Source organism: Paracoccus sp. MBLB3053 (assembly GCF_031822435.1).
Lineage (GTDB): Bacteria > Pseudomonadota > Alphaproteobacteria > Rhodobacterales > Rhodobacteraceae > Paracoccus > Paracoccus aurantius.
The window spans coordinates 1,216,699-1,665,590 of the sequence record NZ_JAVQLW010000001.1 but is presented as its reverse complement, the minus strand read 5'-3'; the positions used below and the strand labels follow the sequence as shown (position 1 = coordinate 1,665,590).

The window sequence follows — 448,892 nt, the reverse complement described above, 5'->3', positions numbered from 1 at the left end:
AAGGTCGTCGTCGAACCGCGCGCGCCGCTATCGAGAACCGGGACGTGCTTGTAGATGTCGGCCACGAATTGCTTGGGGTCCTGGCCGTTCCTTTCCGCCCAGGCCCAGGCGGCAAGATAGTTCCAGCGCGCCCCACCCGAGGTCTTGGGATTGGGCGTGATGACCTCGACGCCGTCCTTCACCAGATCGTCCCAGTCCTTGATGCCCTTGGGGTTCCCCTCGCGCACGAGGAAAACGATGGTCGAGGTGTAGGGCGATGAATTATGCGGCAGGCGCGCCTGCCAGTCTTGGGGCAGCAGGCCCTTTTCTGCGATCTTGTCGATATCGGACGCCAATGCCAGCGTCACCACCTGCGCCTTGAGCCCGTCGATCACGGCCCGCGCCTGCGCGCCGGAACCGCCATGCGAGGATTCGATCTTCGCGGCCTGATGGCCTTCGGCCTGCCATTTTTCGGCAAAGGCAGCGTTCACGTCGCGGTAAAGCTCGCGCGTCGGGTCGTAGCTGACATTCAGGAGGCTTTCGGCATGGGCGCCCACGCCGATCGTCAGCCCGCCCAGCGCCATCATCGCGATGGCCATGGCCCGGCGCGCGCCGAAGCCAAGCACGCGGCCCAGAAGGCCGGGCCGAAGCGGATAGCCGACCATCTGCTTGGTTCCGTCCTGAATGGTCATGCGGCCATCCAGGTGTCGGCGGACGACGCGACCATGGGCCAATTGGGTGTCATTCACGCGGATCGTGCGGATCATTGCGACTTTCCTTCTCCCCTCGAGGCAATGGCCTCAACGCCGTAATTACGACAGGGTTACTCGTTTATTTCAAGAAAAAAGACGAACTGCCAGGTCGTTTTTAAATCTTAATTATTTCCCATACTTGAAGGTAATTCATTATGCCGCGATCGCGTTCCGTTGTCGCCAAAGGATGCCTTGGCGGCAGAATCGGCAGACCGAATAGAAAGGGCCGCGCCCCCTGATGGAGGCGCGGCCCGATGGTTCACGAAGTCGGAGGGATCAGTCTTCGGCCAGTTGTTCCTCGGCCTTTTGGGCAAGCGCCTCGGCACGGGCGGCAAGCTCGGCCATGGCCTCGGACAGGCTTGCGGGCACCACCGGAACCTCGACACGCTGCGGGCTGAGTTTCAGCCGATTCAGTTCCCGTTCGGCCGAGGCAAGCTTGTCCTCGATCGCCGATGTACGATCGGCAAGCATCAGCCCCGCCAGCAACAGAAGGCGCGGCTCGGGCATGCGCCCAGCCTGATCGAGGATCGCCCTGGCTTCGGTATCAAGCATCGCGGCGGCGCGTTTGAGCAGCCGCTCCTCTCCCTCCTGGCAGGCGAGGGTGTAGGATTTGTGTCCGATCGAAAATTCGACCTCAGCCATGTCTTTCAGCCTCTCTGCTCGTCGCTTGCTTCGGTCAGGTCGCCGGCGACGCTGTCAGCCATTTCGGTATTCGGCGCAATCGGCGTCTCGACAATCGCGGGCTGCCGGGCGCCCGGCAGGGGATCTTCCCCCTGCCCCTGCGGGTCATTGAACATCTGGTCGAGCGAATCGATGATTTCGCCCAGCTTGCCCATCTCGGCCATGCGGCTTGCGCGAAGCGATTCGATTTCCGCCTCGAGCGCGCTGCGTGCCTGGTCGGCACCGTTTTCGGGATGCGCCGAGATCAGCGCTCGGTTCGCGGTGCTCAGGGCTTCGTTGGCGGCGGCAAGTTCGACGGCGCGCTGCTCGGTCTCGGCAAGGCGGTCGTTCATCACCCCCAGACGCGCCTCGAATCCGGCCACCGCCGAACTGTGCGACGCCCGCAGCGCATCGAGTTCATCGGCAAGGCGCTGGTTTTGCGCGCGTGCTTCCTGCAGCTGGGCTGCGGTATCCTCGTCGTCTTCCGGGGCCGGGGCGTCCTTGGAGAGGCGCAGACCGGCCGTTCGGTCGATGAAGCTGTCGATTCGGTCCAGCGCCGCGATCAGGCGCTTTTCGCTGGCATTCAGGTCGTCTCTCATCGGCCGGAATTCCTTTCGGGGTCGCTGGTCAAAGGCACAGGTTTGTGACTTTTTCGCATCGCTTGGCCCATATGACAAGGATGGGCGAGGATTCGCCACGCCCATCCGCAGATTCGTGCCGCCAGCTTAGGCTTCTGCGTCCTCGATCTCTCGCCTTTCGTCCAAGAGGCCGCGGATTATCGCCCAGACGGACCCGAGCAGGACGATGGCGAAGGGAAAGCCGGTGGAAACCGCCATGGCCTGCAGCGCGGCAAGCCCGCCCCCCAGCAGCAGCACGATGGCGACGACGCCTTCGAACGTGCACCAGAAGATGCGCTGGGGGGTTGGCGAGTCGACCTTGCCCCCCGCGCAGATCGTGTCGATCACGAGCGAGCCGGAATCAGACGAGGTGATGAAGAAGACGATCACCAGGACGATGCCCACGAAGCTGCTGATCGCATGAACGGGCAGATGGCTGAGCATCTCGAAAAGCTGCAGTTCGACCGCGGCAGAAGCCACCCCGGTGATGCCCGACTGGAATTGCGAGATGGCCGTACCGCCCAGCGCCGTCATCCACAGGACCGAGATGATCGAGGGCACGATCAGCACGGCCAGCAGGAATTCCCGGACCGTGCGCCCGCGCGAGACACGGGCGATGAACATGCCGACAAAGGGCGACCAGCTGATCCACCAGGCCCAGTAGAAGCCCGTCCAGCCCTCGCGGAAGGGGTCGTCGGTCCGGCCGAACGGGTTCGACAGCGGTACGAGGTCGCGGGTATAGGCCCCAAGATTCGCGAAGAAGCCGGTCAGGATCTGGCGCGTGGGTCCGGTCAGGATGATGAAGAGCAAAAGCAGCAGCGCGAGGATCATGTTCGCGCGCGAAAGCGTCTGCACGCCCTTGTCCACCCCCAGGACCACGCTGATCGTCGCGACTGCGATGATGCAGCAGATCAGGACGATCTTGGTCGTCATGCCTTCGCCGATGTTGAACAGGAAATGCAGCCCCGCGGCGGCCTGCTCGGCCCCGAATCCCAGCGAGGTCGCCAGCCCGAAGACCGTAGCGAAGACGGCGAGGATGTCGATGACATGCCCGGGCCAGCCCCAGATCTTCTCTCCGAAGATCGGGTAGAAGACCGAGCGCATGGTCAATGGCAGCCCCTTGTTGAAGCTGAACAGAGCAAGCGACAGGGCCACGACCGCGTAGATCCCCCATGGGTGCAACCCCCAGTGGAAAATCGTCGCTGCCATGGCAAGGCGGCGGGATTCAAGCGCATCCCCCTCGGCCCCGTCCAGGGGCGCGACATCGACCCTGACGCCGTTTTCGATCACCTGGCCACCGAACGCGTCGGCATAGTGGCTGAGCGGTTCGGCCACGCCGTAAAACATCAGCCCGATGCCCATCCCGGCGGCGAAAAGCATGGCAAACCATCCCGACCGGTTGAAATCGGGCGTCGCATCCGGCCCGCCAAGCCGGATCTTGCCCAGTGGCGACAGGATCAGCCCCAGGCAGAGCAGCACGAATATGTTCCCCGTCAGCATGAAGAACCAGTCGAGATTCCTTGTCAGCCAGGCCCGCAACCCGATGAAGAAGATCTCTGACCCGCTGGCCTGGGGCACGCCGTCGATCGGCGGCTGGGCGGTGAAATACTGCAACGCCAGGGTCCCGATCGTGAAGATGACGATCGTCGCCGAGGAAATCCCGAAGACGACATGATGGATGTCATAGGGAATTGCGCCCTCGCCCTGGATGTTGTCCTGCCCGATCTCGTAATCGGTCTCGATCAGGGCCGTCGGTCCCTCCGGGGCGGGAAAGCCTTCGTCATCTAACTGGGGCTCGGGCTCGGATACCCCCGAAGAGGGATTGTCTGCAGAATCGCTCATGCACTCTCCTGTTCATGGCGTTAGGTCATGGGAAGCAGCGACGAAAGAGACGGGTTTTTACAGGTTTATCGCTCCATCCTAGTCCTGCCGCGACTTTTCAGTCAAAGGATCGTTGCCTATAAGGCGGCAGGTCCTGAACGGAGAAACAGATGCGCCGCGCAACCATCACCCGCGACACGGCCGAGACGCAGATCGAGGTCGAAGTGAACCTCGACGGCACGGGCAAATACGACAACCAGACCGGTGTCGGCTTCTTCGATCACATGCTGGACCAGCTGTCGCGCCATTCGCTGATCGACCTGACCGTCCGCGCGAAGGGCGACCTCCATATCGACGACCACCATACGGTCGAGGACGTGGGCATCGCCATCGGTCAGGCGCTGACCAGGGCGCTTGGCGACAAGAAGGGCATCCGGCGCTATGGCAGGTTTCACCTTGCCATGGACGACACGCTGATCCGCGCCGCGCTGGACCTTTCGGCGCGGCCCTTCCTGGTCTGGAACGTCGATTTCCCGAGCCCGAAGATCGGCACCTTCGATACCGAACTGGTGCGCGAATTCTTCCAGGCGCTTTCGACCCATGGCGGCATCACCCTGCACGTGGACCGGCTGCACGGCTTCAACAGCCATCACATCGCCGAGGCCGCATTCAAGGCCGTCGCCCGCGCGCTGCGCGAGGCGGTCGAACCCGATCCGCGCATGGCGGGCGTGCTGCCTTCGACCAAGGGGGCCTTGTGATGCGCGTTGCGCTGGTTGATTACGATAGCGGAAACCTGCATTCGGCCGAGAAGGCCTTTGCCCTGATGGGGCGCGAGACCGGCGCCGAGGTCTTTGTCACATCGGACCCCGAGGCGGTGCGCGCGGCCGACCGGATCGTGCTGCCCGGCGACGGTGCCTTTCCTGCCTGTCGCGAGGCACTGAACGCCGTTCCCGGCATGGTCGAGGTATTGCGCGAAGCGGTGTTGTCGCGGGGCGTGCCCTTCATGGGGATCTGCGTCGGCATGCAGATGCTGGCCGAAATCGGCCATGAATACCGCGACACGACAGGGCTTGGCTGGATCGGCGGAGAAATCGACGCGATCGATGCGCTCGGCCTGAAAGTCCCTCATATGGGCTGGAACGACCTGACGGTCCTGCAGCCGCACCCGCTGCTTGAAGGCATCGCCACGGGCGATCACGCCTATTTCGTCCATAGCTGGCAGTTTCTGGTCCGCGATCCGGCCCACCTGCTGGCTACGGCCGATTACGGAGGCCCGGTGACGGCGGTGGTCGGGCGCGACAATATCGTCGGCACCCAGTTCCACCCCGAGAAATCACAGGATGTGGGGCTGCGCATCATCTCGAATTTCCTACGCTGGCAGCCCTGAGAACGACCGGGGGCTTGCCCCCCCGGATCATGTCCTACCGTGCGCGGGTCCATTTCTGCGTCTTGCAGAAGACAGCGACGCAGCCCGATACGTTCAGCGTCTGGCCATCGAGCTGCATCTTGGACTTGTAGGTCTTGTCCGAGCCCGGGTCCCAGATCGTCCCGCCGGAAAACTTGCCGTTCCCATCGTCGGACATTCCGGCAACGATGTTCTTGCCCGTGTTCTTCGAGGTGATTTCCTTGCCCGACATGTCGAAGGACCGAACCAGCTTGCCGCAATACTTGCCGCCGCAATCGTAGAACTGGACCATGCCGATCTGTCCCTGGTCATTGGGCTGCGTCTGAAAGACGCCGCTGATGCCGCCCGCCTGAGCGACAGAGCCCCCCATGGCCGCCCCCAGGACAAGGGCTGCGGCGATTGCCGGTCGTTTCATCGTTGTTTCCTCCCCTTCGGGGACCATGCCCCCTGGGCCGAGATTGCTGGTGCGGATGTGCCGCGATCAAGCGTGACGTGGCGTTGGCAAGAGTGCCGCGCCTGACCGCCCTGCCCCTTCCGATTGTCGGCATCCTGTGGCAAAGGGGCGCCAACGACAGGAGAGACGCGATGATCCTTTACCCCGCCATCGACCTCAAGGACGGCAATTGCGTCCGTCTGCTGCGCGGCGACATGGAAGCGGCGACCGTTTTCGGCACCGACCCGGCTGCCCAGGCAAAGGCCTTCGAGGAGGCCGGAGCGCAATGGCTGCATCTCGTCGACCTGAACGGCGCCTTTGCCGGGCATCCGGTCAATGCCGAGGCGGTCGAGGCGATCCTGGCCGCCGTGAAGATCCCCGCGCAGCTTGGGGGCGGCATCCGCGACATGGCGACGATCGAAAGCTGGATCGATCGCGGGCTGTCGCGGGTGATCCTGGGCACCGTCGCTGTCGAGAACCCCTCACTGGTGCGCGAGGCCGCTCTGGCATTCCCCGGCAAGATCGCGGTCGGGATCGACGCTCGCGGCGGTCGCGTGGCGACCCGCGGCTGGGCCGAGGAAACCAATATCATGGTGACTGAACTCGCCCATCAGTTCGAAGATGCCGGCGTTTCCGCGATCATCTACACCGATATCGACCGCGACGGCGCGATGCAGGGGCCGAACATCCCCGCGACCGAGGCGCTGGCCCGTGCCGTCAACATCCCCGTCATCGCCTCGGGCGGCGTCAGTTCGATGCAGGATCTGCTGGCGCTGCGCGATGCACGCTCGATTGCGGGTGCGATCTCGGGCCGGGCGCTTTACGATGGCGCGATCAATCTGGGCGAGGCGCTGCGCGCGCTGGCATAAGGGGGCAAGATGCTCAAGACGCGGGTGATCCCTTGCCTCGACGTGGCCGATGGCCGTGTCGTCAAGGGCGTGAATTTCGTCGATCTGGTGGATGCGGGCGACCCGGTCGAGGCCGCGCGCGCCTATGACGCCGCAGGCGCGGACGAGATCTGCTTTCTCGACATCCATGCCACGCATGAAAACCGCGGCACGATGTATGACCTCGTCACCCGCACGGCCGAAGCCTGTTTCGTGCCCCTGACCGTGGGCGGCGGCGTGCGCAGCCATCACGACGTCCGCGCCCTGCTGCTGGCGGGCGCCGACAAGGTCAGCTTCAATTCAGCTGCCGTCGCCGATCCGGACGTCATCGCCGAGGCTGCCGACCGTTTCGGCAGCCAATGCATCGTCTGCGCCATCGACGCCAAGACCGTCGCTCCGGGGAAATGGGAGATCTTCACCCATGGCGGGCGCAAGCCCACCGGGATCGACGCCGTCGAATTTGCCCGGACCGTCGCCGCCAAGGGCGCGGGCGAGATCCTTCTGACAAGCATGGATCGTGACGGAACGAAATCGGGCTTCAACATCCCGCTGACCCGCGCCGTGGCGGATGCGGTCAACATCCCCGTCATCGCCTCGGGGGGCGTCGGCGCGCTGGAACACCTGGCCGAAGGCGTGCTGGAAGGTCATGCCTCGGCGGTGCTGGCGGCCTCGATCTTCCATTTCGGCACCTTTACCGTAAGCGAGGCCAAGGAACACCTGGCCGCCGCTGGCATCCCCGTGAGGCTGACATGAGCGCGCTCCAGCGGCTTGCCGAAACGATCGCATCCCGCAAGGGCGCCGATCCAGAAACCAGCTGGACCGCCAAGCTCTTGTCCAAGGGCCCCGAGAAATGCGCCGAGAAATTCGGCGAGGAAGCGGTCGAGGCGATCATCGAGGCGGTCAAGGGCGATCGGGACAAGCTGATCGCCGAAGCGGCCGACTCGATCTATCACCTGCTCGTCATGCTGGCCGCACGCGATGTGACGCTGGCAGATGTCGAAAATGAACTCGACCGCCGCGAAGGGCGTTCGGGGATCGAGGAGAAGGCTTCGCGAAAGTGAGCAAATGCTCGATGTACTTGCCGGGGAATTCGCGCGCCCGATGAGCCAACCCTTTGGGGTCGTGGTTCTGCGGCTGTGCATGGCCGTATTGCTGGGCGGCGCGCTTGGCTGGGAACGCGAGCTTCGGAACCGGGCCGCGGGGCTGCGCACGCATATGCTGATTTCGCTGGCGGCCGCCTGCTTCACGCTGGTCGCCCTCAACCTTGTTGATTTCACCAATGCCACGGAGGCCGAGCAGCGCATCGACCCGCTGCGCCTGATCGAAGCGGTGACTGCGGGCGTCGCCTTTCTGGCGGCGGGCAGCATCATCATCAGCCATGGCTCTGTCCGTGGTCTCACGACCGGGGCGTCGATGTGGCTTTGCGGTGCGATCGGACTGTGCTGCGGCACGGGCGACCTGCGGCTGGCCCTGCTGGTCACCGCCTTGGCGCTGATCGTTCTGAGCCTCGTCCGGGCGATGTTCGAAAAGGCCGCCCGTGACGAGAAAGAGGAGGAGAATTAGCCGGCGACCGACACGACCTTCACCGCGCCGTTATGCGCCGACAGGGCGATTTCGCCTGCGGCAAGCCGAAGCGCGTCGCGGCCGAAAACCTCGGCTCGCCAGCCGTACAGCGCCGGAATCTCACGCGCGCCCGAGGCGATCGCGTCCAGATCGGCGGCCGAGGCGATCAGACGCGGCGCAACGCCCGCCTCATCCGACTTGGCCTTGAGCAAAACGCGCAGCAGTTCGGCCAGTGCGGCATTTCCAGGGCGACCCGGTTCATCCGGCGCGGGTTTCGGGAGATCCTTGGTCTCGAGCCCTTCCTTCACGGCCGCAAGAATGCCGTTGGCGATATCGCCGCGTCGCGCATCGCGCAGCAGAAGCCGCGATTTGCCGAGATCCGACTCGCTGAGTGGCTTGGTCGATGCCAGCTCGATCAACGCATCATCCTTGTAGACGCGGGCGCGCGGGATGTCGCGTTCCTGGGCATAGGTTTCGCGGAAACGGGCCAGTTCCCGCACGATGGCAAGGAAACGAGGCGAGCCCGAACGGGTCCGCACGCGCTGCCATGCCTCTTCGGGGCGGGTGATGTAGGTTTCCGGATTCAGCAGAACCGCAACTTCCTCTTCGAGCCAGGGCGCACGTTCAGTCTTGTGCAACTGCTCGGCGAGGAATTCGTAGATCGCGCGCAGATGGGTCACATCGGCCAGGGCATAGGATGCCTGGGCATCGGATAGCGGACGGATCGACCAGTCGGTGAAGCGCGACGACTTGTCGAGCGGCTGGCGCGCGATCTTCTTGACCAGGGTCTCGTAGCCGACCTGCTCGCCAAAGCCGCAAACCATCGCCGCGATTTGGGTATCGAAAAGCGGGTCCGGGAAGACCCCGGCGTCGTGGAAGAAGATTTCCAGATCCTGACGCGCCGCGTGAAAGACCTTGACCGTCGCCTTGTGACGGAAGAGGTCATAAAGCGGCTCAAGCGACAACCCCTCGACCAGCGGGTCGATCAGAACGGCCGGTCCGCCTTCGGCCTTCAGGCTCGATGCCGGGGGCAAGGCGGCCTGGATCAGGCAGAGTTTCGAATAATAGGTGCGCTCTCGCAGGAACTCGGTATCGAGCGTGACATAGGGCTGGGTCTTGGCCAATGCGCAGAACTCGGCGAGTTCTGCCGTGGTCGTGATCGTGCGGATGTCTTCTCGGCGGGCGGTCTTGGGGCTGGCGGACATTGACTTCTTTCAGGCATGGGCGGGGCGTCCGCCGAATCTTGTATCCGGCCTTCACCTAACCTTGCAGGAAAATCAAGGCGCGACGTGACGCTTCATAAAGGTTCTATGTCACCCTGTGCCCGCTGCGCCTCGAATTCGGTCACGAAATCGGCCAATCGTCCCGCCGAGATGGCGGCGCGCAGTCCGCCCATCAATTCCTGGAAGTAGTGCAGGTTGTGCCAGGTCAAGAGCATCCCCGAGATCATCTCGCCCGAACGCATCACGTGATGCAGATAGGCGCGAGAATAGCCGGTGCAGGCTGGGCAGGTGCAATGTTCGTCCAGCGGGCGCGGATCATCGGCATGGCGGGCATTCTTGATGTTGACCTGGCCGCGACGCGTCCAGGCCTGGCCCGTCCGCCCCGAGCGCGAGGGCAGCACGCAATCCATCATGTCGACGCCGCGGACGACCGCCCCCACGATATCGTCGGGCTTTCCCACGCCCATCAGGTAGCGCGGCTTGTCCTCGGGCAGGAAACCGGGGGCATAGTCGAGGACGCCGAACATGGCCTCCTGGCCCTCGCCGACGGCGAGGCCGCCGATCGCATAGCCCTCGAAGCCGATGGATTTCAGTGCCTCGGCCGATTCCTCGCGCAACTCCGGCGTGACCCCGCCCTGCATGATGCCGAAAAGCGCATGGCCGGGCCGGTCGCCAAAGGCGTCGCGGCTACGCTGCGCCCAGCGCATCGACATGCGCATGGATTTCGCGACCTCTTCGTCGGTGGCGGGCAGCGCCGGGCATTCGTCAAAGGCCATGACGATGTCCGAGCCCAGCTTGCGCTGGATCTCCATGCTGGTTTCCGGCGACAGGAAATGCTTCGAGCCATCGACATGGCTCGCGAAGGTCACGCCTTCCTCGGTCAGCTTGCGCAGGCTCGACAGGCTCATGACCTGAAAGCCCCCCGAATCGGTCAGGATGGGCCGTTCCCAGTTCATGAACTTGTGCAGCCCGCCGAGCCGCGCGACGCGGTCGGCGCCGGGGCGCAACATCAGGTGGTAGGTATTGCCAAGCAGGATGTCCGCACCGGTGGCGCGCACCGATTCGGGCATCATCGCCTTGACCGTCGCGGCTGTCCCGACGGGCATGAAGGCGGGGGTGCGGATCTCGCCCCGCGGGGTCTGGATCACGCCGGTACGGGCACGGCCATCGGTGGCCGAGACGGAAAACTGGAATCTGTCGCTCATGGGGCGGCTCATAGGCGGTTTGGGGGGGCTTTGCAAAGCCCGCTTATGCGCCCGCAGCGCGCAGGAGTTTCGCCCGACCCGGGGGAATGGCGCGGATCTCGAGCCCGGTGAAGACATGCAGCGTATTCATCTGCTGATCTACCACTGCGTGATCGCTGACCCAACCGCCCATGGCGAGATAGGATCGCAGCAATGGCGGCATCGCAGCCATGGCAAGGCGGGGGTCGGGCTTGCGCAGCTTGAGTGCGCGCGCGAAGCGGAAAACCTTTGGTGCCTTGACGCGGGGAAGCCAGCGTTTCGGCGCCAGATGGCGTTCGCGCAGCATGGCAAATGCGTCCTCGTAGCCCTGCGTATCCGTCCCCATGAAACTTGAGCAGCCAAAAAGCATCTCGACACCTTCCGCGTCGACATGGCGCGCCAGGGCGCCCCAGGCGAGGCGCAGGATATCAGGGTCCTGACGCTCGGGATGGATGCAGAAACGCCCGATCTCGACCATCTTGCCGTCAAATTCAAGAAGGCGGGACAGGTTGTAGTAGCGGGCCGAATAGCTGTCCCCGATCTCGCAACCGCCGGAAAGCGTCAGCATGCGGAAGCAGGCGACCAGCTTGCCCGTCGGGATTTCGCGAATCAGCACATGGGTGCACCTGTCGTCGTAATCATCCGCGTCGATCGAATCATCGGTCGGCTCAAGCTGGCTCCGCTTGCCGACGAAACACAGCCAGCGAAGCTGCTGCGCTTCTCGTATCTGTTCCGGACCCTTGGCAACAAGAACTTCGTAACGGCCTTTGCGCAATGCCATCATGGCACCCCTGCCTAATCCCCCGGAAGACGAAAGCGCTCGACGCATCCCGTCTTGTTCCTGTCCTCCCTGCACCTATCTTGTAACACGGATGCTACATTATGAAGGACAAAGATGACGGATCGCGTGATCAAATCCGATGCCGAATGGCAGGCCGAACTGGATGCCGAAACTTTTCGCGTCACGCGGCAGGCTGGCACCGAGCGGCCGTTTTCCCATCCGGGCTTTCCGAAGGGCCCCGGCCACTACGAATGCGCCTGCTGCAACGCAAGACTGTTCGACGGGGATGCCAAATTCGAAAGCTTCTGCGGATGGCCAAGCTTTTCCCGCGCGGGCGGCAATATCGACGAACATCACGATGCGAGCCACGGGATGATTCGCACGGAAGTGCGCTGCCATCGTTGCGACGCTCATCTGGGGCATGTGTTCCCCGACGGTCCGCCGCCGACCGGGCTGAGATATTGCATCAACGGCGTCGCACTTCGCTTCGTTCCCGACGCCGGTTGAAAGAAGGGCGCCGCATTCGGCGCCCTTTTTTTTTCATGAACCTTACTGAACGATGTCGCCTGCCGAGACCCGGCCGACATTGCCCATGAGCTGGCGGACTAGGCCAAGGCTGGTCACGCCGGTATCGGTGACGCGTCGCGACAGAACCACGACGCGGCCCCGTTCAAGCCCGAAACGCTCGATGTTCGACACCGTCCCCGCCTCGGTGAAGCTGACCGCCACCACTTCGCGATTGATTTCGCGCGGTTCACGGGGGCCGTAATATTCCCAGCGCGATCCGACATAGTACCAGGCCGAGCCGGTCAGCAGCCCTTGCGAGCTGGGACGACCGATCAGGCCCTCCAGATCGGCCTGGTTCGTCTGGCCGACCGCGACCTGCGCAAGTTCGTCATCTGCCGGAACATAGCCGTGATTGCGATAGATCGGCGCGCAGGCTACAAGTGCGACGGAGGCAGTCAGTGCGAAAGCCATGATCTGCCGTCGAGAAATCTTCATCGTGCACCTGTCCCTTATGCGCCTGTTGACGTCGCGCGACCGGCTTAGCAAACTCATGCCCCGCGCTCAAGAATATCCCAGTAACGGCCTCGACAGTGCCGGAAAGGCCCCGCCATGACGCAACCCGCCCGCTCCCATAACCGCTACCGCGTGGCGCAACTCAACCCGCGGCAGCCGACCCAGTTCGAACTTGCCCCTGATTCCGAGGCCCGTGCCGCGATCGCGGCCGAGCTTGGCCTGAATTCGCTTCCGGCCTTGCGCTTCAAGGGCGAGATACGCCCGGCGCAAAGCGACGCATGGGAGGTGACCGGACGGCTGACCGCAAAGGTCGTCCAACCCTGCGTCGTGACGCTTGCCCCGGTCAAGACGGCGTTGAACGAAGAGCTGCACCGCCTCTTCTCGCCCCACGCCACCACGCCCGAGGGCGAAGAGGTCGAAATGCGCGATGATGAGGTCGAGCCGCTGGGCCAGTTCATCGACATCGAAGCCATGATGATCGAGGCACTGACCCTTGCCCTGCCGCTTTATCCCCGTGCCGACGGTGCCAATCTTGACGAGCCCGACCCGGAGCCCGAAGGGGAAACCCGCAAGCCCTTCGCGGGACTCGCGGATCTGCTGAAGAACAGGGACAAATAGGCGCGGGGAACCTAAAGCGAGCGCTGCTGATCCTGCCAGTCCGAAGCAATTTCCGGCCCAAGGTTCATCGGCGCAAGCATCCCCTGCCCCAGAACGTGATCCGCTGCCTTTTCGCCGGTCATGATCGACGGAGCATTGAGATTTCCGTTCGTGATGCGCGGAAAGATCGAGCTGTCGGCCACGCGCAGACCTTCGACACCGATCACCTTGAGTTCCGGATCGACCACCGCCATTTCGTCGTCGGCACGTCCGACCCGCGCGGTTCCGCAGGGATGAAATGCCGATTCGGCATGTTCGCGGATGAAGGCATCGATTTCGGCATCGCTGACGACCGCTTCTCCGGGCTGAATTTCGTGGCCCTTGTACGCGGCCATGGCGGGTTGCTCGAAGATTTCGCGGGTCAGGCGCACGCAGGCGCGGAACTCGGCCCAGTCATCGGCATGCGACATGTAGTTGAAGCGGATTTCGGGCGCGTCCCTTGGGTCTGGAGATTTCAGCCTGACAGTACCGCGCGATTTTGAACGCATTGGCCCGACATGCACCTGAAAGCCGTGGCCCTCGGCCGCAGCCTTGCCGTCATAGCGCACGGCAAGCGGCAGGAAGTGATACTGGATATCGGGATATTCCAGTCCCGCGCGCGACCTGATGAAGCCGCAGCTTTCGAACTGGTTCGAGGCACCCAACCCGCTTCCAGTGGCCATCCATTGCGCCCCGATCGACCCTTTGCCCCACAGGTTCCAGTGTTTGTACAGCGTGATCGGCTGCGTCGCGGTGTATTGCATGTAGACTTCAAGGTGATCTTGCAGGTTCGCGCCCACGCCCGGACGATCCGCCCGAATTTCGATCCCGTGTTCGGCCAGGTGATCCGCCGGACCGATCCCCGAAAGCATCAGCAGCTTCGGCGTATTGATCGAGCTCGCCGAAAGAATCACCTCATGTCGTGCACGGAAGACATTGACGCCGCGCGTGTTTCTGACTTCGACCCCGACTGCGCGCCCATCTTCGAATACGACCCTTTGGGCCAGCCCGCGCCGCAGCCGCAGCCGACCGGTTTCCTGTGCAGGGCGCAGATAGGCGTTGGCGGCCGACCAGCGACGGCCTTCCCAGATCGTCGCCTCCATGGCGCCGAAGCCTTCCTGCCGGGCGCCATTGTAATCCTCGGTCATGGGATAGCCCGCTTCCCTGCCAGCCCTGATGAAGGCGTTGAAAAGCGGGTTCTTGCGCGAGCCACGTGTGACATGCAGCGGACCTTCGGTGCCGCGATATTCGCTGACCGCGCCATGCGATGATTCCATGCGCTTGAAATAGGGCAGAACGTCGGCATAGGACCAGCCCGCCGCACCACTTTCCGCCCAATGATCGAAATCGCGCGCATGTCCCCGCACGAAGACCATCCCGTTGATCGACGACGATCCACCCACCACCTTGCCGCGTGGCGTCACCAGTCTGCGCCCACCCAAATGGGCCTCGGGCTCCGAGGAAAAACCCCAGTCATAGCGGCGCATGTTCATCGGATAGCTCAGCGCCGCCGGCATCTGGATGAACGGCCCGACATCCGATCCGCCATATTCGATCATGTCGACCCGCTTGCCGGCCATGACCAGGCGATAGGCCAGCGCACAACCGGCGGAACCTGCACCGACGATGACGTAATCGGGAATCATTTCAGCCCCCTGTGGCCCGAGGGTCCGCCGATGAGATCAATAGGGTGCATCCACAGTCCCCATTCCGACATAGACCGATTTCAACTGAGAATAGTGCTCGATCGCGGCGGCCGAGTTCTCGCGGCCTATGCCCGACAGCTTGACCCCGCCGAATGGAGCCTCGATCGGGGTCAGGTTATAGGTATTGATCCAGGTCGTGCCCGCCTGCAGCGCCGCCGCCACGCGATGCCCGCGCGAGAGGTCGCGGGTAAACACACCTGCCGCCAATCCATAAGGTGTGGCATTCGCCCGCGACAGGGCTTCCTCTTCCGTGTCGAAGCTCAGCACCGACATGACGGGGCCAAAGATTTCCTCACGCGCGATCCACATGTCGTCGGTCACATCGGCAAAGACGGTCGGCGGCACGAAAGCCCCCTCGCCCGGTCCGCCGCAGACCAGCCGCGCGCCTTCGTGTTGACCGCGGGCGATCGCGTCGCGGATCTTCGCGACCTGCCCGGCATTGATGATCGGGCCGTGTTGCGTCGCCTCGTCCATCGGGTCACCCATACGGACCTCGGCCGAGCGTGCGGCCAGTCGATCAAGGAAAGCAGGCAGAATGCCATTCTGGACAAAGACCCGCGTTCCGTTCGAGCAGATCTGCCCCGAGGAGTAGAAGTTCGCGAGGATCGCGGCGCCAACGGCATCCTCAAGCGAGGCGTCGTCGAAAACGATCAGCGGTGACTTGCCGCCCAGTTCCATCGTGACATGGCGCATGCCTTCTGCGGCAGCGGCATAGACCTTCTGACCGGTCGCGACAGAGCCCGTCAGCGAAACCTTGTCGACCCGCGGATCGGTCACCAGCGCAGCGCCCACCGCACCACGCCCCTGCACCACGTTGAAGACACCGGGCGGCAGGCCAGCCTCGATCAGGATCTCGGCAAGCTTCAGGGCGCCAAGCGGCGTTTCCTCGCTGGGCTTGAAGACCATGGCATTGCCCATGACCAGCGCGGGCGCAGCCTTCCAGCAGGCGATCTGGCTGGGATAGTTCCAGGCTCCGATTCCCGCGCAGACCCCCAGCGGTTCGCGGATCGTATAGACGAAATCGCCCCCCAGGGGCATGGTTTGTCCCGTCACGGTGGGCGCGAGACCTGCGAAATATTCCAGCGCATCTGCCCCCGAAGGCCAGTCCGCGACCCGCGTTTCCTGGATCGGCTTTCCCGTATCCAGCGTCTCCAGCCGGGCCAGCTCCTCGGCCCGCTCGCGGATGATCTGGGCTGCGCGCATCAGAACCCGGCCGCGCTCGACCGGGCGCATCGCGCCCCAGGCAGGCTGAGCGGCGGCGGCGGCGGCTGTTGCCTCGGCAACCTGTTCGGGTGTCGCTTCGCGAAGTTCCGCGATCACCTCGCCGGAATAGGGGTAGAGCACCTGCAGCGCGGGCCCCTGCCCGTCGACCGACCGACCGTCGATGAACAGACTGGCGGCGGGCTGGGCGGAATGGCTCGGGGAATCACTCATCGCAGGACCTTTTCCAGATAGTCGAGTGTCAGTCGCTCGGCGGTTTCGCCGTCATATTCATTCGAGAGTGCCGCGCGCAGGTAGACGCCGTCGATCAGGGCGCCAAGGGTGCGGGCTGTCGGCTCGGCCTCGGCACCCACCAGCGGACGAAGGGCCACGAGCAGGTTCGATCGCAGGCGCTTGTGATAGACTGCAAGCAGACGGCCAGCCTCCGAATCGACCAGGGCCAAGGCGTAGAAGCTGAGCCACGCCGCGATGGCTTCCCGTTCGAAGTTGCCGGGGCCAAAGCTTGCGTGCACGATCGCAGCCAGTCGTTCGCGCGGATTTTTGGCCGCCTTCAAGGCCGTCGTCGTTGAAACCCGATACTGGCTGAGGATATGCCGCATCGCAGCAAGAAAGATGCGCTCCTTGGAGCCGAAGTAGTGATGAGCCAGCGCAGTGGACATTCCGGCCTCGCGCGCGATTTGCGCGACAGTCACATCAAGAGAGCCGGCGCGCCCCACGGTGGTTATGGTGGCGTTGATTAACGCGGCCTTTCGGATAGGTTCTGCACCAAGCTTGGGCATTTTCGTTCCCGCAACAGAGGAATTGCTTGAGGGCAAGCGGAGCTAGCCGACTTTTGATTGACTCGTCAATCAATAAAAACCTTAATCCGACTGACAGTCAACGAAACAGGGAGTAAAAGATGACACAGTGCCGCAGTTTCGCAGCCATCGCCGCCGGGTTTGCCCTGACTTTGGCCTCTGCCGCACCGGGCATGGCGCAGGAGGCAGCAGGATGCAGCGATGTCGTGTTCTCGGATGTGGGTTGGACCGACATCACCGCCACAACGGCTTTGGCTACGACCGTCCTTCAGGCGCTGGGATACGAAACCGAAATCAAGGTGCTGTCCCTGCCTGTGACCTATACGGCCATGGCGAAGAATGACGTCGACGTGTTCCTGGGCAACTGGATGCCGAGCCAGGAAGGCGATCTCAAGCCCTATCGCGATTCAGGCAGCGTCGAGGTGCTGCGGACCAATCTCACCGGCGCGAAATACACGCTCGCCACGAACGAAGCCGGTGCCAAGCTCGGGATCGACGACTATTCGAAGATCGCAGCACATGCGGACGAACTTGACGGCAAGATCTACGGAATCGAGCCCGGCAACGACGGAAACCGCCTGCTGCTTGAAATGGTGGCCGACAACAAGTTCGACCTTGGGACCTTCGAGATCATCGAAAGCTCCGAACAGGGGATGCTGGCACAGGTGGCGCGCGCCGACGGCGCCGGTCAGCCGGTGGTCTTCCTGGGCTGGGAACCGCACCCGATGAACACGCAGTTCAAGCTGACCTATCTGGCCGGCGGCGACGATATCTTCGGCCCCGATTTCGGCGGCGCCCGGGTCGATACCAACGTCCGGGCAGGATATGTCAAGGAATGCCCGAATGTAGGGAAGTTTCTCGAGAACCTGGAATTCACCCTGGCCATGGAAAACGAGGTCATGGGCAAGATCCTGAATGACGGCGAAGATCCTGCCGATGCTGCCAGGGATTGGTTGATGGCAAATCCGGATGCCGCAAAGCCGTGGCTTGAAGGTGTCACGACCGTTGACGGCTCCGATGCTCTCGCCGCCCTGGAAACGGCACTCTCCAAATGATGACCGGCGGGCAGATGGCACAGCTTCTGCCCGCGCCACATGGCCCCCGGGGCACTGCCTCGGTTTGCGGGGTCATGCCGCCCGTCCAGACCGATTCCCCCGGCGACAAGTCGTCACGCCGGGCTTTGCGGGCGTCTGACGATCCCGAACGGCAGAAAGAAAAGGACGCATGGATCAATTGACCGACATCTTGACCGGGACAAAGATCCCGGTCGGAAAGACCGCGAAGGCCATATTCGATTGGCTGAACGCCCATGGTGCGTTCATCTTCAACGCCATCTCCAAGGGGATGGAATGGCTTATCGGCGGCATCCTCTCCATTCTGGAGTTCCCCCACCCGCTGATCTTCACGCTGCTTGCCGTAGCATTGACCTGGGCACTTCAGCGCAACTGGAAGACCTGCCTTCTGGTGGCATTGGGCTTCCTGTTCATCCTGAACCAGGGTTACTGGGATGAGACCATGCAATCGCTGACGCTGGTGCTGGCGGCCTGTGTGGTCTGCATGGCAATCGGCGTTCCGCTGGGCATCGCCGCCGCCCACCGGCCCCGGCTCTATGCCTGGATGCGCCCCGTGCTCGATCTGATGCAAACCCTTCCGACCTTCGTCTATCTGATCCCGGCCATCGTCTTTTTCGGGATCGGCATGGTTCCGGGCCTGATCGCGACGGTCATCTTCGTCCTGCCCGCCCCAATCCGCCTGACCCATCTCGGCATCAGCTCGACCCCGCGGCCGCTCGTCGAGGCCGCAACCGCATTCGGCGCCACACCGCGCCAGCTTCTGTGGAAGGTCGAACTGCCCTCGGCCCTGCCCCAGATCATGGCCGGTTTGAACCAGACGATCATGCTGTCGCTGTCGATGGTCGTGATCGCGGCCCTGGTCGGCGCCTCCGGACTGGGCGTACCGGTCGTTCGGGCGCTGAACAGCGTGAACACCGCCTTGGGCTTCGAAAGCGGATTCATCATCGTGGTCGTGGCCATCATGCTCGACCGGATGCTGCGCGTGGGGAAACATGATGAATGAACAGAATGCCGTCGAGTTCGACAACGTCAACATCGTCTTTGGCGACAACCCCGAAGCCGCCCTGCCCCTGATGGATCAGGGCCTCGAGCGCGGGCCGATCAAGGCCGAGACCGGGCAGGTCCTGGGCGTTCACAATTGCTCGCTGAACGTCCGCGAGGGCGAAATTCTCGTGCTGATGGGGCTTTCCGGTTCGGGCAAGTCCACGCTCCTGCGGGCAGTGAACGGGCTCAATGGCGTCTGCCGCGGCGAGGTCCGGGTCTGGGATGGCGACCACATGGCCTCGGTGACCAAAGCGCGCGAATCCGAGCTGCGCCGTCTGCGCCGCAACCGCGTCGCGATGGTGTTTCAGCAATTCGGGCTGCTGCCCTGGCGTTCGGTGCGGGAAAATGTCGGGCTTGGCCTCGAACTCGGGGGCATTCCCGCGTCCGAGCGCCATCGCCGTGTCGAGGCGCAGCTTGCGACAGTCGGGCTGACGGACTGGGCCGACCGGAAGGTGGGGGATCTCTCGGGCGGGATGCAGCAGCGTGTCGGGCTGGCCCGCGCTTTCGCCACCGAGGCGCCCATCCTCTTGATGGATGAGCCCTTCTCGGCGCTCGATCCGCTCATCAGAAACCGCTTGCAGGATGAACTGCTCGAACTGCAGAAGGTCGCCCGCAGGACCATCATCTTCGTGAGCCACGACCTGGACGAGGCTTTCCGCATCGGCAACCGGATCGCACTGATGGAAGGCGGGCGGATCGTTCAGGTCGGGACCGCGCGCGAGATCATCGCCAATCCCGTCGATGCCTATGTCGAGGATTTTGTCGCCCATATGAACCCGCTGGGCGTGCTGACCGCCGAGGACATGGCCGAGCCACAGGATGCGCCGGGCGCGCCGATCAGCCGGGAAACTCCGATCCGCGACGTGATGCGGATGATGACCGAAAGCGGCTTCGACGCGCTGCCGCTCGAAGGTGGCGGAAGGGTTACCCAGCAGGGCATCATGAGCCGTCTGGTCGCGCCGAATGCCCGGGGTGGAGGTGCTTCCGAGCACTAGTGTCCCGAGCCGGTTGAAAAGCCTGTGCGCCATCGCCGTTGCAAACCGGCCGCACCCGCCCGCTTCAATGCGTGGCGGGTTGCTTCGAATCAAGTCCCGTGCCTATCAACAGCCTGTTCCGCAACCTCGCACAGAAAGGGCACTGGCATGAACCATATCTTCGCCGTTCCAACCGCCCTTTCCGGCACCATGCCGTTTTGGCATTGCCGCTCGCGACGGGGCTGACGGAACCCGATCCGGACCGCCCGACCAGGGTATTTCACCGATCATGACCGACATTTTCCGCAGGCGCTGACGCGCGCTGCGCCATGTCGACCATTACCAAACCTCAATTAGGGAGCCGACCTGCGCAAGCAGGCGGCAGACACCAGATGAATACAACCATTCTCCGCCCCGTGCGGGATCTTCGCGCGCCGTTGGACGATCTGATCGACAATCACGGATTGCTGCGTGTCAGCCTTGCCCTGATGCGCGCGGCGGTCCGGCGGGGTCGAATACGTCCTCGACCAGTGACGGATCTTTCGGATCACATCTTGCGTGACATCGGACTGGAGCCGCACGGCCGCAGAGGACCGGATTACTGGAACCTGCGTTAGACTTCCTTGGGAAGATCAGGCGGCGGGGTGATAGGAGCCCGCCGCAACCGCGCCTCGCGCCAGGTGATGTAGCTGATCGCGCCGATCATCACCGCACCTCCGACAAGCACCCAGACATCCACCGGCTCGGCAAAGACCAGCGCACCGAGCAGGCTGGCCCAGATCAATTGCAGGAAGACGACTGGTTGCGTGACAGTCAGCGGCGCGGCGGCAAAGGCTCGGGTCATCGCATAGTGGCCAGCCGTCGCGAAGAACGCGGTGCAGGCCAGGACCGCGCATTGCGTAGGCGTCGGAGGCACCCAGTTCAGCGCCGCGAACGGGGCAAGACCGATACAGACCGTCAGCGACATCATCGCGACCACGACGGCGGCCGGAACCTGCTCGGACAGGCGCTTGGCGACCAGGTACGACGCGCCGAACGTGACCGAGGCGCCAAGCTGCGCGAAGTGACCGGGTTCGAGCATACGGATGCCCGGCCTCAGGACGATCATCGCTCCGATCAGCGCGACCGCGATGGCCAGGGCGCGGCGCCATGAAATCCGCTCGCCCATCAGCAGCGCCGCCCCGATGGTGACGACGATAGGGTTGAGAAAGCCGATGGCCGTGACCTCGGCCACGGTAATCCGTGCCATGGCGTAGAACCACAGGATCACCGCCAGCGTGTGCAACCCGCCGCGCAAGGCGAACATGCGCCAGATACGGGGCGTGAAGCCGCGCCTCAGCGCAGGCAGAAGCGCCGGGATCAGGAAGACCAGCCCGAAGGCAAAGCGGATGAAGGCCCCCTCAGGCGCAGGCAGGGCATTGCCGAGCCACCGCACCGTACCATTGACTGCGACGAAGCTGAGACCGGCGGTCAGCATCCAGAATATGCCGATCAGGTCTCGGCGGGGCGGTGCGGCGGTGATCGTGCTCATGTCGCAAGCCATGACGCCTTGCCCGCGTGCACGCAAGCCCTCAGCCCTTAAGGATCAGCCCGACCGCGATCGTCCACATCGTGATGGCGACGGCAAGATCGAGAACCCTCCACGCCACCGACCTTGAAAAGACCGGGCTCAGCAGTCGGGCGCCGTAGCCAAGGCCAAAAAAGAACAGGATCGATCCGGAGATGGCGCCAAGAGCAAAGACCGCCTGCTCATCGAAGCCGCTTGAAACCGACCCCAGCAATACCACCGTGTCGAGCCAGACATGCGGGTTGAGCCAGGTCAGAGCTGCGACGACAGCAAGTGTGGCCCCAAGCCCGGCCGCACCCTCGCCGGCATGCAGTGCCGCCCCGCCACGAAGCGCCTTCCGCAAGGCGCGCGCGCCATATACCAGCAGAAAGAGCGCTCCTCCCCAGCGCATGAGCAGGAGAAACCACGGTGCATGCGCCGCTAGCGCGCCCGCGCCGGCCACGCCTGCGGCAATCAGCAGCGCATCCGAGAGGGCGCAGAAGGCGCATGTCGCAAACACATGACGCCCAAGCAGACCCTGTTTCAGGACAAAGGCGTTCTGCGCCCCGATTGCCAAAATGAGCGAGAGGCCTGTCCCAAGCCCCGCAAGATATGTCTGCATGGATTTTCTCCTGTCCGCGTGCAGGCTTGCGGCAACATGCGGGATCAGGCAAATTCAAAATACTTTCCCACCTTAAGTTTTGCTTATGCTTGACTACCCGGCGCTTGCCGCTCTTGCCGAAATCATCCGCCGCGGCTCGTTCGAGGCGGCCGCCGCAGCCCTTGGCGTCACGCCATCGGCGATCTCGCAGCGTATCAAGGGGCTTGAGGAGCGTATGGGCGAAGTGCTGCTGCATCGCGGTCCACCTGCCCGAGCGACCGAACGCGCGATGCGACTGGTCCAGCACCTGGACCAGGTGCTGATCTTGGAGCGCAGTCTCGGGGAAAGCCAAGCAAGCCAGCCGGCCATCCTGCGGATTGCTGTCAACGCTGATAGTCTGGCGACATGGTTTCCGCCGGTCATGGCCGCGCTGGATGTCATCTACGATCTGCTGGTCGATGATCAGGATCACGCGCGCGACTGGCTGGGCAAGGGTGAGGTGACGGCTGCGCTTTGCTCGGACCCTCGCCCCGTTCCCGGCTGCGAGGTGACCGCGCTTGGCAAGATGCGCTATCACGCCCTTGCCACGCCCGATTTCATCGCCCGCCACTTCCCGCAAGGCCCGACGGCAGAGGCGCTTCTGGCCGCGCCGGCGGTGATCTTCAACAGCAAGGATGCTGCGCAATCCCGCTGGGCCGAGGCCGTCACGGGCCGGCGACTGCATTTGCGTGGACATCATGTTCCGGCATCTGAACCCTTCGCCCGAGTCATCGAGCTGGGCATCGGCTGGGGCATGATCCCCGACGCCATGTCTGGTCCGGCGCTCGGATCGGGTCGCCTTGCTCTGCTCAGCCCCCTGCCCCTCGACGTGCCGCTGTATTGGCAGGTTCAGCGCGCGCTTCGCCCGGCACTCGCCCCCTTGAGCCGCGCCGTAAGAGAAAGGGCCGCAGCGGAACTGCGGCCCTGATCCATGCGGTGCGCGTCGCAAGCTTTAAAGCTGGGACGCCACGTCTTCCGGAATGTCGAAGTTCCCGGTGACGTTCTGGACGTCGTCATCCTCTTCCAGCGCATCGAGCAGCTTCATCAGCTTCTGCGCAGTCTCGAGGTCGATCTCGGTCGGGGCCTGAGGCTTCCAGATCAGCTTGGCGTGTTCGGATTCGCCCAAGGACGCTTCCAGCGCGGTCGAGACCTCGGCCAGATCGGTGTCCGAGGTATAGATCCAGTGGCCGTCCTCGTCGCTTTCGACATCCTCGGCACCTGCTTCGATCGCGGCCATCATGACGGTATCCGCGTCACCGGCGCTCGCCGCGTACATGATCTCGCCCTTGCGGTCGAACATGAAGTTCACCGAGCCGGTCTGGCCCAGATCGCCACCATGCTTTGTGAAATAGCTGCGCACGTTCGAGGCGGTGCGGTTGCGGTTATCGGTCATCGCCTCGACGATGATCGCGATGCCGTTCGGGCCATAGCCTTCATAGCGGATCTCGTCATAGTTCTCGGCGTCACCGCCCTGCGATTTCTTGATCGCGCGGTCGATCACGTCCTTGGGGACCGAATTCGACTTGGCTTCCTTGACCGCCAGGCGCAGGCGCGGGTTCTTGTCGGGATCGGGGTCGCCCATCTTCGCGGCGACGGTGATTTCTTTGGCCAACTTCGAGAACAGCTTGGAACGGAGCTTGTCCTGCTTGCCCTTCCGGTGCTGGATGTTGGCCCATTTGGAATGGCCTGCCATGGTTCTACCCAATACTTGCTGCTGATTGTTGCAGGCGCTTTTAGTAAGCCATAGCACTTACCGCAAGCGTTACGCCCCTTATCCCTGCCGCTTGAGCACTTCCGCCAGCACGAAAAGACGCAAGGCAGTCGCCAGCCCGACCTCGGGCGGACGCGCTGCGTCGATAGCCGCGATCAAGGCGGCAGCGGCCACATCCCGCGATTTCGCAATCTCGCGCAACTCGCGCCAGAACGCGTCCTCGAGGCTGACCGAGGTGCGATGGCCGCCGATCGTGACCGAGCGTTTGACCGGGGCGGACATGGGGGGAAGATCAGGCATCGCCTTCCTCGGGTGTCTCGCGCCGATGCTGGTCCAGATGGCGTATGGTGCGGTCGTGATCGGCCTTCTCGACCTGTTTCTGCGCTTTGCTGCGGCCGAATTTCGCAGCGTTTTCGTCAGCTTGCTTGCGGGCAGCGTCACGGGCGGCGCTTTTGCGCGCCGCCCGCAGGTTGATGATCTTGCCGTTTCCGGTCAAATCAGTCCTCCGGACCGACCATCTGCTCGGGGCGGACAACCTGATCGAAGGTTTCGCCATCGACCAGGCCGAGCGCGATCGCCTCTTCGCGGAGCGTGGTGCCGTTCTTGTGCGCGGTCTTGGCCACCTTGGTCGCGTTGTCATAGCCGATGGTCGGCGCCAGCGCCGTCACCAGCATCAGCGATTCCTTCATCAGCTTGTCGATGCGCGGCAGGTTGGCCTGCGTGCCCACGACCATGTTATCGGTGAACGAGCTGGCCGCGTCGCCCAAGAGCTGCATCGACTGCAGCACGTTATAGGACATCATCGGGTTATAGACGTTCAGCTCGAAATGGCCCTGCGAACCGGCGAAGCCGATGGCCGCGTCATTGCCCATGACATGGGCGCAGACCATGGTCAGCGCCTCGGCCTGGGTCGGGTTGACCTTGCCCGGCATGATCGACGAGCCCGGCTCGTTTTCCGGCAGGATCAGCTCGCCCAGACCCGAGCGCGGACCCGAACCCAGCAGGCGCATGTCGTTCGCGATCTTGAAGAGCGAGCCCGCGACGGTTTTCAGCGCGCCCGAGAAGAAGACCATCGCGTCATGCGCGGCCAGTGCCTCGAACTTGTTCGGCGCGGTGACGAAGGGCAGGCCCGAGATCTTGGCGATCTCGGCGGCGATCGCCACGTCCCAGCCCTTCTTGGTGTTCAGCCCGGTGCCGACGGCGGTGCCGCCCTGCGCCAGCTCGTAGATGTCGGTCAGGGCCAGCTTCACGCGCTCGATGCCCTTGGCGACCTGATGGGCGTAGCCGCCGAATTCCTGGCCCAGCGTCAGAGGGGTCGCATCCTGCGTATGGGTGCGGCCGATCTTGATGATGTCCTTGAATTCTTCGGATTTCGCGACCAGCGCCTTGTGCAGCTTCTCGAGGCCCGGGATCAGCACGTCGCGCGCCTGCATGCCGATCGCCACATGCATCGCTGTCGGGAAGGTGTCGTTCGAGGACTGGCCCATGTTGCAATGGTCGTTCGGGTGGACCGGCTTTTTCGAGCCCATCTCGCCGCCCAGGATCTCGATGGCGCGGTTCGAGATGACCTCGTTCGCGTTCATGTTCGACTGGGTGCCCGAACCGGTCTGCCAGACGACCAGCGGGAAGTTGTCGTCGAACTTGCCTGCAACCACTTCCGACGCGGCTTCGACCATGGCATTGCCGATCGCCGGATCCAGCTTGCCGGTCGCCATGTTCACCTGTGCGGCGGCCTGCTTGATGATGCCAAGCGCACGGATGATCGGAACGGGCTGCTTTTCCCAGCCGATCGGGAAGTTCTGGATCGAGCGCTGAGTTTGCGCCCCCCAGTACTTGTCGGATGGGACCTCGAGCGGGCCGAAGCTGTCGGTCTCGGTGCGGAAATCGGTCATGTCATATTCCCTCGCGGTTTTGCGGGGGTTCTATCGCCAGCGCATCGGATTCGCAAATGGTATACGAATGTATGCAGTTAGCGCTCACGCCGTCTGGCGAAAGACATAGACCTGTGCCGGGGGCAGGTTTGCCCAGATGCGGCGGCTCTTGACATGGCGAAGGCCAAAGCGCGCCCGCACCGGTTCCGACAGCGGAGCGACGGGGCCGTAGGTGATCTGCACGAAGGGTGCACCGGGCTTCATCATGCCAAGCGCCGCGCCCACGATTGCGGCCTGCAGATCATCGGGCATCGGCAGCGTTGGCACACCCGAGATGACCGCATCAAGCCCCCGCCTTCCGACATTCACCATTTCCTGCGCCGGAAGATTGTGCACCAGCGCGCCCGGAAAACGTTGCCGCAACCGGCTGCAAAAGGCCGCGTTCAGTTCGTAAAGCTCAAGCCGTTCAGCTGGCAGGCCACGCGCAAGGATCGCCTGCGTGATGGTTCCGGTACCTGCCCCGATCTCGGCGACCGCCTCCATTTCCGGCGTGATCAGTCGCGCCATTTCGCGCGCGGTGGCCCGTCCGGTCGGAGCGATCGCACGGATCTCGGAAGGGCGGCGCAGGAACTGGCCAAGAAACAGGGACAGATCGGACAAGGCGGCCTCCAGCTTTCACGCTGAGACCGCCTCTATTTCGTGCCGGTGACAAAGGTATGACGGGTTACTTGCGCCACTTGTCCAGGCTGACCACCTCGGCCCCACCCTTGGGTGTGTCGTCGCCGCCATGATCATCGTCGATATCATCGATGAATTCAGCTTCTTCGTCGTCTTCATCTTCGTCATCGTCTTCGATCTGGTTTTCGAAACGCAGTCCGAATTCGACCGACGGATCGACGAAGGTGCGAACCGCGTCGAACGGGATGTAGAGCGGCTCGGGCGAGTTGCCGAAATTCAGGGTGATGCTGAAGCCTTCGGGCGTGACTTCCAGATTGTCGAACCAATGCTGAATGACGATCGTCATCTCTTCGGGGTAACGCTCGCGCAGCCAGTCCGCGATGTCCACGCCCGAATCACGCGTGTCGAAGGTGATGAAGAAGTGATGCTCGCCCGGCAGTCCCTCGGCCGCCACGGCACGCAGAACATCCGCAATCAGCCGTTGCATGGCTCGATGCATCATCCCGCCGTAATCGATTCCTCGCGCCATCGGCGTCCCCCTTCTCTCTGTCGGCCAGCATAGGGGATTGCACCCCGATGAAAAGCCCCTAGCACCCCGTGAATGAGGACACCAGCCGCGCAACGAGCGAGAAATCAGCTGCGCGAAACAGCTTGCTCAAAGCAAAAACAAAAAGGCGCCCGAAGGGCGCCGCTTTGTTCCAGAGATGAAATGATGGCGCGGTTGACGGGGCTCGAACCCGCGACCCCCGGCGTGACAGGCCGGTACTCTAACCAACTGAGCTACAACCGCGCATCGTTTGGCGATTTCAGAAAGTAGTGGCGCGGTTGACGGGGCTCGAACCCGCGACCCCCGGCGTGACAGGCCGGTACTCTAACCAACTGAGCTACAACCGCTCGCTACTTTCCCCAGATCGCCTCTGGAGTGCGGGCGGTTTACGCAGGCCGGCGGGTGGCGTCAAGTGCCTGTTTGACGAAAAATGCATGCCGAGGGAAAACTTCTTCGGATTGCGAAAAAGGGCGCCCCGGGGGCGCCCTTTCGATGTCAGAGATCCGGGGATCACTTGCGAACCGTCTTCTCGTCGAAGTCGGGAAGAGCCGTGAGCTCGTCCTTGGTGTAGTTCGTGGCAAAGAACGTGTCGTTGCCCACGGTAACCATGTGGATGGCGTCAACGCCCAGCAGGACCTTCTTCGCCCCGATGCCAAGGAAGCCGCCGATATCGGCGATATAGCCGACGACCTGACCCGACTCATCCAGAACGATGTCGTTCACCTTGGCGATATCCTGCCAATCGGCCGGGCGCTCCTCCATCATCTCGGGCTGATCCCAGTCGCTCGACGAGGGTTGATTGGTCGTCCAGATGCGACGGCTGGTAAGCCATGAGCTCAGCAGGCCCGGATCAGCCTCGGAAATTGCGGGAGGATTGACGTCCGGGGGGGTGACCGGCGCTTCGGCGGCTGCCTCTGCGGCCGAGTCGGCGGCGTCCGAAGCTGCGGCTTCGGCATCGCCAGCCGCGTCGGCCGCGTTCTCTGCGGCCGCCTCGTTCATGCCCTCTGCGGCCATTGCCGCATCATCGGCTGCCGTTGCAGCCGCATCGGCAGCCTTGTCAGCTTCGCTCGCGGCCTCATCGACTGCCAGTTCGGCGGCGGCGCCAGCTTCGTCCGCGGCGGTCTCGGCCGCCGCTTCGGCGTTTTCTGCCGCAGTCTCGGCGCTTTCGGCAGCAGTTTCGGCCGCCTGATCGGCGGGCATCGCCGGGGTTGTCTGGGCATAGGCGGGACCGACAAGCGCCAGCGCGGTCGCGGCAATGACAAGAGGTTTCATGGACGAGGTCCTTTCCGGTTGTCGTTTTTCGTGGCGACGGCATGTTGCCGTTCTATGGCTCTGAAACGTCACGGAAACTGTCATCGTTCCTTCGCAGGTGTCAGTTTTCTGATCACGAAAAATTAGCCGGCTGATTTTCATTTCCTGGGAACCAGTGGCCCGTTTTTTCGAAGCGTTCATGTCCGTGGATGGCTGATCCTGCCGCCACAGACCGGCCCGGGCGCGCCCGTCGTCCCCGGACCCGATGTGGGCAATCCGCGCAGCACCCTCACGGCAAGCCAGCCAAAGGCCTGTGCTTCCAGCATATCCCCGTCCAGCCCGGCCTCTTCGACCGGCGCCACTCGGCTGGCCAGCCGCTGTTCCAGCGCCGCCATCATGGCTACATTGTGCCGCCCGCCGCCGCAGACCAGGACCAGTTCCGGCGCACGGGGCAGATGGGAAATTCCCGCCGCGACCGCCGCCGCCGCCGCATGGGTCAGCGTCGCCGCAGCGTCGCTGTCCGACAATGCGGCCACATCCCCCGGCAGATCGGGGAAGGCGTCCCGGTCCAGCGATTTCGGGACGGGCCGCGCGAAATGCGGATGGCCGAGGAAACGCGCCAGCACCTCCTCGTCCGGTCGCCCTGCGGCAGCCAGCGCTCCGCCTTCGTCACGATCTGCGCCCCTGCGCCGCCGCACCAGATCGTTGATCGGGGCATTGGCGGGCCCGGTATCGAAGGCGATACAGGCGCCCGGTGCGTCGGGTGTCTCTGCCTTGGGGTCGACCCATGTGAGATTACCGACACCTCCCAGGTTCAAAAATGCGACGGGCGCAGCCGGAAGAACCCCCTGTCCCATGGCCCAGTTCGCGCAAGCCCAGTGAAAGAACGGAGCCAGCGGCGCCCCTTCCCCCCCTTGCCGCACATCTTCGCTGCGGAAATCCCAGACCACCGGGCGGCGAAGCCTTTGCGCCAGCGCCGCGCCATCCCCCGCCTGATGCGTGCCCCGCCCGTGGGGATCATGCGCCAATGTCTGGCCGTGATAGCCAACCAGTTCGGCCTCGGGAAATGTCTCGGCAAGCGCAGCATGGGCGGAAACCGAAAGCCCCGCCGCCTCGGCCACGTCCGGCCCGCCCGGCCATTGCCCCAGCGCGCCATGCAGCATCGCGGATTCATTGCCGGAATAGGCGCGATAGGCGCTGCGGCCAAAGCCGCCGATGCGGATGCCGTCGGTTTCGATCATCGCGGCATCGACCCCATCGAGCGAGGTTCCCGACATCATCCCCAGCGCCTGCAGCATTTCCATCACTTTCCCTTTTTCCCTGCTGACGGTATATCCGCGCCATTCGAAAGGAAAAGCTCATGACCTACCATGCCAAGTCCGAATTCCTCCATGTCATGATGGAGCGCGGCTATCTGGCGGACTGCACCGATCTGCAGGCGCTGGACGACGCGCTCATCGAAGGTCCGGTCACGGCATATATCGGTTATGACGCAACCGCCGCCAGCCTGCATGTCGGCCACCTCTTGAACATCATGATGCTGCGCTGGTTCCAGAAGACCGGCAACCGCCCGATCACCCTGATGGGCGGCGGCACGACCAAGGTCGGCGATCCCTCGTTCCGCAGCGAGGAACGCCCGCTGCTGACCCCCGACGCCATCCAGTCGAATATCGACGGCATGGGCCAGGTCTTTGCCCGCTACCTCGATTACGGCGAGGGCAAGGCGATGATGCTCAACAATGCCGAATGGCTGGACAACCTGAACTACCTCGATTTCCTGCGCGATATCGGGCGGCATTTCTCGGTCAACCGGATGCTGTCATTTGAATCCGTGAAATCGCGGCTGGATCGCGAGCAGTCGCTCAGCTTCCTCGAATTCAACTACATGATCCTGCAGGCCTATGACTTCCTGGAACTGTACCGGCGCTACGATTGCCGCTTGCAGATGGGCGGCTCGGACCAATGGGGCAATATCATCAACGGGATCGACCTGACCCGCCGCGTGCTGGAAGGCGAGATTTTCGGCCTGACCTCGCCGCTGCTGACCACCTCGGACGGGCGCAAGATGGGCAAGTCGGCCGGCGGCGCGGTCTGGCTCAATGGCGCGATGCTTTCGCCCTACGAGTTCTGGCAGTTCTGGCGCAACTCGACCGATGCCGATGTCGGCCGCTTCCTGAAGCTTTACACCGACCTGCCGGTCGATGAATGCGAGCGCCTAGGCGCGCTGCAGGGGTCCGAGATCAACGCCGCCAAGATCATCTTGGCGAATGAGGTCACGACGCTTCTGCACGGCGCCGAGGCTGCGGCATCGGCCGAGACCACTGCGCGCGAGGTCTTCGAGCAGGGCGGCGCGGGCGGCGATCTCGAGGTCGTGACCATCGGGGCAGATGCGCTGTCGAATGGCCTCACCGTCGTTCAGCTTCTGGCCCAGACCGGCATTACCACCTCGGGGAAAGAAGCCAAGCGCCTGATCGCCGAAGGCGGGCTGAAGCTCAACAATGAACCTGTCGCCGACCCGATGCTTTCTGTCGATGCGGCGCTGATCGGTGAAGGGCTGAAAATCTCGGTCGGCAAGAAGAAGCACCGGATGGTGCAGATCGGATGAGCGAAAGGCCGGGGGAAACCCCGGCCTTTTTCATTTACCCAAGAGGAAACCAGCATGACCGACGCCAAGAAGCATGAAGCCGCCTGTCACTGCGGAACCGTTCGCTTCCGCGTTCGATTGGCCGACGGCTTCAACACTGTGCGGCGCTGTGACTGTTCATTCTGCCGGATGCGGGGCGCAGTGGCCGTCACCGCGCGTCTGGGTGACGTCGACATAGTCTCGGGCGAACAAAACCTGACGCTCTACCAGTTCAACACCCATGCGGCGAAGCATTGGTTCTGCAAGACCTGCGGGATCTATACCCATCACCAGCGACGTTCGAACCCGGACGAATACGGTGTCAATGTTGCCTGCATCGAAGGTGTCAGCCCTTTCGACTTTGCCGAGGTGATCGTCAATGACGGCGTGCATCACCCTTCCGACGGCAGATCGGGAATTGCCGGGGTCCTGCGCTATTCGCCAGTCTGACGCTCGCCGCGCCGATCAGTCGCGCGAGACCCTTTGTGCAGCCACCATCACCCGATCCAGCGATTGAAGGAACTGCGCGCGATCGGCCTTGGTGAAGCCCCCGCCCCGCCCCTGGTGGAACGGATCGGCGGCGCGAATGTCCTGCATCAGATCGCGCGTCGCGAGCCGCCCGCCGATATTGGCCAGCGTCAGCACTTCGCCATTGGGCTGGATCACCTGCGCCCCCGCCTTGAGACAGCGATCGGCCAGCGGAATATCAGTCGTGACCACCACATCACCCGGTCCGCAATGCTCGGCGATCCATTTGTCGGCGACATCTGGCCCTTCGGGAACGATTTCCAGTGTGACGAAAGGATTGCCTGAGGGGCGCAGACCGCCATTGCAGACCAGCACCATCGGCAAGCGCAGCCGGGTGGCGACGCGCTCGGCCTCGGTCTTGACCGGACAGGCATCGGCGTCGATGTAAAGCGTGGTCATTCCGCATCTCCGGGACGGATCGAAAAAGGAAGCCCCGCGCGGGCGGGGCTTCCAGGTCATGCATGAACCCGCAGGATCACTCCTCGACAGTCACCTTGACCATGTAATCGGGCTCGACCACCGAACCGTTCGCGGCCGGGTCGCCCTTTTTGATGGCGTTCAGCACGTCCCAACCGTCGACGAGTTGCCCGACGACCGTGTACTGGCCATCAAGGAACTCCGCCGGAGCGAGGTCGATGAAGAATTGGCTGTTGGCGCTGTTGGGATCCTGCGAGCGGGCCATGCCGACGGTGCCGCGCTGGAAGCTGACATCGTTGAACTCGGCGGCGAGGTCCGGCATGGACGAGCCGCCCATGCCCGCACGGGCAGTATCTGCGCCATGCTTGCCGAATTCCACATCACCCGTTTGGGCCATGAAGCCGTCGATCACGCGATGGAAGACAACCCCGTCATAGGAACCCGATTTCGCGAGCGACACGAGCCGCTCGACATGTTTCGGGGCCTTGTCGGCATAAAGGTCCAGCACGATCTTGCCCTTGGCCGCGCCGGTCGAATCCGCAACCTCGATCACGAGATTGGGGCCCGCCCCGTCTGACACGCCCGGCAGGCCCTCGGCATGCGCGGCACCTGCTGCCAGAAGCAGCGCCGGGATCAGCAGTTTACTCTGCATCGGCCGCGACCTTTACCGAGATCATCCGGTCGGGGTTCGCCGGCGGCTCGCCGCGCATGATCTTGTCGACATGTTCCATGCCGTCGATCACGCGACCATAGACCGTGTATTGGCCGTTCAGGAAATGGTTGTCCCGGAAGTTGATGAAGAACTGGCTGTTGGCCGAGTTCGGGTTCATCGAACGCGCGGCACCCAGCGTGCCACGGTCATGCGGCAGGCGCGAGAACTCGGCGGGCAGGTCCGGCAGGTCGGAACCACCCGTGCCAGCGCGGCCCGGATTGTAGTTGTTTTCCATATTGGCGTGTTCCACATCGCCGGTCTGGGCCATGAAGCCCTCGATCACGCGGTGGAAGGCCACATTGTCATATTTCCCGGCGCGGGCCAGTTCCTTCATCCGCTCGACATGCTTGGGTGCGACGTCGGGCAGAAGCTCGATCACGACCGGGCCGTCCTTCAGCTCGATGATGACCGTGTTTTCTGGATCCTTGATCTCGGCCATGGGGGTTCTCCTTCTGATGGCTCGGGCAAAGGCATAAGCATTTCGTGCCGCCCATACAACGCCACCATTGCCCGGCGGTTCGCTGCCGGTGCAGGTTGACGAAAATATCAACTTGCGTGACAAGCTCGCAAGGCCGCGTGAACGGCGCATGAAAGGGACAAGCATGGCGGATTTCAACACGATCGACGACCTGGACTTCGACGGCAAGGTGGTCTTGACCCGAGTAGACGTGAACGTTCCGGTCGAGAACGGCCAGGTGACCGATGCGACGCGCATCGAAAAGATCGTGCCGACGGTCAAGGATATCCAGGCCAAGGGCGGCATTCCGGTGCTGCTGGCCCATTTCGACCGTCCCAAGGGCCAGCGGGTCGAAAGCATGAGCCTGAAGGTCGTTCTCCCCGAGCTGGAGAAGGCCCTTGGCCAACCGGTGAAGTTCTCGGAAGAAGCGATCGGCGGTCCCGCCAAGCGCGCCGTCGCCGATCTTCAGCCCGGCGACGTTCTGCTTCTGGAGAACACACGCTTCTACCCGGGCGAGGAAACCAACGATTCGACCTTCGCCGCCTCGATCGCGGCCTTGGGCGGCGCCTATGTCAACGATGCCTTCTCTGCCGCGCATCGCGCACATGCTTCGACCGAAGGAGTCGCGCGGCTGCTGCCAGCCGCTGCCGGCCGCCTGATGGAGGCAGAGCTCACGGCACTGGATGCCGCGCTTGGCACGCCGCAGCGTCCGGTCGTCGCCGTGGTGGGCGGGGCGAAGGTCTCGACCAAGCTCGACCTGCTCGTCAATCTCATTACCAAGGTCGATCACCTCGTGATCGGGGGCGGCATGGCGAACACCTTCCTTGTCGCTCAGGGCATCGAGGTCGGAAAGTCGCTGGCCGAACGCGACATGGCCGACACCGCGCGCGAGATCCTGGCCAAGGCGGAAAGCTCGGGCTGTACGATCCACCTGCCGACGGATGTGGTGGTCGCACGCGAGTTCAAGGCCGGCGCGGAAAGCGAGACGGTCCCGGCAGATGCCTGCCCGGCCGATGCCATGATCCTGGATGCCGGACCGGAATCGGTCGCCAAGATCCGGGAAGTGTTCGAGCAGTCTCGGACCTTGATCTGGAACGGCCCGCTCGGCGCCTTCGAGATCGTCCCCTTCGATGCGGCGACCAACGCGGCCGCACAAGAGGCCGCACGTCTCACGCGCGAAGGCAAGCTGGTTTCGGTCGCGGGCGGCGGAGATACCGTGGCTGCGTTGAACAAGGCTGGTGTTTCGGGCGACTTCACCTTCATTTCGACGGCGGGCGGTGCCTTTCTCGAATGGATGGAAGGCAAGGAGCTTCCTGGCGTCGCCGCGTTGCAAAAACGCTGAACTCGCCTTGCAGGGGCCCTGACGGGGGCCCCTTCTTCATTTCCGCAACAGCAGAAGAACGTTCCCGCCGCGCGCGCGGGTTCAAACCCGATGATCGCAGGGAACCGGTTGGTCCTGTCGGGAATATTCGGGAATGCCGCCAAGGTCTTTGTTGACGAAGGATCATTCTCCCGATGCCATCAGCCGAAACGCGCCTAGGCATTCATCGTTCCGCCTTTGCCTCGTGCTTCGGCACAATTTCACCGAACTGCAAGGTTCACCCCTTAGGCACTGAAAAGTAAGGCCCCCTGTTAGCGCAACCCGAATTGCCCTTGCCGTGGGTTTTGCTAAGTCACGGCCGAACTGGATTGGAGTTTCAGATGCAGATGACCGATACTGTCCGCAAGATCCTTGCCAATTATGAAGGCGAGACCCCCGGCGTGAAAGCGCAACTGGCGCGCATGCTGATGACCGGCAAGCTTGCGGGCACCGGCAAGATGATCATCCTGCCCGTCGACCAAGGCTTCGAGCATGGCCCGGCGCGCAGCTTCGCTCCGAACCCGGCGGGCTACGACCCCCATTACCACTACCAGCTGGCGATCGATGCCGGCCTGAACGCCTATGCCGCCCCGCTGGGAATGATCGAAGCCGGCGCCGATACCTTTGCCGGCCAGATACCGACCATCCTCAAGGTGAACTCGGCCAATTCGCTGATGTCGAACACCGCCGGCAAGAACCAGGCGATCACCGCTTCGGTCGATGACGCGCTGCGGCTTGGCTGCTCGGCCATCGGCTTCACCATCTATCCGGGCTCGGACCTGGCGCTCGACATGTTCGAAGAGATCGTCGAGATGCGCAAGGAAGCCGCCGCGAAAGGCGTCGCGACCGTGATCTGGTCCTACCCGCGCGGCGAGGCGATCACCAAGGATGGCGAGACCGCGATCGACGTCGCGGCTTATGCGGCCCAGATCGCCGCCCTGATCGGCGCCCACATCATCAAGATCAAGCTCTCGACCGACCACCTGATGCTGCCGGAAGCGAAGAAGGTCTACGAGGACAAGCAGATCGACATCGCGACCCAGGCCAAGCGCGTCGAGCATTGCATGCAGGCGTCCTTCGCCGGTCGCCGCATCGTCGTCTTCTCGGGCGGCGCGGCTAAAGGCGCGGATGCGGTCTATGACGACGCCCGCGCGATCCGCGACGGCGGCGGCAATGGCTCGATCATCGGCCGCAACAGCTTCCAGCGTTCGCGTGAAGACGCGCTGGACATGCTGTCGAAGCTGGTCGACATCTACCTCGGCAAGGCCTGATCGCCTCTTTGCAGGCGCAAGGCCGGACAGAAACGAAGGGCGCCTGCTGGGCGCCCTTTTCCTTTTGGTCAATAAAGCCTAGGTTCCGCGCCAAAGATTGAAGGATGGATGCATGTCGTTTTTCTCGAAACTGCGTGATCGGCTGACGCGGTCATCGTCGAAGATCGGCGGGGGGCTGGATGATCTTGTCGCCGAAGGCGCGACCCCTGACACCGAAGCCGTGCCATCCGCTCCGCAAGAGGAAATCGCGCCTCCCCCGGCCCCGACCTCCGTCCCGGCGCCCGTCGAACTCCCCGCGCCCGAGCCCGCCCCATCGGCATCTCAGTCCCGGCCGGGCATGCTTGGCCGCCTTTTCGGCAAATCCAAGGCTGAAACAGAACCGCGCCGCGAACTGAATGACGAAATGCTGGAAGAGCTCGAAGAGATGCTTATCCAGGCAGATATGGGCGTCGAAACCTCGCTGCGCGTCACGGCGAACATCGCCGAGGGCAGATTGGGCCGCCGGGTGTCCTCGACCGAACTGAAAGAGCTTCTTGCCGGCGAAATCGCGCGGATCATGACACCCGTAGCACAGCCCCTGCCGCTTTACCCCAAACGCCCGCAGGTTGTGCTGGTTGTCGGCGTCAACGGCGCGGGCAAGACGACGACGATCGGCAAGCTCGCCAGTCAGTTCAAGGCGGCGGGCAAGAATGTCGTGATCGCGGCCGGCGATACATTCCGAGCTGCGGCCGTCGAGCAGCTTCAGGTCTGGGGCCAACGGGCGGGCGTTCCTGTCATGACCGCGCCCGAGGGCTCGGACCCCGCAAGCCTTGCCTTTGACGCGATGACCCGCGCCGAGGCCGAAGGCGCCGATCTGCTGATGATCGACACCGCCGGACGCCTGCAGAACCGTCAGGACCTGATGGAGGAACTGGCCAAGATCGTCCGCGTCATCCGCAAGAAGGACCCTTCGGCGCCGCACAACACATTGCTGGTGCTGGATGCGACAACCGGACAGAATGCGCTGAACCAGGTCGAAACCTTCCAGAAGCTTGCGGATGTCTCGGGCCTTGTCATGACGAAGCTGGACGGGACGGCACGCGGCGGCGTCCTGGTGGCGCTGGCCGACCGGTTCGGGCTACCGATCCATGCGATTGGCGTGGGCGAGCAGATCGACGATCTCGATGCCTTCGACGCGCGCGATTTCGCCCGCGCACTGGTCGGGCTGGACGGCTGACGCCCACAGGGATCAGGTCTGGAACGGCCGCGATGCCCGACGTCGGGCCCTTTTCATGTCATGGCTTGATGAGATGGGATTCCGTCGTGGTCGTCTCGTCCATCTCGACATTACCGGCCTCGTCCGCGACCGGCTCGACCAGATCATGCGGCAATGTGAAGGGTGCGGTCAGCTCTGCCGTCTTTTCGCGTTTGTCGTAAATGCACACATAGCGATCGGCCGTTCCATCCGGAAGCGCCGTGATCAGAAGCGCCGCGCCATAGTTTTCAGAACCGAACGGGTTAACCTCGATCGCGGTTTCACCATCCGCCGGTGCAAGTGCGGCACAGGCCGTTTCGACATCGGCGCGGAACGCTTCCCATGCCGCCTCGGACGAGGCAGTTGCAGAGGTCGTCATCAGGGCAAGCAACAGGATCGGCAGGCGCATAACGGTACTCCTTTCGGGCAGTGCCACGATGCGCAGGCCGGATCGGCTTGTCAAAGCCCCAGTTGCGCGGCGAATGCCCTGACCTGTTCGTCGCTGCCCGCCGCCAGCGAACGCAGCAACGTCGCCTGGCTGCGCAGGATCGGCTCTTCGGCAAGGATCTTCAGGTGATTCGCGCGTAGCGTTTCGCCCGAAGAGGTAATGTCGGCGATCGCCTCGGCGGTCAGGTTCGCGACGGTGCCTTCGGTCGCGCCCTGGCTGTCCACAAGCTGGTAATCGGCCACCTCCTGATCGGAAAGCCAGGCCCGCACCAGCCGGTGATACTTGGTGGCGATGCGCAGCCGGAAGCCATGCTCGGCGCGGAAATCCCGCGCGATGGTGGCGAAATCGTCCAGATCGTCGCAATCGGCCCAGCAGGAGGGCACGGCGAGGATCAGGTCTGCATGGCCGAAGCCCATCGGGGCCAGTTCCTCGACATGGCTGCGCCAGCCCGCCAGCTTCTCGCGGATGAGGTCGGTGCCGGTCACGCCCAGATGGATGCGCCCCGCCTGAAGCTCGCGCGGGATCTCGCCCGCAGAAAGCAGCACCAGCGAGACGTTTTCCGCCCCGTCGACCCGACCCGCATATTCACGATCAGAACCCGAGCGCGACAGGGTCACGCCGCGTTCGGCGAACCACTCGAAGCATTGCTCCATCAGCCGCCCCTTGGACGGAACGCCCAGCCGGATCATTCTAGACCCCCGAGTTCGTGGACAAGGCCCGGACGGATGATTCCGCCCACCGCCGGGATCGAGCGGCCCTGCGCCTGCCCCAGCACCGCGGCCAGCGCGTCATAGCGCCCGCCCGAGGCCACCGGCGGCCAGTCGGCGCGCCCCGCAGCGGCAAAGCTGAAGGTCATGCCGTCGTAATATTCCATCGTGTGACGGCCGTGGCTCGCGTCGAAATGGATCGCATCCACGTCGATGCCGCGCCGCGACAGGTCGGCGAGGTTGCGTTCGAGCCGGTCGACGGCCTCGTGGATGTCGGGGATCTCGGCGGCAAGCTGGCGCAGCTGCGCCAAAGCCTGCGGGGCCGGAGCCTGGACCGCGAAGAGCCGTTCCAGCCGCTCGACCCATTGCGCGGCCAAGGGCTGTTCGCCCGCATCCGCCTGCAGCCGGTCGATGCGGGACTGCATCTCGTCGGGCGAGCGCAGGCCCGTCCATGCCGTCGGCGCTTGCGCGAAATTGCGCCCCTCGGCGGGGGCGCTGAAGCGCGCGAGCAGCCGGGCGAAGCGCTTCGGCCGCCAAATATGGTGCAGCAGCGCGGCGCGGCGCGCGCCCGACAGGGGCAGCGCGCGGACCGCGTCCATCAGCAGGTCCATGTCGCCCATGCTCGCCTGCAGCCGCAGCGGCGCGAGGATGTCGTGGAACAGCGCGAAGACCTCGGCATCGGCATCCGGGTCGCGCGCGAAAAGCTCGAAACCGGCCTGCAGGTATTCATTGTCGCGCGGATGCTCGGGCTGAAGCTCGCCGTGGTCCTGCTTGCGGAAGATCTCGCCGAGGTAGCAGTAGCGCGCGGGTTCGGCACCGTTTTCCATGTGCATCTGCACGACGGGAACGGTGAAATCGGGGCGAAGCATGACCTCGCCCCGGATCGGGTCCTGTGTGACATAGGCGCGGGCGCGGATGTCCTCGCCGTAAAGGTCCAGCAGCGTCTCGGCGGGCAGCAGCAGGTCGGGCGCGACCTCCTCGGCCCCGGCGGCGCGGAAGGCCGCCAGGATCTGCTGGCCGATCGCCTGTTTCGCGCGCTTGCTCATCCCAAGATGCGCCGGACTTCGGCGACGAGATCACCGCGCGCCACCTCGGTCTGGGCGGGCTGGGCCTTCCATTCCTCATGGCTGGCCTCGGCCGCGATCTTCGCGCCAAGGATCAGGTCCTTGACCTGCACGACGCCGCGCAGGGCCTCGTCGCCGCCCTGGATGATGGCGACCGGCGCGTTGCGCTTGTCGGCATATTTGAGCTGGTTGCCGAAGTTCTTCGGGTTGCCCAGATAGACCTCGGCGCGGATGCCGGCTTCGCGCAATTCGGACGCCATCGCATAGTAGTCGCCCATGCGGTCGCGATCCATCACGGTCACGACGACCGGGCCCTGATCGACCCCGCCCATCAGCCCCTTGGCGCGCAAGGCGGCCAGCAGGCGGTCGACGCCGATCGAGACGCCGGTGGCCGGGACCTTCTGGCCGGTGAAGCGCTCGACCAGGCCGTCATAGCGCCCGCCGCCCGCGACCGAGCCGAATTGCCGCTTGCGGCCCTTCTCGTCGAGGATCTCGAAGGTCAGCTCGGCCTCGAAGACCGGGCCGGTGTAATAGCCGAGGCCGCGCACGATCGAGGGGTCTATCACCGCGCGATCCTCGCCGACGCCCATCGCGGCGAGCATGTCCGAGATCTGCGCCAGCTCCTCAACGCCCTCGGCGCCGGTGGCCGAGGCGCCGACGGCGGCGCGCAGGTTCTCGAGCGTCGCGGCATTGTCCGCGCCCTTCGAGGTCAGGAAGGCGATCACCGGATCGGCCTGTTCGGGGCGCAGGCCCACGCCCTCGATCATCGCGCCGGATTCGTCCTTGCGCCCCGTGGTCAGAAGCTGGCGCACGCCCGCCTCGCCGACCTTGTCGAACTTGTCGATGGTGCGCAGCACGTCATCGGCAGGCTTGCCGCCCTCGACGCCCATGGCCTCGAGGATGCCGTTCAGAACCTTGCGGTTGTTGATGCGGATCAGGTAATCGCCGCGCTGGATGCCGGCATGTTCAAGCGCCGCGGCCAGCATGCCGCAGATCTCGGCATCGGCCGCAACCGAGGCGCTGCCAACCGTATCGGCATCGCATTGGTAGAACTGGCGGAAGCGCCCCGGCCCCGGCTTCTCGTTGCGCCAGACCGGGCCCATCGCGTAGCGGCGATAGGGCGATGGCAGGTCATTCCTGAACTGCGCCGCGACACGCGCCAAGGGCGCGGTCAGGTCATAGCGCAGCGCCAGCCAGTCGCCCGCGCCGCCGCCCGGGACCTCGGCCTCCTGCCAGGCGAAGACGCCGGCATTGGGGCGGTCCACGTCGGGCAGGAACTTGCCCAAGGCTTCGACGGTTTCAACCGCACTGGTTTCCAGCGGCTCAAATCCGTGGCGATGATAGATTTCGGCGATGCGGTCGAGCATCTGCTTGCGTTCGGTCACATCCGCGCCGAAATAGTCACGGAACCCCTTGGGCGTCTCTGCCTTGGGTCGGGGTTGTTTTTTCTGATCTTTCGCCATGGTCTGCCTCGGGCTTGTCCATGCGGGGGTCTAACGGATGGAGGATGCATGGACAAGCAGACGCTGGAAAGAACCGAGCGCCTGGAAGAGGCCGTCGCCCATCTGGCACGGATTGCGGATGATCTGTCGGGCATCGTCGCCCGCCAAGAGGGCGAAATCGCCCGCCTGACCCGCCGGATCGACATGTTGATGGCACGCGAGGCAGAACGCGAGTCGGAAGGCGGAACGATTCCCCTGGCCGATCAGCGTCCGCCGCATTGGTAGAGCGACCGTTTTGGCGCCAAGGCGTCCTAACGGTTCGCCGGACCAAGCCGGGGTCCGGCCGGCGTCGGCAGTTCCGGCGCTGTCAACGGTGGCTCGGCGCTGCGTTCCACATTGCGTGACGGCACGGGCCGGGGCATGGCCCGCATCGGCTGGCTGAAGGGCGCACGAACTTGATTATCTGCCGGCAGATCGACCGCAGACAGTTGTTCGGAAACATGCTGGGTGGGCACCGCGGGAGCCGGCGCAGTGCTCTCGGCTGCGCTGGGGGCCGGAGCCGCGGCGGGGGTCGGTGTCGGAACCGGGGCAGCGATTGGCTCCTCAGGTTCATCGGACACGATTTTGCGCCTGAAGATCAGGATGTTGTGATAAACGGTGGTCCGCCCGGTGAGGCCCGCGCGTTCCTCTGCCGGAAGGGTTTCAGCCCGGACATATTCCCAGCCATCCAGCGCCATATCATTCAGAGCGACCGTCAATGTGGCTGCGAAACGCTCGATCCCGGTCTTGGCGCCCTTGGTCTTTTCGCCGCGCGAAGGCGCCGGAATGACGGTGTATTCGTAGCTGCTCATCTGACTGCCTTTCGTTTGCCCCGCAGATTAGGCGAGAAGTGGTGCCAAGGAAAGTATGCAGCGCAACGACAGCTTGCACCGCAGGTGTCGTCATTCCGTGAGGATGGTGGCGAACCCCTTTCCAGTGAGGCATGGCGGTGCCTTGGTGGGATCGCGGACCGCCAGATCAATTCGACAACTCCCCACAAGGTAAAAAGACCGCCCTCGGCCATGGCCGAAGGCGGTCATGAAAAGCCGGGGCGCGCGATTTACTGTCCGAGCTTCTGCGCGACCAGTTCGTTGACGGCGGCCGGGTTGGCCTTGCCGCCGGTTGCCTTCAGGACCTGGCCGACGAACCAGCCCGCAAGCTTCGGATTCGCGCGGGCCTTTTCGACCTGTGCCGGATTCGCGGCGATGATTTCATCGACGGCCTTCTCGATCGCGCCAAGATCGGTCACCTGCTTCATGCCACGTGCTTCCACGATCTCGGCCGGATCGCCGCCCTCGGTCCAAAGGATCTCGAAGAGGTCCTTGGCGATCTTGCCCGAGATGTCGCCCTTGGCGATCAGGTCGATGACGCCGCCCAACTGGCGGGATGAAACCGGCGAGGTCTCGACGCTCAGGCCTTCCTTGTTCAGGCGACCGAAAAGCTCGTTGATGACCCAGTTCGCCGCCATCTTGCCGTCGCGGCCGGTGGCCACGGCCTCGAAGTAATTGGCGTTCTCGACCTCGGCGGTCAGCACGCCGGCATCATATTCCGACAGTCCGAGCCCGGTGACGAAACGCGCCTTCTTCTCGTCGGGAAGTTCCGGCATCTCGGTCGCGATATGGTCGACCCAGGATTGGTCGATTTCCAAGGGCAGCAGGTCGGGATCGGGGAAGTAGCGGTAGTCATGCGCCTCTTCCTTCGACCGCATGGAACGCGTCTCGCCCTTGTCCGGATCGTAAAGGCGGGTTTCCTGCACGATCTTGCCGCCATCCTCGATGATGGCGATCTGTCGGCGCGCCTCATATTCGATCGCGGCCTGGATGAAGCGCATCGAGTTCATGTTCTTGATTTCGCAGCGCGTGCCCAGATGGGCGAAATCGCCGGTCTCCATGAATTTCTCATAGGCACCGGGCTGGCAGACCGAGACGTTCACATCGGCCCGCAGGTTGCCGTTCTGCATGTTGCCGTCGCAGGTGCCCAGATAACGCATGATCTGGCGCAGCTTGGCGACATAGGCCGCAGCCTCTTCGGGGCCACGGATGTCGGGGCGGCTGACGATCTCCATCAGGGCGACGCCGGTGCGGTTCAGGTCCACGAAGGACATGTTCGGGTCCATGTCATGGATTGATTTGCCCGCATCCTGCTCGAGGTGGATCCGTTCGATGCGCACGCGGCGCGCGACGCCGGGGGCCATGTCCACGATCACCTCGCCTTCGCCCACGATGGGATGGTAGAGCTGGCTGATCTGGTAGCCCTGCGGCAGGTCCGGGTAGAAATAGTTCTTGCGATCGAAGGCCGAGCGCAGGTTGATCCCGGCCTTGAGGCCCAGACCGGTGCGGACGGCCTGCTCGACGCAGAATTCATTGATGACGGGCAGCATCCCCGGCATGCCGGCATCGACGAAAGCGACGTGGCTGTTCGGCTCGGCCCCGAAGCCGGTCGAGGCGCCGGAGAACAGCTTGGCGTTCGAGGCGACCTGAGCGTGGACTTCCAGGCCGATGACCAGTTCCCAGTCCTGCTTCGCACCCTGGATGACTTTGGGTTCGGGGGAGGTATAGGTCAGATGGTCAAGCATGGCGGTTCCTTCGGCAAGGTTGCTGGCCTTCTAGGCGCTTGGGCCGCGCGTCGCAAGTGCTGCGGGCGCATGCTCAGCGCCCGCCGGGTCGGCTGTTCTCGGCAAGTGCTGCATTGGGCAGATCGTCTCCGGAGGAGGAGATCGGCGCGGCACTGGGGCCATGGGCAAAGCGTTCCATCAGCGCCGTTTCAAGCTGACGATTCAGTTCGCGGCTGCGCTCGATATATTCCGCATTGGCTTCCAGCGATACGCCGGGTTTCCAGACCTCGGCCAGTTGGCGCAGCCCGGCGCGGTCCATGTGGTAATAGACGCGCTCAAGCTCGGCAGCCTCGTATTCGGACAGTCCCGCGCGTTCGAGCACGTAGCGACCCGCGCGCAGCGAGCTGTCAAAGACTTCCCGCACAATATGGTCGGCCTTCGCTTCATAAAGCTGAAAGACGTTCACACGATCATAAGCGCGGGCGACGATGACGATATCTGGCCGGATTTCCCGCGCAATGTGGATCAGTCGCAGGTTCGCGGCGGGATCGTCGAGCGTCGCGACGAGGATCTGTGCCTTCTCGATGCCCGCGGCCCTGAGGATCTCGGGCCTGGTCGGATCGCCGAAGTAACCCTTGAAGCCGAAACGACGCATCACCTGGATCACCTCGAGGTCATGGTCGAGAACCGTGGTCTGGAAACCCGACATCGTGACCATCCTGTTCACGACCTGCCCGAACCGACCGATGCCCGCGATGATGATCGGCTGCTGCTCCTCGATCTCGTCCGGGGGTTCTGAAGCACGATCTTCGGCAATGCGGCGCGAAATATAATCCGACAGCATGAACAGAAGCGGCGTCGCCAGCATCGAAAGCGAGATCACCAGCAGCATGGACTGGGCAAGCGCGCGCGGCAGGATCGCCAGTGTCACCGCAAAGGAAATCAGCACAAAGCCGAATTCGCCCGCTTGGGCGAGCGACAGGGTAAACAGCGTGCGGGCTCGCCCATGCAGACCGGTGGCCCGGGCGACGCCGTAGAGCACCAATGATTTGATACCCATCAGGATCACCGTCATGCCCAGGATCGCCGCCGGACGATCAAACAGGGTCTGGAAGTTCATCCCCGCGCCAACGGTGATGAAGAACAGCCCCAGAAGCAGTCCCTTGAAGGGCGCGATCTGCGCTTCAAGATCATGACGAAACTCCGATCCCGCAAGCACCACGCCCGCAAGGAAGGTACCGAGCGCGGGCGAGAGGCCGACCGTTTCCATGAGCGAGGCGATGCCCACGACGATCAGCAGGGCCAGCGCCGTATCGAGTTCGCCGACGCGCGACGAGTTCACATAGCGAAAGGCGGGACGAACGAGATACTGCCCGATCAACACCACGACAGCGACCGCCCCCAACGTGACAAGCGCCAGCGCCCAGCCCGGCAGGCCCTGCAGGATCGAGGCGGCGCCGTGATCATCCCCCGAGACGCCCGCACCATGCACAGCCAGAAGCGGCATCAACGCGATCATCGGGATGACGGCGATATCCTGGGTCAGCAGAACGGCGAAGGCGCTGCGCCCTCCGGCCGTCTGCATCAGCGCCTTTTCCGACAGTGTCTGAAGCACGATCGCCGTCGAGCTCAGCGACAGGATCATGCCGAGTGCCAGCGCGATCTGCCAGCTTTGCCCCAATAGCATCGCGACCGAGGCGAGCAGCGCGACCGTTCCCAGGATCTGCATCCCCGCGAGCCCAAGCAGCTTGTGCCGCATCTGCCATAACGTGCGCGGATCAAGCTCGAGCCCGATCAGGAACATCATCATGACCACGCCGAACTCGGCGAAATGCTGGAGGTCGGCCATTTCGGTGGCGCTTCCCGCCAGCCCAAGCACGGGACCGATGACGATGCCCGAGATCAGGTAGCCCAGAACCGATCCCAGCCCCAGCCGCGCGGAAAGCGGCACGGCGATGACCATGGTCAAGAGATAGACCGTGGCGGCCGGGAGAAATGATTCCATCTATCGCCCGTCCAGCAATCTGAGTTCGCGGGTCTTGCCTGCCTTCACGTAGGTCAGCCGGCCATTTCCGATCGAGTTGATCGTACCGCCGTCAATTTTGTCGCCAAGACGGACGGTGACGATCTTGCCGTTCCGGAGCCGGATCAGCGCGCGGCTTGCATTGCCTGCGCCGATGATGCCGATGATCGTGGTGCGTCCCGTATCTAGCGCGCGCGATTCCGTCGCCGCCTTGGCCACGCTTGCGGCCGTCACGCCCCCCGATGCAGCATTCGCCGCCACTTCGGGTTCGTCATCGACTTCTGGCGGCTTGTAGTCCTGCTTGCGGGCCCGTGCCGCGCGTTCCTCGGCTTCGGCCTGGGCGCGTGCGCGGGCTTCGGCCTGTGCGCGGGCCTGCGCCTCGGCTGCGGCGTCGGCCTGGGCGCGCGCGCGAATGCGCGCCTCTGCCTGAGCTTGGAGCTGTTCGTCAAGTGCCCGTCGCGCCGCGATCTCGGCTTCGCTTGGTCCGGCCGTGGCGGCGACGGCGGCCGCGACTGCCCCATCCGTGGCCGATTGATCCGGCTTTTCGGCGGTATTCTTGTCGTCGCTTTTGGGGGGACGGCCCGAATCGGACCGCCGGGGCGGCAACGGTGAACTGCGCAGCGCCGAAAGCTGCACACCGCCCGGAGTCGCGGTCGAGGCATTCACGGCCGAGGCAATGGCCTTTTCGACGGCTTGGTCCGAAACCGTCGAAGCCGAACCGCGGCCCGAGGGCCGCGCCGCCGGGCGGGAGGAGCTCGCGACCGAAGCCGCCTTGGCGGACGGCTTGTCGGGCGTGTTCGCATTGGCCGATTTGAGCACCTCGTTGATCGCCGAGGGCGAGACGACATCAGTGGCAGCACCGGCCTGCGCGGGCTTGCGCACAGGGCGTGTGTCGGCAAAACGCGGGCCAAAGGCCCGCGGCACCGGTTTCGACGCGAGCGCAGTCCGGCGCCCGATATCCTCGATCAACGCCCTTAACATTGCCTGCTCATCTGCATTCAGCACATCCGGCCCAATGGGCTCGGGCGCCGAGCCTTCCGGGCGCTGCGGTGGGCGGACGATTCCCCCGGCGAACGGCGTGGCCCGCTCGATGACACTCGCGTTACGATCGGCGGCAGGAAGGGTTTGCGTTTGGGCTTCGGGCTCGGCGGCAGCGCGGCTGCGCGCAGGCGGGCGCGTGCTTGTAATCGGCTGAGACGCGCGCTGGCTTTCCGTGTAGGGCAACGGATCGGACGGCACCCGGGGGGCAGTGTCCATGCGCGGTTCAGTCGCCTGCGGTGTGCTGCGACGCGGCGAAAGCTGCGGTCGCACCGAGCTTGTCACACGAGCCACAGCTGCTTCGGCCCTTGGGGGCACGGCAGTTTCCGCTGAAGGCCTGGACGTGCGCTGATCCGGCGCAGAAACGGGCCGCGTGGCACGCGTGACGATGACAGAGGGTTCTGCCGGTGATGACGAAGGCGCAGATGGCTCGGCAGCCGCCGCAGCGGGCGCCGCAGCGGGCGCCGCGTTCGCGGCGGCCGTTGCGGGGGACGGGGCGACCGGTTCGGGCGTCGCGGTGACGCGGGCCGGGGGGACGACGGCCGCGGCGACTGCAGCGGCGGCCCTGAGGATTGCGCGCTGCTCGGGCAACGGTCTGTCCCCGAAGCCGAGCGGCGGCAGCTCGAGTTCCCCAAGCCCCGTTTCGGCCTCCACCGCAACGACGGGTTCAGGCGCAGGCGCGGCCGGCGAAGGCTCGCGGGATCCCTCCCCAGCTGGGCCGGCAGCAACCGCAATTCCGGCAGGACCAGGCTCGATCGGCTCTGCCTCGATCTCGGACGCCACGAAAGCGTTGGGAGCTTGCCGACCCTCGTCCTGAGCCCGCCCGGACACAGAGGCGGTATCGCCAACTGGTGGATCGGACGGCTCGGCAGCGCCCGTGATCTCGGGTTCTTCCGGAGGGGCCGAAATCTGGGCCGGCACCTCATCGCGCAGAATATAGGCACCGATCAGCACGAGCCCGAGGATCAACCCCGCCAGCATGACTGCCAGCCGACCCAGCCCGCCCCGATGGCCGGGCGCCTGTCGTCGGGGCGCGGTGGGTGCCTTCGGCTGTGCTGCTTCGCCGCTGTTCCGGCTCTGTCTTGCCTCGGCCGCACGGCGCATCACCGCTTCGGCCCGCGGGTTGATGCCGGGTTTGCGCGTTTCGGAGCTTGCCGGTCCATGCCGGATGATCGACGGTATCGGCTTTGCGTCGGCGGGCTTTTCGCTGGACGAAGACCGGGCAGTCAGATCGGGCACCTCGGCCTGAGCATCTTGCGCTGAGGCGCCTGTCGCATCTGCCGGCAAATCGAACTCCGCGGCCTTGGCGCCCAGGTCCTCGTGGGCGGACGGCTCGCCCTGCTGATGATCCGTCTCCTCGGTGGCGCTGTCGCTTTCCACGCCCTTGCCCTTGGCGAAGGCCGGAACGTTCACTACGGACCCCGAAGGATCGGTCGCCGCCTCGGTCGCGGACGTGGTTTCATCGGCGATCATGATCGCTGCGGCCGTCACACCCGCCAGCGCCGGATCGATGGTCGGCCGCATGCGCTGGGGCTGTTCGAGCACGAAACCTGGCTCTCCGGGAAACTGGGCCGCATCGGGATCTGCGCAGAATCCGGAGCCATCGAACCCGTATTCCGCCGCGAAATCGCGGGCCTCGCGCAGGGTCTGCCGCGCGACGGCCGCGACGCGGACGCTGTCGCCCGAACCAACCCAATCGAATGCCAGCTCTTCGATGGCATATGGCGTCAACCCATCCAGCGCACGCCCGACCGCGCGCTCGCGATCCCCCGAGGGTTCGATGGTCAGCGTGGTGTAAAGAATCTGATCATCGGGAATGACCAGCGTGACCGTCAGCGGCAGGTCTGCATCACCCCCCGTCGCCATCATCCGCAGTTGGATCAGGTCCTCGCGGAACGTGGGCTCGTCGAAGTCGACAGAACCCAGATGTCGCCAGGCCGGTCGGCGTTGTCCCTTGCCCTGGTCGGAAGCAGCCTCGCGATGCTGCAGATGGACTGCGTCCTCACTGAACGACAGACCATATTCGATAAGGGAATCAAGCGACATGGATAGGCTTTGCCTTGCAGGTCCGGGCGCCGTGGCGCGAGTTCTAAGTCTATTGAATGAACTACCGCAGATCGATCTCCGTGAAAAGCGGCACAACTCTTTGTGAGGAATCTGCGACCATGCTTCATGGTTATATGTGCTCGACCACAACTGCGCATGGCTTCAATGCCTTGCGCCGCACCAAGGAGTGAACACCCATGTCCCATCTGCGCCCGTTTCTGGCCGCTGCCTCGCTGGCCATCCTGGCCGGCGGTGCCGCCGTCGCGCAGTCACCCGCGCCCGGCGACACGCCGCCGCCCGCCCGCATGGGACATCACGGCAAAGGCCATCACGCCGCGATGCTGACGGTCACCGGTCAGGGCAGCTCCAGCGCCCAGCCAGACATGGCCCGGATCACGCTTGGCGTCAGCACAGAGGCAGAAACTGCGGCCGAGGCGATGACCCAGAACTCGACCCAGCAGCAGGCCGTTCTTGAGGCGCTGAAGGCCGAAGGTATCGAGGATCGCGACATCCAGACGGCCGGGCTGAACCTTTCGCCGCGGATGGAATACAATAACGGCCAGCCGCCGAAAATGGTGGGCTATGTCGCGCAGAACACCGTGCATGTGCGGGTGCGCGATCTCGCCGGCTTGGGCGGCATCCTCGACAAGCTGGTGTCGACCGGCGCGAATGAGATCAGCGGAATTAGCTTCGGTCGCGAGGATATGGCCGAGGCGCAGGACAAGGCGCGTGCCGAGGCGGTCGCCGATGCGCGGCACCGTGCCGAACTCATGGCGCAAGCGGCCGGGATGAAGCTTGGCAACCTGCGCGCACTGTCGGACAGTCCCATCGCGGAAGGCCCGCGTCCAATGATGGCGATGCGCGCAGAGGCAAAGGGCGACAGCCCCGTCCCGATCGCTGCGGGAGAGCTGGAAGTTACCGCTCAGGTCACGGCGATCTTCGAACTGCTGCCCGCAAATGCACCGGATGATGTGCCGGAAGAACCAGCACCGGTCCCCGCGCCCCAGAACTGATATTGCGATTGCAGGGTTTATGTCCCCTGCCATCCTGATAGCGGATCAGGCGGTTGCGGCCGCAAGCGCCTGATCCAGGTCCGAGATGAGGTCTTCCGGGTCCTCGATCCCGATCGACAGGCGGACCACATCGGGCCCTGCCCCCGCCGCGATCTTCTGCTCATCGGTAAGCTGACTATGCGTCGTCGAAGCCGAATGGATCACGAGCGAACGCGAATCCCCCAGGTTGGCGACGTGGCTGAAAAGCTTGAGATGATCGACAAGCTTGACGGCCGCGTCGTATCCTCCCTTGATCGAGAAGGTGAAAAGCGCACCCGCCCCCTTGGGATAGACCCGCCGCGCGGTTCCATTCCAGGGCGAGGATTGCAGGCCCGCATAGGTCACCGAGGAAATCCGCGGATCTTTTTCCAGCCATTCCGCGACCTTCTGCGCGTTCTCGACATGTCTGGGCATGCGCAAGCCAAGCGTCTCGATCCCAAGCAATGTGTAATGCGCGGCCTGCGGGTTCATGGTCATCCCCAGGTCGCGCAATCCGATCGCGATGCCGTGAAACGTGAACGCCAGATTGCCGAAGGTCTCATGGAACTTCAGCCCGTGATACGCGGGTTCCGGTTCCGAGAGGCTGGGGAATTTGCCCGATGCCGTCCAGTCGAACTTGCCGGAATCGATCACGACACCGCCCGTCACAGTGCCATTGCCTGTCATGTATTTCGTCAGGCTGTGGACAACGAGCGTCGCCCCCATCTCGATCGGGCGGCATAGCCAGGGCGTGGCAAGCGTGTTGTCGACGATCAGCGGCACGCCCAATTCATCCGCGATCGCGGCAACCGCGGGAATGTCCGTGACATATCCGCCTGGATTGCTGATCGATTCGCAGAAGATCGCACGGGTGTCCTCGTCGACCGCCGCTCGAAGCGCCTCCAGATCGTCGAGATCGACGAATTTCGCGCTCCAGCCAAAGCGCTTGATGGTCTGGCTGAATTGCGTAACCGTTCCGCCGTAAAGCCTTGTCGAGGCGACTACATTCCTGCCCGGACCCATGAGCGGAAACAGCGCCATGATCTGTGCGGCATGCCCGGACGAACAGCAGACTGCGCCGGCCCCGCCCTCAAGCGCGGCGATGCGCGACTGCAGTGCCGAAACCGTCGGGTTGGTCAGCCGCGAATAGATGTAACCCACTTCCTGCAGCCCGAAGAGCCGCGCGGCGTGGGCCGCATCCTGAAATACATAGGCTGTCGTCTGATAGATCGGAACCTGCCGGGCCCCGGTCGCCGGGTCCGGCATTGCCCCGGCATGGATGGCGGCCGTATCAAAACCCCAATTCTCGGACATGCTCTGTCTTCCTCCTCCTTTGCCTCGCGAGAGACTAGGAGGAGGCAGGTTCACGTTGCAATGGTGAATGGGGCGGCCGCTTCAGGAGCGCATTTGAAGAACGAGCTTCGCCAGATGCTCGGTCGAGGGATCGTGGCCGGGGGCGGACTTGCCTTCGAGAAGCGGCGCGACCTTCAGGGCAAGCTCCTTGCCGAGTTCGACACCCCATTGATCGAAGCTGTTTATGCCCAGGATCACACCTTCGACGAAGACCCGGTGTTCGTAAAGCGCCACGATCTGTCCCAGGGTAAAGGGCGAAAGCTCGGGGAACAAAAGCGTCGTCGAGGGTCGGTTGCCCGGAAAGACGCGGTGACGGGCCTGACGTTCCAACTCTGCCCCTTCCAGCCCCTTGGCACGCATGAGGGCCCGCGCCTCGTCCAGCGAACGACCGCGCATCAGCGCCTCGGATTGGGCCAGGCAATTCGCAGCCAGCAGAAGGTGATGATGCGCCAGTTCGGGTTCATGCCCGCGTGCGGCCAACATGAATTCGCAGGGGATGATCTGCGTGCCCTGATGGATCAACTGGTAGAAGGCGTGCTGACCGTTTGTTCCAGGTTCACCCCAGATGACGGGGCCCGAAACGATTTCGAGATCGCTGCCGTCCATCGCAACGCTCTTGCCGTTCGATTCCATCTCGAGTTGCTGCAGATAGGCAGGAAGCCGGGCCAGTCGGTTGTCATAGGGCAGCACGGCACGGGTCCCGTAGCCGCAGATCTGGTTATGCCATATCCCCACAAGCGCCAACATCACCGGCAGGTTCTCGGCATCCGGTGCGGACCGGAAATGCCGGTCCATGGCCAGCGCTCCAGCCAGGAAGCGGTCAAATGCCTCGGGACCGATCGCGATCATCAGCGACAGGCCAATCGGCCCCCACATCGAATAACGCCCACCGACCCAGTCTTCGAAGCCGAAGACCCGCTCGGGGTCGATCCCCCATTCGGCGGTCTTGCCCGATGCCGAACTGAGCGCCGCGAATTGCATGGCCGGCGCGGTCACCGCGCCTGTCATCCAGTTCCGCGCGGTCTCGGCGTTGGTCATCGTCTCGATCGTCGTGAAGGTTTTCGAGGCGACGATGATGAGCGTGGTCGCGGGGTCGAGCCCCTTGAGCGTATCCGCGATATCGGCGCCATCCACGTTCGAAACGAAATGAACGCGCGGCCCGTCATGCCAGGGGGACAGCGCGCGCGTCGCCATGGCCGGCCCCAGATCTGAGCCGCCGATCCCGATATTGACGACATCGGTGATCCGCCCGCCCTGCCCGACAAAGCCGCCATCGCGGACGGCGCGCGCAAAGTCGGACATCCGGCGATGCGTCTCGCGCACCATCGGCATGACATCCTGGCCTTCGACGATCACGCTGCCTTCAAGATTGCGCAGCGCCGTATGCAGAACTGCGCGATCCTCGGTTTCGTTGATGCGCTCGCCCGAGAACATCGCGTCCCGGCGCAGGGCGACAGGAGCCGCCAGTTCGAGAAGCAGCTCGATCGCTCCGGCGTCGATCGTGGTCTTCGACCAGTCGAACACCATTCCGTCCGCCGATGTCACGCAATCCTCGGCCCGTTTGGCATTGCTCGCGAATAAGTCCGAAATGCGCAGATCTCCCTGCGCGTCGCGATAATCGCCCAGCCGCTTCCATATCTCGGTCATGTCAAATCACTCTGCCCAATGCACGCAAATATCGCCCAGGAAAGCGCGGATCGGTGCAACCTTCGGATCTAGCGATTGCGCACGTTCCAGCGCCTCGCGCTTATCCGCGCCGGTTATCATCAGGTGGGTATGGATCGCCTTTTGGAGGACGGGAGCCGTGAGCGTGATCCGTGGCTCGTCCTTGACGCTGCGCACCGCCATCACCCCTGGCGCATCCGGGGCAAGCGCCAGAGCCGTTTCGGCCGCCCCCGGAAACAGGCTGGCCGTGTGCATGTCAACGCCCATTCCCAGAAGCAGAACGGTTATGGGAAGCTGCGGAGCTATCGCCTCGCTCAAGGCGGCTGTCGCGGCTTCGGGTTCGGCCTCCCCGGTGTAGAGGTCGATATAGCGCGCCACTGCGGCCTTGCCCGTCAGCAGGTGGCGGCGCAGCAGGCGGCTGTTCGAACGCGTATGGTCGCCATTCACCCAGCGTTCGTCATTCAGGAAGACCGTCACGCGCGACCAGTCGATCTCGGTTCCGGACAGGGTGTCGAAAACCGGCCCGGGTGTGGTTCCACCCGGCACGCAAAGACTGGCCTGTTCGCTGGTGCGGAGCTGTTGCGACAGCTGACCTGCGATCTTGTCAGCAAGGGAAAGAGCCAGCATTTCCCGATCCGGGTATTCGACGAACTCAAGGGTCACGGCCTGATCTCCCTCCAGCGGCGATTGTCGCGGTGCAAGAGGCGCAGCGCCTCCTCGGGACCGCTTGAACCTGCATCATACGGCTCGGGGCGTTTCGATCCAGCCTCCCATTCGGCGATGATGGGATCGGTCCAGGCCCAGGCCGATTCGACCTCGTCGCCCCGCATGAACAGCGTCTGGTTGCCACGGATCACGTCCATGATGAGACGTTCATAGGCGTCTGGCATGTCCGTCCCGTTCGCGCCAAGCGCGTCGGCGAAGCTCATGTCCAGCGGCACCTGCACCAGCCGCATGCCGCCCGGCCCCGGCTCTTTGATCATCACGGTCAGGTCCATGCCTTCATTCGGTTGCAGCTTGATGACAAGCTGGTTCGATCGCGGCCCCTCGGCCTCGTCGAAGATCGAATGCGGCGGTGCCTTGAAAGTGACGACGATTTCGCTTGTGCGGGCGCGCAGCTTCTTGCCGGTTCGCAGGTAAAATGGCGTGCCGGTCCAGCGCCAGTTCGCGATGTTCACCTTGAGCGCGACATAGCTTTCGGTCCGCGATTCGGGATTGTCGACATCGCGCAGATAATCCGATCCATCCGGACCGTCACGATACTGGCCGCGCACGATATCGCCGCTGGACAGAGGCTCAAGCGCGCGGATGACCTTCAGCTTTTCGTCCCGCACCGCGTCTGGGTCGAAGTGATAGGGCGGCTCCATCGCGATCAGGCACAGAAGCTGCATCATGTGGTTCTGCACCATGTCCCGAATGGCGCCGGAATGGTCGTAATATTCGCCGCGCCCCCCGACGCCGACGGTCTCGGCCACGGTGATCTGGACGTGATCGACATATTGCGCGTTCCAGAGCGGCTCGAAGAGCATATTGGCGAAGCGCACGGCCATCAGGTTCTGGACCGTCTCCTTGCCCAGGTAATGGTCGATCCGATAGATCTGGTTTTCCGCGAAATGCCGAGCCAAGGTCGCGTTCAGTTCACGCGCGGTTGCCAGATCACGGCCAAAGGGCTTTTCCACGACGATGCGGCTGCTGGCATCGGCGATGCCATGGTCGGCCAGCCGCTTTGCTATGTCTCCAAAAAGCGCGGGCGCGACCGAGAAGTAGAATGCATGCACCACACCCGGACGGATCAGCGACTTGAGATCGTCCCAGCCTTCGGTTCCGCGTGCATCGATCGCGACGTAGCGCAAGTGGTTCAGGAAATCGTCAAGCTGGGGCAGATCAACGCCCTTGCCAGCGAATTCCACGATCGCCGCCCTGGCCTCGGCCCGGAAGGATTCGTCATCCTGCTTGGTCCGCGCCGCTCCGATGATCTGGGCCGAACTGGGGATCTGCCCGGCGACGTAGCGCCGGTAAAGTCCGGGCAGGATCTTGCGATGCGCCAGATCGCCCGTTGCGCCGAAGACCACCAGGTCAAACTCATCCACCGGAATGATGCGCGAAACCATCTGTCCCTCCCCATCTCTCGGCTTCGGATTACCGTCTGTTAGCGTTAACATCAACCCTGTCTCATCTGGCCGAAGATTTGCTCGGTCCATGCTGCACTGCAACATCGGACCCTGCCAGCCGTTCCACCGCCTTGGCAAGACGGGGCAACCTTGCACGGCGCATCAACTCCTTGCGAGACATTTCTCCGCCCACAAGTCCGGCACGCGTCTGGGATGCCTCGATTGCAGCCAGCACCGGATCGGGGTTCGACAGGAAAAGATCGCGAAGGAACTCATCAGGATGAACAGCCCGCAATCCCACGGCGGCAAGCGCGCCGCGCGGGAAATCGCGCAAATTGGCGGTGACGATCAGCTCAGCCCCGGCCGCAAGCGCCGCCTCGACGACATGACGGTCGGCCGCATCCGGCAGGTCAAGCCCTTCGGCGCCGCCCGAAGGCTGAACCGCGGACCCGGGAAACCTGTCGCGCAAAAGCGCAATCTCGACGCCCGCCGAAAGCCCCTGCCGTTCGGCGGCATGGCGCCATTCGTCGAGGATACGGGGTGACCAGAAGGGGTGGTACAGGCCCGCCCCCGCCGCATCAGCCAAGATCTCTCTCAGGACCGTAGGATAAAGGACGCAGGCGTCCAGAACGGCCTTCATCCGTCGAGCCGGAAGAAGAGCGCTTTGAGATAGCCCGTCTCTGCCAGTTGCGGCAATGTCGGATGGTCCGGGCCCGCCTGCCCCGTGTGAAGAAGCTGCATCCGCCGGCCGCCGCGCCCGATTCCGCGCGAACTGGCATTGCGGAAATTGCTCAGGTCGGCTGCGTGACTGCAGGAACAGAGCCCCAGATACCCGCCCGGCGCGACCAGCGGCGCGGCAAGTTTCGCCACACGCTCATAGGCGCGCAGGCCGGCTTCCAGGGCCTGTTTCGACGGCGCGAAGGCTGGCGGGTCGCAGATGACCACGTCAAATTGGGCGCCTTCCTCGGCCAGCGCCTCCATCTGCTGAAAGGCATCGCCCTGACGTGTGGTCAGACGGGCCTCGGCACCCATCGCCCTGGCCCCGCCACGCGCAAGCTCCAGCGCCGCCGCGGACCCGTCGACGCAGGTCGCGCTTTCCGCTCCAGCTGCCAGGGCTGCAAGCCCGAAGCCGCCGACATGGGAAAAGACATCGAGCACGCGCGCGCCCTTGGCGAGCCGCTGTCCGAAAGCATGGTTCGGACGCTGGTCGTAAAACAGACCGGTCTTTTGCCCCTGCATCAGGTCGGCCAGATAGATCGCGCCATTCATCGACACCTCAACCGGACCGTTGACAGCACCAGACAGGATCTCGGTTCGCTCCGGCAAACCCTCGAGCGAGCGGGCGCGGCCCTGCCCGTTCAGGATGACGGTCGAAACACCGGTCACGTCGCGCAGGGCAGCGGCAAGATCATCAACCATCGTATCGGCCCAGGCGGCATTCGGCTGGATCACGGCCGCGTCGCCGAATCGGTCGATGATCGTGCCGGGCAGCCCGTCGGCCTCGGCATGGATCAGCCGATAGAAGGGCTTGTCGAAAAGCCGTTCACGCATCTCAAGCGCGCGTGACAGCCGCACCGCGATCCAGTCGCGCGTGATACGCACTTCGGGGTCAGGGTCCATCATCCGGGCGATGATCTTGGAATTCGGGTTCACCGTGACGAGCCCCAAGGGGCGGCGTTCGGCATCCTCGAGGATGGCAAAGCTACCGGCGGCAATCGTACGGGTTCGGCGGTCGGTCACCAGTTCGTCAGCAAAGACCCAGGGGAAACCGTGACGGATCGCCTGGGGCTTGGACTTGGGACGCAGCCGGATGATGGGCAGATCAGCGGTCATGATGGGCCTCGTTGAAACCACGCAGGATTGCCATGGCTCCAGGAAAGGAGCAAGTCTGACGCGGTTGAAGCGTTAACGCTAACGTTCTATATCTCGATCCAGGAGGACGCCAGCCATGACCCTGCACGCTACCGTCGACCGAGTGACAGACCGCATCCGCGAACGCTCGGCGCGAACCCGATCCGCCTATGAGGCCAAGATCGCCCGCGCCGCCGAGGAAGGCCCGCGTCGCGCGCATCTGTCTTGTGGCAATCAGGCCCACGCCTATGCGGCCATGCCTGACAAGCAAGACCTAGCGGCATCGCGCAAGCCGAATATCGGAATCATCACTGCATACAACGACATGCTTTCGGCGCATCAACCCTATGAGCGCTATCCCGACCTCATTCGTCGCGCCGCCCATGCGTCGGGTGCGACCGCCCAGGTGGCGGGCGGCGTACCCGCCATGTGCGATGGCGTCACGCAGGGTCGCGCGGGCATGGAGCTTTCGCTTTTCTCGCGCGACGTGATTGCGCTCGCCTCGGGCGTCGCGCTTTCGCATGACACGTTCGATGCAGCGCTGTACCTTGGGGTCTGCGACAAGATCGTCCCGGGTCTCGTGATGGCCGCCGCGACCTTCGGTCACATCCCGGCAGTCTTCGTGCCGGCGGGGCCAATGCCCTCGGGCCTGCCCAATGACGAGAAATCGAAGGTTCGCCAGCAATTTGCCGCCGGCGAGGTTGACCGCGATGCCCTGATGGCCGCCGAGATGGCCAGCTACCACAGCCCCGGCACCTGCACATTCTACGGCACGGCGAATTCGAACCAGATGCTCATGGAATTCATGGGCCTTCACCTGCCGGGGTCAAGCTTCGTGAACCCCAACACGCCGCTGCGCGAGGCGCTGACCTCCGTCGCGGTTCAACGCGCCGCCGCGATCACCCGGCTGGGCAACGACTACTTGCCAGCGGGCGAAGTTCTGGACGAACGCGCCTTTGTCAACGGCATGGTCGGGCTCATGGCCACCGGCGGATCGACCAACCTCATCATCCACCTGCCCGCCATGGCGCGGGCCGCCGGGATCGTGCTCGACATCGAGGATTTCCACGATCTTTCCGAATGCGTTCCCCTGATGGCGCGGGTCTATCCGAACGGGCTGGCGGACGTGAACCATTTCCACGCCGCGGGCGGTCTGGGGTTCATGATCGGCCAGCTCGTCAAGGCCGGTCTGCTGCATGCCGACGTGAAAACCATCGCGGGCGGCGGGCTCGACCTTTACGCGCAAGAGCCGCAGCTTCGCGATGGTCAGGTGCATTGGGTCGAAGGAGCGCGCTCATCGCTCAATGACAAGATCCTGCGGCCGGTGGCGGATGCCTTCGCCCCGACCGGCGGATTGAAACAGCTGGAAGGCAATCTGGGTCGCGGGGTCATCAAGGTGTCGGCCGTGGCGCCCGAGCGTCACCTGATCGAAGCCCCTGCCCGGGTCTTTTCCGATCAGGAAGAGGTCAAGGCCGCCTTCAAGCGGGGCGAGTTCACCGAGGATACGATCGTTGTCGTCCGCTTCCAGGGGCCTCGCGCGAATGGCATGCCCGAACTGCACTCTCTCACGCCGACCCTTGCGGTGCTTCAGGATCGCGGGCTGCGCGTAGCGCTGGTCACCGATGGCCGCATGTCGGGCGCCTCGGGCAAGGTTCCGGCTGCGATCCATATTTCGCCCGAAGCAGCGGACGGGGGCCCGTTGGCGCGGGTGCAGGATGGCGACATCCTTCGTCTGGACGCAGGCAGCGGCACGCTCGAATGCCTTGCACCCGACTTCCTGAAACGCCCGGCCGCCAGCCACGACTTCACCCCTTCGTCCGAGGGTATGGGACGCGAGCTGTTTAGCGCTTTCCGCGCCCATGTCGGGCCGGCGACCGAAGGCGCGGCGGTGGTCGTCTGACCTCTAGCCCTACTTTTGCGGTTCAAGCGGGGGGCCGAAACGCGCGATCATCCGATCCCGGATCTGGTCGCGGATCTGACGATAAAGCGCGAGCCTTGCCTCGCGCCCTTCCGCCAGTCCGGTCGGGTCCATGATCGGCCAGTATTCCACCTCAAGATGGGACACCCGCGTCAGCTCCAGCGCCTGGCGCTGGCTCGCAGGGGACAGCGCCACCACCAGATCAAAGCTGCCCAGATCGTCGCCCCAGGCCTTCATCTCGTCGAATGAACGTGCGCGATGCTGGGAAATCTCGATGCCGATTTCCTGGCATACGGCGATCGCGAAACCGTCCACTTCCATGTCGTTCTTGACGCCCGCGGACTGCACATAGGCCCTGCGGCCGTAGTAGCTTTTCATCATGCCCTCTGCCATGGGGGACCGGATCGCGTTGTGGTCGCAGCAGAAAAGTACCGAATGTGGGATCTGCTCGACCACCATTTACTCCGGAATCAGGGCGCAGATCAGGGTGAAAAGCCTGCGGGCGGTGTCGATGTCGATCACCGCCTTGCCTTCAAGCCGCTCTTTCAGGGTGCGCGCGCCTTCATTGTGGATACCGCGCCGGGCCATGTCGATTGCCTCGATCTGGGCGGGCGGCAGGCGTTTCACGGCATCGAAATAGCTCGCGCAGATCTGGAAATAATCCTTGACCGTCTGCCGGAACGGACCGAGCGAAAGGTGGAACTCGACGATCCTTTCGCCGGCCTCGCTGGAGATGTCGAAGACCAGCCGACGCTCGCGCACCGCGAGCAGAAGCGCGTAGGGACCGGGGGGGGCATCCTTCCCCTCCCTGCCCGGCAGAGTGAAGCAGTTTTCCTCGAGCAGGTCGAAGACCGCGACCCGGCGATCCTGTTCCATTTCGGCGGAGGGAGGCGGCAGAGCACTGTCGTCGATATCGATCCGACAGAGGCGCCCTGCTTTACCGGTCATTCCTTCTCTCCGTTCAGCGAACGAAGCCGTGACGCGACCGAGAGGCCATGCGCGGAAAGCCCCTCGGAGGCGGCGAGACGCACCGCAGATGGACCGATTGCCCCCAGAGCCTCGGGCGTCAGGCGCGCCAACGTCGTGCGTTTGAGGAAGTCCAGCGCAGAAAGGCCGGAAGAGAAGCGCGCAGATCGCGCGGTCGGCAGCACATGGTTCGGGCCGCTCACATAGTCGCCCACGGCCTCGGGTGTCCAGCCGCCCAAAAAGATCGCCCCGGCATGGCGGGTCTTTTCCGCCAGGGCCTCGGGTTCGTCGACACAAAGTTCCAGATGTTCGGGGGCAACGCGGTCGGAAAGCGCCGCCGCCTCGTCCAGATCTCGGGTCACGATGACGGTGCCGTAGTCGCGCCAGCTCGCCCCTGCGACCGCCGCACGAGGCAGGGTCGGAAGAAGCCTCTCGACCTCGGCAACCACCGCTTCGGCAAGCGCGGCGTCCGGCGTGATCAGGATGGACTGCGCATCGGCATCATGTTCGGCCTGTGCCAGAAGGTCCAGCGCCAGCCATTCGGGATTTTGTTCACCTTCGGCAATGATGAGCACTTCCGAAGGGCCTGCGATCATGTCGATGCCGACACGTCCGAAGACCTGCCGCTTGGCTGCGGCGACATAGGCATTTCCAGGCCCCGTGATCTTGTCGACCGGTCGGATCGTTTCCGTGCCATAGGCCATTGCCGCCACGGCCTGAGCGCCGCCGATTCGATAGATTTCGTCGACCCCGGCCAGTTCCGCCGCAAGCAGCACCAGCGGGTTGACCACCCCGTCCGGCGTCGGCACGCAGATCACCAGTCGCTCGACCCCGGCCACACGCGCCGGAATGGCGTTCATGAGAACCGAAGACGGATAGCTCGCCTGGCCGCCCGGAACGTAAAGCCCGGCTGCCGAGACCGGCGTCCAGCGCCAGCCCAGCGTCGCGCCCTCGGGATCGGTCCATTGCACGTCGTCTGGCATCTGTCGCGCGTGATAGGCACGGATACGATTCGCCGCCATGGTCAGCGCGGCGCGATCTTCGGCCGAGACCTTGGCGACGTGCTCCGCGATTTCTTCACTTGAAAAGGCAAGGCCATCCGCATCGAGCGTGAGCCGGTCGAAGCGCCCCGTGAGATCAACCAGCGCCTCGTCCCCGCGTTCGCGGACATCGGCGATGATCGACGCGACCGCGTCATTCACATCCGCCGCGTCCTCGCGCTTCATCGACAGGACCTCGGCGAAGCGCTGCTCGAAATCGGATTGGGAGGTCGTCAGATGGGTCGGCATGGTCACGCTCGCGATATTGGACCTTGTTAACGGCAGCTCGAACATGGCTCAAGCCGCGATGTCGGCCGGTGCAAAGCACCGGTCCGACTGCTGGTGCGGGATCGGATGATCGCCGGATCTTTCAGTCGTCGGAATGCTCGGGTAACCGGCGGGACGGTGCGATATAGGGGCGCGTCACGTCGCGCAGCTCGACATTGAGGCATTCGGCCTCGACCGCAAGTGTACCGTCCCCAGCGAATTCAAGCAGAAGCCGACCGGTCCCATCTTCTCCGGCTTCCCATTTCATTGCCAGAAGCTCGAGTATCAGGTCGATGTCGTTGCGATCGATTCCGTCCGACAGGACACGCTGGACATCGGAAATCAGCAAAACGGCACGGACGCGTTCATAGGGACGCTCTTCGCGGCGGGCGTGATCGGCATCCTCCCAGCGAAACCTGTTCAGCAACAGGGCCAGTTGGCGATGCCGCATGTCATAGGAAATCTCGGTGACCGGCAGGATCGAGTCCTGAACCAGCGCCGAGATCACCGTCAGGTCTTCGGCATCTGCCGCCGCAAGGGAAAGTGGTGCAGGATCGACATCGGTGAAACGTGCGTCACTCATCGCTGGAAGCTCCCTTGATGCGTTCGATATCGGCGCCTACTCCACGCAGCTTGCGCACGACCTTCTCGTAGCCGCGATCCAGATGATAGACCCGGCTGACGACTGTTTCACCCTCGGCGGCAAGGCCTGCAAGGATAAGACTGACCGAGGCGCGAAGATCGGTCGCCATGACCGGGGCGCCGCGCAGCTTGCTGATGCCATGGACCGTGGCATGCCCGCCCTGAACCTCGATCCGGGCCCCCATGCGGATCAGCTCGGGGGCGTGCATGAAGCGGTTCTCGAAGATCTTTTCCTCCAGAACCGAAGTCCCTTCGGCAGTGCAGAGCAGCGCCATCATCTGCGCCTGAAGATCGGTCGGAAAACCCGGGAAAGGCTCGGTCACGACATCGACTGCACGCACGCGGCCGTTCTTGCGCGCCACTTTCAGTCCGCGATCGGTTTCGGTGACGTCGATTCCGGCCTCGTCGAGCTTTTCGCAGAAGGCCGCAACAAGGTCGATCCGACCGCCAAGGCACTCCACCTCGCCGCCGCAGATCGCCGGTGCCAGCATATAGGTGCCCAGTTCGATCCGGTCAGTCACCACCGGATGGGTCGCACCGCCCAGGGTTTTGACGCCTTCCACCGTGATGGTCGAGGTCCCCTCGCCCTCGATATGGGCACCCATTCGCCGCAGGCATTGTGCCAGATCGACGATCTCGGGCTCTCGCGCCGCGTTCTTGATGACCGTCGTGCCACGGGCGAGCGTCGCCGCCATCAGCGCGTTTTCCGTCGCGCCCACCGACACGATCGGAAAATCGATGACGGCTCCCTTGAGACCTCCAGCGGGCGCCTTGGCATGGACATAGCCCTCACGCAGGTCCAGGTCGGCACCCATCGCCTCCAACGCACGCAGATGCAGGTCGACCGGCCGCGCCCCGATGGCGCAGCCGCCCGGAAGCGACACGATGGCATGGCCGTCGCGTGCGAGCATCGGACCCAGCACGAGAATCGAGGCCCGCATCTTGCGCACAATATCGTAGTCGGCGGTATGATTGTTCAGGTCATGGCTCGAAAGCGCCAGGACCTGGCCTTCCTGCAAGCTCGCAACCTCGGCGCCCAGCGACTGGAGCAGCTCCGTCATGGTCCGGATATCGGAAAGCCGCGGGGCATTGGTCAGCGTCAGCGGCTGATCGGTCAGCAGCGTCGCGGGCATGAGCGTCAGGCAAGCATTCTTGGCGCCGGCGATCGGGATCTCGCCCTTGAGCGGCCCATTCCCCCTAACGATGATCTGATCCATCTATTCCTCGTTCTCGGGCGACCGGCCATGCGACCGGGTCTCAGGCCCGTCCTGCTCGTTCTTGGGGAGGTCCTCTTGCACCGGCACCGCGCGCGCCCGGCCCTGCGCCTTGCGGCGCGCCAGATTTGCCCGCAGAGCGGCTTTCAGTCGCGCCTCGCGATCCTCGGCGGCGGACGGTTTTCGGGGTCCCTTCGTCATTCGCTTCTGTTACCCGCTACGCGGGCTTGCGTCCAGCGCGGCGCCAACGAGGGCCGAGGCACAAAATGCGATTTTTTCGAAATTCCCCCCTTGCGCGCCCCCGGTAGTCGGTCTAAACGCCCCTCCACCGGCGCTGCGGTAGCTCAGTGGTAGAGCACTCCCTTGGTAAGGGAGAGGTCGAGAGTTCAATCCTCTCTCGCAGCACCATCTCATCCCGATCAGTTTCAGTTTTATCCCGCTCATACAGAGCTTTGAACTGCGTCACCGTTATGCCATCCCGGCGGCTAGACGAAGCGGACAGGGTGATCGCAATGGACAGATTGAATACGGGATCAGCCGACGACAACGGGGCACGGTGAGCGACGAGGCTGCTCTACATGCGCGTCGTCAGGGACCTTGATCCTCCCGCCCGGCAGCCCCTGTCATGGTCCTGTAGTAACTTGCAGGCATAGTCCCATCCGCAGTCCCCTTATGACAAGCCCGGCGTCCGACAGCCCCCACTGTCGGACGCCGTTTTTTCGCTTTGCCGAACTTGGGTTCCGGATGCTTGCCGCTCAGCCATTGAACGCCGCCTCAGGCTTTGGCATGACGTCGCTGTTCATCCGGCGGCCCTTCCGCCTCCGGAACAAACCGAAAGGAATCCCATGTCCGAGATCAAACGCCTCGAGACCGGCGCCCGCATGAGCCAAGCCGTCATCCACAACGGCATCATCTACCTGGCAGGTCAGGTCGGCAATCCGGGTGAAAGCGTCACCGACCAGACGAAAGTGGTCCTCGCCCAGGTCGACCGCCTGCTCGCCGAATGTGGCTCGGACAAGACCCGCATTCTGTCGGCCCAGATCTGGATGGCCGACATGGCCGATTTCGCGGAAATGAACGCCGTCTGGGACGCATGGGTGCCGGCGGGTCACGCGCCCGCCCGTGCGACCGGAGAATCGGCGCTGGCCACCCCCGACTATAAGGTCGAGATCATCGTGGTCGCCGCCCAGAACTGAGCGCGGCCATGACGGAGCGCGCGGCGCGCAGGCCCGGTGCCTCGCCGCCGCGCCCCAGGCGCTCCATCGTGAGACTCATCGCGGAATGCTGTTCGGCGCGGGCCTTCGGGTCCTCAAGGATGTCGTAAAGCGCCCGAGACATCGGACCAGGCTGGCATTTGCGACCAAGGAATTCGGGCACGGTCCGCGTCTCGCTGACCAGATTGACAAGCGTGACCGTGTCGGTCTTGAGCAGCAGGCTGATGATCGCACGGCTGATGGGCGCGACATCATAGCCAATGACCATCGGAACGTCATTCGCTGCCAGATCGAGGCTGACCGTGCCCGAAGCGGCCAGCGCGAGATCGGCCGCCGCGAAGGCGGCGCGACGTTCGCTTGCCACCTCGACGACGACCGGGGCCGTTGGCCAGCGCTTCGTCATGTCCCGCACGAGCCCCGCAACCCCCTTCACCGTCGGGATCACCACACGGATTTCCGGGACACGGTCGCGAAGCTGCATCAGTGCCTCGTCGAAGCGCGGACCAAGCCTTGCGACCTCGCCTTTGCGCGAGCCGGGCAGGCAAAGGATCAAGGGTGCTTTCTCGTCGATGCCGTTGGCCTTGCGGAACTCGTTTCCTTCGTCACGACTCGCCACGGGGGCTACAGCTATCGGATGTCCCACGAAATCGCAGCTCATCCCCGCAGCGTGCATGTAGGGTGGTTCGAAAGGAAGTATTGCCATGACATGATCGATCACCTTGGCCATCTTCTTGGCGCGACCGGCACGCCAAGCCCAGACCGAGGGAGCGACATAGTGGATCGTGCGCAAATCGGGCATCGTTGCGCGCGCCTGCCCGGCCACGCGCAGGCAGAAATCGGGACTGTCGATCGTGATCAGCGCATCTGGCCGCGCCTCGACCACGGCCTGCGCGGTCTGCGCGATCCGCGCCTTGAGCTGGCGATACTTGGGAAGAACCTCGACAAGGCCCATGACCGAAAGCTCTTCCATCGGGAACAGGCTTTCCAGCCCCTCCTCGGCCATCGCGGCTCCGCCCACACCGACAAATTCGGCCTCGGGGTCCAGTTCCTTCAGGCCCGCCATCAGCGGCCCGCCCAGATTATCCCCCGAAGGTTCGCCCGCGATCAGAAAGAACTTCATCGCCCCGCCCAGATGGCTGCCATTCGAAGGCCGCAGATCGCTCTGCGACCGACCGTCATGCGCGGGACCAGAGGAACAGCCCCGCTTCGTTCGCGGCCGCGATCGCCGCCTCGCGTTCCAGAAGTATGACGCCGCCGGCTTCCCAGACGATGCCACCCAGCCCGGCTTCGGCGGCCTGACGGACGGTATCGGGGCCGATCGTCGGCAGATCGATCCGGCGGTCCTGACCGGGCTTGGGGGCCTTGAAGAGCACCCCCCGCGCCCCATTGGGGTCAGGCTTCAGCCCGGCATGGAGCTTGACGAATTCCAGCATTGCCTGCGTGCCCGGCAGTGCCTCGACCGCAAGGCAAAGCCCCTGCGCGACGACCGCCCCCTGCCCCACATCCAGGGGACCAAGACCACGAACGATCGCAGCCGCGCGGGCCGCATCCTTCTGATCCCTGGACCCTGGCTCACCGGCCAGAACACCCTCACCCGGCACAAGATCCGGCAGGACCTCATCGACCGAGACGACGTGAATCCCAGCCTCTTCGAAGACATCGAGCACGGCCCGCAGCGCCGCATCGTCGCCCGATTGCATGCCCATCAGGATCTTCGGAACGATCGCCATGGTGCGTTGATCGAACAGGTCAGGTTCGATCCGGGGCCGCCGGATGGCGCCGGCAAAGACGACCTGCGTGACGCCCTGGTCTGTCAGCTCGTCGAGAAAGGGCACAAGGCGCTCAAGCCGGAAAGGCTTGGCCTCGACCTCGGGGGTCAGGTGGTCCAGCGCATAGGCAAGCGGATTGTCCAGCGCGGAGGCGATGGCCGAAGCAAGCCGACCCTCGCCGGCAATCAGGGCAATACGGCTCATGAATGCGGTGCCAGAAAGCTGCGGTCCGACGGACCTAGAATGAAGTCGAGCACCTCGCGCACCATAGGGCCGGCCTCGGCCTCGGACATCTGGCGGGCGGTGTCGCGGAAACTTCCCTGTCCCAACCGCCCGAGCATGTCGCGCAGCGCAAGGATTTCCCCGCGCGAGGCGCCACGTCGTTTCAGGCCGACAAGGTTCAGCCCGTCCAGATGCCCACGCGGCCCCTGGACCAGCCCATAGGGGATCACGTCGGCGGTCACCATCGTCACCGCCCCGATCATCGCGCCACGCCCGATCCGGACGAACTGATGCACGCCCGACAGCCCGCCGACGATCACATCGTCTTCAAGTACGCAATGACCCGCGACCGAAGCATTGTTCACGAGGATCACCTGATTGCCGATCTGGCAGTCATGCGCCACATGGCTGCCAGCCATGAACAACCCGTCATCGCCGATACGGGTCACACCGCCGCCGCCCTCGGTGCCGGGGTTCATCGTCACATATTCCCTGATACGGTTGCGTGCACCGATTTCGAGACGTGTGCTCTCGCCCCGGAACTTAAGGTCCTGCGGGACTTCGCCAATGGAGGCAAAGGGAAAGACGACCGTCTCATCCCCGATCGAGGTGTGCCCCGCCACCACGACATGGGACTTGAGCACGACGCCCCGGCCAAGTGTTACCTCGGGGCCAACGACGCAAAACGGCCCGATCTCGCAGCCTTCACCTATCGTCGCGGCAGGGTCCACCACGGCCGAGGGATGGATCAGGGACTCAGCCATTGTCACCACGGTTCAGCATGGCCATCACCTCGGCCTCGGCGGCGAGCTTGCCGTTGACCAAGGCTCGGCCTTCGAATTTCCAGACCTTGCCCCCTCCGCGAAGGGTCTTCATGTGCAGTTCAAGCACATCGCCCGGCACCACCTTGTTGCGGAAGCGGCACTTGTCGATGGACATGAAATAGGTGCCCATGCCCTTGTCGGCCAGATCAAGGCTGACGCCGACCAGAACTGCGGCCGCCTGAGCCATCGCCTCGATGATCAGGACGCCTGGCATCACCGGTTCCTGCGGGAAGTGCCCCTCGAAATGGGGTTCGTTCGAGGTCACGTTCTTGACGCCGACGCAGCTTTCGTTCGGGACGATGTCTCGGACCTTGTCGACCAGCAGGAACGGGTAGCGATGCGGCAGGATTCGCTTGATCGTGGCCAGGTCGACCTCGGTCGGCGGGATGTAAGCGGTCTCGTCGGCGGCCATGATCGGTCCTCTCGAAGTGTTTGGGCTTGCCTAGCAACGAGGCGCGGACTTGGCAAGTTTCGCGACCATCAGGCCTGCCGCCTGGGCCAGCCGCGGCCCTCGGCCATCCAGCCCGCAAGTGCGAGCCCGGCTATCATCATGAGCCAGGCCCAGCCAGGTAGCAGGGGCCGATGGGTGATGCCCGAGGTCGAGGCTGCGTTGCGCGGAGTGATCGCGATCCAGTCGCGGGCGACCCCCCTGCCATATGCAGGCCGACCTTCTCGCACCGTGCGCAGATCCGGGACGCCATCCGCAAGATGCAGCACCCCCCCGCGCGTCTCCTCGGCCAGTGGACCGAGTACGGCGGATGAGGCCACTGTTTCCTCGAACTCGCGCGGCGCAGCAGGACCCAATGCCAGAACGCGTGCAATCTCGCCGTCTGTCATCCGGTACAGGCCCGGACCTGGCGCGGTCCAGCGGGAAGTGAAGCGCCCTGGCCCGCCATCTTCGAGTTCCAGGTTGGTCACCGTGCCATCTGGTCCGGTGATCCGGACGGGCTTGGCCTCTTGCGACATGGTCCGCCGAGTGATCGTGACGGTCAGCCCGGCAGCCACATCCGCCAGCAGTGCCTCTTCCTCGAGCTCGGGCTCCTTCATCGACCAATGCGCGATGCGGCGCAGCAACTCAAGCTGCGGTCCGCCGCCCTCGAACCCACGGCCCCAGAGCCACACCTGATCCGAGGTTAGCATCGCAACCCGCCCCTTTTCGACACGGTTCAGGATCAGAAGCGGCTGGTCATCAGCTCCCGTCATCACGACCTTCGCACGGGGATCGGGGATGATCTGCGACATGCGCAGCCACCGTCCCCAATGGTTGTCGGTGCCCTCGCGAGGCGCCCCCGACAGACCCGCGGTAACGGGGTGACGCCGACCGTCATCGGTCAATACCGGCAAGAACGGCTCTTCATAGATCCGCCCGGTCGGGCGCCCCGGCAGGATCGTTCCCAGCGGCGAAAGATTGAGACTTTCCACCGTTGACATCTCGGGCCCGGCCGAGACCAGAACCGCCCCGCCTTCTTCGACATAGCGCCGGATATTGTCGAAATACTGCGGCATCAGAATGCCGCGCACACGATAGCGGTCGAAGATGATAAGATCGAAATCGCGGATCCGCTCGAGGAACAACTCCTGGGTCGGAAAGGCGATCAGCGACATCTCGTCCACCGGAACCGCATCCATCTTGTCTGGCGGGCGAAGGATGGTGAAATGGATCAGATCGACATTTGCATCCGATTTCAGCAGGTTGCGCCAGGTGCGTTCGCCCGCATGCGGCTCGCCCGACACCAACAGCACACGCAGCCGGTCGCGCACGCCCTGGATCTGGATGGCCGCCGAGTTGTTCCTGTCGGTCAGTTCGGGCGTCTCGGCCTGCGGCGGATCGAAGGTGATCGAGACGACATTCTGTCCAGCATGTCCCGGCACCACCGGAAGATCCAGAGACACGCCGGGCGGAAGGTCCAGGGTCCGATCCTCCTCACCGTCGATCAGGATATGCAGCCGCGCGCTGGCACGGGCAATCTCGGGGGGCACGTTGCCCTGATCCTCGATGCGCAACCGGATCGTGACCGGCTGATCGATCAGCCCGTAAGCGGGCGCCTCCTCGATCACCAGCCTGCGATCCCAATCTGCGGATCGGCCGGTCAGCAGCATGTGGACCGGGGCTGGCGCATCCGCCGGGACCATCGGCGCATCGTGACCAAGACCGTCCGTTACCGCGATGATCCCCGCCACCCGGCTTGCAGGCTCGGCTGAAAGGGCGCGGGCAATCGCGCCGCCGATCAAGGTCCCGTCCGGATCGTCGCTGACCGTCACCCGGCGGACCTCGGTATCGGGCATGGCCGCAAGCTGGGCCGACAGCTTTTCGATTGCCTCATCCGTCTGCGTCTCGCGACCGGGCAGCGATTGGCTGGCACTGCGATCATCGAGCAGGATCACGATATCGGACAGGCGATTGCGTATGCCGGTTTCAAGCGCGGGTCCCGCAAGGGCCGCTGCGGCGGCAAGCCCCGCGAGCCCGCGCATGGCCCAGCCGCGCAAGCCCCGCCAGAAGGACCAGATCGCAACCAGCAGCGCGAGAACCGCGATTGCCCCGACCACTTGAAGCGGCAAGAGAGGCTCGAGGCTCAGCCCGGTCATTGCATCACCTCTTCCTGCCGCAGCCGATCGAGCAGCGCCGGAACATGGACCTGATCGGATTTGTAGTTCCCGGTCAGCACATACATGATCAGGTTGACACCGAACCGATAGGCCAGTTCGCGCTGCCGCTCTCCGTCAAGGCCCGAGCCGACACTGAACAGCGGCAGGCCGTTGTCGCCGATCGCCCAGGCTTCTGCCCAGGAATTCCCGCCAATGATGACGGGCGTCACGCCATCGTTGAGATTGCGAAAGGGAACCCCGTCAGCCGCCTCCGCCCCGGCAGGAGGGGCTTCCGCCCAGACATCCTGGCCATGGTAGCGCCCGGGAAATTCGTGCAGCAGGTAGAAGGTGCGGGTCAACACATGGTCAACGGGAATCGGGGCCAGGGGCGGCACGTCCAGTGGCGCCGCGAGCCGTTGCAATGTTGCCTTGCCATCAGGGCCACCCAGCCCCGCAATATCCCCGTCTCGGGTATCGAACAGGATCAGCCCGCCGGATCGCAGGAAATGGTTCAGGCGCACATAGGCTTGCGGTGTTGGCGCTGGCTGGCTCTCGCTGACCGGCCAGTAAAGGAAGGTCAGCAGCGACAGGTCATCCCGGTCCAGATCAATGCCGATGGGTTCCCCCGGTTCAACCGTGGTCCGGTCGGTCAGCACCTGCGAGAGCCCGCGAAGCCCAGCCTCGGAAGCGGCGTCGACCTTGCCATCCCCCGTGACAACATAGGCCAAGGCCACCTCATCGGCGGCGCGAACCAGCCGGGGGTCAGGCTCGTCCTGCGCCCTCGCGATCGAGGCGACAAGCAATGCAATGCAGATCAGGGCCAGCCTCATGCCGCCGCCCCGCTGCGTGGAGGCCTGCGCAGCGTGCCCCGCGCGAGCCATGCGCTTGCCAGTGCATCGAGCGCGAACAGGGCCGCCGCGATCGCGATCAACCAGCCGCGCAGATCGACGCCCGGCGCTTGTGCCGCACGCTCGACGGCAACACCGGGCCAGTTGGCCTGTACCAGGGGCCCGCCAGCATTCAGCGCGGCCGTCCGCTCGCCGGAGTGATAAAGTCCGGCCGGAGCACCCGGCGCGGGGCCCTTGGCAAAATCAGCCGCGGGAACCGGAACAAGGTCCTGCGGGTCACGCGCCCGCCCGAAACCATCTAGCACCAGAACGGGCGTCCAGAAATCACCCTCTGCCAATTCGGGCTCGGATGGCTCGGCGCTGGCCCCGGCGGTCTGGACCAGCCGGTCAAGCATTTCGACGAACAGCCCTGAAATCGCGAGATTGGACCATTCTGCATTAGCCGTCGTGTGGAACAACACGACCTGTCCTTTCCCGGATGTCACACGCGTCACGAGCGAAGTCCCGTCACTGAGTTGTGCCAGCGTCCGTGACGACAGATCCGGCGATGGTTCGGCCAGCAATTGCGCGCGCACGGTCGCGTCAGGCGGTATCGTGAGCCCGGCAAATGGGCCGTCCGATGGGAAAGGCGCGATGGCCCGCGGCTCGCCCCAGCTCAACGCCCCGCCGACATCCCTTCCACCGGCACGCAACCGGACCGGCAGCAGCGGCTCATCCCCCAGACGGTCATAGGCGCCCATGCGAGGACCCGAGAACCTGATCAGAAGCCCGCCTGCATCGACCCATTCCTGCAAGGCCGCAGTCTCGGGCAGGGCGATTTCATCGGCCAGAACGATCACGTCAGGCGATGCCTGCAGCACATCCCCAAGTCCGCCTTCGATCAGATCCGTCCTGGGCGCGAGTGCCCGGCCAAGATAGTGCAAGGGCGAAAGCAGCCTCTGCCCCTCGCTCGCACGGTCATCGCCAACAAGTGCAAGCTTGCGCCTGCGCACGCTGTCGTCCGCCAGAACAACGGTTCCCGCCGAATCCTGGCCCTCGACCTCGAAACGGGTGATCCGGTTTCGCAGCTCGGATGGCAGGTCGATGGGCACGAGCCTGCTGGACACGCCAGCGGTATCGTCGGGCTCCCCTGGCTGAAGCCGCGCCAGTTCGCGAGAAACGCCTTGCGGATCGGTCCCGATGGCCAGCACGTTAGGAGCAGCCCCGGGCGACAGGGAAAAGAGCCGCAGGGAAGGCTGGCCGCCACCGTCATACTGGAGTGCAAAGCGCGCATCCCTTGGCGGGACGACTGTCACCGTTCCCCGGGCGCGCAGAGCGGTCAACAATGCCGATCGCCCCGGGTGGTCGAGGCCGTCGCTGAGCCAAAGAACCGAAATCCCACCCTGCGGCGTCTGGTCAAGTAGCTCATCCATGTCCTGCGGATATCGCGTTTCCCAGGCGACAGGCTGGGTTGCCCGCAACCTTGCCGCCAATTCCGACGCAGGTTGAAAAGGCAGCGTACCTTCAGCCCGTCCATCCGCCAGCAGGAGTGCAGCAGGCTGCCCTGCGGCCGATGCGCGTTCAAGTGCGCGCAAGGCACGTGCCTGGCGCTGCGGCCAGTCCGGCGCAGCCGCCCAGCCTGCATCAATGACCAGCAGCAAGGGCCCCTGCCCCGACTGTTCGGGCGCCGGCTTCCAGATCGGCCCGGCAAAGCCGATAATCAGCGCGGCAATGGCCAGCACACGCAGCAACAAAAGCCACCAGGGAGTATGCCGCGCCACGGGCTGGGCGTCCTTCAGCCCGAGAAGCAATCGCGTTCCGGGAAATTTCACCAGCTTTGGCCGCGGCGGCATCGCCCTGAGGATCAGCCAGATGATTGGCAAGGTAGCCAGAGCGGCCAGAAGCCACGGGGTCAGGAAGCCGAGAGGACCCAGAATAAGCATCAGCCCTCCAGCACCGACCAAAGCCAGAGCAGCGCTTGCGCGGGGGTGGATGCGGTATCGTGCATGCCGAAATGCCAACCGGCCTTGAGTGCCGCACGGGACAGCAATTCGCGCCTTTCAGCCAGCCGGGACAGATACTCCCCGCGCAGCCCGGCCGCGTCTCGGGTATCGTGGCTGAGCGAGCCCCCTGCCGAACGGAACAGCACGGCACCGTCATAGGGAAACCCTTCCTCGTCGGGGTCTAGCACCTGCAGCATGACCCCCTGCACCCCCATCCCTCCCGCCTTTTCCAGAACGCCAAGGATCGGCTCGGGGTCGCCCAGAAAATCGGCAAGCAGGATCAGCCTGTTACCCTGACGCAGCGCGTCTGGGGGTGGGCTGTCATCATCCTCGGCCAACACAGCACGCGCGAACAGCGATTCCGCGATGCGATCGGCCTGGATGCGACCCGATCGCGGAGGTTGCCCGGCAAGCCCTACGCGCTCTCCACCGTTCAAGAGTGCCATGGCAAGAGACAATGCAAGGAGATCCGCGCGGTCGCGCTTGCTTGGTCGCTCAGCCCCCCCGGCATAGGTCATGCCAGCCGCAGACGAGACCCAGATCGCGGCGGATTGGGCAACCTCGGCTTCACGATCGCGGACGAATTGCCCGTCCGAGCGCGCCGACCTGCGCCAGTCGATGCTGCGGGCGGTATCACCCTGCGTGGCCGGCCTATATTGCCAGAAATCCTCTCCCGTTCCGGCGCGCCGCTTGCCATGCGTCCCGACCGTGAGACTGGCTGCCAGCCGTTCAGCCGACAGGATCAGGGCTGGAAGTCCGGCTGAGGCCACCTCGGCCCCGGCGCGCAGCTCGGTGGGTGACCGCATCACGCGGCAGCCTGCATCCGGTCGCCGAGAAGCCGCGCGATCAGGCCCTCGATCGTCTCGCCACGGGATCGTGCCGCAAAGCTAAGCGCCATGCGGTGACGCAGGACCGGTGCAGCCATCGCCTCCACATCCTCGAGCGTCGGCGCAAAGCGACCGTTCAGGGCAGCGCGGGCGCGCGTCACCAGTGTCAGGGCCTGCGCGGCACGCGGGCCCGGCCCCCAGACCAGCATGTCGGCGATCCATGGCGGCGCCTCGGGCGCGCCGGGGCGGGCAGCCCGCACCAGATCCAGAATGGCGTTCAGGACGGTTTCGCCGACCGGCATGCGCCTGATCAGTCCCTGGGCCGCCATCAGGCCGGCGGCATCGAACACCCGGTGGGCCACATCGCGCTCGGTCCCAGTCGTCGCCAGGAGAATCGCCCTTTCCGTGTCTCGATCGGGATAGTCGACGTCGATCTGCAACAGGAATCGGTCTAGCTGAGCTTCGGGCAAGGGATATGTGCCTTCCTGCTCGATCGGGTTCTGAGTGGCGAGGACATGGAATGGCCGACCCAACGGGCGATGCTCTCCGCCAATCGTGACCTCGCCTTCCTGCATGGCCTGCAAAAGCGCGGATTGTGTGCGCGGGCTCGCGCGGTTGATCTCGTCGGCCATCAGCAGCTGGGTGAAGACCGGGCCTTCGATGAAGCGGAAGGCCCGGCTGCCATCGGCGCGCACGTCGAGAACCTCGGAGCCCAGGATATCGGCAGGCATGAGATCCGGCGTGAACTGGACCCGTGCGCTGTCGAGCCCGAGAACGGTGGAAAGCGTGTCGACCAGCATCGTCTTGCCAAGTCCGGGCTGGCCGACAAGCAGCGCGTGTCCCCCGGATAGAATTGCCGACAGAACCTGCTCGACCACCGCATGCTGACCGACGAAACGACGCTCGACGCTTGCGCGGGCTTCCGCCAATCGTGCCGTCAGCTCCTGGATTTCCGAGACAAGTTTATCATCCTCAGCCATGACAATGCCTCTTTTCTGATCTAGGACAGCATATGATGAGGAATGGCGAGGCTCCACTGATAATGGGTGGCATGAGTGACAATCCTGTGAGCGACCCCATGGCGCTGGCTGCTGTGGCGAAGCGTGCCTCAAAAACGGGCCACCCGCCGATCCACCTTTGGAATCCGCCATTTTGCGGCGATATCGACATGGAAATTCGCACCGACGGCACCTGGTTTTATCAGGGTTCTCCGATCGGCCGGCCCGAGATGGTGCGGCTTTTCGCATCCATTCTGAAACGCGAGGGTGACGCATATTTCCTGGTCACGCCTGTTGAAAAGGTCGGCATCCGGGTGGCCGATGCGCCCTTCATCGCTGTCGACGCGGAATTGGGGCCCGAAATCACCTTCACCACCAATGTCGGCGACATCGTCACTGCCGGACCTGATCATCCGATCGAGATGCGCGGCTCCGAGGACGCGCCAAGACCCTACCTGCACGTCCGTAACGGGCTGATGGCCCGTATCGACCGCAAGACCTTTTATCGACTGGCCGAAGTGGCTGTGCCTGACGAGAATGGGCGCATGATCCTTCACTCGGGTGGGACGAACTTTCCGCTGGAGCCCTGACATGGCGCGATTTGCCGCCAATCTGACCTATCTCTTTACCGAACTGCCGATGATCCAGCGCTTTGCCGCCGCGCGACGGGCCGGATTCGAGGGCGTCGAGATCCTGTTTCCCTATGATCTTGCCGTCAAGGAACTCACGCTTGCCGCCGCCGCGGAAGACTTGAAATTCGTGCTGATGAACGCGCCCCCTCCGAACTGGTCGGGCGGTCCGCGCGGCTTCGCGGCCGAGCCTGGCAACGAAGCGCGTTTCCGCAACGATTTCGAGCGGGCATTGCGCTTCGCATCAGCGCTGGGTGTCGAGCACCTGCATATCATGGCAGGCCGGGCGCAAGGCAAGGCTGCGCGTCGCACATTCGTGGCCAACCTTGCCTGGGCGGCCCAGAAAGCCCCCGATCTGAGCCTCACGATCGAACCCATCAACCCGCGCGACGTGCCGGGCTATTTCCTGAACGATTTCGATCTGGCCGCAGAAATCCTTGCCCAAGTCGGCGCCCCGAATCTGGGACTGCAATTCGACACCTATCAGGCGCAGATGATCAACGGCGAACTGATGCCGGTCTGGGAACGCCATGCCGCGATTACCCGACACGTTCAGGTCGCTGGCTGCCCCGGCCGCCATGAACCGAACTCGGGGGATCAGGACCTGGATCAGTTTCTGCGATCGCTCGAGGCCAGCAATTACGCCGGCTGGATCGGTGCGGAATACACCCCCCTAGCCTCGACCGAGGCCGGGATGACCTGGCTGCGCTCGGCCTAGTAGGCTGAGCTTCCGGTGCCAGCGGGCAACGCGCCGTAAGGCAGCCAGACCGTCTTTGTCCGACTTGCTGCTCGCAGGAACGAGCGTCCCTGGGCCTCGGCCCCATTCCAATCGCCGACTTCGGGCGACCAGACCGGGGTCAGCGTCTGGGCCGCCGCACGTTCCACGGCTGTCAGGGTCTCGCCTTGCCCGGAAATCCAGACAGCGTTCACCCCGTCATGTTCTGCAAGCCCGTTGCCCAGGACTTCGCGCGGCCCGGTCACGATGTTCACCACCCCTCCCGGCACATCCGAACAGGCCAGCACCTGCGCCAGTGTCAGGGCTGCCATCGGACGATCCTGAGAGGGAACCGCGACGACCGCATTTCCCATCGCGATCGCCGGAAGCACCAGCGACATCAGCCCGCTCAGCGGCGAGCCATTCGGGGCGACAATACCCATCACACCATGCGGCTCGGGCTGGACATGGGTGAGATATCCGTTTTTCGCGGAAATGGCTGCGCCGTCGAATTTGTCGGCAAAACCTGCATAGAAGAAGCAGCGTCGAATCGAGGTTTCGACTTCTTCCGCCGATGCGAAACCCGCAAATTCCGAGCGGCGGAGCGCAAGGTTTTCGGCCAGGAAATACAGCACCTGCGCCCTGCCATGCCCGCCGAGCCCCTGCCATTTTCCCAAGGCAGCTTGCGCAGCCTCGACGGCATTGCGGATATCCTTGCGTCCGCCCAGCGGAACCAGTTCCTCCTGCGCGAGATAGCTTGCCCCTCCGTCGGGTCGCTTCTGGGCACCGCCGATATAAAGCTTGACCGTCCGGTCGATTCCCTCGCCCGGCATCGTGTTATCCGCAGGCGCCGCCGAGATGACCGCAGGCGCAGGATCGCGCGCAGCCCTGGCGGTATCCGGGGTGAGATAATCCAGCATCCCTTCCCGCCCGCCTTCACGGCCGTAGCCGCTGTCACGCATTCCTCCGAAAGGGGCCGCCGCGTCGAAGATATTGGCGCAGTTCACCCAGACAACCCCCGCCTTGATCCGTGCCGCCAGATCGGTCGCGACGGTCGCGCTTTCCGACCAGATCGAAGCCGACAGGCCGTATTTCGTGTTGTTGGCAAGATCGGCGGCCTCATCCGGGGTCCGGAAGGTGGAGAGCGTCGCGATCGGTCCGAAAATCTCGTCTCGCATGCCGGGATTGGCGGGGGCGATGTTCTTGAGGTAGCCCGGCGCGATGAAGCACCCCTGCTGTGCTTCGCCGCCAACCAGTTCCGCCCCTGCCCCGGTTGCGGCATCGAGAATCGACAGAATCCTTTCCTTCTGGATCGGATCGACGATCGCCCCGATATCGGTTGATTTGTCGAGCGGCGGTCCGACCCGAAGCTTCTGCATCCGGCGCTGGAGCAGGGTTTCGAAGCGCTCGGCTACCGCCTCGGCCACCAGTATCCGCGAGCCCGCGCAACAGACCTGCCCCTGGTTGAACCAGATGGAATCGACGACACCCTCGACCGCCGCATCAAGATCAGCATCCGGCATGACGACGAAGGGGGATTTCCCACCCAGCTCAAGGGTCAGCTTCTTGCGGGAACCGGCAAGCTCGCGCGCGATTTCCCGTCCGACCTCGGTCGAGCCGGTGAAGGCGATCTTGTCGACGGGTGATTTCACCAGCGCCGCGCCGGTCTCGCCATCACCGGTCACGATGTTCACGACCCCCGCGGGAAGGCCGACATGGGAACAGATCTCGGCGAATGCCAGCGCGGTCAGCGGGGTATATTCAGCCGGCTTGAGAACGACCGTGTTCCCTGCAGCCAGTGCCGGGGCAACCTTCCATGCCAGCATCAGCAGCGGAAAGTTCCAAGGGATGATCTGGCCGCAGACCCCCAGCGCCGCCCGGTCGGGGAACTCGGTCGCGGCAATCTCGGCCCAGCCCGCATGATGATAGAAATGCCGGACGACCAGCGGGATGTCGATGTCACGGCTTTCCCGGATCGGCTTGCCGTTGTCGAGAGTTTCCAGCACCGCCAGGAAGCGCTCGCGCTTCTGGATCGTCCGGGCGATCGCGTAAAGGAAACGCGCCCGGTCATGGCCGGCCATCGCGCCCCATCCACGCGCAGCCCTGCGCGCCGCGCGCACGGCCTTGGCCACATCGCGGGCGGAGCCCTGAGAAACCTGCGCCAACTCGTCGCCCGTCGACGGATCGCGTGTAGCAAAGCTCGTCTCCGGCCGGGTGAACCGCCCGGCGATGAAATGACCGAAGCTGCCCCGATCTGTCAGCCAACGGCGGACGGGCGTCGCATCCTCAGTCGAGGGACCGTATTCCATGCTTTCCATGATCTCGCCTACGCTCGGCATGTCCGTATCATCCTGCTGCCAGTCGGTGCGAAGCGGCGTAGCGCCCCGTTACGTGATGGGAAATCTGCCGCTCGATATCGCCCAGCAGCGATGACGCCCCGATGCGGAAGAGATCGGGCCGCAGCCAGTCCCTCCCCAGTTCCTCAAGCATCAGAACCTGCCAGTTCAGCGCATCCTTGGCGGTCCGAAGGCCGCCGGCCGGCTTGAAGCCAACCGAGAATCCGGTCTGGTCGCGATAGTCGCGGATCGTGCGCAGCATGGTCAGGCTGACCGGCAGCGTGGCATTGACCGGCTCTTTTCCGGTCGAGGTCTTGATGAAATCCGAGCCCGCCTGCATCGCGACGTGGCTCGCCTTGGCGACGTTTTCCAGCGTCTTGAGTTCGCCCGTCGCCAGGATCGACTTCATCAGCGCATTGCCACAGGCCTCGCGCATGGCGCAAAGCTCATCGTATAGCGCCGACCAATTGCCCTGCAGGGCATGGGCGCGGGTGATGACAATGTCGATTTCGTCCGCACCCTGATCCAGCGCATAGCGGATCTCGGCCAGCCGCAGATCCAGAGGCATGAGTCCCGCCGGAAAGCCTGTCGCGACCGAAGCAACGGGAATGGCTGACCCCTTCAACGCACGCTTCGCGGCAGCAACCATCGTGGGGTAGACGCAGACCGCGCCGGTGGTCAGGCCGCTGGCGCCAAGCAGCGCCAGCTGGCGCGCATCGATCGGTTGAAGCGCTTTGGCGCAAAGCCGTACCACGCGGTCCTCGGTATCATCCCCCGACAGCGTGGTCAGGTCGATGCAACGCACCGCGTTCAAAAGCCAGGCCGCCTGCCATTCCTTCTTGAGACTGCGTCGACCGGGAAGGCTTGCGGCACGTCTTTCGCTGGCCGGCGTGTTGATCCGGATGGCGTCGAACCAGTCAGTTCGAAGCGCCGTGCCGGGGTTGCGACGTTCTCGTGCCATGCCTTGCATCTGTTTCTCCATTCCGCCAGGTGCGGTCAGCGTCGCCTGACCCGGTTCCACCAGCGGCTCAGCCGGCCGCGGGCGCGATCGCGTGCTTCATCCGACTGGGCGTCAAGCCGATCCCACGCCTCGTCGGCTGATCGAATTGCCGGCTCGATGCTGCGTTCGTGGAACTGGTTCCACATTCGCCAGATCAGGAACAAGAGCAGCCCCAGAACCAGCAGGATGATGATGGCAGGCCAGTTGAACGGCTGCACATCCGGACCAGCCACCGGCTTGATGGAAATCGCGTTGGGATAGATCGACAGCCACGACACCCGCCAGCCATAGGATGTCACGCTGACCCATTCCGGGCTGGCTGCCGTCGATTTCAGGTCCGTCGCCTGGGCATGCAGGTTCGAGCTGTCATACTTGAAATAGGGCGGCCAGATCCAGCCGGTATCCTCGTTGCGATAGACATAGGGCTTGCCGTTCGGGCGCACCGTATCGATGAAGCGCACGTCTCGCTGACCCTGCGCATTCTGCACCGTGCCGGTATCCGGAGAGGCATAGAAGATCGCGTTTGAGCCGATTTCGGTCAGGCGGTTATAGGTATTCGTGATCCGGACGGTCTGCTTCGACGGCAGGGCGTAATCCAGAAAAAGAAACACGGTGACGCCGAACACCACGCCAAGGACTGTCAGAAACCAGCGCATCTGCGCCCTCTCAATAGTAGTTCACCAATATGACGATCACGATAATCGCGACCACCGGCAGGATCAGCACCAGACCGACAAGCCGCGCTCTCAGCGTTTTGCCGAACCCGACCATCGAACGCCGAACGAAGTCTCGTCGTTCCGCTGTATCGCCCGCCCTATCGGGGTGACGCCGGTCCCATTCCTTCTCGAGCACTTCCCGCCTCGTGCTTCGGATATAAACCGATAGCAGGAAATAGAAAATCAGTTCGATGGCCAGAACCAGCCCGATCAGTCGCAGCAAGGCCATCATGGTCAGGATCTTTCCCGCATGGTCTGGGCGTGGGTCATGACACATGGAAGGCGCATGTGGCGATTGCTGTCAATCGCCCGCATTCGGGATTCCCCCCTAGCTTGTGCTGTGGCATGATCCCCGAAAACGAGGGAACACGCCCGATGTCCGAACGTCTGTCGATCAGCGCTCTGGTCTTCTTCGTCATCATGTCCCTGCTGGGGATCTATTTCGCATTCGCCGCGGTTCAGGGTCCATCCGGGGTTCTGCGTCGCGAGCAGATCAAGGCGGATACGCGCGAACTTGTCGCGCAGCGCGACAAGCTTCAGGCCGAGGTGGATCGGATGCGTAACCTGACCCATCGTCTTTCGGATGATTATCTGGACATTGACCTTCTGGATGAGCGGGCGCGTGACGTGCTGGGCTATCTGCGCCCGGACGAAATCATCATCCGCTGACCGTGCTTGGGCAATTTGCAGGCATGGGCCAATTTGTGCGTGTCCGCAGATCGCAGGTTTACTTTTCCCGAAACTCCGTCCTAGAAGTAGTTTAACGCTGAACTATCCTGCGCTCAGGAGGAGGACCCCGTATGGTCAGAAAGCCCGCAGCCAAGGAAGGCACGTCCAACGTATCCAAGGACGAGCTTCTCAAATACTACCGTGACATGCTTCTGATCCGCCGATTCGAGGAAAAGGCCGGCCAGCTTTACGGCATGGGCCTGATCGGCGGCTTCTGCCACCTCTATATCGGTCAGGAGGCCGTCGTCGTCGGCCTCGAGGCAGCCTCGAAAGAAGGCGACAAGCGCATCACCTCTTATCGCGATCACGGCCACATGCTGGCCTGCGGCATGAGTGCGAATGGCGTCATGGCCGAATTGACCGGCCGCGAGGGGGGCTACTCCAAGGGCAAGGGCGGCTCGATGCACATGTTCAGCCGTGAAAAGCACTTCTACGGCGGCCATGGCATCGTCGCGGCGCAGGTGCCGCTGGGCGCGGGCCTGGCCTTTGCCGACAAGTATCTGGGCAATGACAATGTGACTTTCACCTATTTCGGTGACGGCGCGGCCAACCAGGGACAAGTCTACGAAACCTATAACATGGCCGTTCTGTGGGATCTTCCCGTGGTCTTCGTGATCGAGAACAACCAATATGCCATGGGGACCTCGGTCAAGCGCTCGACCAAGTCAACGACGCTCTTCGGCCGCGGCGCCGCATTCGGCATCGAAGGCGAGCAGGTCGATGGCATGGACGTTCTGGCCGTGAAGGCCGCCGGCGAAAAGGCCGTGGCGCATTGCCGCGCTGGCAAGGGACCCTACATCCTTGAAGTGATGACCTATCGCTATCGCGGCCACTCGATGTCCGACCCGGCGAAATACCGATCGCGCGAGGAAGTTCAGAAGATGCGCGACGAACGTGACCCGATCGAGCATGTGCGCGAACTGCTTCTGACCGGCAGCCATGCCAGCGAGGAAGACCTCAAAGCCATCGACAAGGAAATCAAGGATATCGTCAACGAATCCGCCGAATTCGCCAAGGAAAGCCCGGAACCGGCGCTCGAAGAGCTTTGGACCGACATCTATGCCGACGACCTGCCCCAGGGCTCGGCCACCGAGAACGCCTGAGCGGGAGAAGAAAACATGGCAACCGAGATTCTGATGCCCGCCCTGTCGCCGACCATGGAGGAAGGCACTCTGGCGAAATGGCTCAAAAAGGAAGGCGACGAGATCAAGTCCGGCGACATCCTCGCCGAGATCGAGACCGACAAGGCGACGATGGAGTTCGAGGCCGTGGATGAGGGCATCCTTGGCAAGATCCTGATCGCCGAAGGTGCGCAGGGTGTAAAGGTAAACACTCCGATCGCCGTTCTGGTCGAAGAAGGCGAAAGCGCGGACGACGTGAAGGTCGAGGCGCCGAAAGCCGAGGCCGCCGCCCCGGTCGAAGCGAAAGCCGAAGCCCCGGCGCAAGCGGCAGCGCCCGCAGCACCCAAGGCCGATCGTTCGCCCGACTGGCCGGAAGGCACCAAGATGAAGACCATGACCGTGCGGGAAGCCCTGCGTGAAGCCATGGAAGAAGAAATGACCCGCGACGAAACCGTCTTCCTCATGGGTGAGGAAGTCGGCGAATATCAGGGTGCCTACAAGATCTCGCAGGGTCTTCTGGACAAGTTCGGCCCGCGCCGCGTCGTCGACACCCCGATCTCGGAAATCGGCTTTGCCGGCATCGGCACAGGGGCGGCAATGGCCGGCTTGCGTCCGATCGTCGAATTCATGACCTTCAACTTCGCGATGCAGGCAATCGACCACATCATCAACTCGGCCGCGAAAACGCTCTACATGTCCGGCGGCCAGATGGGGGCGCCGATGGTCTTCCGCGGTCCGAACGGCGCCGCCGCCCGCGTGGGCGCGCAGCACAGCCAGGATTACGCGGCATGGTATGCCCAGATCCCCGGGCTCAAGGTCGTCATGCCCTATTCGGCGGCGGATGCGAAAGGCCTGCTGAAACAGGCGATCCGTGATCCGAACCCGGTGATCTTCCTTGAAAACGAGATCATGTATGGCCGCAGCTTCGAGGTCCCGGATCTCGAGGACTTCACTATCCCCTTCGGCAAGGCCCGCATCGCCCGCGAAGGCAATGACGTGACCATCGTCAGCTTCGGCATCGGCATGAGCCACGCTCTGGAAGCCGCAGAGAAGCTGGCCGAGGAAGGCATCGACGCCGAAGTCATCGACCTGCGCACGCTGCGCCCGCTGGACTATGACAGCATCATCGCCTCGGTGCAGAAGACGAACCGCCTTGTCACCGTCGAGGAAGGCTTCCCGGTCGGTGCGATCGGCAACCACATCTCGGCCTATGTCATGGAAAATGCATTCGACTATCTCGACGCGCCGGTGATCAACTGCACCGGCAAGGACGTGCCCATGCCCTACGCCGCCAACCTTGAAAAGCACGCCTTGATCACTTCGGCTGAGGTGGTCGAGGCCGTGAAGAAAGTCACCTACAAGTAAGGGGATAGCGAGATGCCGACAGAAATCCTGATGCCCGCGCTCTCCCCCACGATGGAGGAAGGCACGCTGGCCAAATGGCTGGTCAACGAAGGCGACGAGGTCAAGTCCGGCGATATCATCGCCGAGATCGAGACCGACAAGGCCACGATGGAATTCGAGGCCGTGGACGAGGGCAAGATTGGAAAGATCCTGATCTCGGAAGGGACCGCAGGCGTGAAGGTGAACACCGCCATCGCGATCCTTCTGGAGGAAGGAGAAAGTGCCGATGATATCGGTTCCGCTCCGGCTCCGAAGGCCGAGCCCAAGGCCGAAGCCCCCAAAGCCGAGGCGGCCCCTGCCGCTGCCACGAGCAGCGCACCGGCCCCGACCGCACCGAAGGCGGCTGATGGGGGGCGCATCTTCGCGTCGCCACTGGCCCGCCGGATCGCAGCCGAAAAGGGTATCGACCTGACTGCTCTGACGGGCTCAGGCCCCCATGGCCGGATCGTCAAGGCCGACGTGGAAGGCGCGAAGCCGGGGGCCGCGAAACCGGCCGCCGAGGCACCGAAAGCCACCGCGACCCCTGCCCCTGCGACTGCCGCAGCGCCTGCCGGACTTTCGACCGAGACGGTGCTCAAGATGTATGCCGATCGCGAAACCGAAGAGGTCGCGCTGGACGGCATGCGCCGTACCATCGCCGCACGTCTGACCGAGGCCAAGCAGACCATCCCGCATTTCTATCTGCGCAGGTCCGCGAAGCTGGACGAACTGATGAAGTTCCGCGCCATGCTGAACAAGCAGCTGGAAGCCCGCGGCGTGAAGCTTTCGGTCAACGACTTCATCATCAAGGCCTGCGCGCTGGCCCTGCAGGAAGTTCCCGACGCGAATGCCGTCTGGGCTGGCGACCGCATCCTGAAGCTGAAGCCTTCGGACGTGGCGGTTGCCGTCGCGATCGAGGGCGGGCTCTTCACCCCGGTCCTGAAGGACGCCCAGCAGAAGACGCTGTCCGCCCTTTCGGCCGAGATGAAGGACCTCGCGACCCGCGCAAAGACCAAGAAGCTTGCGCCGCACGAATATCAAGGCGGCAGCTTCGCGATCTCGAACCTCGGCATGTTCGGGATCGAGAACTTCGACGCGGTCATCAACCCTCCGCATGGCGCCATTCTGGCGGTCGGCGCGGGTATCCAGACCCCTGTCGTCGAGAATGGCGAGGTCGTGGTGCGCAATGTGATGTCGATGACGCTGTCTGTCGATCATCGCGTGATCGATGGAGCCCTCGGCGCCCAGCTGCTGGAAAAGATCGTCAACCATCTGGAAAACCCGATGGGCATGCTGGCCTGATCCAGTCCGGCGATGCAGATGACAAAAGGGGGCCCGGTCGGGCCCCCTTTCGCTTTCAATGTCCGGTTTGAGCGGGTTCGGCGGGCGGTTTGTTCAGTCCGATCCGACGACCAAGCCAGCCCGCACCCCTGACCTGAGCCCCATGAACCATCGAGAACAGCGACGGCACGAACAGCAGGGAAAGCAGCGTCGACAGCAACAGCCCGCCAATCACTGCAATTGCCATGGGCGAGCTGAACTCTGCCCCTTCACCGGTTCCCAGGGCCGAAGGCACCATGCCCGCCGTCATGGCGATGGTTGTCATCACGATCGGACGGGCGCGCTTGTGCACGGCGTCCAGGATGGCATCTCGCTTGGCGACGCCTCGGTCGATTGAGGTCAATGCAAACTCGACCAGCATGATCGCGTTCTTGGTGACGATCCCCATCAGCATCAGGAAACCGATCACCACGGCCATGCTGATCGAATTCCCGGTCAGGAACAGCGCGAGGATTGCTCCGCCGATGGCCAGCGGCAATGACATCAGGATCGAGACAGGCGTCATGAAGTTGTGGAAAAGCAGGACCAGAACGACATAGGTCAGCATCACCCCCGAGACCATCGCGACGGCGAAGGCCTGGAAGACTTCGGCCATGATCTCGGCATCACCGGCAGGCTGGATCTGGGTACCCGGCGGCAGGTCGACCGTCCCCTGAAGTTCGCTGACCTGCTGGTTCACCGGCCCCAGCAACGCCCCCTGCGCGAGGTTGGCGGAAACCGTTGTCCTGTAGCGCCTGTCATAACGGCTGATCTCGGTTGCACCCGCCGAAAGCGTGACATCGGCCACCGCCTCAAGCGGCACCTGCCCGGCCCTGCCAGGAACACGCAAGTTGCGAACCGTCATCAGATCGTGACGTGCCTGCTCGTTCAGGCGCACCATGATCGGGATCTGCTCTTCGCCTGTATTGAACTTCGCAAGGTTGGAATCCGTGTCGCCAAGGGTCGCGATCCGCAGGGTCGCGGCAAGCGCACTGGTCGTCACCCCCATCTGCGCGGCTTCCTCGTGCCGCGGCTCAATCTGGATCTCGGGGCGGCGCAAGGCAGCCGAGGAAGTCACCCCCTCCATGGTTGGCAGCGATTTCATCGCCGCCATCAGACGCTCGGCGGCCTCGGCGGCGCTTTCCTCGGTGTCGCCCAGGACCGATATCTCGAAATCGCTGGTGCCGCTTTCACTCAGGAAGTTCAGCCTGATATCGGGGATCTGCGCAAGATCCTCGCGCAATGCCTCCTCGATTTCGAAGCTTGACCTCTCGCGTTCGGATTTCGAGCCGTAATTGACCAGGACACGCGCATCCGTCACCAGCCCGTCACCGCCATTTACAAATACGGTACGAACCTCCGGCTCATCCGCGATCCTTTCCGAAACGCGGCGAGCCACGCTTTCCGTATCGGAAATCGTGGAACCCGGCGGCAACTCGATCGAGATCTGGCTGCGGCCGACATCCTGCGCGGGCACGAATTCGGTCGGAAGCAGCGTCGCCGAATAGATCGAGCCGGCAAACACCCCCATCCCCATCAACAGCGTGAGCGCGCGATGTCGCAGCGTCCAGGCCAGGATCGCCATCAGCAATCGCAGCAGCGGCCCGTCCCGGCCCTCGGAGAAATGTTGGTTGTCGCGCATGAAATAGGCGGCAAGCATAGGGGTGATCAGCCTTGCGACCAACAGCGAGAACAGGACAGAAACGGCGACGGTCAGGCCGAATTGCTTGAAGTACTGCCCCGGGATTCCTCCCATGAAGCTGACCGGAGCGAATACAGCAACGATCGAGAAGCTGATCGCGATCACGGTCAAACCGATCTCGTTCGCGGCCTCCATGCTGGCCTGATAGGCGGGCACGCCCATGTTTATATGGCGGACGATGTTCTCGATTTCGACAATCGCGTCATCAACCAGGATCCCCGTGACCAGGGTGATCGCAAGCAAGCTGATCCCGTTGAGCGTGAAGCCCAGCATATACATTACGAAGAAAGTCGGAATGATCGACAAAGGCAGGGCTACTGCCGCCACCAGGGTCGCACGCCAGTTCCGCAAGAACAGGAACACCACGACCACTGCAAGCGCCGCCCCTTCATAAAGCGTGTCCATGGCCCTGTGATAGCTTGCCGATGTGTGCGTCGTCGCATCGTCGATCAGGTCGATGCTGACGCCGGGGTTGCGCTCGGCGATCTGGGCAATGCGCGCCTTCGTTCCATCGCCTGCTTCCAGATCGGATTCGCCGCTGGCCCGAAAGACACCGAATGCGACGACCGGTTTTCCGTCAAGCAGAGCGAACTTGCGTTCGTCGCTGGGTCCGTCGGTGACCGTGCCAAGCTGGTCCAGCCGGATGGTCCGCCCTTGTGCAATCACGATGGGGGTGGCGGCCAGACGGGCAACATCAGCAGCTGAACCCAGTGCCCGGATCGAGTATTCCATCCCCGCCAAGTCACCTCGCCCCCCGCCGATATCGATGTTCTTGCTGCGCAGCTGGTCTGAGACCTCGGCCGCCGTCAGCCCGAAGGCTTGAATCCGGTCCGGGTCCAACTCGACATTGATCTGGCGATCTGCGCCACCGATCCTCGAGATGCTCGCGACGCCCTTCACTGTCGTCAGTTCTCGCGCCACGACGTCATCGACGAACTTCGAAAGCTCCTCCATCGACTTCGTCGGATCGGTCACCGCATAGGTCAGGATCGCCATGCCGCTAACATCGATGCGCCGGATCAAGGGTTCGATAATCGATTCCGGCAGATCGGCGCGGACATTGGCAACCGCATCCTTGACGTCGTTCACCGCGCGGTCTGTATCGGTCTCAAGCTCGAATTCGATCGTCAGAACTGCCGAACTGTCCGTCGCGGTCGAGCTGATATGGCGCACGCCGGTGATCGAAGCGATTGAGTCCTCGATGGGCTGGATCACCTGCCGGGTCAGTTCGGACGGGGCGGCCCCCGGCTGCTGGACCGTCACGCTTACCAGTGGCAGGTCAATATTGGGCATCGCCGTCACGGCAAGACGGCTAAAGCTGTAAAGCCCAACAAGCAGCAGCACCAGAAAGACCGCGATCGGCGGCACTGGCCGGCGGATGGACCAGGTCGCGAAGTTCATGGCGAAACCGCTTGCTCGGGCCGGGTCTCTGGTTGCAGCACGGCGCGCACCTCGTCGCCCGTCCGGAAGAACGCGCCCGCCCTTGCGACCACCTCTTCACCGGCACTCAGCCCTTCAAGAATTTCCCGCCGCCCATTCCAGACAAGACCGGCGACGACCGGTCGGGTCTCGACCCGACCGTCCTTGACCACCTGAACCCGGTCACCTTCCGCTTCCGAAAGCACTGCCATGGCTGGAACGGTCAGCGCCTCGCGCCGATCGGTCACGATCCAACCGCTGGCGAAAAGCCCGATCTTCAGCCGCGGATCCGCATCTATCGAAATCCGGGCCTCGCCCAAGCGCGTCTCTGGGTCGACCGAAGCCGGAACAAGCCGAACCTCGCCCGAAATACCGCCAAGCCCGGCCGCAGAAAGCTCTGCCGAATCTCCGGGCCGGATCTGCACCAATGCGGTTTCGATGATATCAGCTGCCAGTTCGATCTCGCCTCGGGCAACCATGGAAAAAAGCGGCTCACCCCCAGCACTGCTCATCGCGCCTATTTCTGCATTGCGGCCGACGATGATGCCGTCAACTGGGGCGACAACGCGAGAATAGCCGAGGTTCAACTCGGCGATCCGTCGCGCGGCCTCGGCCTGCGCAAGCTGGGCCTGAGCGACGCGCAGACCATCCGTGGCCGAGGCAGCCGAAGCACGGGCCGAGGCTTCGGTTGCGATGGCATCGTCCAGCGCCGCCTGTGCAGCGCTTCCGCTTCGCCGCAAGCTTCGGGTCCGCTCAAGCGCGCTGGCGGCCTGGGTCAGCATGGCCTCCGCGCTGGTGATCTGGCTTTCAGCTTGCTTCACGGCAGCTTCGGCGCGCCGATATTCGGCTTCGGCCTGCGCCAGCTGAACCGATAAGGCATCCTCATCAAGCTTAAGCAGGACATCACCAGCACGGACACTATCGCCGATTTCGGCCTGGATTTCGCGAATCTGGTAGCCCGCGATGTTGGCATGGACCTGGACCGGATCGCGTGCGACCAGGGACCCTGTGACCGGAACCCGCGCCACGACGGGTGTCAGGTCGGCCTTCACGGTTGTCACCACCGCGAGATCCCTTGTCACCGTCGCGGCGCCCGCTTCCTCGGCCTGCGCCACGGGGAAGGCAAACCCCATGCCAAGTCCGATCATCGCGGCGGCAAGATGCCTGCCGGCAAGATTCATCGCAAATTCCCCTCCGCAGCGGTGCCCTTTAGATAGGCTACTCGCGGCCAACCTCAATGGTTCCTTTCCCAGCGAACTAGAATGAAACCGAGACGCCGGGAAGGCGCAATTCCGTGAAGAGATCCCGCAGCTCCTGCCGGGCGGCAATATTGGACATGCTGAGCTGTTCGGTGCCGATGTCCTTGAGGTCGAGCAGCGTCAGCCCGCGCGGGAAAAGCTCGCGAAAGATGACCCGCTCGGAAAATCCCGGCGCGACACGAAAACCGATACGCTTGGACAGGCTTGCGAGTGCGCCGCCGACCTTGCGCTTGTTGTGCATCTGCTGGGTGCCAAGACGATTGCGCAGGACCAGCCAATCGATCGGTCCTGCACCGGCCTGCCCCCGCAACTGGCGCGCCGACCACACCATCTCGGCATAGATCGAGGGCCCCAGGATTCGCCCATCGGGGGAAAGCCGCGCAAGAAGGTCGAAATCGATGAAACTGTCATTCATCGGCGTGATCAGCGTATCGGCAAGCGTATGGGCCATCTGGCTCAGTCGAGTATGTGAACCCGGACAGTCGAGCAGAATGAAATCGCAATCCGGCTCGAGCAGTTCTATGGCGCGGGACAAGGGATCTATCCCGTCCTGTTCGGCCTCGAGATGCCCCAGCAGGGGAGTTGGCAGTTCCAATCCTTCGCTCTGGGTGAAATAGATCCGGTTTTCCAGGTATCGGCCGAAACTGCGCTGCCGAACGTCCAGATCAAGCGCTCCGACCCGATGCCCCATCCGCGCCAATGCCGTCGCCACATGCATCGAGGTGGTCGATTTGCCCGAACCACCCTTTTCGTTTCCGACGACAATGATATGCGCCACGAATCCTCCTGCAGCACCAGCACACCTGCGGACATTAGGACCCGACCGGCCGGTTGAAAAGCGACCTGCGGTTCGTAAAGGCGATCAGTGCGGCAATCGGGAAACAACTTTCCACACCGCCGCCACCCGCCTGGTCAGACTGATAAGATATTGATCGTCAAAGATGATTAATGACGACGCTTGAGGTCGATTTTTATCTTGAAAAACACGATAGACTATGTCGTAATAAACCTGCCGCTGATCTTGCGGACCATCCCAGGAAAGGAGCCAAGGATGATCATGCTGAACCATCTGTCGGCTTTCGCCGAGCGTACCTTCACGGCCAGCACGCCCCGTCGCACACGCTATGCGGTATCGCTGATCGATCGCTGCACGGGCAAGCCGCACCACATCGCGGGCATTCCCCTGATCCTGATGACCCCGGACCCATTCGAGACTTCGCGCGATCTCATGCGCAATCGCGATCCCGAGCGCTGGGACACTTCCGTCAAGCGCATCGACCGCCAAGGAGGCCTATCATGATATGTTTCAACATGCCGTCCCTGCCGACTCATGCGGTCAATGCGACAAGCTATGCCACGATCGCCCTTTCTCCCTATCAAAGCGCGCAGGGGCCGGTGCTGCAGACCTTCGCCGATGGCAAGGTGATGATCGACACGGGCCGGGAAATCCTTACCGGCAGGCCGCTGACCAGGGATCGCGGCAACGCGCGGATCTGGTCGCCCCTTTTCGCCGGCTTCAACTAGACTGCCCTGATCGTTCCGATGGCAGGACCGCAACGAAAAACGCCGCCCCACGAGGGCGGCGTTTCCGATTTCACGACGGGCGACAGGCTTAGAAGCCCAGGCCGGCGTATTTGTTCTTGAACTTCGACACGCGGCCGCCGGTATCCATCAGCTTGGCCGAGCCGCCGGTCCAGGCGGGGTGCGAGGTCGGATCGATGTCCAGCGACATCACGTCGCCTTCCTTGCCCCAAGTCGAACGCACGGCATAGGTGGTGCCGTCGGTCATCTTGACTTCGATCAGGTGGTAATCGGGGTGGATTTCTGCTTTCATGGCGCGTCTCCTCAGGCCTTGGCGTCGGCTTTGGGCTTGTAGTTGGTGACCTCGGCGATACGGGCCGATTTACCGCGACGATCACGCAGGTAGTACAGCTTGGCGCGACGAACGCGGCCACGACGCACGACGCTGATCCAGTCGATGTTGGTCGAATAGAGCGGGAAGACGCGCTCGACGCCTTCGCCGAACGAGATCTTGCGCACGGTGAAGGACGCGCCGATGCCGCCGCCCTTGCGCGAGATAACCACGCCTTCGTAGTTCTGAACGCGGGTACGGGTGCCTTCGGTCACTTTGTAACCGACGCGGACGGTGTCACCGGCCTTGAAATCCGGAATTTCTTTACCGAGCGCAGCGATCTGCTCGGCTTCAAGTTGGGCGATCAGGTTCATCGCTTTTGATCCTCTGTTTGCTCACGGTAAGCCCGTGATTGGTCTGATGCGCCCGAGAGCTGTCGGTCCTTTGCCGGGTCCATACGAGCTTGCTCATATGCCCGCCACAGGTCGGGGCGGCGTTCCTTCGTCAGCCTTTCGGCCATGTCGCTCCGCCAATTGGCAATAGCCGCGTGATTACCCGACAGAAGAACTTCCGGGATCGCGCGGCCTTCCCACTGGGCGGGCTTCGTGTACTGAGGATGTTCAAGAAGGCCGTCGGAAAAGGATTCCTCGGCCAGAGAGTCCTGATTCCCCAGCACGCGCGGTATAAGGCGAACCGTTGCATCGATCAAGACCTGAGCTGCAAGTTCTCCGCCGGTCAGGACGTAATCCCCGATACTGACCTCTTCGACATCATGCGCATCCAGCACGCGCTGGTCGACGCCCTCGAAGCGGCCACAGATCAGCGTCATGCCCGGCCCGTTCGCCAATTCGCGGGCGCGCGCCTGCGTGAACGGCTTGCCGCGCGGTGAAAGGTAGATCACCGGCAGGTCGCCGCCCGCCTCGCGCAGGGCCGCGTCCATGACGTCGGCGCGGATCACCATGCCAGCGCCACCACCGGCGGGCGTGTCGTCCACATTCCGGTGCTTGCCGATGCCGAAGGGCCGCAGATCCGTCGTGCGCAGATTCCATAGCCCCTCGCTCAGGGCGCGGCCGGTCAGCGACAGACCGAGAATGCCGGGAAATGCCTCGGGGAAAAGCGTGACGATCTGCGCCGTCCAGGCGCCGCGCACCTGCGGCTCGGCCATCAGGTCGCGCGGCTGCAGGCTCGCCTTGATCGACAGCCGGCCGTGGGATTTCATGCCCTCGGTGCTCATTCCTCGGATTCCTCGGGCGGGTCCGCGACAATGCGTCCCGCAGCGATATCGACCGTTGGAACGAAGGCCCGGGTAAAGGGCAAGAGCAGGGCCTGCTTGCGGCCCGGCCCAAAGATTTCAAGGATATCGCCCGCGCCGTGGTCGTAGATCGCGCGGACCGTTCCGATCAGCACGCCGCCCGCGTCAAAGACCGACAGGCCGATCAGATCAGAATGATAGAATTCGTCATCCGGCAGCGCCGGAAGCTTATCGCGATCAGCCCAGAGCGTCGCGCCTTTCAGCGCCTCGGCATCCTCGCGCGTCTCGACGCCCGAAAGCCGGGCGCCAAGTCCGCCCGTCACTGGCCGCGTCAGGCGGACGGTGAACAAGCGTTTGCCATCCTCGGACCAGAGCGGACCATAGGCGGCGATATCATTGGGCTCCGAGGTGAAGCTTTTCAGCCTCACCTCGCCCCGGACACCAAAGGCGCCCGCGATCGCGCCGACGCAGATCCGTTCGGTCATCGGGGATTATTCCGAAGCGGCTTCTTCGGTGGCGGCGGTGCGAGCGGCTTTTTTCTCGGCGCGCTCTTTCGCGGCCTTGCCCGGCTCACCTTTTTTCAGGTTCTTGCGCTCGGTCTTCGGGGTCACGCCAGCGGCTTCCAGGAAGCGGGCAACGCGGTCGGTCGGCTGGGCGCCCTGGCCGAGCCAGTACTGGACGCGCTCGATGTCCATCTTGATCCGGTCTTCCGAATCTTTCGCCAAGAGCGGGTTGTAGGTGCCCAGCTTCTCGAGGAAGCGGCCATCGCGCGGCATGCGCGAATCGGTCGCGACGATTGCGTAATGCGGACGTTTCTTCGAGCCACCACGGGCCAGACGGATTTTCATAGCCATTGCGTTTTCTCCTTTGAAATGGCGGGGTTGCGGGCGATAGCCCGCCCTTACTTCTGGAATTGCTCGTGGTGCCGGATGACTTCCGAGATCACGAAGTTCAGGAATTTGCGCGCGAATTCCGGGTCTAGATCGGCCTCGCGCGCGAGGCGTTCCAACCGCTCGATCTGGCACGCCTCGCGGGCGGGATCGGACGGAGGAAGTTCGTGTTCGGCCTTGAGGCGGCCGACGGATTGGGTGTGCTTGAACCGTTCGGCCAGCGTGTAGACAAGGATCGCGTCCAGCCGGTCGATGCTGGCACGATGTTCCTTCAACAGTGTCGCGGCGCGGGCGGTCGGGTCAGTCATTCGGGCCTCCGGGCTGGGTGCACAGGCTGTACACCGGGCGTACACAGGGCGTGCACAGCTTGTCGTCCATCACGCCGTCCCCATCGGATGGCGGTAGACGATGCAAGTCGCGCCGCGGATCACGGTTTCGGATTCCACCGACGCCCCCAGACGCTCGGCCAGGCGGCGCGAGCGCAGGTTGTCGGGCGCGATCAGCGAGATCAGTGGGCCAAGCCCCAGCGTCCCATCGGCATATTCACGCGCGGCGAGCGCCGCCTCATAGGCGATGCCCCTGCCCTCGAACCCCTCGTAGAGATGCCAGCCGAGTTCCGGCTCGGGCCAGTCGATGTGATGGCCGATCCCGGTGCGCCCGGCCGTCTGGCCGGTGGCCTTGTCCTCGATCATCCACCAGCCGAAGCCGCGAATGACCCAGTGACCGATCATGCCGATCAGCGAATGCCAGCTTTGCCAGTCGGTCATCGGCCCGCCGACATGGCGCGAGCGGTCCGAAAGGCCGAAGGCGGTGATCGCTTCGAGATCCTCGAACCGCGGCGCGCGCAGGATCAGGCGATCGGTTTCGATCACCGGAACATCCGCGCGCAGGGTTTCGATCCCGTGGGTCATCGCGTCACTTCTTGCCGAAAAGACCCGAAAGACCGCCGGGCAGGTTCATCCCGCCCAACTGGCCGCCCAGACCCTTGGGGTCTTGCAGCATCTTGGTCGCCTCGGCCATCTTCTCGGGATCGACATTGGCCATGTCGGGAAGACCGCCGGCCTTGCCGCCCATGGCGCGCATGGCCTGCTTGAGCATGCCGCCCTTGCCCATCTTGCCGAGCTTCTTCATCGTGTCGGCCATCTGCTTCTGCATTTTCAGCAGACGGTTCAGATCGGCGACATCCATCCCGGCGCCCGCCGCGATCCGCTTCTTGCGGCTGGCCTGCAAGAGATCGGGATTGGCGCGTTCCTTCTTGGTCATCGAATTGATCAGCGCGACCTGACGGCGGATCGCCTTGTCGTCGAACCCGGCAGCCTCGGCCTGCTTGGCCATTTTCTGCATGCCCGGCATCATGCCCATGATGGACTGCATCCCGCCCATCTTCTGCATCTGCTCAAGCTGGTTCTTCAGGTCGTTCATGTTGAACAGACCCTTCTGGAAGCGCTTCATCATGCGCTCGGCCTGTTCGACCTCGAGCACTTCCTGCGCCTTCTCGACCAGAGCGACGATATCGCCCATGCCGAGGATGCGGCCCGCGACGCGATGCGCGTCGAAGACCTCGATCGCGTCCATCTTTTCGCCAAGGCCGACGAAGCGGATCGGCTTGCCGGTCACGGCACGCATCGACAGCGCCGCGCCGCCGCGCCCGTCACCGTCCATCCGGGTCAGCACGACGCCCGAAATGCCGACCTTGCCGTCGAATTCGGTCGCGACGTTCACCGCGTCCTGACCGGTCAGGCCGTCGACGACCAGAAGCGTTTCGCGCGGGGCTGCCACGTCACGAACCGCCTGGACTTCGTCCATCAGCACTTCGTCGATATGAAGACGGCCTGCGGTATCGAGCATGTAGACGTCATAGCCGCCCAGCGTGGCCTGCTGCTTGGCGCGCCGGGCGATCTGCACGGCATTCTCGCCCGGCACGATCGGCAGGGTATCGACGCCGACCTGCTGGCCGAGGATCGCAAGCTGTTCCATCGCAGCCGGGCGGTTGGTGTCGAGCGAAGCCATCAGGACGCGCTTCTTCTCGCGGTCCTTGAGGCGCTTTGCCAGTTTCGCCGTGGTGGTCGTCTTGCCCGAACCCTGCAGGCCGACCATCAGGATCGGCGCAGGCGGGTTGTCGATCCGAAGCGCGTCGGGCGCATCTTCGCCCTGAAGAACCTTGATCAGCTCGTCATGGACGATCTTGACGACCTGCTGGCCGGGCGTGACCGATTTGGTGACGGCCGCGCCGGTCGCCTTGGTGGTCACGGATTTCACGAAGCTGCGCGCCACCGGCAGCGAGACATCGGCCTCGAGCAGGGCGACGCGGACTTCGCGCATGGCGGCGGTGACGTCATCCTCGGAGAGGGCGCCCTGCTTGGTCAGCCGGTCGAATACACCGCCTAGGCGGTCGGACAGGTTTTCAAACATCGGCGGCCCTCCGTAGGTCTTTGCCGGTTCGGGTTTCGAAGCCCCTCGAAAGGGGCATGCTAAGCAGTAACGCCCCCGTGGGCGCAACGCGCTGACGGGGGGCGATCCCCGCTTGGCGGGGACCGGAAGGGCTGTCCTTCCGGGAATTGGGGCTGCTGATACGAAAAAACGGCCCCCGAGTCAACGAAGGCCGTCCATGCCCGGAAAAGGGCGCGATCAGGCGGCGATCTTGTCCAGCGCTTCCTGCGCGCGCGCCAGTCCCGCATCGCGGTCGAAGGCCAGCCCGTCGGCCGGCACGAAGTCGACATCGGTGATGCCGATGAAGCCCAGCATGTGGCGGATATAGCCGGAGGCGAAATCGAGGTCCGAACCGAAGGGAGTGCCAGCGGCGGCATAGGCGATGATGGCGCGCTTGCCTTTCAGCAGGCCCTCGGGGCCTTCGGCGGTGTAGCGGAAGCTGACGCCGGCGCGGGCGATCTGGTCGAACCAGTTCTTGAGCTGGGCGGTCAGGGTGAAGTTGTAGATCGGCAGGCCGATGACCAGCACGTCGGCATCGCGCACTTCGTTCAGATAGGCATCCGAGGTCGCGACCAGCGCCTGCTGTTCGGCGGTCGGGTTCTCGGGCGTAAGGCGGACGGCGTGGAACCAGTCATTGTCGATCGCGGGGACGCCGGCGGCGAGATCGCGATAGGTGACGGTCGCATCGGGGCGTTCCGATTTCAGCTTGGCGACGATGTCTGCAGTGAGTTGGCGCGAAACCGAGGCGTCACCTGTGATCGCGCTGTCGATATGAAGGATGTTCATGGGGAGGGCTCCGGATGGGTGTTTCAGCAAGCGAATTAGGTCTTTGCGCAGATGAACAAAAGGTCGATAAATGCGCAGTGACTGTGCATGGGCGCACAATGGAACAGGATAGCTGGGATGACATCCGCACCGCCCTCGAGGTGGCGCGCAGCGGCACGGTGAGCGGGGCCGCGCAGGCGATGGGGGTTCATCACGCGACGGTGATCCGCCGCATCGATGCCCTTGAGGCACGGCTGGGCGCACGGCTTTTCCAGCGCCATACGCGGGGCTACGCGCTGACCGAGGCGGGGCGGCTGCTGCTTGAGGCGGGTGCCGCGGCCGAGGCGCGGTTTTCCCAGATGGCCGCACGGATCGCGGGCACGGGCGAGCGGATCGAGGGCGAGGTGACCGTGACCTCTCTGCCGGGGCTGTCCGAAATGGTCATGCCGCGGCTTGCCCGGCTGATGCTGGCGCATCCGGGGCTGCGGCTTGGCTATGTGACCGACCTGCGGCTGTTCCGGCTGGATGCGGGCGAGGCCCATGTCGCGATCCGCGCCGGCGCCCGCCCGACCGAGCCCGATTATGTCGTCAGCGAGATGTGCCGCCTGCCGGGCAGGCTGTATGCCTCGGCCGAATATCTCGCGCGACACGGCCCGGTCGGGGATCTCGCGCAGCACCGGTTCATCATGTCGGGCCACGAGACGGCGCGCGCGCCCCATAGCCGCTGGATGGCCGAGCATCTGCCCGCCGCGCAGGTCGTGATGGTCAGCAATGACAGCGACGCACGCGCCAGCGCGGTGCATATGGGGCTGGGTCTTGGCTGGCTGATGCCGAAACAGGCACAGGGGCTTGTCGAGATCATGTCGCTGCCGGAATGGGAATCGCGGCTGTGGCTGGTCACCCATGTCGACCTGCACCGCACGCCCAAGGTGCAGGCCACGTTGAAGGCGCTGCGCGGCGAGGAGTGAGACGCCCGAAACCGCCGGGTCTTGTATCCCCCGGGCATTCGTCGATGCTCGGCCCGCGCCTGAGCAGGGGGGAATCATCCGATGGCCGATACGATCGCGGTGCCGCATGAGCGGCGGGAATCGCTGCGCGGGCACGCGGCCATGCTGGGATTTTCGCTGCTGATCGCGGCGTCGTTTTCGCTGGGCGCGAGGGCCGCGAACCTGATCGATCCCGCGGCGATCTCGGCTGCGCGTTTCGTCATCGCCGCGGCGGTCGTCGGCGGCTTTGCCATGGTCGCGGGGCCGGGTCTGCCGCGCGAGTCGTTCCGGGCGCCGTGGCGCTATCTTGTGCTGGGCGGGCTTTTCGCGGCCTATTTCGTCTTGATGTTCGAGGGGCTGAAAACCGCCCTGCCGGTTTCGGCCGCGGCCGTCTTCACCCTGACCCCGCTGATGGCCGCCGGTTTCGGCTGGCTGCTGATGCGCCAGCGCATGGACGGGCGCTTGGCCGGGGCATTGGCTTTGGGTGCGGCCGGCTCGCTTTGGGTGATCTTTCGCGGGGACTGGGCCGCGCTGATGCGGCTGGAATTCGGCCGGGGCGAGGCGATCTACCTCGTCGGCTGCGCGGCGCATGCGCTTTACACACCCATGGTGCGCAGGCTGAACCGGGGCGAAAGGCCGCTTGTCTCGACCTTCGGGACATTGGTCGCCGGGGCCGTGATCCTGGGCATCTGGGGCTTTCGCGCGATCCTTGAAACCGATTGGGCGAACCTGCCCGCGATCGTCTGGATCACGCTTTTCTATGTCGCGATCTTTGCCAGCGCCATGACCACCGCGTTGGTGCAATATGCGGCCATGCGCCTGCCCGCCGCGAAGGTCATGGCCTATACCTATCTCACGCCGGTCTGGGTGATCCTGCTTGAGGCGGTTCTGACGCGCGGCATGCCGGGAATGGTCATCCTGCCGGGCGTGGCCGCGACGATTGCCGCGCTTTTGCTGCTGCTGAAGGACTGAAACCGGGCAGGAATGCCGAGATGTTGGTCGCATCCTGTCGCGAAAGTGGCAGGAAAGCACAGTTCGACAGAATTTGACTGGCCCCTGTCCTCGCGTGTTTTGAGCAGCTTTCGGCCGGTGCTAGCCTGCGGGAAAGCATTCCGGACGAGGGCAGGAGCAGTTTCCAGATGATCACCCGTCGCCTTGCGCTGGCCTGTATCGCGGGCAGCCTGGCCGCCCCGGCGCTTGCGAGCCCGGGCAGGCAGCCGGGAATGGTCGAGATGAGCTATTCCGACCGCTCGCCGCGCAACCGGCTGGACATCTATCTGCCCGACGGTCCGGGGCCGTTCCCCGCCCTGCTCGATATCCATGGCGGCGGCTTTCGCACCGGCGACAAGCGCGAGTTGAAGGTGCCGCAGCAGGTGCTGGACAAGGGCATCGCCGTCATCCGGATGAACTACCGGTTATCGGGTCAGGCCCGCTGGCCCGCGCAGCAGGAGGATGTGCTGAGCGCCGCCAATTTTCTGCAGAGCCGGGCGCGGGAGCTGGACCTTCTGCCCGGGAGGCTGGCGCTTGGCGGGCGCTCGGCCGGGGCGTTCCTTGCGGTTTCGGCAGCGATCAGCATGGTCCAGGCGGGGCGCATGCCGGCCGCGGTGGTGAATTTCTACGGACCGATGGATTTCGGCAGGATGGATGCCGACATGGCCCGGACCGGTATCCGCTTCCAGCGCCCCCCGGCGGATTCGCCCCAGAGCGTCGAATCCCTGCTGGTCGGCTATGCGATAGGCGAACGCCGGCAGGAGGCCTCGGCCATGGGACCGGTCGGTCGGCTGAACGCGATGGCCGACGGTGTGCGCCTGCCCCCCTTGATGATCCGGCATGGCCAGCGGGACAGCATCGTCTCGGCCGAACAGGGCGCGCATCTGCGCGCCGCCTGGCATCGCGTCGACCCGCAGGCGCGGATAGATTTTGCCCTGCTGCCCGATGAGGGGCATGGCACCGCGGCCTTCGGATCGGACATGGTGCTGGGCGACCTGGCCGATTTCCTTGCCCGTCACCTGAAGGGCGAGACAACCGGCTAGACCCCATCCCGATCACCGCACCAGCGGCGAAAGGCCACCGATGGCCCGTGGCCTTGCTTGCACGCGCGGGGACTCGCGGCTAAGCCCGATGAATAAAAGGCAAAACGGAACAACATGCTGATCTTTATCGAACCGCGCATCGTGCTGCTTTCAGTTCCCAAGACAGGCACGACGGCACTGGAAATGGCATTGGCGCCGCGCGCCGAGATCGCCTTTCGCGCCCGCCCCGAGATCAAGCACCTGAACCAGCGCCAATATCTGAAACGCATCGCCCCCTTGCTTGCGCCCCTGAAGGGCGCACCCTTCGAAAGCGTCGCGGTCGTCCGCGAACCGCTGGACTGGCTGCGCAGCTGGTATCGTTTTCGCACGCGGGAAGAACTGATCGGCCATCCGAACAGCACCGTCAAGATCAGCTTCGAGCAGTTCATCCGCGACTACCTGGCCGAGGGCCCGCGCCCCGACCATGCCCGGCTGGGCCGCCAGTCCGAGTTCCTGGCGGATGCCGAGGGCAAGCCCTCGGTCAGGCATGTCTTCCGCTACGAGGCGATGCCCGCGCTGGTGAGGTTCCTGGAGCGGCGCCTGAAGACCACGATCGACCTGCCGCGCCGCAACGTATCGCCCGAGGCCGTTACCGACCTGACGCCCGAAACCGAGGCCATGGCACGCGAGGCGCTGGCCTCGGAATACGAAGTCTGGGAAGCGGCGCGTCAGGAAGAACCGTAAAGCGCGCGGGCGCGATCCTCGAAGGCGCGGACGATGCGCACCATCGCTTCGTGGAAGACCACGCCGATGACCTTGCCGAGAATCGCGTTGCGGAACTCGAAATCAACGAAGAACTCGACCCGGCAGCCGCCTTCGGGCATTTCGTCGAAGTTCCAGCCGCTTTTGAGATACTTGAACGGTCCGTCCAGGTATTCGGTGTCGATCCGGCGATGGTCGGGCCAAAGCGTGACGCGGCTGCCGAAGCGTTCGCGGAAGACCTTGAAACTGATGACCAGATCGGCCTCGATCACCTCGCTGCCCTCGGGGCCGGGCGTGCGCGACCTGATCCGGGCGGCGCTGTTCCAGGGCAGGAATTGCGGATAGCTTTCAACATCGGCGACCAGCGCATACATCTGGTCGGCGGAATAGGGCATGACGCGGCTGTCGCTGTGATGGGGCAAGAGGCTGTCCGGGCAGTGGTTCCGTTTCGCGCAGCACTAACAGGGGAAGGGGCGCATGAACAACCTCATCTGGCTGATCCGGGCGTCCCGCTGGGCAAGAAACCCGCCCAGCGCCGGTCGGGTCGCCCTTGTCCTTGTGATCATCACGGTCGCGCTGGTGATCGCGGGGCTGGAATTCTGGGGCTGGTGGCCGGAATGGGCGACGATGGAGCGTTCGCGCGGCATCCACCTGCAGCGCCCCTGACCCCCCCTGCCCCTGCTTACATGCCCGCTTCCTTGAAGGTATTGCATTGCGCGATCTCGCCCGCCGAGAAGCCGCGCTTGAACCAGGCCATCCGATCCTCGGCCGAACCATGGGTGAAGCTGTCGGGACGCACGGCGCGTCCGGCGTTCTTCATCAGCGTGTCGTCCCCGACGGCGGCGGCGGCGTTGATCGCCTCTTCGATATCGCCATCCTCGATCGAACCGAACTGCTCATTCGCCTGGCGTCCCCAGATCCCGGCGAAGCAATCCGCCTGAAGCTCGGTCAGGACCGAGATGTAATTCGCGTCCGACTCGCTCGACTGCTGGCGCAGCTTCATCGTCTCGCCCAGGATGCCAAGCAGGTTCTGGACATGGTGGCCAACCTCATGCGCGACGACATAGGCATAGGCGAAATCGCCCCCCGCCCCCATCTTCTGCTGCATGATCTTGAAGAAATCGGTGTCGAGATAAAGCTTCTGGTCATTCGGGCAATAGAACGGCCCCATCGCCGCCGAGGCCCCGCCACAGGCCGATTGCACCGCCCCCGAGAACATCACCATCTGCGGATCGGTATAGTCCACCCCGGTCTGTTCGGGCAGGACGCGGCCCCAGACATCCTCGGTATCGGCAAGGACGACGGACATGAACTGGCCGATCTCCTGCTCTTCGGGGGTCAGTTCGCGCTGTTCCGTCGATTGCTCGCCCTGGAACGAACCCATGATGGGTGAGATGTCGATGCCGAAAAAATAGCCGACCGCCAGCACCATCAGGACGCCCACGATCCCGATACCGCCCGCCCCGGCGCCGCCCATGCCCCGCCTGTCATCGACATTTCGGCTGCCCCGTCTGCCACGCCACTGCATGAGCGTTTCCTCCCGACCCAAAGCCTGACATGTTCAGGCTAACCCAATCGTGTCATTCCGCAATAGCGGTGAAGGGTTGACAGCGCGGCGCGCGGTCTTCAGCAAACCCTTCAGACAGAGAGGATAACGCATGTTCGACTGGGTGGTTTCGACAATCGACAGCTGGGGCTACGCGGGGGTGTTCCTGCTGATGGTGGCGGAGAACGTCTTTCCGCCCATTCCGTCGGAAATCATCATGCCGCTCGCGGGTTTCCTCGCCGGCCGCGGGGATCTGTCGCTGGGGCTCACGATCGCCGCAGGCACGCTGGGATCGGTGGTCGGCACATTGATGTGGTATTATATCGGAATGGCGATCGGCGAGGCGCGGCTGAAGCGCTTTGCCGCGCGGCACGGCCGGCTCTTGACGCTGACGCCCGCCGATATCGACATGGCGCGGGACTGGTTCGATCGCCACGGCGCCGCCGCGGTCTTCGCCGGACGCATGCTGCCGACGATCCGCACGCTGATTTCGGTTCCGGCGGGATTGTCGCGCATGCCCTTCTGGAAATTCATGATCTACACGATCATGGGCAGCGCCATCTGGACCGGCATGCTGACGCTGGGCGGCCTGGTGCTGCACGAGAATTACGCCCTGGTGGCGGATTACGTCGACCCGCTGTCCAAGCTGGTCGTGCTCACGGTGGTCGGCATCTATGTCTACCGCGTGGTGACCTGGAAACCGACCGAGAAAGCCAATTGAGATCACGCGATTGGCACTTGCCGGCCGGATCGGCCGGGCCTAACCCGTCGGCATGACCCAGATGAGCCACAAATCCCTAGGCATGCTTGCAGGCGCGGGTTCCGCCGCGCTGCTGGCGGCGGCGCTTACCTTCCAGTTCATCGGCTACGCGCCATGCGAGCTGTGCATCCTGCAGCGCTGGCCGCATCTTGCGGCGGCGGTCATTGCCGCGCTGATGGCGGTGCTGGGCTGGAAGCGCTGGCTGGCAGCGCTGGGACTGATCGCGGCGGCCACGGCCTTCGGCCTTGCGGTTTACCATGCCGGGGTAGAAATGAAGCTGTGGCTTGGGCCGCAGCATTGTTCGGGCGGCGTATCGGGCCTGGCCGGCATGTCGACACAAGACCTGATGGCCGCGCTGGAAAAGGCCCCCGTCGTTCGTTGCGACGACGTCAGCTGGCAGCTTTTCGGCATTTCCATGGCCGGCTGGAACGCGATCTGTTCCGCGATCCTCGTGGCGCTTTGGGCGGCCTGCCTGCGGGGCCGCAAAAGGGTCTTCGGGACGGTCTGAGGGCCGTTTTGCGGACCGTCAAGATTGCACCTTCGGCTGGTATGGGATAGACCGCTTATCAACAAAATGTTGAGGCGATCCAGTGTCCGATACCCCCGATCACGACGATGACGACACCAATGAGAATGGCGCACCCGAACGGGCGGTGATGGCCCATGACGGACCGGTGATCGACATCGCGAGCGAGATGCGCTCGTCCTACCTCGACTATGCCATGTCGGTCATCGTCAGCCGGGCGATCCCCGACCTGCGCGACGGGTTGAAGCCGGTGCACCGGCGGATCCTGTTCGCCATGCACGAGACCGGCAACACCCATGACAAACCCTATCGCAAGTCGGCCCGTCCGGTCGGCGACGTGATGGGTAAATATCACCCGCATGGCGATGCCGCGATCTACGACGCGCTCGTCAGGATGGCGCAGGACTTTTCCATGTCGCTGCCGCTGCTGGACGGCCAGGGCAACTTCGGCTCGATGGACGGCGATAGCGCGGCGGCCATGCGTTACACCGAGGTGCGGATGGACAAGCCCTCGGCCTATCTCTTGATGGATATCGACAAGGACACGGTCGATTACCAGGACAACTATGACGGCAAGGACCGCGAGCCGACCGTCCTGCCGGCGCGCTATCCGAACATGCTGGTCAACGGGGCGGGCGGCATCGCCGTCGGCATGGCGACGAACATTCCCCCGCACAACCTTGGCGAGGTGATCGACGCCACGCTGGAACTGATCGAGAACCCCGACCTGCCGACCGAGCGCCTGCTGGAGATCGTGCCCGGCCCGGACTTCCCGACCGGCGGCATCATCCTTGGCCGCTCGGGCGCGCGGAAGGCCTATCTGGAAGGGCGCGGCAGCGTCATCATCCGCGCCAAGACCCGGATCGAGGAAGCCCGCAACGGTCGCCAGATGATCGTGCTGGACGAGATCCCCTATCAGGTGAACAAGGCCAGCCTGATCGAGAAGATCGCCGAGCTTGCCAAGGACAAGCGGATCGAAGGCATCGCCCATGTGCAGGACGAATCCGACCGGATTGGCGTGCGCGTGGTGATCGAGTTGAAGCGCGACGCCACCGCCGAGGTCGTGCTGAACCAGCTCTTCCGCTTTACGCCGATGCAGACCAGCTTTGGCTGCAACATGCTGGCGCTGAACGGCGGCCGCCCCGAGCAGCTTGCGCTGCGCGATTTCCTGAGCCACTTCATCACTTTCCGCGAAGAGGTGGTCGCGCGTCGCACCGCCTATGAGCTGCGCAAGGCCCGCGAGCGCGCCCATGTGCTGTGCGGCCTTGCGGTCGCGGTCAGCAATGTCGACGAGGTCGTCGCGACGATCCGCAGCTCGGCAGATGCCGCCGAAGCGCGCGAGCGCCTGATGGCGCGCCGCTGGCCCGCCCATGAGATCGTCGAATACCTGAAGCTGATCGACGACCCGCTGCACCCGGTCAACGAGGACGGGACCTACAACCTGTCCGAGACGCAGGCCCGCGCCATTCTGGAACTGCGCCTGCAGCGCCTGACCCAGCTTGGCGTTCAGGAAGTCACCGAAGAGCTGAAGAAGCTTGCCGAGTCGATCCGCGAATTCCTCGCCATCCTTGCCTCGCGCGAGCGGATCATGGCGATCATTTCGGCCGAACTGCGCGAAGTTCGCGAGCAGTTCGCCGTGCCGCGTCGCACCGAGATCACCGACTGGGCCGGTGACATGGACGATGAAGACCTGATCGAGCGCGAGGACATGGTCGTGACCATCACCTCGGGCGGCTATATCAAGCGCACCGCGCTGGCCGAATTCCGCAGCCAGCGGCGCGGCGGCAAGGGGCTGTCGGGCATGGCGACCAAGGAAGACGACGTGGTGACCACGCTTTTCGTCGCCAATACCCATACGGAGCTTTTGTTCTTCACCACCGACGGCATGGTTTACCGCCTCAAGACCTGGCGGCTGCCCCTGGGCGGGCGCACCGCGAAGGGCAAGGCCATGGTCAACATCCTGCCGATCGACAGCGGCGTCTCGATTGCCGCCTTGATGCCGGTCGATGCGCCGGAAAAGGATTGGGAGAACTATCAGGTCGTCTTCGCCACCTCGCAGGGCGATGTCCGCCGCAACGCGCTGTCCGACTTCACGAACGTCAAGTCGAACGGCAAGATCGCGATGAAGCTGCCCGAAGGCGTGGAACTGATCGGCGTGCGCATGGCGACCGAGAATGACGACGTCATGCTGGTCACCGCCTCGGGGCGTGCGATCCGCTTCCCGACGACCGATGTGCGCGTCTTCAAGGGCCGCGATTCCACCGGCGTGCGCGGCATCCGGCTGGGCAGCGACGACCGCCTGGTCAGCATGTCCGTGATCCGCCATTTCGAGGCCGACCCGGCCGAGCGCGCGGCCTATCTGAAGATGCGCCGCGCCGTCGCCGGCGCGCTGGATGACGGGGCCGAAGCCGATGAGGATGAAGAAGCCGTCGCCGAAACCGCGATCACCCAGGAACGCTATGCCGAGATGTCGGCGGCCGAAGACCTGATCCTGACCATCACCGCCAAGGGCGCCGGCAAGATCAGCTCTTCGCATGACTATCCGGTTCGGGGTCGCGGCGGCCAGGGCGTCATGGCCATGGACAAGGCGATGCGCGGCGGCGAGCTGGTCGCGAGCTTCCCCGTCGAGGGCGACGACCAGATCATGCTGGCGACCTCGACCGGGCAGTCGATCCGGGTTCCGGTCGACGGCATCAGCTTCCGCTCGCGTTCTGCCGGCGGGGTGCGCGTCTTCAATACGGCCAACGGAGAATTCGTCGTTTCTGTTGCCCGCATCGCCGAGAATGGCGAGGATGAGGCCGACGCCTGAGCGAAGCCGGGGCACCCTGCCCCGGTCCCCATTCCGCCGGGCCACGCATGAGGTGAAGGCGGGGTGACGCTTTGAATGCACGCGACTCGCAGCTGAGCGAAAGGCTGCAGACGGGATTTCTGGGCGTGATCGCCTTTGCGCTGCTTCTGTTCCTGCTGGTGCAGGCACGGTTCATGCTGATCTGCCTGGCCTTCGCGATCATCATCTTCTCGCTCACGAGTGATGCGATTTCTGCCTTCGCCCGGCTGAAAGTGCCCAATTGGCTGGCAACGACCCTGGCGCTGATCGCGATCGCGATCGGGCTGCTTTGGGCGGCAACGACGGTCGTCGCGCAGGTCAACGAGGTGGTTTCGACCTCGATCCTCTATGCCGATCGGGCGCAGGCCGCGCTGTCGAGCCTGAGCCAGCGCTGGGGGCCGCGGGCGCAGGAATCGATCGCGACTTTCCTCGGCAACATCGATTTCGCGGGCTGGGTCCGGTCGGCGGCAGCGCAGGCCTCGAGCCTGATCTCGGGATCGGTCCTTGTCCTGACCTTCGTCGGCTTCATGTTCAGCGAGCGGATCTGGTTCCCGGTCAAGATCGAGCGTCTGACTGGGGATGCCGATCAGGCGGACGAGGTGCTGCGGATCATCTACAGCATCATGCGCCGGGTGAACCGCTACCTGGTGGTGAAGGCGGCGATCAGCGGCGTGACCGCCGCGCTGATCTGGATCATCTTCAGGCTTACCGGGCTGGAACTGTCGGGCGCCATGGCGACGCTGACCTTCATCCTGAACTTCATCCCCACGATCGGCTCGATCATCGCGACGGTGACGGCAGTGGCCGTCGTGCTGGCGCAGACCGGCGATCCGACCGCGACGCTGGCGATCGGCGGCGCTTGCGGCATGGTGCAGTTCCTGATCGGCAATATCTTCGACCCGATGCTGCTGGGCCAGACCCTGCGGCTGTCTTCCTTCGGGATCATCCTGTCGCTTGCTTTCTGGGGCGCGGTCTGGGGCATCGCAGGCACATTCCTGGCGGTGCCGATCATGGTTGCCATCATGATCGTCTGCGCCAATATCCCCTGGCTGAGACCGGTCGCCATCATGATCTCGCATGAAGGCCTGCCGGAAGAGGAGCCCCGCCGCGCCAGGCTGCGGGGCTAGGCCGGCTGCTAGCCCCGACCTCCGTCGGCCCCGCCATCGCCATCGCCGTCGGCGTCGGCGTCGCCATCAGAATCCGGCACCTCGTCGCGGTGAAGCGGCGCCGCAGAAGGGGTCGGCCTTTCTTCCTTCGCGACAGGCTTCGCCGCTTCGTCCCTGGGGGCGTCATCCGCATCCCGCAGATGTTCCGCGAGCTGGGCGATGACCTCGGGATTGCGCAGCCAGATGTCGCGCTGCGCATAGGGGATCTCGATCCCTTCTTCGGCGAAGCGCTGCGCGATCTGGTGGTTGATCTCGGAGGTGACGCCGATCCCGCCATTGATGTCCGAAAGCACGGCCCTGATCTCGAAATCCATGCTGTCCGCGCCGAAGCCCCGGAACATCACGGCAGGCGCCGGATTGACCAGAACGGTCGGCTGGTCCTCGGCGATTTCCTGCAAGATCCTCGCGACCTTGCGGGTGTCGCTTCCATAGGCGACGCCGACCGGCACGATGATGCGCCCCTGAAGGCTGCCGCGCGTCCAGTTCGTGACCTGCTGCGTGATCAGGTCCGAGTTCGGCACGACCACATCCGTGCGGTCGAAGGTCTGGATCTGGGTCGCGCGCACCGACATCTTCTTGACCGTGCCCTGCTTGCCGCCGACCTCGATCCAGTCACCGACCGCGATCGGCCTTTCGACCAGAAGGATGATTCCGGAAACGAAATTCGACACGACCTGCTGCATGCCGAAACCAATGCCGACGGAAAGCGCACCGGCGACGATGGCAAGCGAAGACAGGTCGATGCCGGCCGAAGTGATCGCAAGGACTGCCGCCAGCGCCATGCCCACATATCCGAGCATCGAGACAACCGCGTTCTGCCCGCCGGTGTCGAGCCGTGTCTTGGGCAGGATCGAAGTGCGGAATGCGCCCTGAACGAAGCGGGTCAGCGAATAGCCGAGCCCGAAAACGATCAGGAAGGTCAGAATGCCCATCGGCGACAGGTGGACACCGCCGAAGCTGAAGCCCTCTTCGATCTTGGTCCAGGCCTCGCCCAGGTCGCTGGAGCGCGCGCCCCAGATCAGCGCAAACAGCGGCAATGACAGCACAACCAGCGCAAAGCTGACCAGCACCGGCATCAGGGAATCCCGCGCCGAGGCATCGCCGCCCTTGGCCATGGTGTAGAGATCGGCGATGAAATCCTGCAAAACGATCAGCAACCCGACCAATGCAAGGGACATGATCGTGGCCCAGAGGATCGCGTTCGCCGCCGTCACATAGCCGACCGCCGCGAGGATGGGGGAAGCCAGCGCCACGAGCCTGCCGATCGCGCCCAGAATGGCTGCGATGCGGGTCCGGTAATCGGGCGTTTCGCCGTTCTCGATCGGACGCAGCCGGCGCAGCACGTTGCAGAGCTGGAACAGGAAGAAGGCGCCCAACAGGATGATGAGCAAGTGCCAGACACCTGCCGATGCCTCGGTCAGTCTTTCGGGCACGCTGGGCGGGTCGTTCTGGCTGTGAAAGCCCGAAAGTGGCAGCAAGGTGCGCGCAAAGACCTGGTGCACTGCAGTGGCCATGGCAAGCATGGTCGCGCGGAACTGGGCCTTGCGCCGCTGATCCTCATGCAGGGGCAAGGGCTGCGAGGTCGAGGTTCCAGCCTCGGGGAAGATCCGGCGGACGAGCCAGAACCCCCCGAAGAAAGCAAATCCCCCGGCCGGGATCGCGAGCAGCAGCGGCCGCCCCCATTCCCCGAACAGGTTGGTCGCCACAAGCGCGGCCACCCCGAGGATCAGCCCCATCAACGGGATCGCGATCTGGCCCAGCGAGACGGCGAAGATCAGAGCCGCACGGGATCGTTCGCTGGCTCGCGCCGAGAGCCGCGAGGGGAGCGAATCGACCCAGTGCCGCCCGCGCGACAGCAGAAGCACCGCCGCCAGCAGAAAGCCCAGTGTGACCAATATCCGCTCGGCAAGGTCCGGCCCCTTGCCGAATTCGTTCCAGCTGCTGCGGACTTCGGCATAGACATGGGCACCGACCTGACCGGCTTCCTTGACCGCCGGAGCCCAATTTGCCGGATTGAGCGGCGAAGGCGTCCGGCGGATCAGTGCATGGGTCTGGCGCAACCGCAGGGTCTGGTCGATCTGCTGGATGATCCCATCCGCCCGGCCATAGCCTTCGACGGCCTTCAGGCCCGGAGCCTGCAATTCCGCGAGCTGGGCATTCAGTTCCTCGCGCCGCGCGGCCACGTCGGCCGATTCCGTCTCGCCCTCGGCAGGAGCGGGACCAAGAGCCGAGATCTGGTCCTTGAGCGTGGCGATGCGGGTCGAATTCGTCCCCTGCGCAGTCTTGAAGCTGTCCCGCCACTTGACGACCTGTTCCCGGATCGACTGCAGCCGCGCGTCATTGGCATCGCCCGATTCCACGATCTGTTCGGCCTGCTCGGCGAGCTTTGCCCAATTGTCGTAATTCGGCTGCTGCGGTTCCTGCGCCAGGGCCGGAACGGAGAGCGCAAGGGAAAGCGCGACGATAAAAGCCGCCAGAGTGGCGAAAAGGCGTTGCATGCGGTGTATCAGTCCTCGAAGACTTCCGGCAGACCAGCAGGCTTGCGGGTCAGCCATTGCGGCACGGGCAGACCCTTGGCGCGCAGGAATTCCGGGTTGAAGAGCTTGGTCTGGTAGCGTGTGCCATAGTCGCAAAGCACGGTGACGATGGTGTGGCCGGGCCCCATGTCCTTGGCCATCCGGACCGCGCCCGCGATGTTGATCCCGGACGAGCCGCCAAGGCACAGCCCCTCGTATTCAAGCAGATCGAAGACCACAGGCAGTGCCTCGGCATCGGGGATGCGGTAGCTGAAATCGGGGGTAAAGCCTTCCAGGTTTGCGGTGATCCGGCCCTGGCCGATGCCCTCGGTGATCGAGGAGCCGGGGCTGTCGAAGGTGCCCTCGGTATAGAAGCTGTAAAGCGCCGCGCCCTCGGGATCGGCCAGACCGATCTTGACGCCCTTGGGCTGCAACGCCTCGGCGACCCCTGCGAGCGTGCCACCCGAGCCGACAGCACAGATGAAGCCGTCGACCTTGCCGCCGGTCTGTTCCCATATTTCGGGGCCGGTCGTCTCGACATGGGCCTGGCGGTTCGCCACGTTGTCGAACTGGTTGGCCCAGATCGCGCCATTCGGTTCGGTCTTGGCCAGTTCGGCCGCGAGACGGCCGGAATAGCGCACATAGTTGTTCGGGTTCTTGTAGGGGGCTGCGGGAACCTCGACCAGTTCAGCCCCGGCCAGACGCAGCATGTCCTTCTTTTCCTGGCTCTGCGTCTCGGGGATGACGATGACCGAGCGGAACCCCATGGACGAGCCGACCAGTGCCAGCCCGATCCCGGTATTGCCAGCGGTGCCTTCGACGATCGTGCCGCCCGGCTTCAGATCGCCACGCGCGATCGCGTCCTTGATGATATAAAGCGCGGCGCGGTCCTTGACCGACTGGCCGGGATTCATGAACTCGGCCTTGCCCAGGATCTCGCAGCCGGTTTCCTCGGATGCCCGGTTCAGACGGATGAGAGGGGTGTTGCCGATGGCAGAGGCGAGGTCGGGGCAGATGCGCATGGCTGGCCTTTCGCGAATTGATCGCCCCCGGTCTACACGGGGCTGCCGGATGGCGGCAACCCCGGGGGGTGGTGGCGATTGCGTGATCAAACGACCTGGGTCATGCCAAGTTCCTTGCGAAGTCGTTCGGCGCTGAGTTCAAGCCAGAGTGCCAGGGTCAGAAGCGGCCCATTGCGAAGCTCTCCGGCCTGCGCCATCCGGGTCAGTTCGGAGCGCGGGACGACATGCGAGCGGATATCCTCGTCCTCGATGTCGAGCCCGCCGAAACCGGCAACCTCATCCGGCAGTTCAGCGATGCCGACATAGAGATAAAGAAACTCGGCCATGGCGCCCGGGCTTGGATAGTGATGCGGCCCTTCGATCAGGTGCTGGATGCTGAGACCTGCCTCTTCCACGCCCTCGCGGATCGCGGCCTGCCCCGGCGTTTCGCCCGCATCCACACGGCCGGCGATGGTTTCGTAAAGCCAGGGCTGCGCATCGCCGCGCGCAGCTGGTCCGGGCCGGAACTGATCAATCAGCAGGACGCGGTCGCGGCGTGGGTCCCAGGGCAGCACCACCGTCGCGTCGCCCGAGACGAAAACCGCACGCAAAAGGTCGGGCGACCAGTCGCCGCGATGCCGACGCTGGCGCAATGTCAGCATCTCGACCGAGAAATAGCCGGAATAGGGTTCCTCCCATCCGGTTTCCCGCAGGCGTTCGGCGCCGGATGGGCCGATCTGTCGCAGGTCCTGCGTTTCCAGGCTCGCCCGACGGCGCGAGGCCAGCCAGCTTGCGATCATCGGAAGGCGAGGTCGAAGCGCCTGCGGATCGCGGCCCGCGAGCCGTCCGAGCAGCCAATCGGCCATATCGGCGGCAAGTTCGGGCTGCCAGGTCGCGCTCTTTGCCCCATCAACCGGCATATCCTCAAGGCCAAGCACGTCGTGCCCGTCGATCCTTTGCGGCAGAAGGCCGAAGATCGCCGCATAGCGCCGCAGGTCGTCGGTCCACCCCGTTTCCCACGCCGGTATCTGACCCGCGCCCGGAACATGGCGGGGAAATCCGCCCGCCGTGATCCCCGCCATTGCCCCGCCGGTCAACCGGCCAGCAACGGTTCCTGACCTCACGGCCTCGGGTGCAAGCCGCTTGCGCAGCACCGGATGCGCGAGCGCGCCGATCAGGACGGGCATCGCCATGCCCCTGCCATGCCGCGCGCCCGGCGATTTCGCATTCCTTGCTGTCCCATTCGACACCTGCCCGACAAGAAGATGGAAGATTTTGTGTTTTTTCGCTCGAAGGCCCTTGCGCTTCAACCCTGCTCCGTCTAAATCCGCGCCACCACCCAAGAGCGCGGAGAGGTGCCGGAGTGGTCGAACGGGGCGGTCTCGAAAACCGTTGAGCCTGCAAGGGTTCCGTGGGTTCGAATCCCACTCTCTCCGCCACTATCTTCCTGATAGTGCTGTGATTTTACAATCATTCGAATTTTTCCTGACAGAACGCCGACGTTTTCGGCCATGCCATTCCATGACGCTATTCGGCACCGTCGGACCGTGCCATTGATCGCGTTGCGAGCGGCAGATTGGCATCGGAGCAAGGCCCGCGACCAATGACGGTTTAGCATTGCGGCGGCGTTGATCCGGGCGGCCGAAATGCGAGACACTCCGCCAAAACCGCAGATGCCGATGGTGCAAATCTGCAGGCGGTCGATTTTGTCCTGCAGGCCGAGAAGGCCATCCTTCGACCGAAGGTGCTGCGAAAAGCGGGGCTCCGGTATCTACCGGGTCAGGCGGCGGGGCCCATGTCCATCGTCCAGACCGATGTGATTTCACCGGTCATGGTGAGCACCCCTGCCTGCGAGCGCGTGAAACACCCGACCCATCCGGGTCCGCGTGTTGTTCAGGATTTGCCTTTCGTCACCCTCGTTCCAAGCCGACGTCGCGGCGACCTTCATCAATTGCGGCGTGCTCGTTTTCCGGTCGGCTTTCCCACCGAGCCAGGCAAGGGCCCGGACCGGCTCGACCGATCCAGGGCCCGCCGTTCCATTTTCACCAAGGCTGGTTTGCCGGACCAATGGTGAATTCATTGACCGTGGTGTCTTCGGGCAGCGAAAGGGCAAATTCCACGATGCTGGCGATGCGGTCGGGGGAAATCCCATAGGTCTTGTAGAGACCATGATATGCCTCGGCGGTCGCCTCGTCACTGATCGTGTCCAAAAGCTCGGTGTTGATCGCCGCCGGATAGATGGTCGCGGTCCGGATATTGGTACCTTCCGTTGCTGATTCCATTCTCAGCACTTCCATGAAGGAACGGACAAACCATTTCGTGCCGCAATACACGCCGTTGCCCGGGTAAGCCTTGAGCCCTGCGACCGAAGAGGTGGCGATGACATGCCCGGATTTCTGTTCGGTGAAGCTTGGCATGACGGCGGCCACACCGTTCAGCACGCCCTTGATGTTCACATCGACCATCTCGTCCCATTCATCCGTCTTCAGAGCGGAAACAGGCGAGGCCGGCATCAGGCCCGCGTTAAGGAAGATCGCATCCACCTTGCCGAACTTTTCCTTGGCGAGCATCACGATGGCTTCGTTGTCGGCTGTTTTTGTCACGTCCATCACCTGGCAGGCTGCTTCGCCGCCGGCCTTGGTGATTTCGTCCACCATGGCGTCGAGCCTGTCGATGCGGCGTGCACCCAGGACGACCTTGGCGCCCTTGCTTGCCAGCAGCTTTGCCGTTGCTTCGCCGATACCGCTCGAGGCACCGGTGATAATGACGACCTTACCGGCGATGTTGTTGGTCATTGGGGTCTCCTTGGCTAAATTTCAACGGGACGAATGCCGTTCTCGCATCCGTCATGCGCGCGACATCCTGGCGTTAACCGGCGCGCGCAGGGGTGGCTGTCATTTCTTTCGACATTCGCGAGCACGGATCATGGATCTGGCGCCGGAGGGGGCCGTCTTACCCGGAAGCTAGCGGGAATCCGACTTCTCTATGCGGATCGTGCCCGAGAGATGCTCGATCGCTTCTCGGCCCGAAACGATGCTGCCAAGCTCGTAAAGTCCGGCAGCGGACCCAAAGCTGTCATAGAACATCACGACGTCCCCCCAGGGCGCGTAATAGGCCAGGGTCCCGGATCGAACGTCCTTTGCGAGCGGCGTGTCGGTCGTGCCGAGCTTCTGCGGAGGGTAGAAGATCTTTTCGATCCCGCCGTAATTCTCGACGGCGATGTCCATCGGCAGTTGGGCATAAAGCTCTCTGGCGGCCTGGCTCTCGTTCAGATCGTAGACCAGCGTCACCTGATCCGTACGAATGGTTATCTGCATTGTTGTTCCCGTCTGGTTTGCTGCCGACGCCCGGATGAGAACCGCGCCGGACATGATCGAAACCGCACTTTCCGACAGGGGCTGACCTTGCGCCTGTGACGGAAGCGGTACACCGGCCACGCCGGAGGCTGTTGCGGACGAAAACAGGCCGAAGAGGATCAGCATTCCCCAACGCAGAACGCCATAAGCCGAGCAGACCCGTTTCATCAAAACTTCCCGTGATGGCCAATGCGCTGAAGGAAGAAGCCGTTGCATCGCGTTATGATCATGGACTGGAGACGTCAGGAGAATGGACGCGTTTTTCACAACACTCATGATCAAGGATCATGAATGGGATAACCGCGTGGATGAGGCCCGGCCGGTCAAGCTCCTCGCCATGACTTGCAGGCCCACCCTGACGCCAGCATCGGCGGAATGCGGACTGCCAATCTAGTTGGGTGCGGCGCCGCAAGAGGCGGAGCGTGCGACACTCTTGGACCATGCGTGCCGGACCTCGGTCGATTGATCATCCTCGGCTCCGGCATCTTTTGACCTTCCGCCTTTCATGAGCTGGCTTCATGGACGCGTCCCATCCTGGAGGCATTATCTCGCCCCAGAAAAACTCTAGCTTTGGTTGCGCGCAAAGGCACACGCCCTTGCCGTACAGGCCTCATGGCCGCCTCTTGCAAAATGGAGACAACCTGCAATGAAACCCATTCCTACTCTGGTGATCGCCCTCTCGCTTGCCGCCTCTTCGGCTTTTGCGCAATCGGTGGAAATCACCCGCCACCCGGAGCGTCCGGGCATGATCGGGTCTGCCGATTGGTTCACTGGCACGGCCTATGTCTCGCCGGTCTTCGGTCCGGAAATGAACGATGTCAGCGCGGGTGAAGTGACCTTCCTGCCCGGCGCGCATTCGGCGTGGCACACGCACCCGGCTGGCCAGATGCTCGTCGTGACGCACGGCACCGGCTGGACACAGGAACGCGGCCAGGAAAAGCAGGTGATCCGTGCCGGGGACGTGGTCTGGTGTCCGCCCGGTGTAGAGCATTGGCATGGTGCGACTGATACCACCTCGATGACCCATTACGCGATTCAGGCCAGCGTGGACGGGTCCGCCGTGACCTGGGGCGAGCATGTCACCGAAGAAGAATATGGCGACTAGGCGCGACATGGCGAAAGGGATCGAGACCGCGCGGTTCCTTCTCCTGGCCGGTTGCATCTCCACGACCCTGGCGCTTTGCGCCAGGGAAGCCGATGCTGCGGAAACCGTTCTCGACGGCCTCGACTATCCGTGGGACATCGAGACACATGATGGTGCGATCTACATCATCGAGAAGGCCGGCACGCTCGGAATTCTCGATGACGGTACATTCACCCGGATGCCGATTGAAACCTCTGCGACGATCCTGAACGATCGCGGCGGCGGATTGCTGGGTCTCGCCCTGCGGCCCGACTTCGCAGAAACCGGCCGCGTCGTCCTGTATCACCACACCGGCACGGCAGAGCGCCGAAGCAACCGCGTGGTTGAGGTCGAATTGCGCGATGGCACCTGGCACGAGATCCGGGTCCTGCTGGATGGCATTCCCGGCCACCCGCTCTACAATGGCGGCCGTGTGGCTTTTGGGCCGGACGGAATGCTTTACATTACGACCGGCTGGACCGAGGACCGGCAGTTCCCGCAGGAACCTGACAGCCTGGCGGGCAAGATCTTGCGCCTCACCCCAGACGGCGCAATCCCCGCCGACAATCCGTTTCCTGGCTCTCCTGTCTGGTCGCTTGGTCACCGAAACCCGCAAGGCATCGCCTGGGACGGTTCCGGTCAACTTTTCGCGGCGGAGCACGGGCAGTCCGGACATGACGAAGTCAACAGGATCGAACGGAGGGCAAATTACGGCTGGCCGGTCATCGAAGGCAATGAGACCCGGGATGGGATGGTCCCGCCTTTTGCCCATTCAGGCGGCGACACCTGGGCGCCTTCGGGCCTTGCATGGGACGGCGAGCGGATGCTTCTCGCCGGTCTGAGGGCCGAGGGTGTTCTGTCTGTCGACGCGGCTGGCAATGTTTCACTGGCGATGCAGGTCGGAGAGCGCATCCGCGACGTGCTGGTGATGGGCGACGAAGTCTATGCCATTACCACCAACCGCTCGCCCCGGCAGGATGGGGTCTCGCGGGACCGGCTGATCCGGCTGATGCCGTGACCGCATAATTGATGGACTCCATGAGTCATGCGCATATATCCTGAAAGGGACCTGACATGATCCTCGAGCACCAGATCAAGGCCTCCCTCATGCTGCGCGAAAATATCAACGACCTCATTGCGCTGGCTGCCGTAGCGGAAGAGCGCAGCTTTACCCGCGCCGCCGCCCGGCTCAACGTCTCGCAATCGGCGCTCAGCCACACGATCAAGGGCCTCGAGCAACGGCTCGGGCTGCGGCTGCTGACGCGCACGACACGCTCGGTCGCGCCGACGCTGGAGGGTGAAGACCTGCTCGCGACGCTCAATCCGGCTTTCGAAAAGATCGAGGCGCGGCTTAGGGCGCTCAACGATGCCCGGGATCAGCCGACGGGAACGGTGCGGATCGTTTCAACCGAATACGCGATCGATACCATTCTCTGGCCGAAGCTCTCGCCGGTGCTGCAGCAGTATCCATCGGTCAATATCGAACTCGTCATGGACTACGGTTATACAGACCTTGCGGCGTCCCAATGCGACGCCGGCGTGCGCTATGGAGATCAGGTCAGCGAGGGCATGATCGCGGTGAGGATCGGACCCGACGAACGCATGATCTGCGTCGGCGCTCCGGATTATTTCGAGGCGGCTGGTGTGCCCCAGACGCCGCAGGACCTTGCCGACCACCGCTGCGTCAATCTTCGCCTTTCCACGCATGGGGCGCTATATGCATGGGAATTCGAGGACAAGGATGGCAACGAGATCCGGGTCAAGGTCCAGGGACAGGCCAGTTTCAACACGATCAACCCGGTCATGCGTGCCGCAAAGGACGGGCACGGGCTGGCGCTGATCCCGGAACGTCTGGCTGAAGGTCATCTGGCTTCGGGCGAACTGAAGACATGCCTCGACGAGTTCTGCCCCTATTTCCCGGGACTCCATCTCTATTATCCGAGCCGCCAGCGGCCGTCTTCGGCCTTCGAGGTAATATTGGAGGCTCTGAGGCAGCGCGGATAGTCGTTCATGAACCAGGGTCATGAGTGGCGTGACCGTCTCGGGCATTAAGTTTGGCAGCTTATTTGCCAAATCATCGGGGTAAGCCGCAATCCATGAAAGGACTACCCGATGAAGACATCTATTGCCGCCTCGGCCCTGGCCCTGTTCACCACTGGCGCTGCAGCGCAGGACATCGCAATCACACTTCCGGATGCGGTCGGGCGTGTTTCTCCCGCGCTCGAGGCCTATTCAAAGGAAGATTTGTTTGGCACCATCTGGACCGGCGAAGCGCTTTCGCTGCGGGATCGGTCACTTGTCACCTTCGCGGCACTGATGACTCGCCACGAGGCGGAAAACCTTTCCCCCTTTGGCGCGCTTGCGCTCGATTCCGGCGTCACGCCCGCCGAATTGTCCGAAACCATCACGCATCTGGCGTTTTACACCGGCTGGGGAAATGCCACTGCCGCGGCAGAGGCCATGGCCCCTGTGTTCGAGGCGCGAGGCATCGCGGTCGCCGATCTTCCCGCTCCGGAACCCGAACTGCTGCCGTTGAACCAAGAGGCCGAGGCCGCCCGCGAGAAACTTGTCAGCGGTCAATATAGCGCCGTCAGCATCGGGGTCGTGGACACCACGCGCGAACTGCTGTTTCTTGATCTCTGGCTTCGCCCGGACCTCGCGCCGCGTGACCGAAGCATGGTCACGGTGGCCGCGCTTATCGCTGCGGGCCAACCCGAACAGATGACCTTCCACCTGAACCGCGCCATGGATAACGGCCTGACCCAGAAAGAAGCCGGAGCCATGCTTTCCCATCTCGCATTCTACGCTGGATGGCCCAAGGTCTTTTCGGCGCTGCCGGTAGCCAAAGAGGTCTTCGAGAGCCGAACGCAATGACGCCTTCACCGCAAGGAGACGAGGCATGAAGATCGGCATTGTCGGATCGGGGCTGATGGGTGCAAAGCTGGGCCGCCTCTGGGCTGCCTGCGGACACGACGTGACGTTTTCCTATTCCCGGAACAAGGCGAAATTGGAACGGCTTGCGGACGAAAGCGGCGCGCGCCATGGTTCCATCGCCAAGGCAACCGCCGGGGCGGATGCGATCCTGCTGGCGGTCCACTGGTCCCGGGTTCAGGACGTGTTGTCGCAGGCCGGAGATCTCGCCGGTCAGGTGATACTCAATTGCAGTCTTCCCCTGAATGACGCCAACACTGAAATGGTCGTCGGCATGACGACGAGCGGAGCGGAGGAACTCGCCCGGATGCGCCCGCAGGCCCGCTGGGTTTCCTGCTTCAATACCACGCCATCCGAGAGCTTCGCCCCGGTCTTTGCCCGCAAGGGGCAAGCCTTCGCCCCGCAGGTGTTCGTTTGTGGTGACGATCTGGGCGCGAAGCAGACCGCGGCAGCGCTGATCCGCGACATTGGCTTCGAGGCACTGGAAACTGGCGGGCTAAGGAATGCCCGCTTCATCGAGCCCTTTGCCATGGCGACCGTTGAGCTGGCCTATGTTCAGCCCGGCGGCCCCGCGCTTGTCTACCGTTTCGAAAAGCTGCGCGCATGACCGCGCATGAAAGGAGATCCTCCATGAAAATCACTCGCTCAGGCACCGCTGTGTCGATGGTGGGCCCCGAAGACTGGTTCACCGGGACCGTCCGCGTCGATCCGCTCTTCGCTGCAGAAGAGCCCGGACGGACCGCAGGCGCACATGTCACATTCGAACCGGGCGCGCGCACCGCCTGGCATACGCATCCGGCCGGTCAGACGCTTATCGTCACCTTCGGTCGCGGTCGCGTCCAGCGTGAAGGCGGACCGATCGAGGAGATAGCCCAAGGAGACATCGTGTGGTTCCCGGCGGGAGAAAAGCACTGGCATGGCGCCTCTTCCGACACCGCAATGAGCCACATCGCCATACAGGAAAGTATCGACGGCACATCCGTCACCTGGATGGAGCATGTCTCGGATCAGGAGTATGAAGGCTGATCCGAGCCGGGGCCAGTGGCCCCGGCACATCCGGCGCTGCGCTCGTCCGCATCCGGTGCCCCCTCGGGTCCGTATCCGGCGAAAAAGTCCGCTTCCGGAGGCGACGAGGTCCGCCCATTCGGCCCCTTTTCCCATCACGAGAAACCCAGGGGGCCAGCACGAAACGAAGGGGATGCAGTGGACGGTGCCCGCCGGGCAGGGCAATTTCGCAGGAAACGCCTGACTTGTGAAAACCGCTCATCGGTGCTCGCGAATATCCGGGGATAATTGCTGGTCCGTCCTCGGGCTATCCTCAGGGAGATCCCGGAAAGCGCCAATCCGCTGCGGGCCTAACAACTTCAAGCCAGGCCAATTTCACCAATGCAAAAACCAGAAATCATCTGCCACATGGTCACGTCTCTGGACGGGCGGATCGTGGCTGAGCGTTGGCCCTTTTCCGGCCCAGCGCTGGTCGACCTTTACGAAAGCGTGGCAGAACGGCTCGGTTCGGACGGCTGGATCGTGGGTCGCCGAACAATGGAAGATCATCTGCCGGTTGGCGAGCCCCAACTGGCTCCTGTGGCGGGGGCTCGGATTGACCGCATGATGAAGCCGGGCGGCCGATCCCTTGGCATCTGTTTCGACCGGCAGGGCCGCTTGCGACCCGAGACGGGCGAGATCGATGGGGATCACCTTGTCCTGGTTGTCTCGGAGCAGGTTTCCGAAGCTCATGTCGCGCAACTCTCGGCGCAAGGGGTCTCGGTTGTGTTCTCCGGGCCTCATGGAGACGACATATCCGGGGCGCTGTCGCGGATAGCCGCCGGATTCGGGGCGAAGCAATTGCTGCTGGAAGGTGGAGGGCAGATCAACGGCGCGTTTCTCGGTGCGAACCTTATCGACCAGACCAGCACCTTGATCCTTCCCGTGCTCGACGGACAACGCGGCATCCCGGTCATTTATGACCATGAGCGGGAGACGAAGCCTGTCTCGCTTGAGCTTCTATCAACCGAGATCCTCGATGGCGGCATTGTCTGGCTCAGGCACCGGGTGGCCCGAAATTGACATCCGGAAGGAACCGCACCCCATGACGACCGCTTTCGCGGAAACAGCGAAGGCGAGGATCCGAGTGACGCAGATCACCTTTGCCCCGCCTGGCTATTCAGTTGGGTTTTCCTGCTTCTTCCGCTTAGTGATTTCCTGAACGGGCGCTGATTCATCCCCGCGTCGATGGCAAGGTCAGCACCCGCATTCGTGCTCAGCGCCTTGTCGCGCGGCTCCAATTAACGGCTGGTCAAGGGACGCTAGGGGCGGCCCAGCCTCGCGGGCCAGCCTCTGATGCCCAAGGCTGGCGACCTGGCGCGCGACGGCGCAGATCCTTCTTTCCGAACGCGCGGCGCTTCGACTTCTGACAGGCACCAAGTTTCTCTCTCGCCCCTGGCGAATTCGATCGCCAGCAGCTTCCCGGCAGGCGGGGTGGTCAAAACTGCATCCTGTTCGGCGCTGAGACCCGGCATGCGGCAGCCCCATTACGACGAAAGCACCATGCCCGATCCGCCACCGGCCATGGCCGTACCGAATACAATTGCACTTGGCACCTCTATGCGCAGACCCAGGTCGATGCGGTGGTCGCGGCGCCGGACCAACGTCATCGCGGCTGGCAATCGGCTCTGCGACCGACGAAATGCTGGTGACCCAGCATGCATGAAGCCCCACCGAATTCGGCGGGGCTTCGGAATTGTCGCTCATTTAGCAAAGGTGGCTATGCCTCTCTCGGCCCGGGCGCTCACGCCCCCCTGCACCTGCAAGTCGGAGGCCGGCCATGCTGTTACGCGAGATGGCCATCGAAGAAAGCCTGCAGGCGGTCGAAGGGAATGATGTCCTTCTGGTCATAGAGGTCGACGTGATTGGCGCCGTCTATGATCACGAGTTCCTTCGGCTCGGCCGCAGCCGCATAGGCATCCTCGCTGAAATAACGGGAATGCGCCTCGGAACCGGCAATGATGAGCATCGGGCGCGGCGAGATCTCGTGGATATAGGTCAATTGCGGCATGTTCATGAAGGACATGGCCGAAGTGACGTTCCATCCTCCGTTCGAGTTCAGTGAGCGTGGATGATAGCCGCGCTGGGTCTTGTAATAGGCGTGATACATGGTGATCACCGGATCATCGATGCCGTCCAGCGTGTCTGGCAGTCCGCCTGCCAGCGCGGGCGGCGCGTCCGAGGCTGCGTCTTCCCAGCGCTGCCGGCTCATCGCGGCCAAGGCCTCGCTGCGCTGTGCTTCGGTCATTGCGTCGTAGTAGCCCCGTGCCATCACCCGTGACATGTCATACATCGAGGTCACGGCCACCGCCTTGACCCGCTTGTCCGGCGCGGCTGCATTCAGCGCCATGCCGCCAAAGCCGCAGATGCCGAGGATGCCGATCCGTTCGCGATCGACCGCCTCGTGCAGGCCAAGGAAGTCGACAGCCGCCATGAAGTCCTCGGTATTGATGTCAGGCGAAGCGACGTAGCGCGGCGCGCCGCCGCTTTCGCCGATATAGGATGGGTCGAAGGCCAGGGCCGCAAAGCCGCGTTCGGCCATCTCCTGCGCGTAAAGCCCGGCTGCCTGCTCTTTCACGGCGCCGAAGGGCCCCGCGACTGCCAAGGCCGGAAGCGTGGCCGCGCCGCGATCCGTCGGCAGGTAGAGATCACCCACCAGTGCAACGCCGTAGCGATTGGTGAAGCTGACCTTCCGATGCTCGACGCGGTCGCTTTGCGGGAAGGTCTTGTCCCAGTCGGTTGCGGCTTGGGCCAATGCGTCCTGCGCGCTCAGCGTGGCCACGCCAAGTGCCGCTGCGCCGATACCTGCGGCCAGCAGCAGGTCGCGCCGCCCAAGGTTGCGGGGTTCAGTATTCGTGGTCGTGTCGGTCATGGGTTGCTCCGATGCGGATATGCGTTCTGCATTCCAATCTGGAGCCGCGCTCACGGCCAGATAAGGCACTTCTGGCTTATCCCGGCCATGAGCCAGATTCATCATTGAGAGCGCAATCCAACCGCATCTGCGGCAGAATGCGCCAGACAACCCTGAACCGCGCCGCCGGAAACTTCACGAAACCAGAACGGGAGCACGAGATGGACCGCGAACTGCTCGGCGATCTTTTGACCTTCATTCCGGTCGCCTACGAGGACAATTGCGCCTGTCGAACAGCTGCTTGCCTCGCTGCGGCCGAGTTTCCAGCATGTCGGCAACCGGATCGAGGAAATCCGCACCCTCGGGGAACCGCCCTCCGGCGTCGTGCGCGACAGATCGAGCGTTCCGGCGACGCGGGGCATCCCCTGGCCGGTGGTGTCGCAACCGGGACGACCCGGAGGTCAGGATCGAGATCAGCAGCGAAGGGCGACTGTCGGACCTCGCCCGAAGACCGCTACGATTACGCGATCCGACTGAGCCAACACCTGATTGCGCTGCCGGTGGGACCCCAACTGGAAGTAGCGGCTTTCGCACGCCCCGACTATCGGGCACGCCAGTCCATCCCGCGCCCGCAAGGCTTGACCTGGTTTCATGAACCGTTCGCTTTCCCTACCTTTGCGGCACGCAAGGAATGCCTTGGCGTGACAGCTTCACGTGGGTTCAAGTTCAACGCTGAACGGTGCAGGTGGCAGGTCAGGTGCGGGCGCCGAAGAACTTGAAAGACTTTCCGTTTCCGCGTTAATTCATTGTGCACTGACTTTCCTATCATGGCTTGAACCACGGAGTTTGCAGCAATGGACAAGTCCAGGTTACCCTATTTCATTCTCGCTTTGCCTATGATGGTGATGGGCATCGCCCCATCCGTTGGCGCACAAGAGACGGATCTTCCGATCGGCGCTCAAAGCGGGCAGGTCACACTGCCTTATGCGGAGCAGAAGTTTCGCGGCAATGTGGGAACGACCTATCTCAATGCCGATCCGGCGCAATTTCCCGCGCCGATCACCGCACCCGAGGGTGCACCGAACGTTCTTCTTGTCCTGCTGGACGATGTGGGCTTCGGTCAGTTCGACGTGACCGGCGGCGGCGTTCCATCACCGGCCATGGACGCATTGGCCGAAGAAGGGCTGACCTTCACGCGTTTCCACACCACCGCCCTTTGCTCGCCGACACGCGCTGCGCTGCTGACGGGACGCAACCACAACATGGCCGGGACAGGTGTCATCACCGAACTTGCAACTGGATATGATGGCTATACCGGCGTCATTCCCAAGGATACCGCCTCGGTCGCCGAAATCCTGCGCCAGAACGGCTATATCACCGCCTGGATCGGCAAGAATCATAACACGCCGATCTACGAGACCAGCGCGATGGGGCCTTTCGACCATTGGCCGAACGGGCTGGGTTTTGACTATTTCTACGGCTTCATGGCGGGCGACACCAACCAGATCCGGCCTTACCTGTTCGAGAACCAGACCCCGATCGGAACACCCAATGAGGAAGGCTATTATCTCAGCACGGATCTTGCCGATCATACCATCAGCTGGCTGAAGAAGCTCGAGGCGATCCAGCCCGACAAACCCTGGTTTGCCTATCTCGCGCCCGCCGCGACCCATGCTCCGCATCAGGCCCCAAAGGAATTGATCGACAAATACAAGGGTCAGTTCGACATGGGCTGGGACGTCTATCGCGAACAGACCTTCGAGCGGCAGAAGGAACGCGGCATCATCCCGGCGAATGCCGAATTGACGCCGCGCCCCGACAGCCTGCCCGCCTGGGATAGCCTCAACGACGACCAGAAGCGGCTTTACACCCGCATGATGGAGGTTTTCGCCGCCTATGGCGAACAGGTGGATTACGAGGTCGGGCGCGTGCTTGACTACGTCAAGACATTGCCGGATGCCGACAACACGATGATCATCTATATCGTGGGCGACAACGGCGCATCGGCCGAGGGCGGCTTTGAAGGCACGCTGAACGAAAACGCCTTCTTCAACGCCTATCTGATGACGGCGGATGACATGCTTGACCGGATGGACGAGATCGGGACCGAGCTGCATTTCAACCACTTCCCCGCCGGTTGGGCATGGGCGGTGGACAGCCCCTTCCAGTGGACGAAGCAGGTCGCGAGCCACCTTGGCGGCGTGCGCAACCCGATGATCGTGAAATGGCCGGCCCGCTTCCAGAATGCCGGTGAGGTCCGGACTCAGTTCCTGCATGTCATCGACATTGCGCCGACCATCCTTGAAGCTGCGAATATCCCCGAGCCTCGCAGCGTCAACGGAACTGCCCAGACCCCGATCCAGGGCAAAAGTTTCCTGAGCGTGCTCGGCGATGCCGATGCCGATGAGGTTCGGACCAGCCAGTATTTCGAGATGTTCGTGAACCGCGGCATGTACCAGAACGGATGGTGGGCAGCCTCGCTGGCCTTCGAGCCCTGGGACCCGGTGCGCGGCGAATTCGATCCGATGACCGCCGAATGGGAGCTTTACAATCTCGAGGAAGATTTCAGCCAGGCCAGGAACATCGCGGCCGAGAACCCGGAAAAGCTGGAGGAACTGAAGGCGCTGTGGTGGGCCGAGGCATCGAAGAACAAGGCACTGCCGCTTGACTGGCGCGGCGCCGAACGTTTCAGCGCCGAAGCCACCGGCAAGCCGAACCTCGCAGGCGACCGCACGAGCTTCACCTATGAGGGCGTGATGGCAGGCTTGCCGGAATCCTCTGCCCCCGACCTCAAGAACAAGTCCTTCAGCGTGACCGCCAAGGTGACGGTCGACGAAAACGCCAACGGGATGATCTTCACTCAGGGCGGCAATACCGGCGGCTGGGCATTCTATCTCAAGGACGGCAAGCTGAAGGCCGCGCATAACTATATCGACGTCGAGTTCTATTCCGTCGAAAGCGATGCAACCGTTCCAGCCGGCGAGCACGAGCTGATGATGGAGTTTGCCTATGAAGGTGGGGAAGAGATGGGCAAGAGCGGAACCGTGACCCTGACGGTCGATGGTCAGCCAGCCGGTTCCGGGACGATCGAAAAGACGACGCCGTTCAAATACTCTCTCTCGGAAAACCAGGACATCGGAACGGATACCGGAACTGCGGTCACCACGGACTACCAAGCCCCCTTCGACTTTGAGGGCGAGCTTGCGCAGGTCGTCGTCGAACTGAAATAACGATGCGGCCCCAGGCGAAGGGCACACCCTCGCCTGGGGACTTTCCCGTCGCGAAAACAGGCAGGCATGCCCCCATCGCCCGGGCAGTTGCCCGCTTTGGTTCGCGAAGGGAGGAGCGGCTGGGCCTTGGTTCTATTCCGATCCCCCCATGCCATCCATTGAAAGCGGAGCTATGGCCTGCCGAAGCGGCTGATTTGCCGGCCCAACCTTGCTTGCTGGCCGTATCCAGACGCCCATGCCCTTCATAGCTCCGCTCGCAGTCGACGGGCAAAAGACGCTGAAAGCTCACCGCCGAAGCCGCGCTTCTCGCTGGCGCCACGATGCCGAAATTCGCCCCCCGCAGGACGCATCATCTTCAGCGCATCCCGTGAAGCAGGGTCGATTGATCGAAGCCGACATTCCCGGGGCCAGCTTCGTCACGGCTGAGAGACATGGGCTTGGCTGCTGGATTCCGAGCCTCCATCGACTGAACGCATGGACCGGATCAGATCCCTTCTGATCGAGAAGAGGATCTGATGGACTGATCCGCGGCCGGACCGAAGGCGGCACAGCTTCGCAGAGGGCCCCAAGGCCCGAGGGAGGATACGGGCAGGGTTTCCCCGGCGGCTCGCGCCCGGTGGCCGAATCCCATCACATCGCGGTCGTGACGGACAATTCGCGCCGTTCGTTACAACACCGAGATCATGCCGCCATCTGCATAGATGATCTGGCCCGAGACATAGTTCGATGCCCTGGAGGCCAGGAAGACCGCGATGCCCGCCAGTTCCTCCGGCTGCCCCCAGCGACGCATCGGGACGCGCCCCTTTACCCAGGCGTCGAACTCGGCATTGGCAAGCAGTGCCTCGTTCATGTCGGTGACCATGTAGCCCGGACCGATCGCGTTCGACTGGATGCCCAAAGCACCCCATTCCGCCGCCATGGCCTTGGTCAGCATCTTGATGCCGCCCTTTGCGACCGTGTAGGGCGCGATCGTGGCGCGGGCGAGTTCCGAGGTGAGCGAACCGATATTGATGACCTTGCCATGGCCGCGTGTCGCCATTCGCCTCGCCGCCTCTCGTCCGACGATGAAGGCCGAGGTCAGGTTGGTGTCGATGACGCGCTGCCAGTCGGCGGTCTTGAGATCCAGCATCGGGCTGCGGAACTGGATGCCCGCATTGTTGACAAGGATATCGACATCGATCCCGTCCCGGTCGAGCGCCTCGAACGCCGCGACGACAGAGGCTTCGTCCGTGACATCGAAAGCCCGCTGGATGACGTCCAGCCCCCTGCCCCGCAACTCGGCCGAAGCCTCTTCCAGCCGTGCGGCGTTCACTCCATTCAGGATGACCCTGGCGCCTGCAGCGGCCAGCCCCTCGGCCATGGCGCGGCCTAGCCCGCGTGACGAGCCGGTGACCAGTGCCGTGCGGCCGGTCAGATCGAACAACTGAACGCTCATGCTTATCCTCTCCGTTCTTGCGTCGCGCCTGAGCAACCCCGAGCGCCGATTCCCCAGACGCAATGTATACATTACGATAGGCGTGACCATTGCAATTCGCTGGCAATCGGCGCATAAGGCCGCGCTTTCCAGAAAAAGCGCAGAGCCATCGTGACCAAGCAAATCCGACCGCTGACAACTGTCTCGGCCCTGACCGAGGCGGGCCTTGCCGCGCCCGAAGACAGGGCGGCGCTTGAACAGGTCGCTCGTGAATTCCGCATCCGCGTCACGCCGGCCATGCACGAGGCAATGCAAGGTGCGGGCGATGATCCCGTCGCCCGGCAATTCGTGCCCGACGCGCGCGAACTGACGATCCGTCCCGAAGAGTTGGAAGATCCGATCAGCGACGAGGCCTTCAGCCCGACGCCGGGGCTGACGCATCGCTATCCCGATCGAGTGATCCTGCACATCACCCGCACCTGCGAGGTCTATTGTCGCTTCTGCTTCCGCCGCGAGGTCGTGGGCGAAGACGGAACCCTTCCCGAAGCCGAACTTTCGGCGGCGCTCGACTACATCGCCCGGACCCCCGCGATCCATGAGGTGATCCTGACCGGCGGCGATCCCATGGTGCTATCGGCACGGCGCATCGCCGCCGTGATCCGCCGACTTGAAGCGATACCTCATCTTGATCTTATCCGCTTTCACACCCGCATTCCGGTCGTCGCGCCGCATCGCATCGACGAGGCGATGCTCGAAGCATTGCAAAGCCAGCGACTCGCCATCTGGGTCGTGCTGCACACCAACCATGCGCAGGAACTGACCCCCGGGGCCTGCGCCGCATTGCGGCGCCTTTCGGTCGCGGGCATTCCTTTGCTATCGCAGACGGTCCTGCTCAAGGGCGTGAATGCCGATCCAGACACGCTGACGGATCTGTTCCGGGCGCTGCTGCGCAACCGGGTCAAACCCTATTACCTGCACCATTGCGACCTCGCCCGCGGGACCAGCCATTTCCGCACCACGATTGCCGAAGGCCAGGCGATCATGGACGCGCTGCGCGGCCGGCTTTCCGGCACCTGCCTTCCGACCTATGTCCTGGATCTGCCAGGAGGGTATGGCAAGGTGCCGCTGGGTGCCGGCCATGTCGATGAAGTCGCCGAAGGCCGTTATCGCATCCGCGACTGGCGCGGAGCGGTGCACGACTACCGGGACCTCGATCGGACCGTCGCGACAAGCGGCGATCCCCACCTGCCCGATTAGCAGAGCGCCCGCGCCCTGCCCAGGCGGTGCCCCCCGCTTCGTTCGCAGCGGCATGCCGCGTGCGGCCCCTATTGCAGGAAGTCGCGAATGATTCGTCCGGTGGCCTCGGGGTTCTCTTCCATGATCCAATGCCCGGCATCGGGAACCACCGCTTCCTCGACGTCGTCGGCTGCGAAGCGCATCACCGTCGCCATCATCGGACCGAAGGATTTTTCGCCTCCGACAGCAAGCACGGGCATTTTCAGCTTTCCCTTCGCGAGAAACGCCCGGTTGTCTACCGCATCCTGATCGAAAGCTGCGAATTGCGCAAAGCCCGAATGCATGGCGCCAGGCAGAGCATAAAGCGCGGCATAATGCTCTCGCGCGGGTTCTGAAAAGCGCGCAGGCGTGGCCGAGAACTCATTCCAGAACCGGTCCAGGTAAATGCGCTCGCGCCCTTCCACAAGCCGCTCCATGTCGGGGCCACCAAAGCGGAAATGCCAAAGCAGCGGATTCTTCAGAACCTCTTCCCATGCGCCGATGCCAGGGACGGGCGCATCGATCACCGCAAGCTTCGAGACACGTTCGGGAAATTGGGCCGCGAACGCATAGGCCACCATATTGCCGATGTCATGGGCGACCAAGGCCGTCTGCTCGACCTTCAGATGATCAAGAACAGCAGCCAGATCTCCGGCCTGTGTCTTCTTGTCGAAACCTCCGGCGGGCTTCGAGGATAGGCCCAATCCTCGCAGGTCGGGCACGATCACCAGATGGTCCTGGACAAGATCCTCGGCCATCGGCACCCACATGTCGCCGGTTTCGCCATAACCATGCACCAGCATGACCGCCGGGCCTGAGCCTCCGGTGCGGACATGGATGGTCGCGCCATCGGACGCGATCTCCTCGGTTCTAAATTCGGGGGGATAGTCAAAGCTCTGCGCCTGGGCCGGCAAGGCAAACAGCGAGGCGAGGAGCGCAACGGGAACGAGACGCATTGTTTCACCTATGATTTTGGGCCTGAGACTTCATTGGAGCAGCAACGGGGAAGATCGGTCTGAGACGGTAGGCATGTCGATCAGACGTGCAGCTTTTATGTTCCCCGTCAGGGTCTGCGTCAAGTGTCGTGACTGCGCGCAACTGCCCAGAAGATGGGATAGCCCCACCCCGGCACGAACTGCCGCGTGGCAAACGGACTTGGGCTTCGAAGCGAACGAGGGCCAGGCCCGACGCGGAGGCGTTCCGCGTGATGGGAGGTCCAAGGTGCGGGCTTCGCTGATTTCGGATCTCTCGGACTGGCTCAGGGCCCCATGGATGATGCCGGTCAGATGAAAAGCTCCTGCCCGCCCGTCCTGATCCAGCGGGCCAGACCCATGAGCAGCGAGTCCATGAAGGAATTATCACGATCGGCGTTGATCTTGCCCAATCCGTGTTCCAACTCCACGATGTCGATGCCAAGGGCGCCGCGGTCCTCTAGGCAGTGCTCAGGCAGTGAGAAATTCAGCTTGAAGAAGATCAATGGCCTGCCGCGCAGGACGCGGCAGGCGTTGTGTTCAGACATCCCACCACGCGGAATGCGACGCCGGGGCCTTTCGTTCGAGTCACACCCCAGCCGCGCGCAGCGCCTTGCGGCGCGCGACCCGTTCGCGGATCGCCTCGACATCGGTGATCGGCGTCGCGGCGAAGAGCTCGCGCGTATAGGGGTGCTTGGGATTGGCGAAGAGCTCTTCGCGGCTCCCCTGCTCGACCGCCTCGCCCTTGTTCATCACCAGCACGTCATCGGCGATGTAGCGCACGACCGAGAGGTCATGGCTGATGAAGACATAGGCCAGGTTGAACTCTTCCTGCAGGTCGGCGAGCAGGTTCAAGACCTGCGCCTGCACGGAAAGGTCCAGTGCAGAGACCGGCTCGTCCAGCACCAGCAGCGTGGGCTTCAGCATCAGCGCCCGCGCGATGGCGATGCGCTGGCGCTGGCCGCCCGAGAACATGTGCGGATAGCGGTTGAAATGCTCGGCGGGCAGGCCGACCTTGACCAGCATCTCCTCGGCGCGGCGGCGACGCTCGGCGGCGGGGATGTCGGTGTTCAGCAGCAAGGGCTCCATCAGAACATCGCCGATCTTCTGGCGCGGGTTCAGCGAACCGTAAGGGTTCTGGAACACCATCTGCACCTTGGAACGCATCTCGCGCGTGGGCTTTTCCTTGGCGATGTCGATGGGTTTCCCCTCGATCTTCAGCTCGCCGCCCGAGGATTGGTCGATCAGCGCGATGATCCGCGCCAGCGTCGATTTCCCCGAACCGGATTCGCCGACGATCGCCAGCGTCTTGCCGCGCTCGACTGCGAAGCTGATGCCCTTGACCGCGCGGACCACCTTGGCCGCGCGCATCAGCGAGCCGGGAACGTGGTAGTCGCGGATGATGTTCTTGCCTTCGACGACAATGCTCATCACTTCACCTCGCCTTCAAGGAAGCTTGCCACGGTGGGCAGGCGGTCGCCGGTCGCGTTCTCGGGCAAAGCCGAAAGCAGCGCGCGGGTATAGGGGTGCTTCGGCGCCTCGAAGAGCGAGAGCACATCGGCCTCTTCCATCTTCTTGCCCTTGTACTGCACCTGCACCCGGTCGGCGGTTTCCGCGACCACGCCCATGTCATGGGTGATCAGGATCAGGCCCATGCCGGTCTTTTCCTGCAGCTCCATCAGCAGGTCGAGGATCTGCTTCTGGATCGTCACGTCGAGCGCGGTGGTCGGCTCGTCCGCGATCAGCAGGCGCGGGCCGGTGGCGATGGCCATGGCGATCATCACGCGCTGGCACTGGCCACCCGACATCTGGTGCGGATAGGATTTCAGCTTTTCTTCTGGGTCGGGGATGCCGACCTGCTTGAAGAGTTCCAGCGCGCGGGCGCGGGCGGCTTTCCTGGAAAGACCCGCGTTGTAGCGCAGGACTTCCTCGATCTGGTAGCCCGTCGTGAAGGACGGGTTCAGCGAGGCGATCGGCTCCTGGAAGATCATGGTGATCTCGCGGCCGATGATCTTGCGGCGCTCCTTCGGCGACATGCGCAGAAGGTCCTTGCCGTCGAAGGTCATCTCATCGGCAGTGACGGTCGCGGTTTCGGGCAGAAGCCCCATCGCCGCCAGCATCGAAACCGATTTGCCCGAGCCGGATTCCCCGACCACGGCCAGAACCTCGCCCTTGTCCACATGCAGGTCGATCCCGTCGACAGCGGTGAAGCTGCCGGTCGAAGTCGCGAAGCGGACGGTGAGATTGCGAATGGTAAGAAGTGCCATGCTTCAGCTCCGCTTCAGTTTCGGGTCAAGCGCGTCGCGCAGACCGTCGCCCATCAGGTTGATCGCCAGCACCGAGATCAGGATGGCGAGGCCCGGGAATGTCACGACCCACCAGGCGCGCAGGATAAACTCGCGCGCCTCAGCGAGCATCGTGCCCCATTCCGAGGCCGGGGGCTGCGCGCCCATGCCGAGGAAGCCAAGCGCGGCCGAGTCGAGAACGGCGGACGAGAAGCTCAGCGTCGCCTGCACGATCAGCGGCGCGAGGCAGTTCGGCAGGATGGTCTTGAACATCAGCCGCAGGTTGCTGGCACCTGCCACGCGGGCGGCGGTGACATATTCGCGGGCCTTCTCGCCCATCACCGCGGCACGGGTCAGGCGCGCGAAATGCGGCTGATAGACGATGGCGATGGCGATCATCGCATTGGTCAGGCCAGGCCCGAGGATCGCGACCAGCACCAGCGCCAGCAGCAGCGACGGGAAGGCCAGCACGACGTCCATCACTCGCATGATGACGCTATCGACCCAGCCGCCGAAATAGCCCGCGACGAGACCGATGATGATACCGCCAGTCAGTGCGATCGCGACAACCACGATGCCGATAAACAGCGAATACTGCGCGCCGTAGATCAGCCGCGACAGCATGTCCCGCCCGACGGCATCGGTTCCCAGAAGGAAGTCGATGCGCCCGCCTTCCTGCCAGAAAGGAGGAATGAGCAACGCATCGCGATACTGATGCGTCGGATCATGCGGCGCGATAAGCGGCGCAAATAGCGCGAGCGCGACAAGCAGCAGGAACACGGCCAACCCGAAGACAGCACCACGGTTCTGACTGAAGTAGAACCAGAACTCCTTGAGCATCCGGCGGCGGATGGCGGAGTTCGAAATCTTGACGGAGGTATCGGTCATTTGTGGCGGATCCTCGGGTTGATGAGACCATAGGTCAGGTCCACAAGCAGGTTCACGATCATCACGATGCCCGCAATCAGCAGCAGGCCCGATTGCACGACCGGGTAGTCACGGCGCGAGATTGAATCGATCATCCATTTGCCGATGCCCGGCCAGGAAAAGATCGTCTCGGTCAGGATCGCGCCCGCCATCAGGACGCCGATCTGCAACCCGATGGTGGTGATCACGGGGATCATCGCATTGCGCAGGGCATGCACTCCGATCACGCGACGCATCGGCAGGCCCTTGGCCTTGGCGGTGCGGACGTAGTCTTCGCCCATGACTTCCAGCATGGCGGAACGGGTCTGGCGCGCGATCACGGCGAGCGGGATCGTGGCCAGCACGATCGAAGGCAGGATCAGATGGCTCAGCGCCGAGGCAAAGGCCCCCTTCTGCCCCGAGAGCAGGCTGTCGATCAGCATGAAGCCGGTCACTTGCGGGAAGAAGTACATCAGCGAGATGCGGCCAGAAACAGGCGTCCATTGCAGGATGCCCGAGAAGAAGATGATGAGCAGCAGGCCCCACCAGAAGATCGGCATCGAAAAGCCGATCAGCGCACCCGTCATCGAGATCTGGTCGAACCACGAGCCACGCTTGATGGCGGCGATGACGCCCACGGGCACGCCAATGACGGTTGCGATGATGATGGCCACGATGGCAAGCTCGACCGTCGCCGGGAACAGCGCCAGGAACTCGGCCAGAACGGGCTTCTTGGTGACGATGGAATTTCCCAGATCGCCCTGCATCAGATCGCCGAGATAGGTGAAATACTGCTGCCAGATAGGTTTGTCATAACCAAGCTGTGCCGAGATCTCGGCATAGCGTTCGGGCGAAACGCCGCGCTCTCCGGCCATCAGCAGGACCGGATCGCCGGGAAGCAGGCGGATGAAACCGAATGCGACCAGCGTGATCCCGAGCATCGTCGGGATCAGGTAGAGAAGTTTCGATAGGATGAATCTAAGCATCGAACCCTAACCTAAGGGCCGTGCAAGGGGTGTCCCCTGCACGGCCGCATTACCTGAAAAACCGGTTTGACCTTATTCGGTCAGATCGACCGACTCGAAGGTGTAATCGCCCAGCGGAGACTGAACGAAACCGGTCACGTTCTTGGCCATCGGAACATATTGAGTCGAGTGGGCCAGCGTGGCCCAAGGGGCCTGATCCTTGAAGATGACCTGAGCTTCTTCGTAAAGCTTCACGCGCTCTTCGTGATCCGAGCTTGCCTTGGCTTTCGCCAGCAGGTCCGAGAACTCTTCGTTGCACCAGAAGGCGCGGTTCGCACCGCCCGGCTGGGCCGAGGCACAGGAGAGCAGAACCGAGAGGAAGTTGTCCGGATCGCCGTTATCGCCGGTCCAGCCCAGGATGACGGCGCCCTTGCGGCCTTCTTCCATCGACTTCTTCAGATACTCGCCCCATTCATAGGACACGATCTCGACCTTGACGCCCACCTTGTCGAAATCGCTCTGGATGACTTCGGCAGCGCGACGCGCGTTCGGCATGTAGGGACGCTGCACCGGCATCGCCCAGATTTCCATGGTCAGATCCTTGACGCCGGCATCTTCCAGCATCTTCTTCGCCGCTTCGGGATCGTATTTGTCGTCCTCGATGGCGTCGTTATAAGACCACATGGTCGGCGGGATCGGGTTCTTGGCGACTGCGCCGCTGCCTTGGTAGACCGCTTCCAGAAGGGCGTTCTTGTCCATGGCCATGTTCAGCGCCTTGCGGACCTCGGGCTTGTCGAAGGGCGCGACGGTGGTGTTGTAGGCAAGATAGCCCACGTTCAGGCCAGCCTGCTCGTCAAGCTTCAGGTTCGGGTCGGCCTTGATGTCGGCCAGATCGGCCGGCGCCGGATAGGGCATCAGGTGGCATTCGCCGGCCTTCAGCTTCTGCAGGCGCACCGAGGCATCCGGGGTGATTGCAAAGACCAGATCGTCGATCTTGGGCGCTTCGCCCCAGTAATCGGCGTTCTTCTGGTAACGGATCACCGCATCTTTCTGATAGGCGACGAACTTGAACGGACCCGTGCCGATCGGCGCGTTGTTCAGGTCTTCCTTGGTTCCTGCCGCATCCAGCGCATCGGCATATTCTTTCGAAACGACCGAGACGAAGGGCATCGCGACGTTTGCAAGGAACGGGGCTTCCGGCTGGTTGAGGATGAACTTGACGGTGTTGTCATCGACCTTTTCGATCGACTTGATCAGCTTGTCCATCTCCATCGAGCTGTAATACTCGTAGGTGATGCCCGAGATATAGGCGTGCCATGGGTCGTCGGCGTCGGCCTGACGGTTGAACGTGAAGATCACGTCATCGGCGTTGAAATCGCGCGAGGGGGTGAACTTGTCGTTCGAGTGGAACTTGACGCCCTTGCGCAGGTGGAAGGTGTATTCCAGCCCGTCTTCCGAAACGTCCCAGCTTTCGGCCAGCGCGGGCTCGATCTCGGTCGTGCCGGGCTTGAACTGCACAAGGCGGTTGTAGATCGCGTGGCCCGAGGCATCGAAGGTCGTGCCGGCGGTGTAGGGCGCGGGGTCGAAGCCTTCCGGCGAGCCTTCCGAGCAATAGACGAAGGTCTTGGCGTGCAGCGGGGCTGCGGCCATCAGCGCGAACGCCGAGGCGGCCATGAACCGGGTCGAGAAAATAGACATTATGCCTCCCACAATGGAATTATTCTTCTGCCCCGATGCAAACCAAAGATGCCGTGAGGTCAAGGGCCACGTTTCTGACGATTGGCGATTCTTGCGAAGGGACGTAACGGCATCGTGAAAAATGACGAAACATTCGTCAATTCAACATAGCATATCCCAGAACAACTTCCCGCAGAGCCAATGCATCAGAATGCAAACAAAAAGGGCGCGGATTGCTCCGCGCCCTATCAGAAAGAAGGACTTGGGCCTGAGCAAGCCCCTGCCTGCCGACCGGCCGTGGGAGGAGGGCCGCAAGGCCCCGTCCGGTCGGCAGAACACCGTCAGGCGAGCTCCAGCGCGCCCTCGTATTCGAGCGATGCCGCGATAAGCTCCCGGGCATAGGGATGTGTCGCCTTGTTGCCCTCGATCGCCGCGCGTGGCAGCACCTCGGTCACTTCGCCGCGCAGCATCACCGCGAAGCGATCGCACATGTGGTCGACCACGGCGAGGTCGTGGGTCACCATGATATAGGTGAGGCCGCGTTCTTCGCGCAGACGCACCAGCAGGTTCAGGATCTCGGCCTGAACCGAGACATCCAGCGCCGAGGTCGGCTCGTCCAGAAGCAGCAGCGAGGGCTCGAGGATCAGCGCGCGGGCAATGGCTATACGCTGGCGCTGGCCGCCGGACATCTGATGCGGGAAGCGGTCGATGAAATCCGCCGTCAGGCCCACATCGCGGATCGCCCGGCGCATCCGCCCCTCGTGGTCGTCCAGCCCGTGGATTTTCAAAGGTTCCGACAGGGTGGTGCGGACCGACTGGCGCGGATGCAGGCTACCATAGGGGTCCTGGAACACCATCTGCAGCAGGCGGCAGCGCTCAAGCCGGGGAATGTCGCGCACATTGCGCCCGCCAATGCTGATCTGGCCCTGCCAGAAATCCGTCAGCATCGAGATGCAGCGCAGGACCGTCGATTTGCCCGAGCCGCTTTCGCCGACCAGCCCGAAGCACTCGCCCGCCTCAACCGAGAAATTGACCCCGGGCAGAACCTTCACCGCCGCTGGTCCCTCGCCGAAGGTGATCGACAGGTCGCGGATATCGACATTGCTGGTCATGCGGTGACCTCCTGACTCCATTCCGGGCGGCGATCCAGCACGGAAAGCATCTTGCGACGGTCCCCGATGCGCGGCTGGGCCGCGAGCAGCCCGCGCGTATAGGGGTGCTGGGCGCGGTCAAGCTCGCTGGCCTTCAGCGTCTCGACCACCTGCCCGTCGAACATGATCAGCACCCGGTCGCAGAAGTTCCGCACAAGGTTCAGGTCATGGCTGATCATGATAAGGCCAATGCCGCGATCGCGGACCAGACCGTTCAGAATTTCCAGCACCTGCAAGCGCACTGTTACGTCCAAGGCCGAGGTCGGCTCATCGGCGATGACCAACTCCGGCTCGGCAAGAAGCATCATCGCGATCATGATACGCTGGCCCATCCCGCCCGAGATCTCATGGGGGTAAAGGTCGTGCACGCGCTCGGGGTCGCGGATCTTCACGGCCTCCAGCATGGCGAGGGTCTTGGCCTTGGCCTCGGCCTTGGTCGCCGGGAAGTGGCGCATATAGGTCTCGGCCACTTGGCGTCCAACACGTTGGATCGGGTTCAGCGAGTATTTCGGGTCCTGCAGGATCATCGACATGCGACGGCCGCGGATCTTCAGCATCTCGCGGTCCGAGGTCTTCAACAGGTCGATATCCTCGAACTGCATCCGGTCGGCGCTGATCTGCGCGGTCGGCAGCAGCTTCAGGATGGCGCGACCGACGGTCGATTTGCCCGAGCCGCTTTCGCCGACAATGCCCAGACGCTCGCGCCCAAGAGTGAAGCTGACGCCCCGGACCGAGTCCCGATCTGCCCCGGCATAGCGGATGGCAAGGTTGCGGATATCCAGAACTGGCTTTTCCATATTACCTCCGGTTCATCTGCTTCGGGTCCAGCGCATCCCGCAGCCCGTCGCCCAGCAGGTTGAAAGCCAGGCTGACGGTCAGGATGGCAAGGCCGGGGAAGGTCACCAGCCACCAACTGTCGATCATGTAGCGCCGCCCCGTGGCGATCATCGCGCCCCATTCCGGCATCGGCGGCTGCGCGCCAAGGCCAAGGAAGCCCAGGCCCGCCGCCGTCAGGATCACCGTCGCCATGTTCAGCGTCAGCCGGATCAGGACCGAGGGCAGGCACATCGGCATGATCGACTTGAAGATGATCCGCATGTCGGACGCGCCTTGCAGCCTTGCGGCCGCGATATAGTCGGCCTTGCGGAAGGTCATGGCCTCGGCCCGCGCCAGACGCGCGATCGGCGGCCAAGCGGTCAGAGCGATGGCGATGATCGCATTATTCAGGCTCGGCCCCAGCGCCGCCACGAAGGCCAGCGACAAGATCAGCGAGGGGAAGGACAGGAAGATGTCGGTGATCCGCATCATGATCGTGTCCAGACGCCCGCCCATATAACCGGCGGTAGTGCCCACGATCATCCCGATCGGCCCGACGATGATGGAGACGAGGAAGATGATCGTCAGTGAGATGCGCGAACCCCAGACAAGCCGGCTGAAAATGTCGCGGCCAAGCTCATCCGTGCCGAAAAGATGGCCGTTCCCCGGCGCCTGCAGCGTATTCGCCAGATCCTGCGCATAGGGATCATGGGTCGCGATCCAGGGCGCGAAGGCAGCGATCACGATGAGCAACCCAAGGACGATCAGCCCGAAAGCCGATGTCGGCGACCTCATCAGAAAGCTCAGGATGTTGCGGATGACGATCAGCGAAGCCGGAATCTGCAGGCCCTGGCGCGGCATGTCTGTATCTTTCACGGTCATTTCGTCCTCGGATCGAAGGTGCGGTACAGAAGATCAGAGATCAGGTTCAGCAAGATAAAGATGACGCCGACGATCAGCACGCAGGTCATCACCGCGTTCATGTCGCCGATGATGAGGTTGCTGGTCAGATATTGTCCGAAACCGGGCCAGGCAAAGACGGTTTCGATCAGCACGGCCCCCTCGAGCAGCGAGCCATAAGCCAGCGCCACGATGGTCACGAGCTGGACGCGGATATTGCCGAAGGCATGCAGCCAGATCGTCTGGCGCCGCGACAGGCCCTTCACGCGCGCGGTCGTCATGTATTCCTGCCCCAGTTGATCCAGCATGAAGCTGCGGGTCATCCGGGTGATATAGGCCGAGGAAGAATAGCCAAGCAGCGATGCCGGCAGGATCAGGTGGTTCACCGCCGACCAGAAGACATCCGTTTCCCCCGCCAGAAGGCTGTCGATCAGCAGAAAACCCGTCCGCTCATCGACCAGGCCGATATAGAACTGTTCCATCCGGCCCGAACCACCGACCCAGCCGAGATGGGCATAGAAGACGATCAGAGCGATCATCCCGGTCCAGAAGATCGGCATCGAATGCCCGAAAAGGCTGAAGACCCGAATGATATGGTCCTGCCAGCGATCCTTGTTGACGGCGGCCATCACGCCCAGCGGAATGCCCAGACCGGCACCGATGATGATCGCGAATGTCGCAAGTTCGATGGTGGCGGGCAAGGCGCGCAGGATGTCCTGCATGACGGGTTGGCCGGTGCGGATCGAGGTGCCGAAATCCCCCGTCAGGACATCGCCCAGATAGCGCAGGAACTGTTCCCAGATCGGACGGTCGAGGCCGAGCTGGTGATAGACCATCTCGTAGGTTTCGCGCGTGGCATCCTCGCCCACGATGGCGCGCACCGGATCGGCTGGCATCATCCGGCCGATCACGAAAGTCAGGACCAGCAGGCCCAGAAGCGTGATCAGGATGGTCGTCGCCTGGGACGATGCGCTCTTCAGGCGCAACTGAGCATTCTGCATATGTCCTCCCTGAGCGTCGAACCGGCCTCCCCCGTTCGACGCCCGATAACCTGTCAGACAATTCGCGGCTAATGGCCGCGAGGTTCACTTCACAGGAAGTCTTCGCGGCGTGGCGTGAAGCAGTCGATCAGTTCGCCCGCCTCAAGGCATTCGCATCCATGCGTCACGCCCGAAGGAATGACGATGCTGTCGCCGACGCCTAGTTCCAAAGCTTCGTCGCCGCGAAAGAACTTGAAACGCCCTTTTGCGACATAAGTCGATTGCGTGTGTGGGTGGTTGTGCATCGCGCCGCACGCCCCCTGGTCGAACCGGAAGGAAACAACCATCAGATCGGAGTTCTCGGCCAGCACTTGCCGCTGAACTCCCTTGTCGGGATTGGCGACGGGGAATTTGGGAAGGGGCATGAAAATCTCCTCTGCCTTGCAAGATGTCTTATACAATCGCACATCTTGTATGACAAGTTATAACTGCGACGCCAGGCCGCCTGCGCGCAGCAACTCCTGGTAGCGATCGAGGCTGCCGCGCAGATGGTCCTTCATCCGCTGCGCCGCAGCAGCCGAGTCGCCTTCCAGAATGGCGTCAACGATGCGGCTATGCTCTTCCTGCAAATGAAGATTGTAGTCTCGCGGCCTGTCCCCCGGCTGGCGACCCTGCAATTCACCACGTGGGATGATACCCGACCGGATCAATTGCAGGAAATCGGGAAAGCGGCGGTTCTGGGTCGCCTTGGCGATTGCCAGGTGAAACTCGAAATCCGCATCGCGTGTCGGCAGCCCCTCGCGCAGGCAGCGTTCGACCTCACGGTGAGCGTCCAGAATCGCCTCGAGTTGCGAGGGAGAGCGGCGTGAGGCGGCTAGTGCGGCTGATTCGATCTCGCATGCCGTCCGCAATTCCAAGAGCTCGATAACCGAGGAAATTCGCGCCGTCGTCAGGTCATCAAAGGGTCGCGCCTCACGCTGCGCGGGATCAAGGGCAAACACCCCTGCCCCCTTGCGCGCCTCGACCAGCCCATCGGCGCGCAATGCGGCGATCGCCTCGCGCACGACGGCGCGGCTGACCGAATGCAGCCGCGTCAGCTCATGCTCGCTCGGCAGTCGATCACCCGGACGGAACCGTCCTGCCTGCAGATCGCGGCGCAACGCATCGCTGATCCTGTCGACCATCGATTCACGCACGGGGGCGGCGGCGTCCTGCTTCATCCGGTTACTCCGATGTTCCTGCGACTTGTCTAGCATATTCCCGATCCTGTCGTAATGCTATCGGTCAAGCCAATCGTTGCGCGCAACCAACCTAGCGCCTGGCCCTGACGATCAAGGCCAAAGCAGTGGCCGCCGGCGGGCCGTTCCAGCCTTAGTTGTGCCCCAGCATCGGCCGCTGCCCAGATCGCGGCGAGATTTTCGAAGCCCGCTTTCACGGCCGCTTCGGGGAAAAGATGATCCTGTTTGCCAACCTCGAACCAGATTGGCTTTGGCGCGGCAAGCCCCGCAAGATCGGGCAGATCCAGATAGGCGTGCAGGCCCGGATGCGTCGTCGAAAAGGCAGATTGCCCGCGAAGCTGGTTATTCCCCGGCACGGCCAGACCAGGAAGGCTGGCCATCCAGCCCGCCGAAACTGCCGCCCTTACATGCGGCGACAACGCCGCGACTTGCCAAGCCCGGAACCCACCAAGCGAGAAACCGATTGCGCAAATCCTGTCGTCGTCAACCTCAGGCAGATCAGCAAGGAATTCGGCCACGGCCATGTCCTCCGCTGCGATCACCCCCGCCAGGCTGGTTCCGATCTGCATGAGATTGCACGCAAGCGCCTGCTGGGACGCATAGCCATTCCCCTGCCGCCCACCCCAGCCCAGCGCATCCACCGCCAGAACGACGAAGCCCTGCGCAGCGAGAACCTCGCCAAGCCAAACGCCATCGAAGAAGCGGGTCACCCACTCACTTGCCAGGGGAAGGCCCTGTCTCATCGGACGGATGCATTTTTCCTTTCCGATGCGGAATTCCGAGCCATGGTCATGCAGCAGCAAAGCGGCAGGGTGCGGACCCTTGCCCTTGGGCCGCAACATCAGCGCAGGCCATTCACCATCATCTTCAAGCAGGATCGCCCCCTGAAGGGCGAAATGGCTTCCTCGATCTTCAAGCGCATCCGTCCGCCAGCCGCAGGGTCGTTCACGCAAGGCCGGATCGGGCAGGATATGACGCCGGGCAATCGCCCCTGCGGCGGCCTGCCATTCGGCAAACTCTCCGCCGGTTTGCGCCCAGCCCGCGGGAAACCCACGGGCCAAGGCCTTTTGACGCAGCCGAGGCACCAGGTTGTCCGGCGTGATCCCGGCTGCTGTCACGGCTCAGCGCTCCTTCGTGACGGTCTCGAACCGGGTGAGCCAGGGGTTCACCACCAGCCCGTGAACATCCGAACGGAATGCCGCGCTGTCCACGACTTCCGAGAACGGAATGATCGAGGGCACAGTTTCATCCATATAGGTCTGGATGGCTTCGTAATCGGCCTTTTGCTTCGCCGCGTCGCGCTCGAGCAGCGCGTCTTCGATCATCTGATTCAGTTTCCCGTCGAAATAGCTGGTCCGCCAACCCTGATAGTTCGTCAGCTTCGCTTCATCCGCATTGTCGGGGTTGTATGCCAGGGCGCGCAGATTGCTATCCGGGTGAGGCTGCTGACCGCCCCCGCCGCGACCGACGAGCAATTCGAAGTTCCGCTCGCGCATGGCGCCATAGATCTGATCGCCCGAACCGGTGATCATCTCGGCCTGAATGCCGGCCTGCGCCAGAGTGTTCTGAATCGCGGTCGCGGCCTTGATGAAGGGATCCTCGGACAGGACGCGCAGCGTGGTCTTGAAACCATCGGGATAGCCCGCCTCGGCCAGCAGCGCCTTGGCCTTTTCGACGTCCAGAGTGTAGCCCGGATCAGGCAACTGACCCAGAACACCCGTGGTCAGCGGGCGCTGGTGCAGCTTGCCGTAGTAAGGCATCACGGCCTTGTCGAGCCCCTCGTAGTCGATCAGGTAGCGCAGGGCCTCGCGCACCTTGGGATTGGCGAAACGCTCATCCTTCATCGAGACAGACAGGTAGTAGAAACCGGCTCCGGGGGTCGAGGCGATCTTGATATGCTCGTCGTTTTCCAGCGCCGTCAGGTCGGGTGCCTGCATGGAATAGGCCACGTCGATATCGCCCTGTTCCAGCATCAGACGCTGGGACTGCGACTCGGGCAGGTGGCGCAGCAGCACACGGTCCATTGCCGGTTCGTCACCCCAATAACCCTTGCTCTTGGTCAGGATGATATATTCGCTCGACGCCCATTTGGTCAGCGAGAAAGGGCCAGAGCCTGCCGAATTCAAGGTCAGCCAGCCCTGCCCCAGATCCCCGTCCTTTTCGTTTTCCTGAACGGTCTTGCTGTCAAGGATCGAGCCCGGCCCGTTCTGCGCAAGGATCATCAGGATCATTGCCGGATCGTCAGGCTGAGCCAGCTTGAACGTGAAGGTATTCGCATCAGCGGCAATGAAATGGTCACCGGCGTTTTCAGCGGTGATCCCACGCGATTTCAGGAAACTCGCCTGAGCAAGGTTCAGCGTCATCAGCCGCTTCAAGCTCCACACGACATCCTCTGCGGTGACAGGATTCCCCGAGGCGAATTTCGCATCCTTGCGCAGATGGAAGGTGATCGACATGCGGTCCTCGGCCACCTCCCAGCTTTGCGCCATGCGCGGCTGGACCGAGCGATCTTCGGGCGACAGTACCACCAGCGTGTCATAGATGTTGTTAAGAACCTGGACCGTCTCGCGGCCCGTGATCGCGGCGGGGTCCAGCGTCAGGATATTGCTCATCGTGGTGGCGACAATCAGCTGGTTGTCGGGCGTCTCGGCCCAACCGGCCGGCGCCCCGCCCAACATCAACGCACCAAGCGCGACGGATGCGAGAAATCGTTTCATGCTTTTCCTCCCCATATTGCCGCGTCGAAGGGCGCGCGGCTCGCCACTGGCCTGCCCTGTCAAACAGGGCGGCCTATCCTGTTACGATGACAAGAGTTCCGAGACCGGCTCGATCAGGGCACGGCCAATCGCGATGGTGTTCTCGGCATCCAGATGAACGCCATCGACAGACGAAGGACGCGCGACCGATGCAGCGTCGAAGAAGGCGCAGCCAAGTTCCTTCGCAAGGCCGTCATAGAGGGCCGCAAGCTGCTCGGATTCCGATATGATGCGGCCTCCCACCGGTCCGCCCGCAGCGGTCGGGCCGCAATGCGGTGGAGCCACGATCAGCAGCTTTGGCACGGCAATGCGCGGCTTGTAGGGAAATGTCGCCACGATTTCGGCCAGACGGCGCATCCCGGCCTGGGCCGATAACGCCTGCCCGCCGTGCAGCGGCTTCAGGTCATTCGTTCCCAACATCAGGATCACAAGGTCCAGTGGCATGTGGACGGCCAGCGCCAGTTGCAGCGCAAAGGCGCCGTTACGGCTTGCAGGCCCACCGTGATCGTCCCGGCAGGTCGTGCGCCCGCCCAACCCGTCACCGATGACGCGGCAATCCGTCAGCCCGCATTCCAGAACCACCGGCCATTGCGCGGTATGAGGGTGGCGCAGACCCGTAACCGGATCCGCCCCCCAGGTCAGGCTATCTCCGAATGCGAGGATCTGCTTCATCTGCCCTGCCCTCACTTCACGCGGTTGTTCTCGATGAAATCGAAGTCGATCTCCTCGCCCAGACCGGGACGGTCGGGAACGTGGACATAGCCGTCCTTGTCCATCGGGTCCGACAGCGATTTCAGGTAGTCAAACCCGTCATCGTATTCGAGGAACGGGTGCAGCAACCCGCGCTCATACCAGCGGCAGTTCTTGGTGGCAGCCACGACATGCAGGTTCATCGCGGTGTTGCCGTGGACCTCGCATTCCATGCCAAATGCCTCGGCCATGTGCATGGTTTTCAGCGCAGGGGTGATGCCGCCCACATCGTTGACGCCGGTGCGCAGGATGTCGCAGGCACCGGCCTTGACCCATTCCGCACGGTGCCAATGCTTGCCGGCGGCACTTTCGGGACCAACGACAGGAATGTCGAGATTGTCAGCGAGCCATTTGTAGGAGGACATCGACTGTTCATCCATCGGCTCTTCGATCCAGTCGAAGCCCAGCTGTTCCAGGCCCTTGCCTAGCGCGAGCGAATCGGTGCGCGAATACCAGTGAAATGCGTCGATCATCAGCCGGATATCGGGGCCCACCGCCTCGCGCACGGCTGCGCAGGCTTTCAGGTCCATCTTCACATCGGGCGCCCAGCTGACCGGAGGCATCCATGTATGCAGCTTGATGCCTTTATAGCCGCGCTTGACCAGCGTTTCGGCGAAGCGGCCATAATCCTCGGGGGTGGCAAGCCCACCCTCAAGCTCGTCCCCGCACATGATCGAACCATAGGCAAGGACCTTGTCGCGATAGCCGCCGATCAGCTTGTAGACCGGCTGGTTCAACGCCCGCCCGGCAAGGTCCCACAGCGCGCAATCAACCACGGCCAGTGTGCGGTCGGTCAACTGCGCCGCCGAGCCACGCTGCCAATGCGCCAATTCCTGCCACAAGCGCTCGCGATCGCGGGCATCCTGTCCGACAAGCACCTTGCGGACGAACTTATCAAGCACATGCTCGCGCACGATTTCCGGCGCAGTGAAGGAATGCCCTTCATGACCATCTTCGGTGCGAATGGTCAGCATCGCCTGCTTAACCTGATGCGCCGGACCGGGATGGGCATGACCTGCGCTGTCCGAGTGACGGCGCGTCGTGGTCAGGAAGACACGTGCCTCCACATCCGTGATAATCATGGCTACTCCTCGCAGGCTTCAGGACTTCTTGCCAGATTGGGTAGCGAATCTGCCCTGCACATGTCAACACTTGTCTTACATGTTATCACAGATGCTCGACCACCAACGCGAAAGGGCGCGACTGCCAGCCGCGCCCTTCGATCCGAAAAACTGCCCGAGCCTACTCGGCGGCGAGCGAAGCCACCCGTTCGCTTTCTGCAAATGCCATCATCAGCGGGCCAACGCCCTTCGCATCATCTGCCACCACCGGTTCTGTCAGGTAGTAGTCAGGCGATCCATCGCGATAGACGCCGCTGAAGCCTCCAAGCCCGGCGACATGGCAGATGCCTCCAAACCTGGTCCTGCCCTGGTCGGTCACCAAACGCGTTGCCTCGAGAGCCTCAAGGGCCGCAAGGCCAGATGCGCGAAGACGGTTTCCTTCGGCGCCCGTGACCAGCCCCAGCCGCGCCGCTCTCAGAAACGCATAGGCGAACATCGCGGAAGCCGAGCTTTCCTCATAATTTCCTTTTAAATCAGGATTATCCAGAACCTGTGGCCAAAGCCCGGCAGAGGTTTGCATATCCGCTACCTTCACCAGGATTCGCCTCGTGCGGTCACGCAACCCGGCGGCTCTGGGATCATCGGAAAGCAGCGCCAACGCATCGACCAACGCCATGGCCAACCAGCCCATCGCACGCGCCCAGACGGCCGGAGACTTGCCTGTTTCGGGGTCGGCCCAGCTCTGCTCGCGGCTTTCATCGTAACCATGAACATGCAGGCCCGAGGCCGTTTCGGTCAGGTCCAGCGCCGTCTGGAACTGCCTGATCGCATCAGCGATGCGCGGCGTCTCCCCCATGGCTAGCGCATATTCGATCTGGAAGGGCAGTCCCATATACAGACCATCCAGCCAGACCTGATGCGGGTAGCGCAGCTTGTGCCAGTAGTTTCCGGCACTGATGCGGGGATGTCGGTCAAGCTGTCCGACAAGATGCCGCGCAGCGCGCATGTAGCGATCGTCACCGGTCTCGCGCCAAAGGGAAAACAGCACGCGCCCCGACAGGATATTGTCGATATTGAATTCATCGGGATCATAGCCGGCAAGGCGACCATCCTCGCCGATCTGCGCGCCGATCAGACGACGAAGATGCGCATGCCACCTGGGATCGCCCGTCACCTCGTGGAGCATATCGAGGCCGCGATAGACGCAGCCATCCTCATAGCACCACGGACCACCCTTATAAGCGCGATAGTCGCGGCTGAAGCTGTCGAAATATTCGGTGAGTGGCATGGCGCACCTCATTCAAGAGTAATCTGGGCAGGCGACAGCAGCGAGGCGTCGTCACAATCAAGCTCGGCCTGTTCGGCCAGAAGGTTTTCGTGGCGCATTGGGCGAACCCGATCGGCCATATCGGGCGGCGCGGCAATCGCGTCGGGATCAAGCGAACCGATGCGCAGCCGACGAATGCGCACGTCTGCAATCGGGGATTCGGGCAGCCCCAGGAACGAACCGGCGGCATGGGCCAACCCGTCCAAGGTCACGTCCTCGACCGTGATCCCGTGAATCCGGGGGGTGCGTTCATTCACCTCGGCGGGCGCCCGGTTCTGAACCCAATCGGCATGGCCGTCCGGGTCACAGTGATAATGTGCGTTGACGGAAATCGCAGTTTGGACTCCGGTCATGGTTATCCGGCGCATCGCAATTCCCGAAACTTCGCCACCCCGACCCCGTCGCGTCTTGATCCGCAGGCCGCGATCGGTTCCCACCATCTCGCAATCCTCGATCGTCACCTCATGCACGCCACCGGACATTTCCGAGCCGATGACCAGCCCGCCATGTCCGCGCTCCATAAGGCAGTGGCGCACGCAGACATTCCGGGTTTCGGCCAGGTGGTCCGCCTCGCCTTCGGGCCCCCGCTTGCCTGCCTTGACGGCGATACAATCGTCTCCGACCGAAAAGCGGATGCCTTCCAGCGTCACGTCGCGGCACATCTCAGGATTGAACCCGTCGGTATTCGGGCTGTCATGCGGAGCTTCGATCCGAAGCCCGGCGGCCAGAAGCCTGTCGCAGCCTTGAGGGTGGATGGTCCAGCTTGGAGCATTTCGGATGGTGAAGCCCAGCAGCGTGACATCGCGGCAACCGACCAGATGAAGCCCGCGCGGCCGACGCGCTCCTTCGCGTGTTTCCTTGGGCCAGGTCCACCAATCGCCCAGATCGCCCGAGCCGTCGATCACCCCGCTGCCCTCGATGACGAGACGCGTGGCATTGATCGCGTGAACCCCTGCGGCAAAACAATTCTCCGGCAGGCCCTCCCAGCTGCCCAGCATCTGTCCGGCCTCATCGCGGGCCGGCAGGATCGGCCAGCCGGACCGGTCTGAAGGCGCTCGGATCACCGCCCCCTCGGCCAGATGCAGCGTCATGTCCGATTTCAGCGCAAGCGGCGCTGTGAGCCAGTCGCCCGGTGGCAGGATCAGCGTTCCCCCAACCCGCAGCGCCGCGATAGCGGCCGCGATCTGGGCGGCATTGTGACGGGCCGCAGACAGATCGTCATGGGCGGCGGCATCAATCATCCGTTCGGGGATGACGGCCGCCGCGCAATCGGAAGTGCGAAATGCGATTTCGTCCATCCCCTCGACATGCAGGCGGTAAGCCGTGGCGGGACGCAGTTCGTCCAGCATCAGGACGGCCGTCATGCAGCAGCCCTGACGCGCCGGCTGCCCGGGCGTGACCAGCTTCCAGCCCAGCGGGCGGGGCAGATGATAAAGGGCGCCGCTTACGGCAAGCCGCAAGGCAGCGGCCCGCGCCGTCACGGCGAGGGGGATGGGTGTCATGGCGGTGCCTTTTGCAATTTTCCCGCCGCATGCCTCTGCGCGCGGCGGGCGATGGTCGTCAGTCGAACTCGGCCAGAACGTCGTTCGTGCCTTCGATGATCTGCTCGGCGGCATCTTCGGCCGAGATCTGGCCGTAGGCATATTCCTCGAGCGAATCGATGAAGTTGCCGCGAATTTCAGGGTGTTCGTTGAAGGGCGAAATCGTCGGCCCACTTGCGGCGACGATCAGCGCATTGGCGGCGCGCACCTCGGGCGAGCCCTCATCGGCCAGCCGCTCGGCTGCGACCTTCGAGGACGGCAGCCCACGCGAAGTTCCCAGGGCGTCGATCCCTTCGGGTTCGTTCAAAAGGCAGTTCAGCACCTGCGCAGCGGCCTCGGGGTGCTTCGAGTTCTTCGAGATCGACAGCAGCATCGAGGGCTTGCGATAGACGCCGTCCGTAACCGCACCATCGACATGCAGCGGCGGGACGGGCTTCAGGACCTGACCTTCCTGCAGCGGGTCGGCATATTTCGAATAGGTCGAATCCCACTCATAGGAACCCGAGATCTTGCCGGCAGACCAGTCGGGCTTTTCGAACAGGTTGACGTTGCCGTCCGAGGCTTCCTGCTTTTGCGAGCGGATCGCCCCGATCTCGACCAGATGCCCCAGGAAGCTGATGCCTTCGGCCAATTCCTCTGTCGTCCAGGCGACACGGTTCGTATCGGGATCAACCAGATCCTTGCCGGTCTTCTGCACCACGGCCAGCGTCACGAGAAGCTGCGCGGTTTCTTTCACCGCGTTGAAGGTATAATAATCTTCGCCCAGCTTCTCCTTGAAAACCTTGGTGGCGGCTTCAAGTTCGGCCCAGTTCGTCGGGATGGCGACACCTGCCTTTTCGAAGGTCGTCTGGTTGAAGAAGAACGCCCGGCCCGTCGTCGATACAGAGATGCCCTGAAGGATGCCGTTCACCGAACCCGAATCCAGATCGGCTTCGCTCCATTGAGAAAGATCGAGCCCAGAGAGCGTGCGCAGATCAGCAAAGCCCGTTCCGTCGCGCGAGAAAAGCGGCATCCACGGCCAGTTGATCTGGACGATATCCGCCTCGGTCCCGCCGGCCATCTGGGTGGTCAGCTTTTCCAGGTATCCGTCAAAGCCGGTGAACTCGCCCTTGATCGTGTGGCCATGCTTGGCACCGCAAGCTTCCAGCGCGGCCTGCGTTGCGACGTGGCGGCTGTCGCCACCCCACCAGGACATGCGAAGTTCATCGGCCGACGCGGCCTGAACCATCGTCATTGTGGCAAGCGCGGTGCCAGTCAAAACTGCGGCAATGCGTTTCAATTTCATGCTCTCCTCCTCTGTGGCCCAGATCAGGCGGCCAGCCTGTGCCGATCCAGCGAGACGTTGCTGCCATCGGACTTGTCAAAGATGTGGATATGCTCGGCGATCGGGCTCAGGCCGATGGTGCTGGCACGGCCCATTTGTTCGAACTCGGCGGTGCCGACCACGGCGATGATCTTCTGCCCTTCCAGTTCGGCATGCAGATAGACCTCGTGGCCCATGAACTCGGCATTGGTGAGACGCGCCTTCAGACCGTTCGGATCCAGCGCCAGATGCTGCGGGCGGATGCCCAGCACCGCGTCCTGCGGCTGCGTGGACAGTCGCGACAGGACGTCGTCGCCCAGGGCCAGCCGCTGGTTGCCGACAACGAACTGCCCGGCTTGCAGGCTGCCATCCAGCAGGTTCATTTCCGGGCTGCCAATGAACCCCGCGACGAACAGGTTGGCGGGGTGATTGTAGAGCTCCTTCGGCGTCGCGACCTGCATGATCCGGCCGGCCTGCATGACGCAGATCCGGTCGCCCATGGTCATGGCCTCGGTCTGGTCATGGGTGACATAGATCACCGTCGATGACAGGCCCTCGGCCTTGAGGCGGCGATGCAGATCGGTGATCCGCACCCGCATCGACGCACGCAGCTTGGCGTCGAGGTTCGAAAGCGGCTCGTCGAACAGGAAGACGCTGGGCTTCTTGATCAGCGCACGCCCCAGCGCGACCCGCTGCGCCTGCCCGCCGGAAAGCTGCTTCGGCAGGCGGTCCAGCAGCGGCTCGATTTCCAGGATGCGGGCGACGTCGTTGATGGCGGCGTTGATCTCTGGCTTCGACTTGCCCGCGATCTTCAATCCGAAACCAAGGTTCCCGCGCACCTTCATATGCGGATAAAGCGCGTAGTTCTGGAATACCATGGCGATCGAGCGCTTGCCCGGCGGCAGGTCGTTCACCCGCTGGTCGCCGATGATGACCTCGCCACCGGTGATTTCCTCGAGGCCCGCGATCATGCGCAGCGTCGTGGATTTCGCACAGCCCGAGGGGCCCACGAAGACCATGAACTCGCCATCCTCGATATCGAGGTTGATGCCGTGGACGGCCTTGACCGCGCCACCATAGGTTTTTTCGACGTTGCGAAGCTGGACACGTGCCATCAGCCCTTCACCCCCCCTGAGGAAATGCCTTCGATGAAATAGCGCTGCGCGGCGAAGAAGATGATGAGTGCGGGCGCAATGGTCAGGACCGACATGGCGAGGATGCGGTTCCATTCGAAGGCTTCGGTTGTATCGATGGAAAGCTTGAGCGCGAGGCTGACCGGATACTTGTCCACCGAGGACAGATAGATCAGCGGCCCAAGAAAGTCGTTCATGGTCCACATGAACTGGAACAGGCAGACCGAAATCAGCGCCGGGGCCAGCATCGGCACCACGATATAGACCAGCGTTTGCAGGCTGTTCGCGCCGTCGACCCGCGCGGCCTCTTCCATGTCGGAAGGCAGCGAGCGCAGGAACTGCACCAGCATGAAGACGAAGAAGGCATCCCCCGCCAGGGCCGACGGAACCCACAAGGGCAGGAAGCTGTCGAGCCAGCCCAGATCCCGGAACAGGATATATTGCGGGATGCGCGTCACCACGTTCGGCAGCAGCAGCGTCGCGATCACCGTGGTGAACAGGATCTTCTTGAGCGGGAAATCGAAGCGCGCGAAGGCATAGGCCGCCATCGTGCAGCTGATCGCCGTGCCGATGGTCTTGGGCAGGATGATCAGGAAAGAGTTCCAGAAGAAGCGCCCGAAGGTGTAGGGCGTCGAGGTTTCCCATCCCTTGATGTAGCCGTCGAGAGTCGGGTTCTGCGGGATGAAGCCCGCCCCCGAGAAGATCTCGGAATTGGTCTTGAAGCTCGCACCGACAAGCCAGATCAGCGGGTAGAGCATGATCAGGCCGACCGCAAAAAGAAGCACATAGCGGACCGTGGTCGAGATCAGGCGAAGGCGCGCGCGCTTCGTGGCCTGAGCCTCGTTGAATGCGTCCATATCGAGCATGACGTTCGCGTCCATGGATCAGCTCCTTTTGTCGCCGGCGTAAAAGACCCATTTCTTGGACGACCAGAAAGCGATCAGGGTCAGGACCATGATGATGCCGAAGAGCACCCAGGCGATCGCCGAGGCGTAGCCCATGTTGAACTTCTTGAATGCCTCGTCATAGATGTAGAGCGGCAGCAGATAGGTCGATTTCAGCGGACCGCCCTGCGTGATGATGTAGGGGCCGTTGAACTCCTGGAACGCCTGGACCATCTGCATGATCAGGTTGAAGAAGATGACCGGCGTCAGCAGCGGCAGCGTGATCGAGAAGAACACCCGTGCCTTGCTGGCCCCGTCGATGGCCGCGGCCTCGTAAAGCGACTTGTCGATGGATTGCAGCGCGGCAAGGAAGATCACCATGGCCGATCCGAACTGCCAGCAGCGCAGCAGCGTCACGGTGAACAGCGCGTTGGTGGGATCGCCAAACCAGTCCACCGGATTAAGCCCGATGGTCGCCAGCGCCATGTTCACCAGCCCTTCGCTGGCAAACATGTAGCGCCACAGTACGGCAATCGCGATCGAGCCACCAAGGATTGATGGCACATAGAAGGCCGTGCGGAAGAAGTTGATGAAGCGAAGCTTGTAGTTCAGGATCGCTGCGATGAAGAGCGCGAAGGCGAGTTTCAGGGGAACGGTCAGGAACACATAGGTCAGCGTCACCCAAAGCGACTTGTCGAACGTGCGATCGCGGGTGAAGAGCTTTTCGTAGTTCGCCAGTCCCGTCCAGCGGGGCTCGCTCATCAGGTCATAGCGCGTGAAGCTCAGGTAAAATGACGCGATGAACGGGATCGCGGTGAAGACCAGAAGGCCGATCACATAGGGCGCCAGATAGGCCAGTCCCAGGAAGCGCTGCTGCTTCATGTGCAGCCCCCCGCAAGGCGCAGCGTCACGCCGGAGCATGTTTCGAAAACGTGCAAGTAAACCTCCAGACCGGGCATGGCGCATCGGGCGCTCTGCGCGCCCCGACCGCCTCCGATCCCCTCCCTGTCAGAATTCGGTAAGCGACTGCTTGTCTAAGGGTGAAATAACCGCAAACAGCGGGCAGACTGAATTGACAAAGGAGGGGAAAAAGATGGACGAAATCGAAGGTGGTATTCTGGCCTCGATTCCACCCTCTGCGCTGAGCCTGACATTGACCCGCGCGGCGATCAGGATGGAACATTCGACCACTTGGGCAATCGACAAGACAAACCCCGTGGACGATCTTGTGATCTGCCTGGAAGGCAGGGGCATCTACTTGATCGATAACGAGAGCCGGGTGATGGAGCCGGGCGACGCCATGCTGATCCGTCGCGGTCAGCGCTTTCGTGGACGGAATGAAGGGCCCGACACCTACCGGGGCGTCGCGCAGCATTTCACCCTGAACATCTACGGGCTTCACGACCTTGTCGGCCAGATGGAGCTGACACCGCATCTTCGACTGACGCGATGGCCGCTGCTTGAACCGATGGTGCGTCATTACCGTCAAAGCGCGCCCCCCGAATCTGTGACACTGGGTCAGCATCATCTGTTCATGGTGCTGCTGATCTCATTCATCGACGACGCCTTTATCAGCTGGCGCGACAGCGCGACCTATCTGCCCGAAGGGGCGCACGCGCTTGATCTCGCCGTGATGAAGGCGGCAACCATGATCTCGGCCAATCCGATCGACCCCGAAAGCGCGACCCGCGCCGTCGAGGCAGCCCCCTATAATCGCGACTATTTCCTGCGCGAGTTTCAGCGCCGTGTCGGCCGAACCCCCCGCAAGTATCAGGAATACAAGCGCATGGAGCGCGCCATGCATCATCTGGAATCAGGGCTGAATGTGTCAGCCACCGCCACCGAGGTAGGGTATGCCGACCCTTATTATTTCTCGCGGATGTTCAAGCGAACGCTAGGCCTTTCGCCCCGCGAGCATATGCGCCGAATCGAGAAAAGCCGCCATGGCGGGTTCATGCGGCTTGATGAAAGCGAACAGGAAGAAAAGCTTACCGGAAACTGAAAAGGCCCGCCTCGCGGCGGGCCCATCCCAATCACTTGAAGACCGAGGGCAGCCAGAGCGACAGAGCCGGGATGTAGGTCACCAGCATCAGTGTGCCGAATGCAGCCGCATAGAAGGGCCAGATCGTCTTCATGACCTGACCTATCCCGATCCGACCAACCGCACAGCCGACGAACAGGACCGACCCGACCGGTGGCGTGCAAAGACCGATCCCCAGGTTCAGGATCATGATCACGCCGAAATGGATGGGATCGACCCCGAATGCCTGCGCAACCGGCAAGAAGATCGGCGTGGTGATCACGATCAGCGGCGACATGTCCATGAATGTGCCCAGCACCAGCAGCATGACATTGATGAGCAACAGGATGACGATCGGATTGTTCGAAACCTGCTGCAGGAACTCGACCATCTGGGTCGGCACGCGCAGATAGGCCAGCAGCCAGCCGAAGCAGGCCGCCGAGCCGATCACCATCAGCACCATCGCCGTGGTGCGGACCGCGCCAAGCGTCGCCTCGACGAACTCGTGGAAGCTGAGCGTGCGATAGACCAATGCCGTAATGATCAGGGCATAGACTACCGCGATATTCGAGCTTTCCGAAGCCGTGAACACCCCCGAGCGCACGCCGCCGAAGATGATGCCGATCAGGATCAGTCCCGGCAAGGCGGTCACAAGCATCTGGCCCAGCATGGCCCAGCCCGGAAATGCCTCGGTCGGATAACCGCGCCGATACGCGACCAGCCACGCCACGGCCATCAGCGACAGCGCCAGAATGGCACCCGGAACGATCCCCGCCGTGAACAGATCCGCGATCGACAATCGCCCGCCCGCCGCGATCGAATAGATGATCATGTTGTGCGAAGGCGGGATCATCAGCGCGATGATCGCACTCGTCACCGTGATGTTCACGGCATAGTCGGCGCTGTAGCCCCGCGCTTTCATCTGCGGCACCATCAGCCCGCCAATGGCCGAAGCATCGGCCGTGGCCGAGCCAGAAATGCCTCCGAACATCACCGATGTAAGGATATTCACCTGCCCTAGGCCACCCCGCAAATGCCCGATGAGCCCGCCAGCCAGCGCGACCAGACGCCGTGCGATATCACCGCGCACCATGAGATCGCCTGCGTAGATGAAGAACGGGATCGCCATCATCGCATAGACCGAGACACCCGAGTTCAGCCGCTGGAAGACGACGACAGGAGGCAGGCCCAGATAGAGAACGGTCGCGAAGCTCGCGATCCCCAGACAGAAGGCCACCGGCGTGCCGATCAGCAGAAGAAACGTGAAGCTGCCGAAAAGAATGAACAGTTCCATTCGCTTATTCCTCGACCAGATCGCCGAAGCGAAGGGTGCGCAAGCCAACGAGCCGGCGCAGGACACGCTCCAGCGCGAAAAGCACAAGCAGGATGCCGCCGCCGATGATGGGAGCGAAGTCGAAGGCCCGCGAGACGCCGAGGCCAGGAATGACATTGGACGAAGCCTTAGCGGCAAGGCTCCAGCCGTAAAGCGTCATGCCAATGCCAAAGCCGCCGATCGCGATGTCGGAAATCGTGTGCATGATCCCCTGCAGCCAGGCGGGCATGACCATCAAAAGTACATCGAAGGAAAGATGGGTTCCCTCGCGGATGCCGACGGCAGCCCCCAGAAAAATGAACCACCCCATGATCAGCACGGCCGACGGTTCGGCCCAGTGCAGGCTGTTGTTCAGAACATAGCGCACGAAGACCTGCGCGAAAACGATCAGCGTCATCAGCACCAGGCCCGCGCCTGCCAGATACAATGCGGCGGTTGCCAGCCGACTTGTCAACCGCTCTGCCGCAATCAGAAAGTCACGCATCGCGCGCTCCTTGAAGGTAGAAAGGCGGTGCCGCTCTGGCACCGCCCAATTGTCTCATTCGGTGGCGCGGATCTTTTCGACCAGCTCCTTGGCCTCGGGGGTCGAGACGTATTTCTCGTAGACCGGGGCCATCGCGTCGATGAAGGGCTGCTTGTCGATATCGCGGACGATCTCGGCACCGCCCTCTTCGACCGCAGCTTCGGATTCGGCGACCTTTGCGTTCCAAAGCTCGCGCATGACCGGAACGGATGCCGCGCCGACTTCCTTCAGCAGCGCCTGATCCTCGGGCGAAAGCTTGTCCCAGCTGATTTTCGAGACGGCCAGCACTTCCGGCATGATCAGATGCTCGTCCAGCGTGTAAAACTTGGCCACCTCGGCATGACCCGATGTGTCATAGGAGGGTTGGTTGTTTTCGGCGCCGTCGATCACGCCGGTCTGGATCGAGGAATAGACCTCGCCATAGGGCATCGGGGTGGCATTGGCACCAAGCGCCGACATCATGTCCACGAAGACATCAGATTGCATGACGCGGAACTTCATGCCCTTGAGGTCATCAACGGATTTGATCGGGTGCTTGCTGTTGTAGAAGCTGCGCGCGCCGCCGTCGTAATAGCCAAGGACCACCAGATCATGCTGGGCGAAACCTTGGGCGATCTGTTCGCCAATGGGGCCGTCCATGACGTGGTGCATATGCTCGGCCGAGCGGAAGATGTAGGGCAGCGAAACGATCTGCGTCTCGGGGACAAGGTTGTTGAACGGGCCGAAAGAGGCGCGGACCATGTCGATGACGCCGAACTGCGTCTGCTCGATGGCATCCTTTTCCTCGCCCAGTTCCGAGGCGGGGAACACCTCGACGCAGATGCGACCCTGCGACTTTTCCTTGACCTGCTCGCCCATCCAGCGCACCGCTTCCACGGTCGGATAGCCGTTCGGATGGGTATCGGCCGAGCGAAGGGTCACTTCGCAATCCGCCGCAGCGGCGGCGCTGGCGCCACCGGCAAGGATCGTACCGCAGACAAGCAGCGTACGGGTCAGGTTCATGTTCAGTCCTCCCAGATCTGAGTTATTGTTACCTGCGTAATTTACCGCCTCAGAAAGACGGCAATCCATAAAGTTCTTGGGGATTGGTCACCAGGACGCCGTCCCTCGCGCCGCCGGGCAACCAATCCAGCACCAGTTCGGCCAGTTCGACCTCGTCGGGATAGTCCACCGAGCGCGAAACCCCGTTATGCGGCCAATTCGTGCCCCAGACGATGCGTTCAGGCGCATGTTCGGCGACACGACGCGATAGCCCCTCGATATCGGCAAAGGGCCAGCCCTCCTGGCTGCTTTCGTAAACGCCCGCGAACTTGAACCAGCAATTTCCGTGATCGATCAGCTTCAGGACGGCGTCGATTTCGGGACTATCCGCCGTGGCGCCCCGGAAGAACTTGCCGTGATGATCGAAGACCCAGCGCGACTTCAGCGCCATGAGGCGAGGCATATGCTCAAGCAGGTCCGAGCCATTGAACTGGACGGCAATCATCCAACCTGCGGCATGCGCCATGGCATCGATTGTCTCGAGATGCCGCAGGTTCACGGCTCCTCCGGGAAGATCCATGATTCGCGCGCCGACGATACCCTTCTCCGACAGACGTGCGATTTCGGTATCCGGGGTTGTTTCGTCGATCACCGCAACGCCGAATCCGCAATCACCCATCTCATCGAGACAGGCGATCAGGTTTGCATTGTCCTTCTGATGGGCGTTGCCCTGGGTGATGATGACCCGGTCGATCCCCATCCAATCGATCACCTGACGATAGGCTGCGGCATCGGGCAGCGGGTCCTGGGGCAATCCCGGACCTCCGGGCAAGGCAGGATAGCCCGGCAGATACATGTGCATCTGCGTGTCGACGGCGCCCCGCGGGAAGGCATTGCGCGGCGGGGCCCCGGTGAGCTTGCGTTCGATCATGCGTCAGGCATCCTGAATTCGGCCAGCGCATCGCGATTGACCTCGATACCAAGGCCCGGCGCGTCGGGAATGCTGACGAGCCCATCAACCGCCTCGATCGGGGTGTTCAGCACGGCCTGGCGGAAGGGGTTATGGGTGCGATCGAACTCCATGATCGGCTCGACCGGGTTCACCCGGACCGGATCGGGCACCTGCGCCGCCATAAATTGCAGCGCGGCGGCAATATGGACCCCGGTGCCCCAGACATGGGGAACGATCCGCACGCCTTGCAGCGAAGCGAGGGCCGCGATCTTCATCGCCTCCGAAAGCCCGCCACAGCCTGCGATGTCCGGCTGCAGGATATCGACGGCGCGGGACTGGATCGCGGGCCACATTCCCCAGCGGGTATGCCAGGTCTCGCCCCCGGCCACCGGGATCGGCTGGCCGGCACGCACCTCGGCATAGGCCGAAAGCTGCTCGGGAACGACAGGCTCTTCGAACCAGTCGATGTCATATTCGGCAGCGGCGCGACCGACCTTGATCGCTTCGGAAACGGTATAGCCGTGGTTTGCGTCGATCATCAGCCGCATGTCCGGGCCGATCGCCTCGCGCACGGCACGGATGACGCGCAGGTCCTCGGCCGGATCGAAGCCGATCTTGATCTTGCAGGCATGAAAGCCCTCGGCGCGGCGCTGCGCCATTTCCGAGGCGTTATCCTCGACCCGGTCAACGCCATCGCGCTTGAAGCTGCCAGTGGCATAGGCGCGCACGGATTCGCGCCAGCGCCCGCCCAGAAGCGTCGAAACCGATGCACCAAGCGCCTTGCCCTTGATGTCCCACAGGGCCATGTCGATGCCCGACAGCGCCGTGACGGTCAGGCCGCGCTGCCCCTGATCGCGCAGTGCGTTGTAAAGCGTGGCCCAAAGCCGCTCGGTCGCCAGCGGGTCCTGGCTGATAAGCCACGGCGCGTAGGCAGCCACAATGGCAGCGTTGGGGCGGGCGGGGCCAAGGCATTCGCCCCAGCCCACTGTGCCGTCATCGCACTCGATCTCGACCAGAACATGCGCCCTGCGATCGAACCGCATCGAGGCACTTTCGAAGGGCACCTCCAGCCGGTGTTCCAGCAGATGGGTGCGAATGGCGGCGATCTTCATCAGGCGGCGGCCTTGCGCTGATAGGGCTCGATCAGGGCGGCCATCATCTCCATTTCGACCGCGTCCAGATCCTTCAGCGGCGAGCGGACCGGACCGGCATCAAAGCCCTGCAGCCGCACGCCTGCCTTGATGGCCGAAACGGCATAGCCTTTGGCGCGGTTGCGGATCGCCATGAACGGATAGAAGAATTCGTTCAGGATGCGCTCGCAATTCGCGCGATCGCCAGCGCGAAGGGATTTGTAGAACTCGTTCGCAAGGCCCGGCACGAAGTTGAACACGGCCGAGCTGTAAGTCGTGAAACCAGCACCCAGATAGGCTTCGGCAAACAGCTCTGCCGTCGGCATGCCGCCCAGATACATCAGACGGTCGCCCATCTTGGCGGTGATCTGGCGAACCAGCCCGATATCGCCGGTGCCGTCCTTGAAACCGATCAGGTTCGGGCATTCATCGCAGAGGCGAGCCAGAGTATCGGCCTGCAGCACGGCGTTGTCGCGGTTGTAGACCATGACACCGAATTCGACTGACTGGCAGATCTTCTTCACATGGGAGAAAAGACCTTCTTGCGGCGCGTCGATCAGGTAGTGAGGCAGCAGCAGGATGCCGTCAGCACCGACTTTTTCAACCGATTTGGCAATGTCGATCGCCATTTCGGTGCCATAGCCGCAGCCCGACACAATGGCGGTCTTGCCGGCAACCTCTTTGGCGGCGCCGACGATCTCGGGGATTTCGGACGGCGCGAGCGAGAAGAACTCACCCGTGCCGCCAGCTGCGAAAAGAACCGGAGCGTCATATCCGGCGAGCCATTCGACATGAGCGCGATAGCTGTCGCCCGCAAATTCTCCCTCGGCATCAAAATGCGTCACCGGGAAGGACAGAAGGCCGGAGCCGAGTGCGGACTTGAGCTGTTCGGGCGTCATGGGAAGTTCCTCCGAATAAGGGTTCCAAGACGAATACGTGAGTTGGTCGCGAGCTGTCAACAACTTATCATACGACTTGTGTGATAAGTTATCTCGCGAGCCATCCCCCATCGACATTGAGCACCGCTCCGTGAACATAAGCGGCTGCCTTCGAGCATAGGTAGACCGCGGTTCCCGCGATATCCTCGGGCTGCCCCCAGCGTCCGGCCGGAATCCGATCCAGAATCGCGCGGTTGCGATCCACATCGTTGCGAAGGGCCTCGGTATTGTTCGTCTCGATATATCCCGGAGCGATCGCGTTGACGTTGATGCCCTTGCTGGCCCATTCATTGGCCATCAGCTTCGTCAGTCCGGCGACGCCATGCTTGCTGGCCGTGTAGGACGGCACGCGGATGCCACCCTGAAAGCTGAGAAGCGAGGCGATGTTCACGATCGCGCCCGGCTTCCCCTGCACGATCAGTTCCTTCGCAAATGCCTGGCAGGTGAAGAAGAGCGCCTTGAGGTTGACGTCCATGACATCGTCCCAATCGGCTTCGCTGAACTCGACGGCATCGGCACGACGGATGATCCCGGCATTGTTGATCAGGATATCAAAGCCCTGCCCGGCGAAAATCTCCCTTGCGACCATCGGGTCGGCGAAGTCCAGCTTCAGCCCGGCGCCCTTGCCCCCTGCCGCCGAAATCAGCGACAGGGTTTCCTCGACATCCCGGCGACCTGCGCAGACGACCTCGGCCCCGGCCTGGGCCAGGCCAAGAGCGATCGCCTGACCAAGGCCGGTATTGGCGCCGGTCACGAGCGCCTTGCGTCCTTCCAGCGAGAACGGGCTCAACGCAGATCCTCCGGCTGGATGAAGTCCATGTCGGTATAATCGACATTGTCGCCCGCCATGGCCCAGATGAACGTGTAAGAACCGATGCCGGCGCCCGAATGGATCGACCAGGGTGGCGAGATGGCGCCCTGCTCGTTGCCGATGAACAGATGCCGGGTTTCCTGCGGTTCGCCCATCAGATGCAGCACGCGCGATTGCGGCTCCATGCCGAAATACAGATAGGCCTCCATGCGGCGATCGTGAATATGGCTGGGGATCGTGTTCCAGACCGAGCCATCTTCAAGCGTGGTATAGCCCAGAATCAACTGGCAGCTTTCCATGACCAGCGGGTGAATGAACTGGTTGATCGTGCGCTTGTTCGAGGTTTCGGCCGCACCCAGCTTGACCTCCTTGCTATCCGCTAGGCGCACCAGCTTGCTGGGATAGGCGTGATGAGCAGGGCAAGACGTGATGTAGAAACGCCCCTGCCCCGAAAACGTCACCGCGCCTGCGCCCATGCCAAGGTACAAGACGTCGCCCCTCTCAAGCGTCCAGCTTTCGCCGCCCGCCTCGACGGTCCCGGTATCGCCGACATTGACAATGCCCATCTCGCGACGATCAAGGAAGGAAGGGGTCTTGGTTTCGGCAACCTGGTCCAGCACGAGGCTCGCGCCCGCGGGCACAGCGCCACCCATCACGAAGCGGTCGTAATGGGTATAAATCAAGCGGATCTCGCCCTCACGGAACATGTCCGAGGCCAGGAAATGGCGACGCAGTTCGGCCGTGTTCATGGCCTTGGCATGTTCGGGGTGGACGGCTTGGCGGGTTTCGACGGTGAGCATCCGAATCCTCCTTTGAATGAATATCATATATGTTGACACTTGTTGTATTATATGTTGAGCGTCAAGGACGATCTGTCTGCAGGCGGAATGCCCCTGGGCCATCCGTCCGTCGATCCGGCGCTTTCACGGATCGCGTCCGAGCTTGCTGGCAATTATCCCCGGCAAGACGGCCACGGTCCGTCAGCAGCGACCGCCAATGGATCGCGAAATACTTCGGAGAGCTGTCATGCTGAAAAGACTTCTGATCACGGGTGCAGCCGGCGGGCTTGGTCGGGCTTTGACCCCACATCTGCGCGGCATCGCCGAAACCCTGCGCCTTGCCGATATCGCGCCGATCCCCGACGCACTCCCCGAGGATGAGATCGTGCAATGCGATCTGGGCGACGCCGCGGCGGTCGATGCCATGGTCGCTGGTTGCGACGGCATCCTGCATCTTGGAGGTGTTTCTGTCGAAACCCCCTTCGCGCCGATCCTGCAGGCCAATATCCTGGGCCTCTACAATCTCTACGAGGCCGCGCGCGCGCATGGCCAGCCGCGTATCATCTTTGCCAGTTCGAACCATACCGTTGGCTTTTACGATCAGACCGATCGCCTGTCCGCTGACTGCACCTTCCGGCCAGACAGCCTTTACGGGGTCTCGAAAATCTTCGGCGAGGCCCTTGCCCGGATGTATTTCGAGAAGTTCGGCCAGGAATCCGCGCTGGTCCGCATCGGCTCCTGCACGCCCGAGCCGGAAAACCATCGCATGCTGGGCAGTTGGTTCTCGCAAGGCGATTTCCTTTCGCTGATCGGCACTGTCTTCGCCGCACCAGGGCTGGGCTGCACCATCATCTGGGGGGCTTCGGCCAATGACGCCGGGTGGTGGGACAATTCGCACCTCGACTGGCTGGGCTGGCAGGCGCAGGACAATGCCGAAGACTTCCGTGCAAAGATCGAAGCGACTGTCCCGCGACCTCCGGCGGATGCCCCGATCATGAAATACCAGGGCGGCGTCTTCACCCAGTTCCCGATCTACAAGGATGGCGAGCAATGACCTTCACCCCTCATGGCAAACATCTGATCGCTGGCGAATGGGTCGCGACCGAGCAGAGCTTCCAGTCCGAACCGGCGACCGGCCCGGCGCATTCGTTCAGCGTCGGCACGGTCGAGCTGGTGAACCGGGCCTGCGAAGCGGCCGAGGATGCGTTCTGGAGCTATGGCTATTCCTCGCGCGAAGAGCGTGCGGCCTTCCTTGACGCCATCGCCGACGAGATCGAGGCCCGCGCCGAGGCCATCACCCAGATCGGCAGCCAGGAAACCGGCCTGCCGGAAGCCCGCCTGCAAGGCGAGCGCGGCCGCACCACCGGCCAGCTGCGTCTCTTTGCCGAGCATATCCGCAAGGGCGAATATCTTGACCGCCGCTTCGACGCCGCCCTGCCGGATCGCAAGCCGGCACCGCGTCCCGAGATTCGCCTGGTCGAGCGTCCGATCGGCCCGGTCGCGGTGTTCGGCGCCTCGAACTTCCCGCTGGCCTTCTCGACCGCTGGCGGCGACACCGCCGCCGCGCTGGCCGCAGGCTGCCCGGTCGTCGTGAAGGGCCACTCGGCCCATCCCGGCACCGGCGAGATCGTCGCCGAGTCCGTCGCCGCCGCGATCGCGAAATGCGGCGTCCATCCCGGCGTCTTCAGCCTGATCCAGGGCGGCCGCCGCGATGTCGGCACCGCGCTCGTCCAGCATCCGCGCATCAAGGCCGTGGGCTTCACCGGCAGCCTTGCCGGTGGCCGCGCGCTGTTCGACCTTTGCGCGCAGCGCCCCGAGCCGATCCCCTTCTTCGGCGAGCTGGGCTCGGTCAACCCGATGTTCCTGCTGCCCGAGGCCATGTCCGCCCGGGCCGATGAGCTGGGCGCAGGCTGGGCCGGGTCGCTGACCATGGGCGCGGGCCAGTTCTGCACCAATCCGGGCATTTCCGTGGTGATCGACGGGCCGGATGCCGACCGCTACACCGCCGCCGCCAGGGCCGGGCTGGAAAAAGTCGGCCCGCAGACCATGCTGACCGACGGCATCGCGAAAGCCTATCGCGATGGCAAGGAGCGTTTTGAGACCCGCAACTCGGTCACCCCGGTCTATGCGACCGACTCGGCCGACCGCCAGGCCAACCCGAACCTCTACGAGACCACCGCCGAGGCCTATCTGCAGGACCACGCGCTGGGTGAAGAGGTCTTCGGCCCGCTCGGCCTGATCGTCCGCGTGAAATCCGTCGACGAGATGGTGACGCTGGCCAAGGGCTTCGAGGGCCAGCTGACCGCGACGCTGCACATGGACGAAGGCGACCTGGCCGATGCCCAGAAGCTGCGCCCGATCCTTGAACGCAAGGCCGGCCGCGTGCTGGTCAACGGCTTCCCGACCGGCGTCGAGGTGGTCGATTCCATGGTCCATGGCGGACCTTACCCGGCCTCGACCAATTTCGGCGCAACCTCGGTCGGAACCCTCTCCATCCGCCGCTTCCTGCGCCCCGTCAGCTACCAGAACTTCCCGGAAGAACTGCTGCCGGAAGACCTGCAATCCGGTCCGGAACTGCGATAAGCAGGATGAAGCACGATAGCCAAGGAATGAGACCCCGCATGAAAGAAGATGGAAACACGCCAGCAGGGGCCACCCTTGTCGTCACGGTGCGCGATGCCTTGCGTCGGCAGATCCAGTCGGGCGAATACAAGCCCGGCGACCGACTGCCCTCGGAATCGCGGCTGACCCAGGATTTCGGGGTCAGTCGCACCGTCGTTCGCGAGGCAATCGCCGCGCTGCGCGCCGATGGAATCGTCGAGCCGAAGCAGGGCGCAGGGGTCTTCGTCCTGCCTGCGGCCGAAACCAGCCTGCCGTTTCGTGAAGTCGACACGGCCCGCGTTTCCTCGATCATCGAAATCCTTGAATTGCGCACCGCGCTTGAGGGAGATGCCGCGGCACTTGCCGCCCTGCGTCATTCACCCGCCCAGGAAGAGGCCATCATCGAGGCCTATCACCGCCTCACCGAACTTTCGCGGGCCGGCGAGCCGACCTCCGAGGCGGATTTCGCCTTTCATCTCGCGATCGCGCAAGCCACAAACAACCCCCGTTTCAGCGAGATTCTGCAGCTGATCGGGATTGCCATGATTCCGCGCCGAATGCTGGCCAAGGAAGCAGAGGTCGCCGCCGCGCCAGATTACAGCCGGATGCTGGAACAGGAACACGGTGCGATCCTTGCTGCAATCCAGAATGCGGATCCCGAAGCGGCCGCACAGGCGATGCGGCAGCATCTGAAGAACAGCCAGACCCGCTATCGGCAGCAATTGCGCGACGCCCGCCCGACCCCCTGATACGGAGGTCACTTACAGCGAGATGGCCGAAATAAGGCGGCCATAATCGGCTTCGTTCTGATGCGTGCTGCGACGATAGGAATAGAATCGATCGGGATCGGAATAGGTGCAGTGCCGCGTCCATTCCGCCTCGACCCCGGCCTCGCGCAGACGCATCAGCCCGAATGAGGGCAGGTCGAACATCGGCCTGCCATTCGGCCCGCCCGAAAAGAAGCGGTCATGGCCGGGGTCCTCGGCCAAGACGTCCTCCATGAAGCCTTCGCCGACTTCATAGGCGCCCTGGCTGATGCAGGGGCCGATGACGGCACGGATATGGGCCGCGCCCAGATCCGTCATCGCGCCCACCGTTGCTTCGATCACCCCGCCAAGCGCCCCCCGCCAACCCGCGTGGACAGCACCGATGACGCCCACATCCGGATCGGCCAGCAGGATCGGCTGGCAATCCGCAGTCAGAACGGCAAGGGCGACGCCCGGCTGGTCGGTCACGATCCCGTCCGCGCGAATCTTGGCGAAGGTCGCAGGCAGATCGCCCTTGCGCAGCACGGCCACGTCGGGCGAATGCACCTGGTGGACGGTCGCGAGCCGGTCAATCGTGACCCCCATGGCGTCGGCGACACGCCCACGGTTGATCGAGACGATCTCGCCCTGATCGCTGGAGCCATAGCCGCAATTCAGCCCGGCAAAGAGGCCGGAGGAAGCTCCCCCGCGGCGGGTGAAAAAACCATGCCGCACAGGTTCGAGCAGCGGATGGGTCAGTATCTCAAGCGTCGTTTGCATCAGGCTCCAAGGGTTCGAAACCGGGCGGATCGGCGGCATTTGGCGCCCAGAATGCCAGAACTTTGAATAGCTGACCCATTTCACCCGGTGCGGTCAAGCGATGAAGCGCGGCTTTTGCACCACTGTCGCCGGCAGCCGCCAGACGTTCGGCTCGGGCGGCGATTCCCAGCCGCGAAAGCCATTCGCCTTGCGTAACCATCCGCGAGACGCGAGACCCGGCCGCCCTTCCCGCCAAGGCAATCGGCAGGAAGTCGACATGGGCGGTCAGGTCTGCTTCGCCCGGGTTTTCCAGCGGATTTTCCGGTTTGTGCAGGCGCAGCGCCTGGAAGCTGTCGCCGTTTCCGTCCCAATTGCCATAGTCGATCAGAATGGCGCAGCCACCCTCTTCGGAGATCCGCCGCGCAATCTCGGATGCAATGGGACCGGCGGCAGGACAGGCTTCCCGGATCGTGCCTACAGGCGCGTCGGGCCCGGGCTCGGGTGCGGCAAGCCCAAGGGTCAGCATTCCATCGGGATCCAGCGCCACGATCCGCTCGGCCCAGCCTTGATCCATCCGCTGAAACTGGCGAATCGGAAGCGCATCGAAGAATTCATTCGCGACCAGAAAAAGCGGTCCCTTAGGCAGTTGCGCGACATGATCGAGATGCGTGACAGGACCCAGCCTGTCCTGCTGGACCCTGCGCAGATGGGCCGAGGCCTCGATCAGCACCACGCGAGCCGCCTCGGACATGCCCGGCACGATGCGGATCGTGCGCAGGATGTCGGCCATAAGCGTCCCACGCCCCGGACCGATCTCAGCAAGGGTGAATGGGCTGGGCGCGCCCTGATCCATCCAGGCCTGAGCCAGGGCCAGCCCGATCATTTCACCGAACATCTGGCTGATCTCGGGGGCCGTCGTGAAATCCCCCGCCGCGCCAAACGGATCGCGCGTGGCGTAGTAGCCATGCTCGGGATGGAGCAGGCAGATATCCATGTATTCATCCAGCCGCATCGGACCGGAGAGCCGGATGCGCGAGGCGATCAGGCGTGCAAGTGGTGTCATGCCGTCGCCCGCGACACCGGCGGACGCGATCTTGCGCGCAGCAAGAAGACAAGACCGATCATGATCATCGGCAGCGACAGAACCTGCCCCATGCTGAGCCCCAGCAAAGGCCCCCCGACGACGTGACCCAACGGATTGTCGGGGGTGATGAACTGTGCGTCGGCCTGACGAAAGAACTCGACGATGAAGCGCGAGATGCCGTAGCCCATGACGAAGATACCCAGCGCCAGCCCCGGACGGCGTAGCCCGCCGCGGCGCACGACCCCGAACAGGACAAGGGCCAGAAGAACGCCTTCCAGTGCCGCTTCGTAAAGCTGGCTCGGGTGGCGGGCACAGATCCCGGTTACGCCGGGGCAAAATTGCGCGGCCTCGCCCGGAAAGATCACGCCCCAGGGGAGATCTGTCGGGCGGCCCCACAATTCGGCATTGATGAAATTGGCGACGCGCCCCAGCCCCAGCCCGATCGGGGCGGCGACGGAAAGCGCGTCGGCAAGGCGTAGCGGCGGGATGGCGTGACGCCTACAGTAGAGCCAGGCAACCACGACCACGCCCAGGAAGCCGCCATGGAATGACATCCCGCCGTGCCAAAGTTGCAGGATCTGGCCTGGATTGGCGAGGTAATAGGCCGGTTCGTAAAACAGCACGAAGCCCAGGCGCCCGCCCAGGACCACACCAAGAACCACCCAGCTCAGCAGTTCCTCGGCCTGCTCAGGGCGCATCGGGGCGCGGTCGCCCCAGACCGCGGGCCGTCGCATGAGCCAGACCAGGATCCGCCAGCCGACGACCAGTCCCACGAGATAGGCAAGCGCGTACCAGCGCAGCGAAAGCGACATGCCGAAAAGATCGATGGTGAAGATTTCGGGGGAAATGTCGGGAAAGGGGATCATGGGGTCCTCGTGCGGGCCTGGTCATCCGCGCGCAGGCTAGCCGCGCAGGGGTCGGTGTCAACATGCGGACCCCGATTGAACCGCGGCCATGCCGGGGCCATATAGGGGGCAACCGGAAATCGAAAGGCCCGCCATGACCGCCAACAACCGTTTCTTCGACGATCTCTCGAAATTGATGACCAATGCCATGGGCGTGGCTCAGGGCGCTAAGGACGAGGCACAGACCGCGTTTAACAACTGGCTCGACCGCTGGCTGGCCGATCGCGACTTCGTGACCCGCGAGGAATTCGAAGCGGTACGCGAGATGGCGATCAAGGCCCGTGCCGAGAACGCCGAACTGCGCGCCAAGATCGAAGCGCTTGAAGCCAAGTCCTAAGGCGAAACGCGATCCTTCAATTCGCCCTGCTTGTCGTAAAGCAGGATCTCACCCGCTTCCGTCACCACGACGACCCAGTCGCGAGCAAAGGTGACGGCCGCGGGTTTCGCATTCTCGGGCAGCGCGATCTGTTCGGGCAGTTCCGGCAAGGGCGCCTCGGATAGGCGCAGCCAGAGCAGCGCGACGATCGCAAGCACCCCGATCCCCATCACCGCGGCCAGCGAGGTCACGAGGATACGCAGCCAGCGCAGCATCGGCAGCGCTTCCTCGGCCCCCGGTTCCGCCCTATCATCCCGTGCCATGTCCGAAATCCTCATCCTGGTCCCCGAGGGACTGTCCGATCGGCTTGATAAGGCCCTAGCCAGCCTCGCGCCAGAGGAGGCTGCCCTGTCCCGCTCGCGCCTAAGCAAATTGATCGCCGAGGGCGCGGTCTGCGGTCCGTCGGGACCGGTTTCGGATGGCAAGGCGAAGGCCGAGCCGGGCGAATACCGCGTCGAGATCGGAGAGCCCGAACCCCTTGAGGCCCTACCCGAAGCGATTCCGCTGAACATTGCCTACGAGGATGACGAACTGATCGTGGTGGACAAACCAGCGGGAATGGTCGTCCATCCCGCCCCCGGCGCCCCGAACGGTACGCTGGTCAATGCGCTGCTTGCGCATTGCGCCGACAGTCTGTCGGGGATCGGCGGAGCAGCTCGGCCCGGCATTGTCCATCGCATCGACAAGGAAACCTCGGGCCTGCTCGTCGTGGCAAAGTCCGATCGCGCCCATCAGGGGCTCGCGCGTCAATTCGCGGATCATTCGGCGCATCGCCGTTATCTGGCGATCGCCCATGGCATGATTGACGCCGCCGATCCCCGTCTGCGCGGTCTGAAAGGGCTCGCCTTCGAACCCGGCGGCGTGCTTCGCATCACCACCCTGCTTGGCCGCCATCCCAGCGACCGCCAGCGCCAGGCGGTCAGCTTTGAACGCGGTCGACATGCGGTTACCCGAGCGCGTCTGGTCGAGAGTTTTGGCGCCCCGCCTTCTGCCATGCTGGTCGAGTGTCGCCTGGAAACCGGGCGGACACATCAAATCCGCGTGCATATGGCACATGCCGGACTGGGGCTGGTCGGCGACCCGGTCTATGGTGGTTCCCGCAAACCTTCTGCCAAGGCTCTTGGGGCTGATGCCGCCTCGGCGATCGCGGCCTTTCCGCGTCAGGCGCTGCATGCCGCCGAGCTTGGCTTCGAACATCCGGTCAGCGGCGAAAAGCTGGCCTTCACCAGCACCCTGCCATCCGACATGGCAGAACTTCTGGACATATTGCGTGCCGGTTCGGCAAGGGGGCCTTCCCTCGCGGAACCGGGCACGCCATGATCGCGTTCTCACAGACCCGCCACTGCGCGGGAAAGGGATTTTCACATGGCCAACTACGAGAACCTTCCAGCCCCCAGCCCTGAACAGGGCCTGAACCGCTACCTGCAGGAGATCCGCAAGTTTCCCCTGCTGGAACCGGAAGAGGAATACATGCTGGCCAAGGCCTGGGTGGATCATGAGGACCCCGAGGCGGCCAAGCGGCTGGTGACAAGCCACTTGCGGCTCGCCGCCAAGATCGCGATGGGCTATCGCGGCTATGGCCTGCCTCAGGCCGAGGTGATTTCCGAGGCCAATGTGGGGCTGATGCAGGCCGTGAAGCGGTTTGACCCTGAAAAGGGCTTCCGGCTTGCGACCTATGCGATGTGGTGGATCCGGGCCTCGATCCAAGAATACATCCTGCGTTCCTGGTCATTGGTGAAGATGGGCACCACTTCGGCGCAGAAGAAGCTGTTCTTCAACCTTCGCAAGGCAAAATCCAAGCTTGGCGCGATGGAGGAAGGCGACCTGCGGCCCGAAAACGTGGCGCAGATCGCGCATGACCTGAACGTCTCGGAACAGGAAGTCATCGATATGAACCGCCGACTTTCCGGCGGCGATGCGTCGCTGAATGCAAGCGTTGGTTCGGGCGACGGCGAATCCGCCGCACAATGGCAGGACTGGCTCGAGGATCAGGATGCAAACCAGGCCGAGGCTTTTGCCGAAGCCGATGAGCTGCACGCCCGCCGCGAACTGCTGATTTCTGCCATGGATGTGCTGAACGACCGAGAAAAGGACATCTTGATGGAACGTCGCCTGCGCGACGATCCGATGACCCTTGAAGACCTGTCGACCCGCTACGAGGTCTCGCGAGAGCGGATCCGGCAGATCGAGGTGCGCGCCTTTGAAAAGCTTCAGAACCGAATCCGGGAACTCGCGCGTGATCGCGGCATTCCGGTGCCCGAGAACGGCTGAGGTCCAGGATTCCGAACTTCGCGTGAACTTGCATCGGCAGATCCCGCCGCTGCGGCATTCCGAGCCCTCACTTTCTGTGGCGGCTCGTTCCCGCAAAAGCGCACGAGGCGCCAGCACCCATGTTGACGGTGCCGGGCGTTCACATATGCTCGCATTCGTGCAGCGGGAGCCCGTGGCGCAAGAATGACCGCGCTGAACAAATATCAGCGGCTTGAAGCCGCAGGAAGCTGGCGCGAGGCGCCGGAAGCCGACCTGCGTGACGTCATCGTCTCGTTCGGAGACGCGACTTTGATCGTGACCGATCTGAAATCCGACACACCACTGACGCATTGGTCGCTGCCGGCGGTCATCAGGCTCAATCCTGGAAAAATGCCGGCGCGCTACGCCCCCGGTCGCAATGATGGCGAGTTGCTCGAGATCGAGGACGATCTCATGATTTCGGCCATCGAGAAGATCCATAATGTGATCGAGGCCAACCGCCCCCCCAGCCGCCGCCTGCGCAACTGGATTGTGGTCGCGACCATCGGTGCCATAGCCTTTGCCGCGACCATCTGGGTTCCGCCGGCATTGATGCGCCATGCCGCAGATATCGCACCGCCGGCGCAGCGCAGCGAGATCGGGCGGATCGTCCTGGCCGAGCTCGAGAAAGCCGTCGGCGGTGCATGCTCCCGACCCGCAGGAGACATGGTTCGTCATCGCCTCGCCGCCCGCCTGATCGGGCCTGATGCTGATTTGGCGGTTCTGCCCACACCTCTCAAGGGCGCGAGGCGACTGCCCGGCCCTCTGACGGTGATCGGCAATGACGTGATAGCGGAAGGCGTCGAACCCGAAGTGACAGCCGGGCACATCCTTGCGGCCCAAGCCGTTGCAGCCGCTTCCGATCCAATGCTGGATGCGCTGCGCTATGCCGGCCCAAGGGCCACGTTTCATCTTCTGACCAAGGGCAGTCTCCCGGCAGGTGCATTGTCCGGATATGGCGAGAAACTGCTGTCCGATCCGATAGTCCAGGCGGAGGACGAGGCCGTGCTTGGCTATTTCGCACGCGCCTCGATTTCGAGTGAACCCTACGCGCGGTCCCTGGACCCGACTGGCGAGGCGGTGCTGGGACTGATCGAGGCCGATCCCTTCCGCACCGCCGCCCCGAAACCCGTGCTGAGCACACGCGACTGGGTTGCGCTGCAGGAGATTTGCGATCAGTAGCCGCGCCTAGCGCGGGGTGGCATCGCGAAATCCCGCACGCTGGACACCATCAAGCGCCCGGATGATCGATTCGCGCGAATCAAAAGGTCCGGCAAGGACCAGATGCGCCCCTCCAACGCCGTCGCGGGCGCGTCGCAGCGGATAACCCAACCGTGACGCGCGGCGGATCGCATGTTCGGCCTCTTCGGCATCAACGTAGCGGCCGATCTGCACATAACGCGCCCCTGGGTCCAGGAGCACCTGACTGACCGCCTCCTTCGCCTCGGGCCTTGCGACCGGCATCGCGGCGGGCTGGCCCGTCTTGGCCCGACGCCCCGGTCGATCTGCCTTGGGCTGGCGCATCGCAGGGGCGGTCCCGCCGCGCGGCGCAATTTCAGATGGCGCGTGGGGGGCGTGCCGTTCGATGGGCCTCATTCCCGTGCAGTAGCCCATCGCCGGATCGATTCCTGTACCCGCAGGGACCGGTTCGGCCCTGTCATAACCAAGAAGTTCGCATAGGCGCAGATCTGGGCGGAACTCGCGGGCCATGCCTTGCCGGAGTACTGGTGCCGCACGCAACGACTGCCTCAAGATATCGATCGGAGAGGTGTCGGCGGGCTCTGGCCCGAGATCGGGAAGAGGCTCCATCGCACGTGCATCCCATGCTCCCTCTCCCTCGCGAAGATTGGTCACGACCGCCGTCACCAGCCGTTCGCGCAGCGTCTCGGCAGGGTCCTTTCCAAGCTGCGGGTCAAGGGCCGATAACCGGGGACGTCCGCCGAACCCGCGTTGCGAAAGGCTTGGAGGATAGCCGCAGATCACCCCGCCATCGGGCGCAATGCGCGGCAGCCACCTTCCGCCGGGATCGCGCAGGAAAACGCATCCCTTGCTGTCGATATACTGGCGCATGGAGAAATCGGCCGGGGGCATCTCGGCAGGCTGCAGATCAACCGCCCGGGTGGCCGGTGCAGTCGCAAGCCACAGGATCAGCCCCAACAGAATCCACATCTACAACCTCGCCGAATCGTCGCTTGGTTGTTGATAGGGCTGCGAGGCTGAACGTCAGGTTAACCGCGGCTCACTTTGTGCCGAACATACGATCGCCCGCATCGCCCAGACCGGGGACGATGTAGCCGTGATCGTTCAGGCATTCGTCCAGAGACGCCGTCACGATCGGCACGTCGGGGTGGGCTTCCTTCATGCGCGCGACACCCTCGGGCGAGGCCAGCAGGCAGAGGAAGCGGATATTGCGCGCGCCCTTGGCCTTCAGCATGTCGATCGCCGCAACCGAGGAATTGCCGGTCGCCAACATCGGGTCGACCACAATCGACATGCGCGAATCAAGCTCGCTCGGGACCTTGCAGTAATACTCGACCGGCTGAAGCGTCTCCGGGTCGCGATAAAGGCCGATGAACCCCACTCGAGCGGCCGGGATCAGCTCAAGGATGCCGTCCATCAGCCCGTTTCCTGCGCGCAGGATCGAGATGAGCGCCAGCTTCTTGCCTTCCAGCAGCGGCGCGTCCATCGGCTGAAGCGGAGTTTCGATACGGGTCGTGGTCATCTCAAGCTCGCGTGTGACCTCATAGGCCAGCAGCAGGCTGATTTCGCGCAGCAGGCGGCGGAAGCTTGCGGTCGAGGTGGTCTTGTCGCGCATCAGCGTCAGCTTGTGCTGCACCAGAGGATGGTCGACGACGGTCAGATGCTGATGGGTCATGAAAGCTCCTGTTTCAGTCGGTCCCGAGTGACATTGTCGCAAAAGGCAGCGTCGAGGGCCCAAAGGTTCATCTGCTGGAACTCTGTCTCGGACCAGCCAAAGGTCTCTGCAAGCATTTCGTATTCATGTGCAAGCGAGGTTCGAAAGAACGGCGGGTCATCCGTCGATATGGTGACGCGAACGCCGGCATCGGCCAGTCGCGCGATCGGGTGATCGCGCCAATCCGGCACAATGCCCAGAGCAATGTTCGATCCCGGGCAGACTTCGAGCGTGATGCCCTGGTCGGCAAGATCACGCACCAGCGCCGGATCCTCGATCGCCCGGATGCCATGTCCGATGCGTGTCACACCCAGCTCAAGAGCCGCCCGGATGGATTCCGGGCCCCTCCACTCTCCGGCGTGGGCGGTCAGACCCAATTCGGCCTCACGCGCACAGTCGTAGGCCCAAGCAAAATCGCCCGGCGCGCCAAGATCCTCGGCCCCGGCCAGCCCGAGACCTGCCACCCATCCCCCGGCCGTCTCGGCCGCGCAAAGCGCCGTCTTCTTCGCCCGGTCCGGCCCGAAGTGACGGATGCAGGTTGCGATCGCGCGGCTTTCCACCCCGCTCAGCGCATAGGCGTTGGCGACCTCCTCCATCGCGGCAAGATAGTCACGCCATGCTGAAAGATCGGCCCCACCGCAGAACTCGGGAGAAACGAACAACTCGACATAGATCGCGCCCTGTTCGCCGCATTCGTTCAGCACTTCCGAGAGCAGTCGGGCATAATCGGAAGGCGTCGCCAGCACGCTTGTCGCGGCCTCGTAGGCCCGCAGGAAATCATTGAAACCGTCATAGCTGTAATTTCCACGATCATCAAAGATGTCACCCATGTCCTGCTGCTTCTCGGCAGCGAGTCCCCGGATGAAGCCGGGCGGGGCGGCGCCTTCAAGATGCAGATGCAATTCGACCTTGTTCAATGACTTCATAGAAACGACCTTCCCGGACCCACTGCTGGCAAACCAAGATGTGCGGCCACCGAGGCCGCGATATCGACAAAACCGACCTGCCCGACCGCTCGAGCCCCCAGTCCCCAGCCCAGCACGGGAACACGCTCGCGCGTGTGATCCGTGCCGGGCCAGCTTGGATCATTGCCATGATCGGCGGTGAAAATGGCAAGATCGCCGTTGCCGAGCCGCCCTATCATCTTGCCCGCGACCTCGTCGAACCATTCCAGCGCATCCGCATAACCCCCGATATCGCGGCGATGCCCATAAAGGCTGTCGAACTCGACGAAATTGGCGAATGTCAGGCTGCCAGGCTCGGCCTCGTCCGCCAGTCGCAGAAGGTGCTCGGCCAGATCGGCGTCGGACTTGCCCTTGTGCAGGTGAGTTATGCCGCGATGCGAGAAGATGTCGCCGATCTTGCCGATCGCATGGGTGACGCGGCCCTCCTCCTGCGCAGCATCGAGGATCGTCCGTCCCGGAGGCGCGATGGCATAATCCCGGCGGTTCGGCGTTCTTGCGAAGCTGCCTGGCTCGCCCACAAACGGGCGCGCGATGACCCGGCCGACACGCATCGGGTGGACCATCTTGGCCACATCCCTGCACAGCCCATAGAGGCGTTCGAGCCCGAAGCTTTCCTCATGCGCGGCGATCTGCAGCACACTGTCGGCAGAGGTATAGCAGATCGGCCAGCCGGTCTTCAGGTGGTCCTCGCCCAAGCGCGCGATGATCTCGGTTCCCGAGGCATGTTCGTCCCCAAGTATCCCTGCCGTTCCGGCTGCTTCCGCGATACGCTGCGAAAGCTCGGCGGGAAAGCTGGGATGGGTGTCGGGAAAGTAGTGCCATTCCCAAGGCACGGCGACACCGGCGATTTCCCAGTGACCCGACGGGGTGTCCTTGCCGCGTGACGCCTCGGTCGCGCCCCCCCAAAGCCCCCTGGGTTCCGCACCAAGGCCCGGCGCGTCGTCCCCGCTTGCCAGCCCGATCGCCGCGCCCAGACCCAAGGCGTCCAGATGCGGCATGTGAAGCGGGCGGGCCTGCGCGATATGAGCAAGGGTGTTCGCCCCGGTATCGGGCAAGGTGTCGTTGAAGAACTGGTTGGCATCAGGCGCCCCGCCAATTCCCACGGAATCCATCACGATCAGGAAGGCGCGGCGCTGGCTGGGGGCGGTCATGCCGGGGAAACCTCGCATCGGATCAAGGGACCGGGCGCGGGGCCGTCTCCCATCAGATAGGCGGCCTGGACGGTCGCGACAGCCGCTGCGGCAGCCGCCTCGTTCGCCGCATGAACGAAGCCGAGCGGCCGATCGGGTCCGGCCTCTTCTCCGATCCGCAGAAGATCCGCAAGACCCACCCGCGGGTCGATGCGATCACCTGCATGCAGACGGCCACCACCCAGCGCGACCACGGCATGGCCAAGCGCCTCGACATCGATTGCGGCGACGCGGCCCTCCGCCGGTATGGGAAGGATGGTTGGGGCCGAGGGCAGATGGGCATCCGGCTGATCCAGCAGGTCGGTGGGACCTCCCTGCGCGACGACCATGCGCGCGAAGCGCTCGGCGGCGAAACCCGACGCCAAAGCCTTCTCGGCACCGGCAAGGCCGACCAGCGCAAGGCAGGCTTCTGACAGCGCCAGCGACAATTCGGCCAATGCGCCTTTTTCGCCTTTCAGAACAGCGATGGCTTCGCGCAGCTCCAGGGCATTGCCTGCCGCACGGGCCAGCGGCTGATCCATGTCCGTGACATAGGCCCGCGTCGGGCAACCAGCGCCATTGGCCGTATCGACCAGGACCTGCGCCAATTCCAGCGCCGCCTGGGGAGATCGCAAAAAGGCGCCGGTGCCCTGCTTGACGTCCAACACCAACCCATCGAGTCCCGCCGCCAGCTTCTTGGACAGGATCGACGCGGTGATCAGGTCGATCGAACCGACCGTGGCACTTTCGTCGCGGATCGCATAGAGCCGGGCATCCGCAGGTGCGAGCTCGCGGCTGGCGGAGACGATCGCGCAGCCCTGACCGGACACGATGCTGCGGAATTCTTCCTCGCTCAAGTCGGTCTGAAAGCCGGGAATGGCCTCCAGCTTGTCCAGCGTACCGCCGGTATGGCCCAAGCCTCGGCCCGAGATCATCGGGACAAAGGCCCCGCAACTGGCGACCAGCGGGGCAAGGACAAGGCTGACCGTATCCCCGATCCCGCCCGTGGAATGCTTGTCGACTACGGGGCCGGGAAGATCCCATCGCATGACGTGACCAGAATCGCGCATGGCCTTTGTCAGTGCGACGCGACCGGCCTCATCCAGGCCCGAGAGCAGGACCGCCATGGCAAAGGCCCCGGCCTGTGCATCGCTGACCCAACCTTCCGCGATCCCGCGCGAGATCAGTGCCGCGCCCGCCTCATCAAGGCCGCGACCGTCGCGGACCCCCGCAATCACCGGACGGGGATCGGGCTGGGTCATTCGATGCCCGACATATGCGAGATGTCGAACCGACCCGGCAGCAATTCCCCGATCGTGGTGGAAAGCGTCTTTCCATCGGTCGTGGCAAGCAAGACGGGCGTGTCGCCTCTGCCGAACTCGGCCAGCTTCTGGCGACAGCCACCACAGGGGGGAACGGGCGCCGGGCTATCGGCAATCACGGCCACCTCGACCAACTCGGTCTCGCCGCTTGCGACCATCAGGGCGATGGCACCCGCCTCGGCGCAGGTACCCTCGGGGAACGCGACGTTCTCGACATTGCAGCCGTGATAGACCCGGCCCGACGCGCCGCGCACCGCCGCGCCGACCTTGAACTTGGAATATGGCGCATAAGCCCTTTCCCTCACCTCGCGCGCCGCATCCAGAAGCGTCATCCCCGCACCTTTCACATAGCCGTCATTCTCCTGTTCATCATTGCGCCCCGTCCCATGGTGTTGCAAGTGCAAGGCATTCCGACGCGCCCTCTGTTCGTCGCGTCAAAAATAGTTTAACGCTGAACCATCTTGAGAGGAGGTCGCGTCATGGAAGAACGCAGGCAGGACAATGCAAGGCAGGCCGCGCTGGATTACCACGAGTTTCCGCGCCCCGGAAAACTCGAAGTCCGGGCAACTAAGCCGCTTGCCAATGGCCGCGACCTGAGCCGCGCCTATTCCCCGGGCGTTGCCGAAGCCTGTCTCGAAATCAAGGCCGATCCCTCGACCGCGGCACGCTACACGGCACGCGGCAATCTTGTCGCGGTGGTCTCGAACGGGACGGCCGTGCTTGGACTGGGCAATATCGGTGCCCTTGCCTCGAAACCCGTGATGGAAGGCAAGGCCGTTCTTTTCAAGAAGTTCGCCAATATCGACTGCTTCGACATCGAACTTGACCAGCCCGACCCGGAAAAGCTGGCCGAGATCGTCTGTGCGTTGGAACCGAGCTTCGGCGCAATCAACCTTGAGGACATCAAGGCCCCCGACTGTTTCATCGTCGAGAAGATCTGCCGCGAGCGGATGAACATTCCGGTCTTCCATGACGACCAGCACGGCACAGCCATCGTCGTCGGCGCCGCCGCAACCAATGCGCTGCGCATCGCGGGCAAGAAGTTCGAAGACATCAAGGTCGTCTCGACCGGCGGCGGAGCGGCGGGCATCGCCTGCCTCAACATGCTGCTGAAACTGGGTGTGCGACGCGAAAACGTCTGGCTCTGCGACATCGCCGGTCTCGTCCACGAGGGCCGCGAAGAGCAGATGACCCCGCAAAAGGCCGAATTTGCGCAATTCAGCGATCTGCGCACGCTTGATCAGGTCATTGATGGCGCCGACCTGTTCCTTGGTCTTTCCGGTCCCGGCGTGCTGGCGCCCGAGATGGTCGCTCGCATGGCGAGCCGCCCGATCGTCTTCGCATTGGCGAACCCCACTCCCGAGATCCTGCCCGAAGACGTGCGCAGCGTCGCACCGGACGCGCTCATCGCCACCGGGCGCTCGGATTACCCGAACCAGGTCAACAATGTCCTGTGCTTCCCCTTCATCTTCCGCGGCGCGCTGGATGTTGGCGCGACCACGATCAACGACGAGATGCAGCTGGCCTGCATCGAAGGCATCGCGGCCCTTGCCCGCGCCACGACCTCGGCCGAAGCGGCCATGGCCTATCGCGGTGAAACCCTGACCTTCGGCCCGGAATACCTGATCCCGAAGCCGTTCGACCCGCGCCTGATCGGTGTCGTTTCATCCGCCGTGGCGAAAGCCGCGATGGAGACCGGCGTTGCGTCACGGCCAATCGAGGATATTGCCGCCTACAAGCGCAAGCTCGACAGTTCGGTCTTCCGCTCGGCAATGATCATGCGCCCCGTCTTCGAGGCTGCCGCTACGGTGAACCGTCGCATTGTCTTCGCGGAGGGCGAAGATGAACGCGTCCTGCGGGCCGCCAATGCCATGCTGGAAGAGACGACCGACGCTCCGATCCTGATTGGCCGCCCCGAAGTCATCGCCATGCGGGCGGAACGCGCTGGCCTGCCGATCAGGCCGGGGCGCGACTTCGAGATCGTGAACCCCGAGAACGACCCGCGTTACCGCGACTATTGGGGCACTTATCACGAGCTGATGGCCCGGCGCGGCGTGACACCCGAGGTCGCGCGCGCGATCATGCGCACCAATACCACCGCCATCGGGGCCGTCATGGTCCACCGCGGCGAGGCAGACAGCCTGATCTGCGGCACGTTCGGCCAATATAGCTGGCACCTGAACTACATCACGCAGGTTCTGGCCCGCGACGGCCTGCGACCGCATGGCGCGCTGTCGCTGATGATCCTCGAAGACGGCCCGCTGTTCATCGCGGACACGCAGGTTCATCACCAGCCGGCGCCCGACCAGATCGCCGAGACGGCCATCGGCGCTGCCCGCCATGTCCGCCGCTTTGGCCTGACCCCCAAGATCGCGCTGTGCAGCCATTCGCAGTTCGGCAACCTAGACACGGATTCCGGTCGTCGCATGCGGGCCGCGATGGCGCTGCTGGAAGCACATGAGGCCGATTTCATCTTCGAAGGCGAGATGCATGTCGATGCCGCGTTGGATCCAAAAGTCCGGGAAAGGCTGATGCCGAACTCTCGCCTCGAAGGCACGGCAAACGTCCTGATCTTTGCCGATACCGATGCGGCTTCGGGGGTGCGAAACGCGCTCAAGCTCAAGGCCAACGGGCTTGAGGTCGGCCCGATCCTGATGGGCATGGGCAACAGGGCCCATATCGTCACCCCCTCGGTCACGACACGTGGGCTTTTGAACATGAGCGTGCTCGCCGGTACGCCGGTCGGCCATTACGGCTGAGTCTGCCTTGGGTCGGGCGATTCTTTTCGCCCGTTCCGCCTTCCTCAGCGTTTTGCAAACTTCCGGATTTTTTTCTGCGCCGCAGCAAATAATTGCGGGGTTTGCAAATTCCTGTCCGATCGCGAGACAGTTTCTGCAAATTTCTGCAATCCTCGCCGTCAGTTTGACCGTTAACAGTCTTGCCGCAACGACCAGAGCTTGCCTAACTCCTCCCATGCCTTTGGGAGGAGGAGAGCAGGATGGGGTATCAGGACGTCTATGCCGCCTGGCAGGCGGACCCGGAAGGGTTCTGGATGCAGGCAGCGGATGCGATCGACTGGCACCGCAAGCCTTCGAAAGCACTTTTTGACGACAAGGCGCCGATCTACGAATGGTTCTCGGACGGCATGGTCAATGCCTGCTGGAACGCCGTCGATCGCCATGTCCTTGCCGGGCGGGGCGAGCAGATCGCGATCATGCACGAAAGCCCTGTCACGCTTTCGACCAAGGGCATCACCTACAAGCAGCTTCAGGACCGGGTCGCGTCGCTCGCGGGTGCACTGCGGATGCGTGGCGTTGAAAAGGGCGACCGCGTCATCATCTACATGCCGATGATTCCCGAAGCGATCGAAGCGATGCTGGCCTGCGCCCGGCTGGGCGCTATTCACTCGGTCGTCTTCGGCGGCTTTGCCGCAAATGAACTGGCCGTGCGGATCGACGACTGCCGACCCAAGGCAATCATTGCGGCGTCCTGCGGGCTCGAACCCAACCGGGTCGTGCATTACAAGCCCCTGCTGGATGCAGCCATCGATCTTGCCGCGCACAAGCCGGAATTCTGCGTCATCTTCCAGCGAGAACAGGAAGTGGCCAAGCTGGTCGAGGGCCGCGATTTTGCCTGGCACGGTTTCCAGTATGGCGTGAAGCCCGCCGAATGCGTCCCGGTCGAAGGAAATCATCCGGCCTACATCCTTTACACCTCAGGCACGACCGGGCAGCCAAAAGGGGTCGTGCGCCACACCGCCGGCCATCTTGTCGCGCTGCAATGGTCGATGAAGAACATCTACAATATCGACGCGGGCGACCGCTTCTGGGCCGCGTCGGATGTGGGCTGGGTCGTCGGTCACAGCTATATCTGCTATGGCCCGCTGCTGTCCGGTGCAACGACCGTGGTGTTCGAAGGCAAGCCCATCGGCACGCCGCATCCGGGCGTCTTCTGGCGCATCATCCAGAACCACCGCATCAAGAGCTTCTTCACCGCGCCGACCGCATTGCGCGCCATTCGCCGCGAAGACCCGAATGGCGACTGGATCAGACGCTACAAGCTGCACGATCTGCAGGCGCTGTTCCTTGCCGGGGAACGGGCCGATCCCGACACGGTGAAATGGGCGCAGGAACATCTGGGCGTCCCCGTCGTCGATCACTGGTGGCAAACGGAAACCGGCTGGGCGATCGCCGCGAACCCGATCGGCATCGAAACCCTTCCGACCAAGCTTGGCTCGCCCTCGGTGCCTATGCCCGGCTATGACGTGCGCGTGCTCGATGAAGACGGTAACGACCTTCCGGCGGGCAAACTGGGCGCCATTGCAATCAGGCTGCCCCTGCCCCCCGGCACCTTGCCGACGCTGTGGCAGGCCGAAGAGCGTTTCCGCAAGAGCTATCTCGAACATTTCGCCGGCTATTACGAAACCGGCGACGCGGGTTATATCGACGAAGACGGTTATCTCTACATCATGGCCCGCACCGATGATGTCATCAATGTCGCCGGCCACAGGCTCTCGACCGGGGCGATGGAAGAAGTTCTGGCCAGCCACCCTGCCGTTGCGGAATGCGCCGTGATCGGCGTCTCGGATGCGCTTAAGGGACAGTCGCCGCTGGGCTTTCTGTGCCTCAAGGCAGGGGTGCAGACCCAGCATGACCAGATCGTCAAGGAGGTCGTGAAGATGGTTCGCGAACGGATCGGACCCGTTGCTGCCTTCAAGACGGCGTGCGTGGTCGATCGCCTGCCCAAGACACGCTCGGGCAAGATCTTGCGGGCGACAATGGCCAAGATCGCCGACGGGCAGGATTTCAAGGTTCCCGCGACAATCGACGATCCTGCAATCCTGGACGAGATCGGCGCGGCACTGGCCGGGCTGGGCTATCCCGAGGTCGCAAAGGCAGGCTGACGGTGGGAAAGCGGAAAGGCGCCCCGCGCGCCTTCCCGCTGGGACATAGCGATCAGTCGATCTGCGCGCCCAATGTCTTCATCAGCGGCAGGAAATCCGGGAAAGACGTCGCGATCGGGCTGCCATCGTCGACACTGATGGGCTGTTGCGAGGCAAGCCCCGCAACAAGGAACGACATTGCAATCCTGTGGTCGATATGGGTCGCGGCGGTTGCCCCACCCTTGAGCCCCTGTGTGCCGTGAACGGTCATCGTGTCTTCGGTATCCTCGACACTTGCACCATTTGCCCTCAGCCCCACCGCCATGGCTTCGATCCGGTCACTTTCCTTGACGCGCAGTTCATGCACGCCCTGCATGACCGTCGTGCCTTCGGCAAAACAGGCGATGACGGACAGGATCGGATATTCGTCGATCATGCTCGCGGCTCGGTCTGCCGGGACGGTGACACCCTTCAGCGGCCCGTGACGCACGACCAGATCTGCGACCGGCTCACCGCCCTCTTCGCGTTCATTTTCAAAGGTGATGTCTGCCCCCATTTCCAGGAGGGTGACGTAAAGCCCGTCACGGGTCGGGTTGCGGCTGACACCCGGCACGCGAATTTCCGATCCGGGAACGATCAGCGCGGCGGCAACCGGGAATGCGGCGCTCGACGGGTCGCGAGGCACGGCAACGGGTTGCGGAACCAGTTCGGGCCGTCCCTTCAGCGTGATGACGCGGCCTTCCTCGGTCACTTCAGTGGTAATGGTCGCACCAAAGCCCGCAAGCATTCGTTCGGTATGGTCACGGGTCGCTTCGGATTCGATCACGACCGTCTCGCCGGGGGCGTTCAGCCCGGCCAGCAGGACCGCCGACTTGATCTGGGCGCTGGCCACGGGGGTCTTGTAGCGCACGGGCACGGGCTCAACCGCGCCCCTGATCGTCACGGGAAGGCGCTTGCCCTCCCGCGAGGTGACTTCGCAGCCGAACAGCTCCAGCGGGTCTGTCACGCGCCCCATGGGTCGACGCGAAAGGCTCGCATCTCCGGTGAAAGTGGCCGTGATCGGGCTCGTCGCCATGGCTCCCATGATCAGGCGGACACCGGTGCCGGAATTGCCGCAATCAATGACGCCCTCAGGCTCGGCAAAGCCCCCGACGCCGACACCGTTGACCTTCCATTCGCCTTCCCCCACACGCTCGATCTGCGCGCCGAATGCCTGCATGGCCTTGGCGGTGTCCAGCACATCCTCGCCTTCCAGAAGGCCCGTGATATGCGTTTCGCCGACGGAGAGCGCACCAAGGATCAGGGCACGGTGGCTGATCGACTTGTCGCCGGGCACCTTCGCTTCACCTTTGAGCGGGCCCGAGCGGCGAGCGGTCATCGAAAGCGGTGCGTCGGAATGTGACATGGAAGGCCCCCTCTTGTCGTCGCCAAGGTGATAGCGGTCACAAAGGGGGCTTGCAATCAGCCCTGGCGGCGGAAGGTCACATAATGCGGCACGCGGCCTTCACGCAGTGCCTTTTGTTCATAGCGGGTGCTGAGCCAGTCGTCCCAGGCATCCGGCCCTTCGCTGACCAGATCGAACCCGGCCAGCGGAACTTCCTCGAGCGTCTGGCGGACGTAATCGGGAATGTCAGTCGCCACCCGGAATTCGGCGCCGGGCTTCATGACGCGGGACAGCGGGATCAGATGTTCGGGCGTGACGAAGCGGCGACGATGGTGACGCGCCTTGGGCCAGGGGTCGGGATAGTTCAGGAACGCCTTGCTGATCGAATGTTCTGGGAACACATCCATCAGGTCGCGCGCATCGCCGGGATGCACGCTGACATTCTCGACGCCCGCCGCGCGGATCTTGCCCAGAAGCATCGCGACGCCGTTGATGAAGGGCTCGCAACCGATGATCCCGATCCCGGGATAGCGCGCGGCCATGTGGACCATGTGCTCACCCCCGCCGAAGCCGACCTCAAGCCAGATCGGGCGATCATCGCCGAAGATCGTTTCGGGAGCGACCGGCGCCCGTTCTGGATTGTCTTGCACGGTGATGCCAAACGGCCGAAGGCTGCCCAGATCTTCGGACAGATAGCCCTTCTGGCTCTGGCGCAGCGTCTTGCCGTGACGGCGGCCGTAGAAATTGCGGCGCGGGGGATTCGGATCGAATTCGCTCATGCCGCGCCATAGAAAGGACGCGGCACAAGGTCAAGTCATTCCGCTGCGAGACGCGAGATGATGACAGTCACCTCGGGTTTCTTGCCGATTTCCTCCATCGAAACCTGCCGGGTGATCTTGCGCACGGCCTCTTCCAGGCGGTCATCATCCCTCGCCGTGCGGTCGTCGACGCGTTCAAGGAACTCGGCAAGCTCGCTTTCGATATTGCTGGCAAGTGGAACGCGGGCCCGACCCAGTTCGGGCAGGCCCGAAAGCTCGACCCAGGCATCGGGAAGCGGATTGTCATCCTCATCCACGATGACCGAAACGAGGGCGTGGCCGTTCAAAGCCATGCGGATGCGATCCCGGACAACGCCGTCCATGGCCCCGATCAGGACCGAGCCATCCAGATAAAGCCGGCCCGAATCGATCTGGTCGACGACACGTGGCCTGTCGCCCGCCAGATCGACCATCATGCCATTCGTCACGACCATCGAGGGGATGCCCCGCGCCTCGGCCAGCTTCATATGCTCGCGCAGATGCATGTGTTCGCCATGCATCGGGATCACGATCTGCGGCTTGAGCAGTTCATGCACCGCCTCGATGTCCGGGCGGTTCGCATGCCCCGAAACGTGATACATGCCGTCATCGGCATCAAACAGATCGACGCCCTTTTCGCTGAGCTGGTTCATGATGCGGATCACGCCGCGCTCATTGCCCGGAATGGTGCGCGAGCTGAACAGGAAGCTGTCGCCTTCTTTCAGTTCAATCCCCAGATAGCGGCCGCGCGACAGCTGGGCACTGGCGGCGCGGCGTTCCCCCTGGCTGCCGGTGACGATCAGCATGACCTTGTCACGCGGCATCTCGGCGGCTTCTTCGGGGCTGATGACGGGCGGGAAGCGATCGATGATGCCCGTTTCGATTCCTACGGTGATCATTCGGCGCATGGCTCGGCCCAGAAGGCAGATCTTGCGGCCCGCAGCGACACCCGCCTCGGCCAGCGTGCGCAGGCGCGCGATATTGCTCGCGAAGGTCGTCGCGACGACCATCTGCTTCTGCGACGTCACGAAATCCAGCAGCGGATTGGCCAGCACCGCCTCGGAGCGACCGGGATGCGTCGAGAAGATATTGGTCGAATCGCAGGTCAGGACTTTGACCCCCTGCCCCTCATGAGCAATCTCGTGCCACAGGATCGGATCGAAGGGTTCACCGATGACCGGCGTGCCGTCCAGCTTGAAATCGCCCGTATGGACAATGCGGCCGGCCGGCGTGTCGATCACCAGCGCCGAGCTTTCGGGGATCGAGTGGCTGACAGGGACGAACTGCACCTCGAACGGCCCGGCCGAAATCACCTCGGGGCGCGGGGCGTGGATATGGATCTGGTCGACCGGCTGGCCCAGCTCTTCCATCTTGAGACGGGCGATCGCGCCGGTAAAGCGACGGCAATGGATCGGCTTCTGGATCTTGCCCCACAGCAGGCCAAGCGCGCCGACATGGTCTTCATGCGCGTGGGTAATGAAGATCGCATCGATCCGGTCGCGATTGTCCTCGAGCCAGGCGACGTCGGCCATGATCAGGTCGATGCCCGGTGCACTGTCCATGTCGCCGAAGGTCACGCCCAGATCGACGACGATCAGCCGTTCCTTGCCCGGCTCGCCATAACCATAGACATAGGCGTTCATGCCGATTTCGCCCGCGCCGCCCAGCGGCAGATAAATCAGGCGCTCAGCCATTGGCCATCTCCTTGTTGTAATCGTGGATCAGGCGCAGGCCGTGCATGGTCAGGTCTTCCTCGATCGCATCGAAAAGATCAAACCCTTGATCGAAGAGTGGCGCAAGTCCGCCTGTCGCGATGACCTTCATCGGACGCCCCCTCTCTTCGCGGATCTTCTCGACGATCCCCTGCACAAGGCCGATATAGCCCCAAAATATGCCTGACTGGATGCAGGCGACAGTATTCGTGCCGATCACCTTTTCAGGCATCGTGACATCGACATGGGGAAGGCTCGCGGCCCCCATGTGAAGTGCTTCGAGGCTCAGGTTCACACCCGGAGAAATCACGCCCCCAACATAACCCCCGTCCGTGTCGACCACGTCGAAGGTGGTCGCGGTACCGAAATCGACAACGATCAGGTCGGACCCGTGACGATCAAAGGCCCCAACGGTATTCACAAGCCGGTCCGGCCCGACTGTCGTGCCCTGATCCACGCGCGGTGCAACGGGCAAAAGGCAATCTGGCTTGCCCACCACCAGCGGACGCGTGTCGAAATAGCGATTGCAAAGCACCCGAAGATTGAACACGACCCTCGGCGCGGTAGAACTTATGATGCAGTCCGTGATCGTCAGGTCCAGCTTCTGCAGCGTCATCAGCGTCGAAAGCCAGACAAAGTATTCGTCCGCAGTGCGGCGGTGATCGGTCGCGATTCGCCAAGTTGCGCGGAAGCGTTCGCCATCCCAGACCGAAAACACCGTATTGGTATTGCCGGTGTCAATGCAAAGCAGCATGCGGATCAACCTCCGAAAAACACGTCGGCAGCGGGTAGGCAGCGGCGACCGGCGGACGTGCTCAGTACGAGGGCACCCGTGTCATCTATACCCTCGAAAACGCCCTTCGTTTCCTCTTGCCCGGTCCGGGCAAGGATCGTTTCGCCAATCCGCGCAGCACGCGCAAGCCAGGCCGAACGGATGGGGGCGAATCCATAAGTTTCAAACTGCCCGAGCCAACGCGCAAAGGCGGGTGCGAGAAGGTCGAGAAACTCTTCGGGTGAAACGGTCAACCCGGTTTCCGCCAGGACCGAGACAGGCGCAATCGCCCTTTTCTCGACCGAAGCGGGATCGGGTGCGGCAGCCAGGTTCACCCCGATCCCAACGGCCAGCCCGGTCAGGTCTTGGCCCGCCCCGGCGCTTTCGAGCAGGATACCGGCGACCTTGCCGCCGTTCAGCAGCACATCGTTCGGCCATTTGATCGCAAGCCGCGCGGAAGGCCCGCAGGCATCTTTCAGCGCATCGAAGAGCGCAAGCGCGGCCACGAAGGAAATCTGCGCGGCTGCGGCCGGCCCACCCTTCGGCCTCAAGAAAAGCGTGCCGGCGAAGTTACCCGCCGGCATTACCCATTCTCGACCGCGGCGACCACGACCGGCCACCTGTTGATGTGTCATGAACCAGGCGGGACCGCTTAGCGACGAGGCGAGGCGGATCGCCTCGCTATTCGTGCTGTCTGTGCGGGCCAGGACATGCCGGCCCACGCCTTCGGGCCAGGGATCACTCAACGCGTTCAGGCTCGGCCGGAAGCATTTCAGCCGCCGGCTGGGCATCTGCGCTGGTCGGGGCAAGCAGGCTTTCCGCTGCGCGGCCTGCGGCCGCGTCCACTCCCAGCATGCTGACGGCACCGAACAGCATGGCTGCAGCCGGGATCATCAGCGCCAGGTATTGGACCGGACCCATGCGGCTGGTCACGCCATCATTCTCGGCGCCGAAATACATGTAGTAGACGATGCGCAGGTAGTAGAAGGCGCCGATGACCGATGCGATCACGCCCATGACCGCAAGCCAGCCCATGCCCGCATCGACTGCCGCATTCAAGACGCCGAACTTTGCGAAGAAGCCCAGGGTCGGCGGAACGCCGGCCAGGCTGAACATCAGCACCAGGACGGCCAGCCCCTTGGCAGGATCGGTCCAGGCAAAACGGTTCAGCGAAGCAAGGTCCGTGACCGGGGTTCCGTCCCTCTCGAGAGACAGGATGAAGGCGAAGGTGCCGACATTCATCACCGCATAGATGGTCATGTAGATCAGCATGGCCTGGACGCCAAGCGACGAGCCCGCAGCAAGGCCGACCAGCGCAAAGCCCATATGGGCGATCGACGAATAGGCCATCAGGCGCTTGACATTGGTCTGACCGATCCCGGCAATCGAGCCCAGGAACATCGACATGACGGCAAGGGCGGCGATGATCTGGCTCCAGTCACCGATGACCTGGCCAAAGGCATCAAAGACCAGGCGCGCGATGAGGGCCATGGCCGCAACCTTCGGCGCCGAAGCGAAGAAGGCCGTCACCGGGGTAGGCGAGCCTTCATAGACATCGGGCGTCCACATGTGGAACGGCACAGCCGAAACCTTGAAGGAAAGACCAACCAGCATGAAGACTAGGCCGAACAGCACACCCAGGGAAAGCTGACCCGACTGCATCGTCCCGATGATCCCCGCAAAGCTCGTGGTACCGGCAAAGCCGTAAACCAGCGAGGCCCCGTAAAGCAGCAGCCCCGAGCTGAGCGAGCCCAGCACGAAATACTTGAGGCCGGCCTCAGAAGAGCGCGCAGAATCGCGGCGCATCGCGGCCACGACATAGAGCGACAGCGACTGCAGTTCGAGCCCCATGTAGAGCGTCAGCAGATCTCCGGCCGAGACCATCAGCATCATGCCGACGATCGACAGAGTGATGATGATCGGGAATTCGAAGCGCAGCATCTTGCGGCGCTCAAGGTAGTCGACGCTCATCGCCAGCACAGCGGCACCCGAGACGAGCATGACAACCTTCGCAAAGCGCGAGAACCCGTCATCGATGAACATGCCGTAGAAGGCCGCCATGTCTTCGCGGCCGCCAAGGCCGATCATGGCTGCGACGACAAGCAGGGCTGCGACGGTGGCCCAGAGCAGCGTCCGGGCCAGCTTGTCCTTGCCGAGATAGGCCCCGACCATGAGAGCGGCCAGCGCGTAACCGGCCAACAGCGCCTCGGGCAGAATGGTCGTGAAATCGAGCGAGGTCATATCCGCCCCCTAGTGGCTTGTCGCAGCCGCGGCGGTTTCGACCACCGGCTGGCTTTGGTTGTAGTCATTGAGCAGCGCGGCAACGGCCGGGCCGGTCACATCGGTCACGAGACGCGGATAGACACCAAGGATCAGTGTCATTGCGATCAGTGGGACGAAAATCCAGCGCTCGCGCGGGGTCATGTCGGTGATGGACTTCAGGCTTTCCTTGATCAGCTGGCCAAGCGTCACGCGGCGATAGAGCCACAGCGCATAACCGGCCGACAGGATCACGCCAGATGCCGCGACCAGGGCAACCCAGGTATTGGCTCGGAACGTGCCCAGAAGCGTCAGGAATTCGCCGACAAAGCCCGAGGTTCCGGGCAGGCCGACATTTGCCATGGTGAAGAACATGAACACCGTCGCGTATTTCGGCATGCGGTTCACCAGGCCGCCATAGGCGTCGATCTCACGCGTGTGCATCCGGTCGTAGATCACGCCCACACAAAGGAAGAGCGCGCCCGAGATGAAGCCGTGCGACAGCATCTGGAAGATCGCGCCATCGACACCTACCTGGTTCGCGGCGAAAATCCCCATGGTCACGTAGCCCATGTGCGCGACCGAGGAATAGGCGATGACCTTCTTCATGTCGGACTGCGCCAGCGCCACCAGCGAGGTATAGACAATGGCGATCGCCGACAGCCAGAAGACAAAGGGCTGCATGATGTCGGACGCGACCGGGAACATCGGCAGCGAGAAGCGCAGGAAGCCGTAGCCGCCCATCTTCAAGAGAACCGCGGCCAGCAGGACCGAACCCGCGGTCGGAGCCTGAACGTGCGCGTCGGGCAGCCAGGTATGGACCGGCCACATCGGCATCTTGACCGCGAAGCTGGCAAAGAACGCGAGGAACAGCAGCATCTGCGTGCCGCCGACGACGGTCAGGCCGAGCAGGCGATAGGTCTCGTGCGGGAAGTCGAAGCTCAGGAGCGTCGGAATGTCGGTGGTGCCCGCCATGCGGTACATGGCGATCATCGCGACCAGCATCAGCACCGAACCGAGGAAGGTATAAAGAAAGAACTTGAAGGCCGCATAGATGCGGTCCTTGCCGCCCCAGATGCCGATGATCAGGAACATCGGGATCAGCCCCGCCTCGAAGAACAGGTAGAACAGCACGAGGTCAAGCGCGGTGAACACGCCGATCATGAGCCCTTCCAGCACGAGGAAGGCAATCATGTATTCCTTGACCTTGTTGTCGACCTGCCAGCAGGACAGGATCGTCAGCGGCATCATGAAGGTCGTCAGAAGGACGAACAGGACCGAGATCCCGTCCACGCCCATCTTGTAGCGCAGCCCCATGATCCAGGCATGATCCTCGACGAACTGGAAGCCGGTATTGGCCGGGTCGAACCCGATCAGCACGAAAAGCGAGATCAGGAAGGTTGCCGTCGTCGCCAGCAGTGCAAGCCATTTTGCATTCTTCGCCGCGGCCTCGTCCTGACCGCGCAGGAACAGGGCCATGATGATCGCGGCAACGATCGGCAGGAAGGTGATGATGGAAAGTAGGTTCGTCATATCAGTGCGCGCCCCGCATCATCACCCAGATCAGAAGACCCACGATGCCGACGACCATCGCGAAGGCATAATGGAACAGATAGCCCGATTGCACCCGGACCGCTGCGCGCGTCAGACGCGGCACGAGCCCCATGGCAACCCCGTTGATCGCCCCGTCGATCGTGGCCCCGTCGCCCTTTTTCCAAAGGACACGGCCAAGCCAAAGCGCCGGGCGGACGAAGATGAAGTTGTAGATTTCGTCGAAGTACCACTTGTTGAGCAGGAACTGATAAAGCGCGGGCTGGGCCTTTGCCAGTTTCGCCGGGATTTCCGGGCTCCGGATGTAGAAGATCCATGCGGTGAAAAGCCCGAGCAACATCGCGATGAAGGGCGAGACCTTGACCCAAGAGGGTGCGTGGTGCGCTTCGTCCATTATGTGATTGTCGGGTGCCATGTAGATCGCTCCGCCGACCGGGGCCTCGACTGCGGCGTGACCTTCGGTCGCATGCGCGTCCGCGGCATGGCCTGCCGAAGTGTGATCGCCTTCGGCCATGGCCGTATCCGCCGAGGCGTGATCGGTAGCGGCTTCTTCGGTCACATGCTCGACCGGAGCGGTGGCGTGCTCGGCAGTGGCTTCGCCGTGACCTTCCTCGGTCGCTTCATGACCACCGGGCATGTGGAAGAAACTGGTGACCTTGTGATGGTCGCCGAAGAAGGGACCATACCAGACCATGCCGGCAAAGATCGCACCGATCGCGAGGACGCCCAGAGGGATCGTCATGACGCGCGGGCTTTCATGGGCATGTTCATGCGCATGATGGTCGCCGCGTTCCTTGCCGTAGAAGGTCAGGAAAATCAGGCGCCAGGAATAGAAGCTGGTGAAGCAGGCCGCGATCACGAGCATCCAGAAGGCATAGGTATTGCCCGCATAGGCGCTTTCGATGATCGCGTCCTTGGACAGGAAGCCCGCGAAGCCGATATGGGTCAGCGGAATGCCGACGCCGGTGATGGCGAAGGTGCCGATCATCATCGCCCAGAAGGTCAAGGGGATCTTCTTGCGCAGGTTGCCGTAGTTCCGCATGTCCTGTTCGTGATGCATCGCGTGGATGACCGAACCGGCGCCGAGGAACAGCATGGCCTTGAAGAAGGCGTGGGTCAGCAGGTGGAACATCGCCGCCGAATAGACGCCGACGCCCGCGGCCACGAACATGTAGCCGAGCTGCGAACAGGTCGAATAGGCGATGACGCGCTTGATGTCGTTCTGAACGAGGCCCACGGTCGCCGCGAAGAAGGCCGTGGTGGCACCGACGATGACGATGAAGTTCTTGGCGTCGGGCGCGAATTCATAAAGCGGCGACATGCGGCAGACAAGGAAGACGCCCGCGGTCACCATGGTGGCGGCGTGGATCAGCGCCGAAACCGGGGTCGGGCCTTCCATCGCGTCCGGCAGCCAGGTGTGCAGGAAAAGCTGTGCCGACTTGCCCATGGCCCCGACGAAAAGCAGGAAGCCCAAGAGGTTCGCCGCATTCCATTCGGTCCACAGGAAATGCATCTGGGTCTGCGCGATTTCCGGAACCTGGCCAAAGATCGTGTCGAAGCTGATCGAACCGGTCAGCCAGTAAAGGCCGAAGATGCCCAGCAGGAAGCCGAAGTCGCCGACCCGGTTGACGATGAAAGCCTTCATCGCCGCGGCATTGGCACTGGCCTTCTTGTAGTAGAAACCGATCAGCAAGTACGAGGCGACCCCGACGCCCTCCCAGCCGAAGAACATCTGCAGGAGGTTGTCCGCCGTCACCAGCATGAGCATGGCGAAGGTGAAGAACGAGAGATAGGCGAAGAAGCGCGCCTTGTAATGCTCGTGATGGTGGTCCCAGTTGTCGTCATGGGCCATGTAGCCGAGCGAATACATGTGCACCAAGGCCGAAACGGTCGTCACCACGATCAGCATGATCGCGGTCAGGCGGTCGAGACGGATCGACCATTCACTGACGAAATCCCCCGACACGACCCAGTCCATGACGGGGATGTGGCGCGGCACGCCGTCAAAGCCCAGGAACAGCACCCAGCTGAGCAGGCAGCACAGGAACAGGATTCCCGTGGTCAGATATTGCGCGGCTTTCTCGCCGATCAGGCGCCAGCCGAAGCCGGCGATCAGCGAGCCCAGAAGGGGCGCGAAGAGGACTACCTTTTCCATACCTTCTTATCCCTTCATCACGTTGACGTCTTCCACCGCGATGGTGCCGCGGTTGCGGAAGAAGACCACGAGAATGGCAAGGCCGATGGCTGCCTCGGCAGCCGCAACAGTCAGGATGAACATCGTGAAGACCTGGCCGGCCAGATCACCCAGATGCGACGAAAAGGCGACGAAGTTGATGTTCACCGCCAACAGCATCAGTTCGATCGACATCAGGATGACGATGACGTTCTTTCGGTTCACGAAGATCCCGAAAATGCCGGTGACGAAAAGTATCGCCCCCACGACAAGATAATGAGTCAATCCGATCATCTTCCTGGTCCCTCCGGGTCTTCACCCGTTGAAATATCCGTTCGCTAGTTGGGCCGCCCCGCGGCGGCCCCGATTGGCTTTCGGCAGCCGGCCGGGCTTAGAGCCCCTGCCCCGGCTTCACGTCTTTCAATTCCATCGTCTTGGCCGGGTCGCGCCACATCTGCTCAAGCACGTTCTGGCGTTTGATGTCGCGGCGGTGGCGCATGGTCAGCACGATCGCTCCGATCATCGCGACCAGCAAAATCAGGCCGGCGATCTGGAAGTTCAGCAGGTAGCGATCATAAATCACCAAGCCCAGGCCCTGAGTGTTCTGGACGCCCTCGGCCATCGGCGCGACGCGCAGGCTTTGCGCGGTCTCGGCCGGGGTCCAGCCCGAAAAAGCGATCCCAAGCTGCGCCAGCAGCACGACGGCGATCACCAGCGCAAGTGGCAGGTAACGTGCCAGTTCGCCCTTCAATTCGGCGAAGTCCACGTCAAGCATCATGACGACGAAAAGGAACAGCACCGCAACGGCGCCGACATAGACGACGACCAGCAACAGGGCGACGAATTCCGCGCCCTGCAGCACGAACAGCCCCGCGGCCGAAAAGAAGGCAAGGATAAGCCACAACACCGAGTGAACCGGGTTGCGGCCGATCACGACCATGAAGCCTGCGACACAGGCACTGATCGCAAACAGGTAGAAAGCGAAGGTCATCATTCCTCGTCCTCCTCGGCATAGACGCTCTGGGCGATCTCGAGCGCCTTCTGCATCGCAGGCAGCCCGCCGAACATGCTCATCTGAAAGATCGTCTCGGCGATCTCGCGTTTCGTGGCGCCGGCCTCGAGCGCCTGACGGATCGTCATGCGCAGCTGCGGCTCGGCAAGCGCGCCCTGAACGGTAATCGCGCCGATGGTGAGAAGCAGACGCGTCTTGGCGTCCAGCCCCTCGCGGTTGAAGGTCTTGCCGAACCACATTTCAAGCATGTCGGCCGGCATGATGGGCACCAGCTTTTCCATTGCGCGCATGTCGAAATGTTCGAGCGCCGGGTTGAAGGCGCGCGCCATTTCCTGGCCCGAGGCCAGCATCTGCGCGAAAAGCTTGGTGAACGCATCACTCATCTGTAGGGCGCATCCAGTTGCAGGTTGCGGGCAATCTCGGCTTCCCAGCGCTCGCCATTCGCAAGGAGCTTTTCCTTGTCATAGAACAGCTCTTCGCGAGTCTCGGTCGCGTATTCAAAGTTCGGACCCTCGACGATGGCATCCACCGGGCAGGCTTCCTGGCAGAAGCCGCAATAGATGCATTTCGTCATGTCGATGTCATATCGCGTGGTGCGCCGCGAGCCGTCCACACGCGGTTCGGCATCGATCGTGATGGCCTGAGCCGGGCAGACCGCTTCGCACAATTTGCAAGCGATGCAGCGTTCCTCGCCATTCGGGTAGCGGCGCAGGGCGTGCTCGCCGCGGAAACGGGGCGAGAGCGGGCCTTTTTCATGCGGGTAGTTCAGTGTCGGCTTGGGCGACACGAAATAGCGCATCCCAAGGCCGAAACCCTTGATGAAATCCCACATCAGGAAATACTTGGTCGCCCGCGCGAAATCGAAGGCCATCAGAATTGCTCCCCTTTCCTGGGTGCCGCGAAGCGGTCGAATGCGGCGACGTATTCGCGCACGCGGGCGCCGTCCTTGGCATGCTCCGCCGTGTCGAGATTATTGGCGAGGAAATGGGCCAGTTCGATCTTGTCGGTCTCACTGGCTTTGGCGAATGCCTCGGCTAGCTTGTTGGAATACATCCCTTACCCTCCGATCGTGAAGCGGGCCCAGAAACCACCGAACACTTCGTAGCGCGCAAGGATCGCGACCAGGACCACCCAGCCCAGCGACAGGGGCAGGAACACTTTCCAACCGATCCGCATGAGTTGGTCGTAGCGGTAGCGCGGCACGATCGCCTTGACCATTGCGAACATGTAGAACCAGAACCACATCTTGATGACCATCCACCACCAGCCATCGGCGATGAACGGCACGGGCGAAAGCCAGCCGCCGAAGAACAGCAGCGAAAGCAGCGCGCACATCAGGTAGATCGCGATGTATTCACCGGCCATGAAAAGCAGGTAGGGGGTCGAGGAATATTCGACCATGTGGCCCGCGACCAGCTCCGATTCAGCTTCAGCAAGGTCGAAGGGCGGGCGGTTCGTTTCGGCCAGTGCCGAGACGAAGAACAGCACGACCATCGGCAGGTGCGGCAGCCAGTACCAGTTCAAGAGGCCCCAGTCGCCCTTCTGGGCATGCACGATCTCGGTCAGGTTCATCGAGCCCGACGAGATGATGATGCCGATAATGATGAGGCCCATCGAGACCTCGTAGGAAATCATCTGCGACGCCGAACGCAGCGAGGCGAGAAACGGGTATTTCGAGTTCGAGGCCCAGCCGCCCATGATCGAGCCATAGACCTCGAGCGAGGAGGCCGCGAAGACGAAGAGGATGCCCACATTGATGTTCGCCATGACCCAGCCTTCGTCGAAGGGGATCACGACAAAGGCGAATAGCGCCAGCATCATGGAAAGGAAGGGGGCAAGGAAGAAGATGAACTTGTCGGCCCCGGCGGGGATGACGATTTCCTTGACGATGTATTTCAGCGCGTCGGCAAAGGTCTGCAGCAAGCCCCAGGGGCCGACCACGTTGGGACCGCGGCGCATCTGCACGGCAGCCCAGATCTTGCGGTCACCGTAGACCATGAAGATCAGCGAGCCCATGACGAAGGCGATGACGGCGAGCCCCTGCAGCAGCAGGCTCAGCGCGAAACCGTAGGATGAGGCCCAAAATTCAGCCATGATCTTTCGTCCCTCTCATCACGCCGCGGGAATGCCGCGCGACTTGCATTCCTGCAAGGTGTCTTTCGTTGTCATCACCGTCAGCCCCATCGGTTTCTTCTCTGAAAGAGTGAAAACCGAGCCGACGACCATCTTGCCATTGCGTTTGTCGCGCAATGTCCGAATGTGGCGAGCGTAGGGGGTCCCGTTCGCATCCGCCCAATTGGCCAGCGCGCATGTGGCATAGGCGAACGCGGTGTCGGCGTCCACCCCACCACGCAGATTTGCCGTCACTTCGACCAGACTGTTCCCGGATTTGTTCGTGCGGGCCCATGTCTTGACTGCCGCCCCCTCGAAGTCCTTGGGATCGGCGGCAAAGCTCGTTGGCAGGTTCAGACGCATGGGCTTCGTGCGCGCCTTGAATTCGGCCAGCGCCTTTTCCTGCGCGGTCATTCCGCGGCTGCGCACCGGCCCCATGCTGGGCACGCCCGACAGATCGAGATCCAGGTTTCCGTTCAGCGCCATCAGATCCGCCTCGCTTACCGCAAAGGCATCCCGGCCCTCGGGGCTGTCCAGCGTCATCTCGCTGACAGACCCATCGGGCTCGAGAATCAGGATGTCGCCCGACTTGGTCGAGATCCGACCGCGCGAGATGACCTGCTTGTCGGGTGCCCCTGCATCGCTGTGAACGACGGCCACGTTCAATTCGTCGGGCTTGCTCGGAGGTCGCGTTTCAGCGGTTTCGCCCGAGCAGCCCGCCAGCAATGCCGCTGTCAGCCCCAATCCGAACAGTCCTGCCACGCGGCTCGCCATCAAACCTCACTCCGCTGCCATTGCCGGCGCCCGCCGCGCCGCCGCCATTGCCGAAAGCTCACCCATCAGCGGCGAAGAGCGCGCGATGGGGTTGGTCAGGTAGAAATCCTTCACGGCCAGACGGAAATCCGCCTTGCCCATGTCGCGCAATTCGAGTGGCTGCCAGGCATTGGCCGGCACGCTGTCGATCTGCGCGAGATGCGGCACCGCCTCGATCAGCTTGCGGCGCAGACCCGCCAGGCTGTCCCAAGGTAGCGTCGCGCCCAGTTCGGCCGAAAGCGCGCGCAGGATCGCCCAGTTTTCCTTGCCCTCGCCCGGCGCGAAGTTCGCGCGCATGGCCAGTTGCGGACGGCCTTCGGTGTTCACGAAAAGACCGTTTTCTTCGGTATAGCATGCACCCGGCAGGATAAGATCGGCGCGATGCGCGCCACGGTCGCCATGGCTGCCCTGGTAAATGACAAAGGGGCCGGCTGCGATTTCAACCTCGTCGGCGCCGAGGTTGTAGATCACCTCGGCGCCCTCGATGGCCGCGGTAATGCCACCTTCGGTCACGGCGCCCACATCCAGTGCACCGACGCGGCCAGCCGCAGCGTGCAGCACCAGAAGCTTACAGCCGCCCAGTTCGCAGATCCGCATCGCATGGGCCAGGACGGCCTCGCCATCCGCTTCGTTCAATGCGCCCTGCCCGACGATCACCAGCCCCGGAGTACCCGCCTCATCGGCGAGGTCCTGGTTCAGCAGGTCGGCAAGCGCCGCGCGATCGGTCCCGAGATGGGCGTAATCATAGGTCAGATCTGCGGCCGTGCCGATCAGCGCCACATCGGCGCCGTTCGCCCAGGCCTTGCGGATCCGGGCATTCAGCACCGGCGCTTCCTCGCGCGGGTTGGTCCCGATCAGCAGGATGCGCTTGGCGCTGTCGATATCGGCGATCGAGGCATTGCCTACATAGGCCGAGCGGTTTCCGGCAGGCAGCCGGGTGCCGTCGGTGCGGCTTTCGACCTTGCCGCCCAGACCTTCGATCAACTGCTTCAGGCTGAAGGCCGCTTCGACCGGAACGAGATCCCCGATCAAGCCGGTAACCTTCTTGCCCTTCATGGCACGGGCCGCAGCTTCCAGTGCCTCGGGCCATGAGGCCGGGCGCAGCTTGCCGTTTTCACGGATGTAGGGCTTGTCGAGACGTTGGCGGCGCAGCCCGTCCCACACGAAGCGCGACTTGTCGCTGATCCATTCCTCGTTCACACCATCATGGTTGCGCGGCATGATGCGCATGACTTCGCGGCCCTTGGTGTCGATGCGGATGCTGGAACCCAGCGCGTCCATCACGTCGATCGACTCGGTCTTGGTCAGTTCCCAGGGGCGGGCTGTGAAGGCATAGGGCTTCGAGACAAGCGCGCCGACCGGGCAGAGGTCGATGATGTTGCCCTGCAGGTTCGAGGCCAGGGTTTCATTCAGATAGCTGGTGATCTCGGCATCCTCGCCGCGACCGGTCTGGCCCATCTGGGTGATGCCTGCGACCTCGGTGGTGAAGCGCACGCAGCGCGTGCAGCTGATGCACCGGGTCATGTGGGTCTCGACCAGCGGGCCAAGGTTCAGGTCCTCGGTCGCGCGCTTCGGTTCGCGATAGCGGCTGAAATCGACACCGTAGGCCATGGCCTGATCCTGCAGGTCGCATTCGCCGCCCTGGTCACAGATCGGGCAGTCGAGCGGGTGGTTGATGAGCAGGAACTCCATCACCCCTTCGCGGGCCTTCTTGACCATGGGCGAGTTGGTCTTGATCTCCGACGGCGCACCCTCTGGGCCGGGGCGCAGGTCCTTGACCTGCATCGCGCAGGATGCCGCGGGCTTCGGCGGGCCGCCGACGACCTCGACAAGGCACATGCGGCAGTTGCCGGCGATCGACAGCCGCTCGTGATAGCAGAAACGCGGCACCTCGACCCCGGCCAGTTCACAGGCCTGGATCAGGGTCATGTTCGGATCGACCTCGATAATCTTGTCGTCGATCTTGAGCTTGCGAAGATCTGCCATCTTGTCTTTCCTTATCCGTCGCGGTGACGAAGCATCGTCTTGCCGGAACGCGATCCGGCGGCTCTCGCGCGATTCAATTGCTGGCCGAAGGCTGGCCCGGTTTTCAGTTCCGCATTCAATTCCAACCGCATACCCCCCATCACTGCACCCTGACGAATGAGCGATGCAGGACCTTGACGATGCGTTCCTTCACGCCCCGGCGCAGGACGACAGTCATCGCGTCGCGGTCTCGGTTGAAGCTCACCGTCGCGTGGATCGGCTCGCCCGCGGTGTAGCGAAGCGCGCGATTTGCGGTCGTGGTGTAACGGCTACCGTCCGAGCGCCAGCATGCGATCTCTGCCTGATCGGCATTGCCTGTGATGCGCAGGATCGGCTTGCCTGCAAGGTTGCGTGTGACCTTGGTGCGCACCCCCGGGCCGCTGGCATCACAATTGATGTCCAGAGGCGCGAGCGTGTCGAACTCGAGGTAGAATTTCTGAGCGGTCGGGGCGAATGGGTCGGAAGGCTCGCCCGCAAAAGCGTCCGCCGCGATCATCGCGGCGGCTGAAGCTGCCATCAACGCCAGCCCCATGCGATTCATCCACGCCTTCATTTCGCCACCAGAAAGCTGCCGATAAGGTTCTTGTCGGCAATGGCCTGCTGACCCACGGCGCAATAGCTTTGCGCGTCGCCTTTCCTTGCGCCCTTGCGGTTCAGGTAGTCGTCGGCCACGGCATAGATGCGCTTCTTGTCTTCCTTGCTGTCGAGGAAGGCATCGATTTCCTTTGCGGAATATCCCTTCTGCTCGGCATAGCGCTTGAGTTTGCGTGCCTCGCCATAGGCATAAAGTATCCGCGCGTCCAAGGTCGGACATTCACGACGGATGCGGTCCGCGATCCGCGCCGCGATCAGCCGGTCGTTCACGTATTTTTCCTGGCTCAGCGGCTCGAGCGCGACTGCAGGTCCCGCTGCAAGAAGCGTCGCGGCGATCAGCGCGACAGCAATCGGTTTCATGGCATATGCCTCCTTGTCATGACGCTTCGTCATAACATGGGGCTCCTGCCCGGACCGGACACCAAGACGCGAGCCGGCCGTGATCCCCCGCCCATTCCGGCAGGCACGCAAGCGCGCGGCCCCCGCCATGGGGGACCTCCAAGCCGGAATGTCGAAGGGAGGAACCATTGTTGGATTACTCCGCGGCCATGGCGCCCATGCGCCCGGTGCGTTTGGCCTTGATGCGGTCCTCGATCTCCTCGCGGAAATTGCGGATCAGGCCCTGGATCGGCCAGGCGGCCGCGTCGCCGAGGGCGCAGATGGTGTGGCCCTCGACCTGCTTGGTCACGTCGAAGAGCATGTCGATTTCCTCGACCTCGGCCTCGCCGCGCACCAGGCGGTCCATGACGCGCATCATCCAGCCGGTGCCTTCGCGGCAGGGCGTGCACTGGCCGCAGCTTTCATGCTTGAAGAACTTGGAGAGGCGCCAGATCGCCTTGATGATGTCGGTGTCCTGATCCATCACGATCATGCAGGCGGTGCCGAAGGACGAGCGCAGCTCGCGCATGCCGTCATAGTCCATGATGGCGTTTTCGCATTGCTCGGCGGTCAAGACCGGGCAGGATGCGCCGCCGGGGATCACGGCCTTGAGGTTCTTCCAGCCACCGCGCACGCCGCCGCCATGCTTCTCGATCAGTTCGCGCATCGGGATCGACATGGCTTCTTCGACGACGCAGGGCGTGTTGACATGGCCGGTCATGCCGAACAGCTTGACGCCCGCATTGTTGGGACGGCCGAAGCTTGCGAACCATTCGCCGCCGCGACGCAGGATGGTCGGGACCACCGCGATCGATTCGACGTTGTTCACCGTCGTCGGGCAGCCATAAAGACCCGCGCCCGCCGGGAACGGCGGCTTCATCCGGGGCATGCCCTTCTTGCCTTCGAGCGATTCGATCAGCGCGGTCTCTTCGCCGCAGATATAGGCACCTGCGCCGTGATGCAGATAGAGGTCAAAGTCCCAGCCCGAACCGGCGGCGTTGCGGCCAAGAAGGCCCGCGTCATAGCATTCGTCGATGGCCAGTTGCAGGGCCTCGCGCTCGCGGATGAACTCGCCACGGATGTAGATGTAAGCCGCGTGCGCATTCATGGCGAAGCTGGCGATCAGCGCGCCCTCGATCAGGGTATGCGGATCGTGCCGCATGATCTCGCGGTCCTTGCAGGTCGCGGGCTCGGATTCGTCGGCATTGATGACCAGATAGGCCGGACGGCCGTCCGATTCCTTGGGCATGAAGGACCACTTCAACCCGGTCGGGAAGCCTGCGCCGCCACGGCCACGCAGGCCCGATGCCTTCATCTCGTTGATGATCGAATCGCGGCCGCGCTGGATGATCCCGGCGGTGCCGTCCCAGTGGCCGCGCTTACGCGCCCCGGCCAGGCTGCGATCGCCCATGCCGTAGATGTTCGTAAAGATCCGGTCCTGATCGTTCAGCATCCCAAATTCATCCTTGTCCCTGCGAGGGCGCATTGCGCCGCCGCCAGATCCGCCAGGTCACCAGAAGCGACCAGATCAAGGCCCCCATCGCCACAAGATCGGCGAGGAAGGCGTATTTCGCGGGCCAGCCCATCTGACCCCCCAACCATTGCAGCCCAAGCCAACCCAGCATCGTGACGGCGATCACCACCGCCACCAGCCGCATCTGGCCCGGATCGGCCGACGCCGCGACAGGGGCTGCCGCGCGCGACGAGCTATCCTTTGCCGGGCGAGGCATCAAGTGCTCTCGCCACGATCGACCAAGCGCGAATGCTCGGTCTCACCACCTCGGGCCAGCAGCCTCGCCTGACCAACCCAGTCATCCGCCTCGATCCGGCCACCCATCCGGCCCAGCCGATGGGCGAATTCCGCGACGGCGGCATCGTCCCAGGCGGCGATCTGATCGAAGCGTGTCACGCCGTTTTCATTCAGCCAGACCGAAAGCTTTTCGCCGACGCCCTTGATGCGGCGCAGATCATCGGGCTGCAGCTCGGAAGCCGTGACCGGTGCCGGAGTGGGCCTGGGTGCCGGCATGGCCCCGGCCATGATCGGCATCTGCGTCGCAGAGGTGACCGGCTCGGGGCCGAGCGATGCCGAGACGAGCATTGCGGTCGGCTGATGCTCGACCGCCTCGCGTTCCCAGTCGAGGCCCGTCATGCCATCATCGCCTTCGAACAGGTCGGGCCGGGTGCCGCATACAAGCCAGACCATCAGCGCGCCGAACAGTGCGAAGGTGATAAGGCCCAGGAACAGCCCGCCGGCCAGACCCAGCTCACCGATGCCCGAAGTGAACAACAGCACCACGACCCCGGCAATCGCGCCCAAGATCCAGCAATTCCTGTTGCAAACCGATCGTTCCATGGTCAGCAGCTTCCCTGTCTACCCGAGGCCGGCATTTGGCCCTTAGCCGTTGATATCACCCTTTTCCGTCTCGGTCACTTTGCCGAGCCAAGGCGTCGTGATCGGCACCTCGGTGCCGTCGATACGCTTCACTGTGTCGCCCAGCTTGACCGCAATGGCGACGCTGCCGTTATGCGCCTCTCCGGATTCGGCGGTCAGCGTGGTCGCTCCGCCCAGCGGCTCGGCCGAGAAGCGACCGTTCTGCGGGCCGGGAACCGGAACCTCGCCCGCCGCGAAGCTGTCGATCAGCGCCGACAGCTTCTCGACGGTCAGGTCTTCGTAGAAGTCCTTGCCGATCTGGGCCATGGGGGCGTTGGTGCAGGCGCCGAGGCATTCGACCTCTTCCCAGCTGAAACGGCCATCGGCCGACAGGGCATGGGGCTGGGCCGCGATCTTTTCCTTGCAGACCCGGATCAGGTCTTCCGCGCCGCAAACCATGCAGGTCGTGGTTCCGCAGATCTGGATATGCGCGACGGTCCCGACCGGTTGCAGCTGGAACATGAAGTAGAAGGTCGCCACTTCCAGCGCGCGGATATAGGGCATGCCCAGCAGATCGGCGCAATATTCGATCGCCGGCCGCGACAGCCAGCCTTCCTGTTCCTGGGCGCGCCATAGAACGGGGATGATCGCCGATTGCTGGCGACCTTCCGGGTATTTGGTGATCTGGGCCTGAGCCCATTCAAGGTTCTTGGGGCTGAACTCGAACGAGTCCGGCTGAACAGGGGAAAGACGGCGCAGCATCAGCGGTCAACCTCTCCGAAAACGATATCAAGAGTGGCGATGATCGCCGGAACGTCGGCCAGCATGTGGCCCTTGGACATCCAGTCGATCGACTGGAGATGGGCAAAGCCCGGAGCCCGCAGCTTGGCGCGCCACGGCTTGTTCGTGCCATCGGCAACCAGGTAGACGCCGAATTCACCCTTGGGCGCCTCGACGGCGGCGTAGACCTCACCCGCCGGGACCTTGAAGCCCTCGGTGTAAAGCTTGAAATGATGGATCAGGCTTTCCATGTCGCGCTTCATTTCGCCGCGCCTCGGCGGCGTCAGCTTGCCGCGCGCCAGAACGTCGCCGGCCGGCTCGGCCCGCAGCTTCTGGATCGCCTGCTTCATGATCTTGCAGGATTCGCGCATTTCCTGCATGCGGATCAGATAACGATCGTAGCAATCGCCATTCTTGCCGACCGGGATCTGGAACTCGAACTCGTCGTAGCACTCATAGGGCTGGCTGCGACGCAGGTCCCATGCCAGGCCCGAGCCGCGCACCATGACGCCCGTATAACCCCAGTTCAGGCAGTCTTCCTCGGTCACGATGCCGATATCGACCAGGCGTTGCTTGAAAATCCGGTTCTCGGTCAAGAGCGTGTTCAGGTCATCACACAGACGCGGGAAGCGCTCGCACCATTCTTCGATATCATCGAGAAGGTCTGGCGGCAGATCCTGGTGAACCCCGCCGGGACGGAAATAGGCCGCGTGGAGACGGGCGCCGCAGGCGCGTTCATAGAACACCATCAGCTCTTCGCGGGCCTCGAAGCCCCAAAGCGGCGGGGTCAACGCGCCGACGTCAAGCGCGCCGGTCGTCAGCCCCATCAGGTGGTTCAGGATGCGCCCGATTTCCGAATAAAGCACCCGGATGAGGCTGGCGCGACGGGGCACGACCGTTCCGGTCAGACGCTCGATCGCCAGGCACCAGGCATGTTCCTGGTTCATCGGCGCCACATAGTCGAGGCGGTCGAGGTAAGGCAGGTTCTGCAGATAGGTGCGGCTTTCCATCAGCTTCTCGGTGCCGCGATGCAGCAGGCCGATATGCGGGTCGGCACGTTCGACGATCTCGCCGTCCAGTTCCAGAACCATGCGCAGCACGCCGTGCGCGGCGGGGTGCTGCGGGCCGAAGTTGATGTTGAAGTTACGGATGCTCTGTTCGCCGGTCAGGGCGTCCATCGATCCGTCGTCATAGCTGTTCTTGCGGATGTCGCCGTCCATGGTCATCCCTTACATGCGATGCGTGGCGCGCAGATGAAGCTGCGCCGCTCTGCGGTCACTTTTTCGCCTCAGGCGCCTTCTCGTCGCCCGGAAGCACATATTTCGCGCCTTCCCACGGGGACAGGAAGTCGAACTGGCGATATTCCTGAACGAGGTTCACGGGCTCATAGACCACGCGTTTCTCAACATCATTCCAGCGCACTTCGACATAGCCCGTGGTGGGGAAGTCCTTGCGCAGCGGGTAGCCCCGGAACCCGTAATCCGTCAGGATACGGCGCAGATCCGGATGACCCGAGAACAGTATCCCGAACATGTCGAAGATCTCGCGTTCATACCAGTTCGCGCCCGGGAAAACCCCGATCAGCGATGGGACAACCTCGTCCTCGCGGACCTGAACCTTCACACGGATGCGGTGGTTCTGGTACATCGACAGCAGATGATAAACCACGTCGAAGCGCGCCGGGCGCGACGGGTTATCGACGGCCGTGATGTCGATCAGCGTCGAGAAGCGGCAGTTCGCGTCATTTCGCAGGAACTCGATCAGCCCGACCAGGCCCGAGGCCGTGACCGTGACGGTCAGTTCATCGAAGGCGATCTCGGTCGAAACGACGTCATTCGCGCGACGCAGTGAAACATGCTCGGCCAGTTCGGCCAGGGCTACGGTATCGACCATGGCTTACCTCACCAGAGTGCCGGTGCGCCGGATGCGGCGCTGGAGTTGCAGGATGCCGTATAGCAGCGCCTCGGCAGTCGGGGGGCAGCCCGGAACATAGATGTCCACGGGCACGATGCGGTCACAGCCACGCACCACGGAATAGGAATAGTGGTAGTAGCCGCCGCCATTGGCGCAACTGCCCATCGAGATGACATAGCGCGGCTCGGGCATCTGGTCATAGACCTTGCGCAAAGCCGGGGCCATCTTGTTCGTCAGCGTGCCCGCGACGATCATCAGGTCCGACTGACGCGGGGACGCGCGCGGCGCGGTGCCGAACCGCTCGAGGTCATAGCGCGGCATCGAGGTCTGCATCATCTCGACCGCGCAGCAGGCCAGACCGAAGGTCATCCAGTGCAGCGAGCCATTGCGCGCCCAGTTGATGATGTCCTCGGTCGTGGTCAGCAGGAAACCCTTGTCCTGCAGTTCGCGATTCAATTCGGCGGTAGCGAATTCACGATCCGCACCGGCCGTGTTGGCACCGGTCATCACGCCCATTCCAGCGCCCCTTTCTTCCATTCATAGGCAAAGCCAACCGTCAGGACGCCCAGGAAAACCATCATCGACCAGAAGGCCACATCGGTCAGGCCCGCAAAGCTCACGGCCCAGGGGAAGAGGAAGGCGACTTCGAGATCGAAGATGATGAACAGGATCGAAACCAGGTAGAACCGGACGTCGAACTTCATCCGCGCGTCGTCGAAAGCGTTGAAGCCGCATTCATATGCGCTGACCTTTTCCGGGTCCGGATTGCGGATGGCAACGATGGCGGCGGCGAGAATCAGCACGATCGCCAGCGCTGAGGCCATTCCCAGAAAAACCAGGATCGGCAGATATTCTTGCAGCAGGTATTCCACTGGATTTGGGCTCCCTTTCGCTCGCAGGAACCCGGTTGGCGCCCCGCGATGGGTTTGGCTAAGCGCCCCTTTAGCCCCGCCTGCGGGCAGGGTCAACGGTGAGGGCTCATTGTCACGCATTGTAGCTGCGGCTGAAGCCGCAGACCACCTCCTTACCGCCTCAGAATGCGGCAAGGCATGGCGCAGCAAACACTTTCAGTCTGACGAATTCCGACCGATCGGTCCCAGATGGGTGTCATGGAAACCGGACGACAGCTTCAATCCGTAGCCAAGCGCGCGATCGACGCCGATATGTGCGAGCCAAAGCCCACCCGCCGAAATGACCGCAGTCGAGCCGGACGCCACACCCAGCACCATCAGCAGGAAAGGCATCGCGTAAAGATGCGCGAGGTTATAGGTCGCGGCGCCTGCCCGCCTTCCCACGGCATAGCCCAGCATCGCAAGATCCGGCGCGAGCAACGCAAGAACCCACGCCCACCATGGCCATCCCGGAGATGCAAATCCCGCGACCATCACGCCCCCAAGCGCGAGCCCGCCACCTTCCAACCGCTGCCAGTTTCGGGCGGGTATCACTCGGCAGCCCGGCTTCGCGCGGCTTCCAGCATCGGTCCAAGATAGCGGCCGGTATGGCTTTCGGGGATCTCGGCAACTTCCTCTGGCGTGCCTGTCGCGACAATCCGGCCGCCACCATCGCCGCCTTCGGGGCCGATGTCGATGATCCAGTCAGCGGTCTTGATGACATCGAGGTTGTGCTCGATCACCACGACCGTATTGCCCTGATCGACCAGGCTGTGCAGCACTTCCAGCAGCTTGCGCACATCCTCGAAATGCAAGCCCGTGGTCGGTTCGTCGAGGATATACAGCGTCTTGCCGGTGGCGCGGCGCGACAATTCCTTGGATAGCTTGACCCGCTGCGCCTCGCCGCCCGACAGCGTCGTCGCCTGCTGACCGACCTTGATATAGCCCAGCCCCACCTCGACCAGCGCATCCATCTTTTCCCGGATCGAGGGCACGGCGCGGAAGAATTCCTGCGCATCCTCGACCGTCATGTCGAGCACGTCGGCGATGGATTTGCCCTTGAACTGGACCTCCAGCGTCTCGCGGTTGTAGCGCTTGCCCTTGCAGGTCTCGCAGGTGACGTAGACGTCGGGCAGGAAATGCATCTCGATCTTGATGACACCGTCGCCCTGGCAGGCCTCGCAGCGGCCGCCCTTCACGTTGAAGCTGAAGCGGCCGGGCTTGTAGCCCCGCGCCTTGGCCTCGGGCAGTCCCGCGAACCAGTCGCGGATCGGGGTGAAGGCACCGGTATAGGTCGCGGGGTTCGAACGCGGCGTGCGCCCGATGGGGCGTTGGTCGATGTCGATGACCTTGTCGAGCAGTTCCAACCCTTTGATCGTCTCGCAGGGCGCGGGCGTCTGGCGCGCGCCGTTCAGCCGCAGCGAGGCGGTCTTGAACAGGGTCTCGATGGTCAGGGTCGACTTGCCGCCGCCCGAGACGCCGGTGACGCAGACGAACTTGCCCAGCGGGAATTCGGCGGTGACGTTCTTGAGGTTGTTGCCGGTCGCGCCGATCACCTTGACCGCCTTGCCTTTGCCTTCACGACGTTCAGCCGGGATCGAGATCTCTCGCGAGCCGGACAGGTACTGCCCGGTCAGGCTCGAAGGGTCCGAGGCGATTTCGGCCGGCGTGCCACGTGAAACTACCTGCCCGCCATGCACACCCGCGCCCGGCCCCATGTCGAAGACATAGTCGGCATGGCGAATCGCGTCCTCGTCATGCTCGACGACGATGACCGAGTTGCCCTGGTCGCGCAGACCTTTCAGCGTGTCGAGAAGCCGGTCATTGTCGCGCTGGTGCAAGCCGATCGAAGGCTCGTCGAGCACGTAAAGCACCCCGGTCAGCCCCGAGCCGATCTGGCTTGCCAGCCGGATGCGCTGGCTTTCGCCGCCCGACAAAGTCCCCGCCGCACGCGACAGGGTCAGGTAATCGAGCCCGACATTCACCAGGAATCCCAGCCGCTCGCGGATTTCCTTGAGGATGGCATGGGCGATCTCGTTTTTTTGCTTGCTCAGATGCTTCGGCGCGTCGGTGATCCAGGCCAGCGCCTCGCGGATCGAAAGCTCGGTGACATTGCCGACATGTGCGCCCGCGATCTTCACGGCCAGCGCCTCGGGCTTGAGCCGATATCCCGCGCAGGCGCCGCAGGGCCGGTTGTTCTGGTATTTCTCGAATTCCTCGCGCACCCAGGCGCTGTCGCTCTCGCGCAGGCGGCGCTCCATGTTCGGGATAATGCCCTCGAACTGGCGCGAGACCTCGTAGATGCGACCCGCATCGTCGAAGCGGAATGGGATTTCCTCTTTGCCCGAACCCTGCAGGAACATCTGCTGCACGTCCTGCGGCAGGTCCTTCCACGGGGTCTTCTTGTCGAAGCCGTAATGCTTGGCCAGCGCATTCACGGTCTGGGTCAGATAGGCGGATTTCGACTTTGCCCAAGGCGCCAACGCACCCTGCGCGACCGAAAGCGCCTGATCCGGTACGATCAGCCGTTCGTCGAAGAACAGCTCGACCCCGAGCCCGTCGCAAACAGGGCAAGCGCCGAAGGGCGCATTGAAGGAAAACAGCCGCGGCTCGATCTCGGGGATGGTGAAGCCCGAGACCGGGCAGGCGAAATTCTCGGAAAAGGTGATGCGCTCGGGCTCGCCCTCGGCGGGCGCGGTTTCCAGAAGCGCGATGCCGTCGGCAAGGTCCAGCGCGGTGCGGAAACTGTCGGCAAGCCGGGTCTCCATCCCTTCGCGGACCACGATGCGGTCGACGACGACGTCGATATTGTGGCGGAATTTCTTGTCGAGGGTCGGCGGCTCGTCCAATTCATAGAACTCGCCATTCACCTTGACGCGCTGGAAGCCCTGTTTCCGAAGCTCAAGGAACTCTTTCTTGTACTCGCCCTTGCGGTCGCGGACGATCGGCGCAAGCAGATAGGCGCGCGTGCCCTCGGGCATCTCCATCACCCGATCGACCATGTCCTGGACTTGCTGCGCCTCGATCGGCAAGCCTGTCGCCGGGCTGTAGGGCGTGCCGGCGCGGGCGAAAAGCAGGCGCAGGTAGTCATAGATCTCGGTCACCGTGCCGACGGTCGAGCGCGGGTTTTTCGAGGTGGTCTTCTGCTCGATGGAGATCGCCGGGGAAAGACCGCTGATATGGTCCACATCCGGCTTGCCCATCATGTCGAGGAACTGGCGCGCATAGGCCGACAGGCTTTCGACATAGCGCCGCTGCCCCTCGGCATAGATCGTGTCGAAGGCGAGGCTGGACTTGCCCGAGCCGGACAGGCCGGTGATGACCACCAGCTTGTCGCGCGGGATGTCCATATCCACGCCCTTCAGATTGTGTTCGCGCGCGCCGCGAACCTCGATGAACTTCTGTTCCATCGCCACGTCCTGTTTCCGCCAAGCGAATGAGATAGGCATCACGCGGGAAATGGCAACCGTGAACGGAACATCAAGCGAACATTTCCGCTTGCCAGCCAGTATCCGCTGACCCAGCTCGCATTCCACTCATCGCCCAGGGCAGATGGCATATCCATGGGGAAGAAGACAGCGCAATTCCGGGAAAGTTGCCGATGCGGCAGCACCGCATCGGGGTATCACGGCAACTGCCTGAATGGGCGGACCCGCGCGGACTTGACCGCAAGGCCGAAACAGCCGCGAATCCTAGCCGCCCGTATGGCTCATGTAGCGGCTGACCTGACCCGAGACATGGCGGCGTGAATAGTCGAAATCATGGCCCTTGGGCTTGCGCATGATCGCTTCGCGCACCGCATCGCTCAGCAGGAGATTGTCGTCGCTGGCACGCAGTGGCGCGCGCAGGTCGGCACGATCCTCCTGCCCAAGGCACATGAACAGCTCGCCCGTGCAGGTCAATCGGACCCGGTTGCAGCTTTCGCAGAAATTATGCGTGAGCGGCGTGATGAAGCCGATCTTCTGCCCTGTCTCCTTGACCCGTACATAGCGCGCCGGGCCGCCCGTGCGTTCGGCAAGGGGCGTCAAGGTAAGGTGCTCTTCCAGCCTCTGGCTCAGGTCGGTCAGCGGCCAGTACTGGTCCAGCCGCTCCTCCTCGCCCATCTCACCCATCGGCATGACCTCGATGAAGGTCAGGTCGTGTTCCTCGGCAGCGCACCAGTCGACCAGCCTGAAAAGCTCGTCTTCGTTGAAACCCTTTAGTGCGACGGTGTTGATCTTGACCCGCATCCCGGCTGCCTTAGCGGCCGCGATTCCTTCCAGGACCTGCGACATCCGCCCCCAGCGGGTGATACGGGCGAAGCGATCCGGATCCAGCGTGTCGAGAGACACATTGATCCGCCGCACACCGCAATCAGCCAATTCTCCCGCGAAGCGCGCAAGCTGGCTGCCATTCGTGGTCAGGGTCAATTCGTCGAGCCCCTGCCCCAGATGACGCGACATGGCCCGAAAAAACTCCATGATGTTCCGCCGCACCAGCGGCTCGCCGCCGGTGATGCGCAGCTTGCGCACGCCGAGATCCACGAAGACCGAGCAAAGTCGGTCCAGTTCTTCGAGCGTGAGCAGATCGCGCTTGGGCAGGAACTGCATATGCTCGGACATGCAATAAGTGCAGCGGAAATCGCAGCGGTCCGTGACCGACACCCGAAGATAAGTGATCGGTCGGGCAAACGGGTCGATCAGGGGGGGCTGCGCGTTCATGCCCTTGAAGATAAGCCCCGCCGACTATCGGCACAAGCCAGCCGATCCGTTAATAGTGCTGCAACCAGAACCATGACTTCCGATGGACAGCTCACCGTGGCGGGGGGTAGCCTTGGGTTCAGTCCAGAGAAAAGAACGACGGGACATGTCCATGACCAAGCCGCTTCTGCGCCTGACCGGCGTCCTGACAATCCTTGCTCTTTCCGCCTGCAACCAGGGGGACAGCGCCATGAAGAAGCCTTCGGCCGAGCCTCGGGCCGATGATCCCGGTGTCTTCAGCGAAACCGCCGCCATTGCTGGGGCGACAGCGCCGCGCAGTTCGGGCAAGACAGTTTCGGCCTCGTCGATCGGCGCGGATGAAGGCCGGACCGCGGCCCAGCTGGATACCACCACGAGCGCGGACAAGGCTCGGGCGGCGGCAGCGTCTACCGGTGGCGAACGCAAGATCGGCACCACCATCGCTTCGCTCGGGGACCCTTCGCAGCCAGGCTTCTGGATCAAGACCCCTCTCGTGAAATCCGAGACCAATGGCAGACTCGTCAACGCCGCGACAGGGAAATCCGCCAATGTCCGGCTGATCCCCCTGGGCGGCCCTGCCAGCGGCGGCAGCCAGGTCTCGCTTCCAGCGTTGCAGATGTTGGGGGCAAGCCTGACCGACCTTCCGGAACTGGTGGTCTACGAAGGCTGATCGGGCTCAGGCTTGTCCTTCAGCCAGCGCCCGGCCTCGCGTCTGGCATAGGGCTTCAGGCGCGCACCATGCGCATCAAGCCAGGTGGCGACGCGCTGTGGGTCATGCTTTGACAGGTCGCGTAACCACCAGCCGATTGCATTCTGGACGAATTTCTGGTGGTCATCCGCCAGTTTCTCGCACCAGCCGAGGATTCGTTCGCGACGCGCCAGATCCTCGGCCTTGGGATTACGGATACGGGTCCAGGGAAGGGTGCCGACCAACGCGGCGCGACGCACCCAAGGCGAGGCATCGTCCAACCAGGTCTCGACCTCGTCGAGCCGCGCGGGGTCGGCCACGAGACGCTTCTCACCCGCCTTCATGACATGATCCGCAATCGCCCAAGCGTCGAATTCGGCCACCCAGCTTGTGATGAGCTGCCACGCCCCCTCATCAGGCCGAATGCGAGCCTGGGTCAGAAGCTTTGCCGCCGCGACGCGCGCCTCGTGGATATCGCTAGTCCAAAGCTCGCGTGCGAGTTCCAGTCTACCTTCGACGTCCAGCTCGGCGCGCCAGACGCGCGCCAACTCGTCGATGACCGGAACCGGCACGCCAAGGTACGGGCGCTCGGCCTTGTGATAGGCCGCCAAGTCTGCGGCCTTGGTCTCGTCGCCCAGGGCGCGCAATTCGGTGATTTGCGGGATCTCGACCATCTCTGTCTCCTTCGCCGGAGTTTCGGCCCGCCGCTTCAAGACGTGCGGCAGGCGATTGTCAAACCCCTGCGGCCGATCCGGTATGGTTTCCTGTGAAACAGCGACGCCCGCGGAACGTCAGGCCCCGCTGACCCGCCAGATGATATCTCCCACGTCATCCGCCATCAGCAGCGACTTGCCATCCGGCCCCACGGTCACGCCGACAGGTCTGCCGTAGGATTTCTTCTCATCCTCGGACAGGAAGCCGGACAGGATGTCGCGGGGCGGCCCCGAGGGCTTGCCGTCGGCAAAGGGCACAAAGATCAGTTTGTATCCGCTGAGGATCGAGCGGTTCCACGACCCGTGCTGGCCGATTACCATCCCGTCGCCAAATCCGGGCAGTGTGCCCTCAGGCATCCAGCATAGCCCCAGCGAAGCCGTGTGCCCACCCAATGCATAATCAGGTTGCAGCGCGCTTGCGACCAGCTTCGCATCTTGCGGTACGCGGTCATCGACGGTCTGACCCCAATAACAATAGGGCCAGCCGTAGAACCCGCCATCACGAACCGAAGTCAGGTAGTCGGGCGGCGTTTCGTCCCCCAGGCCGTCGCGCTCGTTCACGACTGTCCACAGCGCGTCGGTATTCGGCTCCCAGGCCAGACCCACGGGGTTGCGCAATCCGCCCGCGAAGATCCGCGCATTGCCGGTTTCCAGATCCAGTTCCCAGATCGCCGCGCGGCCTTCTTCGGCCTCCATACCCTCATCGCCGATATTGCTCAGCGAACCCACGCCCGCATAGAGCCGCTTGCCATCGGCCGAGGCGATCAGGCTGCGCGTCCAGTGACCGCCCGGCTTGAACTCGACCAGCCTGCGACCCTCGCCAATGATCTTGCCACTTGCATGGTCATAGCCGAAGGCCAGAATTCCGTCGGTATTCCCGAGGTAGAACGTATCGCCCACCAGCGCCATTCCGAAGGGCTGGTTCTGGTTCTCGACAAAGACCTCGCGGATCTCGGCCACGCCGTCGCCATCCTTGTCGCGCCACAGACTGACGCGGTTTGCACTGACCCCGACCGCCCGGGCACGGCGCATGGTGGCGATCATGGCGTGATCCATGACCGAACGCGGCTTGCGGTCCGCCTGCATCGATTCGGCCACCAGCACATCGCCGTTGGGCAGGACCTCGACCCAGCGCGGATGGTGAAGGTCCGACGCGAAGGCATTCACTTGCAGGCCTGGCGCGGCGACCGGCTTCTGTCCCTTGGCCCAACCGGTTGCGGTTGGCATCTTGAGCGTCATGATGCCCTGTTCTTTTGCCTGCGGTATCGCCGGCGTCGTCCCGATCGCCTGCGTATCTGGCGCATCCTTGCGGCGCAACGCGACCATCGCAGCCCCGACCAGTTCGGTCGCTTTTCCCATCAGATCCATCACGCCCTCCTGAATTTCACGCAAAAGCTAGCCAGGCGCCGCTGCGGGTCAAGGCCACACCGGCAATTATCAGGAATTGCAGCGACTTGGCAGGCGAAACAATTCCCATAAAAATACTCAAGTTTATGATTTAATTGGTTTTCTTGACACCCCGACAAACGCCGGCTAAATAAGGGACAGGATAGCAAGCCAGCCCTTCGCCAGCCAGCAATCCGAAATCCCCCACATACGCAGCACGCCAGGTCACCATGCCCAGCCTTTTGCCACGCCTGCAGGTGGCGCGATGACCATGCCCAGCGGTTAGGCCAGGCATGGTCGTGTCCGGTCAGCCCGCAACGAGCTTTTCGAGACTGGCCTTTGTCCGCTCGGGGTCTTCCTGATAGCCGATCAGGCCCGAATACCTCCCCTTGTCGTCAAAGAGCAGCGTCATGGCGGAATGGTCCATGGTATAACCACCCTCGGTCGGGACCTTGCGTGCATAGACGCGGAATGCCTTGACCGCCTTGGCGATTTCTTCGGGCTCACCCGAAACCCCCATGACCCCCGGCACCCATGACACATATTCCCTCAGCGCCTCGACAGTGTCGCGTTCGGGATCGACGGTGACGAAATAGACGCGCAGGCTCTTGCCTTCTTTGGACAGGTCCTCTTGCCAGCCGGCGACTTCACCCAAGGTTGTCGGGCAGACATCGGGGCAATGGGTGAAACCAAAGAAGACTGCGGTCGGCTGGCCCTTCAGACTGTCTTGCGTGAAGGTCGAGCCATCCGTTGCGACAAGTTGATAGTCACCGCGGCCAAGATTGTCGGTGCCGGATTCGCTAAGCGACTGAAGCCGGGGAGAAATGACCTGAAACCACCCCACGGCCATGATGGCGACAGCCGCCAGCGCCCAGAGCACATAGCGCAGAATCCGCAGAGAGCTTCCATCAGTGCTGGGCATGTTCGCCGCCTTTCGCATTCATCGGCCCGACGACCAGTTGCACTTCAACCTTTCCCGCCTTCTCGAAGGTCAGGGTCACTGGGACGTTCATCCCTTCGCTCAACGGTTCACCGATCTCCTGCAGCATCAGATGAAACCCACCCGGTTTCAACTCTACCGTCCCGCCTGAGGGCAGAACCAAACCTTCGGGCAGTTCGCGCATTCGCATCACATCGCCTTCCATGGCCATTTCGTGGATCTCGACCCGCTTGGCCAGGGGCGAGCTTGCCGCGATCAGCCGATCTTCCGACTGGCCACCATTCTCGATGGTCAGAAAGCCGCCAGCCACCTTGGCACCGGGCAGTGTGGCGCGCGCAAATGGCGAGGAGATCGAAAGCTCGCCCTTGATGATCGGCCCGGGTTGCTCACCCGCATCCCTTCGCTCGTGAGCGTGTCCGGCGGTCTCGACATCAACTTGATCATGCCCATCATGATGGGCAAGCGCGGCCGCTTTCCTTTCGGTTACATCAAGCGCAGGTGCCGGGTTGGTGACACCCTCGGCGCCGGTGACATCGATCCATGCCTCCTTCGCACCGTCGCACTCCTGGATTGTCGGGAAATAGATCGTGCTGCCGGGAACCAGATCCGGGCCGACCGTTCCGCGCAGGATGAATTCGTCATACCAGGCATCCGGCAGTTCGCCCCCGCTCCAGATGATCTCGCGAGCGCCTTCGGTCGTCCTGGTGCCGTGATGGTCGTAGGGGCGGGCATATTTGCCGGTCACGACCTTCAATTTCCAGCCGGGCTTCGCCATCGGCTTCGCATCGTAGAACCCTTCGGGGATCTGCACGCGCAATTGCTTGGTGGCCTTTCCGCCGCAGCCATGCCCGATGCGGATTATCGCCTTGTAGTCCGAACCCGCAGGTGCCTCGGTCTGCTCCAGCGTAGCATGGGCCAGGGCCGGGACTGCGGTCAAGGTGAGGAATGCGCCCGCAAGCGCCGAGAGAATTTTCGTGTTCATGAGATTCCGTCCGAAATTGTCTGGTCGGCGGATGGATTTCGGTCCGCCGGTGTCAGGATTTTTCAGACGAGATCGGGCGGAGCTCTTGCCAGGAAATGGCGCGCAGCCTGAGGAGGAATGACCACCCTGGCGTCCTCGGCGGGATCGGCTTCCTGCGTGCGAGCGATCGGAGCTGGCGGCGCGGCATCGCCTGAGGCGAGCACGGGCTGACCATGTGCGACCCAGCCACAGATCGGGTGTTTTACCTCATGGTCTTGCTGGCCTGCCGGGGCAAGCTCGGCCACAGGCTGAAGCGCACCGTCGGGTCCGATGACCATCTCCACTGGCAGGCTGCTGCCACAGAGGATCACGGTGACCTTGCCGCGAAGATCCGGAACCAGCATGCCGCCCGGCGGAATCGTTGCGAAGACGACAAAGGGCAGAAACAGGGCGACGAACAGCCACTGCCGGGAACGGATCAACCGCCCGGTGACTTTGCCTTTGGCCTGTCGGACGCCACGCGTCATGCACCCCCCATGAATTGCCGCATTGCTGCCAGATATACCGGTCCGGGAAAAGGGCCCCGGATGTCGCAGCCGTCCCGAATTTATGCCTGCAGCGAGAGCTTTGGGTGGATGCGCCTTTCCCCGCGACGCGTTCTGTGTTGATCTCGGGATCGAGATAAGTTGCACAGGCCGATCCGGCATGCGACAGCCGAGCCGCCGGAAACTCAAGGGAAAGCTGGAATGAAGACCTCGATAGCAACCGTCTCTCTGTCGGGCAACCTGACCGAGAAGCTGGCCGCCATCGCCGCTGCGGGTTTCGATGGCATCGAGATATTCGAGCAGGATTTCATTGCCTCGGATTTCAGCCCCTCCGAGGTCGGGCGCATGGTCCGCGATCACGGGCTTGAAATCACCCTGTTCCAGCCCTTCCGCGACTTCGAGGGCCTGCCCGAACCTCATCGCTCGCGCGCCTTCGCCCGCGCCGCGCGCAAGTTCGAACTGATGAACCAGCTTGGCACGGACTTGGTTCTGTTCTGTTCATCCCTGCATCCGGCGGCGATGGGCGGCATCGACCGCATGGCTGCCGATTTCCACGAACTGGGCGATCTGGCCGCGCAGCACGGCGTCCGCGTCGGCTATGAGGCGCTCTGCTGGGGCCGCTTCGTCAACGACCACCGCGACGCCTGGGAAGTGGTGCGCCGCGCCGATCACCCGAATATCGGGCTGATCCTCGACAGCTTCCACACGCTGGGTCGCAAGATCGATCCCGATTCCATCCGCGCGATCCCCGGTGACCGGATTTTCTTCGTCCAGCTCGCCGATGCCCCCGCGATCGAGATGGACCTGCTGTACTGGTCGCGCCATTTCCGAAACATGCCGGGCGAAGGCGATCTGGACGTCACCGGATTCATGCGCGCCGTGCTCGCCACCGGCTATGATGGCTGGCTCAGCCTTGAAATCTTCAACGACCAGTTCCGCGCCGGCCTTCCCCGGCTGGTCGCGCTGGACGGGCACCGCAGCCTGATTTCGCTGCAGGACCGCGCCCGACGGGCCGAGCCGGCGCTGGCCGTGGATCTGCCCGCCTTCCCGCCGCCATCGCCAGTCGAGCAGATTGCCTTTGTCGAATTCGCCACCAGCGAAGAGGACGCGGCAGATCTGACCAGCCTTCTGACCTCGACCGGCTTTCAGCCCGTGGGCCGGCATGTCTCGAAGCCGGTCGATGTATGGCGGCAAGGTGGTGTCAGCCTGCTCGTCAACACAGGCGCTCGGGGCTTTGCCCGCACCTCCTATGTCGCACATGGCACGACCGTCTCGGAAATCGCGCTGAAGGTCGCTGATGCGCAGGCCAGCCACCAGCGCGCCACCTCACTGCTTGCCCCCACCCATGAGGAGGAAACCGGTCCCGGCGAACTGGGCATTCCCGCCATTCGCGGGATCAGCGGCAGCGTCATCCGATTCCTCGATGACGGTCCGGATCTTGGCCGGATCTGGGACGTCGATTTCCGCATCACGCCCGGTGCTGTCGCGGGCGCGGGGATCACGGGCATCGACCACCTTGCCCAGACCATGCCCTATGACGCGATGCTCAGTTCATCGCTGTTTTACACCGAGATCTTCGATGCGGGCAAATCTCCGATGGTCGACGTGATCGACCCCGACGGGCTGGTGCGGTCGCAGGCGATCGAGTCGGGACGGATGCGCGTCACGTTGAACGGCGCGGAGGCCCGTCGCACCTTGGCCGGGCGCTTCATTGAAGAAAGTCTCGGCTCATCCGTCCAGCATATCGCCTTTGCGACGGATGATGTCTTCGCGACCGCGGCGGCGCTGGAGAAGCGCGGCTTCCCAGTTCTGCGGATTGGCGCGAACTATTACGAAGACGTTGCTGCGCGCTTCGGGCTTGACCCAGCGCTGACCGATCGGCTGCGCAGGGCCAATGTCATGTATGACGAGGATGCGGGCGGCCAGTTCTTCCAGCTCTACTCGGTCCCGCGCAAGGATGGCTTCTTTTTCGAGATCGTGCAGCGCCAGGGCAACTATTGCGGCTATGGCGCGCCGAACGCGCCCTTCCGCATTGCCGCACAGAAGCGCACTTCGCGACCCGCGGGCATGCCGCGGGCCTGAGGGCTATCCAGCATTCATTCCCACCAGCGGTCGATCGAGGCAATATCATCGTCCGACCAGCCGAAATGATGGGCAAATTCGTGGATCACGACATGGGCCACCAACGCGCCCAGCGTGACATCACCCCTGCTTGCCCATTCATCCAGAATGGCGCGACGGAACAGCCAGACCGTATCCGGGAAATGCTGAGGGGCGCTTGCCGATTTTTCGGTCATCGGAACACCGTCATATAGCCCGGTCAGTTCCAGTGGGTCGTCGATCTCGAGTTCATCCAGAAACTCCTCGCTCGCGAAATCCTCGACCCGTAGCACCACATCGGCGGCAGGGCCGGCAAAGGCTGGCGGAAGGGATGCAATAGCTTCATGCGCCAGGGTTTCGATCAAGGCCGCGTCAGGGGCTGCGGCATTCTTCCATTCGGTCATGTCAAACCTCGTATTTCCCCACCGATATGGACAAAAACCGGCATTTGTGAAAGAGCGAAGCCGACAGGAGACCCTCCATGACCATCACACGTTTCGCTCCCTCCCCCACCGGCCACATCCATGTCGGCAACCTTCGCACGGCGCTGATGAACTACCTCATCGCGCGCAAGACGGGGGGCACCTTCATCCTGCGTCTTGACGATACCGACCGCGAGCGGTCGAAGCAGGAATATGCCGACGGCATCCAGCGCGACCTGGAATGGCTGGGCCTGCAATGGGACCGGATCGAGCGCCAGTCCGACCGATTGGACCGCTATGCCGAGGCCGCCGAAGGGCTGCGCCAGTCCGGCCGTCTTTACGAGGTCTTCGAGACCCCGACCGAGCTGGATCTCAAACGCAAGAAGCAGCTCAACATGGGCAAGCCACCGGTCTATGACCGCGCCGGCTTCAAGCTGTCCGCAGACGAAAAGGAAAAGCTGCGCGGCGAGGGCCGCGATGGCTACTGGCGCTTCCTGCTGGATCAGGAACGCATCGAATGGAACGACGGCATCCTCGGCGACATCTCGATCGACGCGGCCTCGGTCTCGGACCCGGTGCTGATCCGCGCCGACGGTCAGGTGCTTTATACCTTCGCCTCTTCGGTCGATGACACCGACATGGGCGTGACCCATATCGTGCGCGGCGCCGACCACGTCACGAACACCGCGACCCAGATCCAGATCATCAAGGCGCTCGGCGGCACGCCCCCGGCCTTTGCCCATCACAGCCTCTTGACCGGCGCCCAGGGCGAGGAATTGTCCAAGCGCCTCGGCACGCTTTCGATCAAGGACCTTCGTGAAAACGGCGTCGCTCCCGAGGCGCTGCTGTCGCTGATGGCGCGGCTGGGATCGTCGCAGCCAGTCGAGCTGCGCATGTCGCTTGACGAACTGGCTGATGGTTTCGAACCGTCGCAATTCGGTGCTTCGCCCACCAAGTTTGATGCCGAGGATCTGTGGCCGCTGACCCGTGAGGCCAATCAGGCGCGTCCCTTCGAGGTGGTCAAGGACCGCATCGCCGCGCTTGGTGTTCCCGCTGATCAGGCCGAGCGCTTCTGGCGTGTCGCCTCGCAGAACATCACCAAGCTCGACGACCTCGCCGGCTGGTGGGAAATCTTCTCCAAAGGCGCTCAGCCGCAAATCGACCCCGAGGATGCCGAATTCATTTCGCAGGCCATGACGCTGCTGCCGCCGCCGCCCTATACCGACGCGACCTGGGGCGAGTTCACGACCGCTGTCAAGGAAGCCACCGGCCGCAAGGGCAAGGGCCTGTTCATGCCGCTGCGCAAGGCGCTGACCGGCCAGGCGCATGGCCCGGACATGTCCGACGTGATGCCATTGCTTCAGGTCGTTCGCGCCAAGGGCTGACCCCCATCCTAACCATCAGAGACAGCTCGTTGACAAAGGGATTCCCACGGCGGGCTGGGCGCAATCCAAGCTGGTACCTCCGATAGAGACCAGCTTGGAAAGAGACCTGATATCAGCCGAGGAATAGGCGTTCCCCGATCGCTTCGTCTTCGCCTTCCGCACCCCGAACGCGCGCAAGCCCCTGAACCATCACCCTGTTCGGGATCGCTCGCACAGGATCTTGATGGCGGACCTGCCGGAGGAGTTCGGCAGGGGGTCGAACGTCGGCAGCCGGTTCCGGCGCTGGATGCTGGCCGGGTGCGGACAGATCATTGCACAAGACCGGGCTGGCCCCCGACGCGCCGCACCCTTCCGCAAGCTGCGCGTCGCGGACGACCGTATAGGCTAGCGGCTGCCTGACCTGGTCGAGCGATGCTTCAAATAGCTGGAGAGCGCCCGGTGCGTCGCAATTCGCCACGCCAACACCGCCGAAAGGCTCTTGGGCTTCATCGTCGCCATATGCATCCGCCCATGGCCCCGCGATCACTCAAAATGACTTCAGGGCGGCCGCCTTTTTCTTTTCCTGACATTCATTTTCATTCGCGATTACGCAGTCTTATCCACAGGACGCCAGCGCAGAGCGCAGGCTCGCGGAAAAATTCTTCATTCGGATCATTTTTCCTTTCCAATGCCCTTGACCCCACCCGCCACTCGCCGTAGATAGCCCGCACTCCGTGGCGGAGTAGCTCAGCTGGTTAGAGCAGAGGAATCATAATCCTTGTGTCGGGGGTTCAAATCCCTCCTCCGCTACCAAAAATCCTGGTCCCTCTGGCAAAGATGCGACCAAGAAACCCACCCGATAATTTGCGCTGCAATTGTCCAGATCGCTGATGACGACTTTGTCATTCGAGCTTTGGATTTTCCGAGACGAGCCATGCTCGCGGAAAAGTCGGGACGAGATTTCAGGGAGTTATTCAGGTTCGGCGCCGCTGTCCCTCGCAGATCTGCGCCTGAGCAGAGGCCACGACGGCCGCCTGCAGGGGTTCGCTGCGCCCTGTCATTGACACCGGAATCGGTGTTGCGCATCTTGCTCGCCGCTATTCAGCTACAGATTGCGCGAAATGGAAAAGATCGACGTTTTCATTCACATCCCGAAGGCCGCTGGCAGTTCGATCCGCTCCTTGATCGAAGCGAACTACCCACCCAAGCTTCGTGTTCCCTGCTACCGCAAGCAAGGCGTCGAACTGCATGGCATCTTTGAGCAGCATCGCAATACCCGACTCAAGGATTGCGCGGTCGTGTTCGGCCACATACCGGTTGTGGTTCACAATTATACGGATCGCCACTGCAATTACTTCACCTTCCTTCGGGACCCGGTCGCGCGCGCGATTTCCGAGTACAAATTCATCAAGCACGACCTTCCGTCCCATCCCGCCCACGAAGCGTTCAGCAGCGGGAAGGTGAGCTTCAGTGCCTATTGTGCCGCGACCACCACGGGAGAGTTCTACTTCTCTGCCGTCAGCAAGGCGACACAGCTTCTGGCTGGCGTCGATCGCGTAAAAGGGTGTGACGATGCGATGCTGGAGAAAGCGAAGCGGACGCTGATGAACATGGGCTATTTCGGGTTCTTCCACGATTTCGTCGTCGCTGTCGAAGAATGCGCCGCATACCTCGGCTGGAACACAGAGGGCTATGAGATGCGCAATGTCAGTTCCGTTTCGAACACCGACTTCCTCGCGCGGGAAGGCGCCACGGAACGCGACATCGAGGTGCTACGCAACACGCTGAGGCATGATATAGAGCTGTTCGACTTCGCCCTTTCGACGAAGGAAAAGCGCCGCCAGCATTGACGTCCAGACAGGGCGGCTCGTCGCACAACCGTGCCGGGGGCAATGGTTTTTCCGACGCCACCTCCCGCGTGTCCAGGGGGAAGCCTTGGATGCCCCCCGTTTGCGGCAAATCGCCAGCCGTTCGCCGCTCAGCGGCCAGGCTGCAAAGATCCGAAACCTTCTTCTTTTCGCCGCCTTGGACGCGATCTCGATGGCCTTCCAGATGGTCTGACAATTCGGCCTGCACGTCGGACATGAAATTTCTGGGGTTGCCTCCAAGGCAGTCGGTGCGTCAAAGATCGCAACTTGGGACAGCAGCTATCGCGATCATGAAGAATACTGAAGAGTTGAGCCATGAGGTCCTGGCTACGTCGGGCACGTTGGATTTCCGGTCCCTGCGCTACCAGATCCTGACCGGGTATCCGCATGCAGGATCATTCGGGCGGCAGGACGATTTAGATCAGCATCTCGACATGCTCAGGGCCGAATTTTCCGGGCAGAGCGCGCTGAAATTCGCACATGCGGCGCTGATCGTCGCCATTCGCCGCGGCATCAATCTTCCCGAGAATTTTACGCGTTTCCGCGGGATCTGGGACGAGCACGGCGATCTGCTTCTGGAGGTTCTTGATACGAGATGGCTGGTTTCAGCTTGCGAAACCCTGGCCGACCATCTTCCCGACAGGAATGAGGCGCAGATCGCCGTTCTGGCAAGTCTCTTCGCGAATGTCGTCAAGCTTTACGAGACCGAGAGAGTGGCGACCGGGGCCGGAGATCCTGAACTGGCGCGGCTAAGCGGGCGCACCCCTATCTTTGATGGCATGACAGGATTCATGATCGGCAAGGGCGACATGGTCCAGAACCTTCTTGCCCGCATCGACGCAACCCTGACCGGAGATGGCCTGCCGAGCCTGATCGCGCGTGAACTGGTACACCGCGCCCTGCGGAACGATACGGTCTTCAACCGCTTCGCAGCTTATCAGGCAAGGAACAGATGGTCGCCGAGCCGGCAAACTGTCAGGCCGGAAACGCAGATCCGGCAATCCCACTCCCACCCGTTGGCCATCGATAGCGCCCAGGGATACATCCTTCTGAACGACACAGGCCGACTGGGGCACGGCTTCCACGCGGGCACGACCTTCGCTTGCACTGCACTGAGGCGTGGGCTCGCAAGCCGCGGCCTGATCGAGGCTGGCTGGGCCAATGACGAGCTCGGCTTCGATGCTCTTGTCTCTGCCCGTGCTCCCAGCCTCGTCGTTCTGAATGGTGAAGGCACGCTTCACCATGGTGCGCCGCGGGCGGCTGAACTGCTGCGTTGCTGCGAAAAGGCGAAAGCACGGGGAATTCCGGTCGCGATCGTCAATTCTGTCTGGCAGGACAACCCGCCCGATTTCGTGAAAAGCGTCGCCTCTGCAAATCAGGTCTATGTGCGGGAAACGGCCTCGCTCGCGCAGTTACCGAAGCAGCTTGGCGCCATGCATGTTCCAGATGTTTCGTTTGCGGCTTTCCTCGAATTTTATCGCGCGGGTCAGTTCGACGAACCGATGCACGACCTCTGCGTCATCGACAGCGTCGTTCAGCAGGCGTCACACGCCTTGCAAGACTTCGCGGCACATGAGAAGGCGCCGTTTTTCGTCATGCCGGGTCGCCCGCTTGGCGCGCTGCGAAATCGGGCCATCCGCGACGAAACCGCGTTCCCCCTGCTCCTCCAAGCACCGGACCTGAAGTCTGCGAGGGGCTGGGTCACGGGCCGATTTCATGGGCTTGTCGCGGCGATTTCCGCAGGGCGCCCGGCCTGTGCGATTCCCTCGAACAGCTTCAAGATCGAAGCCATGCTCAGGGATGCCGATATGGTCGATGAATGTCTGCTGCCAAGGGAATGGATCGAAGCAAATCCGGTCGAAAAGCGCAGCGCCGTTTCCCGGTGCCTAGATGCGCAGGCGACAGATCTATTTGAGGCGAAACGTATGCGATATGTCTCACTCGCCTCGGAGCGGATCGAAGAAATGCTGGATCGTGTCGCGACGCTTGCCGATCCCGCGCCGTCACGGTCGGCCCTTCCCACGCTCTTCGGGGGGCTTCTCAGCCGCATGCGCCCCTGGAAAAGCTGATACCCGGCCCCCCCGATGATGTGCGATGATGGGTCTAGGTTCGACCGTCGAGCCTGACGAAGTCGAGCACACTGCCCTGCCCGGGCTGCAGATCGCTCCAGTCGTCGATCTGGAAATCGACGACCAGCGTCGCAGCTGTCGGGTAGCGGCGGAATTCCGGATCAAGGGGAACACGCGCAGGTAGCATGGCCGCAAATTCCGATATGCCCGGATTGTGGCCCAGCATCATCACCGTGGGCTCGTTGGCCGATCGCAGGATTTCGAACATCTTCTCGGGTGTGGCGTGATAAAGGCCCGGCTCAAGACGCAGGTGTGGCCGCACCTCCAATGGTGCTATCGCGACCTTCTCCCAGGTTTCCCGGGTTCGCAGAGCCGTGGAGCACAGAACCTCTTCGGGCTCATAGCCTCGACTGGCCAACCAGTCACCCAGCGCGCGGGCCGAACGCCGACCACGGTCGTTCAGGGGGCGGTCGTGATCGGGCTGCTGCGGATCGTCCCAGGATGACTTGGCATGACGTGTCAGTATCAGTCGGCAGTGTCCGAATTTCGTCATGCGATCGCCTTTGCCGCCCATAGAACTGGAAATGAGCCTGCCACAGCTTTCGCCAAACGGGCAAGCGCTCGTTTGGCAACAGGGATATCAGAGCTCCGTGCCACCTTGGCGGAGACCGCGCGGCTTGATGCGCGGCTCGGTCGACCGGATCAGGGAGCCCGCGCCGTGCTCGGTGAAAAGCTCAAGCAGGCAGGCGTTCGGAACGCGACCGTCCAGGATGACGACCGCTCGCACGCCCTCATCCACCGCCTTGAGCGCCGTCTCCGTCTTGGGGATCATGCCCCCCGCGATCGTGCCGTCCGCGATCATGGCACGAACCTGGTCGGGATGCATCGCGGTGACGACCTCTCCCGAGGCGTTCTTGACGCCCGACACATCGGTCAGCAGAAGCAAGCGGTCGGCCTTCAGTGCCCCTGCGATCGCTCCGGCAGCAGTGTCGCCGTTCACGTTGAAGGTCTCATTGTCTTCCATGCCTGTCGCGACCGGTGCAATGACCGGGATCATGCCGGCAGTATAGAGGTCGCGGATGATCTGGACGTTCATTTCGACCGGTCGACCGACAAAGCCCAGTTCCGGATCGTCTGCCTCGCAGACCATCAGGTCGTCGTCCTTGCCCGAGATGCCGACGGCACGGCCGCCAGCATCGTTGATCGCCTGGACGATACGCTTGTTCACAAGACCCGAGAGCACCATTTCGACGACCTCGACAGTCTCACGCGTCGTCACGCGCTTGCCGCGGACGAAGCTGCTTTCGATGCCAAGCTTGTTCAGCAGGTCGTTGATCATCGGCCCGCCGCCATGCACCACGACGGGATGGATCCCGACCTGCTTCATGAGCACCACGTCGCGTGCGAATTCGGCCATCGCCTCGTCATCGCCCATGGCGTTGCCACCGAATTTCACCACGACGACCGCGCCGGAATATCGCTGCATGTAGGGCAGCGCTTCCGAAAGGGTGCGAGCGGTGGCGATCCAGTCACGGTTCATGTTTTGCTTTCTCATCAGAGGCCCCTGTTCATCAGCGGCGAGCCTAGGATCATGGGCCGGCAAGGTCCAGTCCGCCGGTCCGCGGATCTCGGCCTAGTCGAGGCCGGCAATGATGGCACGCAGTGTGGCGATGCCCTGTCCCTTGTCCGAACTGGTCAAGACCAGTTCGGGATAGGCCGCGGGATGCTTCTGAAGTGCTTCCTCAACCTGGGCCACCGTGGCGGCCATGGCCTGGTTGCTGATCTTGTCCGCTTTGGTCAGCACGACCTGGAAGGGAACGGCGGCACGATCCAGAAGCTTCATGATCTCGTGGTCGACATCCTTCACGCCATGGCGCGAATCGATCAGCGCGAAGGCGCGGCGCAAAGTCGGACGTCCCGAAAGGTAATTCTTCAACAGCGCCTGCCACTTGGCGACCACGGCGACCGGCGCCTTGGCAAAGCCGTAGCCCGGAAGGTCGACCAGATAGGCCTGTTCACCCAGCGTGAAATAATTCACTTCCTGCGTGCGGCCCGGCGTGTTCGAGGCTCGCGCCAGCGAATTCCGCCCGGTGAGCGCATTGATGAGGCTCGACTTGCCGACATTCGAGCGACCGGCAAAGCAGACCTCTGGACGGTCCGCAGGCGGCAACCCGTCCATGGCCACCACGCCCTTCAGGAAATCCACCGGGCCTGCGAAAAGCTTCCGAGCGGCCTCGGCCACTTCGGGATCGGGTTCAGGCGCGATTGGAAAGGAAACCTTCATTAGCGGATCTCGTCGTTTAGGGCGATTTCGCCGCCGGTGACGACCTCGGCGTAAATGCCGAAATCATGGTGCCCAAACTGCTGGGTCAGTGCTGCGGGCATATCGCAGTCAAGCTTGCCCGTCCGGGTATCGGCGCTGGTCGCGGCGCAGCGCCCGATCTTTTCGGTCACGCGCAGTTCGACTTCCCCAATGGTCAGTATCTGGCCGACCAGATCGCGTTCGGCATAGGGCTCCCAGCCATCGACCCAAAGATTGCCACGCCAGCGCTCGACCCCAAGAGGCTGATCCAGCCTCGTTTCCAGATCTTGCAGGCTCGAGAGCGAGAGGATCGAAACCCAGGGCTGGTTCACGTCGGTCCAGCCAGTCGGCCCCTGCACGAGGCGCGTTGCCGCAGGCTTGTCACCGGGCCAGAGCGGCGCGATCCAGTCGAGCAGACGCCCCCCTTCGGTTTCCGGATCGAAAACCAGGTCCGGCAGATCGGGATGCGTCAGACGGATCTCGCCCTCCGGCGCTCCCTCGCCCCAGCCGCCCGAAATGGCCTGCAGCGCGGCCGAAGCCACGCCGCGCACGAAGCATGATTTGGGCAGCCAGCGTTCGGGGCTCGGCCCTTCGCCCGCATGACGCTCACCCGCTTCGGTGAGCATTGCCCAGATCCGGTCGCCCGGCAGCCGACGCGCCGCGCATAGCGCGACGCTGGCCAGGTCTTCGCCCCCGAGCGACTTGATCGGGTGCCGCCTGATCCGGGCGATCCGGCCGGTCACTTGCCGCCCTTCGACTTGTCTTCAGCCTTCTTGGGCCGTGACGGCAGGCCCGACCTGATGTTGCCGAAGAAATCCGGGCGATGGCCGTGCATACTCATGATCGTGTACTGCTGCGCGATCGTGATCATGTTGTTGGTGATCCAGTAGAGCACCAGCCCCGAGGCGAAGCCGCCAAGCATGAACATGAAGATCCACGGCATCCAGGCAAAGATCATCTTCTGAGCAGGGTCGGCGGGTGCCGGGTTCAGCTTTTGCTGCATCCACATCGAGATCCCGAGCGCGATGGCAAGGATCGGCAACGAGAAGCTGTGCAGCATCGACCCTTGGCCCGGCGCGGCCCAGGGCAGCATGCCGAAGAGGTTCCAGAGGCTGGACGGATCGGGAGCGGAAAGGTCATGGATCCAGCCGACCCAGGGCGCGTGACGCAGTTCGATCGTGACGAAGATCACCTTGTAGAGCGAGAAGAAGATCGGGATCTGCAAGAGCACCGGAAGGCAGCCCGCAGCGGGGTTCACCTTCTCGCGCTTGTAAAGCTCCATGACCTCTTTCTGGTACTTCATCCGGTCGTCGCCGGTGCGCTCCTTGATCGCCTCCATCTGGGGCTGCAATTCCTTCATCTTGGCCATCGAGATGTAGGATTTGCGTGCCAGCGGGAAGACCAGCAGCTTCAGCACGAAGGTCAGGCCGATGATTGCCCAGCCCATATTGCCGATCATGGCGTGCAGCCAGTGCAGCAGGCGGAAGATCGGCTTCGTGAGGAAGTAGAACCAACCCCAGTCGATCGAGTCGACGAAACGGTCGATCCCGGGATTTTCCTGGTAGCCGTTGATCGTTTCCCAGACCTTCGCGCCAGCGAACAGATAGCTCGAGCTGGTACCAGTGGCCCCGGGGGCGATGCTCTGGACCGGCATGCGGGTTTCGGTCTGGTAGATATCTGCGCCGGGGGCATATTTCACGACGGCCGTGAACGGAGTGCCGGGTTGGGGCGCAAGCGTCGTCATCCAGTACTTGTCGGTGAAGCCGACCCAGCCGTTTTCTGCCACATTGATCAATTCGGCCGGCCCCTCGCCTGCAGCGGGATCAAGCTCCGAGATGTTCTTGTATTTCTTTTCCAGAAGCTTGCCATCGGTCATCCCGACGGCGCCTTCATGCAGCACGTAGTAGTTCTGGGTATCGGGCTTGCCGTGGCGTGCAAGGATACCATAGGGCGCGGCGGCGAAAGCGGCCTGACCGGTATTCTCGAGCGATTGGGTAACGGTGAAGAGGAACTTGTCATCAAGCTCGTAGACGCGGCGGAAGATCTGGCCTGCGCCATTGTCCCACCGCAGCGTGACGGGCTTGCCCGGTGCAAGGGTATCGCCCGATTCGATCTGCCAAACCGTTGCTGGGCCAGGCACCAGAGCAGGGTCCGTCCCTGCTGCCGGCATCCAGCCGTAGACCGCGTAATAGGGCTTCTGCAGCGCCAGTTCGGCGTTACCGCCGGGAGCCACGGCAGAACCGTCGGCCTTCACTTCGGCCTGGGCCGTCGGCGACAACAGGCGGACATAGGGTGAATTGGGGTCCAGTGTCTCGTGGTAGCCGGTCAGTTCAAGATCGTCGATGCGGCCGCCCGCGAGCGAAATCGAGCCTTTCAGCGAAGGCGATTCGATTTGCAGACGTCCAGCCTGGGCGGAAGGGTCAGCGTTCGCGCTGTTCGTGTTCGCGAGTGCCGGAGATCCCATCTGACCAGCCGCGTTCGGAGCAGCGGGGGAAACCGCGCCGGTCTGACCATCTACGGCCTGGGTCTGGGCCGTTTCGGGTACTGGTGGCGCGGGTTCCGGAGCAAAGAAGATCGACCAGACGAGAATGACGAGTGCCGAGAGCACCATCGCCAGGATGAGATTTCGATTGTTGTCTTCCATTCCGTCCAGCCCTTCGTCGCCTATGACCCAAGCGGGTTCGCGCCGCTTCAACAGAAGCGACCACCAAAGGTCAAGGGAATTTGCCGGATTCGTCGAGTTCCGTGAAGTTCGGGATGTTCATCATGGGGCGAAATCGGCCAGCAAATTAAGGTGCTGGGGGCAAACGAGCCGCCAATCCGGAATGCTGGACTATGCACGAAATAATTCGGGCGCGGGACAAGACCCCGCGCCCTTCCCCAATCAGTTGACAGCTACCGTTTAACAACAGGGAGATGTGTCGCCCTTCCCGGTCTTCAGGCGCGGATCGGCGGGCAGCATTCGCCCCTAGGGGCCAAAGCGCGGTTCAACAGAAAATCGTCGGTTTCCGATGCGGTCATGCGGGCAGCGACAGCCTCACCCTGGAGCGCGTCAAAACCGATCTGGGACAGAAACGCCCTTTCCTCGACTGTTCGGACGTCATCGGCCAAGGTCTCGAGCCCAAGATGTTCGGCCAATGCGAGTATCGCAAGGATCATGTTCTGCTGTTCCACGTTGAAATCGCAACCGGCCACGAACTCCCGGCCGACCCGGACCCGACCGATGCCACACCTGCGCAGATCATCCAGTCCGGCAGCACCTTTGCCGAATTCGGCCATTGCAAGGCGGCAGCCTGCGTCGACAAGCCGCCGCAGGTTCGTTGCAACAGGCATGGCGCCGCCGCCTCGCCCCCCCGGCTCCTGCATCTCGATTTCCATCCGACTCGCGGCGATCTCGCAGCGATCCAGTTCCCACAGAATCGTCTCGACCAGCGTCGGATCAGCGAGTCCGCGATCGGTAAGGCCAACCGATACGAAGGGAACGTTCCGACCAATTCGGTCCCAACCCTTCAGGTCGCGCAACACCCTGTGCAGGACGAGCCGCTGAAAGGCTCCGAGTGCCTGCGGCCCGAGTTGCGTCGAAATCTTTTCCAGATCCTGGGCGGCGAATGCCCGACCGGCGACCACCGGAACTGCGCGCAATGCGATGGTTCGCCCCGTGTGGCAGCAGATCTGCGGCTGATAATCCAGGCGCAACTTTTCGGAGGGGAATGCCGGCCTGGCTACGGCTTCACTCTCCCATCGCTCTGCGACATATTCGACGACCCGGATCTGGCCATCCCCGGTGAGCGGGCTCAAGACCGCAACTGCTTGCCGACCATATGCAAAAAGCTCCCAAGCGGGAGCACTGCCGGCGAGGTGGCTGACCACTGCCGCCTTGATGATCGGCGAAACACGGAGGCCACCCAGATCATAGCTCGACCGGCAGATGACCCCGAGTCCGGCCAGATGTTCGGACAGCGACATCGCCCGCCCCGCAAGCAGCATTCCGCAGATTTCGACACCGTCCGAAGCAGCGCGATCGGGGATAAGTCGCAATTCGGCGACAAGCCTTTGGCTGATCATTTCGACGAGGCGCCGGAACAACTCGGGGCCCAGACTGGCCCTCAGCATCTTTCCGTCTTCAAGTTTCACGACAAGCGCAGCGGCCTTGGCGCCCGCGGGCACGCTCATCCTGTCGTTCAGGCATGCAAACCGGGCCGCAGCCTTGATGATTCCGTTTGCCATCGGTCCATCCGAATCAACTGTTCTGATCCGGAGGCTAGGCCGAGGAAGCTTTTCGTTCGGTTAAAGTTCCCGTAGCACCGGAACATCGTCGGCCGGTTTTTCACTAAAATCCGACATATTGGGAACAAGCGATGTGAAGTCGAAAAGCTTTGGATCGGGAAGGTGCGACGGACGCACGTTCATCAGCGCCCTGAACATCACCTGACGCCGACCAGGCGCGCGCGTTTCCCATTCGTCGAGCAGCTTCTTGACCTGCATGCGCTGCAACCCTTCCTGACTGCCGCAAAGGTCGCAGGGGATCACCGGGTAGTTCATCGCGCGCGAGAAACGCTCGCAATCGGCCTCGGCGATGAAGGCAAGCGGACGAAGGACGTTCAGATCACCTTCCTCGTTAAGCAGCTTCGGCGGCATCGAGGCAAGCCGCCCACCATGGAAGAGGTTCATGAAAAAGGTTTCAAGAATGTCGTCGCGATGATGGCCCAGCACGACAGCCGAACAGCCTTCTTCGCGCGCGATACGATAGAGATTGCCCCTGCGCAGGCGCGAACAGAGTGCGCAATAGGTTCGGCCCTCGGGCACCTTTTCTTTCACGATCGAATAGGTGTCCTGATATTCGATCCGATGCGGAACGCCGCGCTCGGTCAGGAATTCCGGCAGGACGGTGGCGGGAAAGCCCGGCTGCCCCTGGTCAAGATTGCAGGCCAGCAGTTCCACCGGCAGAAGACCACGCCATTTCAATTCGTGAAGCACCGCAAGCAGCGTATAGCTGTCCTTGCCGCCCGACAGGCAGACCAGCCAGCGGTCGCCCGGCTTGATCATGTCGTAAGCTTCGATCGCGGCGCGGGTTTCGCGCACCAGCCGTTTTCTCAGCTTGCGGAACTCGGTCGAGCTGGGCGCGCCACGAAACAGCGGATGAATTTCCTCGTCATGGGAATCGTCCTGACTGTCGATCTCGTCCCGCATCGGTTCCGTCCTGATTTTTTGCGCTTTCGCGCAGATTGATATCACGATTGGCGCGCAGGCGTCAGTCCTGCCTGTCGGAGCCTGGCACTGGATCGAACCCCTGCCCGCCCCAGGGATGGCAGCGGCAAATCCGCTTCACGGTAAGATAGCTGCCCCGCAAGGCGCCGTACCGCTCGAGCGCTTCAAGCGCATAGGCGGAACAGGTCGGCTGAAAACGACAACCATGACCGACCCAGGGACTCGCAAGAAGTCGATAGGCGTGCACAGGCAGGGCAACGACCCGGGCAAGCGGCGTCATCGCCGGTTCCCGCGCTTCGGCGCACCCTCCCTCGACGAGGCGTGGATGCGCGACAGGGCCTGAATGAGATCCTGTTTCAAATCCGCGAAATCCCGTTCAATCGTGGCGCCCGGCCGTCCGACCAAAACGTAGTCCCAGCCCGGACGAGCCAGGGCCGGAAGGATCTCATGGGCAAGCGCACGCAGCCGCCGCTTGGCGCGATTTCGCGCCACGGCGTTGCCGATCTTCTTCGAGCAGGTAAAGCCGACGCGGATGATTCCCTGGGGCTCATCCTCGCCACGCGCACGAGCCTGCAGCAGGAAACCAGAGGTGCCCTGCCGACGCGCCGAGGCGGCGCGCAGGAAATCCGCCCGCTTGCGCAGGACCTCCGGCTTCGGGGAACCATCGCCCCCGGAAACGCCGGAAGCCGCCCTGTCCGGACACCCTTGCGGGAGAATCCGGTCAGCGGCGGCGACTTCGGCTTCGCTGCTCATCGCTTGCGCCTGACGCCTTGCGGCGAAAGACTTACGCGCTGAGAACTTTACGGCCCTTGGCGCGACGCGCGTTCAGGACGCGACGGCCGCCCTTGGTCGCCATGCGCGCGCGGAAGCCGTGACGGCGGGCGCGAACCAGGTTCGACGGCTGGTAGGTGCGTTTCGACATCTTGTAACTCCGGGTCAGGGCGGGTCAGGGTATGGGCAATCCGCCCACGCAAGACGCGCCGGTCATTCGAGGCCCGCTGCATAGTCGGAGCCCGAGGGCGAGTCAACCACAATGCCGGAAATTTGGCACAGATGTTCATTTCACGGAACCGGCATCAGGTCACGCATGTTTGAACTGAACTGAAGCGACAATTATGTGATGTCAGCGCCGCAGCGGAATGGGGAGCACTGAGAAAGACCGACATGTCCCTGAATACCCTTTCCGGGCGATTCGCACTGCTCACCGGGATCTTTGTTCTTCTGGCCGAATTGCTCATCCTGCTTCCGTCGCTTGCAAACTATCGGCTGGATTTCCTGGAATCCCGGCTTGAGCGCGCGCAGATCGCCAGCCTTGCCCTTCTTGCGACGGATGAATCGCTTGCCTCGGACCTTGAATCCGAGCTTCTGGAGAATGCAGGCGTGTTCAACGTCGTCCTGCGCCGCAATGACGTGCGCCAACTTGTTCTCTCCTCGCCGATTCCCGGACCCGTCGCCTCGACCTATGACCTGCGCGAGCAGCCATTCTGGACCTCGGCCCGGGATGCCGTGGCACAGCTTCTGGACCCGCAGAATCAGGTGATCCGTGTGATCGGCGCTCCGGTGAACCAGGCAGGCCAGCTTATCGAGATCACGATGGATACGGCCCGCCTAAGACGCGAGATGATCGATTACGGCTTGCGGTTGCTGCTGATCTCGGCCGCCTTCTCGGTTCTCACCGCCCTGCTTTTGAACGTAGCTGCTCAGCGCATGCTTCTTGTTCCGATCCGGCGGGTGATCAATCACATGACCGCCTATGCGAATGCCCCCGAGGACGCGCGCTCGATCATCACGCCCACCGCACGGCTTGCGGAACTCAACGAGGCCGAGACAGCCTTGGCGGCCATGCAGCGCACCGTGACCTCGGCGCTGAAGCAGCAAGCGCGACTGGCCCAGCTTGGCCAGGCCGTCGCCCGCATCAGCCACGACCTTAGAAACATCCTGACCACATCGCAGATCTTCGCCGACCGCCTGGAGACAAGCGAAGACCCGGCCGTCCGCCGTGCCGCGCCCAAGCTGGTGAACTCGATCAGCCGGGCCGTGAACCTGTGCGAGACGACGCTTGCCTTCGGCAAGGCCGAAGAGCCCACGCCGTCGCTGTCACGCTTCAACCTTTCTCAGCTTGTCGCAGAGGTGACCGAGGCAGAGGCGCTGGCCACCGACATGAGCGACGGCGCCGGTCCGATCGAGTTCCTGACGGACGTTCCAGCGGGGCTGATGATTCGGGCCGACCGCGACCAGCTGTTTCGTGTCTTGTCGAATCTGGTCAGGAACGCCCGCCAGGCAATCGAGGCGACCCGTCGCCCCGGCACGATCGAGATCGGCGCGGGTGAAGATGAGACCGAATGGTATCTCCGCGTCGGCGACACGGGGCCGGGCCTGCCGAAGAAGGCGCGCGATTACCTGTTCCAGCCATTCTCCGGGGGCTCTCGCAAGGGCGGCACAGGGCTTGGGCTGGCGATTGCCGCCGATCTCGTGCGCAATCACGGCGGCCGGCTGGAGCTTTTGCGCAGCGACGAAGAGGGAACCCAGTTCTGCCTGCACCTGCCGCGCGAACTGGCGGGCATCTCGATCCGCGACGAAAATGCGGCCGAGTGAGCCAAAGGGAAAGTTTTTTCGAGAAAGTTCATTTTTGCCCTTGCACCCCCCCGCCACTCTCTCTAAATCACCGCCTCACAGCGGACCCGTAGCTCAGCTGGATAGAGCACCAGACTACGAATCTGGGGGTCGGGCGTTCGAATCGCTCCGGGTCCGCCATTACTTCCAAAGATGAAGCAAGATGCGAAAAGCAGGTCAAATACCTGCTTCGGCAGGGACGGACGACCGTGCAAACGGTGCCGTCAAGTTCTGCGTGTCGCTTCGCTTTTTCTTCGGGACCGGGCAATATTCCGCCCTTTTGCGCGCATCCCCCTATTCGCTTTGCTTGACCGGCACTCAAACCCGCGTTCATATCCATGGGACGGTCAGTCTGTCGGCTGGATCAATAACTTGCGTGGGCACCAAGCCCAGATTCCAGAAAGCCTTTTGAACGGATGAAGACCGCGCTTATTCACTTCAATCACTCGTCGGACGGAAACGTTACGACCTGGCCGGACATGAGAACCTCGGCATGGAAGCCGAATTACGGTGACATGCTCGTCTGCGCGGCAATCCTGCGCCAACTTGCGCCGGGGCCGCGGGTGCGTGTGGGCTTCGGGGGCTCGCTCTCGGAAGAGGTCGATCGGGGGCTGATCCGCGGCTCCACATATCTCCACAACAAGATGGACTTCGAAGGGGTCAACCGGACGCTCGACAGCGTCAAGGCGCCTCTGGCAGTCGTTGGGCTGGGCGCACAGAACCCGACCCAGGATCTGGGCTTCCTTGACCAGAACGAAGGCGCAAAGGCCTTCATCGCGCGACTGAACGAGCGCTCGCACAGCATTTCGGTCCGAGGCGAGTTCACGGCCGCGATCGTGGAGAGGCTCGGCGGCAAGAACATCCGCGTCACCGGCTGTCCGTCGTTGTTCTACTCCCTCGCCTGCCCGGTGGTCAGCGTGCCCCGGCATCTCGCGACCAACAAGCGCTCGGTCGGGATCTCGCTGCATACCGGGCTGGGCAAGAACATGTATTGCGATGCCCCGAAAGAAGCGCGTCGCGCCCATGTCGACGCCATCCTGTTCGGAATGAGGAAATGGGCGAAGCTTTCGCTGTTCGAACAGGGCGTCATCAACGAATTCAACGTCGCCGACGAGCGCCTGCCCATGGCTGCCCGCATAGAGGCCGCCAACGCGGTTCTGAAGGCCATCGGAGGGGAAGGGGAGATCACGGCCGAAGAACTTATCGAACACATGGTCAGCGTTCGAAGCATCGAGGACTGGCTTGCCCGCGCGTCCGAACTTCATGCCATCATCGGCTTCCGATTTCACGGGAACATGGTGGCGCTGCTGCAGGGCAAGCCCTGCTATTACTATGTATACGATTCTCGGATCACCGAATTCTGCGATCTTTATCGCCTGCCTTACCAGGACGTTCGGGAGGGCTGGAAGAACCCGGTCAGGGCCATGCTCGACCATGATTGGGAATCCACGAATGTCGCCATTGCAAAATGCGGGGAGGAACTGAAAACCTTCTACGCAGAAAATGGCTTTGACGTGACCTGGACTGACCCGCGACCGATCTGAAATCCCCATCCCGGCCTGAGGGCGTTTTCGACCATGTCCATTCCTCTTGCGGACGAGACTTGAAGGGTCGGGCCTTGTCCGGCCTCGCCCCGTTTGCGTCTCAAGGGTTTGTCAGGGAACGAAGTCTCCGGCCGTGTACATGCTCGCATCGAAGGATGTTCCGTCGGCGATCTGCACCGAGATCTCCGCAGCCGCGTTGGCATCAGTGTTGATATGCACCCAAGTGTTCTTGCCCACATTCTCGAGCCAAAGGGTGCCCATCCCTCCTGCCGTGGTGCCATTGACGGTCAGCGTGCCGGAATAGACGCCCGACACGTCGATCACGTCCTTGACCACACCGGCCGGCTGGTTCCCGATGCCTTCAAACTCACTGATCGTATCGAAGCCGTTCGCGGCATCCGAATCGGTGGTGCTGAAGAACCGGAACACGTCTTCGCCACCGCCGCCCGCCAGTTAGTCTTTTCCATTCCAGCCATCGAAGTAATCGGTGCCGGTTCCGCCATCCACGATGTCATTGCCGTCACCGGCGTAGCCGAGGAATGAACCGGCATGAGCAGTACCGTTCAGGACGCCATTGCCGTTCGTACCTAAGACATTTGCCATAATGGTCTCCACGAACAGATCAGCTCCTCGCGGAAACCGTCGAGAGAGCTAGACACCGGCAAGGATGGGCAAGCCTTCGCTAAGTGAGCCATTTCGAAAGGCTGCCTTCCGACGTCCAGAATCTGGCGGCGTGCTCTGCGACCATCCGGAGATTTTTCGGCCAGGCGTTTTTCCCGGAATTTTCCACGAAGATTTCCGTCGACCCGGCAAGTGCCCCGGCCCTACTGACGCGCCAGCCAATCCGTCACGGTATGGCGCAGGTTCGTTTCGCCCAGGTCGCGTGCATCGTCGATGACCCGCCTCAGTTCACTCAGGTCGACCCGCCTGATCAGGTGCTTGATCGGACCGATCGAGGCCGGGCGCATCGAGAGCCGCCGGAATCCCAGTGCAGCAAAGGTCACGGCCTCGATGGGACGGCCGGCATCCTCACCGCAGAAAGACACCGGCACGCGCGCCTCGTGGCAGCGCTGCAGGATCTGTTCGAGCAGGGCAATGAAGGTCGTATTGAGCGAATCGTAGCGCCGCCGCACGCGTTCATTTTCGCGATCGGCCGCAAAGAAGAACTGTTTCAGATCATTCCCGCCAACGGAAATGAAGTCGCACATCTCGAAGAACTTTCTTGGCGCAAAGGCCAGCGACGGGGTTTCGAGCATCGCGCCGACCCGCACATCACTGGGCAATTCATGGCCAAGCCGCTGCTCCCGCGCCATCTGCTCCATCAGCAGGCGATGCGCTTCCTCGTATTCCCCCATCTCGGTGACAAAGGGGAACATGACGTAAAGCGGGCGCCCGACCGAGGCTCGGATCAGGGCCTGAAGCTGCATCCGAAGCACGCCACGCTTGTCGAGCCCGACGCGGATCGCGCGCCAGCCCATGGCCGGGTTCGGCTCGTCTTGCGGCTTCATATAAGGCAGCACCTTGTCCGAGCCGATATCGAGCGTGCGGAACATCACCGGCTTGCCCTGGGCGTTCTCGAGCACCTTGGCATAAAGCCCCGCCAGCTCTCCGCGTCGGGGCACGCGCGTGCGCGCAAGGAACTGCAATTCGGTCCGAAACAGCCCTACCCCTTCGGCGCCAGAATTCTGCAGGCTCGGCAGGTCAGCCATCAGGCCGGCATTCATGTATAGCTGGATGGTGGTGCCGCATTTCGCGGTGGCAGGCAGATCACGCAGGCCGGCATAGCGTTTCTGCGCTTCGGCCTGCATCGCCATCTTGTCGCGGAAGGCTTTTGCCACGGTATCTTCGGGACGAAGGTGGACGACCCCCATATCGCCGTCGACCAGGATCGAATCTCCGTTGAGCGCCTCTGTCGTGATGCGTTCGGCATGAATGACCAAGGGAATGGACAGCGCGCGGGCCACGACGGTGGCATGGCTCCCCACCGAGCCTTCCTCGAGCACCACGCCCCTGAGCTTGCGCCCATAGTCCAGAAGCTCGGCGGGGCCGATATTCCTGGCGACCAGAATTGGGTCTTCGGGCATTTCGGCGCCGGTATCCTTGCCTTGCCCGGTCAGGATGCGCAGAAGCCGGTTCGCAAGGTCATCCAGATCGTGCAGTCGATCCCGAAGGTAATGGTCAGACGCGCTTTCCAGCCGCGCCCGCGCCTGGCTTTGCTCCTTCTCGACGGCCGCCTCGGCGGAGAGGCCGCGATCGATCGCCTCTTCCATCCGGCGCAACCAACTGCGGGAATGGGCGAACATGCGATAGGTTTCCATGACCTCGGCACCGTCGCCCGAGTTCATCTCGGGATCGGCAAGCATGGAATCGACCTTCATCCGCAACATGGCCACGGCCTCGGTCAGGCGCGCCTTTTCCTTCTGAGGGTCCTCGCCCACCGGGTTCGTGACGACGACACGCGGCTCGTGCAGCCAGACGCGGCCTTCTGCCACACCCTCCTGCGCGGTGCCGCCCCTGATCATGGTCGGAAAACGGTGTTGGAGCGGCGTTCCGTCCAGCTGGGCACTTTGAAACGCACCCAATTCGGCCATCTCGGCCAAAACCATCGCAACGACTTCCAGCCCGTAGACCTCATCATCCGAAAACTGCCGGGCATCGCGGGACTGGACGACAAGCACGCCAAGCTTTTCACCCACGCGCTGGACCGGCACACCCAGAAAGCTGGAATAGACCTCTTCGCCCGTCTCGGGCATGTAGCGGAAGCCGGGTTCCGAGGGTGCATCCGCGGTGTTCACATGGCGCCCCGAACGGGCGACGCGGCCGACAAGACCTTCGCCCAGACGCAGGCGCGTCTTGTGAACGGATTCGGGCTTCAGCCCCTCTGTCGCCCAGAGTTCGAGCGTTTCGGCGTCGCGGAAAAGATAGATCGAGCACACCTCGGTTCTCATCGAATCGGCGATGTGATGGGTGATCTGGTCGAGGCGGTCCTGCCCTCCTCCGGGCGCTGCCAAGATCTCGCGAAGCCGCAAAAGCAGCTTGCGCGAATCGCTGTCCTTGCGTTCGGGCACAGATCCTCCGATCACGGCCCGATCGCTCACTCAGGCCTGTTCCAGTTCGAAGGCATCATGCAGCGCCTGAACCGCAAGTTCCATATATTTGCGATCGATCAAAACCGAAATCTTGATCTCGCTCGTGGAGATGACCTTGATGTTGATGTTCTCATCGGCGAGCGCCTTGAACATGCGCGCCGCCACTCCCGCATGGCTGCGCATGCCGATCCCGACGACCGAAACCTTGGCAACCTCGGTATCGACCACCAGTTCCTCGTAATCGATCGTGCCCGCGGCACGGGCTTCTTCCATGGCCTTGCGCGCACGGGCAACCTGGTTCACCGGGCAGGAAAAGGTCATGTCGGTGACCGAGCCGGGATATTCCTCGTAGTCCTTTTCCGAAATGTTCTGGACGATCATATCGACGTTCACGCCAGCTTCAGCCAGCGGTGCAAAGATTGCGGCCGAGATACCCGGCTTGTCTTCGACGGTGACCAGGGTGATCTTGGCTTCTTCGCGGGAATAGGCGACGCCGTTGACGACTTTCGATTCCATGATTTCATCCTCATCGCAAACCAGGGTGCCGGATTTCTCGTCCGTTTCCTCGAATGAGGACAGCACCCTCAGGCGGACCTTGTAGCGCATCGCCAGCTCGACCGAGCGGGTCTGGAGCACCTTGGCACCAAGGCTGGCCAGTTCAAGCATTTCCTCGAAGGCGATCTTTTCAAGCTTGCGCGCTTTCGAGGTAATGCGCGGATCGGTGGTATAGACGCCGTCCACGTCCGTATAGATGTCGCAGCGCTCTGCTCCGAAGGCTGCGGCAAAGGCGACGGCCGTCGTATCCGACCCGCCCCGGCCCAGCGTCGTGATGCGTCCCTCGGGCGAGACGCCCTGGAAGCCCGCGACCACGGCAACCTTCATGCCCTCGGCGAATTTCGTGTCGATATTCTCGCGCGGGATGTCCACGAAGCGTGCGGCGGAATGCGCGGAGGTCGTATTGATCGGCACTTGCCAGCCCTGCCAGCTGCGCGCGGGAACTTCCATTTCCTGCAGCGTCAGCGCCATGAGCCCGGCCGTCACGTTTTCGCCCGAAGCGACGACCGCGTCATATTCACGCGCGTCGAACAGGGGCGAAGTCCCTTCGACCCAGCCGACCAGCTCGTTCGTCTTGCCCGACATGGCACTGACGATGACGATGACGTCATAACCGCGATCGACCTCGCGCTTGACCTTCATCGCAGCGTTCTTGATCCGCTCGAGATCGGCAACCGAAGTGCCGCCAAATTTCATTACCAGAAGCGGCATTTCCTTGCCCCCAGCAGCCACAGGATATCAGGGGCGCGTTCTATGGGGGGGATAGGGAAAGGGCAAGGGCGGAAAGGACTTGCCATAACCCAAGCGCGCAATTTTCTTTCGCACCGGTCAGAACACAAGGTCGGTTCATGCTGAGAAACTGGTCGGGGCGAGAGGATTCGAACCTCCGGCCTACGGTACCCAAAACCATTACCAAAAGTTGTTATCAAACAGAATTATATCAAACCCTTGGTTAACCAACCATTTTTGCATCAATGGGTTACACGCACTTTGCAAACCGCATAACCTGCCGTTGCGCAGCGCATCGTCGGGTCATCTACCCCATCGGCTCAGATGGCGGAAGCAGCGGCAGATCGCCCGCCGAACGCTTCACACACTCCAATGCCACAGCAAAAGAGGCAGCTCTCCCTTGCTTCGTGGGTGAGGTCAGTGTTGTCCAAGACCAAGGCTTCTCGGGGCTGAACTGGTGCTCAGGCCGCACCTCGCCGACAGCGAGATCATCGCGGAAGACCGTCCAGAAACATTCCGCATTCGGCAGCGTATCTGGCCATGTGCGTCGGCGTGTCCAACGAGCGCTCATCTCAATACCTGTCGTAGGTCTAGCAGCGATCTCTGTAGCAGCGTAGCGATCTCGCTGGAAGCATTCACCTAAGAGTTCCACTCGTCATGTCCACGCAGTCGCGCTGGCAACGATTTTGGATGAACCGCATTCGAGAATCCGACTCCTGCCTTCTTGGCGATCGGCAAATGGGCAATCGTCCTGGACGACTGCTTGAGGGCGCCAGGAACGGATTTGACCGCATAGTCCAGAGCAGAATCGACGACCGCCTGCGCTGTTAGCCACTTGCTGAGCTTCAAGTTCATGCCCGTCATGATCGCCGAGTGAAGCGCCTAGCGGCGCCTGGTTTTGCTAAAGAAACTTTTTCACAAAAATTATTCAGTTCAGCGCTCTTACCCAAATGCAGCACGGATGTCGCCTATTCCAAATTCTTCTGATAGAATTTTTCTGGGATCGCCACACCCACCTTCATGCAGCATGTTTTCCCATTTTGTTCCGCTATCGTTGTGTCCATGGAAAGTTCTTACAAACATTGGACTTTCTCCAACTGAGACACATGTGCGGTTTCGCCAGAAGCGATAGTGGTTGAACGCAAATATATTTTTCTTTGATGATGCGAGCTGAAAAATAACCTGCGCGGGCGTCCAGTGTGGCATTACCACATGCTTCAACGTCAATGAATTCTCGTCGTAACGGGCAGCGAAACCTCTGCAGAAATCAAGTTCTACGGGGCTCCCATCATCTAACATCGGCTTGACTATTCTAAATATATTCCTAGTTTTTTCGATGAATGTCTTGTGGACAGCGTCATCGTCATCCATGCAAAACTCAGCAATATGCGTGGCGCGATCCTTCCTGTACTCGTTCATCGCTCTTGCGCACGCTTCTAAGTGTGGCAGATGTTCTGGTTGCTTGAATATTACTATTTGATTTCGATTTCTAACAAGCCGCCGAAGCTCACCAAGATATGGCATGTTCTCTCCGACCAATATGACCAAAACGAATCTATGGTCAGTTTGCGACACAATGCTAGGAAGGCAAATTTTTTCAAACAAGTTAAGTCTATATCGGAGCTGAGTGTTATTATATTTCAAGGGCTCTTTGAAACCTTGCCCATTGAATGTCGGGTACGAGAAGCGGCAAAGCCCAATGACTTGAAGCAATTCATCATTCCATTATACGATATGCTTTATAGCAATGATGCAAATCAGTTCGCATCTAGCCTTGGGCCGGCAGAATGGAATCCGGCCAGCTCGCGAAATCGGGGTTGCGGACAGCCTGTCTCAGGTCGCGGCGTTGTCGCTTGGATTCGGTGGCCTCGGCCTTTTGCTCCGCGGTTCGTTCTTCTTTCGGGATGGCCTTTATTTCCTTGATCTTGTCCGTGGCCTGCTTCTGCGCAAGGAAACTTGTCAGATTGTTCGGGCTCATCTCCTCAAGTTTCGAGAAGCAGGTGAATTCCCTGGTCAGGTCCTCGAAATAGCCTTCATAGCGCGTGCCATAGAGGAACTTTGGCGAATGGTAATGCAGGATCACGGCATCTTCGCCGTTCATGCGGCTTACGGTTTCGTCGATGCGCTCAAGCTTCTTGCCGGGCATGTCAGGCTCGGCTTCCTTGCGCGACAGCGACAGGTTCCAGCGGTTCTCGAGAAGGAGGTAAGCCCAGCCCGCCCGAGCGATCGCCACCGGCATGGAGATCTGGTCGAGCCATGGGCGACTTTCCTCGACCTTGGGGTTGGCACCGATCTTCTGCGCCGTATCCAGCCAGAGCGCACCGAAATTCGGAAAACCGGCGACGGCCACGTTCGGAAAGCCGACCACGCCCGCATTGAAATAAGGTTTCGAAGGACGGCCGCTCCGCGCAAGGTTGATCGTTTCCTCGGGGGGCTCCATGTCGAACATCTTGTAGACGCGCGGCCAGCTTTCCGAGGATTTTCCCCATGTCATCACGCCTTCGGGCGCCGCCGAGACGGTGTTGTCGTGCAGGATCTCGGAAGGTTCGAAAGCCTGCCAGAGCACGATATCCGTATCGAGAAACAGAGTGAAGCCGGTCGAGCGCGGCTCGGCGGAGGCCAGGATCTTGTTGCCATGCGGGTAGGGTGGATCGAATTTCCCGGTCGCCTCGAAATAGCGGATCTCGGCGTTGTTCGCCTTGAAGAACTCGCTGACCTGGGGCGGGATCATCTCGGCCTTCTCGGCCGGACAATAGCCGATCACTTCGGTGTCCGGCATGTGGCGCCGGATCGACGCCACGAGAAGGATGCCGTCCGCTATGAGTTTGGGAGGGTCCAGTACGAAAATGATGCTGGTATCTCTCATCGTCAGCCCTCGGCAATTTTGGGGGAACGTCAAAGCCTTTTGACGCTCCCATTCGAAATGAAAATGCTGCGAAATATTTGCTGGTCGTGGAGGCCTCTGCAACCTGAATATTGCCGCATAGTGAGACCGTCAGCATCCAAGCATCTGGCAGATGTCAGTGGGGTCAGGTTTTTCGCTCAGTGGAACGATTTGGTTGTCGGATACATGATGGCTCCGACCGTCTTGCCGCTCATGTCCAGGCCGGACGTCCCGACTTTGTTCAAGCATAAAACCGCCCGCGTCGTGCCCATTGGCCGCTCCGCACCGGAGATTTCTTGTCCATTTCGCCAACTTCCCGACTCACGTTAGCAATGACAACAATTTCCTTGTATCGATTGTTTGGTTGCGAGCCGGGTGGGAGGAGTTGTGATCTACCCGGCAGCAACTCGATCAGCGGCGGCCGCGGTCCTCCCTGAACATCTGGCTAAGCGCATCAGCCCAGTGACTTGATTCCCCGGAGAGCGGCCTCTTGCAGCTTGGCCTTCGCCAGATCGGCAATCGTCTCAGTCGACGGCTTGAGCGCGCCGATCGCGTCAGGCACGGACTTGACCGCATAGTTCAGCGCGGCATCAACGGCCGCCTGAGCGGTCAGGCCCTTGCTGAGCGCCAGGTTGATGCCCGTCATGATCGCCGAGTGCAGCGCCTCGCGATGCCTGGCCTCGATCTCGATCCCCCATTTGGCCTTTGCCTTGGCTGCAGCCCAGGTCAGCACGCCGGTCAGGATCAGCCCGGCAATTTCCAGCAGTTGCGGCAGAACCGCATGCATGATCGCGTCCATCTTCGTCCTCTCTCAGTTCTTTCAGGATTTTGCGCGCCCGGGGTCGTGCCGCCTCCTCATCGGGGAAGCGCGGCAGAACCGGTGACAGTTTCACGCCAGTGCCAGGATGCTTTGGGCGGCGAGCTCGAACTTCTCGAGCGCGGCCTGCGATAGCGGGCCCCAGATGCCGTCGATCTTCGCGGTGTAGAGCCCGAGGGCCGCAAGCTGGCGCTGGAGCTGCTTTTCCCAGCTTTCCGCCGGCGTTCCCGCGATCGGCTTCTCGAACAGGGCCCGTTCCTTGGCGCGCCTGGTCACGAGCCCGTTCAGCCTGACCCCGTCGTCATAGATCCAGCGATCGAACTCGGACGCTGGATCGGCGCCGGCGTTCAGCTTGCGCAGCAATGTGGAGGCGGCGAACTGGCCGCGGCCGATGTTGAAGACGAAGCTGACGAGAGCCGAGAACTGGTTCTCGGTCAGATCGACCGTCACGAGCTCCGCAACTGCGGCCTCCGCCCCTGCCACATCGCGCCGCAGGATCTCATCGGCTTCGGTCGCCGTGATGGTCATGCCGACCGCGACCCTCGGAGATCCGGCCGCCGAGGTGTGGCCATATCCGATCGTGAGCACTCTGCCCGTGTCGTAATAGGCTGCCAGGCGCAGGCCTTCGCTGTCCTTGATGATCTGCAAACCAGCGTCATTGGTCTTCATGCTGTCCTCGCAAAAAGAAAAACCCGCCAGTGGCGGGTGTGGTGGGTGCGAATGTGGGTTGGGTCAGGGGCGCGGCATCAGCTGATAGGTGACCACGTCGGTGCGGTCGAAGACCCGCCGTCCGTCGCAGTCATATTCCAGCGCCAGGTAGAGCTCGATCCGCCCGGGCCGCAGCGTCTCGGGTGGTGTCAGCCCGATGCGCAGTCGGGTTTGCTCTTCACCGATCTGACGCGTGGGAGCGACGGGCGACCCCGGCGTGATGACGCCCCCCGCCTCGGTGAAGAGGCTCTGCCCACTGGTGAAGATGCAGCGCGATCCAAGCGCGGTCCGCTCGATCACCAGGTTGAGCACGACCTTGTCGCCCACATGAACCGGCTCGGTCACGTAGCTCAGTCCCGGGGTTTGCCGGATCACCCGATTGTCCCCCGTTGCGGCGGCCAGGTCCGAGCGCAGCGCCAGCAGGTCGTGCTGCAAGGCCGTGAGCGTCGCCGGGCTTTGCCAGATGGCCTGCACATTGCCCCAGAAGGGCGTGAAGATCGCGAGGAAGACAGCGCCGATCACCCAGAACAGGATGCCGGTGATCCAGACCCAGAGACGGTCCAGGAAGAAGCCGAGGGTCGGGACGATGCGCCGCCCCTGGCTTTCGATCGATTGTGTCATGAAGGCGGTTTCCATTGGTCGGACAACAAGAGGAGCTGCCCTGCTTGGATTGGCAGCCATTTATTGACGGATTGAAGGGATCGGCGCAGCATCGGCATGCTAACCTCGCCGGTCATGAGCGAGGTTTCTTCCTTGGGATTGCGCCCGGTCACGAGTCCGATCCGCTGTAACTTTCTTGTTGACGGTTCGCGCGAACAGGCCCAGCGTTATGGGGCTGGCAGGAAAGTCAGAAGTCCGCTCGGCAGTCCGATACCTATAGGACGGGGAAGCCTCGTTGTCCGTGCAGCGAGGTTTCTTCGTTCAGGCTATGCTCGCAGCCGATCCCGCAACGAGATTCCCTTGACATATTTTTGCAGGAGCCGCAGCCTTATCTGGCAGAGCGAGGGTGCCAAACTTCTGCTCGGCAGTCCGATACCTTAATCCATGGGGAAACCTCGCTGTCCGCAGCAGCGAGGTTTCTTCTTTTTGCCTGGCGCTTAGCCGGCACCACTGCGCGACCGGCACACCCTCATTGACAGGGCTGCATTCATTCACCAGCCTGCGCGCATCGGTGACGCAGTAGATCCGCGCACACGGACTGCGGACGCCGTGTTGGTGAGAAGGGGAAGCCTTGTTCGGATTGGCGAGGTTTCCCCGGATCTCCTGCCCATAGATTGATCCGCAATCGAGATCCGCGAGAGCGATCCTCCCCTAGACCCTGATCTCTTTCCAGTTCGTGCCCAGGATATGGGAGCTTCCGGAATTCAGCCGCAGGTAGCCTGTCACGAGGTCGCTTCCGGACAGGACCGGCGTTTTCAGCTCGGCAATCGACCCGGCGTTCCATGTCCCCTCGCTCGGCATGGCATCGCCTTTCCAGCCTCTGAACGGATGTCGGCCCGCGGCCAGCCCAGCCGGAGCGTCACCACTCAGGGTAACTTTGGCCGTCTGCGCGCTCAGGTTCGAGAGATCGGTCGGCAGGAAGGTTCCGGTCACCCGAAGATCGATACTCAGACCGACATTCTGCGGCGCGACGGCATCGACCTGCCACATCGTCAGATTGTTGGTCGTGCCCGGCGATCCGAGCAGCCTGTTGCTGCTCACCGCATTGGCACTATCCGGCGCCCAGACCGCATATTGATCTGCGGCATCTAGGGAGAGAGACCCAGTGATCTTCAGGTTCTCGGTCTGGGTCGCGACGATTCCAGGGCGTCCCGCGCCGCCCTGGAAATCGATGAAATGGATACTGGAATTTTTGGCGCCGTGGATGCGCACCACGGTGCTTTCATCGTCATGGTAAGCACCCGGCAGATCCGCGCCGTAGCTGTCCGGCACATATGCCGCGCTTCGGCCGCGCAGGGTGACATGGACATCTTCGGGGTAATAGATGGTGCCACCAATGTGGCTCAAATCGGCGATGGCGACGGCGTGGTGGGAGTCGTTGCTGTCGACAACGATATCGGCCTTCAGCCCCTTGATATGCCCGCTGATGCGCAAAGCGCAGTCATTCCGGTTCCGGTTCAGCTTCGACTCGCCATATTCAAGCGAGCAGTAATCCATCTTGTGCCCGGTCACCTGCAGGCTGAAGTTCTCGATCCTGGCGGTGTTCGGTGCCGCGATGGACATACGATTCGAGTTGGTATCGCTGAAACTTTGCGTGCTGATGTTATGCGCAAAGCAATCGACGATATCGCCGTTTACCGTCGATCCGTCATCGTCTTCGGTCGGCTCATCTCCGGTATGGACGAGCAGAACGCGAGCCCGGGCGCAGCCGACAACGGCATCGGAATAGCCACATCTGGTCATGCCGTAAATTGTGCCGTTGTAGATCGCCCGGTTGAACATCATCAGGCAATCATCGCCTGATTGCCCGCGGATGCCCCGGATGACGCTCTCATAGCCGCCATTCCAGCGGATACCACCAGACCCTCCGCCAGAGTCTTCGGTGTAGAATTTGATGCCGTTGATTTCCGACCGCCAAAGATAAGTCAGAAGCGCCTGGTCCCTGCTGAAGGTAAAATCCAGATCATGAATATCCGGGCTATTGGCAAAACGGCCAACAAGGCAGTTACCCTGGAACGGGGCTTCCATCAAAGGACCGGATTTGTCCAGGGTAATGGAAGCCATTTCGGTGAACGGGTTGATCTTCATGCCGAAGATCCGGCATTTCTCTAACCAGTTATCTAGGGTTGACCAGTTGTTCTGCCTGATAAACCCCTGCGCTTCCGTTGCGACAGGGCGCAGAGCCGAACCGCTTGGCATTTCGAAGGTCCAGTTGCCAGCCGCAGGCATGATGAGCCTAGTCATCGCCCATTCTCCGCGCGGGATGACAACCGCCTTATCTGAATTGGGCGCCGCATCCCAGGCTGCCTGGATGAGCGCGCTGTTCAGGGTGCCGACAAGCAGACGGTCCGCTGCATCTGCCGGGGTCGGCATGAGGCCGGAGAGATCGAACCGCCCTCGCCCGAGATCGAGAGAGGGCGCATAGATGCGCTGATCCTGGCATGACGGCGCGCTGACGCGCAGCACATCCCCCAGCGCGGCGCTCGACATGCGGACAAGCACTCGGCCGAACCGGTATCCCGTGGGGATGTTGATCGTGACCGTGCGGTGCACCTGCCTGTCGAGCGGAATGGTGACGTTGCTATAGATGAGCTGGGCACCGGTCCCGGCGGCGTCCAATGCCACCTCGACACCGATCTGCACGACCATGGCAGATGCGCCCGCCTCGGTGAAGGACCGGGAAAGATCCATCTGGACCGTGACCGTGCTGCGGTCAAAGACCGCGCGGAACGGACCGTCGACCAGGGTCACCACGCTTCCGGAGGCGTTCTTGGTGAAGACAAGCGCTCCTGAAACCGCCGTCAGATCGCCCCGTGCTGCCGTGGTGTTGAGCCATGTGCCAATGCCGTTCTCAAACGTCCTGGTCGCGCAAAGGTCCAGTTGATTGGCCGCCGCCGCCGCTTGGGCGGCCGCTGCTGCCTGAGCCGCCGCCTCCCCGCGCGCCGTCTCGGTCAAGGCTCGATCCGCTGCCGTCTGCTCGCGATATTCCTCGGTCTGGAGCAGGTCATCGGCGGTATAGCCAGCGGCCTCAACAGCCTGGTCGCGCGCGCCCTGCATTTCGCCCCGAAGCGCGGTCAGGTTCTGATTGGCCGTGACGGCGGCATTGAGATTGGTCCGATCGGCTGGCTCGAGGGCGCCGCGTGCGCCGCGGCGCGCCACCTTGACCTTGACGATATTGGACATCAGCAGCCCTCGGAAATGTCGATGATGAGATCGCCCTCGAATTCGGGCCCCTGCCCCCAGTCGAAATAGAGCGATGCGGTATATTGCCCGGCCGGCAGATCGAGCGGCTGCAGGTCGACCTGCAGCGCGCCCTCCTCGATGGTGCCGGTAAGCGGAATGCAGATCCCCTCGGCCGAGACGCGCAGCTCGCCGCTCGCCTCGGCGAGATCGGCGGCCTCGCCCTCCTCGGTCTCGGGGATGAAGGAATAGACCCGGCGGGTGCCGCGCCGGTGGGTGAGAATGGTCATGTCGGGGGTCTCGCTTCAGGATGCGGGGGGAACCGGCCAGCTCGGGCTGGTCGGATCGGTGGTCATCTCGGGGACATCGCGCAGGGCTTGCCGATAGACCCGCCAGGCCTCGCGCTCGACCTCGCTGAGCGCATTGTCCGGAACCTGCGTCCAGTCGCAGGCGGCAAGGCGACGATCGCGGGCGATGCGCAGGATGGTGAAGGCCTCTGCCCGCTCGGCCGCGAGATCGGCTTCGCTGCGCGGATCGGTCCAGGCGCCTGCCTCGAAGTCGAAAGCCGCCCAGGGGCCGGGTCTGACCGGATAGGCGGTGAATGCCTCGCCATCCCAATAATGCGTGCCGTCGGTGACATCCCCGGGTGCCTCGAGTGAAAAGAGGGCGCCACCCTGCAGCTCGACCATGTCCGCCGGACAGGTCCCCGTTTGCAGGATGGAATGCCCATCCGGCGCGATCACCGCATAATGCAGGACAGGGTTCGGGGTGCCCTGCATCAGCAGCTCGGCAAGCCGGGCCTCTTCGGCAAGCAGGGCCGCCTCTTCCTCTTCATCCATGGCTGGGCCTCATTTCTTCACATGCATCGCCACCAGCGAGCGGTTCACAATCTGCGGGTCGCCGGTATATTCGCCCGAGGTGAAGCGCTCGACGCGCAGGCTGTAGGTGGTGGCCCCGGTCCCGAGATTGGCATCCCGGAAGGCGAAGGTGGCCGAGGTCTGGGCGCCGTCATTGCCCGAGACCGAGGGGAACTGCGCGATCATCGTGCTGTCGCGGTAGAGCCGGAACATCGCGATCGATGAGGTGATGTATCCGCCGATTTGGGCCGTGGCCCAAAGCATTGTCGGCGCCCCCTCCCTGACCATTGAGACCGAAAGCAGCGTCACCTCGCCCGTCGCAGGGTAAAGCCGCAGGTCGGACGAATTCGTGGCCCCGACCGGGACCGTCACCGCGTTATCCGCGAGCCGCAGCGTGTCGACCGCAAGCGTCTGGATATGCGCCCGGGTGACAATCGCCCCGTCGATCTGGGCCGAACCGGTGATGATCCCGGTGGAGGCGAGAAGCCCGCCGGTGATGGTCTGGGCGACCATGTGGGTGCCCTTGATCGTGCCGTCGACGATCAGCTCGCCCACGCCTTTGCGTCGCATGACGGGCTGCGAGAAGACGATCGATCCGCCGGCGGCATAGCCCGCGTCATCGACGCGCAGGACGATGCGTACCAGCACCGCACCCTCGGGCGCGACCCCAGAGGTGCTGATCCGGCCCCAGGTCATCGAGGTCTTGGCGACCGCAGCAGCGCCGAGGATCGCCCCGGAGAGATCCGCAAACTGCAGGATCAGCCGCGAGCTATGCGCCGCCGTCGCCCCGATCCGACAAGATGCGAAGATCTCGTCACCCGGCGAGATGCTGGCCCAATCGCTTGTGATCGAGGTGAGCGTGTTGTCCGGGCGCGGATTTACCACGAATGTGCCACGGCATTGCGCCTGCGCCGTCGTCACGCCACCACTCGGGTTATGCGTGACCCATGTCGCCGTGGCGTTCGTGCCCCAGCTCGCCAGGTCTTGCATCTGGTTGTCGAGCACCAGGTTGTCGAAGGCCGTGATCGCCACCTTGCTCGCAACCATGACCCTTGCTGCGAGCTGGTCGACGCCGATTGCCCCGGCTGCGATCTGGGCCGCAGTCAGCTGCCCGACGATCTGGTCGGCCGCGTTCTGGTCGACCCATGTCGTTCCGGTCCAGCGATAGAGCCGACCCGTCGAGAGCAGCACGACCAGATCGCCCACACCGATGCCCGAGGCTGGCAGCGAAACCACCAGCCGCGGCGGGCGCATCGAGGCGGCGAAATAGGTCTCGTCGAGGACGCCCTCAAGGCTGCGCGCGATGAAGTGGATCCATTGCGTGCCGTCCCATTCGTAAAGCGAATTATCCGCCCGCGACCACGCCAATTGCCCGACGAATGCGCCGGGGGTTGACCGATCCTCGATATCATAGGTCGCCTTGAGGCCCGCGCTTTCAAAGAGGCTCGTGATGCTGTCTTCAAAATCGTCGTCGGTCAGGTAGATCGCGCCGGTCGTCACCGGCTGCCACGTGGTCCAGATGCCGATCGGGGCAATGTTGGAAACGAGCTGCCCCCTGACCTGGTAGGATGTGCGCTGCGCGACGTTATGGACATACCAGCTGTGCGGATCTCGCCACGGCATCACGCCGTCAATAACCGCATCCGTTTCCCCCGCCTTCCGGACCTGGACCCGCATCCCGGTCACGCCGACCTCATCGCCGTCGCACCAGACGCGGATCGCCACGCGGCGGGCCTCGCCGTTGCTGTCATGGATCAGGACTGCCTCGACCCCGAAGCCCGTGACGGTCTGCAAGACCGGGCGCGGCACTTTCGGCGGGGTCGCCGTGACTTCCACCTCGAAATCGGATGACCAGTCGTAATCGGACGGGTCGACCTCGCGCAGCGTGACGGCAACGAGCATCCCCGGCGTCTTGGCGACTTCCTCAACCACGAAGAGCTTGTTGATGTAACCGTTGCGCGCGCTGGTCCAGGACACCATGTCGACGCCCGGTTCGAGCGCATAGGCATCGGGCGGCAGGTGGAACTGATGTCTCCGCACCCTGCGGAAGTCACGCAGCTGCGCCCGCTTGAGGCGCTGCACCTGCTTGCCATAGGGCGCGGCGGGGTAGCTGACCGACAGCGGCAGGTAGCGCCCGCCATCTGCGGCGGTGAGATCCGCCGCGACATATTCGCCGGCATCCTTCATCGTCCATTTCTCGACCGGCTCGGGATAGGTCGCGGAAATGGCGTTGTAAGTTTCCGAAAGCGGGGTGAAGGGCTTGAAGCTCTGCCCCTCGGTGATCACCACGTCCTCGTCGGTGAAGGAGAAGACGGCAGCACCGGGAAGACCGCAGACGACCTTGATGCGCCCGCCCACCTCGGGAAAGCGCAGGTTGGCGCAGCGCGCGATCTCTTCCAGCACATCGGCCGGTTCCATGTCGGCCGTGACTTCCAGCCCGACGCGGTAGGCCGCCTCGTTCGAACCATCCGCCAGCGCGACCGGGGCCTGCGCCTCGTTTGCCGCCACGATCCATTCGGCAGCGGGCAGACGCCAAGACGCGAGGTTCTTGCCGCCCCAGACCCACTCGCTGCCGTAATAGATGCCACGGATGATGTTGTAGGCGATGACGACCGGGTTGCGGCTCGGCTCCCAGGTCGAACGATCATTCCAGCGATGCGTGCCGGAACCACCATTCGTGCTGTCCTTGCGGATGTCGTAAAGCGCCAGCGGCGCCGGCTGGAACATGAAGGCCGGGTAGCTGGTCAGCGTGTCGCTGTCATAGCGCGTGGTGATCACGACATAGGTCTTGCCGGTGCCGATGGCCGCCGCGCTCCAGGGATAGTCCGGATCGGTGCTGAAAAGATTGACCAGCATGGTATCGGCCGCCGCCTGCGTGCCGTCATGCCACCTGATCCACATGCGGTGGCCGTCATCATCGTAATTGGTGATCGGATGGCCGAGGTTGTAGCCGGTGCCGTTATCGTCTTCCTCGCCCCAGAGAACGGTGCCCAGCTCGTCATCGACCCAGACCGCATTCAGGCCGGGTTGCGGCAGGGACGAGATCTCGATGACCTCGGTGATGTAGCGGTTATTCTTGCCCCAGCTTCCGATGTATTTCCGCTTCCCGGCCGTCACGTAATCGCCGAGCGTGAAGGACAAGGGCAGGTCATCGCCGAACTGCACGTCGAAATTGACGTTGACGCCTTGCTTGCCCAGCTTCGCCTTGGCGAGCGCCGAGGTGATCAGCGAGCCCGCAAGCCCCAGCCCCAGATTCAGCAACGCAGCACCGATGCCGCCGGCGGCCAGCGTGCTGCCCACCCAGGCCGCGATGCCCATCACGGGGCCCGCATGTGCAGGACCGGCCGCCAGCGCGAGCGCTGCGGTCAGGAAGACCAGGAATGTCATGAAGTGCTATCCGACTTGAAAGGCGCGGGTCATGCGATCACGCGGCGCACGGCCGTGACCGGTCTCGGTGATCACGATCAGGCCCGAGGCATCGACAATGCCGATCGCATGGCCGAGCGGGCCGTCATCTTCGATCAGCGCAAGGTCCCCGATCCGGGCCAGGGCGGGTTCGATCTCGGGCAGATGACCCGCGACCAGCTCCGCGACGCCATCGTATCCCTTGGCCCTGAGCGCCTTCAGCGCGCTCTTTGGCGACTTGTACTTGCTGCGCCAGCCCACGGCGAGATCGGCCCCGGTGATCGCCTCGACGGCCCCGCAGGCCAGCCCGATCACGCAATCCTGCCGGCCCCAGGCAAAGGGCAAGCAGCGCTGCCGGTCCATTTCGGCCGCGAAGCGCGCGCGCCAGTCGGGAAGGCGGGTCAGTCGTCCCGATGATACCATTGCACCCTCCTGCTCGCGATGACGCCGGAAAACCGGCTGAACCGATCCCCGGCCGCGCGCCTGTTCTGATGCGCGTTCGAGGATTTCGCCGGGTTGGTCGCGGTCAGCATGGTCATGATCTCCGAGCGCACCGTCAGCTCGATGCTGCCCTCGCTTCCCGCCGCCGGCGTCGTGACGGGGGCGTCATCCACGATCCCGACCCATTCGAGCTGCGGGATGCTGGTCAGCGCACCGCCCGTCCAGGTCGTGGCATGGATCTCGACATAGGCAAGCCGCACGTCATAGCCGCGCACCAGCTGCTGGGCCGCATCCGCGATCTGCGACAGGCTGGCCGTCACCGGCACGTCGGTCAGGTCGGCCACGTATTTCAGGCCAGTGACCGAGAGGTTGCAGCCCCCGACATAGGTCCGGGTCTGCACGCCACCGGTCGGGTTCTCGACATCGAGCGTGATCGTCTCGTCGCCGGACCAGAAGCCTAGGAACTCGTTCGCGCCGGTGTCGCGGTTCTTGGCGACGAAGCGGGCGAAATAGACCGGCGCAATGCCGCTCTCCCGCGCTGCCGCGAGCGAGAGTTGAAAGGCGGTGTCGTAGTTTTTCATGGTTTCTGCAGCAACCTGATCGAAGCGCCGACGGCATTGCCGTCCGGTGTTTCCTCGAAGGGCGTGAAGCCTCCGGGCGGGATGAAGGCGAACATCTTCGGCTGCCCTAACTCCACCACCGCCCCGGCCGAGATCCCGAGCGGCAGATAGGGCCGGATCTCGATATTGGCGATATTGCCGGAGCCATTCGCGGTCAGGGTCTCGGCGAAGGCGCCGAAATAATAGCGCCCGGAATAGCCGATCGAGAGATAGTCGCCCGCTGTCACCACGCGACCGGATGGCAGCCCGGTAAGAGAAATCCGCCCGCGCTCGGAGGCGATCGCCGACACGGTCACGCCGGGAAGCGTGGTCGCCCCCGCAGCGGGCGCATAGACGGGATTGGCCCAGACGAAGGTCTTGTTGCTGCCATCGAGCGCCGCCGCCTTGGCATTGATCTCGCGCGCCTTGGCCGCAGACCGTGGGCGCAGCGCGCCCGACACCTGCCAGAGCGGCCGCGCCAGCTGCGCCGCCCAGATCCGGCCATCGCCAGATCCGGACTGCTCGTCAAAGCGCAGCAGCTCAGGCCGGACGCTGGTCAGCTCGAGCTGGTTGGCGAAATGGGCAAGAGTATATGGGAAAGAGACGGTCATCGCGCCCTCGGCCTCATGGAGATCTGCTGCATGCGATGGGGCATCTGCTGGTCATAGGCCCCGATCGCCCGCGCAGTAATGCCGCCGCTTACGCCCTCGACGAAGGCCGTCAGGTTGCCGGTGTCGGGGTCGACGCCGACGCGCACGTCGACCATACTGCCGCCCTGCCCCTTGGTGTGGTCGATGACGGTTTCGTTCGGGTGCAGGATACCCAGGTAGCCCCCCTTACCATCAACCCCCCCGGAGCGCGGCCCGGAGCCGGTATAGCCGCCCCCATCGAAGCTCAGGAGGCTGCCGATCCCGGAGACCAGCCCCGATCCCCATGAGGTCTGGTCGAGAAGCCCCATCGCTCCCTTGGCGAGCTGGATCCGGGCGATCTGGGCGATGATCGATTCCAGCGCATCCACCACGCCATCGGCGCCCTCGGTGACCGATCCGAAGAGATCTCGGAAGGCATCCCTGCCCTGTTCGGTGCTGCCGCGCAAACGCTCGAGCTTTGCCTCGGCATCGACAAAGGCCTCGGCCATCTGGTGGACACGGTCGCGCAGCGCCTCGGTGATCGGCTCGCCGGCCTTCTGGGCGTCGTTCAGGAGCTTCTGCTCTTCCTCGATCACCTTCAGCGCGCGTTCCCAATCGCCCCCGACGGCGGTGACTTCGGCCAAGGCCTCGGCCTGGCGCTGCAAGGCCGCGGTCTCGCCCTCGATCTCGGTGACGGCACGCGCGAAGCCGTTCTGCGTCTTGGTCTTGCGCGAACTGTTTTTCTTGCGTCCGGAGCCGCGCGGTTTCCTCGCCTCGGTGATGAGCCCGCTCCATTCGTCCTGAAGCGCGTAATCGGCATCGACCTGGTCGAGATGGGTCTGCAGCTCGTCATCCGACATGCCGAAATATTCCGAGCCGAACGTATCGCGGCCGTTCAGGATTTCCTGCTTGCGTCCGGCCAGCTCGCCGGCGCGGCGGGCCTCGATGGCGCTGCCGCCGGCCTCGCGAACCGAGCGCGCGGCGTTGATCTTGGCGTTCATGATCATGCCGCCGCCGATCTGCGAAATCAGTGAATAGGCGCCCTGCAGCTGAGCATTGACCTCAGCCATGGCGGCCGCCCAGGCCAGGGTCTGGCTTTCGTTATCATGGAGTGCGGCCAGCGCGTCATAGAGCGCGTCCTTCTGCTCCTCGGTGATATTGAGCCCTTCGATCGCCGCGACCTGCTTGTCATATTCGGCATCGAGCTCGGCCTGGCGCACCTCGAGCGAGTCCTTGCCGTGCTCGGTGATCAGCTGGTTCATGTAGAGCTGGGCCTCGAAGGTGGCGAGCAGCTCATTGGCCTTGGCGGCATCGGCGGCGCGGATCTCGGCCCGCTTCGCCTCGCCTTCGAGAAGCGCGCGCTGCAGCGGGATCATCTTCTCGTCGAGCGCGACAAGGGCGGATTCGTCCGCGCCCGATTCCTTCAGCTTCCGGAGCTGCTCGGAGTATTCGTCGAGCCGCTCGCGCAGGCCGGTCAGGTAATCATCGAGCCCGCCCTCCGCGATCGGCTGGTTCACATAGCTGTAGATCTCGCGCAGCGTGTTGCCGAGCGCCTCGGCCATGGCGAGGTTCTCGCGGCTCACCCCGCCATAGGCGAAGAGAGTATCGCTCCAGCTCTGGTCGCCAAGCCCGAGGCGCAGGGCCGCTTCGGCGACGTTGCTCGACTCGATCCGGCCCGCCCCGTCGATGCCGCGCTCGCCGAAGGCCTCAAACCCTGCATCGGCATAGGCCTTGGCCATGATGGCCGAGACCGCGTCGCGGGTCTTGTTCGCCTCCATCACCATGACCCGGCGGGCGAGCTCGGCGCCCTTGCGGGCCTCTTCGCCATACTGCTCCTCTGAGGCCCCGGTATAGAGCAGCGAGACGCTGAGCGCGTCATTGTAGCTCGACATGCTGTCCTTCAGCGCCTCGAAGGAATCCTTTGTCTTCTTGGCTTCCTCCTGCGCCGGCATCAGCCATTGCACCGCCGCCGCGCCGAAGCCGATTACCCCGATGGTGGCAAGCGAGACCGGGTTCAGCATGCCGACAAAGGCCGCACCAAGGGCACGCAGCGCCCCTGTCCCGCCACCCATCTGGGTCAGCACCTGGCTGATCTGGGTGCCCTGCTGGAGCGCGAGCTGCAGCGGGTTCTGGCCGGCCGCCAGCATCACCCCAATATCGTTGAACTGCGAGACCAGGTTGGCATTCGCGCCGGCCGCCGCGCGCAACCCGCGCGAGGCGTCCTCGGCGGTCTTCTTCAGCCCCGAGATCTCGGTCTTTGCGCCCCGGAGCCCCGAGGCGAACCCGGCAGCATCGAGCGAGAGCGTCGCCTTCAGCGCGCCGACATTGGTCATGGTCGCCTCCGGGACGAGATTGCGGGGCGGAACGAGGCCGCCGATTTTTTGTGATGACGATCTGCGAAACGGGTCTAGGCTGGATGAGAGACACGCATGCCAGCCAATACTCCGTAGGAAGACTAATGCTCGTATTGAAGATCGTCGCTGCTATGTGCTTCGCCGCTGCCGCAGTCTTGCTCATCGCCGGGATGATCCAAGGCACGAACTATGTCGGCTCAGCCAGCCTCGCAGCGACGCTGGGGATCTTCATGATCGCTTTCGATCGCGGCCTGCTCTTTCTCAAGGACGTCCGCAAGGAGGTGAACAAGGCGCAGGCGCGACCCAGGCCGCATGACGAAAGAAAGACGACCGCTTTTTACGAAAGCAGAAACCTCAGTGAGCATCTGCCCGATTCCAAGGAACCGTGAACTCCGCGGCGAGAAGCTTCAGGGCGGCATGGGGCTGGGCCGAGTTCTGCGGTTCGTGCAACGCGTGCGCCTCGAGGCGCACGATCTGCCTCCGCAGATCCGGTCCGCAGGATTTTGTGATGACGATTGGCGAAATCGGGCTAGGCTGGAGCCGATAAACGCATTCCAGCCATCTCTGTTCGCAGGAAGCCCGATGCTTATTTTAAAGATTGCCGCTGGTATCAGTTTGACTGCCGCTGCCGCCCTTCTGATCGCCAGCGTGTTCCAGAGCTCCAGCTATATCAGCCCCGCGATCACGGCGGCAACCTCAGGCGTTATTGCCCTCGCTCTCGATCGCGGCCTCTTCCTGATCAAAGAGATCCGCACCCTGCTCGTTCAGGTTCTGGCAAGGACCACACCGCATGACCAGATGATGACTGAGGCCTTGGAACGCGACACTGCCGTCGACGAATCCAGCGTCGAATACGTCCCAATCAAGTTCTGGTATAACTGACCCTCACTCAGGCCCCGCCGCCTCCGCCCCCCAGGCTGCCGCGAGCACCTGCAGGGCGGCCTCCATCTGGGCCGAGGTTTGCGGCTCGGAAACCCGCGCGCCTCGATCGGCAAAATACTCCTCGAAGCGGCGCAGCTTTCCGGCATAGGCCGCCCCGGTCAGCGCCGCCGTGTTCCAGGCGGAGCGGTTGCGCATCTCGACCTCACGCCGCAGCCGGTCGCGACTGGCCTGCATCTGCAGCGCGTAGAGCCGCGGTGTCAGCGCCCAGAAGTCCCGGCCGGCAAACCCGGCCGCGACATGGTTGAGATAAAGTGCGGCAAGGGTCAGCTCGCCCGCTTCTTGCGCGGGCGGTGCGGCTTTCCCACGGCTTTCTCCTCCTGCGGCAGATCGCCCTCCTGCGGCGAAGCGGCCTGGACCGCCGCGACCAGGAGCCCGGCATTGGCGTCGAGGATCTGCCCGGCAAGCTCGGGGGTGATCTCGGGCTGGTGCGAACGCAGCCCGCCATAGAAGAGCGCGCGCAGATCGCGCGCGGTCACCAACCCGGCCTGGATGCCTCCGCATTCGAGAAGCTTCAGCATGGCAAAGCCGTTCTTGCCGGTCACCTCCTCGAAGGTGCAGAGCGCGTTCATGTCGAGCGTCATGGCATAGGCCCGGCCGTCATGGCTGAGGCTGATTGTCCCCTGGAGGTTCATCTCAGGTCACCGGATAGGCCACGAGCACCGGCTTGCCCGAGGGCTTGATGGTGACCGAGGCGGTGAGCTTTCCTTCGGGCGAGATCTCGCCCGGGGCAAAGGCGGTGACGATGCCGGTGAACTGCATGGCGACCGAGCCGCTCGGGAAGATCAGCTCGAAATCCCCCTTGCCGGCCTCGAAGGCCGCGAGCAGCGGATCGCTGACCACCGGGATCCAGTTCACGTCGAAGGTGCAATCCGTCGCGGTCTTGAGGCCCGCGATGAACTCGGCAAAGCCGTCCGGGCTCGCGAGATGGGTGGCATCGACGGTGTTGCGGGACCATCCGGCCGGGGTGATACGCGAGACCTCGGCCACGGCGGCATAGGTCGAGCCGGAGCCCTTGATGCCGATTCTCGCGTTGAGCCCGATCTGGGCATTGGTGACAGGCATGCTTCAGCCCTCCATGTGATGATGATTGCCTCACCCCCTCAGGGGGTGGTTGGCGCTGTGTCGTCAGGCAATGTGGCGGGCGGGCACCAGAGGGTGAGCCGGAAGCTCATGACCAGCGTGCCGACATGGCGCTCGCCCATCGTGTTCGAGACCACGGAGGTCTCGTCGAGAAAGCAGGAGATGCCCGCGCCACGGATCGCGGCATTGACCACCGCCTCGATGATCTCGCTATCGGCATCGAGGACATCCTCGACCTCGTCATGGCCGGCGCGGCGGGCGGCGACCTGCAGGAGCGTGCGCCGGGACGTGCTGGTCATGGTCTCCTGCTCACAGCGGTCCTGCGGTGTCAGCACGCCAAGCACCGGCAGGGTCGCGGCATCGATCGAGCCGGGCCAGACCTTGAGGATGGTGAAATCGGCGAAACGAGCGTGATCGCGCAGCGCGGCCCGGACGAGCGCGCGATATTCACTGCGAAAATGTGCCATCACACCGTCCTTGCCGCGAAACTGGCCAGCTCGCAGATCATGAAGCCGTCCGAGGCGGGCGAGCCGCCATGATGAACCACCATGACCCGGAACGTGCGGCCATCCTCGAGGGTGATGCGATCGTCCCGGGCAAGTTCCGGGACGAGATCGCGCCGCACCCGCCAGGTCGGCGCCTCGATCCGGACGAGCTGGCCATCGGCGCCCTCGATCTCGATCGGGGTCTCGCGGAAGATCGAGCGGATCTCCCGCCCCGCCCCGTCCTGCGGGAAGTAGTGGATCTCCCCGCCCAGGACATCCGACAGGATGCCCGCCATCCCATCGAAGATCGAGACCATCAGCGGATGGTGCCGTCGAGCAGCACCGTGCCGGTCGTGTCACCCGCGACCCTTGCTGCAGTCGCAGCACCGATCAGCGTGTTGCCCGAGGCGGTGGTGGTGACCAGGCTGTTGGTCGCGTCCCAATAGACCTTGACGCCGGCCGTCCAGGCCTGGCCAGTGGTCTTGGGCAGATCGAAGATGCCGCGGCGCGCGAGTTCGACTTCGTCGCCCGAATCGGCATCGAATTGCACGACGCCGAAGATCGCGCCGACCAGCACCGGATCCCCGCTCGCCAATGCGGCGGGGGCCAGCACGGTGACGAACTCACCGGCCTGAAGATAGTTCTTTGCCATGGCAAAAGCCTTTCGAAGAGGGTTTCCGAACGACGAAGGGCGCCACCAGGGCGCCCTTTCGTCAGATCAACTGGCCAGGTCAGGCACCGTTGTTCTTGTAGCCACCGCGATAATCTGCGGCGCCCATGCCGAAGTCATGCTCGAGCGTCATGGACAGGCCTTGCCGACCGAAGGGCTCCTCGGTGCGCAAGCGAGGCGCTTCGGACCCCTCGAGATATCCATGCACCCAGCAGGGGTTGGCCGAGGAGAGCAGGTACCATGCGTTGCCAGAAATCTCGGCCGTCACGACCGGGGTCAACCGACCCGAGAACGGGTTCACGTTTGCCGTTGCGGTCGGCGTGATCGCCGCAACGAACATCTCGGCCTCGGTCTCCTTGTCGGGACCGACCAGAAGGATGTTCGGAACGATGTTCAACGTGTTGCCATCGACCGATTTCTGTTTGCGCATCGCGGCACGACCGGCCGCGACTGCCGCCGTATTGATGGCAGAGGCGGCACCGCCCGAACCGAGGTTGCCGTGGGTCGCGTGGAAGATGGCATTGCCATCGGCCATCGTCGCGGCAAGAGCGAACGCATAGAACGTGCTCTCTTCGAACAGCGCGACGGTCATGCCGTAGTTCGAGAGCACCTCATCGATGGCGCCGAGCTCGTCATTGATCATCATCTGACGGCTGATGCTCACGCCGACACCATAGGAGCTGATCACCGCCTGCTCGCGGCCCTCGCCGAAGGTGCCCCATTTGATCTCGCCGGCCTCGTTGATCGGCTTCAGCGTCGGGAAATCACCCGTGCGCACCAGCGGCATCGGGCGGAAGTCCCGGAAATTGCGCTTGCGCGAGATCTGACGATAAGTCGGCGCGGCCAGCTGGTATTTTTCCAGCAGCTGCTTGTTCAGCGCATTTTCGAAAATGGCCGGGAAATCGCTGGTGGTATGCATGGCCTGCATCATCACCTGCTCCTTCTCGCCCCAGCTGCGCATCGAGCCGCGATGCCCAATCGAGGCAGACGCCATCTCGACGATCGACATGCCCATATAGGCCGATGCAGGGCCGGTGACCTCGCGCTGGCCCTGCAGCTGGGCGATGATCGCACCGGTCATGCCCATGCGGACGGTGTCGCGCTCGTCGCGCAGGATGCGCGTCCGAGGCGCGTGGTTGTTGATGGTCATCTGGGTCCCCTGAAGTTCCGCCGCTGCCTGGGCACAGGTCAGCCCACGCCCGATCATTTCCAATGCCGATCCGACGCCGACACCCTTGCGCTCGCACATGTGCAGGATGGCCACGGCATCCGCACCAAGGGCGGCCTGGGCGGCATCGTCGCCGTCCTCTTTTTCGTCTTCCGAACCGGGATTGGTCGCCGACGCGGTGGTCTCATCTTCGGTCTGGGTTTCCATCTCCTCGCGACCATCCTGATCGCCTTCTTCTGCGGCGGTCACCGCCGTGACTTTGGGTTTCGCCATGATGTGGTCTCCCTTGATGGCGGTGGGGGTGGCGGCGCGGGCCATCATGGCCATCACTGCCGATACGGGCCGCTCGCGCTGGATAGCGCCAGCCACGGCCAGAAGCTGCTGGGGCGCATGCCCGTAGATGCGGTAATCGAAGGCGGCGGGGGCGAGCTCATCGCTCTCCTCATCCGTCGCGGTGGCAAAACCTGCCGCGACCGCTGCCGCGCCGTCGTAATAGGTCTCGGCCTTCATGATCGCGCGGGCCTCATCGATCTTGATCCCGGCCCGCCTGGCATAAATGCCGGCATAGGCATTGGCGATCACGCCAAGACCCGCTGCCGCCTGCAGGTGATCTTCTTCGGTGCCCCGCCCCTCGACATACCAGGAGGCCGGATCATGGATCATCATGATCGCACCGAGCGTCATGGTGATCGTGTCACCCGCCATCGCGATCAGGCTCGCGGCCGAGGCAGCGACACCCTCGACGATGACATGAACGTCACCCTCATAGGCGCGCAGCGCGGTATAGATCGCCTGCCCCTCGGTTGCGATGCCACCGCCGGAATTGACCCGGACCGTGAGCGGCCCCGACATCGCATCCAGCTGCTCGCGCACCTGGCGTGCCGTGAAATATTCCTCGTCCCAGAAAGACGAGCCGACCGTGCCGTACAGGCGCAGCTCGTTCATCGCTGTCTCCTCAGCTTTCGACCTGCCGGTCGCGGATTGCTTCCTCGGCCTCGCCGGGCGGCGGGCCATTGCCGGCTTTCGCGCCGGGATCGCTGTCGAAACTCAGGCCAAGGCGCCTGGCGTCAGCCCTGTCCTGCGCGATCTCTTCGATCAGGCGTTCGGGATCGACGCCGAGCTGGCGCACGACTTGCTGGCGCGAGGCAAAGCCATTGCGGACGGCATCACCCAGCGCGGTGATCTCGCGGGTCGGATCGACGATAACCTTGCGCGGCGGCTGCCACTCCAGGCGAAGGAAATGCCAGATGTCGGCGGGCAAACCGGCCTTGACCAGATCGGCGCCGTCGCGGGCGTTCCAGGCATCGACAAATGCCGCGGCCAGAGGCTGCATCATTTGCGGGATCAGCATCAGCCATTGCCATGCGCTGATATTCTGGTCCATCTCCAGACGCCCCATCCGGGCGGAGCTGAAGTTCACCTGTCCAAGATCGCCGGTCAGCGCCTCATAGGTGACCCCCATCCCGGCCGCGACAGAACGCAGAGCCGAGCGGGTGAACTCGTCATAGCCTTCGACACTGGGCGGGGTTGCGAACTTGATGTCCTCATCCTCACCAAGATCGTAGATCAGTCCGGGAGCCAGTTCCTTGATCTCGCCATCCTTGCCACCCTCGGCCCGTACCCGGAATGCCGCGAAGCAGGCGGCGATCTTCTGCCGCATGAGCTGCGCATCCTCGTGGTCGGCCAGATCCTGAAGCCGCATCATCACCGGCGCGAACCAGGTCACGCCGCGCATCTGTCCCGGCCGGTCCTGGCGGAAGACGTGCAAGATTTCCCCCGCCGGGATTCGCTCCGAGATGCCGGGACGCCGGCCGGGCGACCAGTCCCCGCCGGGATGCTGGGTGAACAGCCAATAGGCCACCCGGTGTCCGGCCGCGTCGTATTCGATGCCGTCGCGGATCTCGTTGCCATTTCCGAGCAGTCCAAACTTGCTTTCGTCGAGGAAGTCCGGCTCCAACACGTCGAGCTGCAATTGCAGGGCCTTGGGATCGGGATGGCTGCGATAGACCCGCACCAGGCATTCGCCGGCATCGACGACCGTGTTCGCGACCAGGCGCTGCAGCCCGTAGAGGTTCTGCCGCCCTTGCCGGTCGATGGCACAGGTATCGAAATGCGCCTCGATCAGCTTCAGCCCGCGATCGCGAACCAGCTTCCGCGCGGTGTCGTTCAGCTCGGGGCTGTCGAGCACCACCTTGGGCAGGATGCCATCGCCGACGATTCCACCGCAGATCACCGATTGGGCGCGGGCCGCGAAGGGCGTATTGCGCACCATGTCGCGGGCATACCAGGCCATGCGCAACCGCTGGCGTGCGGCGGCATCAGCATCGGTGCGCGCCGCCTTCATGCTAGAGGTGCGCCGCCCGACGCCTGCCGCATCGTAATGAGCCGTCACCGCGCGGGCGCGGGCACGGCTCATCGCCCATCGCGGCGCGACCGCCGCAATGCTCCGTTCAAGCAGGTTCATCGCATCATTCCTTGCGATAGGCCGGATAATGCTGCCGCGGGCGCTGTGCCGCGCCCAGGCCGAGCTCGGCTTCCATCAGACCCTTGATTCGGAGCATCTCGGCAAGGCTGCGATAGACCACCTTCTCGCCATTGACCTCGAGGCTGGTCACACCCTTCGCGATCATCATGCAGAGAGTCTGATATCTTTCCGCCGTGTAGATCGTCACAGCCATTTCTCCCTGCGGTTATTGAGCCAGCCCCCGCTTTCAGGGCGGGCGGCCTTTGGTTCGGGCCTTACTTCCGGCTCGGGCGGCGGGGCCTTGGCGGCGGCACGCACCGAGAGAGGCACCGCCGGCATGGCAGCATCGAACAGGTCGCCCTGTTCATCCGGTGCCGCAGCCGAGCGTTCGGCCTCAAGGATGTCCCATTGCCCCTCGGTCATCGCGCTCCAGCCCTTCTTGCGGGCGGCGGCCTCGGAATAGTTCATCGTGTCGAGGCATTCGTTGCGCCGACCCGCTTCGACCAGTTCCCAGCGCGAGACCATGACACCAGAGGGCGCGCGTTTCAGCACCCGCACTTCGGCGGTGATCTGGCGGTAATATTCGTCACCCATACCGATCGCGAAGGCGACATAGCCGCGCTCGGTCGGATCCTCCTTGGCAAGCCAGCCGTAGAAATCCGCCTTGAGCTGGCTCACATTCAGGATCCAGCCGCGCTTCTGGCGGCGCACCTGCCGGCCATTGGCCTTGCGGTCCTGCTGCGGGCGCAGGATCGGGCCGTTGGCCGTGGACGACCCCTTGACCAGGATGACCCGTGTCCAGGGATGACGTTTTGCCCAGTCCCGGACGTCCTCGGTAAAGCCGCCCTCGTCGACGGCCATCATGTCGAGCTGCAGACGCAGCCCAAGCTCGGTGCGCCAGCTTGCCTTGAGCAGCGCATCCAGCGCCTCGCGACCTTCGGCATCGCCGATGTGATACGGGATAACGACGTGATCCAGGACCCAGCGGCGATAGTTCCGACCGTAGGCGCAGATCGTGACCTCGATCCGGTCCACCTGGCAGTCGACCCCCGCCGTCAGCAGGACACCACAGGCGGGCACGATACCGCGGGGCAGGAACAAGCCCAGCTCGGCCAGCTCCGTCCGGTCGCGCAATGCTTCCCAGTCCGGCCCCTTCGAGGCCTGCTCGAAGGGCAGGCCAAGAACGTCGTTCCAGAAGGTCTGTTCGGTCTCGGCCTCGACCGTACCCCGGATTTCCTCTTCGGTCGCCTGCGTGACCGTCAGCCCGGTCCAGCCCATAACCTGCGCATATTCGACCGCGATCGAGGCCCAATCCCGCTGTGGCACGTAAGCCCGCCAGAGGTGGAAGCCGGGATGGTCACCCCGCGGATTGCGCGCGACCCACCTGCCCTGAGCCACCATCGCCAGCTTATGGGCATGCGTGATGACCTCGTCGCAGGCGTCGCAGGTGAAATGTGCGGCATGGAGCCGCTCGGGATCGAGCGACTTGCGGAAATTGTCCCAGGTCAGCGGCGCCATGTTCCCGCAATGCGGACACGGCACATGGTAAAACCGCTGATCGCTTCGATCGAAGGCGCGGGTGATCCTGCAGGTCCCCACGATCTGTGGTGTCGAGATCCGCACGATCTTGGCATCCTCGAACCCGGAGGCTCGGCTGGCCGCCAGCTGCTCGGGATCACCCTTTTGGGTCATCTCGAACTTGGCCGCGTCATCCATGATCACCAGGCGGCGAGTGGTGCCGGCGAGATCGTCCGGTGATCCTGCGCTCACCACCTTCAGCGAACCATCGCGGCGCATGGTTTCCTGGTTGAAAAGCGTATCGGTCTGCTCGCCCCTGCCCTCGCCGAAAATCTCACGAAGGCTCGGAGCCTGTCGCCGCATCGGCATCCATTTGTTGCGCACCCATTCCGTCGCGGCCGAGGTGGTCGGATGGACCACCAGACTGTCGAGCGGGCCGTATTCGTGCCAGGCCGCAACGGTAGGATTCAGGAGCGAGACTGTCTTGCCCCATTGTGCGCTGCCCCGCACCGTCACCTCGCGCGCCGGATGTTCCGGGCTCAGCACCTCGTGGATCTCGCGCATGAATGGAAAACGCTCGATCCGGAACGGGCCCGGAATCGGCGAGCGCTCGTCGAAGACAATGTTCTCTTCGCACCAGCGCGTGATGTCCGGCGGCGGAGGTGGAACCAGGGCCATCGCGAGACCGCGCAGGACGGCTGCTTCTGCGGATGCAAGAAAACCCATCAGCTGTCGGCCTCTCGCTCGTCCTCGGTCATCGCCGCCTGTCCAGCCAGGTCGCCCATCGCCTTCGCTCGACCATCGCGATAGCGGCGCCATTCATCCATCAGCACCTTGCGCACCGAGCGGAAGTCCAACCCGAACTGGTCGGCCACCGCGCGAGCCGATTCCCGGATCACGGTCTCGAACTGGGCGATCTCCTGACCCATCGCGCGGGCGGTGATGCGCTGGACCTCTTCGGCCAAGACCCATGTGCCTTCTTCGGCCATGTTCTGGCGACGAAGCCTGCGGGCCTCTTCCTCGGCCTTCAGGGTGCGCGCCATCTCGTATCGCGCGGCGTCGGATGGCGGCAATTCGCTATCGCTGCGGAGGGGCAGCCGCGGCGTCGGTGCATCCGTTCCGGACAGATCCCGAAGCGCTTCGCGCGTGCCCGCGCCATTTCCAAGCATCTGTCCCGGATGCAGCCGACGGCCTAGCGCATTGGCGACCTTGTCCAGGTCGAACCTCCGGCCGCGACCGTCGCCCGAAAAGCAACCGTCCAGTTTGCCTTCGCTGACATATTGGCTGATCCGCGCCTTGGACACGGCCAGCCGTGCCGCAAGCTCAGTCGTGTTCAGCCCAGTCATCCTCTTACCGATCGATTGTTAAGCAGGTTAAGGCTTTGCCGCTCGTTAAGAGGGGCGAAACCATCGGGGTGCGAATTACCCCCGTGCCGACCACCCCCGGAAGGACCCGAGGGGCGACGGGGGGTCGGATCAGCGCGCCTTCGCGGCGACCCGCGCCGCCATCTTCTCGATGGTGCGGCGCAAATGCGCGGGCAGTCGCGCCTCGTAGACCTCCCGCGCCCCGTCGAAGAAGCCAAGCCGCTGGTCATAGGCCGGCATGGACCGGGTGAAATGCAGCACCTTGCTGATCGTACCATCCGGCGCGCGCTTCCAGATCCCGGGCGACAGCTTGCTCTCGGCCGAGGGCACGAAGAAGCCCGCCCGCTTGCGTTTGCGCTTGCGTGCCGCCGCCGTCGTGTTCGTGCTCTGGTCGCGCTGGGCCTGGACAGCAGACAGCGCCTGGTTCCGCTCGCCGGTCGACCAGTTGCCATAGGCATCGAGCTTGGCCCCGCCTGCCGGGACCACTGCGGTGATGATGCCATCATAGGCGAGCCGGGCATCAAGCAGGCCCTCGAGCCCGGTCCTGCCCCTGCGCCCGCCATGTTCCTGCACCTTGAGGAAATGACGCTTGCCCACTGAGGGCCGTTCCTTGACCTCGGCCTCGAGATCACTGACCCGCGCCCGCTTCACCATGAAGGCGTTCTTGGTAAATCCCGTCGGCCGGTCGAAGGCCTCTTCCATGCGGGTCTGCACATGGGTGAGCACATCGGCCGCCGTATCGTTCAGCGCCCAGCTGGCAGCGGTCCGGACCTCCCGGTCGGCGAGGCGCGCGAGATGCTCCTGCAGCTCGCGGTCATCGAGGTTGATCGTGAGCATGGAACGGCTCCGCCATATCCGCATCTGGAAGACACGCATTGATATCTCAGCCCAATGGTGCAACGCTTTACGTCGTACCCACTGATGCGGGAGTACCCAATGGTCCCAACGTTGCGCGCGCATGCGAGAACGATGGTCGCTAATCACGAAGCAGCGGACCAACTCGTCTGTGACACCTTGGACTGGGCCGTCGAGCACGCGGCTGAGTATCGGCCCGATTCAGATATGGCGTCTTGGCTGATCGGAATCATGTGCTTCCTGGCCGCCTCGCCTACTTCGAGAGACAGGCTCATCTGACACTGCTTTGAGAAAGCACAGCACCGCGCAACAATTCTGTTGCGTGTTCCGGTCAGAAGCGGACATCTATCCGCAGATCATCAAGAGGGCCCTGGATGCAAGGCACTGTACTCAATTTCGATCGCAGCACCGAAACCGGCTCGATAGGCGGAATTGACGGCATGAGGTATGCGTTCAAGGCGTCGAGCGTACAGCGCGATCTTCAGGCAATCGGCTCAGGAGCCCGTGTTTCCTTTGCTGCGGCAGGACTGGAAGCCTTGGCAATCATTCCGACCGACCGTGAGCCTGCCTCGATGAGCCGGAAACCTCGGCTTGCAGCCTCATTCTTCGCCATTGCCCTCGTCGGACTCGGCCTGCACGGTTTCTACTTCGCCTGATACGTCGTGCCCGCCGAGAAATGAAGAACGCCCGCTCGGATCTCTCCTGCGGGCGCACTTCTCGATAATATTGAATTCTGTCTCACAGACGGACCTAAGCGGTCAAGGACTTTTTTTCGCCCTATAGCCGATCATGCGGTCCAGTGCCTCGCTCAGAGCGTGTGTGATGGATTTTCTGTGCGATCCCTTCACGGACCAGCCGTGCGCTTTCAGCACCTGATCCAGCGTCCGCCCCTCGACGCAGACCATGTCGACCAGGACGCGATCGAGAATAGGGCCACGCTGATCGTCGCCGCGATCGGACGGACGCACGCGGCGAACTGACAGGGCAATGCCGGGTCCAATCCTTTTGCGCAGCGTGGCCACCTCGTCAGACAGCTCGAGGCGATGATCCATCCAGTTCCCGCCATCTGCCGAGCCGGTCGAGGCATCGAGTCTCGAGAGCTTGGTGCCATCCGCCTTCAGCATCATGACGAGATCCGCATAGCGCCGACCGATGGCGATCTGCCCGGGGGTCAGCGGCCAAGGCTGCTTCCGGCGCTGCGCCGAGGCGATCATGGCATCGAAGACATCCGCGCGACGAATGGCAGAGCGTCCGCCATATCCGCGATGAACAGCCTCGACCTTGTCGCCCACCGGCAGCAGCTCGAGGTTGCGGTGCAGCACGAAGCCACCCCGCGCCGGCGCAGCCAGGATCGCGGGCCCGCATTCCTCGGGGATGGCGCCTGCATTGCGCACCTTGGCCAGACGTTGTGCCTCGGCTGCCCGCTTCTCCAATTGCTCTGCGCGATAGACTGCGCCAGCCGCGTGTTCGACGGCAGTTTGGCGATCTTGGATCAACATCTTGTGGTCTGCTTTGCTCATATCACTGCCTCTGGTATTTGGTGGTTTCAGTCTGGGCTTGACGGGCTTGAGTTGGAAAGGTCAGGGCCTGAAAATCCGGCCAATGGCCTCCCCCTCGATTGTTTGTTTTCAATGGGTTAGAGTTGTTTTTTGGGCTTGAGGGCTCGAAGGGCTTGAGAATTGAACCTTTACGCGGAAACGGAATTCCCCCCTGACCCCTTGAGAATACGCGCGCGGGTACATGCGGGATTTTCAGGCCCCTCAAGCCCTCAAGCCCAAATCCTGTGTCTAAGCTGTTGAAATCGTGCATGCGCCTCCCCCTGACCCCGCAACCATCTCAAGCCCTGCCCCTTCCGATCTCACGCCCGTCAGGCCCAAATTCGGACCCGAGCCACAGAAATGCGCAGCGGGCCCGCAGGCCCGCATGGTCGTCTGTGGATGAGGAAGGGGGTGCGGGGTCATCGCGGCGCCCATGACGATTGGCTTTCCTGCGCCTCGGCCGCGCGCTTGCGGGCCGCGAATTCCTCGGTCAGCCTGATCCCGCGATAGCCGGTCACCCCGGACTTGCCGGCCGCGAAGGTCTTGCCGCTGTCGGGATGGCGCCAGGCATCGGCCTTGGCCTTCATCCGAAGCGAAACCGTCCTGAGCCCCCAGCGGGAATCGCCGCGTTCCTCGATCCAGAAGTTGAAGGCCTCGTTCAGCTCGCGGCCCGTCATGAAATCGCCCTCATGACCGGTGACGATCGTCGCATCGGCCAGGAAGGTGCCGATCGGGTCGCTGTCCTTGCGATAGCCCTCGGTCGCGGCCTGGACCGCCTCGGGCTCGCGCAGGCCACCATCGAGGTAATCGATCAGTCCCTGCACCAGCCAGTTCAGGATCCCCGATCGTTCCTGCCAGAGGATGTCGTCCAGTTCCTTCTTGGGGATGCGCTTCTTTTCCGGGATCTGCACCGGAAAGGTCACCAGCATCAGGCGGCGCCAGATCCCGTCATCCCCGCCCCGGATGTCGGGCAGGTGGTTGCCCGAGATGGTCAGCTTGAAGATCGGCTGAAAGGTGATCATGTCGGTATAGAGCGCCCGAACCATCATCGGCTCGCCCCCGGTCAACGCTTTCACCAGGCCCTCCTGCAGGCGCTCGCCCTCTTCCGGCTCCGAGGTACGCACTATCCGGGCCCCGATCAACGGGATCAGGTCAGGCTGGGAATCCGAGCCGCTCTTCTTGTTCTTCCCGGTCAGGCTCTCGATCTTTGCCGTCGCGGCATAGTCACCCATCATCCGGGCCATGAGGTCGACCAGGACGGATTTGCCGTTGGCACCGCCGCCATGGAAGAAGGCGAGCTTCTGGATATCGAGGCCCGACATCGAAAGGCCAAACCAGCGCTGCAGGAATTTCCGCATCTCGATATTCGGCTGGATCTGCTGCAGGAACTCATCGAAGCGCGGGCATTTTGCGTCCGGGTCATATGCCACGGGCATGACCTTGGTCAGCAACTGCGCGCGGTCATGCGCGACCAGCTCGACATGCGACATGGCCGACATGCCGTTTTCCGGATCGCCCGGGATCCGGGTAAAGCGCAACACGCCCGATAGCGTGTTCACGTCGAGGTCGCCCTTGTCCATCTCGTCGACGGCATGGGCCAGCATGACGCGGGCCTCACCGATCATGTTCGACATCGGGCCGCTGTTCCCGGCATTCTTTGCATGGGTCAGCCGACGCCCGATCAGCGATTTATGCGTCTTCAACGCACCATCGATGGTGCGCAGGCGCGTCCCGATCTGGCCGAGCTCGTCGATCAGGGTCTCATCCCCGGCATAGTCCGGCATGGCCTCGATCTCGATCCGCCGGCTGCGCAGCTTCCGCTCTTCCTCGAGCAATTGCCGGTCGCGCTTCGACGGCTGCAGCCAATCGATCTCCTTCTCGATCAGCCCCGACATCTGATGGGCACGGCTGCGGACCAAGGGCGAGCAATCGCGACTTATCTCCGGATCCCGTTTCCAGCGCGCACCGTCCCAGACGAACCAGCCGACTTGTGAGACGAAAAGGAGGTTTTCGCCGAAATGGATGCGGAAACGACAACCATTGCCGATATCGTTCAGCGGCTGGCGCGAGGATTGGGAAACCGGGTCCTCGGGTTCGTCATCGTCAGGCAGCCTGTCCTCGGGAGGGGGCGGCGGGGGAGCGTAATCCTCGGGAACGTCACCGTCATCCTCCCTGGCATAGCCCTCGGGAAGGTCGACATCTTCGGCATGGCCCATGACGTTGCGCACCTGGTCGAGCGCGCTCTCTTCGACATGATCTTTCATTGCTGTCCCATCAGGATATCGTTGAGGTCCCTGCCCTCCCCGGCATGGACGATGGACCCGCGCAAACCGGGTCGCTTGATCATGGCGCGGCGCAGGCCGGCCTTGAGTTTTGCGGTCGTCAGCTTGGGATCGCTGTCGCCGTCCTGGACGAAGATGAGCCTGCGCACCCATTCGGGCGGCAACCAGGCATCGGCATCGTCGAGATCCGGCAGTCCCGCGAATTTCAGGCCGGGGCCGCGTTGCATGCGGCCGGCCATGTTGCCCAGATCGACCCCGCACCAATAGGCTGTGGCCTGCGGCGCGGTTTCCGCGATCAGGGCGGAAAGGGTCGTCTCGACCCCCTCGGCCATGATCATGGTGTCGCTTCCCTTCGGAGTCAGGAACCGGATGGCCCCGCCCTTCTTCGATCCCAGCACCTTCTTGGCCGGCAGCGTTTCGCCCGCCTTTCTCGGGTCGGGCAGGATCAGCTTGCCCTTGGGTTGGCCAAGATCGAGCCATGTCCGATGCACCGCGGTCACCCGGTTTCCCGCATCGACCACGGCACAGATCATCGCCGGTCCGGTATGAATGACCTCCCATTGCCCAGGGCGTTCGGCCGGAATGGTGTAGCGCGCGGCCGGATCGAAACGGACGCATTGCGGCAGACGCGGATAGAGATCGGGATCGATGCCCCGCAGCGCCAGGTAATCGCGCACGGCCGTGCCCTCGGCGGGCTGCGCCGCGAACCAGATGTCACGCGCCGAGCTGATCGAGCTTTCGCGCTGCTTGCGGGCGATATCATCCTGCTTGCGCCGGTTCGCTTCGGATTTGCGCCGGCGTTCGGCGCGCTCGGCATCGCTCAGACCTTCGGCCGGACCGCAGAGCCATTCGAGCGCCGCCCGGAAATCCATGCCCATGACATGTTGCACCAGTGCGATCTGATCGCCCTTGGCATTGGGCCCACATTCCTTGCGGCACTGGAACATGCCGGTCCGCAGGTTCACCCCGAAGCGATCCCGGCCACCGCATTGCGGGCAAGGACCGACCAGCTCGCCACCGGTCCGAACCAGTCCCGCCAGTTCCAGCCGTGCGACGATATCGGCGATCGGCATGGCCTTGGCCTCTTCCAGGCGGTGATCTTCGCCCTTCATGCCGTGCCTGCCCTTCTGCGCACGGCAACCAGCAGATCCCGACGGCCATCGATCGTCAGGACGCCCATTTCGGTGGTGATCGCGGGGAAGAGCATCTGGTACCAGCGTGCGACGACGTCATGGCTGCTGCTGCCGATCCGCTTCGCGATCGCCTCGACCGGGACGCCGCGGCAAAGCTCTTCGACGATCACCAGATCCGCTGCGGGGCCGAACCCTTCCTCGAGGCTGTCGAGATGGCGCAGCACCAGGCGCTGCACCGAGCTAAGATCGGGATGGGATATCCTGTCCATCATTCCGCCTTCCCGGTGACCACGTCCCAGGCATCCGCGAGACGCCGACCGTCCCAGTCGTTCATGATGCTCCGGGCCCGGTCATGCAGGCCGCCGAAATCGCCCAGCGGGCCCTGCTTCTGGCTGGCAAACTGTTCGGCCAGCACGATCAGCGGGCGGAGGCGTTCGACCTGGCGCGACACCCGGGGCAAGACGTCCTGGATCATCCCGACGATCATGCCGATCTTGCTGCGGTCCCTCAGCTCGGGCCGCGACAAAAGTGCAAGCGCATGGATCAGGGCATGATCATGGGGCGAAAGCCTCTGCCGCTCAGCCATCGAGATCCGCCCGCTTCTCTGCTCCCGACCAGGTCGTGCGTTCGACCGCGCGCAGCAGGCGGTCGCCGGCCTCGCTCCAAACTTCTGGACGGCCAGCCGCGGACATCACCGTGTCGATGAAGTGATCCATTTCGCGCGTCAGCTCATGACCCGCGCCGAAGGTCTGGAAGACGAGAGCTCCGACACGGTCTATCGCGTCAGGGTTGACCAGATCGGCCTTTGCCCCATACCCTAGGGCCATCATCCCGAACCTGGCGCGGACCGATGCCAGTCCTCCGACTGGCAAGGCCGAAATGTCACAATTACGCTGAATATTCATTGCCGACCTCGCATTTCCTGGTGATCCGGCCCTGTCTGATCGCAGAGCGAAACTTTGTAAGATATTGGAGTGCCGCGTGTTTACGGTGCGAAATGGATTGATCGTCGATGTCCACGACGAGAGCCCGGTGGCCATTTCGGTGGACAGCTTTTCCAACGCCCTTGGAGAAGGTGACCAGGGCCTTGCCGTCATAGTCCGCCTCTTTCACGAAAGCTGGTCGACCGCCGACGGGCTGGTTCCCGAGAATCAGATTTACCAATTCGCGATAAGCGCACCTCAAGCGGCAGATCTCGGCCGTCGTCTTCTGGAACTTGCTGCGCAAGCTGAAAAGAAGATGAAAGGAAAGCCCCGGTAGTGTCTGCGCTCCCTGCGCGCCTGGCTCTCGATCGATTCAAGACATGTTCCATGTGCTCTCCCAGGTTTCGCGAAACGGTTGGGCGCGGCGGCAAGATGCGAGGAGGCGCCGCGCCCTGATCACCGGCCCGAACGGAGGAGGAGGCCGGTGATGTTTTTGCCCCGCCGTCGGCAGAACGGCTCTCGGCCGGGCCAGCCGCAGGATTCCACGATTCCGCTTCCCTTCGCTTCGCCCGAAGCGGACGGAATCGCAGCGGGTTACTCGCGGTCAGGCCGTGCCGCCCCACCACTCCCCCGCCCCGGGCATCCTGAAAGCCCGAAAGTCATGACATGCCTTTCGAATTGCGAGTCGTCCTGCATTGCGCGCAAGCTTCCCGGGCACATCGCGAGGAACGAAAATGTCAGATACCCGCCGTCTCGAACTGCGCGTGAACGCGTTGGAAACGATCCTGACCGACTTGCTCAAACTGGCGGTCGAAAGAGATCCCGAATTGCATGACGAAATCATTGCCAAGTTCAACAAAGCCATCGCCGAGACGGATTCCATCGAAATCAGACATCCCGATCCCAATGATCCCGTCACTCCGGAGGCACTGGCGATCGAAGCGCTGAAGGATGACTTCATGCGCACGGACTGAAACCCCGCCAGGCGTCGACGCACGCGGCTTCCTCCTGTTCTCTGCGAGCTTGCGCCGCTTCCCTGCGGAGGCTCGTGAAGTGTTTGACATTCTCCGCGGTGAGATCAGCACCCCGCTTGTGCTGGTCCAGACCATTGGCCAAGCTGAGCGCGTTAATCATCCGTTCGCATGACAGTCGCTCTTCCGGCAGCCGCGACGAGCGCAGCCGGCCCCACCAGGCCTTGATGGCCTCGTCGAAGACATAGTGATCCGAACGTCTGATGCGCCAACTGCACCGGACCAATCCCACGAACGGCCCGCACAAATCCCATGCCGCCCTCTCCGAGATCGGGTGTTGCATGCCCTCACGGGGAAACAGCTGAGTCGGATCATCCGCAGGGTGGCGATCCGCGCGCTTCGGCGCAGACGCACTGTCGGTGTCCTGCGCATCCATTGTCAGTGTCTCCCAGTCATTCAACGGTTCGCTCATGACCGACCCCGCATGATCTCGGCGTAGCGCGGCAGCGTTTCGACCGCGTAATCGACAATGTCGCCATAGGGGCGGCACATGCCGTCGAACCAGTTGCAGGCAGTCTGGAAGGTGACGCTGAAATGCACGGCGCATTCCTCGCGCGAGCCAAAACTGGCGATCATCAGGTGTGACCAGCGTCGCATGAACGCATCACGGTTGATGGCATGGATATGGCCGCGGCGGATCGCCGGCGCCGAGCGCCTTCGGTCAAAGGCCCTTTCACGGGACATTTTCGCGCGAGCAGATGTAGCATGGTTAGCGTTGGGTTTCAGGGAATTGGACATTGGTATGCTCGACGTTTGGGGCCGAAAAAGTGGCCGGTTTAATGTCACTCTCGATCCCATCATCCGCCGAAGCTGGAGGGTTAGCCTTCATGTAGGCGAGCACTCTTTCCATCGTCCTTGGCATGCATTGGCCCCCACGATTGAGACGAGCGAAAAGACGACTGTCGGACACCGCGTAGAGGCCAAGCGTGACCAAGGAAATTCCTCGACGCTGGGCGTACTGAGAGCAGGCTATGACGAACTCTGTGATCATGCCAGAACTATAGGATTAAAATCCTCACTCATGTCAAGGACTATTATCCCATGGAAGGATTAGCGTCCTTCACTCAAACTGGGATCATGACTGTGAGGGACCCATTCATCGAAGGGTTGCGTCAGATATTTGACGCGAGACCAGATCTCAAGCCTGCCACGATCTCTGTGGCTGCGGGCTTGGACAACTCGACTCTCAGAAAACTTCTTGCGGGCAACAACGCTTCACCACGAATCGATACCGCGCAGAAGATAGCGTCGGCCATGGGGTATCGCCTGTCGGACATCATTGCTATTGGCGAGCACGCTGACGCCAGGCCAGCGATCGAGCTGCTAGAAGAACTACAGCAATTGCCTGCGAGTCTTATACAAGAAGCACTTACATATGCTCGGTTCCTGGTAACGCAACAAGCATCAGAAGATCGCCAGAGCCAGAAAAAGGTTCATCAGCCTCTCCCGCCAGCTGAGGTTGAGAAGGATACTCCCTCGACTTCGCCTTCATCACTTCCACGGCGAAGCGCAAGTTAAGAATAGCACTGTCATCGAGTTGAAGCAGGCACCTTAGAGCGTCCGACTTGTTCTTCATGGGCCCCACTTACTCAGATCCGTTGGGTTTTATCGTTCCGTTAAGATTGACCAATGGCAAGGGCATTAGCCCGATCGCAGCGCAGGACATGCCCCCCAAAAAAAGGCTAAAGGATTTGAGTCCTCAGTTTGTAGGACTATAATCCTTATTTTGATTGACATAGGATTTTAATCCTGCAATTTTTGCTCCATCCTCAACCCTTGGATGGAGCTCAAGATGCAGACCCATTCACTACCCCAGACGACATCCCTTCCCGCCACACCACGTGCCATCGCCGATGCGCGCGCCGTCATTTGCGATCCCAATCTGGCCGCGACGCTGCCCGAGACATTCCGTCGGCTTGCCTTCCTCATCCTCGCCTCTCAGCACGGAATAAGGGTCACGCAGCGCCACCGCGCGGCCAATCTGTCGGGCCCGAGCCGATAGCCCCGGCGCGCGAAATCCACATGCCCTCATGCTCGATCCGGCATCTAACCTGTCCCGCCGGATCCACTGGCCCCCGGCCATCGCATGCGCCGGGGGCATTTTCAATCAACGGGATGAGCCGAGATGTGCCAGCGCCGACCTGGCTGGTCGAACAGGGGCGATCAATCCCAAAGTTCGGAGAAACCGCATGAACACTGCGCACCGATTGGAGTTCTCCACGGATGCCGATGGCTATCCGCAGGCCTGCTTCGCCTGGGGCGAAGTCCCGCCGGAGACCATCACTGCAGAGAGGATCGCCGAGGCTGCGAGCTATTACGCTGGCCTCGGCGAGGATGCTCTCGCCCTCGAGGAGCTCGAAGTCCAGTCGCACTGGATCCGTCAGGCCGATCCGAACTTCATCGACGGCGATGGACAGTGGCAGTTCTGCGCCGAGGCCGATCCCGGCGCCACCCGCATCACGGGAGTTCGATTCTCATGACCGCATCAACCCGCCCCGTTTCCGACATGGTGGACGCCTGGCTGCGCAAGCAAGTTCCCGAGGGCGTCTGCCTCGAGTCACCCGACCGGGCTGCGAGCTTTGAAATGATCCCGGTTTCTGACCTGATCATTGATGGCCACTATCAGCGGTCCATGAGCGCCAAAGGCCGCAGCACCGTCGCACGGATCATCGCCGAGTTCGACTGGCTGCGCTTCGGCGCGATCAGCGTCGTGCGCAAAGACGGAAAGCTGTCGGTCGTCGATGGGCAGCACCGGGCCGTCGCAGCTGCCGCCATGGGCATTCAGGACGTACCCGCTATGGTCGCAGTTGGTGAGGCGGCCGAAGCGGCGACGTTCGTTGCAATCAACGATGTCCGGACCGCCGTCACGCCGGTCGACAAGTTCCGCGCGAAGGTAGCCGCCGGAGATCCGGATGCGTTGGAGCTTGGCGCCATGCTGGCCGAGCTTGAGATCAGCACTGATGTGCTGCCAGGCATTCCCCTTCGCCCTCGGCAAACGCGATCGATATCGGTCCTTTACAAGCTGATCAAAGCGCACGGCCGGGGGATCGTTTTTACCGCGCTTGAAATGCTGACGGACGGCCAGCCCGACAATGCTGATGCCTTGACCAGCCTCAATATCGAGGCCGTAACCATCGTCACAGCAAAGGTCATCGCGGCCAAGGGTGACATCGATCGACTGGCCACCGTCATCGAGGAAAGCGACTTCGAGCAGATCGCCGACAACGCGCGCCAGCTCAGCAAGATCAGCGGCGGATCGAATAAGAGCCACGCCGCCTTCCTGCTGCTGCGGACCTATGACAAGGGCCTCAAAGGTGGCCGGATTGGGAGTTCAGAATGAGCACGTCCGCCCGGATCATCACGGTTCAGATCAGCCCATACATCTCGTGGCAGGGCGAAGCGCACCTCGCGCCCAGAAAGTACCAGGACGAAATGGCCATCCGGATAAAGCGTCTGCGCCGGCATGCCCATGGCCATCCGCTCAGCGCCGAGGACGAGGCCCACAACGCCGCGTTGGACGAGGTATTGGCCACCATCGCAAGGAAACGCTCATGACCGTCTTTGAACTGTTCATGATTTTCGCGGCCGGCATGGTCTGCGCCAAGTCGATCGGTGATTGAGATGATCGATCGTTACCACCGTGCCGGCATCAATTATCGCGGCATCGACATCCGCAAATATGACGTCCCTTGCACACCATGGGTGTGGACGAGCTGCGAGACCGACGGCTTAGGCAGCGCCGAGACGCTGGACGAAGCGCAGGAGCAAATCGATCGACATCTGACAGGCCGGGAGGAAGCGGCATGAGCGCACCCGCCCTCCGTGTCGGCATCCTGTGCGAGACCTCTGGCGTAATGCGCCGCGCTTTCGCAGCTCTGGGTCACGACGCAACCTCGGTAGACCTGCTGCCAGCCGAGGACGGAAGCAATCATCACATCGTCGGTGACGTACGGGATTACCTCGATTTCGGGTGGGATCTGCTTGTCGTCTGTCACCCACCCTGCACCCGACTTTGCAACAGCGGGGTGCGATGGCTGGCAGAGCCCCCGAAGAACCCGCCAGAGGACGCCAGCGCGGGCGAGAAGACAGCCTGGCCATCGATGGCACGGGAGTTGAAGCTCGCGGTCATGTGGCGGCTCCTGGACCAGGGCGCTGACCTCTTCGCAGCTTGCTGGAAGGCTCCGGTTGCCCGGGTCGCGGTCGAGAACCCCGTGATGCACAAGCACGGCCGAGCGCGCCTGCCTGCAGATCTGCCGAAGCCCCAGATCGTCCAACCGTGGTGGTTTGGCGAAGAGGCATTCAAGGCAACGGGCTTCTATCTTCGCGGCCTGCCAGCACTCACGGCAACCAACCGTCTGACGCCCCCGAGAAAGGCGATCGAGCCTGAGCGGCACAAGGCATGGTCTTCGATCCATCGCGCCTCGCCGGGCCCCGATCGCTGGAAGATCCGCAGCCGGACGTTTGAAGGAATTGCCAAGGCTTGCGCCGCGCAGTGGGGCGGCCACGCGAGTGAAGAATTGAGAAAGACCGCCTGATGGGACGACGAGCCTCATTCACCGAAGCGGATATCCGCCGCGCGATGAAGGTTGCGCGCTCAATCGATGCCCGCTCTGTTGTCGAGGTGACCGTCGAGGGAACGATTCGGATTCTGCCGGAGACCGTGCGCACCAATCGGACAGAGGTCGACAAATGGTTTGGGGATGATGACGAGAGTTAACCTGAAGGGCATCAACCGGGTACGGAAGAAGCTGGCAGACGGCACTGTCCGCGAGCATCACTATGTCGGCCGCGGCAAAGGTGCTGTGAAATTTTGGGACAGCGCCAGCGAGATCAAGATTGGATCGCCGGAATACGTGGCGGCCTTCTCCCGCGTCGAATCCAGCGGATCCCCAGCACAAGGCAAGTTTCGATCGCTGATTCTCCGCTTCCTCGATAGCCAGGATTTCAGCGGCCTCGCACCGCGGACACAGTCGGACATGCGCAAGTCATTCTATCACCCCGAAAACGGTATCGACAAAAAGTTCGGTGACGCCCCCTTGGCCGCGTTCGACGATCCAAGGATACGACGTCAGGCGCTGGACTGGCGCGACAAGATCGGCGGCAAGGTCGGCGACGATCGTATTCGCCACCTGCAGCGCCTGGTCGCGTTCGCAGTGGACCGCACGATGATCAGACAGCACCATCTGACTCAGATCAAATCGATCTACAAAAGTCAGCGTGCGGAGATCTTCTGGCTCGCGGACGAGGTTGAAAAATTCAAGGCGGGCGCCCCTGCTCACGTCTGGCGTATCCTGGCGATCGCCCTGGAAACCGGATTGCGGCCGGGTGATCTCGCCCAGCTCTCGCGCGAACACATCCACCGGACACCGCACGGCCAGCGAATCGTCATCTGGACCCAGAAGAGAAAGCGTCTCGCCTCGATACCCGTGACAGAAGCAATGGCCGAGATCATTGCCGCAACGCCAGCCGATCAGCGCAGCCTGATCGTCAACAAGAGCGGCCGACCTTATCAGCACGAGAACTACCTCGGCGACGCGGTCGCCGAATGGCGCGACAAGTTGAAGATCCGGAAGGAGCTGCGGCTCTATGACGCTCGCGGGACCGCGGCGACCAGGTTGCTGGATGCCGGGGCGGAGCTGAAGGAAATCGCCACCCACATGGGCTGGTCGATCAAGCATGCCGCAGAGGTCATTGAGCGTTATGTCGCCCTGTCGCCCGCAATGAGCGATGGGCTGGCGGCAAAGCTATATCTTGCAAACGCTCAACGGAAGTAGCGGGAACCCGAAGACAATTGCCATATTACTTGGTGGCTTATGGACCCTGTTGACTGTTTCCTTGATCGGCATCCGAACTAGGCCTTTTCGAATCGACCTCTTCGTGCTGAACCGCACCGGGAGGCGCCACAATCGCATCCGGCATCGTTTCAACCTTGGACTCTACCTGCTGCAAGCTTTGCTCGAGCTCCTTCGGCTCTTCGGTCTGATTTCCATGGAACACCGACGCGAAGGATAGCGCACCCAGAATGAGAGCGATGAAAATAGATACATATCCAGTAATGTTGTAAGGCCGCTCTGCATCACGCGCCGGAATAGTCACCATTGCATCGTAGTCGTCTTGGGCAACAAAGTTATAGAATCGACGCCTCCATTGTTCGCGGAGACGTCTCTGCAGCCTTAAGTGCATCCAGCCGTTTATAGCTATGGTCACAAGATATGCCGCTACAACCCCAGCTATAACGCTGATAACCCATGGGTCCGCAGATCCTGTAGAGCGCGCCGTAATCAAAGTAATCGCCGTGGCAATCGAAACCGCAATCGCAGTCGACAGCGTTCTTGTCGATTCCGCAGCCTTGGTCGTATCGTCTGCGATAGCTTTGCGCAAATCGCCCTGCGTCTTAATTGCTTCTCGGCTTAGCTCAGAAAGGCTAAGTTGGTAAGCGAGACGCGCATTCTGTAAAATCTCGCTCCCGGCGCCATTCAAAAAATGCGCCAAAGTCTCTCCACGAGTAGCTAAACGAGCGATCTCGGCTGCTAAAAGACCATGCCTCTGTTCAGTCGCCGCCGGATCCTCGTAGACCCACGCGACAGCGTTATTCAAACTCGCGATTCCTACAGGAGTTAGATCTCCATATAAACCCGGCGCTGATCGCAGAGTCATTCTCGGCGGACCAAGGAAAATTAGATCCTCCGAAGCCCCGCATTCGCTGCATATCGCCCGTGCAAGTCTTGGAGCAGCCTCTTCGGCAAAAACCTCGAAAGCCGGGTCAGATCGCCGGTCGTCGGTGACTCCACCACGAATGAGCCACTTGCGGATGTCAGACGGGGTTCGACGCGGCTCAATCGTTTCCCTCACAATCTCTTGCGGGCTCTTCACCGGGGACGCAGGTACAAATACGTCCTCCGCGCCAAGCGGGGATATCTGGAACAAACCAGTTGCAAATGACACCTGGCAACAGACAACCTGCCAATTTCCTTGAGCGCCAGGCTCAGAAAGCCCCTGGCGCAAGCCAGCCTTGGTAACGACCAATCGCTCATCAGGATGGTCAGGCTTTCTACAGGTTAGAATATATTGACCGAGCGCAGGATCGAATCCCAACTCATCGAGAACTGGTTCGCCGGCCTCATCTTCTGCAGTGATGGGCCAGCCGAGCTTGTTGACGGAAACCCAGATATTGTGGGCCTCCGCCGCCTCTAGCTTCGCTATCGTGAGGGCAGTCTGGGTCTCGACGACCGAAGCGTTTCCATTCTCTGTTAGTCGATCGAGATCATCGGCCAAGCTTTTCAGAGCTGACGTCATCTTTGTAGCCCTTCGTCGTGATCGTGAAGCGCGTGCCCCCTGTCTCCAGTGGCTCGACCACTACCGATTGCCCCTCTAAGGCGGTATTATACTCAATCTTGACGCCTTCGTCAGTGATGACTTGCCTCTTGACAGACTGAGGAAGTACACCTGCTGCAGGCGAGAATGCCACACCGTTTAACTTATAGCGTTTCAGAAGACGAGAGGAGGCCGCGTCAAGCTTGGCCTTAGTGGCTTCGTCCTCCGGCTGCCCCATTCCCACCCATACTGCCTGCTTGACAACATCTTCCGAAATCTCGGGGGCAGCTCTTAGAACGTGGTTTGCTCGAGCGATAGCGCTCGCCACTTTGCCTGCAGGAAGTAGGTCCTGGTGGTCTCGTATGGCTGAGCGCACAACTTCCTTTGCCGCCCTCGTAAGCTCTTCGTCATCACGTTCGCGTTCCACCTGAAGAAACGCGGTGAAGAAGTCTGTCAAGATCGGCTGGGGCTTCCCCATCCTATCGTGGGTAGAAATTTGAGAGTCCACATTTCCGTCTACCACCCGCACGATCGCGGACTTCTGAATTGAGGCCTTGCTGCCGGCGAACGCTTCAACAATTCGCCGCAGACCATTGCCCTCGGCTTGATGAATCAACTCAAGCGCCTGACTGTAGTCATACTTGATTAATGCGAAATAACGCGTCCTGTCGTCGAAATCGATGGCCAGTTCAAAAACGAAGAAGGCACCATCCTTCGCATTTGAGGTCGCGTGAAAACGACAGAAATCTTCGGCCAACAGCTGCGCACCGCGCTCGAACGTCAGGTCTCCCTTCGCCAGACGGCGAACGGTTTCCTTCGTTTGGGATGCTTCCTTGAACTTGTAGACAGGCTCGGAAGCGATGCCCTTCAATAAAACAAGCAGGAAATCGTCGTGCACCACAGCGAGTTCTGGCTGCGGTTCGAAGTCACCTTCACCACCAATGATGTGCAGGCTCATCCGCGCCAACCGAAGTCCGCGCTCTTCAACTTCTGAAAAAAAAAGCCATGCAAATCACCTTCCTCTGAACGTAGCGACAGCATTCAGGCGGTTCGAGGCAAGGTCAAGCAATCTCTTGCAAACCAAGATGCAAACCATTCGTTCTTGATTGCATCTAAGTACTGGTCGGGGCGAGAGGATTCGAACCTCCGGCCTACGGTACCCAAAACCGTCGCGCTACCAGGCTGCGCTACGCCCCGAACCAACGGCTGTCTAGCCCTTGAGGCGATCGGGGAAAAGGGGGAAAATGGATCGAAGCGGCTCAGTCACACCGCGCAAGCGCAATTTTCTGCGGCAGGCGCGGGTGGGCAAGGACCATCCCCGGGCGAATGCCCAGCTGTGCGGCGGCGCCCCCGGCGACCTCAAGCACCATCAGCCGGTCCGGCGAGGGATCACCCTTGGCGGCGCCGGGGATCGACGTCTCATCAAGCGGCCTTGCCATCGGATGAACATGGCGGACCTCGCCTCGCGCGTCGATGAAGATCATGTCGAGCGGGATCAGCGTGTTGCGCATCCAGAAGCTCACTGGCTGCGGTGTCTCGTAGATGAAAAGCATGCCCGAGCCAGATGCAAGCTCCTTGCGGAACATCAGCCCACGGGACCGTTCCTCGGGATCGTCGGCGATCTCGACCGGCACGATGACCGGCTCGGCCGCGCCGAGAAACGTTGCCCTGTCGGCGCGACAGGCAATTTCCTCGGCGGTGGCTGTGACAAAGCTCAGATTTGTGAAAGCAAGAACAACAGCTGCGGCCAGCTTGTTCATACCGCGCCCGCAACCAGCCGCAATTTAGCGAGCGCGGCCGCTCCCCCCGGTTGTGTGCTGCGCGCCTCGAGCGCGGCCCTTTCCCACGACGTGATCTGTGCCGCCATCAACCCGCGGCGCCCATCGACGATACGGAGCGCGATTGCCTCGCCGACGGCGAGATCTGAAAAGCCGGAATGCCGCAGAACCTCAATGTGAAGAAACACGTCGGCCTTCTGTTCGAAGACATTCGCAAAGCCGAATCCCTTGGCCTTGTCGAACCACTTGACCCGCGCCGGCAGAAGAGGCAGCAACGCGACCTCCTCGGGCGTGGCCGAGCACAGATCCGCAATGGCTGGCATCGGTTCGCTGGCAGGGGCGTCGATCGCGAGAATTTCGATCGCCTGGACCCCGCGCGGCGTCTTCTGGACAATGGCTCTGACGCGCGCCCCCTCGGCAACTGAACTCTGCCCAAAGTTGCGCAAGACGTTGGCGTGCAGCAGAATGTCCGACCCGCCATCAGGATCCGTCAGAAACCCGAATCCCTTGCTGCCGTCGAACCATTTGACGACGCCAACGATTTCCCGCTGCTGATCGTCGTTATCGGTCATATCACTCTTTTATCCCATTCAACAGAAACCGGATAATGGACTTTCCCGGTCACGGGCCAAACCTTGCGCCAAGGGCAAGGTTCAGCTGGTCGCACCGGATCAGAAATTAGTCAGGTTTTCCATACCATGGATAAAACGGTCTTCCGCATCAAGGGCTAAGACGCTGGACGATCCAGAAAGTTTCCCCTGTCTCTTCCGCAACTTCCGTCAGAATCCTGCTTTCATTGGCATAATCACGCGATATCCAGCAAAACCGGTCATGCAGCCGGAAGGCACCATCTGCCCAAAATTCAATCTGCAAGGGGGTGATGCGATAGCCGCCCCACTGCGGCGGACGGGGAGGGTTCAACCCCAAGCTGATTCCCTGTCGCGCAACCTCGGCCATCAGCGCCCCCCGGCTCGCCAGCGGACGGCTTTGTCGAGACGCCCAGGCCCCGATGCGCGACTGCAAGGGGCGCGACGCGAAATAGGCGTCCGACGCGGCCGAATCGACGCGCGACACGCGCCCCCGAACCCTGATCTGGCGACGCAGGGATTTCCAGTGCATCACGAAGGAAGCGACCCCTGTCGCCTCGATCTCGGCCCCCTTGGCGCTTTCGTAATTGGTATAGAAAACGAAAGAGCCGTTCTGCCCCTCGCCCTCGATGTCCTTCAGCAAAACCATGCGCACATCGGGCAGCCCCGCGGCATCCACGGTGGCGAGCGCGATCGCATTCGGATCGTTCGGCTCGGTCTGGCGTGCCTCATCAAGCCACCTGCGCGCGATGGCGAAAGGATCATCCCCTGCGAAGATTCCGGTCCGTTCGGTCATGGCCATACGATCACCGCCACTTGATGCCTCCTTGCAGTTGTCCTAATCCTGCCCAAACCGTAGAAGCGCGAGGGGCAGCATCATGTCAAGTGAAGCCGGTATGGGGCTGATGAAAGGCCGTCGCGGCCTCATCATGGGCCTCGCGAATGACAAATCCATTGCCTGGGGCATCGCCAAGGCTTTGGCCGATCAGGGGGCCGAACTGGCTTTCTCGTATCAGGGAGAGGCGCTGAAGAAGCGCGTCGAGCCACTGGCTGCGCAGCTGGGCTCGGACCTGATCGCGGAATGCGATGTCTCGGACGAGGCCTCGATCGACGGGCTCTTCTCGACCATCGCCGAGCGCTGGGACAGCATCGATTTCATCGTCCATGCCATCGGCTTCTCGGATAAGGAGCAGCTGCGCGGGCGCTATGCCGACACGACGCGCGATAATTTCCTGATGACTATGGACATCTCGGTCTATTCCTTCACCGCCGTGGCGCGGCGCGCCGCCGCGATGATGCCGAATGGCGGCTCGATGGTCACGCTGACCTATTACGGCGCCGAACGCGTGATGCCGCATTACAATGTCATGGGCGTCGCCAAGGCCGCGCTGGAAGCGTCGGTGCGCTACCTCGCCGAGGATCTGGGCAAGGACGGCATCCGCGTCAACGGCATCTCGGCCGGTCCGATCAAGACGCTGGCGGCATCCGGCATCGGTGATTTCCGCTACATCCTGAAATGGAACGAGCTGAACTCGCCCCTGCGCCGCAACGTGACGCAGGCCGAGGTCGGCAAATCGGCCCTGTACCTGCTGTCGGATCTGGGTTCTGGCGTCACGGGCGAGACCCATCATGTCGATGCGGGCTATCATGTCGTCGGCATGAAGGCGGTCGACGCGCCCGATATCGCGGCCGTCAAGAAGGACTGAACGCCTTGAGCGTCGAGCAGGTCATCGCGCTTGTCTCGGCGCTGTCGCTGGCGATCCTGACGCCCGGGCCGGCGATCATCGCGACGGTGCAGACCGCCTTCGCGCATGGCCGCAACCGGGCGCTTCCCTATGGGCTGGGACTGGCCACCGGGGCTTCGCTCTGGTGCATCTTCGCATTGCTGGGCCTGGCTGTTCTCTTCAAGCTTCATCCCCAGCTTTTCGCGGGGATGAAGATATTTGGCGGCTTCTACCTGCTGTGGTTCGCCTGGGGGCTCTGGCGCGCCTCGACGCAACCCTTGCCGGATGCCGCCTCGGGGGCTTCGAAGGGATTCTGGGGCGGGATTGCCCTGAACCTGTCGAACCCCAAGCCCGCGCTTTTCTATGCGGCGCTGATCCTTTCCGTCTTTCCCGAGCCGATGGCGCCGCAGCGTCAGGCCTTGATCTATGCGATCTGTCTTGCCACCGAGCTTTTCTGGTACGCTCTGGTTGCTGTTCTGATGTCGACAGCAGGCATGCGCAGGCGCTATTTTGGCGCGAAATTCTGGATCGATCGGGCGGCAGCATTCGCAATGGCAGCGCTTGGCCTGATGCTGATCGTCAAGCATTGAAAGGACAAGAAAAATGAACGATCGCCTGCCCCATGAACGCGGCTTTCACATCAGCTGGGACCAGATGCACCGCGACGCGCGCGCGCTGGCCTGGCGTCTGGACGGCCGCGAATGGCGCGCCATCCTGGCGATCACCCGCGGCGGCCTTGTCCCCGCCATGATCGTCGCGCGCGAACTGGACGTGCGCACCATCGACACGATCTCGGTCAAATCCTACAAGGCCGTCGGCGCCGAGGCCAAGCAGGGCGAGATCCAGGTCCTGAAAGCCCCCGATCACGAGTTGATGGGCGATGGCGACGGCATTCTGGTGATCGACGATCTGGTCGATTCCGGCCGCACGCTGGAACATGTCCGCACGCTTTATCCAAAGGCGCATTTCGCGACCGTCTACGCCAAGCCCAAGGGCCGGCCGATGGTCCAGACCTATGTCACCGAGGTGAGCCAGGACACCTGGATCTTCTTCCCCTGGGACATGGCGCTGCAATATGTCCAGCCCTATCGCGGCGAGGACTGAGCGCCCCCCGCCCCTATGCGCAACGCCAGCGCGCGTTGCATGAGGCGGCCTGCCACGAATTTTCCCGAAAACCCCAGCAAATGCTGGGGTTTTTGCTGTGACATCCGTACACAGCGCGTACACCGGGCGTACACAGGCCGTGCACCGGAAGTGAAGCTCCGTGTCAACCGTTCATCACCCCTGCGGCGCCAGACCGTTTCACGGCCCGTGGAAGGTCGCGGGTGAACCGCGATGGCGATCCTTGCGACGAATGCTCGACAAAATCACCAATCACGCTTATCATGCGGGCGTGTTTCAGATCTCGAATTTCATGACTGATGCTGGAAGCCACGTCATCGAGATACCTTTGATTTCCGATGCATGGCCCCCTTTCGCACATCAGTGGATTAGCCTTCCCGGATGAGTCGTTCGGGTAACCACCCCCTCAAACGATCATCCTGGACCTTAGAGCATAATAAGTTTCATCGGGCGCAATCTGCGCCTGCCAGGAGATTGATATGCACAGAGCCATTTCCCTGACATGCATCGCATGCATATTGTCACTCCCTTTCTCGACCCCGTCCTTTGCCAATATGGCGTCCGGATGGTGGGGAGGAGACTGGGATTGCATCATAGACGGACGCCCCGCCCGAATGCGGTGGAGCGTCGTCGATAATGGCAGCCAATCCTGTGAGGAAACGGACGAGGGAACTATCTGTTCGTCCTCGGTATCCGCAGGTTGGAAGGGCAGGTTTTCGGATAACGGGTCAAAATGGGTGTCGTTGACCAACGCCAAGAGTGGCGACAAGGGTGGCCTGTTTTTCACCCATGCCGACGGCAATCGCTGGTACCTCGCCAAACCCGTGGGAAGAACAGCCAAGGGCTGGACCACCTGGAACGGGCAACGCTACCCATTGAGCTGCACGCGCTGATCTGAACCCGTTGTTCAGTCCTGCCTGGCAGCCCTGAAGCCGGAATGTCGCGGCAATAAATGCCTGTCCGAATGAGTTGCTGGAAAAGTCGGACTTTTCCACCAGGTTTCTTTCGGATCGTGGTCAGTTATTGCCGCGCACGAACCTTGCCGCTTCCTCGGCGGCGCGGCGCAGGGCGTTGGACTTGTTCTCGGTTTCCTCGAACTCGGCCTCGGGGTCGCTGTCATAGACGACGCCGCCGCCCGCCTGGATGTAAAGCGTCTGGTCCTTGATGACGCCGGTGCGCAGCGCGATGCACATGTCCATTTCGCCATTCGCCGCGAAATAGCCGACGCCACCGGCATAGACGCCGCGCTTTTCGGGCTCGAGCTCGTCGATGATCTCCATCGCGCGGACTTTTGGCGCGCCCGAGACGGTTCCCGCGGGCATGCCCGCGAGCAGCGCCGACAGCGCGTCTTCGCCATCGCGGAGTTCGCCCACCACGTTCGAGACGATGTGCATGACATGGCTGTAGCGTTCGACGATGAATTGCTCGGTCGGCTTCACCGTGCCCATTTTCGCGACCCGGCCCACATCGTTGCGGCCGAGGTCCAGAAGCATCAGGTGCTCGGCCAGTTCCTTCTGGTCGGAAAGCAGGTCGGCTTCCAGCGCGTTGTCTTCTTCGGGCGTCGCGCCGCGCTTGCGGGTTCCGGCGATCGGGCGGACGGTCACCTCGCCGCCGCGCAGGCGCACGAGGATCTCGGGCGAGGCCCCGACGATCTGGAAGCCGCCGAAATTCAGGTAGAACATGAAGGGCGACGGGTTCGTGCGGCGCAGGCTGCGATAAAGCGCGAAGGGCGGCAGGGGGAAATCCATCGCCCAGCGCTGCGAGGGCACGACCTGGAAGATGTCGCCCGCGCGGATATAGTCCTTGGCCTTCTCGACGGCAGCCAGGTAGGCGGGCTTCGAGAAGTTCGAGCGCAATTCGCCGACCTTCAGGTCATGGCCCAGCGCGCGGGGCTCGCTGGGCTGTCGGTCGAGCGAGCGCAGCGCCTCCATCAGGCGTTCGGCGGTCTGCGCATAGGCGGCGCGGGCGGGAATTCCGTCCTGATGCCAGGCGGGGGCGCAAAGCAGCACCTCGCCCTTGACGCCGTCGAGCACGGCCACGACCGAGGGACGCATCATCATCGCGTCCGGCAGGCCCAGCGGGTCGGGGTTCACATCCGGCAGGCGCTCGACCAGGCGGATCATGTCATAGCCGAGATAGCCGAAAAGCCCGGCCGCGCCCGCAGGCACGCCTTCCGGCATGTCGATGCGGCTTTCCCCGATCAACGCGCGCAGGCTTTCCAGCGCGGGGCGCGTGTCATCCTCGAACTCGTCCGAATAGCGCGCATTGCGGTTGATCCGCGCCTTGCCGTCGCGGCAGTCCCAGATCAGGTCCGGCTTCATCCCGACAAAGGAATACCGCCCGCGCAGCTCGCCGCCGGTCACGCTTTCCAGCATGAAGCTGTTCGGCGCCGCCTCGGCCAGTTTCAGCATCAGGCTGACGGGCGTATCGAGATCGGCGGCCAGGCGGATGGTGAGAAGCTGGTTCTGCCCCTGGGCCCAGCCGCGCTCGAATTCGGAGTAATCGGGAGAGATGTCCATCACTGCATCTGTGCGTTCACCGCGTCGATCGCGGTCTGGTTGATGCTTACCCCGGCCTGGTTCTGGAGCGCGCGGGTGAAATATTCGAAGACGTCCTGGCGCAGGGAATCGGCGATGCGACCGGTGATGCCGCTGCGCATCTGCTCGACCTCGTCGCCTTCGAGGCTGGCGGCATGGATTTCATCGAGCGTGACGAGGAAGACCCGGTTTTCGGCCTCGATCACCTCGGATGTGCCCGGCTCGCGGATCTCGAAGGCGCGCGCCACGATGTCCTGCGGCACGCCGTTGATGAAGCCGCCGCGGGCAAGTCCGGTTTCGGCCTGACCCATTTCCGGCGCCGCGGGGGTTTCGGTCGGGGTCACGGCGGGCGCCACCGCCCCGACGGCCTGGGCGACCGGCGCGGTGGCGGCGGGAACCGGCTGACCGGCCTGGTCGCCCGCGACCTCGGCTTCGAGCTTGCGTTCATCGGCGAGCGCGAGCAGGCGGCGCTTGGTTTCGTTCTGCCGCCAGTCTTCCAGCACGCGCTCGCGCACCTCGTCGAAGGGCATCAGCGCGGGGGGCACGATCTCGTCGAGGCGCAGCGCGAAGATGCCGCCATCCTCGAAGGAGAAAAGCTCGGGGAAATCCTTGTCGGTGACGGTCTCGGCATGTTCGCGGAATTCGGGATAGGCGATGATGCTGCCCGGATCGGCGGGTTCCGAACCGGTCCAGTCGACCTGGCCGATCTGCATCCGGGTTTCCTTGACGAGATCCTCGAGCGTGGCGCCGCCCGCCATCAGGTCGTTGATGCTGTCGGATTGCTCGTCGATCTGGCGACGCGCGCGGTCGACGGCGGCTTCGATGCGCAGGTCGTCGCGGGCCTCTTCGAAGGGGATGTCCACGGGCTCGAGGATGGCGTTCATCGAAAAGAGCGCGGGGCCGAGATCGCTGTCGACGGGCCCGGCGACGCCGGGCTGGTCAAGCGCAAAGACCGCATCGCCCGCCGCTCCGAGTTCGTCGCGCGAAACCTCGCCCAGGTCCAGATCGGCAAGCGTCAGGCCGCGCTCGGCGGCGAGCTGCTCGAATGTGACCTCACCGGCCTCGATCCGGGCCTTGGCTTCCTGGGCGGCATCCTTTGTCGGGAAGACGAGCCGTTCGACCATGCGGCGTTCGGGCTGCTGGTATTCGTCCTTGCGCTGGTCATAGAGATCGCGCAGCGCCTGTTCATCCACCTCGACGCTTTTCTCAAGCATTTCGGGCGTCAGCCAGACATAGGTGATCTTGCGCGTCTCGGGCGCGGTGAAGCGGTCGGCATTGGCCTGGTGCCAGGCCGTCAGCGTCGCGTCGTCAGGGGTGGCGACCGGCTCGGCCAGATCATCGGCGGTCAGTTCCAGCCAGTGGATGTCGCGTGTTTCCAGAAGCCAGCCCAACGAACGGTCGGTCACGGCGGCGGGCGCGGCCACGCCGGCCAGCGCCGCGCGCTGCAGGATCATGCGGGCCTGGTCCATGCGCAGTTCCTGTTCGAACTGGGCTTCGCGCAGGCCCTCGCGCTGAAGGACATCCGCGTAGCGGGCGCGGTCGAAATTGCCGTCGAGCCCCTTGAAGGCATCCGCATCGCGGATCTGTTCGAGCACGGCATTGTCGCCGACCGAGATCCCGAGCTTGTGGGCCTCATCCTCGAGCGCGGCGCCGATCACGAGACGCGAGAGCGCGGCCTGGTCGATGCCGATGGAACGCGCCTCGGCCGGGGTCAGCTCGCGCCCGGTGCGGGCGGCGAAATCCTGCATCTCGCCCCTGAGCGAGCGCGCATATTCCTGCGACGTGATGTCGACATCGCCGACCGATCCGATATCAGCCGTTCCGGTCGAGAAATTGGTCACGCCGAAGCCGCCAAGCCCCAGGACCAGCATCCCCATCAGCAACCAGACGATGGTCGATTTGCCCTTGCCGCGCATGTGATTATTCCCGCCCGTGTTTTCGTCCTGTCGGCAGTCTTTAGGCCGCACGGCCCCCGGCGGCAAGTGCCGCGACCCTGACAGGGGCGGCACATGCCATCACAAGACTGCCGGATTGTCAGCCGCCGAAGCCTTTCAGCCGCGCCATGAGCATGCCGATTCCGTCGGTATCGGCATTGGCGAAGGCGATGCGGACATGGCGCGCCCCTTCCGCGTCGCCTTCCGGCATGAACATCGTGCCGGGCAGCAGCAGCACGCCCGCCTCGCGCACCAGACGGCGGGCGAGTTCGGGCGAAGCCATGTCGAAAGGATGCTCGACCCAGGCGAAATAGGCGCCGCAGCCCTTGACCTTCCAGCCATCCAGGTCAGCCATCCCGGCTTCCATGGCGGCACGGCGGGCAAGGATCTCGGCGCGCTCGCCGGCGAGCCAGTCCTTGAGGTTCTCCATGCCCCAATGCGCACCGATCTGTCCGATCTGGCTGGCGCAGATCGCGACGGTGTCGAGAAACTTCTCGATCTCGATCATGCGCGCTTCGCTTGCGATCGCCGCGCCGACCCGGTGGCCGGTCAGGCGATAGGCTTTCGAGAAGCTGTAGAGATGGATCAGCGTGTCGCCCCAGTCGGGATCGGCGAAAAGGTGATGCGGCGCTGCGCTGCGGCTGTCGAAGTCGCGATAGGTTTCATCGACGATCAGCGCGAGGTTGCGCGACCGCGCCAGATCGAAGAAGGCGCGCAGGGTTTCGGCCGGGTATTCGGCGCCCGACGGATTGTTCGGGCTGACCAGCACGATGGCGCGGGTGCGATCGGTGATCAGCCTGGCGGCCTCGGCGGCATCGGGGATCATGCCCTGCCCGCAATGCAGGCCGACCGTGCGGATGCCCTGCATGTCGAGCCACATCTTGTGATTGAAATACCAGGGCAGCGGCAGGATGATCTCGTCCCCTGCCCCGGCAAGGGTCTGGATCGCCGCGCAGAAGGCCTGGTTGCAGCCCTGCGTGATCGCGACCTCTTCGGGGCGGACATGGCCGCCATAGGCGTGCGACCAGTCGCGTGCCACCGCCTCGCGCAGTTCCTGCCGCCCGAGCACGGGTCCGTAGAAATGCGCGTCGGGCTGGTTCAGCGCGGCATCGGCCATGGCGCGGCGCATCGGCTCGGGCGGCGGATCGACGGGTGCAGCCTGGCTGACATTGATGAGCGGACGATCGGGCGTGAAGTTCACGCCTTCGAGCCAGCGCCGGGCTTCCATCACGGGCGGGCGGAAGGTCGCGGCAAGTGCAGGATTCAAGGGTAGCATGCAGTCACTCAGTTCGGCTCGGTCAGGCGCAGGGCGCCGAAATCGGGCGGGGTGGAAAGGTTGAAGCCCGAATCCGGCTCCGATCGCGAGGCGGGTTCGTCGCCCGTGGCCGTGGAACCCGCGTTGCGATCGGGTTGCGGTGCCATCGGTTCCGGCTGCCGGTCAAGACCGGGCGCATCCATCCGCGCCGGTGCGGCAGGCTGGGCGGGCGAAAGGATCGCATGCGGCGCGATATCGGCATCCTCTTCGACCGGCGGCGCGATCGAGGGCGGGTTCAGGCTGCTGTCGGGGGCAACCGGAACCAGTGTCGGATCGGTCGAGATCGGGGCCACCTCACCGGCCGGGGCGATGACGGCGGGCGGATCGCCCATGCGCGGCGCGGGTTCGGCCATCGGCCTTGGGGCGACCGGGGCCAGATCGGTTCCCCGCGCGAATTCAGAGCCTTCCGGCACGGCCAGCGTCTCGGCAACCGGGCTGCCGCTGGTTTGCGGGGACGCGGTGTCGGGCTGGAGGGCAGGCTCGGGCTCGGGCGCGGGCTGGGGCGCGGTGACGGGGTCGGGGTCGGGGTCGGGTGCGGGTGCGAGAACGGCGGAAGGCGGGATCGGCTGGGGAAGGATCAGCGAGGCCGCACCAAGGCCCGCCACGCAAAGCAGCGCCCCATGCAACAGCCCAACGGCAAATCCTTGCGCCATGCGAGATGCACCCTCCGCCCCTGTTTTTATTGCCCGTGGGGTTGACCCCCTTGCGGGCTTTGCACCATCTATAGCCGCAGATTTTCCGGGGTTCACCCCCCAATGCAAGGCAAGCGCCATGATCCTGCTCATCGACAATTACGACAGCTTCACTTGGAACCTCGTCCATTACATGGGCGAAGCGGGTGCGGATGTCCGGGTCTGGCGAAACGATGCGCTGACCGTCGACGAGGCCCTGGGGATGGGCGCGCAGGGCATCCTGATTTCCCCCGGCCCCTGCGATCCGGCGCAGGCGGGGATCATCGTGCCGCTGATCAAGGCGGCGGCCGAACGCGGCCTGCCGCTGTTCGGCGTCTGCCTGGGTCATCAGGCGATCGGCGAGGCCTTTGGCGGCAAGGTCGTGCGCGCATCCCGCATCGTCCATGGCAAGACCGACGCGATCAGCCATGACGGCACAGGGGTCTTTACCGGCCTGCCCTCGCCCCTGACGGCGACGCGCTACCATTCGCTGACGGTCGAGCCCGAAAGCCTGCCCGACTGCCTGCGCGTCACCGCGACCGCGCCTGACGGCACGATCATGGGGCTGATGCACCGGACCCTGCCGATCGAGGGCGTGCAGTTCCACCCCGAAAGCATCGCCTCGGAATACGGCCATGACATGATCCGCAACTTCCTGCGGCGCTGCTCGAACATGGAAAGCGCGGCATGAATGCGACCTCTGACATCCGCCCGCTGATCGGCATCGCGGCTTCGCGACCGCTGACTGGAAACGAGGCCGAGGCGGCCTTTTCCGCGCTTTTCGAAGGCGCGGCCACCCCCGCCCAGATCGGCGGGTTGCTGATGGCCATGCGCGTGCGCGGCGAGACGGTCGAGGAGATCGCCGCCGCCACCCGCGCCATGCGTGCCCGGATGAACCGCATCAAGGCGCCCGACGATGCCATCGACATCGTCGGCACCGGCGGCGACGGCAAGGGCACGCTGAACATCTCGACCGCCACGGCCTTTGTCGTTGCGGGCGCGGGCGTGCCGGTCGCCAAGCATGGCAACCGCAACCTGTCGTCGAAATCCGGCGCGGCGGATGTGATGACCCATCTGGGCCTGAACGTGATGGTGACGCCGGAGATGGCGGAAGCCGCGCTGGGCGAAACGGGCATCTGCTTCATGATGGCGCCCATGCACCATCCCGCGATGCGCCATGTCGGCCCGGCCCGTGCCGAGCTGGGCACGCGCACGATCTTCAACCTGCTGGGGCCGATGACCAATCCGGCCTCGGTCCGGCGCCAGCTGACCGGCACCTTCGACAAGGTCTGGAACCGGCCCATGGCGGAAACGCTGCGCGAATTGGGCAGTGACATGGCCTGGCTGGTGCATGGCTCGGACGGCACGGATGAAATCTCGATCGCCGGTCCGACCTGGGTCGCCCAGCTGAAGGATGGCGAGGTGACCGAATTCGAGATTTCGCCCGGTGATGCCGGACTGCCCGAGCACCCTTTCGAGGCCGTGCTGGGCGGCGATCCGGCGCAGAATGCCACGGCGCTGCGCGGCTTGCTTGAAGGCGATGCCGGGGCCTATCGCGATGCGGTCGTGCTGAACTCGGCCGCCGCCCTGCTGATCGCGGGCAAGGCCGCGGATCTGCGCCAGGGCGCCGAGATGGCCCGCGATGCGATCGACAGCGGCAAGGCCAAGGCCAAGCTCGCGGCCCTGGCCGCCCGCGTCGGCGCGCCCGAGGCATGAGCCTGCCCGACACCTGGGCCGACCTGCCCTTTTTCCGCGAGGAATGGCCGGTGATCTCGACCCGGCTCGACGGCGAGGACTGGCTGCCCGGCCCCGAGCGGGTCTTTGCCGCGCTTGAGCTGACGCCGCCCGCAGTCGCGCGGGTGGTGATCCTTGGGCAGGACCCCTACCCGACACCCGGCCATGCGAACGGGCTCGCCTTTTCGGTCACGCCGGAAACCGCGCTGCCGCGTTCGCTGAAGAACATCTATGCCGAGATGCGCGACGATCTTGGCTTTGCCCCGGAAAACGGCGATCTGAGCCATTGGGCGCGGCAGGGGGTGCTGCTGCTCAATACCTCGCTTTCCGTCCTGCCCGGCCAGGCCGGGGTGCATGCGAAATGGGGCTGGGAAAAGCTCGCCCGTCAGGCCGTCGCCCGGGCGCAGGCTGAACGCCCGCTGGCCTTCATCCTTTGGGGCGCCCATGCCCAGAAGGCGCTGACCGGCCTGCCACGCCCGCAGGATCTGGTGATCGAGACCGCCCATCCCTCGCCCCTTTCGGCCCGTCGCGGCTTTTTCGGCTCGCGCCCCTTCAGCCGCGTCAATGACTGGCTGGCGGCGCAAGGCGAAGCGCCGATCGACTGGGCCCTTTCAGAAACAGCCGACGCAGAGTAGAAATCCGCATGGACATCCTCGACCGCATCAAAGCCTACAAGCTTCAGGAAATCGCCGCCGCCAAGGCCGCCCGCCCGCTGGCCGAGGTCGAAGCCGCGGCCCGCGAGGCCTCGGCCCCGCGCGGTTTCGCCCGCGCGCTGACCGAGAAGGCCGCGACCGGCCATGCCCTGATCGCCGAAATCAAGAAGGCCAGCCCCTCGAAAGGGCTGATCCGCCCCGATTTCGACCCGCCAGCGCTGGCCCGCGCCTATCAGGCGGGCGGTGCGGCATGTCTTTCGGTCCTGACCGATGGCCCAAGTTTTCAGGGCGCCCCTGAATTCCTGACCGCCGCCCGCGCCGCCTGCGACCTGCCGGCGCTGCGCAAGGACTTCCTTTACGACACCTACCAGGTGGCCGAGGCCCGCGCCTGGGGCGCCGATTGCATCCTGATCATCATGGCCTCGCTGGACGATACCCTCGCCGCCGAGCTTGAGGATGCCGCCTTCCACTGGGGCATGGACGCGTTGATCGAGGTCCATGACGAGGCCGAGATGGAGCGCGCCTTGCGCCTGAAATCGCCGCTGGTCGGGGTCAATAACCGCAATCTCAAGACCTTCGAGATCAGCATCGAGACGACCTTGCGCCTCGCGCCGATGGTGCCGCAGGATCGCGACCTGGTCTGCGAAAGCGGGCTGTTCACGCCCGAGGATCTGAACCGGATGGGCGATGCCGGCATCCGCCGCTTCCTGATCGGCGAAAGCCTGATGCGGCAGGATGACGTGACCGGCGCGACCCGTAACATTCTGGGCCTTGCCGCATGAGCCTGACGCATTTCGACGCCCAGGGTCAGGCCCATATGGTCGATGTCTCGGACAAGCCCGAGACCGCCCGCGAGGCCGTGGCCGAGGGCGTCGTCATAATGGCGGCGGAAACCCTCGCGCTCGCGCAGGGCGGCGCGGCCAAGGGCGATGTCATGGGCGTCGCCCGGCTCGCAGGAATCATGGGGGCCAAGCGCACCTCGGACCTGATCCCGCTTTGCCATCCGCTGCCGATCACCAAGGTCGCGGTCGATCTGACCGCCGATGAGGCCCTGCCCGGCATCCGCGTCACCGCCACCGTCAGGACCGCCGGCAAGACCGGCGTCGAGATGGAGGCCCTGACTGCCGTCACCACCGCCTGCCTGACCGTCTATGACATGCTCAAGGCGGCGCAGAAGGACATGCGGATCGAAGGCATCCGCCTGCTTTCCAAGACCGGCGGCAAATCGGGCGAGTTCCGCGCGCCCTGAACATAGCCGGCGAAAGGGTTCCCCATGATCAGCGTCGAAGAAGCCCTGGCCCTTGTGCTTGCCCTGGCAGGGTCGCCCGAACCCGAGGAAATCGCGGTTCAGGACGGTCTGGGGCGCGCGCTGATCGCGCCTGCTGTCGCGCGCCTGACGCAGCCGCCCTTCGACGCTTCGGCCATGGATGGCTACGCACTTCGATCCGATGACCTGCCGGGACCTCTGGCCGTGATCGGCACGGCGGCGGCGGGTGTCCCCTATGCTGGCGAAGCACTGCCCGGCACCGCAATCCGCATCTATACCGGCGCGCCCGTGCCAACGGGCTATGATCGTGTCGTCATGCAGGAACATGTCACGCGCGACGGGGACAGGATCACGGTTGCGCAGCGCAGTCCGAACCTGAACATCCGCGCCCGCGGCAATGATTTCGCCGAAGGCACGGAATTCCGGCCTGCGCGGCCGCTCAGGGCCTCGGATCTGGCGTTGATCGCGGCGATGAACGTTCCGCGCATCTCGGTCGCGCGCCGTCCCCGCGTCGCGGTTCTGGCCGGCGGGGACGAGCTGGTCCGCCCCGGACAGATCCCGGCATCCGGCCAGATCATCAGTTCGAACGACATCGCCATCGCCGCATTGGCCCGCGAGGCCGGGGCAGAGCCGATCATCCTGCCGCTGGCCCGCGATACCGAGGAAAGCCTGCGTGAACGTTTTGCCGAGGCCGAGGGCGCCGACCTGATCGTGACCATCGGCGGGGCATCGGTCGGGGATCACGACCTGATTGCCAAGGTCTCGGCCGAGCTGGGCATGGAGCGCGCCTTCTACAAGCTTGCCATGCGTCCCGGAAAGCCGCTGATGGCCGGGCGGATGGGGCGTGGCGCGATGCTGGGCCTGCCGGGCAACCCGGTTTCGGCCATCGTCTGCGCAAGGCTTTTCATGCAACCCCTGATCCGGGCTATGCAGGGATTGCCCGCGGGAAGCGAACTGTCGCAGGCCGTCCTTGCCCAGGACATCCCCCCGGAAGGGGATCGCCAGCATTACCTGCGCGCCCGCCTTTCCCCCGGCGAGACGTTGCCGGTCATCGCCCCCTATCAGGATCAGGACAGCGCCCGGCTGCGGCTGCTGGCCGAATCCGATGCCTTGCTTGTGCGCCCCCCGAAGGATCCGGCGAAACGCGCGGGCGACCTCGTTTCCTTCCTGCCGCTGTGAGCGGAACAGGGTTAACGGCTTCTTTACCCGAATCGGCTTAGTCATTGACGCAAGGGATTGATCGTTCTAGAACATTCAAGGAACATCATCGATGATTGCGGCAGAGCAGGAAAAGACAATGCTGACCAAGAAGCAAATCCAGCTGCTTGAATTCATTCAGGCGCGCATGGCGCGCGACGGGGTCCCCCCCTCGTTCGACGAAATGAAGCTTGCACTGGATCTGCGCTCCAAGTCGGGCATCCATCGCCTTGTGACGGCACTTGAGGAACGCGGCTTCATCCGCCGCCTGCCCCATCGGGCGCGCGCGCTGGAAATCGTCCGCCTGCCCGACAGCCTGAGCAAGGGACCAAGTTTCAGGCCCCGCGTGATCGAAGGCAGCGTCCCGGATCGCAACTCGGGGCTGCCGCGCGGCGCGATGGAGGTTTCCGTCTCGGCCGTCGATCTGCCGGTGATGGGGCGCATCGCCGCCGGCGTCCCGATCGAGGCGATTTCGGTCGTGTCGCATCATATCGCCGTTCCGGGCTCGATGCTCAGCGGGCAGGACCGTCACTATGCGCTTGAGGTCAAGGGCGACTCGATGATCGAGGCCGGGATCAATGACGGCGACGTGGTCGTGATCCGCGATCAGGAAACGGCCGAGAACGGCGATATCGTCGTGGCTCTGGTCGAAGGGCACGAAGCCACGCTGAAGCGCTATCGCCGCCGCGGCGGGATGATCGCGCTGGAGGCTGCGAACCCCGCCTATGAAACCCGTGTCCTGCCCGAAGGCAAGGTGCAGGTCCAGGGCCGCCTGGTTGGCCTGATCCGCAGCTACTGACCCCGCGTCAGCCGGATTTTCCCGGCTCACAGTCACGGGACCCGGCTTCATGCGGCGTTGCGGCTTGGCAATGCCTGAGATAACCATGTGCGCAATTACGAGAGGTCAAGGAAACCCAATGCGCGCTCTGACGTTCCGCATCTTCGCCCTGGTCATGATGCTCGCCCTGCCGGCGCAGGCATTCGACACGAACGCCCGCGCAGCCTGGGTCTATGATGTCGCGACGGGCACCGTTCTGATGGAAAAGAACGCCAATGAACCGCTGCCCCCGGCCTCGATGTCGAAGCTGATGACGGTCTACATGCTGTTCGAGGCCCTGCACGAAGGCCGTGTCCAGCTGGACACCCGCCTGCCCGTTTCGACCAAGGCAAGGCAGATGCAGGGCTCGACCATGTTCCTTGATGAACAGGATCGGCCCACCGTCGAGCAGCTGATAAAGGGCATCATCGTGCTTTCGGGCAATGATGCCTGCGTCGTGGTCGCGGAAGGCCTTGGCGGAACCGAGGATGCCTTTGCCCGCCAGATGAACGATCGCGCCAAGATGCTGGGCCTGACGAATTCCCACTTTTCGAACGCCTCGGGCTGGCCGCACCCGGATCACCGCATGTCCATGCACGATCTGGGCGTGCTCGCGCTGCACCTGATCAAGGACTTCCCCGAGCTTTACAAGAACTTCGCGGTCGAGGAATTCCGCTTCGACAATCGCGCCCCCGCGAACCGCCACAATCGCAACCCCCTCCTGAGCCTCGGGATCGGCGCGGATGGGCTCAAGACGGGTCACACGCAAGAGGCGGGCTACGGCCTGGTCGGCTCGGCCCAGCAGGGCGATCGCCGCATCATCTTCGTCATCACGGGCCTGGCAAGCGAACGCGCCCGGGCCGAGGAAGCCGAGCGGATCGTCAACTGGGCCTATCGCCAGTTCACCATGCGCACCATCGTTCCCAAGGGCGAGATCGTGGCCCAGGCACCAGTCTGGTTGGGCGAACAAGGCAAGGTCGGCCTGACCACCGAAGACGGGGTGAAGGTGCTGCTTCCGGCCGGTTCGCAATCGGGTGTCACCGCCGAGGCCGTTTTCAACGGCCCGATCGAGGCGCCGATCACCCAGGGCGACAAGCTGGGCGAATTGCTGGTCAACATTCCCGGCGCCGGGCAATCGCGCCTGCCGCTGGTCGCGGCCAATGATGTGGGCCGCGCGGGCGTTTTCGGCCGCTTGCAGAACGCAGCAGGCCGGCTGACCCAGCGGGCGATGCAGGCGACCACGAACTGATCGACCGGCCATGTTCATCAGCTTCGAGGGCATAGACGGATCAGGCAAGTCCACCCAGGCGCGACACCTTGCCGAGACGCTGCGCCAATCCGGTCGCGAGGTCGTGCTGACCCGCGAACCCGGCGGCAGCGAAGGCGCCGAGGAAATTCGCCGCCTGTTGGTCGAGGGCGGTGGAGAACGCTGGTCCCCCGAAACCGAGCTTTTGCTGTTCATGGCCGCCCGCCGCGATCATGTCGAACGCATGATCGGCCCGGCACTGGCGCGCGGCGAGATCGTGATCAGCGACCGCTTCGCAGATTCCTCGCGCGTCTATCAGGGCCTCGCGCGGGCCGAGAACCGGCAGCTTGTCGAAGAATTGCACCGTCTCGTGATCGGGATCGAACCCCAGATCACCTTTGTCATCGACATCAATCCGGAAACCTCGCTGGCGCGGGGCAAGTCGCGGGGCGGCACCGAGGATCGCTACGAAAGCCTCGGGCTCGAATTCCAGCAAAGGCTGCGCGCAGGCTTTCTTGCACTATCGCGCGAGTTTCCCGAACGCATCCGCGTCATCGACGGCAGCGGCAGCGAAGATGAGGTCGCCCGGCGCGTCCTTGCGGCGCTGCCATGAGCGTCGACGAGGCGCCGGAACCCGACCGCGCACCGGGCGCGCCTCATCCCCGGGAGGCCGCGCGCATCCTGGGCCAGGAAAGTGCGGTTTCGGCATTGCTGACCTCGGCCAGGGCCGATCGGCTGCATCACGCCTGGCTTCTGACCGGACCGCGTGGCACGGGCAAGGCGACCCTGGCATGGGCCATGGCCAAATGGCTGCTGTCCGATGGGACGGCCGACAGCCTGCATACAGATCCCGAGGCTCCGGTCGTCAGGCGAATCCGGGCCATGTCGGAACCTCGCCTGCTTCTCGTCCGTCGGCCGGTGGACGAAAAGACCGGCCGGGTGAAAGCTGAAATCACCGTCGACGAAGTCCGCCGGCTCCAGGGTTTCTTCCACATGTCGGCGGCCGAGGGCGGGCGCCGTGTCGCGATCGTCGACGCCGCCGACGAAATGAACACGGCTGCGGCCAACGCGCTGCTCAAGCAGCTCGAGGAACCGCCGCGCGACGCGGTTCTGATCCTTGTCGCGCATCAGCCCGGCAAGCTGCTGCCGACGATCCGGTCGCGCTGTCGCGAATTGCGGCTCAACCCGCTTGGCGGCGAGGACATGCGCACCGTTCTGGACGAGCTTGGCGTCTCCGGCAATCACGAACGGCTCGCGGCGCTTTCGGGCGGATCGGTGGGTGAGGCGGTCAGGCTTGCCAACCAGGACGGGCTTGAACGCTACCAGAAGATTGTCGATCTTTTCGCCGATTTTCCGCGCGTCGACCGGCGCGCGATCTCGGCCCTTGCCGAAGCCGCGGCGGCCCGGGCAAGCGCCGAGGGCGACCCTTTCGACCTCATCGTCACGCTGCTTGACCGCTTTCTCAACCGCGCCGCACGGACAGGCCTGCTTGGCGCCCCCTTCCCCGAAGCGGCCGCGCGCGAGGCAGAGGTTCTCAGCCGGATTTCGCCCGATCAGCATGCGGCAATGCTTTGGGCGGGCGCACAGGCACAAACTTCCGCGCGCGCGCGGGCCGGCAGGGCGGTCAACCTTGACCCTTCCGCGCTGGTGATGGATATGCTGATCGAGCTTGTGAACCAGCCCGCCATTTAGACCCGCCGCTACGGGAAGCTTCATTCCATGACCGATACGACCGCGCTGCCCGAACTGGTCGACAGCCATTGCCATCTTGATTTCCCGGATTTCGCTGGCGAAGAGGCCGAACTGATCGCGCGCGCCCGCGCGTCGGGCGTCAGACGGCTTGTGACGATCTGCACGCGACTGCGCAACGAACCCAAGGTCCGCGCCCTTGCCGAAGCGCATGAGGGCCTTTTCTATGCGGCGGGCACCCATCCGATGTATGCCGCCGATGAGCCCCTCGTCACGGTCGAGGACCTGGTGGCGCTGGCCCGTCATCCGAAATTCGTCGGCATCGGCGAAACCGGGCTCGACTATCATTACACCGCCGAAAGCGCGGCGATTCAGGCCGAAAGCCTGCGCATCCATATCGAGGCGGCGCGTCGGACCGGGTTGCCGCTGATCATCCATTCGCGCGATGCCGATAAGGACATGGCGCGCATCCTGGCCGAAGAGCACCGCATCGGTGCCTTTGGTTGCGTCATGCATTGCTACACGAGCGGGCCCGAACTGGCGCGCGTCGCGCTTGATCTCGGCTTCTATCTTTCGATGTCCGGGATCGCGGCCTTTCCGCGCTCGACCGAGATCCGCGACATCTTCGCCGCCGCGCCCAGGGACCGGATCCTTGTCGAAACCGACGCGCCCTATCTTGCCCCCCCGCCCTATCGCGGCAAGCGCAACGAGCCCGCGCATGTCGCCCATACCGCCCGGATTGGCGCCGAGGCGCTTGGCATGACCGAGGCGGAGTTCCGGGCGCAGACGACCGCGAACTTCGACCGGCTTTTCACGCGGGCTTCTGCATGATCCGAGCGGTCATCCTGGGATGCGGCTCATCGGGGGGCGTGCCGCGCCTGGGAAACCGTTGGGGCGAATGCAACCCGGCCAACCCCCGGAATCGCCGCCGCCGCTGTTCGCTGCTGCTTGAGCGGGAATCCGTGGAGGGCGTGACGCGGGTGCTGATCGACACCGGGCCGGATCTCGTGCCCCAGCTTCTGGATGCCGCCGTGGGCGAGATCGACGCGGTCGTCTACACCCATGCCCATGCCGATCATATCCACGGCATAGATGACCTGCGTCAGATCGTCTACAACATGGACCGGATCATGGATGTGCATGCCGATCGCGCGACGGCGGCCGCTTTGCAGACCCGATTCGGTTATGTCTTCCACACGCCGGATGGCTCATCCTATCCCCCGATCTGCCGCATGCACATCATCGACGGCACCATCCGCGTCGCAGGGGCTGGCGGGGTGATCGAGCTGATCCCGTTCGAGGTCGATCACGGCGACACGACCGCGCTTGGCTTCCGCGTTCCCGGACAGGCCGGGGGGTTGATCTATCTTCCAGACGTCAAGGAGATCCCCGAGGCGGCCTGGCCCATGCTGGCAGAGCCCGAAATCTTCGTCTGCGACGCGCTTCGCCGCAAACCCCATCCCAGCCATGCCCATCTGGAGCTGACGCTGGACTGGATCGCCCGATCGGGCGCCCGGCGTGGCGTCGTGACCAACATGCATATCGACCTCGACTATGACGATGTCATGGCCGAGACCCCGGACAACGTGATCCCCGCCCATGACGGATTGGTATTGACCCTCACATGACCATTCTCTTCGACGTCATTCTGCCAGTCTTCATCGTCATTGGTTTCGGCTATCTGGTTGCCTGGCGGAAGATGTTCACGGAGGTGGCGGTCGACGGGCTGATGCGCTTTGCCCAGAACTTCGCCGTTCCCGTGCTGCTGTTCACGAATGTCGCGCGGCTTGACCTGGCCAAGAACCTGAACATCGGCATGTGGGTCGCCTTCTATGCCGGGGCGTTCCTGTCGTATTTCCTGGGCTGGGCCTTCGCCCGGCGTTTCCTGAAACGCAGCCCCGAGGATTCCGTGGCGATCGGTTTCTGCTGCCTGTTCTCGAACTCGTTGCTTCTGGGCATCCCGATCATGGAGCGCGCCTATGGGCCCGAGGCGCTGGCAGGAAACGTGGCGATCATCGCGATCCATTCTCCGCTTCTCTACACGTTCGGCATTACCATGATGGAGGTGACGCGGGCGCGGGGGCAAAGCCTGGCGATCGGCCAGATCGCGATGCGCGCGCTTTCCGGCGTGCTGCATACGCCGCTGATCATCGGCATTCTCTGCGGTACGATCATGAACCTGATGCTGGGTGCCGGGCTGGTCATGCCGGAAGGATTCTGGGCGGCGGCCGACATGATGGCACGCGCGGCCCTGCCCGCTGCGCTTTTCGGGCTGGGCGGCGTGCTTTATCGCTATCGGCCCGAAGGCGACAGCATGGCCATCGCGCTTTGCTGTGTCTGCTCGCTGGTGATCCATCCGGTCGTGACCTATCTCTTGAGCCGGAGTTTTGGCCTGCCGACCGAGGCGATGCGATCGGCCGTCATCACCGCCAGCATGGCGCCGGGTGTGAACGCCTATCTTTTCGCCGCGATCTACGATTCGGCCAAGCGCGTCGCCGCATCGACCGTGCTGGTGTCGACCGCGCTTTCGATGCTGACCATCTGGTTCTGGATCTCGGTCCTGCCCTGAATGCGGAACGCCGCCCCGAAGGGCGGCGTTTTCGCATTCCGGCATGGCGATCGCGCCCCCCTTATCTCGGGGTGACGCCCCGCAACCGTTCGGACCGGCGACGCAGCATCTCGACCACGGTCAGGAGCGCCACCGAGAAGATCACCAGCAAGGTCGCAACCGCAAGGATCGCGGGAGAGATCTGTTCGCGAATGCCGTTCCACATCTGGCGGGGGATCGTCTGCTGATCGGGACCCGCGATGAACAGCACCGCCACGACCTCGTCAAACGAGGTGACGAAGGCAAAGAGCGCACCCGAAATCACACCGGGCAGGATCAGGGGCATGATGATGCGGAAGAAGGTGGTGCGCGGATTGGCCCCGAGGCTTGCCGCGGCGCGGGCCAGCGATTGATCGAAGCCGACCAGAGTGGCCGTCACGGTGATGATGACGAAGGGGATGCCAAGTGTCGCATGGGCCAGGATGACACCGAGATAGGTTCCGGCAAGGCGGCCACATTGCGCGTCGATGCCGATCCAGGTCAGCGGCGCGCAGGGGTTCGAGTAGAAGAAGAACATCCCCGTCGCCGTGATGATGATCGGAACGATCATGGGCGAGATCAGGATCGCCATGATCGCGCGGCGATAGGGCATCTCGGGGCGCGACAGCCCCAGCGCCGCCAGCGTGCCCAGGACAGTCGCCACAATCGTTGCGAAGAAGCCCACGATCAGCGAGCTTTTCGCAGCCTTCACCCATTTCGCGTTATGCCAGGCATCTGACCACCAGCTCATGTCGCGCGGTGCGTCGGGTTGGGTCATGCCGAAGGTAAGCAGGCTGTCATACCACCGCATCGAATATCCCTCGGGGTCGAAGGACAGCATCTTGTCGGTGAAGGTGAAATAGGGCTCGGCGTTGAAGGACAGCGGGATCACCACCACGATCGGCGCGATCAGGAAAAAGAAGATCGCCGCGCAGATCACGAGATAGGCATAGTGCCAGACCCGCTCCAGCTTGGTCGCATAAGTCGGAAGCGCCATGATGATTATCCCAGCTTCAGGTTGTCGATGCCGACGAGGCGGTCATAGACCCAGTAAAGGATCAGGACCCCACCCAGGAGCAACGCGGCCAAGGCGGCAGCCATGGACCAGTTCAGCGTTTGCGTCATGTGCATTGCGATCATGTTCGAGATGAGCTGGCCGCTGGAGCCGCCGACAAGGGCGGGCGTGATGTAGTAGCCCACGGCAAGGATGAAGACGAGCAGCGCCCCTGCCCCCAGACCGGGCAGGGTCTGCGGGAAATAGATCCGGCGGAACGCGGTCCAGCTGGTCGCGCCCAGCGAACGCGCGGCGCGCACATAGGACGGGTTGATCGTCCGCATGACCGAATAAAGCGGCAGGATCATGAAGGGCAGCAGGATATGCGTCATCGCGATGATCGTGCCGGTCTGGTTGAAGATCATCTGCAGCCGCTGGTCATCCCTGATGATGCCCAGCCAGACAAGCACGTCATTCACGACGCCCTGCTGCTGCAAGAGCACCATCCATGCCGTCGTCCGCACGAGAAGCGAGGTCCAGAATGGCAAAAGCACAAGGATCATCAGAAGGTTAGACTTGCGCAGGGGCAGCGTCGCCAGAAGATGCGCGATGGGAAAGCCCAGAAGGAAGGTCGTCCCGGTGATGATAAGCGACAGCCAGAAGGTCCGGATGAACAGCTTTACGTAGATCCTTTGCTGTTCGGGCGCCTGGATGATGTTGCCGGCCTCGTCTCGGGTCCGGTCCACGGATGCGAGATAGAAGTTCGACGTATAGGGCGAGGAAGCCTCGCGCATCACGGACCACAGCTGCGGGTCGCCCCATTTCTCGTCAAATTCGAGAATGTTGTCCCGATAGGGCGGCTCGATGCCGCCCCGCACCTTGCGGCCGGCTGAGGTGAACAGCGAGCGCGTGCCGGGCATGTCGTAATTGATCCGGGTCCCGACCACGCCGATCGTCTTGGCTTCGGCAGACGCCTGAAGATCGGCCGCGAGCGCGGCCCAGGCGGCTTCATCGGGTTCCGAGCCGCGCGGATTCGCGTCGAACCAGGCGCTGATCTGGGGCATGTTGGCGGAAAAGCCATCATTCTTGACCGAACGCTGCAGCATCTGTCCGATCGGCATGACGAATGTGATCAGGATGAAAAGCAGAAGCGGCAGCACCAGCATGAAGGCGCGGCGTCGCGCCCTGCGGGAGCTGCGCGCCAGGGCTTTCGACAGCGGCTGGCCGTCCGCGGTCTGCAAGGTGCCGGCCGCGTCAAGGCCGGTGGCCTCGGTGGCGATCGCGGCATGTGGGTCAAGGGCTCTGGCCATGGTGGTCCTTCAGGCGTCTTGTTTTCTGCGAGCGCCCGCCGCCCGGACCAGCCGGGCGGCGGGCAGATATCAGCTCGAGGCAAGCCAGGTGTTGAACTGCTCGGTCAGTTCAGCCGAGTGGTCGGCCCAGAACTCCGGATCGTCATAGACGGCGGTGGTCAGGTGCTCGGCCTTGGTCGGCATGTGCGGGCCCATATCGGTCACGCCGTCCTGATACTTGCCGACCAGCGCATCCGAGGATTTGCGGGCCGGGCCATAGCTGATCCACTTGGCCTGGTTCGCAAGCTGCTCGGTCGCGGTCGCGAATTTCAGGTACTCCATCGCCGCTTCGGGATGGGGCGCGCCCTTCGGGATCGCGAACATGTCGAAATCCATGTACTGCCCGTCCCAGATGACCTCGAAGGGCTTTTTCTCGGCGACCATCGCATCGAAGATGCGGCCGTTATAGACCGTGGTCATGGTCACTTCGCCATCCGCCAGCAGCTGGACGGGCTGTGCGCCCGCTTCCCACCAGACGACGTCCTTCTTGATGGTGTCGAGCTTCTTGAAGGCGCGTTCGATCCCCTCGTCCGAACCAAGAGCGTCGTAGATCTCGTCCGGCGCGACGCCATCGGCGATCAGGGCAAGGTAGAGGGTGCGCTTGGGGTTCTTCGGCAGGCCACGCTTGCCGGGGAACTTCTCTGTATCGAAGAAATCGGCCGCCGTCTTGGGCGGATTGTCCCCGAACTTCGTGGTGTCGAACGAAATGACCGTGCCCCAGACGATATTGGCCACGGCGCAATCCTGAAGCGCACCGGGAACGAAATCGTCCACGGCCGCGGTTCCGTCGGGCGCAGCCGGCAGGTCGTCGGCATTGATCTCGACCAGCGCACCTTCATCGCAAAGACGGATGGCATCGGAAAGTTCGATGTCGAACACGTCGCCGGTGACATTGCCGGCCTCGACCTGCGCCTTCAGCGGCGTGGCCGGGTTGTCGGCGGCGATCATGTTGACCTTGATCCCGGTCTGCTCGGCGAAGGGCTTGTTATAGGCTTCGACCTGCGATTTTTCGTAGGCGCCGCCCCAGGAGACGACGTTGACTTCCTTGTCCTGAGCATGGGCCGCGAAGGCCAACCCGCAAATGGCCGAAGTCAGAATCAAAGTTCTTTTCATGGCTTTGTTTACTCCCAGATGGTTTATCCGGCTCATTGGCCGTCTATTTTTGGCGCCGTGGCGCAGGGTTGGCCGCGACGGATGATCCCGTCACGGCCGGCAGGATGGTTCAGGATGCGAGCCAGGCGTTGAAGCGCTCATTCAGCTCGGCATCGTGATCGACCCAGAAATCAAGGTTCGAACCAAGCGCACCTTCCATATTCTCGGCGAAGGTCGGCAGGTTCGGCCCCATGGGGACGTCGGTGCCCTCGATATTTCCGACCAGAGCGGCTGCCGATTTGCGCGGCGGGCCATAGCTGATGAACTCGGCCGCGCGGGCCTGCTGTTCAGGCGCGGTCGAGAAGGCCACGAACTCCTTGGCGGATTCCAGGTTCGGCGCGCCTTTCGGGATGACCCAGCCTTCCATTTCGTAGATCTGACCGTCCCAGACGATCTTGAAGGGTTTGCCTTCGCCCTGCGCGGCGTTGAAGATCCGGCCGTTGAAGGCAAAGGCCATGCTGACTTCGCCATCGGCAAGCAGTTGCGGCGGCTGGGCGCCGGCTTCCCACCAGATCACGCTGTCCTTGATCGAGTCGAGCTTGGCGAAGGCACGATCGACGCCTTCCGGCGTGGCGAGCGTTTCATAGACCTGGTCGGCAGGAACGCCATCGGCCATCAGCGCGAATTCAAGGTTGAACTTCGCGCCCTTACGCATGGTCCGCTTGCCGGGGAACTTCTCAAGGTCGAAGAAGTCGGCGGCACCGCTCGGCTTGGCGTCGGCATATTTGCTGTCGTCGTAGGCAAGGACCATCGAATAGACATCGGTGCCGACGAAGCATTCGGTTACGGCGCCGTCAATGAAATCATCCGAGGCTGCCGTGCCATCGGCGGTCGGCAACAGGATCGAGGCGTCGATCTCTTCAAGAAGGCCTTCGTCGCAAAGGCGAACGGCGTCCGCGTACTCGACCGAGGCGACATCCGTCGAGACATTGCCCGCCTCGACCTGTGCCTTGATGGGGGTTGCGGGGTTGTCGGCATCGGCCACCGAAACCTTGATGCCGGTCTTCGCCTCGAAGGGCTTGGCATAGGCCTCGACGTGGCTGTTGCCATAGGCGCCGCCCCAGGACAGCAGATTCACCTGTTTCTCCTGCGCTTGTGCACCGGCGGCGATCGCCACCAAGGCCGAAGTCAGGATCAGCGTGCGTTTCATGATAGCTCCTCGTTTTGAATTCCTTGCCCGCACACTCATACCGGGTCGAGCGCGCGCGCATCCTCCGGATGCCAGCCGATGCGGATCGTTTCACCGGGGGACAGCTTAACCTGGCCCAGGGTATTGCGGTATTTCATGACGAAATCATCCTGTCCGGCAACGCGCAGGCGCGCCCGCAGGATATCGCCCATGTAGACCACATCCTTGACCTGCGCTTCGAGCGTATGCGCCCCCGCCGGCATCAGGTCAGGTTTGAACTCGACGCGCTCGGGGCGGATCGAAACGGTCGTGGACTGACCGGATTCGCGAATGTTCACGGCAGTCGCGTCGATCAGATCGCCATTGCCAAGGCGCACCAGTGCCTTTTCGCCCTGCAACTGCTCGATCTTGCCGGCGAGGGCATTGTTTTCGCCGATGAACCCGGCGACGAAACTGTTCTCGGGCTGTTCGTAAAGCACCGAAGGCGGCGCAAGCTGCTGGATCCGGCCGTCATTGAAGACGGCGATGCGATCCGACATGGTCAGCGCCTCGCCCTGATCGTGGGTCACATAGACCACCGTGATCCCCAGACGGTCATGCAAGGCCTTGATCTCGTACTGCATATGCTCGCGCAACTGCTTGTCGAGCGCGCCCAGCGGCTCATCCATCAGCACGAGCTCCGGGTCGAAGACCAGCGCCCTGGCAAGCGCGATCCGTTGCTGCTGGCCCCCCGAAAGCTGTGCAGGGCGGCGGTTCGCGAATTTCGACATCTGCACCATGTCGAGCGCCCGCGCGACCCGCGTATTGCGCTCGGCCGAGCTCAGACCGCGCACCTCAAGGGGAAAGGAAAGGTTCTCGCCCACCGTCATGTGCGGGAAAAGCGCGTAGCTCTGGAACACCATCCCGATGCCGCGCTTGTGCGGCGGCACGTCGTTGATGTTCTGCCCGTTCAGGCGAATCTCGCCATGCGTCGCGGTCTCGAAACCCGCGAGCATCATGAGGCATGTGGTCTTGCCCGAGCCCGAAGGGCCAAGCATGGTCAGGAACTCGCCCTTGCCGATATTGAGGTTCAGATCCTTAACGACAAGGGTCTGGCCATCATAGCTTTTCTGGACATGGTCGAAGGCGACGAAAGCGTCGTTACCGGCTGCGATTGCCAAGTGCGGGGCTCCCTGTTTTCTGTGGTTCTTGTTTCCGCGACTTGAGCCTACGCGGCGGCAGCGGAAGATTGCAACTGACATGTGCACATCTTGGGCAGTGCTTGGAGGCTGCTGCCAAATCAAGCATGCGCCGTCACCAGAAGCACGCTTCGCGGCAGGCCGAAATAACGAAGCCAAGCGCAAGTCTTTTAACAAGAACAGGAATTGCTGCGAGGTGACGGAGCGACGATTGCCTGCGCCTCGCGCATCACATTGCAGAACGCGCATTGCCAAGGCCGGCCCGTCGCGTCGGTGCCATCATTATGTCGCATATGTCGGGATCGCGAAAAGTCAAAAGCCGCGCAACCCGGTCAGGTTGCGCGGCTTTCGGTGCTTGGTGCGGTCGAGAAGACTCGAACTTCCACTCCGGTTAGGGAACAGCGACCTCAACGCTGCGCGTCTACCAATTCCGCCACGACCGCATCTTCGTAGCAAGCGCCTCTTAGACGGTTGCGCGGGGGATGAAAAGGGGTCTTTTGCATCCTCCGCAAACCTTTTTTCATTCCGCCGCGACGGCCGCTTGCGGAATGTAGTTCAGGATCGGGGCAAGCCAGCGCTCGGCCTCGGCAACCGTCATGCCCTTGCGCGCGGCATAGTCCAGCACCTGGTCATGCTCGACCTTGGCGACGCCGAAGTAATAGGCCTCGGGATGGCCGATATAGAGACCCGAGACCGAGGCCCCCGGCCACATCGCCATCGATTCGGTAAGCTCCACCCCGGTCGCCGCCGTCGCGTCGAGCAGGCGGAAGAGCGTGGTCTTTTCCGTGTGATCGGGCTGGGCGGGATAGCCCGGCGCGGGACGGATGCCGGGATAGGGCTCGCCGATGAGCTCCTCGGGCGAGAAGGCCTCGTCGGAATAGCCCCAGTAATCCTTGCGCACGCGCTCATGCATCATCTCGGCCAGCGCCTCGGCGAAGCGGTCGGCAAGGGCCTGCACCAGGATGGCCGAGAAATCGTCATGCGCCGCCTTGAAGCGGTCGGCGATGGCCTGCTCCTCGCCGCCGGCGGTCACCACGAAGCCGCCGACATAGTCGCGCATGCCTTCGGGGGCGACGAAATCGGCCATGGCGACATTCGGGCGGCCGTCGCGCTTATGGACCTGCTGGCGCAGGGTATGGAGCGTCGCGAGCTCCTGTTCGCGATCCTCGCCGGTGAACAGGCGGATATCGTCGCCCATCCGGTTCGCCGGCCAGAAGCCGATCACGGCGCGGGGCTGGAACCATTTCTCGTCAATGATGCGCTTGAGCATGGCCTGCGCATCGGCAAAGAGCTGGCGCGCCACCTCGCCCTGCTTCTCATCCTCGAGGATGCGGGGATAGACGCCCTTCAGCTCCCAGGTCTGGAAGAACGGGGTCCAGTCGATATAGCGCGCGATCTCGGCCAGGTCGAAATCCTCGATCACCCTTGACCCGAGGAATTCCGGGGTCTTGGCCGCGAAGCCCGACCAGTCGATCGCGACCGCGTTGTCGCGGGCCGAGGCCAGCGGCAGGCGCTTCTTTTCCGCCTCGGCGCGGGCATGCTTGTTCGCGACATCGGCATATTCGGTGCGGATATTGTCGACATAGGCGGTCTTCTGCCCCGAGAGCAGGTTGCCGACCACGCCGACCGCGCGGCTCGCATCGGTGACATAGACGGTCTGGCCCTTGGCATAGCGCGGGTGGATCTTGACCGCCGTATGCACGCGCGAGGTCGTCGCGCCGCCGATCAGCAGCGGGATGTCGAAGCCCTCGCGCTCCATTTCCGAGGCGACATGCACCATCTCGTCAAGCGAGGGGGTGATGAGCCCGGACAGCCCGATGATATCGACCTTTTCGGCCTTGGCGACCTCGAGGATCTTCGTCGCCGGGACCATCACGCCAAGGTCGATGATCTCGTAATTGTTGCAGGCGAGGACGACGCCGACGATGTTCTTGCCGATGTCGTGGACGTCGCCCTTGACGGTCGCCATCAGCACCTTGCCGGCGCTCATCGAGCCGCCCTGCCCGGCCTTTTCCTCTTCCATGAAGGGCAGCAGATGGGCGACGGCCTGCTTCATCACGCGGGCGGATTTCACCACCTGCGGCAGGAACATCTTGCCCGAGCCGAAGAGGTCGCCGACCACGTTCATCCCGTCCATCAGCGGACCTTCGATGACATGCAGCGGGCGCTCGGCGGCGAGGCGGGCTTCCTCGGTATCCTCGTCGATGTATTCGGTGATGCCGTTGACCAGCGCGTGCTCGAGCCGCTTGTTCACCGGCCAGCTGCGCCAGGTCAGGTCCTTCTCGCGGGCCTTCGCGCCTCCCTCGCCACGGAACCGCTCGGCGATGTCGAGCATGTTTTCCGTGGCCGTGCCGCCCTTGACGGGCTTGCGGTTCAGAACGACATCCTCGCAGGCCTCGCGAAGGTCCGCGTCGATCTGGTCATAGACCGCCAGCTGGCCCGCATTGACGATGCCCATGTCCATGCCCGCCTGAATGGCGTGGTACAGGAACACGGCATGCATCGCCTCGCGCACCGGTTCGTTCCCGCGGAAGCTGAAGCTCAGGTTCGAGACCCCGCCCGAGATATGGACATGGGGCAGCGACTGGGTGATGCGCCGCGTCGCGCCGATGAAGTCGAGGCCGTAATTGTCATGCTCCTCGATCCCGGTCGCGACAGCGAAGATGTTCGGGTCGAAGATGATGTCCTCGGGCGGGAAGCCGACCTTGTTGACCAAGAGCTCATAGGCGCGGGTGCAGATCTCGACCTTGCGGTTCTCGGTATCGGCCTGGCCCGTCTCGTCGAAGGCCATGACCACGACCGCCGCGCCGTAGCGGCGGCACAGATCGGCCTGCTTGAGGAACTGCTCTTCGCCTTCCTTCAGCGAGATCGAGTTCACCACGGCCTTGCCCTGCACGCATTTCAGCCCGGCCTCGATCACCTCCCATTTCGAGCTGTCGATCATCACCGGCACGCGGGCAATATCGGGTTCCGCCGCGATCAGGTTCAGGTAGTCGATCATCGCCTGCTTCGAATCGATCAGGCCCTCGTCCATGTTGACGTCGATGATCTGGGCGCCGTTCTCGACCTGGTCGCGGGCAACATCCAGCGCCGCCGCGTAATCGCCATTGGTGATGAGCTTGCGGAATTTCGCGGACCCGGTGACGTTGGTACGCTCGCCGACGTTGATGAAGGGAATGTCGTCGGTCTTGACGAAGGGCTCGAGGCCCGACAGCCGCAGGCGCGGCTCGATCTCGGGCAAGGCGCGGGGCGGGATCTCGGCCACGGCGCGGGCGATGGCGGCGATATGCTCGGGCGTCGAGCCGCAGCAACCGCCGACGATATTGACCAACCCCTCGCGCGCGAATTCGGCGACCTGGCGGGCCATGTCCTCGGGGCTCTCGTCATATTGGCCCATCTCGTTCGGCAGGCCGGCATTGGGATAGGCGCAGATCAGCGTATCGGCGACGCCCGAAAGCTCTGCCAGGTGCGGGCGCATCGCCTCGGCGCCAAGGGCGCAGTTCAGCCCGATGGTCAGCGGCTGCGCATGGTTCACGGAATACCAGAAGGCGGTCGGCGTCTGGCCCGAAAGCGTGCGGCCCGACAAGTCGGTGATCGTCCCCGAGATCATCACCGGCAGGCGCAGGCCCTTTTCGACAAAGACCTCTTCGCAGGCGAAGATCGCGGCCTTGGCGTTCAGCGTGTCGAAGATCGTCTCGATCAGGATCATATCCGCGCCGCCATCGATCAACCCGCGGATCTGCTCGGCATAGGCGATGCGCAGCTGGTCGAAGGTCACCGCGCGGTAGCCCGGATTGTTCACATCCGGGCTGATCGAGGCGGTGCGGTTGGTCGGGCCCAGCGCGCCCGCGACCCAGCGCGGACGGCCATCCTCGGCCGTGGCGCGATCCAGCGCCTGGCGGACAAGGCGCGCGCCGTGGAAATTCAGGTCATAGACCGCATGCTCCATGCCGTAATCGGCCTGCGCGATGGTCGTGGACGAAAAGGTGTTCGTCTCGACGATATCGGCGCCCGCCTTGGCATAGCGGTAATGGATGTCCTCGATCGCCTCGGGCTGGGTCAGGATCAGAAGGTCGTTATTGCCCTTTTGCGGATGTTCGCCCGGCGCGGGGGGGTGACAGCCGCATCCGCAACCGCCGCCATGGCCGACGAAATCATCCTCGCTGAAGCCCAGCTGCTGGATCTGCGTGCCCATCGCCCCGTCAAGGATCAGGATGCGTTCCCGCGCGGCAGCGCGGATGGCGTCAAAAACGGGCGAAAGAGGCAGGGTCATGGCAGAATCCGGGCTGGTTTGAGCCGTCTATATAGGGGTTCAGGTCCAATTAGTGAAATTCAACATCCGCAGAATGATGTTGAGCGGAATTCATCTTCCGCAGCCCCTCTTGCGCCTCGTCCGCATTGCAGCCAAATGGCGAGCCATGACAGAATGGATCACTGCCCCCGGACTCACCGATTATCAGGACGCCGTCGCCTTCATGGAGGCGCGCGCCGCAGCGATCCATGCCGGCGAGGCCGATGAGCTGATCTGGCTGGTCGAGCATCCGCCGCTTTACACCGCAGGGACCAGCGCCAAGGTCTCGGACCTGCTCGACGCGCGATTTCCGGTCCATGCCGCCGGGCGCGGCGGGCAATATACCTATCACGGGCCGGGCCAGCGCATCGTCTATGTCATGCTGGACCTGAACCGGCGCGGGCGCGACATACGTTCATTCGTGCAGGCGCTGGAAAGCTGGGTGATCGACTCGCTCGCCGAATTCAACCTCAAGGGCGAGATCCGCGAAGGCCGTGTCGGTGTCTGGATCGCGCGGCCCGACAAGGCGCCGCTGCCCGACGGCTCGATGCGCGAGGACAAGATCGCCGCGATAGGCGTCAAGCTGCGCAAATGGGTCAGCTTTCACGGCATCTCGATCAATGTCGAACCTGACCTCTCGCATTACGCCGGCATCGTTCCCTGCGGAATCGCCGGTCATGGGGTGACCAGTCTTGTCGATCTGGGGCATCCGGTCGGGATGGAGGATCTGGACGTGGCCCTCAAGCGGACATTTTTGCAAAGCTTCCCGCCCATTCAGGGCTGATTTTATTCCCGCAGCACATTCACCTTCGCGAAACCTGCGACCTTTTGCCGGTATTCAGCCTTGTTGACCCATGCTAGCCCTTTTTGACAGGGAGGGAGAGGTCCCATCCATTGTTCGGAAACGACCCAGAGGGAATGCCATGAAGACCAGCATCTACGCCACTCTTGCCGCCGTCGCATTTGCCCTGCCGGCCATGGCGCAGGACATGGGCGACGCCGCCAACGGCGAAAAAGAGTTCCGTAAATGCAAGGCCTGCCACATGATCCAGTCGCCGGATGGCACGGATGTCGTCAAGGGCGGCAAGGTCGGGCCGAATCTTTATGGCATCGTTGGGCGCAAGGCCGGCAGCCAGGAAGGGTTCAAATATTCCGACGCCCTCGTGAAACTGGGCGAGGCTGGTGAGGTCTGGACGACGGAAGACCTGGCCGGATACATCACCGACCCGAACAAATATGTCGAAGAGAAGGTCGGAGATCCGTCGCTCAAGACCAAGATGACCTTCAAGATGGCCAAGAACCAGGCGGATGTGGTTGCATTCCTTGCGCAGCACTCTCCCGATGCGGGCGCCGCTTCGGCGGGCGATGCAGCCGAGAAACCGGCAACCAACTGAACCGGCAACCTGTCGCGGTCCTGCAACAGGGGCGTCCCGAGCTTCACTTGGCGCCCCTTTAGGCCCCAAAGGCACGAGCCACCGCGATTGCCCGGTGAAATTTTGTGTTCTAGAACTTTAGCCGAGTCCGTCGGCCCGAACGGCCGGCCCGCGCATGTTTAGGGAGTTCAGCATGGCAGACGCAGCCGTTCACGGCCACGGAGACCATCATGACACCCGCGGCTTCTTCACCCGCTGGTTCATGTCTACAAACCACAAGGATATCGGCATCCTGTACCTGTTCACGGCCGGCGTCGTCGGCCTGATCTCGGTTGCCTTCACCGTTTACATGCGGATGGAGCTGCAGCACCCGGGCGTGCAGTACATGTGTCTTGAAGGCGCGCGCTTCATTGCCGATTCGGCCAGCGAATGCACGCCCAACGGCCATCTGTGGAACGTCATGATCACCTATCACGGCGTGTTGATGATGTTCTTCGTGGTCATTCCTGCGCTGTTCGGCGGTTTCGGGAACTACTTCATGCCGCTGCATCTGGGTGCGCCGGACATGGCCTTCCCGCGACTGAACAACCTCAGCTACTGGATGTATGTCTGCGGCGTCTGCCTTGGCATCGCCTCGCTGCTCGCTCCGGGGGGAAGCGACCAGCCCGGCTCCGGGGTGGGTTGGGTGCTTTATCCGCCGCTTTCCACGACCGAAAGCGGTTACTCGATGGATCTTGCGATCTTTGCAGTGCACGTTTCGGGCGCATCCTCGATCCTTGGCGCGATCAACATCATCACAACCTTCCTGAACATGCGCGCGCCTGGCATGACGCTGTTCAAGGTGCCGCTGTTTGCCTGGTCGGTCTTCATCACCGCCTGGCTGATCCTGCTGTCGCTGCCGGTTCTGGCCGGCGCGATCACCATGCTGCTGATGGACCGCAACTTCGGTACCCATTTCTTCGATCCGGCAGGGGGCGGCGACCCGATCCTCTACCAGCACATCCTGTGGTTCTTCGGCCATCCCGAGGTTTATATCATCATCCTGCCGGGCTTCGGCATCATCAGCCACGTCATCTCGACCTTCTCGAGAAAGCCGATCTTTGGCTACCTGCCGATGGTTCTGGCGATGGCGGCAATCGGCATCCTGGGTTTCGTCGTCTGGGCCCACCACATGTACACCGTGGGCATGTCGCTGACCCAGCAGGCCTATTTCATGCTGGCCACGATGACGATCGCCGTTCCTACAGGCATCAAGGTCTTTTCGTGGATCGCGACGATGTGGGGCGGCTCGATCGAGTTCAAGACACCGATGCTCTGGGCCTTCGGCTTCCTGTTCCTGTTCACCGTCGGGGGCGTCACCGGCGTCGTGCTGTCGCAGGCCCCGCTGGACCGCGTCTATCATGACACCTATTACGTCGTGGCGCATTTCCATTACGTGATGTCGCTGGGCGCAGTCTATGCGATCTTCGCCGGGGTCTATTTCTGGATCGGCAAGATGTCTGGCCGTCAATATCCTGAATGGGCGGGCAAGGTGCACTTCTTCACCATGTTCATCGGTTCGAACCTGATCTTCTTCCCGCAGCACTTCCTGGGCCGTCAGGGCATGCCGCGACGCTATATCGACTACCCGGTCGAGTTCGCGTTCTGGAACAACATCTCGTCGATCGGCGCGTATATCTCGTTCGCGTCGTTCCTGTTCTTCATCGGCATCGTGTTCTACACGCTCTTCGCCGGCAAGCGCGTCCACGTGCCGAATTACTGGAACGAGCATGCCGACACGCTGGAATGGACCCTGCCCTCGCCGCCGCCGGAACACACGTTCGAAACGCTGCCCAAGCGCGAGGATTGGGATCGCAGCCCCGCGCATTGATCGCGGATGCCTTATGAATGGATAGATACGGCCCCGGATCACTCCGGGGCCGTTTCATTCCGGCTTGAGGCTTGGCCTTATCGCTCGCTCCCGCGCAAGGGCTTCGTCTGGGTCATCGCCCTGACGGCCGCGGGGTTGGCCTTGCCCATGCTTGCCGTTCTTGGCTCGGCCGTGCTTTGGGGGCTTCTGCCATTCGCCTTGATCGTGATCTGGGCACTGTGGCAAGCGATCGAGCGCAGCTATCGCACCGCCGCCATCCGCGAGGTGATGGAGTTGACGCACGGCCGCCTGGTCCTCACTCGCTCGGACCCCGGCCAGCCGGACCGGGTCTGGCGGACCAATCCCTATTGGGTCCGCATCGCGCTGCGCAGCAACGGGCCGGTCGAGGAATACCTGGTCCTGACCGATGGCAAGCGCGAGGTCGAGTTGGGCGCCTTTCTGTCCCCGGACGAGCGACAAAGCCTGCATGGCGAGTTGGACGAACGCCTGGCCAGCCTGCGTCAGGGCGCTGGCTGAATAGCAGAGGTTTCCGAAATGGTTCGTGGCTCATACCGCCCAATCACACCATTCGGGCGATTTCGGTCCGGTCCAGCGCTAAAGCATCGAAGGGAGAACAAGATCCGGTGGGATATGACCATCGGCGAAAGCCTTGATGTTGATGATCACCTTTTCGCCCATCTCGGCGCGGCCCTCGACGGTGGCCGAACCCATATGTGGCAAAAGCACGACATTCGGCAACTCACGCAGCCGGGGATTGATCTCGTGGCCGTGTTCGAAGACATCCAGCCCCGCGCCCGCGATTTCGCCCGCGCGCAACATGCGGGTCAGCGCGTTCTCGTCGATCACCTCGCCGCGCGATGTGTTCACGATGACCGCTGTCGGCTTGAGCAGCTTGAGACGTCTTGCATTCAGCAGGTGGAATGTCGCGGGTGTATGCGGTGCATTCACGCTGACGATATCCACGCGCGTCAGCATCTGGTCCAGGCTTTCCCACCAGGTCGCCTCAAGCGCCGTTTCGATCTCGGCGCGCAGACGCCTGCGATTGTGGTAGTGCACCTGCATGCCAAAGGCGCGGGCGCGGCGCGCGACCGCCTGGCCGATCCGCCCCATGCCCAGGATGCCGAGCCGCCGTCCACCGATCCGCCCGCCCAGATGGCTTGTGGGCGACCAGCCCTTCCAGCGCCCCTCCTGCATCTCGGCCATGCCTTCAGGCATGCGGCGGGTCACGGCGAGGATCAGGGCCATGGTCATGTCCGCCGTATCCTCGGTCACCACGCCCGGCGTGTTCGAGATATGGATCCCCCTCTGGCGCGCGGCGATGACGTCCAGATGGTCCACCCCGGCGCCATAATTCGCGATAAGCTGAAGGCGATCGCCCGCATCGGCCAGCATTTCCGCGTCGATCCGGTCGGTGACGGTGGGCACCAGAACGTCACTTGCCTGCATGGCGGCGACAAGCTCACCGCGCGACATCTTCCGATCTTCCACGCTCAGCGAGACATCGAACAATTCGGACATCCGAGTCTCGACTGCCTCGGGAAGCCGCCGAGTGACCGTTACCTTCAGCCGCGTGCGCACCGAACCGGTTCCCGACATCGCGCCCCTCCTGCCCTTCGAGCCGTCTTCCCATATGAGGCGGCTTTTGGCAAAGTGCCTTCGTTGAGGGGCAGGCACAAGACCCCGGAAGGACAGGACGGGCAGATGTTTCACAGACATGTTTGGCCGGGGACAACAGCCTTGGCCCTATGGACATGCATCGCGGGCGCAGCCTTGGCCCAGGCGACCGACCCAGGCGAGGCGCTTGCGGCCAAGGAAATCCCGGGCGTTTCCGCTGATGCGGAAATCAGTCGCCATCGCGACGGGGAAAGGGACCCGACGCGCGGCGCGGTGACGAACCTGCCCATTCCGCGATATGTCAGCCTTAAGGGGGGCGAGGGCAATGCCCGGCGTGGCCCGAGCCTGTCACACCGGATCGACTGGGTGTTCCGCCATGCGGGCATGCCCTTGCGTGTCGTTGCCGAATTCGGTCACTGGCGTCGGGTGGTGGATCAGGACGGCGCAGGCGGGTGGGTGCACTATTCCCTGCTGTCGGGTGTCCGAACCGCGATCGTGCAAAAGGATATGCTCGAGCTGTTGGCAAAGCCCGACGAACGTTCGAATGTCGTCGCCCGCGCCGAGGCAGGCGCCATCGTCCGCCTGCATGAATGCACCGTCGATTGGTGCCGCGTCTCTGGGGGCGGGGAAAAGGGCTGGGTCCTGAAGACGACAATCTGGGGGGTCGATCCCGACGAGATCAGGGACTAACCGTTCTTGGAAAGTTTCGGGCCGCCTTCAGGCGACCCTCTTTTTGCCATGCGCGACGGCATTCACATCGACTGGCCGGCCAGCGCGCTGGAACTTGCCGTCGCCTTCATGCACTGGAAATAGGTCAGCGTGATCGAATCCTCGGTCAGGCGAAGCGTGCCATCGGGCCGGGTCTGCAGGTCTACGACGCGGTTGCCGGCAGCCGGCGAACCCTCGCATGCAAGCGTGACGCGGGTCCGATCGACCTGCTTGTCCGAGCCCGCGACCGTGCAGGTGGCACCTGGGAAGATGAACTTGTTGCCGTCAATCACAAGGCTCTTGTCGCTGGTCGTATCGCCGCAATGCGACTGAAGCAGGTTATAGGTGCCGTTCAAGGCGCTCGACTGTGCGACCGGGCCCGGAGTCGGGCCGGGCTTCGCAGGCGCGATCTGATCGCAGGCGGCCAGACCGCCCAGAGCAGCAACCGCGGCCACGGCAAGAAGAACTTGGGTCTTTTTCATCTCGTTTCTCCCGTTGAGTCAGGAAGCAACATCCAGAAGGTCGCGTCCTTTCAACAAAGCGTGAACCCCCGGTTTTCGTTCCCTGAATTTCAACCAAAGTTCATCTGCGGGTAAAGAATCCCCCTTTGAGAGGATCCATTGCTCGAGCCGACGCGCCGTTTCAGGGTCAAAAGCGTCGCCTTTTTCCATGAACGCCTCGAACGCATCCGCGTCCATGACCTCGGACCACATGTAGCTGTAATAGCCCGCCGAGTAGCCGTCGCCCGAGAAGACATGCGCGAAATGCGGCGTGGCATGACGCATCGGAATCGCCTTCGGCGCACCCAGGTCGGCAAGGACCTCGGCCTGCCTCGCCATCGGATCGGCGGGCGGCTCACCCCGGTGGAAGGCCAGATCGACAAGGGCGCTTTCCAGATACTCGGTCGTGGCGAAACCCTGATCGGCATTGCGCGCAGCCAGAATCCGATCACGCAGGGCGGCCGGCATTGGCTCGCCGGTCACGGCGTGTCGCGCATGACGGTCCAGCACCTCGGGCTGTTCCAGCCAGTGCTCGAAAAGCTGGCTTGGCAGTTCGACGAAATCCCGCGCGACCGAAGTACCCGATATCGACGGCCACCCAACATCCGACAGGATGTGATGCAGGGCGTGGCCGAATTCATGGAACAGCGTATGGGCATCGTCCCAGCTCAGATAGGCCGGTGCGCCGGTTTCTTCCGGAGGCGTGAAGTTGCAGACATTCACCACGATGGCACGCTGCCCGCTGCCGATCTTGTGCTGCTGGCGAAGCGACGAACACCAGGCACCCGACCGCTTGCTGGGCCGTGCAAAGAAATCCCCGAGGAACACGGCCATCTGCTGACCATTACGCGTGATTTCCCAGGCGCGGACATCCGGCGACCAGAGCGGGGCGCTGAACTCGCGCATCTCCAGCCCGAAAAGCCGCTGCGCCGTGTCGAACACCGCCCCGATCATCGCATCGAGCGTGAGGTAAGGCTTGATCTCGGCCTCATCCAGGTCGTGTTCGGCCTGACGCCGGCGCTCGGCATAGTAACGCCAGTCCCAGGGTTCGAGCGCCCCGTTTATGCCATCGGCATTCAGCATTTCGGTCAGCTTGCGGCCATCGGATTCGACGCGGCCGCGCGCCGCCTGCCAGACCTCGGTCAGCAGGGCCTCGACATTCTCGGCACGCGCCGCCATCTCGGGCTCAAGCTTGTAGCTCGCGAAATCCGGATAACCCAGGAGCTGGGCCCGCTCATGCCGCAGCTTCAGGATTTCGGCCGCGATCGGGCGATTGTCTGTCGCCTCACCCCCTGCCCCAGAGCCATTGCCGCGCGCCGTCCAGGCCCGCCACGCCAGCTCGCGCAGGGCGCGGCTTTGGGCATGTTCAAGGAAAGGCACGATCAACGAGCGGTTCAACGTCACAACCTGTCCCGGCAGGCCACGTTCGCGCGCCGCCGCCCGCATCGCGCGAAGCAGCCAATCGGGCAGGCCCCCAAGCTCAGCATCGGCCACCGCCATGGTGAAGTCGCGTTCGTCCGTCAGCACGTTCTGCGAAAAATCCGTCGAAAGAACCGCCAGCCGTTCGCGGATCGCAGCCATGCGTTCGCGCGCATCCCCGGTCAGGCCAGCGCCCGAACGGCGCAAGCCCCGCAGCGTCAGTTCCGTCAGGCGGCGGTCTTCGGGCGACAAGGCATCCTTGTCCTGCATGACCGCCTCGACCCGGTCGAACAGCCGCGGGTCCATGCTGACCTTGCTGCCATGGGCGGCAAGCCGGGGGGCGAATTGCCGCTGCAGTTCTTCGCGCGCGGGGTTCGAATCCGTGCCGGCCAGATTGTAGAAAACCGCGCAAAGCCTGTTCAAAGGCTCTTCTGCTGTCTCGAGTGCGGCGACTGTGTTGGAGAAACTGGGAGGTTCGGGATTTGCAGCAATCGCTTCGACCGCATCGCCCGCCAGCTTGAGGCATTCCTCGAAAGCAGGGGCAAATTCCTCGTCCCGGATCAGGTCAAAGCGTGGAAGCCCCAATGGGCCGGTCCAATTGGTCAGTTCGGGGTTCATGCGGGCCTCCTGTTCAGTTGCCCGCGAGTGTTTCACCCTTGTGGGAAATGTCCAGAGCCGCAGATTGGGCAATCGCTTCGCCGGGCGAGTTTCATGACGCGGTTCTCGCCCCAAAGCCCGTCGAAGATCATCATCCGGCTACGCAAGGGCTCACCGGCTGATGCAAGGATCTTGATCGCTTCAAGCGCCATCATGCTGCCGATGATGCCCGGCAGCGGACCGACGACGCCGGCCTCGGCGCAGGCCGGGGCAAGTCCCGCCGCCGGTGCCTCGGGAAAGATGCAGGCCATGCAGGGTGCGCCACGCTTGGGGTCCCAGACGGTCACCTGCCCTTCCCATTGCGCAATGGCGCCGGCTACCAGCGGCACGCCGGCCGCAGCGCAGGCGGAATTGACAGCCTGTCGGGCCGCAAACGTATCCGTTCCGTCGATCACCAGATCATGTTCGGCGATCAGGGCCGCGTCGCCTTCGCTGATGCGCCGGTTCAGCGGAGTGACAGAGACATGAGGATTGAGCGCGCGCATCGCTTCAGCCGCGGCTTCGGCCTTGGGGCGGTCGGCATCCGAGGCCCGAAAGATGACCTGACGCTGAAGGTTGGACAGGCTGACATGATCGTCGTCGGCAAGGGTAATCCGTCCGATACCCGCAGCTGCGAGATAAAGGCAGGTCGGCGCCCCAAGACCGCCCGCACCCACGATGAGAACACGCGCCCGACGCAGCGCGGCCTGCCCGGGCCCGCCAAGTTCCCGCAGGACGATATGGCGGGCATAGCGGTCAAGTTCGGCATCGCTCAGCGGACCTGATCGCGCGGTGCTGTCCTGGCTGACTTCCGGCAAGGGGATCGCCTTCCTGTGCAACTGACGCAAGATGGCACGATAGCCGATCACCAGCGCCGCGAAAGCTCCGCCGATCAGCCAGTAGCGCAGATCGTCGCCTGCAAGCCTCGCTGCCCAAGATCCGGGTGAAATGAAAAGCACTGCCAGCGCCGCAAGCCACAGCCCCCCGATCGCCGCCCATATGCGATGTCTTGGCATGCCGAATACCGCCCCCGCGACAAGCACGGCAGCCATCAGCAGCAGAACGATCATCGAAGTCAGGCCCGGCCGGTCGAGCCGAAACCGCCGACCCCGCGTGCGGTTTCGCCCAGCACCTCGGCCATGACATATCGGGCTCGGGTGACCGGTGCGATCACCGCCTGGGCAATGCGCTCGCCATGCTGGATCGCATAGGGCTGCCGACCCAGATTGATCATGATCACGCCAAGCGGACCCCGATAGTCGCTGTCGATAGTGCCGGGCGTGTTGGGCAGGGTCACGCCATGCTTCAGCGCCAGGCTCGAGCGGGGACGGATCTGCATCTCGTAGCCTTCCGGGATCTGCACCCGCAGCCCGGTGGGAACAAGACTGATCTGGCCGGGCTCGAGCACAAGCTCGTTCCCGCCAAGATCGGCCCGCAGGTCTGCACCCGCGGAACCGGAGGTCTGGTATTCAGGAAGGGGCAGCGCCGTATCGGCGCCCGGTTCGCGAAGAACCAGAATGGTGACTTCAGACGACATGCGCTGTCCCGTAGAGTTCCGTCGCGCCTAGCGCGGCGCGATCATCATGACCATCTGACGCCCTTCAAGCTTGGGCATCGATTCCACCTTGCCGGCTTCGCCGACATCGGCGGCGACACGGTGCAGAAGCTCAAGTCCAAGCTGCTGGTGAGCCATTTCACGGCCACGGAAACGCAGGGTGATCTTCACCTTGTCGCCGCCTTCCAGGAACTTCAGGACCGAGCGCATCTTCACGTCGTAGTCATGGGTATCAGTACCGGGGCGGAACTTGATTTCCTTGATCTCGATGATCTTCTGCTTCTTGCGGGCCTCGGCTTCGCGCTTCTGCTGTTCGTACTTGAACTTGCCAAGGTCCATGATCTTGCAGACCGGCGGCGTGGCATTCGGCGAAATCTCGACAAGATCCAGCCCGGCTTCCTGTGCAAGCTCCAGACCGCGGGCGGGCGGCACGACACCGATATTTTCGCCTTCGGGTCCGATCAGTCGGATCTCGGCGACGCGGATGCGCTCATTGACGCGGGGGCCGGTGTCACGGGTGGGCGGAGCGTTATGCGGTCTGCGGGCTATGGCTGTCTTCCTTGTATGGCCAAATTGTTTGCGCGGTTAGATAGTCGCGTGAACCCGCATTTTCAACCGGAATCGCACGAGAAAGGCGGCTCTTGCACGACAACTCGGCATCGCTCGCCATCAGGTTGCGACATGGCTTTACCATGTCCCGAACTGCGTGCCATAGATTGGCTGCAAGCCCCCGACGGAGAGCTCAGTGCCGGTCAAGAAGCTCATGTTCGATCTCAAGACGGTTACAAGCCGCATCGCGATTGCAACCATCCATGCGCCTTGTTCCGGGCGCCGGCGCGAACGGGGCGACAGATGAGTTTTCAGCCGCTTGCGGATTTCCTGTCCGCCCCTTCGACAAAGGTGCTGAAGGGGCCGATCGCAATTCTTCTGATCGAGGACGGGGTGGCAGTCGGACCGACGCTGACACATCACCTGAAATGCGGCTTCAAGCTGGTTATTGCCCTGTCGCCCGAACCTCTGCCCGCCCATGTCATTCCCGAGGGCAGCGAAGGACGGATCGTCAACCTCAGGCACGACTCACGCCGTTCGAACGCACATGTCACGGCCGTGAATGCGGTCATCGAGGCAGTCCCCGCGAATACATGGATCTATTACGGCTATAACGCCGAATTCCTGTTCTATCCCTTTGCCGAAAGCCGCACCGTCGGCGAAATGCTGGCATTCCATACCGAGGAACGCCGACGGGGAATGCTGACCTATGTGATCGACCTTTACGCAGCAGACCTTACGCGTTTCCCCGACGCGGTCAGCATGAACGAGGCGATGCTGGACAAGTCGGGGTATTTCGCGCTTGGCCGAAAGGATCGCGACGGTCAGCACCTGGAACGCCAGCTTGATTTTCATGGCGGGCTGCGCTGGCGCTTCGAGGAACATGTTCCCGCCGACCGGCGCCGGATCGACCGGATCGCGCTTTTCCGCACCGAGCCGGGACTGAAGCTTCATGCCGATCACCGACTGAACGTCGAGGAATACAATACATATGCCTGTCCCTGGCATCACAACCTGACCGCCGCCGTCGCTTCCTTCAGAGTTGCCAAGGCGCTGGCCCGAAATCCCGGATCCCGCGAGGAAATCCGAACCTTCGCCTGGCGGAACTCACACCCTTTCCGCTGGCATTCCCAGCAGCTCATGGATCTTGGCCTGATCGAACCTGGGCAGTGGTTCTGAATTGAACCCGGCCTGAGGATGCCCGGAAAAGGCGCATGAGGCTCGGGCACTTGCGCCTTGACCGGGCTGAATGATAGACCCTCCCCAAATTTCGCGCCGGGTTTCCCGATGCGGCCAATATCCATGACGCCACGTCGGATCGAAGGAGATATGAAGCGCATGACCATGACCCGGACCACCTTTGACAAGGAAGATCTGCTGGCCTGCGCCCGTGGCGAGCTGTTCGGACCCGGAAACGCGCAGCTGCCCGAACCGCCCATGCTGATGATGGACCGGATCACCGATATTTCCGGCGACGGCGGGCTGCACGGCAAGGGCCATGTCGTCGCCGAATTCGACATCAACCCGGATCTGTGGTTCTTCTCGTGCCACTTCCCCGGCAACCCGATCATGCCGGGCTGCCTCGGGCTTGACGGTCTGTGGCAGCTGACCGGGTTCAACCTTGGATGGCGCGGCTGGGCAGGGCGTGGCTACGCGCTTGGCGTCGGCGAAGTGAAACTCACCGGCATGGTCCGTCCGGATCGCAAGATGCTGCGTTATTATGTAGACTTCACCAAGGCCGTGCAGACGCGCCGCCTGACCATGGGCGTCGCGGATGGCCGCGTCGAGGCCGATGGCGAAGTCATCTACCAAGTCAAAGACATGAAAGTCGCGCTGTCGGAAAGCTGACTTCGCACCGAAATCAGGAGAACCCCATGCGCCGCGTCGTCGTCACTGGTCTGGGCATCGTTTCCAGCATCGGCAACAATGCCTCCGAGGTCCTTGCCTCGCTGAAGGCCGGAAAATCCGGCATCACCGCGAATGAGGACATGAAGCAATACGGTTTCCGCAGCCAGGTTGCTGGCGCGGTGAAACTGGACCCCAAGGAGCACATCGACAAGCGCGTGTTGCGCTTCATGGGTCCAGGAGCTGCTTACGGCTATCTCGCCATGCAGCAGGCCATCGCCGATGCGGGGCTTGAGGAAAGCGATGTGGTCAACCCGCGCACCGGGCTCATCGCCGGTTCGGGGGGGCCCTCGACTTCCAGCATGTTCGCGGCGCATCAGACCGTACTGAACGCGGGCGCGCCCAAGAAGATCGGCCCCTTCGCGGTTCCGAAATGCATGAGCTCGACGATCTCGGCAAACCTTTCGACCGCGTTCCGAATCAAGGGGGTGAACTACTCGATCACCTCGGCCTGCTCGACCTCGCTTCATTGCATCGGCAATGCCGCCGAGCAGATCGCGATGGGCCGGCAGGACGTGATGTTCGCGGGCGGTGCCGAGGAGTTGGACTGGACGCTCAGCTGCCTGTTCGACGCGATGGGCGCGATGTCGTCCAAGTATAACGACCAGCCCGAAAAGGCCTCGCGCGCATTCGACGCAAATCGCGACGGCTTCGTCATCTCGGGCGGCGGCGGCATCGTCGTGCTGGAAGAACTTGAGCACGCGAAAGCCCGCGGCGCCAAGATCTATGCCGAAGTCACGGGCTATGCCGCGACCTCGGATGGCCATGACATGGTCGCCCCCTCGGGCGAAGGGGGTGAGCGCGCCATGCGTCTTGCGCTCGAAACCCTGCCAGCGGACCGCAAGGTCGGATATATCAACGCGCATGGCACCTCGACCCCCGTCGGTGACGTGGGTGAGGTTGAGGCCGTCCGCCGCGTGTTTGGCGAAGGCTCCACGCCGCTGATTTCCTCGACCAAGTCGATGACCGGCCACAGCCAGGGCGCGACCGGCGCCCAAGAGGCGATCTATTGCCTCCTGATGCTGGAAAACGACTTCATCGCCCCCTCGATCAACGTCGAGACGCTGGACCCCGCGATCCATGAAGGCGAGATCGCGACCAAGCTCGTTGAAAATGCAGGGCTTGACACGGTGATGACGAATTCGTTCGGTTTCGGTGGCACGAACGGCTCCATGCTGCTGTCCAGATATAACGGATAAGATCACATGTCGGATTTGATGAAGGGCAAACGCGGTCTCGTGATGGGGGTCGCGAATGATCGCTCGATCGCATGGGGCATCGCGAAGGCGTTGTCCGAACAAGGCGCGGAACTCGCCTTCTCCTATCAGGGGGATGCCTTCGGCAAGCGGGTCGAACCGCTGGCGGCAAGTGTCGGCTCGGATTTCCTGCTGGACGTGGACGTGACCGATGACGCCTCGCTCGACGCAGCCTTCGGCCAGATCGAGGCACGCTGGGGCAAGCTCGACTTCGTCGTCCATGCCATCGCCTTCTCGGACAAGAACGAGCTGACCGGCCGTTTCGTCGACACCTCGCGCGAGAATTTCAAGAATTCGCTGACGATCTCCTGCTATTCGCTGGTCGATGTGGCGCGTCGCGCGCGTCCCCTGATGACCGAGGGCGGCACGATCCTGACCCTGACCTATGGCGGCTCGAACCGGGTGACGCCCTTCTACAACGTGATGGGCGTAGCCAAGGCGGCGCTGGAAAGTGCGGTCAAATATCTTGCCAATGACCTTGGTCCCGAAGGCATCCGCGTCAATGCGATCAGCCCCGGCCCGATGAAAACGCTGGCGGGCGCGGCCATCGGCGGCGCGCGGAAGACCTACCGCCACACCGAGGCCAACGCGCCGCTACGCGCCAATGCGACGCTGGAATCGATCGGCGGCACGGCGGTCTGGCTCTGCTCGGACTGGGGGGCCTGCACCACAGGCGAAACCGTGATGGTGGATGGCGGCTACCACGTCCTGGGAATGCCTCAGTCGGAAAACCTCTGATGGACGTCCGCCACTTCGCAGCAGATGACGGAGCAAGGCTGGCTTACCGCGATCAGGGCGAAGGGCTTGCGGTCCTTGCGCTTCCCGGACTGACCCGAACGGGGCGGGATTTCGACTATCTCGCGCCCCATCTGCCCGGCGTGCGCCTGATCCGCCCGGATTATCGCGGTCGTGGCGCCTCTGCCTGGACCGGAGCGGCGACTTATTCCGTCCAGCAGGAAGCCCGCGACGTCCTCGAACTTCTGAACCACCTTGAATTGGAACAGGCCGCGATCATCGGCACCTCGCGCGGCGGCATTATCGGCATGTATCTGGCGGCGACTGCCGCCAACCGCCTGCACGGTCTCTGCCTGAACGATGTCGGCCCGATCCTGCATCGGCCAGGTCTTGAAAAGATCAAGGAATATGTCGGACGCAATCCGGCCGCCCGCAGCTACGAAGACCTTGCCCGCAAGCTTCCCAAGCTGATGCCGGAATTCGCGAACGTCCCCGAAGGAAGGTGGCTCGACGAGGTCCAGCGCCACTATATCGAGACGAATGACGGGCTGCGCATCAATTACGACCCCGAATTGCGCGAATCCTTTCTCTCGGCGTTCGAAGGCCCGGATGTGGATCTGTGGCCGCTTTTCGATGCGATCGGAGACCTGCCGCTTGCACTGATCCATGGTGCAAATTCGGATCTGCTTTCGCGCGATGTCGCGACCGAGATGCGCCGTCGCCGCCCCGACATGGTCTTTGCCGAAGTTCCCGATCGCGGCCATATCCCGTTTCTGGACGAGCCCGAGGCGATCCGTGCCATCACGGAATGGCTAGGGAAAATAGACTGAGCCGTGCCCTAGGGGGATCCTTGGGCACGTCACAGGCCGGTCAGGGGCTGGCTCGTGACCACCTCCCACACGATTTCCTGCATCCTTTGCGCAAGTTCGGGCGACGGCGCATTAGCCATCGAACCGTCTGCCCGCCGGAGTTCGTGCGGAAGCCCTATCGGATTCTTGCCATAGATCACGGCGTAATGGGTCAAGGCGACCAGATAGGCGCCAAGGTCGTTGGGATGGATATTGTCCTGGCTGCCATCCGGCATGCGGGCAAACAGGTCTTGGCGGCGTCGCAGTTCGGCGATCCCCTCCCCCGCCTCGGCCTCGCCCACCAGTTTCGCCAGCACCTGACCCACGGGGATCAGCCAGACGGGCCGCCCTGCCGCGCGCGTCGCGGACCACAGAAGTTGGCTCCAGAGTTGGTCGAGATCGTCCGGAAAACGGGTAAGCCAATCGGGCGATTCGTCGAGACCGTGCCAGCTTTCATACAGAAAGACTTCGATGTCGGGCGTGGCCATAACCGCCTCGGCAGCCCATTGCCCGGCGGCGGCGATCGAATCCTTCCACAGGATCGCGTCTCTCAGGCTCACCATCTCGGTCATCACGAATGCGCCGTATTCGCCGCTTTCGAGTGCCTCATGCGGATCCCGGTGGTGCGGCGACGCGTTTTCTTCCTCGAACCCGCCGACTGCCTCGGGGCCTGCCAGGTGCTCACTCAGTGCAGCGCCCCAGCCAAGCTGAATTGCGTATTCGTGGCCTGCCAACTGGGCCAGCATCGCGGGCATGTCACGGCCCACCAGGCTGTGCCCAAGATGATAGACCCTGACCGGAGATTGCGGCAACTTGCGCGGCTGATCGTAAAGCGCCCTTACGTCCGCCCCGTCATCATGGGCCGGCAGGTCCGGTGTCTTCGAGCGAAGCTGGGCGTGCCCTGCAGCAATCACCGCGACGGCTACCCCCACCAGCGCACCGCGAGGCATCCATCCGCCGCGCCATCGGAACGCGAGAAACAGGGCAGCTATGGCAATGAGCGCGACAGAAATGACAGCAAGATTGTGCAAGGCCGAACTCGTTCAATAAAAATGAAGGGCCTGGAAAGGATACCAGCCCCAAGGCGAAAGGCGCAGCAAAAAGGCCGCTCCCCGGTCAGAGAGCGGCCTTCGAATTCAGGTTACGGCGTCTCAGGCCTCGGTCGCGACGCGCTTGCGGTTCCAGCGGATCGATGACCAGAACGAGATGCCGATCAGCGTTGCGCCGCCAAGTCCGGTGATCACCTCGGGGATATGCATCAGCGGCTGGATGAACATGATGATCGAAAGCGCGATGATTGCGTAGAAGGCACCGTGTTCAAGGAAGCGGTATTCGGCCAAGGTTCCGCGCTCGACCAGCATGATGGTCATGGAGCGCACATACATGGCGCCGATGCCCAGGCCGATCGCGATGATGAACAGGTTGTGGGTCAGCGCGAAAGCGCCAATGACGCCGTCGAAGCTGAACGACGCATCCAGCACCTCGAGATAGAGGAACGCGCCCAGACCACCCTTGGCGCCGGCATGCAGGGTCTGTTTCTGCGAACTGTCCAGCAAGCCGCCCAGAACCTCGACCAGAAGGAAGGTCAAAAGACCCCAGATAGCCGAGCGGAAGAAGATCTCGGATTCGGCCTCGCCAAGAAAGCGCGAAAAGATCAGCACGGTTACAAGCACGATCGCGACCTCGATGCCGCGGATCGTCGCGTAATGCTGCATCTTCTCTTCCAGCCAGCGGACCCAGTGAACATCCTTTTCATGATCGAAGAAGAAGCTCAGGCCAACCATCATCAGGAAGGTGCCGCCGAAGGCCGCGATCGGCAGGTGCGCGTCATGCATGATGCGCGAATACTCATCTGGCTGGCTTGCCGCCAGAACCATTGCTTCCCACGGGCCGATCTTTGCGGCGATGACCACGATCAGCAGGGGAAAGACGATCCGCATCCCGAAAACGGCGATGATGATGCCCCAGGTCAGGAAGCGATGCCGCCATTTCGGCGTCATGTCCTTCAGCTTGTTGGCGTTGACGATGGCATTGTCGAAGGACAGCGAAATTTCCAGCACGGCCAGGACCGCGCAGATGAAGAAGATCGACAGCGTTCCGCCGATCGTTCCCGTGGACTGCCATCCCAAGGCCGCCCCAAGCGCCAGGCCGATGGCCGTGACGATGAAGGACCAGCGAAAATAGCTGAGCGTCGGAGGGTGGGCTCCATTCGCGGAGGCCCCCGCGAGAGGGTTGCTTTCCTGCATGATAAGAACAAAGATCCAGGCGGCTGGTCAAAGATCGGTGCCGACATCACGAACGTGCCGCCACGTTCGCCAGAGGGGCCCGGACACCAAACTGTATTCACGGATGCGCGAATTCCGGGAAAATGGAGCCTCCATGCCCCAAACGCAAGTCTGATCTTCGGATTTTGCGCTATCAGCGGGAATTCGCGTCACATCCGCCACTCGGGCAGGCGTATCCTTGCGCAAAGCCCCTGCCCCTGAGCGCCCTCGCAAAGCCCGAGACTTCCGCCGAAGAGCGCCGCGATTTCCTCGACCACCGGCAGGCCCAAGCCCATCCCCGGCCCGGCGGTCCTGCCCCGCTCGAAACGGCCAATGACCGCCGCCCGCGCTTTTGCCGGTATTCCCGGTCCATCGTCCTCGACCTCAAGGATCGCGCTGCCGTCTTCGCGACGGACCCGGACGGTGACCAGGCTGTTGCGCCCCGCATGCAGCAGCGCATTCGAAACGAGGTTCTGGAACGCCTCGCCAAGCAGCAGGGGCTCGGCAAGCACCAGGACCGGATCATCTCCGCCCTCATAGCCCAGATCGATACCTGCCTCGGCCGCAGCCGGTATCTGCTCGGCCGTCCGCGCTCTTGCGAATGCGACAAGATCCATCGGGTCGGGTGTCTGCCCCGAGGCTGCATCGACCTTGGCCAGCAGCAGAAGCTGGGCAAGAACCCTTTCGGCATGTGCGACGGCCGTGTCGCCCTTGCGCGCCGCAGCCTGCGCCTCGGCCAGGGTCGAGGCCCGGGCGGCAAGGGCAAGCTGGGTCCGGACCACCGCCAAGGGAGTTCTCAGCTGATGTCCCGCATTGCCGGTGAAGTTTCGCAGACCGTCGAGCGCGGACTTCAGCCGCGACATGAAGGAATTGATCGTCCTGACCAGACCGCGCACCTCCGAGGGCACACGTGTCTCGACCGGGCTCAGGTCGCCGGGGCTTCGTTCAGAGATCGCTTCGCCGAGGCGATACAGGGGGCGCAGCGAAACGGTGACGGCAATCCCGACGATCACGGCCGCCCCAAGGATCATCAGCGAAAGACGCAGCGCCGAACGCATGAGAATCGCGCGTGTCAGCTCGACCCTTGCCCTTGTGGTTTCGGCCACCGTGACGACAAAGGGCACCTCATCGATCCCGGTCGATGCCGCGCGTGCAAGGCTAGCCACCCGGACCGGTTCGCCGCGGAAATGGCCGTCCGAAAATGCCGCGTCGCCCCCCTGCACCGCGGGTGATGTCGGCAGGTCGGGATAACCCGTCACCAATAGGCCCGGAGGGCCGTCGACGCGATAGAACACCCTGTCTTCCGCCGCTGAACTGAGCATCTCGAGTGCTCCGTACGGGATCTCGATCGCAATGCTGCCGCGTTCATCGAGCGATGCGCGTTCGGCGATGACCAGGGCCGAGCCGGCAAGAACCCTGTCCGCCAGTGCATTCGCCATCCGTTCGGCTTCGCGCCAGGTGTCGATCAGGGCAAGCACGCCGAATGCAGCCGTCGCCACGAGAAGCCATGCCAGAAGCCGCCGCCGGATCGAGAACGGCCGACCACGCATCAGGACGCTGCCCGATCCAGATAATAGCCGATGCCGCGCGCGGTCCTCACTGTCAGCCCCGCAGGCGCGAGCCGCTTGCGCAGACGGCTGACATATTGCTCGATCGCATTGGCCGACCGATCATCCTCGAGCGAGGTCAGCGATTGCACGATCGTTTCGCGAGGCACCACCTTCCCGGCGCGGGTGATCAGCAATTCCAGCAGGCCGCGTTCGCGGGCAGGCAAGTCCAGAAGCTGTTCGCCGATGGCAAAGCTGCGACTGCTCTGATCGAAGGTGAGCCCGCCAAAGCTCACGGTCGCCGTCTTCATTCCGACCTGCCGGCGCAGCAATGACCGGATTCGCGCTTCGAATTCGCCGATGTCAAAGGGCTTGATCAGGTAGTCATCAGCACCAAGATCGAGCCCACGCACCCGCTCTTCGGGCGCACCTCTTGCGGTCAGGATCATCACCGCTGCCGGGTTCCGCCGGGCCCGCATCGCCCGCAGCACCTCCAACCCGTCCATCTGCGGCAGGTTCAGGTCGAGAATGACCAGATCGAAGCTCTCGGCCGCGGCAAGCGCCTCGGCCGAGGCGCCGTCATGCACAACATCAAGCGCATAGCCGGATTGCCTGAGCAGCGCCGAGAGCCCCTCGGCCAGCGAAAGATTGTCCTCGACCAGCAATATACGCACGGTGCCTCCCCCATGTGCCGAACCTATCCCCCTGCGCAGAGCTTGTGAACGGGCTTGCGGTCGGGCAATCTCGCGCGACCATGCGTCTGTCAGCCCTCCTGTCCGCCATCGCCGTCGCTTTCGCACTGCTTCCAGCCATCGCAGCAGCGCAGACACGCATGTTTCCGGCGCCTTCGGGTGAAACGGATACCGAACTTTCGATCTATTCCTCGCTCGACGATGATCGAGCCGAGATCATTCTGTCCGCATTCCAGCGCCGGCATCCCGAAATAGCGATCCGGTATGAAAACCTGCTGACCGGTGATCTGCACCGGCGGATTGTCGAAGAGACGGATGCCGGAACCGGAACGACGGATTTCGCCTTTTCCTCGGCGATGGATCTACAGGTCAAGCTGGCCAATGATGGATATGCCCGGCCGGTCGTCACGGCAGACACGCCAACTTGGCCCGACTGGGCGAATTGGCGCGACACGGCCTATGCCCTGACGTTCGAACCGGCCGTCTTTGCCTATCACAGGCCCAGTTTCGCGCAGGCCGATCCGCCCGCGACCCGCGCCGACCTCATGCGGTGGATGGCTGAGAACCCGGACAAGGCGCAGGGCCGCATCGGCACCTACGACATATCGAGATCGGGCGTCGGCTACCTGTTCATGGCCCGCGACCAGGAACTGTATCCCGGAATCTGGCAGGTGGTCGCTGCCATGGGACGCGCGGGCGTGCAGCAATTTCCGACGACAAGCGAACTTCTGGAGCGGATTTCGGATGGCAGGCTGGCGATCGGATATAACCTGCTGGGTTCCTACACGGCGGAATGGGCCCGGCAGCATCCCGACCTCGGGCTGATCCTGCCGCGCGACTTCACCGTCGTCGTCTCGCGCGTGGCACTGATCCCTGCGGGGGCGAAGAGGCCGGATCTTGGCGCGGAATTCTTGGCCTATCTCATGTCGAACGAAGGGCAGACCCTGCTGTCACGGACGCTTCGGCTATCGGCGGTCAGTCTTGAGGTCGCGGGGCAGCAATCGCCCGCAGGCGGGATGCAGGATCTGGCGGGGCTGCGCCTGAAGCCGGTGCCGGTCAGCCCGGGCCTTCTGGCCTATCTGGACCAATCCACCAGAGCCCGCCTGCTGGCGCGGTGGAACGAGGCGATTTCAGGCCGTTAGACCGCCGGGCGAAGATTTTTCAGGCGGCGTCAGGTCGATGACAGGTTCCTGTGGTCGAACCATAGATGGTCCGGCCGATAGCGCCGACCAGAGGAGGAACCCCGTGCTTTGGGAGAGGCCGGGGATAGACCAGAAAAACAAGACCTGAGCGACCGGGTGGCGATGGCCGACCCGGCGCATTGCGGAGGATGTCATGAAGCAATTCGTTCTCGCCAGCCTGTTTGCCGGCGCCGTCGCCATGCCTGCCATGGCCGATTACACCATCATCGCGCCCGCCAACCCCGGTGGTGGCTGGGACCAGACTGCCCGCACCATGCAGACCGTGATGCAGGAAGAAGGCATCTCGAACTCGGTGCAGGTGCAAAACGTGCCCGGCGCCGGCGGCACGATCGGGCTTGCGCAATTCGCCAGCCAGAACAAGGGCGATCCCGATACGCTGATCGTCGGCGGCTATGTCATGGTGGGGGCCATCCTGACGAACAACGCCCCCGTCTCGCTCAAGGACGTGACCCCGATTGCCCGCCTGACCGGCGAATATGAGGCCATCGTCGTTCCCGCCGCATCGCCCATCCAGGACATGGCGGGCCTCGTCGAAGCGCTCAAGGCCGATCCGGGCGCGGTCAGCTGGGCCGGCGGCTCGGCCGGCGGGACCGACCATATCGCCGTGGGCCTGATCGCCAAGGCCGCCGGGGTCGATCCGACCAAGATCAACTACATCGCCTATTCGGGCGGTGGTGAGGCTCTGGCCGCGATCCTCGGCAATCAGGTGACAGCGGGTGTTTCTGGTCTGGGCGAATTCGAAGCGCAGATCAAGGCAGGCACGCTTCGCCTGCTGGCCGTGACCGCACCCGAGCGGGTCGAGGGTGTGGATGCGCCGACGCTGAAGGAGGCCGGGCTTGATGTCGAATTGCAGAACTGGCGCATGGTTGCCGCAGCACCGGGCCTGTCGGATGAACAAAAGGCCAAGGTGACGGCCGATATCGAAAAGATGGTGCAGTCCGAGAACTGGCAGAAACAGCTTGCGGACAAGGGCTGGGCGGACACCTACCTGTCGGGCGCCGATTTCGATGCCCAGCTTGAAAAGGACGTCACCTCGACCGAGGCCGTTCTCAAGGATATCGGCCTGGTGAAATGACGTCGATTGATCCGCAACAAAAGCGCCGCCGCGACAAGGCGGCGCTCGTCATCGCCGCGGGTCTGGCCGTGGTCGCGGGCGTGATCCTGTGGGACAGCTCGCGCCTGGCCGACCTCGGTGGCTATTCCGGCGTTGGCCCAGCCAGTGTCCCGCGTGTCGTCGCCTTGGGATTGCTTGGCCTTTCCGCCTGGACCGTGATCGCCGCGCTCAAGGGTGACTTCCCCGAGCGTCCCGAACAGAGCGTCCCCCCGGTGCTCTGGATCATCGCGGGGCTGGCCGCCCAATTGCTGCTTTTGCATGTGGCGGGCTTCTCGATCGCAACGGGCGTTCTTTTCGCCTGCACCGCCCGCGCCTTCGGCAAACGAAACCTCGCCATGACCATCCCCATCGGCATCGTTTGCGCATTTGCCGTATGGATCGTGTTTTCCCAGCTTCTGATGCTGCACCTGCCTGCAGGTCCGCTTGAGCATCTGATCTTTGCAAGGGGCTGAGCCATGGGCGCATTCGAATTCCTGATGCAGGGCCTTGCCACCGCGGCCGAGCCGATGATGCTGATGTATGCGTTGATCGGCGTGACGCTGGGCACGGCCGTCGGCGTGCTGCCGGGCATCGGCCCTGCGCTTACCGTGGCGCTGCTGCTGCCTGTCACCTACCGGCTTGATCCGGCTGGCTCGCTCATCATGTTCGCGGGGATCTATTACGGCGGAATGTATGGCGGATCGACGACTTCGATCCTGCTGAACACGCCGGGCGAAAGCGCCTCGATCATCACCGCGCTCGAAGGCAACAAGATGGCCCGCAAGGGCCGCGGCGGCCCCGCGCTTGCAACGGCCGCCATCGGGTCCTTTGTCGCAGGGCTGATCGCCACGCTGCTTCTGGCCTTTCTTGCCCCCACCATCGTCAAGGTCGCTCTTGTCTTCGGACCGCGCGAATATTTCGCGCTGATGGTGCTGGCCTTCGTCACCGTCTCGGCCGCCTTCGGGGATTCGGCTTTGCGCGGGCTGACCTCGCTGTTTCTCGGGCTCGCGCTGGCCTGCGTCGGCATCGACCAGCTGACCGGACAGACCCGATTGTCATTCGGCGTGCCCGAACTTCTGGACGGGATCGAGGTCACGACGATGGCCGTCGCCATGTTCGCCGTGGGCGAGGCACTATTCATCGCCGGCCAGCGTATCCAGCAAGACGGCGAGGTGACCGCCGTAAAGGGTTCGATCTGGATGAGCCGTCAGGACTGGGCACGATCATGGAAGCCCTGGTTGCGCGGAACAGTCCTGGGCTTTCCCATCGGCGCCATGCCAGCGGGCGGGGCAGAGATCGGCACCTTCCTTTCCTATGCGACCGAAAAGAAGCTGACCAAGCACCCCGAGGAGTTCGGCGAAGGAGCAATCGAAGGCGTCGCGGGCCCCGAGGCCGCAAACAATGCCTCGGCCGCCGGAACGCTGGTCCCGCTTCTGACGCTGGGTCTGCCGACCTCGGCAACCGCGGCGATCATGCTCGCGGGCTTTCAACAGTTCGGCCTGCAACCGGGCCCACTACTTTTCGCCACCAATCCGACGCTGGTCTGGGGGCTGATTGCCTCGCTGCTTATCGCCAATGCCATGCTGCTTGTGCTGAACCTGCCGATGATCGGGCTTTGGGTGAAGCTGCTGACCGTGCCCAAACCCTGGCTCTATGCGGGTATCCTGCTCTTCGCGACGCTGGGCACAATCGGGGCCAACCCCTCAAGCTTCGAACTGGGAATGCTTCTGGGCTTCGGCGTCCTGGGCTATGTCATGCGGCTATTCGGCTATCCGATCGCGCCGATCGTCGTTGGACTGATCCTTGGTCCCATGGCCGAACAGCAGCTTCGCCGCGCGCTGTCGATCAGCCAGGGGGACTGGACCACGCTGCTTCAATCGCCGATCGCCGCAACCCTACTTGGGATCGCGACGCTGGCGCTGGTCGTGCCCTTGATCCTGCGGGCCCGTGGCCGGGGGCAGGTCCTTTCGCAACTGGCGGGCGAAGAGGACTAGGAGATCGCACTTGTCATCCATTCCGGCCCACCTGGTATGGGCCGGATTTGCCATGTCGCAGCGTCATGGCGGCTTTGACCGGGTGCTGCGTTGCGGAAAGACGGATGAGGGCACATCTGTCTGCTGTAGAAATCAGCGATCTCAGCAGGTAACCAAGATGTCCGTCCTTCATTTCATCCGCTCGGTCTTCCGCACGTTCCGCGCAGCCGGCAATGCCGCCTCGGCCGTGGAAATGCACCGGATTCCCTCGGTGCGGGATCTCAAGACGCTGGGAATTGATCGGGCGGCCTTCAAGCAGATGCAGCTCTGAGCAGGCCATCGCCCTGGGTCGGCCCAAGGCAGACCACAAGTTCAACCGCCCTTGCCATCTCGGCAGGGCGGTTTTTTCTTTGGCGGCAACGGCTCATCGCGCGAATTCAAATGCTGCCCGGCTGCAACACCGCTCATCTCTAATCCTCCCCGCCATTCGAATATTGCTTCGCGATAACAACGCCTGATGACACCATTTTCAGGCCGCGCAATCGCATTATCGTGCCGGCGCAATTCCTCATCAGGAGTCGTATCATGCAGAAGCAATTGGGCGCGGAAGCCCTCGGAACATTCTGGCTTGTATTCGGCGGCTGCGGCAGCGCCGTCCTGGCCGCCGGAGTTCCCGAATTGGGAATTGGGTTCGTGGGCGTGTCCATGGCGTTCGGCCTTACCGTACTGACGATGGCCTATGCGGTTGGCGGAATATCCGGCGGGCATTTCAACCCTGCCGTGACCGTCGGGCTGACTGTGGCGGGCCGGTTTCCCGGAGCCAAGGTCATTCCCTACATCATCGCCCAACTGGTCGGCGCAATCGCTGCTGCGACCATTCTTTATATCATTGCCTCTGGCAAGACCGGCGCGGATCTCGGGTCTTTCGCGTCCAATGGCTACGGCTCGGCCTCGCCGGATGGCTATTCGATGCTGTCGGGCCTGATCGTCGAAATCGTCCTGACAGCCTTTTTCCTGATCGTCATCCTTGGCACGACACATGGCCGCGCGCCGGTCGGTTTTGCCCCCTTGGCCATTGGCCTGGCCCTGACCCTGATCCACCTGATTTCCATCCCGGTCACCAACACTTCTGTCAATCCGGCGCGGTCGACCAGCCAGGCCCTGTTCGGTGGGGGCACGGCGATCATGCAATTGTGGCTTTTCTGGGTCGCACCGATGATCGGAGCAGCGATCGGCGCCCTGATCTGGAAAGCCGTCGGAGAAAACGACTAGCCATCCCTTCCTGTCGATCTGGCCAGCACCCGTTCGCCAGGCCCTGACCATCCGCAGGCAAGGGATCTGCGGATGGTGATGCGATTTTGCGGGGCGTGAGTGCCGCCGAAATTGACAAACTGGGGCTGGCTCCGCCCAGCCCCGGCCTCAGGACAAGCGCCAAGCGCTATTCGACCGTCACCGATTTTGCCAGGTTGCGCGGCTGGTCGACATCCGTGCCCTTCGCGACAGCCGTGTGATAGGCCAGATATTGCATCGGCACGGCATAAAGGATCGCTTCGAACGCGCCTCCACCTGATGGCAGCGTCAGGCTGGCATGGACCCCATGCCCCCCCTTCTTGATGCCATCTGCGTCCGAGATCAGCAGGACCTGACCATGACGAGCCATCACCTCCTGCATGTTCGAGACGGTCTTGTCGAAAAGCGCATCGCGCGGCGCGAGCACGACCACCGGGACATTGCGGTCGATCAGCGCGATTGGGCCATGCTTGAGCTCACCCGAGGCATAGCCCTCGGCATGGATGTAGCTGAGTTCCTTGAGCTTCAGCGCGCCTTCCAGCGCAACCGGATAAAGCGGACCGCGTCCCAGGTAGAGAACGTCCTGCGCTTCGGAAAGCCAGCCCGACAGGCTGCGGCATTCGTCGCTGATCGTCAGGACCTGATTGAGCAGTCCCGGCAGGGCTCGCAGATCGGCCAAATGCTGGCGCAGATCGGCATCGGTCAGGCGGCCCCGATCATGCGCCGCCTTCAGCGCCAGCACAGCCAGAACGGCAAGCTGACACGTGAATGCTTTCGACGAGGCCACGCCAACCTCGATCCCCGCCAACGTCGGCAACGCGATATCGGCATCCCGCGCAATGGCCGAAGTGCCCACATTCACCACGCCCACCGTCCTTGCGACCTTGTCGCGAGCATAATGCAGCGCGGCCAGCGTATCCGCTGTCTCGCCCGACTGGCTGATGAACATGGCCCAGCTTGTCGGAGAAAGCGGCGGCTCGCGATAGCGGAACTCGGACGCCACATCCAGGTCGCAGGGCAGGCCCGCGAGGCTTTCGAACCAGTAACGCGCGACACAGCCCGCGTAATAGGCCGTCCCGCAGCCGACCAGGGTCAGCCGGTCCACGTCGCGAAAGTCGATCGCCTCGGGAAGTACGATGCGGTCATCCTTGATGTAGTGGCTGAGCGCATCGCCCAGCACGGCAGGCTGTTCGGCGATCTCCTTCGCCATGAAGTGACGATACCCGGCCTTGTCGATCTGGGTCGCACCGACATCGATGTGCTGGATCTCGCGATTGGCGGGCTGGCCGGCGGCATTGAAGATCTCGGCACCCGAGCGGGTGATGATCGCGTGGTCGCCATCTTCCAAGTAGGTGATGCGGTCGGTGAAGGGTGCAAGAGCCACCGCATCCGAGCCGATGAACATCTCGCCCTTGCCATGACCCACGGCAAGGGGACTGCCCTTGCGCGCGGCAACCATCAGGTCGCCTTCGCCCTCGAACAGGAAAGCAAGCGCAAAGGCGCCATGCAGGCGGGCAAGCGTCGCGCGCGCGGCCTCTATGGGGGAACGGCCCTGCGACATGTGCCAGGCCGTCATCAGCGCGACGGTTTCGGTATCGGTGTCGGATTCCGGCGTAAGCCCCAGCGCGACGATCTCGTCACGGAGTTCGCGGAAATTCTCGATGATGCCGTTATGGACGATGGCGACGGGACCGCGGCGATGGGGATGGGCATTGGCCTCGGTCGCGGCGCCATGGGTGGCCCAGCGGGTATGGCCGATCCCGGCATGGCCTGTCAGCGGCTCATGCACAAGGCGGTCCGAAAGGTTGACTAGTTTGCCGACCGCGCGGCGGCGATCAAGCCGACCCGACGCATCGACCGTCGCGACGCCCGCGCTGTCATAGCCGCGATATTCCAGCCGCTTCAGCGCTTCGACGAGCTGCGGCGAGACTTCGTGGCTGCCGAGGATACCGATGATGCCGCACATGTTATTGCCCCTTCTTCTGGCGCAGCGCCTGCATCAGGCGGGTGGCAAGGCCGGGTTTCGTCACCTGACGTGCGCGACCGATGGCCATGGCGTCATCGGGCACATCCTCGGTGATGACCGAACCCGAGCCGGTCATCGCACGCGCACCGACCCGCACCGGGGCGACCAGCATCGTGTCCGAGCCGATGAAGGCATTGGCCCCGATCTCGGTCCTATGCTTGCCGACGCCGTCGTAATTGCAGGTGATGGTGCCTGCGCCGATATTCGTGGCCTCGCCGATATGGGCGTCGCCGAGATAGGTCAGATGGCCGACCTTGACGCCTTCATCCAGAACCGAGTTCTTGATCTCGACGAAATTGCCGACATGGACATCGCCGCCCAGCTCCGCGCCGGGACGCAGCCGGGCAAAGGGGCCGACAGTCGCGCCGGCGCTGACATGGCAGCCTTCCAAGTGGCAGAAGGGCAGGATCTCGGCTCCGCTTTCCACTGTCACGCCGGGGCCAAAGACCACATTCTGCCCGATGATCGCGTCGCGGCCGATATAGGTGTCGAGCGCGAACCAGACTGTCGCAGGATCGGTCAGCGTTACCCCGTCTTCCAGCGCATCAGTTCGGGCGCGCGACTGGAAAGCGGCCTCGGCGGCGGCAAGCTCGGCGCGGGTGTTGATCCCGAGTGTTTCGGCTTCGTCACAGGTCACGACCTCCACGCGCCGCCCCTCGGCGCGGGCCAGGGCGGGGATGTCCGTCAGGTAGTATTCCCCGGACGCGTTGTCATTGCCGAGCCTTGGCAGCAGGGCACGCAGCAAGGAGGCATCGGCCGCCAGGACGCCCGAGTTTACCAGGCGAATCGCACGGGTCGCCTCATCCGCATCCTTGTATTCGACGATCCGCTCCAACCCGTCCGGCCCGGTTACAAGTCGACCGTAGCGGCCGGGATCGGCCGCCTCGAAACCCAGCACCACAACGTCCGCGTGATGGCTGGACAGCGCCAGCAGCGTATCCTCGCCGATGAAGGGTGTGTCGCCGTAAAGAACGATGACGCGACCTTCGAACCCCTCAAGCAGCGGCATGGCCTGCTGGACGGCATGGCCCGTGCCAAGCTGCTCTGCCTGAAGGGCGATCGCCGCATCGGGATCAAGCTTGGCCACGGCCTTCGCGACCGCCTCAGCGCCATGTCCCGCCACCACGACGACAAGCTCTGGCTCGAGGGCGCGGCCGGCGGCAAGTGCATGGCCGACAAGGGGAACTCCTCCCAGGCGATGCAATACCTTGGGCAGATCCGATTGCATCCGGCTGCCCTGACCTGCTGCCAGAACGATGAGCGCGACGGGATTGTCTGACATGACGGCCTCTTGCCTGTTTCTTATCTGATGCTGGCGTTCTACCTAGGGGGCGGCATCGGGGAAAGGCCCCGGCAGTTCAAACATCTTGACGGAAGGTTACAGCATGGCGGGAACGGTTGTCTTCGATCTGGACGGGACGCTGGCCGACACATCCGGGGATCTGATCGCCGCTGCCAATGCCTGTTTTGAAGGTCGCGGGCTGGGCGCGCTTCTGGACCCGATCGCCGACGCCCTGATCGCATTCCATGGCGGACGCGCGATGCTGCGCGCGGGATATGCGCGGATCGGGTCGGATTACCTGCTTCCCCCGGGCGCAGAGGATGAGGATTACCCCCGCCTCCTGGGCCATTACGGGGACCGGATCGCCCATCACACGAAGCTTTATCCGGGCACCGAAGCCGCGCTGGACCAACTGGCCGAGGCGGGTCACAGGCTCGCGGTGTGCACGAACAAGCCCGCTGCCCTGGCTGAAACCCTTCTGCGCGAACTGGGCATCCGTGACCGCTTTGCCGCCATGGTCGGCGCAGACACCCTGCCCGTGCGCAAGCCCGATCCGCGGCCCTATGCAGCAGCGGTCGAGGGCGCGGGTGGCACGATCGCGCAATCATTCTTGGTGGGCGATACCGAAACGGATCGCAAGACCGCGTCAGCTGCCGGGGTGCGCGTGGCTCTGGTCGCCTTCGGACCCGAAGGCGAAGCCCTGTCGCGGCTGGCCCCCGAGGCGATGCTCGCGCATTTCGACGACTTGCCGATGCTGGCACAGGATTGGCTGGGCGCATGAAAAAGGGGGCCATGGAGGCCCCCGTCTGCGTGATCAGAATGCCCTACTCGGCCTCGCTCGCCGGTTTGGCATTGAGATGGCCGTAGTTCTGAGCGCCGATCGTCTCGTAGAGATCAAGCTGGGTCTCGAGGAAGTCGATATGGCCTTCCTCGTCGGCAATAAGATCCTCGAACAGATCCTTGCTGACGTAATCCTTGACGGATTCGCAGTGATCGCGCGCCTCGATATACAAGGTGCGCGCGTCATGCTCGGCCGCCAGATCGGATTCCAGCGTTTCCTTGAGATCCTGACCGATGCGCAGCGGATCGAGCTTTTGCAGGTTCGGGTGGCCTTCAAGGAAGATGATGCGTTGGATCAGCCGATCCGCATGATGCATCTCCTCGATGGATTCGGCGCGGGACTTGTCGGCGATCTTGCCGAAGCCCCAATCCTCTTGCAGGCGGTAATGCAGCCAATACTGGCTGACGGCGGTCAGTTCAGACCGTAGCGCTGCGTTGAGATACTCGATGACCTTGGCGTCGCCCTTCATCACTGGCTCCTTTGCGGCTGGCTCTCAACCCCCGAAGGATCGGGGGCACAGCCAGATTATCGCAATGGCGCATCGTGTCCAGAAACAAGGGCATGCAGCCACCGCAATCGGCGCGTTTGCCAAGGGCGTGATAGATTTTTCCAGGGGTGATGATCGTCTCGGGATCGGCCGCACGCATCCAGTCCACGGCAGCGCGGATGTCATGGTCGGAGATCTGGGTGCAATGGCAGATGATCATGGGACTCACCAAGCGGAACTGGGCAAAACTTACTGATTCTCTCGGCCAAGTAAAGACCGAGGTTTTCACTTTGTGATTATCCGCCGACTTGACGCTCGGGATATGCGGGGCGAGAAGCCAAGGCATGAAGCTTGACGATTTCGATTTTCATCTGCCCGAAGGGCTGATCGCAACCCGCCCCGCGCGCCCCCGCAGCTCGGCCCGCCTGCTCGTGGCAGAGGGCCCGTCCACGCGCGACCTGCATGTCAGTGACCTGACCGACCTGCTTGGGCCGGGCGATCTTCTGGTGCTCAACGACACCAAGGTCATTCCGGCGCGGCTGACCGGAACCCGCACTCGCCAGACGCCGCAAGGCGAGGCGGTCGCCCGGATCGAGGTGACCCTGCTTGAACCCAGCTCGGACGGGGGCTGGAAGGCGCTGGCCAAGCCCTTGCGCAAGCTGAAGCAGGGCGAAGTGATAAGCTTTGGCCCGGCGCTGTCCGCTGAAGTCTCCGACATTGCCGAGGCCGGGCTGACGCTGCGATTCGATGCCGAGGGCGACGCCTTCGACGCCGCACTGTCTCAGGTGGGTGCAATGCCCCTGCCCCCCTATATCGCCGCGCTACGCGCCCCGGACGAGGCCGACCGCGAGGATTACCAGACGGTATGGGCCCGCAATACCGGCGCGGTTGCCGCGCCGACTGCCAGCCTGCACTTCGACGAACCCCTGCTTCAAGCGTTGCGGGCCAAGGGTGTGCGCTTTGCTCATGTCACCCTGCATGTCGGCGCCGGAACCTTCCTGCCGGTCAAGGTCGAGGACGTGACGACGCACAAGATGCATGGTGAATGGGGCGAGGTGACCCCCGAGGCGGCCGAGGCGATCAATCGAACCAAGGCTGCCGGCGGTCGCGTGATACCCGTCGGGACAACGGCCCTGCGCCTGATCGAATCAGCCGCCGCAGAAGACGGGACCGTCATGCCGTTTCGCGATGTCACGGAAATATTCATCTATCCGGGCTATCGGTTCCGGGTGACCGATGCGCTGATGACCAATTTCCACCTGCCCAAATCGACGCTGCTGATGCTGGTCAGCGCGCTGATGGGACAAGACCGCATTCGCGACATCTATCGCCATGCCGTGGATTCGGGATATCGCTTCTTTAGCTACGGCGACGCCTCACTTCTGATTCCGTAAGGTATTATGACATGCTGACCGTGCTGCGAACCACCTGGCCCCTGCTTCTGGGCATCCTTTTCCTGATGGTCGGAAACGGGATGCAAGGCACGCTGCTTGGCATCCGTGGTGCAATCGAGGGCATTACGACAACGGAAATGTCCGTCGTCATGTCAGCCTATTTTGGCGGATTCCTGCTCGGCTCGCGCCTGGTCCCCGACATGATCCAGAAAGTCGGGCATGTGCGTGTCTTCGCGGCGCTTGCCTCGATGATCTCATCGGTTCTGATCCTTTACGCGGCCTATCCGCATTGGATCTTCTGGGCCGCGATGCGGCTGGGGATCGGGTTCTGTTTCTCGGGCGTCTACATCACCGCTGAAAGCTGGCTGAATGCCGGCGCCCGCAACGAGACGCGCGGCCAGGCGCTGTCCGCATATATGATCGTCCAGATGCTGGGCATCATCGCCGCGCAGGTCCTGATGAATATCGGCGATCCGGCAGGCTACCTGCTGTTCGTCATCCCCTCGGTTCTTGTCAGCCTCTCGTTCCTGCCGATCCTCTTGTCGCGCCAACCTGCGCCGCAATTCGCAACGATCAAGCGCATGTCCTTTGCCCGCCTGTTTCAGGTTTCGCCCCTGGGCTGCATCGGCATGTTCCTGATGGGCGGTGTCTTCTCGGCCATCTTCGGGATGGCCTCGGTCTGGGGTTCGCTTCGCGGCCTTTCGGTTACCGAAATCTCGGCTTTCGTCGCGGCAATCTATATTGGCGGGCTGGTGCTGCAATATCCCGTCGGCTGGTTTTCAGACCACAACGACCGACGGATGATCGTGATGGTCATGTCCTTCATCGGGCTGGTCGTGAGCTTTGCGACGCTTTATCTGCAACCCGGCATCTGGGGGCTGCTCACCAGCGCAGCCATCATCGGCGGCGTCGCCAACCCGGTCTATTCGCTGCTGCTCGCCTATACGAACGATTTCCTTGACGACAGCGACATGGCCGCGGCTTCGGCCGGGCTTCTTTTCATCAACGGAATCGGTGCGATCACCGGCCCGCTGATCACGGGCTGGCTCATGTCGAGGCTGGGGTCCGAGGGCTTCTGGGTCTATATCGGCGTCCTGCTGACGCTTCTTACACTCTACGCCGGCTGGCGCCGGATGCGTCGCCCCGCGCCCACGATGGATCAGAACTTCGCCGTGATCGCCCCATCGGCAACCCCGATCGCCATCGAGGCGGCCCTGGAAAACGCCGGACCGGACGAGCCAGCGAAGGCCACGCCTTGATCGGTCGGGCTTGCGGCCCGGCCCTTGCTCTGCAACCATCCCCCCGTCCAGGAACGGATGGCAGGAATGACCCGAACGACGACACCCCCCGAAACGATCACGCGCTTCTGGCTCGACGATGTCGGCGAGAAGGGGTGGTATATCCGCTCGGACGAGCTGGACGCGACCATCCGCCAACGCTTCATGCCGGATTGGGAACAGGCGGCATCGCTCACTCCCGATTGGGAAGGAACGCCCGAGGGCGCCCTGGCGGCATTGATCCTGACGGATCAGTTTCCGCGCAACATGTTCCGCGATGACCCGCGCGCCTTTGCGACCGATCCGCTCGCGCTGGCCATTGCCGATCGCGCGATTGCCGCCGGACACGATCTGAAGATCGCGCCCCCGGCGCGGCAATTCTTCTATCTGCCCTTTGAGCATAGCGAAGATCTTGCCGATCAGGATCGCGCCGTCTCACTTTTTGCCGAGTTCATGCCGGGCGAAAACCTCCGCCATGCCGCGCTCCACCGCGACACGATCAGGCAATTCGGCCGTTTCCCATGGCGAAATGCCGCCCTCGGACGCCAATCGACACCCAGTGAGCTGAAGGTGCTCGAAGCCGGAGGCTATGGCGCGCTTGTCTCGGGCAAGCTGTTGCTTGATGCTCTCGAATAAATGGTTTAACGCTCAACTATCTTTTTCAGAAGGGGAACTCCATGGCGCAAACCTTCGACATGGTGGTGATCGGCTCGGGACCGGGCGGATATGTCTGCGCCATTCGTGGTGCCCAGCTTGGACTCAAGGTCGCGGTCGTCGAGCGGGAACATCTGGGCGGCATCTGCCTGAACTGGGGCTGCATCCCGACCAAGGCGCTGCTGCGCTCGGCCGAGGTCTTCCACCTGATGCACCGCGCCAAGGAGTTCGGTCTTTCCGCCGACAAGATCGGCTATGATCTGCCGGCGGTCGTGCAGCGCTCGCGCGGGGTCGCCAAGCAGCTGGCCGGCGGGGTCGGCCATCTGCTGAAGAAGAACAAGGTCACCGTTTTCATGGGCGAGGCCACGCTGACCGCGCCCGGCAAGATCAGCGTCAAGACCGACAAGGGCAGCGAAGAGGTTACCGGCAAGTCCGTCGTGCTGGCGACCGGTGCCCGCGCCCGCGAACTTCCGGGCCTGGAACCCGATGGCGTTCTGGTCTGGAACTACAAGCACGCGCTGAACCCGCCGCGCATGCCGGGCAAGCTCTTGGTCATCGGCTCGGGCGCCATCGGCATCGAATTCGCCAGCTTCTTCAACACGCTCGGCGCCGATACGACGGTGGTCGAAGTGATGGACCGCGTCCTGCCGGTCGAGGATGCCGAAATCTCGGCCCTGGCCAAGAAGCAGTTCGTCAAGCAGGGCATGAAGATCATGGAAAAGGCGACGGTCAAGAAACTCGACCGCGCCCCGAACGGAAAAGGCGGGGGCAAGGTCACTGCGCATATCGAGATTGGCGGCAAAACCGAAACCCATGATTTCGATACGGTCATCTCGGCGGTCGGCATCGTCGGCAATGTCGAAGGCATTGGCCTGGAAAAGCTCGGCGTCAAGATCGACCGCACCCATGTCGTGACCGACGAATACTGCCGCACCGGCGTCGACGGGCTTTTCGCGATCGGCGATGTTGCGGGCGCGCCTTGGCTTGCGCACAAGGCCAGCCACGAAGGCGTCATGGTCGCGGAACTCATCGCGGGTCAGCATCCGCATCCTATCAAGCCGAACTCGATCCCGGGCTGCACCTATTGCAATCCGCAGGTCGCATCCGTCGGGCTGACCGAAGAAAAGGCCAAGGAGGCCGGGTACGAGATCAAGGTCGGCCGTTTCCCCTTCGTCGGCAATGGCAAGGCGATCGCGCTTGGCGAACCCGAAGGTCTGGTAAAGACCGTCTTCGACGCCAAGACAGGCGAGTTGCTGGGCGCCCATATGGTGGGCGCAGAAGTGACCGAACTGATCCAGGGCTATGTCATTGGACGGACCTTGGAGACTACTGAAGCCGAATTGATGGAGACGGTCTTCCCGCATCCGACCCTGTCGGAAATGATGCACGAATCCGTGCTCTCCGCATACGGGCGGACCATCCACTTCTGATCCAGAAAGGGGGCCGCGGGGCCCCCTTTTTCATTTCACCATGTAGCCCGTGCGATCAGGCCAACACTGGCATCCTGGCTTCGACCATGCCCGCATACCAGCTTGAGCCGGCCGGAATGGCATTGTCGTCGAAATTATAGGCGGGATGGTGAACCATCGCCGTGTCGCCGTTGCCAACGAAGATATACGCGCCGGGACGTTCGTTCAGCATGTAGCTGAAATCCTCGCCGCCCATCATCGGCATCATGTCCATGTCGACGTCACCTGCGACCCCACGCGCGACCTCGGCTGCGTGAATGGTGGCTTCGGGATGGTTCATGGTGACCGGATAGCCGCGCTGGTAGTCCACCTCGGCCTTTGCCCCGAAGGCCAAGGCGATGTTTTCGGCCACGCGCGTTATGCCCTCCTCAAGCTGGTCGCGAACATCCGCATCAAGACTGCGCGCCGTCCCCTTCAGCTTCACCACCTGCGGGATGACGTTATGGGCAGTCGAATCGGTCTGCACGACGCAGACAGAAATCACGGCATTCTTCAGCGGATCTATATTGCGCGACACGATCGACTGCAGCGCCACGATGATCTGCGCCGAAACCAGAGTGGTATCGATCGTCTCATGCGGCTTGGCGGCATGTCCGCCCTTGCCGGTCACGACGATGTCGAACTGGTCCGCGGCCGCCATCATCGCCCCTTCGCGAATAGCGAAGCTACCGGTCGGATAGCCCGGCATGTTGTGCATGCCGTAGAATTCCTGGATGCCCCAGCGATCGACCAGCCCATCCTCGATCATGGCAAGCCCGCCGCCACCGCCCTCTTCCGCGGGTTGGAAAATGACCACAGCAGTTCCATCGAAATTCCGCGTCTCGGCCAGATACCGGGCCGCACCGAGAAGCATTGCCGTGTGTCCGTCATGTCCGCAGGCATGCATGACGCCCGGCGTCTTCGATGCATAGTCCAGTCCGGTGATTTCGTTGATCGGCAGCGCATCCATGTCGGCACGCAGGCCAATGACCCGCCCCGCGCTGTCACTGCGCCCCTTGATGACGCCAACGACCCCGGTGCGCCCGACCCCTTCGGTCACTTCGTCCACACCGAAGCTGCGCAACAGTTCGGCAACCTTTCCAGCGGTGCGGTGGACTTCGTAGAGAAGCTCGGGGTTTTCGTGGAAATCCCGCCTCCAGGCGGTGATCTCGGGCAGAAGTTCGGCAAAGCGGTTCTTGACGGGCATGAGACATCTCCTTCGGCGCGAATCTTGGCCGTTTTGAAATGCCGCCGCAAGCCTCGGCTATCGCCTCAGATCGAGGGGCCCAGCTCGATTCTCGAACCGTCCGAAAAACGGGCATAGCGGAAACGCGACAGGTCATGCCCCGGGGCGCGGCCAAGCATGAGATCGGCCATCACCCGCCCGATTCCCGGCCCGATGCCAAATCCATGCCCCGAAAGGCCCGTCGCGACGAAGAACCCCGGAACGGGGCTCTCATCAAGGATCGGAACCTGATCCGGCGTCACGTCAATCATTCCTGCCCAGGCGCGCATGATCTGAGGCTTTCCTAGCTTGGGGAATGCGGATGCGAAGTCAGCGCGCAATCTTTCGATGCGGGTCAGGTTCGGCGCCGGGTCAAGGACCCGCATCATCTCGAAGGGCGACACCTCGTCCAGCCTCCAGCGACGCGGCGTGCGCCAAGCGTCGGGATAACCTGTCGGCGCGGCTGGGCTGAGGCGGGTGTGGCGAAGATCACGCCGCATCTGCGGAAGGAAGCTCACGAGGTTGCGGAAGGCCGCGGGACCGATCCAGAAATCGTGACCGATCCCCGGCGCAAGCGTATAGCCTCCATCTGCGCGACGGCGGAATGCAAAGCCCGAATCGGCCGCATTCCCAGGATGGAAATCCACCATCGGAACAGTCGCCGCCACTGTGGCGCGAACCGATAGCTGCGGGAACCACAGCCCCGCATTGCCCGCGAAAAGCGACGACCAGGCGCCGCCTGCCAGAAGAACCTGAGCCGCTTCGATCCGACCCTTTTCCGTGACGACCCCCGAAACCCGACCGGCCGAGGTTTCGATGCCCCGCACCGCGCAATCCTCGCAGATGGTGGCGCCGGCATTTGCCGCAAGGCCCGCGATGGCGGGAACGGCGGTCCATGGCTCGGCCCGCGCGTCATTCGAAGTGTGCAGGGCCCCGACCCAGCCGGCCGCATTGGGCAGAAGCCCGTCCAGCTCTGCCCGGCTCATCAGGCGCGTGTCCAGGCCGTGCGCCCTGGCATGCGGCATCCAAGCTTCGAAATTCGCAATATCCGCTTCGCCATTCGCCAGATAGGTCGTGCCGGTCTGGCGCAGGCCGACTGCCTCGCCCAATCGCTGATCCAGACCTTGCCACAGGCGCAGAGCCTCGATCATGATCGGCAACTCGCCCGGATCACGCCCCTGCTGCCGCACCCAGCCCCAGTTGCGGGAACTTTGCTCGGCAGCGATGCGTCCCTTTTCGCACAGTACCACGCGCTGGCCCGCTTCGGCCAGGTAAAGGGCAGTCATGACACCGGCAATGCCGCCCCCGATCACGACGATATCCGCCTGGGCAGGCGGGGCTGCGGGAAAGCGCGCCGCTTCGGCGCGCGAAATGGGTCCACCGGTTTTCATGTGGTCGGATTACTGATGCGTGACCGGGTCCACAAGGACCTGATGCCCGGGTGTGACCTCGTGATAGACCGAACGGACAGGAATATGATCGACCGGATGGATGGGCGACGGAATGGGCCTGAAGCGCAGGTCTTCGTTTATCTTTTTCTGGCGCGGGTCCGCCACCGGCACGGCGGCCATCAATTGCCGGGTATAGCTGTGCTGAGGGTTCTCGAAGACCTGCCGCCGCGTCCCGAATTCGACGATGCGGCCCAGATACATGACGCCGACGTGATGGCTGACGCGTTCGACCACGGCCATGTCATGGCTGATGAACAACATCGAGATCCCAAGATCGCGCTGAAGTTCCATCAGCAGGTTAAGCACCTGTGCCTGGACCGAGACATCAAGCGCCGAAACCGCCTCATCCGCGATGATCAGGCGCGGGTTCAGCGCCAAGGCACGGGCTATCGCGATCCGTTGCCGCTGCCCGCCCGACATTTCATGCGGATAGCGGTTCATGAAGCTGCGCGGCAATTCGACCCGGTCGAACAGCTTTTCGATCCTGTCCCTGCGCTCGGAACGGTTGCCGATGCCGAAGTTGAGCATCGGCTCTTCGATCTGGCTCAGCAGCTTCATCTGCGGATCGAGGCTGGCGAAGGGGTCTTGGAAGATCATCTGCATATCGCGGCGCGCACGGCGAAGCTGCGCGGGGTTCAGCGCAAGAATGTCGCGCCCGCCCAGATGAACCGTGCCCGCGCTCGGCTCGACCAGTCGCAGGATCGAACGACCCGTCGTCGACTTCCCGCAACCTGATTCGCCGACCAGCGACAATGTCTCGCCCGCATTGACAGTGAAGGACACGTCCTCGACCGCATGCACCTGCGCGACCGTACGACGCAGCAGCCCGCCCTTCACGGCAAATCGGGTGCAGAGGTTCCTCACCTCAAGCAGCGGCTCGGCGGATTTGGCCAGAACCGGCCCGGTCGGCTCGGCGATTTCGCCCGCGCGCATCAGGCGCATCGGCTCGGGCGCGTCGCGGCCCGTCATCTCGCCCAGCCGGGGCACGGCGGCCAGCAGCGCCTTGGTATAGTCCTGCTGCGGGTTCTCGAAGATCTGCTCGACCGGGCCTTCCTCGACCTTGTCGCCCCGGAACATCACGACGACCCGGTCGGCCATCTGCGCCACCACGGCCATATCATGGGTGATGAACATGACGGCCATTCCGGTTTCCCGTTTCAGCCTGTCGATCAAGGCCAGGATTTCGGCCTGGATCGTCACATCCAGCGCGGTCGTCGGCTCGTCGCAGATCAAGAGACGCGGGCGACAGGCCATGGCCATGGCGATGACGACACGCTGGCGCATGCCACCGGACAGCTCATGCGGATATTGCCTCAGACGCCGCTCGGGCTCGGGAATGCGCACCTCGCGCAGCAACTCCAGCGCCCGCCCGAGCGCTTCCTTGCGCGACATGGCGCGATGCGTGACCAGACCTTCTGCAAGCTGGTCGCCGACGGTGAAGACCGGGTTCAGCGCGGTCATCGGTTCCTGAAAGATCATCGCGATCTCATTGCCGCGAATGTCACGCATGACGGCAGGCTGAGCTTGCGCCAGATCGACGGCCCCGCCGTCGCGACGAAACAGCAGTTCCCCCTTGGCGATCTCGCCGCCGCCAAACTCGACCAGCCTCATCAGCGAAAGCGAACTGACGGATTTTCCCGATCCGGATTCGCCGACCACGCAGACACATTCCCCTGCAGCGATGTCGAAACTCAGCTGCCGAACGCCGATGACAGGGCCATCATTGGTCTGAAAGGACAGACGCAGCTTACGGATCGAAACGAGCGGCGAGTTCTGGTCGGCATCAAGCATCATGCAGCCTCTGGGCCCCTGTGGTCAGATTTGAGGCTAGAGCCGGGTTTCGTCATTGCAACTGATTTCGAACGGAAACTTGTTTCTTGCTTTTTTCGGGGCACCTGTCTGAAACTCGATCTGTTCAGCAGGCACATCACCACGGGAAGACCCAGAAAAACAAAGACTACGCGGTCGAAACGGATGCTTTGCCGAACGCCCAACAGTCCAACAGGAGAGAGTGATGAGATTGAAGACCCTGATGCTGGGCGCCACCTCAATGGCGCTTATGGCACCGGCCGCCTTTGCCGAACGCGGCTCGGACGGGCAGTTGAACATCATCATGTGGCAAGCGCCGTCGACGATGAACATCTACCTTTCGGGCGGCACCAAGGAATTGATCGCCAGCAGCGCCGTGCTAGAACCGCTGGCCGGCGCAATGCCCGACGGAACGCTTTATCCACGTCTTGCCAGCGAAATCCCCACTCTGGAGAATGGCGGCATTGCCGAGGATCTGAAATCGGTCACATGGAAACTGCGCGAGGGCGTCAAATGGTCCGACGGATCGCCCCTGACCGCGGATGACGTCGTCTTCACCGCGCAATATTGCATGGACCCCACCGGTGGATGTGCGCAGTTGGCCAAGTTCGAGGGCGTCGAAAAGGTCGAGGCCGTCGATCCGCTGACGGTCAAGATCAGCTTCATCGCCCCGCAGCCCGACCCCTATTCGGCCTTCGTCGGTGCCCAGGCCCCTGTCATTCAGAAGGCCCAGTTCGAAGCCTGCATCGGTGAAAAGGCCCCGACTTGCACCGATCAGAACTTTGGCCCGATCGGCACCGGCCCTTTCAGGGTCACAAGCTTCAAGACCAACGACGTCATCACCTTTGACGTGAACCCCGAATACAGGGATGCAGCCAAGCCCGCCTTCTCGAACCTGACGATCAAGGGCGGCGGCGATGCGGCGGCGGCGGCGCGCTCGGTACTGGAAACCGGCGAATTCGACTATGCATGGAACACCCAGCTTGCGCCCGACGTGATCGCCGGGATGGAGGCCGCGGGCAAGGGCAAGGTCCAGGCGGCATTCGGCAGCCTTGTCGAACGCATCCACGTGAACCTGAGCGACCCCTCGTCCAGCCTGCCAGAGGGCGAGCGTTCGACCATCGACAATCCGCATCCCTTCCTGACCGACCCTGCGGTGCGCAAGGCGCTCTCCATGGCGATCGACCGCGAGCTTTTGGTCGAGATCGGGTACGGCGCGGCCGGCCAGCCGACCTGCAACTACGTCCCGGCCCCCGCGGCCTGGGCCTCCGACAACACCGAATGCCTGACCCAGGACATCGAAGGAGCGAAGAAGCTGCTCGAAGATGCCGGCTGGACCGTCGGTGGAGACGGCATCCGCGAAAAGGACGGCAAGAAGCTGTCGCTGGTCTATCAGACCTCGGTCAACGCGGTCCGCCAGGATTTCCAGGCGCTCATCAAGCAGTGGTGGCAGGATATCGGGATCGCGACGGAACTGAAGACGATCGACGCCTCGGTCTTTTTCGGTGGTGATGCAGGATCGCCCGACACGTTCCAGAAGTTCTACGCCGATGTCGAGATGTTCGCCGACAATTTCGAGGGTGGGAACCCCGCCCCCTATCTTGCCAAGTTCACCTGCGACAAGGCCCCCGGGCCCGGCAACCAATGGCAGGGTGAAAACATCAGCCGATTCTGCGATCCGGAATTCGACAAGCTGATCGCCGAGATGGGCACGACCGTCGATCCGGGCGAACGCGGCAAGCTGGGCCAGCGGCTGAACGAGATGCTGACCAAGGACAGCAATGCGATCATTCCGCTGGTCTATCGCGGCACCGCCTCGGCCGTGTCGAACTCGCTCGCCAATGTCGAGATCAACGGTTGGGACAGCGAGCTTTGGAACATCGCCGACTGGACCCGCGTGAAGCAGTAACCGGAACGGGCCCCGCCAATGCGCGGGGCCCCGATCCGGCTCCCTGAGATCCGCAGGACAGGAGCGCAGTTTTGCTGACCTTTGCACTTCGCCGCTTGTTGCTGGCGATACCTACTCTGATATTCATTTCGCTGGTGATCTTCCTCCTGCTGGAAGCATCCCCCGGCGACCCGTTGGGCGACGTTCCCCTGACCGTCCCGCCCGAGGTCAAGGAACGCATGCGCGAGGCGCTGGGTCTGGGGCAAGCCTGGTATGTCCGCTATGTGCTCTGGCTGAAGCAGTTCTTCTGGGTCGAGCCACTCCACTGGATCGACCAGTTATTCGGCACGTCCTTCAGCGACGGCATGCAGCGCGTGATCAGCTTCCAGTCGCGCAGCCCCGTCTTCGACGTCATCGCCGAGCGCGTGCCGCAAACGCTGACGGTTGTCGGCATGTCCTACCTGATCGGGGTGCTGATCGCGATCCCAATCGGCATTCTGTCGGCCTATCGCCAATACAGTTGGTTCGACCAGATCGGCACCTTCATTTCCATGGTCGGCTTCTCGCTGCCGACCTTTTTCACCGGGGTCGTGCTGATCATCATCTTCGGGATCAAGCTGCAATGGTTCCCCTCGATCTATGACACGACGCATCGCGTCACCGACTGGGACAGTTTCGTCGTGCAGGTGCGTCAGATGGCAATGCCGGTCACGGTGCTGTCGCTTTACAATGCAGCCCAGATCAGCCGGTTCATGCGGGCCTCGATGCTCGACAATCTCAGGCAAGATTACGTCCGCACCGCACGCGCCAAGGGCCTCAGCGAAAAGGTGGTCGTCCTGAAGCATGTGCTGCGCAATTCGCTGATCCCCGTCGTCACTGTCATCGCACTTGGACTGCCCGCAGTCTTCGGTGGCGCGATCATCACCGAGCAGGTCTTCAAGGTGAACGGGCTGGGGCAACTGCTCATCCTGGCGATCCATGCCAATGACATTCCCATGGTAATGACCCTGACCTTCATCTTCGCGATCCTGATCGTGACCTTCACCCTGATTGCCGACCTCCTTTACGGCATTCTCGACCCGAGGATCCGCTATGAGTGATCCGCGCAATCCCGTCCTGACAGACGAAGCTGGCAGAGATGTCGCCGCCCCGGGAGTCGACGCGGTCATGACCGACATTCAGGATGCGCCCGATACCCCGCCGCGCAGCCAATGGCGCGATGTGTGGCGACAGTTCCGCAACCATCGCGGCGCTATGATCGCGCTCGTGCTCTTCTCCTCGATCCTGATCTTCGTCCTGCTTGGCCCGCGGCTCTGGACGATCGATCCCACCTATGTCGACATTCGTGCCCGCAATCAGGGATTCTCGTGGGCGCACCCTCTGGGCACTGACCAGCTTGGTCGCGACATGCTTGCCAGACTGATGGCGGGCGGCCGGGTTTCGCTGGCGGTCGGGCTGACGGCCATGTCCATCGCCCTCACGCTCGGGAGCCTGATCGGCATCCTGTCGGGTTATTTCCGCGCCCTTGACGCGCCGCTGATGCGCCTGACCGAGCTATTCCTTGCTCTGCCCCTGCTGCCCTTGCTGCTCTTGATGGTGACGCTGTTTCGCGAACCCCTCAGCAAGGCGCTGGGTCCGGCTGGCGGAATTTTCCTGCTGATCGTTTCGGCCATCGGGGTCACCTCATGGATGCAGACTGCCCGCATCGTGCGAGGTGAAGTGCTTGGCCTGAAAGAGCGTGAATTCATTCTGGCGGCCAGATCGATCGGCACCCCCGCCCCAAGGATGATCCTGCGCCATGTCCTGCCAAACGTCCTGTCGCCGATCATGGTCGCGGCCACCCTGGGGATTGCGACCGCGATCATCACCGAAAGCGCGCTCTCCTTCCTTGGCCTCGGCTTCCCGCCGGACTTTCCGACATGGGGTCGTTTGCTCTTTGATGCCGTCGACCAGATGCAGCAGTTCCCGTGGCGCGTGATCCTGCCGGGGCTCTGCATTTCACTGACGGTGCTTTCGGTGAACTATATCGGCGACGGGCTGAGGGACGCGATGGACCCGCGCAGCCGCGGTCGCTAGATCGCCGCAGCCAGAAGCCCGAGACACGATCCCGGCAGGATGAGCAGCATGGGGCCGTCGATGGCCAGATCGATCGGCCCCATCGCTTCATTGGACGTGCCGACCCTGCCATCCGAGGCGAACTTCAGCCCGTCGATCGGCCATTTCAACCCTTCAGAAATTCCGCTTGCCGAACCCATGGGAAACAGCGACACACGCGTTCCCGCAGGCAGGTCCATGCCGATCCGGGGCGGGCAGAGCGTGATGACATCACTTCCCGCGATCAGGATACAGGGCGGACCCACGCGCCGTGCCATTGCGCTGAGATTGGCGAGGAAGTGGTCCTGACGCGCGCCCGAAAAGCCCACGGCTACGACCAGAGGTGCCCGGATGCGCGAAAGGCTTTTCTCGAAATCCGTGCTGTCCTGCTCGGCGATGCGATGCAGACGCTCGGCCGGGATCACGGCCTTTGCGTGCGCGGAAAGGGAATCGAAATCTCCGAAAACCGCTTCGGGCAGAAGACCATGCGCCAAGGCCTGATCGGCACCCCCGTCGGCCGCAGCAACGGTGCGACCGATGTTCAAGGCTGCGTCCAGATCAGATCGGGGAAAAGGCGCCCCCCCGATCAGCGTGACGGGGACGGCGCTGGCAAGGACGGTCATTCGCCCTTGCCGATGCCGGAAAACACCCGGCGGAAGGGCAGGATCCAAACGATCCCGAGCCCGATATAGACGGCCAGTTCGACCAGGATCGGCTGGCGACCAAAGGCGCGATCCATCCAGTTCACCAGCGTCACGGCCACCACGATGTAAAGTGGCAGGCCGATCAGCAGGATCGCCAAAGACCAGCGTTTGCGCGCCTTGAGGTCCATCTCAGTCCGCGAACGGGTCGGTGACAAGGATGGTGTCGTCGCGTTCGGGAGAGGTCGAAAGCAGCGCGACCGGGCACTGGATCAGCTCTTCGATGCGGCGGACATACTTGATCGCGTTCGCCGGCAGTTCAGCCCAGGACCGTGCGCCTTGGGTCGATTCTTCCCAGCCGTCCAGTTCTTCATAAACCGGCGTGACACGCGCCTGCAGCGCCGCTGCGGTCGGCAGGTGGTCGTAATGCACGCCGTCGATTTCGTAACCGGTGCAGATCTTGATGGTCTTGAACCCGTCCATCACATCGAGCTTTGTCAACGCGATGCCGTCGACACCCGAAATCGCGCAGGTCTGGCGCACCAGAACCGCGTCGAACCAGCCGCAGCGGCGCTTCCGCCCCGTGACGGTTCCGAATTCATGGCCGCGTTCGCCCAGACGCTGGCCGTCCTTATCCTCAAGCTCGGTCGGGAAGGGGCCGGACCCCACGCGGGTCGTGTAAGCCTTGACGATGCCAAGGACGAAACCGATGGCTGACGGACCGACGCCGGTCCCGGTCGCGGCCATGCCCGACATGGTGGTCGAACTGGTGACATAGGGATAGGTGCCGAAATCGATGTCGAGCAGGCTGCCCTGCGCGCCTTCGAAAAGGATGCGCTTGCCCGATTTGCGGGCATCGTTCATCACCTTCCAGACCGGCTGGGCGAATTGCAGAAGCCTCGGTGCGATCTCCAGCAGCTTGGCGCGCAGTTCCGCCCGGTCGATGGGCGTCGCGCCAAGACCCTGACGCAGGGGGTCGTGATGCGCGAGCAGGCGATCGAGGCGCGAATCCAGCGTTTCCTCGTCTGCAAGATCAGCCACGCGGATCGTCCGGCGGCCCACCTTGTCCTCGTAGGCCGGACCGATGCCGCGGCCGGTCGTGCCGATCTTGGAGGCACCGGCGGCTTCTTCGCGCAGCTTGTCCAGATCCTGATGCAGCGGCAGGATCAGCGGGGTGTTCTCGGCGATCATCAGGTTCTCGGGGCCGATCTCGACGCCCTGAGCCTCCAGTTTCGCGATTTCGCTGAACAGCGCCCAGGGGTCCAGCACGACGCCATTGCCGATGACCGCCATCTTGCCCTTGCGGACGATCCCGGACGGCAGCAGCGACAGCTTGTAGACGGTATCACCGATAACCAGCGTGTGGCCCGCGTTGTGGCCCCCCTGGAAGCGCGCGATCACGTCTGCGCGTTCGGACAGCCAGTCAACGATCTTGCCCTTGCCCTCGTCGCCCCATTGCGCGCCGACGACCACCACATTGGCCATATTGGTTTCCCTCTTGCGGTCTTGAATGCCGATCCGGGTATAAACTTTGAAGACGCGGGGGGAAAGCGCAATTGGTCAAGCCTGCATTTCGCGCAGCCTGCCGCATTTTCGGGCGGATTGACGAGAATCAATGGACAAGCCGCGCAGCTCATTGCGAAATCGACCCAGCTTTGCCCATGGTTCAGGCAAGAGGCCATGATGCTGCACCAGAACCTGACATCCGATCTACCCCGCGCCCGCGGCACGCTTCGTGCCGGATTCGTGCATGCCGCCGGACGCACGAGGATCGGGCGACTTCACCAGGCAGGCAGCGCCAAGGCCATGCTGCCCCCGGCGCCGGGCTGCGAGATGGTCGTTCTGAACACCTCGGGCGGGCTGACGGGCGGCGACCGCATGGATATCTCCGTGACGCAAGAGCCCGGAACCCGGCTCTGCGTCACCACCCAGACGGCCGAGCGGGCCTACCGGTCGACGACGGGTCGAGCGCGGGTCACGGCACGGTTCGAGCTTGCCGCCGGAGCGCATCTGGACCTGCTGCCGCAGGAAACGATCCTGTTTGACCGCTCGGCCCTTCTTCGGGAGCAGGAAATCGCGCTGCACGGGGATGCCTCCTGCCTCTGGGTCGAAACCCTGATCCTTGGACGCGCGGCCATGGGCGAAACGGTCCGCACGCTGGACCTGACCGACCGCCGGCGCGTGACCCGAGACGGTCGCCCGGTATTTGTCGAGAACTTGCGGCTTGACGACGCGGTGCTCGCAGGCGGCGCAAGCACTGCCACGCTTGCAGGATGCCGCGCATTCGCCACTCTGGTGATGATCGCTCCCGATGCCGCCGACTGTTTGAGCCGCGCCCGGGAAGCCTTGGCAACAGACGGTGCCGCCAGCGCCTTCGACGGCAAGCTGGTTGCCCGGCTGATGGCCGGCGACGGCTGGCCGCTGCGCCAGGCGCTCATGCGGTTGATCCGCGCCATCCGCCCCGGCCCCCTGCCCCGCGTCTGGCAGATCTGATTTCGACTTGAGGAGCCCGACAAGCCCATGAACCTGTCCCCCCGCGAAAAGGAAAAGCTGCTGGTTTCGGTCGCCGCCATGGTGGCGCGGGGCCGTCTGGCGCGTGGCGTCAAGCTGAACCACCCCGAAGCCATCGCTCTGATCACCGATTTCGTCGTCGAGGGCGCGCGTGACGGACGTTCGGTCGCCGACCTGATGGAAGAGGGCGCTCATGTCATCACGCGCGAACAATGCATGGATGGCATTCCCGAAATGATCCATTCGGTCCAGGTCGAGGCGACCTTTCCCGATGGAACCAAACTCGTCACCGTCCACGATCCGATCCGCTAAGAGGCTGCCATGAAAAAGATCATTCCATTCCTTCTGACGCCGACTGCGGCCTTCGCTCACCCCGGCCATCTCGAAGCCGTATCGCCCTTCGCTTCGGGCTGGCTGCACCCTCTGGGCGGCACGGACCATGTGCTGGCGATGGTGGCCGTAGGGCTTTGGGCCGCAACTGCAGCCGACCGTCGCGGTATCTGGGCCCTGCCCCTGACCTTCGTGCTGGCAATGGTCGCAGGCGGCGCACTTGGTGCGGCCGGAATCCATCTGCCGGCAGTCGAGCCGATGATCCTTGCCTCTTCTGTCATCCTGGGGCTGGCCGTTGCGCTGGCACTTCGCCCCTCTCTCGGCTTCGCCCTGCCCGCCGTCGCCATCTTCGGCCTGGTCCATGGCCACGCCCACGGTGTCGAGGGCCCTTCTGCCGGACTTGCCGCCTATGCGGCGGGCTTCGTGCTGGCGACCTCTGGCCTGCATCTGGCGGGGATCGCGCTTGGCCGTCTGGGTGCGGCGCGCATCCTGGGCGCGGCCACCGCAGCGGCCGGTGTCGCACTGGCGGTGATGCCATGATCCCGGGGGAAATCTTTCCGGCTGAAGGCGAATTGACCCTGAATGCTGACCGCGAAGCAATCACCCTGATGGTCGCCAATACTGGCGACCGCCCGGTGCAGGTCGGCAGCCATTACCATTTCGCCGAGACCAATCCCGGGCTCGAATTTGATCGGGAGGCCGCGCGGGGCATGCGGCTTGACATCGCCGCCGGAACTGCCGTGCGCTTCGAGCCGGGGCAAGGCCGCGAGGTGCGCCTGATCGCGATTTCCGGGGCACGCGAGATCTGGGGTTTCAACGGTAAGGTCATGGGTCCGCTGGACTGACCTGAATGGGGAGGAACTGGGAATGTGCAATGCCTGTGTGATCGATCACGTCAAGGAAACCATGCTGAGCCGTCGCAAGCTTTTCATGGGCGCAGCGGCAACGGGTGCAGCGGCAATCGCCGCCAGCGCCATCAGCGCCCGCCCCGCGCTTGCGCAATCCTCGGGCAAGGTCGTGGACCTGACCCATGTGTTCGACGAAAACTTTCCCACCTTCGACGGCAAGCCCGGCATCGCTTATGAAGAGGCCGTGAATTTTGACCAGAACGGCTACCAGCTTTGGAAGCTCACGATCTTCGAGCATTCCGGCACCCATATCGACGCCCCGCTGCATTTCTCGAAAGACGGGACCTCGGTCGCCGAACTCGCGGCGGATTCCCTCATCTGCCCGCTATGCGTGATCGACATCACCGCCAAGGCCAGGGACGACGCCAATGCCGCCCTTGAGGCCGAGGATGTCGAGGCCTGGATCAGCGCCAATGGCGAAATTCCCAAGGGTGCTTGCGTCGCGATGAACTCGGGCTGGGGCGCGAAGGTCGGCAAGCCCGAATTCCGCAATTCGCCTGACGGCAACTTCGCCTTTCCCGGTTTCGGGAAATCCGCGACCGACATGCTGGCCGAGATGGGCGCTGCCGCGATCGCTTCGGACACGCTGTCCCTTGACCCCGGCAACTCGGCCGATTTCGCTGTCCACAACTCCTGGCTGCCGGGCGGGCACTACGGCATCGAAAACCTTGCCAATGTCGACCAATTGCCGGCAAAGGGCGCGACGATCTTTGTCGGGGCCCCCAAACATGCCCGAGGCACCGGCGGCCCGGCCCGCATTCTGGCGGTGATGTGATGGCAACCGTTCCGCTTCTGGCGGATGGCGATGCGCCACCCGAAAGCCTCGCGGTCTTCGACGAGATCCGCGAGGCCCGCGGCACGGATTACGTGAACAACTTCTGGCGAGCGCTGGCGCATGATCCCGCGCTTCTGCGCGCCACATGGGAACGCGCCGCCCATGTCATGGCCCCCGGCGCGCTGCATCCGCTGGTCAAGGAACTGATCTATGTCGCCGTCTCGACGGCCAACGGGTGCAGCTATTGCGTCCATTCCCACACTGCTGCCGCGCGCGCCAAGGGCATGACCCCCGACCAGCATGCCGAGCTTCTGGCCGTGATTGCGATGGCCAGCCAGACCAATGCCTTGGCCACCGCGCTTGCCGTGCCGGTGGACGACCGTTTCCAGGAGGACTGAATGGCCCTGACCATTTCCCGAGCCGACTATGCCCAAATGTATGGCCCCACGACCGGCGATCGCGTCCGGCTGGGCGATACCGAGATCATCATCGAGGTTGAACGCGACCTGACCACCTATGGCGACGAGGTGAAGTTCGGCGGCGGCAAGGTCATCCGGGACGGCATGGGCCAGTCGCAAGTCAGCCGCGCGGGCGGATCGATGGACACGGTCATCACGAATGCGCTGATCCTTGACCATTCCGGCATCTACAAGGCCGATATCGGGCTGCGCGATGGCCGCATCGCCGGCATTGGCAAGGCCGGAAACCCTGACACACAGCCGGGCGTCACCCTTGTCATCGGGCCGGGCACGGAAATCATCGCTGGAGAAGGCCGCATCGTCACGGCGGGCGCGATGGATGCACATATCCATTTCATCTGCCCGCAACAGATCGAGGACGCCATTGCCTCGGGGGTCACCACGATGCTGGGAGGTGGCACCGGGCCTGCGCATGGCACGCTCGCCACGACCTGCACTCCCGGTCCGTGGCATATTTCGCGCATGCTCATGGCCATGGATTCGGTTCCGATCAACATTGCCGTCTCGGGCAAGGGGAATGCCTCGCGCCCCGAGGCGCTCGAGGAAATGGTCCGGGCCGGGGCGGCCACGCTGAAGCTGCACGAAGACTGGGGGACGACGCCGGCGGCCATCGATTGCTGCCTGTCGGTCGCCGATGCGATGGATGTGCAGGTCACGATCCACACCGACACGCTGAACGAATCGGGCTTCGTCGAGAACACCCTTGCCGCGATCAAGGGCCGCACCATCCATGCCTTCCATACCGAGGGTGCGGGCGGGGGCCACGCCCCCGATATCATCAAGCTGGTCGGCGCGCCGAACGTCATCCCCAGTTCAACCAACCCCACGCGCCCCTTCACCGGCAATACCATCGAAGAGCATCTCGACATGCTGATGGTCTGCCACCACCTCGACAAGCGCGTCCCCGAAGACGTCGCCTTCGCGGAATCCCGCATCCGCCGCGAGACCATCGCAGCCGAGGATATCCTGCATGACATGGGCGCCTTTTCGGTGATCTCGTCCGACAGCCAGGCCATGGGCCGGGTCGGCGAGGTCATCACCCGGACCTGGCAGACCGCGCACAAGATGAAGGTCCAGCGCGGTCGCCTGGCCGACGAGACCGGGCAAAACGACAATATCCGCGCCCGGCGTTATGTCGCGAAATACACGATCAACCCCGCCATCGCGCATGGCATCGCGCATGAGATCGGCTCGATCGAGCCCGGCAAGCGCGCCGACCTGGTGATCTGGGACCCGGCCATGTTCGGCGCGAAACCCGAGATGGTGCTGGTCGGCGGCATGATCTCCTGGGCGCAGATGGGCGATCCCAACGGCTCGATCCCGGTGCAACCGATGTATATGCGCCCGATGTGGGGGGCCATGGGCCGGGCACGCCATGCTTCGGGCGTGACCTTCATCAGCCAGGCCGGCCTTGATTTCGGCGCGGCCGAGGGGATGCTGAAATCGGCGATCGCGGTTCGCAACACGCGCGGCATTGGCAAAGCCGACATGAAGCTGAATGCATCCACCCCGACGATCGAGGTCGATCCCGAAACCTACGAGGTTCGCGCGGATGGTGAATTGCTGACCTGCCAGCCCGCAACCGAACTGCCGCTTGCACAGCGGTATTTCCTGTTCTGACCACGTGCTGCAACGCAGCATTGCAGAATGCGCAATAGATAAGGCAAGAGCTATGACCTATAGTCAAAGGCAGGGGAGGAAACCGTTCGCCAACACCGAAAGGGTTTCCAATGGCTATTCAATCGACCGAGTTCGCACCGTCGCTTCGCGCACGCGTGGATGCAATCTTTGCCCGCATCGGCCAGGGCATGAACGCCTATGTGGAGGCGCGCTCGCGTCACGCGGAAATCGCCGCACTCGAAGCCAAATCGGATGCCGTGCTGGCCGATATGGGCATCACGCGCGACCGTATCGTCCACTACGTCTTCCGCGACCTGGTCTGGCTGTAAGCCAGCCGTACAAGGGGGTGCGTCAATGAACGCGCCCCTTGTCCAGACCCGCGCGACCTCGATCCTGCGTGCCACACCCGCCGAAGATGCCGTGGTGCTTGATTACGAGGGCCGCTTTCTGCGCCGCAAGCGACTGACCTCGCGGAGCGGCGTTTCCTTCATGGTGGATCTGCCGGAAACGGTCATCCTGAACCCGGGCGATGCATTCCAGCTTGAGGATGGCCGCGTGATCGGCGTTGCCGCCGCGATGGAACCTTGCCTGCGCGTCGAGGGGCCGCTTCCCCGCCTCGCCTGGCATATCGGCAACCGCCACACCCCCTGCCAGATTGCGGCGGATCACCTGCTGATCCGGGCCGACCATGTTCTTGAAGGCATGCTCAAGGGACTCGGCGCATGCGTCACCCCGACGATGGCGGCCTTCGACCCAGAGGGCGGGGCATATGGCCATGGACGGACAATGGGGCATGATCACGGCCCCGGCTTCCACAGCCACTGATGTCAGCCCTTTCGCGCCTTAGCCTGATCCAATGGCTGTCTCCGGCCTTTCCAACCGGGGGCTTCGCCTATTCGCATGGGCTGGAACAAGCCATGACCGAGGCCACCCGCGACGCGCAATCCGTGTCATCATGGGTTCGCGACGTGCTGTGCCATGGCGGCGGCTGGATCGATGCGGTGATTCTGGCATTGGCGTTGCGAGGTGAAGACCCCGATGAGCTCGCCGATCTCGCGCGGGCCCAGGCCGGTTCGGCGGAACGCCTGACCGAAACCATGGATCAGGGCCGCGCCTTCGCCGAAACCGTCGCCGCGCTGTCTGGGGAAGCGCATCCAACGCGCCCCCTGCCGGTCGCTGTCGGCGTTGCGGCGCGCGGGCTTGGCTTGCCCCCTGACGAGGTGATTGGTCATTACCTGCACGCCTTTGCCAGCAATCTCGTATCGGCCGCCACGCGCTTCCTGCCGCTGGGCCAGGCACAGGGGCAAAGGGCGTTGGCCAGTCTGCACGATACCATCGCTGAAACCGCGGCACGCGCCGCGCAGGCAGATCGCGACGCGCTTGCCACCTGCTGCCTCGGGGCCGATCTGGCGGCCATGCGGCATGAAACTCTCTACGTAAGGATTTTCCGGACATGAGCCTTAATGGACCCCTTCGGGTCGGCATCGGCGGCCCCGTCGGCGCGGGCAAGACCACGCTGACCGAGCAACTGGCCCGCGCGCTGGCGCCTCGGCTTTCGATGGCTGTCATCACCAACGACATCTATACCCGCGAGGATGCCGAGGCGCTGATGCGCGCCCAGGTCCTGCCCGTCGAACGGATCCGCGGCGTCGAGACCGGGGGCTGCCCTCATACCGCGATCCGCGAGGATGCCAGCATCAACCTGGCCGCCGTGGCCGATCTGCGCGCGGCCTTTCCCGATCTCGACCTGATCCTGATCGAATCGGGCGGCGACAACCTGGCCGCGACCTTCAGCCCGGAACTCGCCGATCTGACGATCTATGTCATCGACACGGCCGCCGGTCAGGACATTCCGCGCAAGCGCGGACCCGGTTTGACACGATCGGACCTTCTTGTCGTCAACAAGACGGATCTCGCCCCCCATGTCGGGGTGGATGTCGAACTGCTGCAAAGCGATGCCAAGACCGCGCGCGGCGAACGCCCATTTGTCATGGCCCAACTGCGACACGGACAGGGCATCCCCGAGATCGTGGAATTCCTGGTGCGCGAAGGTGGGCTGGTGCTGTCCGAGCCGGCTTAGGCCCGCCTGCACATCATGCCGCGGCGCGGGCTTTCGTCGGGATGAACGGGGTTACCACCAGATCCGGCCCGTCGAAGATGCAGAAGCTCTGCGCCGGTATTTCCAGCCAGTCGGTTTCGTCGCTTTCCAGCGGCTCTGACACCACGGCACGTCCGCCGCGCGTATCGGACCAACGATGAAAAAGCGACGGCGCCTGATCGTCACTTGCATAACGCAGTGCGAACAACCGGTGGCCGTCCGAAAAAGCAGCCGTGAGCCGCACGAAAGGTGCCTCTCCCCGCTGCTGCGCCAGCGCCTCGAACCGTGCCGTGGCGCGCGCCATCGCGCCCGCCGGATCGCTTTCAAGCCCCTCGCCCAAGGCCGCCAGGAACAGCGCCTCGCTGTCGGTGGCACCCTTGCGATGGGCGTAAAATTCATCGGGGATCAGCGCATCGGCATGGCGGCGAAAGCGCTCATAGCCGCCGAACTGGCCGTTATGCATGAAGCTCCACTTGCCGACGACAAACGGGTGGCAATTGTTGCGGCTGGTTGCCGTCCCGGTCGAGGCCCGCACATGCGCCAGAAACAGATGCGACTTCAACGTGGCCGTCAGGCTTTTGAGGTTGGTGTCGGACCAGGCCGGCATCACATCGCGGTAAAGGCCAGGTTCATCGCGTTCGCCGTACCAAGCCATGCCGAAGCCATCGGCATTTACCGGCGTATGGCAGCGCGTCGCGCCATGGCTTTGCCGGACCAACGAATGGCCGGGCCGACAGATCACGTCCTCAAGGAAAATCGGACTGCCGATATAGGCTGCCCAGCGACACATTCCCGTCCCCTTCCGTGCTTTTCCACCAACTTGGCACGAAAAGCTTGAAGAATCACCAATAGTCTTAGGCGGGGTTTTCCTCGACGATCACAAGATCGCGCTCTGCCGCATTCTTGGCGTGTTCCAGCGCCGCCTGATACTCGGCCGAATTGTAGCAGGCCAGCGCATCCTCGACGCTGGGGAAGCGCGCGACGACATTGCGGGCGCGCTCGTTCCCTTCCAGCTGCACGTAGCGCGAGCCGCGCGCCAGGAAGACACCACCATGCGCCGCGATCGCCGGACCGGCAAGCTTGGCATATTCGCCATAGGAATCGGCATCGGTCACGTTGACATGGGCAATCCAGAGCGCGGTCATGCTTTCTCTCCGATCAGGGTTTCGATGGCTGAAATGGCGCTATCGGCGGCCGCGAGGCTGGGTGCACCCCCCTGAGCGCGATCAGGGCGCCCACCGCCACCCTTGCCGCCAAGTGCTGCGGTCGCGGCCTGCACCAGCTCGACGGCGGTGACACGTGCGACCAGATCGGGCGTGACACCCGCGGCCACGGTGGCCTTTCCGTCGGCCTCGGCCAGCACGACGACGGCGCCCGAGCCAAGCTGAGCCTTCATCTCATCGACCAGCGGCCCGAGTTCCTTGCCAGAGACGCCCTCGACACGCCGCGCGATCAGCTTGATCCCGTTGATTTCCTTGGGCGCTTCATCCGAACCGCCGCCCATTGCCAGCTGGCGCTTGAGCTGCGCGACCTCATTCGCCAGCGCCTTGCGCTCATCCGCCAGCGCACGGACCTTGCTCACCACGTCGCCAGCTTGCGCCTTGACGATGCCCGCGATCTCGGAAAGCTCGCCATCGACACGCCGCAGTGCTTCCATGGCGGCTTGCCCGGTCAGTGCCTCGATCCGACGGATACCGGCGGCCGAGGCCGTTTCAGAAGTCAGGGCAAACATGCCGATATCGCCGGTGCGCGCAACATGGGTGCCGCCGCACAGCTCCAGCGAATAGGTCTTGCCGCCGACGCCCTTGCCGGAACCGGCCAGCTCGCCCATCGAGACGACGCGGACCTCGTCGCCGTATTTCTCGCCGAAGAGCGCCTGCGCGCCCAGGCCGCGGGCGTCGTCCGGGGTCATGATCCGGGTCTCGACGGGGGTGTTCTGGCGGATGAAATCATTCACCTCGCGCTCGACCTGGGCGATTTCCTCGGCGGTCAGGGCCTTGGCGTGGCTGAAGTCGAAACGAAGCCGGTCGGGTGCGTTCAAGCTGCCGCGCTGCGCGACATGTTCACCCAGTGCCCGGCGCAGCGCCTCGTGCAGCAGGTGCGTGGCCGAGTGATTGGCGCGGATCGCGCCGCGACGGGCATTGTCGACCGCAAGCTGTGCGCCCTGGCCGGGGCTGATCGTGCCCAGGGTGACCTCGGCGACATGCACGAAAAGACCATTGGCCTTCTTGGTGTCGGTGACGCGGGCCGCGCCGGTCTCGGTCTTGATCAGGCCGGTATCGCCAACCTGGCCGCCGGATTCGCCATAGAACGGGGTCTGGTTCACGACGATCTGGACCTGCTGGCCCTCGGTCGCGGCCTGAACCGCGGCGCCGTCCTGCACCAAAGCGAGGATCTGGCCTTCGCTGATCTCGGTGTCATAGCCGAGGAACTCGGTCGCGCCGTGCTGCTCGGCCAGGTCGAACCAGATCGCGGCATCCTTCGTCTCGCCCGAGCCGGCCCAAGCGGCGCGCGCCTTGGCCTTCTGCTCGGCCATGGCGCTGTCGAAGCCGGCGGTGTCGACCGCGCGGCCCTTTTCGCGCAGCGCGTCCTGCGTCAGGTCCAGCGGGAAGCCGTAGGTGTCGTAAAGCTTGAAGGCCGCCTCGCCGGGCAGGTTCGCCCCCTCGGGCAGGCGCGACAGCTCGTCGTCGAGCAGGCGCAACCCGCGGTCCAGCGTCTGCTTGAACCGGGTTTCCTCGAGCTTCAGCGTCTCTTCGATCAGTGCCTGCGCGCGGCCGAGTTCCGGATAGGCGGTGCCCATCTGGCTGACCAGCGCCGGGACCAGCTTGTGCATGACCGGGTCCTTGGCGCCCAGGATATGGGCGTGGCGCATGGCACGGCGCATGATGCGGCGCAGCACGTAGCCGCGGCCCTCGTTCGAGGGCATCACGCCATCCGCGATCAGGAACGAGGTCGAGCGCAGGTGGTCGGCGATCACGCGGTGATGCACCTTGCCCGGACCGTCGGGATCGTTCGAGGTGGCATGCGCCGAGGCCTCGATCAGGCTGCGCATCAGGTCGGTGTCATAGTTGTCGTGCTTGCCCTGCAGCAGCGCGCCGATCCGCTCGAGCCCCATGCCGGTGTCGATCGACTGCATGTCGAGGGCGCGCATCGAGCCGTCCTCGAACTGCTCGTTCTGCATGAAGACGAGGTTCCAGATCTCGATGAAGCGGTCGCCATCCTCGTCGGCCGAACCGGGCGGGCCACCCCAGATCTTGTCGCCGTGATCGAAGAATATCTCGGTGCAGGGGCCGCAGGGACCGGTCGGGCCCATCTGCCAGAAATTGTCGCTGGTCGGGATGCGGATGATGCGGTCGTCGGAAAGGCCCGCGACCTTCTTCCAGATATCGGCGGCCTCATCGTCGGTGTGATAGACGGTGACCAGCAGCTTGTCCTTGGGGATGCCGAAATCCTTGGTCAGCAGTTCCCAGGCATAGGGGATCGCCTGCGACTTGAAATAGTCGCCGAAGCTGAAGTTGCCCAGCATTTCGAAGAAGGTATGGTGCCGTGCCGTATAGCCGACATTGTCGAGGTCGTTGTGCTTGCCGCCCGCACGGACGCATTTCTGGGCTGTGGTGGCCCGGTTGTAATCGCGCGACTCGACCCCGGTGAACAGGTTCTTGAACTGCACCATGCCCGAATTGGTGAACATCAATGTCGGGTCGTTGCGCGGTACCAGCGGACTGGATTCGACGACACGGTGGCCGTTACGTTCGAAGAAGTTCAGAAACGTCGAGCGGATATCGTTGAGGCTTGGCATGGCGCATTCTTTCCGGATGGGCAGAGTCCGCAAATAACCGAGGGTGGCGCGGGCGTAAAGCCGGAACGCTCGGGCGGGTCCTGCAGGAGCGGTCAAGAAAACCGCGCCCCGATGCCCCGGGACGCGTCTGCCGTGCCAAGTCCTGCCTCAATCGTCGGTCAGAACCTCGTCACCATCCGACAAAGAACCGAAATCCAGGCCGTGGCTGGCGCGAACCTTGTCTTCGATCGCGAAGGCCGTCTGGGGATTGTCGCGCAGATACTGCTTGGCGTTCTCCCGTCCCTGGCCAATTCGCTCGTCCCCATAGGAGTACCAGGAACCCGATTTCTCGACGACACCGGCCTTGACGCCCAGGTCGATCAGCTCGCCCACTTTCGAGATGCCTTCGCCATACATGATGTCGAATTCCACTTCGCGGAACGGCGGCGCGACCTTGTTCTTGACGACCTTGACGCGGGTCGCGTTGCCGACCACCTCGTCGCGATCCTTGATCGAACCCGTGCGACGGATGTCGAGCCGGACCGAAGCATAGAATTTCAGTGCATTCCCGCCCGTTGTCGTCTCGGGGCTACCGAACATCACGCCGATCTTCATCCGGATCTGGTTGATGAAGATGACCATGCAGTTGCTGCGGCCGATGCTGGCGGTCAGCTTGCGCATCGCCTGGCTCATCAGGCGGGCCTGGCTGCCCATCTGCATGTCGCCCATGTCGCCTTCGATTTCGGATTTCGGGGTCAGCGCCGCCACCGAGTCGACCACGACCAGATTGACCGCACCCGAGCGGACCAGCGTGTCGACGATCTCAAGCGCCTGTTCCCCGGTATCGGGCTGGCTAATCAGCAACTCATCGAGATTGACGCCCAGCTTCTTGGCATATTGCGGGTCCAGCGCATGTTCAGCATCGACAAAGGCGCAGACGCCACCTTTTTTCTGCTCTTCCGCGACGACATGAAGCGTCAGCGTGGTCTTGCCCGAGCTTTCCGGTCCGAAAATCTCGATGATGCGGCCCTTGGGCAGGCCGCCGATGCCAAGGGCGATATCGAGCCCCAGGGAGCCGGTCGAGGTTGCTTCGATCTCGGCCACGGGATTGTCGGCCCCGAGCTTCATGATCGAGCCCTTGCCGAACTGGCGTTCGATCTGGGCCAGCGCGCTGTCCAGAGCCTTTTGCTTATCTGCCGATCGCTTGTCGTTCATGTCGAAAAGTGTTGCCCCTGCCATGCGGTCCCCATGCTTATTTCATACCCCGCTTGTCGGGGCAATCAGTGCCCGCCCGCTTGATGTTCACGGGATGTTCTTATTTGAGACGAATTCGCCTGAAATGCAAGCGTTCGTTCACATTCCCGCCCAGCTTCACGGCATCGGCCCCGGCATGATCGCCCCGAAGAATTAAGAAATCGTTTACAGCGCGCGTGGCAAAAGGCTATCTCCTGCTTCTCTGGACCATCGAAGTGAAGCAGTTAAATATGCTTATATTCTGGGAAAAACGCCTCGTTTTCCTCGCTACTCCCAAGGCCGGATCAACTGCAGTCGAAGCCGCCCTCGAATCGCTCTCGAACGTCGCGGTGCAACGTCCTGCCGAGCTAAAGCACACGAATCTCGCGAGCTATCGCCGCCATATCGAGCCTTGGTTGCATGACGTTACAGGCGAAAGGTTCACTACGGTCAGCCTGATGCGGCAACCACTCGACTGGCTGCGCAGCTGGTATCGCTTTCGCCTGCGTGACGACCATGACGACCCCGACCACACGGCCCTGACGCTGAGTTTCCGGGACTTTGTCGAAGCCTATAGCGCACCTGAAAGCGATCATTTCCGCACGATCGGGACGCAATGCGATTTCCTGACGCATCAGGGCGACAAGATCGACCGTATCTTCCGCTACGAAGAGATCGACGACTTCACGCAATTCCTGGAGGACCGCCTTGACTGTGCGATCACTTTGCCAAGGGTCAACGTCCCGCCGGCGGTGGATGTGACACTAGATTCCGGTGAGGAAGCGGCACTGCGCGACTTTCTTGCTCGCGACATCGCGCTTTACGCCTCGCTCTGATTTTCGGCCGGTACAGTGTCCAGCTGCCGGGTGACCAGCGCCGTCAGATCGGACAATGAAAAGGGCTTGGCGAGAAAGGCCGAGTTCGGCACGGGGGGACGACCTTCGCTGAAGACATCTTCGGCATAGCCCGACATGAAGATCACCCGCGTCCGAGGTCGTTCGCGCAAGGCGGTGCGGACCCAGGCTGGGCCGTCCATGCCGGGCATGATGACATCTGTGACAAAGACATCGACGTTCAATCGATGATCCGCAAGAATCGTCAGCGCATCTTCGGCACAGGAGGCTTCAAGCACGTTGAACCCCTGCAGCTTCAACGCCCTGCTGGCAAAGGCACGCACCGGAGCCTCGTCCTCGACCAGCAATACCGTCGCATCGCTTTCTCGCCGCAGGACAGGTTCGACCGGCCTCGTCTTTGCAGGTTCCGGGGCACCGGCCTCGGCCTTCTTGTCATGGGCTGGGAAGAACAGCGAGAAGGTGCTGCCCTGCCCAAGGACGCTTTGGCAAAAGATATAGCCCCCGGTCTGCTTGACGATGCCATAGGCCGTCGAAAGCCCGAGCCCTGTTCCCTCTCCGGTCGGCTTTGTCGTGTAGAAAGGCTCAAATATCTTCGTCAGTTCGTCATCTGCAATGCCGCAGCCCTGGTCATGGACCTGAACCCGGACGTAATCCCCGGGGGGAAGCGTTGCGCGCCCGAACGAAGTTGGCGCGTCGAGGCGGTGGTTGTCTGTCGCGATCGTGATGTCGCCACCCTGGGGCATCGCGTCCCTCGCATTGACCACAAGGTTCATCATCACCTGCTCTAGCTGCCGGCGATCCGCACGGATCATTCTGAGCGACGGATCATGGTCGAAAGTCAGCGCAATCCGTTCCCCCACAAGTCGATTGAGAAGATGGGTGAGATCGGACAACGTGTCGCGAAGGTCCATGATCTGTGGCTTGAGCGTCTGCTTACGGGAGAAGGCGAGCAGCTGGCGCACCAGCGCCGCCGCGCGATTTGCGTTCTGGCTGATCTGATCAAGATCCGCATAGTCCGGGTCCGCCTTGTCATGGCGCAGCATCAAAAGATCGCAATGGCCGGTGATGGCCGTAAGCAGATTATTGAAATCATGCGCGATTCCTCCAGCCAATTGGCCGATCGCCTGCATCTTCTGGCTTTGGACGAATTGCGCCTCGAGCGTTTTCATTGCGCTTGCATCCGAGAGAACGGCAGTCACCTGGCCATCGCAACTCCTGCTCAGGCTAACCTGGACGAATCGGTCCGCCCGTTCGCCTTTCAGATGCAGCACCTCGGCACTGCCCGCTGTCCGACCGGCGCAAATATCCGATACCCAGTCGCCGAGTTCGCGCCCGAGCCCGTCGAGGTATTGCGACAGGCTCTGACCCGGCAAGGCACCCGCCAGAAGCTCACGCGCGGCCTCATTCACGCGGGTTATTCGCCCTTGGGCGTCAAGCGTCAGAAGCGAGACGGGCAACCGGTCAAACTCGTCGGTTTCACGCCTGGTTGCCGCCATTCGCCTTGGGATCTGGACTGGCGGGGAGAGGGAAAGCCAAAGCTGAAGCTTGCCCCTTTCCAGCAATTCCACCGCAAACCGTCCTGCCATCTCAAGCTCGATTTCGGCCGAACCTGAACGTTCAAGCCTAATCGAAAGATCGTTCCAGGCCTGGTCCGGGACGGCATGGCTCTGCGCAAGCAGATTGCGAACATCCTTCGATCCGCACAGATTTTCACCCGAGCGGTTCCGGGCGAGAATCCGGCCGTCGCAGCCTATTGCGAAGGCGGGCCCGTCGTGACCCGACAGCCGCTCGCGCAGCCGGGACAATGCGCGCCGTTGCCCCAAGGTGATTCCTGCCCGGCGCAGCATCTCTGCCCCGCCAATCAGAACCAAGGTCAAGGCGATGCTTGCGAAGGCGAGCGATGCGGCGCGCATCTGATCCTCGGCCGGCAAAAGCACCCTTACCGCGACAAGTCCGGCAGCAAGAATGCCGAAAAAGCGATAGATCAGCCCGACATGCCTATGCGCCGCCTTCAGTCCGGCCATGCCATCCTCCGCTTCGAACTGGATGAGCTTTGGCTACAGAACGGCGGTTAACCCAAGGTTAACAGCGCCGCATGAGGGCAAAATAGAATCCGTCCGACGCATCAAGGGGCGAATATCGGCGCTCGCTTTCAAGCTGGAACCCACCCCGCGACAGGAAACGCGCCACCTGCGAGCCATTTTCGTCATCCAGCAGCGAACACGTCATGTAGGCCAGATAGCCCAGAGGTGCTACGAATTGCGCGGCCTCAAGCAGGATGGCCGCCTGAATCTCAAGCAGTCTTTCAAGCCCCGCCTCGCCCAAGCGCCATTTCGCGTCCGGCGTGCGTCGCCAGGTTCCGCTGCCGCTACAGGGAACGTCGGTAAGGACAAGATCGAAGCGGCCACTGACCTTGCCCGGCGCGCTGACCTTGATCGCGGCCCCTGCGCGTCGCGCCCGGGAAGCAAGATCGGACATTCGCCCGGCATCGATGTCATGGGCGGTGACGTTGCGGATACCGCCAGAGGCCATCGCAAGTGCCTTTCCCCCACCGCCTGCGCAATAATCCAGCGCGAAACGAACCTCTGGCAGGGCGGCGCAAGCAAGCTGGGGCGACAGGTCCTGCAGTTCGACCATGCCTTCTTGATAGGCGCGCGAGCCCGAGACGCGTCGACCGCCTTGCGTGACCATCAGCGCGCTCGGCAGGGCTGCGAAGGGCTCGACCATGATGCCGTCATCCGAGAGTGCAGCCTGCGCCTGTGCCGCCGTCGCCCGGAGCTTGTTGACCCGCAACCAGACCGGTGCACGGTCCCGCATGGCCATGGCAACCCTTTCGGCGCTTTCCCCCAATGAGCTACGCCAGCGCGACCAGATCCAGTCGGGCAGATCAAGGCCCTCTATGCCGCAGGGGGCACGCATTCCCTCGCGATCCTCGGGTGTCAACGGCGCGGGGGCATGACCATCCCCGGTGAAGATCGACGCCGGATCGCGCGCTTCCTCGATCAGCATTCCGATCATCAACCCCCTGCCCGACATCGCCCCGCCCAGCGCCGCCCGCGAACGCTTGCAGCGAAGGCTGTCGAAAACGAGATCGCGCACCGCGGCACGGTCACCCGAGCCGGCAAACCTGCTGCCCCGGGCCCAGCGCAGCAACGCAGCCTCGGCCGCATCTCCGGCAAGTATCTGATCGAGGATCGTGATGGCGGCCTGTGCGCGGGCGGCAGGTGTCATGGTATCTGGCAGTTCCGATTGGGTCTGCCCAGAAAGGCGGAGCCGGGCCAATTGTCAATCCCGGCTCACCTCGGCGCCGCCCTTCCCGGCGTTCCGAACGATGAGCGCTCCGCCCGATCCCGCGCCTATGAGAACACCACGAGCTGCGACCAGCGTCGCGCCTCGCCCCGGCCCTATGGCGGCCAGTGATCCAGGTCTGCCGGTTACCCCCGTGCCGAGTGGCGCCCCCAGAAGCATGACCCGTTCACGAACAACGCGCCGGCTGGCCGAGCCGATCGATGCAAAGTCGTTATAGGTTTCGGGCACCTGCTCAACCGCGGTGAAGCCCCGAAGGCGGAATGCCTGCCGCAGATCATCGAAGCGGGCGAGGTAACGCGCGGCATGTTGGTCGGTGCGCGAATGGAAGGCTCCTGCCGCCGCTCTCCAGTCACCCTTTTCATCGTGCAGTTGCGCGACAAAGCGGGCGGCATAGCGCGCGTTCTCAAGTGGATCGAACATCTGCGCAACCGAGCTGAACCCGGAAGAGTGCCACCGATAGTTGAGTTGAAAGCATCCGATATCAAGATTGCGCCGCCCCTGATCGACAAGATCCTGCGCATAGGCAACTGCCGACTGCGAATCGTCAAACCATGTTCCCTTGCCTTCGGCATTCACGCTCCACGCCCAGGGACGAACGATGCCATCGATCCGCCGTCCTGTCTCGGTCAAGGCAAGAGCACCCAGAATGTCGCCTGGAACGCCGGTTTCCTCGGCCGCCCTGGTCGCCGCCCATTCGCAAACTTCTGCCCCCGACATGGCCGCCACGCGACCAGCCCAGAGCATCGAAACAAGCAATGACCGCAGAAGGAGGTGAATGATCGACATGCGCCGCCACCATGGGAATGATGGGGAAAATCTTTAGCCGTGGCTGGTTAAGATTCAGTTGGCGCATGAAAAAGGGGCGACCGTGGCCGCCCCTTCGGAATCCCGTTTTCGCGATCAGCCCAGACGGTAGTTCGGGCTTTCGCGGGTGATCTGCACGTCATGGACGTGGCTTTCCTTGAGACCCGCACCGGTGATGCGGACGAATTCACAGCCGCCGCGCATCTCTGCCACCGTCGCACTGCCGGTATAACCCATGGCCGCACGAAGGCCGCCCACCAGCTGGTGAATGACGGCGGCCGCCGAACCCTTGTAAGGCACCTGGCCCTCGATGCCTTCGGGAACCAGCTTGTCCGAGGCCGCATCCTTCTGGAAATACCGATCGGCCGAGCCGCGCGCCATCGCGCCAAGCGAACCCATGCCACGATAGGATTTGAAGGACCGGCCCTGGTACAGGATCACCTCGCCCGGGCTTTCATCGGTGCCGGCGATGGCCGAGCCGACCATGGCACAGCTTGCGCCCGCCGCGATCGCCTTGGCGAAATCGCCCGAGAACTTGATGCCGCCATCGGCGATCACCGGAATGTCCCCCGCGCCCGAAACGGCGTCCATGATCGCGGTCAGCTGTGGCACGCCTACGCCCGCGACGATGCGGGTGGTGCAGATCGAACCGGGACCAATGCCCACCTTGATCGCGTCAGCACCGGCATCGACCAGCGCCTTGGCGGCAGAGGCCGTGGCGACATTCCCCGCAACCACTTGAATTTCGTTTGAAAACGCCTTGATGCGGCTGACGGCGCGGGCCACCCCCTCGGAATGTCCGTGTGCGGTGTCGATCACGACCATATCGACCCCTGCTTCGATCAGCGCGACGCTGCGTTCGTAGCCTTCCTCGCCCACGGTCGAGGCAGCCGCGACGCGAAGACGGCCCAGATCATCCTTGCAGGCCAGCGGGTTCAGCACCGATTGCTCGGTGTCCTTCAGCGTCAGCAGGCCAGTCAGCTTGCCTTCGGCATTGGTGACAAGCAGCTTTTCGATCCGGCGCTCTTTCATCAGGCTGATCGCCAGCGAGCGATCCGCAGGTTCGCGCAGGATGGCAAGATTGTCTCCGGTCATCACCGCCTGAACCGGAGTGCGGTCATCGCTTGCAAAGCGCATATCGCGGTTGGTGATGATCCCGACGACACGACCCGCGTCGTCGATCACCGGGAAGCCGGTGACATTGTAACGCTCCTGCAGGGCCTTGGCATCCGCGATCGTCTGATCGGGGCGCAGCGTGATCGGATCGTAGACGATGCCCGATTCGAAGCGCTTGACGCGGCGGACCTCGTCTGCCTGCTGTTCGGCCGTCAGGTTGCGGTGGATCACGCCGATACCACCGGCCTGAGCCATGGCGATGGCCATGCGGCTTTCGGTTACCGTATCCATCGCACTGGAAAGCAGCGGAATGTTCATCCGGATCTGCTTGGTGACGTAAGTCGTCACATCCGCCGTCGAGGGCATCACCGAGGAAGCCGCAGGTACGAGAAGAACGTCGTCGAAGGTCAGAGCCTCACGAATCTGCATGGGAGCATCCTATCAGGGGTTCGTTTGGCAGTTTCCCATTTCATGGGACAGGCGGAATGTCCAGACCAAGAAAGACGCCACCATGAACCGACTCGGTCCGGTGTAACACGTATCTGTTGTAGCGGCGCAGCAGTCACACGCATAAAGCGTGACCGGGGTTTCGACGCGGCGTCAGTTCTCCCATACGATTGACGCAAGCAGGAAGGCTGCGAAAAGCTCGTTTCAAGCCCTGATTGGGCTACGATGGGAGGAAATATGAAAAGAACAATGACCGGGCTCGCATTGCTCATGGCAAGTGCCGCGCCTGTGCTGGCAGGCGGGATCGAACGCGCGCCGCAATCGCTGGCCGTGCTCTTCGAGGAAGGCAACTATGTCGAGCTGAGCTTTGGCGGCGTCGACCCGACCGTCAAAGGCCGCGACGTGGCACCGGCGGCCGTGGGCGGCCCTTATGACACGGGCGACGTAGCACAGGGCTACGGCTTCCTTGGCCTCGCATACAAGCACCAGTTCAATGAGAACCTGTCGGGCGCGTTCATCGTGGAACAGCCCTTTGGTTCGGACCTGCGCTATCCGACATTCGCCGACGGCGGCTCCCTGCTGCTGGGCGGCACCCGGGTCGAGGTGAACTCGACGACCTATACCGGCATCCTGCGCTACAAGTTCCAGAACAACTTCTCGGTTCATGGGGGCTTGCGTGCCTCGCATGCGGATGGTGGGGTGACACTTGGTGGCGCGGCCTATCAGGGGCGTCTCGGGCCGCAGCCCTATGACCTTGACATTGGCGGTGCCTGGGGCGTGGGCTGGGTCGCGGGCGTTGCCTACGAGATCCCGGAATATGCCGCTCGGATCTCGCTGACCTACAATTCCGAGATCGATCACGACTTCGAGCAGACGGAGACCGGCGGCCCGCTGGCACCCGCAACGTTCAAGGGAGATTACGAGGTCACGACACCGCGCAGCTGGACGCTGGAAGGCCAGACCGGCATTGCCGAGGACACCTTGATGTTCGGCTCGATCCGCTGGGTCAAATGGTCCGAATTCAAGGTCGACAACTTCCTGTTCCCGATCGTCACCCCGGAAGGCACCATTCCGTTGGTCGAACTGGAGGACACCACGACCTATACGATCGGCGTGGGGCGCAAGTTCACCGAGAACTGGGCCGGCTCGATCGCATATATCTACGAGCCGAGCGTCGGCGGAAAGATCTCTCCGCTCGCCCCATATGACGGCCGCAAGGGCGTCCAGGTCGCGGCGATCTACACGATGGACAACATCAAGGTCTCGACCGGCATCAACTACTCGAAGCTGGGCGATGCCGATCTGGGCGTCGGCTATTCGGGAGACAAGACCGAGGTCGGCGAAACCAACGACAACGATCTTTGGGGCTTCGGCGTCCGGATCGGCTATTCGTTCTGATCTATCGCGGACATGCAAAGGCCCCGGATCGTCCGGGGCCTTTCTCATTTGCCTGGGTCAGTCGGGCAACGCCTGGACCAAGGCGGTGAAATGCTCGCCCCGCTTCTCGAAGTTGGGGTATTGGTCGAAGCTTGCGGCGGCAGGCGCCAGCAGGACGGTTTCCCCCGGCCGAGCCTCATCGCGTGCCCTGGCCACGGCCTGATCCATCGTCTCGCAAATCTCATAGGTCGTCTGGCCGAGCTGCAGCGCGAAATCTCGGGCCGAGTGACCGATCAGATAGGCCTTGATCACCTGGCCCAGATGCGGTGCAAGTGCCTCGATCCCACCATCCTTCCCCATGCCACCTGCGATCCAGCGGATGTTCTTGAAGGCTGTGAGCGCCTTTGCGGCAGCGTCGACATTCGTCGCCTTGCTGTCGTTCACCCAACGCACGCCATCCAGTTCGGCCACGGTCTGACTGCGATGCGGTAGCCCCTGAAAGCTGTGGAAGGCACGCTCGATCTCGCGCGGGGGCACGCCAACGGCTCGGGCAGCGGCATAGGCCGCGCAGGCGTTCTGGTGATTGTGCTCACCCGGCAGGCCAGTAACGTCGCGCAGGTCGATCGAGGCAACCTGCCGTCCCTTGCGGTATTCCGACAGGAACCCCTTGCGGGCAAAGACGGACCAGCCAAAGCGTTCCAACTTCTGCCCCGCGGAAATCCGTATCACGCGGTCGTCAGCCGGAGCCATGCAAAGCTGATCGGCCAGATAGCGGCCTTCCACCTCGTCGACGCCGACCACAGCGCGGTCAGGGCCGCCCTCGGCGAACAACCTGCGCTTTGCCGCAAAGTAGCCCCCCGGCCCGCCGTGGCGATCCAGGTGATCGGGCGAGAGATTGGTGAAAACCGCGACGTCCGGTGTCAGCGCGCGGGCAAGGTCGGTCTGATAGCTCGACAGCTCAAGCACGATGACCTCGCCATCATGCGCGGGCTCCAGCGACAGGACGCCTGTCCCGATATTGCCGCCCAGCTGGGCCGGACGCCCGGCCTCGCGCAGGATGTGGTGGACGAGCGCCGTCGTCGTCGACTTGCCATTCGAGCCGGTGATCGCGATCACGCGCGGCGCGGTGTCGAACTGTTCCCAATCGCGGGTCGCGAAGCTGCGGAAGAACAGGCCGATATCGTTGTCGACCGGCACACCCAGTTCATAGGCCTTGGCGATGACCGGATGGGGTTTGGGATAGAGATGCGGGATGCCCGGGCTGGTAATGAGTGCCGAGATACCGTCCCAGTTCTGCTCACGGGTCAGGTCAACGACGGTCATGCCATCCGCCGAGGCCTGTTCGCGCGTGTCCACACCGTCATCCCAGACGACGACATTGGCTCCGCCTGCGGCAAGGGCGGTTGCGGTGGCGCGGCCGGAACGGCCGAGGCCGAGCACGGCGATGGTCTGATTTTCGACGCCCTGAACCGGGATCATGGCACTTCCTTCATCTTGGCAAGCCGGGACACAGTTCGCGCCCCGGCCCCAAGATTATTGACCCGTGAAGGAAGTTGCGAGAGGGCTCAGCGCAGTTTCAGCGTCGCGAGCCCGATCAGGGCAAGGATCAGCGCGATGATCCAGAAGCGGATCACGATCTGGGCCTCGCCCCAGCCCTTCTTCTCGAAATGGTGGTGGATCGGGGCCATCAGGAAGACCCGCTTTCCGGTGCGCTTGAAATAGAGCACCTGGATGATGACCGACAATGCCTCGACCACGAACAGGCCACCGACGATTGCCAGAACGATTTCGTGCTTTGTCACCACCGCGATGGCGCCCAATGCCCCACCAAGGGCCAGCGAACCGGTATCGCCCATGAAGACCGCCGCAGGCGGCGCGTTGTACCACAAGAAGCCAAGCCCTCCGCCGATCAGCGCAGCGACGAAAACCGCGAGCTCACCCGTTCCCGGCACGAAATGCACGCCGAGGTAATTCGCGAAATTGGCGTTGCCGACCATATAGGCGATGATCGCGAAGGTCGCGGCGGCAATCATGACCGGCATGATCGCAAGCCCGTCCAGACCGTCGGTCAGGTTGACCGCGTTCGCCGCGCCAAGGATCACGATAACCGAGAAAGGAATGAACAGGATGCCAAGATTGATCAGTGCATCCTTCATGAACGGCAGCGCAAGCTGCCCGCTCAGGGCGGCGGGATGCAGATATGCGGCAGCGGCCGCAGCGGCGGCCGCGATTCCCAGCCCCATCAACAGGCGCACCTTGCCCGACAAGCCCGCGTGGTGCTGCTTCGTCACCTTGGCATAGTCATCGGCAAAACCGATTGCGGCAAATCCCAATGTGACCAAGAGGACGATCCACACATAGCCGTTGTCGAGCCTTGCCCAAAGCAGCGTGCCCACGATCAGCGCCGCCAGGATCAGCAGCCCCCCCATCGTCGGCGTGCCGGCCTTCGAGAAATGGTTCTGCGGACCATCGTCACGGATCGGCTGGCCCTTTTTCTGCTTGCGGCGCAGAAGGTCGATCAGCGGCCGACCGAAGAAAAAGCCAAAAAGCAGCGCGGTGAAGAATGCCCCACCTGCCCGGAATGTAATATATCTGAAAAGGTTGAAAAAATCGCCGCCATCAGAGAGGGACGCAAGCCAATAGAGCATTACCTGTTCCTTTCGCCAGGCGGGGTGCTTTGCCGCGTTCGCCGCAATGCGTCAACCACCGTCGAGACTTTCGAGGATTTCGATCCCTTGACCAGCACGATATCGCCGAGCGCCACCAGCTCGTCGACCCGCTCGGCCAGATCGGCGGCGCTTTCCGCATGCAATCCGCGCCTCGTTTCCGGCAGGGCATCATGGAGGGCACGCATGCGCGCACCTGCCGTGTGGATAAGGTCGACCGCAGCCATCGAAGGGTCCTTCGCCATGTCGCGATGCATCTCGATTTCTTCGGGGCCCAGTTCCAGCATGTCGCCCAGGATGGCGACGCGGCGGCCCCCGGTCAGACGCGCAAGCGTCGCAAGCCCGGCCGAAAGCGATGTGGGATTCGAATTGTAGGCATCGTCGATCAACCGGATGCCGCCCAGGTCCTCGACCGCGCCGCGGCCAAGCGGGGGGCGCCAGTCCGACAGCGACTTGGCCGCCGCCGCGACATCCGCCCCTGCCGCCCCCAGCGCGGCCAGAACGCCGATCGCATTCATCACGAAATGCGTTCCCGCGCTGGCCAGCTTGAAATCGACCGTCTCTCCCAGGACGCGCGCGCGAACCGCAGTCACCCCATCGACCGTCTCGGCCTTGATCGGGCGCGCCATCCCCTGTTGACCGAAGCCGATGACGATGGCCCCGGCCTCGTCGGCGCAGTCGCGCAGGATCTGGGTGACGGGCAGGTCCTCGGGGAGGATGGCAGTTCCAGGCTGCATCAGGCCGCGAAAGATCGCGCCCTTTTCAAGCGCTATTCCCTCGATCGCGCCAAACGCTTCAAGATGCGCGGCAGCGACGGTGGTGATCATGGCGACATGCGGACGTGCCAGCCGCGCGAGCGGCTCGATTTCGCCCGGATGGTTCATGCCGATCTCGATGATCGCGAAATCCGCGTCGGCCGGCATTCGCGCCAGCGTCAAGGGCACCCCCCAATGGTTGTTGTAGCTGGCTTCGGCGGCATGAACCCTGCCCTGGCCGGCCAGCGCGATGCGGGCCATTTCCTTGGTCGAGGTCTTGCCGACGGAACCGGTGATGGCGATGACCTTGCCCTGCATACGCGCGCGGCCCGCCTTACCCAACGCCTCGAGCGCGGCCAGCACGTCGGGAACGACCAGCAATGGGGCATCATCGGCCACGCCCTCGGGGATGCGGCTCACAAGCCCGGCGGCTGCGCCTTTGTCCAGGGCCTGGGTCACGAAATCATGGCCGTCCCGTGCCGCCTGCAACGCCACGAACAGGTCGCCGGGCTGAATTGTCCGGGTGTCGATCGAGACCCCCTCGATCGAAAATTCACGGGTGACGCGGCCGCCCGTCGCGGCGGCGGCGTCCTGCGAAGTCCAAAGTGTCATATCTTGCCATCCAGCGCCGCGACGGCGACCGAGGCCTGCTCCGCGTCATCAAAGGGGTAAATGTCATTGCCGATGATCTGGCCGGTTTCGTGCCCCTTGCCGGCAATCAGCAACGCGTCGCCGGGTTGCAGGGCATCCACCCCCCGCAAGATCGCCTCGGCACGGTCACCGACCTCGATCGCCTCGGCACCCGCCCCGGCCATGACCTCGGCGCGAATGGCCGCAGGGTCTTCGGATCGGGGATTGTCGTCGGTGACGAAAACCAGATCCGCGTATTCACGTGCAGCCTCGCCCATCAGCGGACGTTTCAGCCGGTCACGATCGCCGCCCGCACCGAAGACCACGACAATGCGGCCCATCACATGCGGTCGCAGCGACTGCAGCGCCGAAGCGAGTGCGCCGGGCTTGTGACTGTAATCGACAAACACCGCCGCGCCGTTTTCGCGGATCGCGGCGAGTTCCATCCGTCCACGCACCGTCACGAGCTGCGGCAGGGTGTCGAATACGCGTCCGGGCTCATCGCCCGCCGCGATCACCAGACCGGCAGCCGCCAGCACATTTTCCGCCTGAAAGCCGCCGATCAGTGACAGGCGCACCAGATGCGCCTGACCCTGCCACGAGAAGCGCAGATCCTGACCGGTCGCATCGTAGCGCTGGCCAAGAATGCGCAGATCGGCCGCCCCGTCGCGCCCTATCGTGGTCAGTTCAAGGCCGCGGTCTTGCGCGATCTGCGCAATCTGGCGGCCGCGCGGATCATCGACATTGACGACAGCAACCGCACCCTCGTCGAGGACATGATTGAACAGCAGGGCCTTCGCCGCAAAGTAGTCGTCGAAGTTCTTGTGATAGTCGAGATGGTCCTGGCTGAAATTCGTGAACGCCCCAGCTTTCAGCCGAACCCCGTCCAGACGCCGCTGGTCGAGCCCGTGCGAGGATGCCTCCATCGCCGCATGGGTGACGCCTGCGGCAGCAGCCTCTGCCAGCACCCGGTGCAGTGTCAGCGGCTCGGGCGTCGTATGCGCCAGCTTTGCCTGATAATCACCTTGAACGCCCATCGTGCCAAGGCTGATCGCCTTGTGCCCCAGGGTCTGCCAGATCTGACGGGTAAATGTCGCGACCGAGGTCTTTCCCGACGTTCCCGTCACCCCGACCATGGTTTCGGGCTGGCCCGCGAACCACAAGGCGGCCGCGCCGGAAAGCGCGGCACGCGGGTCCTCGGCCACGACCAGAACAGCATCCGATCCGGCCAACTCGGCCGCCGCGATCTCGGCTCCCTCCCTGTCGGTCAGGATCGCACCCGCGCCTTGGCGCAGGGCATATTGAATGAATTCGCCGCCGTGGCGCACCGACCCCGGCAGGGCCGCGAACAGATGCCCGGGCCGCACTTCACGAGAATCGACAGAGATCCCCGTCACCTCGGGGTCACGCCCCTTGTCCCCTCTAAGCCCCAGCAGGGACAGTCGCATGGCCCGATCAGTCACGGAAACCTCGTTTCTCAGTTCGAGACGAGCTTTATCGCATCCGCCAGCGGGCGTTCAACCATGGGAAGCGGCTTCTCGACAAGCGGGCGCAGGCCCAGAAGTGGGGCAAGGCGACCGATCATCTCGCCCGCGACGGGCGCGGCCGTAGCCCCTGCCGTGCGGCTCTCGCCGCCTCCGCGCATCGTCGACGGCTCGTCGAGGGTCAGCACGAGAACATATTTCGGATCACTCACCGGAAAGACCGAGGCGAATGTCGCGACGTTCTTGTTGTGATAATACCCACCCGTCGGGCGCGGCTTGTCCGCAGTGCCGGTCTTGCCCGCGATCTCGTAACCTTCGACATTGGCTGACCGCGCGGTGCCGCGCGTCACGACCTCACGCAGCAAGGAAAGCGCGGTTTTCGCGGCTCCGGGCGAAAGGATCTGCTCGCCCTCCTGGCGCGAACGCTCATGCACCAGTGTCGGGCGCACGCGCTTGCCGCCATTTGCGATGGTGGCATAGGCCGAAGCAAGGTGCAGGGGACTGGCCGCAAGGCCATGACCAAAGGACACCGTGGCCGAAGTCACCGCGGGCCAGCGTTGCGGCACCAGCGGCTTGCCGGTCGGCGCCTCGCTCATTTCAAGCGGGGTCGGTTCGAACAGGCCGAGCTTCTGCAAAAAGTCCTTTTGCCGCTCCACGCCCAGAAGCTGCGCGATCCGCACCGTACCCACGTTCGAGGATTTCACGATGATGTCGGTCACCGAAAGCTGGCTGCCATAGCTGTGGAAATCCCTGATCAGGTATTTCCCGATCTTCATCGGCGTTTTCGAATTGATCATGGTCGTGGGGCTGACCAGCTTGAGATCAATCGCCTGCGCCACCGGGAAGATCTTGAAGGTGGACCCAAGCTCATACTGCCCCTGCACCGCCCTGTTGAACAGCGGACTGTCCGAAGGGTCGCCCTTCAACAGCGGGCGCGGACGATCATTCGGGTCGAAGTCCGGCAGGCTTGCCATAGCAACAACTTCGCCGGTCTTCACCTCCATCAGGATGCTGGTCGCACCTTTGGCGTTCATGACCTTCATGCCGTTCGAAAGCACGTCCTCCATCGCCGCCTGAACCGTCAGGTCGATCGAAAGCGCCAACGGAGCACCGTCATTCGCTGGGTCACGCAACCAGCGATCGAACGCCTTTTCGACACCGGCAATCCCGATCACCTCGGCGCTGGCGACATCCTCCTTGCCGAAGGTCGATCCGCCGAGAACATGGCTCGCGATGCGCCCGTTCGGATAAAGCCGCATCTCGCGGGGACCGAACAAGAGCCCTGGCTCGCCGATATCGTGAACGGCCTGCATCTGCTCGGGCGAGATCTTCTTCTTGATCCAGAGGAAGCTGCGCTTGCCCGAAAAGTCCTGCTTAAGCCGATCGACGCTCAGGTCGGGAAAGATCTCGGCAAGCTTTTCCGCCGCGCCCATCGGATCGACCATCTGCCGGGGATGAGCGTAAAGCGAATGCGTCAGCAGATTGGTCGCGAGAACCCGGCCGTAACGGTCGGTAATATCCGCGCGCTGCGAGATGATCTGCGCCCCGGAAACCTGCATGCGCGGTTCGCTCGGCTGGCTCGACGCCAGGACGGCCATCCGCCCGCCGACTGCCACGAAAAGAATCGCGAAGATCGCGGCGATCAGTGAAAGTCGGCTGCGCGCCTGACGGCGGGCTCCGTCCTGAATGACGGCATGGCGATGCGCGCGGTTCGCGGCCTCGATGGCATCCGGATTCTCACCCTTCTCACGGGCGCGGAGGATCCGGGCGAGCGGACGAAGGGGAGTGCGGATCATGGCGTCCTCTCCTGAGGTCTGATGGGCGGAAAGCCTGGCGGACGAGTTCCTGGTTGCGCCTCGGCACCGTTTGAGGCGGCGTCCGGAAGGCTGGCGGGAGGTTTGGGAAGTGGAAAGACCACCTGCCCCACCTCGACATACTGCTCGGCATCGAAGGGCACGAGCTTGAGCCTGTCAAAGTTGAGGTTAACCAGCTCGCGCAGGCGATCGGGGCGGTTCAGATAGGCCCATTCGGCCCTGAGCACGCCCAGATCTTCGCGCAGGGTTGCAATTTCGCGTTGCACCTTGCCCATGTCGGTCAGCGCCGCCTGCGTGCTGTAATTCTCGCGATAGGCCCAGAATGCCAGGCCCATGACGATCAGCGTGGTCAGCAGGTAGAGCACCGAGCGCATCAACTGCCCCTTTCGTCGAGCTGAGGCAGGCCCAGGACGCGGGGATCGACCTGCCCGGCGGGGCTGTCGGTGCGGATGCCGACCCGCAGCAGGGCGGAACGGGATCTGGGGTTGATCGCCAGCTCGGCATCATCCGGGCCGATTGCCCGACGGAAGGGCAGTCGGAATGCCGGTTCCGACTGGCTCACCTCGGGGGCGTGGCGGCTGCCGCCACCCGCGCTGTTCGAGCGCGACTGCATGAAGCGCTTGACGATCCTGTCTTCCAGCGAATGAAAGCTGACGACGGCCAATCGTCCGCCCGGACGCAGCGCCCGCTCGGCGGCTGCGAGCCCCGCGACAAGCTGGCCGAACTCATCATTCACCCAGATCCGGATCGCCTGGAATGTCCGGGTCGAGGGATGGCTTTGCCCCGGCTTCGGGCGCGGCAGGCATCCGGCCACGACATCCGAAAGCTGCCCCGTCCGCGTCAACGGCCGCGCTGCCACGATCGCCTTGGCAATCCGGCGCGAGGCCCGCTCTTCGCCGTAAAGGTAAAGCACGTCGGCAATGACCGATTCGGGCGCGGTATTCAAAAGATCGGCCGCGCTCGGCCCATCTCCGCCCATCCGCATGTCCAGCGGTCCGTCCCGCAGGAAGGAAAAGCCCCTTTCTGCCTGATCAAGCTGCATGGAACTCACGCCAAGGTCGAGCACCACGCCATCCACCGGCTCACCGGCCAGCTTGTCGAGATCCGAGAACGTCCCCTGCTCCAGCCTCAGGCGATCGCCGTATTCCCCGGCCCAGCCTGCCGCCATGTGAAAGACCGAAGGGTCGCGATCGATGCCGATGACACGATCCGCCCCCTGTTCGAGCAATCCACGAGCATATCCGCCGGCACCGAAGGTCCCGTCGACCCACACCCCCGAAACAGGCGCAACGGCCCGCAGCAGCGGGCCTAGCAGGACGGGAATATGGGGATCTTCGCTGGTCGACATGAACTAGCCTTCGTCTTTCTGGGCTGAGGCCAGCAGAGAAAGGGGGTCCGCCCCGGGTTCGAAATCCGGCACGAGCGTTTCCAGGCGGCGCTCTTCTTCCTCGTAATTCGCGGGGGACCAGACCTTGAGACTGTCACCGGCCGCGATGAAGAAGGCGCTTTCGGTCAGTCCCACCTTCTCCCGCAGCTTCTGTGGAAGGACCAGCCGGCCATCATTGTCGATCTCGGCCTCTTCGGCATGACCGTGATAGATGTTTTCCAGCAGGTTCCGCTCGGCGCTGCCGCGACCCAGCTGCGAGATCTTCGTGTCGATCTCGTCCATCGCTTCCATCGTGAAAAGATGCAGGTGCTTCCAGTCCCGGGTGCCGAAGACGATGACAAGCTGAGGGCGCTTGCCCGCCTCCCAGGAAGGATCGCAGCTTTCGAAGACCCGCCGAAACTTGGCCGGGATCGAAACGCGACCTTTCGCGTCGACCTTGACCTCTTCGGATCCTCTGAACCTGCGCGCCACTGGCCCGCACTCCTTCCCACTGTCCCGGCCTTTCCGGTGTTCCGAAAAGGAAAGGGCGGATCGGGCTGCTGCCACTGCCCGATCCGCCGCCCTCGTTCCCATCTCTGGGCCCCGTAGTTTCGGGGATCGTGCCCTGTGTTTGCGCCACCTGGGGGAGGTGCTGCTCGCGCGCCACAGAAGCATTTTTCGGAAAGCGGGTGCCTGTATGAAGCCTGCTTGTCGCCTTCGGGGTCTTACTGCCCCTTGAGCCCGTTTCCGTGAGGAAAGGGATGACATGGGAATGCATGGGACGCAATGGGTTTGTTTGGTCGAAAGGGCCGGTCAGGCAGGGTCTTGCGCATGCTCTTCGTGCCAATCCAAGACGAGCTTATTGTCACAACCGGAAGGTTTGGATTTTCCTGACGACCTAACCACAAGATATAGTGGCCAAACTGAGGTGAAGCAAAAATCCCACAATTTCCCAGAAAGCGCCCAAGGCATGCTGTCAAACACCGTCAGAAGCGCTAAGACGTCCGGCCGAGCTGCTTCCAGTCGATCCAGGGTTTGCTGCTGATCACGTCCGGTCACGCGGCGGTGATTCGAGATTCCCCGCTTCATTCCCGTATTTTCCCAGCCTTGAGCGCCATTTTCGCCCGCGAATTGGAAAAGGGCCCGAAGGCCCTTCCGAATCAACCAAAGCGTGCAGCCCGTTGTTCAGGCCATCCCGCCTCCGACAAGCCTTTCAGCCAAACGGGCGAAAGCTTGCGAAACCGGGCCATCGGTTGCGGCGACAGGCACGCCCTCATCTCCGGCAAGGCGGACCTCAAGGTTCAGCGGAATCTCTCCGAGGAATGGCAGCCCAAGTTCACGCGCTTCCTCGGCGACGCCGCCGTGACCGAAAAGATGCGCCTCATGGCCGCAATTCGGACAGACATAGGTGGACATGTTCTCGACCAGACCCAGTACAGGCGTCTTGAGCTTGTTGAACATGTCGATGGCGCGGCGCGCATCTATCAGCGCCACGTCCTGAGGGGTTGAAACGATCACCGCCCCCGTCACCTGCGCCTTCTGACAAAGGGAAAGCTGCACATCGCCGGTGCCCGGTGGCAAGTCGACCAGAAGAACGTCCAGCTCGCCCCATTTCACCTGGTTGAGCATCTGCTGCAGCGCGCCCATCAGCATGGGCCCGCGCCAGACCACGGCTTCGCCTTCCTTCATCATCAGGCCAAGAGACATCACGGTGACACCATGGGCATGCAGCGGCTCGATCATCTGGCCATCGCTGCTTGGCCGCTGTCCGGTCAATCCCAGCATGCGCGGTTGCGAAGGGCCATATATATCTGCGTCAAGTAGGCCGACGCGACGCCCCGCCCGCGCGAGGGCGACGGCCAGGTTGGATGTCAGGGTGGATTTCCCCACTCCTCCCTTCCCAGAGCCGATCGCGAGGATGCGCTTGACGCCGCTCACCGGCTCGGGGCCGGCCTGGGGCGTGGGATGACGGCCTATCTTCAGGCTGGGCGGCGCCTCGCCTCCCTGGCCGGAACGCGCGACGACATCGCCTTGCGGAGCGCCTGCGCGCCGAGGCGCAGCAGGGGCCGTCATGACGATCTGGACCTGCTCGACGCCCGGCAACGACTTCAGCCGCCTCTCGGCATCAGCTTCGACCGGCCCCAAGGCACGCGCTGCGTCGGCATCAGCGGCCTCGATGACGAATCGAACCACGCCGCCCTCGATCACCAGAGCCCTTACGAGATCCGCCGAGATCAGGTTTCCCCCGCCCGGAATTGCCACTTGCTGCAGTTCGGAAAGCACACGTTCTCGTGATATCGCCATTTCGGCCCCCGGAATTCAAAGCGTTCGCAGCATGGCAACTTCGACTGCCATCCACAACCCATCACCCCAACAGGTTTTCTAAATACCTGAAACCCCACGTAACTTGTCGTGGATTATCGCCATAACATTGAGACTGACCAATCGGCGAGATAAAAACGCGTGGTTTATGAATGGTTTGTGAAGCAGATTTTCAAAAGCCATTCCGTTTCTGCATAGCAGCATCACGCCCCTGACTATTGTGCAATCGCGGCAAAAGAACCATGTTCGCCCTAACAGAGCGACGGGATCTTCCGAAGCTTGTGAAGAGTGTAAGAGTGACGAAATGGCTGTTCTTGATCTGAACCATGGCGCGGCACGCCGCAACCAAGATGCCGAAGGGCGCTTCGGGAACCTGGTGGCTGATCTGCGCGACTATTTTGCACGACGGGCGCTGTATCGCCAGACCGTTCGTGAGCTGAACGACCTGACCGGTCGCGAGCTCGGCGATCTGGGCATCAACCGCTCGATGATCCGCAGCGTGGCCTACGAAGCCGCCTGGGGTTCGAAGTAAGAATTAGAATACCCGACCCTCTCCTCCTCCCTGGGTCTGGGTTCAGGCGGCATCCTCTCTCCTCCTCCCTGAGGATGTCGCCGCCATAATACGGTGAAACCCCCTCCTCCTCCCTGGGGTTTCGCAGTTCAGGCGGTGCTCCCTCCTCCTCCCTGGAGCACCGCCAACCAATACGGTGAAGCCCCTCCTCCTCCCTGGGCTTCGCAGTTCAGGCGGCACCTTCCTCCTCCTCCCTGAGGGTGCCGCCGACCCAATACGCCGAAGCCCCTCCTCCTCCCTGGGCTTGGCGGTAAAGGCGGCTCCCCCTCCTCCTCCCTGGGGACGCCGCCACCGATACGGAGAAGCCCCTCCTCCTCCCTGGGCTTCCCGGTTCAGGCGGCACCCTCCTCCTCCTCCCTGAGGGTGCCGCCACAACCACGGATCGGAACACGGAATGCGATGGCCCCTCCTCCTCCCTGGGTCGTCAGCTCGCGGTGATGGCCTCCTCCTCCCTGCCATTGCCGCACCCCATACGCGGCCCCTCCTCCTCCCTGGGCCAGCGTTACGCGGCGGTGCCCCTCCTCCTCCCTGGGCACCGCCGCTTTTCATTTCCGCATATCGAAGCTATTGCCCTAGGCATGTTGTCCTATCAGCACGCCTATCACGCCGGGAATCTTGCAGACCTGCAGAAGCACGCGCTTCTCGCCTGGATGCTTGACTACCTGACAGCCAAGCCCAAGCCCTTGAGCTATCTCGAGACGCATGCCGGGCGGGGGCTCTATGACCTATCGGGCCCCGAATCCGAAAAAACCGGCGAGGCGGCAGCCGGAATCACCCGCGCCCTATCCGAGGAATGGCTTCCCGATGGCCATCCGCTGCGCGAGGCCCTGGATTCGATCAGGGGCGCGCATGGGCCGGATGCCTATCCGGGCTCACCCCTGTTCGCGCGATACTTCCTGCGCCCGGAAGACAACGCGCATCTCGCAGAACTCCATCCGGCCGAACATGAGGCATTGGCAAGCGTCACGCGCTTCGCCCATCTGCATCAGCAGGACGGCTTCGCCATGGCGCATGCCGTCTGCCCGCCGACGCCCCGACGCGGTCTTATGCTGATCGATCCCAGCTACGAGGTAAAAACGGAATACGAGATCGTGCCGCGCCAGGTTTCCAAGCTCGCACGAAAGTGGAACGTGGGGGTGATCGCCCTCTGGTATCCGATCCTGACCGATAGCCGGCAGGCCCCGATGGTCGAGGCCCTCCGCAAGAACCACCCCGACGCGCTGATTTCAGAGGTCCGCTTTCCGCCCGCGCGTCCCGGCCACGGCATGATCGGATCGGGGATGTTCGTTCTCAACCCGCCTTACGGCCTTGAGGACGAGGCCCGCAGGCTCGAGGCAATCTACAAGCGCCTGTAGGCCAGTGCGGCCGCAATCCTTCGGTCCTGTTCATCTTCCCCGCCGCTTGCCCAGGGGCGGAAGCGCAGGCGAAAGGCAGAAAGCCGGGCGGGACTTTCAGGATATCCCAATCGAGCCAGACTTGCGCCGAGCGGCAGATCGTCCCCCGACTGATCGGGCCAGATCGCCAGCCCTTGCCTCGCAAGCCTGCACCAGTCGAAGCGCGGTCCGGGATCGACCTTCCGATCCGGCGCCAGGTCGGAATGCGCGATGACAGCTTCAGCCGGGATGTTCCAGCGCGCCATGGACTGGCGCAAAAGAGCCTCCAGCCCGGCCATCTGCGGTTCGGGAAAGGGTCTGTCGCCCGGATTGACCAACTCGATCCCGATAGAACGCGAATTCACGTCGTCCCGGCCTTGCCAGCTGCCGACACCAGCATGCCAGGCGCGGCGATCCTCGGGCACCAACGGTTCAACCTTGCCGCATTCATGGACAAGCCAATGCGCACTGACTTCGGCCAGGGGGTCGCAAAGCCGTGCCCGTGCGGAGGGGCCGTCGGCCATGCCGGTATAATGCAGGACGATCAGCTCGGGCCGCTGCCCGCGCCTGTCGCCGTGATTGGGGGACGGGCTCAAAGTCCGTTCGACTGCCGAACCGGACGCGGGTCCCAACCACAGACAAAACCGTCCCCGTCGGGGTCCATGCCGCGCGGATCAAGCGCCGGTCCGCCCCGCGCGATGAAGCCTCGTTGCGCAGCCTCTGCCGACGCATAGGAACTGCAGATCCGGGCTGCGGCAGCCACCGAACCACCGGTCCGCTTGTAGATCGAGGTGCCCGGGTCCTGCTTTTCCTGATAGGCATAGCTGACGAGAACCGGAGTCGTGCCCGCATAGGGGCCGGTGGTCGTGACCGGCGCTCCCGTCATTGTCGTCGTCGCCCTCGTGGTGTCGGCCACGACAACCTTGGCCGGCGTGGTCGAGGTGGGCGTCGCGCCGATATCCAGAACCGAAGGCGCATTCGCCGGCAGTTGCACCGGGATCGCCTGCGGGACGGCGCCCTGCCCCATCAGCGCGACCTCGCGCTGCTGCAGATAGGTGGCATAGCCAGACCCGTTCCGGATTGCGCTGTAATTCGGGTTCCAGCCCGAGTTTTCATTGCATCCGGCCAAGGCCAGAACCGGGCCCAGAATCGCCAGCATCACGAGTTTTTGCATCACATGCACCTCCGCTCAGCGGCTGCTTACCACCAGCGCGCCGGTTTCGCGGTAAATCCTGCCGCAGATTCGAGGGCTTGTGCAAGGTTCAACAGCCCACCCTCGTCCCAAGGGCGTCCGATGAGTTGCATTCCGAGCGGCAATCCCTGCTTGTCGAGGCCAACCGGGACCGAAATCCCCGGCAAGCCGGCAAGGTTCAGCGTTACGGTGAAGACGTCGTTCAAGTACATCTCGACCGGGTTGCCCTTGTTCGCGCTGCCAAGACCAAAGGCCGCGCTGGGGGTGGTGGGCGCAAGAATGGCGTCGATCCCCGCCGCATAGGCATGGTCGAAATCGCGTTTGATCAAGGCGCGGACCTTGCGGGCACGGTTGTAATAGGCGTCGTAGAACCCTGCCGACAGGACGTAGGTGCCGATCATGACGCGACGCTTCACCTCGGGGCCGAAACCCTCGGCGCGGGTCTTCTCGTACATCTCGACGATGCCGTCTCCTGCAGCCAGCTTGGCGCGGCGCCCGAAGCGCACGCCATCATAGCGGGCGAGGTTCGATGACGCCTCGGCCGGGGCAATGACGTAATAGGCCGGCAAGGCGTATTTGGCATGCGGCAGGCTGATATCCACGATCTCGGCGCCGGCATCCTTCAGCATTTCGGCAGTCTTCTGCCACAGGCCATCGATCTCGTCGGACAGGCCCTCGATGCGGTATTCCTTGGGAATGCCGATCTTCTTGCCGCGGATATCGCCGGTCAGCGCAGCTTCATAGTCCGGCACCGGACGTTCGGCACTGGTCGAATCCCTCGGGTCGACCGAGGCCATCGCGCCCAGCATGATCGCCGCGTCGCGCACCGTCTTGGTGATCGGCCCGGCCTGGTCAAGCGACGAGGCATAGGCGATCACGCCCCAGCGGCTGACCCGGCCATAGGTCGGGCGCAGGCCGACCGTGCCGGTAAAGGCGGCGGGCTGACGGATCGATCCGCCAGTATCGGTCGCGGTCGCGGCCAGGCACAGATCGGCGGCAACAGCGGCAGCCGAACCGCCCGAGGAACCCCCGGCGGTGCGCTCGACGCCATCACCCAGTTTCCACGGGTTGACCGTCGCGCCATAGGTGCTGTTCTCGGTCGAGGAACCCATGCCGAACTCATCCTGGTTCAGCTTGCCCAACATGACAGCGCCCTGATCCCAGAGGTTCTGGGTCACGGTGGATTCATATTGCGGCAGGAAGCCTTCAAGGATGCGGCTTGCCGACTGGCTGGGCACACCCTTGACGCAGAAAAGATCCTTCACGCCGACCGGAATCCCGGTCATCGGCGTCGCATCGCCCGCCTTGATGCGGGCATCGGCGGCGGCGGCCATCTCGCGCGCCATGTCGGGCGTGTTGTGGACAAAGGCGTTCAGCGCGCCCGAGCCCTCGATTGCGGAAAGGCAGGCCTCGGTCAGTTCGACGGCGGTGGTTTCACCCTTGGCCAACGCGTCGCGGGCCCCGGCGATGGTCAGTTTGTTCAGATCGCTCATTCCACCACCTTCGGCACGGCAAAGAAGCCCTCGCGCGCGTCGGGCGCGTTCTTCAGGACAAGGTCCTGCTGTTCGCCGTCGGTGACGACATCTTCGCGCCGCTTCAGGCGCATCGGCTCGACACCCGTCATCGGCTCGACGCCCTCGACATCGACCTCGTTCAGCTGTTCCATGAAATGCAGGATGCCGTTCAGCTCCTGCGCCAAGGCCGGCAGGTCCGCATCAGCGACCGCGATGCGCGCCAGATGCGCGACCTTGCGGGCTTCGTCCTGTGTGATCGACATGGGGGCTCCTTTCGCTTGCGGCGGGTTTACCGCCCGCGCAGGGGCGGGGCAAGCACCGCCAAGCGCCAGCGGCATGGAACTTTACGGCCTCAAGCCATCTTGGCAGGATGCAAGCGCCGCAGCAAAGGAACCTCCCGCATGAAACTGACCTGGCTTGGCCATTCCGGATTCCGCCTTGAAATCGAAGACGCCGTGATCCTGATCGATCCCTGGCTGTCGGGAAACCCCCTCTTCCCCTCCGAGAGCCGAGACGAGGCGATCCGGGGCGCGACCCATATTCTGATCACCCACGGCCACGGAGACCACACCGGGGACACGCTTTCGATTGCACGTGAACTGAAGATCCCCGTCGCGGGCATCTTCGACCTGATCAGCACCTGGCAAACCCATCAGGGGATCGAGGGGATCGGTTTCAACAAGGGCGGGACGGTCGACCTTGGGGGCGCAAAGGTCACCATGGTGAACGCCTGCCATTCATCCTCCTTCGAAGGGAATGAAGGGCCGATCTATGCCGGGCATGAATCCGGGTACATGATCGCGGGCGAAGACCATGTGATCTACGTGTCTGGCGATACGGATATCATGGCCGACATGGCGTGGATGGGTGAATATCACCAGCCCGATATCGGCATCCTCTGCGCGGGGGGACATTTCACCATGGACATGAAGCGCGCGGCCTGGGCGGCGAAGAAGTATTTCGACTTCAAGACCGTGATCCCCTGCCACTACAAGACTTTCCCGCTGCTGGAACAGGATGCTTCGGCCCTGAAGGAAGGGTTGCCGGGGGTCGAGGTCATCGAACTGGACGTACTGAAGCCGGTCGAACTCTGACACCAAAAGACAAAGCGCGGCCCAAGGCCGCGCTGCGTCATTGCGAAATCAGCGCCGCAATCAGGCGGCGAGGCGGTCCTCGGCGCTTTCCAGCGGCATCGGGGCGAAGCTGAAATAGCCATACATCTGTTCAAGGACGGCCATCGCTTCGGTAGCGGCCTTGTCGGCGGCGCGGTTCAGCACGGCGACTTTCGCGGTGTTCTGCAGGGGCTCGGTGGCATTCATCGGACTACTCCGGGTCAGAAACGTTGTCTCTCCCTGCCGGAAGAAATAACGCCGCGTAGCAGCAAAAACCAGTGCTGCGACGCGGCGTAAACGTCAATTGGCCAGCATACCGGCCATGACCTCTGGGCAAATCAGGCGATGCGATCGACCATCATGTGCTTGATCGACGCGATTGCCTTTGCCGGGTTCAGGCCCTTGGGGCAGGTGTTCGTGCAGTTCATGATGGTGTGGCAACGGTAAAGCTTGAAGGGATCTTCAAGTGCATCCAGACGCTCGCCGGTCGCCTCGTCGCGCGAATCGATGATCCAGCGATAGGCGTGAAGCAGGGCGGCCGGGCCAAGATAGCGGTCACCGTTCCACCAATAGCTCGGGCACGAGGTCGAGCACGACGCGCACATGACGCATTCATAAAGGCCGTCGAGCTTCTTTCGATCCTCGATCGACTGGCGCCATTCCTTGTCCGGAGTCGGCGTTTCGGTGATGAGGTAAGGGTTCACCGAGGCATGCTGGGCGTAGAAATGGGTCAGGTCGGGGATCAGGTCCTTGACCACCGGCATGTGCGGCAGCGGATAGATGTTCACATCCTTGCCGGTGACTTCGTCGATGCCGAAGATGCAGGCCAGACGATTGCCGCCGTCGATGTTCATCGCGCAGGAACCACAGATGCCCTCGCGGCACGAGCGGCGGAAGGTCAGCGTCGGGTCGATCTCGTTCTTGATCTTGATGAGCGCGTCCAGAACCATCGGGCCGCATTTGTCGAGATCGACGAAATAGGTATCGATCCGGGGGTTTTCTCCGGTATCCGGGTCCCAGCGGTAGATGTTGAAGCGCCGAACGTTCTTGGCGCCTTCGGGTTTCGGCCAGGTCTTGCCGACCCGCATGCGGCTGTTCTTGGGAAGGGTAAGTTGGACCATTGGGTAACTCCTGGTGGTCAGACCGCCGTCATGCGGTAGGCTGTAGCGTGGCCGAATGCGACATCACGCGCTCCAGCCCGGTTGTTCATTGAGCGGCCGATTGGGCGCTTGGCCCGAGCGGCGGCGGACGCAGGCATCGAACACATCGGCGGGATTTCGGCCCATGATGTAGTCCGACGACAGTTCGACCCCGACATAGCCGCCGCGATAACCGCCCGAGCCGACGCCCAGACCGATTTCGGTCCGGGGTCGGACGGCGTCACGTGCGTCACGCAGGCAGGTCATCTCGGCCTCTTGAACCGAGACAGGCGCGGTCGCGCATCCGGCAATCCCCAGAAACGGAGGGATCAGCACCATCAGCGCGCCGCACCGCGCCATCAGGCTGCGCCCTTGGCTGCTGCCGCTGCCCCGGCGATGCATTGCGTCGTCGTGGGGCGGCTGACGATCGAAGCGACCGAACCGCTTGCGCCGGCATCGCCGGCATCCGCGATATTTGCCAGTTCGGCCGTCGTCGCGTTCTGCATCACGCAATCGGTATAGGGCGCGACATTCGCACCGGGCAGGCGCTTGGCCATCTCGCGGTTGATGACGACACGGGCCGAGGACCGGACCGCCGCATCGGGATTTGGCACAGGCGCGGTTGGGACCGTGGGCGTGACCGGCACGGGAGCCGGATTTTGCACCACGCAGCCCGAAAGGGCCAACGCGGCAACGGTCAGGATCAGGGGAAGACGCATCAATAAACCCTCGCTTTGGGTGCGATTTTCTTCAAATCGATCCCGCCCTCATCTTGCGTGGTCAAAGGCTCGAGGTGGACGGGCCGGTAAGCCAGTTTAACATCGTTGCCTTCGATCCATGCAAGCGAGTGCTTCCGCCATGTGGCGTCATCCCGCTCGGGCCAGTCTTCATGCGCGTGGGCCCCCCGGCTTTCCTTGCGCGCCTCGGCCCCAACGATCGTCGCCAAGGCATTCGGCATGAGGTTCGTCAGCTCCAGCGTCTCCATCAGGTCGCTGTTCCAGACCAGGCTCCGGTCGGTCACCTTCAGGTCATTCAGCTTGGCTGCGATGACCTTCATCTTCTCGACGCCTTCGGCCAGCGTCTTGTCGGTGCGGAAGACGGCGGCGTCGGCCTGCATGGTCTTCTGCATCTCAAGGCGCAGATCGGCGGTCGAAACCGATCCGTTCGCGTTCCGGATGCGATCGAAGCGGTCCATGATCTGGTCGACGGCCTGGGCGTTGGTCGTGGGGATCGCCGCGTTGCGATCGACGACCTCTCCCGCGCGGATGGCTGCGGCGCGGCCAAAGACCACGAGGTCGATCAGCGAGTTGGAACCGAGGCGGTTCGCCCCGTGCACCGAAGCGCAGCCCGCTTCGCCCACGGCCATCAGGCCCGGGAAGACGGCGTCCGGCTGGTCCTCGGTCGGGTTCAGCACCTCGCCCCAGTAGTTGGTCGGAATGCCGCCCATGTTGTAATGGACCGTCGGAATGACCGGGATCGGCTCGCGGGTGACATCGACGCCGGCGAAGATGCGGGCCGATTCCGAGATGCCCGGCAGGCGCTCGGCCAGGGTTTCCGGCGGCAGGTGCATCAGGTTGAGGAAGATGTGGTCCTTTTCCGGGCCCACGCCGCGGCCTTCGCGGATCTCCATGGTCATGCAGCGCGAGACGACGTCGCGCGAGGCAAGATCCTTGTAGGTCGGGGCATAGCGTTCCATGAAACGCTCGCCTTCCGAGTTGGTCAGGTAGCCGCCTTCGCCGCGGGCACCCTCGGTGATCAGGCAGCCCGAGCCATAGATGCCGGTCGGGTGGAACTGCACGAATTCCATGTCCTGCAGCGGCAGGCCCGCGCGGGCCACCATGCCGCCGCCGTCGCCGGTGCAGGTATGGGCCGAGGTCGCCGAGAAATAGGCGCGCCCGTAGCCGCCGGTGGCCAGCACGACCATCTTGGCGTTGAAGACGTGGATCGTGCCGTCATCGAGCTTCCAGCAGACGACGCCGGTGCATTTGCCGTCGGTCACGATCAGGTCGAGCGCGAAATATTCGATGAAGAACTCGGCCTTCTCCTTCAGCGAACGCCCGTAGAGCGTGTGCAGGATGGCGTGGCCGGTGCGGTCGGCGGCGGCGCAGGTGCGCTGCACCGGCGGGCCTTCGCCGAATTCGGTCGTGTGGCCGCCGAAGGGACGCTGGTAGATCTTGCCCTCTTCGGTGCGCGAGAAGGGCACGCCGTAATGTTCAAGCTCGTAGACCGCCTTGGGGGCCTCGCGCGCGAGGTATTCCATCGCGTCGGTGTCGCCCAGCCAGTCCGACCCCTTGACGGTGTCGTACATGTGCCATTGCCAGCTATCCGGGCCCATGTTCGAGAGCGAGGCGGCAATACCGCCCTGCGCAGCAACGGTATGCGAGCGGGTCGGGAAGACCTTGGTCACGCAGGCCGTGCGCAGGCCCTGTTCGGCCATGCCCAGCGTCGCGCGCAGACCGGCCCCGCCGGCGCCCACGACAACCACGTCATATTCGTGCGTTTCGTATTTGTAAGCAGCCATGGGGAACCTCAAAGAACGACGATCGCGCCCAGGCCCATGCGGGCCAGCGCGTAAACGGCCGTGGCGATGACCGCCCAGCCGAAGATGACGGAAAGGATGATGGCGCCCTTGCGCACCGCACCCTGAAAGTAGTCGTCGATCATGATGCGCGTGCCCTTGATGAAGTGCAGCATGCCCACGATGACGAATAGCGCGGTGATCAGCGCCGGAAACGGACGGGCGAAATAGGCCAGGATCAATTCGCGCGGCAGGCCGATGGCGCGGGCGATCACGATCATGAACAGCGGCGTCAGGATGGCCAGGGCCACCGCGCTTACGGTCATGTACCAGTGATGCTGCGTACCTTCATGGGCAGCACCAAGGCCGGCAGCGGATTTGCGGGGGGTAATGTAACGCATTGTGCCGCCTTTCCTCAGAACAGGAAGAAGATGATAAGGGTCAGCACCGCCAGAGCGACGGAACCCGCGATCAGCACCTGGCTGGATTTTTGCGCCTGCTCGATTTCCAGGCCGTAACCCGCGTCATAGCAAAGGTGACGAATACCGGCGAGCATGTGATACCAAAGCGCCCACATCGATCCGGTCAGGATGATGAAGCCAAGCCATGACCGCACCACCCAGTCGGCACAGGCAAAGGCGCCCGGCGAAGCGACGGCGGCGGCCAGCCACCAGACGATCAGCACGATGCCGGCAACCAGCGCATGCCCGGTGATCCGGGTCATGATCGAAGTGACGGCGGCGAGTGGCAGGCGGTAAACCTGCAAATGGGGTGACAGCGGCCGGTTGCCCCGGTTGACGTCAGCCATGATGCGCTCTCCTGCGTTCAGGGGCCTGGCTCGCGCGGCGGCTGGCGGCGAGGGCTGGCCGAGAATTTGGCTCTGCTTCTAGCCTTTTTGCCGGGACTGTCACGGGACGAATCCCGCCGAAAGCCCGATCGTCACGAAAATTTGCAGTTTGTGATCACGCAGTTTATACCTGTGATCACATGAAACAAAAAGAGTCAGGAATGATTGCGTTATCAGTTGGTCATGCCAAACGAAGCAATCCTTCTTGCGCCCCATTCATGCGTCACCGGATAGGGCCTACTGTCGGCCCAGCTTCATTTCCGGGTGATATTCGGCCTCGATTTCCTTGGTCACCGCCTGAGCGCAACGCATGACCCCGCGCGTCGCGTCGAATGCAATCGTGGGGCTGCCGTGCAACTCCCACCCCTTGGACAGCGCGAGGCTGACCTTGTGGCAGAATTCGGATGTGTCGTCTTCGGTCAGCAGGCGATAGATCTTGGGCATGTCAGGCTCCGAACGGGTTGTATCCAAGCCAGCTGTGGATCAGCCCCACGACCAGCATGACAATCAGCGCGCCAAAGGCCGCCATGACCTCCTTGCGGACGGGAAATGGCCCAGGGGGCCGCGTCCAGACTGGCTCGGCACGGTTGATGATTGCCATTTCGGCCAGCGCCCAGATCAGCAAGCCGCCGAACAGCACGAAGCTCGGCAGGTCGCCATTGGGCAGAAGATGGGCAAAGGCCCATAGCGCAAAGCCGGTCAGTTGGGGATGGCGCATCCGGCTGGTGATGCGTGTCTTCATTCCTGCTGCGGCGAAAAGGTAGAACGCCACCAGCACCAGCAGGTTGTTGATCCCCTTGAGTGGAGCCGAGGGACCCCACCAATAAGGTCCGTCGCTCATGCGGTAGCCGAAGATCATCAGCAGTACCGCGACCATCAGCGCCCCGGTGACCAGGCCCCGCCCGGTTTCGCCAAGGCCCGCCCTTTGACCCGGAGCGATACGCTTGAACAGATGCGCCGCCCACCAGAGCGCGACGCCCAAGATCAATATCAACATCTGGCTCGTTCCTTTGCTGGATGCGTTTCGGGCAGGTTGGACTTAGCTGCCGAGCTTGGCAATCGCCTCGGCCTTGGCAAGCATGGCGCGTGCCGAGACAATATGCAGGTTCTCGACGATCCGCCCATCAAGGACCGCGACGCCCTTGCCCTGCAACCGGGCCGCCTCGTAGGCCTCGATCTGCCGCCTGGCAAGATCGAGTTCCGCCTCGGAAGGGCCGAAGATTTCGTTGGCGACGGAAAGCTGGGCGGGATGGATCAATGTCTTGCCGTCGAAGCCCAGGTCGCGCCCCTGCTCGCACTCGGCGCGCAGCCCCTCTTCATCCTTGAACGCGTTGAAGACGCCGTCGACGATCACCCGCCCATGCGCGCGCGCCGCGAGAAGGCAAAGCCCCAGCCCCGCCATCATCGGCAGGCGATCAGCCCTGAAGCGCGCGTTGAGTTCCTTTGCCAGGTCGTTGGTTCCCATGACCATGCCGCGAATTCGAGGGTGGGCGGCGATTTCCGAAGCGTTCAGCATGCCTTCGGCCGTTTCCATCATTGCCCATAGGGGCGTCTCGGGCACGAAGTCCGCGACCCGATCGAGATCGGCGGAGCGGCTGACTTTCGGGATCAGGACCGCATCCGCGCCTCGCGCAAAGGCCCGCGCATCAGATTCCCCCCATTCGGTGTCAAAGCCATTGATCCGGACGATACGGGCGCGGGCGCCGTAATCCGCGAGCAAGGCTTGAGCAAGAAGATCTCTCGCACCTACCTTTTCGCTTGGGGCGACAGCATCCTCGAGGTCGAAGATGATGGCGTCCGCGGCAAGCGTGCGGGCCTTATCCATCGCGCGCGCATTGGACGCTGGTATATACAGGACGGAACGATAGGGGCGGGTCATCGGCACCTCGCAGTAAAGTTATGGCGACGCTGCATGGAGCCGGCCCGTTAGGCAAGTCCCCACCTGCTGCAATGCAGCGTCAGAAGGCCACCCAGATCAGCCGGATCGACACCACGATCAGCGCCCAGGTGATGAATTTGTAAAACACCGTCGAAGGCATCCGCCGGATGATCCAGAGCCCGCAGACGACACCGATCATGCCGGGAACCATGAGAACGGCAGCTACGGAAAGATTGTGCAGCGAGAGTTGCCCGAGAAAGCCGTAAGGAACCAGCTTCACCGCGTTGCAGATTGCGAAATAGATCGTCGTCGTTCCGGCGAAAACCATCGGCTCAAGACGGAATGGCTGGGCATAGACCTGATAGGGCGGCGCGCCTGAATGCGACACGAAGCTTGTATACCCGGCAAGAAACCCCCAGAAGCTGCCACGCCCATAGCCCGGAACACGCGCCGCCCCCTTGCCGGCCGGGCGAAGCAATGCATTCAGGGCGAAGGCGAGGCCGATCACGCCGACGATCAGCCCGACATATTTCTCGTCGATGAGATGCGCCGTCGCCCAGCCAAGCGCAATTCCCGCAAGCGTGCCCGGCAGAAGGCTGGCCAGGACATGGCGATTGAAACTTCGGCGAAAGGCAATCAGCCCACCGATATCGGACGCGACGTAGACTGGCAGCAAGATACCCGCAGCCTGGACGGGCGACATGACGAGCGACATCAGCGGCACCGAGATGACGCCGACCATGGCCAGGCCGCCCTTGGCAAGCCCCACCGCGAATGCCGCGATGATTCCCAGCACCCAGCCCCAGAGGTCCAATCCCATCGCCCGCTCTCCCTGCCCTCGCCCGGAACTAGGATATGCACGGCCGCGATGCAATCGGCAGACGCTTGAGGATGCTATCGCTAACCTGCGGGAAAAGCGGGCTTCCCTGCCTTTCGGACCCCACGAAATATGTCGGATTTGCTGGCCGAGGCTTGCGCTTCGCGATTCTAGGGACTACGCCACCGCGCGAACCAATCATGGAAATCGGAGGTTTACCATGGCCCGACCCAAGATCGCTCTCATCGGCGCAGGTCAGATCGGCGGCACGCTGGCTCACCTGGCCGCGATGAAGGAACTGGGCGACGTCGTCCTGTTCGACATCGCCGAGGGCACCCCCCAGGGCAAGGCACTGGACATCGCGGAATCGGGCCCGTCCGAGGGTTTCGACGCCGTCATGAAAGGCACCAACGACTATGCCGACATCGCGGGCGCAGACGTCTGCATCGTGACCGCTGGCGTTCCGCGCAAGCCGGGCATGAGCCGCGACGACCTGCTGGGCATCAACCTCAAGGTCATGAAATCGGTCGGCGAAGGCATTGCCAAATACGCGCCGAATGCCTTCGTGATCTGCATCACCAACCCGCTGGACGCGATGGTCTGGGCTCTGCGCGAGTTCTCGGGCCTTCCGCATGAGAAAGTCGTCGGCATGGCCGGCGTGCTCGATTCGGCCCGCTTCCGTCACTTCCTGTCGCTGGAATTCGGCGTCTCGATGCGCGACGTCACGGCCTTCGTGCTGGGCGGCCATGGCGACACGATGGTCCCGCTGGCCCGCTATTCGACCGTTGGCGGCATCCCGCTGCCGGACCTGGTTTCGATGGGCTGGACCACGCAGGAAAAACTGGACGCGATCGTCCAGCGCACCCGCGACGGCGGCGCCGAGATTGTCGGCCTGCTGAAAACCGGCTCGGCCTTCTACGCCCCGGCCACTTCGGCCATCGAAATGGCGGAAGCCTACCTGAAAGACCAGAAGCGCGTCCTGCCCTGTGCGGCCTATGTCGACGGCGCCTTCGGCCTGAATGGTCTCTATGTCGGCGTTCCGACCGTGATCGGCGCGAACGGCATCGAGAAGGTCATCGACATCAAGTTGAACAAGGACGAGCAGGCGATGTTCGACAAGTCGGTCGATGCTGTCAAAGGCCTGGTCGAAGCCTGCAAGGGCATCGACAGCTCGCTCGCCTGATCCAGAACGGTATCAGCACGAACCGACCCCGCGACCCAAAGTCGCGGGGTCTTTCATTTGCAGGCCCCCAGAGTCGGCAAAAGCCATCATATGCTGGCGTTAACAGTCGGAAAATTTGCGATCACAGCCCGAATATGTGTGATCACAAAAGGCGAGAACAAGCCGATTTTACCGCTTTCGCATCCGGAATTGCTTTAGAGCCCAATCCGAATGTGCAAAAAGCCCGGCAACCGATAATTGCGGGGAAGTAGCATGAACATCCACGAATACCAGGCCAAGGCGCTGCTGCGCCAATACGGCGCGCCTGTTTCCGACGGTCGCATCGTGATGAAGGCCGACGAAGCCAAGACCGCCGCTGGCGAACTCGACGGGCCGCTCTGGGTCGTCAAGGCGCAGATCCACGCAGGTGGTCGCGGCAAGGGCCACTTCAAGGAAGCCGAAGCTGGCGAAAAAGGCGGCGTCCGCCTGGCCAAGTCGGTTGAAGAAGCCGAAGAACTGACCCGCCAGATGCTGGGCCGCACGCTGGTCACGCACCAGACCGGCGAAGCTGGCAAGCAAGTCAACCGCATCTATATCGAAGACGGTTCGGACATCGAGCGGGAGCTGTATCTGGCTCTGCTGGTCGACCGCGCCACTTCGCGCGTGTCGTTCGTCGCCTCGACCGAGGGCGGCATGGACATCGAGGAAGTCGCTGCCTCGACCCCGGAAAAGATCGTGAGCTTCTCGGTCGATCCGGCTTCGGGCCTGTCGGACTTCCACGGCCGCCGCGTCGCTTTCGCCCTTGGCCTGCAAGGCGCGCAAGTGAAGCAATGCGTCGCGCTGGTGAAGAACCTGTATCGCATGTTCATCGAAAAAGACATGGAGATGCTCGAGATCAACCCGCTGATCGTCACCCCGGAAGGCAACATCAAGTGCCTCGACGCGAAGATGGGCTTCGACAACAACGCTCTGTATCGTCAGGCCGACATCATGGCGCTGCGCGACGAGACCGAAGAAGATCCGAAGGAACTGGCCGCCTCGAAGTTCGACCTGAACTACATCGCGCTGGACGGTGAAATCGGCTGCATGGTGAACGGCGCAGGCCTTGCCATGGCGACCATGGACATCATCAAGCTGTTCGGCGCCGAGCCGGCCAACTTCCTAGATGTCGGCGGTGGCGCGACCAAGGAAAAAGTCACCGAAGCGTTCAAGATCATCACCTCGGACCCGAACGTCAAAGGCATTCTGGTCAACATCTTCGGCGGCATCATGCGCTGCGACATCATCGCGGAAGGCATCATCGCCGCCGTGAAGGAAGTCGGCCTGCAGGTTCCGCTGGTCGTGCGCCTGGAAGGCACCAACGTCGAGCTGGGCAAAGAGATCATCTCGAAATCCGGCCTGAACGTGATCGCCGCCGATGACCTGTCGGACGCCGCCCAGAAAATTGTCAAAGCGGTGAAGGGGTAATTTTCCATGGCCGTTCTCGTTAACAAAGACACCAAAGTCATCTGCCAGGGCATCACCGGCTCGCAGGGGACCTTCCACACCGAGCAGGCGATTGCCTACGGCACCAAGATGGTCGGCGGCGTCACCCCCGGCAAAGGCGGTTCCGAGCATCTGGGCCTGCCCGTCTACAACTCGGTCCACGAAGCCGTGGCGAAGACCGGCGCGAACGCGACCGCGATCTACGTGCCGCCGCCTTTCGCGGCCGATTCGATCCTGGAAGCCATCGACGCGCAGATCCCGCTGATCGTCGCGATCACCGAAGGCATCCCGGTTCTGGACATGATGCGCGTGAAGCGTGCCCTGCAAGGCTCGAACTCGCTGCTGATCGGTCCGAACTGCCCGGGCATCATGACCCCGGACGAGTGCAAGATCGGCATCATGCCGGGCTCGATCTTCAAGCGCGGCTCGGTGGGCGTCGTCTCGCGCTCGGGCACGCTGACCTATGAAGCCGTGAAACAGACCTCGGATGTCGGCCTGGGCCAGTCCTCGGCTGTCGGCATCGGCGGCGACCCGATCAAGGGCATGGAGCACATCGACGTGCTGCGCATGTTCCTCGACGATCCGGAAACCGAATCGATCATCATGATCGGTGAAATCGGTGGTTCGGCCGAAGAAGAGGCTGCCGAGTTCCTGGCCGAGCAAAAGCGCAAGGGCAAGTGGAAGCCGACCGCCGGCTTCATCGCTGGCCGGACCGCTCCGAAAGGCCGCCGCATGGGTCATGCCGGCGCGATCGTTTCTGGCGGCAAAGGCGATGCGGAATCGAAGATCGAGGCCATGAAATCGGCCGGCGTCATCGTCGCAGACAGCCCTGCGGGCCTCGGCGAAGCCGTTCTGAAGGCTCTTGGCCGGTAACGTCGCGTAAGACTTTTGACTTAGGCGTGGCCCCTTCCTAACTTGAAGGGGCCGCGCCGCAACCGCCGCAGGTGGATGGATTGGACCGCAACGCGATCATCAATGACACGCCCGTCGGGCCCGGCAAGGGCCATGGCGGTTTCATGCGTGATGGTCACCGTCTTGCCTTACCACTGGCCGGAATGCTGCTGCTGAGCCTGAATTCGGGCTGCAGCCGCGCACCGACCGATCTTGTCCTGCCTGGTGGCATTCCCGCCAAGACCAACCTGCACGAGGCTTCGGGCCTGCCGTCGCAAGCCGTGCGCACGGTCAACCGCAACGATGCGGGATGGCGGCTCATCTATCATCCCGGCCGCGCCCCGGCCGGAGCAGAACAACAGGCGGCACGCGCCCTTTGTGGCCTCGAGCGTCGCCGGGTCGCGCAAATCGTGCGGCTGCCGCTGGATGCACCCTTCGACGATCCGGGTGCCTCCAAGATCGACATCATCTGTGCGTGAACGGGCTTGAAGCCATGTCCCAATCGCGTACAGCCCGCAGACCAGCGGATGGCGGCCATGCCCGTCGCCCCGCCACTTCACCAGCCGCCTGAGCGCGACGGCAAGCAACTGGACGATCAAAATGAACGATCAATCCCCCAACGCAACATTCCATGACTCCAGCTTCCTGCAGGGCCAGAACGCGGTCTATGTCGAGCAGCTCTACGGCCAGTGGGCGAAAGATCCCGCCGCCGTCGACGCGGCATGGGATGCGTTCTTCCGCAGCCTCGGCGATGACGAGAACACCGTCACCCGCGAAGCCAAGGGGGCAAGCTGGCGCCGCGCCGACTGGCCGCCGGCACCCACGGACGAAATGACTTCGGCGCTGACCGGCGAATGGCCGATGATGCCCAAGGCCGAGGCCAAGGCCGCGTTGGACAAGATCGCTGCGAAAGCGGGCGAAAAGGGCGTCCAGCTTTCAGACGATGTGCTCAAGCGCGCCGTTCTGGACAGCATCCGCGCGATCATGCTGATCCGCGCCTTCCGGATTCGCGGCCACCTGCACGCCAATCTTGATCCGCTGGGCATGCGCGACATTCCCGACCATGGCGAACTGAACCCGGAAACCTACGGCTTCACCGCGGCCGACATGGATCGCCCGATCTTCATCGACAACGTTCTGGGCCTGCAGATCGCCTCGATCCGCCAGATCACCGACCTGATGAAGCGCACCTATTGCGGCACCTTCGCCATCCAGTTCATGCATATCTCGAACCCCGAGGAAGCCGCCTGGCTGAAAGAGCGGATCGAGGGCTATGGCAAGGAAATCGCCTTCACCCGCGAAGGCCGCCGCGCCATCCTGAACAAGCTGGTCGAGGCCGAGGGCTTCGAGAAGTTCCTGCATGTCAAGTACATGGGTACCAAGCGCTTCGGCCTTGACGGCGGCGAAGCCCTGATCCCGGCGATGGAGCAGATCATCAAGCGCGGCGGCGCGCTCGGCGTGAAGGAAGTCGTGATCGGGATGCCCCACCGCGGCCGCCTGTCGGTCCTGGCCAACGTGATGCAGAAGCCCTATCGCGCGATCTTCCACGAATTCCAGGGCGGCAGCTTCAAACCCGAGGACGTGGACGGGTCGGGCGACGTGAAGTATCACCTCGGCGCCTCGTCGGACCGCACTTTCGACGACAACACCGTTCACCTGTCGTTGACCGCCAACCCCTCGCATCTCGAGGCGGTGAACCCGGTCGTGCTGGGGAAGGTCCGCGCCAAGCAGGACCAGTTGTCGGACCAGACCTACCGTTCGGCCGTGCTTCCGATCCTTCTGCATGGCGATGCGGCCTTCGCGGGTCAGGGCGTGGTTGCGGAATGCTTCCAGCTTTCGGGCATCCGCGGCCACCGCACCGGCGGCACGATGCATATCGTGGTCAACAACCAGATCGGCTTCACGACCGCGCCGCATTTCTCGCGCACCTCGCCCTATTGCACCGATATCGCGCTGATGGTCGAAGCCCCGATCTTCCACGTGAATGGTGACGACCCGGAAGCGGTGGTCCATGCCGCGCGCGTGGCGACCGAGTTCCGCCAGAAATTCCACAAGGACGTGGTCCTGGATATCATCTGCTACCGCCGCTTCGGTCATAACGAAGGCGATGAGCCGATGTTCACCAACCCGCAGATGTACAAGGCCATCAAGGGTCACAAGACGACGCTCCAGCTCTATACCGATCGCCTGGTTGCCGAGGGCCTCGTGCCGGAAGGCGAGATCGAAGAGATGAAGGCCGCGTTCCAGTCGCACCTGAACGAGGAGTTCGAGGTCGGCAAGAACTTCAAGCCGAACAAGGCTGACTGGCTGGATGGCAAATGGTCGGGGCTCGAGATCGAGGGCGCCGAATACAATGCCGGCTCGACCGGAATCTCTTCCGAGACGATGGCCGAGATCGGGACCGCGCTGACCCGGGTTCCCGAAGGCTTCGAACTGCACAAGACCGTCGGTCGTCTTCTCGATTCTAAGAAGCAGATGTTCGAAAAGGGGGAAGGCTTCGACTGGGCGACCGGCGAAGCGCTGGCCTTTGGCTCGCTCGTGCTCGAAGGCCACCCGGTGCGCCTTGCAGGTCAGGATTCGACCCGCGGCACCTTCTCGCAGCGTCATTCGGGTATCGTCGATCAATCCACCGAAGAGCGTTACTACCCGCTCAATCACATCCGTGGCGGTCAGGCGCGCTATGAAGTCATCGACTCGATGCTGTCGGAATACGCGGTGCTGGGCTTTGAATACGGCTACTCGCTGGCCGAGCCGAATGCCCTGACGCTTTGGGAAGCGCAGTTCGGCGACTTTGCCAACGGCGCGCAGATCATGTTCGACCAGTTCATCAACTCGGGCGAAAAGAAATGGCTGCGCATGTCGGGCCTCGTCATGCTGCTGCCGCACGGTTTCGAAGGCCAGGGCCCCGAGCACAGCTCGGCGCGTCTGGAACGCTTCCTTCAGTTGTCGGCCGAGGACAACTGGATCGTCGCGAACTGCACGACCCCTGCGAACTACTTCCACATCCTGCGCCGCCAGCTTAAGCGTCCGTTCCGCAAGCCGCTGGTCCTGATGACGCCGAAATCGCTGCTGCGTCACCCGCTTGCGATCTCGAAGGCCGAGGAATTCCAGACGGGCTCGACCTTCCACCGCGTGCTTTGGGATGATGCGGAACGCGGCCGTTCGGACCTGACGCTGAAGCCCGATGCCGAAATCAAGCGCGTCGTGATCTGTTCGGGCAAGGTCTACTATGACCTGCTGGCAGCGCGCGATGCCGCCGGTGCCGACGATGTCTACCTGATGCGTCTGGAACAGTTCTATCCGTTCCCCGCCCAGGCCATGTCGAAAGAGCTCGAGCGCTTCAAGGAAGCCGAGGTCGTCTGGTGCCAGGAAGAGCCCAAGAACCAGGGCGGCTGGACTTTTGTCGAGCCGAATATCGAGTGGGTTCTGTCGCGCATTGGCGCCAAGCACGCCCGTCCGCGCTATGTCGGTCGCGCCGCATCTGCCTCGCCCGCTACGGGTCTTGCTTCGCGCCACAAGGCCGAGCAGGAGGCCCTTGTGAACGAAGCCATCACCATCGGGGAGTGAAATGGCAATCGAAGTACGCGTCCCCACGCTGGGGGAATCCGTGTCCGAAGCAACCGTCGCCACCTGGTTCAAGAAACCGGGTGACACGGTGGCCGTGGATGAAATGCTCTGCGAGCTGGAAACCGACAAGGTGACGGTCGAGGTTCCGTCGCCGGCGGCCGGCAAGCTGGCCGAGATCGTCGCCGCCGAAGGCGAAACGGTCACGCCCAACGCCTTGCTCGCCCAGATTGCGGAAGTGGGGAACGCTGGCCCCGAAGAAATGTTGCCCAAGGCAGAAACGGGCACGAAGCCCCAGGAAGGACAGAAAAAGATGAGCGGAAAATCCGTCGACGTGATGGTGCCCACCCTGGGCGAAAGCGTCACCGAAGCCACCGTGGCGACCTGGTTCAAGAAGGTCGGCGATGCCGTCGCGCAGGATGAGATGCTGTGCGAACTGGAAACCGACAAGGTTTCGGTCGAGGTTCCTGCCCCCGCTGCGGGCGTTCTGGCCGAAATCCTGGCCGAGGAAGGCGCAACCGTCGACGCGACTGCCAAGCTTGCTGTCATCACCGAGGGTGCCGCCGGGGCTGCACCGGCGAAATCCGCCGAACCCGAAGCGAAAAAGGCCGCAGCCGTCGCCTCGCCCGGCGCCGGCCCCGAAACGCCTGCCGCGCGCAAGGATGTGGAAGATGCTCCCTCGGCCAAGAAGGCCATGGCCGAAGCCGGCATCTCGCGCGATGCGGTGACCGGAACCGGCCGCGATGGCCGTGTGATGAAGGAAGATGTCGCCCGCGCGGGTTCGGCACCGGCCGCTTCCGTCGCCCCGACCCCTGCCGCCGCTCCGCGCTCGCCGTCCTCGGCCGAGGACGCCGCCCGTGAAGAGCGCGTCAAGATGACCCGCCTGCGCGCCACCATCGCACGCCGGCTGAAGGATGCGCAGAACACCGCCGCGATGCTGACCACCTATAACGAGGTGGACATGTCGGGCGTCATGGAACTGCGCAACACCTACAAGGATCAGTTCGAGAAGAAGCACAAGGTGAAGCTGGGCTTCATGTCCTTCTTCGTGAAGGCCTGCTGCCACGCGCTGAAAGAGGTCCCGGAAGTCAACGCCGAGATCGATGGCGGCGATGTCGTCTACAAGCATTTCGTCCATATGGGCGTCGCCGTCGGCACGCCGAATGGCCTGGTCGTTCCGGTCGTCCGCGATGCCGACCAGAAGAGCTTTGCCCAGATCGAGAAAGAGATCGGTGAACTCGGTGCCAAGGGCCGTGACGGCAAGCTGACCATGGCAGAAATGCAGGGCGGCACCTTCACCATTTCGAATGGCGGCGTCTATGGCTCGCTGATGTCCTCGCCGATCCTGAACCCGCCGCAATCGGGTATTCTCGGGATGCACAAGATCCAGGAACGCCCGGTCGTCGTGGACGGCCAGATCGTCATCCGCCCGATGATGTACCTGGCGCTGAGCTACGATCACCGCATCGTCGACGGCAAGGGCGCCGTGACCTTCCTCGTGCGCGTCAAGGAAGCGCTGGAAGATCCCCGCCGCCTGCTGATGGATCTCTGATCCTTGCCGGGGGCGCGCACTGCCCCCGCCATGCCGCCGCTGCGGCACAGAAGGCACGGCGCGGCCCCGGCTTGCGGGGCTGCGCAACTCTTTCCGGCCTGTCCCGTTGAGACGCATCGGGCCGCCACTATTCGCCTCTTGCGGTTCCGGATCGAAGCCAAGGAGTGATGCCATGAGCCAGATGATCGCCCATTACAAACTCGCCGATTACGCGCGCTTTCGGACCCAATTCGACGCGGATGCCGAAGATCGCAGCAATAACGGTCTGTCCTTGCTGCAACTCTGGCGCGAGACGGATGCCGATGCCTGGGCATTGTACCAGATCGGCGACGCGGTGAAGGCCAAGGCATATCTCGACGGAGCGGCCGGTGTCTTCAACAGCCAGGCCGGCGTTCTGGCCGCCGAGTTCCATTTCGTCGAGACCGCTTGATGTCGGCTGAAACGACCGCACTTGCCCTTGCCGCCTTGCTGCAGGCCGTCCAGATCGGACTGGCCGGCGCCTCGATGAACCGCGACACCGGCGTCGAATGGAATGCAAGCCCGCGCGACCAGCAGCCCGAGTTCTCGGCCAGGACGGGGCGCCTCCGGCGCGCCGTCGACAATCATTTCGAGGGGTTGGTGCTGTTCACCATCGCCGTGGTGTTGGTGATCGTCACCGATACCGGCGGGCTGCTGACGGCCATCTGCGCCTGGCTCTATCTTCTCGCCCGAATTCTTTATGTCCCCGCCTATGCCCTGGGCTGGTCGCCCTGGCGATCGCTGATCTGGGCGGTGGGCTTTGTCGCAACCCTGGTGATGATCGTCACCACCCTCTTCACATGAACGAACCGGCGCAGGACAGTCGCGCCGGCTGATGCAAGGAGACCTCAATGTCCACCTATGACCTGATCGTGATCGGCGCCGGCCCCGGCGGCTATGTCTGCGCGATCCGCGCCGCCCAGCTGGGCCTGAAGGTCGCCTGCGTCGAGGGCCGCGAAACCCTCGGCGGCACCTGCCTCAACGTGGGTTGCATCCCGTCCAAGGCCCTTCTGCACGCAAGCCACATGCTGCACGAAACTCACGAGAACTTCGAAAAGATGGGCCTGATGGGCGCCCATGTCGAAGTCGATTGGGCCAAGATGCAGGGCTACAAGACCGAAACGGTCGGGGGCAATACCAAGGGCATCGAGTTCCTGTTCAAGAAAAACAAGATCGACTGGATCAAGGGCTGGGCCGAGATCGAGGCCGCGGGCAAGGTCAAGGTCGGTGACACCACCTATGAGACGAAGAACATCGTCATCGCCTCGGGTTCCGAGCCGTCCAGCCTCAAGGGTGTCGAGGTCGACAACGAAGCCGGTGTCGTCGTCGATTCGACCGGCGCTCTGGCCCTGCCGAAGATCCCGAAAAGCATGGTCGTGATCGGCGCCGGCGTCATTGGCCTTGAACTCGGCTCGGTTTATGCCCGCCTCGGCGCCGAAGTCACGGTCGTCGAATTCCTAGACGCGATCACGCCCGGCATGGACGGCGAGGTTCAGAAGCAGTTCCAGAAGATCCTGACCAAGCAGGGCCTTAAATTCGTCCTTGGCGCCGCCGTTTCGGGCACCACCGTCGAAGACGGAGCCGCGAAAGTCGCCTATAAGCTGCGCAAGGACGACAGCGAGCACGTGATCGAGGCCGAAACCGTGCTCGTCGCCACGGGCCGGCGTCCCTATGTTGCGGGCCTTGGCCTCGACAAGGTCGGCGTTGAGCTGAACGAGCGCGGAATGGTGAAGGTCGACGACCATTGGCAGACCTCGGTCAAGGGCATCTACGCGATCGGCGACGCCGTTCCGGGCCCGATGCTCGCCCACAAGGCCGAGGACGAGGGCATGGCGGTTGCCGAAGTCATCGCCGGCAAGCATGGCCACGTGAACTACGCGGTCATCCCGGGCGTGATCTACACCACCCCCGAAGTTGCCTCGGTCGGCCTGACGGAAGAGACCGCCAAGGAATCTGGCCGCAAGGTCAAGGTCGGCAAGTTCCCCTTCATGGGTAATGCCCGCGCCAAAGCCCTGTTCCAGGCCGAAGGCTTCGTCAAGATGGTCGTCGACGCGGAAACCGACCGCGTGCTGGGCTGCCACATCATCGGCCCGAATGCCGGTGAGATGATCCACGAAGTTTGCGTCGCGATGGAATTCGGCGCCTCGGCCCAGGACATCGCGCTGACCTGCCACGCCCACCCGACCTGCTCGGAAGCGGTGCGCGAGGCCGCGCTTGCCTGTGGCGGCGGCGCAATTCACGTCTGATCGGCAAAATACCACCGGACTCGCCGCCAAACGGCGGCGAGATTCCGCCGAAGGGCCGTTCTCCATGGAACGACCCTTATCTTATGATTTCTCGTGTCGGACAGCCGGGGCTACAGTCTTCGACAACGATAATTCGAGGGCAGTCATGAAATCCCTGATCGGTATGCTGGCGCTGGGTGGCGTTCTTGCGCTGAGCGCATGCGGCGATAACCGGGTTGATCCCGACCGCCGTTATCTGGTCGAGCCCCGCGCCTCGGCCGCCGACACGATCGGCCTTCATGTCAATGAGACCCCGGAACTGCGCCGTCTCATCAATAAGTATTCGGCCGAGTATCAGGTTCCACCCGAACTGGTCCATCGCGTCATCATCCGCGAGTCGCATCACCGCCCGGGCGCGCGCAATGGTCCCTATTACGGCCTGATGCAGATCCTGCCCGCGACCGCGCGCGGGATGGGTTATGGCGGCTCGGCCAACGGGCTGCTCGATGCGGAAACCAATCTCAAGTATGGCGTCAAGTATCTTCGCGGCGCATATCTGGTGGCGGACGGAAATCAGGACGCTGCCGTGAAATGGTATTCGCGTGGCTACTACTATGAAGCCAAGCGCAAGGGCCTGCTGGAAGAGACGGGCCTACGATAAAAGGAAAACGGCAAGAACCCTTGGCGGCCCCCTTCAGGGGCCGTTTTCTCATTCAGGACTTGCGATTGTAGCGAATGAAGGGCGATTTTACCGCCACCCGGTCGTAAAGCATCCGACCTGCGTAATTGTCCTCGGCCGTCAGCCAATAGACGGCGGGAACTCCGGCCTCGTCGGCTTCGGCATAGACTGCCTCGATAAGTGCCCGGCCGATCCCCTTGCCTCGCGACTCCGGGCTCGTGAACAGATCCTGCAGATAGCAGACGCCCTCATCGCGCCAGAGGTTCGGGTGAAAGACGAAATGAACGAGCCCCAACAGCTTGCCATGCTGCTCGGCAACGATCCCGCGGAAATCCCGAGGATCATCCCTCATCAATCGGGTGAACGCCTTGTCGTAGAAGGCTTCGGACCTGTCGGGAAAGCCGTAGAAAGCCTGATATCCCTGATACAGCAGTTCCCACTCGGCACGATCGGTCGCGCGCACGGCCCGGATCATCGCTGCCGCCGCGCCATGAATGCAAGGCGTTCGAACAAGGCCACGTCCTGTTCGTTCTTCAAGAGCGCACCGTGCAGCTTGGGCAGCATTTCTCCGGCTGGGCGGCGCAGATCCTCTGGTGCCAGATCTTCGGCGAGGATCAGCTTCAGCCAATCCAGCAACTCGCTGGTCGAAGGCTTCTTCTTCAACCCCTGCACATCGCGCAGCTCCAGAAACTGCGTCAGCGCCTCGTCCAGAAGACGGGGCTTCAGGTTGGGGAAATGAACTTCGACGATCCGCTTCAGCGTGCCCTCGTCAGGGAAGCGGATATAGTGGAAAAAGCAGCGGCGCAGAAAGGCGTCCGGCAGCTCCTTTTCATTGTTCGAAGTGATGATGACGATCGGACGCTGGCGCGCGCGAATTGCCTCGCCCGTCTCGTAGACATGAAACTCCATCCGGTCCAGTTCCTGAAGCAGGTCGTTCGGAAACTCGATATCGGCCTTGTCGATCTCGTCGATCAGCAGCACGACCTTGGCCTCAGCCTCGAATGCCTGCCAAAGCTTGCCCTTGCGGATATAGTTCGCGATGTCATGAACCCGCGCATCGCCCAACTGGCTGTCGCGCAGACGCGAGACGGCATCATATTCATAAAGCCCCTGCTGCGCGCGGGTCGTGGATTTCACGTTCCATTCGATGATCGGCAGGTCAAGGCTTTGCGCCACCTGCCGGGCAAGCTCAGTCTTGCCCGTCCCCGGCTCTCCCTTGACCAGAAGCGGGCGTTCAAGCGTGATCGCGGCGTTCACGGCGACCGTCAGATCGGGCGGAGCAACATAAGATTTTGTCGAGGAAAACTGCATCCGCCTGTCCTTTGCGCAACCTGCGCGAGACTACGCAGCATGTTGTGGCTGCGCAAGCGCAGCCGAGAAACATGCCGGAAAGGGCTAGTGACAAGTCGCGCACCATACTTTATGCGGGCCGCAAGGAGCTGGCATACAGGCGCCCGGCTCCCGGAGGAACTATGAAAGCCCAAACTTTCCTGCCCGAAGACTATCGCCCCGCCGAAGACGAACCTTTCATGAACGAACGGCAGCTCGAGTATTTTCGCCGCAAGCTGATCGCCTGGAAGCAAGAACTCCTGGATCAGTCAGCCGAAACGCTCGAAGGCCTGCAGAACAGTGCGCGCAATGTGCCCGATCTCGCAGACCGCGCCTCGGAGGAAACGGATCGTTCTCTCGAATTGCGGACCCGCGATCGTCAACGAAAGCTCGTCAACAAGATCGACGCGGCCCTGCGACGGATCGAGACCGGTGAGTATGGTTACTGCGAAATGACCGGCGAACCCATCAGTCTCAAGCGGCTCGACGCGCGACCCACCGCCACCATGACGCTGGAAGCGCAAGAAAAGCACGAGCGCAAGGAACGCGTTTACCGCGACGACTGATCGATAGGCACCCCTTTTTGTCGGCGGTGCACCTTGCCGCCGATAGGCGGTTTTTTTAATGTCCGGGTGATCTTGCATGCCCCGTCCGATGACGCTTTCCGTCACCATTGTCGGCGCAGGCGTCGCAGGCCTGACAGCCGCCTGCGCCCTGGCGCATCGTGGTGCCCAGGTTCGGGTGCTCGAGCGTGCCGGCGCGCTGCGCGAAGTCGGCGCGGGTCTTCAGATTTCCCCCAATGCCGCACGCGTCATCGAGGCGCTTGGTCTCTGGTCGCGGTTCGAGGCAATCAGCCTTCCCTCGGAACGGGTCGAGTTGCGGGACATGGGTGGCGGCCTGGTTGCCGGGCTCGACCTCGCGCGCTTCCGCCCGAACGATCGCTTCCGGCTGGTCCATCGCGCGCGTCTCGTCGAAATGCTGGAAACCAGCGCGCGCGAGGCGGGCGTGAAGATCGAGCTGGGCCACGACATCCGCGAAATTCCTGAAGATAGCGATCTGGTCGTCGGTGCCGACGGCGTCAAAAGCCGCATACGTCCGCTTCTGAACGGATTCGAGGCGCCGTTTTTCACGGGTCAGACCGCTTGGCGAACCCTGATCCGTGACGAAAGCCCCTCGGATCACGCGGCCCAGATCTTCATGGGGCCTGGGCGACATGTCGTCAGCTACCGGCTTGCAGGCGGAATGCGCAACATTGTCGCCGTGATGGAGCGACCCGATTGGCATGACGAAGGCTGGTCGCATCCCGGCGATCCGAACGAGCTTCGGTCCAATTTCTCGCGCTTCGGGGGGCCGGTCCCTGACTGGCTTTCCCGCGTCGAGGAGGTCGGACTATGGGGATTGTTCCGCCACCCCGTCGCAGAGCACTGGTATCGTGCCGACGGGACGGGACCCGCCGTGGTCCTGATCGGGGATGCCGCCCATCCGACCTTGCCCTTCATGGCACAGGGTGCGGTCATGGCAATCGAGGATGCCTGGGTGCTGGCAGCCTGCCTTGAAAGCCAGCCCGATCTGACCACAGCCCTCGCACATTTCGAGAACCTGCGTCGTCCTCGTTGCCGGCGCATCGTGCAGGCCGCGAATGGCAATGCGCGGAATTACCATCTTCGCGGCCCGGCACGAGCTGTGGCACATGGTGGATTGCGTGTCCTGTCCCGGCTGGCGCCCGGTCACCTGATCGAGCGCTTTGCCTGGATCTACGACTATGACCCGACCACGGCAGCTTAGGCCGCGCGTTCCACCGCCGCGACAATCCCTTCGACCACTTCGCGCAGGACCGTTTCGTCCTCGGCTTCGGCCATGACGCGGATCAGCGGCTCGGTTCCCGATTTGCGTATGAGCACCCGTCCCGATCCGTTCAACCGCGCCTCGGCACGGGCGATCTCGGCCTTGACCTCTGCGGTGGACAAGGGATCGGCCCCCGCCTGATAGCGCACGTTCTTCAGCAACTGGGGCACGGGCTCGAACTGCGCGACAAGTTCGGATGCCTTGCGACCACTGTCCGACAGCGCTGCAAGGAATTGCAGCCCCGCGATCAGCCCGTCGCCCGTCGTCGCGTAATCGGTCATCACGATATGGCCCGACTGTTCGCCGCCAAGGTTGAAGCCCGCACCGCGCATGCGCTCGACGACATAGCGATCGCCCACGGCGGTCCGTTCGAGCCGCAAGCCGCGTCCTTGAAGGAAACGCTCCAGCCCAAGGTTCGACATGACAGTGGCGACCAGGGCGCCGCCCCGCAGCCGCCCCTGCTCGGCCCAACGGCCAGCCAAGAGCGCCATGATCTGGTCACCATCGGCAACCTGTCCCTTTTCATCGACGATCATCACCCGGTCGGCGTCACCATCGAGGCTGATCCCCATATCCGCGCCATGTTCCAGAACCGCGCGCGCGCAGGCCTCGGGATGAGTCGAGCCTACGCCGTCGTTGATGTTGTTGCCATTGGGTGAAACCCCAAGGGCAATCACCTCGGCCCCCAGTTCCCACAAGACATCGGGGGCCGCGCGATAGGCAGCGCCATTTGCGCAATCGACCACGACCTTGAGCCCATCAAGCCGGTGACCCACCGGAAAAGTGGTCTTGGCATATTCGACATAGCGGCCTCGGCCATCGTCGATGCGCTTGGCGCGTCCGATATTCTGTGGCTGCGCGGGAACGATTTCGCCCGCGACGATCGCCTCGATCTCGGCCTCTGCTTCGTCGGACAACTTGAACCCGTCGGGACCGAAGAACTTGATGCCGTTATCGACGGCCGGGTTGTGACTGGCCGAAATCATGATGCCCACATCGGCCCGCATCGAACGCGTGAGATAGCCCACTGCAGGGGTCGGGACCGGCCCCAGCAGCAAGACATTCATGCCCGTCGAGGTCAGTCCCGCCGTCAGCGCATTTTCCAGCATATAGCCCGACAGGCGGGTATCCTTGCCGATCACCACACGGTGCCTGTCCTGCCCGTTGCGGCGGAAATACCGTCCGGCGGCCGCGCCCAGGCGCAGCGCCATCTCGGCGGTCATCGGATGCGTGTTCGCTCGCCCCCGGACGCCATCCGTTCCGAAAAGTTTCCTGCTCATTCACCCTCCCCGGTCACGGCCCGCCAAAGGGCGAAGCCCTGCCTTGTTTCTTCCACGTCATGAACGCGGTGGATCTGTATGCCCTGCGCGACCCCGGCCAGCGTCACGGCCAACGTCCCGGCCACCCGATCGGCCGCACGTTCCGCCCCGGCGATACTGCCGATGAACCGCTTGCGCGAAACTCCCAGCAGCACGACGCAACCCAAACCATGAAACAGCGAAATTCGCCGCAGGATGGCAAGATTATGCGCCTCGGTCTTGCCAAAACCAATGCCGGGATCGACGACGATCATGTCCCGGGGGATTCCCGCCTGTTCGGCCCGCGCAACCCGCTCGGCCAGGGCGTCGTAGACGTCGAGCAGCACATCACCATAGCTCGGATCGTCCTGCATCGTCTCTGGAACGCCCTGTGCATGCATGATGCAGACCGGCACGCCCGCTCGTGCGACGACCCCCGCCATGTCCGGATCGAAATCAAGACCCGAAACGTCGTTGACCAGCCCGGCGCCAGCCTGGATGGCCGCCAACGCCACGGGGGCCTTGCGCGTATCGACCGAGATCGGGGCGAGGTGCCGGGCCGCCGAAACCACGGGCGCAATGCGGGCGATTTCTTCTTGCGATGGCACCTCCCGTGATCCGGGCCGGGTCGATTCGCCGCCGATATCAAGGATTTCCGCACCCTGCGCGACCAGTTTCCGGGCCTGCTCGACAGGATGATAACTTCCTCCGTCCGAAAAGCTGTCCGGCGTCGCGTTCACGATTCCCATGATCCGAGGCCGCTCCATTGACATCCCCAGCACCTTGCAGCGCGGGGCGGTCAGGCGGGCCAGCAGATCGCTCGGGATCTTATCCACCACAATGGGCGGCTCTCCTCGACGCAGCAACTCGCAGTGCGAAAAGCCTATCCAGCCGCCGGCGAGTTGCCAGCGCCCATGCTCGACGGGAATCGGTCGGTAATAGGCTTGGGACATGGTCGTCGACTTCTCGTTTCAGGCGGTGCAGGGAGCCGCGGCACGCGCGCCCCGCGCAAGGAAAGGATCAATGCCGGTCCGTGGGAATGGTGAACCCTTGCGGTGCCTGAGGCAGAGCCACCCCGTCGGCCAGCGACCATTCCAACCGTTCGGCATGAAGGCGGTCGGCAAGCCAGAAGGCCAGGTCGGTCGAACATGCGGCCACAGTCGCGATATCGCGGACCATTCGGGCAGGCGCCCAGACCACCGCCCGTCCCTCGGTCGCCGCCCAGTCAAGTTCGGTCCGGCTGTCGGCGACGGTCAGACCCAGCCGCCCGGCTAGAGCCCACGCCGCCTGATCAAGCGCGAGCAAGGCGATTTCGCGTTCATTTCCGCCTTCTGGCAAGGGCAGGCACGGATCGTCCGGCACGAGAACGGCGGCCATGTCAGGCAAGTTCACCGGAGCGCCGTGGAAGATGACACGGATCGGCGCGGAGATCTCTTCGGCAGCGACCAGTGCCCGGTTGCGGGTCAGGGTAACTCCCAGGGCGCCAGGGATCCGGTCAAGCTTTTCGACCGTCACCGTTACGCGCGCAGCCCGGGGATGCACCAGAACCTGCGCGGCGATCTTCTCGGCCAGCGTCTCAAGCAGATCGTAACGACGATCAGCCAAACCTGCGGCCACGGCCCCCGTCAGCACGTCATAACTGAGAATGCTGTCCACTTCGTCATCTGCACCGACGACCAGCGTAGCCAATTCGACGTCGACATTGAAACGCAGACGCTGGGCGTGTCCCCGCTCGGTCTGGAAGGCGCCGATTTCCGCCGAAACGACGTAGTCGCGCAGGTGAATGCGATCGGGACTGTTCATGCCGAAGCATTTCTCAGGAAAACGGCCCCGCCGCAAGGGACGGGGCCGTAACAGATCGGGCAAAACTGCGTCAGGCGATCAGTTGGCGGCCAGCCGCCGATCCGAGCGGTAGAAGTAGTGGCTGCCAATATGCGCGGTGCGTTCGAACCGGCGCGACCAGGACGGGCGCACGGCACGGGTGTGGAAATAGGTGGCACCTTTGGTCAGGTTGCGCGGCCCGCCCTGAAGCGCGGTCGTGGCAATCTTTTGCGCCCGGACGAAGGCGCCCTGCTCGCGGATGCGGGTCTTGCGATAGGTGAACTGGCCCTTCTGGTTCACGACGCCGCAGACGGTTTTCGGGAACTTTGGGTGATCCACGCGGTTGAGAATGACCTCGGCAACGGCACGCTGGCCCTGCGAGCCCTCGCCACGGGCCTCGAAGTAGAGAGCTTCGGAGAGGCATTGAAGATCGGTGCTGCTCACCTTGGAGGAACCGGTCTTGGTGTTTTCACGAGGTTGGGTTTCGGCATTGGCCGGAACAGCAACGACGGAGGAAAGCGCAATAGCTACACACAGGGAAACGCGCGCCAGCCATGACAAAGGTGTCGACATGTTGGTCCTGTTACAAAGGAACCCGGCTCACTGTCCGGACGGGGTTGATCTGATAGGCCGCTTCGGGCCCGTTCGCTGATCGTTAATGACCCGAATCGAGCGGCGGCTATCCAGCCCATAATCCTCTTGTATGCAGCGAATCCGTCTAAGTGCCCTGATTCCAGCGGAAACCCGCCGACCCAAAAAACGCCAACGGGCAGGATTCGGCCAGAACTGGTGACTCTGTGGTCACGGCCTAGGACGGATTTTCAGCCGCATCGCGCTGCATCAGGATCGATTCCTGTGCCGCAGCCAACCGCGCGACGGGCACGCGGAAGGGCGAACATGACACGTAATTGACACCGGCGCGCAAGCAGAAGGCGATCGATTCAGGGTTGCCGCCATGCTCGCCGCAGACCGAAATGGTGATGCCCGGAGACTGGGCGCGCGCGCGTTCCGTCCCGATTGCAACCAGTTCGCCGACACCGTCCTGGTCGAGGATGTGGAACGGATCGTCGGCATAGACCCCCTGCCCGACATAGGTGCCCATGAACCGCCCGGCATCGTCGCGCGACAGGCCATAGGTCATCTGCGTCAGATCGTTCGTGCCGAAGGACAGGAAAGACGAATGCTCGGCGATCTCGCCCGCCCGCAATGCGGCCCGCGGCGTCTCGACCATCACGCCCAGCCGATAGGTGAAATCCTTGCGCGTCTCGTTTCGAACCGCGGCAGCGACCGCGTCGATGCGGGTCTTGACCAGTTCGACCTCGCGCCGGGCGCTGACCAGCGGGATCATGATTTCGGGAACGACGGGCGCACCGTTATGGCTCGCCTGGATGGTCGCCTCAAAGATTGCCCGCGCCTGCATGTCGTAGATCTCGGGCACAGTGATCCCCAGCCTGACGCCGCGCATGCCCAGCATGGGGTTGAATTCGGACAGGGCCTCGACCCGACGTGTCACGTCCGAAAGCGGCAGGTCCAACGACTCCGCCAGTTCGCGCATTCCTTCGCGGTCATGGGGCAGGAATTCATGTAAGGGCGGATCGAACAGCCGGATCGTGACCGGAAGCCCCGCCATGATCTCGAAAAGCTTGATGAAGTCGCCCCGCTGCATCGGCAGAAGCCGTTCGAGCGACAGGCGACGGTCCTCGGGGTGCTCGGCGAAGATCATCTCGCGCATCGCCGGCAGACGCTCATCGTCAAAGAACATGTGCTCGGTGCGGCAAAGACCGATGCCCTGCGCATTGAACATGCGGGCCGTTCGGGCATCCTCGGGCGTGTCGGCATTCGCGCGGATGCGGATGCGGCACAGCTCGTCTGCCCATTCCAGAAGCTGGTTGAAACTGTCGTCGAGCGCGGGTTCAAGCATCTCGGCCTCACCCGCAAGAACCTCGCCCGAGGTGCCGTCGATGGTGATCAGCTCACCTTCGTGAAAGGTGCGCCCATCCGCCTGCATCGTCCGCGCGCGCAAATCGATGGAAATCCCCGATGCCCCGACAATGCAAGGAAGACCGATACCGCGCGCGATGACCGCAGCATGGCTGGTCATCCCGCCGCGCTCGGTCAGAACGGCGACGGCAGCGTGCATGCCGCGAATGTCTTCTGGAACGGTTTCGCGGCGGATCAGCACCGACCGCTCACCCCGCGCCTCGGCAGCCTGCGCCGCGGCGGCGGTGAAGACGATCTGACCGGTTGCGGCGCCGGGGCTTGCGTTGATCCCCTTCGCTATGAGATCGCGAGGCGCATTCGGATCAACCTGGTAATGCAGCAGATCGGAAAGAGCGCGCGGTTCGATCCGCATCACCGCTTCCTCGGCCGGGATGACCCCGTCACGGGCCAGGGCCACGGCGATACGCACACCGGCTCGGGATGAACGCGGCACCCTGACCGCGTCGATGATCGCAAGCTTGCTGTCGGAGACGACGAATTCGACCTGCATCTCTTCGCGCAAACGCTCGCGGGCGGCGACGCCATATCGGACGAGATCGGCAAAGACTTCGGGCGCGGCCTCCTCAAGCGAGGGTCCGCGGGGATCTCGGGTCAGGTAGAGGGTTTCAGCCCCCTGCCCCTTGGCCCGTCCCTGCATCTGCCCCCGGAATCTTCCGGTGATACGCGGCATTCCCGTCATGCTGTCGATAAGCTGGATCGAACCCGACCCCGTGACGCCCGGCCCGATGGCAAGCGCCATGTCCTGAACGATCAGCCCCAGCGGCGCGACCGGGGGCGCACCCTTGGCCTGGCGCAGCAACCTTGCCGTCGGTCCATCCCAGGCCCGCGCCATGCTGCGCAGCACTTCGGCCAGCTGGCGTGTGGGGTCCTGCGGAAATTCCTCGTCGGTTTCGGCCTCGTACGCACGCAGCGCCACCCCCAGGTCCCCGCCACTGTCCGAAAACATGTCAGGATCCAGACGCGCGACATGGATTGCGTAGGACTGGACGAAGCCCAGATAAAGCGCATCGGCCGCCGCCTTGCCGCGCGTTTCGACCAGGCGGGCGTGGCAAGCATCGTTGATGCCCACATTCAGAACCGTACCCGGGCCGCCCCAGGCCGGATTAGCCGCCGAGGGCCGAACGCTCACAAGCCCCTCGGCCCGCTCGATGATGGCCGCCAGGCGCGAACGGTCCAGCATCTGGCCCGCGGCAATCGCCCGGACCGCGTCCGACGAAATCGCGAAGCTCGTCGGCACCGGCAGGTTCATCCGCACCAGCCGCTGCAGGCACTTCGCCCGCCAACCGTGGCGCGCGACCTGAACCCCCGCCGAGGGGGTGATTTCGACGATGGCATCGTGTTCGGTCAGCGCGGTCATGGTGGCGTCACATTAGGCATGCGCCAGAACCCGCTGCAAGCGCGAAGAAGATGACAAAAAGGGGGCTTCCGCCCCCTTCTGCCGGCAATTTTTGGCTGCTCAGCCCTCGATCCGGCTGAAATCGGCGATCAGCCGCCCCGCCTCGCGGATGCGCGAAAGCAGGTTCAGCCGGTTGCGGCGGACGATCTGGTTGTCGGTGTTGATCTGCACCGCTTCGAAGAAGGCGTCGATCGGGCCGCGCAGGCTGGCGATGGCGGTCATCGCGGCGGGGAAATCCTCGGCCTTGACGGCGGCGCGGATCGCCGGTTCCGCGGTGTCGAGCGCCGCGAAAAGCCCGCGCTCCTGCTCGGTCTCGGCGAATTTGACATCCGCGCCGAAGCTGTATTCGACGCCGTCCTTCTCTTCGGCCTGGCTCAGGATGTTCGAGGCGCGCTTGAGGCCCTGCAGCAGGTTGGTGCCGTCCTCGGTCCCCAGCACGTCCGACAGCGCGCGGGCCCGGTTCACCAGCAGCACGAGATCGTCATTGCCCGGCATCGCGAGGCCCGCGTCGATGATGTCGTGGCGCACGCCTTGGTCGCGGAGGAAGACTTTCAGCCGGTCGTGGAAGAAAGCGAGGAGATCCCCACCAACCTTATCGTAATTGATTGTCGCACCGTCGAACAGCTTGTTCGCCTCCGTTTCAAGTGCGGCAGGGCCAATACGATCCTTCGTCCAGTCCTGAAGACTTTCGAACCGCTGCTCGGCGTTCTTGCTGCGCGATTTAGGCAACCGCTCACCTTTTATAAACGCTGCATAAAGTTCGTCTTTTGCGGCCTCATCGAAACTCGAAACGATCGTAGCGTAGTCGAGCAGCAGACGCTGATACGAGGCGCGCTGTGTAAATTCGTCGAGATTTACCCGCACTCCGTTCGCTAGCACCAGCCGGATCACGCCAAGCGCGGCACGGCGCAGGGCGAAGGGGTCCTTCGAGCCGGTCGGCTTCTCGTCGATCGCCCAGAAGCCGGTCAGCGTATCCAGCTTGTCGGCCAGCGCGACGGCGACCGAAACCGGCGCGGCAGGCACCTCATCCGACGGTCCGAGCGGCGAATAGTGGTCGCGCGCCGCATCGGCGACGGCAGCCGGCAGGCCCGCCTCGAGCGCGTAGTAGCGGCCCATCGTGCCCTGCAGCTCGGGGAACTCGCCGACCATGGCCGAGCGCAGGTCGAGTTTCGCGACCTTGGCGGCCTGCTCGGCCAGATCGGCATCGGCGCCGACCAGCGGGGCGATCTCGCGCGACAGCGCCGCGATGCGGTCGATCCGGTCGGCCTGCGAACCGAGCTTGCTCTGGAAGGTCACGGATTTCAGGCTCTCGGCCCAGTCCGCCATGCCCGATTTCGCCTCGCGCAGGTCATTGTCCCAGAAGAAGGCGGCGTCCGACAGGCGGGCGGCCAGCACGCGCTGGTTGCCCTTCAGGATCGTTTCGCCATGGTCCGGCGTCTCGATATTGGCGACGGTGACGAAGCCCTCGATCCGCCCGGTCTTGGGGTTCTTGGCCGAGAAGAACTTCTGATGCTCCTTCATCGAGGTCTGCAGCACCTCGGGCGGCAGCGCGAGGAAGCGCTCCTCGATCGCGCCCATCAGCGGCACCGGCCATTCGACAAGGCCCGCGACCTCGGTCAGCAGCCCGTCATCAGGGACGATCTCCCAGCCGCGGGCGAAGGCGAGATTGGCGGCCTCCTGGCGGATCGCGGCCGCGCGCTCGGCGCTGTCGAGCATGACCTTGGCGCGGCGCAGCTTGGCGGCGTAATCGTCAAAGCTGGAAACTGTGATCTCGTCCGGGGCCATGAAGCGGTGACCACGGGTCGTGTTGCCCGAGGTGATGCCCTCGATCTCCAGCGGCACGATATTGGCGCCGGCCTCGTCACTCAGGATGCAGATGATCGAATGCAGCGGTCGCACCCAGCGCAAGCTGCCCGACCCCCAGCGCATGGATTTCGGCCAGGGGAAGTCGCGGATGGTGGCCGTCAGCACCTCGGCCACGATCTCGGCGGCGGGGCGGCCGGCCTTCTCGATGGTGGCGAACCAGACCTGGCCCTTCTTGTCGTCGCGCGCCTCGAGCTGCTCGCGCGTCAGGCCGGTCGAGCGCAGGAACCCTTCCAGCGCGGCCTCGGGGGCGTCGATGCGCGGCCCTTTGCGTTCTTCGCGGGTGGTCGGGCTATGGGCGGTCAGGCCCTCGACGGCGAGGGTCAGGCGGCGCGGCGTCGAGAATGCGCCGGCCGAGGCATAGGTCAGGCCAGCGGCCACCAGCCCGTCGGTTACCATTTTCTTCAGGTCTTCGCGGGCGCGGGCCTGCATCCGCGCCGGGATTTCTTCCGAGAAAAGCTCGATCAGAAGGTCGGGCATCAGTCCATTACTCCGCGTTCGGGGGTCTTGTCGTTGAATTGGTGCCAGCCATAAGCGCGGCCATCTGGATAGACGGCGATCACGCGATCCACATCGGGGCGGATCTCGGGCTGAGAGAGATAAGCCTTGGCCGCGCCCGAGGCCAGATCGGCCTGCAATTGCCCGGCGTCAAAGCAGGAAAACCAGTTCGGCCCGACCAGCGGCGTCGGCTGCGCGAAAACTTCGGCCCCCTCGGGCAAGGGCCGGTCTAGGCGAAAGCATCCGCGCCAGCGGATGGGCGAGCTTGAGGCGTCGATCGCCTCAAGCTCGCCCACCTCCAGTGTGACGGGCTGACCATCGGCAATGACGGTCAGACCTATGCCCGCCGGATCGACCCGTTCATAAAAGCCATATTCCTGCGCATACCAGACCCCGACGCCCGCAGCGAGTGCGGCGCCAAGGATCAGCAGCGCGGGAATGCGACCGTTCAAGGCTCACGCCCCCGCCGGGAAGGCAGGCAGCGGTGCGCCGGTCGCGGCCGAAGTCGTCACGAACAGGTCGGCGCAGCGCTTCGCCAGCGCCCGGACCCGGCCGATATAGGCCTGGCGCTCGGTGACCGAGATCACGCCGCGCGCATCGAGCAGGTTGAACAAATGGCTCGCCTTGATCGCCTGGTCATAGGCGGGATGGGCCATCGGGATGGCGCGGCCGGCGCTGTCGGCTTCGGCAGCATCGAGCGTGCGGGCGCATTCGGCCTCGGCATCCTCGAAATGCTTCAAGAGCGACGCCGTATCGGCCTGCTCGAAGTTCCAGCGCGAATATTCGCGCTCGGCCTGACGGAAGATATCGCCATAGGTCAGCGGGATCGGGCTCGCCGGGTCGTTGAAGGGCATGTCCATGACATGCTCGACACCCAGCACATACATCGCGAGACGCTCGAGGCCATAGGTCAGCTCGCCCGAGACCGGACGGCAATCATGCCCGCCGACCTGCTGGAAATAGGTGAACTGGCTGACTTCCATGCCGTCGCACCAGACCTCCCAGCCAAGGCCCCAGGCGCCCAGTGTCGGGCTTTCCCAGTCATCCTCGACGAAGCGCACGTCATGGATCATCGGGTCCAGACCGATCGCCTTCAGCGAGCCCAGATAAAGTTCTTGCAGGTTCGGCGGCGAGGGTTTGATGATGACCTGGTACTGGTAGTAATGCTGCAACCGGTTCGGGTTCTCGCCATAGCGGCCATCGGTCGGACGGCGCGAGGGCTGGACATAGGCCGCGGCCCAGGGACGGGCGCCCAGCGAACGCAAAGTGGTCGCCGGATGGAAGGTGCCCGCGCCGACTTCCATGTCATAAGGCTGCAGCACGGCGCAGCCCTGTGCGGCCCAATAGGATTGCAGTCGCAGGATCAGATCCTGAAAGCAGACGGGTTTCGCCGTCTGATTGTCCTTGGGGCTGGTCATCGCCGCATCCTTTTGCATAACTGGCAAGTAGGGTCAGCCGCCTTCTAGGCAGAGGGCGGCGCAGGGTCAATGAGAGGGAATTGTGCATGCGGCGCTTTGCATTCATCTTCGGCGCGGCGCTGCCGCTTCTCGGCGCGACGAACGTGCTGGCCGAGGATGTCCTGATCCGCATCGAGGCAAAGCGCGGCGCAGAAGTCGCACGCAACGCGGCCGAAGGCTGGGGCAGCCGCTTTGGTGATGTCGTGACCTTCCCCTTGCAGGATGGATGGGTGGGCATCGCCATCGGCCCCATGCCCCGTGCCGAAGCGACTGATCGGCTGCGCCAGCTCAGGGCCGAGGGTAAAATTCCCTCCGACAGCTTCATTGCTCCATCTGCGGGACGCCGCCTGAACCCGGTCGGGACGGCTCCAATGGTCGATGCGGGGCCATCTGCCGTTCCTCCGGCCAGCTCGACAGGGCCTGCCACTGACGCGCCGACGGATTCAGCCAGTGACGCCATCGCGATGTCGCCCGTCCCGCCCGAGCCGGTCCAGGTCTACCTGCGGATCGAGGCCTCCGCCGACCGCGAAAAGGCCGAAGAATTGCTGGCGAAGCGGCGCGAGATCCTGCCCGAGGCGGGGCTGTGGACCCTTCCGAATGGACGCCTGTCCGTCGCGCTGGGGCCGATGGATGAGACGGCCGCAAAGGCATGGCTTGCGGCCTTCCGGCGCGCCGACGCCGTGCCGAAGGACGCATTCATCGTGCCGCGCGACGAATTGGGCATCGAGACGATCGCCGGGAGCGCGCCCGAACTCGGCGCGCCTCCAGCCGAGGGCGCGATTGCCCCCGCCATGCCTTCCCTTGAAGACATCCAGCGCGCCCTGCGTTGGGCAGGCCATTACGATGGCGCAATCGATGGCAAGGACGGTCCGATGACACAGGCCGCGATTGCCGAGGAAATCGTTCGCATGCGCGCCTCGCCCGATACGGCGACCGCCATGCATGAACTGATCCGCCGCCGCGAGGCATGGCGAAACGAAATGGGGCTGAGTGAGTTGCGCGATGCCCATACCGGGCTCGCGCTTCCGGCGCCGCTCGATCGGATTCAATTCGACAGGGCCGAACGCGCGCTCTCCATCTACGGACCCCGCGACGGTTCGGGCGCTGCTCTGATTCTCTTCTCGCAGCCCGGGGGCCAGCAGGAAATGCTTGACCTAGCCGGCCTCGTCACTGCGCTTGGCTGGGTTCCTGCACCGACCCGCGACGTGCGCAAGGGAAGCGTCACTCTGGATGGGCGCAATCAGACCCATATCGGTCATGCCGAGGGCAAGGTCGTCGATGGCAGGGTGCAGGGATTTGTTCTGATCTGGCCGATTCAGGACCCCGAGGAACAGCGCCGAATGGCCTCCGAAATTTCGGACAGCCTCACGCGCTACGCCCCGGGCGAAGGCGAGATCGCGCCCGAAACGGCCGTGATCGCACCCGCAGCGGCCCCCTAGCTTTGCACTCAGCTCCGCCAGAAGCGCGGCAGCAGCATCACCAGTACCGTCATCAATTCCAGACGGCCCAGATACATGCCGATCGACATCATCCATTTGGCGGCGGTGGGAAGCTGGTTGATCGCACCGTTCGGGCTGAGCTCTGGCCCCCAGATCATCCCGACATTCGCGATCGAGGTCCAGGCCCCGGTCAGCGCGGTCCTGGGATGCAGACCGGTCATCGCAAGACCGAGGATGAGCAGGCCAAAGGTCAGCATGAACAGCGTAAAGAAGGTCATGACCGAATCCACGACATCCTGCTCGAGCGGCCGCCTGTCGTAGCGCAACGGAAAGATCCTGTGCGGTGACTGCATGCGTCTGAGCTGCGCCCGAACGGCCTGGATCAAAACAAGGTAGCGAAAGACCTTGACCGAACAGGCGGTCGAGCCGGTGCAGCCTCCGATCAGGCCGATGACGATCAGGACGGCAAAGGGGAAATGACCCCATTGGGTCACATCGGTCGAAGTAAGCCCGGTTCCCGAGAAGGCCGAAACGACGTTGAAGATCGATTCCCGGATGATTTCCTCGGGATGCTTGGCCTCAAGCCAGAGCAGACGGTAGATGACGACGACGACCACGGCATAGAAGATCCAGCGCAGATAGGCGCGGATCTGGATATCCGCCCAAAGCGGCTGGACCGAACCACGCATCAGCTGAACCATGCGGATGAACGGGATCGACGACAGGATCATGAAGACTGCCGCGGCATATTCAAGCGGGCCGATATAGGGACCGAAGCTCGCATCGTAATTCGAGAACCCGCCCGTCGAACAGGTGGTCATCGCAAGCATAACCGCGTCGAAACCGGTCATCCCCATAAGAATATAGACGATGGCGCAAAGGGCGGTCAGACCGATATAGACCCAGGTCATCTCGCGCGCGATATCGAATGCGCGGGGAAGGATCTTGCCCAGCGTGTCGAAGCCTTCGGACTTGAAGAACTGCATGCCCCCGACCTTCATCACGGGCAGGAAGATCATGGCGACGACGATGATCCCGAGCCCCCCCGACCAGTTCAGGAAGCCTCGCCAGAAATTGGTTCCCTTCGGCAGGTTGTCGAGATCGGGAATGGCCGTTGCCCCCGTGGTTGTCAGGCCCGACATTCCCTCGAAATAGGCATCGGTAAAGCCGATATGCGGTGCGCCGATCATGAAGGGAATCGCGCCGGCCGCAGGCAGGACGGCCCAGATCGCCGCGGTCAGCAGGAAAGCCTGCTCTAGCGACAGGGACCTGTTCGTTCCGTGCGTCGCAAGAGTGATCAACCCGCCCCCGATCATCGTCAGGATCGAAGCTTCGAGAAAGGATTTCCAATGCGCGTCACCCGCCCAGAAATCGATGCACATTGGCAGCATCATCGCCGCACCCAGCGCGATGACCAGTTTGCCGACGGTATTGGCCACGGGACGGATGTCGATCATGCGACCTTGCTTGCCGCGCCTCATCCGATCCGTCAAGCTTCTGCGTCAATGCGACTTCTGACGCTTGCAAGCCTGTGGCGGCTTGCCTATAGAGAGCGTCGATGCGGGTGTAGCTCAATGGTAGAGCAGCAGCCTTCCAAGCTGAATACGTGGGTTCGATTCCCATCACCCGCTCCATCACCCCCTAGCGCGGCTCGAAGCGGCAAAGCAGCAATCCGCCAGATACAGCGGCTTTGCTATTGCCAGAGCAGGAATGCCGCAGCCGTCACGACAATGAATACCACCGCCGTCGCGCCGATCAGCACCGGCCATATATTGACCATGGGGTCCTGCAGGTCGGCTTGCGGACGTGCAGCCTCCGTTTCCTGAAGAGGCCGAGCATGTTCCTGCGGCGCGCCCGCAGGCGCGATAGTCGTTGTTTCCATGAATTCCCCCCTGCCCGGAAAATCCGGGACTACTCGAGTTTCCGGACGGAGCGGACAAGCTGTCAACCCAAAGCGCGCCGGAATAAACGAGATCGGCCGCAGAGTTGCGGGAACGCTACGTCGAGGGCCGGGTCGGACGGTCGGGCGTTCCGAGCCCGGCCTTTCTTTCGTCGCGCCCGGCAACTATATGCTGCGGGTAAGTCATTTGATCGCGAGGAAGCAGATGTCCCGGAAAGCGACGAGCCGCCTGTCCTTCTTCCTGTTGATGGGGTTGACGCTCTACGCCTCATTCATCGGCGCGGGCTAAGAGGATCGGACCATGGCAATTCGCTTCGGAGGCCGCTTTTCTCCCAAGGCCGGATCGGGGGCAGAGCGCGCAGGACAGCGCCCGCCTCTGCGCGCCATTCCCGGCCAGATCCACCACCGGCTGGAATCGCGCACACGCTGGGTGACGATCATGGCCGCCCCCTTTCTCATAAGTGCATTCTGGCAGGGGCCGGCCGGTCTTGTGATGCACCTTCTGGCCTTCGGCGGAATAGCTGCGGGCATGTTTCTCACGCGCGAAGGGTTGCAGGCCGAGGCCGCCTACGATGCCCGTCGCGTTGCCAGACGCCCCGCCATCCCGCGCAAGCTTTTCGGCGGCATCCTGACCGGCCTCGGGCTTGCTATCGGCGCCTATGCTCCGGGCGCGGAATTGGGCGCAGGCATCATCGGCGTGGCTGGCGCGGTGCTTCACTGGCTCAGCTTCGGGACGGATCCCATGCGCGACAAGGGCATGGAGGGCATTGACAGCTTTCAGCAGGATCGGGCGCATCGGATCATATCCGAGGGCGAAGAGCATCTCGCGGCCATGCATGACGCCATCCTGCGAACGGGCGACCGCCGGCTTGAGGCCCGCGTGGCCATGTTCGCCGCCACGGCCCGCCAGTTGTTCGACCGTATCGAACAGGATCCGGGCGATATCGCCGCGACACGGCGCTATCTTGGCGTCTACCTGCAGGGTGCGCGGGATGCGACGATCAAATTCTCGGATCTCTATGCCCAGTCCCATGACGACCGTGCCCGGCAGGACTACGAAACCCTGCTGAATGATCTTGAAGCCAGTTTCGCCGCCCAGACGCGCAAGCTGATCCAGGGCGGCAGGACCGATCTCGATATCGAGATCGGCGTGCTGCGGGACCGGCTCGCCCGGGAAGGCGTGCGCATGCCGCAGACCGAGCCCGCGAAACTTGAAACGCCAATGACGATGGATGATCTTCTCATCCCCCGCGAAAGCGAGAAGCAGCGTCGATAATGCCCCGTTACGCATTGCTGATCGAATATGACGGCACCCCCTTTGCCGGCTGGCAGGCGCAGGCGGACCAGCCGAGCGTGCAGGGCGCGATCGAAGCGGCATTGGCCCGCCTCGACCCCGGTTACGCACAGGGCGCGCGCATCGCGGCGGCAGGCCGCACCGACGCAGGTGTCCACGCCACCGGACAGGTGGCCCATGCCGAGCTGGCCAAGGAATGGGACCCGTTTCGCCTGTCCGAGGCGCTGAACTGGCACCTGAAGCCGGCGCCCGTCGCGATTCTTGCCGCGGCCCGTGTCGCCGATGATTTCCATGCACGGTTTTCCGCGGTCGAGCGGCGCTATCTATTCCGTCTCGTGGCGCGACGAGCCCCCGTCACGCACGATCGGGGACGGGTCTGGCAGGTACTGAACCCCTTGGATATCGGCGCGATGCGCGAGGGCGCCGCCCATCTCATCGGCCTGCATGATTTCACCACCTTCCGGTCGACCATGTGCCAGTCGAACAGCCCGGTGAAAACGCTGGATGAGATCCGAATCGACCAAGTTGCCATCCCCAAGGGCCACGAATACCGCTTTCATCTCAGGGCGCGGTCCTTCCTGCACAACCAGGTCCGCTCGATCGTCGGAACGCTCGAGCGCGTCGGGGCCGGTTCATGGGCGCCCGATCGGATTGCCGATGCTCTTGAAGCGCGGGACCGTGCCGCCTGCGGGCCGGTCTGCCCGCCGCAGGGACTTTATCTGTCCGGTGTAGGATACCCTATTGACCCGTTCGAGGCAGGTTCCGCCTGAAAAGGAATCACTCTGCGGGCACGCGATCGGGCGCCTGTGCCTTGGTCACGGGCTGCCCTTGCTTGCCCGAGGGAACCCGCCGCCGGCCCCGACCCTGCCATGCCGGGATCAGCACGGTCATCAGGGTATGCCAGATAATCCAGAGATCGACGCGAAGGTTGCGACGGCGCTGATAGATCAGGTCGAGCCGCAGCTTGGTCGGAAGGCAGCGCCTGTAATAGGCAGCCTCGGTCGCTTCGGCCGTCTTGCAGCGGGCCATGATCCGGTCTTCATGGGCATGATAGATCATGGTCGCAAGCCCGGTGACGCCTGGACGGTTCTTGAGGACCTGAGCATAAAGCGCGGGAAACCTCTCGACATATTCCTTGAGCGGGGGACGCGGGCCGACAAAGCTCATGTCTCCGCGCAAGATATTGAATAGCTGAGGAAGTTCGTCGATGCGCGTGCGCCGCAAAATGCGACCGACGCGGGTGATGCGCCAATGCTTGTGCGCACCTGTTGCGCCGAAATCCCCTTCTTCACGCAGCATGGTGCGGAATTTCAGAAGATTGAACTGCTCGCCCGGCGCACGCATCCGCGGCGCGACGTAAAGCAGCGGCCTTCCCTGGGTAAGCAGAAGCGCAATCGCGACAACGGCCATGACCACGGAAAGCGGAACGAGAAGGATAAGGGCGAAGGTGATGTCGAAGGCCCGCTTGCGAAACGACATCGCGATACGGCCATGCGCATCTTGACTGGCGATCCAGGACACCCCGAGGCCGCGGACCGATCCTTCACGCTGATCTACTCTGTCCCAATCGTGATGAATTGTCACAGTACGGTCCCGCGTGCTCGGCTATCTCGTTAACATTTGTGCCTTAACATACGGCATACGAATTGGAAACGAACGCAAGGGGGTATGCGCGACAGACTTGCGCCAGCGTGTCCTTTCGGCCAGTCTTCGCCAATTCCTCCTAAAGCAGGTCGATGGTCATGCGGAAATTCTTGGTGGTTCTGGACGATTCCCGCGAATGCCTGAACGCCATCCGGTTCGCGGCAATGCGAGCGGCCAAGACAGGCGGAGCGGTCCAGGTTCTGGCGGTAATTCCCACCTCGGAGATACAGCACGGTCTGGGCGTCGCGGATGTCATGCGCGCCGAAGCCTATGAGCGCATCCAGGCGCATTTCGAGGTCTTCGCGAAATGGATGCGTGACAGGCCCGGAGTCGAGCCGGAACTGGTCGTGCGCGAGGGTGAGCCGGGCAACGAACTTCTGGCCCAGGTCGGCGATGACCCGGAAATCGGGATCATCGTGCTGGCCGCGTCGGTCGAAAGCACGGGGCCTGGACCGCTGATCTCGCGGCTGATGCGCGAAGTGGCAACGCTGCCCTGCCCGGTTACCATCGTTCCGGGCGACATCTCGCGGGAGCGGCTCGAACAGATCACCTGATGGACCGCCGCCTCGGCCTCGTGGCGGGGATGACGATACCTTTCCTGGCGCTGCTGTTCTGGGTGCTGACAAGAAGTTTTTCGCCAGTAACCGGATATTTCCTTGGTCTGTGCATCTACTGGATGCTTCTGGCAGTGGGGATTCTGCTTCATCCGCGCTGGTCGATGAAACCGCGATGGCCGGCGCACTGGGCCGTGCTCGCCTTCGCATTGCTGATCGGCCTGGCTTTCTTTGCGACCAGCAGACACATGTCAGTCCTGTCGCCGCACGTGGCATTCCTGGTGCTGTGTTCGGCGCTTCTGAACGGCACCCTGGAAGAGGCATTCTGGCGAGGCGCCCTTGTTCCCGATCTGGGTGCAGGGGATTGGAGGCGTGCTCTCATGCCCCTTGGCTTGTTCACCCTTTGGCATATCGCGCCTGCTGCAGGGGTACGGGACTTGTCGTTGCCGGGCGGCTCCATGGGGATGCTCGTCGCCGCCGCCATCTTTGGTGTCGCGGCAATGGCTGCGCGTCTCAGTTCCGGGACAGCCGGAGCATCGGCAATCGGCCATGTGCTGGTGAACCTTTCCACTTTCTGGGCAATCGCGTCGCACCCCTGACGGGCTAGAACTGTCTTGCGAACGCTTTCCATGCGGCGCTGCGGCTTGACTTGCCCCCCCTTCCATCCCCATATCCCCGACCAAAGGAGCGCGCCCCATGTTCATCCAGACCGAAACCACGCCGAACCCCGCCACGCTGAAGTTTCTTCCCGGCGAGACCGTGCTGGGAACCGGAACTGCCGATTTCCCCGAAGCGGAGGCCGCAGCCAGCAGCCCGCTTGCCCGCCGCATCTTCGCGGTTCCCGGCGTCACCGGGGTTTTCCTGGGCTCGGATTTCGTGACAGTGACCAAGGCCGAAGGTGCGGTCTGGGATCATCTGAAGCCCTCGGTTCTGGGCGCCATCATGGAACACTACCAGTCAGGTGCGCCGGTGATCGAAGGCTCATCGACCAGTGGGCATAACGAACAGGACGGTCCCGACGCCGAGATCGTCAACCAGATCAAGGAACTGCTAGACACTCGCGTGCGCCCGGCAGTGGCTCAGGATGGCGGCGACATCACCTTCCACGGTTTCGACCGCGGCGTGGTCTATCTGCACATGCAAGGCGCCTGCGCTGGGTGCCCCTCTTCGACGCTGACGCTGAAGATGGGGATCGAAAATCTCTTGCGTCACTATATCCCCGAGGTGACAGAGGTTCGCCCCGTTGCCTGAGTTGCTCTCGCTTGGGTTTGACACATCGGCCGCGCATTGCGCGGCCGCTTTGCTGCAAGGCGAGCGGGTTCTCGCGCAGCGCCATGAAGAGATGGGCCGCGGCCAGGCAGAGCGGCTTTTCCCGCTGCTGACTGAGATCATGGCAGAAGGCGGGGTGGAATGGAGCGAGTTGGGGGCGATCGGTGTCGGCACCGGTCCGGGAAACTTCACCGGCATCCGCATCGCCGTTTCCGCCGCTCGCGGCCTTGCGCTTTCGCTTGGCATTCCGGCAATCGGGGTTGGCCTGACCGAGGCAGCAGCGCTGGACCTGCCGCGCCCTTGTCGGGTTGCCGTTCCGTCGCGCGCCGGCGAGGTGATCTGGCAGGATTTCGGCGAGGGCATCGATTCGCAGCCCGATCAGGGAGCCTTGCATGCCCTGCCACCGGGCCCGCCGCTTCTGGCGTCACGCTATCCGCTTGCCGTCGCCATTGCGATCATCGCGCGCCAGCGGCAGGGTCTCGCGGACCAGCCCCGCCCGGCTCCGATCTACCTGCGCCCTGCAGATGCCGCTCCTGCGCGTGATCGGGGGCCCGTCATCCTGCCATGAGATCCGATCTGCTGGCCGATCTCCATCTGCGGTGTTTTCGGACGCATCCCCGTCCCTGGTCTGCAGCTGAGATCGAGGATCTGCTGTCCAGTCAGCTCAATTTCCTGCTGCATCGCCCACAAGGCTTTCTGATCGGCCGCACCGTCGCGGACGAAGCCGAATTGCTGACCGTCGCCGTCTCGCCCGATGCTCGTCGGCGGGGCGTGGCACGCGCCTTGCTGGCCGAGTTCTCGACCACGTCCCGGGCCCGCGGGGCGACCGAAGCCTTTCTCGAGGTCGCCTCGGACAATACTGCGGCGCGGGCGCTTTACAGCTCTGAAGGTTGGACCGAAGTCGGATTGCGGCGGAATTATTACGCGCCGGGGATCGCGGCGGTTCTGATGCGACGCGGCCTCTAGCCAGCACAAGCCTGTTGACGCCCCCGGGGGCATGCGCCCTAATTCACCCATCCCCGGGCAGGGTTGCCCGCAACAGGTTGAGGTTCTGGAATGTCCCTGATGAAATCGCTGCTGGCCGGTGCCAGCTTGTCTTTGATGCCGTTGGTGGCGATGGCCGATCCGGCGCTGATCTTCGACCTTGGGGGCAAGTTCGACAAATCCTTCAACGAGGCAGCCTTCCAAGGGGCAGAGCGTTGGAAAGCCGAGACGGGCGGCAGCTACAAGGAATTGGAAATGCAGTCCGAGGCGCAGCGCGAACAGGCCCTGCGTCGTCTCGCGGAAACCGGCGCGAACCCGATCGTGATGACCGGCTTCGCCTTTGGTGAGGTGTTGAACAAGGTCGCGCCCGATTATCCCGATACGAAATTCGCCATCGTCGACATGGTCGTCGAACAGCCGAACGTCCAGTCCATCGTCTTTACCGAAGAACAGGGCTCGTACCTTGCCGGCGTGATGGCGGCCAAGGCCTCGAAATCGGGAACGGTCGGCTTCATCGGCGGCATGGACATCCCGCTGATCCACAAGTTCGAATGCGGCTATGCGCAAGGGGTCAAGGCCACCAATCCCGACGCCAAAGTCATCATCAACTACACTGGCACCACCCCGGCGGCGTGGAATGATCCGGTGAAGGGCGGCGAGTTGGTCAAGGCGCAGATCTCGCAGGGTGCGGATGTGGTCTACGCTGCGGCAGGCGGCACCGGAATTGGCGTCCTGCAGGCCGCGGCCGATGCGAACATCCTGTCGATCGGTGTGGACAGCAACCAGAACCACCTGCATCCGGGCCAGGTGTTGACCTCGATGGTCAAGGGCGTGGACAATTCGGTCTATGAGGCGTTCAAGGCCGGTGCGGATCTGGAACCCGGCGTCAAGGTCATGGACCTGGCTTCGGGCGGTGTGTCGGTTGCGCTTGACGATAACAACAAGCCGCTCGTGACCGAGGATATGACCGCCTCTGTTGACGCCGCCAAGAAGGGCATCGAGGCTGGCGAAATCGAGGTGCACGACTACATGACCGACAACACCTGCCCGGTGCAGTAATGACGGCGCGGCCCGAAGCCGTGAAAGGGGGCCCCGCAATTGAATTGCGGGGGATCTCCAAGGCCTTCGGGCCGGTGCAGGCAAACAAGGATATCGACCTGATCGTCCCCCGCGGGACGATCCATGGCATCATTGGCGAGAACGGAGCCGGAAAATCGACCCTGATGTCGATCCTCTACGGCTTCTACCGCCCCGATTCGGGCGAAATCCTGATCGGCGGGAAACCCATTGCGATCCAGGACAGCCAGACCGCGATCCGTGCAGGGATCGGCATGGTCTTCCAGCACTTCAAGCTGGTTCAGAACTTCTCGGTTCTTGAAAACATCATCCTTGGTGCCGAGGATGGCCGCCTGCTGCGTCCCTCGCTTTCGCGGGCGCGGAGCGAGCTGAAGCGATTGGCAAGTGAATACGAACTGCAGGTCGATCCCGACGCGTTGATCGAGGATCTTTCCGTCGGGCATCAGCAGCGGGTCGAGATCCTGAAGGCGCTTTACCGCCAGGCCGACATCCTGATCCTTGATGAGCCGACCGGCGTCCTGACCCCGGCCGAGGCGGATCACCTGTTCCGCATCCTGCGCGGCCTGCGCGATGAGGGCAAGACGATCATCCTGATCACCCACAAGCTGCGCGAGATCATGGAGATTACCGACAATGTCTCGGTCATGCGGCGCGGAGAAATGGTCGCCTCGGTCAAGACCGCGGAAACCAGCCCGACCGAACTCGCCGAGCTGATGGTCGGCCGCAAGGTCCTGCTAACGGTCGACAAGCCGCCCGCCCGGGCCGGCGCTCCGGTCCTCGAGGTGCGGGGCCTGCGCATGACCGATACCGATGGCATCGAAAGACTGCGCGGCATTGATCTGGATATCCGCGCTGGCGAGATCGTCGGGATTGCCGGCGTGGCAGGCAATGGCCAGACCCAGTTGCTGGAAATCCTGGGCGGCTACCCCGAGCCGGGGGCGAAGCTGGATGGCGAGATCCGTCTTAGGGGAGAGCCGCTGCCGTTGACAGGTTCAGACGCCCGCGCCCGTCGCCATGCCGGCATCGGCCATGTCCCCGAGGACCGGCAGGTCGAGGGGCTGATCATGGATTTCGCCGCCTGGGAAAACGTGGCTTTCGGATATCACGATGCACCAGAATTCGGCCAGGGCATGTTGATGGACCAATCGGCCATCCGCGCGGATGCGATCAGGAAAATGGAACGTTTCGATGTTCGCCCGCCGAATCCCGAGCTTGCGGCCAAAAGCTTCTCGGGTGGCAACCAGCAGAAGATCGTGGTGGCCCGCGAGGTCGAGCGCAACCCGGACCTCTTGCTGATCGGGCAGCCGACGCGCGGCGTTGATATCGGCGCGATCGAATTCATTCACAAGCGGATCGTCGAGCTGCGCGACGCCGGCAAGGCCGTCCTTCTGGTGTCGGTCGAACTGGACGAAATCCTCGCGCTGTCCGACCGGATCGCCGTGATGTTCGATGGCCGCATCATGGGCGAGCGACTGCCGGACGAGGCCACGACAGCCGACCTGGGCTGTCTCATGGCCGGGATAGATCCCGCGACGACCTCACCAGAAGACGCGCTTCCACCCGCCGATGCCCATCCCGGCAGTCATGCGAGAGGTGCGGAATGAACCGTCGCCGATCTGCACCCCCGCGGAAGCCGGGAATGACCCAAGACCCCACGAGGAACTGCTGATGGACCGAATGCCGAAATGGGCGGATGTGATCCTGACGCCGTTGATCTCGCTGTTGCTGGCCTTTGCGATCTCGGCGCTGGTGATCCTTGCGATCGGTGAAAGCCCGGCCGAGGCGTTGAAGGTCATGGTCGAAGGCGCCTTGGGGTCCAGCTATGGCTGGGGCTTTACACTTTACTACACGACCAACTTCATCTTCACCGGCCTTGCCGTCATGGTCGCCTATCACGGCGGCCTGTTCAATATCGGCGGCGAAGGTCAGGCCGCGATGGGCGGCCTTGGCGTCGCGCTGGTGCTCCTGTCAGTGCCTTGGCCACATTGGGCGATCGCCCTGCCCGCCGCCATGATCGGCGCGGCCCTGTTCGGCGCGCTCTGGGCCCTGATCCCGGCATGGCTGCAAGCCAAACGCGGCAGCCATATCGTCATCACGACGATCATGTTCAACTTCATCGCAGCGGCGCTCCTGAACTATGTTCTGGTCAACGTCCTGCGCCCCGTAGGCAGCATGGACCCTGCCTCGGCCCGCTTTCCAGACGCGACGCATCTGCCCAAACTTTCGGACATGGCGCTGAGTTTCGGCATCGAATGGGGCAAGAACACGCCCGCCAACGTGACCTTCTTCGTCGCCGTCGCCGCCTGCTTCCTGACCTGGCTGCTGATCTGGCGTTCGCGCCTGGGATACGAGATCCGCGCTTTCGGAAAATCCGAACGCGGCGCGATCTATGCCGGGATCTCTCCGGTCCGCGTCACCGTGATCGCCATGCTGATTTCGGGCGGGCTGGCGGGCCTGATGGCGATCAACAACGTCATGGGCGAGGCCGAACGCCTGGTCCTGAACGCGGTCGAGGGCGCGGGCTTCATCGGCATCGCCGTTGCGCTCATGGGGCGCAACCACCCGTTCGGCATCCTGCTCGCGGCCTTCCTCTTCGGCTTCCTTTACCAGGGCGGAGGCGAGCTCGCGCTATGGACGTCGATCCCGCGCGAGCTGATCGTGGTCATTCAGGCGCTGGTCATCCTGTTTACCGGCGCACTCGACAACATGGTTCGCATTCCTCTTGAGCGGCTGTTCTCGGCCTTCGGCCGGAAGGGGGCATGATGGACTTCCCGACGATCATCCAGATCCTCGATTCCGCGGTTCGCCTGATGACGCCACTGCTGCTGGCCTGTCTGGCAGGGCTTTATTCCGAGCGTGCGGGCGTCTTCGACATCGGGCTCGAAGGCAAGATGTTGATGGCGGCCTTTACCGCCGCATCTGTCGCCTATGCGACGGGCAACGCCTGGCTGGGGCTGGTGGCCGGCATCGCCGGAGCGCTGGCCATGTCGCTGATCCACGGGCTCGCATCGATTACATTCCGGGGCAACCAGCTGATTTCGGGAGTCGCGATCAACTTCCTGGCGTCCGGCCTGACGGTGCTCCTGGGTCAGAAGATCTTCGGGCTCGGCGGGCGGACACCGTCGTTGGGCGGCGCAGCGCGCTTTACCGAGATCACCTTGCCCTTCGCCGATGCCCTGCGTCCGGTTCCGGTGATCGGCCCGATCTATGCCGAGCTGATTTCGGGCCATACCATCCTCGTCTATGTCGCCTTCGCGATGGTGCCGTTGACATGGTGGGTGCTTTTTCGCACCCGCTTCGGCCTGCGACTGCGCGCGGTCGGCGAAAATCCGGCCTCGGTCGATACGGCCGGTGTTTCAGTCACCCGGCTGCGCTATGCAGCAGTGGCGATCTGCGGCCTGCTTTGCGGGATCGCTGGAGCCTATCTCGCCACGGGCATCTCGGCAGGTTTCGTCAAGGAAATGACGGCGGGCCGAGGCTTTATCGCGCTCGCCGCGCTGATCTTCGCGAAATGGCGCCCATGGAGCGCGTTGGGCGCGACCTTCCTTTTTGGCCTGCTCGAGGCACTCGCGAACCGTTTCCCGAATCTCGACCTGGGGATCATCACCATCCCTTCGATGTTCATGAGCGCGCTGCCCTATATCCTGACCGTCATCATCCTGGCCGGTTTCGTCGGCCGTGCCATCCCGCCCCGCGCGGGCGGAGAGCCCTATGTCAAAGAGCGCTGAACTTGCCCATCTGATCCGCGACTATGCTGGGTCAGAGCCGCCGGAATATGCTCTGATCCTTGGCTCCGGCCTCGGCCATCTGGCCGAAACCGTCCAGGGCGTCGCGATCCCCTATCTGGATTTGCCGGGCTTTCCTCATGCGGGGGTTTCGGGCCATGTCCCCCAACTTGTCATTGGTCAGCTTGAGGGGCGGCGGGTCGCGGTCTTGGGCGGACGCGCGCATTACTACGAATCCGGCCGAGCCGATGTCATGCGCCTGCCGCTTGAGGTGCTGCGGGATCTGGGCTGCGGCGGACTGATCCTGACAAATGCGGCCGGTTCTCTGCGCGCCGAGATGCAGCCCGGATCGCTGATGATGCTGTCGGATCATATTGCCTTTGCCGGCACCAACCCCCTGATCGGCGAACCTTCGGAGGCGCGCTTCGTCCCAATGACCGATGCGCATGACGTTGAGATCCGCGCCGGTCTCAGGGCTGCAGCCAAGGCCGAAGGCGTCGACCTGCCCGAAGGTGTCTATTGCTGGTTTTCGGGCCCCTCGTTCGAAACGCCGGCCGAAATCCGGGCGGCACGTGTCCTGGGCGCCGATGCGGTCGGAATGTCCACTGTCCCCGAGGTGATCCTGGGACGGTTCCTTGGCCTGCGCTGCGCCGCGGTTTCAGTCATCACCAATATGGGTGCCGGGATGTCGGATGAATCGATCAGCCATGAGCATACCAAGGCCATGGCGCCACTTGGTGCCGCGAAGCTTGAAAAGGTGCTAAGGCGCTTCCTGCGCGGCTAAGGCCGCCTCGACCGCCAACGCGGCCGCATCCAGGTCGCACAAGTCCTCAAGCCGCACGATCGCACCGCTTCCGTCATCGTGGCGCGCGCGGTGCTTTTCGTATCGCGGATCGTAATGAGCGCGCATCAGACCTTCCGCCAAGGCGGTCCAATCGGACTTGTCGACCATCCGCAACCAGTCGTCGATCAGCTCTGCCGAATGCAGGGGCCGCAACCCATCGACGATCCGCGCGAGCCTTCTCGGGTCGGCGCAGGCATCGGCATAGCTTGCGGCGGTATAGGCCGCGCGGGCCTCGACCGGAACCGAAAGCCGGATGCGCGGTGCCGAAATGATTGCCTTCCAGATGCCGCGCGGAAGGTTCAGATCGCCGATGCGCGAACTCTCGGCCTCGACCAGAACCGGACGACTGGGGTCCAACCCTTCGAGACCCAGCGCAAGCCGCCCTTCGAACAGCTTCTGCGCCGGTTGCCCGCCCGGCATCGCGCCGAAAAGGCTGCCCCGGTGGTTCGCCAAACCCTCGATGTCGATCACCTGATGCCCTCGTGCGGCGAGTCGATGCAGGATCTCGGTCTTGGCGCTACCGGTATTTCCGTCAAGCACGATGACAGGTGCACAGACCGGCCCGGCGACCCGTTCAATGACCAGCGCGCGCCAGGCCTTGTAACCGCCCTCGATCCGGCCGACCCGCCATCCGATCTGCGAAAGGATCGTCGCGAAGGCGCCCGAGCGCTGCCCGCCCCGCCAGCAATAGACCAGTGGCCGCCACCCGCCGCCAAAGCCGGACAGCGGACCGGAGATATGGCGCGCGGCATTCGCCGCGACCATCGCGCCGCCAAGCTTGCGGGCATCGAAAGGAGAAATTTGTTTATAGATCGTACCGACCTGCGCGCGCTCTTCGTCAGAAAGGACCGGCAGGTTGAGCGCGCCCGGCAGGTGATCTTCGGCGAATTCCGAGGGCGAGCGCGTGTCGATGATCGTGTCGAACCCGGACAGCGCCGGGTTCGACAGGGATGTCAGACGGATGTCCAATCAGTAGACATAGACGGGAGTGCCGACCGGAACCTGTTCGTAAAGGTCCATCACGGCCTCGTTGCGCATGCGCAGGCAGCCATTCGAAACCGCGCGACCGATCGAACCGGGCTCGGTCGTCCCATGGATGCGGATCGACGTGTCATTGCCATTGGCGTCGTAGAGATAGAGCGCCCGCGCGCCCAGCGGGTTGGTCGGGCCGCCCGGCATGCCATCGGCCCATTTGCCATATTGCTGCGGCTTGCGCTTGATCATGGCCGGGGTGGGTTTCCAGCTCGGCCATTCCGTCTTGCGCCCGACGGTGGCGCGCCCGCGCCAGATGAGTTCGTCCTTGCCAACGGCAACGCCGTAGCGGATCGCCCGACCCGGCGAGACGACGTGGTAAAGGAAAAAGTCCTTCGACACGACGACAATGCTGCCAACCTCAAAATCCGAGCGGATCGCGACTTCGGTAGGGGCATAGGGGTCTCGCTTGGCCGTGGGCTTCGCAGCCGGGGCGGCGGACGCACTGTTCTGGGCCAGCGCCAGAGAAGGCGCGGCCACCAGCGGCAGGGAAAGCATCAGCATCTGACGGCGGTTCATCATCCATTCCTGACTTCAAGCAATCGTTGCCTTTTGCGGTAACGTTTCAGTGGCGCGGGATCAACTCAAAGCGCCGTGACGCGCTTGAATGCGCGCAAGAACGTGCCTAGCTTGCACCTGATTGGAGCCCAATTCATGTGCTGCGCGACCAAAATCACGTTACGAACCCCGCGCCAGGCGCCCACCCGACCGCGACATGAATGCCGTGGCCGCGGTGGTCGGGGGTGCCGTTGCCACTTGGGCGCGCGGATCGCGGTTGCCCGATCAAGGCCCGTCCCGCCGATCCGTCTGAGAATGCCTCCGCTGATGGAGCCGCAGATCGCGCATCTTCGCCCACAGGCGCCTCCCCTACCTGTCTGAACCCTGCTTCATCGCAATTCAGTCAGGAGAAACATCATGAACAACAAAACCACGCTCCCCGGGTCGGATACAGATCTGGCCGTATCGGGCATGAGCTGCGCATCCTGCATGGGTCGGGTCGAAAAAGCCCTTGCCGCCGTCGCGGGGGTCAGCGACCCGCGGGTCAACCTCGCGACCGGTCGTGCCCGATTTCGCGTGGATCATCCCGAGACCGTTGCCAAGGCCATCGCCGCGCTGGAAAATGCCGGCTATCCCGCCATCCCGGAGGAGACGCGCCTGGCGATCGAGGGCATGAGCTGCGCGTCCTGCGTGGCCCGGATCGAAAAAACCTTGAACAGCATGCCCGGCGTTCAATCTGCAACCGTCAACCTGGCGACCGGGACCGGCACGATCACGCATTCCGCTGCAATCAGTCCAGATGCGCTGGCAGGGCATGTCAGCGCGATGGGTTACCCCGCAAAACCCCAGGACCAGACGGAAAAACCTCATCTTCACGACCACGGGGCCGATGGGGCAGGTATGAAGCGGCGCTTTCTCATTGCGCTGATGCTGACCCTGCCGATCTTTTTGGCCGAAATGGGCGGCCACCTTGTGCCCAGCTTCCATCACTGGCTTTACCAGGCGATCGGACGGCAAACGCTCTGGGTCGTGGAATTCATCCTCGCGACTGCCGTGCTGGCGGGTCCGGGTCGTGTCTTCTTTCGGATCGGCATCCCCGCCCTGATGCATGGCCGACCGGAAATGAACAGTCTGGTCGCACTGGGCGCGGCAGCTGCATGGTCCTATTCGACGGTCGCGACCTTCGCTTCGGGGATGCTGCCCGAGGATTCCCGGCATGTCTATTTCGAAGCCTCGGCCGTCATCGTCACCCTGATCCTGATGGGGCGCTGGCTCGAGGCGCGGGCAAAGGGACAGGCGGGCGAGGCGATCAGGCGTCTCATGGATCTGGCACCCGAAACCGCGCGGGTCGTCCGGAACGGAGAGGTCGTCGAAACGCCGATCGCGCAGCTTAGACCCGGCGACATCGTCCAGCTGAGACCCGGAGAGCGCGTCGCTGCGGATGGCGTCGTTTCCGAAGGGAATGGCTCGATCGACGAATCCATGCTGACGGGGGAACCGCTGCCGGTCGGTAAATCCGAAGGCGATCCGGTCACCGGGGGCACCATCAACGGTTCGTCCGCGCTCAGCTATGAAGTCACGGCAATCGGCGCCGATACGGTGCTGTCGCGGATCATCAAGCTGGTCGAGGATGCGCAGTCCTCGAAGCTGCCAGTTCAGGCGGTGGTGGACCGGGTGACCGGCATCTTCGTCCCCGTTGTGATCGGCCTTGCGATTGCAGCCTTTCTCATCTGGATCGGCGCCACCGGATCGCTGAGCCAGGCACTGGTCGCGGCGATTTCGGTCCTGATCATCGCCTGCCCCTGCGCCATGGGTCTGGCGGTGCCGGTCTCGATCATGGTGGGCACCGGCAGGGGCGCGGAACTGGGCGTCCTGTTCCGCCGTGGCGATGCGCTGCAAAACCTTGCGGAAGCCCGGGTCATCGGTTTCGACAAGACAGGAACACTCACCGAGGGACGACCCGCGCTGACAGCGATCGAATGCCGCGACATGACCCGGCAAGAAACTCTTCGCCTCGCAGCATCCGCGGAAGCCAGATCGGAGCATCCTCTTTCTGCCGCGATCGTCGCTGCGGCCGCAGCGGAAGGTCTGACGCTTGCCAATGCCTCCAGGGTGGCGGCGCAGGCCGGGCGCGGCCTTTCGGCAGAGGTCGACGGGCACCGGCTGCTCATCGGCAACGAGATCGCACTGCGTGAAGCAGACATCCCGACCGACGAAGAGCTGCTGCAACATGCGAAGGATTGGGCCGCAGACGGGGCAACGCCCGTTCATCTTGCCGTCGATGGACGTCACGTGGCGGCGATGGCCCTGAATGATCCGATCCGCCCGGGGGCCGCCGAAGCCCTGCGGGATTTACATGAACTGGGGCTTCGGACCGTGCTCATCTCTGGCGATGTCCGACCTACCGCCGAATCCGTGGGCAAGAAGCTAGGCATCGACAAGGTCATCGCAGGCGTCCTGCCCGAAGGCAAACTGGAGGCAATTCGCGAAATGGGCGAAGGCACGGTGTTTGTCGGCGACGGCATCAATGACGCACCGGCCCTTGCGGCTGCGGGAACCGGAATCGCAATCGGCAGTGGAACGGATATAGCCATCGAATCGGCCGAGGTCGTTCTGGTCGGCGGCGATCCACATGGCGTCGCTCGTGCGGTGCGCCTTTCGCGGGCGGTGATGCAGAATATCCGGCAGAACCTGTTCTGGGCGTTCTTCTACAACGCGGCACTGATCCCCGTGGCCATGGGCATATTGGTGCCCTTTGGGGGCCCCCGCCTTTCGCCCATGCTGGCGGCGGCTGCAATGGCCCTGTCATCGGTCTTCGTCGTGACCAATGCGCTGAGATTGAGGCGGTTTGAATGAGCCTTCGTGGCCTGACCCTTGTCCTTGCCCTTTGTGCTGCGCCCTTCTGGGCCGGCGCCCAGGAAATCAGATTGCTCGCCTTTGGCGACAGCCTCACGGCGGGGTTTGGGCTCGAGCCCGACCAGGGCCTCGTCAGCCAGTTACAGGAATGGTTGCGCAAGCGCGGGCACGACGTCACGATCATCAATGGCGGCGTGTCAGGCGACACGACAGCCGATGGCAAGGCACGGATCAGCCAATCCCTTGACCAGGCAAGGCCCGATGCGGTCATCGTCGCGCTTGGCGGCAACGACCTGATGAGCGGGGTCAGGCCCGCTCATGCCGAAGCCAACCTTGATGCCATCCTGGGCCATGCCGGAATTGGCGGCCGCCCGCTGCTTCTGGTCGGAATCGCTTCGCCATATCAAAGCTTCCTTCAGCGCCGTTCCTGGGCGGCTATCTGGCCAAGGCTTGCGCAAAGGCATCATGCCCTGGTCTTTGACAACCTCTATGCCCCTTTCTTCACGATGTCTCCGTTGCAACTGGCCCCGATGCTGCAGCCCGACCATGTCCATGCCTCGGCCGTCGGGATCGGCGTCATCGTCGGAGAGCTTGGACCGAAAGTCGAAGACCTGCTTTCCCAGGTCGAGGCGCATCGTGCAGATACGGGCGGCTGATGGGCCGCCGAGAAATCAGGGACAAGAAATGACAAAGACCCCGCCTGAAAGGACGGGGTCGTAGCTGTCTCACCACAGATCGCGAATCGATCGACCCGCGGGATGCAGCAGCTTGCGATCAGGCCTTGGCCAGCTCGCGCTTGATCTTGAGCGCGCGGTCCGAGAGCTCTTCGTCGCGAGCCTTCACGAGGAACGCGTCCAGACCACCACGGTGGTCAACCGAGCGCAGGGCAGCAGCCGAGATGCGCAGTTGGTAGCTCCGGCCGAGCTTTTCCGAGATCAGCGAGACCTCGTTCAGGTTCGGCAGAAAACGGCGGCGAGTCTTGTTGTTGGCGTGGGACACGTTGTTGCCGCTCATCGGGCCCTTGCCGGTCAGTTCGCAAACGCGCGACATGATCTTTTTCCTTCGATTCGATCCTGCACGGGCGGTTGCCCGCAATATGAAAGGGCGCCGCGTGGCAGCGCCCGGAAATCTGTCTGCGGGGAAATACGGGGTGCGGGGGCTTTCGTCAAGCCTTTTCGCCAGCGTTTCCTATATCCTGATGCGCAATATCGTGGCGTTCGCTCGGATTCCAGCGGAATCTCACATCACGGCCCACAGGATGCCGAGAGCAACCTCGCCCTAGCTGCAAGGCGATTCGCGGTCCTTGAGCCGGTTCAGAAGCTGCTCGGCCGCCAGTTCGGGCGCGATCTCGCCGCGCGCAACGGCGTCTCCGGCGCGCCGCATTTCGCCGCGGATCTCGGCCGTTTCGAGCCGCGCAAGCAATCCCGCCCTTAATTCGGCAAGAAACCAATGCCGGGCCTGTTCAGCACGACGGGTGAAAAAATGCCCCGAATCTCGCCGCCAATCCGCCAGCCGCTTCATCGCCCCCCAAGCGCGATCGAGCCCCTCTCCCGTATGGGCCGAAACCGGCAAGGCAAGCGGATATCCTTCCGGATCTTCGGGCCGCTTGCGCAAGAGCCTGAGTGCACCAGCGTAATCGGCAACGGTCCGCAATGCCGGTCCGCGCAGTTCTCCATCGGCCTTGTTCACGAAAATCAGGTCGGCGATCTCCATGATGCCGCGCTTGACCCCCTGCAATTCATCTCCTCCGGCAGGAGCCAGCAGCAAGACGAACAGATCGCACATCTCGGCAACGAGTGTCTCGGACTGCCCGACACCGACCGTCTCGATCAGGACGATGTCGAATCCGGCTGCCTCGCACAGCCTGACCGTCTCTCGTGTGCGCCGGGCCACCCCGCCCAGTTGGGCCTGCGACGGCGACGGCCTGATATAGGCCAACGGGTCTCGGGCGAGGGTTTCCATCCGGGTCTTGTCTCCCAGGATCGAGCCCCCCGAGCGGGCCGAACTGGGATCCACGGCAAGCACGGCGACGCTGAGCCCCTGCCCCGTCAGCATCTTTCCAAACGCTTCGATGAAGCTCGACTTGCCCACACCGGGCGTGCCCGACAGGCCGATCCGCAGCGCCTGCCGTTCGGGAAGCTCGGCAAGAAGTCGCATCGCGCGCGAGCGATGATCGGCCCGCGTGCTTTCGATCAGGGTGATGGCACGAGACAGCGCGCGACGATTTCCGTGCAGCAGTGGGTCGGCCAACTCATCCATCTGGGCCTCTCGTTCGGTTCCGCTTCATTTGGTGCGATGGCCTAAGGTCATCGCATTTCGTGGATATTGTCACTGCGGTGACATGTAAACGCCGAGCCTTGTTGGGAGGCACCGCGAAAGCTAGCCTGTGCGACATGAAGAACTCAGCATCTCTCGTTACCCGGCGACTGCTTCTTGCGATGGGTCTCAGCGCAAGCATTCACCGAGCCCAGGCCGGCCCGGCGCCCCAGCTGCGTCTGCTGATGGTGCGGCGAAAGGGCTGCACCTATTGCGCGCAATGGGACCGAGAGATTGCTCCGATTTACGCCGACCACCCGGAAGGGCGACTGGCCCCGCTGATCATGGTGGATGTTGACGGGCCCTATCCGGACGGCCTCGCGCTGGCGCGGATGCCCTGGCTGACGCCCGGCTTCATCCTGTTGCGCGACGGCCAGGAAATCGGGCGCTACGAGGGTTATCCTGGCGCTGATCGCTTCTTTCCAATGCTGCGTGGCCTTATCAACGAGGCAGATCGCTGGGGCTAAGGCTTTCACCCTGTGAAGCCTTGCGCTATCTGATGCCCCGTAACCATCTTGATGAACGGGTCAGCCATGCACGACATCCGCGCCATCCGCGAAAACCCTGCCGCTTTCGACGCAGCCCTCAGCCTGCGCAACCTGGCCCCGGTTTCGTCCGAGATCCTTTCGCTGGATGCCGATCGCCGCTCGCGGATCAGCGCCGCCGAAGCGGCTCAGGCCGAGCAAAACAAGGCCAGCAAAGAGGCCGGTGCCGCCAAGGGGCGGGGCGATGAGGACGAGTTCCAGCGTCTGCGCGCGCTCGTGACGGCCAAAAAGGAAGAGACTGCCATTCTTCAGGCCGAGGCCACCGCACTCGATGCCAAGCTGCGCGAATTGCTGTTGGGCATTCCGAACCTGCCGGTCGACAGCGTCCCGCCCGGCACGGACGAGGACGACAATGTCGAGATCCGCCGCTGGGGTGAGCCGCGCAGCTTCGAGTTCACCCCACGCGAGCATTTCGAGATCGAGAGCGTCAAGCCCGGCATGGATTTCGAAACTGCCGCGAAGCTCTCTGGGTCGCGCTTCGTCGTCCTGCAGAAGGGTGTGGCGCGCATTCACCGGGCGCTTGCGCAGTTCATGCTGGACCTGCATTGCGAAACACATGGCCTGACCGAGACATGGGCGCCGGTGCTGGTGCTGTCCGAGATGATGGAAGGCACTGGGCAGCTCCCGAAATTCGGCGAAGACAGTTATCAGACCCGCGAGGGATGGTGGCTGATCCCGACTTCGGAAGTCACGCTGACGAACACGGTTCACGGCGATCTGGTCGAACATGCGACCCTGCCCCGCCGGATGGTTGCGCATAGCCAGTGCTTCCGTTCCGAGGCCGGCAGCGCTGGTCGCGACACCGCAGGCATGCTGCGCCAGCACCAGTTCGAGAAGGTCGAGATGGTGTCGATCACCGATTCCGAGAACGGCCTGACCGAGCATGAGCGCATGACGCGTTGCGCCGAGGCGGTTCTTGAAAAGCTGGGCCTGCCCTATCGCACGATCGTGCTTTGCGGCGGCGACATGGGGTTTGGCGCGCGGATCACCCATGATCTCGAAGTCTGGCTGCCCGGACAGGATCGTTATCGCGAAATTTCCTCGGTCAGCTATTGCGGCGATTTCCAGGCGCGGCGGATGAACGCCCGCTACCGCCCAGATGGTGGCGGCAAACCGGAATTCGTCCACACGCTGAACGGCTCGGGCCTGGCCGTTGGCCGCACGCTGATTGCGGTGCTGGAAAACGGCCAACAGGCCGACGGCTCGGTCGTCCTGCCCGATGCGCTGCATCCTTATCTGGGCGGCAAGACACGCCTGGGGACAGACGGCCAGCTCGCCTGACGGCAGAATAGCGCGAGGCGACAAAGTCTCGCGCATGCCCTGAAACCAGTTCGACCCGGCTGGCGTTCCGCTGTCATGAGACGCGCCGGCGCTGCCCTGCTTATTTTTGCCACGCTGGCCTTCGTTGCCAGCACGCTGATCTATGCGTTGCGTCCGGCCGGTCTTTCCATGGACGAGTCGATTGGCCGGGCCATTCCCACCGAGCTGGGGGCCAGATTTGGCGAAGCCGATGCGAGCCTGCTCGACCTGTCCGCCCTTTTCATCCGGCCTCGGGTTCTTGCCATGAGCCTTCTCATTGTCATGACCTGGACCGCGCTTTCGGGCCATGCCCTGCGACGGCTTGTCGAACTGCGACGTCTGCGAGCCGCAGAACGCGTCGCCCGGCGCGAAGCACCACCCAGCTTGAATGACGACATCTTCGGCCCACCCACCCCCGACCAGATGCTCGAGCGCCACAAGATGGACGACACCTTGACAGAACACGGGCTGCTGAGCACGGGGCTCGCAGCCGGCGCGATCTGGCCATGGCTCATGGATAGCCGACCCACCGCCGCGCTGCTTTTCGCTGGGATCATGCTCACCGGTTTTCTGGGGGCAGCGCTGCGCGGCACGCGAGACGGGATGCAGGTCAGGCAAAGCGCCGCGCTGGGGTTCGCTGCAGGATGGGCCACGCTTGCAACTTGCGCCTTGTTCGCCACGATCTTGCAAAAGCAGCTTGGCGCTTCGCAGACCCTCGCCGCCGCCATAGGGATATTGATCGCGGCGCTTGCCTCGGTCAGCATCCAACTGCGCCTTGGCCCGAATATCAGCTACAGCGTTGCCGTCATCTGGGGCATGATCGGAATTGCCGCAGGTTCGGTGGCTGCGCAAGCGACCCTTGCCACGATGGCAGTTCTGGGCATTGCCGTCATCGCCGTCGCATTGGTGCGCGTCACCACCTGAACTCAGGTCCCTTTGGGCTTCTGGCGGTTCCTGTGCTTGGAGAGAGCGCCCGACTGGCTGATCTTGTTTGCCTTGCTCAGATAGGGATTCTTGGTCCCCTGGTCGCGGAAGGTCAGACGGATCGGAGTACCGGGCATGTCGAAATCTACCCGCAGCCCGTTGATCAGGTAGCGCTGATAGCTGTCGGGGATCTTGTCGGTATGCGTCGCCATGACGACAAAGGCCGGCGGCCGGGTCTTGACCTGGGTCATGTAGCGCAGGCGGATGCGGCGGCCACCGGGGGCCGGCGGCGGATGCGCTTCGGTCATCGCGCCCAGCCACTGGTTCAGGCGGGCGGTCGGCACGCGGCGGTTCCAGACCTCATGGGCCTTCAGGATCGCGTTATGCAGCCGGTCGAGCCCCTTGCCCGTGCGGGCCGAGACGGTGACCAGCGGCGCGCCCTTGAGCTGCGGCAGCAGCCGCTCGAAAGCCTCGCGCAGTTCATTGAGCTTCTGCGGCTTTTCT

At 63.2% G+C, this 448,892-nt stretch carries 452 protein-coding genes, 9 tRNA genes and 2 pseudogenes (2 of these 463 only partly in view); 172 read left to right on the top strand and 291 right to left on the bottom strand.

Features of this window, described 5'->3' with window-relative positions; all coding sequences use genetic code 11:
* From RGQ15_RS08440 to RGQ15_RS08425, 4 genes are all read right to left on the bottom strand, one after another.
* A protein-coding gene (locus tag RGQ15_RS08440; protein ID WP_311159774.1) for a sulfate ABC transporter substrate-binding protein crosses the window boundary here: on the bottom strand, window positions 1-746 show its 5' portion. Its footprint begins 397 nt before the window's first position; only the first 746 of its 1,143 coding nucleotides appear in the window; the start codon lies at window positions 744-746; its stop codon lies off the left edge, out of view.
* A gap of 261 nt (window positions 747-1,007) precedes the next feature.
* Window positions 1,008-1,373 carry a cell division protein ZapA gene (locus tag RGQ15_RS08435; protein ID WP_311159773.1) on the bottom strand — a complete coding sequence of 122 codons (366 nt, stop codon included), beginning with the start codon at window positions 1,371-1,373 and terminating at the stop codon, window positions 1,008-1,010.
* A 5-nt stretch (window positions 1,374-1,378) separates the two neighbouring features.
* Window positions 1,379-1,990 carry a hypothetical protein gene (locus RGQ15_RS08430; RefSeq protein WP_311159772.1) on the bottom strand — a complete coding sequence of 204 codons (612 nt, stop codon included), beginning with the start codon at window positions 1,988-1,990 and terminating at the stop codon, window positions 1,379-1,381.
* Window positions 1,991-2,116: 126 nt separating this feature from the next.
* Window positions 2,117-3,850: a BCCT family transporter gene (locus tag RGQ15_RS08425; RefSeq protein ID WP_311159771.1), complete on the bottom strand. Its 1,734-nt coding sequence runs from the start codon at window positions 3,848-3,850 to the stop codon at window positions 2,117-2,119.
* Between the two features lie 149 nt (window positions 3,851-3,999).
* Here RGQ15_RS08425 and hisB point away from each other — a divergent pair, with 149 nt between their 5' ends.
* Together hisB and hisH are read left to right on the top strand one after the other, a co-directional pair.
* The gene (gene hisB / locus RGQ15_RS08420) at window positions 4,000-4,587 is read left to right on the top strand and encodes an imidazoleglycerol-phosphate dehydratase HisB (protein WP_311159770.1); all 588 of its coding nucleotides are present in this window, start codon (window positions 4,000-4,002) and stop codon (window positions 4,585-4,587) included.
* On the top strand, window positions 4,587-5,216 hold the full coding sequence (gene hisH, locus RGQ15_RS08415) for an imidazole glycerol phosphate synthase subunit HisH (RefSeq protein WP_311159769.1): 630 nt from the start codon (window positions 4,587-4,589) through the stop codon (window positions 5,214-5,216). Before hisB ends, hisH begins: the two co-directional genes overlap by 1 nt.
* A gap of 34 nt (window positions 5,217-5,250) precedes the next feature.
* Here hisH and RGQ15_RS08410 read toward each other — a convergent pair whose 3' ends face one another.
* Window positions 5,251-5,649 carry a DUF2147 domain-containing protein gene (locus RGQ15_RS08410; protein ID WP_311159768.1) on the bottom strand — a complete coding sequence of 133 codons (399 nt, stop codon included), beginning with the start codon at window positions 5,647-5,649 and terminating at the stop codon, window positions 5,251-5,253.
* A gap of 170 nt (window positions 5,650-5,819) precedes the next feature.
* Here RGQ15_RS08410 and hisA point away from each other — a divergent pair, with 170 nt between their 5' ends.
* Genes hisA through RGQ15_RS08390 form a run of 4 tightly spaced genes read left to right on the top strand, consistent with a single transcriptional unit; the run spans window position 5,820 to window position 8,117 of the window.
* Complete coding sequence (gene hisA / locus RGQ15_RS08405; RefSeq protein ID WP_311159767.1) at window positions 5,820-6,536, top strand: 1-(5-phosphoribosyl)-5-[(5-phosphoribosylamino)methylideneamino]imidazole-4-carboxamide isomerase; 717 nt, start codon at window positions 5,820-5,822, stop codon at window positions 6,534-6,536.
* Window positions 6,537-6,545: 9 nt separating this feature from the next.
* Window positions 6,546-7,307: an imidazole glycerol phosphate synthase subunit HisF gene (gene hisF, locus RGQ15_RS08400; protein ID WP_311159766.1), complete on the top strand. Its 762-nt coding sequence runs from the start codon at window positions 6,546-6,548 to the stop codon at window positions 7,305-7,307.
* Window positions 7,304-7,615, top strand: coding sequence for a phosphoribosyl-ATP diphosphatase (locus RGQ15_RS08395; protein WP_311159765.1), 312 nt, complete (start codon window positions 7,304-7,306; stop codon window positions 7,613-7,615). Before hisF ends, RGQ15_RS08395 begins: the two co-directional genes overlap by 4 nt.
* A 4-nt stretch (window positions 7,616-7,619) precedes the next feature.
* Complete coding sequence (locus RGQ15_RS08390; RefSeq protein WP_311159764.1) at window positions 7,620-8,117, top strand: MgtC/SapB family protein; 498 nt, start codon at window positions 7,620-7,622, stop codon at window positions 8,115-8,117.
* Here the strand turns inward: RGQ15_RS08390 and rnd are convergent.
* From rnd to RGQ15_RS08375, 3 genes are all read right to left on the bottom strand, one after another.
* Window positions 8,114-9,286: a ribonuclease D gene (gene rnd / locus RGQ15_RS08385; RefSeq protein WP_311161063.1), complete on the bottom strand. Its 1,173-nt coding sequence runs from the start codon at window positions 9,284-9,286 to the stop codon at window positions 8,114-8,116. The genes RGQ15_RS08390 and rnd overlap by 4 nt on opposite strands.
* A gap of 128 nt (window positions 9,287-9,414) precedes the next feature.
* Complete coding sequence (gene tgt, locus RGQ15_RS08380; RefSeq protein ID WP_311159763.1) at window positions 9,415-10,545, bottom strand: tRNA guanosine(34) transglycosylase Tgt; 1,131 nt, start codon at window positions 10,543-10,545, stop codon at window positions 9,415-9,417.
* A gap of 43 nt (window positions 10,546-10,588) precedes the next feature.
* On the bottom strand, window positions 10,589-11,347 hold the full coding sequence (locus RGQ15_RS08375) for a GNAT family N-acetyltransferase (RefSeq protein WP_311159762.1): 759 nt from the start codon (window positions 11,345-11,347) through the stop codon (window positions 10,589-10,591).
* A gap of 111 nt (window positions 11,348-11,458) precedes the next feature.
* Between RGQ15_RS08375 and msrB the strand changes: the two genes are divergently transcribed.
* Window positions 11,459-11,851 carry a peptide-methionine (R)-S-oxide reductase MsrB gene (gene msrB / locus RGQ15_RS08370; RefSeq protein ID WP_311159761.1) on the top strand — a complete coding sequence of 131 codons (393 nt, stop codon included), beginning with the start codon at window positions 11,459-11,461 and terminating at the stop codon, window positions 11,849-11,851.
* A gap of 42 nt (window positions 11,852-11,893) precedes the next feature.
* Here msrB and RGQ15_RS08365 read toward each other — a convergent pair whose 3' ends face one another.
* The gene (locus tag RGQ15_RS08365) at window positions 11,894-12,346 is read right to left on the bottom strand and encodes an outer membrane protein assembly factor BamE (RefSeq protein ID WP_311159759.1); all 453 of its coding nucleotides are present in this window, start codon (window positions 12,344-12,346) and stop codon (window positions 11,894-11,896) included.
* Window positions 12,347-12,460: 114 nt separating this feature from the next.
* Here RGQ15_RS08365 and RGQ15_RS08360 point away from each other — a divergent pair, with 114 nt between their 5' ends.
* Window positions 12,461-12,982, top strand: a complete 522-nt coding sequence (locus RGQ15_RS08360; RefSeq protein ID WP_311159758.1) for a YceD family protein — start codon at window positions 12,461-12,463, stop codon at window positions 12,980-12,982.
* An 11-nt stretch (window positions 12,983-12,993) separates the two neighbouring features.
* Here RGQ15_RS08360 and betA read toward each other — a convergent pair whose 3' ends face one another.
* The 3 genes from betA to betI are packed head-to-tail and all read right to left on the bottom strand — an operon-like array spanning window position 12,994 to window position 16,706.
* The gene (betA, locus tag RGQ15_RS08355) at window positions 12,994-14,646 is read right to left on the bottom strand and encodes a choline dehydrogenase (protein ID WP_311159757.1); all 1,653 of its coding nucleotides are present in this window, start codon (window positions 14,644-14,646) and stop codon (window positions 12,994-12,996) included.
* Between the two features lie 36 nt (window positions 14,647-14,682).
* Entirely contained in the window at window positions 14,683-16,140 is a 1,458-nt protein-coding gene (gene betB / locus RGQ15_RS08350) for a betaine-aldehyde dehydrogenase (RefSeq protein ID WP_311159756.1), read from the bottom strand.
* Window positions 16,137-16,706: a choline-binding transcriptional repressor BetI gene (gene betI / locus RGQ15_RS08345; RefSeq protein WP_311159755.1), complete on the bottom strand. Its 570-nt coding sequence runs from the start codon at window positions 16,704-16,706 to the stop codon at window positions 16,137-16,139. Before betI ends, betB begins: the two co-directional genes overlap by 4 nt.
* A gap of 119 nt (window positions 16,707-16,825) precedes the next feature.
* Here betI and choX point away from each other — a divergent pair, with 119 nt between their 5' ends.
* From choX to RGQ15_RS08325, 4 genes are all read left to right on the top strand, one after another.
* Window positions 16,826-17,779 (top strand): choline ABC transporter substrate-binding protein, encoded by a 954-nt coding sequence (gene choX / locus RGQ15_RS08340; protein WP_311159754.1) that lies wholly within the window; start codon window positions 16,826-16,828, stop codon window positions 17,777-17,779.
* 169 nt (window positions 17,780-17,948) lie between these two features.
* Window positions 17,949-18,800, top strand: coding sequence for a choline ABC transporter permease subunit (choW, locus tag RGQ15_RS08335; RefSeq protein ID WP_311159753.1), 852 nt, complete (start codon window positions 17,949-17,951; stop codon window positions 18,798-18,800).
* On the top strand, window positions 18,790-19,836 hold the full coding sequence (gene choV / locus RGQ15_RS08330; protein WP_409201309.1) for a choline ABC transporter ATP-binding protein: 1,047 nt from the start codon (window positions 18,790-18,792) through the stop codon (window positions 19,834-19,836). Before choW ends, choV begins: the two co-directional genes overlap by 11 nt.
* A 371-nt stretch (window positions 19,837-20,207) precedes the next feature.
* A complete protein-coding gene (locus RGQ15_RS08325; protein ID WP_311159751.1) occupies window positions 20,208-20,432 on the top strand; it encodes a hypothetical protein in 225 nt (74 codons plus the stop codon).
* Here the strand turns inward: RGQ15_RS08325 and RGQ15_RS08320 are convergent.
* Both RGQ15_RS08320 and RGQ15_RS08315 read right to left on the bottom strand, forming a co-directional pair.
* Window positions 20,429-21,346, bottom strand: coding sequence for a DMT family transporter (locus tag RGQ15_RS08320; RefSeq protein ID WP_311159750.1), 918 nt, complete (start codon window positions 21,344-21,346; stop codon window positions 20,429-20,431). The genes RGQ15_RS08325 and RGQ15_RS08320 overlap by 4 nt on opposite strands.
* 40 nt (window positions 21,347-21,386) lie before the next feature.
* Entirely contained in the window at window positions 21,387-21,983 is a 597-nt protein-coding gene (locus RGQ15_RS08315; RefSeq protein WP_311159749.1) for a LysE/ArgO family amino acid transporter, read from the bottom strand.
* A gap of 85 nt (window positions 21,984-22,068) precedes the next feature.
* Here RGQ15_RS08315 and RGQ15_RS08310 point away from each other — a divergent pair, with 85 nt between their 5' ends.
* Entirely contained in the window at window positions 22,069-22,929 is an 861-nt protein-coding gene (locus RGQ15_RS08310) for a LysR family transcriptional regulator ArgP (RefSeq protein ID WP_311159748.1), read from the top strand.
* A gap of 24 nt (window positions 22,930-22,953) precedes the next feature.
* On the opposite strand, the gene RGQ15_RS08305 is transcribed toward RGQ15_RS08310, so the two are convergent.
* The 10 genes from RGQ15_RS08305 to RGQ15_RS08260 all read right to left on the bottom strand — a co-directional run bounded on the left by RGQ15_RS08305 (window position 22,954) and on the right by RGQ15_RS08260 (window position 29,363).
* Window positions 22,954-23,694, bottom strand: coding sequence for a YebC/PmpR family DNA-binding transcriptional regulator (locus tag RGQ15_RS08305; RefSeq protein ID WP_311159747.1), 741 nt, complete (start codon window positions 23,692-23,694; stop codon window positions 22,954-22,956).
* A 78-nt stretch (window positions 23,695-23,772) separates the two neighbouring features.
* Entirely contained in the window at window positions 23,773-24,012 is a 240-nt protein-coding gene (locus RGQ15_RS08300) for a ribbon-helix-helix domain-containing protein (protein WP_311159746.1), read from the bottom strand.
* Window positions 24,005-24,208 carry a DUF4169 family protein gene (locus RGQ15_RS08295; RefSeq protein ID WP_311159745.1) on the bottom strand — a complete coding sequence of 68 codons (204 nt, stop codon included), beginning with the start codon at window positions 24,206-24,208 and terminating at the stop codon, window positions 24,005-24,007. The genes RGQ15_RS08300 and RGQ15_RS08295 overlap by 8 nt, the downstream gene beginning before the upstream one ends.
* 1 nt (window position 24,209) lies before the next feature.
* Window positions 24,210-25,604, bottom strand: coding sequence for a class II fumarate hydratase (fumC, locus tag RGQ15_RS08290; protein ID WP_311159744.1), 1,395 nt, complete (start codon window positions 25,602-25,604; stop codon window positions 24,210-24,212).
* An 84-nt stretch (window positions 25,605-25,688) separates the two neighbouring features.
* Entirely contained in the window at window positions 25,689-26,243 is a 555-nt protein-coding gene (locus tag RGQ15_RS08285) for a class I SAM-dependent methyltransferase (protein ID WP_311159743.1), read from the bottom strand.
* Between the two features lie 64 nt (window positions 26,244-26,307).
* The gene (locus tag RGQ15_RS08280) at window positions 26,308-26,790 is read right to left on the bottom strand and encodes an SspB family protein (protein WP_311159742.1); all 483 of its coding nucleotides are present in this window, start codon (window positions 26,788-26,790) and stop codon (window positions 26,308-26,310) included.
* Between the two features lie 184 nt (window positions 26,791-26,974).
* Window positions 26,975-27,051, bottom strand: a tRNA-Asp gene (locus RGQ15_RS08275).
* A gap of 27 nt (window positions 27,052-27,078) precedes the next feature.
* Window positions 27,079-27,155 (bottom strand) — tRNA-Asp (locus tag RGQ15_RS08270).
* Window positions 27,156-27,318: 163 nt separating this feature from the next.
* Window positions 27,319-28,080, bottom strand: coding sequence for a PRC-barrel domain-containing protein (locus tag RGQ15_RS08265; RefSeq protein WP_311159741.1), 762 nt, complete (start codon window positions 28,078-28,080; stop codon window positions 27,319-27,321).
* Window positions 28,081-28,256: 176 nt separating this feature from the next.
* The gene (locus RGQ15_RS08260; RefSeq protein WP_409201308.1) at window positions 28,257-29,363 is read right to left on the bottom strand and encodes an anhydro-N-acetylmuramic acid kinase; all 1,107 of its coding nucleotides are present in this window, start codon (window positions 29,361-29,363) and stop codon (window positions 28,257-28,259) included.
* Between the two features lie 56 nt (window positions 29,364-29,419).
* Between RGQ15_RS08260 and tyrS the strand changes: the two genes are divergently transcribed.
* Both tyrS and RGQ15_RS08250 read left to right on the top strand, forming a co-directional pair.
* On the top strand, window positions 29,420-30,664 hold the full coding sequence (tyrS, locus tag RGQ15_RS08255) for a tyrosine--tRNA ligase (protein ID WP_311159740.1): 1,245 nt from the start codon (window positions 29,420-29,422) through the stop codon (window positions 30,662-30,664).
* A gap of 54 nt (window positions 30,665-30,718) precedes the next feature.
* A complete protein-coding gene (locus RGQ15_RS08250) occupies window positions 30,719-31,132 on the top strand; it encodes a GFA family protein (protein WP_311159739.1) in 414 nt (137 codons plus the stop codon).
* A gap of 15 nt (window positions 31,133-31,147) precedes the next feature.
* On the opposite strand, the gene RGQ15_RS08245 is transcribed toward RGQ15_RS08250, so the two are convergent.
* The 3 genes from RGQ15_RS08245 to RGQ15_RS08235 all read right to left on the bottom strand — a co-directional run bounded on the left by RGQ15_RS08245 (window position 31,148) and on the right by RGQ15_RS08235 (window position 32,778).
* Window positions 31,148-31,609, bottom strand: coding sequence for a YaiI/YqxD family protein (locus RGQ15_RS08245; RefSeq protein WP_311159738.1), 462 nt, complete (start codon window positions 31,607-31,609; stop codon window positions 31,148-31,150).
* Between the two features lie 76 nt (window positions 31,610-31,685).
* Window positions 31,686-32,279 carry a peptidylprolyl isomerase gene (locus tag RGQ15_RS08240; protein ID WP_311159737.1) on the bottom strand — a complete coding sequence of 198 codons (594 nt, stop codon included), beginning with the start codon at window positions 32,277-32,279 and terminating at the stop codon, window positions 31,686-31,688.
* Window positions 32,269-32,778: a peptidylprolyl isomerase gene (locus RGQ15_RS08235; protein WP_311159736.1), complete on the bottom strand. Its 510-nt coding sequence runs from the start codon at window positions 32,776-32,778 to the stop codon at window positions 32,269-32,271. The genes RGQ15_RS08240 and RGQ15_RS08235 overlap by 11 nt, the downstream gene beginning before the upstream one ends.
* 163 nt (window positions 32,779-32,941) lie before the next feature.
* Here RGQ15_RS08235 and RGQ15_RS08230 point away from each other — a divergent pair, with 163 nt between their 5' ends.
* The 3 genes from RGQ15_RS08230 (at window position 32,942) to ftsY (ending at window position 36,643) form a co-directional block, all read left to right on the top strand.
* Window positions 32,942-34,138 carry a phosphoglycerate kinase gene (locus tag RGQ15_RS08230; protein WP_311159735.1) on the top strand — a complete coding sequence of 399 codons (1,197 nt, stop codon included), beginning with the start codon at window positions 32,942-32,944 and terminating at the stop codon, window positions 34,136-34,138.
* A gap of 359 nt (window positions 34,139-34,497) precedes the next feature.
* On the top strand, window positions 34,498-35,427 hold the full coding sequence (locus RGQ15_RS08225; RefSeq protein WP_311159734.1) for a class I fructose-bisphosphate aldolase: 930 nt from the start codon (window positions 34,498-34,500) through the stop codon (window positions 35,425-35,427).
* A gap of 112 nt (window positions 35,428-35,539) precedes the next feature.
* Window positions 35,540-36,643: a signal recognition particle-docking protein FtsY gene (gene ftsY, locus RGQ15_RS08220; protein WP_311159733.1), complete on the top strand. Its 1,104-nt coding sequence runs from the start codon at window positions 35,540-35,542 to the stop codon at window positions 36,641-36,643.
* A 58-nt stretch (window positions 36,644-36,701) separates the two neighbouring features.
* On the opposite strand, the gene RGQ15_RS08215 is transcribed toward ftsY, so the two are convergent.
* From RGQ15_RS08215 to hisS, 4 genes are read right to left on the bottom strand one after another with little or no spacing between them, the layout of a single operon-like run.
* The gene (locus RGQ15_RS08215; protein WP_311159732.1) at window positions 36,702-37,070 is read right to left on the bottom strand and encodes a hypothetical protein; all 369 of its coding nucleotides are present in this window, start codon (window positions 37,068-37,070) and stop codon (window positions 36,702-36,704) included.
* 50 nt (window positions 37,071-37,120) lie between these two features.
* Window positions 37,121-37,798: an ATP phosphoribosyltransferase gene (gene hisG, locus RGQ15_RS08210; protein WP_311159731.1), complete on the bottom strand. Its 678-nt coding sequence runs from the start codon at window positions 37,796-37,798 to the stop codon at window positions 37,121-37,123.
* Window positions 37,795-38,862: an ATP phosphoribosyltransferase regulatory subunit gene (locus tag RGQ15_RS08205; RefSeq protein ID WP_311159730.1), complete on the bottom strand. Its 1,068-nt coding sequence runs from the start codon at window positions 38,860-38,862 to the stop codon at window positions 37,795-37,797. Before RGQ15_RS08205 ends, hisG begins: the two co-directional genes overlap by 4 nt.
* Window positions 38,859-40,343: a histidine--tRNA ligase gene (hisS, locus tag RGQ15_RS08200; protein ID WP_311159729.1), complete on the bottom strand. Its 1,485-nt coding sequence runs from the start codon at window positions 40,341-40,343 to the stop codon at window positions 38,859-38,861. Before hisS ends, RGQ15_RS08205 begins: the two co-directional genes overlap by 4 nt.
* 48 nt (window positions 40,344-40,391) lie before the next feature.
* On the opposite strand from hisS, the gene RGQ15_RS08195 reads away from it, so the two are divergent.
* Entirely contained in the window at window positions 40,392-40,607 is a 216-nt protein-coding gene (locus RGQ15_RS08195) for a SlyX family protein (RefSeq protein WP_311159728.1), read from the top strand.
* A 26-nt stretch (window positions 40,608-40,633) separates the two neighbouring features.
* On the opposite strand, the gene RGQ15_RS08190 is transcribed toward RGQ15_RS08195, so the two are convergent.
* The 4 genes from RGQ15_RS08190 to RGQ15_RS08175 all read right to left on the bottom strand — a co-directional run bounded on the left by RGQ15_RS08190 (window position 40,634) and on the right by RGQ15_RS08175 (window position 48,022).
* Window positions 40,634-41,173, bottom strand: coding sequence for a DUF4177 domain-containing protein (locus tag RGQ15_RS08190; RefSeq protein ID WP_311159727.1), 540 nt, complete (start codon window positions 41,171-41,173; stop codon window positions 40,634-40,636).
* Between the two features lie 248 nt (window positions 41,174-41,421).
* Window positions 41,422-42,936 (bottom strand): Asp-tRNA(Asn)/Glu-tRNA(Gln) amidotransferase subunit GatB, encoded by a 1,515-nt coding sequence (gatB, locus tag RGQ15_RS08185; RefSeq protein ID WP_311159726.1) that lies wholly within the window; start codon window positions 42,934-42,936, stop codon window positions 41,422-41,424.
* 73 nt (window positions 42,937-43,009) lie between these two features.
* On the bottom strand, window positions 43,010-44,920 hold the full coding sequence (locus RGQ15_RS08180) for a monovalent cation:proton antiporter-2 (CPA2) family protein (RefSeq protein ID WP_311159725.1): 1,911 nt from the start codon (window positions 44,918-44,920) through the stop codon (window positions 43,010-43,012).
* The gene (locus RGQ15_RS08175) at window positions 44,921-48,022 is read right to left on the bottom strand and encodes a hypothetical protein (RefSeq protein WP_311159724.1); all 3,102 of its coding nucleotides are present in this window, start codon (window positions 48,020-48,022) and stop codon (window positions 44,921-44,923) included.
* A 197-nt stretch (window positions 48,023-48,219) separates the two neighbouring features.
* Between RGQ15_RS08175 and RGQ15_RS08170 the strand changes: the two genes are divergently transcribed.
* Complete coding sequence (locus RGQ15_RS08170; protein WP_311159723.1) at window positions 48,220-49,035, top strand: SIMPL domain-containing protein; 816 nt, start codon at window positions 48,220-48,222, stop codon at window positions 49,033-49,035.
* 45 nt (window positions 49,036-49,080) lie between these two features.
* Here RGQ15_RS08170 and RGQ15_RS08165 read toward each other — a convergent pair whose 3' ends face one another.
* From RGQ15_RS08165 to RGQ15_RS08140, 6 genes are all read right to left on the bottom strand, one after another.
* Window positions 49,081-50,367 (bottom strand): O-acetylhomoserine aminocarboxypropyltransferase/cysteine synthase family protein, encoded by a 1,287-nt coding sequence (locus RGQ15_RS08165; protein WP_311159722.1) that lies wholly within the window; start codon window positions 50,365-50,367, stop codon window positions 49,081-49,083.
* Window positions 50,368-50,448: 81 nt separating this feature from the next.
* The gene (pgi, locus tag RGQ15_RS08160) at window positions 50,449-52,053 is read right to left on the bottom strand and encodes a glucose-6-phosphate isomerase (protein ID WP_311159721.1); all 1,605 of its coding nucleotides are present in this window, start codon (window positions 52,051-52,053) and stop codon (window positions 50,449-50,451) included.
* Window positions 52,054-52,059: 6 nt separating this feature from the next.
* On the bottom strand, window positions 52,060-52,734 hold the full coding sequence (gene pgl / locus RGQ15_RS08155; protein WP_311159720.1) for a 6-phosphogluconolactonase: 675 nt from the start codon (window positions 52,732-52,734) through the stop codon (window positions 52,060-52,062).
* Entirely contained in the window at window positions 52,731-54,182 is a 1,452-nt protein-coding gene (zwf, locus tag RGQ15_RS08150; protein ID WP_311159719.1) for a glucose-6-phosphate dehydrogenase, read from the bottom strand. Before zwf ends, pgl begins: the two co-directional genes overlap by 4 nt.
* Before the next feature lie 61 nt (window positions 54,183-54,243).
* Window positions 54,244-54,822, bottom strand: a complete 579-nt coding sequence (locus tag RGQ15_RS08145; protein WP_311159718.1) for an RSP_2648 family PIN domain-containing protein — start codon at window positions 54,820-54,822, stop codon at window positions 54,244-54,246.
* On the bottom strand, window positions 54,819-56,015 hold the full coding sequence (locus tag RGQ15_RS08140) for an RSP_2647 family RNA methyltransferase (protein WP_311159717.1): 1,197 nt from the start codon (window positions 56,013-56,015) through the stop codon (window positions 54,819-54,821). The genes RGQ15_RS08145 and RGQ15_RS08140 overlap by 4 nt, the downstream gene beginning before the upstream one ends.
* A gap of 115 nt (window positions 56,016-56,130) precedes the next feature.
* On the opposite strand from RGQ15_RS08140, the gene edd reads away from it, so the two are divergent.
* Entirely contained in the window at window positions 56,131-57,933 is a 1,803-nt protein-coding gene (gene edd, locus RGQ15_RS08135) for a phosphogluconate dehydratase (protein ID WP_311159716.1), read from the top strand.
* 9 nt (window positions 57,934-57,942) lie between these two features.
* Here edd and RGQ15_RS08130 read toward each other — a convergent pair whose 3' ends face one another.
* The 6 genes from RGQ15_RS08130 to RGQ15_RS08105 form a co-directional block, all read right to left on the bottom strand.
* The gene (locus RGQ15_RS08130) at window positions 57,943-58,410 is read right to left on the bottom strand and encodes an arsenate-mycothiol transferase ArsC (protein WP_311159715.1); all 468 of its coding nucleotides are present in this window, start codon (window positions 58,408-58,410) and stop codon (window positions 57,943-57,945) included.
* Window positions 58,411-58,899 (bottom strand): UPF0262 family protein, encoded by a 489-nt coding sequence (locus RGQ15_RS08125; protein WP_311159714.1) that lies wholly within the window; start codon window positions 58,897-58,899, stop codon window positions 58,411-58,413.
* On the bottom strand, window positions 58,896-60,206 hold the full coding sequence (gene hisD, locus RGQ15_RS08120) for a histidinol dehydrogenase (RefSeq protein ID WP_311161061.1): 1,311 nt from the start codon (window positions 60,204-60,206) through the stop codon (window positions 58,896-58,898). Before hisD ends, RGQ15_RS08125 begins: the two co-directional genes overlap by 4 nt.
* A 121-nt stretch (window positions 60,207-60,327) precedes the next feature.
* Window positions 60,328-60,807, bottom strand: coding sequence for a DUF2948 family protein (locus RGQ15_RS08115; protein WP_311159713.1), 480 nt, complete (start codon window positions 60,805-60,807; stop codon window positions 60,328-60,330).
* Complete coding sequence (gene murA, locus RGQ15_RS08110; RefSeq protein ID WP_311159712.1) at window positions 60,800-62,083, bottom strand: UDP-N-acetylglucosamine 1-carboxyvinyltransferase; 1,284 nt, start codon at window positions 62,081-62,083, stop codon at window positions 60,800-60,802. Before murA ends, RGQ15_RS08115 begins: the two co-directional genes overlap by 8 nt.
* Window positions 62,084-62,281, bottom strand: coding sequence for a hypothetical protein (locus RGQ15_RS08105; RefSeq protein ID WP_311159710.1), 198 nt, complete (start codon window positions 62,279-62,281; stop codon window positions 62,084-62,086).
* A gap of 132 nt (window positions 62,282-62,413) precedes the next feature.
* On the opposite strand from RGQ15_RS08105, the gene RGQ15_RS08100 reads away from it, so the two are divergent.
* Window positions 62,414-62,488: transfer RNA gene (locus tag RGQ15_RS08100), tRNA-Thr, on the top strand.
* Between the two features lie 437 nt (window positions 62,489-62,925).
* On the top strand, window positions 62,926-63,276 hold the full coding sequence (locus RGQ15_RS08095; RefSeq protein WP_311159709.1) for a RidA family protein: 351 nt from the start codon (window positions 62,926-62,928) through the stop codon (window positions 63,274-63,276).
* On the opposite strand, the gene lpxB is transcribed toward RGQ15_RS08095, so the two are convergent.
* The 8 genes and pseudogenes from lpxB to RGQ15_RS08050 all read right to left on the bottom strand — a co-directional run bounded on the left by lpxB (window position 63,251) and on the right by RGQ15_RS08050 (window position 73,332).
* Window positions 63,251-64,414, bottom strand: a complete 1,164-nt coding sequence (gene lpxB / locus RGQ15_RS08090; protein WP_311159708.1) for a lipid-A-disaccharide synthase — start codon at window positions 64,412-64,414, stop codon at window positions 63,251-63,253. The two genes, RGQ15_RS08095 and lpxB, sit on opposite strands and share 26 nt — an antisense overlap.
* 55 nt (window positions 64,415-64,469) lie before the next feature.
* The gene (locus tag RGQ15_RS08085) at window positions 64,470-65,267 is read right to left on the bottom strand and encodes an LpxI family protein (RefSeq protein WP_311159707.1); all 798 of its coding nucleotides are present in this window, start codon (window positions 65,265-65,267) and stop codon (window positions 64,470-64,472) included.
* Window positions 65,264-66,049 carry an acyl-ACP--UDP-N-acetylglucosamine O-acyltransferase gene (gene lpxA, locus RGQ15_RS08080; protein WP_311159706.1) on the bottom strand — a complete coding sequence of 262 codons (786 nt, stop codon included), beginning with the start codon at window positions 66,047-66,049 and terminating at the stop codon, window positions 65,264-65,266. Before lpxA ends, RGQ15_RS08085 begins: the two co-directional genes overlap by 4 nt.
* The gene (gene fabZ, locus RGQ15_RS08075; protein WP_311159705.1) at window positions 66,042-66,521 is read right to left on the bottom strand and encodes a 3-hydroxyacyl-ACP dehydratase FabZ; all 480 of its coding nucleotides are present in this window, start codon (window positions 66,519-66,521) and stop codon (window positions 66,042-66,044) included. The genes lpxA and fabZ overlap by 8 nt, the downstream gene beginning before the upstream one ends.
* Window positions 66,522-66,589: 68 nt before the next feature.
* The gene (locus RGQ15_RS08070; RefSeq protein ID WP_311159704.1) at window positions 66,590-68,695 is read right to left on the bottom strand and encodes a hypothetical protein; all 2,106 of its coding nucleotides are present in this window, start codon (window positions 68,693-68,695) and stop codon (window positions 66,590-66,592) included.
* Window positions 68,692-71,465, bottom strand: a pseudogene (locus RGQ15_RS08060) (DUF4159 domain-containing protein). The gene RGQ15_RS08070 and the pseudogene RGQ15_RS08060 overlap by 4 nt, the downstream one beginning before the upstream one ends.
* Window positions 71,465-72,331 (bottom strand): DUF58 domain-containing protein, encoded by an 867-nt coding sequence (locus RGQ15_RS08055; RefSeq protein ID WP_311159701.1) that lies wholly within the window; start codon window positions 72,329-72,331, stop codon window positions 71,465-71,467. The pseudogene RGQ15_RS08060 and the gene RGQ15_RS08055 overlap by 1 nt, the downstream one beginning before the upstream one ends.
* Window positions 72,331-73,332 (bottom strand): AAA family ATPase, encoded by a 1,002-nt coding sequence (locus tag RGQ15_RS08050; protein WP_311159700.1) that lies wholly within the window; start codon window positions 73,330-73,332, stop codon window positions 72,331-72,333. The genes RGQ15_RS08055 and RGQ15_RS08050 overlap by 1 nt, the downstream gene beginning before the upstream one ends.
* A 71-nt stretch (window positions 73,333-73,403) precedes the next feature.
* Here RGQ15_RS08050 and RGQ15_RS08045 point away from each other — a divergent pair, with 71 nt between their 5' ends.
* Together RGQ15_RS08045 and RGQ15_RS08040 are read left to right on the top strand one after the other, a co-directional pair.
* Window positions 73,404-73,940, top strand: coding sequence for a DUF1285 domain-containing protein (locus RGQ15_RS08045; RefSeq protein WP_311159699.1), 537 nt, complete (start codon window positions 73,404-73,406; stop codon window positions 73,938-73,940).
* A gap of 1 nt (window position 73,941) precedes the next feature.
* Window positions 73,942-74,697, top strand: a complete 756-nt coding sequence (locus RGQ15_RS08040; protein WP_311159698.1) for a hydroxypyruvate isomerase family protein — start codon at window positions 73,942-73,944, stop codon at window positions 74,695-74,697.
* Here RGQ15_RS08040 and RGQ15_RS08035 read toward each other — a convergent pair.
* From RGQ15_RS08035 to RGQ15_RS08020, 4 genes are read right to left on the bottom strand one after another with little or no spacing between them, the layout of a single operon-like run.
* Window positions 74,694-77,033, bottom strand: coding sequence for an aldehyde dehydrogenase family protein (locus RGQ15_RS08035; protein ID WP_311159697.1), 2,340 nt, complete (start codon window positions 77,031-77,033; stop codon window positions 74,694-74,696). The two genes, RGQ15_RS08040 and RGQ15_RS08035, sit on opposite strands and share 4 nt — an antisense overlap.
* 7 nt (window positions 77,034-77,040) lie before the next feature.
* Window positions 77,041-77,991, bottom strand: a complete 951-nt coding sequence (gene deoC, locus RGQ15_RS08030; RefSeq protein WP_311159696.1) for a deoxyribose-phosphate aldolase — start codon at window positions 77,989-77,991, stop codon at window positions 77,041-77,043.
* Between the two features lie 35 nt (window positions 77,992-78,026).
* Entirely contained in the window at window positions 78,027-78,686 is a 660-nt protein-coding gene (locus tag RGQ15_RS08025) for a DUF1523 family protein (protein WP_311159695.1), read from the bottom strand.
* A 10-nt stretch (window positions 78,687-78,696) separates the two neighbouring features.
* Entirely contained in the window at window positions 78,697-79,023 is a 327-nt protein-coding gene (locus RGQ15_RS08020; protein WP_311159694.1) for a hypothetical protein, read from the bottom strand.
* A gap of 98 nt (window positions 79,024-79,121) precedes the next feature.
* On the opposite strand from RGQ15_RS08020, the gene RGQ15_RS08015 reads away from it, so the two are divergent.
* The 4 genes from RGQ15_RS08015 to RGQ15_RS08000 all read left to right on the top strand — a co-directional run bounded on the left by RGQ15_RS08015 (window position 79,122) and on the right by RGQ15_RS08000 (window position 83,281).
* Window positions 79,122-79,415 carry an FtsB family cell division protein gene (locus RGQ15_RS08015; protein ID WP_311159693.1) on the top strand — a complete coding sequence of 98 codons (294 nt, stop codon included), beginning with the start codon at window positions 79,122-79,124 and terminating at the stop codon, window positions 79,413-79,415.
* Between the two features lie 131 nt (window positions 79,416-79,546).
* Window positions 79,547-80,578: a pyruvate dehydrogenase (acetyl-transferring) E1 component subunit alpha gene (gene pdhA / locus RGQ15_RS08010; RefSeq protein WP_311159692.1), complete on the top strand. Its 1,032-nt coding sequence runs from the start codon at window positions 79,547-79,549 to the stop codon at window positions 80,576-80,578.
* Window positions 80,579-80,593: 15 nt separating this feature from the next.
* Window positions 80,594-81,961: a pyruvate dehydrogenase complex E1 component subunit beta gene (locus RGQ15_RS08005; RefSeq protein WP_311159691.1), complete on the top strand. Its 1,368-nt coding sequence runs from the start codon at window positions 80,594-80,596 to the stop codon at window positions 81,959-81,961.
* Between the two features lie 12 nt (window positions 81,962-81,973).
* Entirely contained in the window at window positions 81,974-83,281 is a 1,308-nt protein-coding gene (locus RGQ15_RS08000; RefSeq protein ID WP_311159690.1) for a pyruvate dehydrogenase complex dihydrolipoamide acetyltransferase, read from the top strand.
* A 55-nt stretch (window positions 83,282-83,336) separates the two neighbouring features.
* Here RGQ15_RS08000 and RGQ15_RS07995 read toward each other — a convergent pair whose 3' ends face one another.
* The 3 genes from RGQ15_RS07995 to RGQ15_RS07985 all read right to left on the bottom strand — a co-directional run bounded on the left by RGQ15_RS07995 (window position 83,337) and on the right by RGQ15_RS07985 (window position 88,457).
* Complete coding sequence (locus RGQ15_RS07995; protein WP_311159689.1) at window positions 83,337-86,402, bottom strand: efflux RND transporter permease subunit; 3,066 nt, start codon at window positions 86,400-86,402, stop codon at window positions 83,337-83,339.
* Window positions 86,399-87,601, bottom strand: a complete 1,203-nt coding sequence (locus RGQ15_RS07990) for an efflux RND transporter periplasmic adaptor subunit (RefSeq protein ID WP_311159688.1) — start codon at window positions 87,599-87,601, stop codon at window positions 86,399-86,401. The genes RGQ15_RS07995 and RGQ15_RS07990 overlap by 4 nt, the downstream gene beginning before the upstream one ends.
* A 76-nt stretch (window positions 87,602-87,677) precedes the next feature.
* The gene (locus tag RGQ15_RS07985) at window positions 87,678-88,457 is read right to left on the bottom strand and encodes a division plane positioning ATPase MipZ (RefSeq protein WP_311159687.1); all 780 of its coding nucleotides are present in this window, start codon (window positions 88,455-88,457) and stop codon (window positions 87,678-87,680) included.
* Window positions 88,458-88,730: 273 nt separating this feature from the next.
* Between RGQ15_RS07985 and RGQ15_RS07980 the strand changes: the two genes are divergently transcribed.
* A complete protein-coding gene (locus RGQ15_RS07980) occupies window positions 88,731-88,979 on the top strand; it encodes a hypothetical protein (protein WP_311159686.1) in 249 nt (82 codons plus the stop codon).
* Window positions 88,976-89,203, top strand: a complete 228-nt coding sequence (locus RGQ15_RS07975) for a hypothetical protein (protein ID WP_311159685.1) — start codon at window positions 88,976-88,978, stop codon at window positions 89,201-89,203. Before RGQ15_RS07980 ends, RGQ15_RS07975 begins: the two co-directional genes overlap by 4 nt.
* An 88-nt stretch (window positions 89,204-89,291) precedes the next feature.
* On the opposite strand, the gene rpmE is transcribed toward RGQ15_RS07975, so the two are convergent.
* From rpmE to RGQ15_RS07930, 9 genes are all read right to left on the bottom strand, one after another.
* Window positions 89,292-89,513 (bottom strand): 50S ribosomal protein L31, encoded by a 222-nt coding sequence (rpmE, locus tag RGQ15_RS07970; RefSeq protein ID WP_311159684.1) that lies wholly within the window; start codon window positions 89,511-89,513, stop codon window positions 89,292-89,294.
* An 11-nt stretch (window positions 89,514-89,524) separates the two neighbouring features.
* On the bottom strand, window positions 89,525-89,905 hold the full coding sequence (gene rplS / locus RGQ15_RS07965) for a 50S ribosomal protein L19 (RefSeq protein ID WP_311159683.1): 381 nt from the start codon (window positions 89,903-89,905) through the stop codon (window positions 89,525-89,527).
* Window positions 89,902-90,765 carry a tRNA (guanosine(37)-N1)-methyltransferase TrmD gene (gene trmD, locus RGQ15_RS07960; protein ID WP_311159682.1) on the bottom strand — a complete coding sequence of 288 codons (864 nt, stop codon included), beginning with the start codon at window positions 90,763-90,765 and terminating at the stop codon, window positions 89,902-89,904. Before trmD ends, rplS begins: the two co-directional genes overlap by 4 nt.
* Window positions 90,762-91,268 carry a ribosome maturation factor RimM gene (rimM, locus tag RGQ15_RS07955; RefSeq protein ID WP_311159681.1) on the bottom strand — a complete coding sequence of 169 codons (507 nt, stop codon included), beginning with the start codon at window positions 91,266-91,268 and terminating at the stop codon, window positions 90,762-90,764. The genes trmD and rimM overlap by 4 nt, the downstream gene beginning before the upstream one ends.
* Window positions 91,269-91,274: 6 nt before the next feature.
* Window positions 91,275-91,637, bottom strand: coding sequence for a 30S ribosomal protein S16 (gene rpsP, locus RGQ15_RS07950; protein WP_311159680.1), 363 nt, complete (start codon window positions 91,635-91,637; stop codon window positions 91,275-91,277).
* Between the two features lie 47 nt (window positions 91,638-91,684).
* Window positions 91,685-91,981, bottom strand: coding sequence for a chorismate mutase (locus RGQ15_RS07945; RefSeq protein ID WP_311159679.1), 297 nt, complete (start codon window positions 91,979-91,981; stop codon window positions 91,685-91,687).
* 69 nt (window positions 91,982-92,050) lie between these two features.
* Window positions 92,051-92,584: a GNAT family N-acetyltransferase gene (locus tag RGQ15_RS07940; protein ID WP_311159678.1), complete on the bottom strand. Its 534-nt coding sequence runs from the start codon at window positions 92,582-92,584 to the stop codon at window positions 92,051-92,053.
* Between the two features lie 4 nt (window positions 92,585-92,588).
* Window positions 92,589-94,085: a signal recognition particle protein gene (gene ffh / locus RGQ15_RS07935; RefSeq protein ID WP_311159677.1), complete on the bottom strand. Its 1,497-nt coding sequence runs from the start codon at window positions 94,083-94,085 to the stop codon at window positions 92,589-92,591.
* A 216-nt stretch (window positions 94,086-94,301) separates the two neighbouring features.
* On the bottom strand, window positions 94,302-94,889 hold the full coding sequence (locus RGQ15_RS07930; RefSeq protein ID WP_311159676.1) for an FMN-dependent NADH-azoreductase: 588 nt from the start codon (window positions 94,887-94,889) through the stop codon (window positions 94,302-94,304).
* A 98-nt stretch (window positions 94,890-94,987) separates the two neighbouring features.
* Between RGQ15_RS07930 and RGQ15_RS07925 the strand changes: the two genes are divergently transcribed.
* The 4 genes from RGQ15_RS07925 to RGQ15_RS07910 all read left to right on the top strand — a co-directional run bounded on the left by RGQ15_RS07925 (window position 94,988) and on the right by RGQ15_RS07910 (window position 98,610).
* Complete coding sequence (locus tag RGQ15_RS07925) at window positions 94,988-95,836, top strand: LysR family transcriptional regulator (RefSeq protein WP_311159675.1); 849 nt, start codon at window positions 94,988-94,990, stop codon at window positions 95,834-95,836.
* Window positions 95,837-95,917: 81 nt separating this feature from the next.
* Window positions 95,918-96,826, top strand: a complete 909-nt coding sequence (locus RGQ15_RS07920) for a DMT family transporter (RefSeq protein WP_311159674.1) — start codon at window positions 95,918-95,920, stop codon at window positions 96,824-96,826.
* A gap of 167 nt (window positions 96,827-96,993) precedes the next feature.
* Complete coding sequence (locus RGQ15_RS07915) at window positions 96,994-97,887, top strand: alpha/beta hydrolase (protein WP_311159673.1); 894 nt, start codon at window positions 96,994-96,996, stop codon at window positions 97,885-97,887.
* A 114-nt stretch (window positions 97,888-98,001) separates the two neighbouring features.
* Window positions 98,002-98,610 (top strand): sulfotransferase family protein, encoded by a 609-nt coding sequence (locus RGQ15_RS07910; RefSeq protein WP_311159672.1) that lies wholly within the window; start codon window positions 98,002-98,004, stop codon window positions 98,608-98,610.
* Here RGQ15_RS07910 and RGQ15_RS07905 read toward each other — a convergent pair.
* The gene (locus tag RGQ15_RS07905; protein WP_311159671.1) at window positions 98,595-99,050 is read right to left on the bottom strand and encodes a type II toxin-antitoxin system RatA family toxin; all 456 of its coding nucleotides are present in this window, start codon (window positions 99,048-99,050) and stop codon (window positions 98,595-98,597) included. The genes RGQ15_RS07910 and RGQ15_RS07905 overlap by 16 nt on opposite strands.
* Before the next feature lie 55 nt (window positions 99,051-99,105).
* Between RGQ15_RS07905 and RGQ15_RS07900 the strand changes: the two genes are divergently transcribed.
* The gene (locus RGQ15_RS07900; protein WP_311159670.1) at window positions 99,106-99,294 is read left to right on the top strand and encodes a hypothetical protein; all 189 of its coding nucleotides are present in this window, start codon (window positions 99,106-99,108) and stop codon (window positions 99,292-99,294) included.
* A gap of 16 nt (window positions 99,295-99,310) precedes the next feature.
* On the opposite strand, the gene ypfJ is transcribed toward RGQ15_RS07900, so the two are convergent.
* A complete protein-coding gene (gene ypfJ / locus RGQ15_RS07895; RefSeq protein WP_311159669.1) occupies window positions 99,311-100,156 on the bottom strand; it encodes a KPN_02809 family neutral zinc metallopeptidase in 846 nt (281 codons plus the stop codon).
* A gap of 130 nt (window positions 100,157-100,286) precedes the next feature.
* Between ypfJ and RGQ15_RS07890 the strand changes: the two genes are divergently transcribed.
* The 4 genes from RGQ15_RS07890 to RGQ15_RS07875 all read left to right on the top strand — a co-directional run bounded on the left by RGQ15_RS07890 (window position 100,287) and on the right by RGQ15_RS07875 (window position 105,414).
* Entirely contained in the window at window positions 100,287-100,895 is a 609-nt protein-coding gene (locus RGQ15_RS07890; RefSeq protein ID WP_311159668.1) for a DedA family protein, read from the top strand.
* Window positions 100,896-100,956: 61 nt separating this feature from the next.
* Window positions 100,957-101,442, top strand: coding sequence for a disulfide bond formation protein B (locus RGQ15_RS07885; protein ID WP_311159667.1), 486 nt, complete (start codon window positions 100,957-100,959; stop codon window positions 101,440-101,442).
* 148 nt (window positions 101,443-101,590) lie between these two features.
* Entirely contained in the window at window positions 101,591-104,269 is a 2,679-nt protein-coding gene (gene gyrA, locus RGQ15_RS07880; protein WP_409201334.1) for a DNA gyrase subunit A, read from the top strand.
* 71 nt (window positions 104,270-104,340) lie between these two features.
* Window positions 104,341-105,414, top strand: a complete 1,074-nt coding sequence (locus RGQ15_RS07875) for an AI-2E family transporter (RefSeq protein ID WP_311159665.1) — start codon at window positions 104,341-104,343, stop codon at window positions 105,412-105,414.
* An 8-nt stretch (window positions 105,415-105,422) separates the two neighbouring features.
* Here RGQ15_RS07875 and RGQ15_RS07870 read toward each other — a convergent pair whose 3' ends face one another.
* The 3 genes from RGQ15_RS07870 to RGQ15_RS07860 all read right to left on the bottom strand — a co-directional run bounded on the left by RGQ15_RS07870 (window position 105,423) and on the right by RGQ15_RS07860 (window position 110,163).
* The gene (locus RGQ15_RS07870; protein WP_311159664.1) at window positions 105,423-107,951 is read right to left on the bottom strand and encodes a DUF3772 domain-containing protein; all 2,529 of its coding nucleotides are present in this window, start codon (window positions 107,949-107,951) and stop codon (window positions 105,423-105,425) included.
* A gap of 8 nt (window positions 107,952-107,959) precedes the next feature.
* Window positions 107,960-108,991 carry a cysteine synthase A gene (locus RGQ15_RS07865; protein ID WP_311159663.1) on the bottom strand — a complete coding sequence of 344 codons (1,032 nt, stop codon included), beginning with the start codon at window positions 108,989-108,991 and terminating at the stop codon, window positions 107,960-107,962.
* An 86-nt stretch (window positions 108,992-109,077) separates the two neighbouring features.
* The gene (locus RGQ15_RS07860) at window positions 109,078-110,163 is read right to left on the bottom strand and encodes an NUDIX domain-containing protein (protein ID WP_311159662.1); all 1,086 of its coding nucleotides are present in this window, start codon (window positions 110,161-110,163) and stop codon (window positions 109,078-109,080) included.
* Window positions 110,164-110,319: 156 nt separating this feature from the next.
* Between RGQ15_RS07860 and RGQ15_RS07855 the strand changes: the two genes are divergently transcribed.
* Together RGQ15_RS07855 and RGQ15_RS07850 are read left to right on the top strand one after the other, a co-directional pair.
* Window positions 110,320-110,409: transfer RNA gene (locus tag RGQ15_RS07855), tRNA-Ser, on the top strand.
* Window positions 110,410-110,765: 356 nt separating this feature from the next.
* On the top strand, window positions 110,766-111,044 hold the full coding sequence (locus RGQ15_RS07850) for a hypothetical protein (RefSeq protein WP_311159661.1): 279 nt from the start codon (window positions 110,766-110,768) through the stop codon (window positions 111,042-111,044).
* On the opposite strand, the gene RGQ15_RS07845 is transcribed toward RGQ15_RS07850, so the two are convergent.
* Window positions 111,013-111,765, bottom strand: coding sequence for an SDR family oxidoreductase (locus tag RGQ15_RS07845; RefSeq protein WP_311159660.1), 753 nt, complete (start codon window positions 111,763-111,765; stop codon window positions 111,013-111,015). The two genes, RGQ15_RS07850 and RGQ15_RS07845, sit on opposite strands and share 32 nt — an antisense overlap.
* A 168-nt stretch (window positions 111,766-111,933) precedes the next feature.
* Window positions 111,934-112,494: a cyclophilin-like fold protein gene (locus RGQ15_RS07840; protein ID WP_311159659.1), complete on the bottom strand. Its 561-nt coding sequence runs from the start codon at window positions 112,492-112,494 to the stop codon at window positions 111,934-111,936.
* 478 nt (window positions 112,495-112,972) lie between these two features.
* Here RGQ15_RS07840 and RGQ15_RS07835 point away from each other — a divergent pair, with 478 nt between their 5' ends.
* The 7 genes from RGQ15_RS07835 (at window position 112,973) to RGQ15_RS07805 (ending at window position 118,447) form a co-directional block, all read left to right on the top strand.
* Complete coding sequence (locus tag RGQ15_RS07835; RefSeq protein WP_311159658.1) at window positions 112,973-113,431, top strand: (R)-mandelonitrile lyase; 459 nt, start codon at window positions 112,973-112,975, stop codon at window positions 113,429-113,431.
* Window positions 113,403-114,467, top strand: coding sequence for a PQQ-dependent sugar dehydrogenase (locus tag RGQ15_RS07830; protein ID WP_311159657.1), 1,065 nt, complete (start codon window positions 113,403-113,405; stop codon window positions 114,465-114,467). Before RGQ15_RS07835 ends, RGQ15_RS07830 begins: the two co-directional genes overlap by 29 nt.
* A gap of 56 nt (window positions 114,468-114,523) precedes the next feature.
* Window positions 114,524-115,453 (top strand): LysR family transcriptional regulator, encoded by a 930-nt coding sequence (locus tag RGQ15_RS07825; protein WP_311159656.1) that lies wholly within the window; start codon window positions 114,524-114,526, stop codon window positions 115,451-115,453.
* A 108-nt stretch (window positions 115,454-115,561) separates the two neighbouring features.
* Window positions 115,562-116,323 carry a carboxymuconolactone decarboxylase family protein gene (locus RGQ15_RS07820; RefSeq protein WP_311159655.1) on the top strand — a complete coding sequence of 254 codons (762 nt, stop codon included), beginning with the start codon at window positions 115,562-115,564 and terminating at the stop codon, window positions 116,321-116,323.
* 25 nt (window positions 116,324-116,348) lie between these two features.
* Window positions 116,349-116,987: an NADPH-dependent F420 reductase gene (locus RGQ15_RS07815; protein WP_311159654.1), complete on the top strand. Its 639-nt coding sequence runs from the start codon at window positions 116,349-116,351 to the stop codon at window positions 116,985-116,987.
* 23 nt (window positions 116,988-117,010) lie between these two features.
* On the top strand, window positions 117,011-117,406 hold the full coding sequence (locus RGQ15_RS07810) for a (R)-mandelonitrile lyase (protein ID WP_311159653.1): 396 nt from the start codon (window positions 117,011-117,013) through the stop codon (window positions 117,404-117,406).
* A gap of 360 nt (window positions 117,407-117,766) precedes the next feature.
* Window positions 117,767-118,447 carry a dihydrofolate reductase family protein gene (locus RGQ15_RS07805; protein WP_311159652.1) on the top strand — a complete coding sequence of 227 codons (681 nt, stop codon included), beginning with the start codon at window positions 117,767-117,769 and terminating at the stop codon, window positions 118,445-118,447.
* A 763-nt stretch (window positions 118,448-119,210) separates the two neighbouring features.
* Here the strand turns inward: RGQ15_RS07805 and RGQ15_RS07800 are convergent.
* Window positions 119,211-120,296: an alpha/beta hydrolase gene (locus RGQ15_RS07800; protein ID WP_311159651.1), complete on the bottom strand. Its 1,086-nt coding sequence runs from the start codon at window positions 120,294-120,296 to the stop codon at window positions 119,211-119,213.
* Window positions 120,297-121,129: 833 nt separating this feature from the next.
* Between RGQ15_RS07800 and RGQ15_RS07795 the strand changes: the two genes are divergently transcribed.
* A complete protein-coding gene (locus RGQ15_RS07795; RefSeq protein WP_311159650.1) occupies window positions 121,130-123,505 on the top strand; it encodes an arylsulfatase in 2,376 nt (791 codons plus the stop codon).
* 667 nt (window positions 123,506-124,172) lie between these two features.
* Here the strand turns inward: RGQ15_RS07795 and RGQ15_RS07790 are convergent.
* Complete coding sequence (locus RGQ15_RS07790; protein WP_311159649.1) at window positions 124,173-124,940, bottom strand: SDR family oxidoreductase; 768 nt, start codon at window positions 124,938-124,940, stop codon at window positions 124,173-124,175.
* A gap of 150 nt (window positions 124,941-125,090) precedes the next feature.
* Here RGQ15_RS07790 and RGQ15_RS07785 point away from each other — a divergent pair, with 150 nt between their 5' ends.
* A complete protein-coding gene (locus tag RGQ15_RS07785; RefSeq protein WP_311159648.1) occupies window positions 125,091-126,176 on the top strand; it encodes a lysine-2,3-aminomutase-like protein in 1,086 nt (361 codons plus the stop codon).
* Between the two features lie 68 nt (window positions 126,177-126,244).
* On the opposite strand, the gene RGQ15_RS07780 is transcribed toward RGQ15_RS07785, so the two are convergent.
* From RGQ15_RS07780 to RGQ15_RS07670, 23 genes are all read right to left on the bottom strand, one after another.
* Entirely contained in the window at window positions 126,245-127,150 is a 906-nt protein-coding gene (locus tag RGQ15_RS07780) for an alpha/beta fold hydrolase (protein ID WP_311159647.1), read from the bottom strand.
* Window positions 127,151-127,476: 326 nt separating this feature from the next.
* Window positions 127,477-127,713: a hypothetical protein gene (locus RGQ15_RS07775; protein WP_311159646.1), complete on the bottom strand. Its 237-nt coding sequence runs from the start codon at window positions 127,711-127,713 to the stop codon at window positions 127,477-127,479.
* Window positions 127,714-127,753: 40 nt separating this feature from the next.
* The gene (locus RGQ15_RS07770) at window positions 127,754-128,596 is read right to left on the bottom strand and encodes an ATP-binding cassette domain-containing protein (protein WP_311159645.1); all 843 of its coding nucleotides are present in this window, start codon (window positions 128,594-128,596) and stop codon (window positions 127,754-127,756) included.
* Window positions 128,596-129,432, bottom strand: coding sequence for an ABC transporter ATP-binding protein (locus tag RGQ15_RS07765; RefSeq protein WP_311159644.1), 837 nt, complete (start codon window positions 129,430-129,432; stop codon window positions 128,596-128,598). Before RGQ15_RS07765 ends, RGQ15_RS07770 begins: the two co-directional genes overlap by 1 nt.
* 3 nt (window positions 129,433-129,435) lie before the next feature.
* Window positions 129,436-130,338: an ABC transporter permease subunit gene (locus RGQ15_RS07760; protein WP_311159643.1), complete on the bottom strand. Its 903-nt coding sequence runs from the start codon at window positions 130,336-130,338 to the stop codon at window positions 129,436-129,438.
* Window positions 130,335-131,342 carry an ABC transporter permease subunit gene (locus RGQ15_RS07755; protein ID WP_311159642.1) on the bottom strand — a complete coding sequence of 336 codons (1,008 nt, stop codon included), beginning with the start codon at window positions 131,340-131,342 and terminating at the stop codon, window positions 130,335-130,337. Before RGQ15_RS07755 ends, RGQ15_RS07760 begins: the two co-directional genes overlap by 4 nt.
* Window positions 131,343-131,414: 72 nt before the next feature.
* Entirely contained in the window at window positions 131,415-133,019 is a 1,605-nt protein-coding gene (locus tag RGQ15_RS07750) for an ABC transporter substrate-binding protein (protein ID WP_311159641.1), read from the bottom strand.
* Between the two features lie 320 nt (window positions 133,020-133,339).
* Window positions 133,340-134,110, bottom strand: coding sequence for an ABC transporter ATP-binding protein (locus tag RGQ15_RS07745; protein WP_311159640.1), 771 nt, complete (start codon window positions 134,108-134,110; stop codon window positions 133,340-133,342).
* Entirely contained in the window at window positions 134,107-134,946 is an 840-nt protein-coding gene (locus RGQ15_RS07740) for an ABC transporter ATP-binding protein (RefSeq protein ID WP_311159639.1), read from the bottom strand. The genes RGQ15_RS07745 and RGQ15_RS07740 overlap by 4 nt, the downstream gene beginning before the upstream one ends.
* Window position 134,947: 1 nt before the next feature.
* Window positions 134,948-135,847, bottom strand: a complete 900-nt coding sequence (locus tag RGQ15_RS07735) for an ABC transporter permease (RefSeq protein ID WP_311159638.1) — start codon at window positions 135,845-135,847, stop codon at window positions 134,948-134,950.
* Complete coding sequence (locus RGQ15_RS07730) at window positions 135,844-136,866, bottom strand: ABC transporter permease (RefSeq protein ID WP_311159637.1); 1,023 nt, start codon at window positions 136,864-136,866, stop codon at window positions 135,844-135,846. Before RGQ15_RS07730 ends, RGQ15_RS07735 begins: the two co-directional genes overlap by 4 nt.
* 89 nt (window positions 136,867-136,955) lie before the next feature.
* Window positions 136,956-137,270 (bottom strand): cupin domain-containing protein, encoded by a 315-nt coding sequence (locus RGQ15_RS07725; protein WP_311159636.1) that lies wholly within the window; start codon window positions 137,268-137,270, stop codon window positions 136,956-136,958.
* A gap of 57 nt (window positions 137,271-137,327) precedes the next feature.
* The gene (locus tag RGQ15_RS07720; protein ID WP_311159635.1) at window positions 137,328-138,065 is read right to left on the bottom strand and encodes a FadR/GntR family transcriptional regulator; all 738 of its coding nucleotides are present in this window, start codon (window positions 138,063-138,065) and stop codon (window positions 137,328-137,330) included.
* 29 nt (window positions 138,066-138,094) lie between these two features.
* Entirely contained in the window at window positions 138,095-139,201 is a 1,107-nt protein-coding gene (locus RGQ15_RS07715; RefSeq protein WP_311159634.1) for a dienelactone hydrolase family protein, read from the bottom strand.
* A 3-nt stretch (window positions 139,202-139,204) separates the two neighbouring features.
* Window positions 139,205-140,800 (bottom strand): ABC transporter substrate-binding protein, encoded by a 1,596-nt coding sequence (locus tag RGQ15_RS07710; protein WP_311159633.1) that lies wholly within the window; start codon window positions 140,798-140,800, stop codon window positions 139,205-139,207.
* 81 nt (window positions 140,801-140,881) lie between these two features.
* Entirely contained in the window at window positions 140,882-141,511 is a 630-nt protein-coding gene (locus RGQ15_RS07705; RefSeq protein WP_311159632.1) for an SGNH/GDSL hydrolase family protein, read from the bottom strand.
* Between the two features lie 11 nt (window positions 141,512-141,522).
* A complete protein-coding gene (locus RGQ15_RS07700; protein ID WP_311159631.1) occupies window positions 141,523-142,671 on the bottom strand; it encodes a mandelate racemase family protein in 1,149 nt (382 codons plus the stop codon).
* Between the two features lie 160 nt (window positions 142,672-142,831).
* Window positions 142,832-143,938: a glycoside hydrolase family 88/105 protein gene (locus RGQ15_RS07695; protein WP_311159630.1), complete on the bottom strand. Its 1,107-nt coding sequence runs from the start codon at window positions 143,936-143,938 to the stop codon at window positions 142,832-142,834.
* An 8-nt stretch (window positions 143,939-143,946) separates the two neighbouring features.
* Entirely contained in the window at window positions 143,947-145,479 is a 1,533-nt protein-coding gene (pglA, locus tag RGQ15_RS07690) for a polygalacturonase PglA (protein WP_311159629.1), read from the bottom strand.
* Between the two features lie 58 nt (window positions 145,480-145,537).
* Window positions 145,538-146,803, bottom strand: coding sequence for an ABC transporter substrate-binding protein (locus RGQ15_RS07685; RefSeq protein ID WP_311159628.1), 1,266 nt, complete (start codon window positions 146,801-146,803; stop codon window positions 145,538-145,540).
* 23 nt (window positions 146,804-146,826) lie between these two features.
* Window positions 146,827-147,936: an ABC transporter ATP-binding protein gene (locus RGQ15_RS07680; RefSeq protein ID WP_311159627.1), complete on the bottom strand. Its 1,110-nt coding sequence runs from the start codon at window positions 147,934-147,936 to the stop codon at window positions 146,827-146,829.
* Window positions 147,936-148,835, bottom strand: a complete 900-nt coding sequence (locus RGQ15_RS07675) for a carbohydrate ABC transporter permease (protein ID WP_311159626.1) — start codon at window positions 148,833-148,835, stop codon at window positions 147,936-147,938. Before RGQ15_RS07675 ends, RGQ15_RS07680 begins: the two co-directional genes overlap by 1 nt.
* 3 nt (window positions 148,836-148,838) lie before the next feature.
* Complete coding sequence (locus tag RGQ15_RS07670) at window positions 148,839-149,720, bottom strand: carbohydrate ABC transporter permease (protein ID WP_311159625.1); 882 nt, start codon at window positions 149,718-149,720, stop codon at window positions 148,839-148,841.
* Window positions 149,721-149,931: 211 nt separating this feature from the next.
* On the opposite strand from RGQ15_RS07670, the gene RGQ15_RS07665 reads away from it, so the two are divergent.
* The gene (locus tag RGQ15_RS07665) at window positions 149,932-150,840 is read left to right on the top strand and encodes an AraC family transcriptional regulator (protein ID WP_311159624.1); all 909 of its coding nucleotides are present in this window, start codon (window positions 149,932-149,934) and stop codon (window positions 150,838-150,840) included.
* 31 nt (window positions 150,841-150,871) lie between these two features.
* Here the strand turns inward: RGQ15_RS07665 and RGQ15_RS07660 are convergent, their stop codons facing one another.
* The 8 genes from RGQ15_RS07660 to kduI form a co-directional block, all read right to left on the bottom strand.
* Entirely contained in the window at window positions 150,872-152,152 is a 1,281-nt protein-coding gene (locus RGQ15_RS07660; RefSeq protein ID WP_311159623.1) for a TRAP transporter large permease, read from the bottom strand.
* 4 nt (window positions 152,153-152,156) lie between these two features.
* Window positions 152,157-152,675, bottom strand: coding sequence for a TRAP transporter small permease (locus RGQ15_RS07655; RefSeq protein ID WP_311159622.1), 519 nt, complete (start codon window positions 152,673-152,675; stop codon window positions 152,157-152,159).
* Between the two features lie 54 nt (window positions 152,676-152,729).
* Window positions 152,730-153,710, bottom strand: a complete 981-nt coding sequence (locus tag RGQ15_RS07650) for a TRAP transporter substrate-binding protein (protein ID WP_311161059.1) — start codon at window positions 153,708-153,710, stop codon at window positions 152,730-152,732.
* Window positions 153,711-153,765: 55 nt separating this feature from the next.
* Window positions 153,766-154,626 (bottom strand): amidohydrolase family protein, encoded by an 861-nt coding sequence (locus RGQ15_RS07645; RefSeq protein WP_311159621.1) that lies wholly within the window; start codon window positions 154,624-154,626, stop codon window positions 153,766-153,768.
* A complete protein-coding gene (locus RGQ15_RS07640; protein ID WP_311159620.1) occupies window positions 154,623-155,759 on the bottom strand; it encodes a mandelate racemase/muconate lactonizing enzyme family protein in 1,137 nt (378 codons plus the stop codon). The genes RGQ15_RS07645 and RGQ15_RS07640 overlap by 4 nt, the downstream gene beginning before the upstream one ends.
* Window positions 155,759-156,676 carry a 5-dehydro-4-deoxyglucarate dehydratase gene (gene kdgD / locus RGQ15_RS07635; RefSeq protein ID WP_311159619.1) on the bottom strand — a complete coding sequence of 306 codons (918 nt, stop codon included), beginning with the start codon at window positions 156,674-156,676 and terminating at the stop codon, window positions 155,759-155,761. Before kdgD ends, RGQ15_RS07640 begins: the two co-directional genes overlap by 1 nt.
* Window positions 156,677-156,764: 88 nt before the next feature.
* The gene (gene kduD, locus RGQ15_RS07630; RefSeq protein WP_311159618.1) at window positions 156,765-157,505 is read right to left on the bottom strand and encodes a 2-dehydro-3-deoxy-D-gluconate 5-dehydrogenase KduD; all 741 of its coding nucleotides are present in this window, start codon (window positions 157,503-157,505) and stop codon (window positions 156,765-156,767) included.
* Entirely contained in the window at window positions 157,502-158,326 is an 825-nt protein-coding gene (gene kduI, locus RGQ15_RS07625; protein WP_311159617.1) for a 5-dehydro-4-deoxy-D-glucuronate isomerase, read from the bottom strand. The genes kduD and kduI overlap by 4 nt, the downstream gene beginning before the upstream one ends.
* Window positions 158,327-158,552: 226 nt before the next feature.
* Between kduI and RGQ15_RS07620 the strand changes: the two genes are divergently transcribed.
* The 3 genes from RGQ15_RS07620 to RGQ15_RS07610 are packed head-to-tail and all read left to right on the top strand — an operon-like array spanning window position 158,553 to window position 161,655.
* Window positions 158,553-159,359: an NAD-dependent epimerase/dehydratase family protein gene (locus RGQ15_RS07620; RefSeq protein ID WP_311159616.1), complete on the top strand. Its 807-nt coding sequence runs from the start codon at window positions 158,553-158,555 to the stop codon at window positions 159,357-159,359.
* Window positions 159,356-160,888 (top strand): aldehyde dehydrogenase (NADP(+)), encoded by a 1,533-nt coding sequence (locus RGQ15_RS07615; RefSeq protein WP_311159615.1) that lies wholly within the window; start codon window positions 159,356-159,358, stop codon window positions 160,886-160,888. The genes RGQ15_RS07620 and RGQ15_RS07615 overlap by 4 nt, the downstream gene beginning before the upstream one ends.
* Before the next feature lie 38 nt (window positions 160,889-160,926).
* Window positions 160,927-161,655: a FadR/GntR family transcriptional regulator gene (locus RGQ15_RS07610; protein ID WP_311159614.1), complete on the top strand. Its 729-nt coding sequence runs from the start codon at window positions 160,927-160,929 to the stop codon at window positions 161,653-161,655.
* Window positions 161,656-161,667: 12 nt separating this feature from the next.
* Here the strand turns inward: RGQ15_RS07610 and pgeF are convergent, their stop codons facing one another.
* Genes pgeF through lgt form a run of 3 tightly spaced genes read right to left on the bottom strand, consistent with a single transcriptional unit; the run spans window position 161,668 to window position 164,361 of the window.
* Window positions 161,668-162,432 (bottom strand): peptidoglycan editing factor PgeF, encoded by a 765-nt coding sequence (pgeF, locus tag RGQ15_RS07605; protein WP_311159613.1) that lies wholly within the window; start codon window positions 162,430-162,432, stop codon window positions 161,668-161,670.
* Entirely contained in the window at window positions 162,416-163,474 is a 1,059-nt protein-coding gene (locus RGQ15_RS07600; RefSeq protein ID WP_311159612.1) for a class I SAM-dependent methyltransferase, read from the bottom strand. Before RGQ15_RS07600 ends, pgeF begins: the two co-directional genes overlap by 17 nt.
* On the bottom strand, window positions 163,471-164,361 hold the full coding sequence (lgt, locus tag RGQ15_RS07595; RefSeq protein ID WP_311159611.1) for a prolipoprotein diacylglyceryl transferase: 891 nt from the start codon (window positions 164,359-164,361) through the stop codon (window positions 163,471-163,473). The genes RGQ15_RS07600 and lgt overlap by 4 nt, the downstream gene beginning before the upstream one ends.
* Before the next feature lie 133 nt (window positions 164,362-164,494).
* Here lgt and RGQ15_RS07590 point away from each other — a divergent pair, with 133 nt between their 5' ends.
* Complete coding sequence (locus RGQ15_RS07590; protein WP_311159610.1) at window positions 164,495-164,737, top strand: accessory factor UbiK family protein; 243 nt, start codon at window positions 164,495-164,497, stop codon at window positions 164,735-164,737.
* Here RGQ15_RS07590 and RGQ15_RS07585 read toward each other — a convergent pair.
* On the bottom strand, window positions 164,734-165,039 hold the full coding sequence (locus tag RGQ15_RS07585; protein ID WP_311159609.1) for a DUF6476 family protein: 306 nt from the start codon (window positions 165,037-165,039) through the stop codon (window positions 164,734-164,736). The two genes, RGQ15_RS07590 and RGQ15_RS07585, sit on opposite strands and share 4 nt — an antisense overlap.
* Here RGQ15_RS07585 and RGQ15_RS07580 point away from each other — a divergent pair.
* From RGQ15_RS07580 to RGQ15_RS07570, 3 genes are all read left to right on the top strand, one after another.
* On the top strand, window positions 165,038-166,096 hold the full coding sequence (locus RGQ15_RS07580) for a pseudouridine synthase (RefSeq protein WP_311159608.1): 1,059 nt from the start codon (window positions 165,038-165,040) through the stop codon (window positions 166,094-166,096). The genes RGQ15_RS07585 and RGQ15_RS07580 overlap by 2 nt on opposite strands.
* Window positions 166,097-166,141: 45 nt before the next feature.
* Window positions 166,142-167,047 (top strand): RNA polymerase sigma factor RpoH, encoded by a 906-nt coding sequence (gene rpoH / locus RGQ15_RS07575; RefSeq protein WP_311159607.1) that lies wholly within the window; start codon window positions 166,142-166,144, stop codon window positions 167,045-167,047.
* Window positions 167,048-167,230: 183 nt separating this feature from the next.
* Complete coding sequence (locus tag RGQ15_RS07570; protein WP_311159606.1) at window positions 167,231-168,247, top strand: hypothetical protein; 1,017 nt, start codon at window positions 167,231-167,233, stop codon at window positions 168,245-168,247.
* A 6-nt stretch (window positions 168,248-168,253) separates the two neighbouring features.
* Here RGQ15_RS07570 and RGQ15_RS07565 read toward each other — a convergent pair whose 3' ends face one another.
* The 6 genes from RGQ15_RS07565 to RGQ15_RS07540 all read right to left on the bottom strand — a co-directional run bounded on the left by RGQ15_RS07565 (window position 168,254) and on the right by RGQ15_RS07540 (window position 173,833).
* A complete protein-coding gene (locus RGQ15_RS07565; RefSeq protein ID WP_311159605.1) occupies window positions 168,254-169,234 on the bottom strand; it encodes an SPOR domain-containing protein in 981 nt (326 codons plus the stop codon).
* A gap of 70 nt (window positions 169,235-169,304) precedes the next feature.
* Window positions 169,305-169,940 carry a uracil phosphoribosyltransferase gene (gene upp, locus RGQ15_RS07560; protein ID WP_311159604.1) on the bottom strand — a complete coding sequence of 212 codons (636 nt, stop codon included), beginning with the start codon at window positions 169,938-169,940 and terminating at the stop codon, window positions 169,305-169,307.
* The gene (locus RGQ15_RS07555) at window positions 169,937-170,905 is read right to left on the bottom strand and encodes an adenosine deaminase (RefSeq protein WP_311159603.1); all 969 of its coding nucleotides are present in this window, start codon (window positions 170,903-170,905) and stop codon (window positions 169,937-169,939) included. Before RGQ15_RS07555 ends, upp begins: the two co-directional genes overlap by 4 nt.
* The gene (locus RGQ15_RS07550; RefSeq protein ID WP_311159602.1) at window positions 170,902-172,095 is read right to left on the bottom strand and encodes a phosphopentomutase; all 1,194 of its coding nucleotides are present in this window, start codon (window positions 172,093-172,095) and stop codon (window positions 170,902-170,904) included. Before RGQ15_RS07550 ends, RGQ15_RS07555 begins: the two co-directional genes overlap by 4 nt.
* A complete protein-coding gene (locus RGQ15_RS07545) occupies window positions 172,092-173,375 on the bottom strand; it encodes a thymidine phosphorylase (RefSeq protein WP_311159601.1) in 1,284 nt (427 codons plus the stop codon). The genes RGQ15_RS07550 and RGQ15_RS07545 overlap by 4 nt, the downstream gene beginning before the upstream one ends.
* Entirely contained in the window at window positions 173,372-173,833 is a 462-nt protein-coding gene (locus tag RGQ15_RS07540) for a cytidine deaminase (protein ID WP_311159600.1), read from the bottom strand. The genes RGQ15_RS07545 and RGQ15_RS07540 overlap by 4 nt, the downstream gene beginning before the upstream one ends.
* Before the next feature lie 81 nt (window positions 173,834-173,914).
* Between RGQ15_RS07540 and RGQ15_RS07535 the strand changes: the two genes are divergently transcribed.
* On the top strand, window positions 173,915-176,194 hold the full coding sequence (locus tag RGQ15_RS07535) for an NADP-dependent malic enzyme (RefSeq protein WP_311159599.1): 2,280 nt from the start codon (window positions 173,915-173,917) through the stop codon (window positions 176,192-176,194).
* Window positions 176,195-176,433: 239 nt separating this feature from the next.
* Window positions 176,434-178,338: a propionyl-CoA synthetase gene (locus tag RGQ15_RS07530; protein ID WP_311159598.1), complete on the top strand. Its 1,905-nt coding sequence runs from the start codon at window positions 176,434-176,436 to the stop codon at window positions 178,336-178,338.
* Between the two features lie 52 nt (window positions 178,339-178,390).
* Here the strand turns inward: RGQ15_RS07530 and aroA are convergent, their stop codons facing one another.
* The 29 genes from aroA to moaA form a co-directional block, all read right to left on the bottom strand.
* On the bottom strand, window positions 178,391-179,722 hold the full coding sequence (gene aroA, locus RGQ15_RS07525; RefSeq protein ID WP_311159597.1) for a 3-phosphoshikimate 1-carboxyvinyltransferase: 1,332 nt from the start codon (window positions 179,720-179,722) through the stop codon (window positions 178,391-178,393).
* A 56-nt stretch (window positions 179,723-179,778) separates the two neighbouring features.
* Entirely contained in the window at window positions 179,779-180,480 is a 702-nt protein-coding gene (gene trmB, locus RGQ15_RS07520; protein ID WP_311159596.1) for a tRNA (guanine(46)-N(7))-methyltransferase TrmB, read from the bottom strand.
* A gap of 35 nt (window positions 180,481-180,515) precedes the next feature.
* Window positions 180,516-182,192 carry a ribonuclease J gene (locus tag RGQ15_RS07515; protein WP_311159595.1) on the bottom strand — a complete coding sequence of 559 codons (1,677 nt, stop codon included), beginning with the start codon at window positions 182,190-182,192 and terminating at the stop codon, window positions 180,516-180,518.
* Window positions 182,185-182,964, bottom strand: coding sequence for a type III pantothenate kinase (locus RGQ15_RS07510; RefSeq protein WP_311159594.1), 780 nt, complete (start codon window positions 182,962-182,964; stop codon window positions 182,185-182,187). The genes RGQ15_RS07515 and RGQ15_RS07510 overlap by 8 nt, the downstream gene beginning before the upstream one ends.
* Window positions 182,965-182,969: 5 nt before the next feature.
* Complete coding sequence (locus RGQ15_RS07505) at window positions 182,970-183,728, bottom strand: biotin--[acetyl-CoA-carboxylase] ligase (protein ID WP_311159593.1); 759 nt, start codon at window positions 183,726-183,728, stop codon at window positions 182,970-182,972.
* Window positions 183,721-185,223, bottom strand: coding sequence for an NADH-quinone oxidoreductase subunit NuoN (gene nuoN / locus RGQ15_RS07500; protein WP_311159592.1), 1,503 nt, complete (start codon window positions 185,221-185,223; stop codon window positions 183,721-183,723). Before nuoN ends, RGQ15_RS07505 begins: the two co-directional genes overlap by 8 nt.
* 9 nt (window positions 185,224-185,232) lie before the next feature.
* On the bottom strand, window positions 185,233-186,774 hold the full coding sequence (locus RGQ15_RS07495) for an NADH-quinone oxidoreductase subunit M (protein ID WP_311159591.1): 1,542 nt from the start codon (window positions 186,772-186,774) through the stop codon (window positions 185,233-185,235).
* Window position 186,775: 1 nt separating this feature from the next.
* Window positions 186,776-188,947 (bottom strand): NADH-quinone oxidoreductase subunit L, encoded by a 2,172-nt coding sequence (gene nuoL, locus RGQ15_RS07490; protein WP_311159590.1) that lies wholly within the window; start codon window positions 188,945-188,947, stop codon window positions 186,776-186,778.
* Window positions 188,948-188,953: 6 nt separating this feature from the next.
* Window positions 188,954-189,259 carry an NADH-quinone oxidoreductase subunit NuoK gene (nuoK, locus tag RGQ15_RS07485; protein ID WP_311159589.1) on the bottom strand — a complete coding sequence of 102 codons (306 nt, stop codon included), beginning with the start codon at window positions 189,257-189,259 and terminating at the stop codon, window positions 188,954-188,956.
* Window positions 189,260-189,356: 97 nt separating this feature from the next.
* Window positions 189,357-189,959, bottom strand: coding sequence for an NADH-quinone oxidoreductase subunit J (locus RGQ15_RS07480; protein ID WP_311159588.1), 603 nt, complete (start codon window positions 189,957-189,959; stop codon window positions 189,357-189,359).
* On the bottom strand, window positions 189,956-190,360 hold the full coding sequence (locus RGQ15_RS07475; RefSeq protein WP_311159587.1) for a carboxymuconolactone decarboxylase family protein: 405 nt from the start codon (window positions 190,358-190,360) through the stop codon (window positions 189,956-189,958). The genes RGQ15_RS07480 and RGQ15_RS07475 overlap by 4 nt, the downstream gene beginning before the upstream one ends.
* Window positions 190,357-190,848, bottom strand: a complete 492-nt coding sequence (nuoI, locus tag RGQ15_RS07470) for an NADH-quinone oxidoreductase subunit NuoI (RefSeq protein ID WP_311159586.1) — start codon at window positions 190,846-190,848, stop codon at window positions 190,357-190,359. Before nuoI ends, RGQ15_RS07475 begins: the two co-directional genes overlap by 4 nt.
* Complete coding sequence (locus RGQ15_RS07465) at window positions 190,848-191,030, bottom strand: hypothetical protein (RefSeq protein WP_311159585.1); 183 nt, start codon at window positions 191,028-191,030, stop codon at window positions 190,848-190,850. Before RGQ15_RS07465 ends, nuoI begins: the two co-directional genes overlap by 1 nt.
* 3 nt (window positions 191,031-191,033) lie before the next feature.
* Entirely contained in the window at window positions 191,034-192,071 is a 1,038-nt protein-coding gene (gene nuoH / locus RGQ15_RS07460; protein WP_311159584.1) for an NADH-quinone oxidoreductase subunit NuoH, read from the bottom strand.
* An 18-nt stretch (window positions 192,072-192,089) separates the two neighbouring features.
* Window positions 192,090-192,863, bottom strand: coding sequence for a hypothetical protein (locus RGQ15_RS07455; protein ID WP_311159583.1), 774 nt, complete (start codon window positions 192,861-192,863; stop codon window positions 192,090-192,092).
* A gap of 6 nt (window positions 192,864-192,869) precedes the next feature.
* Window positions 192,870-194,888, bottom strand: coding sequence for an NADH-quinone oxidoreductase subunit NuoG (nuoG, locus tag RGQ15_RS07450; RefSeq protein WP_311159582.1), 2,019 nt, complete (start codon window positions 194,886-194,888; stop codon window positions 192,870-192,872).
* 139 nt (window positions 194,889-195,027) lie between these two features.
* On the bottom strand, window positions 195,028-195,468 hold the full coding sequence (locus RGQ15_RS07445) for a hypothetical protein (protein ID WP_311159581.1): 441 nt from the start codon (window positions 195,466-195,468) through the stop codon (window positions 195,028-195,030).
* Window positions 195,469-195,476: 8 nt separating this feature from the next.
* Window positions 195,477-195,881, bottom strand: coding sequence for a DUF5333 domain-containing protein (locus RGQ15_RS07440; RefSeq protein WP_311159580.1), 405 nt, complete (start codon window positions 195,879-195,881; stop codon window positions 195,477-195,479).
* Between the two features lie 175 nt (window positions 195,882-196,056).
* Complete coding sequence (gene nuoF / locus RGQ15_RS07435; RefSeq protein WP_311159579.1) at window positions 196,057-197,352, bottom strand: NADH-quinone oxidoreductase subunit NuoF; 1,296 nt, start codon at window positions 197,350-197,352, stop codon at window positions 196,057-196,059.
* A gap of 7 nt (window positions 197,353-197,359) precedes the next feature.
* On the bottom strand, window positions 197,360-197,629 hold the full coding sequence (locus RGQ15_RS07430; protein WP_311159578.1) for a DUF5337 domain-containing protein: 270 nt from the start codon (window positions 197,627-197,629) through the stop codon (window positions 197,360-197,362).
* Window positions 197,629-198,252 (bottom strand): hypothetical protein, encoded by a 624-nt coding sequence (locus tag RGQ15_RS07425; protein WP_311159577.1) that lies wholly within the window; start codon window positions 198,250-198,252, stop codon window positions 197,629-197,631. The genes RGQ15_RS07430 and RGQ15_RS07425 overlap by 1 nt, the downstream gene beginning before the upstream one ends.
* A gap of 42 nt (window positions 198,253-198,294) precedes the next feature.
* Window positions 198,295-199,032: an NADH-quinone oxidoreductase subunit NuoE gene (gene nuoE / locus RGQ15_RS07420; RefSeq protein ID WP_311159576.1), complete on the bottom strand. Its 738-nt coding sequence runs from the start codon at window positions 199,030-199,032 to the stop codon at window positions 198,295-198,297.
* Window positions 199,032-200,270 (bottom strand): NADH-quinone oxidoreductase subunit D, encoded by a 1,239-nt coding sequence (locus tag RGQ15_RS07415; RefSeq protein ID WP_311159575.1) that lies wholly within the window; start codon window positions 200,268-200,270, stop codon window positions 199,032-199,034. Before RGQ15_RS07415 ends, nuoE begins: the two co-directional genes overlap by 1 nt.
* Before the next feature lie 55 nt (window positions 200,271-200,325).
* Window positions 200,326-200,943: an NADH-quinone oxidoreductase subunit C gene (locus tag RGQ15_RS07410; protein ID WP_311159574.1), complete on the bottom strand. Its 618-nt coding sequence runs from the start codon at window positions 200,941-200,943 to the stop codon at window positions 200,326-200,328.
* A 3-nt stretch (window positions 200,944-200,946) separates the two neighbouring features.
* Window positions 200,947-201,480, bottom strand: a complete 534-nt coding sequence (locus RGQ15_RS07405; protein WP_172645167.1) for a NuoB/complex I 20 kDa subunit family protein — start codon at window positions 201,478-201,480, stop codon at window positions 200,947-200,949.
* Window positions 201,471-201,836, bottom strand: a complete 366-nt coding sequence (locus RGQ15_RS07400; RefSeq protein WP_311159573.1) for an NADH-quinone oxidoreductase subunit A — start codon at window positions 201,834-201,836, stop codon at window positions 201,471-201,473. The genes RGQ15_RS07405 and RGQ15_RS07400 overlap by 10 nt, the downstream gene beginning before the upstream one ends.
* 195 nt (window positions 201,837-202,031) lie before the next feature.
* The gene (locus tag RGQ15_RS07395; RefSeq protein ID WP_311159572.1) at window positions 202,032-202,409 is read right to left on the bottom strand and encodes a DUF4260 domain-containing protein; all 378 of its coding nucleotides are present in this window, start codon (window positions 202,407-202,409) and stop codon (window positions 202,032-202,034) included.
* Window positions 202,406-205,264 (bottom strand): excinuclease ABC subunit UvrA, encoded by a 2,859-nt coding sequence (gene uvrA, locus RGQ15_RS07390; RefSeq protein ID WP_311159571.1) that lies wholly within the window; start codon window positions 205,262-205,264, stop codon window positions 202,406-202,408. Before uvrA ends, RGQ15_RS07395 begins: the two co-directional genes overlap by 4 nt.
* Before the next feature lie 282 nt (window positions 205,265-205,546).
* Window positions 205,547-206,554: a GTP 3',8-cyclase MoaA gene (moaA, locus tag RGQ15_RS07385; RefSeq protein WP_311159570.1), complete on the bottom strand. Its 1,008-nt coding sequence runs from the start codon at window positions 206,552-206,554 to the stop codon at window positions 205,547-205,549.
* A gap of 151 nt (window positions 206,555-206,705) precedes the next feature.
* On the opposite strand from moaA, the gene RGQ15_RS07380 reads away from it, so the two are divergent.
* A complete protein-coding gene (locus tag RGQ15_RS07380; protein WP_311159569.1) occupies window positions 206,706-207,242 on the top strand; it encodes a hypothetical protein in 537 nt (178 codons plus the stop codon).
* On the opposite strand, the gene RGQ15_RS07375 is transcribed toward RGQ15_RS07380, so the two are convergent.
* From RGQ15_RS07375 to RGQ15_RS07355, 5 genes are all read right to left on the bottom strand, one after another.
* A complete protein-coding gene (locus RGQ15_RS07375) occupies window positions 207,230-207,934 on the bottom strand; it encodes a DNA alkylation repair protein (RefSeq protein ID WP_311159568.1) in 705 nt (234 codons plus the stop codon). The two genes, RGQ15_RS07380 and RGQ15_RS07375, sit on opposite strands and share 13 nt — an antisense overlap.
* Window positions 207,935-208,051: 117 nt before the next feature.
* On the bottom strand, window positions 208,052-209,341 hold the full coding sequence (locus RGQ15_RS07370; RefSeq protein ID WP_311159567.1) for a PQQ-dependent sugar dehydrogenase: 1,290 nt from the start codon (window positions 209,339-209,341) through the stop codon (window positions 208,052-208,054).
* Window positions 209,342-209,666: 325 nt separating this feature from the next.
* A complete protein-coding gene (locus tag RGQ15_RS07365; RefSeq protein ID WP_311159566.1) occupies window positions 209,667-210,281 on the bottom strand; it encodes an SCO family protein in 615 nt (204 codons plus the stop codon).
* Complete coding sequence (locus tag RGQ15_RS07360; RefSeq protein WP_311159565.1) at window positions 210,268-211,281, bottom strand: copper chaperone PCu(A)C; 1,014 nt, start codon at window positions 211,279-211,281, stop codon at window positions 210,268-210,270. Before RGQ15_RS07360 ends, RGQ15_RS07365 begins: the two co-directional genes overlap by 14 nt.
* A 62-nt stretch (window positions 211,282-211,343) precedes the next feature.
* On the bottom strand, window positions 211,344-211,787 hold the full coding sequence (locus RGQ15_RS07355; RefSeq protein WP_311159564.1) for a hypothetical protein: 444 nt from the start codon (window positions 211,785-211,787) through the stop codon (window positions 211,344-211,346).
* A 219-nt stretch (window positions 211,788-212,006) separates the two neighbouring features.
* On the opposite strand from RGQ15_RS07355, the gene RGQ15_RS07350 reads away from it, so the two are divergent.
* On the top strand, window positions 212,007-213,887 hold the full coding sequence (locus RGQ15_RS07350) for a bifunctional sugar phosphate isomerase/epimerase/4-hydroxyphenylpyruvate dioxygenase family protein (protein WP_311159563.1): 1,881 nt from the start codon (window positions 212,007-212,009) through the stop codon (window positions 213,885-213,887).
* Between the two features lie 14 nt (window positions 213,888-213,901).
* Here the strand turns inward: RGQ15_RS07350 and RGQ15_RS07345 are convergent, their stop codons facing one another.
* Window positions 213,902-214,309, bottom strand: coding sequence for a metallopeptidase family protein (locus RGQ15_RS07345; RefSeq protein ID WP_311159562.1), 408 nt, complete (start codon window positions 214,307-214,309; stop codon window positions 213,902-213,904).
* A gap of 77 nt (window positions 214,310-214,386) precedes the next feature.
* Between RGQ15_RS07345 and gltX the strand changes: the two genes are divergently transcribed.
* The 5 genes from gltX (at window position 214,387) to RGQ15_RS07315 (ending at window position 219,628) form a co-directional block, all read left to right on the top strand.
* Entirely contained in the window at window positions 214,387-215,712 is a 1,326-nt protein-coding gene (gltX, locus tag RGQ15_RS07340; RefSeq protein ID WP_311159561.1) for a glutamate--tRNA ligase, read from the top strand.
* Window positions 215,713-216,427: 715 nt separating this feature from the next.
* Window positions 216,428-216,504, top strand: a tRNA-Met gene (locus RGQ15_RS07330).
* A gap of 308 nt (window positions 216,505-216,812) precedes the next feature.
* The gene (locus tag RGQ15_RS07325) at window positions 216,813-217,541 is read left to right on the top strand and encodes a sulfotransferase family protein (RefSeq protein ID WP_311159560.1); all 729 of its coding nucleotides are present in this window, start codon (window positions 216,813-216,815) and stop codon (window positions 217,539-217,541) included.
* Between the two features lie 85 nt (window positions 217,542-217,626).
* The gene (locus RGQ15_RS07320; protein ID WP_311159559.1) at window positions 217,627-217,752 is read left to right on the top strand and encodes a hypothetical protein; all 126 of its coding nucleotides are present in this window, start codon (window positions 217,627-217,629) and stop codon (window positions 217,750-217,752) included.
* A gap of 97 nt (window positions 217,753-217,849) precedes the next feature.
* Complete coding sequence (locus tag RGQ15_RS07315; RefSeq protein WP_311159558.1) at window positions 217,850-219,628, top strand: polysaccharide pyruvyl transferase family protein; 1,779 nt, start codon at window positions 217,850-217,852, stop codon at window positions 219,626-219,628.
* Window positions 219,629-219,662: 34 nt separating this feature from the next.
* Here the strand turns inward: RGQ15_RS07315 and RGQ15_RS07310 are convergent, their stop codons facing one another.
* The 10 genes from RGQ15_RS07310 to rpmH all read right to left on the bottom strand — a co-directional run bounded on the left by RGQ15_RS07310 (window position 219,663) and on the right by rpmH (window position 228,060).
* Window positions 219,663-220,181: a SixA phosphatase family protein gene (locus tag RGQ15_RS07310; RefSeq protein WP_311159557.1), complete on the bottom strand. Its 519-nt coding sequence runs from the start codon at window positions 220,179-220,181 to the stop codon at window positions 219,663-219,665.
* An 87-nt stretch (window positions 220,182-220,268) separates the two neighbouring features.
* The gene (argB, locus tag RGQ15_RS07305) at window positions 220,269-221,168 is read right to left on the bottom strand and encodes an acetylglutamate kinase (RefSeq protein ID WP_311161058.1); all 900 of its coding nucleotides are present in this window, start codon (window positions 221,166-221,168) and stop codon (window positions 220,269-220,271) included.
* A gap of 93 nt (window positions 221,169-221,261) precedes the next feature.
* Window positions 221,262-221,912: a ribosome biogenesis GTP-binding protein YihA/YsxC gene (yihA, locus tag RGQ15_RS07300; RefSeq protein WP_311159556.1), complete on the bottom strand. Its 651-nt coding sequence runs from the start codon at window positions 221,910-221,912 to the stop codon at window positions 221,262-221,264.
* On the bottom strand, window positions 221,912-222,673 hold the full coding sequence (locus RGQ15_RS07295; protein ID WP_311159555.1) for an MOSC domain-containing protein: 762 nt from the start codon (window positions 222,671-222,673) through the stop codon (window positions 221,912-221,914). Before RGQ15_RS07295 ends, yihA begins: the two co-directional genes overlap by 1 nt.
* Window positions 222,670-224,574 carry a membrane protein insertase YidC gene (yidC, locus tag RGQ15_RS07290; protein WP_311159554.1) on the bottom strand — a complete coding sequence of 635 codons (1,905 nt, stop codon included), beginning with the start codon at window positions 224,572-224,574 and terminating at the stop codon, window positions 222,670-222,672. The genes RGQ15_RS07295 and yidC overlap by 4 nt, the downstream gene beginning before the upstream one ends.
* Window positions 224,575-224,867: 293 nt before the next feature.
* On the bottom strand, window positions 224,868-226,157 hold the full coding sequence (locus RGQ15_RS07285; RefSeq protein WP_311159553.1) for an EAL domain-containing protein: 1,290 nt from the start codon (window positions 226,155-226,157) through the stop codon (window positions 224,868-224,870).
* Between the two features lie 60 nt (window positions 226,158-226,217).
* Window positions 226,218-227,120 carry a tRNA 2-thiocytidine(32) synthetase TtcA gene (gene ttcA / locus RGQ15_RS07280; RefSeq protein WP_311159552.1) on the bottom strand — a complete coding sequence of 301 codons (903 nt, stop codon included), beginning with the start codon at window positions 227,118-227,120 and terminating at the stop codon, window positions 226,218-226,220.
* A gap of 61 nt (window positions 227,121-227,181) precedes the next feature.
* On the bottom strand, window positions 227,182-227,418 hold the full coding sequence (gene yidD, locus RGQ15_RS07275; protein ID WP_311159551.1) for a membrane protein insertion efficiency factor YidD: 237 nt from the start codon (window positions 227,416-227,418) through the stop codon (window positions 227,182-227,184).
* Window positions 227,415-227,891 (bottom strand): ribonuclease P protein component, encoded by a 477-nt coding sequence (rnpA, locus tag RGQ15_RS07270; protein WP_311159550.1) that lies wholly within the window; start codon window positions 227,889-227,891, stop codon window positions 227,415-227,417. The genes yidD and rnpA overlap by 4 nt, the downstream gene beginning before the upstream one ends.
* Before the next feature lie 31 nt (window positions 227,892-227,922).
* Window positions 227,923-228,060 carry a 50S ribosomal protein L34 gene (gene rpmH / locus RGQ15_RS07265; RefSeq protein WP_154492168.1) on the bottom strand — a complete coding sequence of 46 codons (138 nt, stop codon included), beginning with the start codon at window positions 228,058-228,060 and terminating at the stop codon, window positions 227,923-227,925.
* 242 nt (window positions 228,061-228,302) lie between these two features.
* Between rpmH and RGQ15_RS07260 the strand changes: the two genes are divergently transcribed.
* From RGQ15_RS07260 to RGQ15_RS07250, 3 genes are all read left to right on the top strand, one after another.
* Window positions 228,303-229,733 (top strand): sensor histidine kinase, encoded by a 1,431-nt coding sequence (locus tag RGQ15_RS07260; RefSeq protein ID WP_311159549.1) that lies wholly within the window; start codon window positions 228,303-228,305, stop codon window positions 229,731-229,733.
* An 82-nt stretch (window positions 229,734-229,815) separates the two neighbouring features.
* Window positions 229,816-229,892, top strand: a tRNA-Arg gene (locus RGQ15_RS07255).
* A 275-nt stretch (window positions 229,893-230,167) separates the two neighbouring features.
* Window positions 230,168-231,295 (top strand): polysaccharide pyruvyl transferase family protein, encoded by a 1,128-nt coding sequence (locus RGQ15_RS07250; RefSeq protein WP_311159548.1) that lies wholly within the window; start codon window positions 230,168-230,170, stop codon window positions 231,293-231,295.
* Between the two features lie 111 nt (window positions 231,296-231,406).
* On the opposite strand, the gene RGQ15_RS07245 is transcribed toward RGQ15_RS07250, so the two are convergent.
* The 17 genes from RGQ15_RS07245 to RGQ15_RS07165 form a co-directional block, all read right to left on the bottom strand.
* On the bottom strand, window positions 231,407-231,724 hold the full coding sequence (locus RGQ15_RS07245) for a hypothetical protein (protein ID WP_311159547.1): 318 nt from the start codon (window positions 231,722-231,724) through the stop codon (window positions 231,407-231,409).
* A gap of 24 nt (window positions 231,725-231,748) precedes the next feature.
* Entirely contained in the window at window positions 231,749-231,898 is a 150-nt protein-coding gene (locus RGQ15_RS07240) for a hypothetical protein (RefSeq protein WP_311159546.1), read from the bottom strand.
* A 221-nt stretch (window positions 231,899-232,119) separates the two neighbouring features.
* Window positions 232,120-234,363 carry a phosphoenolpyruvate--protein phosphotransferase gene (gene ptsP / locus RGQ15_RS07235; protein ID WP_311161057.1) on the bottom strand — a complete coding sequence of 748 codons (2,244 nt, stop codon included), beginning with the start codon at window positions 234,361-234,363 and terminating at the stop codon, window positions 232,120-232,122.
* Window positions 234,364-234,393: 30 nt separating this feature from the next.
* A complete protein-coding gene (locus tag RGQ15_RS07230) occupies window positions 234,394-235,650 on the bottom strand; it encodes an aspartate kinase (RefSeq protein ID WP_311159545.1) in 1,257 nt (418 codons plus the stop codon).
* A gap of 960 nt (window positions 235,651-236,610) precedes the next feature.
* Window positions 236,611-237,381 carry a glycosyltransferase gene (locus RGQ15_RS07225; protein ID WP_311159544.1) on the bottom strand — a complete coding sequence of 257 codons (771 nt, stop codon included), beginning with the start codon at window positions 237,379-237,381 and terminating at the stop codon, window positions 236,611-236,613.
* 55 nt (window positions 237,382-237,436) lie between these two features.
* Window positions 237,437-238,534, bottom strand: a complete 1,098-nt coding sequence (locus RGQ15_RS07220) for a hypothetical protein (protein WP_311159543.1) — start codon at window positions 238,532-238,534, stop codon at window positions 237,437-237,439.
* Between the two features lie 472 nt (window positions 238,535-239,006).
* Window positions 239,007-239,351 (bottom strand): hypothetical protein, encoded by a 345-nt coding sequence (locus RGQ15_RS07215; protein WP_311159542.1) that lies wholly within the window; start codon window positions 239,349-239,351, stop codon window positions 239,007-239,009.
* 90 nt (window positions 239,352-239,441) lie between these two features.
* Window positions 239,442-240,038 (bottom strand): glycoside hydrolase family protein, encoded by a 597-nt coding sequence (locus tag RGQ15_RS07210; RefSeq protein WP_311159541.1) that lies wholly within the window; start codon window positions 240,036-240,038, stop codon window positions 239,442-239,444.
* Window positions 240,039-240,101: 63 nt separating this feature from the next.
* On the bottom strand, window positions 240,102-240,698 hold the full coding sequence (locus tag RGQ15_RS07205; protein ID WP_311159540.1) for a hypothetical protein: 597 nt from the start codon (window positions 240,696-240,698) through the stop codon (window positions 240,102-240,104).
* Between the two features lie 690 nt (window positions 240,699-241,388).
* Window positions 241,389-243,920 (bottom strand): hypothetical protein, encoded by a 2,532-nt coding sequence (locus RGQ15_RS07200; protein ID WP_311159539.1) that lies wholly within the window; start codon window positions 243,918-243,920, stop codon window positions 241,389-241,391.
* Complete coding sequence (locus RGQ15_RS07195) at window positions 243,920-244,207, bottom strand: hypothetical protein (RefSeq protein ID WP_311159538.1); 288 nt, start codon at window positions 244,205-244,207, stop codon at window positions 243,920-243,922. The genes RGQ15_RS07200 and RGQ15_RS07195 overlap by 1 nt, the downstream gene beginning before the upstream one ends.
* Before the next feature lie 15 nt (window positions 244,208-244,222).
* Window positions 244,223-244,756, bottom strand: coding sequence for a tail fiber assembly protein (locus tag RGQ15_RS07190; protein WP_311159537.1), 534 nt, complete (start codon window positions 244,754-244,756; stop codon window positions 244,223-244,225).
* Between the two features lie 9 nt (window positions 244,757-244,765).
* Window positions 244,766-248,161, bottom strand: coding sequence for a phage tail protein (locus tag RGQ15_RS07185; protein ID WP_311159536.1), 3,396 nt, complete (start codon window positions 248,159-248,161; stop codon window positions 244,766-244,768).
* Between the two features lie 6 nt (window positions 248,162-248,167).
* Window positions 248,168-248,602, bottom strand: coding sequence for a DUF6950 family protein (locus RGQ15_RS07180; protein ID WP_311159535.1), 435 nt, complete (start codon window positions 248,600-248,602; stop codon window positions 248,168-248,170).
* Window positions 248,581-249,201 (bottom strand): hypothetical protein, encoded by a 621-nt coding sequence (locus RGQ15_RS07175; RefSeq protein ID WP_311159534.1) that lies wholly within the window; start codon window positions 249,199-249,201, stop codon window positions 248,581-248,583. Before RGQ15_RS07175 ends, RGQ15_RS07180 begins: the two co-directional genes overlap by 22 nt.
* On the bottom strand, window positions 249,198-249,830 hold the full coding sequence (locus RGQ15_RS07170; RefSeq protein ID WP_311159533.1) for a hypothetical protein: 633 nt from the start codon (window positions 249,828-249,830) through the stop codon (window positions 249,198-249,200). Before RGQ15_RS07170 ends, RGQ15_RS07175 begins: the two co-directional genes overlap by 4 nt.
* A complete protein-coding gene (locus RGQ15_RS07165) occupies window positions 249,827-252,181 on the bottom strand; it encodes a phage tail length tape measure family protein (RefSeq protein WP_311159532.1) in 2,355 nt (784 codons plus the stop codon). The genes RGQ15_RS07170 and RGQ15_RS07165 overlap by 4 nt, the downstream gene beginning before the upstream one ends.
* Before the next feature lie 125 nt (window positions 252,182-252,306).
* On the opposite strand from RGQ15_RS07165, the gene RGQ15_RS07160 reads away from it, so the two are divergent.
* Together RGQ15_RS07160 and RGQ15_RS07155 are read left to right on the top strand one after the other, a co-directional pair.
* On the top strand, window positions 252,307-252,591 hold the full coding sequence (locus tag RGQ15_RS07160; protein ID WP_311159531.1) for a hypothetical protein: 285 nt from the start codon (window positions 252,307-252,309) through the stop codon (window positions 252,589-252,591).
* Window positions 252,560-253,084, top strand: a complete 525-nt coding sequence (locus tag RGQ15_RS07155; RefSeq protein ID WP_311159530.1) for a hypothetical protein — start codon at window positions 252,560-252,562, stop codon at window positions 253,082-253,084. The genes RGQ15_RS07160 and RGQ15_RS07155 overlap by 32 nt, the downstream gene beginning before the upstream one ends.
* A gap of 3 nt (window positions 253,085-253,087) precedes the next feature.
* Here the strand turns inward: RGQ15_RS07155 and RGQ15_RS07150 are convergent, their stop codons facing one another.
* From RGQ15_RS07150 to RGQ15_RS07095, 12 genes are all read right to left on the bottom strand, one after another.
* On the bottom strand, window positions 253,088-253,318 hold the full coding sequence (locus RGQ15_RS07150) for a hypothetical protein (protein WP_311159529.1): 231 nt from the start codon (window positions 253,316-253,318) through the stop codon (window positions 253,088-253,090).
* 89 nt (window positions 253,319-253,407) lie between these two features.
* Entirely contained in the window at window positions 253,408-253,776 is a 369-nt protein-coding gene (locus RGQ15_RS07145) for a hypothetical protein (protein ID WP_311159528.1), read from the bottom strand.
* A 1-nt stretch (window position 253,777) separates the two neighbouring features.
* The gene (locus tag RGQ15_RS07140; RefSeq protein WP_311159527.1) at window positions 253,778-254,206 is read right to left on the bottom strand and encodes a phage tail tube protein; all 429 of its coding nucleotides are present in this window, start codon (window positions 254,204-254,206) and stop codon (window positions 253,778-253,780) included.
* Between the two features lie 38 nt (window positions 254,207-254,244).
* Window positions 254,245-254,691, bottom strand: coding sequence for a hypothetical protein (locus tag RGQ15_RS07135; protein ID WP_311159526.1), 447 nt, complete (start codon window positions 254,689-254,691; stop codon window positions 254,245-254,247).
* Window positions 254,691-255,026 carry a head-tail joining protein gene (locus RGQ15_RS07130; protein ID WP_311159525.1) on the bottom strand — a complete coding sequence of 112 codons (336 nt, stop codon included), beginning with the start codon at window positions 255,024-255,026 and terminating at the stop codon, window positions 254,691-254,693. Before RGQ15_RS07130 ends, RGQ15_RS07135 begins: the two co-directional genes overlap by 1 nt.
* The gene (locus tag RGQ15_RS07125; protein ID WP_311159524.1) at window positions 255,026-255,361 is read right to left on the bottom strand and encodes a DUF2190 family protein; all 336 of its coding nucleotides are present in this window, start codon (window positions 255,359-255,361) and stop codon (window positions 255,026-255,028) included. The genes RGQ15_RS07130 and RGQ15_RS07125 overlap by 1 nt, the downstream gene beginning before the upstream one ends.
* 79 nt (window positions 255,362-255,440) lie before the next feature.
* Window positions 255,441-257,492 (bottom strand): head maturation protease, ClpP-related, encoded by a 2,052-nt coding sequence (locus RGQ15_RS07120; RefSeq protein WP_311159523.1) that lies wholly within the window; start codon window positions 257,490-257,492, stop codon window positions 255,441-255,443.
* A 10-nt stretch (window positions 257,493-257,502) separates the two neighbouring features.
* Window positions 257,503-259,011 carry a phage portal protein gene (locus RGQ15_RS07115; protein ID WP_311159522.1) on the bottom strand — a complete coding sequence of 503 codons (1,509 nt, stop codon included), beginning with the start codon at window positions 259,009-259,011 and terminating at the stop codon, window positions 257,503-257,505.
* 4 nt (window positions 259,012-259,015) lie between these two features.
* Window positions 259,016-259,219 carry a phage head-tail joining protein gene (locus tag RGQ15_RS07110; protein WP_311159521.1) on the bottom strand — a complete coding sequence of 68 codons (204 nt, stop codon included), beginning with the start codon at window positions 259,217-259,219 and terminating at the stop codon, window positions 259,016-259,018.
* The gene (locus tag RGQ15_RS07105) at window positions 259,216-261,255 is read right to left on the bottom strand and encodes a phage terminase large subunit family protein (RefSeq protein ID WP_311159520.1); all 2,040 of its coding nucleotides are present in this window, start codon (window positions 261,253-261,255) and stop codon (window positions 259,216-259,218) included. Before RGQ15_RS07105 ends, RGQ15_RS07110 begins: the two co-directional genes overlap by 4 nt.
* Window positions 261,255-261,875 (bottom strand): hypothetical protein, encoded by a 621-nt coding sequence (locus tag RGQ15_RS07100; RefSeq protein WP_311159519.1) that lies wholly within the window; start codon window positions 261,873-261,875, stop codon window positions 261,255-261,257. The genes RGQ15_RS07105 and RGQ15_RS07100 overlap by 1 nt, the downstream gene beginning before the upstream one ends.
* A 129-nt stretch (window positions 261,876-262,004) precedes the next feature.
* Entirely contained in the window at window positions 262,005-262,730 is a 726-nt protein-coding gene (locus RGQ15_RS07095) for a hypothetical protein (protein ID WP_311159518.1), read from the bottom strand.
* A gap of 54 nt (window positions 262,731-262,784) precedes the next feature.
* Here RGQ15_RS07095 and RGQ15_RS22375 point away from each other — a divergent pair, with 54 nt between their 5' ends.
* Window positions 262,785-263,027 carry a hypothetical protein gene (locus tag RGQ15_RS22375; RefSeq protein ID WP_409201307.1) on the top strand — a complete coding sequence of 81 codons (243 nt, stop codon included), beginning with the start codon at window positions 262,785-262,787 and terminating at the stop codon, window positions 263,025-263,027.
* A gap of 95 nt (window positions 263,028-263,122) precedes the next feature.
* Window positions 263,123-263,404, top strand: a complete 282-nt coding sequence (locus RGQ15_RS07090) for a hypothetical protein (protein WP_311159517.1) — start codon at window positions 263,123-263,125, stop codon at window positions 263,402-263,404.
* 102 nt (window positions 263,405-263,506) lie between these two features.
* Here the strand turns inward: RGQ15_RS07090 and RGQ15_RS07085 are convergent, their stop codons facing one another.
* From RGQ15_RS07085 to RGQ15_RS07060, 6 genes are all read right to left on the bottom strand, one after another.
* Complete coding sequence (locus tag RGQ15_RS07085; protein WP_311159515.1) at window positions 263,507-264,247, bottom strand: hypothetical protein; 741 nt, start codon at window positions 264,245-264,247, stop codon at window positions 263,507-263,509.
* 458 nt (window positions 264,248-264,705) lie between these two features.
* Entirely contained in the window at window positions 264,706-266,550 is a 1,845-nt protein-coding gene (locus RGQ15_RS07080) for a DNA primase family protein (protein WP_311159514.1), read from the bottom strand.
* Complete coding sequence (locus RGQ15_RS07075; RefSeq protein WP_311159513.1) at window positions 266,547-267,680, bottom strand: DUF7146 domain-containing protein; 1,134 nt, start codon at window positions 267,678-267,680, stop codon at window positions 266,547-266,549. Before RGQ15_RS07075 ends, RGQ15_RS07080 begins: the two co-directional genes overlap by 4 nt.
* Window positions 267,677-267,970, bottom strand: a complete 294-nt coding sequence (locus RGQ15_RS07070; RefSeq protein WP_311159512.1) for a hypothetical protein — start codon at window positions 267,968-267,970, stop codon at window positions 267,677-267,679. The genes RGQ15_RS07075 and RGQ15_RS07070 overlap by 4 nt, the downstream gene beginning before the upstream one ends.
* Window positions 267,970-268,287: a hypothetical protein gene (locus tag RGQ15_RS07065; protein WP_311159511.1), complete on the bottom strand. Its 318-nt coding sequence runs from the start codon at window positions 268,285-268,287 to the stop codon at window positions 267,970-267,972. The genes RGQ15_RS07070 and RGQ15_RS07065 overlap by 1 nt, the downstream gene beginning before the upstream one ends.
* Entirely contained in the window at window positions 268,280-268,606 is a 327-nt protein-coding gene (locus tag RGQ15_RS07060) for a hypothetical protein (RefSeq protein WP_311159510.1), read from the bottom strand. The genes RGQ15_RS07065 and RGQ15_RS07060 overlap by 8 nt, the downstream gene beginning before the upstream one ends.
* Window positions 268,607-268,703: 97 nt before the next feature.
* Here RGQ15_RS07060 and RGQ15_RS07055 point away from each other — a divergent pair, with 97 nt between their 5' ends.
* Both RGQ15_RS07055 and RGQ15_RS07050 read left to right on the top strand, forming a co-directional pair.
* A complete protein-coding gene (locus RGQ15_RS07055) occupies window positions 268,704-268,961 on the top strand; it encodes a hypothetical protein (protein ID WP_311159509.1) in 258 nt (85 codons plus the stop codon).
* A 397-nt stretch (window positions 268,962-269,358) separates the two neighbouring features.
* A complete protein-coding gene (locus RGQ15_RS07050) occupies window positions 269,359-269,598 on the top strand; it encodes a hypothetical protein (protein ID WP_311159508.1) in 240 nt (79 codons plus the stop codon).
* On the opposite strand, the gene RGQ15_RS07045 is transcribed toward RGQ15_RS07050, so the two are convergent.
* The 3 genes from RGQ15_RS07045 to RGQ15_RS07035 all read right to left on the bottom strand — a co-directional run bounded on the left by RGQ15_RS07045 (window position 269,582) and on the right by RGQ15_RS07035 (window position 271,231).
* A complete protein-coding gene (locus tag RGQ15_RS07045) occupies window positions 269,582-270,067 on the bottom strand; it encodes a hypothetical protein (protein ID WP_311159507.1) in 486 nt (161 codons plus the stop codon). The genes RGQ15_RS07050 and RGQ15_RS07045 overlap by 17 nt on opposite strands.
* Entirely contained in the window at window positions 270,064-270,252 is a 189-nt protein-coding gene (locus RGQ15_RS07040; RefSeq protein ID WP_311159506.1) for a hypothetical protein, read from the bottom strand. The genes RGQ15_RS07045 and RGQ15_RS07040 overlap by 4 nt, the downstream gene beginning before the upstream one ends.
* Window positions 270,253-271,024: 772 nt before the next feature.
* Window positions 271,025-271,231 (bottom strand): hypothetical protein, encoded by a 207-nt coding sequence (locus RGQ15_RS07035; RefSeq protein WP_311159505.1) that lies wholly within the window; start codon window positions 271,229-271,231, stop codon window positions 271,025-271,027.
* 216 nt (window positions 271,232-271,447) lie between these two features.
* On the opposite strand from RGQ15_RS07035, the gene RGQ15_RS07030 reads away from it, so the two are divergent.
* From RGQ15_RS07030 to RGQ15_RS07000, 7 genes are all read left to right on the top strand, one after another.
* Window positions 271,448-271,657 carry a hypothetical protein gene (locus RGQ15_RS07030; protein ID WP_311159504.1) on the top strand — a complete coding sequence of 70 codons (210 nt, stop codon included), beginning with the start codon at window positions 271,448-271,450 and terminating at the stop codon, window positions 271,655-271,657.
* Between the two features lie 187 nt (window positions 271,658-271,844).
* On the top strand, window positions 271,845-272,135 hold the full coding sequence (locus tag RGQ15_RS07025; RefSeq protein WP_311159503.1) for a hypothetical protein: 291 nt from the start codon (window positions 271,845-271,847) through the stop codon (window positions 272,133-272,135).
* A complete protein-coding gene (locus tag RGQ15_RS07020) occupies window positions 272,132-272,995 on the top strand; it encodes a DUF6551 family protein (RefSeq protein WP_311159502.1) in 864 nt (287 codons plus the stop codon). Before RGQ15_RS07025 ends, RGQ15_RS07020 begins: the two co-directional genes overlap by 4 nt.
* Window positions 272,992-273,210 (top strand): hypothetical protein, encoded by a 219-nt coding sequence (locus RGQ15_RS07015; RefSeq protein WP_311159501.1) that lies wholly within the window; start codon window positions 272,992-272,994, stop codon window positions 273,208-273,210. Before RGQ15_RS07020 ends, RGQ15_RS07015 begins: the two co-directional genes overlap by 4 nt.
* 66 nt (window positions 273,211-273,276) lie before the next feature.
* Complete coding sequence (locus RGQ15_RS07010; RefSeq protein WP_311159500.1) at window positions 273,277-273,462, top strand: hypothetical protein; 186 nt, start codon at window positions 273,277-273,279, stop codon at window positions 273,460-273,462.
* Complete coding sequence (locus tag RGQ15_RS07005; RefSeq protein ID WP_311159499.1) at window positions 273,459-274,190, top strand: hypothetical protein; 732 nt, start codon at window positions 273,459-273,461, stop codon at window positions 274,188-274,190. The genes RGQ15_RS07010 and RGQ15_RS07005 overlap by 4 nt, the downstream gene beginning before the upstream one ends.
* A gap of 165 nt (window positions 274,191-274,355) precedes the next feature.
* Window positions 274,356-275,429 (top strand): tyrosine-type recombinase/integrase, encoded by a 1,074-nt coding sequence (locus RGQ15_RS07000; protein WP_311159498.1) that lies wholly within the window; start codon window positions 274,356-274,358, stop codon window positions 275,427-275,429.
* Between the two features lie 37 nt (window positions 275,430-275,466).
* On the opposite strand, the gene RGQ15_RS06995 is transcribed toward RGQ15_RS07000, so the two are convergent.
* The 6 genes from RGQ15_RS06995 to pdxH all read right to left on the bottom strand — a co-directional run bounded on the left by RGQ15_RS06995 (window position 275,467) and on the right by pdxH (window position 280,130).
* Window positions 275,467-276,951: a hypothetical protein gene (locus RGQ15_RS06995; RefSeq protein WP_311159497.1), complete on the bottom strand. Its 1,485-nt coding sequence runs from the start codon at window positions 276,949-276,951 to the stop codon at window positions 275,467-275,469.
* The gene (locus tag RGQ15_RS06990; protein WP_311159496.1) at window positions 276,920-277,927 is read right to left on the bottom strand and encodes a nucleoid-associated protein; all 1,008 of its coding nucleotides are present in this window, start codon (window positions 277,925-277,927) and stop codon (window positions 276,920-276,922) included. Before RGQ15_RS06990 ends, RGQ15_RS06995 begins: the two co-directional genes overlap by 32 nt.
* Before the next feature lie 162 nt (window positions 277,928-278,089).
* A tRNA-Pro gene (locus RGQ15_RS06985) sits at window positions 278,090-278,166 on the bottom strand.
* A 62-nt stretch (window positions 278,167-278,228) separates the two neighbouring features.
* A complete protein-coding gene (locus RGQ15_RS06980) occupies window positions 278,229-278,729 on the bottom strand; it encodes a DUF192 domain-containing protein (protein ID WP_311159495.1) in 501 nt (166 codons plus the stop codon).
* Window positions 278,726-279,319: a cold-shock protein gene (locus tag RGQ15_RS06975; protein ID WP_311159494.1), complete on the bottom strand. Its 594-nt coding sequence runs from the start codon at window positions 279,317-279,319 to the stop codon at window positions 278,726-278,728. Before RGQ15_RS06975 ends, RGQ15_RS06980 begins: the two co-directional genes overlap by 4 nt.
* Before the next feature lie 148 nt (window positions 279,320-279,467).
* Window positions 279,468-280,130: a pyridoxamine 5'-phosphate oxidase gene (gene pdxH, locus RGQ15_RS06970; RefSeq protein WP_311159493.1), complete on the bottom strand. Its 663-nt coding sequence runs from the start codon at window positions 280,128-280,130 to the stop codon at window positions 279,468-279,470.
* An 82-nt stretch (window positions 280,131-280,212) separates the two neighbouring features.
* Between pdxH and fabI the strand changes: the two genes are divergently transcribed.
* The 4 genes from fabI (at window position 280,213) to RGQ15_RS06950 (ending at window position 283,073) form a co-directional block, all read left to right on the top strand.
* Entirely contained in the window at window positions 280,213-281,040 is an 828-nt protein-coding gene (gene fabI / locus RGQ15_RS06965; RefSeq protein ID WP_311159492.1) for an enoyl-ACP reductase FabI, read from the top strand.
* Window positions 281,041-281,045: 5 nt separating this feature from the next.
* Window positions 281,046-281,648: a LysE family translocator gene (locus RGQ15_RS06960; protein WP_311159491.1), complete on the top strand. Its 603-nt coding sequence runs from the start codon at window positions 281,046-281,048 to the stop codon at window positions 281,646-281,648.
* 13 nt (window positions 281,649-281,661) lie between these two features.
* Window positions 281,662-282,162, top strand: a complete 501-nt coding sequence (gene gpt / locus RGQ15_RS06955) for a xanthine phosphoribosyltransferase (protein WP_311159490.1) — start codon at window positions 281,662-281,664, stop codon at window positions 282,160-282,162.
* A gap of 497 nt (window positions 282,163-282,659) precedes the next feature.
* The gene (locus RGQ15_RS06950; RefSeq protein WP_311159489.1) at window positions 282,660-283,073 is read left to right on the top strand and encodes a DUF6006 family protein; all 414 of its coding nucleotides are present in this window, start codon (window positions 282,660-282,662) and stop codon (window positions 283,071-283,073) included.
* Between the two features lie 123 nt (window positions 283,074-283,196).
* Here RGQ15_RS06950 and trpE read toward each other — a convergent pair whose 3' ends face one another.
* From trpE to RGQ15_RS06930, 4 genes are all read right to left on the bottom strand, one after another.
* Complete coding sequence (trpE, locus tag RGQ15_RS06945) at window positions 283,197-284,699, bottom strand: anthranilate synthase component I (protein ID WP_311159488.1); 1,503 nt, start codon at window positions 284,697-284,699, stop codon at window positions 283,197-283,199.
* Window positions 284,699-286,633: a peptidyl-prolyl cis-trans isomerase gene (locus RGQ15_RS06940; protein WP_311159487.1), complete on the bottom strand. Its 1,935-nt coding sequence runs from the start codon at window positions 286,631-286,633 to the stop codon at window positions 284,699-284,701. The genes trpE and RGQ15_RS06940 overlap by 1 nt, the downstream gene beginning before the upstream one ends.
* A 118-nt stretch (window positions 286,634-286,751) precedes the next feature.
* Window positions 286,752-287,927 (bottom strand): aminotransferase, encoded by a 1,176-nt coding sequence (locus RGQ15_RS06935; protein ID WP_311159486.1) that lies wholly within the window; start codon window positions 287,925-287,927, stop codon window positions 286,752-286,754.
* Between the two features lie 8 nt (window positions 287,928-287,935).
* Window positions 287,936-288,619, bottom strand: a complete 684-nt coding sequence (locus tag RGQ15_RS06930) for a hypothetical protein (protein WP_311159485.1) — start codon at window positions 288,617-288,619, stop codon at window positions 287,936-287,938.
* A 118-nt stretch (window positions 288,620-288,737) separates the two neighbouring features.
* On the opposite strand from RGQ15_RS06930, the gene RGQ15_RS06925 reads away from it, so the two are divergent.
* The 13 genes from RGQ15_RS06925 to RGQ15_RS06865 all read left to right on the top strand — a co-directional run bounded on the left by RGQ15_RS06925 (window position 288,738) and on the right by RGQ15_RS06865 (window position 299,809).
* Window positions 288,738-289,328, top strand: coding sequence for an anthranilate synthase component II (locus tag RGQ15_RS06925; protein ID WP_311159484.1), 591 nt, complete (start codon window positions 288,738-288,740; stop codon window positions 289,326-289,328).
* On the top strand, window positions 289,325-290,353 hold the full coding sequence (trpD, locus tag RGQ15_RS06920; protein ID WP_311159483.1) for an anthranilate phosphoribosyltransferase: 1,029 nt from the start codon (window positions 289,325-289,327) through the stop codon (window positions 290,351-290,353). The genes RGQ15_RS06925 and trpD overlap by 4 nt, the downstream gene beginning before the upstream one ends.
* A complete protein-coding gene (locus RGQ15_RS06915; RefSeq protein ID WP_311159482.1) occupies window positions 290,350-291,006 on the top strand; it encodes a uracil-DNA glycosylase in 657 nt (218 codons plus the stop codon). The genes trpD and RGQ15_RS06915 overlap by 4 nt, the downstream gene beginning before the upstream one ends.
* 8 nt (window positions 291,007-291,014) lie before the next feature.
* On the top strand, window positions 291,015-291,806 hold the full coding sequence (gene trpC / locus RGQ15_RS06910) for an indole-3-glycerol phosphate synthase TrpC (RefSeq protein ID WP_311159481.1): 792 nt from the start codon (window positions 291,015-291,017) through the stop codon (window positions 291,804-291,806).
* The gene (gene moaC, locus RGQ15_RS06905) at window positions 291,803-292,273 is read left to right on the top strand and encodes a cyclic pyranopterin monophosphate synthase MoaC (RefSeq protein WP_311159480.1); all 471 of its coding nucleotides are present in this window, start codon (window positions 291,803-291,805) and stop codon (window positions 292,271-292,273) included. Before trpC ends, moaC begins: the two co-directional genes overlap by 4 nt.
* 24 nt (window positions 292,274-292,297) lie before the next feature.
* Window positions 292,298-293,470: a molybdopterin molybdotransferase MoeA gene (locus tag RGQ15_RS06900; RefSeq protein WP_311159478.1), complete on the top strand. Its 1,173-nt coding sequence runs from the start codon at window positions 292,298-292,300 to the stop codon at window positions 293,468-293,470.
* Window positions 293,471-293,588: 118 nt separating this feature from the next.
* Window positions 293,589-294,287, top strand: a complete 699-nt coding sequence (gene lexA / locus RGQ15_RS06895) for a transcriptional repressor LexA (RefSeq protein WP_311159477.1) — start codon at window positions 293,589-293,591, stop codon at window positions 294,285-294,287.
* A gap of 118 nt (window positions 294,288-294,405) precedes the next feature.
* Complete coding sequence (locus RGQ15_RS06890; protein ID WP_311159476.1) at window positions 294,406-295,554, top strand: D-alanyl-D-alanine carboxypeptidase family protein; 1,149 nt, start codon at window positions 294,406-294,408, stop codon at window positions 295,552-295,554.
* 10 nt (window positions 295,555-295,564) lie between these two features.
* On the top strand, window positions 295,565-296,164 hold the full coding sequence (gene tmk / locus RGQ15_RS06885) for a dTMP kinase (RefSeq protein WP_311159475.1): 600 nt from the start codon (window positions 295,565-295,567) through the stop codon (window positions 296,162-296,164).
* Window positions 296,161-297,243 (top strand): DNA polymerase III subunit delta', encoded by a 1,083-nt coding sequence (locus tag RGQ15_RS06880; RefSeq protein WP_311159474.1) that lies wholly within the window; start codon window positions 296,161-296,163, stop codon window positions 297,241-297,243. The genes tmk and RGQ15_RS06880 overlap by 4 nt, the downstream gene beginning before the upstream one ends.
* A gap of 27 nt (window positions 297,244-297,270) precedes the next feature.
* Window positions 297,271-298,071, top strand: a complete 801-nt coding sequence (locus tag RGQ15_RS06875) for a TatD family hydrolase (RefSeq protein WP_311159473.1) — start codon at window positions 297,271-297,273, stop codon at window positions 298,069-298,071.
* Window positions 298,068-298,868 carry an MBL fold metallo-hydrolase gene (locus RGQ15_RS06870; protein ID WP_311159472.1) on the top strand — a complete coding sequence of 267 codons (801 nt, stop codon included), beginning with the start codon at window positions 298,068-298,070 and terminating at the stop codon, window positions 298,866-298,868. The genes RGQ15_RS06875 and RGQ15_RS06870 overlap by 4 nt, the downstream gene beginning before the upstream one ends.
* Complete coding sequence (locus RGQ15_RS06865; RefSeq protein ID WP_311159471.1) at window positions 298,865-299,809, top strand: AEC family transporter; 945 nt, start codon at window positions 298,865-298,867, stop codon at window positions 299,807-299,809. Before RGQ15_RS06870 ends, RGQ15_RS06865 begins: the two co-directional genes overlap by 4 nt.
* A gap of 61 nt (window positions 299,810-299,870) precedes the next feature.
* Here RGQ15_RS06865 and RGQ15_RS06860 read toward each other — a convergent pair whose 3' ends face one another.
* From RGQ15_RS06860 to metH, 7 genes are all read right to left on the bottom strand, one after another.
* On the bottom strand, window positions 299,871-300,824 hold the full coding sequence (locus RGQ15_RS06860) for an ABC transporter permease (RefSeq protein WP_311159470.1): 954 nt from the start codon (window positions 300,822-300,824) through the stop codon (window positions 299,871-299,873).
* Between the two features lie 5 nt (window positions 300,825-300,829).
* Window positions 300,830-302,131, bottom strand: coding sequence for an ABC transporter permease (locus tag RGQ15_RS06855; RefSeq protein WP_311159469.1), 1,302 nt, complete (start codon window positions 302,129-302,131; stop codon window positions 300,830-300,832).
* 69 nt (window positions 302,132-302,200) lie between these two features.
* The gene (locus RGQ15_RS06850) at window positions 302,201-303,283 is read right to left on the bottom strand and encodes an ABC transporter substrate-binding protein (RefSeq protein WP_311159468.1); all 1,083 of its coding nucleotides are present in this window, start codon (window positions 303,281-303,283) and stop codon (window positions 302,201-302,203) included.
* A gap of 109 nt (window positions 303,284-303,392) precedes the next feature.
* Window positions 303,393-304,472, bottom strand: a complete 1,080-nt coding sequence (locus RGQ15_RS06845) for an ABC transporter substrate-binding protein (RefSeq protein WP_311159467.1) — start codon at window positions 304,470-304,472, stop codon at window positions 303,393-303,395.
* Window positions 304,473-304,507: 35 nt separating this feature from the next.
* On the bottom strand, window positions 304,508-305,611 hold the full coding sequence (locus RGQ15_RS06840) for an ABC transporter ATP-binding protein (protein ID WP_311159466.1): 1,104 nt from the start codon (window positions 305,609-305,611) through the stop codon (window positions 304,508-304,510).
* Between the two features lie 374 nt (window positions 305,612-305,985).
* Window positions 305,986-306,072: transfer RNA gene (locus RGQ15_RS06835), tRNA-Leu, on the bottom strand.
* A 77-nt stretch (window positions 306,073-306,149) separates the two neighbouring features.
* Window positions 306,150-309,902, bottom strand: coding sequence for a methionine synthase (metH, locus tag RGQ15_RS06830; protein ID WP_311159465.1), 3,753 nt, complete (start codon window positions 309,900-309,902; stop codon window positions 306,150-306,152).
* A gap of 145 nt (window positions 309,903-310,047) precedes the next feature.
* On the opposite strand from metH, the gene lipB reads away from it, so the two are divergent.
* The 4 genes from lipB to RGQ15_RS06810 all read left to right on the top strand — a co-directional run bounded on the left by lipB (window position 310,048) and on the right by RGQ15_RS06810 (window position 313,679).
* Window positions 310,048-310,704 carry a lipoyl(octanoyl) transferase LipB gene (lipB, locus tag RGQ15_RS06825; RefSeq protein WP_311159464.1) on the top strand — a complete coding sequence of 219 codons (657 nt, stop codon included), beginning with the start codon at window positions 310,048-310,050 and terminating at the stop codon, window positions 310,702-310,704.
* Between the two features lie 139 nt (window positions 310,705-310,843).
* Entirely contained in the window at window positions 310,844-311,314 is a 471-nt protein-coding gene (locus tag RGQ15_RS06820; RefSeq protein ID WP_311159463.1) for a c-type cytochrome, read from the top strand.
* Window positions 311,315-311,486: 172 nt separating this feature from the next.
* On the top strand, window positions 311,487-313,163 hold the full coding sequence (locus tag RGQ15_RS06815; RefSeq protein ID WP_311159462.1) for a cytochrome c oxidase subunit I: 1,677 nt from the start codon (window positions 311,487-311,489) through the stop codon (window positions 313,161-313,163).
* Window positions 313,164-313,169: 6 nt separating this feature from the next.
* Entirely contained in the window at window positions 313,170-313,679 is a 510-nt protein-coding gene (locus RGQ15_RS06810; protein ID WP_311159461.1) for a DUF2244 domain-containing protein, read from the top strand.
* 78 nt (window positions 313,680-313,757) lie between these two features.
* On the opposite strand, the gene RGQ15_RS06805 is transcribed toward RGQ15_RS06810, so the two are convergent.
* Window positions 313,758-314,759 (bottom strand): 2-hydroxyacid dehydrogenase, encoded by a 1,002-nt coding sequence (locus tag RGQ15_RS06805; protein ID WP_311159460.1) that lies wholly within the window; start codon window positions 314,757-314,759, stop codon window positions 313,758-313,760.
* A 105-nt stretch (window positions 314,760-314,864) separates the two neighbouring features.
* Here RGQ15_RS06805 and RGQ15_RS06800 point away from each other — a divergent pair, with 105 nt between their 5' ends.
* Entirely contained in the window at window positions 314,865-315,467 is a 603-nt protein-coding gene (locus RGQ15_RS06800) for an SH3 domain-containing protein (RefSeq protein WP_409201306.1), read from the top strand.
* Between the two features lie 62 nt (window positions 315,468-315,529).
* Here RGQ15_RS06800 and RGQ15_RS06795 read toward each other — a convergent pair whose 3' ends face one another.
* From RGQ15_RS06795 to infC, 5 genes are read right to left on the bottom strand one after another with little or no spacing between them, the layout of a single operon-like run.
* Window positions 315,530-315,967 carry a hypothetical protein gene (locus RGQ15_RS06795; RefSeq protein WP_311159458.1) on the bottom strand — a complete coding sequence of 146 codons (438 nt, stop codon included), beginning with the start codon at window positions 315,965-315,967 and terminating at the stop codon, window positions 315,530-315,532.
* Between the two features lie 18 nt (window positions 315,968-315,985).
* A complete protein-coding gene (locus RGQ15_RS06790) occupies window positions 315,986-318,022 on the bottom strand; it encodes a M3 family metallopeptidase (RefSeq protein WP_311159457.1) in 2,037 nt (678 codons plus the stop codon).
* A gap of 32 nt (window positions 318,023-318,054) precedes the next feature.
* The gene (locus RGQ15_RS06785) at window positions 318,055-319,110 is read right to left on the bottom strand and encodes a HesA/MoeB/ThiF family protein (RefSeq protein ID WP_311159456.1); all 1,056 of its coding nucleotides are present in this window, start codon (window positions 319,108-319,110) and stop codon (window positions 318,055-318,057) included.
* A 5-nt stretch (window positions 319,111-319,115) separates the two neighbouring features.
* A complete protein-coding gene (gene dut / locus RGQ15_RS06780) occupies window positions 319,116-319,577 on the bottom strand; it encodes a dUTP diphosphatase (RefSeq protein ID WP_311159455.1) in 462 nt (153 codons plus the stop codon).
* 27 nt (window positions 319,578-319,604) lie between these two features.
* Entirely contained in the window at window positions 319,605-320,144 is a 540-nt protein-coding gene (gene infC, locus RGQ15_RS06775) for a translation initiation factor IF-3 (protein ID WP_409201333.1), read from the bottom strand.
* Window positions 320,145-320,447: 303 nt separating this feature from the next.
* Between infC and RGQ15_RS06770 the strand changes: the two genes are divergently transcribed.
* From RGQ15_RS06770 to RGQ15_RS06750, 5 genes are all read left to right on the top strand, one after another.
* Window positions 320,448-321,323 carry a glycosyltransferase family 2 protein gene (locus RGQ15_RS06770; protein WP_311159454.1) on the top strand — a complete coding sequence of 292 codons (876 nt, stop codon included), beginning with the start codon at window positions 320,448-320,450 and terminating at the stop codon, window positions 321,321-321,323.
* A gap of 159 nt (window positions 321,324-321,482) precedes the next feature.
* Window positions 321,483-321,992, top strand: coding sequence for a bifunctional 3-hydroxydecanoyl-ACP dehydratase/trans-2-decenoyl-ACP isomerase (gene fabA / locus RGQ15_RS06765; RefSeq protein ID WP_311159453.1), 510 nt, complete (start codon window positions 321,483-321,485; stop codon window positions 321,990-321,992).
* Between the two features lie 26 nt (window positions 321,993-322,018).
* The gene (gene fabB, locus RGQ15_RS06760) at window positions 322,019-323,248 is read left to right on the top strand and encodes a beta-ketoacyl-ACP synthase I (protein WP_311159452.1); all 1,230 of its coding nucleotides are present in this window, start codon (window positions 322,019-322,021) and stop codon (window positions 323,246-323,248) included.
* Window positions 323,249-323,254: 6 nt separating this feature from the next.
* The gene (locus RGQ15_RS06755) at window positions 323,255-324,043 is read left to right on the top strand and encodes an enoyl-ACP reductase FabI (RefSeq protein WP_311159451.1); all 789 of its coding nucleotides are present in this window, start codon (window positions 323,255-323,257) and stop codon (window positions 324,041-324,043) included.
* Window positions 324,043-324,870, top strand: a complete 828-nt coding sequence (locus RGQ15_RS06750) for an alpha/beta fold hydrolase (RefSeq protein ID WP_311159450.1) — start codon at window positions 324,043-324,045, stop codon at window positions 324,868-324,870. Before RGQ15_RS06755 ends, RGQ15_RS06750 begins: the two co-directional genes overlap by 1 nt.
* A 29-nt stretch (window positions 324,871-324,899) precedes the next feature.
* Here RGQ15_RS06750 and RGQ15_RS06745 read toward each other — a convergent pair whose 3' ends face one another.
* The 4 genes from RGQ15_RS06745 to RGQ15_RS06730 form a co-directional block, all read right to left on the bottom strand.
* Window positions 324,900-325,919 carry a hypothetical protein gene (locus RGQ15_RS06745; protein ID WP_311159449.1) on the bottom strand — a complete coding sequence of 340 codons (1,020 nt, stop codon included), beginning with the start codon at window positions 325,917-325,919 and terminating at the stop codon, window positions 324,900-324,902.
* A 120-nt stretch (window positions 325,920-326,039) separates the two neighbouring features.
* Window positions 326,040-327,134 carry a DUF475 domain-containing protein gene (locus RGQ15_RS06740; RefSeq protein WP_311159448.1) on the bottom strand — a complete coding sequence of 365 codons (1,095 nt, stop codon included), beginning with the start codon at window positions 327,132-327,134 and terminating at the stop codon, window positions 326,040-326,042.
* Between the two features lie 188 nt (window positions 327,135-327,322).
* Window positions 327,323-328,702: a sensor histidine kinase gene (locus RGQ15_RS06735; RefSeq protein WP_311159447.1), complete on the bottom strand. Its 1,380-nt coding sequence runs from the start codon at window positions 328,700-328,702 to the stop codon at window positions 327,323-327,325.
* A complete protein-coding gene (locus tag RGQ15_RS06730) occupies window positions 328,702-329,373 on the bottom strand; it encodes a response regulator transcription factor (RefSeq protein ID WP_311159446.1) in 672 nt (223 codons plus the stop codon). The genes RGQ15_RS06735 and RGQ15_RS06730 overlap by 1 nt, the downstream gene beginning before the upstream one ends.
* 158 nt (window positions 329,374-329,531) lie before the next feature.
* Here RGQ15_RS06730 and RGQ15_RS06725 point away from each other — a divergent pair, with 158 nt between their 5' ends.
* The 6 genes from RGQ15_RS06725 (at window position 329,532) to aqpZ (ending at window position 334,931) form a co-directional block, all read left to right on the top strand.
* Window positions 329,532-330,533: an ABC transporter substrate-binding protein gene (locus RGQ15_RS06725; RefSeq protein ID WP_311159445.1), complete on the top strand. Its 1,002-nt coding sequence runs from the start codon at window positions 329,532-329,534 to the stop codon at window positions 330,531-330,533.
* Window positions 330,534-330,726: 193 nt separating this feature from the next.
* Entirely contained in the window at window positions 330,727-331,668 is a 942-nt protein-coding gene (locus tag RGQ15_RS06720; protein ID WP_311159444.1) for a Bug family tripartite tricarboxylate transporter substrate binding protein, read from the top strand.
* Window positions 331,665-332,159, top strand: a complete 495-nt coding sequence (locus RGQ15_RS06715) for a tripartite tricarboxylate transporter TctB family protein (protein WP_311159443.1) — start codon at window positions 331,665-331,667, stop codon at window positions 332,157-332,159. The genes RGQ15_RS06720 and RGQ15_RS06715 overlap by 4 nt, the downstream gene beginning before the upstream one ends.
* A 3-nt stretch (window positions 332,160-332,162) precedes the next feature.
* Complete coding sequence (locus RGQ15_RS06710; RefSeq protein WP_311159442.1) at window positions 332,163-333,680, top strand: tripartite tricarboxylate transporter permease; 1,518 nt, start codon at window positions 332,163-332,165, stop codon at window positions 333,678-333,680.
* Between the two features lie 157 nt (window positions 333,681-333,837).
* Entirely contained in the window at window positions 333,838-333,990 is a 153-nt protein-coding gene (locus tag RGQ15_RS06705; RefSeq protein WP_311159441.1) for a hypothetical protein, read from the top strand.
* 254 nt (window positions 333,991-334,244) lie between these two features.
* The gene (aqpZ, locus tag RGQ15_RS06700) at window positions 334,245-334,931 is read left to right on the top strand and encodes an aquaporin Z (protein ID WP_311159440.1); all 687 of its coding nucleotides are present in this window, start codon (window positions 334,245-334,247) and stop codon (window positions 334,929-334,931) included.
* Between the two features lie 166 nt (window positions 334,932-335,097).
* Here aqpZ and glmS read toward each other — a convergent pair whose 3' ends face one another.
* Window positions 335,098-336,915 (bottom strand): glutamine--fructose-6-phosphate transaminase (isomerizing), encoded by a 1,818-nt coding sequence (gene glmS, locus RGQ15_RS06695; RefSeq protein WP_311159439.1) that lies wholly within the window; start codon window positions 336,913-336,915, stop codon window positions 335,098-335,100.
* A 1-nt stretch (window position 336,916) separates the two neighbouring features.
* The gene (gene glmU, locus RGQ15_RS06690) at window positions 336,917-338,257 is read right to left on the bottom strand and encodes a bifunctional UDP-N-acetylglucosamine diphosphorylase/glucosamine-1-phosphate N-acetyltransferase GlmU (protein ID WP_311159438.1); all 1,341 of its coding nucleotides are present in this window, start codon (window positions 338,255-338,257) and stop codon (window positions 336,917-336,919) included.
* A 103-nt stretch (window positions 338,258-338,360) separates the two neighbouring features.
* Here glmU and RGQ15_RS06685 point away from each other — a divergent pair, with 103 nt between their 5' ends.
* Window positions 338,361-339,038 (top strand): HAD-IA family hydrolase, encoded by a 678-nt coding sequence (locus RGQ15_RS06685; RefSeq protein WP_311159437.1) that lies wholly within the window; start codon window positions 338,361-338,363, stop codon window positions 339,036-339,038.
* 43 nt (window positions 339,039-339,081) lie between these two features.
* Here the strand turns inward: RGQ15_RS06685 and bfr are convergent, their stop codons facing one another.
* Together bfr and RGQ15_RS06675 are read right to left on the bottom strand one after the other, a co-directional pair.
* Window positions 339,082-339,567, bottom strand: coding sequence for a bacterioferritin (gene bfr, locus RGQ15_RS06680; RefSeq protein WP_311159436.1), 486 nt, complete (start codon window positions 339,565-339,567; stop codon window positions 339,082-339,084).
* Window positions 339,515-339,805 carry a (2Fe-2S)-binding protein gene (locus RGQ15_RS06675; RefSeq protein WP_311161055.1) on the bottom strand — a complete coding sequence of 97 codons (291 nt, stop codon included), beginning with the start codon at window positions 339,803-339,805 and terminating at the stop codon, window positions 339,515-339,517. Before RGQ15_RS06675 ends, bfr begins: the two co-directional genes overlap by 53 nt.
* 124 nt (window positions 339,806-339,929) lie before the next feature.
* On the opposite strand from RGQ15_RS06675, the gene queA reads away from it, so the two are divergent.
* The 4 genes from queA (at window position 339,930) to lpdA (RGQ15_RS06655) (ending at window position 344,340) form a co-directional block, all read left to right on the top strand.
* Window positions 339,930-340,979: a tRNA preQ1(34) S-adenosylmethionine ribosyltransferase-isomerase QueA gene (gene queA, locus RGQ15_RS06670; RefSeq protein ID WP_311159435.1), complete on the top strand. Its 1,050-nt coding sequence runs from the start codon at window positions 339,930-339,932 to the stop codon at window positions 340,977-340,979.
* 11 nt (window positions 340,980-340,990) lie between these two features.
* Window positions 340,991-342,238 (top strand): MFS transporter, encoded by a 1,248-nt coding sequence (locus RGQ15_RS06665; protein ID WP_311159434.1) that lies wholly within the window; start codon window positions 340,991-340,993, stop codon window positions 342,236-342,238.
* Window positions 342,239-342,304: 66 nt separating this feature from the next.
* Window positions 342,305-342,892, top strand: coding sequence for a DUF924 family protein (locus RGQ15_RS06660; protein WP_311159433.1), 588 nt, complete (start codon window positions 342,305-342,307; stop codon window positions 342,890-342,892).
* 41 nt (window positions 342,893-342,933) lie between these two features.
* Window positions 342,934-344,340 carry a dihydrolipoyl dehydrogenase gene (gene lpdA / locus RGQ15_RS06655; protein ID WP_311159432.1) on the top strand — a complete coding sequence of 469 codons (1,407 nt, stop codon included), beginning with the start codon at window positions 342,934-342,936 and terminating at the stop codon, window positions 344,338-344,340.
* 55 nt (window positions 344,341-344,395) lie between these two features.
* Here lpdA (RGQ15_RS06655) and RGQ15_RS06650 read toward each other — a convergent pair whose 3' ends face one another.
* The 3 genes from RGQ15_RS06650 to RGQ15_RS06640 form a co-directional block, all read right to left on the bottom strand.
* A complete protein-coding gene (locus RGQ15_RS06650) occupies window positions 344,396-345,565 on the bottom strand; it encodes a M20 aminoacylase family protein (protein ID WP_311159431.1) in 1,170 nt (389 codons plus the stop codon).
* 65 nt (window positions 345,566-345,630) lie between these two features.
* Complete coding sequence (locus RGQ15_RS06645) at window positions 345,631-346,974, bottom strand: NAD(P)/FAD-dependent oxidoreductase (protein WP_311159430.1); 1,344 nt, start codon at window positions 346,972-346,974, stop codon at window positions 345,631-345,633.
* A gap of 9 nt (window positions 346,975-346,983) precedes the next feature.
* Entirely contained in the window at window positions 346,984-348,825 is a 1,842-nt protein-coding gene (locus RGQ15_RS06640) for an ABC transporter ATP-binding protein (RefSeq protein WP_311161054.1), read from the bottom strand.
* Between the two features lie 223 nt (window positions 348,826-349,048).
* Between RGQ15_RS06640 and RGQ15_RS06635 the strand changes: the two genes are divergently transcribed.
* From RGQ15_RS06635 to RGQ15_RS06625, 3 genes are all read left to right on the top strand, one after another.
* Window positions 349,049-350,752 carry a peptide ABC transporter substrate-binding protein gene (locus tag RGQ15_RS06635; RefSeq protein ID WP_311159429.1) on the top strand — a complete coding sequence of 568 codons (1,704 nt, stop codon included), beginning with the start codon at window positions 349,049-349,051 and terminating at the stop codon, window positions 350,750-350,752.
* Between the two features lie 71 nt (window positions 350,753-350,823).
* The gene (locus RGQ15_RS06630) at window positions 350,824-351,831 is read left to right on the top strand and encodes an ABC transporter permease (RefSeq protein ID WP_311159428.1); all 1,008 of its coding nucleotides are present in this window, start codon (window positions 350,824-350,826) and stop codon (window positions 351,829-351,831) included.
* Window positions 351,824-352,807 (top strand): ABC transporter permease, encoded by a 984-nt coding sequence (locus RGQ15_RS06625; protein WP_409201305.1) that lies wholly within the window; start codon window positions 351,824-351,826, stop codon window positions 352,805-352,807. Before RGQ15_RS06630 ends, RGQ15_RS06625 begins: the two co-directional genes overlap by 8 nt.
* Here the strand turns inward: RGQ15_RS06625 and RGQ15_RS06620 are convergent.
* The 3 genes from RGQ15_RS06620 to RGQ15_RS06610 are packed head-to-tail and all read right to left on the bottom strand — an operon-like array spanning window position 352,804 to window position 354,951.
* Window positions 352,804-353,448, bottom strand: coding sequence for a thiamine diphosphokinase (locus RGQ15_RS06620; protein ID WP_311159427.1), 645 nt, complete (start codon window positions 353,446-353,448; stop codon window positions 352,804-352,806). The two genes, RGQ15_RS06625 and RGQ15_RS06620, sit on opposite strands and share 4 nt — an antisense overlap.
* Window positions 353,445-353,657 carry a DUF2842 domain-containing protein gene (locus tag RGQ15_RS06615; protein WP_311159426.1) on the bottom strand — a complete coding sequence of 71 codons (213 nt, stop codon included), beginning with the start codon at window positions 353,655-353,657 and terminating at the stop codon, window positions 353,445-353,447. The genes RGQ15_RS06620 and RGQ15_RS06615 overlap by 4 nt, the downstream gene beginning before the upstream one ends.
* A gap of 1 nt (window position 353,658) precedes the next feature.
* The gene (locus RGQ15_RS06610) at window positions 353,659-354,951 is read right to left on the bottom strand and encodes an adenylosuccinate synthase (protein ID WP_311159425.1); all 1,293 of its coding nucleotides are present in this window, start codon (window positions 354,949-354,951) and stop codon (window positions 353,659-353,661) included.
* 198 nt (window positions 354,952-355,149) lie between these two features.
* Here RGQ15_RS06610 and RGQ15_RS06605 point away from each other — a divergent pair, with 198 nt between their 5' ends.
* From RGQ15_RS06605 to ureG, 11 genes are all read left to right on the top strand, one after another.
* A complete protein-coding gene (locus RGQ15_RS06605; protein WP_311159424.1) occupies window positions 355,150-355,959 on the top strand; it encodes an urease accessory protein UreD in 810 nt (269 codons plus the stop codon).
* A 27-nt stretch (window positions 355,960-355,986) separates the two neighbouring features.
* A complete protein-coding gene (locus RGQ15_RS06600) occupies window positions 355,987-356,289 on the top strand; it encodes an urease subunit gamma (protein WP_311159423.1) in 303 nt (100 codons plus the stop codon).
* A gap of 9 nt (window positions 356,290-356,298) precedes the next feature.
* On the top strand, window positions 356,299-356,847 hold the full coding sequence (locus RGQ15_RS06595; RefSeq protein ID WP_311159422.1) for a HupE/UreJ family protein: 549 nt from the start codon (window positions 356,299-356,301) through the stop codon (window positions 356,845-356,847).
* The gene (locus RGQ15_RS06590; protein ID WP_311159421.1) at window positions 356,844-357,152 is read left to right on the top strand and encodes an urease subunit beta; all 309 of its coding nucleotides are present in this window, start codon (window positions 356,844-356,846) and stop codon (window positions 357,150-357,152) included. Before RGQ15_RS06595 ends, RGQ15_RS06590 begins: the two co-directional genes overlap by 4 nt.
* Window positions 357,153-357,174: 22 nt before the next feature.
* On the top strand, window positions 357,175-357,990 hold the full coding sequence (locus tag RGQ15_RS06585) for a cyclase family protein (protein ID WP_311159420.1): 816 nt from the start codon (window positions 357,175-357,177) through the stop codon (window positions 357,988-357,990).
* A complete protein-coding gene (locus tag RGQ15_RS06580; RefSeq protein ID WP_311159419.1) occupies window positions 357,990-358,388 on the top strand; it encodes a carboxymuconolactone decarboxylase family protein in 399 nt (132 codons plus the stop codon). The genes RGQ15_RS06585 and RGQ15_RS06580 overlap by 1 nt, the downstream gene beginning before the upstream one ends.
* Window positions 358,389-360,089, top strand: coding sequence for an urease subunit alpha (ureC, locus tag RGQ15_RS06575; protein WP_311159418.1), 1,701 nt, complete (start codon window positions 358,389-358,391; stop codon window positions 360,087-360,089).
* A gap of 110 nt (window positions 360,090-360,199) precedes the next feature.
* On the top strand, window positions 360,200-360,418 hold the full coding sequence (locus RGQ15_RS06570; RefSeq protein ID WP_311159417.1) for a hypothetical protein: 219 nt from the start codon (window positions 360,200-360,202) through the stop codon (window positions 360,416-360,418).
* A 25-nt stretch (window positions 360,419-360,443) separates the two neighbouring features.
* Window positions 360,444-360,914, top strand: coding sequence for an urease accessory protein UreE (locus RGQ15_RS06565; RefSeq protein ID WP_311159416.1), 471 nt, complete (start codon window positions 360,444-360,446; stop codon window positions 360,912-360,914).
* Window positions 360,914-361,546: an urease accessory protein UreF gene (locus RGQ15_RS06560; protein WP_311159415.1), complete on the top strand. Its 633-nt coding sequence runs from the start codon at window positions 360,914-360,916 to the stop codon at window positions 361,544-361,546. The genes RGQ15_RS06565 and RGQ15_RS06560 overlap by 1 nt, the downstream gene beginning before the upstream one ends.
* On the top strand, window positions 361,543-362,169 hold the full coding sequence (ureG, locus tag RGQ15_RS06555) for an urease accessory protein UreG (protein ID WP_311159414.1): 627 nt from the start codon (window positions 361,543-361,545) through the stop codon (window positions 362,167-362,169). The genes RGQ15_RS06560 and ureG overlap by 4 nt, the downstream gene beginning before the upstream one ends.
* A gap of 13 nt (window positions 362,170-362,182) precedes the next feature.
* On the opposite strand, the gene RGQ15_RS06550 is transcribed toward ureG, so the two are convergent.
* The 4 genes from RGQ15_RS06550 to recA all read right to left on the bottom strand — a co-directional run bounded on the left by RGQ15_RS06550 (window position 362,183) and on the right by recA (window position 367,204).
* Window positions 362,183-362,977, bottom strand: coding sequence for a class II glutamine amidotransferase (locus tag RGQ15_RS06550; RefSeq protein WP_311159413.1), 795 nt, complete (start codon window positions 362,975-362,977; stop codon window positions 362,183-362,185).
* Window positions 362,978-363,041: 64 nt separating this feature from the next.
* Entirely contained in the window at window positions 363,042-363,332 is a 291-nt protein-coding gene (locus RGQ15_RS06545; protein WP_311159412.1) for a DUF1330 domain-containing protein, read from the bottom strand.
* A complete protein-coding gene (alaS, locus tag RGQ15_RS06540) occupies window positions 363,329-365,986 on the bottom strand; it encodes an alanine--tRNA ligase (RefSeq protein ID WP_311159411.1) in 2,658 nt (885 codons plus the stop codon). Before alaS ends, RGQ15_RS06545 begins: the two co-directional genes overlap by 4 nt.
* Window positions 365,987-366,133: 147 nt before the next feature.
* Complete coding sequence (recA, locus tag RGQ15_RS06535; RefSeq protein WP_311159410.1) at window positions 366,134-367,204, bottom strand: recombinase RecA; 1,071 nt, start codon at window positions 367,202-367,204, stop codon at window positions 366,134-366,136.
* Between the two features lie 245 nt (window positions 367,205-367,449).
* Between recA and RGQ15_RS06530 the strand changes: the two genes are divergently transcribed.
* Entirely contained in the window at window positions 367,450-368,034 is a 585-nt protein-coding gene (locus RGQ15_RS06530; RefSeq protein WP_311159409.1) for a sulfotransferase family 2 domain-containing protein, read from the top strand.
* Here RGQ15_RS06530 and RGQ15_RS06525 read toward each other — a convergent pair.
* The 4 genes from RGQ15_RS06525 to guaB all read right to left on the bottom strand — a co-directional run bounded on the left by RGQ15_RS06525 (window position 368,019) and on the right by guaB (window position 373,710).
* A complete protein-coding gene (locus RGQ15_RS06525) occupies window positions 368,019-370,076 on the bottom strand; it encodes a hybrid sensor histidine kinase/response regulator (RefSeq protein ID WP_311159408.1) in 2,058 nt (685 codons plus the stop codon). The genes RGQ15_RS06530 and RGQ15_RS06525 overlap by 16 nt on opposite strands.
* 58 nt (window positions 370,077-370,134) lie before the next feature.
* Window positions 370,135-371,283, bottom strand: a complete 1,149-nt coding sequence (locus RGQ15_RS06520) for an RsmB/NOP family class I SAM-dependent RNA methyltransferase (protein WP_311159407.1) — start codon at window positions 371,281-371,283, stop codon at window positions 370,135-370,137.
* 54 nt (window positions 371,284-371,337) lie between these two features.
* Window positions 371,338-372,147, bottom strand: coding sequence for a lysozyme family protein (locus tag RGQ15_RS06515; protein ID WP_311159406.1), 810 nt, complete (start codon window positions 372,145-372,147; stop codon window positions 371,338-371,340).
* 114 nt (window positions 372,148-372,261) lie between these two features.
* Window positions 372,262-373,710 carry an IMP dehydrogenase gene (gene guaB / locus RGQ15_RS06510; RefSeq protein ID WP_311159405.1) on the bottom strand — a complete coding sequence of 483 codons (1,449 nt, stop codon included), beginning with the start codon at window positions 373,708-373,710 and terminating at the stop codon, window positions 372,262-372,264.
* A gap of 255 nt (window positions 373,711-373,965) precedes the next feature.
* On the opposite strand from guaB, the gene RGQ15_RS06505 reads away from it, so the two are divergent.
* Window positions 373,966-375,126, top strand: coding sequence for an OmpP1/FadL family transporter (locus RGQ15_RS06505; protein WP_311159404.1), 1,161 nt, complete (start codon window positions 373,966-373,968; stop codon window positions 375,124-375,126).
* 57 nt (window positions 375,127-375,183) lie between these two features.
* Here the strand turns inward: RGQ15_RS06505 and murD are convergent, their stop codons facing one another.
* From murD to RGQ15_RS06460, 9 genes are all read right to left on the bottom strand, one after another.
* Window positions 375,184-376,584 carry a UDP-N-acetylmuramoyl-L-alanine--D-glutamate ligase gene (gene murD, locus RGQ15_RS06500; protein WP_311159403.1) on the bottom strand — a complete coding sequence of 467 codons (1,401 nt, stop codon included), beginning with the start codon at window positions 376,582-376,584 and terminating at the stop codon, window positions 375,184-375,186.
* Window positions 376,585-376,670: 86 nt separating this feature from the next.
* Entirely contained in the window at window positions 376,671-377,753 is a 1,083-nt protein-coding gene (mraY, locus tag RGQ15_RS06495; RefSeq protein WP_311159402.1) for a phospho-N-acetylmuramoyl-pentapeptide-transferase, read from the bottom strand.
* A complete protein-coding gene (locus tag RGQ15_RS06490; RefSeq protein ID WP_311159401.1) occupies window positions 377,753-379,138 on the bottom strand; it encodes a UDP-N-acetylmuramoyl-tripeptide--D-alanyl-D-alanine ligase in 1,386 nt (461 codons plus the stop codon). Before RGQ15_RS06490 ends, mraY begins: the two co-directional genes overlap by 1 nt.
* Window positions 379,135-380,604 carry a UDP-N-acetylmuramoyl-L-alanyl-D-glutamate--2,6-diaminopimelate ligase gene (locus RGQ15_RS06485; RefSeq protein WP_311161050.1) on the bottom strand — a complete coding sequence of 490 codons (1,470 nt, stop codon included), beginning with the start codon at window positions 380,602-380,604 and terminating at the stop codon, window positions 379,135-379,137. Before RGQ15_RS06485 ends, RGQ15_RS06490 begins: the two co-directional genes overlap by 4 nt.
* A 29-nt stretch (window positions 380,605-380,633) precedes the next feature.
* Window positions 380,634-382,436 (bottom strand): peptidoglycan D,D-transpeptidase FtsI family protein, encoded by a 1,803-nt coding sequence (locus RGQ15_RS06480; protein WP_311159400.1) that lies wholly within the window; start codon window positions 382,434-382,436, stop codon window positions 380,634-380,636.
* A complete protein-coding gene (gene ftsL, locus RGQ15_RS06475) occupies window positions 382,433-382,828 on the bottom strand; it encodes a cell division protein FtsL (protein WP_311159399.1) in 396 nt (131 codons plus the stop codon). Before ftsL ends, RGQ15_RS06480 begins: the two co-directional genes overlap by 4 nt.
* Window positions 382,828-383,802, bottom strand: coding sequence for a 16S rRNA (cytosine(1402)-N(4))-methyltransferase RsmH (gene rsmH, locus RGQ15_RS06470; protein WP_311159398.1), 975 nt, complete (start codon window positions 383,800-383,802; stop codon window positions 382,828-382,830). The genes ftsL and rsmH overlap by 1 nt, the downstream gene beginning before the upstream one ends.
* A gap of 3 nt (window positions 383,803-383,805) precedes the next feature.
* Window positions 383,806-384,312 (bottom strand): division/cell wall cluster transcriptional repressor MraZ, encoded by a 507-nt coding sequence (mraZ, locus tag RGQ15_RS06465; protein ID WP_311159397.1) that lies wholly within the window; start codon window positions 384,310-384,312, stop codon window positions 383,806-383,808.
* A 693-nt stretch (window positions 384,313-385,005) separates the two neighbouring features.
* The gene (locus tag RGQ15_RS06460; RefSeq protein ID WP_311159396.1) at window positions 385,006-386,124 is read right to left on the bottom strand and encodes an Mrp/NBP35 family ATP-binding protein; all 1,119 of its coding nucleotides are present in this window, start codon (window positions 386,122-386,124) and stop codon (window positions 385,006-385,008) included.
* Window positions 386,125-386,446: 322 nt separating this feature from the next.
* Here RGQ15_RS06460 and RGQ15_RS06455 point away from each other — a divergent pair, with 322 nt between their 5' ends.
* Together RGQ15_RS06455 and RGQ15_RS06450 are read left to right on the top strand one after the other, a co-directional pair.
* Entirely contained in the window at window positions 386,447-386,674 is a 228-nt protein-coding gene (locus tag RGQ15_RS06455; protein WP_311159395.1) for a DUF1127 domain-containing protein, read from the top strand.
* Window positions 386,675-387,291: 617 nt separating this feature from the next.
* Window positions 387,292-388,068, top strand: a complete 777-nt coding sequence (locus tag RGQ15_RS06450; protein ID WP_311159394.1) for a 23S rRNA (adenine(2030)-N(6))-methyltransferase RlmJ — start codon at window positions 387,292-387,294, stop codon at window positions 388,066-388,068.
* Here the strand turns inward: RGQ15_RS06450 and RGQ15_RS06445 are convergent.
* The 4 genes from RGQ15_RS06445 to gatC are packed head-to-tail and all read right to left on the bottom strand — an operon-like array spanning window position 388,053 to window position 391,055.
* The gene (locus RGQ15_RS06445) at window positions 388,053-388,682 is read right to left on the bottom strand and encodes an N-acetylmuramoyl-L-alanine amidase (protein WP_311159393.1); all 630 of its coding nucleotides are present in this window, start codon (window positions 388,680-388,682) and stop codon (window positions 388,053-388,055) included. The two genes, RGQ15_RS06450 and RGQ15_RS06445, sit on opposite strands and share 16 nt — an antisense overlap.
* A complete protein-coding gene (locus RGQ15_RS06440) occupies window positions 388,679-389,260 on the bottom strand; it encodes a hypothetical protein (RefSeq protein ID WP_311159392.1) in 582 nt (193 codons plus the stop codon). The genes RGQ15_RS06445 and RGQ15_RS06440 overlap by 4 nt, the downstream gene beginning before the upstream one ends.
* A gap of 26 nt (window positions 389,261-389,286) precedes the next feature.
* Entirely contained in the window at window positions 389,287-390,771 is a 1,485-nt protein-coding gene (gene gatA, locus RGQ15_RS06435) for an Asp-tRNA(Asn)/Glu-tRNA(Gln) amidotransferase subunit GatA (RefSeq protein WP_311159391.1), read from the bottom strand.
* Window positions 390,768-391,055 (bottom strand): Asp-tRNA(Asn)/Glu-tRNA(Gln) amidotransferase subunit GatC, encoded by a 288-nt coding sequence (gene gatC / locus RGQ15_RS06430; protein WP_311159390.1) that lies wholly within the window; start codon window positions 391,053-391,055, stop codon window positions 390,768-390,770. Before gatC ends, gatA begins: the two co-directional genes overlap by 4 nt.
* Window positions 391,056-391,193: 138 nt before the next feature.
* Between gatC and RGQ15_RS06425 the strand changes: the two genes are divergently transcribed.
* Window positions 391,194-391,886: a metal-dependent hydrolase gene (locus RGQ15_RS06425; RefSeq protein WP_311159389.1), complete on the top strand. Its 693-nt coding sequence runs from the start codon at window positions 391,194-391,196 to the stop codon at window positions 391,884-391,886.
* A 60-nt stretch (window positions 391,887-391,946) separates the two neighbouring features.
* On the opposite strand, the gene RGQ15_RS06420 is transcribed toward RGQ15_RS06425, so the two are convergent.
* From RGQ15_RS06420 to RGQ15_RS06370, 11 genes are all read right to left on the bottom strand, one after another.
* Complete coding sequence (locus RGQ15_RS06420; RefSeq protein ID WP_311159387.1) at window positions 391,947-392,111, bottom strand: hypothetical protein; 165 nt, start codon at window positions 392,109-392,111, stop codon at window positions 391,947-391,949.
* A gap of 131 nt (window positions 392,112-392,242) precedes the next feature.
* Window positions 392,243-393,025, bottom strand: coding sequence for a succinate dehydrogenase iron-sulfur subunit (locus tag RGQ15_RS06415; protein WP_311159386.1), 783 nt, complete (start codon window positions 393,023-393,025; stop codon window positions 392,243-392,245).
* Window positions 393,026-393,088: 63 nt separating this feature from the next.
* Window positions 393,089-393,403, bottom strand: a complete 315-nt coding sequence (locus RGQ15_RS06410) for a hypothetical protein (protein WP_311159385.1) — start codon at window positions 393,401-393,403, stop codon at window positions 393,089-393,091.
* Window positions 393,403-393,762: a hypothetical protein gene (locus tag RGQ15_RS06405; protein ID WP_311159384.1), complete on the bottom strand. Its 360-nt coding sequence runs from the start codon at window positions 393,760-393,762 to the stop codon at window positions 393,403-393,405. The genes RGQ15_RS06410 and RGQ15_RS06405 overlap by 1 nt, the downstream gene beginning before the upstream one ends.
* A complete protein-coding gene (gene sdhA / locus RGQ15_RS06400) occupies window positions 393,762-395,564 on the bottom strand; it encodes a succinate dehydrogenase flavoprotein subunit (protein WP_311159383.1) in 1,803 nt (600 codons plus the stop codon). The genes RGQ15_RS06405 and sdhA overlap by 1 nt, the downstream gene beginning before the upstream one ends.
* Before the next feature lie 8 nt (window positions 395,565-395,572).
* On the bottom strand, window positions 395,573-395,962 hold the full coding sequence (locus RGQ15_RS06395; RefSeq protein ID WP_311159382.1) for a succinate dehydrogenase, hydrophobic membrane anchor protein: 390 nt from the start codon (window positions 395,960-395,962) through the stop codon (window positions 395,573-395,575).
* Window positions 395,963-395,976: 14 nt separating this feature from the next.
* Window positions 395,977-396,369 carry a succinate dehydrogenase, cytochrome b556 subunit gene (gene sdhC, locus RGQ15_RS06390; RefSeq protein WP_311159381.1) on the bottom strand — a complete coding sequence of 131 codons (393 nt, stop codon included), beginning with the start codon at window positions 396,367-396,369 and terminating at the stop codon, window positions 395,977-395,979.
* A 276-nt stretch (window positions 396,370-396,645) separates the two neighbouring features.
* Window positions 396,646-396,852 (bottom strand): DUF1737 domain-containing protein, encoded by a 207-nt coding sequence (locus tag RGQ15_RS06385; protein WP_311159380.1) that lies wholly within the window; start codon window positions 396,850-396,852, stop codon window positions 396,646-396,648.
* 1 nt (window position 396,853) lies between these two features.
* A complete protein-coding gene (locus tag RGQ15_RS06380) occupies window positions 396,854-397,405 on the bottom strand; it encodes an NnrU family protein (protein ID WP_311159379.1) in 552 nt (183 codons plus the stop codon).
* A gap of 42 nt (window positions 397,406-397,447) precedes the next feature.
* Window positions 397,448-398,287 carry an HpcH/HpaI aldolase/citrate lyase family protein gene (locus RGQ15_RS06375; RefSeq protein WP_311159378.1) on the bottom strand — a complete coding sequence of 280 codons (840 nt, stop codon included), beginning with the start codon at window positions 398,285-398,287 and terminating at the stop codon, window positions 397,448-397,450.
* 79 nt (window positions 398,288-398,366) lie between these two features.
* A complete protein-coding gene (locus tag RGQ15_RS06370) occupies window positions 398,367-399,101 on the bottom strand; it encodes a sulfite exporter TauE/SafE family protein (protein WP_311161049.1) in 735 nt (244 codons plus the stop codon).
* Window positions 399,102-399,324: 223 nt separating this feature from the next.
* Here RGQ15_RS06370 and mdh point away from each other — a divergent pair, with 223 nt between their 5' ends.
* From mdh to RGQ15_RS06320, 10 genes are all read left to right on the top strand, one after another.
* On the top strand, window positions 399,325-400,287 hold the full coding sequence (mdh, locus tag RGQ15_RS06365) for a malate dehydrogenase (RefSeq protein ID WP_311159377.1): 963 nt from the start codon (window positions 399,325-399,327) through the stop codon (window positions 400,285-400,287).
* A gap of 252 nt (window positions 400,288-400,539) precedes the next feature.
* Complete coding sequence (sucC, locus tag RGQ15_RS06360; RefSeq protein WP_311159376.1) at window positions 400,540-401,733, top strand: ADP-forming succinate--CoA ligase subunit beta; 1,194 nt, start codon at window positions 400,540-400,542, stop codon at window positions 401,731-401,733.
* Window positions 401,734-401,739: 6 nt separating this feature from the next.
* Complete coding sequence (sucD, locus tag RGQ15_RS06355) at window positions 401,740-402,624, top strand: succinate--CoA ligase subunit alpha (RefSeq protein WP_311159375.1); 885 nt, start codon at window positions 401,740-401,742, stop codon at window positions 402,622-402,624.
* An 80-nt stretch (window positions 402,625-402,704) separates the two neighbouring features.
* On the top strand, window positions 402,705-403,121 hold the full coding sequence (locus RGQ15_RS06350) for a hypothetical protein (RefSeq protein WP_311159374.1): 417 nt from the start codon (window positions 402,705-402,707) through the stop codon (window positions 403,119-403,121).
* 121 nt (window positions 403,122-403,242) lie between these two features.
* On the top strand, window positions 403,243-406,209 hold the full coding sequence (locus RGQ15_RS06345; RefSeq protein WP_311159373.1) for a 2-oxoglutarate dehydrogenase E1 component: 2,967 nt from the start codon (window positions 403,243-403,245) through the stop codon (window positions 406,207-406,209).
* Window position 406,210: 1 nt separating this feature from the next.
* A complete protein-coding gene (gene odhB / locus RGQ15_RS06340; RefSeq protein ID WP_311159372.1) occupies window positions 406,211-407,758 on the top strand; it encodes a 2-oxoglutarate dehydrogenase complex dihydrolipoyllysine-residue succinyltransferase in 1,548 nt (515 codons plus the stop codon).
* Window positions 407,759-407,930: 172 nt separating this feature from the next.
* A complete protein-coding gene (locus RGQ15_RS06335) occupies window positions 407,931-408,188 on the top strand; it encodes a hypothetical protein (protein ID WP_311159371.1) in 258 nt (85 codons plus the stop codon).
* Window positions 408,188-408,580, top strand: a complete 393-nt coding sequence (locus RGQ15_RS06330) for an MAPEG family protein (protein ID WP_311159370.1) — start codon at window positions 408,188-408,190, stop codon at window positions 408,578-408,580. Before RGQ15_RS06335 ends, RGQ15_RS06330 begins: the two co-directional genes overlap by 1 nt.
* A gap of 47 nt (window positions 408,581-408,627) precedes the next feature.
* A complete protein-coding gene (gene lpdA, locus RGQ15_RS06325) occupies window positions 408,628-410,022 on the top strand; it encodes a dihydrolipoyl dehydrogenase (protein WP_311159369.1) in 1,395 nt (464 codons plus the stop codon).
* A gap of 145 nt (window positions 410,023-410,167) precedes the next feature.
* Complete coding sequence (locus tag RGQ15_RS06320) at window positions 410,168-410,662, top strand: lytic transglycosylase domain-containing protein (RefSeq protein WP_311159368.1); 495 nt, start codon at window positions 410,168-410,170, stop codon at window positions 410,660-410,662.
* A 52-nt stretch (window positions 410,663-410,714) separates the two neighbouring features.
* Here the strand turns inward: RGQ15_RS06320 and RGQ15_RS06315 are convergent, their stop codons facing one another.
* Window positions 410,715-411,155, bottom strand: coding sequence for a GNAT family N-acetyltransferase (locus tag RGQ15_RS06315; RefSeq protein ID WP_311159367.1), 441 nt, complete (start codon window positions 411,153-411,155; stop codon window positions 410,715-410,717).
* A complete protein-coding gene (locus tag RGQ15_RS06310; protein WP_311159366.1) occupies window positions 411,152-411,991 on the bottom strand; it encodes an AAA family ATPase in 840 nt (279 codons plus the stop codon). The genes RGQ15_RS06315 and RGQ15_RS06310 overlap by 4 nt, the downstream gene beginning before the upstream one ends.
* A 161-nt stretch (window positions 411,992-412,152) precedes the next feature.
* On the opposite strand from RGQ15_RS06310, the gene dksA reads away from it, so the two are divergent.
* Both dksA and RGQ15_RS06300 read left to right on the top strand, forming a co-directional pair.
* Entirely contained in the window at window positions 412,153-412,575 is a 423-nt protein-coding gene (gene dksA / locus RGQ15_RS06305; RefSeq protein WP_311159365.1) for an RNA polymerase-binding protein DksA, read from the top strand.
* Window positions 412,576-412,651: 76 nt separating this feature from the next.
* Window positions 412,652-413,794 carry an FAD-dependent monooxygenase gene (locus RGQ15_RS06300; protein WP_409201304.1) on the top strand — a complete coding sequence of 381 codons (1,143 nt, stop codon included), beginning with the start codon at window positions 412,652-412,654 and terminating at the stop codon, window positions 413,792-413,794.
* Here the strand turns inward: RGQ15_RS06300 and glmM are convergent.
* The 8 genes from glmM to RGQ15_RS06260 form a co-directional block, all read right to left on the bottom strand.
* Window positions 413,791-415,134 carry a phosphoglucosamine mutase gene (glmM, locus tag RGQ15_RS06295; protein ID WP_311159364.1) on the bottom strand — a complete coding sequence of 448 codons (1,344 nt, stop codon included), beginning with the start codon at window positions 415,132-415,134 and terminating at the stop codon, window positions 413,791-413,793. The genes RGQ15_RS06300 and glmM overlap by 4 nt on opposite strands.
* A complete protein-coding gene (gene folP / locus RGQ15_RS06290; RefSeq protein WP_311159363.1) occupies window positions 415,131-416,105 on the bottom strand; it encodes a dihydropteroate synthase in 975 nt (324 codons plus the stop codon). The genes glmM and folP overlap by 4 nt, the downstream gene beginning before the upstream one ends.
* Window positions 416,106-416,172: 67 nt before the next feature.
* Window positions 416,173-416,955, bottom strand: coding sequence for a dihydroneopterin aldolase (locus RGQ15_RS06285; RefSeq protein WP_311159362.1), 783 nt, complete (start codon window positions 416,953-416,955; stop codon window positions 416,173-416,175).
* Window positions 416,956-417,033: 78 nt separating this feature from the next.
* Window positions 417,034-417,546, bottom strand: coding sequence for a cell wall hydrolase (locus RGQ15_RS06280; protein WP_311159361.1), 513 nt, complete (start codon window positions 417,544-417,546; stop codon window positions 417,034-417,036).
* Window positions 417,547-417,781: 235 nt separating this feature from the next.
* A complete protein-coding gene (locus RGQ15_RS06275) occupies window positions 417,782-420,331 on the bottom strand; it encodes a putative PEP-binding protein (protein ID WP_311159360.1) in 2,550 nt (849 codons plus the stop codon).
* A gap of 99 nt (window positions 420,332-420,430) precedes the next feature.
* Entirely contained in the window at window positions 420,431-422,713 is a 2,283-nt protein-coding gene (gene glyS, locus RGQ15_RS06270; protein ID WP_311159359.1) for a glycine--tRNA ligase subunit beta, read from the bottom strand.
* Window positions 422,713-423,183: a DUF6446 family protein gene (locus tag RGQ15_RS06265; RefSeq protein WP_311159358.1), complete on the bottom strand. Its 471-nt coding sequence runs from the start codon at window positions 423,181-423,183 to the stop codon at window positions 422,713-422,715. The genes glyS and RGQ15_RS06265 overlap by 1 nt, the downstream gene beginning before the upstream one ends.
* A gap of 3 nt (window positions 423,184-423,186) precedes the next feature.
* The gene (locus RGQ15_RS06260) at window positions 423,187-424,149 is read right to left on the bottom strand and encodes a glycine--tRNA ligase subunit alpha (RefSeq protein WP_311159357.1); all 963 of its coding nucleotides are present in this window, start codon (window positions 424,147-424,149) and stop codon (window positions 423,187-423,189) included.
* A gap of 86 nt (window positions 424,150-424,235) precedes the next feature.
* On the opposite strand from RGQ15_RS06260, the gene RGQ15_RS06255 reads away from it, so the two are divergent.
* A complete protein-coding gene (locus tag RGQ15_RS06255; RefSeq protein WP_311159356.1) occupies window positions 424,236-425,627 on the top strand; it encodes a peptidoglycan-binding domain-containing protein in 1,392 nt (463 codons plus the stop codon).
* Between the two features lie 8 nt (window positions 425,628-425,635).
* Here RGQ15_RS06255 and RGQ15_RS06250 read toward each other — a convergent pair whose 3' ends face one another.
* Complete coding sequence (locus RGQ15_RS06250; RefSeq protein WP_311159355.1) at window positions 425,636-427,084, bottom strand: TrkH family potassium uptake protein; 1,449 nt, start codon at window positions 427,082-427,084, stop codon at window positions 425,636-425,638.
* Window positions 427,085-427,187: 103 nt separating this feature from the next.
* Between RGQ15_RS06250 and RGQ15_RS06245 the strand changes: the two genes are divergently transcribed.
* Window positions 427,188-427,261, top strand: a tRNA-Gly gene (locus RGQ15_RS06245).
* Between the two features lie 59 nt (window positions 427,262-427,320).
* On the opposite strand, the gene RGQ15_RS06240 is transcribed toward RGQ15_RS06245, so the two are convergent.
* Window positions 427,321-427,509, bottom strand: coding sequence for a hypothetical protein (locus RGQ15_RS06240; RefSeq protein ID WP_311159354.1), 189 nt, complete (start codon window positions 427,507-427,509; stop codon window positions 427,321-427,323).
* Window positions 427,510-427,828: 319 nt separating this feature from the next.
* Between RGQ15_RS06240 and RGQ15_RS06235 the strand changes: the two genes are divergently transcribed.
* Together RGQ15_RS06235 and truA are read left to right on the top strand one after the other, a co-directional pair.
* Window positions 427,829-428,803, top strand: a complete 975-nt coding sequence (locus tag RGQ15_RS06235; protein ID WP_311159353.1) for a 5-bromo-4-chloroindolyl phosphate hydrolysis family protein — start codon at window positions 427,829-427,831, stop codon at window positions 428,801-428,803.
* A complete protein-coding gene (truA, locus tag RGQ15_RS06230) occupies window positions 428,803-429,591 on the top strand; it encodes a tRNA pseudouridine(38-40) synthase TruA (RefSeq protein ID WP_311159351.1) in 789 nt (262 codons plus the stop codon). Before RGQ15_RS06235 ends, truA begins: the two co-directional genes overlap by 1 nt.
* 7 nt (window positions 429,592-429,598) lie before the next feature.
* Here the strand turns inward: truA and RGQ15_RS06225 are convergent, their stop codons facing one another.
* Entirely contained in the window at window positions 429,599-430,300 is a 702-nt protein-coding gene (locus tag RGQ15_RS06225; protein WP_311159350.1) for a sugar transferase, read from the bottom strand.
* Between the two features lie 263 nt (window positions 430,301-430,563).
* On the opposite strand from RGQ15_RS06225, the gene RGQ15_RS06220 reads away from it, so the two are divergent.
* From RGQ15_RS06220 to RGQ15_RS06175, 10 genes are all read left to right on the top strand, one after another.
* Window positions 430,564-431,019 (top strand): universal stress protein, encoded by a 456-nt coding sequence (locus RGQ15_RS06220; protein ID WP_311159349.1) that lies wholly within the window; start codon window positions 430,564-430,566, stop codon window positions 431,017-431,019.
* Window positions 431,019-431,618 carry a CPBP family glutamic-type intramembrane protease gene (locus tag RGQ15_RS06215; protein WP_311159348.1) on the top strand — a complete coding sequence of 200 codons (600 nt, stop codon included), beginning with the start codon at window positions 431,019-431,021 and terminating at the stop codon, window positions 431,616-431,618. The genes RGQ15_RS06220 and RGQ15_RS06215 overlap by 1 nt, the downstream gene beginning before the upstream one ends.
* A gap of 97 nt (window positions 431,619-431,715) precedes the next feature.
* On the top strand, window positions 431,716-432,270 hold the full coding sequence (locus tag RGQ15_RS06210) for a NifU family protein (protein ID WP_311159347.1): 555 nt from the start codon (window positions 431,716-431,718) through the stop codon (window positions 432,268-432,270).
* Window positions 432,263-432,856 (top strand): tRNA (adenosine(37)-N6)-threonylcarbamoyltransferase complex dimerization subunit type 1 TsaB, encoded by a 594-nt coding sequence (gene tsaB / locus RGQ15_RS06205; protein WP_311159346.1) that lies wholly within the window; start codon window positions 432,263-432,265, stop codon window positions 432,854-432,856. Before RGQ15_RS06210 ends, tsaB begins: the two co-directional genes overlap by 8 nt.
* Window positions 432,853-433,254 (top strand): ribosomal protein S18-alanine N-acetyltransferase, encoded by a 402-nt coding sequence (gene rimI / locus RGQ15_RS06200; RefSeq protein WP_311159345.1) that lies wholly within the window; start codon window positions 432,853-432,855, stop codon window positions 433,252-433,254. The genes tsaB and rimI overlap by 4 nt, the downstream gene beginning before the upstream one ends.
* A gap of 90 nt (window positions 433,255-433,344) precedes the next feature.
* Window positions 433,345-434,331: a BMP family lipoprotein gene (locus RGQ15_RS06195; protein WP_311159344.1), complete on the top strand. Its 987-nt coding sequence runs from the start codon at window positions 433,345-433,347 to the stop codon at window positions 434,329-434,331.
* Window positions 434,331-435,953: an ABC transporter ATP-binding protein gene (locus RGQ15_RS06190; RefSeq protein WP_311159343.1), complete on the top strand. Its 1,623-nt coding sequence runs from the start codon at window positions 434,331-434,333 to the stop codon at window positions 435,951-435,953. The genes RGQ15_RS06195 and RGQ15_RS06190 overlap by 1 nt, the downstream gene beginning before the upstream one ends.
* 64 nt (window positions 435,954-436,017) lie before the next feature.
* Entirely contained in the window at window positions 436,018-437,112 is a 1,095-nt protein-coding gene (locus RGQ15_RS06185; protein WP_311159342.1) for an ABC transporter permease, read from the top strand.
* Window positions 437,112-438,077 (top strand): ABC transporter permease, encoded by a 966-nt coding sequence (locus RGQ15_RS06180; RefSeq protein ID WP_311161047.1) that lies wholly within the window; start codon window positions 437,112-437,114, stop codon window positions 438,075-438,077. The genes RGQ15_RS06185 and RGQ15_RS06180 overlap by 1 nt, the downstream gene beginning before the upstream one ends.
* Complete coding sequence (locus RGQ15_RS06175; RefSeq protein WP_311159341.1) at window positions 438,061-438,858, top strand: purine-nucleoside phosphorylase; 798 nt, start codon at window positions 438,061-438,063, stop codon at window positions 438,856-438,858. Before RGQ15_RS06180 ends, RGQ15_RS06175 begins: the two co-directional genes overlap by 17 nt.
* Here the strand turns inward: RGQ15_RS06175 and mnmH are convergent.
* Window positions 438,835-439,887, bottom strand: a complete 1,053-nt coding sequence (mnmH, locus tag RGQ15_RS06170; protein ID WP_311159340.1) for a tRNA 2-selenouridine(34) synthase MnmH — start codon at window positions 439,885-439,887, stop codon at window positions 438,835-438,837. The two genes, RGQ15_RS06175 and mnmH, sit on opposite strands and share 24 nt — an antisense overlap.
* Entirely contained in the window at window positions 439,888-440,469 is a 582-nt protein-coding gene (locus tag RGQ15_RS06165; protein WP_311159339.1) for a L,D-transpeptidase, read from the bottom strand.
* Between the two features lie 396 nt (window positions 440,470-440,865).
* On the opposite strand from RGQ15_RS06165, the gene RGQ15_RS06160 reads away from it, so the two are divergent.
* A complete protein-coding gene (locus tag RGQ15_RS06160; RefSeq protein ID WP_311159338.1) occupies window positions 440,866-443,304 on the top strand; it encodes a heavy metal translocating P-type ATPase in 2,439 nt (812 codons plus the stop codon).
* Complete coding sequence (locus tag RGQ15_RS06155) at window positions 443,301-443,960, top strand: GDSL-type esterase/lipase family protein (protein WP_311159337.1); 660 nt, start codon at window positions 443,301-443,303, stop codon at window positions 443,958-443,960. Before RGQ15_RS06160 ends, RGQ15_RS06155 begins: the two co-directional genes overlap by 4 nt.
* A gap of 118 nt (window positions 443,961-444,078) precedes the next feature.
* On the opposite strand, the gene rpmB is transcribed toward RGQ15_RS06155, so the two are convergent.
* Together rpmB and meaB are read right to left on the bottom strand one after the other, a co-directional pair.
* Entirely contained in the window at window positions 444,079-444,354 is a 276-nt protein-coding gene (gene rpmB / locus RGQ15_RS06150) for a 50S ribosomal protein L28 (RefSeq protein ID WP_311159336.1), read from the bottom strand.
* Between the two features lie 228 nt (window positions 444,355-444,582).
* Window positions 444,583-445,566, bottom strand: a pseudogene (meaB, locus tag RGQ15_RS06145) (methylmalonyl Co-A mutase-associated GTPase MeaB); the annotation flags it as partial.
* A 131-nt stretch (window positions 445,567-445,697) separates the two neighbouring features.
* On the opposite strand from meaB, the gene RGQ15_RS06140 reads away from it, so the two are divergent.
* From RGQ15_RS06140 to RGQ15_RS06130, 3 genes are all read left to right on the top strand, one after another.
* A complete protein-coding gene (locus RGQ15_RS06140) occupies window positions 445,698-446,087 on the top strand; it encodes a thioredoxin domain-containing protein (protein WP_311159335.1) in 390 nt (129 codons plus the stop codon).
* Between the two features lie 66 nt (window positions 446,088-446,153).
* A complete protein-coding gene (serS, locus tag RGQ15_RS06135; RefSeq protein WP_311159333.1) occupies window positions 446,154-447,446 on the top strand; it encodes a serine--tRNA ligase in 1,293 nt (430 codons plus the stop codon).
* Between the two features lie 75 nt (window positions 447,447-447,521).
* A complete protein-coding gene (locus RGQ15_RS06130) occupies window positions 447,522-448,388 on the top strand; it encodes a hypothetical protein (protein ID WP_311159332.1) in 867 nt (288 codons plus the stop codon).
* A 2-nt stretch (window positions 448,389-448,390) separates the two neighbouring features.
* Here RGQ15_RS06130 and der read toward each other — a convergent pair whose 3' ends face one another.
* On the bottom strand, window positions 448,391-448,892 hold the 3' end of the coding sequence (gene der / locus RGQ15_RS06125; protein ID WP_311159331.1) for a ribosome biogenesis GTPase Der. The gene runs 971 nt beyond the window's last position; only the last 502 of its 1,473 coding nucleotides appear in the window; its start codon lies beyond the right edge, outside the window; its stop codon occupies window positions 448,391-448,393.

Coding starts and splice junctions, on each gene's coding strand:
- RGQ15_RS08435 (WP_311159773.1), bottom strand. CDS start 1,373: ATGGCTGAGGTCGAATTTTCGATCGGACACAAATCCTACACCCTCGCC.
- RGQ15_RS08430 (WP_311159772.1), bottom strand. CDS start 1,990: ATGAGAGACGACCTGAATGCCAGCGAAAAGCGCCTGATCGCGGCGCTG.
- RGQ15_RS08425 (WP_311159771.1), bottom strand. CDS start 3,850: ATGAGCGATTCTGCAGACAATCCCTCTTCGGGGGTATCCGAGCCCGAG.
- hisB (WP_311159770.1), top strand. CDS start 4,000: ATGCGCCGCGCAACCATCACCCGCGACACGGCCGAGACGCAGATCGAG.
- hisH (WP_311159769.1), top strand. CDS start 4,587: ATGCGCGTTGCGCTGGTTGATTACGATAGCGGAAACCTGCATTCGGCC.
- RGQ15_RS08410 (WP_311159768.1), bottom strand. CDS start 5,649: ATGAAACGACCGGCAATCGCCGCAGCCCTTGTCCTGGGGGCGGCCATG.
- hisA (WP_311159767.1), top strand. CDS start 5,820: ATGATCCTTTACCCCGCCATCGACCTCAAGGACGGCAATTGCGTCCGT.
- hisF (WP_311159766.1), top strand. CDS start 6,546: ATGCTCAAGACGCGGGTGATCCCTTGCCTCGACGTGGCCGATGGCCGT.
- RGQ15_RS08395 (WP_311159765.1), top strand. CDS start 7,304: ATGAGCGCGCTCCAGCGGCTTGCCGAAACGATCGCATCCCGCAAGGGC.
- RGQ15_RS08390 (WP_311159764.1), top strand. CDS start 7,620: ATGCTCGATGTACTTGCCGGGGAATTCGCGCGCCCGATGAGCCAACCC.
- tgt (WP_311159763.1), bottom strand. CDS start 10,545: ATGAGCGACAGATTCCAGTTTTCCGTCTCGGCCACCGATGGCCGTGCC.
- RGQ15_RS08375 (WP_311159762.1), bottom strand. CDS start 11,347: ATGATGGCATTGCGCAAAGGCCGTTACGAAGTTCTTGTTGCCAAGGGT.
- msrB (WP_311159761.1), top strand. CDS start 11,459: ATGACGGATCGCGTGATCAAATCCGATGCCGAATGGCAGGCCGAACTG.
- RGQ15_RS08365 (WP_311159759.1), bottom strand. CDS start 12,346: ATGAAGATTTCTCGACGGCAGATCATGGCTTTCGCACTGACTGCCTCC.
- RGQ15_RS08360 (WP_311159758.1), top strand. CDS start 12,461: ATGACGCAACCCGCCCGCTCCCATAACCGCTACCGCGTGGCGCAACTC.
- betA (WP_311159757.1), bottom strand. CDS start 14,646: ATGATTCCCGATTACGTCATCGTCGGTGCAGGTTCCGCCGGTTGTGCG.
- betB (WP_311159756.1), bottom strand. CDS start 16,140: ATGAGTGATTCCCCGAGCCATTCCGCCCAGCCCGCCGCCAGTCTGTTC.
- betI (WP_311159755.1), bottom strand. CDS start 16,706: ATGCCCAAGCTTGGTGCAGAACCTATCCGAAAGGCCGCGTTAATCAAC.
- choX (WP_311159754.1), top strand. CDS start 16,826: ATGACACAGTGCCGCAGTTTCGCAGCCATCGCCGCCGGGTTTGCCCTG.
- choW (WP_311159753.1), top strand. CDS start 17,949: ATGGATCAATTGACCGACATCTTGACCGGGACAAAGATCCCGGTCGGA.
- choV (WP_409201309.1), top strand. CDS start 18,790: ATGATGAATGAACAGAATGCCGTCGAGTTCGACAACGTCAACATCGTC.
- RGQ15_RS08325 (WP_311159751.1), top strand. CDS start 20,208: ATGAATACAACCATTCTCCGCCCCGTGCGGGATCTTCGCGCGCCGTTG.
- RGQ15_RS08320 (WP_311159750.1), bottom strand. CDS start 21,346: ATGAGCACGATCACCGCCGCACCGCCCCGCCGAGACCTGATCGGCATA.
- RGQ15_RS08315 (WP_311159749.1), bottom strand. CDS start 21,983: ATGCAGACATATCTTGCGGGGCTTGGGACAGGCCTCTCGCTCATTTTG.
- RGQ15_RS08310 (WP_311159748.1), top strand. CDS start 22,069: ATGCTTGACTACCCGGCGCTTGCCGCTCTTGCCGAAATCATCCGCCGC.
- RGQ15_RS08305 (WP_311159747.1), bottom strand. CDS start 23,694: ATGGCAGGCCATTCCAAATGGGCCAACATCCAGCACCGGAAGGGCAAG.
- RGQ15_RS08300 (WP_311159746.1), bottom strand. CDS start 24,012: ATGCCTGATCTTCCCCCCATGTCCGCCCCGGTCAAACGCTCGGTCACG.
- fumC (WP_311159744.1), bottom strand. CDS start 25,604: ATGACCGATTTCCGCACCGAGACCGACAGCTTCGGCCCGCTCGAGGTC.
- RGQ15_RS08280 (WP_311159742.1), bottom strand. CDS start 26,790: ATGGCGCGAGGAATCGATTACGGCGGGATGATGCATCGAGCCATGCAA.
- RGQ15_RS08265 (WP_311159741.1), bottom strand. CDS start 28,080: ATGAAACCTCTTGTCATTGCCGCGACCGCGCTGGCGCTTGTCGGTCCC.
- RGQ15_RS08260 (WP_409201308.1), bottom strand. CDS start 29,363: ATGGAAATGCTGCAGGCGCTGGGGATGATGTCGGGAACCTCGCTCGAT.
- tyrS (WP_311159740.1), top strand. CDS start 29,420: ATGACCTACCATGCCAAGTCCGAATTCCTCCATGTCATGATGGAGCGC.
- RGQ15_RS08250 (WP_311159739.1), top strand. CDS start 30,719: ATGACCGACGCCAAGAAGCATGAAGCCGCCTGTCACTGCGGAACCGTT.
- RGQ15_RS08245 (WP_311159738.1), bottom strand. CDS start 31,609: ATGACCACGCTTTACATCGACGCCGATGCCTGTCCGGTCAAGACCGAG.
- RGQ15_RS08240 (WP_311159737.1), bottom strand. CDS start 32,279: ATGCAGAGTAAACTGCTGATCCCGGCGCTGCTTCTGGCAGCAGGTGCC.
- RGQ15_RS08235 (WP_311159736.1), bottom strand. CDS start 32,778: ATGGCCGAGATCAAGGATCCAGAAAACACGGTCATCATCGAGCTGAAG.
- RGQ15_RS08230 (WP_311159735.1), top strand. CDS start 32,942: ATGGCGGATTTCAACACGATCGACGACCTGGACTTCGACGGCAAGGTG.
- RGQ15_RS08225 (WP_311159734.1), top strand. CDS start 34,498: ATGCAGATGACCGATACTGTCCGCAAGATCCTTGCCAATTATGAAGGC.
- ftsY (WP_311159733.1), top strand. CDS start 35,540: ATGTCGTTTTTCTCGAAACTGCGTGATCGGCTGACGCGGTCATCGTCG.
- RGQ15_RS08215 (WP_311159732.1), bottom strand. CDS start 37,070: ATGCGCCTGCCGATCCTGTTGCTTGCCCTGATGACGACCTCTGCAACT.
- hisG (WP_311159731.1), bottom strand. CDS start 37,798: ATGATCCGGCTGGGCGTTCCGTCCAAGGGGCGGCTGATGGAGCAATGC.
- RGQ15_RS08205 (WP_311159730.1), bottom strand. CDS start 38,862: ATGAGCAAGCGCGCGAAACAGGCGATCGGCCAGCAGATCCTGGCGGCC.
- hisS (WP_311159729.1), bottom strand. CDS start 40,343: ATGGCGAAAGATCAGAAAAAACAACCCCGACCCAAGGCAGAGACGCCC.
- RGQ15_RS08195 (WP_311159728.1), top strand. CDS start 40,392: ATGGACAAGCAGACGCTGGAAAGAACCGAGCGCCTGGAAGAGGCCGTC.
- RGQ15_RS08190 (WP_311159727.1), bottom strand. CDS start 41,173: ATGAGCAGCTACGAATACACCGTCATTCCGGCGCCTTCGCGCGGCGAA.
- gatB (WP_311159726.1), bottom strand. CDS start 42,936: ATGCTTGACCATCTGACCTATACCTCCCCCGAACCCAAAGTCATCCAG.
- RGQ15_RS08180 (WP_311159725.1), bottom strand. CDS start 44,920: ATGGAATCATTTCTCCCGGCCGCCACGGTCTATCTCTTGACCATGGTC.
- RGQ15_RS08175 (WP_311159724.1), bottom strand. CDS start 48,022: ATGTCGCTTGATTCCCTTATCGAATATGGTCTGTCGTTCAGTGAGGAC.
- RGQ15_RS08170 (WP_311159723.1), top strand. CDS start 48,220: ATGTCCCATCTGCGCCCGTTTCTGGCCGCTGCCTCGCTGGCCATCCTG.
- RGQ15_RS08165 (WP_311159722.1), bottom strand. CDS start 50,367: ATGTCCGAGAATTGGGGTTTTGATACGGCCGCCATCCATGCCGGGGCA.
- pgi (WP_311159721.1), bottom strand. CDS start 52,053: ATGACCGAGATATGGAAGCGGCTGGGCGATTATCGCGACGCGCAGGGA.
- zwf (WP_311159719.1), bottom strand. CDS start 54,182: ATGGTTTCGCGCATCATTCCGGTGGATGAGTTTGACCTGGTGGTCTTC.
- RGQ15_RS08145 (WP_311159718.1), bottom strand. CDS start 54,822: ATGAAGGCCGTTCTGGACGCCTGCGTCCTTTATCCTACGGTCCTGAGA.
- RGQ15_RS08140 (WP_311159717.1), bottom strand. CDS start 56,015: ATGACCGCTGATCTGCCCATCATCCGGCTGCGTCCCAAGTCCAAGCCC.
- edd (WP_311159716.1), top strand. CDS start 56,131: ATGACCCTGCACGCTACCGTCGACCGAGTGACAGACCGCATCCGCGAA.
- RGQ15_RS08130 (WP_311159715.1), bottom strand. CDS start 58,410: ATGGTGGTCGAGCAGATCCCACATTCGGTACTTTTCTGCTGCGACCAC.
- RGQ15_RS08125 (WP_311159714.1), bottom strand. CDS start 58,899: ATGACCGGTAAAGCAGGGCGCCTCTGTCGGATCGATATCGACGACAGT.
- hisD (WP_311161061.1), bottom strand. CDS start 60,206: ATGCCGACCCATCTGACGACCTCCCAATCCGATTTCGAGCAGCGCTTC.
- RGQ15_RS08115 (WP_311159713.1), bottom strand. CDS start 60,807: ATGAGTGACGCACGTTTCACCGATGTCGATCCTGCACCACTTTCCCTT.
- murA (WP_311159712.1), bottom strand. CDS start 62,083: ATGGATCAGATCATCGTTAGGGGGAATGGGCCGCTCAAGGGCGAGATC.
- RGQ15_RS08105 (WP_311159710.1), bottom strand. CDS start 62,281: ATGACGAAGGGACCCCGAAAACCGTCCGCCGCCGAGGATCGCGAGGCG.
- RGQ15_RS08095 (WP_311159709.1), top strand. CDS start 62,926: ATGTCCGAGATCAAACGCCTCGAGACCGGCGCCCGCATGAGCCAAGCC.
- lpxB (WP_311159708.1), bottom strand. CDS start 64,414: ATGAAGTTCTTTCTGATCGCGGGCGAACCTTCGGGGGATAATCTGGGC.
- RGQ15_RS08085 (WP_311159707.1), bottom strand. CDS start 65,267: ATGAGCCGTATTGCCCTGATTGCCGGCGAGGGTCGGCTTGCTTCGGCC.
- lpxA (WP_311159706.1), bottom strand. CDS start 66,049: ATGGCTGAGTCCCTGATCCATCCCTCGGCCGTGGTGGACCCTGCCGCG.
- fabZ (WP_311159705.1), bottom strand. CDS start 66,521: ATGGCCGCCGACGAGACCGCTTACATCCCGCCGACCGAGGTCGACCTG.
- RGQ15_RS08070 (WP_311159704.1), bottom strand. CDS start 68,695: ATGACCGGGCTGAGCCTCGAGCCTCTCTTGCCGCTTCAAGTGGTCGGG.
- RGQ15_RS08055 (WP_311159701.1), bottom strand. CDS start 72,331: ATGCGGTCACCCACCGAGCTGCGCGCCGGGGCCGAGGTGGCCTCAGCC.
- RGQ15_RS08050 (WP_311159700.1), bottom strand. CDS start 73,332: ATGGCTGAGGATGATAAACTTGTCTCGGAAATCCAGGAGCTGACGGCA.
- RGQ15_RS08045 (WP_311159699.1), top strand. CDS start 73,404: ATGAGTGACAATCCTGTGAGCGACCCCATGGCGCTGGCTGCTGTGGCG.
- RGQ15_RS08040 (WP_311159698.1), top strand. CDS start 73,942: ATGGCGCGATTTGCCGCCAATCTGACCTATCTCTTTACCGAACTGCCG.
- RGQ15_RS08035 (WP_311159697.1), bottom strand. CDS start 77,033: ATGCCGAGCGTAGGCGAGATCATGGAAAGCATGGAATACGGTCCCTCG.
- deoC (WP_311159696.1), bottom strand. CDS start 77,991: ATGGCACGAGAACGTCGCAACCCCGGCACGGCGCTTCGAACTGACTGG.
- RGQ15_RS08025 (WP_311159695.1), bottom strand. CDS start 78,686: ATGCGCTGGTTTCTGACAGTCCTTGGCGTGGTGTTCGGCGTCACCGTG.
- RGQ15_RS08020 (WP_311159694.1), bottom strand. CDS start 79,023: ATGTGTCATGACCCACGCCCAGACCATGCGGGAAAGATCCTGACCATG.
- RGQ15_RS08015 (WP_311159693.1), top strand. CDS start 79,122: ATGTCCGAACGTCTGTCGATCAGCGCTCTGGTCTTCTTCGTCATCATG.
- pdhA (WP_311159692.1), top strand. CDS start 79,547: ATGGTCAGAAAGCCCGCAGCCAAGGAAGGCACGTCCAACGTATCCAAG.
- RGQ15_RS08005 (WP_311159691.1), top strand. CDS start 80,594: ATGGCAACCGAGATTCTGATGCCCGCCCTGTCGCCGACCATGGAGGAA.
- RGQ15_RS08000 (WP_311159690.1), top strand. CDS start 81,974: ATGCCGACAGAAATCCTGATGCCCGCGCTCTCCCCCACGATGGAGGAA.
- RGQ15_RS07995 (WP_311159689.1), bottom strand. CDS start 86,402: ATGAACTTCGCGACCTGGTCCATCCGCCGGCCAGTGCCGCCGATCGCG.
- RGQ15_RS07990 (WP_311159688.1), bottom strand. CDS start 87,601: ATGAATCTTGCCGGCAGGCATCTTGCCGCCGCGATGATCGGACTTGGC.
- RGQ15_RS07980 (WP_311159686.1), top strand. CDS start 88,731: ATGATCATGCTGAACCATCTGTCGGCTTTCGCCGAGCGTACCTTCACG.
- RGQ15_RS07975 (WP_311159685.1), top strand. CDS start 88,976: ATGATATGTTTCAACATGCCGTCCCTGCCGACTCATGCGGTCAATGCG.
- rpmE (WP_311159684.1), bottom strand. CDS start 89,513: ATGAAAGCAGAAATCCACCCCGATTACCACCTGATCGAAGTCAAGATG.
- rplS (WP_311159683.1), bottom strand. CDS start 89,905: ATGAACCTGATCGCCCAACTTGAAGCCGAGCAGATCGCTGCGCTCGGT.
- trmD (WP_311159682.1), bottom strand. CDS start 90,765: ATGAGCACCGAGGGCATGAAATCCCACGGCCGGCTGTCGATCAAGGCG.
- rimM (WP_311159681.1), bottom strand. CDS start 91,268: ATGACCGAACGGATCTGCGTCGGCGCGATCGCGGGCGCCTTTGGTGTC.
- rpsP (WP_311159680.1), bottom strand. CDS start 91,637: ATGGCTATGAAAATCCGTCTGGCCCGTGGTGGCTCGAAGAAACGTCCG.
- RGQ15_RS07945 (WP_311159679.1), bottom strand. CDS start 91,981: ATGACTGACCCGACCGCCCGCGCCGCGACACTGTTGAAGGAACATCGT.
- RGQ15_RS07940 (WP_311159678.1), bottom strand. CDS start 92,584: ATGACCCACGGGATCGAAACCCTGCGCGCGGATGTTCCGGTGATCGAA.
- ffh (WP_311159677.1), bottom strand. CDS start 94,085: ATGTTTGAAAACCTGTCCGACCGCCTAGGCGGTGTATTCGACCGGCTG.
- RGQ15_RS07930 (WP_311159676.1), bottom strand. CDS start 94,889: ATGAACATCCTTCATATCGACAGCGCGATCACAGGTGACGCCTCGGTT.
- RGQ15_RS07925 (WP_311159675.1), top strand. CDS start 94,988: ATGGAACAGGATAGCTGGGATGACATCCGCACCGCCCTCGAGGTGGCG.
- RGQ15_RS07920 (WP_311159674.1), top strand. CDS start 95,918: ATGGCCGATACGATCGCGGTGCCGCATGAGCGGCGGGAATCGCTGCGC.
- RGQ15_RS07915 (WP_311159673.1), top strand. CDS start 96,994: ATGATCACCCGTCGCCTTGCGCTGGCCTGTATCGCGGGCAGCCTGGCC.
- RGQ15_RS07910 (WP_311159672.1), top strand. CDS start 98,002: ATGCTGATCTTTATCGAACCGCGCATCGTGCTGCTTTCAGTTCCCAAG.
- RGQ15_RS07900 (WP_311159670.1), top strand. CDS start 99,106: ATGAACAACCTCATCTGGCTGATCCGGGCGTCCCGCTGGGCAAGAAAC.
- ypfJ (WP_311159669.1), bottom strand. CDS start 100,156: ATGCAGTGGCGTGGCAGACGGGGCAGCCGAAATGTCGATGACAGGCGG.
- RGQ15_RS07890 (WP_311159668.1), top strand. CDS start 100,287: ATGTTCGACTGGGTGGTTTCGACAATCGACAGCTGGGGCTACGCGGGG.
- RGQ15_RS07885 (WP_311159667.1), top strand. CDS start 100,957: ATGAGCCACAAATCCCTAGGCATGCTTGCAGGCGCGGGTTCCGCCGCG.
- gyrA (WP_409201334.1), top strand. CDS start 101,591: ATGGCCCATGACGGACCGGTGATCGACATCGCGAGCGAGATGCGCTCG.
- RGQ15_RS07870 (WP_311159664.1), bottom strand. CDS start 107,951: ATGCAACGCCTTTTCGCCACTCTGGCGGCTTTTATCGTCGCGCTTTCC.
- RGQ15_RS07865 (WP_311159663.1), bottom strand. CDS start 108,991: ATGCGCATCTGCCCCGACCTCGCCTCTGCCATCGGCAACACCCCTCTC.
- RGQ15_RS07860 (WP_311159662.1), bottom strand. CDS start 110,163: ATGGCGATGCCCGTCCTGATCGGCGCGCTCGCGCATCCGGTGCTGCGC.
- RGQ15_RS07850 (WP_311159661.1), top strand. CDS start 110,766: ATGTCCATCGTCCAGACCGATGTGATTTCACCGGTCATGGTGAGCACC.
- RGQ15_RS07845 (WP_311159660.1), bottom strand. CDS start 111,765: ATGACCAACAACATCGCCGGTAAGGTCGTCATTATCACCGGTGCCTCG.
- RGQ15_RS07840 (WP_311159659.1), bottom strand. CDS start 112,494: ATGAAACGGGTCTGCTCGGCTTATGGCGTTCTGCGTTGGGGAATGCTG.
- RGQ15_RS07835 (WP_311159658.1), top strand. CDS start 112,973: ATGAAACCCATTCCTACTCTGGTGATCGCCCTCTCGCTTGCCGCCTCT.
- RGQ15_RS07830 (WP_311159657.1), top strand. CDS start 113,403: ATGTCACCGAAGAAGAATATGGCGACTAGGCGCGACATGGCGAAAGGG.
- RGQ15_RS07825 (WP_311159656.1), top strand. CDS start 114,524: ATGATCCTCGAGCACCAGATCAAGGCCTCCCTCATGCTGCGCGAAAAT.
- RGQ15_RS07820 (WP_311159655.1), top strand. CDS start 115,562: ATGAAGACATCTATTGCCGCCTCGGCCCTGGCCCTGTTCACCACTGGC.
- RGQ15_RS07815 (WP_311159654.1), top strand. CDS start 116,349: ATGAAGATCGGCATTGTCGGATCGGGGCTGATGGGTGCAAAGCTGGGC.
- RGQ15_RS07810 (WP_311159653.1), top strand. CDS start 117,011: ATGAAAATCACTCGCTCAGGCACCGCTGTGTCGATGGTGGGCCCCGAA.
- RGQ15_RS07805 (WP_311159652.1), top strand. CDS start 117,767: ATGCAAAAACCAGAAATCATCTGCCACATGGTCACGTCTCTGGACGGG.
- RGQ15_RS07800 (WP_311159651.1), bottom strand. CDS start 120,296: ATGACCGACACGACCACGAATACTGAACCCCGCAACCTTGGGCGGCGC.
- RGQ15_RS07795 (WP_311159650.1), top strand. CDS start 121,130: ATGGACAAGTCCAGGTTACCCTATTTCATTCTCGCTTTGCCTATGATG.
- RGQ15_RS07790 (WP_311159649.1), bottom strand. CDS start 124,940: ATGAGCGTTCAGTTGTTCGATCTGACCGGCCGCACGGCACTGGTCACC.
- RGQ15_RS07780 (WP_311159647.1), bottom strand. CDS start 127,150: ATGCGTCTCGTTCCCGTTGCGCTCCTCGCCTCGCTGTTTGCCTTGCCG.
- RGQ15_RS07775 (WP_311159646.1), bottom strand. CDS start 127,713: ATGTCTGAACACAACGCCTGCCGCGTCCTGCGCGGCAGGCCATTGATC.
- RGQ15_RS07770 (WP_311159645.1), bottom strand. CDS start 128,596: ATGAGCATTGTCGTCGAAGGCAAGAACATCATCCGCGACTACCACGTT.
- RGQ15_RS07765 (WP_311159644.1), bottom strand. CDS start 129,432: ATGGCACTTCTTACCATTCGCAATCTCACCGTCCGCTTCGCGACTTCG.
- RGQ15_RS07760 (WP_311159643.1), bottom strand. CDS start 130,338: ATGACCGATACCTCCGTCAAGATTTCGAACTCCGCCATCCGCCGCCGG.
- RGQ15_RS07755 (WP_311159642.1), bottom strand. CDS start 131,342: ATGCTTAGATTCATCCTATCGAAACTTCTCTACCTGATCCCGACGATG.
- RGQ15_RS07750 (WP_311159641.1), bottom strand. CDS start 133,019: ATGTCTATTTTCTCGACCCGGTTCATGGCCGCCTCGGCGTTCGCGCTG.
- RGQ15_RS07745 (WP_311159640.1), bottom strand. CDS start 134,110: ATGACCAGCAATGTCGATATCCGCGACCTGTCGATCACCTTCGGCGAG.
- RGQ15_RS07740 (WP_311159639.1), bottom strand. CDS start 134,946: ATGGAAAAGCCAGTTCTGGATATCCGCAACCTTGCCATCCGCTATGCC.
- RGQ15_RS07735 (WP_311159638.1), bottom strand. CDS start 135,847: ATGACCGTGAAAGATACAGACATGCCGCGCCAGGGCCTGCAGATTCCG.
- RGQ15_RS07730 (WP_311159637.1), bottom strand. CDS start 136,866: ATGCAGAATGCTCAGTTGCGCCTGAAGAGCGCATCGTCCCAGGCGACG.
- RGQ15_RS07725 (WP_311159636.1), bottom strand. CDS start 137,270: ATGCCCCTTCCCAAATTCCCCGTCGCCAATCCCGACAAGGGAGTTCAG.
- RGQ15_RS07720 (WP_311159635.1), bottom strand. CDS start 138,065: ATGAAGCAGGACGCCGCCGCCCCCGTGCGTGAATCGATGGTCGACAGG.
- RGQ15_RS07710 (WP_311159633.1), bottom strand. CDS start 140,800: ATGAAACGATTTCTCGCATCCGTCGCGCTTGGTGCGTTGATGTTGGGC.
- RGQ15_RS07705 (WP_311159632.1), bottom strand. CDS start 141,511: ATGAAGCAGATCCTCGCATTCGGAGATAGCCTGACCTGGGGGGCGGAT.
- RGQ15_RS07700 (WP_311159631.1), bottom strand. CDS start 142,671: ATGATTATCACGGATGTGGAGGCACGTGTCTTCCTGACCACGACGCGC.
- RGQ15_RS07695 (WP_311159630.1), bottom strand. CDS start 143,938: ATGCCACTCACCGAATATTTCGACAGCTTCAGCCGCGACTATCGCGCT.
- pglA (WP_311159629.1), bottom strand. CDS start 145,479: ATGACACCCATCCCCCTCGCCGTGACGGCGCGGGCCGCTGCCTTGCGG.
- RGQ15_RS07685 (WP_311159628.1), bottom strand. CDS start 146,803: ATGAAATTGAAACGCATTGCCGCAGTTTTGACTGGCACCGCGCTTGCC.
- RGQ15_RS07680 (WP_311159627.1), bottom strand. CDS start 147,936: ATGGCACGTGTCCAGCTTCGCAACGTCGAAAAAACCTATGGTGGCGCG.
- RGQ15_RS07675 (WP_311159626.1), bottom strand. CDS start 148,835: ATGGACGCGAACGTCATGCTCGATATGGACGCATTCAACGAGGCTCAG.
- RGQ15_RS07670 (WP_311159625.1), bottom strand. CDS start 149,720: ATGAAGCAGCAGCGCTTCCTGGGACTGGCCTATCTGGCGCCCTATGTG.
- RGQ15_RS07665 (WP_311159624.1), top strand. CDS start 149,932: ATGGACGAAATCGAAGGTGGTATTCTGGCCTCGATTCCACCCTCTGCG.
- RGQ15_RS07660 (WP_311159623.1), bottom strand. CDS start 152,152: ATGGAACTGTTCATTCTTTTCGGCAGCTTCACGTTTCTTCTGCTGATC.
- RGQ15_RS07655 (WP_311159622.1), bottom strand. CDS start 152,675: ATGCGTGACTTTCTGATTGCGGCAGAGCGGTTGACAAGTCGGCTGGCA.
- RGQ15_RS07645 (WP_311159621.1), bottom strand. CDS start 154,626: ATGATCGAACGCAAGCTCACCGGGGCCCCGCCGCGCAATGCCTTCCCG.
- RGQ15_RS07640 (WP_311159620.1), bottom strand. CDS start 155,759: ATGAAGATCGCCGCCATTCGCACCCATCTGCTGGAACACCGGCTGGAG.
- kdgD (WP_311159619.1), bottom strand. CDS start 156,676: ATGACGCCCGAACAGCTCAAGTCCGCACTCGGCTCCGGCCTTCTGTCC.
- kduI (WP_311159617.1), bottom strand. CDS start 158,326: ATGCTCACCGTCGAAACCCGCCAAGCCGTCCACCCCGAACATGCCAAG.
- RGQ15_RS07620 (WP_311159616.1), top strand. CDS start 158,553: ATGCTGAAAAGACTTCTGATCACGGGTGCAGCCGGCGGGCTTGGTCGG.
- RGQ15_RS07615 (WP_311159615.1), top strand. CDS start 159,356: ATGACCTTCACCCCTCATGGCAAACATCTGATCGCTGGCGAATGGGTC.
- RGQ15_RS07610 (WP_311159614.1), top strand. CDS start 160,927: ATGAAAGAAGATGGAAACACGCCAGCAGGGGCCACCCTTGTCGTCACG.
- pgeF (WP_311159613.1), bottom strand. CDS start 162,432: ATGCAAACGACGCTTGAGATACTGACCCATCCGCTGCTCGAACCTGTG.
- RGQ15_RS07600 (WP_311159612.1), bottom strand. CDS start 163,474: ATGACACCACTTGCACGCCTGATCGCCTCGCGCATCCGGCTCTCCGGT.
- lgt (WP_311159611.1), bottom strand. CDS start 164,361: ATGATCCCCTTTCCCGACATTTCCCCCGAAATCTTCACCATCGATCTT.
- RGQ15_RS07590 (WP_311159610.1), top strand. CDS start 164,495: ATGACCGCCAACAACCGTTTCTTCGACGATCTCTCGAAATTGATGACC.
- RGQ15_RS07580 (WP_311159608.1), top strand. CDS start 165,038: ATGTCCGAAATCCTCATCCTGGTCCCCGAGGGACTGTCCGATCGGCTT.
- RGQ15_RS07585 (WP_311159609.1), bottom strand. CDS start 165,039: ATGGCACGGGATGATAGGGCGGAACCGGGGGCCGAGGAAGCGCTGCCG.
- rpoH (WP_311159607.1), top strand. CDS start 166,142: ATGGCCAACTACGAGAACCTTCCAGCCCCCAGCCCTGAACAGGGCCTG.
- RGQ15_RS07570 (WP_311159606.1), top strand. CDS start 167,231: ATGACCGCGCTGAACAAATATCAGCGGCTTGAAGCCGCAGGAAGCTGG.
- RGQ15_RS07565 (WP_311159605.1), bottom strand. CDS start 169,234: ATGTGGATTCTGTTGGGGCTGATCCTGTGGCTTGCGACTGCACCGGCC.
- upp (WP_311159604.1), bottom strand. CDS start 169,940: ATGACCCATCAGCATCTGACCGTCGTCGACCATCCTCTGGTGCAGCAC.
- RGQ15_RS07555 (WP_311159603.1), bottom strand. CDS start 170,905: ATGAAGTCATTGAACAAGGTCGAATTGCATCTGCATCTTGAAGGCGCC.
- RGQ15_RS07550 (WP_311159602.1), bottom strand. CDS start 172,095: ATGACCGCCCCCAGCCAGCGCCGCGCCTTCCTGATCGTGATGGATTCC.
- RGQ15_RS07545 (WP_311159601.1), bottom strand. CDS start 173,375: ATGACCCAGCCCGATCCCCGTCCGGTGATTGCGGGGGTCCGCGACGGT.
- RGQ15_RS07535 (WP_311159599.1), top strand. CDS start 173,915: ATGGAAGAACGCAGGCAGGACAATGCAAGGCAGGCCGCGCTGGATTAC.
- RGQ15_RS07530 (WP_311159598.1), top strand. CDS start 176,434: ATGGGGTATCAGGACGTCTATGCCGCCTGGCAGGCGGACCCGGAAGGG.
- aroA (WP_311159597.1), bottom strand. CDS start 179,722: ATGTCACATTCCGACGCACCGCTTTCGATGACCGCTCGCCGCTCGGGC.
- trmB (WP_311159596.1), bottom strand. CDS start 180,480: ATGAGCGAATTCGATCCGAATCCCCCGCGCCGCAATTTCTACGGCCGC.
- RGQ15_RS07515 (WP_311159595.1), bottom strand. CDS start 182,192: ATGGCTGAGCGCCTGATTTATCTGCCGCTGGGCGGCGCGGGCGAAATC.
- RGQ15_RS07510 (WP_311159594.1), bottom strand. CDS start 182,964: ATGCTGCTTTGCATTGACACCGGCAATACCAATACGGTGTTTTCGGTC.
- nuoN (WP_311159592.1), bottom strand. CDS start 185,223: ATGACCTCGCTCGATTTCACGACCATTCTGCCCGAGGCGCTGTTGGCC.
- RGQ15_RS07495 (WP_311159591.1), bottom strand. CDS start 186,774: ATGACGAACCTACTTTCCATCATCACCTTCCTGCCGATCGTTGCCGCG.
- nuoL (WP_311159590.1), bottom strand. CDS start 188,947: ATGGAAAAGGTAGTCCTCTTCGCGCCCCTTCTGGGCTCGCTGATCGCC.
- nuoK (WP_311159589.1), bottom strand. CDS start 189,259: ATGATCGGATTGACTCATTATCTTGTCGTGGGGGCGATACTTTTCGTC.
- RGQ15_RS07480 (WP_311159588.1), bottom strand. CDS start 189,959: ATGATGACCTTCGCTTTCTACCTGTTTGCGATCAGTGCCTGTGTCGCA.
- RGQ15_RS07475 (WP_311159587.1), bottom strand. CDS start 190,360: ATGAGTGATGCGTTCACCAAGCTTTTCGCGCAGATGCTGGCCTCGGGC.
- nuoI (WP_311159586.1), bottom strand. CDS start 190,848: ATGGCCTTCGATTTCGCGCGGGCGACCAAGTATTTCCTGATGTGGGAT.
- RGQ15_RS07465 (WP_311159585.1), bottom strand. CDS start 191,030: ATGTATTCCAACAAGCTAGCCGAGGCATTCGCCAAAGCCAGTGAGACC.
- nuoH (WP_311159584.1), bottom strand. CDS start 192,071: ATGGCTGAATTTTGGGCCTCATCCTACGGTTTCGCGCTGAGCCTGCTG.
- RGQ15_RS07455 (WP_311159583.1), bottom strand. CDS start 192,863: ATGGCGAGCCGCGTGGCAGGACTGTTCGGATTGGGGCTGACAGCGGCA.
- nuoG (WP_311159582.1), bottom strand. CDS start 194,888: ATGGCAGATCTTCGCAAGCTCAAGATCGACGACAAGATTATCGAGGTC.
- RGQ15_RS07445 (WP_311159581.1), bottom strand. CDS start 195,468: ATGAATCGCATGGGGCTGGCGTTGATGGCAGCTTCAGCCGCCGCGATG.
- RGQ15_RS07440 (WP_311159580.1), bottom strand. CDS start 195,881: ATGAAACCGATTGCTGTCGCGCTGATCGCCGCGACGCTTCTTGCAGCG.
- nuoF (WP_311159579.1), bottom strand. CDS start 197,352: ATGCTGAACGATCAGGACCGGATCTTTACGAACATCTACGGCATGGGC.
- RGQ15_RS07430 (WP_311159578.1), bottom strand. CDS start 197,629: ATGCCTCGCCCGGCAAAGGATAGCTCGTCGCGCGCGGCAGCCCCTGTC.
- RGQ15_RS07425 (WP_311159577.1), bottom strand. CDS start 198,252: ATGGAACGATCGGTTTGCAACAGGAATTGCTGGATCTTGGGCGCGATT.
- nuoE (WP_311159576.1), bottom strand. CDS start 199,032: ATGCTGCGCCGTCTTTCCCCTGTTCAGCCGGACTCGTTCGAGTTCAGC.
- RGQ15_RS07415 (WP_311159575.1), bottom strand. CDS start 200,270: ATGGACGGCGACATCCGCAAGAACAGCTATGACGACGGATCGATGGAC.
- RGQ15_RS07410 (WP_311159574.1), bottom strand. CDS start 200,943: ATGGTCGATACCGTAGCCCTGGCCGAACTGGCCGAGCATGTTTCACTG.
- RGQ15_RS07405 (WP_172645167.1), bottom strand. CDS start 201,480: ATGGGCGTGATGACCGGTGCCAACACGGCCGGTGCGGATCGTGAATTC.
- uvrA (WP_311159571.1), bottom strand. CDS start 205,264: ATGGAACAGAAGTTCATCGAGGTTCGCGGCGCGCGCGAACACAATCTG.
- moaA (WP_311159570.1), bottom strand. CDS start 206,554: ATGAACGCGCAGCCCCCCCTGATCGACCCGTTTGCCCGACCGATCACT.
- RGQ15_RS07380 (WP_311159569.1), top strand. CDS start 206,706: ATGACCAAGCCGCTTCTGCGCCTGACCGGCGTCCTGACAATCCTTGCT.
- RGQ15_RS07375 (WP_311159568.1), bottom strand. CDS start 207,934: ATGGTCGAGATCCCGCAAATCACCGAATTGCGCGCCCTGGGCGACGAG.
- RGQ15_RS07370 (WP_311159567.1), bottom strand. CDS start 209,341: ATGGATCTGATGGGAAAAGCGACCGAACTGGTCGGGGCTGCGATGGTC.
- RGQ15_RS07365 (WP_311159566.1), bottom strand. CDS start 210,281: ATGCCCAGCACTGATGGAAGCTCTCTGCGGATTCTGCGCTATGTGCTC.
- RGQ15_RS07360 (WP_311159565.1), bottom strand. CDS start 211,281: ATGAACACGAAAATTCTCTCGGCGCTTGCGGGCGCATTCCTCACCTTG.
- RGQ15_RS07355 (WP_311159564.1), bottom strand. CDS start 211,787: ATGACGCGTGGCGTCCGACAGGCCAAAGGCAAAGTCACCGGGCGGTTG.
- RGQ15_RS07350 (WP_311159563.1), top strand. CDS start 212,007: ATGAAGACCTCGATAGCAACCGTCTCTCTGTCGGGCAACCTGACCGAG.
- RGQ15_RS07345 (WP_311159562.1), bottom strand. CDS start 214,309: ATGACCGAATGGAAGAATGCCGCAGCCCCTGACGCGGCCTTGATCGAA.
- gltX (WP_311159561.1), top strand. CDS start 214,387: ATGACCATCACACGTTTCGCTCCCTCCCCCACCGGCCACATCCATGTC.
- RGQ15_RS07325 (WP_311159560.1), top strand. CDS start 216,813: ATGGAAAAGATCGACGTTTTCATTCACATCCCGAAGGCCGCTGGCAGT.
- RGQ15_RS07315 (WP_311159558.1), top strand. CDS start 217,850: ATGAAGAATACTGAAGAGTTGAGCCATGAGGTCCTGGCTACGTCGGGC.
- RGQ15_RS07310 (WP_311159557.1), bottom strand. CDS start 220,181: ATGACGAAATTCGGACACTGCCGACTGATACTGACACGTCATGCCAAG.
- argB (WP_311161058.1), bottom strand. CDS start 221,168: ATGAACCGTGACTGGATCGCCACCGCTCGCACCCTTTCGGAAGCGCTG.
- yihA (WP_311159556.1), bottom strand. CDS start 221,912: ATGAAGGTTTCCTTTCCAATCGCGCCTGAACCCGATCCCGAAGTGGCC.
- yidC (WP_311159554.1), bottom strand. CDS start 224,574: ATGGAAGACAACAATCGAAATCTCATCCTGGCGATGGTGCTCTCGGCA.
- RGQ15_RS07285 (WP_311159553.1), bottom strand. CDS start 226,157: ATGGCAAACGGAATCATCAAGGCTGCGGCCCGGTTTGCATGCCTGAAC.
- ttcA (WP_311159552.1), bottom strand. CDS start 227,120: ATGCGGGACGAGATCGACAGTCAGGACGATTCCCATGACGAGGAAATT.
- yidD (WP_311159551.1), bottom strand. CDS start 227,418: ATGACGCCGCTTGCCCGGGTCGTTGCCCTGCCTGTGCACGCCTATCGA.
- rnpA (WP_311159550.1), bottom strand. CDS start 227,891: ATGAGCAGCGAAGCCGAAGTCGCCGCCGCTGACCGGATTCTCCCGCAA.
- rpmH (WP_154492168.1), bottom strand. CDS start 228,060: ATGTCGAAACGCACCTACCAGCCGTCGAACCTGGTTCGCGCCCGCCGT.
- RGQ15_RS07260 (WP_311159549.1), top strand. CDS start 228,303: ATGTCCCTGAATACCCTTTCCGGGCGATTCGCACTGCTCACCGGGATC.
- RGQ15_RS07250 (WP_311159548.1), top strand. CDS start 230,168: ATGAAGACCGCGCTTATTCACTTCAATCACTCGTCGGACGGAAACGTT.
- RGQ15_RS07240 (WP_311159546.1), bottom strand. CDS start 231,898: ATGGCAAATGTCTTAGGTACGAACGGCAATGGCGTCCTGAACGGTACT.
- RGQ15_RS07230 (WP_311159545.1), bottom strand. CDS start 235,650: ATGCCGCTTCTGGTAATGAAATTTGGCGGCACTTCGGTTGCCGATCTC.
- RGQ15_RS07220 (WP_311159543.1), bottom strand. CDS start 238,534: ATGAGAGATACCAGCATCATTTTCGTACTGGACCCTCCCAAACTCATA.
- RGQ15_RS07215 (WP_311159542.1), bottom strand. CDS start 239,351: ATGGACGCGATCATGCATGCGGTTCTGCCGCAACTGCTGGAAATTGCC.
- RGQ15_RS07210 (WP_311159541.1), bottom strand. CDS start 240,038: ATGAAGACCAATGACGCTGGTTTGCAGATCATCAAGGACAGCGAAGGC.
- RGQ15_RS07205 (WP_311159540.1), bottom strand. CDS start 240,698: ATGACACAATCGATCGAAAGCCAGGGGCGGCGCATCGTCCCGACCCTC.
- RGQ15_RS07200 (WP_311159539.1), bottom strand. CDS start 243,920: ATGTCCAATATCGTCAAGGTCAAGGTGGCGCGCCGCGGCGCACGCGGC.
- RGQ15_RS07195 (WP_311159538.1), bottom strand. CDS start 244,207: ATGACCATTCTCACCCACCGGCGCGGCACCCGCCGGGTCTATTCCTTC.
- RGQ15_RS07190 (WP_311159537.1), bottom strand. CDS start 244,756: ATGGATGAAGAGGAAGAGGCGGCCCTGCTTGCCGAAGAGGCCCGGCTT.
- RGQ15_RS07185 (WP_311159536.1), bottom strand. CDS start 248,161: ATGACATTCCTGGTCTTCCTGACCGCAGCGCTCGCGCTGGCGGCCGGT.
- RGQ15_RS07180 (WP_311159535.1), bottom strand. CDS start 248,602: ATGGTATCATCGGGACGACTGACCCGCCTTCCCGACTGGCGCGCGCGC.
- RGQ15_RS07175 (WP_311159534.1), bottom strand. CDS start 249,201: ATGAAAAACTACGACACCGCCTTTCAACTCTCGCTCGCGGCAGCGCGG.
- RGQ15_RS07170 (WP_311159533.1), bottom strand. CDS start 249,830: ATGACCGTCTCTTTCCCATATACTCTTGCCCATTTCGCCAACCAGCTC.
- RGQ15_RS07165 (WP_311159532.1), bottom strand. CDS start 252,181: ATGACCAATGTCGGCGCGCTGAAGGCGACGCTCTCGCTCGATGCTGCC.
- RGQ15_RS07160 (WP_311159531.1), top strand. CDS start 252,307: ATGCTCGTATTGAAGATCGTCGCTGCTATGTGCTTCGCCGCTGCCGCA.
- RGQ15_RS07150 (WP_311159529.1), bottom strand. CDS start 253,318: ATGCAGGCCAGTCGCGACCGGCTGCGGCGTGAGGTCGAGATGCGCAAC.
- RGQ15_RS07145 (WP_311159528.1), bottom strand. CDS start 253,776: ATGAACCTCCAGGGGACAATCAGCCTCAGCCATGACGGCCGGGCCTAT.
- RGQ15_RS07140 (WP_311159527.1), bottom strand. CDS start 254,206: ATGCCTGTCACCAATGCCCAGATCGGGCTCAACGCGAGAATCGGCATC.
- RGQ15_RS07135 (WP_311159526.1), bottom strand. CDS start 254,691: ATGGCACATTTTCGCAGTGAATATCGCGCGCTCGTCCGGGCCGCGCTG.
- RGQ15_RS07130 (WP_311159525.1), bottom strand. CDS start 255,026: ATGGTCTCGATCTTCGATGGGATGGCGGGCATCCTGTCGGATGTCCTG.
- RGQ15_RS07125 (WP_311159524.1), bottom strand. CDS start 255,361: ATGGCAAAGAACTATCTTCAGGCCGGTGAGTTCGTCACCGTGCTGGCC.
- RGQ15_RS07120 (WP_311159523.1), bottom strand. CDS start 257,492: ATGAACGAGCTGCGCCTGTACGGCACGGTCGGCTCGTCTTTCTGGGAC.
- RGQ15_RS07115 (WP_311159522.1), bottom strand. CDS start 259,011: ATGAACCTGCTTGAACGGAGCATTGCGGCGGTCGCGCCGCGATGGGCG.
- RGQ15_RS07105 (WP_311159520.1), bottom strand. CDS start 261,255: ATGGGTTTTCTTGCATCCGCAGAAGCAGCCGTCCTGCGCGGTCTCGCG.
- RGQ15_RS07100 (WP_311159519.1), bottom strand. CDS start 261,875: ATGACTGGGCTGAACACGACTGAGCTTGCGGCACGGCTGGCCGTGTCC.
- RGQ15_RS07095 (WP_311159518.1), bottom strand. CDS start 262,730: ATGCTCACGATCAACCTCGATGACCGCGAGCTGCAGGAGCATCTCGCG.
- RGQ15_RS22375 (WP_409201307.1), top strand. CDS start 262,785: ATGGTGCAACGCTTTACGTCGTACCCACTGATGCGGGAGTACCCAATG.
- RGQ15_RS07090 (WP_311159517.1), top strand. CDS start 263,123: ATGCAAGGCACTGTACTCAATTTCGATCGCAGCACCGAAACCGGCTCG.
- RGQ15_RS07085 (WP_311159515.1), bottom strand. CDS start 264,247: ATGTTGATCCAAGATCGCCAAACTGCCGTCGAACACGCGGCTGGCGCA.
- RGQ15_RS07080 (WP_311159514.1), bottom strand. CDS start 266,550: ATGAAAGATCATGTCGAAGAGAGCGCGCTCGACCAGGTGCGCAACGTC.
- RGQ15_RS07075 (WP_311159513.1), bottom strand. CDS start 267,680: ATGAAGGGCGAAGATCACCGCCTGGAAGAGGCCAAGGCCATGCCGATC.
- RGQ15_RS07070 (WP_311159512.1), bottom strand. CDS start 267,970: ATGGACAGGATATCCCATCCCGATCTTAGCTCGGTGCAGCGCCTGGTG.
- RGQ15_RS07065 (WP_311159511.1), bottom strand. CDS start 268,287: ATGGCTGAGCGGCAGAGGCTTTCGCCCCATGATCATGCCCTGATCCAT.
- RGQ15_RS07060 (WP_311159510.1), bottom strand. CDS start 268,606: ATGAATATTCAGCGTAATTGTGACATTTCGGCCTTGCCAGTCGGAGGA.
- RGQ15_RS07050 (WP_311159508.1), top strand. CDS start 269,359: ATGTCAGATACCCGCCGTCTCGAACTGCGCGTGAACGCGTTGGAAACG.
- RGQ15_RS07045 (WP_311159507.1), bottom strand. CDS start 270,067: ATGAGCGAACCGTTGAATGACTGGGAGACACTGACAATGGATGCGCAG.
- RGQ15_RS07040 (WP_311159506.1), bottom strand. CDS start 270,252: ATGCGACGCTGGTCACACCTGATGATCGCCAGTTTTGGCTCGCGCGAG.
- RGQ15_RS07035 (WP_311159505.1), bottom strand. CDS start 271,231: ATGAAGAACAAGTCGGACGCTCTAAGGTGCCTGCTTCAACTCGATGAC.
- RGQ15_RS07030 (WP_311159504.1), top strand. CDS start 271,448: ATGCAGACCCATTCACTACCCCAGACGACATCCCTTCCCGCCACACCA.
- RGQ15_RS07025 (WP_311159503.1), top strand. CDS start 271,845: ATGAACACTGCGCACCGATTGGAGTTCTCCACGGATGCCGATGGCTAT.
- RGQ15_RS07020 (WP_311159502.1), top strand. CDS start 272,132: ATGACCGCATCAACCCGCCCCGTTTCCGACATGGTGGACGCCTGGCTG.
- RGQ15_RS07015 (WP_311159501.1), top strand. CDS start 272,992: ATGAGCACGTCCGCCCGGATCATCACGGTTCAGATCAGCCCATACATC.
- RGQ15_RS07010 (WP_311159500.1), top strand. CDS start 273,277: ATGATCGATCGTTACCACCGTGCCGGCATCAATTATCGCGGCATCGAC.
- RGQ15_RS07005 (WP_311159499.1), top strand. CDS start 273,459: ATGAGCGCACCCGCCCTCCGTGTCGGCATCCTGTGCGAGACCTCTGGC.
- RGQ15_RS07000 (WP_311159498.1), top strand. CDS start 274,356: ATGATGACGAGAGTTAACCTGAAGGGCATCAACCGGGTACGGAAGAAG.
- RGQ15_RS06995 (WP_311159497.1), bottom strand. CDS start 276,951: ATGACGTCAGCTCTGAAAAGCTTGGCCGATGATCTCGATCGACTAACA.
- RGQ15_RS06990 (WP_311159496.1), bottom strand. CDS start 277,927: ATGAGCCTGCACATCATTGGTGGTGAAGGTGACTTCGAACCGCAGCCA.
- RGQ15_RS06980 (WP_311159495.1), bottom strand. CDS start 278,729: ATGAACAAGCTGGCCGCAGCTGTTGTTCTTGCTTTCACAAATCTGAGC.
- RGQ15_RS06975 (WP_311159494.1), bottom strand. CDS start 279,319: ATGACCGATAACGACGATCAGCAGCGGGAAATCGTTGGCGTCGTCAAA.
- pdxH (WP_311159493.1), bottom strand. CDS start 280,130: ATGACCGAACGGACCGGAATCTTCGCAGGGGATGATCCTTTCGCCATC.
- fabI (WP_311159492.1), top strand. CDS start 280,213: ATGTCAAGTGAAGCCGGTATGGGGCTGATGAAAGGCCGTCGCGGCCTC.
- gpt (WP_311159490.1), top strand. CDS start 281,662: ATGAACGATCGCCTGCCCCATGAACGCGGCTTTCACATCAGCTGGGAC.
- RGQ15_RS06950 (WP_311159489.1), top strand. CDS start 282,660: ATGCACAGAGCCATTTCCCTGACATGCATCGCATGCATATTGTCACTC.
- trpE (WP_311159488.1), bottom strand. CDS start 284,699: ATGGACATCTCTCCCGATTACTCCGAATTCGAGCGCGGCTGGGCCCAG.
- RGQ15_RS06940 (WP_311159487.1), bottom strand. CDS start 286,633: ATGCGCGGCAAGGGCAAATCGACCATCGTCTGGTTGCTGATGGGGATG.
- RGQ15_RS06935 (WP_311159486.1), bottom strand. CDS start 287,927: ATGCTACCCTTGAATCCTGCACTTGCCGCGACCTTCCGCCCGCCCGTG.
- RGQ15_RS06930 (WP_311159485.1), bottom strand. CDS start 288,619: ATGGCGCAAGGATTTGCCGTTGGGCTGTTGCATGGGGCGCTGCTTTGC.
- RGQ15_RS06925 (WP_311159484.1), top strand. CDS start 288,738: ATGATCCTGCTCATCGACAATTACGACAGCTTCACTTGGAACCTCGTC.
- trpD (WP_311159483.1), top strand. CDS start 289,325: ATGAATGCGACCTCTGACATCCGCCCGCTGATCGGCATCGCGGCTTCG.
- RGQ15_RS06915 (WP_311159482.1), top strand. CDS start 290,350: ATGAGCCTGCCCGACACCTGGGCCGACCTGCCCTTTTTCCGCGAGGAA.
- trpC (WP_311159481.1), top strand. CDS start 291,015: ATGGACATCCTCGACCGCATCAAAGCCTACAAGCTTCAGGAAATCGCC.
- moaC (WP_311159480.1), top strand. CDS start 291,803: ATGAGCCTGACGCATTTCGACGCCCAGGGTCAGGCCCATATGGTCGAT.
- RGQ15_RS06900 (WP_311159478.1), top strand. CDS start 292,298: ATGATCAGCGTCGAAGAAGCCCTGGCCCTTGTGCTTGCCCTGGCAGGG.
- lexA (WP_311159477.1), top strand. CDS start 293,589: ATGCTGACCAAGAAGCAAATCCAGCTGCTTGAATTCATTCAGGCGCGC.
- RGQ15_RS06890 (WP_311159476.1), top strand. CDS start 294,406: ATGCGCGCTCTGACGTTCCGCATCTTCGCCCTGGTCATGATGCTCGCC.
- tmk (WP_311159475.1), top strand. CDS start 295,565: ATGTTCATCAGCTTCGAGGGCATAGACGGATCAGGCAAGTCCACCCAG.
- RGQ15_RS06880 (WP_311159474.1), top strand. CDS start 296,161: ATGAGCGTCGACGAGGCGCCGGAACCCGACCGCGCACCGGGCGCGCCT.
- RGQ15_RS06875 (WP_311159473.1), top strand. CDS start 297,271: ATGACCGATACGACCGCGCTGCCCGAACTGGTCGACAGCCATTGCCAT.
- RGQ15_RS06870 (WP_311159472.1), top strand. CDS start 298,068: ATGATCCGAGCGGTCATCCTGGGATGCGGCTCATCGGGGGGCGTGCCG.
- RGQ15_RS06865 (WP_311159471.1), top strand. CDS start 298,865: ATGACCATTCTCTTCGACGTCATTCTGCCAGTCTTCATCGTCATTGGT.
- RGQ15_RS06860 (WP_311159470.1), bottom strand. CDS start 300,824: ATGGCGCTTCCGACTTATGCGACCAAGCTGGAGCGGGTCTGGCACTAT.
- RGQ15_RS06855 (WP_311159469.1), bottom strand. CDS start 302,131: ATGGCCAGAGCCCTTGACCCACATGCCGCGATCGCCACCGAGGCCACC.
- RGQ15_RS06850 (WP_311159468.1), bottom strand. CDS start 303,283: ATGAAAAGAACTTTGATTCTGACTTCGGCCATTTGCGGGTTGGCCTTC.
- RGQ15_RS06845 (WP_311159467.1), bottom strand. CDS start 304,472: ATGAAACGCACGCTGATCCTGACTTCGGCCTTGGTGGCGATCGCCGCC.
- metH (WP_311159465.1), bottom strand. CDS start 309,902: ATGACCCTGCCTCTTTCGCCCGTTTTTGACGCCATCCGCGCTGCCGCG.
- lipB (WP_311159464.1), top strand. CDS start 310,048: ATGACAGAATGGATCACTGCCCCCGGACTCACCGATTATCAGGACGCC.
- RGQ15_RS06820 (WP_311159463.1), top strand. CDS start 310,844: ATGAAGACCAGCATCTACGCCACTCTTGCCGCCGTCGCATTTGCCCTG.
- RGQ15_RS06815 (WP_311159462.1), top strand. CDS start 311,487: ATGGCAGACGCAGCCGTTCACGGCCACGGAGACCATCATGACACCCGC.
- RGQ15_RS06810 (WP_311159461.1), top strand. CDS start 313,170: ATGCCTTATGAATGGATAGATACGGCCCCGGATCACTCCGGGGCCGTT.
- RGQ15_RS06805 (WP_311159460.1), bottom strand. CDS start 314,759: ATGTCGGGAACCGGTTCGGTGCGCACGCGGCTGAAGGTAACGGTCACT.
- RGQ15_RS06800 (WP_409201306.1), top strand. CDS start 314,865: ATGTTTCACAGACATGTTTGGCCGGGGACAACAGCCTTGGCCCTATGG.
- RGQ15_RS06795 (WP_311159458.1), bottom strand. CDS start 315,967: ATGAAAAAGACCCAAGTTCTTCTTGCCGTGGCCGCGGTTGCTGCTCTG.
- RGQ15_RS06790 (WP_311159457.1), bottom strand. CDS start 318,022: ATGAACCCCGAACTGACCAATTGGACCGGCCCATTGGGGCTTCCACGC.
- RGQ15_RS06785 (WP_311159456.1), bottom strand. CDS start 319,110: ATGATCGTTCTGCTGCTGATGGCTGCCGTGCTTGTCGCGGGGGCGGTA.
- dut (WP_311159455.1), bottom strand. CDS start 319,577: ATGTCGTCTGAAGTCACCATTCTGGTTCTTCGCGAACCGGGCGCCGAT.
- RGQ15_RS06770 (WP_311159454.1), top strand. CDS start 320,448: ATGAGTTTTCAGCCGCTTGCGGATTTCCTGTCCGCCCCTTCGACAAAG.
- fabA (WP_311159453.1), top strand. CDS start 321,483: ATGACCATGACCCGGACCACCTTTGACAAGGAAGATCTGCTGGCCTGC.
- fabB (WP_311159452.1), top strand. CDS start 322,019: ATGCGCCGCGTCGTCGTCACTGGTCTGGGCATCGTTTCCAGCATCGGC.
- RGQ15_RS06755 (WP_311159451.1), top strand. CDS start 323,255: ATGTCGGATTTGATGAAGGGCAAACGCGGTCTCGTGATGGGGGTCGCG.
- RGQ15_RS06750 (WP_311159450.1), top strand. CDS start 324,043: ATGGACGTCCGCCACTTCGCAGCAGATGACGGAGCAAGGCTGGCTTAC.
- RGQ15_RS06740 (WP_311159448.1), bottom strand. CDS start 327,134: ATGCAGGAAAGCAACCCTCTCGCGGGGGCCTCCGCGAATGGAGCCCAC.
- RGQ15_RS06735 (WP_311159447.1), bottom strand. CDS start 328,702: ATGCGTGGTCGGCCGTTCTCGATCCGGCGGCGGCTTCTGGCATGGCTT.
- RGQ15_RS06725 (WP_311159445.1), top strand. CDS start 329,532: ATGTTTCCGGCGCCTTCGGGTGAAACGGATACCGAACTTTCGATCTAT.
- RGQ15_RS06720 (WP_311159444.1), top strand. CDS start 330,727: ATGAAGCAATTCGTTCTCGCCAGCCTGTTTGCCGGCGCCGTCGCCATG.
- RGQ15_RS06715 (WP_311159443.1), top strand. CDS start 331,665: ATGACGTCGATTGATCCGCAACAAAAGCGCCGCCGCGACAAGGCGGCG.
- RGQ15_RS06710 (WP_311159442.1), top strand. CDS start 332,163: ATGGGCGCATTCGAATTCCTGATGCAGGGCCTTGCCACCGCGGCCGAG.
- RGQ15_RS06705 (WP_311159441.1), top strand. CDS start 333,838: ATGTCCGTCCTTCATTTCATCCGCTCGGTCTTCCGCACGTTCCGCGCA.
- aqpZ (WP_311159440.1), top strand. CDS start 334,245: ATGCAGAAGCAATTGGGCGCGGAAGCCCTCGGAACATTCTGGCTTGTA.
- glmS (WP_311159439.1), bottom strand. CDS start 336,915: ATGTGCGGCATCATCGGTATCCTCGGCAGCCACGAAGTCTCGCCGCAG.
- glmU (WP_311159438.1), bottom strand. CDS start 338,257: ATGTCAGACAATCCCGTCGCGCTCATCGTTCTGGCAGCAGGTCAGGGC.
- RGQ15_RS06685 (WP_311159437.1), top strand. CDS start 338,361: ATGGCGGGAACGGTTGTCTTCGATCTGGACGGGACGCTGGCCGACACA.
- bfr (WP_311159436.1), bottom strand. CDS start 339,567: ATGAAGGGCGACGCCAAGGTCATCGAGTATCTCAACGCAGCGCTACGG.
- RGQ15_RS06675 (WP_311161055.1), bottom strand. CDS start 339,805: ATGATCATCTGCCATTGCACCCAGATCTCCGACCATGACATCCGCGCT.
- queA (WP_311159435.1), top strand. CDS start 339,930: ATGAAGCTTGACGATTTCGATTTTCATCTGCCCGAAGGGCTGATCGCA.
- RGQ15_RS06665 (WP_311159434.1), top strand. CDS start 340,991: ATGCTGACCGTGCTGCGAACCACCTGGCCCCTGCTTCTGGGCATCCTT.
- RGQ15_RS06660 (WP_311159433.1), top strand. CDS start 342,305: ATGACCCGAACGACGACACCCCCCGAAACGATCACGCGCTTCTGGCTC.
- lpdA (WP_311159432.1), top strand. CDS start 342,934: ATGGCGCAAACCTTCGACATGGTGGTGATCGGCTCGGGACCGGGCGGA.
- RGQ15_RS06650 (WP_311159431.1), bottom strand. CDS start 345,565: ATGCCCGTCAAGAACCGCTTTGCCGAACTTCTGCCCGAGATCACCGCC.
- RGQ15_RS06645 (WP_311159430.1), bottom strand. CDS start 346,974: ATGAAAACCGGTGGACCCATTTCGCGCGCCGAAGCGGCGCGCTTTCCC.
- RGQ15_RS06640 (WP_311161054.1), bottom strand. CDS start 348,825: ATGCTTGATGCCGACCAGAACTCGCCGCTCGTTTCGATCCGTAAGCTG.
- RGQ15_RS06635 (WP_311159429.1), top strand. CDS start 349,049: ATGAGATTGAAGACCCTGATGCTGGGCGCCACCTCAATGGCGCTTATG.
- RGQ15_RS06625 (WP_409201305.1), top strand. CDS start 351,824: ATGAGTGATCCGCGCAATCCCGTCCTGACAGACGAAGCTGGCAGAGAT.
- RGQ15_RS06620 (WP_311159427.1), bottom strand. CDS start 353,448: ATGACCGTCCTTGCCAGCGCCGTCCCCGTCACGCTGATCGGGGGGGCG.
- RGQ15_RS06615 (WP_311159426.1), bottom strand. CDS start 353,657: ATGGACCTCAAGGCGCGCAAACGCTGGTCTTTGGCGATCCTGCTGATC.
- RGQ15_RS06610 (WP_311159425.1), bottom strand. CDS start 354,951: ATGGCCAATGTGGTGGTCGTCGGCGCGCAATGGGGCGACGAGGGCAAG.
- RGQ15_RS06605 (WP_311159424.1), top strand. CDS start 355,150: ATGCTGCACCAGAACCTGACATCCGATCTACCCCGCGCCCGCGGCACG.
- RGQ15_RS06600 (WP_311159423.1), top strand. CDS start 355,987: ATGAACCTGTCCCCCCGCGAAAAGGAAAAGCTGCTGGTTTCGGTCGCC.
- RGQ15_RS06595 (WP_311159422.1), top strand. CDS start 356,299: ATGAAAAAGATCATTCCATTCCTTCTGACGCCGACTGCGGCCTTCGCT.
- RGQ15_RS06590 (WP_311159421.1), top strand. CDS start 356,844: ATGATCCCGGGGGAAATCTTTCCGGCTGAAGGCGAATTGACCCTGAAT.
- RGQ15_RS06585 (WP_311159420.1), top strand. CDS start 357,175: ATGTGCAATGCCTGTGTGATCGATCACGTCAAGGAAACCATGCTGAGC.
- RGQ15_RS06580 (WP_311159419.1), top strand. CDS start 357,990: ATGGCAACCGTTCCGCTTCTGGCGGATGGCGATGCGCCACCCGAAAGC.
- ureC (WP_311159418.1), top strand. CDS start 358,389: ATGGCCCTGACCATTTCCCGAGCCGACTATGCCCAAATGTATGGCCCC.
- RGQ15_RS06570 (WP_311159417.1), top strand. CDS start 360,200: ATGGCTATTCAATCGACCGAGTTCGCACCGTCGCTTCGCGCACGCGTG.
- RGQ15_RS06565 (WP_311159416.1), top strand. CDS start 360,444: ATGAACGCGCCCCTTGTCCAGACCCGCGCGACCTCGATCCTGCGTGCC.
- RGQ15_RS06560 (WP_311159415.1), top strand. CDS start 360,914: ATGTCAGCCCTTTCGCGCCTTAGCCTGATCCAATGGCTGTCTCCGGCC.
- ureG (WP_311159414.1), top strand. CDS start 361,543: ATGAGCCTTAATGGACCCCTTCGGGTCGGCATCGGCGGCCCCGTCGGC.
- RGQ15_RS06550 (WP_311159413.1), bottom strand. CDS start 362,977: ATGTGTCGCTGGGCAGCCTATATCGGCAGTCCGATTTTCCTTGAGGAC.
- RGQ15_RS06545 (WP_311159412.1), bottom strand. CDS start 363,332: ATGACCGCGCTCTGGATTGCCCATGTCAACGTGACCGATGCCGATTCC.
- alaS (WP_311159411.1), bottom strand. CDS start 365,986: ATGCCAAGCCTCAACGATATCCGCTCGACGTTTCTGAACTTCTTCGAA.
- recA (WP_311159410.1), bottom strand. CDS start 367,204: ATGGCAGGGGCAACACTTTTCGACATGAACGACAAGCGATCGGCAGAT.
- RGQ15_RS06530 (WP_311159409.1), top strand. CDS start 367,450: ATGCTTATATTCTGGGAAAAACGCCTCGTTTTCCTCGCTACTCCCAAG.
- RGQ15_RS06525 (WP_311159408.1), bottom strand. CDS start 370,076: ATGGCCGGACTGAAGGCGGCGCATAGGCATGTCGGGCTGATCTATCGC.
- RGQ15_RS06520 (WP_311159407.1), bottom strand. CDS start 371,283: ATGACACCTGCCGCCCGCGCACAGGCCGCCATCACGATCCTCGATCAG.
- RGQ15_RS06515 (WP_311159406.1), bottom strand. CDS start 372,147: ATGTCGATCATTCACCTCCTTCTGCGGTCATTGCTTGTTTCGATGCTC.
- guaB (WP_311159405.1), bottom strand. CDS start 373,710: ATGCAGATTCGTGAGGCTCTGACCTTCGACGACGTTCTTCTCGTACCT.
- RGQ15_RS06505 (WP_311159404.1), top strand. CDS start 373,966: ATGAAAAGAACAATGACCGGGCTCGCATTGCTCATGGCAAGTGCCGCG.
- murD (WP_311159403.1), bottom strand. CDS start 376,584: ATGATCCCGGTTCAGGGCGTCGAAAATCAGACCATCGCCGTGCTCGGC.
- mraY (WP_311159402.1), bottom strand. CDS start 377,753: ATGCTCTATTGGCTTGCGTCCCTCTCTGATGGCGGCGATTTTTTCAAC.
- RGQ15_RS06490 (WP_311159401.1), bottom strand. CDS start 379,138: ATGACACTTTGGACTTCGCAGGACGCCGCCGCCGCGACGGGCGGCCGC.
- RGQ15_RS06485 (WP_311161050.1), bottom strand. CDS start 380,604: ATGCGACTGTCCCTGCTGGGGCTTAGAGGGGACAAGGGGCGTGACCCC.
- RGQ15_RS06480 (WP_311159400.1), bottom strand. CDS start 382,436: ATGATCCGCACTCCCCTTCGTCCGCTCGCCCGGATCCTCCGCGCCCGT.
- ftsL (WP_311159399.1), bottom strand. CDS start 382,828: ATGCGCTCGGTGCTCTACCTGCTGACCACGCTGATCGTCATGGGCCTG.
- rsmH (WP_311159398.1), bottom strand. CDS start 383,802: ATGTCGACCAGCGAAGATCCCCATATTCCCGTCCTGCTAGGCCCGCTG.
- RGQ15_RS06460 (WP_311159396.1), bottom strand. CDS start 386,124: ATGGCGATATCACGAGAACGTGTGCTTTCCGAACTGCAGCAAGTGGCA.
- RGQ15_RS06455 (WP_311159395.1), top strand. CDS start 386,447: ATGGCTGTTCTTGATCTGAACCATGGCGCGGCACGCCGCAACCAAGAT.
- RGQ15_RS06450 (WP_311159394.1), top strand. CDS start 387,292: ATGTTGTCCTATCAGCACGCCTATCACGCCGGGAATCTTGCAGACCTG.
- RGQ15_RS06440 (WP_311159392.1), bottom strand. CDS start 389,260: ATGCAAAAACTCGTGATGCTGGCGATTCTGGGCCCGGTTCTGGCCTTG.
- gatA (WP_311159391.1), bottom strand. CDS start 390,771: ATGAGCGATCTGAACAAACTGACCATCGCCGGGGCCCGCGACGCGTTG.
- gatC (WP_311159390.1), bottom strand. CDS start 391,055: ATGTCGATCACACAGGACGAAGCCCGCAAGGTCGCGCATCTGGCGCGC.
- RGQ15_RS06425 (WP_311159389.1), top strand. CDS start 391,194: ATGAAACTGACCTGGCTTGGCCATTCCGGATTCCGCCTTGAAATCGAA.
- RGQ15_RS06420 (WP_311159387.1), bottom strand. CDS start 392,111: ATGAATGCCACCGAGCCCCTGCAGAACACCGCGAAAGTCGCCGTGCTG.
- RGQ15_RS06415 (WP_311159386.1), bottom strand. CDS start 393,025: ATGGTCCAACTTACCCTTCCCAAGAACAGCCGCATGCGGGTCGGCAAG.
- RGQ15_RS06410 (WP_311159385.1), bottom strand. CDS start 393,403: ATGGCGCGGTGCGGCGCGCTGATGGTGCTGATCCCTCCGTTTCTGGGG.
- RGQ15_RS06405 (WP_311159384.1), bottom strand. CDS start 393,762: ATGCGTCTTCCCCTGATCCTGACCGTTGCCGCGTTGGCCCTTTCGGGC.
- sdhA (WP_311159383.1), bottom strand. CDS start 395,564: ATGGCTGCTTACAAATACGAAACGCACGAATATGACGTGGTTGTCGTG.
- RGQ15_RS06395 (WP_311159382.1), bottom strand. CDS start 395,962: ATGCGTTACATTACCCCCCGCAAATCCGCTGCCGGCCTTGGTGCTGCC.
- sdhC (WP_311159381.1), bottom strand. CDS start 396,369: ATGGCTGACGTCAACCGGGGCAACCGGCCGCTGTCACCCCATTTGCAG.
- RGQ15_RS06385 (WP_311159380.1), bottom strand. CDS start 396,852: ATGCCCAAGATCTATCGCCTGCTGACCGAAGACGACACATCCGAATTC.
- RGQ15_RS06380 (WP_311159379.1), bottom strand. CDS start 397,405: ATGTTGATATTGATCTTGGGCGTCGCGCTCTGGTGGGCGGCGCATCTG.
- RGQ15_RS06375 (WP_311159378.1), bottom strand. CDS start 398,287: ATGACCCGCCCCTATCGTTCCGTCCTGTATATACCAGCGTCCAATGCG.
- mdh (WP_311159377.1), top strand. CDS start 399,325: ATGGCCCGACCCAAGATCGCTCTCATCGGCGCAGGTCAGATCGGCGGC.
- sucC (WP_311159376.1), top strand. CDS start 400,540: ATGAACATCCACGAATACCAGGCCAAGGCGCTGCTGCGCCAATACGGC.
- sucD (WP_311159375.1), top strand. CDS start 401,740: ATGGCCGTTCTCGTTAACAAAGACACCAAAGTCATCTGCCAGGGCATC.
- RGQ15_RS06345 (WP_311159373.1), top strand. CDS start 403,243: ATGAACGATCAATCCCCCAACGCAACATTCCATGACTCCAGCTTCCTG.
- odhB (WP_311159372.1), top strand. CDS start 406,211: ATGGCAATCGAAGTACGCGTCCCCACGCTGGGGGAATCCGTGTCCGAA.
- RGQ15_RS06335 (WP_311159371.1), top strand. CDS start 407,931: ATGAGCCAGATGATCGCCCATTACAAACTCGCCGATTACGCGCGCTTT.
- RGQ15_RS06330 (WP_311159370.1), top strand. CDS start 408,188: ATGTCGGCTGAAACGACCGCACTTGCCCTTGCCGCCTTGCTGCAGGCC.
- lpdA (WP_311159369.1), top strand. CDS start 408,628: ATGTCCACCTATGACCTGATCGTGATCGGCGCCGGCCCCGGCGGCTAT.
- RGQ15_RS06320 (WP_311159368.1), top strand. CDS start 410,168: ATGAAATCCCTGATCGGTATGCTGGCGCTGGGTGGCGTTCTTGCGCTG.
- RGQ15_RS06315 (WP_311159367.1), bottom strand. CDS start 411,155: ATGATCCGGGCCGTGCGCGCGACCGATCGTGCCGAGTGGGAACTGCTG.
- RGQ15_RS06310 (WP_311159366.1), bottom strand. CDS start 411,991: ATGCAGTTTTCCTCGACAAAATCTTATGTTGCTCCGCCCGATCTGACG.
- dksA (WP_311159365.1), top strand. CDS start 412,153: ATGAAAGCCCAAACTTTCCTGCCCGAAGACTATCGCCCCGCCGAAGAC.
- RGQ15_RS06300 (WP_409201304.1), top strand. CDS start 412,652: ATGCCCCGTCCGATGACGCTTTCCGTCACCATTGTCGGCGCAGGCGTC.
- glmM (WP_311159364.1), bottom strand. CDS start 415,134: ATGAGCAGGAAACTTTTCGGAACGGATGGCGTCCGGGGGCGAGCGAAC.
- folP (WP_311159363.1), bottom strand. CDS start 416,105: ATGTCCCAAGCCTATTACCGACCGATTCCCGTCGAGCATGGGCGCTGG.
- RGQ15_RS06285 (WP_311159362.1), bottom strand. CDS start 416,955: ATGAACAGTCCCGATCGCATTCACCTGCGCGACTACGTCGTTTCGGCG.
- RGQ15_RS06280 (WP_311159361.1), bottom strand. CDS start 417,546: ATGTCGACACCTTTGTCATGGCTGGCGCGCGTTTCCCTGTGTGTAGCT.
- RGQ15_RS06275 (WP_311159360.1), bottom strand. CDS start 420,331: ATGACCGCGCTGACCGAACACGATGCCATCGTCGAAATCACCCCCTCG.
- glyS (WP_311159359.1), bottom strand. CDS start 422,713: ATGCCCGACCTTCTGATCGAGCTTTTCTCGGAAGAAATCCCGGCGCGG.
- RGQ15_RS06260 (WP_311159357.1), bottom strand. CDS start 424,149: ATGACCAGCCCCAAGGACAATCAGACGGCGAAACCCGTCTGCTTTCAG.
- RGQ15_RS06255 (WP_311159356.1), top strand. CDS start 424,236: ATGCGGCGCTTTGCATTCATCTTCGGCGCGGCGCTGCCGCTTCTCGGC.
- RGQ15_RS06250 (WP_311159355.1), bottom strand. CDS start 427,084: ATGATCGACATCCGTCCCGTGGCCAATACCGTCGGCAAACTGGTCATC.
- RGQ15_RS06240 (WP_311159354.1), bottom strand. CDS start 427,509: ATGGAAACAACGACTATCGCGCCTGCGGGCGCGCCGCAGGAACATGCT.
- RGQ15_RS06235 (WP_311159353.1), top strand. CDS start 427,829: ATGGCAATTCGCTTCGGAGGCCGCTTTTCTCCCAAGGCCGGATCGGGG.
- truA (WP_311159351.1), top strand. CDS start 428,803: ATGCCCCGTTACGCATTGCTGATCGAATATGACGGCACCCCCTTTGCC.
- RGQ15_RS06225 (WP_311159350.1), bottom strand. CDS start 430,300: ATGTCGTTTCGCAAGCGGGCCTTCGACATCACCTTCGCCCTTATCCTT.
- RGQ15_RS06220 (WP_311159349.1), top strand. CDS start 430,564: ATGCGGAAATTCTTGGTGGTTCTGGACGATTCCCGCGAATGCCTGAAC.
- RGQ15_RS06215 (WP_311159348.1), top strand. CDS start 431,019: ATGGACCGCCGCCTCGGCCTCGTGGCGGGGATGACGATACCTTTCCTG.
- RGQ15_RS06210 (WP_311159347.1), top strand. CDS start 431,716: ATGTTCATCCAGACCGAAACCACGCCGAACCCCGCCACGCTGAAGTTT.
- rimI (WP_311159345.1), top strand. CDS start 432,853: ATGAGATCCGATCTGCTGGCCGATCTCCATCTGCGGTGTTTTCGGACG.
- RGQ15_RS06195 (WP_311159344.1), top strand. CDS start 433,345: ATGTCCCTGATGAAATCGCTGCTGGCCGGTGCCAGCTTGTCTTTGATG.
- RGQ15_RS06190 (WP_311159343.1), top strand. CDS start 434,331: ATGACGGCGCGGCCCGAAGCCGTGAAAGGGGGCCCCGCAATTGAATTG.
- RGQ15_RS06185 (WP_311159342.1), top strand. CDS start 436,018: ATGGACCGAATGCCGAAATGGGCGGATGTGATCCTGACGCCGTTGATC.
- RGQ15_RS06180 (WP_311161047.1), top strand. CDS start 437,112: ATGGACTTCCCGACGATCATCCAGATCCTCGATTCCGCGGTTCGCCTG.
- RGQ15_RS06175 (WP_311159341.1), top strand. CDS start 438,061: ATGTCAAAGAGCGCTGAACTTGCCCATCTGATCCGCGACTATGCTGGG.
- RGQ15_RS06165 (WP_311159339.1), bottom strand. CDS start 440,469: ATGAACCGCCGTCAGATGCTGATGCTTTCCCTGCCGCTGGTGGCCGCG.
- RGQ15_RS06160 (WP_311159338.1), top strand. CDS start 440,866: ATGAACAACAAAACCACGCTCCCCGGGTCGGATACAGATCTGGCCGTA.
- RGQ15_RS06155 (WP_311159337.1), top strand. CDS start 443,301: ATGAGCCTTCGTGGCCTGACCCTTGTCCTTGCCCTTTGTGCTGCGCCC.
- rpmB (WP_311159336.1), bottom strand. CDS start 444,354: ATGTCGCGCGTTTGCGAACTGACCGGCAAGGGCCCGATGAGCGGCAAC.
- RGQ15_RS06140 (WP_311159335.1), top strand. CDS start 445,698: ATGAAGAACTCAGCATCTCTCGTTACCCGGCGACTGCTTCTTGCGATG.
- serS (WP_311159333.1), top strand. CDS start 446,154: ATGCACGACATCCGCGCCATCCGCGAAAACCCTGCCGCTTTCGACGCA.
- RGQ15_RS06130 (WP_311159332.1), top strand. CDS start 447,522: ATGAGACGCGCCGGCGCTGCCCTGCTTATTTTTGCCACGCTGGCCTTC.